Annotated in this window: 331 protein-coding genes, 6 tRNA genes, 3 pseudogenes and 1 riboswitch (1 of these 341 cut by a window edge); of the genes and pseudogenes, 167 read left to right on the forward strand and 173 right to left on the reverse strand. The window is 69.3% G+C overall.

The annotated features are described in order from the left end of the window. From sucB to AB0333_RS02985, 3 genes are all read right to left on the reverse strand, one after another. Positions 1-753 carry the 5' end (the start) of a 2-oxoglutarate dehydrogenase, E2 component, dihydrolipoamide succinyltransferase gene (sucB, locus tag AB0333_RS02975; protein ID WP_366217280.1) on the reverse strand. Its footprint begins 1,119 nt before the window's first position, so the window shows 753 of its 1,872 coding nt (coding positions 1-753); the start codon lies at positions 751-753; its stop codon lies off the left edge, out of view. A gap of 104 nt (positions 754-857) precedes the next feature. Beyond that, the gene (gene lpdA, locus AB0333_RS02980; protein ID WP_366217281.1) at positions 858-2,237 is read right to left on the reverse strand and encodes a dihydrolipoyl dehydrogenase; all 1,380 of its coding nucleotides are present in this window, start codon (positions 2,235-2,237) and stop codon (positions 858-860) included. 123 nt (positions 2,238-2,360) lie between these two features. After that, positions 2,361-3,902, reverse strand: coding sequence for a leucyl aminopeptidase (locus tag AB0333_RS02985; protein ID WP_366217554.1), 1,542 nt, complete (start codon positions 3,900-3,902; stop codon positions 2,361-2,363). 208 nt (positions 3,903-4,110) lie between these two features. On the opposite strand from AB0333_RS02985, the gene AB0333_RS02990 reads away from it, so the two are divergent. The 3 genes from AB0333_RS02990 to AB0333_RS03000 all read left to right on the forward strand — a co-directional run bounded on the left by AB0333_RS02990 (position 4,111) and on the right by AB0333_RS03000 (position 8,204). Continuing rightward, positions 4,111-5,178, forward strand: a complete 1,068-nt coding sequence (locus AB0333_RS02990) for a PAC2 family protein (protein ID WP_366217282.1) — start codon at positions 4,111-4,113, stop codon at positions 5,176-5,178. 95 nt (positions 5,179-5,273) lie between these two features. Further along, complete coding sequence (locus tag AB0333_RS02995) at positions 5,274-6,599, forward strand: DUF4192 family protein (protein ID WP_366217283.1); 1,326 nt, start codon at positions 5,274-5,276, stop codon at positions 6,597-6,599. A gap of 348 nt (positions 6,600-6,947) precedes the next feature. Then, positions 6,948-8,204 carry an RNA polymerase sigma factor gene (locus AB0333_RS03000; RefSeq protein WP_366217284.1) on the forward strand — a complete coding sequence of 419 codons (1,257 nt, stop codon included), beginning with the start codon at positions 6,948-6,950 and terminating at the stop codon, positions 8,202-8,204. 208 nt (positions 8,205-8,412) lie between these two features. On the opposite strand, the gene AB0333_RS03005 is transcribed toward AB0333_RS03000, so the two are convergent. Beyond that, on the reverse strand, positions 8,413-8,640 hold the full coding sequence (locus AB0333_RS03005; RefSeq protein WP_159551305.1) for a hypothetical protein: 228 nt from the start codon (positions 8,638-8,640) through the stop codon (positions 8,413-8,415). A gap of 386 nt (positions 8,641-9,026) precedes the next feature. Here AB0333_RS03005 and AB0333_RS03010 point away from each other — a divergent pair, with 386 nt between their 5' ends. Together AB0333_RS03010 and AB0333_RS03015 are read left to right on the forward strand one after the other, a co-directional pair. Further along, complete coding sequence (locus AB0333_RS03010) at positions 9,027-11,147, forward strand: DNA topoisomerase IV subunit B (RefSeq protein ID WP_366217285.1); 2,121 nt, start codon at positions 9,027-9,029, stop codon at positions 11,145-11,147. Positions 11,148-11,154: 7 nt separating this feature from the next. Next, positions 11,155-11,790 carry a class I SAM-dependent methyltransferase gene (locus tag AB0333_RS03015; RefSeq protein ID WP_366217555.1) on the forward strand — a complete coding sequence of 212 codons (636 nt, stop codon included), beginning with the start codon at positions 11,155-11,157 and terminating at the stop codon, positions 11,788-11,790. A 3-nt stretch (positions 11,791-11,793) separates the two neighbouring features. Here the strand turns inward: AB0333_RS03015 and AB0333_RS03020 are convergent, their stop codons facing one another. The 5 genes from AB0333_RS03020 to AB0333_RS03040 all read right to left on the reverse strand — a co-directional run bounded on the left by AB0333_RS03020 (position 11,794) and on the right by AB0333_RS03040 (position 18,337). After that, a complete protein-coding gene (locus AB0333_RS03020; RefSeq protein WP_366217286.1) occupies positions 11,794-12,792 on the reverse strand; it encodes an NAD-dependent epimerase/dehydratase family protein in 999 nt (332 codons plus the stop codon). Next, positions 12,789-15,659, reverse strand: a complete 2,871-nt coding sequence (locus tag AB0333_RS03025; RefSeq protein WP_366217287.1) for an alpha/beta fold hydrolase — start codon at positions 15,657-15,659, stop codon at positions 12,789-12,791. The genes AB0333_RS03020 and AB0333_RS03025 overlap by 4 nt, the downstream gene beginning before the upstream one ends. Continuing rightward, complete coding sequence (locus AB0333_RS03030; RefSeq protein ID WP_366217288.1) at positions 15,656-16,678, reverse strand: 3-oxoacyl-ACP synthase III; 1,023 nt, start codon at positions 16,676-16,678, stop codon at positions 15,656-15,658. Before AB0333_RS03030 ends, AB0333_RS03025 begins: the two co-directional genes overlap by 4 nt. 198 nt (positions 16,679-16,876) lie before the next feature. Further along, on the reverse strand, positions 16,877-17,839 hold the full coding sequence (locus AB0333_RS03035; protein ID WP_366217556.1) for a M56 family metallopeptidase: 963 nt from the start codon (positions 17,837-17,839) through the stop codon (positions 16,877-16,879). A gap of 129 nt (positions 17,840-17,968) precedes the next feature. Beyond that, the gene (locus AB0333_RS03040; RefSeq protein WP_366217289.1) at positions 17,969-18,337 is read right to left on the reverse strand and encodes a BlaI/MecI/CopY family transcriptional regulator; all 369 of its coding nucleotides are present in this window, start codon (positions 18,335-18,337) and stop codon (positions 17,969-17,971) included. Between the two features lie 171 nt (positions 18,338-18,508). Here AB0333_RS03040 and AB0333_RS03045 point away from each other — a divergent pair, with 171 nt between their 5' ends. The 3 genes from AB0333_RS03045 (at position 18,509) to cydC (ending at position 25,000) form a co-directional block, all read left to right on the forward strand. Then, positions 18,509-20,104, forward strand: coding sequence for a cytochrome ubiquinol oxidase subunit I (locus AB0333_RS03045; protein WP_366217290.1), 1,596 nt, complete (start codon positions 18,509-18,511; stop codon positions 20,102-20,104). A gap of 97 nt (positions 20,105-20,201) precedes the next feature. Next, a complete protein-coding gene (gene cydB / locus AB0333_RS03050; RefSeq protein WP_366217557.1) occupies positions 20,202-21,221 on the forward strand; it encodes a cytochrome d ubiquinol oxidase subunit II in 1,020 nt (339 codons plus the stop codon). After that, the gene (gene cydC / locus AB0333_RS03055) at positions 21,218-25,000 is read left to right on the forward strand and encodes a thiol reductant ABC exporter subunit CydC (protein WP_366217291.1); all 3,783 of its coding nucleotides are present in this window, start codon (positions 21,218-21,220) and stop codon (positions 24,998-25,000) included. The genes cydB and cydC overlap by 4 nt, the downstream gene beginning before the upstream one ends. Here the strand turns inward: cydC and AB0333_RS03060 are convergent. Beyond that, positions 24,987-27,749, reverse strand: coding sequence for a DNA topoisomerase IV subunit A (locus AB0333_RS03060; RefSeq protein ID WP_366217292.1), 2,763 nt, complete (start codon positions 27,747-27,749; stop codon positions 24,987-24,989). The two genes, cydC and AB0333_RS03060, sit on opposite strands and share 14 nt — an antisense overlap. 95 nt (positions 27,750-27,844) lie before the next feature. Between AB0333_RS03060 and AB0333_RS03065 the strand changes: the two genes are divergently transcribed. From AB0333_RS03065 to AB0333_RS03075, 3 genes are all read left to right on the forward strand, one after another. Beyond that, complete coding sequence (locus tag AB0333_RS03065; RefSeq protein ID WP_366217293.1) at positions 27,845-30,565, forward strand: GNAT family N-acetyltransferase; 2,721 nt, start codon at positions 27,845-27,847, stop codon at positions 30,563-30,565. Between the two features lie 207 nt (positions 30,566-30,772). Beyond that, complete coding sequence (locus AB0333_RS03070) at positions 30,773-31,354, forward strand: DUF5998 family protein (protein WP_366217558.1); 582 nt, start codon at positions 30,773-30,775, stop codon at positions 31,352-31,354. Further along, complete coding sequence (locus AB0333_RS03075) at positions 31,351-32,589, forward strand: nucleotide pyrophosphatase/phosphodiesterase family protein (RefSeq protein WP_366217294.1); 1,239 nt, start codon at positions 31,351-31,353, stop codon at positions 32,587-32,589. Before AB0333_RS03070 ends, AB0333_RS03075 begins: the two co-directional genes overlap by 4 nt. An 85-nt stretch (positions 32,590-32,674) precedes the next feature. On the opposite strand, the gene sepH is transcribed toward AB0333_RS03075, so the two are convergent. Further along, positions 32,675-34,096, reverse strand: a complete 1,422-nt coding sequence (gene sepH, locus AB0333_RS03080; protein ID WP_366217295.1) for a septation protein SepH — start codon at positions 34,094-34,096, stop codon at positions 32,675-32,677. Between the two features lie 324 nt (positions 34,097-34,420). Between sepH and AB0333_RS03085 the strand changes: the two genes are divergently transcribed. Next, the gene (locus tag AB0333_RS03085; RefSeq protein WP_159554876.1) at positions 34,421-34,720 is read left to right on the forward strand and encodes a DUF4193 domain-containing protein; all 300 of its coding nucleotides are present in this window, start codon (positions 34,421-34,423) and stop codon (positions 34,718-34,720) included. Positions 34,721-34,818: 98 nt separating this feature from the next. Here the strand turns inward: AB0333_RS03085 and AB0333_RS03090 are convergent, their stop codons facing one another. After that, complete coding sequence (locus tag AB0333_RS03090) at positions 34,819-35,343, reverse strand: DUF3093 domain-containing protein (protein WP_366217296.1); 525 nt, start codon at positions 35,341-35,343, stop codon at positions 34,819-34,821. 200 nt (positions 35,344-35,543) lie between these two features. Here AB0333_RS03090 and dut point away from each other — a divergent pair, with 200 nt between their 5' ends. The 4 genes from dut (at position 35,544) to AB0333_RS03110 (ending at position 38,081) form a co-directional block, all read left to right on the forward strand. Beyond that, positions 35,544-35,987: a dUTP diphosphatase gene (gene dut, locus AB0333_RS03095; RefSeq protein ID WP_366217559.1), complete on the forward strand. Its 444-nt coding sequence runs from the start codon at positions 35,544-35,546 to the stop codon at positions 35,985-35,987. A 150-nt stretch (positions 35,988-36,137) separates the two neighbouring features. Beyond that, positions 36,138-36,941 carry a DUF3710 domain-containing protein gene (locus tag AB0333_RS03100; protein WP_366217297.1) on the forward strand — a complete coding sequence of 268 codons (804 nt, stop codon included), beginning with the start codon at positions 36,138-36,140 and terminating at the stop codon, positions 36,939-36,941. Positions 36,942-37,036: 95 nt separating this feature from the next. Continuing rightward, the gene (locus AB0333_RS03105; protein ID WP_366217298.1) at positions 37,037-37,318 is read left to right on the forward strand and encodes a hypothetical protein; all 282 of its coding nucleotides are present in this window, start codon (positions 37,037-37,039) and stop codon (positions 37,316-37,318) included. Beyond that, positions 37,302-38,081 carry a DUF3159 domain-containing protein gene (locus AB0333_RS03110; protein ID WP_366217299.1) on the forward strand — a complete coding sequence of 260 codons (780 nt, stop codon included), beginning with the start codon at positions 37,302-37,304 and terminating at the stop codon, positions 38,079-38,081. Before AB0333_RS03105 ends, AB0333_RS03110 begins: the two co-directional genes overlap by 17 nt. 34 nt (positions 38,082-38,115) lie before the next feature. Here AB0333_RS03110 and AB0333_RS03115 read toward each other — a convergent pair whose 3' ends face one another. Both AB0333_RS03115 and AB0333_RS03120 read right to left on the reverse strand, forming a co-directional pair. Beyond that, entirely contained in the window at positions 38,116-38,832 is a 717-nt protein-coding gene (locus AB0333_RS03115) for a TrkA family potassium uptake protein (RefSeq protein WP_115931436.1), read from the reverse strand. Then, complete coding sequence (locus AB0333_RS03120) at positions 38,829-39,563, reverse strand: TrkA family potassium uptake protein (protein ID WP_366217300.1); 735 nt, start codon at positions 39,561-39,563, stop codon at positions 38,829-38,831. Before AB0333_RS03120 ends, AB0333_RS03115 begins: the two co-directional genes overlap by 4 nt. Positions 39,564-39,797: 234 nt before the next feature. Here AB0333_RS03120 and AB0333_RS03125 point away from each other — a divergent pair, with 234 nt between their 5' ends. The 7 genes from AB0333_RS03125 to AB0333_RS03155 all read left to right on the forward strand — a co-directional run bounded on the left by AB0333_RS03125 (position 39,798) and on the right by AB0333_RS03155 (position 50,417). Beyond that, complete coding sequence (locus AB0333_RS03125; protein ID WP_366217301.1) at positions 39,798-41,864, forward strand: APC family permease; 2,067 nt, start codon at positions 39,798-39,800, stop codon at positions 41,862-41,864. 21 nt (positions 41,865-41,885) lie between these two features. Further along, positions 41,886-43,352, forward strand: coding sequence for a class I SAM-dependent RNA methyltransferase (locus AB0333_RS03130; RefSeq protein WP_366217302.1), 1,467 nt, complete (start codon positions 41,886-41,888; stop codon positions 43,350-43,352). Positions 43,353-43,640: 288 nt separating this feature from the next. Next, positions 43,641-46,340: an aconitate hydratase AcnA gene (gene acnA / locus AB0333_RS03135; RefSeq protein ID WP_366217303.1), complete on the forward strand. Its 2,700-nt coding sequence runs from the start codon at positions 43,641-43,643 to the stop codon at positions 46,338-46,340. 163 nt (positions 46,341-46,503) lie between these two features. Next, on the forward strand, positions 46,504-48,540 hold the full coding sequence (gene dxs / locus AB0333_RS03140; protein ID WP_366217304.1) for a 1-deoxy-D-xylulose-5-phosphate synthase: 2,037 nt from the start codon (positions 46,504-46,506) through the stop codon (positions 48,538-48,540). Between the two features lie 5 nt (positions 48,541-48,545). Further along, on the forward strand, positions 48,546-49,034 hold the full coding sequence (locus tag AB0333_RS03145; RefSeq protein ID WP_245952443.1) for a hypothetical protein: 489 nt from the start codon (positions 48,546-48,548) through the stop codon (positions 49,032-49,034). A 76-nt stretch (positions 49,035-49,110) separates the two neighbouring features. After that, positions 49,111-50,085 carry an aldo/keto reductase gene (locus tag AB0333_RS03150; RefSeq protein WP_366217305.1) on the forward strand — a complete coding sequence of 325 codons (975 nt, stop codon included), beginning with the start codon at positions 49,111-49,113 and terminating at the stop codon, positions 50,083-50,085. A gap of 65 nt (positions 50,086-50,150) precedes the next feature. Further along, on the forward strand, positions 50,151-50,417 hold the full coding sequence (locus tag AB0333_RS03155; RefSeq protein ID WP_366217306.1) for a PLDc N-terminal domain-containing protein: 267 nt from the start codon (positions 50,151-50,153) through the stop codon (positions 50,415-50,417). 44 nt (positions 50,418-50,461) lie between these two features. Here the strand turns inward: AB0333_RS03155 and AB0333_RS03160 are convergent, their stop codons facing one another. The 6 genes from AB0333_RS03160 to msrB form a co-directional block, all read right to left on the reverse strand. Further along, positions 50,462-50,995, reverse strand: coding sequence for a Rieske (2Fe-2S) protein (locus tag AB0333_RS03160; RefSeq protein WP_366217307.1), 534 nt, complete (start codon positions 50,993-50,995; stop codon positions 50,462-50,464). A 102-nt stretch (positions 50,996-51,097) separates the two neighbouring features. Then, positions 51,098-53,287: a 3-hydroxyacyl-CoA dehydrogenase NAD-binding domain-containing protein gene (locus tag AB0333_RS03165; RefSeq protein WP_366217308.1), complete on the reverse strand. Its 2,190-nt coding sequence runs from the start codon at positions 53,285-53,287 to the stop codon at positions 51,098-51,100. Between the two features lie 75 nt (positions 53,288-53,362). After that, positions 53,363-54,595 (reverse strand): HRDC domain-containing protein, encoded by a 1,233-nt coding sequence (locus AB0333_RS03170; RefSeq protein ID WP_366217560.1) that lies wholly within the window; start codon positions 54,593-54,595, stop codon positions 53,363-53,365. Between the two features lie 37 nt (positions 54,596-54,632). After that, on the reverse strand, positions 54,633-55,205 hold the full coding sequence (locus tag AB0333_RS03175; RefSeq protein WP_366217561.1) for a DUF3000 domain-containing protein: 573 nt from the start codon (positions 55,203-55,205) through the stop codon (positions 54,633-54,635). 85 nt (positions 55,206-55,290) lie between these two features. Continuing rightward, on the reverse strand, positions 55,291-56,364 hold the full coding sequence (locus tag AB0333_RS03180) for a beta-eliminating lyase-related protein (protein ID WP_366217309.1): 1,074 nt from the start codon (positions 56,362-56,364) through the stop codon (positions 55,291-55,293). Further along, positions 56,361-56,834 carry a peptide-methionine (R)-S-oxide reductase MsrB gene (gene msrB, locus AB0333_RS03185; protein WP_366217310.1) on the reverse strand — a complete coding sequence of 158 codons (474 nt, stop codon included), beginning with the start codon at positions 56,832-56,834 and terminating at the stop codon, positions 56,361-56,363. The genes AB0333_RS03180 and msrB overlap by 4 nt, the downstream gene beginning before the upstream one ends. A gap of 227 nt (positions 56,835-57,061) precedes the next feature. Between msrB and AB0333_RS03190 the strand changes: the two genes are divergently transcribed. Next, complete coding sequence (locus AB0333_RS03190; RefSeq protein WP_366217311.1) at positions 57,062-58,408, forward strand: alpha/beta fold hydrolase; 1,347 nt, start codon at positions 57,062-57,064, stop codon at positions 58,406-58,408. 90 nt (positions 58,409-58,498) lie between these two features. Here AB0333_RS03190 and AB0333_RS03195 read toward each other — a convergent pair whose 3' ends face one another. Continuing rightward, a complete protein-coding gene (locus AB0333_RS03195; RefSeq protein ID WP_366217312.1) occupies positions 58,499-60,547 on the reverse strand; it encodes a M3 family metallopeptidase in 2,049 nt (682 codons plus the stop codon). 237 nt (positions 60,548-60,784) lie between these two features. Here AB0333_RS03195 and AB0333_RS03200 point away from each other — a divergent pair, with 237 nt between their 5' ends. From AB0333_RS03200 to secF, 7 genes are all read left to right on the forward strand, one after another. After that, the gene (locus tag AB0333_RS03200; protein ID WP_366217313.1) at positions 60,785-61,540 is read left to right on the forward strand and encodes a YebC/PmpR family DNA-binding transcriptional regulator; all 756 of its coding nucleotides are present in this window, start codon (positions 60,785-60,787) and stop codon (positions 61,538-61,540) included. Positions 61,541-61,547: 7 nt separating this feature from the next. Then, positions 61,548-62,249, forward strand: a complete 702-nt coding sequence (gene ruvC / locus AB0333_RS03205) for a crossover junction endodeoxyribonuclease RuvC (RefSeq protein WP_366217314.1) — start codon at positions 61,548-61,550, stop codon at positions 62,247-62,249. A 106-nt stretch (positions 62,250-62,355) separates the two neighbouring features. Beyond that, the gene (gene ruvA, locus AB0333_RS03210; protein WP_366217562.1) at positions 62,356-62,994 is read left to right on the forward strand and encodes a Holliday junction branch migration protein RuvA; all 639 of its coding nucleotides are present in this window, start codon (positions 62,356-62,358) and stop codon (positions 62,992-62,994) included. Positions 62,995-63,004: 10 nt separating this feature from the next. Then, a complete protein-coding gene (gene ruvB, locus AB0333_RS03215) occupies positions 63,005-64,138 on the forward strand; it encodes a Holliday junction branch migration DNA helicase RuvB (protein WP_366217315.1) in 1,134 nt (377 codons plus the stop codon). A gap of 207 nt (positions 64,139-64,345) precedes the next feature. Beyond that, on the forward strand, positions 64,346-64,843 hold the full coding sequence (gene yajC / locus AB0333_RS03220) for a preprotein translocase subunit YajC (protein WP_366217316.1): 498 nt from the start codon (positions 64,346-64,348) through the stop codon (positions 64,841-64,843). A gap of 60 nt (positions 64,844-64,903) precedes the next feature. Further along, positions 64,904-66,700, forward strand: coding sequence for a protein translocase subunit SecD (gene secD, locus AB0333_RS03225; protein WP_366217317.1), 1,797 nt, complete (start codon positions 64,904-64,906; stop codon positions 66,698-66,700). Then, on the forward strand, positions 66,697-67,692 hold the full coding sequence (gene secF, locus AB0333_RS03230; RefSeq protein WP_366217318.1) for a protein translocase subunit SecF: 996 nt from the start codon (positions 66,697-66,699) through the stop codon (positions 67,690-67,692). Before secD ends, secF begins: the two co-directional genes overlap by 4 nt. A 220-nt stretch (positions 67,693-67,912) precedes the next feature. Here the strand turns inward: secF and AB0333_RS03235 are convergent, their stop codons facing one another. After that, positions 67,913-68,134, reverse strand: coding sequence for a hypothetical protein (locus AB0333_RS03235; protein WP_366217319.1), 222 nt, complete (start codon positions 68,132-68,134; stop codon positions 67,913-67,915). Here AB0333_RS03235 and AB0333_RS03240 point away from each other — a divergent pair. Further along, complete coding sequence (locus AB0333_RS03240) at positions 68,118-70,388, forward strand: bifunctional (p)ppGpp synthetase/guanosine-3',5'-bis(diphosphate) 3'-pyrophosphohydrolase (RefSeq protein WP_115931417.1); 2,271 nt, start codon at positions 68,118-68,120, stop codon at positions 70,386-70,388. The genes AB0333_RS03235 and AB0333_RS03240 overlap by 17 nt on opposite strands. Before the next feature lie 81 nt (positions 70,389-70,469). On the opposite strand, the gene AB0333_RS03245 is transcribed toward AB0333_RS03240, so the two are convergent. Together AB0333_RS03245 and AB0333_RS03250 are read right to left on the reverse strand one after the other, a co-directional pair. Beyond that, entirely contained in the window at positions 70,470-71,177 is a 708-nt protein-coding gene (locus AB0333_RS03245; RefSeq protein WP_366217320.1) for a hypothetical protein, read from the reverse strand. Between the two features lie 117 nt (positions 71,178-71,294). Continuing rightward, positions 71,295-73,082, reverse strand: a complete 1,788-nt coding sequence (locus AB0333_RS03250; RefSeq protein ID WP_366217321.1) for a DUF349 domain-containing protein — start codon at positions 73,080-73,082, stop codon at positions 71,295-71,297. 135 nt (positions 73,083-73,217) lie between these two features. Here AB0333_RS03250 and hisS point away from each other — a divergent pair, with 135 nt between their 5' ends. Beyond that, complete coding sequence (gene hisS / locus AB0333_RS03255; protein ID WP_366217322.1) at positions 73,218-74,582, forward strand: histidine--tRNA ligase; 1,365 nt, start codon at positions 73,218-73,220, stop codon at positions 74,580-74,582. Between the two features lie 8 nt (positions 74,583-74,590). Here the strand turns inward: hisS and AB0333_RS03260 are convergent, their stop codons facing one another. Together AB0333_RS03260 and AB0333_RS03265 are read right to left on the reverse strand one after the other, a co-directional pair. After that, on the reverse strand, positions 74,591-75,028 hold the full coding sequence (locus AB0333_RS03260; protein WP_366217323.1) for a VOC family protein: 438 nt from the start codon (positions 75,026-75,028) through the stop codon (positions 74,591-74,593). Positions 75,029-75,461: 433 nt separating this feature from the next. After that, a protein-coding gene (locus AB0333_RS03265; protein ID WP_366217324.1) for an IS3 family transposase occupies positions 75,462-76,846 on the reverse strand; the annotation gives its coding sequence in 2 pieces (ribosomal slippage) (positions 75,462-76,528 and positions 76,528-76,846; 1,386 coding nt in all). 899 nt (positions 76,847-77,745) lie between these two features. Here AB0333_RS03265 and AB0333_RS03270 point away from each other — a divergent pair. Next, the gene (locus tag AB0333_RS03270; RefSeq protein ID WP_115931378.1) at positions 77,746-78,012 is read left to right on the forward strand and encodes a helix-turn-helix domain-containing protein; all 267 of its coding nucleotides are present in this window, start codon (positions 77,746-77,748) and stop codon (positions 78,010-78,012) included. A gap of 190 nt (positions 78,013-78,202) precedes the next feature. Here AB0333_RS03270 and AB0333_RS03275 read toward each other — a convergent pair whose 3' ends face one another. After that, positions 78,203-78,817: a TetR family transcriptional regulator gene (locus AB0333_RS03275; protein ID WP_170144530.1), complete on the reverse strand. Its 615-nt coding sequence runs from the start codon at positions 78,815-78,817 to the stop codon at positions 78,203-78,205. A gap of 231 nt (positions 78,818-79,048) precedes the next feature. Between AB0333_RS03275 and bioB the strand changes: the two genes are divergently transcribed. Genes bioB through bioD form a run of 5 tightly spaced genes read left to right on the forward strand, consistent with a single transcriptional unit; the run spans position 79,049 to position 84,974 of the window. Next, entirely contained in the window at positions 79,049-80,320 is a 1,272-nt protein-coding gene (gene bioB, locus AB0333_RS03280) for a biotin synthase BioB (protein ID WP_115931376.1), read from the forward strand. Next, the gene (bioA, locus tag AB0333_RS03285; protein WP_366217325.1) at positions 80,317-81,729 is read left to right on the forward strand and encodes an adenosylmethionine--8-amino-7-oxononanoate transaminase; all 1,413 of its coding nucleotides are present in this window, start codon (positions 80,317-80,319) and stop codon (positions 81,727-81,729) included. Before bioB ends, bioA begins: the two co-directional genes overlap by 4 nt. Then, complete coding sequence (locus tag AB0333_RS03290) at positions 81,716-82,957, forward strand: aminotransferase class I/II-fold pyridoxal phosphate-dependent enzyme (RefSeq protein WP_366217326.1); 1,242 nt, start codon at positions 81,716-81,718, stop codon at positions 82,955-82,957. The genes bioA and AB0333_RS03290 overlap by 14 nt, the downstream gene beginning before the upstream one ends. Further along, positions 82,954-84,177, forward strand: a complete 1,224-nt coding sequence (locus AB0333_RS03295) for a cytochrome P450 (RefSeq protein WP_366217327.1) — start codon at positions 82,954-82,956, stop codon at positions 84,175-84,177. The genes AB0333_RS03290 and AB0333_RS03295 overlap by 4 nt, the downstream gene beginning before the upstream one ends. After that, the gene (bioD, locus tag AB0333_RS03300) at positions 84,174-84,974 is read left to right on the forward strand and encodes a dethiobiotin synthase (protein ID WP_366217328.1); all 801 of its coding nucleotides are present in this window, start codon (positions 84,174-84,176) and stop codon (positions 84,972-84,974) included. The genes AB0333_RS03295 and bioD overlap by 4 nt, the downstream gene beginning before the upstream one ends. Positions 84,975-85,057: 83 nt before the next feature. On the opposite strand, the gene AB0333_RS03305 is transcribed toward bioD, so the two are convergent. Both AB0333_RS03305 and AB0333_RS03310 read right to left on the reverse strand, forming a co-directional pair. Next, positions 85,058-86,122, reverse strand: a complete 1,065-nt coding sequence (locus tag AB0333_RS03305; protein ID WP_366217329.1) for a hypothetical protein — start codon at positions 86,120-86,122, stop codon at positions 85,058-85,060. Positions 86,123-86,171: 49 nt separating this feature from the next. Next, positions 86,172-86,546 (reverse strand): hypothetical protein, encoded by a 375-nt coding sequence (locus AB0333_RS03310; protein WP_301473280.1) that lies wholly within the window; start codon positions 86,544-86,546, stop codon positions 86,172-86,174. A gap of 36 nt (positions 86,547-86,582) precedes the next feature. Here AB0333_RS03310 and AB0333_RS03315 point away from each other — a divergent pair, with 36 nt between their 5' ends. Continuing rightward, entirely contained in the window at positions 86,583-87,734 is a 1,152-nt protein-coding gene (locus AB0333_RS03315; RefSeq protein ID WP_309816606.1) for an ISAs1 family transposase, read from the forward strand. Positions 87,735-87,929: 195 nt separating this feature from the next. Here the strand turns inward: AB0333_RS03315 and AB0333_RS03320 are convergent, their stop codons facing one another. Then, the gene (locus tag AB0333_RS03320) at positions 87,930-89,093 is read right to left on the reverse strand and encodes a hypothetical protein (RefSeq protein WP_366217330.1); all 1,164 of its coding nucleotides are present in this window, start codon (positions 89,091-89,093) and stop codon (positions 87,930-87,932) included. Between the two features lie 147 nt (positions 89,094-89,240). Next, positions 89,241-90,347, reverse strand: a complete 1,107-nt coding sequence (locus AB0333_RS03325) for a glutathione-independent formaldehyde dehydrogenase (RefSeq protein ID WP_366217331.1) — start codon at positions 90,345-90,347, stop codon at positions 89,241-89,243. A 496-nt stretch (positions 90,348-90,843) separates the two neighbouring features. Between AB0333_RS03325 and AB0333_RS03330 the strand changes: the two genes are divergently transcribed. Then, positions 90,844-91,095, forward strand: a complete 252-nt coding sequence (locus tag AB0333_RS03330) for a hypothetical protein (RefSeq protein WP_188806213.1) — start codon at positions 90,844-90,846, stop codon at positions 91,093-91,095. A 374-nt stretch (positions 91,096-91,469) separates the two neighbouring features. Here the strand turns inward: AB0333_RS03330 and AB0333_RS03335 are convergent, their stop codons facing one another. The 9 genes from AB0333_RS03335 to AB0333_RS03375 form a co-directional block, all read right to left on the reverse strand. Continuing rightward, positions 91,470-92,600 carry an FAD-dependent oxidoreductase gene (locus tag AB0333_RS03335; RefSeq protein WP_366217332.1) on the reverse strand — a complete coding sequence of 377 codons (1,131 nt, stop codon included), beginning with the start codon at positions 92,598-92,600 and terminating at the stop codon, positions 91,470-91,472. A 141-nt stretch (positions 92,601-92,741) separates the two neighbouring features. After that, positions 92,742-93,044, reverse strand: a complete 303-nt coding sequence (locus tag AB0333_RS03340; protein ID WP_094450912.1) for a putative quinol monooxygenase — start codon at positions 93,042-93,044, stop codon at positions 92,742-92,744. Continuing rightward, positions 93,041-93,610, reverse strand: coding sequence for a type 1 glutamine amidotransferase domain-containing protein (locus AB0333_RS03345; RefSeq protein WP_366217333.1), 570 nt, complete (start codon positions 93,608-93,610; stop codon positions 93,041-93,043). The genes AB0333_RS03340 and AB0333_RS03345 overlap by 4 nt, the downstream gene beginning before the upstream one ends. 1 nt (position 93,611) lies before the next feature. After that, on the reverse strand, positions 93,612-94,778 hold the full coding sequence (locus AB0333_RS03350; protein ID WP_191830360.1) for a glutathione-independent formaldehyde dehydrogenase: 1,167 nt from the start codon (positions 94,776-94,778) through the stop codon (positions 93,612-93,614). Positions 94,779-95,139: 361 nt separating this feature from the next. Beyond that, positions 95,140-95,478 (reverse strand): ATP-binding protein, encoded by a 339-nt coding sequence (locus tag AB0333_RS03355; protein WP_115930695.1) that lies wholly within the window; start codon positions 95,476-95,478, stop codon positions 95,140-95,142. A gap of 45 nt (positions 95,479-95,523) precedes the next feature. Further along, positions 95,524-96,429: an NADP-dependent oxidoreductase gene (locus AB0333_RS03360; protein WP_115930694.1), complete on the reverse strand. Its 906-nt coding sequence runs from the start codon at positions 96,427-96,429 to the stop codon at positions 95,524-95,526. Positions 96,430-96,587: 158 nt separating this feature from the next. Next, on the reverse strand, positions 96,588-97,013 hold the full coding sequence (locus tag AB0333_RS03365; RefSeq protein ID WP_091697155.1) for a cupin domain-containing protein: 426 nt from the start codon (positions 97,011-97,013) through the stop codon (positions 96,588-96,590). 83 nt (positions 97,014-97,096) lie between these two features. Next, a complete protein-coding gene (locus AB0333_RS03370) occupies positions 97,097-99,097 on the reverse strand; it encodes a cation-translocating P-type ATPase (protein ID WP_366217334.1) in 2,001 nt (666 codons plus the stop codon). 113 nt (positions 99,098-99,210) lie between these two features. After that, on the reverse strand, positions 99,211-99,444 hold the full coding sequence (locus AB0333_RS03375) for a heavy metal-associated domain-containing protein (protein WP_091697476.1): 234 nt from the start codon (positions 99,442-99,444) through the stop codon (positions 99,211-99,213). A 173-nt stretch (positions 99,445-99,617) separates the two neighbouring features. Between AB0333_RS03375 and AB0333_RS03380 the strand changes: the two genes are divergently transcribed. The 4 genes from AB0333_RS03380 (at position 99,618) to AB0333_RS03395 (ending at position 102,919) form a co-directional block, all read left to right on the forward strand. Beyond that, positions 99,618-100,355, forward strand: a complete 738-nt coding sequence (locus AB0333_RS03380) for a Crp/Fnr family transcriptional regulator (protein ID WP_115930692.1) — start codon at positions 99,618-99,620, stop codon at positions 100,353-100,355. A gap of 75 nt (positions 100,356-100,430) precedes the next feature. Further along, positions 100,431-101,513 (forward strand): IS630 family transposase, encoded by a 1,083-nt coding sequence (locus AB0333_RS03385; RefSeq protein ID WP_366217335.1) that lies wholly within the window; start codon positions 100,431-100,433, stop codon positions 101,511-101,513. Between the two features lie 372 nt (positions 101,514-101,885). Continuing rightward, positions 101,886-102,242, forward strand: a complete 357-nt coding sequence (locus tag AB0333_RS03390; protein ID WP_115930691.1) for a metalloregulator ArsR/SmtB family transcription factor — start codon at positions 101,886-101,888, stop codon at positions 102,240-102,242. Further along, positions 102,239-102,919: a cation transporter gene (locus AB0333_RS03395; RefSeq protein WP_366217336.1), complete on the forward strand. Its 681-nt coding sequence runs from the start codon at positions 102,239-102,241 to the stop codon at positions 102,917-102,919. The genes AB0333_RS03390 and AB0333_RS03395 overlap by 4 nt, the downstream gene beginning before the upstream one ends. 169 nt (positions 102,920-103,088) lie before the next feature. Here AB0333_RS03395 and AB0333_RS03400 read toward each other — a convergent pair whose 3' ends face one another. After that, complete coding sequence (locus tag AB0333_RS03400) at positions 103,089-104,393, reverse strand: APC family permease (protein ID WP_366217337.1); 1,305 nt, start codon at positions 104,391-104,393, stop codon at positions 103,089-103,091. Positions 104,394-104,501: 108 nt separating this feature from the next. Between AB0333_RS03400 and aspS the strand changes: the two genes are divergently transcribed. Together aspS and AB0333_RS03410 are read left to right on the forward strand one after the other, a co-directional pair. Then, the gene (aspS, locus tag AB0333_RS03405; protein WP_366217338.1) at positions 104,502-106,352 is read left to right on the forward strand and encodes an aspartate--tRNA ligase; all 1,851 of its coding nucleotides are present in this window, start codon (positions 104,502-104,504) and stop codon (positions 106,350-106,352) included. A gap of 1 nt (position 106,353) precedes the next feature. Continuing rightward, positions 106,354-106,566, forward strand: coding sequence for a hypothetical protein (locus AB0333_RS03410; protein ID WP_115931364.1), 213 nt, complete (start codon positions 106,354-106,356; stop codon positions 106,564-106,566). Between the two features lie 53 nt (positions 106,567-106,619). On the opposite strand, the gene dtd is transcribed toward AB0333_RS03410, so the two are convergent. Beyond that, complete coding sequence (gene dtd, locus AB0333_RS03415) at positions 106,620-107,072, reverse strand: D-aminoacyl-tRNA deacylase (protein WP_366217339.1); 453 nt, start codon at positions 107,070-107,072, stop codon at positions 106,620-106,622. Between the two features lie 71 nt (positions 107,073-107,143). On the opposite strand from dtd, the gene AB0333_RS03420 reads away from it, so the two are divergent. From AB0333_RS03420 to nusB, 13 genes are all read left to right on the forward strand, one after another. After that, complete coding sequence (locus AB0333_RS03420) at positions 107,144-108,691, forward strand: replication-associated recombination protein A (RefSeq protein WP_366217340.1); 1,548 nt, start codon at positions 107,144-107,146, stop codon at positions 108,689-108,691. Between the two features lie 96 nt (positions 108,692-108,787). Further along, positions 108,788-109,303 (forward strand): general stress protein, encoded by a 516-nt coding sequence (locus AB0333_RS03425; protein WP_366217341.1) that lies wholly within the window; start codon positions 108,788-108,790, stop codon positions 109,301-109,303. Positions 109,304-109,612: 309 nt separating this feature from the next. Beyond that, on the forward strand, positions 109,613-110,239 hold the full coding sequence (gene rpsD, locus AB0333_RS03430) for a 30S ribosomal protein S4 (RefSeq protein WP_159551192.1): 627 nt from the start codon (positions 109,613-109,615) through the stop codon (positions 110,237-110,239). 223 nt (positions 110,240-110,462) lie between these two features. Beyond that, complete coding sequence (locus AB0333_RS03435; protein ID WP_366217342.1) at positions 110,463-110,867, forward strand: hypothetical protein; 405 nt, start codon at positions 110,463-110,465, stop codon at positions 110,865-110,867. A gap of 7 nt (positions 110,868-110,874) precedes the next feature. After that, a complete protein-coding gene (alaS, locus tag AB0333_RS03440) occupies positions 110,875-113,634 on the forward strand; it encodes an alanine--tRNA ligase (RefSeq protein WP_366217343.1) in 2,760 nt (919 codons plus the stop codon). Continuing rightward, positions 113,631-114,170, forward strand: coding sequence for a Holliday junction resolvase RuvX (gene ruvX, locus AB0333_RS03445; RefSeq protein ID WP_366217344.1), 540 nt, complete (start codon positions 113,631-113,633; stop codon positions 114,168-114,170). The genes alaS and ruvX overlap by 4 nt, the downstream gene beginning before the upstream one ends. Beyond that, complete coding sequence (gene mltG, locus AB0333_RS03450) at positions 114,151-115,512, forward strand: endolytic transglycosylase MltG (RefSeq protein WP_366217345.1); 1,362 nt, start codon at positions 114,151-114,153, stop codon at positions 115,510-115,512. The genes ruvX and mltG overlap by 20 nt, the downstream gene beginning before the upstream one ends. After that, a complete protein-coding gene (locus AB0333_RS03455; RefSeq protein WP_366217346.1) occupies positions 115,505-116,428 on the forward strand; it encodes a shikimate dehydrogenase in 924 nt (307 codons plus the stop codon). The genes mltG and AB0333_RS03455 overlap by 8 nt, the downstream gene beginning before the upstream one ends. A gap of 51 nt (positions 116,429-116,479) precedes the next feature. Next, positions 116,480-117,724 (forward strand): chorismate synthase, encoded by a 1,245-nt coding sequence (gene aroC / locus AB0333_RS03460; RefSeq protein WP_366217347.1) that lies wholly within the window; start codon positions 116,480-116,482, stop codon positions 117,722-117,724. Further along, on the forward strand, positions 117,721-118,302 hold the full coding sequence (locus tag AB0333_RS03465; RefSeq protein ID WP_366217348.1) for a shikimate kinase: 582 nt from the start codon (positions 117,721-117,723) through the stop codon (positions 118,300-118,302). The genes aroC and AB0333_RS03465 overlap by 4 nt, the downstream gene beginning before the upstream one ends. Then, positions 118,299-119,432 carry a 3-dehydroquinate synthase gene (gene aroB / locus AB0333_RS03470; RefSeq protein WP_366217349.1) on the forward strand — a complete coding sequence of 378 codons (1,134 nt, stop codon included), beginning with the start codon at positions 118,299-118,301 and terminating at the stop codon, positions 119,430-119,432. Before AB0333_RS03465 ends, aroB begins: the two co-directional genes overlap by 4 nt. Positions 119,433-119,565: 133 nt before the next feature. Beyond that, positions 119,566-120,129 (forward strand): elongation factor P, encoded by a 564-nt coding sequence (gene efp, locus AB0333_RS03475; RefSeq protein ID WP_366217350.1) that lies wholly within the window; start codon positions 119,566-119,568, stop codon positions 120,127-120,129. An 18-nt stretch (positions 120,130-120,147) separates the two neighbouring features. Beyond that, a complete protein-coding gene (gene nusB / locus AB0333_RS03480) occupies positions 120,148-120,558 on the forward strand; it encodes a transcription antitermination factor NusB (protein WP_366217351.1) in 411 nt (136 codons plus the stop codon). Here the strand turns inward: nusB and AB0333_RS03485 are convergent. Further along, positions 120,506-121,813 (reverse strand): PrsW family glutamic-type intramembrane protease, encoded by a 1,308-nt coding sequence (locus tag AB0333_RS03485; protein ID WP_366217352.1) that lies wholly within the window; start codon positions 121,811-121,813, stop codon positions 120,506-120,508. The two genes, nusB and AB0333_RS03485, sit on opposite strands and share 53 nt — an antisense overlap. A gap of 122 nt (positions 121,814-121,935) precedes the next feature. Here AB0333_RS03485 and pyrR point away from each other — a divergent pair, with 122 nt between their 5' ends. From pyrR to AB0333_RS03555, 14 genes are all read left to right on the forward strand, one after another. Continuing rightward, on the forward strand, positions 121,936-122,556 hold the full coding sequence (gene pyrR, locus AB0333_RS03490; RefSeq protein ID WP_366217353.1) for a bifunctional pyr operon transcriptional regulator/uracil phosphoribosyltransferase PyrR: 621 nt from the start codon (positions 121,936-121,938) through the stop codon (positions 122,554-122,556). Next, on the forward strand, positions 122,553-123,575 hold the full coding sequence (locus AB0333_RS03495) for an aspartate carbamoyltransferase catalytic subunit (RefSeq protein ID WP_366217354.1): 1,023 nt from the start codon (positions 122,553-122,555) through the stop codon (positions 123,573-123,575). The genes pyrR and AB0333_RS03495 overlap by 4 nt, the downstream gene beginning before the upstream one ends. After that, positions 123,572-125,011 (forward strand): dihydroorotase, encoded by a 1,440-nt coding sequence (locus tag AB0333_RS03500; protein WP_366217355.1) that lies wholly within the window; start codon positions 123,572-123,574, stop codon positions 125,009-125,011. The genes AB0333_RS03495 and AB0333_RS03500 overlap by 4 nt, the downstream gene beginning before the upstream one ends. Continuing rightward, positions 125,008-125,568 carry a hypothetical protein gene (locus AB0333_RS03505; protein ID WP_366217356.1) on the forward strand — a complete coding sequence of 187 codons (561 nt, stop codon included), beginning with the start codon at positions 125,008-125,010 and terminating at the stop codon, positions 125,566-125,568. Before AB0333_RS03500 ends, AB0333_RS03505 begins: the two co-directional genes overlap by 4 nt. 72 nt (positions 125,569-125,640) lie before the next feature. After that, positions 125,641-126,813: a glutamine-hydrolyzing carbamoyl-phosphate synthase small subunit gene (gene carA / locus AB0333_RS03510; RefSeq protein WP_366217357.1), complete on the forward strand. Its 1,173-nt coding sequence runs from the start codon at positions 125,641-125,643 to the stop codon at positions 126,811-126,813. Between the two features lie 6 nt (positions 126,814-126,819). Further along, positions 126,820-130,146 carry a carbamoyl-phosphate synthase large subunit gene (gene carB / locus AB0333_RS03515; RefSeq protein WP_366217358.1) on the forward strand — a complete coding sequence of 1,109 codons (3,327 nt, stop codon included), beginning with the start codon at positions 126,820-126,822 and terminating at the stop codon, positions 130,144-130,146. Continuing rightward, positions 130,143-131,168, forward strand: a complete 1,026-nt coding sequence (gene pyrF / locus AB0333_RS03520) for an orotidine-5'-phosphate decarboxylase (protein WP_366217359.1) — start codon at positions 130,143-130,145, stop codon at positions 131,166-131,168. Before carB ends, pyrF begins: the two co-directional genes overlap by 4 nt. A 209-nt stretch (positions 131,169-131,377) precedes the next feature. Further along, positions 131,378-131,692 carry an integration host factor, actinobacterial type gene (gene mihF / locus AB0333_RS03525; protein WP_115931342.1) on the forward strand — a complete coding sequence of 105 codons (315 nt, stop codon included), beginning with the start codon at positions 131,378-131,380 and terminating at the stop codon, positions 131,690-131,692. A 92-nt stretch (positions 131,693-131,784) separates the two neighbouring features. Continuing rightward, a complete protein-coding gene (gene gmk / locus AB0333_RS03530; protein ID WP_366217563.1) occupies positions 131,785-132,372 on the forward strand; it encodes a guanylate kinase in 588 nt (195 codons plus the stop codon). A gap of 96 nt (positions 132,373-132,468) precedes the next feature. Further along, a complete protein-coding gene (gene rpoZ, locus AB0333_RS03535; RefSeq protein ID WP_366217360.1) occupies positions 132,469-132,906 on the forward strand; it encodes a DNA-directed RNA polymerase subunit omega in 438 nt (145 codons plus the stop codon). Between the two features lie 43 nt (positions 132,907-132,949). Further along, the gene (locus AB0333_RS03540; protein WP_366217361.1) at positions 132,950-134,293 is read left to right on the forward strand and encodes a bifunctional phosphopantothenoylcysteine decarboxylase/phosphopantothenate synthase; all 1,344 of its coding nucleotides are present in this window, start codon (positions 132,950-132,952) and stop codon (positions 134,291-134,293) included. 74 nt (positions 134,294-134,367) lie between these two features. Next, a complete protein-coding gene (metK, locus tag AB0333_RS03545; protein WP_366217564.1) occupies positions 134,368-135,573 on the forward strand; it encodes a methionine adenosyltransferase in 1,206 nt (401 codons plus the stop codon). Beyond that, positions 135,570-137,822, forward strand: coding sequence for a primosomal protein N' (locus tag AB0333_RS03550; RefSeq protein ID WP_366217362.1), 2,253 nt, complete (start codon positions 135,570-135,572; stop codon positions 137,820-137,822). Before metK ends, AB0333_RS03550 begins: the two co-directional genes overlap by 4 nt. Positions 137,823-138,409: 587 nt before the next feature. Continuing rightward, a complete protein-coding gene (locus AB0333_RS03555) occupies positions 138,410-140,221 on the forward strand; it encodes a DUF222 domain-containing protein (RefSeq protein ID WP_366217363.1) in 1,812 nt (603 codons plus the stop codon). Here the strand turns inward: AB0333_RS03555 and AB0333_RS03560 are convergent. Continuing rightward, positions 140,120-140,959: an SDR family NAD(P)-dependent oxidoreductase gene (locus AB0333_RS03560; RefSeq protein ID WP_366217364.1), complete on the reverse strand. Its 840-nt coding sequence runs from the start codon at positions 140,957-140,959 to the stop codon at positions 140,120-140,122. The two genes, AB0333_RS03555 and AB0333_RS03560, sit on opposite strands and share 102 nt — an antisense overlap. Further along, positions 140,956-142,077, reverse strand: a complete 1,122-nt coding sequence (locus tag AB0333_RS03565) for an alpha/beta hydrolase (protein ID WP_366217365.1) — start codon at positions 142,075-142,077, stop codon at positions 140,956-140,958. The genes AB0333_RS03560 and AB0333_RS03565 overlap by 4 nt, the downstream gene beginning before the upstream one ends. Before the next feature lie 92 nt (positions 142,078-142,169). On the opposite strand from AB0333_RS03565, the gene glpK reads away from it, so the two are divergent. The 7 genes from glpK (at position 142,170) to holA (ending at position 153,934) form a co-directional block, all read left to right on the forward strand. Beyond that, positions 142,170-143,729 (forward strand): glycerol kinase GlpK, encoded by a 1,560-nt coding sequence (gene glpK, locus AB0333_RS03570; protein ID WP_366217366.1) that lies wholly within the window; start codon positions 142,170-142,172, stop codon positions 143,727-143,729. Positions 143,730-143,864: 135 nt separating this feature from the next. Continuing rightward, positions 143,865-146,396 (forward strand): leucine--tRNA ligase, encoded by a 2,532-nt coding sequence (leuS, locus tag AB0333_RS03575; protein ID WP_366217367.1) that lies wholly within the window; start codon positions 143,865-143,867, stop codon positions 146,394-146,396. Positions 146,397-146,518: 122 nt separating this feature from the next. After that, complete coding sequence (locus AB0333_RS03580) at positions 146,519-147,520, forward strand: DegV family protein (protein WP_366217368.1); 1,002 nt, start codon at positions 146,519-146,521, stop codon at positions 147,518-147,520. A gap of 45 nt (positions 147,521-147,565) precedes the next feature. Next, positions 147,566-148,390 carry a ComEA family DNA-binding protein gene (locus AB0333_RS03585; protein WP_366217369.1) on the forward strand — a complete coding sequence of 275 codons (825 nt, stop codon included), beginning with the start codon at positions 147,566-147,568 and terminating at the stop codon, positions 148,388-148,390. After that, entirely contained in the window at positions 148,387-150,942 is a 2,556-nt protein-coding gene (locus AB0333_RS03590) for a ComEC/Rec2 family competence protein (protein ID WP_366217370.1), read from the forward strand. Before AB0333_RS03585 ends, AB0333_RS03590 begins: the two co-directional genes overlap by 4 nt. Before the next feature lie 512 nt (positions 150,943-151,454). Beyond that, positions 151,455-152,819, forward strand: coding sequence for a group II intron reverse transcriptase/maturase (ltrA, locus tag AB0333_RS03595; RefSeq protein ID WP_366217371.1), 1,365 nt, complete (start codon positions 151,455-151,457; stop codon positions 152,817-152,819). A 167-nt stretch (positions 152,820-152,986) separates the two neighbouring features. Continuing rightward, a complete protein-coding gene (gene holA, locus AB0333_RS03600; protein WP_366217372.1) occupies positions 152,987-153,934 on the forward strand; it encodes a DNA polymerase III subunit delta in 948 nt (315 codons plus the stop codon). A gap of 103 nt (positions 153,935-154,037) precedes the next feature. On the opposite strand, the gene rpsT is transcribed toward holA, so the two are convergent. From rpsT to AB0333_RS03615, 3 genes are all read right to left on the reverse strand, one after another. Then, entirely contained in the window at positions 154,038-154,304 is a 267-nt protein-coding gene (gene rpsT / locus AB0333_RS03605; protein WP_313816823.1) for a 30S ribosomal protein S20, read from the reverse strand. A 190-nt stretch (positions 154,305-154,494) separates the two neighbouring features. Beyond that, positions 154,495-154,779, reverse strand: coding sequence for a hypothetical protein (locus AB0333_RS03610; protein WP_366217373.1), 285 nt, complete (start codon positions 154,777-154,779; stop codon positions 154,495-154,497). A gap of 77 nt (positions 154,780-154,856) precedes the next feature. Continuing rightward, positions 154,857-155,228, reverse strand: a complete 372-nt coding sequence (locus AB0333_RS03615) for a DUF2599 domain-containing protein (RefSeq protein ID WP_366217374.1) — start codon at positions 155,226-155,228, stop codon at positions 154,857-154,859. 947 nt (positions 155,229-156,175) lie between these two features. On the opposite strand from AB0333_RS03615, the gene lepA reads away from it, so the two are divergent. Continuing rightward, positions 156,176-158,035, forward strand: coding sequence for a translation elongation factor 4 (lepA, locus tag AB0333_RS03620; RefSeq protein ID WP_366217565.1), 1,860 nt, complete (start codon positions 156,176-156,178; stop codon positions 158,033-158,035). A gap of 18 nt (positions 158,036-158,053) precedes the next feature. Continuing rightward, positions 158,054-159,334: a radical SAM family heme chaperone HemW gene (hemW, locus tag AB0333_RS03625; protein ID WP_366217375.1), complete on the forward strand. Its 1,281-nt coding sequence runs from the start codon at positions 158,054-158,056 to the stop codon at positions 159,332-159,334. 19 nt (positions 159,335-159,353) lie between these two features. Here the strand turns inward: hemW and AB0333_RS03630 are convergent, their stop codons facing one another. Then, positions 159,354-159,716: a DUF4870 domain-containing protein gene (locus AB0333_RS03630; RefSeq protein WP_229672603.1), complete on the reverse strand. Its 363-nt coding sequence runs from the start codon at positions 159,714-159,716 to the stop codon at positions 159,354-159,356. A gap of 160 nt (positions 159,717-159,876) precedes the next feature. Beyond that, complete coding sequence (locus tag AB0333_RS03635) at positions 159,877-160,749, reverse strand: DUF3097 family protein (RefSeq protein WP_366217376.1); 873 nt, start codon at positions 160,747-160,749, stop codon at positions 159,877-159,879. A 191-nt stretch (positions 160,750-160,940) separates the two neighbouring features. Here AB0333_RS03635 and hrcA point away from each other — a divergent pair, with 191 nt between their 5' ends. The 10 genes from hrcA to AB0333_RS03685 all read left to right on the forward strand — a co-directional run bounded on the left by hrcA (position 160,941) and on the right by AB0333_RS03685 (position 171,493). Next, entirely contained in the window at positions 160,941-161,954 is a 1,014-nt protein-coding gene (gene hrcA, locus AB0333_RS03640; protein WP_366217377.1) for a heat-inducible transcriptional repressor HrcA, read from the forward strand. 51 nt (positions 161,955-162,005) lie between these two features. Continuing rightward, positions 162,006-163,151, forward strand: coding sequence for a molecular chaperone DnaJ (dnaJ, locus tag AB0333_RS03645; protein WP_366217378.1), 1,146 nt, complete (start codon positions 162,006-162,008; stop codon positions 163,149-163,151). After that, positions 163,148-163,933 carry a 16S rRNA (uracil(1498)-N(3))-methyltransferase gene (locus AB0333_RS03650; protein ID WP_366217379.1) on the forward strand — a complete coding sequence of 262 codons (786 nt, stop codon included), beginning with the start codon at positions 163,148-163,150 and terminating at the stop codon, positions 163,931-163,933. The genes dnaJ and AB0333_RS03650 overlap by 4 nt, the downstream gene beginning before the upstream one ends. Before the next feature lie 132 nt (positions 163,934-164,065). Continuing rightward, a complete protein-coding gene (locus tag AB0333_RS03655) occupies positions 164,066-164,992 on the forward strand; it encodes a PhoH family protein (protein WP_366217566.1) in 927 nt (308 codons plus the stop codon). Beyond that, entirely contained in the window at positions 164,982-165,455 is a 474-nt protein-coding gene (ybeY, locus tag AB0333_RS03660) for an rRNA maturation RNase YbeY (protein ID WP_366217380.1), read from the forward strand. Before AB0333_RS03655 ends, ybeY begins: the two co-directional genes overlap by 11 nt. Then, positions 165,455-166,828 carry a hemolysin family protein gene (locus tag AB0333_RS03665; protein WP_366217381.1) on the forward strand — a complete coding sequence of 458 codons (1,374 nt, stop codon included), beginning with the start codon at positions 165,455-165,457 and terminating at the stop codon, positions 166,826-166,828. Before ybeY ends, AB0333_RS03665 begins: the two co-directional genes overlap by 1 nt. Continuing rightward, complete coding sequence (gene era / locus AB0333_RS03670) at positions 166,825-167,790, forward strand: GTPase Era (RefSeq protein ID WP_366217382.1); 966 nt, start codon at positions 166,825-166,827, stop codon at positions 167,788-167,790. Before AB0333_RS03665 ends, era begins: the two co-directional genes overlap by 4 nt. Before the next feature lie 270 nt (positions 167,791-168,060). Then, positions 168,061-169,857 carry a 2-isopropylmalate synthase gene (leuA, locus tag AB0333_RS03675; protein WP_366217383.1) on the forward strand — a complete coding sequence of 599 codons (1,797 nt, stop codon included), beginning with the start codon at positions 168,061-168,063 and terminating at the stop codon, positions 169,855-169,857. Beyond that, positions 169,857-170,669, forward strand: coding sequence for a DNA repair protein RecO (gene recO / locus AB0333_RS03680; protein ID WP_366217384.1), 813 nt, complete (start codon positions 169,857-169,859; stop codon positions 170,667-170,669). Before leuA ends, recO begins: the two co-directional genes overlap by 1 nt. Before the next feature lie 17 nt (positions 170,670-170,686). Next, entirely contained in the window at positions 170,687-171,493 is an 807-nt protein-coding gene (locus AB0333_RS03685) for an isoprenyl transferase (protein WP_366217385.1), read from the forward strand. Here the strand turns inward: AB0333_RS03685 and AB0333_RS03690 are convergent. Further along, the gene (locus tag AB0333_RS03690) at positions 171,475-172,602 is read right to left on the reverse strand and encodes an alpha/beta hydrolase (protein ID WP_366217386.1); all 1,128 of its coding nucleotides are present in this window, start codon (positions 172,600-172,602) and stop codon (positions 171,475-171,477) included. The genes AB0333_RS03685 and AB0333_RS03690 overlap by 19 nt on opposite strands. A gap of 65 nt (positions 172,603-172,667) precedes the next feature. On the opposite strand from AB0333_RS03690, the gene AB0333_RS03695 reads away from it, so the two are divergent. Next, positions 172,668-173,747, forward strand: a complete 1,080-nt coding sequence (locus tag AB0333_RS03695) for a quinone-dependent dihydroorotate dehydrogenase (protein ID WP_366217387.1) — start codon at positions 172,668-172,670, stop codon at positions 173,745-173,747. Positions 173,748-173,796: 49 nt separating this feature from the next. On the opposite strand, the gene AB0333_RS03700 is transcribed toward AB0333_RS03695, so the two are convergent. Further along, positions 173,797-174,390, reverse strand: a complete 594-nt coding sequence (locus AB0333_RS03700) for a DUF3043 domain-containing protein (RefSeq protein WP_366217388.1) — start codon at positions 174,388-174,390, stop codon at positions 173,797-173,799. A 75-nt stretch (positions 174,391-174,465) separates the two neighbouring features. Here AB0333_RS03700 and AB0333_RS03705 point away from each other — a divergent pair, with 75 nt between their 5' ends. From AB0333_RS03705 to AB0333_RS03725, 5 genes are all read left to right on the forward strand, one after another. Continuing rightward, positions 174,466-175,893 (forward strand): dipeptidase, encoded by a 1,428-nt coding sequence (locus tag AB0333_RS03705; RefSeq protein WP_366217389.1) that lies wholly within the window; start codon positions 174,466-174,468, stop codon positions 175,891-175,893. Positions 175,894-176,047: 154 nt separating this feature from the next. After that, positions 176,048-176,440 carry an iron-sulfur cluster assembly accessory protein gene (locus AB0333_RS03710; protein ID WP_366217390.1) on the forward strand — a complete coding sequence of 131 codons (393 nt, stop codon included), beginning with the start codon at positions 176,048-176,050 and terminating at the stop codon, positions 176,438-176,440. A 297-nt stretch (positions 176,441-176,737) separates the two neighbouring features. Beyond that, positions 176,738-177,613: a cytochrome c oxidase subunit II gene (coxB, locus tag AB0333_RS03715; protein ID WP_366217567.1), complete on the forward strand. Its 876-nt coding sequence runs from the start codon at positions 176,738-176,740 to the stop codon at positions 177,611-177,613. Further along, complete coding sequence (gene ctaD / locus AB0333_RS03720) at positions 177,613-179,322, forward strand: cytochrome c oxidase subunit I (RefSeq protein ID WP_366217391.1); 1,710 nt, start codon at positions 177,613-177,615, stop codon at positions 179,320-179,322. The genes coxB and ctaD overlap by 1 nt, the downstream gene beginning before the upstream one ends. Continuing rightward, entirely contained in the window at positions 179,319-179,720 is a 402-nt protein-coding gene (locus tag AB0333_RS03725; protein WP_366217392.1) for a cytochrome c oxidase subunit 4, read from the forward strand. Before ctaD ends, AB0333_RS03725 begins: the two co-directional genes overlap by 4 nt. An 86-nt stretch (positions 179,721-179,806) precedes the next feature. Here the strand turns inward: AB0333_RS03725 and AB0333_RS03730 are convergent, their stop codons facing one another. From AB0333_RS03730 to AB0333_RS03750, 5 genes and pseudogenes are all read right to left on the reverse strand, one after another. Beyond that, positions 179,807-180,124 carry a hypothetical protein gene (locus AB0333_RS03730; protein ID WP_366217393.1) on the reverse strand — a complete coding sequence of 106 codons (318 nt, stop codon included), beginning with the start codon at positions 180,122-180,124 and terminating at the stop codon, positions 179,807-179,809. A 460-nt stretch (positions 180,125-180,584) separates the two neighbouring features. Then, positions 180,585-182,273 (reverse strand): ubiquinol-cytochrome c reductase cytochrome b subunit, encoded by a 1,689-nt coding sequence (locus AB0333_RS03735; protein ID WP_366217394.1) that lies wholly within the window; start codon positions 182,271-182,273, stop codon positions 180,585-180,587. Between the two features lie 8 nt (positions 182,274-182,281). Continuing rightward, positions 182,282-183,358: pseudogene (locus AB0333_RS03740) on the reverse strand (Rieske 2Fe-2S domain-containing protein); the annotation flags it as partial. 67 nt (positions 183,359-183,425) lie between these two features. Next, positions 183,426-184,229, reverse strand: coding sequence for a cytochrome c (locus AB0333_RS03745; RefSeq protein ID WP_366217395.1), 804 nt, complete (start codon positions 184,227-184,229; stop codon positions 183,426-183,428). A gap of 97 nt (positions 184,230-184,326) precedes the next feature. Next, complete coding sequence (locus AB0333_RS03750; protein ID WP_366217568.1) at positions 184,327-184,905, reverse strand: heme-copper oxidase subunit III; 579 nt, start codon at positions 184,903-184,905, stop codon at positions 184,327-184,329. Between the two features lie 404 nt (positions 184,906-185,309). Between AB0333_RS03750 and trpD the strand changes: the two genes are divergently transcribed. Further along, positions 185,310-186,368 (forward strand): anthranilate phosphoribosyltransferase, encoded by a 1,059-nt coding sequence (gene trpD / locus AB0333_RS03755; protein WP_366217396.1) that lies wholly within the window; start codon positions 185,310-185,312, stop codon positions 186,366-186,368. Between the two features lie 90 nt (positions 186,369-186,458). Here the strand turns inward: trpD and AB0333_RS03760 are convergent, their stop codons facing one another. Continuing rightward, complete coding sequence (locus AB0333_RS03760; RefSeq protein WP_366217397.1) at positions 186,459-186,749, reverse strand: Lrp/AsnC ligand binding domain-containing protein; 291 nt, start codon at positions 186,747-186,749, stop codon at positions 186,459-186,461. 50 nt (positions 186,750-186,799) lie between these two features. Beyond that, positions 186,800-187,240, reverse strand: coding sequence for a DUF3054 domain-containing protein (locus tag AB0333_RS03765; RefSeq protein WP_366217398.1), 441 nt, complete (start codon positions 187,238-187,240; stop codon positions 186,800-186,802). A gap of 85 nt (positions 187,241-187,325) precedes the next feature. Between AB0333_RS03765 and AB0333_RS03770 the strand changes: the two genes are divergently transcribed. Further along, entirely contained in the window at positions 187,326-188,021 is a 696-nt protein-coding gene (locus tag AB0333_RS03770) for a hypothetical protein (protein ID WP_366217399.1), read from the forward strand. Between the two features lie 11 nt (positions 188,022-188,032). Further along, positions 188,033-188,608: a hypothetical protein gene (locus AB0333_RS03775; protein ID WP_366217400.1), complete on the forward strand. Its 576-nt coding sequence runs from the start codon at positions 188,033-188,035 to the stop codon at positions 188,606-188,608. A 10-nt stretch (positions 188,609-188,618) separates the two neighbouring features. On the opposite strand, the gene AB0333_RS03780 is transcribed toward AB0333_RS03775, so the two are convergent. Then, a complete protein-coding gene (locus tag AB0333_RS03780) occupies positions 188,619-189,098 on the reverse strand; it encodes a VOC family protein (protein WP_366217401.1) in 480 nt (159 codons plus the stop codon). Positions 189,099-189,137: 39 nt separating this feature from the next. Then, positions 189,138-190,592 (reverse strand): MBL fold metallo-hydrolase, encoded by a 1,455-nt coding sequence (locus AB0333_RS03785; protein ID WP_366217402.1) that lies wholly within the window; start codon positions 190,590-190,592, stop codon positions 189,138-189,140. A 107-nt stretch (positions 190,593-190,699) separates the two neighbouring features. Between AB0333_RS03785 and AB0333_RS03790 the strand changes: the two genes are divergently transcribed. Beyond that, positions 190,700-191,671 (forward strand): aldo/keto reductase, encoded by a 972-nt coding sequence (locus tag AB0333_RS03790; RefSeq protein WP_366217403.1) that lies wholly within the window; start codon positions 190,700-190,702, stop codon positions 191,669-191,671. 115 nt (positions 191,672-191,786) lie between these two features. Then, entirely contained in the window at positions 191,787-192,350 is a 564-nt protein-coding gene (locus AB0333_RS03795; protein ID WP_366217404.1) for a dihydrofolate reductase family protein, read from the forward strand. 87 nt (positions 192,351-192,437) lie between these two features. Here the strand turns inward: AB0333_RS03795 and AB0333_RS03800 are convergent, their stop codons facing one another. Then, entirely contained in the window at positions 192,438-192,731 is a 294-nt protein-coding gene (locus AB0333_RS03800) for a cytoplasmic protein (RefSeq protein ID WP_366217405.1), read from the reverse strand. Positions 192,732-192,927: 196 nt separating this feature from the next. Between AB0333_RS03800 and AB0333_RS03805 the strand changes: the two genes are divergently transcribed. The 4 genes from AB0333_RS03805 to AB0333_RS03820 all read left to right on the forward strand — a co-directional run bounded on the left by AB0333_RS03805 (position 192,928) and on the right by AB0333_RS03820 (position 196,525). Then, on the forward strand, positions 192,928-193,575 hold the full coding sequence (locus tag AB0333_RS03805; protein WP_366217406.1) for a TetR family transcriptional regulator: 648 nt from the start codon (positions 192,928-192,930) through the stop codon (positions 193,573-193,575). Beyond that, positions 193,572-194,558: an ABC transporter ATP-binding protein gene (locus AB0333_RS03810; protein WP_366217407.1), complete on the forward strand. Its 987-nt coding sequence runs from the start codon at positions 193,572-193,574 to the stop codon at positions 194,556-194,558. Before AB0333_RS03805 ends, AB0333_RS03810 begins: the two co-directional genes overlap by 4 nt. Then, positions 194,555-196,171, forward strand: a complete 1,617-nt coding sequence (locus AB0333_RS03815) for a polyketide antibiotic transporter (RefSeq protein WP_366217408.1) — start codon at positions 194,555-194,557, stop codon at positions 196,169-196,171. The genes AB0333_RS03810 and AB0333_RS03815 overlap by 4 nt, the downstream gene beginning before the upstream one ends. A 93-nt stretch (positions 196,172-196,264) precedes the next feature. Then, a complete protein-coding gene (locus AB0333_RS03820; protein ID WP_366217409.1) occupies positions 196,265-196,525 on the forward strand; it encodes a hypothetical protein in 261 nt (86 codons plus the stop codon). A 13-nt stretch (positions 196,526-196,538) separates the two neighbouring features. Here the strand turns inward: AB0333_RS03820 and AB0333_RS03825 are convergent, their stop codons facing one another. The 6 genes from AB0333_RS03825 to AB0333_RS03850 all read right to left on the reverse strand — a co-directional run bounded on the left by AB0333_RS03825 (position 196,539) and on the right by AB0333_RS03850 (position 205,114). Continuing rightward, positions 196,539-198,941, reverse strand: coding sequence for an excinuclease ABC subunit UvrA (locus AB0333_RS03825; protein ID WP_366217410.1), 2,403 nt, complete (start codon positions 198,939-198,941; stop codon positions 196,539-196,541). A gap of 86 nt (positions 198,942-199,027) precedes the next feature. After that, positions 199,028-199,438 carry a VOC family protein gene (locus AB0333_RS03830; RefSeq protein ID WP_366217411.1) on the reverse strand — a complete coding sequence of 137 codons (411 nt, stop codon included), beginning with the start codon at positions 199,436-199,438 and terminating at the stop codon, positions 199,028-199,030. 4 nt (positions 199,439-199,442) lie between these two features. Next, complete coding sequence (locus tag AB0333_RS03835) at positions 199,443-199,952, reverse strand: AraC family transcriptional regulator (RefSeq protein ID WP_366217569.1); 510 nt, start codon at positions 199,950-199,952, stop codon at positions 199,443-199,445. A 156-nt stretch (positions 199,953-200,108) separates the two neighbouring features. After that, positions 200,109-200,699: a hypothetical protein gene (locus AB0333_RS03840; protein ID WP_366217412.1), complete on the reverse strand. Its 591-nt coding sequence runs from the start codon at positions 200,697-200,699 to the stop codon at positions 200,109-200,111. A 41-nt stretch (positions 200,700-200,740) separates the two neighbouring features. Beyond that, positions 200,741-202,936, reverse strand: coding sequence for an NADPH-dependent 2,4-dienoyl-CoA reductase (locus AB0333_RS03845; RefSeq protein ID WP_366217413.1), 2,196 nt, complete (start codon positions 202,934-202,936; stop codon positions 200,741-200,743). A 9-nt stretch (positions 202,937-202,945) separates the two neighbouring features. Continuing rightward, entirely contained in the window at positions 202,946-205,114 is a 2,169-nt protein-coding gene (locus tag AB0333_RS03850) for a S9 family peptidase (protein WP_366217414.1), read from the reverse strand. Between the two features lie 73 nt (positions 205,115-205,187). On the opposite strand from AB0333_RS03850, the gene AB0333_RS03855 reads away from it, so the two are divergent. From AB0333_RS03855 to AB0333_RS03865, 3 genes are all read left to right on the forward strand, one after another. After that, positions 205,188-205,682 carry an NfeD family protein gene (locus AB0333_RS03855; protein ID WP_366217415.1) on the forward strand — a complete coding sequence of 165 codons (495 nt, stop codon included), beginning with the start codon at positions 205,188-205,190 and terminating at the stop codon, positions 205,680-205,682. Between the two features lie 84 nt (positions 205,683-205,766). Then, positions 205,767-207,041 (forward strand): SPFH domain-containing protein, encoded by a 1,275-nt coding sequence (locus tag AB0333_RS03860; RefSeq protein WP_366217416.1) that lies wholly within the window; start codon positions 205,767-205,769, stop codon positions 207,039-207,041. 141 nt (positions 207,042-207,182) lie between these two features. Further along, complete coding sequence (locus AB0333_RS03865; RefSeq protein WP_159551056.1) at positions 207,183-207,527, forward strand: RNA polymerase-binding protein RbpA; 345 nt, start codon at positions 207,183-207,185, stop codon at positions 207,525-207,527. Between the two features lie 95 nt (positions 207,528-207,622). Here AB0333_RS03865 and AB0333_RS03870 read toward each other — a convergent pair whose 3' ends face one another. The 15 genes and pseudogenes from AB0333_RS03870 to AB0333_RS03940 all read right to left on the reverse strand — a co-directional run bounded on the left by AB0333_RS03870 (position 207,623) and on the right by AB0333_RS03940 (position 226,145). Continuing rightward, positions 207,623-208,354: a polyprenol monophosphomannose synthase gene (locus tag AB0333_RS03870; RefSeq protein ID WP_366217417.1), complete on the reverse strand. Its 732-nt coding sequence runs from the start codon at positions 208,352-208,354 to the stop codon at positions 207,623-207,625. 86 nt (positions 208,355-208,440) lie between these two features. Next, on the reverse strand, positions 208,441-209,586 hold the full coding sequence (locus AB0333_RS03875) for a hypothetical protein (RefSeq protein WP_366217418.1): 1,146 nt from the start codon (positions 209,584-209,586) through the stop codon (positions 208,441-208,443). After that, the gene (locus tag AB0333_RS03880) at positions 209,583-212,705 is read right to left on the reverse strand and encodes a DEAD/DEAH box helicase (RefSeq protein ID WP_366217419.1); all 3,123 of its coding nucleotides are present in this window, start codon (positions 212,703-212,705) and stop codon (positions 209,583-209,585) included. Before AB0333_RS03880 ends, AB0333_RS03875 begins: the two co-directional genes overlap by 4 nt. Before the next feature lie 91 nt (positions 212,706-212,796). Continuing rightward, on the reverse strand, positions 212,797-213,663 hold the full coding sequence (gene tatC / locus AB0333_RS03885) for a twin-arginine translocase subunit TatC (RefSeq protein ID WP_366217420.1): 867 nt from the start codon (positions 213,661-213,663) through the stop codon (positions 212,797-212,799). A gap of 18 nt (positions 213,664-213,681) precedes the next feature. Further along, complete coding sequence (gene tatA, locus AB0333_RS03890; RefSeq protein ID WP_366217421.1) at positions 213,682-213,978, reverse strand: Sec-independent protein translocase subunit TatA; 297 nt, start codon at positions 213,976-213,978, stop codon at positions 213,682-213,684. A gap of 38 nt (positions 213,979-214,016) precedes the next feature. Beyond that, positions 214,017-216,101 carry a WYL domain-containing protein gene (locus AB0333_RS03895; protein ID WP_366217422.1) on the reverse strand — a complete coding sequence of 695 codons (2,085 nt, stop codon included), beginning with the start codon at positions 216,099-216,101 and terminating at the stop codon, positions 214,017-214,019. 7 nt (positions 216,102-216,108) lie between these two features. Beyond that, positions 216,109-216,504: an FKBP-type peptidyl-prolyl cis-trans isomerase gene (locus AB0333_RS03900; protein ID WP_366217423.1), complete on the reverse strand. Its 396-nt coding sequence runs from the start codon at positions 216,502-216,504 to the stop codon at positions 216,109-216,111. 65 nt (positions 216,505-216,569) lie between these two features. Further along, complete coding sequence (locus AB0333_RS03905) at positions 216,570-217,616, reverse strand: FKBP-type peptidyl-prolyl cis-trans isomerase (protein ID WP_366217424.1); 1,047 nt, start codon at positions 217,614-217,616, stop codon at positions 216,570-216,572. Positions 217,617-217,717: 101 nt separating this feature from the next. Further along, positions 217,718-219,190: a Pup--protein ligase gene (gene pafA / locus AB0333_RS03910; protein WP_366217425.1), complete on the reverse strand. Its 1,473-nt coding sequence runs from the start codon at positions 219,188-219,190 to the stop codon at positions 217,718-217,720. Between the two features lie 5 nt (positions 219,191-219,195). Continuing rightward, the gene (locus AB0333_RS03915) at positions 219,196-219,399 is read right to left on the reverse strand and encodes a ubiquitin-like protein Pup (RefSeq protein ID WP_366217426.1); all 204 of its coding nucleotides are present in this window, start codon (positions 219,397-219,399) and stop codon (positions 219,196-219,198) included. Positions 219,400-219,452: 53 nt separating this feature from the next. Next, positions 219,453-221,171, reverse strand: a complete 1,719-nt coding sequence (gene dop / locus AB0333_RS03920) for a depupylase/deamidase Dop (protein ID WP_366217427.1) — start codon at positions 221,169-221,171, stop codon at positions 219,453-219,455. Positions 221,172-221,314: 143 nt separating this feature from the next. Further along, positions 221,315-222,955: pseudogene (gene arc / locus AB0333_RS03925) on the reverse strand (proteasome ATPase); the annotation flags it as partial. A 168-nt stretch (positions 222,956-223,123) separates the two neighbouring features. Beyond that, entirely contained in the window at positions 223,124-224,215 is a 1,092-nt protein-coding gene (locus AB0333_RS03930; RefSeq protein ID WP_245952085.1) for a tRNA (adenine-N1)-methyltransferase, read from the reverse strand. Positions 224,216-224,247: 32 nt separating this feature from the next. After that, positions 224,248-225,387 (reverse strand): site-2 protease family protein, encoded by a 1,140-nt coding sequence (locus AB0333_RS03935; RefSeq protein ID WP_115931280.1) that lies wholly within the window; start codon positions 225,385-225,387, stop codon positions 224,248-224,250. Continuing rightward, positions 225,384-226,145, reverse strand: a complete 762-nt coding sequence (locus tag AB0333_RS03940; RefSeq protein ID WP_211308982.1) for an HAD family phosphatase — start codon at positions 226,143-226,145, stop codon at positions 225,384-225,386. The genes AB0333_RS03935 and AB0333_RS03940 overlap by 4 nt, the downstream gene beginning before the upstream one ends. A 131-nt stretch (positions 226,146-226,276) precedes the next feature. On the opposite strand from AB0333_RS03940, the gene AB0333_RS03945 reads away from it, so the two are divergent. Next, a complete protein-coding gene (locus AB0333_RS03945) occupies positions 226,277-227,155 on the forward strand; it encodes a PAC2 family protein (RefSeq protein ID WP_366217570.1) in 879 nt (292 codons plus the stop codon). Between the two features lie 87 nt (positions 227,156-227,242). On the opposite strand, the gene mshC is transcribed toward AB0333_RS03945, so the two are convergent. The 3 genes from mshC to AB0333_RS03960 all read right to left on the reverse strand — a co-directional run bounded on the left by mshC (position 227,243) and on the right by AB0333_RS03960 (position 229,811). Further along, positions 227,243-228,529 (reverse strand): cysteine--1-D-myo-inosityl 2-amino-2-deoxy-alpha-D-glucopyranoside ligase, encoded by a 1,287-nt coding sequence (mshC, locus tag AB0333_RS03950; protein WP_366217428.1) that lies wholly within the window; start codon positions 228,527-228,529, stop codon positions 227,243-227,245. Beyond that, the gene (locus tag AB0333_RS03955) at positions 228,529-229,362 is read right to left on the reverse strand and encodes an undecaprenyl-diphosphate phosphatase (protein ID WP_366217429.1); all 834 of its coding nucleotides are present in this window, start codon (positions 229,360-229,362) and stop codon (positions 228,529-228,531) included. The genes mshC and AB0333_RS03955 overlap by 1 nt, the downstream gene beginning before the upstream one ends. A gap of 158 nt (positions 229,363-229,520) precedes the next feature. Next, complete coding sequence (locus AB0333_RS03960; protein ID WP_366217430.1) at positions 229,521-229,811, reverse strand: hypothetical protein; 291 nt, start codon at positions 229,809-229,811, stop codon at positions 229,521-229,523. Positions 229,812-229,950: 139 nt separating this feature from the next. On the opposite strand from AB0333_RS03960, the gene AB0333_RS03965 reads away from it, so the two are divergent. Beyond that, positions 229,951-230,193, forward strand: coding sequence for a DUF5703 family protein (locus AB0333_RS03965; RefSeq protein ID WP_366217431.1), 243 nt, complete (start codon positions 229,951-229,953; stop codon positions 230,191-230,193). Between the two features lie 2 nt (positions 230,194-230,195). Here AB0333_RS03965 and AB0333_RS03970 read toward each other — a convergent pair whose 3' ends face one another. Together AB0333_RS03970 and AB0333_RS03975 are read right to left on the reverse strand one after the other, a co-directional pair. Continuing rightward, the gene (locus AB0333_RS03970; protein WP_366217432.1) at positions 230,196-231,380 is read right to left on the reverse strand and encodes an acyl-CoA dehydrogenase family protein; all 1,185 of its coding nucleotides are present in this window, start codon (positions 231,378-231,380) and stop codon (positions 230,196-230,198) included. A gap of 90 nt (positions 231,381-231,470) precedes the next feature. Further along, positions 231,471-232,784: a M20/M25/M40 family metallo-hydrolase gene (locus AB0333_RS03975; RefSeq protein ID WP_366217433.1), complete on the reverse strand. Its 1,314-nt coding sequence runs from the start codon at positions 232,782-232,784 to the stop codon at positions 231,471-231,473. 125 nt (positions 232,785-232,909) lie between these two features. Between AB0333_RS03975 and AB0333_RS03980 the strand changes: the two genes are divergently transcribed. The 4 genes from AB0333_RS03980 to AB0333_RS03995 all read left to right on the forward strand — a co-directional run bounded on the left by AB0333_RS03980 (position 232,910) and on the right by AB0333_RS03995 (position 237,775). Continuing rightward, positions 232,910-232,993 (forward strand) — tRNA-Leu (locus tag AB0333_RS03980). Between the two features lie 287 nt (positions 232,994-233,280). After that, positions 233,281-234,186, forward strand: coding sequence for a hypothetical protein (locus tag AB0333_RS03985; RefSeq protein ID WP_115931273.1), 906 nt, complete (start codon positions 233,281-233,283; stop codon positions 234,184-234,186). Positions 234,187-234,275: 89 nt separating this feature from the next. Next, on the forward strand, positions 234,276-236,519 hold the full coding sequence (gene malQ, locus AB0333_RS03990; RefSeq protein WP_366217434.1) for a 4-alpha-glucanotransferase: 2,244 nt from the start codon (positions 234,276-234,278) through the stop codon (positions 236,517-236,519). Beyond that, positions 236,516-237,775, forward strand: a complete 1,260-nt coding sequence (locus AB0333_RS03995; RefSeq protein ID WP_366217435.1) for a glycosyltransferase — start codon at positions 236,516-236,518, stop codon at positions 237,773-237,775. Before malQ ends, AB0333_RS03995 begins: the two co-directional genes overlap by 4 nt. Before the next feature lie 58 nt (positions 237,776-237,833). Here AB0333_RS03995 and AB0333_RS04000 read toward each other — a convergent pair whose 3' ends face one another. Genes AB0333_RS04000 through AB0333_RS04010 form a run of 3 tightly spaced genes read right to left on the reverse strand, consistent with a single transcriptional unit; the run spans position 237,834 to position 241,561 of the window. Then, the gene (locus tag AB0333_RS04000) at positions 237,834-238,784 is read right to left on the reverse strand and encodes a MaoC/PaaZ C-terminal domain-containing protein (protein WP_366217436.1); all 951 of its coding nucleotides are present in this window, start codon (positions 238,782-238,784) and stop codon (positions 237,834-237,836) included. A gap of 16 nt (positions 238,785-238,800) precedes the next feature. Continuing rightward, entirely contained in the window at positions 238,801-240,177 is a 1,377-nt protein-coding gene (locus tag AB0333_RS04005) for a 3-oxoacyl-ACP reductase (protein WP_366217437.1), read from the reverse strand. 4 nt (positions 240,178-240,181) lie between these two features. Further along, positions 240,182-241,561 (reverse strand): acetyl-CoA C-acetyltransferase, encoded by a 1,380-nt coding sequence (locus AB0333_RS04010; RefSeq protein WP_245952083.1) that lies wholly within the window; start codon positions 241,559-241,561, stop codon positions 240,182-240,184. An 86-nt stretch (positions 241,562-241,647) separates the two neighbouring features. Between AB0333_RS04010 and AB0333_RS04015 the strand changes: the two genes are divergently transcribed. Genes AB0333_RS04015 through AB0333_RS04025 form a run of 3 tightly spaced genes read left to right on the forward strand, consistent with a single transcriptional unit; the run spans position 241,648 to position 246,473 of the window. Beyond that, the gene (locus AB0333_RS04015) at positions 241,648-242,439 is read left to right on the forward strand and encodes a TetR/AcrR family transcriptional regulator (RefSeq protein ID WP_245952082.1); all 792 of its coding nucleotides are present in this window, start codon (positions 241,648-241,650) and stop codon (positions 242,437-242,439) included. Continuing rightward, entirely contained in the window at positions 242,436-244,607 is a 2,172-nt protein-coding gene (locus AB0333_RS04020) for an acyl-CoA dehydrogenase (RefSeq protein WP_366217438.1), read from the forward strand. Before AB0333_RS04015 ends, AB0333_RS04020 begins: the two co-directional genes overlap by 4 nt. 51 nt (positions 244,608-244,658) lie before the next feature. After that, positions 244,659-246,473 carry a glycosyltransferase gene (locus AB0333_RS04025; RefSeq protein ID WP_366217439.1) on the forward strand — a complete coding sequence of 605 codons (1,815 nt, stop codon included), beginning with the start codon at positions 244,659-244,661 and terminating at the stop codon, positions 246,471-246,473. 43 nt (positions 246,474-246,516) lie between these two features. Here the strand turns inward: AB0333_RS04025 and AB0333_RS04030 are convergent, their stop codons facing one another. The 10 genes from AB0333_RS04030 to glgA are packed head-to-tail and all read right to left on the reverse strand — an operon-like array spanning position 246,517 to position 259,579. Continuing rightward, positions 246,517-247,536, reverse strand: coding sequence for a UDP-glucuronic acid decarboxylase family protein (locus AB0333_RS04030; RefSeq protein WP_366217440.1), 1,020 nt, complete (start codon positions 247,534-247,536; stop codon positions 246,517-246,519). Next, complete coding sequence (locus AB0333_RS04035) at positions 247,526-248,659, reverse strand: glycosyltransferase family 9 protein (RefSeq protein WP_366217441.1); 1,134 nt, start codon at positions 248,657-248,659, stop codon at positions 247,526-247,528. Before AB0333_RS04035 ends, AB0333_RS04030 begins: the two co-directional genes overlap by 11 nt. Next, positions 248,649-250,112, reverse strand: a complete 1,464-nt coding sequence (locus AB0333_RS04040) for a PfkB family carbohydrate kinase (RefSeq protein ID WP_366217442.1) — start codon at positions 250,110-250,112, stop codon at positions 248,649-248,651. Before AB0333_RS04040 ends, AB0333_RS04035 begins: the two co-directional genes overlap by 11 nt. Beyond that, positions 250,109-252,001, reverse strand: a complete 1,893-nt coding sequence (locus AB0333_RS04045) for a glycosyltransferase (RefSeq protein WP_366217443.1) — start codon at positions 251,999-252,001, stop codon at positions 250,109-250,111. The genes AB0333_RS04040 and AB0333_RS04045 overlap by 4 nt, the downstream gene beginning before the upstream one ends. Beyond that, positions 251,998-252,957, reverse strand: a complete 960-nt coding sequence (locus AB0333_RS04050) for a glycosyltransferase (protein WP_366217444.1) — start codon at positions 252,955-252,957, stop codon at positions 251,998-252,000. Before AB0333_RS04050 ends, AB0333_RS04045 begins: the two co-directional genes overlap by 4 nt. Further along, complete coding sequence (locus AB0333_RS04055) at positions 252,954-254,066, reverse strand: glycosyltransferase family 9 protein (protein WP_366217445.1); 1,113 nt, start codon at positions 254,064-254,066, stop codon at positions 252,954-252,956. Before AB0333_RS04055 ends, AB0333_RS04050 begins: the two co-directional genes overlap by 4 nt. Beyond that, positions 254,063-255,691, reverse strand: a complete 1,629-nt coding sequence (locus AB0333_RS04060; RefSeq protein ID WP_366217446.1) for an HAD-IIIA family hydrolase — start codon at positions 255,689-255,691, stop codon at positions 254,063-254,065. The genes AB0333_RS04055 and AB0333_RS04060 overlap by 4 nt, the downstream gene beginning before the upstream one ends. A gap of 5 nt (positions 255,692-255,696) precedes the next feature. After that, positions 255,697-257,334, reverse strand: coding sequence for a carbamoyltransferase C-terminal domain-containing protein (locus AB0333_RS04065; RefSeq protein WP_366217447.1), 1,638 nt, complete (start codon positions 257,332-257,334; stop codon positions 255,697-255,699). A gap of 56 nt (positions 257,335-257,390) precedes the next feature. Next, positions 257,391-258,386, reverse strand: a complete 996-nt coding sequence (locus AB0333_RS04070) for a polysaccharide pyruvyl transferase family protein (RefSeq protein WP_366217448.1) — start codon at positions 258,384-258,386, stop codon at positions 257,391-257,393. Beyond that, positions 258,383-259,579 carry a glycogen synthase gene (glgA, locus tag AB0333_RS04075; RefSeq protein ID WP_366217449.1) on the reverse strand — a complete coding sequence of 399 codons (1,197 nt, stop codon included), beginning with the start codon at positions 259,577-259,579 and terminating at the stop codon, positions 258,383-258,385. Before glgA ends, AB0333_RS04070 begins: the two co-directional genes overlap by 4 nt. 80 nt (positions 259,580-259,659) lie before the next feature. On the opposite strand from glgA, the gene glgC reads away from it, so the two are divergent. Continuing rightward, positions 259,660-260,904, forward strand: coding sequence for a glucose-1-phosphate adenylyltransferase (gene glgC, locus AB0333_RS04080; RefSeq protein WP_366217450.1), 1,245 nt, complete (start codon positions 259,660-259,662; stop codon positions 260,902-260,904). 190 nt (positions 260,905-261,094) lie between these two features. On the opposite strand, the gene AB0333_RS04085 is transcribed toward glgC, so the two are convergent. Then, positions 261,095-261,796 (reverse strand): SDR family oxidoreductase, encoded by a 702-nt coding sequence (locus tag AB0333_RS04085; protein WP_366217451.1) that lies wholly within the window; start codon positions 261,794-261,796, stop codon positions 261,095-261,097. Between the two features lie 83 nt (positions 261,797-261,879). On the opposite strand from AB0333_RS04085, the gene AB0333_RS04090 reads away from it, so the two are divergent. Continuing rightward, positions 261,880-263,259, forward strand: a complete 1,380-nt coding sequence (locus AB0333_RS04090; RefSeq protein ID WP_366217452.1) for an aldehyde dehydrogenase family protein — start codon at positions 261,880-261,882, stop codon at positions 263,257-263,259. Between the two features lie 96 nt (positions 263,260-263,355). Next, positions 263,356-266,118 carry an aminopeptidase N gene (pepN, locus tag AB0333_RS04095; RefSeq protein WP_366217453.1) on the forward strand — a complete coding sequence of 921 codons (2,763 nt, stop codon included), beginning with the start codon at positions 263,356-263,358 and terminating at the stop codon, positions 266,116-266,118. 32 nt (positions 266,119-266,150) lie between these two features. Here pepN and AB0333_RS04100 read toward each other — a convergent pair whose 3' ends face one another. Then, positions 266,151-267,224 (reverse strand): biotin/lipoate A/B protein ligase family protein, encoded by a 1,074-nt coding sequence (locus AB0333_RS04100; protein ID WP_366217454.1) that lies wholly within the window; start codon positions 267,222-267,224, stop codon positions 266,151-266,153. Between the two features lie 57 nt (positions 267,225-267,281). On the opposite strand from AB0333_RS04100, the gene AB0333_RS04105 reads away from it, so the two are divergent. Genes AB0333_RS04105 through AB0333_RS04120 form a run of 4 tightly spaced genes read left to right on the forward strand, consistent with a single transcriptional unit; the run spans position 267,282 to position 269,700 of the window. Beyond that, a complete protein-coding gene (locus AB0333_RS04105) occupies positions 267,282-267,815 on the forward strand; it encodes an RNA polymerase sigma factor (RefSeq protein ID WP_366217571.1) in 534 nt (177 codons plus the stop codon). An 8-nt stretch (positions 267,816-267,823) separates the two neighbouring features. Next, positions 267,824-268,483 carry a methylated-DNA--[protein]-cysteine S-methyltransferase gene (locus AB0333_RS04110; protein WP_366217455.1) on the forward strand — a complete coding sequence of 220 codons (660 nt, stop codon included), beginning with the start codon at positions 267,824-267,826 and terminating at the stop codon, positions 268,481-268,483. A gap of 14 nt (positions 268,484-268,497) precedes the next feature. Continuing rightward, positions 268,498-269,133, forward strand: a complete 636-nt coding sequence (locus tag AB0333_RS04115; protein ID WP_366217572.1) for a DNA-3-methyladenine glycosylase I — start codon at positions 268,498-268,500, stop codon at positions 269,131-269,133. 9 nt (positions 269,134-269,142) lie between these two features. Next, positions 269,143-269,700 (forward strand): hypothetical protein, encoded by a 558-nt coding sequence (locus AB0333_RS04120; RefSeq protein ID WP_366217456.1) that lies wholly within the window; start codon positions 269,143-269,145, stop codon positions 269,698-269,700. 132 nt (positions 269,701-269,832) lie between these two features. On the opposite strand, the gene AB0333_RS04125 is transcribed toward AB0333_RS04120, so the two are convergent. The 4 genes from AB0333_RS04125 to AB0333_RS04140 form a co-directional block, all read right to left on the reverse strand. Continuing rightward, positions 269,833-270,090 carry a type B 50S ribosomal protein L31 gene (locus tag AB0333_RS04125; protein WP_115931261.1) on the reverse strand — a complete coding sequence of 86 codons (258 nt, stop codon included), beginning with the start codon at positions 270,088-270,090 and terminating at the stop codon, positions 269,833-269,835. Between the two features lie 171 nt (positions 270,091-270,261). Further along, entirely contained in the window at positions 270,262-271,053 is a 792-nt protein-coding gene (locus tag AB0333_RS04130; RefSeq protein WP_366217573.1) for an RNA methyltransferase, read from the reverse strand. 40 nt (positions 271,054-271,093) lie between these two features. Further along, entirely contained in the window at positions 271,094-271,903 is an 810-nt protein-coding gene (locus tag AB0333_RS04135) for a sulfite exporter TauE/SafE family protein (protein ID WP_366217574.1), read from the reverse strand. A 45-nt stretch (positions 271,904-271,948) separates the two neighbouring features. Next, positions 271,949-272,713 carry an ABC transporter ATP-binding protein gene (locus AB0333_RS04140; protein ID WP_366217575.1) on the reverse strand — a complete coding sequence of 255 codons (765 nt, stop codon included), beginning with the start codon at positions 272,711-272,713 and terminating at the stop codon, positions 271,949-271,951. 131 nt (positions 272,714-272,844) lie between these two features. Here AB0333_RS04140 and serB point away from each other — a divergent pair, with 131 nt between their 5' ends. Continuing rightward, on the forward strand, positions 272,845-273,753 hold the full coding sequence (gene serB, locus AB0333_RS04145; RefSeq protein ID WP_366217457.1) for a phosphoserine phosphatase SerB: 909 nt from the start codon (positions 272,845-272,847) through the stop codon (positions 273,751-273,753). An 87-nt stretch (positions 273,754-273,840) separates the two neighbouring features. On the opposite strand, the gene AB0333_RS04150 is transcribed toward serB, so the two are convergent. Beyond that, positions 273,841-274,680: an SDR family oxidoreductase gene (locus AB0333_RS04150; protein ID WP_366217458.1), complete on the reverse strand. Its 840-nt coding sequence runs from the start codon at positions 274,678-274,680 to the stop codon at positions 273,841-273,843. A 5-nt stretch (positions 274,681-274,685) separates the two neighbouring features. Further along, positions 274,686-275,447, reverse strand: a complete 762-nt coding sequence (gene fabG, locus AB0333_RS04155; RefSeq protein ID WP_366217459.1) for a 3-oxoacyl-[acyl-carrier-protein] reductase — start codon at positions 275,445-275,447, stop codon at positions 274,686-274,688. Between the two features lie 156 nt (positions 275,448-275,603). On the opposite strand from fabG, the gene AB0333_RS04160 reads away from it, so the two are divergent. Genes AB0333_RS04160 through AB0333_RS04170 form a run of 3 tightly spaced genes read left to right on the forward strand, consistent with a single transcriptional unit; the run spans position 275,604 to position 277,380 of the window. After that, positions 275,604-276,044, forward strand: a complete 441-nt coding sequence (locus AB0333_RS04160; protein WP_366217460.1) for a DUF3099 domain-containing protein — start codon at positions 275,604-275,606, stop codon at positions 276,042-276,044. Further along, on the forward strand, positions 276,041-276,376 hold the full coding sequence (locus AB0333_RS04165; protein ID WP_366217461.1) for a hypothetical protein: 336 nt from the start codon (positions 276,041-276,043) through the stop codon (positions 276,374-276,376). Before AB0333_RS04160 ends, AB0333_RS04165 begins: the two co-directional genes overlap by 4 nt. Beyond that, the gene (locus tag AB0333_RS04170; protein ID WP_366217462.1) at positions 276,373-277,380 is read left to right on the forward strand and encodes an SURF1 family protein; all 1,008 of its coding nucleotides are present in this window, start codon (positions 276,373-276,375) and stop codon (positions 277,378-277,380) included. Before AB0333_RS04165 ends, AB0333_RS04170 begins: the two co-directional genes overlap by 4 nt. 34 nt (positions 277,381-277,414) lie before the next feature. Here the strand turns inward: AB0333_RS04170 and AB0333_RS04175 are convergent, their stop codons facing one another. Then, positions 277,415-279,013, reverse strand: coding sequence for an ABC-F family ATP-binding cassette domain-containing protein (locus AB0333_RS04175; protein WP_366217463.1), 1,599 nt, complete (start codon positions 279,011-279,013; stop codon positions 277,415-277,417). Between the two features lie 152 nt (positions 279,014-279,165). Between AB0333_RS04175 and AB0333_RS04180 the strand changes: the two genes are divergently transcribed. From AB0333_RS04180 to AB0333_RS04190, 3 genes are read left to right on the forward strand one after another with little or no spacing between them, the layout of a single operon-like run. Beyond that, entirely contained in the window at positions 279,166-279,822 is a 657-nt protein-coding gene (locus AB0333_RS04180) for a biotin transporter BioY (RefSeq protein ID WP_366217464.1), read from the forward strand. A gap of 5 nt (positions 279,823-279,827) precedes the next feature. Beyond that, the gene (locus tag AB0333_RS04185; protein WP_366217465.1) at positions 279,828-280,709 is read left to right on the forward strand and encodes an ABC transporter ATP-binding protein; all 882 of its coding nucleotides are present in this window, start codon (positions 279,828-279,830) and stop codon (positions 280,707-280,709) included. Further along, positions 280,706-281,368 (forward strand): energy-coupling factor transporter transmembrane protein EcfT, encoded by a 663-nt coding sequence (locus AB0333_RS04190; protein WP_366217466.1) that lies wholly within the window; start codon positions 280,706-280,708, stop codon positions 281,366-281,368. Before AB0333_RS04185 ends, AB0333_RS04190 begins: the two co-directional genes overlap by 4 nt. Positions 281,369-281,441: 73 nt before the next feature. Here AB0333_RS04190 and AB0333_RS04195 read toward each other — a convergent pair whose 3' ends face one another. The 6 genes from AB0333_RS04195 to AB0333_RS04220 all read right to left on the reverse strand — a co-directional run bounded on the left by AB0333_RS04195 (position 281,442) and on the right by AB0333_RS04220 (position 286,583). Further along, a complete protein-coding gene (locus AB0333_RS04195) occupies positions 281,442-281,768 on the reverse strand; it encodes a metal-sulfur cluster assembly factor (RefSeq protein ID WP_313815356.1) in 327 nt (108 codons plus the stop codon). Positions 281,769-281,777: 9 nt separating this feature from the next. Beyond that, on the reverse strand, positions 281,778-282,542 hold the full coding sequence (gene sufC / locus AB0333_RS04200; protein ID WP_366217467.1) for a Fe-S cluster assembly ATPase SufC: 765 nt from the start codon (positions 282,540-282,542) through the stop codon (positions 281,778-281,780). A 54-nt stretch (positions 282,543-282,596) separates the two neighbouring features. Continuing rightward, positions 282,597-282,941, reverse strand: coding sequence for a non-heme iron oxygenase ferredoxin subunit (locus tag AB0333_RS04205; protein WP_366217468.1), 345 nt, complete (start codon positions 282,939-282,941; stop codon positions 282,597-282,599). Next, positions 282,941-284,173, reverse strand: coding sequence for a Fe-S cluster assembly protein SufD (sufD, locus tag AB0333_RS04210; RefSeq protein WP_366217576.1), 1,233 nt, complete (start codon positions 284,171-284,173; stop codon positions 282,941-282,943). Before sufD ends, AB0333_RS04205 begins: the two co-directional genes overlap by 1 nt. 86 nt (positions 284,174-284,259) lie before the next feature. Next, positions 284,260-285,720 carry a Fe-S cluster assembly protein SufB gene (gene sufB, locus AB0333_RS04215; protein ID WP_366217469.1) on the reverse strand — a complete coding sequence of 487 codons (1,461 nt, stop codon included), beginning with the start codon at positions 285,718-285,720 and terminating at the stop codon, positions 284,260-284,262. Positions 285,721-285,842: 122 nt separating this feature from the next. Next, positions 285,843-286,583: an ArsR family transcriptional regulator gene (locus tag AB0333_RS04220; RefSeq protein ID WP_366217470.1), complete on the reverse strand. Its 741-nt coding sequence runs from the start codon at positions 286,581-286,583 to the stop codon at positions 285,843-285,845. 122 nt (positions 286,584-286,705) lie between these two features. Between AB0333_RS04220 and AB0333_RS04225 the strand changes: the two genes are divergently transcribed. From AB0333_RS04225 to AB0333_RS04235, 3 genes are read left to right on the forward strand one after another with little or no spacing between them, the layout of a single operon-like run. Further along, on the forward strand, positions 286,706-287,647 hold the full coding sequence (locus tag AB0333_RS04225; RefSeq protein ID WP_366217471.1) for an ABC transporter ATP-binding protein: 942 nt from the start codon (positions 286,706-286,708) through the stop codon (positions 287,645-287,647). Positions 287,648-287,694: 47 nt separating this feature from the next. After that, a complete protein-coding gene (locus tag AB0333_RS04230; RefSeq protein WP_366217577.1) occupies positions 287,695-288,462 on the forward strand; it encodes an ABC transporter permease in 768 nt (255 codons plus the stop codon). Positions 288,463-288,508: 46 nt separating this feature from the next. After that, on the forward strand, positions 288,509-289,543 hold the full coding sequence (locus AB0333_RS04235) for a COX15/CtaA family protein (RefSeq protein WP_366217472.1): 1,035 nt from the start codon (positions 288,509-288,511) through the stop codon (positions 289,541-289,543). An 18-nt stretch (positions 289,544-289,561) separates the two neighbouring features. Here the strand turns inward: AB0333_RS04235 and AB0333_RS04240 are convergent, their stop codons facing one another. Continuing rightward, positions 289,562-289,936 carry a hypothetical protein gene (locus AB0333_RS04240; protein ID WP_366217473.1) on the reverse strand — a complete coding sequence of 125 codons (375 nt, stop codon included), beginning with the start codon at positions 289,934-289,936 and terminating at the stop codon, positions 289,562-289,564. Positions 289,937-290,063: 127 nt separating this feature from the next. Beyond that, on the reverse strand, positions 290,064-291,053 hold the full coding sequence (locus tag AB0333_RS04245) for a heme o synthase (RefSeq protein WP_366217474.1): 990 nt from the start codon (positions 291,051-291,053) through the stop codon (positions 290,064-290,066). A gap of 253 nt (positions 291,054-291,306) precedes the next feature. Between AB0333_RS04245 and tkt the strand changes: the two genes are divergently transcribed. From tkt to pgl, 6 genes are all read left to right on the forward strand, one after another. Next, the gene (gene tkt / locus AB0333_RS04250; RefSeq protein ID WP_366217578.1) at positions 291,307-293,442 is read left to right on the forward strand and encodes a transketolase; all 2,136 of its coding nucleotides are present in this window, start codon (positions 291,307-291,309) and stop codon (positions 293,440-293,442) included. A 62-nt stretch (positions 293,443-293,504) separates the two neighbouring features. Beyond that, positions 293,505-294,626 carry a transaldolase gene (tal, locus tag AB0333_RS04255; RefSeq protein ID WP_366217475.1) on the forward strand — a complete coding sequence of 374 codons (1,122 nt, stop codon included), beginning with the start codon at positions 293,505-293,507 and terminating at the stop codon, positions 294,624-294,626. A gap of 103 nt (positions 294,627-294,729) precedes the next feature. Further along, positions 294,730-296,409 (forward strand): glucose-6-phosphate isomerase, encoded by a 1,680-nt coding sequence (locus AB0333_RS04260; protein WP_366217476.1) that lies wholly within the window; start codon positions 294,730-294,732, stop codon positions 296,407-296,409. A gap of 31 nt (positions 296,410-296,440) precedes the next feature. After that, the gene (zwf, locus tag AB0333_RS04265) at positions 296,441-298,003 is read left to right on the forward strand and encodes a glucose-6-phosphate dehydrogenase (protein WP_366217579.1); all 1,563 of its coding nucleotides are present in this window, start codon (positions 296,441-296,443) and stop codon (positions 298,001-298,003) included. Next, entirely contained in the window at positions 298,003-298,944 is a 942-nt protein-coding gene (locus AB0333_RS04270) for a glucose-6-phosphate dehydrogenase assembly protein OpcA (RefSeq protein WP_366217477.1), read from the forward strand. The genes zwf and AB0333_RS04270 overlap by 1 nt, the downstream gene beginning before the upstream one ends. After that, positions 298,934-299,824, forward strand: coding sequence for a 6-phosphogluconolactonase (pgl, locus tag AB0333_RS04275; RefSeq protein WP_366217478.1), 891 nt, complete (start codon positions 298,934-298,936; stop codon positions 299,822-299,824). The genes AB0333_RS04270 and pgl overlap by 11 nt, the downstream gene beginning before the upstream one ends. Before the next feature lie 62 nt (positions 299,825-299,886). Here pgl and secG read toward each other — a convergent pair whose 3' ends face one another. From secG to AB0333_RS04340, 13 genes are all read right to left on the reverse strand, one after another. Beyond that, positions 299,887-300,138: a preprotein translocase subunit SecG gene (gene secG, locus AB0333_RS04280; protein WP_366217479.1), complete on the reverse strand. Its 252-nt coding sequence runs from the start codon at positions 300,136-300,138 to the stop codon at positions 299,887-299,889. A gap of 82 nt (positions 300,139-300,220) precedes the next feature. Continuing rightward, positions 300,221-301,036 carry a triose-phosphate isomerase gene (gene tpiA, locus AB0333_RS04285; protein ID WP_366217480.1) on the reverse strand — a complete coding sequence of 272 codons (816 nt, stop codon included), beginning with the start codon at positions 301,034-301,036 and terminating at the stop codon, positions 300,221-300,223. 2 nt (positions 301,037-301,038) lie between these two features. Further along, the gene (locus tag AB0333_RS04290; protein WP_366217481.1) at positions 301,039-302,352 is read right to left on the reverse strand and encodes a phosphoglycerate kinase; all 1,314 of its coding nucleotides are present in this window, start codon (positions 302,350-302,352) and stop codon (positions 301,039-301,041) included. Positions 302,353-302,405: 53 nt separating this feature from the next. Then, positions 302,406-303,419: a type I glyceraldehyde-3-phosphate dehydrogenase gene (gap, locus tag AB0333_RS04295; RefSeq protein WP_366217482.1), complete on the reverse strand. Its 1,014-nt coding sequence runs from the start codon at positions 303,417-303,419 to the stop codon at positions 302,406-302,408. Between the two features lie 115 nt (positions 303,420-303,534). Continuing rightward, entirely contained in the window at positions 303,535-304,158 is a 624-nt protein-coding gene (locus AB0333_RS04300; protein WP_366217483.1) for a superoxide dismutase, read from the reverse strand. Between the two features lie 165 nt (positions 304,159-304,323). Next, on the reverse strand, positions 304,324-305,310 hold the full coding sequence (gene whiA, locus AB0333_RS04305) for a DNA-binding protein WhiA (RefSeq protein ID WP_366217484.1): 987 nt from the start codon (positions 305,308-305,310) through the stop codon (positions 304,324-304,326). 86 nt (positions 305,311-305,396) lie between these two features. Beyond that, the gene (yvcK, locus tag AB0333_RS04310; RefSeq protein ID WP_366217485.1) at positions 305,397-306,437 is read right to left on the reverse strand and encodes a uridine diphosphate-N-acetylglucosamine-binding protein YvcK; all 1,041 of its coding nucleotides are present in this window, start codon (positions 306,435-306,437) and stop codon (positions 305,397-305,399) included. Between the two features lie 23 nt (positions 306,438-306,460). After that, positions 306,461-307,354, reverse strand: a complete 894-nt coding sequence (gene rapZ, locus AB0333_RS04315) for an RNase adapter RapZ (RefSeq protein ID WP_366217486.1) — start codon at positions 307,352-307,354, stop codon at positions 306,461-306,463. Between the two features lie 32 nt (positions 307,355-307,386). Further along, on the reverse strand, positions 307,387-309,507 hold the full coding sequence (uvrC, locus tag AB0333_RS04320; RefSeq protein ID WP_366217487.1) for an excinuclease ABC subunit UvrC: 2,121 nt from the start codon (positions 309,505-309,507) through the stop codon (positions 307,387-307,389). 6 nt (positions 309,508-309,513) lie between these two features. Continuing rightward, positions 309,514-310,227, reverse strand: a complete 714-nt coding sequence (locus tag AB0333_RS04325) for a lysophospholipid acyltransferase family protein (RefSeq protein WP_366217488.1) — start codon at positions 310,225-310,227, stop codon at positions 309,514-309,516. Positions 310,228-310,305: 78 nt separating this feature from the next. After that, positions 310,306-310,989: an HAD hydrolase-like protein gene (locus AB0333_RS04330; protein WP_366217489.1), complete on the reverse strand. Its 684-nt coding sequence runs from the start codon at positions 310,987-310,989 to the stop codon at positions 310,306-310,308. After that, positions 310,986-313,865 (reverse strand): excinuclease ABC subunit UvrA, encoded by a 2,880-nt coding sequence (gene uvrA / locus AB0333_RS04335; protein ID WP_366217580.1) that lies wholly within the window; start codon positions 313,863-313,865, stop codon positions 310,986-310,988. The genes AB0333_RS04330 and uvrA overlap by 4 nt, the downstream gene beginning before the upstream one ends. Positions 313,866-314,107: 242 nt before the next feature. Continuing rightward, entirely contained in the window at positions 314,108-314,581 is a 474-nt protein-coding gene (locus tag AB0333_RS04340) for a GntR family transcriptional regulator (RefSeq protein ID WP_366217490.1), read from the reverse strand. A 183-nt stretch (positions 314,582-314,764) separates the two neighbouring features. On the opposite strand from AB0333_RS04340, the gene AB0333_RS04345 reads away from it, so the two are divergent. The 3 genes from AB0333_RS04345 (at position 314,765) to AB0333_RS04355 (ending at position 316,505) form a co-directional block, all read left to right on the forward strand. Next, positions 314,765-315,445, forward strand: a complete 681-nt coding sequence (locus AB0333_RS04345; RefSeq protein ID WP_366217491.1) for an MBL fold metallo-hydrolase — start codon at positions 314,765-314,767, stop codon at positions 315,443-315,445. 94 nt (positions 315,446-315,539) lie between these two features. After that, complete coding sequence (locus AB0333_RS04350; RefSeq protein WP_366217492.1) at positions 315,540-315,830, forward strand: hypothetical protein; 291 nt, start codon at positions 315,540-315,542, stop codon at positions 315,828-315,830. 213 nt (positions 315,831-316,043) lie between these two features. Beyond that, positions 316,044-316,505, forward strand: a complete 462-nt coding sequence (locus AB0333_RS04355; RefSeq protein ID WP_366217493.1) for a hypothetical protein — start codon at positions 316,044-316,046, stop codon at positions 316,503-316,505. A gap of 373 nt (positions 316,506-316,878) precedes the next feature. Here the strand turns inward: AB0333_RS04355 and AB0333_RS04360 are convergent, their stop codons facing one another. Next, a complete protein-coding gene (locus AB0333_RS04360) occupies positions 316,879-317,724 on the reverse strand; it encodes a methyltransferase domain-containing protein (RefSeq protein WP_366217494.1) in 846 nt (281 codons plus the stop codon). A gap of 44 nt (positions 317,725-317,768) precedes the next feature. Here AB0333_RS04360 and AB0333_RS04365 point away from each other — a divergent pair, with 44 nt between their 5' ends. From AB0333_RS04365 to AB0333_RS04375, 3 genes are all read left to right on the forward strand, one after another. Beyond that, a complete protein-coding gene (locus AB0333_RS04365; RefSeq protein ID WP_366217495.1) occupies positions 317,769-320,423 on the forward strand; it encodes a DUF3516 domain-containing protein in 2,655 nt (884 codons plus the stop codon). Positions 320,424-320,493: 70 nt separating this feature from the next. Continuing rightward, the gene (locus AB0333_RS04370; RefSeq protein ID WP_366217496.1) at positions 320,494-321,108 is read left to right on the forward strand and encodes a GNAT family N-acetyltransferase; all 615 of its coding nucleotides are present in this window, start codon (positions 320,494-320,496) and stop codon (positions 321,106-321,108) included. After that, positions 321,105-322,568 carry an alpha/beta fold hydrolase gene (locus AB0333_RS04375; RefSeq protein ID WP_366217497.1) on the forward strand — a complete coding sequence of 488 codons (1,464 nt, stop codon included), beginning with the start codon at positions 321,105-321,107 and terminating at the stop codon, positions 322,566-322,568. Before AB0333_RS04370 ends, AB0333_RS04375 begins: the two co-directional genes overlap by 4 nt. Before the next feature lie 139 nt (positions 322,569-322,707). Here AB0333_RS04375 and AB0333_RS04380 read toward each other — a convergent pair whose 3' ends face one another. Together AB0333_RS04380 and uvrB are read right to left on the reverse strand one after the other, a co-directional pair. Beyond that, the gene (locus tag AB0333_RS04380) at positions 322,708-323,970 is read right to left on the reverse strand and encodes a TerC family protein (RefSeq protein WP_366217498.1); all 1,263 of its coding nucleotides are present in this window, start codon (positions 323,968-323,970) and stop codon (positions 322,708-322,710) included. A 202-nt stretch (positions 323,971-324,172) separates the two neighbouring features. After that, a complete protein-coding gene (gene uvrB, locus AB0333_RS04385; protein WP_366217499.1) occupies positions 324,173-326,344 on the reverse strand; it encodes an excinuclease ABC subunit UvrB in 2,172 nt (723 codons plus the stop codon). Positions 326,345-326,467: 123 nt separating this feature from the next. On the opposite strand from uvrB, the gene AB0333_RS04390 reads away from it, so the two are divergent. From AB0333_RS04390 to AB0333_RS04405, 4 genes are all read left to right on the forward strand, one after another. Continuing rightward, positions 326,468-327,448 carry a sugar ABC transporter permease gene (locus AB0333_RS04390; protein ID WP_366217500.1) on the forward strand — a complete coding sequence of 327 codons (981 nt, stop codon included), beginning with the start codon at positions 326,468-326,470 and terminating at the stop codon, positions 327,446-327,448. A 10-nt stretch (positions 327,449-327,458) separates the two neighbouring features. After that, positions 327,459-328,313, forward strand: a complete 855-nt coding sequence (locus tag AB0333_RS04395) for a carbohydrate ABC transporter permease (protein WP_366217501.1) — start codon at positions 327,459-327,461, stop codon at positions 328,311-328,313. An 89-nt stretch (positions 328,314-328,402) separates the two neighbouring features. Then, a complete protein-coding gene (locus tag AB0333_RS04400; protein WP_366217502.1) occupies positions 328,403-329,725 on the forward strand; it encodes an ABC transporter substrate-binding protein in 1,323 nt (440 codons plus the stop codon). 113 nt (positions 329,726-329,838) lie between these two features. Beyond that, positions 329,839-330,951: an ATP-binding cassette domain-containing protein gene (locus tag AB0333_RS04405; RefSeq protein WP_366217503.1), complete on the forward strand. Its 1,113-nt coding sequence runs from the start codon at positions 329,839-329,841 to the stop codon at positions 330,949-330,951. Here AB0333_RS04405 and coaE (AB0333_RS04410) read toward each other — a convergent pair. Together coaE (AB0333_RS04410) and coaE (AB0333_RS04415) are read right to left on the reverse strand one after the other, a co-directional pair. Then, positions 330,893-331,582 (reverse strand): dephospho-CoA kinase, encoded by a 690-nt coding sequence (gene coaE, locus AB0333_RS04410; protein ID WP_366217504.1) that lies wholly within the window; start codon positions 331,580-331,582, stop codon positions 330,893-330,895. The two genes, AB0333_RS04405 and coaE (AB0333_RS04410), sit on opposite strands and share 59 nt — an antisense overlap. 14 nt (positions 331,583-331,596) lie before the next feature. Continuing rightward, positions 331,597-333,972, reverse strand: a complete 2,376-nt coding sequence (gene coaE / locus AB0333_RS04415) for a dephospho-CoA kinase (RefSeq protein ID WP_366217505.1) — start codon at positions 333,970-333,972, stop codon at positions 331,597-331,599. A gap of 114 nt (positions 333,973-334,086) precedes the next feature. On the opposite strand from coaE (AB0333_RS04415), the gene AB0333_RS04420 reads away from it, so the two are divergent. After that, complete coding sequence (locus AB0333_RS04420; RefSeq protein ID WP_366217506.1) at positions 334,087-334,800, forward strand: YigZ family protein; 714 nt, start codon at positions 334,087-334,089, stop codon at positions 334,798-334,800. After that, positions 334,797-336,113, forward strand: a complete 1,317-nt coding sequence (locus AB0333_RS04425; protein ID WP_366217507.1) for a methyltransferase — start codon at positions 334,797-334,799, stop codon at positions 336,111-336,113. Before AB0333_RS04420 ends, AB0333_RS04425 begins: the two co-directional genes overlap by 4 nt. Positions 336,114-336,282: 169 nt before the next feature. Here AB0333_RS04425 and rpsA read toward each other — a convergent pair whose 3' ends face one another. From rpsA to polA, 3 genes are all read right to left on the reverse strand, one after another. After that, on the reverse strand, positions 336,283-337,740 hold the full coding sequence (gene rpsA / locus AB0333_RS04430; RefSeq protein ID WP_366217508.1) for a 30S ribosomal protein S1: 1,458 nt from the start codon (positions 337,738-337,740) through the stop codon (positions 336,283-336,285). A gap of 161 nt (positions 337,741-337,901) precedes the next feature. After that, entirely contained in the window at positions 337,902-339,218 is a 1,317-nt protein-coding gene (locus tag AB0333_RS04435; RefSeq protein ID WP_366217509.1) for a GNAT family N-acetyltransferase, read from the reverse strand. Continuing rightward, a complete protein-coding gene (gene polA / locus AB0333_RS04440) occupies positions 339,202-342,156 on the reverse strand; it encodes a DNA polymerase I (protein ID WP_366217510.1) in 2,955 nt (984 codons plus the stop codon). The genes AB0333_RS04435 and polA overlap by 17 nt, the downstream gene beginning before the upstream one ends. On the opposite strand from polA, the gene AB0333_RS04445 reads away from it, so the two are divergent. Further along, on the forward strand, positions 342,149-342,757 hold the full coding sequence (locus AB0333_RS04445; RefSeq protein ID WP_366217511.1) for a hotdog fold thioesterase: 609 nt from the start codon (positions 342,149-342,151) through the stop codon (positions 342,755-342,757). The two genes, polA and AB0333_RS04445, sit on opposite strands and share 8 nt — an antisense overlap. Before the next feature lie 29 nt (positions 342,758-342,786). Here AB0333_RS04445 and AB0333_RS04450 read toward each other — a convergent pair. Then, a tRNA-Leu gene (locus AB0333_RS04450) sits at positions 342,787-342,871 on the reverse strand. Between the two features lie 159 nt (positions 342,872-343,030). Here AB0333_RS04450 and AB0333_RS04455 point away from each other — a divergent pair. Then, the gene (locus tag AB0333_RS04455) at positions 343,031-343,690 is read left to right on the forward strand and encodes a response regulator (protein ID WP_366217512.1); all 660 of its coding nucleotides are present in this window, start codon (positions 343,031-343,033) and stop codon (positions 343,688-343,690) included. A gap of 41 nt (positions 343,691-343,731) precedes the next feature. On the opposite strand, the gene pyk is transcribed toward AB0333_RS04455, so the two are convergent. From pyk to hisI, 11 genes are all read right to left on the reverse strand, one after another. Then, the gene (gene pyk / locus AB0333_RS04460) at positions 343,732-345,225 is read right to left on the reverse strand and encodes a pyruvate kinase (RefSeq protein WP_366217513.1); all 1,494 of its coding nucleotides are present in this window, start codon (positions 345,223-345,225) and stop codon (positions 343,732-343,734) included. Positions 345,226-345,280: 55 nt separating this feature from the next. Next, positions 345,281-346,771, reverse strand: coding sequence for a glutamate synthase subunit beta (locus AB0333_RS04465; protein WP_366217514.1), 1,491 nt, complete (start codon positions 346,769-346,771; stop codon positions 345,281-345,283). Beyond that, complete coding sequence (gene gltB, locus AB0333_RS04470; RefSeq protein WP_366217581.1) at positions 346,764-351,404, reverse strand: glutamate synthase large subunit; 4,641 nt, start codon at positions 351,402-351,404, stop codon at positions 346,764-346,766. The genes AB0333_RS04465 and gltB overlap by 8 nt, the downstream gene beginning before the upstream one ends. 252 nt (positions 351,405-351,656) lie before the next feature. Next, on the reverse strand, positions 351,657-352,751 hold the full coding sequence (lgt, locus tag AB0333_RS04475; protein ID WP_366217515.1) for a prolipoprotein diacylglyceryl transferase: 1,095 nt from the start codon (positions 352,749-352,751) through the stop codon (positions 351,657-351,659). Further along, positions 352,751-353,593, reverse strand: a complete 843-nt coding sequence (gene trpA, locus AB0333_RS04480; RefSeq protein ID WP_366217516.1) for a tryptophan synthase subunit alpha — start codon at positions 353,591-353,593, stop codon at positions 352,751-352,753. Before trpA ends, lgt begins: the two co-directional genes overlap by 1 nt. Beyond that, the gene (gene trpB / locus AB0333_RS04485) at positions 353,593-354,903 is read right to left on the reverse strand and encodes a tryptophan synthase subunit beta (RefSeq protein WP_366217517.1); all 1,311 of its coding nucleotides are present in this window, start codon (positions 354,901-354,903) and stop codon (positions 353,593-353,595) included. The genes trpA and trpB overlap by 1 nt, the downstream gene beginning before the upstream one ends. A 100-nt stretch (positions 354,904-355,003) precedes the next feature. Next, positions 355,004-355,825, reverse strand: a complete 822-nt coding sequence (trpC, locus tag AB0333_RS04490) for an indole-3-glycerol phosphate synthase TrpC (RefSeq protein ID WP_366217518.1) — start codon at positions 355,823-355,825, stop codon at positions 355,004-355,006. After that, the gene (locus AB0333_RS04495) at positions 355,825-356,097 is read right to left on the reverse strand and encodes an HGxxPAAW family protein (protein ID WP_366217519.1); all 273 of its coding nucleotides are present in this window, start codon (positions 356,095-356,097) and stop codon (positions 355,825-355,827) included. The genes trpC and AB0333_RS04495 overlap by 1 nt, the downstream gene beginning before the upstream one ends. Positions 356,098-356,240: 143 nt before the next feature. After that, positions 356,241-356,846, reverse strand: a complete 606-nt coding sequence (locus AB0333_RS04500) for a Trp biosynthesis-associated membrane protein (protein WP_366217520.1) — start codon at positions 356,844-356,846, stop codon at positions 356,241-356,243. Beyond that, complete coding sequence (locus AB0333_RS04505; RefSeq protein ID WP_366217521.1) at positions 356,843-358,516, reverse strand: chorismate-binding protein; 1,674 nt, start codon at positions 358,514-358,516, stop codon at positions 356,843-356,845. The genes AB0333_RS04500 and AB0333_RS04505 overlap by 4 nt, the downstream gene beginning before the upstream one ends. Then, positions 358,509-358,943 carry a phosphoribosyl-AMP cyclohydrolase gene (gene hisI, locus AB0333_RS04510; RefSeq protein WP_366217522.1) on the reverse strand — a complete coding sequence of 145 codons (435 nt, stop codon included), beginning with the start codon at positions 358,941-358,943 and terminating at the stop codon, positions 358,509-358,511. The genes AB0333_RS04505 and hisI overlap by 8 nt, the downstream gene beginning before the upstream one ends. Before the next feature lie 39 nt (positions 358,944-358,982). On the opposite strand from hisI, the gene AB0333_RS04515 reads away from it, so the two are divergent. Then, positions 358,983-359,678: a TIGR03085 family metal-binding protein gene (locus tag AB0333_RS04515; protein ID WP_366217523.1), complete on the forward strand. Its 696-nt coding sequence runs from the start codon at positions 358,983-358,985 to the stop codon at positions 359,676-359,678. A gap of 57 nt (positions 359,679-359,735) precedes the next feature. Here AB0333_RS04515 and AB0333_RS04520 read toward each other — a convergent pair whose 3' ends face one another. The 14 genes from AB0333_RS04520 to AB0333_RS04585 form a co-directional block, all read right to left on the reverse strand. Beyond that, on the reverse strand, positions 359,736-360,605 hold the full coding sequence (locus AB0333_RS04520) for a GNAT family N-acetyltransferase (protein ID WP_366217524.1): 870 nt from the start codon (positions 360,603-360,605) through the stop codon (positions 359,736-359,738). Positions 360,606-360,630: 25 nt separating this feature from the next. Then, complete coding sequence (hisF, locus tag AB0333_RS04525; protein WP_366217525.1) at positions 360,631-361,401, reverse strand: imidazole glycerol phosphate synthase subunit HisF; 771 nt, start codon at positions 361,399-361,401, stop codon at positions 360,631-360,633. 25 nt (positions 361,402-361,426) lie between these two features. Further along, complete coding sequence (gene hisG, locus AB0333_RS04530; RefSeq protein ID WP_366217526.1) at positions 361,427-362,278, reverse strand: ATP phosphoribosyltransferase; 852 nt, start codon at positions 362,276-362,278, stop codon at positions 361,427-361,429. 71 nt (positions 362,279-362,349) lie between these two features. After that, on the reverse strand, positions 362,350-362,613 hold the full coding sequence (locus tag AB0333_RS04535) for a phosphoribosyl-ATP diphosphatase (protein WP_366217527.1): 264 nt from the start codon (positions 362,611-362,613) through the stop codon (positions 362,350-362,352). A 70-nt stretch (positions 362,614-362,683) separates the two neighbouring features. Next, entirely contained in the window at positions 362,684-363,226 is a 543-nt protein-coding gene (gene ribH / locus AB0333_RS04540; protein ID WP_366217528.1) for a 6,7-dimethyl-8-ribityllumazine synthase, read from the reverse strand. After that, positions 363,223-364,701, reverse strand: coding sequence for a 3,4-dihydroxy-2-butanone-4-phosphate synthase (gene ribB / locus AB0333_RS04545; protein ID WP_366217529.1), 1,479 nt, complete (start codon positions 364,699-364,701; stop codon positions 363,223-363,225). Before ribB ends, ribH begins: the two co-directional genes overlap by 4 nt. Further along, entirely contained in the window at positions 364,698-365,399 is a 702-nt protein-coding gene (locus AB0333_RS04550; protein WP_366217530.1) for a riboflavin synthase, read from the reverse strand. Before AB0333_RS04550 ends, ribB begins: the two co-directional genes overlap by 4 nt. A gap of 67 nt (positions 365,400-365,466) precedes the next feature. Further along, positions 365,467-366,609 (reverse strand): bifunctional diaminohydroxyphosphoribosylaminopyrimidine deaminase/5-amino-6-(5-phosphoribosylamino)uracil reductase RibD, encoded by a 1,143-nt coding sequence (gene ribD, locus AB0333_RS04555; protein WP_366217531.1) that lies wholly within the window; start codon positions 366,607-366,609, stop codon positions 365,467-365,469. After that, the gene (pnuC, locus tag AB0333_RS04560; protein WP_366217532.1) at positions 366,606-367,313 is read right to left on the reverse strand and encodes a nicotinamide riboside transporter PnuC; all 708 of its coding nucleotides are present in this window, start codon (positions 367,311-367,313) and stop codon (positions 366,606-366,608) included. Before pnuC ends, ribD begins: the two co-directional genes overlap by 4 nt. A gap of 124 nt (positions 367,314-367,437) precedes the next feature. Then, a riboswitch (FMN riboswitch) is annotated at positions 367,438-367,582 on the reverse strand. Between the two features lie 36 nt (positions 367,583-367,618). Further along, positions 367,619-368,296 (reverse strand): ribulose-phosphate 3-epimerase, encoded by a 678-nt coding sequence (rpe, locus tag AB0333_RS04565; RefSeq protein WP_366217582.1) that lies wholly within the window; start codon positions 368,294-368,296, stop codon positions 367,619-367,621. A gap of 8 nt (positions 368,297-368,304) precedes the next feature. Beyond that, positions 368,305-369,984: a transcription antitermination factor NusB gene (locus AB0333_RS04570; RefSeq protein ID WP_366217533.1), complete on the reverse strand. Its 1,680-nt coding sequence runs from the start codon at positions 369,982-369,984 to the stop codon at positions 368,305-368,307. Further along, positions 369,981-371,027, reverse strand: coding sequence for a methionyl-tRNA formyltransferase (locus AB0333_RS04575; RefSeq protein ID WP_366217583.1), 1,047 nt, complete (start codon positions 371,025-371,027; stop codon positions 369,981-369,983). The genes AB0333_RS04570 and AB0333_RS04575 overlap by 4 nt, the downstream gene beginning before the upstream one ends. 32 nt (positions 371,028-371,059) lie before the next feature. Beyond that, positions 371,060-371,617 carry a peptide deformylase gene (gene def / locus AB0333_RS04580; protein ID WP_366217534.1) on the reverse strand — a complete coding sequence of 186 codons (558 nt, stop codon included), beginning with the start codon at positions 371,615-371,617 and terminating at the stop codon, positions 371,060-371,062. Positions 371,618-371,622: 5 nt separating this feature from the next. Beyond that, a complete protein-coding gene (locus tag AB0333_RS04585; RefSeq protein ID WP_366217535.1) occupies positions 371,623-372,543 on the reverse strand; it encodes a cytochrome in 921 nt (306 codons plus the stop codon). Positions 372,544-372,742: 199 nt separating this feature from the next. On the opposite strand from AB0333_RS04585, the gene AB0333_RS04590 reads away from it, so the two are divergent. The 4 genes from AB0333_RS04590 (at position 372,743) to AB0333_RS04605 (ending at position 373,157) form a co-directional block, all read left to right on the forward strand. Further along, positions 372,743-372,816, forward strand: a tRNA-Gly gene (locus AB0333_RS04590). 18 nt (positions 372,817-372,834) lie between these two features. Continuing rightward, a tRNA-Cys gene (locus AB0333_RS04595) sits at positions 372,835-372,905 on the forward strand. Positions 372,906-372,973: 68 nt separating this feature from the next. Continuing rightward, a tRNA-Val gene (locus AB0333_RS04600) sits at positions 372,974-373,045 on the forward strand. Positions 373,046-373,080: 35 nt separating this feature from the next. After that, positions 373,081-373,157 (forward strand) — tRNA-Gly (locus tag AB0333_RS04605). A 140-nt stretch (positions 373,158-373,297) separates the two neighbouring features. On the opposite strand, the gene zapE is transcribed toward AB0333_RS04605, so the two are convergent. Beyond that, on the reverse strand, positions 373,298-374,398 hold the full coding sequence (gene zapE / locus AB0333_RS04610; RefSeq protein WP_366217536.1) for a cell division protein ZapE: 1,101 nt from the start codon (positions 374,396-374,398) through the stop codon (positions 373,298-373,300). Positions 374,399-374,561: 163 nt separating this feature from the next. Here zapE and AB0333_RS04615 point away from each other — a divergent pair, with 163 nt between their 5' ends. The 3 genes from AB0333_RS04615 to ybaK all read left to right on the forward strand — a co-directional run bounded on the left by AB0333_RS04615 (position 374,562) and on the right by ybaK (position 376,691). After that, entirely contained in the window at positions 374,562-375,506 is a 945-nt protein-coding gene (locus AB0333_RS04615; protein ID WP_366217537.1) for a sulfurtransferase, read from the forward strand. A 170-nt stretch (positions 375,507-375,676) separates the two neighbouring features. Further along, positions 375,677-376,144 carry a SufE family protein gene (locus AB0333_RS04620; protein WP_366217538.1) on the forward strand — a complete coding sequence of 156 codons (468 nt, stop codon included), beginning with the start codon at positions 375,677-375,679 and terminating at the stop codon, positions 376,142-376,144. A 43-nt stretch (positions 376,145-376,187) separates the two neighbouring features. Beyond that, on the forward strand, positions 376,188-376,691 hold the full coding sequence (ybaK, locus tag AB0333_RS04625) for a Cys-tRNA(Pro) deacylase (protein ID WP_366217539.1): 504 nt from the start codon (positions 376,188-376,190) through the stop codon (positions 376,689-376,691). Between the two features lie 52 nt (positions 376,692-376,743). Here the strand turns inward: ybaK and AB0333_RS04630 are convergent, their stop codons facing one another. From AB0333_RS04630 to AB0333_RS04655, 6 genes are all read right to left on the reverse strand, one after another. Continuing rightward, entirely contained in the window at positions 376,744-377,499 is a 756-nt protein-coding gene (locus AB0333_RS04630) for a GPP34 family phosphoprotein (protein WP_366217540.1), read from the reverse strand. 44 nt (positions 377,500-377,543) lie between these two features. Next, positions 377,544-378,173 carry a phosphatidylinositol phosphate synthase gene (gene pgsA, locus AB0333_RS04635; protein WP_366217541.1) on the reverse strand — a complete coding sequence of 210 codons (630 nt, stop codon included), beginning with the start codon at positions 378,171-378,173 and terminating at the stop codon, positions 377,544-377,546. Further along, positions 378,173-378,853, reverse strand: a complete 681-nt coding sequence (locus AB0333_RS04640) for an HIT domain-containing protein (protein WP_366217542.1) — start codon at positions 378,851-378,853, stop codon at positions 378,173-378,175. The genes pgsA and AB0333_RS04640 overlap by 1 nt, the downstream gene beginning before the upstream one ends. A 32-nt stretch (positions 378,854-378,885) precedes the next feature. Continuing rightward, on the reverse strand, positions 378,886-380,910 hold the full coding sequence (gene thrS, locus AB0333_RS04645) for a threonine--tRNA ligase (RefSeq protein WP_366217543.1): 2,025 nt from the start codon (positions 380,908-380,910) through the stop codon (positions 378,886-378,888). A 157-nt stretch (positions 380,911-381,067) separates the two neighbouring features. Continuing rightward, positions 381,068-381,202 (reverse strand): hypothetical protein, encoded by a 135-nt coding sequence (locus AB0333_RS04650; protein ID WP_366217544.1) that lies wholly within the window; start codon positions 381,200-381,202, stop codon positions 381,068-381,070. After that, on the reverse strand, positions 381,199-382,989 hold the full coding sequence (locus AB0333_RS04655) for a DUF222 domain-containing protein (RefSeq protein WP_366217545.1): 1,791 nt from the start codon (positions 382,987-382,989) through the stop codon (positions 381,199-381,201). The genes AB0333_RS04650 and AB0333_RS04655 overlap by 4 nt, the downstream gene beginning before the upstream one ends. 417 nt (positions 382,990-383,406) lie before the next feature. On the opposite strand from AB0333_RS04655, the gene AB0333_RS04660 reads away from it, so the two are divergent. Next, positions 383,407-384,791, forward strand: a protein-coding gene (locus AB0333_RS04660; protein WP_366217546.1) for an IS3 family transposase whose coding sequence is annotated in 2 segments (ribosomal slippage) — positions 383,407-383,725 and positions 383,725-384,791 — 1,386 coding nt in all. Because the reading frame shifts where the segments join, the coding sequence is not laid out codon by codon here. A gap of 439 nt (positions 384,792-385,230) precedes the next feature. Beyond that, positions 385,231-385,548 carry a dihydrofolate reductase family protein gene (locus AB0333_RS04665; RefSeq protein WP_366217547.1) on the forward strand — a complete coding sequence of 106 codons (318 nt, stop codon included), beginning with the start codon at positions 385,231-385,233 and terminating at the stop codon, positions 385,546-385,548. Here AB0333_RS04665 and AB0333_RS04670 read toward each other — a convergent pair. After that, positions 385,530-385,851, reverse strand: a pseudogene (locus AB0333_RS04670) (hypothetical protein); the annotation flags it as partial. The gene AB0333_RS04665 and the pseudogene AB0333_RS04670 sit on opposite strands and share 19 nt — an antisense overlap.

The following is a 385,851-nucleotide window of genomic DNA, read 5'->3' on the forward strand; positions in this document are numbered from 1 at the left end:
GGACTGAGCCTCGGTCTTCTCTTCCGACGTGTCGGCCTGCTCCTCTGCGGGTTCCGCCGGCTTGTCCTCGGCGGCTGAGCCGCCGCCGGAACCGGAGCCGACGAGGGCCAGGACGGCGCCGACCTCGACGGTCTCGTCTTCCTGGACCTTGATCTCCTGCAGCTTGCCGGCCACGGGGGAGGGAATCTCGGTGTCCACCTTGTCGGTGGAGACCTCCAGCAGGGGCTCGTCGACCTCGACGTCGTCGCCGATCTCCTTCAGCCAGCGCGTGACGGTGCCCTCGGTGACGGACTCGCCCAGGGCGGGCAGGGTGACCTCGGTCGACTCGCCCGAGCCCTGTTCCTCGGCGTCCTCGGCGGCGACCTGCTCGGAGGACAGTTCCTGTCCCTCAGTGCTGCTGTCCCCGGCCTCATCGTTGGCCGGGGCCTCGGCGGGTTCCTCTGCGGGCGCCTCGGAGGACTCCTCGGCGTCGGCCTCTGCGGCCGCCGGGGCGTCGTCGGATGAACCGGCGCCGGAGCCCGAGCCGATGCGTGCCAGCGGGGCGTCGACCTCCACGGTCTCGTCCTCCTGGACGAGGATCTCCTCGAGAATGCCGGCCACGGGGGACGGGATCTCGGTGTCCACCTTGTCGGTGGAGACTTCCACCAAGGGCTCGTCGACGGCGACCTCGTCGCCGACCTCCTTCAGCCAGCGAGTGACGGTGCCTTCGGTGACGGATTCACCAAGGGCCGGCAGGTTCACGGTTTCAGACATGTCGTCCCGTTTCTCCTCAAGTGCGTGCCGGCTGCCCGCCGGCGTGACGATGGTTGGTGGCCGGCCCCGTGGCGGGACCGGCCGGTTGCTGTTCTTCGGTGCTGTCAGCCGTGCAGCGGGTGGCCGTTCAAGGCCATCGCGGCTTCGCCGAGGGACTCGTTCTGGGTCGGGTGTGCGTGGACGAAGGCGGCCACGTCCTCCGGGTAGGCCTCCCAGTTGACGATCAACTGGGATTCACCGATCTGTTCGCTGATGCGCTTTCCGATGCCGTGGACGCCGACGATCGGCCCGTTCTTCTGGCGGACCATCTTGATGATGCCCCCGGTGCCCAGGATGGAGGACTTGCCGTTGCCGGCCAGGTTGTAGGTGGTGGTCTCCACGTTGGACTCACCGAACTTCTCCTTGGCCTTGGACTCGGAGTAGCCGACGGACATGATCTCCGGCTCGGTGAAGGTCACCTTGGGGATGTTCACGTCCTCGACGATGATCGGGTTGTTGCCGGCGATCTCCTCGGCCACGAAGTGACCCTGCTGGTAGCCGCGGTGTGCCAACTGGACGCCCGGGACGATGTCACCGATGGCGTAGATGTTGCCCACCCCGGTGTGCAGGCGCTCATTGGTGATGACGAAGCCCCGGTCCAGCGGGATGCCCTGTTCCTCATAACCCAGTCCCTGGGTGACTGGGCCGCGGCCCACGGCGACGAGGCAGACCTCGGCGGTGAATTCCTTGCCGTCGGCCAGGGTGACCTTGACGCCGTCGCCGGTCTCCTCGACCTTCTCGAAGAAGGTGCCCAGGTTGGACTTGATGCCCTTCTTCTTGAACTCGCGCTCCAGGATCTTGATGATCTCCGGATCCTCGTTCGGGACGAGGTGGTCCAGGCCCTCGACGATGGTGACGTCCACGCCGAACGAGTTCCAGGCGGAGGCGAATTCGGAACCGATGACGCCGCCCCCGAGGATGATGGCGGACTTCGGGGTGTAGTCGAGCTCCAGGGCCTCGGTGGAGGTCATGATCTTGCCGCCGATGGGCAAGCCGAAGGTCTTGGCCTCGGAGCCGGACGCCAGGATGATGTTCTTGCCGGTGTAGCGGGTCCCTCCGACCTCGATCTGGTTCTGGGAGACGAGCTTGCCCTCGCCCTCGATGACCTGGACCTTGCGCATCTTCAGCAGCCCGGTGAGGCCCTTGTACTTGCCGGCGACGATGCCGTCCTTGTAGGACTTCACCCCGGCCATGTCAACGGAGTCGAGGGTCGTGTGGACGCCGTACTTGGCGGAGTTGCGGGCGTCGTCGGCCAGCTCGGCGGCATGCAGGTACGCCTTCGTCGGGATGCAGCCCCAGTGCAGGCAGGTGCCGCCCAGCTTGGCCTTCTCGATCAGCCCCACGGTCATCCCGTACTGGACGGACCGCAGTGCGGCGGCGTAGCCGGCGGAGCCACCGCCGAGGATGAGTACGTCGAATTCCTGGGCGGTTGCCTCTTCGGCCACGATGGTGCTCCTCACAATCAGGTGCCAGAGTCTCCGGCACCCTTCGGGGTTGGGGTGATGATCCCGTCGGGATCGTAGCTGTGATGCCTCGGTTTTACCTTAGCCGCACGGGACCACTGCCTTCTACTTCCCGCGCGGCAGACCGGCACGTCGTTCGAGGTAGGCCACCAAGGTCCGGACCATGACGCCGGTGGCGTCCTTGGGCGTGTAGCCGTAGGCACCGGAATCGTTGAAGGACGGGCCGGCGATGTCCAGGTGGGCCCAGGGTGTGGGCTCGGCCTGGGCTGCCTCGGGGGTGCGGCCGGCGTCGACGAACTCCCGCAGGAAGGCCGCGGCCGTCATCATTCCGCCGAAGCGGTCGCCCACATTGGACAGGTCCGCCACCCTGGAGTCCAGCGACGCCCGCTGGTCCTCGGGGATCGGCATGGCCCAGGCGGTCTCCCCGCTGGCGTCGGCGGCGGCCACGAGTTCGCTGCGCAGGCCCTCCGAGCCCATCACGCCGGTGGTGCGGTTGCCGAGGGCGATCATCTGCGCGCCGGTGAGGGTCGCGATGTCGATCACCGCGTCCGGCGTCTCATCGGTCGCGGCCACCAGCCCGTCGGCCATCACCAGGCGTCCCTCGGCGTCGGTGTTCATGACCTCGACGGTCTTGCCGCCGTACATCGTGATGACGTCGGAGGGGCGCTGGGCGGTGGCGGAGGGCATGTTCTCGGCCATGCACAGCCAACCGGTGACCTTGACGGGCAGCTCGAGTTCGGCCGCCGCCGCGACCACGGACGCGACGGTCGCTGCGCCGGCCATGTCCGACTTCATCGTGGTCATCGACGTCGGCGGCTTCAGGGACAGGCCGCCGGAATCGAAGGTGATGCCCTTGCCGACGAAAGCGATGTGCGGGGAGTTCCGGCCGGCCGCCGACGGCGTGTACTCGAGCTTGACCAGCCGCGGAGGCCGCGTGGAACCCTTGCCGACGTTGAGGATGCCGCCGAACCCGTCCTTCTCCAGCTTCTTCTCATCCCACACCGTGACCTTGACCGGCAGCCGCCGCACGGCCTCGGTGACCTCCTCGGCGAAGGACGCCGGGAACAGGTGGGACGGGGGCGTGTTGACCAGGTCGCGGGTCGCACGGACCGCGCGGGCCACGACGGCGGCGCGCTGCAGCACCGGTCCGGTCACCTTCGGCTTCAGCGACGTCACGACGGCGGCGCGCTCCACCGGGTTCTTCCCCTTCGCCCGGGCCTCGGCCGAGCGGAAGGCGGTGAACGAGTAAGCGGCCAGGGCGGCTCCCTCGGCGACCGCGCCCAGCAGCTCGGGGGTCTCGGCCGGGAGGCCCAGGGCCACGGAGGGGGTGCCCGAGAGTTGGCGGACGGCGGCCCCGGAGGCTCGGCGCACCGCCTCGGTGGACACCCCCGCACCCGGCTCTCCGGTGATCCGGCCGACGCCGGTCAGCACCAGCAGGGGGAACGGCAGCGGGTCCAGCCCCGGGATCCGCACGACCTCGTCGGCGGCACCCGTGACGCCGAGCGCCTCCAGCGAATCCGCCAGGGCGCGCGCGCCGGCGTCGGGAAGCGGGTTCGGCAACAGCACCGGCCCGTTGTCGGTGGAGCAGACGCCGACGACCAGGGCCGAGGCGGCATGCTTGCTGTTCTGGGACAGCTTGGGTCCGATGGCGGTGAGGACAGGGCTGAAATCGTTGATCACGTGGGTGATTCCCCTCGATGGCAATGAGCATGGGCGGTGGTTCCGGTCTGCCTCGATCCTAGCCACGGAATACGCGCAGGCCACAGTACGTTGGTATCACCACCAGGGGCCGGAGCAGCTGGCCGGTCCGGCCCGATGTACCGCCCCCTGACCCGAGGCACCGGAAGGACGCACCATGCAGGATCCCACCACGCTGTTTTCGCTCGAGCCAGCCGGCCGCGACCTGTTGGCCGGTGGCTTCGACGGTGCCACAGCGCTGCGCGGCCTGGGCATGCTGGCCGTCTTCGGCGGGCACATGGACGCCGGTCACCTCTCCGAGCAGGTACGGGACACCGTCTTCGACTCGTTGGACCACAAGCTGCTGGCCAGCTTCGACGCGGACCAGCTGGTCGACTACCGCTCACGCCGTCCACAGATCACCTTTGACGGCGAGCGCTTCCGCGATTACCAGACCCCTCGGCTGCAACTGCACCTGGTCTCCGACGCCCTGGGGCGGCCGTTCCTGCTGCTCTCCGGGCCTGAACCGGACTACCAGTGGGAGCGTTTCGTCTCCTCGGTGCTGTTCCTGGTGGAGAAGCTGGACGTCAAGCTCGTCGCCCTGATCGATGCCGTGCCCATGCCCGTTCCGCATACCCGGCCCCTCGGCGTGACGGCTCACGGGAATCGTGACGAGTTGGTGGCGGGCCTGTCCACATGGAGCCCCCAGGCACGCATGGTGTCCGGCGTCGGTCAGCTGCTGGAGCTGCGGCTGGACGAGAACAACCGCGGAACCACCGGCTACACCCTCCACGTCCCGCACTACCTCAACGATGCCGCCTACCCGCAGGCCGCCGTCGCCGCGCTGGAGTACGTGGGGGCCGCCCTGGGTCTCATGCTGCCCACCGAGGAGTTGCGCGAACGGGGCCGCGAGGTGGACCGCGAGCTCGACCGCCAGACCGGCTCCTCCCGTGAGGTCACCGCCATGGTGGAGGGCCTGGAGAAGAACTTCGACCAGAACTCGCCGGGGGCCGGCCGCTCCCTGTTGGTGGGTCCGGACGAGCAGGTCCCCGATGCCGAGGAGCTGGGCGCGGCCGTCGAGGAGTACCTGCAGAGCCAGCCACGCCATGCGCTGGACGCCGGCGGGGGCGAGCGTCCCGAGGACGGGGGCGCCGAGGCGGGCCCCGATGGCTCGGAGGATCCTGCCGCCCCGGACGGTTCCGAGGACGGTCCGGCGGAGGCGCCGGACAGTCGCCCCCGGGACTAGACCGCTACTCCACAGCCGGCCGAGACCGCCCACAGCCCCACAGTCGGGGGTGTGGGCGGTTCCGTGTCCGGCAGGCAGACGGAAGCGTGGAGGCCATGCACACAGACCTCCCCGACGATCGCGTCCGTCCCGGCCTGCCCGCCTCGATCCCCGCCCCGGTCAAGGCCGCCGGAGTGGCCGATCTGGTCAGCTACATCCAGCACACCCTGGGTTTTCCGCCCCGCCACAGCCTGGCGGCCATCAGCATGACCGGCCGCAGCCTCGGCGCCGTCCTGCGGTGTGACTGGGACCCCGGCACGGTGAGGACCTGGGCGGACCACACTGCCTACGCCCGCCAGTTCGCCGGCCATCTGGCCCGTGACCTGCGGGCGAACGGCTGCGTGGCCGTGCTCTTCCGGGATGAGGCCGACCGGGAGGTCGACGAGGGTGCGGCGAGCGAGGGCGGGGGAGCGAGCAGCCGTGGGAGCGGGCGTGACGGCGACCGTGGGAACGGATCCGGCCGTGCCGAGGATCCGACCAGCGAGTCGGATCGCCTGCTCGCCGCCGCACTGGAACGCGAACTCAGTGAGGTCGGGCTGCCCCTGATGGAGCTCTGGCTGATGGCCGGGGGCCGCCTCTGGCACGTGGACTGTCCCGACCCCGGATCGTGCTCCGGCCATGGCTCCCTGGCGTCCTGGGCCGAGACCAGCGTCGTCAACACCTCCCTGATCGTGGAGGGATCCGTGGTGGAAGCGGAGCCGGTGGGCAGTGGGCTGCCGCCCGCCGCGGAGGACTTCTCCGAGGAGCTCACCTGGGCACTGCGGAACATCGTGGAGAGCAGCGGCTGGCTCGGCGCCGAGGACGAGGCCGACGGCCCCGACGAGCTGGTGTCCTGGCTCGAGGCCTGGGAACGGGTCCTGGCGGGCGAGGAACTCCCGGACCAGCCGACCGAGCGGGCCGCCCTCATGGCAGGTCTGCTCCTGGTCGAGCGGCGAGACTGTCTCCTCGCCGCCGCATGCTTCACCCTGGAACGCGCCCTGTCCGGTGCCGCCTGGATCGGCACCCTGCCGGCGGAGGCGTCGTTGGCCTTCGGGGCCGAGCCTCGCGAGGTCAACGGGGTGCTCTATTCCTCCGTCATCCTCGCAGCCAGCCGGCGGGCGCCGGACTGGGAGCGCGTCGCCCACCTCCAGAACGCCTGCTCGGGGCTGCTGCCGGAGGCCGCCGGCCCGGTGGCGTCGGCACTGCGGTGTCTGGCGGCCTGGGTGGAATGGGCGCGGGGCCGTGGTTCGGCCGCCGGCAGGATCCTGCTCGAATGCCGGCACGAGGACCCGGACTATCCGCTGGGCCAACTGCTGGGGGAGATCGTGGACCGGGGGATGCTGTCCGGCTGGGCCGCCCGGCGGGAGACCGCCTGGTCGGCCACGGCCCGCAGGACGGGCTGATACCCCGTACGCGGGGCCGCTCGAACGGTCTGGGGCGGCGCGCGGGAGCCGCTGATGCGTCGGCCCGGTGCTGGCCGTGGCATAATCGGCGGGGCCGACCCCGGCTCCTGTTGACATCCCTCCACCCGCCGATTCCCCGACAACACCTCGGGATCCGGGACCATCGGAGAGGGACGGGAACAAAAGTGCCATGGGGGTCGTTGACCACATGAAGACCCTGCGTCCGCGGGTCCGGAAGAACGGGATCGTCATCCCGGGGCCTCCGGGTGCAGTTCCAGCGGATTTGACAGGGTCATAGTGGTGTTGACCGTTAGGGGCCCTCCGGGATGCCCGTACGAAAGGTATTGAGTGACTACTTCTTCCAAGAAGACCGAGACGCAGGGCAGCACGGCCGTCGAGGACGCCGTTGCGGAGGACCAGGGGGCGGCCAAGGCCACCGCCCGGACGTCCGCCCCGAAGTCGAGTGCCACGAAGACCACGGCGGCCAAGGCCGCCGCGAAGTCCGGACGGGCCAAGGCTGCGGCCGCGAAGCCCTCCGAGGAGACCGTGGACGCCACCGACTCCGAGGCTGAGACCGATGAGGCCACGGAGACGCCGGCGGCCTCGGCCGAGGCCGAGGAGACGAGGACCCGCGGTGGATTCGTCGTCTCCGATGCGGAGGACGACGCCCCGGTCCAGCAGGTCGTGTCCGCCGGCGCCACGGCTGATCCGGTCAAGGACTACCTCAAGCAGATCGGCAAGGTCGCTCTGCTCAACGCGGAACAGGAAGTCGATCTGGCCCTGCGTATCGAGGCCGGTCTGTACGCCGAACACAAGATGAAGGACGAGCCCCCCACGGAGGCGCGGTTCCGGCGGGACATGGAACTGGTCATCGCCGACGGTCGTCGCGCGAAGAACCACCTGCTGGAGGCCAACCTGCGCCTGGTCGTCTCCCTGGCGAAGCGCTACACCGGACGCGGCATGCTGTTCCTGGACCTCATCCAGGAGGGCAACCTCGGCCTGATCCGCGCCGTGGAGAAGTTCGACTACACCAAGGGCTTCAAGTTCTCCACCTACGCCACGTGGTGGATCCGTCAGGCCATCACCCGTGCCATGGCGGACCAGGCCCGCACCATCCGCATCCCGGTCCACATGGTCGAGGTCATCAACAAGCTCGCCCGCGTGCAGCGTCAGATGCTCCAGGACCTGGGCCGGGAGCCCACCCCGGAGGAACTGGCCAAGGAACTGGACATGACCCCGGAGAAGGTCGTCGAGGTCCAGAAGTACGGCCGCGAGCCCATCTCCCTGCACACCCCCCTGGGTGAGGACGGCGACTCCGAGTTCGGCGACCTGATCGAGGACTCTGAGGCCGTGGTGCCCGCGGATGCTGTGAGCTTCACGCTCCTGCAGGAGCAGCTGCACTCGGTCCTGGACACCCTCGCCGAGCGCGAAGCGGGTGTGGTGGCCATGCGCTACGGCCTGACGGACGGACAGCCGAAGACGCTGGATGAGATCGGCAAGGTCTACGGGGTCACCCGCGAGCGTATCCGCCAGATAGAGTCCAAGACCATGTCGAAGCTGCGCCACCCCTCGCGCTCCCAGGTGCTGCGCGACTACCTGGACTGAGCCTGACCGTCCCGAACCGGCCGCTCCGGACCAGAAGGTGAGGAGCGGCGGCCACGGGACACTCCACCGCAGCACGAAGGCCCGGCACCATCAGGTGCCGGGCCTTCGTCGATCACGGATGCCGTTGCTCCGGAACCTCGTGGATCGGCTGCGTCAGTGCCGGGTCTGAGGCGGTGCCGGGCGCGTGGCGATCCGAGGGGGAAGAGCCTCAGTCTGCGTCCACGGGCTGCTTCTCGTGCAGCTTGTTCGTCTCGTCCTGCCACAGGGTGGTCTGCGGGCGGAGGGTCTCTTCCACTGCGCGGGCGTGGTGCCCGCAGAACAGCAGTTCGCCGCCGCTGTGCAGGACAGCGCGGACGTAGGCCTGGGCTCCGCAACGGTCGCAACGGTCGGCACCGGTCAGGACCGGCGGTTCAATCGTCGTGGCGGTGGTGGTCATGTTGGCCTCCTCATGTGGTGCCCCTATTCCCCTCGGGCCGGTCCGCAGGGACCGGGGGGATCGGTACTTGAAGGGTACTGCGTACACCTACGGAACCATCATCCTCGCACTTTTGGCCGCAGGCGCGAGCGGGGAGGGCCGGTTTTCGCTGATTGCGTACCCGGTGGTACTCCGCCCGCACCTGCGCTGCGTCTCCCGAGCCCGAGGTGCCGCTGTCGTCGGCGCCCGCCGGGACCCCGTCAGGGCTTGAGTCCAGCCGATGTGGCGCGGTCCCCGCCGGGTTCCCGCCGAACGGCGCCCCGTGCCGATAACCTGAAGGACGATCATCTACCCCTTCGTGAACCGGCGAGGGGCGCCAGCAGTCATCAGGGAAGTAAGGGAAACGCATGTCCCGCAGCAGTGAGTACAACGCCCGGCACCTCTCCGTGCTGGAAGGCCTCGAGGCCGTCCGCAAGAGGCCCGGCATGTACATCGGCTCCACGGACTCCCGCGGTCTGATGCACTGCCTCTGGGAGATCATCGACAACTCGGTCGATGAGGCGCTGGGGGGCTACGGCCAGTCCATCGCGGTGACCCTGCACGCGGGCGGGTCTGTCGAGGTCGAGGACAACGGCCGAGGCATCCCGGTGGACATCGAGCCGCGGACCGGCCTGTCCGGCGTCGAGGTGGTCTTCACCAAGCTGCACGCCGGCGGCAAGTTCGGGGGTGGCTCCTATGGTGCCTCGGGGGGGCTGCACGGGGTGGGCGCCTCCGTGGTCAACGCCCTCTCCTCCCGCCTGGACGTCCAGGTGTTCCGCGGCGGCAAGATCCACCAGCTCTCCTTCCACCGGGGCGAGCCAGGTCAGTTCGTGGACACCGGGGCCACCGCCCGGCCGGATGCGCCGTTCACCCCCTCGGCCGACCACTCGCCCATGGAGATCGTGGGCAAGGCCAAGCGTGGGCAGACCGGCACCAAGGTGCGGTACTGGGCGGATGAACAGATCTTCACCCCGGACGCGAAGTTCTCCTATGAGGACCTGCAGCAGCGGGCCCGGCAGACCGCGTATCTCATCCCCGGGCTGAAGATCACGCTGCGGGACGAGCGACGGATGCCGGGCACCCCGGGGGAGATGGGACCCCATGAGGAGGTCTTCCACTACGACGGCGGCATCTCCGAGTTCGTGGACCACCTCTCCTCCGTCAGTCCCATCACGGATGTGTGGCGGCTGCAGGGTACTGGCACGTTCTCCGAGCGCGTCCCCGTGCTGGGCGAGGACGGCCGGTCGGCCATGCAGGATGTGGAGCGCCAGTGCGAGGTGGACATCGCCCTGCGCTGGGACGTCGGCTACGACACCCACCTGCGCTCGTTCGTCAACATCATCTCCACTCCCAAGGGCGGCACCCACCAGTCGGGCTTCGAGCAGGCGCTGCTGAAGACCGTCCGCAAGGTGGTGGAGGCCAATGCCCGCAAGCTCAAGGCCGGCAACGACAAGATCGAGAAGGACGACGTGCTGGCCGGGATGACGGCGGTGCTGACCGTCCGCCTGGCCGAACCGCAGTTCGAGGGACAGACCAAGGCGGTCCTCGGCACCCCGGCTGTGCGCCAGATCGTGGCCAAGGTGGTCGAACAGCAGCTCGGCGCGATCTTGAAGTCGACGAAGAAGCACGAGAAGAACCAGGTCTCGGTGCTGTTGGAGAAGGTCGTCTCGGAGATGAAGTCCCGCATCTCCGCCCGGACTCACAAGGAGAACCAGCGGCGCAAGAACGCCCTGGAGACCTCCACCATGCCGGCCAAGCTGGCCGATTGCCGGACCACGGACGTGGCGTCCTCGGAGCTGTTCATCGTGGAGGGCGACTCCGCCCTCGGCACGGCCAAGCTGGCCCGCTCCTCGGATTTCCAGGCTCTGTTCCCGATCCGCGGCAAGATCCTCAACGTGCAGAAGGCCTCCGTGGGGGACATGCTCTCGAACGCCGAGTGCGCCGCCCTGATCCAGGTGGTCGGCGGTGGTGCCGGTCGCAGCTTCGACCTGTCCTCCGCGCGGTACGGCAAGGTCATCCTGATGACCGATGCGGACGTGGACGGCGCTCACATCCGCACCCTGCTGCTCACCCTGTTCTTTCGCTATATGCGCCCCATGGTCGAACAGGGCCGCGTGTTCGCCGCAGTGCCGCCCCTGCACCGGGTGGAGGTCATCCACTCCGGCAGCAAGGCCAACGAGGTGGTCTACACCTACTCGGAGAAGGAGCTGCACGGCCTGCTGGCCCGTCTCGAGAAGGACGGCAAGAACTACAAGGAACCGATCCAGCGGTACAAGGGCCTGGGGGAGATGGACGCGGACCAGCTGGCGGACACCACCATGGACCCGCGCGTGCGGATGCTTCGCCGGGTGACCATCCCCGAGGCGGAGGAGGCGTTGCAACGGGCAGAACACGTCTTCGACCTGTTGATGGGCTCCAACGTGGCACCGCGCAAGGACTTCATCATCTCCGGTGCCGGCGCCCTCGACCTCGACCGTATCGACACCTGAGGTGACGATGGAGCCCTGGCCCGGCCAACCCGGCTACGACGCCCTGGCGGAACTGTACGACCGGACCTTCCCGGGCCCGTGGCAGCGGCCGTTGGACCGGCACTCCGTGGATGCCTTCGCCGACGCGCTGCCCCGAGGCGGGACCATCCTGGACCTGGGGTGCGGCACCGGCCACGTCACCGTGGAACTGGCATTCCGCGGCTTCACCACCATCGGCGTGGATCCCTCGGCCCGGATGCTGGAGATCGCGCGCAAGCGCTATCCTCAGCGCACCTGGATCGCCGGCGACGCCCGCTTTCCCGCCGCAGACCCGGTGGTGCGCGCCACCGGTCCTGTCAGCGGGATCCTGGCCCGGTTCAGCCTGATCCACGTCCCGCCCGACCAGGTTCCCGCGGTCCTGCAGTCCTGGGCCGCGCACACGGAGCCCGGCTGCCAGGTGCTCCTGGTGTTCCACGGACTGCTGGAGTCCGGGCAGGACGTGGAGGAGTTCCCGCATGCGGTGGCCCGGGCCTGGCGATGGAACCCCTCGACGTTGGCCCAGGCACTGGACGAGGCCGGGTTCGCCGAGACATGGCGGGTCATCGTCTGCCCTGACCAGAACCACGCCTATCCCGAGTGCCACCTCAGCGCCGTGCGGCGTTAGAACTCACCCTCGACGGTAGTGCGCGGCCAGCAGCTCCAGGCCGCGGTCAATGGACACGGCCGGCACCCAGTCCAGCTGTGTGCGGGTGCGCCGCTGGTCGAACCAGTGCGCCGTGGAGAGCTGTTCGGCCAGGAACCGCGTCAGCGGGGGCTCGTCCCCGTCGCGGCCGAGATCGGCCGCGTCCCAGACCCGTTCGATGACGGCACCGGCGCCGCGAGCGAGGCCTCCGGGAATCCGCAGCCGAGGCTCGGGGGCGCCTCCGGCGGTGGCCAGGCCCCGGACGAGCTCGCCCACCGGCCGGGGCTCGCCATTGGTGACCACGAGGGCCTCCCCATGGACCCGGTCCACGGCGGCGACGGCGGCCACCACGGCGTCCACGGCGTTCTCCGAGTACAGGGTGTCGATCAGGGCGGCGGCCGGCCCGAGCAGCGGCATCCGGCCGGCCCGGGCACGGTCGACGATGCGCTGGGTCAGCTGGGTGTCCCCGGGTCCCCACATCAGGTGCGGGCGCAGGACGAGCACCCGCAGGTCCGCGCCGTCGGCGGCCAGGGCCAGCAGTTCCCCGGCGGCCTTGGTGCGGGCGTAGTGGCCGCGCGCGCGGTCCGGATCCGCCGGACCGGCACCCTCACCCACGATCGACGTCCCGGCATGGGCGACCGACGGCGAGGAGAGGTGGACGAAGCGCTGGGCACCCGCCCGGCGGGCGGCCTCCAGGACGGTCGCCGTGCCGCCGATGTTGACCTGCTCGAACTCGTGGGCGGGTCCCGAGACGGAGACCTTGGCGGCCACATGGACCACCGTGTCCCGGCCGGACATGGCCCGCTCGACGGCCGCGGCATCCGTGACCGTGCCCAGGACGTCGCGGGCCCCCGCCACCCCCGAGGGACGGCGCTGCAGGGTCACGACGTCGGCCCCGGACTCCACGAGGCGGCGCGCCACCCCGGAGCCCAGGAGACCCGAGGCACCGGTGACGAGCACGCGGAGAGGGGGTGCGGCACTCACGGGGTGCCCACCTTCCCGCCGGACAGGACCCGATCAGCCCAGTGGGCGATCCGGGTGCGGTCGATCTTCGAGTTGTGGCGGATGTCCACGGGGACCCGGTCCGTCACGAGCACCGCTGCCACGGGAACCGGGGCGGCGGCTGCCCGCACGGCTGCCGTCAGCTCGCGGGGGGCCAGCCCGGGGCGGGGCCCGCGGGCACGGCCCGCCGCCGCGGCTTCGACGACGGCCACCACGGCCTGGGTGCCCCGCGGCCCGACACCGACGACGGCCGACCGGGACACGCCGTCGAGGGCGTCGATGCGTGCCTCGGGGCCACCGGGCGCCACGGGTCCGTCGGCCGTGAGGGCCACATGCTGCAGGCGGCCCTCGATCCAGAGCCGGCCAGCGGCATCCAGGTGGCCCACGTCCTGGGTGCGGTGCCAGTCCAGCCCGTCCTTGTCGTCCCGCCTGCTCAGGGAGTCCGTCAGCCACAGCCGGTCGTAGCCGGCCTTCTGATGGGGCGCGGAGATGACGACCTCGCCCAGGACGCCGGCGGCGTCGGGACCCTCGAGGGGCGTCCCCGTCGGGCTCCCGTCGGCCGTCAGGGGATCGATGGCGATGCGCACGGGGCCCACGGGGTGGCCCACGCACACGCCGTCGTCCAGCTTGATCGCGTCCCCTGGGGGACCCGCGGCCGGGGCCGCGAGCGCGATGATCGCGTCCCGGTCGATGTCCGCCAGCAGGAGGGCCTCGGTCATGCCGTAGGGCGAGTGGAACTCGGCCCGGGGGAAGAGGGCGGCCACCTGCGCCATCAGCTGGGGGTGGACCGGGGCGCCGGCGGACAGCACCAGGTCGATGCGGCCCAGCACGGCGTGGTCCTCGGGACCGAGCTGCGCCGCGGTCGCCACGACGTTGCGCAGCGCAGCGGGGGAGGCGAAGAGGATGGTGGCCTGGCCGGCACGGGCGGCGTCGGCGACGGCCTGCGCCGTGAGGGTGGCGGGCTCCGTCACGGACATGTCCGGGGTGACCGAGGTGGCACCGATGGCCGGTCCCAGCAGGGCGAAGGGGGCGAACCCGGCCAACAGGGAGGAGCCGGGCCGGACATGGAAGACGTCCCTCAGCAGTCCGGCCAGTGCCGAGAGGCGGCCGTGGGTGTAGAGGACACCCTTGGCCGGACCCGTGGAGCCGGAGGTGTACAGGATGGCGGCCGGATCGGAGGGTGCGGGCACGTGGGCGGTGCCGTCCGTGCCCCGCGGGCCTGCGAACCGGGCCCCCTCATGGTCGCGGGCCATCCGGTAGAGGCTGTCCTCCACGCCGAGGGCCCGGGCGAGGGGTGCGGGCAGCGAGGAGACGGAAAGTCGGCGTCCGGGCCAGCGCTGCGACCGCGCCACGGCCAGACCGGGGACCTTGCCGATGACCCAGTCCGGCCGGGCTGCCCGCACGGCGCGGGTCATACCGGCCACGCCCAGTCCGGCGTCGGCGACCACCACGACGGCGCCGATCTTCAGGGCCGCGTACAGGGCCGCGGTGAGGTCCCGTCCGGGGGTGACCATCAGGGAGATCCGGTCGCCCGGGCGGACCCCGCGGGCCACCAGGCCGGTGGCGATGGCGTCCACGACGCTGGACAGGCGGTTCCAGCTCAGCGGTGTCCGGTCGTCCCCGGCCATGTCCACGAGGGCCGGGGCCGGACTGTCGCGCCAGTCCTCCAGGTAGGACCACAACGGCCGGCCGGTGGTCTCGTTCCAGCGGTCCTCCACCGGACCGGGGCCGGCCTCGGGTGCCGCCTCACTCGTGGTGGCGACAGCCACGCCGTCCGGGACCCGGGTGCGGGCGGTGCCGTCGAGCACCTGGCCGGCCCACCGCAGGATCGGGGTGGCGATGTCCACGTCCTCGGCCAGCAGATGGCCGGCCGTCTCGAACCGGTGCAGGTCGGCCTGGGGGAGCCGCTGCAGCAGGTCCGCCTGGTACCGGTCCAGGAACACCGGGTCCTTCGGGCCCCACAGCAGCAGGGCGGGTGGGGTGAAGGCGGCCACGGAGGCCGCCACCCGGCGCAGTTCCGGGTAGGAGGCGTGCTGCGGTCCGACGGGGATGTCGGCCACGAAGCCGCCGATCCCGCCGCGGCGCTCGGCGGAGGCATAGGGGGCGTGGTAGGCGGCTTTGAGGCCTCGGTCCAGGCCGGGGTGGCCGAGTGCCGTCGTGACTCGCAGGAAGGCGTCGGTCAGGACGGTGGAGCCGGCCAGCAGGGGGCCGGCGAGGGCCGCCTGCAGCGGGGCCGGGATCGGCTCGGACTCGTCATGGTGGACGGCGGTGTTCAGGGTCATCGCGGCGGCCACCAGGTCCTGGTGGCGGCCGGCCCAGCCGAGGGAGACGACGCCGCCCCAGTCGTGGCCCAGGGTCAGCAGCGGGTGGCCGGCGCGGGCCTGGACATCGAGTCCGAGGGCGGTGACGAGGGCGTCGAGGTCGGCTAGACGACCGCCCAGGGTGCGGTAGCCGGCGTCGTTCGCGAAGACCGGGTCCGGGGCGCCGGCTGCGGCGGCGGGACGGGGGAGGGACCCGTGCGGCAGGCGCTCGGAGAAGCCCATGTCCAGCTGGTCCGGGGCGACCACGCGCCACACGGGGCCCTCGCCCTGCAGGGCGGTGCGGACGGTCGCTGCGGCCAGGGAGCGCCACAGGTAGGACCAGGTCGGGTTGCCGTGCACTGCCAGGATGGTGCCGTCCGGCTCCACGCCGGCCTGGGCCAACACATCCCCGGTGTCCAGCACGTGCAGGGTCCGCTGGCCGTCAACAGTGGCGATCGGCACCAGCGCGCTCCAGGCGGGGTCCCAGCCGGGAAGGGGGACGGAGGCGGAGTCGGCCGGCAGGGTGGCTGGGGCGGCGGGGATCCTCACCAGGCGATCTCCAGCATGGCGGTGTTGAGCCCGGAACCGACGCCCATGCAGAGCACCTTGTCGCCGGCCGACAACTGGTCCACCTCCCGGGCCAGGGTGATCGGCAGGGACGCCGGTCCGACGTTGCCGAGCTCGGGGAAGGTGATGGGGAATCGTGCCGGGTCCAGGCCGGTCGCCTCGGTGATCGAATCGGTGTGGAGCCGGGAGACCTGGTGCGTGACGTAGCGGTCCATGTCCGACCAGCCCCAGTCTGCCGGGACGTCGTTCCAGGCGTCCATGACGAGCTCGAGTCCGTCCTTGAGCAGGGCGGTGGAATCCGTGAACATGCCCTTGTGGTCGCCCACGCAGAGGTCATGGTGGTCCGTGCCGGCGCGGGTGATGCCGCGGACGATCCGGTGGCCCTCGGGGTGCTGGTCGGTGCGGCCGATGACGGCTGCGGCGGCCCCGGAGCCCAGGGTCAGGGAGGCGAACTGCTCCATGAAGTTGCTGCGGTCCACGCCGTCCTGCTTCAAGTTCTCCAGGGTGGCCTGCTGGACCTTGACGGAGTCCTCCCCGGCCACGACGACGGCATAGTCGACCTGACCGGAGTCGATCATGGAGGCCGCCAGGGTGATGCCGTTGACGAAGCCCAGGCACGCGTTCGTGATGTCGAAGTTCGTGGCGGAGGTGGGAAGGCCCATCTCGTGGTGGATGCGGACGGCGACGGACGGTTCGAGGGTCTCACGCGTGACGGAGGTGTTGACCATGAGCCCGATCTGGTCCGGCCGGACGCCGGCCTTGGCCATGGCTTGGCGGCCGGCTTCAGCGGCACCCAACTGGAAGTGGCCGGGGTGTTCCCAATTGCGGCGGGCGTTGACGCCCGCGACGCGCGGCAGCAGACCCTTGGGGAGCCGCAGCCCCTTCAGGACATCGGCCAACTCCTCGTCGAGCTGTGCACTGGTCACGGTGACCGGGGCCAGTACTTCCGTCACGGAGAGGAGTGAAGCATTGGAGTGACGGAATGTCGCGTTGCCTTGCACTATGGGGCCTGGTCCGTTCGTGGGGGTCAAAGGGGTCGGGTGGCAGGGCGGCGGTGGACGCCACCAACGCCCCAGCCTAGCGAACCCCGGCCGGTGGAAAGCCGAGAGTCGGCTGGGAGGCACCTGAATGACGACCCGGAAGCCCGGTGGTGGCCGGCGGACGGTGGCCGCGTCGGCGGCAGTGGGTGCAGCCCCTGTCTACAGCAACAGCACCAGCGGGAAGATGGCCAGGCCCAACGCTGCCACGACGACCAGGAGGCGAACGGCCACCGGCAGGGGGTCGGCGGGGGACAGGAGGCGGTACAGGCGAAGGGTCAGGGGGACGGATCCGTCCCCCTGGACATTCTCCGTGCGCGGCGGTACCGGTGCCGGTGCTGTCGGTGCCCCGGCCTCTCCGGTGAGCACGATGGCCCGCACCAGGTCCCGGCGGTCGTGGACGGTCAGTGCGGCGTCGTCCGCCATCATCTCGGTGAGGCCGGCCACGGCCCGTTGAGCCATCGCCGTGGTGGGCAGCCAGGCCACGGCCCGGTGCCAGGCCTCGAAGGCCAGCCGGAGCAGATCGTGCCGTTGGCGCAGATGGGCCCGTTCATGGGCCACGACGGCGGCCACCTCCGGTTCCGACAATTGGTCCAGCAGTCCGCGGGACAAGACGGTCAGGGAGCCGGTCAGCCCGGGCAGGCAGTACGCCAGCGGCACATCGTGGGGCAGCACCCGGGTGGGGGTCCCGGAGATGCCCTCCGCCAGTCGGCTGCGTTCGGACGGCGGCGCTGCCAGGAGTTCGACCATCTGGCGGTGGCGGCGTCGGTTGGCCACGGTCTTCACGGCGGTGACGGCCAACGTCAGCACGAGGTGGGCGAAGAGCATCAGGGCGAGGGTGGCGGCCGCGATGCGGGTGGGCAGCCACGGGTCGTGCTCCAGCAGGGGGATCCAGGAGCCCTCCACGAGGGACCGGACGAAGGCGGGGGCCGCCTCGACCACGGTGTCCCCGAAGGGGGTGAGCCCCCACAGGAGGGGAAAGCCGATCAGGGAGAGGCCGCCGGCGAGGGCGACGGACTGCCAGAGTGCCATGGCGGCGGCGGGAGCCCGGCGGACCCAGCGCGCGCGTCCGAGCAGGACCGGGACCGGCCAGGCCAGGATCACGGCCAGCGCGGCGAGCAGCATGACGGACACGAGGGAAAGTCTAGAGGGCGGAATCTCCCGCTTTCAGTCGACGTGGGGTGCGTGTCGGGGCGTCAGACCCACCCCACGTCGACTCAAAGTCGGGATCCTGAGCCGGGATCGCGCGGTGGATCAGGATCCCAGGAGGCGCCGCACGGCCGCTGCCTCATCCGGGCCGATGCCGCCGATGAAGCGGGCGAGGACGGCCTCGCGGTCCGGCACGGAGCCGAGTACCTCGTTGAGCAGGCCGACGGTGTGGTCCTCCCGGGACGAGGCGGCGGCATAACGATGGGGCCGGCGCCCGCCGTCGCGGTGGACCAGGCCCTTCTTCTCCAGGCGCGACAGCACGGTGAGTACGGTCGTGACGGCGAGGTCAGCGGCCAGGGCGTCCCGCACGTCATTGGCCGTATGGGCTCCCGGTTGGTCCCACAGCAGGTCCATCACGGACCGTTCCAAATCTCCCAGTGCCACCGGCGCCTCCCTCAAAGCAATGATCTCCACCACAGGTGTCCTTCCGGACTCGACTTTATTCTACAGGACGTAGAACTTGGGGTTACTCTGGTTTCTACAAGCTGTAGAAGTCGAGTGCCGGACGCTCCCTTCGCCCTGGTGAGGCGGCGTTCGGTCCGGACCGGTGCGGACCCCACTCCGCCCCGAGGGAAGGGTGTACCCATGGATCCCCTGGACATTGCCCGGTGGCAGTTCGGCATCACCACCGTGTATCACTTCATGATGGTTCCGCTGACCATCGGGCTGGGCCTGGTGGTGGCCACCCTGCAGACCATGTGGCACCGCACCGGCCGGGAGCACTACCTGCGGATGACGAAGTTCTGGGGGAAGCTCTTCCTCATCAACTTCATCATGGGCGTGGCCACCGGACTGGTGCAGGAGTTCCAGTTCGGGATGGCCTGGTCCGAGTACTCCCGCTTCGTCGGGGATGTGTTCGGGGCTCCGTTGGCGCTGGAGGCGCTCATGGCGTTCTTCCTGGAGTCCGTGTTCCTGGGGCTGTGGATCTTCGGCTGGCAGCGGTTGCCGAAGGGGGTGCACCTGGCCTCGATCTGGTGCGCCGTCATCGGGACCGTGTTCTCGGCCTACTTCATCGTGGCCGCCAACGCGTGGATGCAGCACCCCGTCGGCGTCGAGATGGTGGACGGCCGCCCGGTGATGAACGACATCTGGGCGGTGCTGACCAACAACACCCTGCTCCTGATGTTCCCGCACACCATCGCCGGCGCCCTGGCCGTGGCCGGGTCCTTCCTGCTGGGCATCGCCTGGTATCACCTGTGGAAGCGCCGGCGGGACGGCATCGACACCGTAGCGGCGGACGGCACCGTGATCGTCGGCAGCACCGGCTCGAAGGCGCGCGACGAGACCGACTACCGGGTCTGGTACTCCTCCCTGCGCTGGGGAGCCTGGATCGCCCTCGCGGCCTTCCTGGGCAGTGCCTTCACGGGGCACGCCCTGGCCCAGATGGTGATCCAGCAGCAGCCGCTGAAGATGGCCGCGGCGGAGGCCGCCTGCCAGGACGGCACGGGGTTTTCCCTCCTGGCCGTGGGGGACCTCCGCTCGGACGGGGCCACCGACTGCGATGATGTGGTCGGCGTCTTCGAGGTCCCCGGCCTGCTGTCCTTCCTGGCCTACAACGACTTCACCACCGACGTGGCCGGCGTGAACACCCTCATCCCGCAGTACCAGGAGGACTACGGCACCCATCTGCCGGACGACCCGATGTACGGCGAGCGTGCCGGCCAGGAGATCGACTATCTGCCGGTCATGGAGGTCACCTACTGGGGCTTCCGCATCATGATCACCTTCGGTGGTCTCGCGGCGCTGGCGGCGGCCCTGGCGCTGTGGCTGACGCGCAAGGGCACCGTCCCGGCCTCCAAGCCGCTGATGCGATTGGCCGTGTTCGGCATCCTGGCCCCGTTCGGCGCCAATGCGGCCGGGTGGATCTTCACCGAGATGGGACGCCAGCCATTCGTGGTGGCCCCCAACCCCGACCTCACCGGAGTCGACCAGGTCTGGATGTACACGGCCGCGGCCGTGTCTCCGGGGGTGGGCGCGGGCGAGTTGTTGTTCTCGCTCATCCTCCTCACCACCATCTACGCGGTGCTCCTGGTCGTGGAGGTCGTCCTGCTCACCCGCTACGTCAAGGGCGGGGTGGCGGCCGGCATGCCTGAGCTCACGCAGGATGAACACGATGACGACGCCGGCGGCGCGGGAAAGGACGGCCCCGTTGACTCCGATGTCCTCGCCTTCGCGTACTGACGGTGCCTCTGTGAGCGCACTGAACGCACTGCCCGCCCCGACTGCCCGGCCCGTTCCGGCCGCCCCGACCCCCGAGAGGTAGACCGCCATGGAATCGATCGAGTTCCTTCCCACCTTCTGGTTCGTCCTGGTGACCGTGCTCTGGGTGGGCTACCTCTTCCTCGACGGCTTCGACCTCGGCGTCGGCATGCTAATGCGGGGCTGGGCCCGCAATGAGAGCCAGCGACGGGTCATCCTCAACACCATCGGCCCGGTCTGGGATGGCAACGAGGTCTGGTTGGTCACCGCGGCGGGGGCCATGTTCGCCGCCTTTCCGCTCTGGTACGCGGCCCTGTTCGCCGGCCTCTACATCCCGCTGACGATGACCCTGCTGGCCCTGATCCTCCGGGCCGTCTCCATCGAGTACCGTGGCAAGGCCCTGACCGCCCGGACGCGGGACCGCTGGGACTGGTGCATGGCCGGCGGCTCGGCCGTGGCCGCCTTCAGCATCGGCCTGATGCTCGCTGTGTCGACCACGGGCCTGCCACTGAACGCCAACGGGGACCGCGTGGGCGGGGCGTTCGCCTGGCTGTCCTGGGAGGGTGTGCTCGGAGGCCTGGCCGTCGTCGGGTTCTCGCTGGCCATGGGCTGGGCCTTCCTGGGTCTGAAGACCGACGGCGCCCCGCGGGAGGCTGCACATCGCCACCTCACCCGCTGGCTGCCCCTCTACCTGCTGCCGATGGGCGCATGGGGCGTGGTGGTGGTCTCACGCCAGGACAGCCTCGTCCCGTGGATGCTGCTGGGCCTGGCCCTGTCCGCCGCCCTGGGAGCCCTGATGGCGGCCCAGCTCCGCCGCGAGGGCTGGACCTTCATCGCACTGGGCGCCTCCCTCGTGGCCGGCGCCGCCGGCCTCTTCCTGGCGGTGTTCCCCGTGGTGCTGCCCTCCACCGTGGACCCGGCTTTCAACCTCACGGCCATGAACGCCTCCTCCTCGGAGTACACGCTGAACTTCATGGCCTGGGTCGCCGTGATCATGGTGCCGATCATCCTGGCCTATTCGGCCTTCGTGTACTGGGTCTTCCGGAAGCGGTTGCACGAGACGCACATCCCGGAGTCACACGTGGTGACACCGGTGTGAGACCCGAACTGCCCACCTCCCGTTCCGGTCGGGCGGCCCTGGCCGTGCTGGCCCTGCTGGCCGGGGTCAAGGCCGCCGGCTGGATCCTGCTCGCCACGGCCCTGGCCCGCGGCATCACCTGGCTGGCCGAGCGCCTGCCCGCTCCGGAGAGCAGCAACCTCCTCGGCTTGCTCTTCGCACCGGACCCGGCGTCCTACGACCCACTCACCCACGGGCTGCTCTCGGATGCAGCCGGCACCACCCTCGCCCAGGTCCTGGCCCTGGGGCTGGCCGGCGTCCTCGCCCGGGCCGCCGCCACCTGGGGACAGCAGGTGTTCTCCCGCCGTGCCGCCCTGGGCGCCAAGGAGGAACTGCGCCACCGGATGGTCGCCCACCGCCTGGTTTCTGCCGGTGACGGGGCGGAGCGGGCAGGGGAGGACTCCGTGCTCGCCTCCTCCGGCCTGGACGGGCTCGACAAGTACTTCACCCAGTACCTGCCCGCCCTGCTGACCGCCGCGGTCATGCCGCTCGTGCTCGGGGTGTGGGTCCTCACCCACGACTGGGTCTCGGCCCTGGTGCTGGTGTTGACGATCCCCCTCATCCCCGTGTTCATGGTCCTCATCGGCCAGTACACCGAGGATCGTGTCCAGCAGGCCGCCGAGGGACTGGACCGGCTGTCCCACCACGTGCTGGAGCTGGCGCGGGGCCTGCCCGTCCTGGTCGGCCTGCGCAGGGCCGGCACACAGCGCCAGGCGTTGGCGGGAGTCTCGGACCGCTACCGCATCACCACCATGACCACGCTCAAGACGGCCTTCATGTCCGGCTTCGCCCTCGAGCTGATCAGCACCCTGTCCGTGGCCGTGGTCGCCGTCTTCATCGGCGTGCGGTTGGTCTACGGGGACCTCGACCTCTACAGCGGGCTGCTGGTACTCACCCTCGCCCCCGAGGTCTACCTGCCCTTCCGGGACATCGGCTCCGCCCACCACGCCTCCGAGGACGGGGTGGAGGCCCTGCGACGCGCCCGCGCCGACCTCGACCGTCCCGTCCCGGCCTCGCTCTCGGACATCCTCGGCAGGGCCGTCGTGCCGACCGGAGTGCCGGCCAGAGAGCCGGCTGCAGCACCGGTCGCCACAGCAGCCACCGGCCAGGGTGCGGGCCCGGTCGCAGACCGATCTGCCCACGCGAGGGAGGACCGGCTGGTCCTCCGAGGTCTGGGCATCGCCTACCGGGACCCCGACGGCGGGACGTTCCCGGCCGTCGTCGGGCACCTGGGCCTCGACCTGGCCCCGGGTGAACTGACCGTCCTCGGCGGGCCCAGCGGGACGGGCAAGACGACGGTCCTGTCCGCCCTCGCCGGGGTGCTGCGGGACAGCGAGGCCGAATTCACCGGCACGGCCGCGGGGCTGGCCGGCCGGCGCGTGGCCTGGCTCAGCCAGCACCCCGCGTTCAGCGAGCCGACGGTGGGCGCCGAGCTGGCGCTGTACGCCGCGGCGTCCGCGGGGCCGGATGGCGCGGTGGGCCGGGACCGCGACCATGGCCTCCTGGTGGCCGAGGCACTCGCCGCCTGCGGCCTCGACGGCTTCGCACCCCGCCATCCGGACGAGCTCAGCCCCGGGGAACGACGCCGGCTCGGCCTGGCCCGCGTGCTGGTCCGCCTGATGGCGGCTCCCGCCGGGGACTCCGACGCCTGGCTGATCGTCCTGGACGAGCCGACGGCCCACCTCGATGCCGAGAACGCCCAGCGGATCCGCGCCGTCCTGGCCGCGCTGCGCTCCGGGCGCCTCCCGGGAGGCCGTGCCGTGGAGGCCATCCTGCTCGTGGCCGCGCATGATCCCGACCTGCAGGCGCTCGCGGACACCGTCATCGGTGCCGCTGCGGGCGAACCGCAGGCGCCGGCGGTTTCGCGCGGACCGCAAGGGGCATCGCTCGCGCAGGAGCCGCTGGCCGCTGCCGCGCCCGTGACGCTGGCGGTGGACCGCGGCGCTAGCGTTGTTGCCCCTGTTGCCCCTGTTGCCCCTGTTGCCCCTGCTGTCGCCACCGACGCCGGCTCTCAGGCCGGGGGCGGAGCCTGGCGCCGTTGGCGTGCCTGGATCCGGCTTTTGCCGCTGACGGAGCGGACGTTCATCGCCGGGGTGTCCTGGGCCACGGCGGCCACGCTGGCCGCGGCGCTGCTGTCCGCCCTTTCCGGGTGGCTGATTGTCCAGGCGGCCTACCAGCCGCCCGTGCTCTACCTGCTCTCGGTGATCGTCCTGGTGCGGTTCTTCGGCATCGGACGCGCCCTGTTCCGCTATCTCGAACGGTTGGACACCCATGACGCGGTGCTGGCCTGGGCGAACCGGATCCGGCTGCGGCTGTGGGACGCCCTCGGCTCGCAGGCGGCCCAGTGGGGCCGGTTGACCCGTTCCGGCGGGGCGCTGTCCGTGCTGGTGGCGGACGTGGACGAGCTGCGCGATGCGCTGCCGCGCGTGATCGTCCCGGTCCCGGCCGCCATCATCAGTTGGCTGATCACCGTCCTCATCGTGGTCCTGATGGCCCCGGCGGCCTGGTGGCCTGCGGTGGTTGCCGGACTGGCCGGCCTGGTGCTGGTGCCGCTCGTGGTGGGGCTGGCCGACCGGCAGACCACCCGCGCCCTGACGGACCACCGGACCGGGCTGCTGCAGCGCACCACCGCCCTGTTCGCGGCGGCCCCGGACCTGGCCGGCAATGGCGCGGCATCACTCGCCGCGGACCGGTTCGGGGCCGCCGACCGCGCTGCGGACCGCCCCCTGAAGCGCAATGCGGCGGCCGCCGGGCTCGGGCAGGCCCTCGCGTCCCTGCTCTCCGGCTGGGCTGCCGTGCAGACGCTGGTGCTCTGCGTCCAGAACGGCGTGACCGCACCGGTCACCGCCATGGTCGTGTTCCTGCTGCTGGCCCTCGCCGAGCCGCTGGGCCTCTACAGCACGGCGTGTCAGGAGACGGCGATCCTGGCCCGGCAGCTGGCCAAGACCGCACCCCTGCTCACGGCAGGGACAGACGCGGCGACTGCCTCGGACACTGGCCCGAGCGCCAGCCCGGCGATCGTCACCGAAGCCGCCACCGGACCCGGCGCCGCACAGGTCTCCGACACCGGCGCCGCTCCGGTTTCCGTCACCGGACTCGAGCTCTCGGGGGCGGCCGTGCGCTACCCCGGGGCGGCGACGGACGTCTTCCGGGACCTGGACCTGACGGTCCACCGTGGCCAGCTCGCGGTCGTGACTGGCCCCTCGGGCTCCGGGAAGTCGACCCTGTTGGCCGTCCTGCTCGGCTTCCTGCGGCCACGGCAGGGCCGGTACACCCTGGGGACCGCCGGTGGCCCGGTGGTCTCGGGGGATGCCGCCCTGGGTGCCGTGGCCTGGTGCCCGCAGGACGCCTACCTGTTCGACTCCACGCTGCGGTCCAACCTGAACCTGGCCCGGGATCCGCAGGATCGTCCCGCGGACGGTGAGCTCATCACGGTCCTGGAGCTGGTGGGTCTGGGGGACTGGCTGGCCGCCGCCCCGCACGGACTGGACACGCGGGTCGGCCCTTCCGGGCACTTCCTCTCCGGCGGCCAGCGCCAGCGGGTGGCCGTCGCCCGGGCGCTCCTGGCCCGCGCCGACGTCGTGCTCCTGGACGAACCGACGGCGCACCTGGGAGCCGACGAGGCGGCCGACCTGGTCGCGGACCTGCGCGCCGCCCTGGCGGACCGCACGGCCGTGATGGTGACCCACGACCGCCGGTTCGCCGACTCCGGCCAGGTGCACCTGGAGCTGGCCGGAGGCGGAGGGATTAGTCCCCGGTGATCACCGCGTCGGAGCCGGCCGCGAAGGGGTCGGTGTCCGTCGGCGCCTCGGCCAGGCCGCGGCGCCCCTCGGTCTCGCCGAACAGCGTCTCGCCGAAGAGTGCCTGCTCCGTGCTGTCCGCAACGCCGCTGCCCTCCGGCTGAGCGCCGGCGGACGCGCCGTCGGCAGCAGCGCCAGCGGCGGAATCCGGGGCGGTCCCGACCGGAGAGGACCCGGCTCCGACGGCCTCGACGAGCTGGTCCATGGCCAGGCCGGAGCCGTCCCGGGGGCCGTACTCTGCCGGCAGGGCCCGGGCCACACCCTGGGCCGAGGCACCGAGAGCGGGCTCGGCCCCGGCCCACGCCAGGGACAGCAGGGTCTCGCCCTTGAGCAACCGGTGGGCGCGGACACCGCCGGTGGCGCGGCCCTTCGCCGGGTACTCGTCCAGCGGGGTCCTCTTCACTGACCCCGGGACGGTCCCGGGGAGGGTGTCCTCACCGGTCGCCACGGTCACGACGACGGCCCGGTGGCCTTCCGGAGTCTCCGCACCGACGGTGTCGGCCGGAACGGCGGAGAAGGCGATGACGGCATCGTCCGCCGCCACCTTGAGGCCGGCCATGCCCCCGGCGGTACGGCCCTGCGGCCGCACCAGCGATGCGGCATAGCGCAGCAGTTGGCCCTTGCGGGTGATGAAGACCAGCTGGTCCTCATCCCGGGCGGTGCCGGCACCGACGACCACATCGTTGCCCTTAAGTGCGATGGCGTCGAAGTCGTCCCGGTTCAGCGGCCACTCGGGGTTGACGCGCTTGACGATGCCGTTCCGGGTGCCCAGGGCGAGCACGGTGTTCAGCGGAACCAGGGCCACGAGCGATTCGCCGCGCTGCAGGGTGAGGAAGTCCTTGACCTTCACGCCCGCGGTGAGATTTGGGGTGGGGGAGGTCTCCGTCAGGGCCGGGATGTCCACGACCTGCACGCGCTGGATGCGCCCTGACGAGGTGAGGGCGCCGATCTCGCCCCGCGCCGTCGCCGGGACCACCGAGCGGTAGGCGTCATGGCGCTGGCGGCGCCCGGCCGTGGACAACGGGGTGTCATCGGCGGTTCGCGCCAGCTGGCCCGCCGTGCTGAGCACCACCCAGCACGGGGTGTCCGGGACCATGAGCCCGTCCGCGCCGCCACCGGGCAGGGCGGCCCGGGACGAGGCACCCGCACCCACCGCCGGGGTGGTCCCGGCGGTGGCGCTGACGGGCGCCAGGTTCTCGGACTCCAGCAGCACCGTGCGGCGGTCGTCGCCGTGCTCCTCGGCGACGTCCGCCAGCTCACCGGAGACGAGGTCGCGCAGCCGCTGCTCCGAGGCGAGGATGGCCTCGAGCTCGGCGATCGCCTGCTGCAGTTCGTCCTGCTCGGCCTCGAGGTCGAGCCGGGAGTACTTCGTCAGCTGACGCAGGCGCAGCTCGAGGATGTGGTTGGCCTGGATCTCTGTCAGGTCGAAGACGCTCATCAGCCGGGTCCGGGCCGCCGCCGTGTCATCCGAGGTGCGGATGATTTGGATGACCTCGTCGATGTCCACTAGGGCCAGCAGCAGACCCTCGACCAGGTGCAGGCGGTCCTGCTTCTTGCCCAACCGGTAGGCGCTGCGCCGGCGGACCACGTCGATCCGGTGGTCCACGTACACCTGCAGCAGCTCCTGCAGGCCGAGCGTGCGGGGCTGGCCGTCCACGAGGGCCACGTTGTTGATGCCGAAGGACTCCTCCAGCGGCGTGGTCTTGTACAGCTGGGCCAGGACGCCCTGGGGATGGAAGCCGCTCTTGAGCTCGATGACGAGCTGGAGGCCGTTCTTGCGGTCCGTCAGGTCCAGGACGTCCGCGATGCCCGTGAGCTTCTTCGCGTTGACGGCGTCCTTGATCTTCTCGATCACCTTCTCCGGTCCGACGCCGTAGGGCAGCTCGGTGACCACCAGACCCGTCTTGCGGGCAGTCACCTGCTCCACGGCGACCTTGGCGCGCATCTTGAAGGAGCCGCGCCCGGCCGCGTAGGCGTCCCGCACCCCGTCCAGGCCCACGATGCGGCCGCCGGAGGGCAGGTCAGGCCCGGGGACGTGTTCCATGAGGTCCGCCAGGGTCGCCTCGGGATGGGCGAGCAGGTGGCGGGCCGCGGCGATCACCTCCCGCAGGTTGTGCGGTGCCATGTTGGTGGCCATGCCGACCGCGATGCCGGAAGCGCCGTTGACGAGCAGGTTCGGGAACGCTGCGGGCAGCACAGCGGGCTGCAGGAACTGATTGTCGTAGTTCGGCACGAAGTCCACCACGTCCTCGTCCAGCGAGGTGGTCATGGCCAGGGCGGCCGGAGCGAGCCGGGCCTCCGTGTAGCGCGGGGCGGCAGGGCCGTCATCGAGGGAGCCGAAGTTGCCGTGCCCGTCCACCAGCGGCAGGCGCTGGGAGAACGGCTGGGCCAGGCGCACCATGGCGTCATAGATCGCCGTGTCCCCGTGCGGGTGCAGTTTGCCCATGACCTCGCCCACCACGCGGGCGGACTTCACATGGCCCTTGTCCGGGCGCAGCCCCATCTGGCTCATCATGTACAGGATCCGCCGCTGCACCGGCTTCATCCCGTCCCGGGCGTCCGGCAGGGCGCGGGAGTAGATCACCGAATACGCGTACTCGAGGAACGAGGTCTCCATCTCCGAGGAGACATCGATGTCCACGATGTTCTCCTGCTCCAGCGGGATCGCCTGGGCGGCCGGGGCGGAGTTTTTCTTGGGGGTACGGGCCATGGGGTGCTCTGAAGTCCTTGTCGGTCGCCGGTCGGTCGCGAGGCTGCCGCGAGAACGTGCCAGCGCGAGGGGCGGGAATTGTCTACTGTGATCCTATGGGTGAGAAGCCGAAAACCCCCGAATATCCGGCCTACTGGGAAGCCGATGTCGTCTTGAGGGACGGCACCACGGCACATCTGCGCCCGGTGCGGCCGGAGGATGCCTCGGGGCTGGCACGGATGCACGAGGGACAGTCACAGAGCTCCATCTACCTGCGTTTCTTCACCTTCAAGTCCTCCTTGTCCCGCAAGGAACTGGAGCGCTTCACCCACGTGGACTACCGGGACCGGGTCGCGTTCGTGGTGCTGCGCGGCGAGGAGATCCTGGGCATCGGCCGCTATGACCGGCTGGATGACCCCCTCGAGGCGGAGGTGGCTTTCAACATCTCCGACGCCTCCCAGGGCAAGGGCATCGGCTCGATCCTGATGGAGCACCTGGCCGTGGCCGCCCGCGAGAACGGCATCCGCCGGTTCACCGCCGAGGTGTTGCCGGAGAACCGCAAGATGCTCTCCGTCTTCCAGGACACCGGGTTCGAGGTCTCCCGGCACTTCGACGACGGCGTGGTCGCCGTCGCCTTCTCGATCGACCCGACCGCCCAGTCCCGTGCCGTCATGGAGTCCCGGGAGCACCGCGCCGAGGCCCGGTCCGTGGCGGAGCTACTCGCGCCCGAGGCCGTGGCCGTGATCGGCGCCAGCCGACAGTGGGGCTCCGTGGGCTTCGCCCTGCTGCAGAACATCATCGAGGGCGGGTACCCGGGGCCGGTCTACGGCATCAACCCCGAGGCGCTGGAAGTGGCCGGGATGATCTCCCGCGCCACCCTGGCCGAGGTCCCCGCGCCCATCGACCTCGCCGTCATCGCCGTCCCGGAGGCCGAGGTCCCCGCCGTGGTGCAGGACTGTGCCCGCCACGGTGTCAAGGGCCTGCTCGTGGTCACCACCGGATACGCCGACGCCGGGCGGGAGGGCCTGGTCCGCCAGCGCGCCCTGGTCCGCCAGGCCAGGGCCAACGGCATGCGCGTGATCGGCCCGGCCTCCGCCGGCCTGATCAACACCGCACCGGAGGTCTCCCTGAACGCCTCCGTGTCCCCCTTCCTGCCCGTGCGCGGGCCCGTGGGGCTGTTCTCCCAGTCCGCGGTCATCGGAGTCACCCTCTTCGCCGCGGCCCACCGCCGGGGCATCGGGCTGTCCTCCATGCTCTCGGCGGGCAACCGCGCGGATGTCTCCGGCAACGACGCCATGCAGTACTTCGAGGACGATCCGGCCACCGGCGCCGTGGGCGTCTACCTCGAGTCCTTCGGCAACCCCCGCAAGTTCTCCCGGATCGCCCGGCGCCTGTCCCGGTCCAAGCCCGTGGTGGTGGCACGCTCGGACGTGATGGGCCGGCGCCTGCCCCCCGGTCACGAGACCCGCACCACGCAGGCGCCCACCGGAGCGGTGGATTCCATGATGGAGCAGACCGGCGTCATCCAGGTCGAGAACCACGATGACCTGATGGACCTGATGCAGACCGTGGCCAGTCAGCCCCTGCCCGCGGGTCCCCGCGTGGGCGTGGTCGGCAACTCACTGGCCCTGAACCGGGTGGTCATGGACGCCGTGGAACACCACGGGCTGACCGTGGCGAGCACCGTCCTCGTCCCCGACCTGGACGCCGCGCACGTGGTGGACGAGGCGGTGCGGGCGGTGGGCCGCGCCGTGTCCGAGACCATCGCCTCCGGCGAGGTGGACGCCCTCCTGGTGGTCACCCAGGCCGGCATGCACCAGGAGGTGGGCGACGCCGACCGGCTGGCCGCCGCGCTCGAGGAGGCCTCCCGGGGCACGTCCGTCACGGTCCTGGCCTCGCTCACCGGCGTCCTGGACCTCACCTACCGTTCGGCCAGTCTGCGGGGTTCGGGGCCGTCCACCGAGGAGGGACTGCAGCGCGGGGTCCCCGTGTTCTCCTCGCCCGAACAGGCCGCCCGCGTCCTGTCCCGCCTCGTCTGGTACAGCGCCTGGCGGGAGGCCGAGGCCGGGGTGCCAGTGGAACCCGAGGGAGTCGACCGTGACCGCGCCGAAGACCTCATCGAGGGCTGGGCCACGCGCGCCCACGGCACCGACCTGGTCCGCCTCACGGCGGCCGAGGCCGGGGAGCTGCTCGCCTGCTACGGCATCCGGGTGCTGCCTTCGGCCCGCTTCACCACCGAGGACGAGGCCGTCCTCGCAGCCGACGGCCTGGGCTGGCCCGTGGCGGTCAAGGCCGTGGACTCCTACCTGCGCCACCGTCTGGACCTCGGCGGGGTGCGCCTGAACATCGTGGATGCCGAATCGCTGCGCCGCAACGTGGCCCAGATGCGTCAGGTCCTCGAGCCCTTCGGCAGCCCCGGCCTCGAGGTGCAGTCGATGGCGCCCTCCGGGCAGGCCTGCACCATCACCGCCCTCGAGGACCCGCTCCTGGGACCGGTGGTCTCCTTCGGCATCGCGGGGGACGCCGTGGACCTGCTGGACGACTGGGTCCACCGGGTGCCACCGCTGACCAACCAGGACCTGGACCGGATGATCCGCGCTCCGCGGGCCGCCGCCAAGCTCTTCGGCTACGGGGGGCTGCCCGCCGTGGACACGGACGCCCTGCAGGACCTCCTGGCCCGGGTGGCCGCCCTGAAGGACGACCACCCGCAGGTGGCCCGGATCCGGTTCAACCCGGTGCTGGCCTCGGACCGGGGCGTCACGGTCCTCTCCGCGGACATCGAGGTGGCCAATGCCGCCCGGCGCACCGACTCCGCGCGCCGGGCGATGCGGGACTGACCGGCTGGCCGGGGATGGCGCTCACGGCCCACCGGCGGGGCCCCTGCCGATAGCATGGACCCCATGACTCCACTGCGCAGGAATCCGGGATCGGGCCAGCAACCCTCCGGACACCACTCCTCGGGCAACGCCAACTCCGGGTCCGGGGCGGACGCCAACGCTCGGCAGCACCGCCCGGCACCACCGGCCGACGGCACCGGGGCCTCGATGCCCAGCCTCGGGGCGGACATCGAGCGCGCCGGATTCTACCCGGAGCTCGTGGCGGACGTCCTGGACTCCGTCCTGGACGGACGGGAGGTCTCGAGCCACCTGGTGCACGTGGACACGCACTTCGACTATGACGAGATCCACCGCCATATCACCGTGCTGGCGCTCGCCGGTGACATCGTGGCGGCCCTGCACCTGGACGACCAGGCGATGGACGACGCGGGCCGGCAGATCATGGCCCAGGTCTCCACCGAGGTGGTCCCCGTGCGCCGGATCGACTCCGTGGTGGCCACCACCATGCACCCGCAGCCGCAGAACTTCCGCCGTGGCGACCCGATCGCCGAGGTCACCCTGTCCGTGACCTGGGCCGGCGGTCAACGGCTCGACCTGGCACCGGCCGCCTGCGGTGATCCTGAGTGCGAGGCCGACCACGGGTACACCGGCACCTCCACGCGCGAGGACCTCGTCCTGCGGGTTGCCGCGGAGGCCGAGGGGCAGCAGGCCGTCGACCAGGCGCTGGCGTTCTATCGCGAACTGCGCCGGGCGACCACGGACGACACCGGGGTCCGGTCCGGCCGGTGACCTCCGCACCACCGCTGCCCGCAGGTCCTCCTTTTGCCGGCAGATCCCTCTCCGGCGTCCTCACCTCCGCCGCGGCGGCCCTCGGCGCCGACGGCTTCACCAACTCTCTGCAGCTGCCGCGCACCCGGCGCGCCGTCGTCGTCATGGTGGACGGGCTCGGCAAGGCGCTGCTGAAACGCTACGCCGGTCACGCCCCCTTCCTCCGGTCTGTCCTGGAGCGGGATGGGGCCACCCTGCAGGTCGCCTTCCCCACGACGACGGCCGCCTCCCTCTCGAGCCTCGGTACCGGGCTGGAGCCGGGCCGTCACGGTCTGGTCGGCTACGACGTCCTCGACCCGGAGCGGGACACGGTCATCAACCAGCTCGGCGGTTGGGACCCCCTGACGGCTCCGCGGCGATGGCAGCCGCATCCCACGGTGTTCGAACGTCTCGCCGCCACACGTCCTGCGCCCGCCGACGGTGCCGGTGATGCCGGTGACACCGGTCGGAGGGTCTCGGCCTTCGACGATCCCGGCGTGGACGCCGTGACTGTCTCCCTGCCGGCGTTCGATGGCTCGGCCCTGACGGAGGCGTCCCTGCGGGGCTCGCGGTTCGTCGGGGCCAAGACCCTGCAGGCCCGCTTCCAGAAGGCCAAGGAGGAACTGCACGCGGCCACCGGCCCGGTGCTGCTGTACCTCTACCTCAACGAACTGGACAAGGCCGGACACCAGCACGGGACCGGATCGGAGCAGTGGCTCTACGCGCTCGAGGAGATCGACGGTGCCGCCCGCCGCCTCAGTGCCGCCGTGCCACGGGACACGCTGCTCATGCTCACGGGAGACCACGGCATGGTGGATGTGCCCGAGTCCGGCAGGATCGACTACGCCGAGCTGCCGGCCCTGGTGGACGGCGTCCGGCACACGGCGGGGGAGCCCCGCTTCGTCCAGCTGCATTTCGAGGCGGACGCCTCGGCGACCGTGCGGGAGGCGACGGTGGCGGCGTGGCAGGAGGCCTTCGCCGACCAGGCGTGGATCCTGACCCGAGAAGAAGCCGTCCAGGCCGGGTGGTTCGGCGCGGTGGACGCACGGGTGGAACCGCGCATCGGCGATCTCCTGGTGGCGGCCCACGGACCGGTTGCCCTGTATGACGGCCGGAGGGTGGCACCGGCCGCCTTCGAGATGGTGGGCCACCACGGCGCCCCCACGCGGGCGGAGCGGGAGGTGCCCCTCCTGATGATGCACCGCCCCCGGCGCTGACGGCGGGGCCACAGCGGGTCCACTGCGAGATCACCAGCGGCACGGACCGCGGGGCCACCCGGTCCAGCAGCGGACCGGCGGGAGGTCAGTCGCCCTTGCGGCCGAAGACGATCTCGTCCCAGCTGGGCACCGAGGGCCGTTTCGACTTGGCCCCCGCGGTTCGGGCTCCGGGCTTGCGTCCCATCGTGCGGCCCTTGTCCCCGGCGGTCCTGGCGGGCTCGTCCTCACCGTTGCGGGTCCGCGGCGAGCCGTCGGCGCCGAAGTCCAGGGCGGTCTGGTCCGGATGCACCTCGGGGGCGGTCTGGTCGTCAGCGGCCCCGTGCTCGTCGGCTGCTGCCTCGGCGGGCCCCTCGTCCCCGCTGATCCCGCCGTCGGTGTCATCGCCGTGGGCGTGTCCGGAGTCGTCCTCCGCGACCGCCCAGGCGTCGTGGTCGGCGCTGCCAGCTGGTGTCGTGCGGCCGAATCGACGACCCCAGCGGCTCTTGCCGGTCTCGTCCGCGGCGTCTCCGTCGCCGTCGCCAGCGCCCCCCTCGGCGTTGCCCGTGTCGCCAGCCTCGTCAGCGACATCAGCCCCGTCATCCGGGTCGGACGGGCCGGAGGCGACGGTCAGTCGGGGCCGTGACGCCCCGGGGGAGGACTGCTCGTCACGGGTGAGCATCAGGGCCAGCTCGTCGTCGCCGTCCTCGTCCACGCCCAGGCGCTGACCGCGGCGGGCCCGCAAGACGTCCAGCAACTCGTCCTGCGAGTCCTGGTCCACGGCCGGGCGTGGACCGGCGGACGTGCTGGAGACGGCTGGCACCGGGGTCTCGTCCTCTTCCACGTTGAACGGCCGGTCGCCCACGGCGGAGAGCCGGCGTCCCCCGAACGGCCCGTCCAGCGGGTCGAGTTCGGAGAGGACCTGGGCCCAGCGGTTCTGGTTGTCGAGGTGCTGGCTGGACTGGCGGTACGTCCACAGGGCGGGGGACTGGTCACCGATCGCGGCGGCGGACCCGTCGTGTCCGTCCGTCGAGAAGTGGAGGCTGATGGTCCAGAAGCCCTCCGGGTTGCGCCAGGCATCCCACTGGGCCGTGGCCGGGTCCATGCCGAGGGACGTCAGCCGGTGGCGGACCATGTCACCCAAGAGGGCTGGTTCCTCGCCGAACGTGCTGCGGTACAGGTCGTGCCCGGTCTGAGGGGCCGCGACCTCGACCTGGCGGGCCAGGTGGGCGATCCAGTCGCGTTCGGCTAGGACCGGACCCTCGTACTTCCGGACCCGCTCGAGGTCCACTCCGGACTCGGCGGAGACCTCTTCAGCGGTGGCACCGGCACGGATGCGGGCCTGGATGTCACGCGGCGTCACCACTCCGGCGGCGGCATCGGCGGCGCGGGCGGAGGGCCGCCCGATGGGGCGGGTCGCTGCGGATCGCAGGGCCTCGGTCACCGGCAGGGAGAACTCCTCGCCGGCCTCGTTGCTCAACAGCAGGTGTCCGCCATCCTCCTGGACACCAACGAGACGGAGTTCCTGCATGTTTGTCCTCCACGGTCGGTCTACCCACATTCTCCCACCGACTTTGCCACGATTCGGCGGGGCATGCACCACGCCGGTCCGGTGTGGCGCGGATCCGTGGAGAGCCGCTGACGCGTGTCCGCTCTCAGCGATTTGGTTTTTCCCTGGACGTGGGGAACAATCTCCACGACGCGCAGACTGAAGCCAAGGCCCCGTGGGCCTTTTGCCCCGGTTTCTCGCGGCCGGTTTCCCCGCTATCCCCGGGGGTTCCGGAGACCTTGTCGCAACATCCCACCCACGGTCGGTCATCGCCGGCCACACCAGCGGAGCGTGAATACACCCCTTATGGCCACCGATTACGACGCGCCACGCAAGAACGAAGATGAGCTGAACGAGAGCTCCATCGAGGAACTGAAGAACCGCCGCACGGACACGCAGTCCGCCGTGGTGGACGAGGACGAGGCTGAGGCCGCGGAAGGCTTCGAGCTGCCCGGCGCCGATCTCTCCGGCGAGGAACTGATGGTCCGGGTGCTTCCCGCCCAGGCCGACGAGTTCACCTGCGCCTCCTGCTTCCTCGTGCGCCACCGTTCGCAGGTCGCCAAGGAGAAGGACGGCCTGCTGTTCTGCAAGGACTGCGAGGGCTGAGTCAGCGACTCTCCCTCGGGCTGCATTCCAGCCTTACACCACACAGGCCGGCCAGGTACTCCTGGCCGGCCTGTGGTGTTTCTGGGGTGTCTCTGGTCTCAGTCGGACTCGGCGTCGCGGGCCATGGTGCCACCGAGGATCTCGACGAGCTGCTCCGGGTTCCTCGTGCTGGTCAGCCAGTACGGGGTCCGGTCCCGCTGGTCCTCGATCTGGATGCGGACCACCGGGTCGATCCAGCCGCGGATGCACATGAAGGCCAGGCCGTGCAGGGCCGGTCCGCGCTGGTGGGTCGCATCGTCTCCGCGGTACCCGGTCACCGCGCCGACGTGGCGGCGCTCGATGCCGGCCCGGCCGACCTGCAGGGACCGCTCGGTGACCTGGATCCGGGGGGTGGAGAGCGTCAGCAGGATCGCGATGATCGCGAACACCACCACGGCGGCCACCAGGCCGATCTCCAGGCCGATCGGCACGAAGACCAGGATAGACATGCCGGAGATCATCAGGGCCATCAACCAGATCCACAGGGACGGACGCAGTTTCTCTTCATAGAGGACCCGATCGGGCGACTCCGGGCTGGGTGGCTGACCGGGCTGTCCCGCAGGGGCCGAGGAGGATTCACGCATGTCTTCTAGAATCCCACGTTTCGCGGGGCAGGGTGAATCGGCGCCGTCCCGGCGCCCTCCCGGCGCCGTGCCTCCATCGCCGGGCCGGGCCGGGACGGATCGGGGTTCTCCGGTACAGTGGCCGCGTGAATCAGCCAGCAGAGTCCCCTGACACGCCTTCCGTCGACGGTGCCGTGGAGCGTCCCACGATCGCCCTGACCATGCTCGACGACGGCATCGAACCTCCCGCGTACGCCCTTCCCGGGGACGCCGGTGCGGACCTGCGGACCACCGAGGACGTGGTGCTGGAACCGGGCACCCGCGCCCTGGTGCCGACCGGCGTCGCCCTGGCCCTGCCGGTGGGCTTCGTGGGACTGGTGCACCCGCGGTCCGGACTGGCCGTGCGCCAGGGGCTCAGCCTCGTCAACGCCCCCGGGACCATCGATGCCGGGTATCGGGGAGAGATCAAGGTGCCGCTGCTGAACACGGACCGGACGGAGACGATCCGGCTCCGTCGGGGGGACCGGATCGCCCAGTTGGTCATCCAGAGGGTGGCCCAGGCGCAGTTCGTGGTGGTGGACGAACTGCCCTCCTCGGACCGCGGCGCCGCGGGCTTCGGCTCCACCGGCGGATTCGGTGCGGACGGCCCGGGCCCCGGGGCATGACAGTTCTGCGGCGCCGCCGCACTGACCTAAGCTGGACTGGCCCTCCCCGCGCGGACGGCCAGCCCGGTCCAGCCCGGTCGGTCGGACGGCGGCACGGGCCAGGTACGAACCAGCATCTTCTACACGTGACACGGATTGGCAGGCAGGCACATGATCTTCGGCCGTAACCGGAACGTCAAGACCGAGACGGTCGTCCTTCCAGAGGAACTCCAGGATCCCCGGGACGAGCCGGCGACCGAGCCCGAAGCCGAGGCCACCGGCCCCTTCGACATCGCCGGCCGCCCCGAGGCGGACGGCTACCTGGACCTGGGATCCCTGCGCATCCCGGTGGTGAAGGACATGAAGGTGCGCCTCGACCTCGAGGACACCACCAAGCGCCTGATCGGCGTGACCCTCCAGCTGGGCCAGTCCTCACTGCAGGTGCAGGCCTTCGCGGCCCCCCGGGCGGGGGGGATCTGGGATGAGATCCGCGCCGAGATCCTCGAGTCCGTCACTGTCACCGAAGGTGCCCAGGTCGGGGAGCAGGAGGGGCAGTTCGGCACCGAGGTCGTCGCCCGGATCCCGGCCAAGATGCCCGATGGATCGCCCGGCTGGCGCGTGGCCCGCTTCGTCGGGGTGGATGGTCCCCGGTGGTTCCTCCGTGGCGTGATCGGTGGCGAGGCAGCCTTCAAGGCCGATGCCGTGGGACCCGTCAACGAGCTGTTCTCCCGCATCGTGGTCCGGCGCGGGGACGATCCCCACCCGCCGCGGGAACTGTTGCCACTCACCCCGCCGGAGAACATGCGTCCCGTGCGCCAGCCGGGCCAGGCGGGCCAGGCCGGCGAGTCGGTCGAGACCGGTTCTGCCGCACCGGCGGGAGCGCCGCAGCCCACGGGCAGGTCAGAGGCACCGGCTATCGTGGACCCACGGCAGCGGCCGCCCGAGCGCGGACCGGAAGTGACGGAAGTCCGCTGACACCGTCCGGTTCCTCCTCCGCCGCTCCCGCACCGCCGCCCCTCCCGCAGGCCGGAACGGGGGGTGCCGCGCGCCGAGAAGCCCATGGGGCCCTCGTGCAGCGCGTGGGACTGGTGGCCGCCGTCCGCTTGGCGGCGGCGGCCGGACCGGTGCGTTTCGCCGTGGATCTGGTGACCGAGGCCCCCCGTCCAGGCCGGGTGTCTACCGGCGGCGAACGGCTGCGGCTGGTCTGGATCGGGCAGCGCCGGATCCCGGGCATCGAGGCCGGGCGCTGGCTGCGCGTCGAGGGATTCCTCTCGGAACACGATGACCTCCCGACGGTCTTCAACCCCCGTTACGAACTGCTGGCAGGAGCGCCGCATGACCCACGATCCTGAGACCTCGGGCGCATCCACGCCGCCGGACACTCCGCAGGGCACACCCGCCGCCGACCGCGTCCCGGACCGGGACGAACCACGCAGCCCGCTCGACGAGGCCCTGCGCAAGGTCGGGTCCGGCACCGCCGTCACGGAGAACGGGGAGATCGACGTCCTGGTCACGGTCGGTGGGTGGCGTGGCCTGTTGGAATCGGTCCTGCCCTCCGCCGTGTTCCTGGTCGCCTTCATCACCACCCAGAACCTGTGGGGTGCTGGCATCGCCGCCGTGGTGGTGGCCGCCGCCTTCAGCGTGGCTCGACTGGTCCAACGCCAGAGCCCGATCCAGGCCCTCGCGGGACTGGCCGCTGTCGTGCTGTGTGTGGTGGTGGCGCTGAACACGGGCGAGGCGAAGGACTACTACCTCTGGGGATTCGTCACCAACGCGGCCTATATCGCCGCCATGGCCGTCTCCGTCCTCGTCGGCTGGCCGTTGCTCGGCCTGGTGTTCGGGCTGGTCCGCAACGAGGGGATCGCCTGGCGCCAGGACCCGCAGCGACGCCGGCGCTATGCCCTGGCCACCTGGATCCTGGTGGCCGCCCTCGCCCTGCGGCTGGCCGTCCAGGTCCCCCTCTACCTGGCCGACCTGCTGACGGCCCTGGGCACCGCGCGGCTGGTGATGGGCCTGCCCCTCTATGCGCTGGCCCTGTGGTTCGGTTGGCTGGTCTCCGCCCGGCAGAACACGAAACCGGTGTCCGAGGGCGGTTCCGACCACACCGGCGCCTGAACCTCTCGCCGCGCTCGACCCTGAGTCCGGATCCCTATCCGCGTGTCTCGCGCTGGGACAGCGACTCGCGCTGGCCGCGGGCCTGCCGCTCGTCCTCGGGCACCAGGACATCCCGCAGCCGGGATTCCGCCTCCTCGGTGGCCAGGAAGAACAGTTCGTCCCCCGCTTCCATGACGTCGTCGTCACTGGGGGTGATGGGGCGGGTGTCCCGGATGATGGACACCACGGAGATGTCCTCCGGCCAGGACACCGAGCCGAGCCGGCGGCCATCGGCCCAGTGCCCGGCGGGAACGGTGAACTCCACGAGCGTGGTCTGTCCCGACTTCAGCGTCAGCAGCCGCACGAGGTCACCGGTCTCCACGGCCTCCTCCACCAGGGCGGTCATGATGCGCGGCGTGGAGACAGCCACGTCCACCCCCCACGCCTCATCGAAGAGCCAGTCGTTCTTCGGGTTGTTCACCCGGGCCACGGTCCGGCCCACCCCGAACTCGGACTTGGCGAGCAGGGAGACCACGAGGTTCGCCTTGTCGTCGCCCGTGGCGGCCACCAGGACCTCGGCCGTCTCCAGGTGGGCCTCCTGCAGGACCGTGAGTTCGCAGGCGTCCCCCATGAGCCACTTGACGCCTCGCAGCCCGGAGCGGGCGACGACTTCGGGCTTGGTGTCCACCAGCAGCACCTCGTGGCCGTTGGCCAGCAGTTCACGGGCGATCGAGGACCCGACCGCACCGGCTCCGGCGATGACGACCTTCATGCTCGGTCCACCTTTCCTCGGTCCACCTTTCCGCCGTCCTCGGGACGGTCCTCCAGCAGGCCGGCACCGGTCTGTGGTCCGGCCATCAGGGCGCGTTCGGCCTCGGACTGACCGGACACGGCCATCACGGCGTGCACGATGTCACCCTGCTGGTAGAGGGTGCCCCTGGTGGGGACGATTCCCTCGCCCATCCGTGTGACGAAGGCGACGCGGAGGCCGGCCTCGGCCTCCAGCTCGGTCAGGGGGTGCCCGATCCAGGCGGCGGAGACTCGCACCTCGGTCATGAGGATCCGCCCCGAGGCGTCCCGGAAGTCGCCGGCCAGGTCTGCGTCCGGCAGGATCCGGCGCAGGACCTGGTCCGTGGACCAGCGCACGGCAGCCACCGTGGGGATGCCGAGCCGCTGGTAGACCTCTGCGCGGCCCGGGTCGTAGATCCGGGCGACGACGTGTTCCACGCCGAAGGTCTCGCGGGCCACGCGGGCGGCGATGATATTCGAGTTGTCCCCCGAGGAGACGGCGGCGAAGGCGTAGGCATCGTGGATCCGGGCCTTGGTCAGGGCGTCCCGGTCGAACCCGACGCCGGTGACCCGCTGTCCGCCGAAGTGCCGTCCCAGGCGCCGGAAGGCCCGTTCGTCCTGGTCCACCACGGCGACCGTGTGGCCGCCCCGCTCCAACGTCAGGGCCAGGGACGAACCGACGCGGCCGCAACCCATGATCACGAAGTGGGCCATCGGATTCCCTCCTGATTCACCGGCCTGAGGCCTTGCCCTGATGTGGCGGAACGGACCCGGTGGTCCGGCATTCCGAACGGCTGGCAGCGCCAGCGAGTCCAGTGTGCCACGCTCGGCCAGCCCTCGGGCCGCGGCGGGCCGTGCCGGCCCGCGTGTGGCGGTGTGAGCCGTGCCCGGACGAGGCGCGGACGGGGCGAGGACGGAGTGGATCGGCGAGCGCGGTACCGTAGTGCCGTGGCAAGGGTCCTGGACAGCATGCGCCGTCTCCTCGTGGGCCGGCCCTACGACACGGAGCGGTTGAACCGCCGGCCTCTGGGCCGGTTCACCGCCCTGCCCGTGTTCTCTGCGAACGCGTGGTCCTCCATCGCCTACGCCCCGGACGAGATCCTGCTGACCCTGGCGCTAGGGGGCACGGCCGCGCTGGCCCTGGGCCCGGAGATCGGCGTGGCCGTGGTGGCGGTGATGCTGCTGATCGTCGTGTCCTACCGGGTGTCCATCCGGGCCTACCCCGAGGGTGGGGACTATGCGATCTCCCGGGCCAACCTCGGCCCCTGGGCGGGGCTGACGGTGGGGGCCGCCATGATGCTCGACTTCGTCTTCACGGTGGCCGTGTCCATGGCCGCCATGGCGCACTACCTCGTGGCGGTGATCCCCGTGCTGGAAGGTGCCGAGACCCTGATAGCCGTGGCCGGCGTCGTGGTCCTGGCCATGGCGAGCATCCGCGGTGCCGGACGCGGACGGGTGACGCCCGCCGCACTGGCCTACGTCTTCCTCGCCCTGCTGTTCGGCATGATCGTGGCCGGCGTCGTCCAGGATATGACGGGCACCCTCGGACCGGCGACGTCGGCCGGGGTCGAGCCCGTGCCCGATTCCGCCTTCTCCGAGGGCCTCGGCGGCCTGGCGCTGGCGGTCCTGGTTCTGCGGGCGTTCTCCTCCGGCTCGGCGCTCGCCACCGGCGTGGAGGTTCCGGCCTCGAACGTGGGCGCGATGGCCAAGCCGAGGGTCCGCCTGGCGCGGTCCGTGATGCTGGCGATGGGCCTGACGGCCGGCGCGTCGACGATCGGGGTGATGTACCTGGCGGACCGCACCGGGGTGGTGTTCGTCCTGGACCCGGCCGGACTGCAGGCCGTCGGCGGCGGCCCGGTGTCCGAGGACTATGTGCAGAATCCGGTGCTGGCCCAGCTGGCCAACGCGATCCTCGGCCACGGCGGGATCCTGGCCGGCGCCTTGATCCTGATGGTCGCGGTGCTGTTGGTGCTGGCCGGCCACTCGGCGTTCAAGTCCTTCCCGGAGCTGGCCTCCCGATTGGCGGCGGACGGCTACCTGCCGCGGCAGCTGCTCACCCGCGGTGACCGCCTGGGATACACCAACGGCGTCGTGCTGCTGGCCCTGGCCGCACTGGCCCTCGTGGTCGTCTTCCAGGCCCAGACCGCCCTGCTCGTCCAGCTCTACGTCATCGGCGTCTTCCTGTCCTTCACCGTCAGTCAACTGGGCATGGTGCGGCATTGGAGCCGTCACCTCGCGCACACGCCCGGCGTCCGGGCCCGTCAGGCCGTCCGGACCCGGCGGCTGGTGAACCTGGTGGGGCTCGTGGTCACCGCCCTGGTCGCCCTGGTCGTCCTCGTGACGCGGTTCGGCCAGGGGGCCTGGGTGGCCCTGCTGGCGATCGCGGCGATGGTGTTCGTGATGTCCCGGATCCGGGGTCACTACGAGTCCGTGGCCTCCGAGCTCGACCTGACCTCGACCGAGGATGCCCGGGCGCTGCCCTCCCGGGTCCATGCCGTCATCCTGGTGATGTCCGTCCAGCGGCCCACGCTGCGGGCCCTGGCCTATGCCCGCGCCTCACGACCCTCCAGCATGGAGGCCGTGGTGGTGGATCTGGACAAGCGGTCCACCAGCACGCTGGTGGCGGCCTGGGACCGGCTCGGCGTGCCGGTGCCGATCACGGTGCTGGCCTCGCCCTACCGGGAGATGTCCGAGCCCCTGATCCGTCACTTGCGGGCCCTGCGGCGCACCTCGCCACGGGATCTGGTGGTCGTCTACATCCCCGAATACGTCGTCGGCGGTGGCTGGCAGGCCCTCCTGCACAACCGGACCACCAAGCGGATCAAGGCGCGGCTGCACCACGAGCCGGGCGTCATGGTCGCCTCGGTGCCGTGGCAGCTGACGACGACCCGGAGCCGGGCGTCCAGCACCTCGCGGACCGGCACACCCGCCCCGCCCACCGGTTCCTGGACCGGCCCAGTAGAGTCAGGGGTACAGGGCAACGGATCCCCGGCCGATCAGGCCGACCGCCCATGACTGCTCAGGAGGACGGCGAGGATGACCACCATCCGCGACACCAGCAATGTTGACGTAGCCCGCCAGCCGGTGCACGGTGCATCCGGGACGGCCGGGTTGCCGGAGATTCCCCAGATCCTCGAACTCGAGGCCGGGCCGATGGCCCACGGAGGCTACTGCGTCGCCCGGCACGAGGGGCGAGTGGTGTTCGTCCGCCACGCCATCCCCGGCGAGGTGGTCCGCGCCGTCGTGACCGAGGCGGGGGAGGGGGCCCGGTTCTGGCGGGCCGACGCCGTCGAGGTGCTCCACGGCTCCGAGTTCCGCCGGACCCACCAGTGGAAGCTGGCCGACTCCCTGCGCGCGCACGCCGCCGGCCGGCTGCCCGTGGGCGGTGCCGAGTACGGGCACATCGTGTTGCCACACCAACGTCGCCTCAAGGCACAGGTGTTCCGGGACACCGTGGCCCGGATCGCCGGGCTGCAACTCGAGGTGCACGTCACCGGGGCGCCGGGGGACGATCCCTCCGGGCTGCACTGGCGCACCCGCAACGCCTTCGCCGTGACACCCACCGGGCGGCTGGCCATGCACGCGCACCGCTCCACCGTGCTGGTGCCGGTCCGGAACATGCCCCTCGGCGTGCCGGGCCTGGATGCCCTCAAGCTCTGGGAACTGGACTTCACCGGTCTCTCCCGAGTGGACGTGGCCACGCCCGCCTCCGGCGAGCCGGCCCTGGTGCTGCTGACCCCCGCTGACGGTGCCGACCTGTCCCAGCTGGGCGGTCGGATGCACCGGCAGACCAGCCGGTTGCCGGACGGCACCTCCGTGTCGCTGATCGTGCCGGGCGAGAACCCGAACGACCGGCCTGAGGTGCACCGCCTGCGTGGCCGGACCTGGACCCAGGAGACGGTGGCCGGCGCCCGCGGGAACGAACACGCCTTCCGGATCACCGGGGACGGCTTCTGGCAGGTCCATCGTTCCGCTCCCTCCATGCTGGTCGACGCCGTGCTCGCGGCGGCGGATCCGCAGCCCGGACAGGTCATCGCCGACCTGTACGCCGGTGCCGGACTGTTCTCCGCGTTCCTGGCTGACGGGGTCGGGACCGAGGGGCTGGTGCTGTCCGTGGAGGCCGCACCGGGAGCCAGCCGGGACGCCCGGCGCAACCTGCACGGGGTCACCCAGGCGGCCGTGCTCAACGGCATGGCGGACCGGGTGCTGAGCGGCTGGCTGTCCAAGCCGGACGAACCGGTCGCCGACTGCGGTCTGGGTGGGCGCTCGATCGACACGGTGGTGCTCGACCCGCCACGGGCGGGCGCCGGCAAGGCGGCCGTGGAGCGGATTCACCGACTGGACCCCGAGAGGATCGTCTACGTCTCCTGCGATCCCGCGTCCTTCGCCCGGGACCTGGGACTGTTGTCCCAGGCGGGGTGGGCCGCGGCGAAGGTGGACGTCTACGACCTGTACCCGGACACCCATCACATGGAATCCGTGGCCCTCCTCACGAAGTCCTGACCGCGGTGCCGGAGTCAAGAAAATCTGCGGCTCCGTCAAGAACGCCACAAATCTCCCCGTCACGCATGACATCTGCGCGGGTGAAGCGCGGGATCGGGCCTTCCCTCGGGATAGGATGGTGAACGAGCCCCCTGTGACGGAGTCGTCAGACTTCGGCCCAGGATCGGCATGTGGCCGCCACCATCGGTCCGGGACCGCCCGCACGCGGTGCCGGGAGGCCCGGTGGCACGGCAATGGCACTCAAGACCGGCCAATCGCCCTGATCCAGGGCGGGAAGAGGAGTCCTCCGTGACTACTGTTGACAGCTTCGGCTCCAAGGGCGTCCTGGACGTCAATGGCGCCGAATACGAGATTTTCCGGCTCAACAAGGTGGAGGGTGCACAGAAGCTCCCCTATTCCTTGAAGGTCCTGCTGGAGAACCTGCTCCGCACCGAGGACGGGGCCAATGTGACCGCCGAACAGGTGCAGGCGCTGGCGTCCTGGGATCCCCAGGCGCAGCCTGACACCGAGATCCAGTTCACCCCCGCACGCGTTCTCATGCAGGACTTCACCGGTGTGCCCTGCGTCGTGGACCTGGCGACCATGCGTGAGGCCATCAAGGACCTCGGCGGCGACGCCAACCGCGTGAACCCGCTGGCCCCGGCCGAACTCGTCATCGATCACTCCGTGCAGATCGACTCCTTCGGCAACGACCAGGCCATCGAGCGCAACATGGACATCGAGTACCAGCGCAACGGTGAGCGGTACCAGTTCCTGCGGTGGGGCCAGACCGCCTTCAACGACTTCAAGGTCGTCCCCCCTGGCATGGGCATCGTCCACCAGGTCAACATCGAGAACCTGGCCCGCACCGTCATGACCCGCGAGGTGGACGGTGTCCTCCGTGCCTACCCGGACTCCTGTGTCGGCACCGACTCCCACACCACCATGGTCAACGGCCTGGGTGTGCTGGGCTGGGGTGTGGGTGGCATCGAGGCCGAGGCAGCGATGCTCGGCCAGCCGGTCTCCATGCTCATCCCGCGCGTCGTCGGCTTCAAGCTGACCGGCTCCATCCCGGCCGGAGCCACCGCCACCGATGTGGTGCTGACCATCACCGAGATGCTGCGCCAGCATGGCGTGGTCGGCAAGTTCGTCGAGTTCTACGGTGAAGGCGTCGGCTCCGTGCCGCTGGCCAACCGCGCCACCATCGGCAACATGTCCCCGGAGTTCGGCTCCACCGCCGCCATGTTCCCGATCGACCAGATCACCCTGGACTACCTGCGTCTGACCGGCCGCTCCGAGGAGAACATCGCCCTCGTCGAGGCCTACACCAAGGAACAGGGCCTCTGGCACAATGCGGACGATGAGGTGCAGTACTCCGAGTACCTCGAGCTGGACCTGGGCACCGTGGTGCCCTCGATCTCCGGCCCGAAGCGCCCGCAGGACCGCATCCAGCTGACCGACGCCAAGGACCAGTTCCGCAAGGACATCCACAACTACGCCACGGAGGACGAGGTCGGTTCCGGCCGTCCGTCCAAGTCGGTGGACGTGGCCATGGAGGACGGCCGTGAGTTCCAGCTGGACCACGGCGCCGTCTCGATTGCCTCCATCACCTCCTGCACCAACACCTCCAACCCCTCGGTGATGATGGCCGCCGCCGTGCTGGCCCGCAACGCCGTGGAGAAGGGCCTCGCGTCGAAGCCCTGGGTGAAGACCTCCGTGGCCCCCGGCTCCCGGGTCGTCACCGAGTACTATGAGAAGTCCGGCCTGATCCCCTCGCTGAACGCCCTGGGCTTCCACATCGTGGGCTACGGCTGCACCACCTGCATCGGCAACTCCGGTCCGCTGGAGTCCGAGGTCTCGCAGGCCATCCAGGACAACGACCTGTCCGTGACCTCGGTGCTCTCGGGCAACCGCAACTTCGAGGGCCGCATCAACCCGGACGTCAAGATGAACTACCTGGCCTCGCCGCCGCTGGTGGTCGCCTACGCCCTGGCCGGCACCATGGACTTCGACTTCGACAACCAGCCCCTGGGCCAGGATGCCGAAGGCCAGGACGTGTTCCTGAAGGACATCTGGCCGGACCCGACCGAGGTCCAGCAGATCATCGACCGCTCGATCGACACCGAGATGTTCACCCGCGAGTACGGCACCATCTTCGACGGCGACCACCGTTGGAAGGCGCTGGATACGCCGGAGGGCGACACCTTCGCGTGGGACTCCGAGTCGACCTACGTCCGCAAGCCCCCGTACTTCGAGGGCATGCAGGCCCAGCCGGAGCCGGTCCAGGACATCGAGGGCGCCCGGGTGCTGCTCAAGCTCGGCGACTCCGTGACCACCGACCACATCTCCCCGGCCGGCTCCTTCAAGTCGGACACCCCGGCCGGAAAGTACCTGCTGGAGAACGGTGTGGAGCGCAAGGACTTCAACTCCTACGGCTCCCGCCGTGGCAACCACGAGGTGATGATCCGCGGCACGTTCGCGAACATCCGCATCAAGAACCAGCTCCTGGACGGCGTGGAGGGCGGCTTCACCCGCGACTTCACCCAGGACGGCGCCCCGCAGGCGTACGTCTACGACGCCGCCGAGAACTACCAGGCCGCCGGCACCCCGCTGGTCGTCCTGGCCGGCAAGGAGTACGGTTCCGGCTCGTCCCGCGACTGGGCCGCCAAGGGCACCGCACTGCTGGGCGTCAAGGCCGTCATCACCCAGTCCTTCGAGCGCATCCACCGCTCGAACCTGATCGGCATGGGCGTGCTGCCGCTGCAGTTCCCCGAGGGCGAGTCCGCGGACACCCTGGGCCTGGACGGCACCGAGACCTTCGCCATCTCCGGCGTGACCGCCCTGAACGAGGGCACCACCCCGAAGACCGTCAAGGTCACCGCCACGCATGAGAACGGCAAGGTCACCGAGTTCGACGCGGTCGTCCGCATCGACACCCCCGGTGAGGCCGACTACTACCGCAACGGTGGCATCCTGCAGTACGTGCTGCGCCAGATCGCGACCAAGTGATCGTCCGCCGGATCCCCGCACCGGGGGACCGGCGGTAAGCGGACCGAAGGGCCGGACCCCCGTGTGGGGGTCCGGCCCTTCGTCCTCTGGTGGTCCCCGCCGCGCGGTATTCTGGTGGGAGTTGTTGTGATATTCCCTCCCCGGACGAAAGGACCGCTTGCCCGTGGGCCTTCTCGAAACAATCCATACCCCGCAGGACCTCACCCGTCTGACCGGTGGTCAGCTGCGGCAGTTGGCCGAGGAGATCCGCAGCTTCCTCATCGCCACCGTCTCCCGCACCGGCGGTCACCTCGGCCCCAACCTCGGTGTGGTCGAGCTGACCCTGGCAATCCATCGGGTCTTCGACTCTCCCCGGGACGCCGTGATCTTTGACACCGGGCACCAGTCCTACGTGCACAAGCTCGTCACCGGTCGCCAGGACTTCTCCACGCTGCGCCAGGAGGGCGGACTCTCCGGCTACGGGGACCGCGGCGAGTCCGTGCATGACGTGGTGGAGTCCTCCCACGCCTCCTCGTCCCTGTCCTGGGCGGACGGGATCTCCCGGGCCTGGGCGCTGCGCGGGGACGGGGACCGTTCCGTGGTTGCCGTGATCGGTGATGGCGCCCTGACGGGCGGGATGGCCTGGGAGGCCATCAACAACATCGCCGCGGATCGGGACCGGCGCGTCGTGATCGTGGTCAATGACAACGGGCGCTCCTACGCGCCCACCGTCGGGGGGCTCGCCAACCAGCTCTCGGGGCTGCGCCGGGCCTTCCTGGACAAGCTCCGCACCCACCGCACCTACGAGGACACCCTCGACTTCTGGAAGTCCCGGCTGCAGACTTCCGGGACGGCCGGGCGGTTCATGTACAAGTCCCTGCATGCCACGAAGAAGGGCATCAAGGACTGGTGGGCTCCCCAAGGCCTGTTCGAGGACCTGGGGATGAAATACATCGGTCCCATCAACGGACACGACCAGGCCGAGCTCGAGGAGGCGCTGGCGGACGCCAAGAACTATGCCGGCCCCGTGATCGTGCATGCCATGACCGAGAAGGGGCATGGCTATGCCCCGGCGGTGGCCCACGAGGACGACCAGTTCCACGCCATCGGCAAGATCGACCCGGAGACGGGCGAACCCGTGGCCTCCAGCTCCGGTCCCTCCTGGACGTCCGTGTTCGGCCAGGAGATCTGCGCGATCGCGGACGAGCGCGAGGACATCGTGGCCATCACCGCGGCCATGAAGATCCCCGTCGGCCTGGGGCTCATGGCCGAGAGGCATCCGCAGCGCGTCTACGACGTCGGGATCGCCGAGCAGCACGCCGTCACCTCGGCCGCCGGCATGGCCTTCGGCGGGCTGCATCCCGTGGTCGCCGTGTACGCCACCTTCCTCAACCGCGCCTTCGACCAGGTCCTGATGGACGTCGGACTGCACCGGGCCGGGGTCACGTTCGTCCTGGACCGGGCCGGCGTCACCGGGCCGGACGGGCCCAGCCACCACGGCATGTGGGACCTGGCCCTGCTGCAGTCCGTTCCCACCCTGCGCATCGCCGCGCCCCGGGACGCCCAGCGGCTCCGGGAGGAACTGCGTGAGGCCGTGTCCGTGGAGGACGCACCCACGGTCGTGCGGTTCTCGAAGGGGTCCGTGGGGCCGGAGATCGCCGCGCTGGAGCGGCTCGCGGACGGCGTGGACGTGCTGGTCCGCCTCGGAGGAGCCTCCGAGGAGCCGGGGGCCGAACGCGACGTGTTGATCGTCGCCGTCGGGACCATGGCCGAGCTCGGCTTGGATGTGGCCGCCCGGCTGGCCGACCAGGGGATCTCCGCCACCGTCATCGACCCGCGGTGGGTGCTGCCGGTGCAGGAATCCGTGATCGAGATGGCCTCCCGCCATCGGATCGTCGTCTGCATCGAGGACGGGGTGAAGGCCGGCGGCGTCGGCTCGCGGATCCGTCAGGAAATGCGCGCCCGCGGCGTGGACACGGCGCTCAACGAGGTCGGCCTGCCGGTGGAGTTCCTGGCCCACGCCTCCCGGGACCAGGTGCTCGAGCGCACCGGCCTGACGGCGCGGCGGATCGCCCAGGACACGGTGGCCCAGGTCCTCGGCACGAAGGTGCCGTTCGCGCGGCCACTGACGGGCCAGATGAGCCAGGTCCGGGCGGCCGGGGACACCGGCGGCACGAATGACAACACGGGTCAGATCCCGTCAACGGAGGGCAAGTCTTGAGCATTGTGCGTACCTACCGGCGGTCCGAGCAGGACGGCCAGCAGCGCCTGGACTACCGCGAGGCGTGGTTCGAGCCCGGCAGCGGGGAGGTCGTGGTCCACCACGGCCGGATCGGCAGCACGGGCACGACGTCGGCCGAGCAGGTCGCGGACGACGCCACCGGTGAGCAGCTGCTCGCCGGCTTCGCCGCGCAGTGCGCGGAGGACGGCTTCGCCGTGCTCCCGGCGGAGGAGCTGAAGCACGTCGAGGTGTCCTACCGGCTGAAGGGCGCGGAGCCGACGGCCGTGGAGACCGCCCTGGTGGCCAAGCTGCGCGGTGAGATCACGAATCAACTGGCCTGGCGCGGCCTGGGTGAGGTCGTAGAAGAACGCTCGGAGTCCGGCCGCGTCGTCTTGGACGTGGCCACACCGCACCCGCGCAAGGCGACTGCCGAGATCCCGGCCGCCGCCAAGTTCGCGGGCGTCCAGCCCTCTCGCGTCACCACCTCCCGCTGACGGTCCCGCTGAATCGGAGCTGCTGCGGCCCTCTCGCCGTGGCCGGCCGACCCCACCACTCGAAGGATTGAATCCCATGGAACACCGCCGTCTCGGGCGCTCCGGCCTGTCCGTCTCCGTCGTCGGGCTGGGGTGCAACAACCTCGGCCGCCCCGGCACCGTGACGGAGAGCCAGGAGGGGACGGACGCGGTCGTGCACGCGGCCCTGGACGCCGGGGTGACGTTGTTCGACGTGGCGGACACCTACGGGGCGAGCCCCGGCCTGAGTGAGGAGCGGCTGGGCCGGGCCCTGGGCGCCCGGCGCGAGGAGATCGTCCTGGCCACCAAGTTCGGCATGGACATGGGCGGCGTCAACGGCAACGACTTCGAGGCCCGCGGCTCACGCCGGTACATCGTCAAGGCCGTGGAGGCCTCACTGCGGCGGCTGGGCACGGACTGGATCGACCTCTACCAGTTCCACACCCCGGATGACGCCACGCCGATCGAGGAGACCCTCTCCGCCCTGGACGACCTGCTGCGCTCGGGCAAGGTGCGCTACATCGGTCATTCCAACCGGGCCGGGTGGCAGATTGCCGAGGCCGAGTTTGTGGCCCGCGAGCTCGGGACCGAGACGTTCATCTCCGCCCAGAACCACTACAACCTGCTGGACCGCCGCGCCGAGCTCGAGGTCCTGCCCGCGGCGAGGGCCTTCGGGCTCGGCGTGCTGCCGTACTTCCCGCTGGCCAATGGCCTGCTCACGGGCAAGTACTCCTCCGGCCGGGCGCCCGAGGGCTCGAGGCTGACGCACAGCCGCCAGCACCTGGTCTCGGACGCGGACCTGGACCAGCTCGCGCGGTACGGTGACTTCGCCCGGGACCGGGGGCTGTCCGAGGTGGACCTGGCCTTCTCCTGGCTGGCCGCCCAGGAGCCGGTCACCTCCGTGATCGCCGGGGCCACCCGGCCGGAGCAGGTCCGCCAGAACGCCGAAGCCATCCGCTGGGTGCCCACGGCCGCCGAGCGGGCCGAGCTGGACGAGATCTTCCCGGCCGCCCCGAAGATCGCCCTGTTCTAGTGGGATCCGCTCTCCTGGGAGTTGGTCTCGCGGGCGCCGCCGGGCAGACTTTCAGTCTCAACGCCGTGGAGATCCTGCTCTGGATCGTGGTCATCGCCGTAGTCGGGATGCTGGTGTGGTCCCTCGTCTCCCTGTCCCACTCACCCCTGGACCCGGGGCGGCGCATCCCGTGGGCCTTCCTGATGTTTCTGCTGCCCGTGCTGGGGCCGGCGGTGTGGCTGTGGTGGCGGTTCTACTACTACCCGCGGCGCACGGCCGAGCAGCCGTCCTGGGACCCCAACAGCCGCGAGATCATCGTCAACCCGCCTCGGCGCCCGAACGCGGGGAAATAACCCTCCGGCGTCAGGTACACCAGCGTCACCTGCACCGGCGCGGTCTACAGGGTCACGAGGACCTGGTCACCGTCCACGGTGGCGGTGTATTCGGTCAGCGGCTTCTGGGCGGGTCCGCCGTAGGGGACTCCGGTGGTCACGTCGAAGTGCGAACCGTGGCAGGGGCAGGCGAAGACCTCCTCGCCGTTCTCGGTGGCGGGAGCCACGGTGCAGCCCTGGTGCGTGCAGACGGCCGAGAAGGCATGCACCTCGTCCTCCGCCGGACGGCTGATCAACAGGGTCCGGCCCTCAACCCTGACGCTGGTCATCCCGCCGACCGGCAGGTCTGCCAGGTCGACAGCCGGGGTCGGGGAGCCGCCCACGTGGTGCGAGGGGGCATTGTCCTCGGCGCGGATCTCGTCCGTGCACGCCGTCAGTCCGACGGTGCCGGCCACCCCCACCGCGCCGAGCAGCGCGCCGCGTTCCAGGAACGCCCGTCGGGACGAACCGGAGGGGTCGCAACCGCCGCAGGGGGCGCCGGCGTCGTGCTGGTCCTGCAGTCCGGCGGATCCGGTGGAGGAGTGGGGAGCGGAAGTCATCCTGCCATTATCCGCCGTTCCCGGCCGGACCGCGAGCAGCGTCGAGGCGGTGTCGGATGACGGCTGTCGTCCGGCTGCCCCGGTGATCCCCCGGGCAGCCCGTCAGGCGTGGAACCGGCGGCCGTTGACCCGCTCGGAGGCCCCCACCTGATCGAGGTACGGCGTGATGCCGCCCAGGTGCATGGGCCAGCCGGCGCCGAGGATCATGCAGAGGTCGATGTCCTCGGCATCCGCCACGACCCCCTCGTCCAGCATGAGGCCGATCTCCTGGGCCAGGGCGTCCTGGACCCGGACCAGCAGCTGCTCGGCGGTCTCGGGGGAGTCGCCGAACTGCAGGACCGCCCGGGTCTCGGCGGGGATGACCTTCCGGCCGCCGTCCTCCGTCGCCCACAGGGACGTGATGCCGGCGTCGATGAGTGACTGCAGGTTGGTCGAGACCGGGAACCGCTCGTCCCCGAAGGCGGCGTTGAGGGACTCGGTGACGTGCTGGGCCACCGGGATGCCCACCATGGACAGCAGGGTGAACGGGGTCATCGGCAGGGCCATTGGGTCCAGGGCGTGGTCCGCCACCGTGGCCTCCGTGCCCTGGTCGAAGGAGTGCTGGACCTCGCCCATCATCCGCAGCAGGATGCGGTTGACCACGAAGGCCGCGGCGTCCCGGACGAGCACGGCGGTCTTGCCCAGGCCGCGGGCGGTGGCGAAGGCCGTGGCCAGCACCGGGTCCGTGGTGGCCGGCCCACGCACGATCTCCACTAGGGGCATCACGGCCACCGGGTTGAAGAAGTGGAAGCCGACCAGCCGCTCGGGATGCTCCAGCCCGGAGGCCATCTCGGTCACGGACAGGGAGGAGGTGTTGGTGGCCAGGATGCACTCGGGGGTGACGACGGCCTCGACCTCGGCCAGCACCGCCTTCTTGACCCCCATCTCCTCGAAGACGGCCTCGATCACCAGGTCGGCATCGGCATAGACGTCCTTGGAGACGGATCCGGTCACCAGGGACTTCAGCGTCTCCCCTTGGCTGGCGGGCAGCTTGCCCCGGGCCACCAGCGTGTCCACCTGCCCGTGCACGTGGTCCACACCGCGGTCCACGCGGGCCTGGTCCATGTCCGTCATGACCACGGGGACGTTCAGCCTCTGCGCGAAGACCAGCGCCAGCTGGCCGGCCATGAGGCCGGCACCCACCACGCCGACCTTCCGGACCGGACGGGCCAGCTCGGGGGAGGGCGCGCCGGCCGGCTGCTTGGAGCGTTTCTGGACCACGTCCAGGAAGGCATAGACGGTGTGGGCGAACTCCGGGGTCAGCATCAGCTCGCCCAGGGCGTCGGCCTCCGCGGAGGCCGATTCCTCCCGGGACCAGTGCCGACCGGCGGCGAAGAGCTCCATGACCTTCGCCGGTGCGGGCACGTAGCCGCCGGTCTTGGCGGCCACGATCGCCAGGCCTTCGGCGATGGCCTCGTCCCAGGCCCGGTCTGAGTGGTCGCGGTCCCGCTGCTGCTCCAGTGCGGCCACGGTCTCGGCGTCCCCGGTCAGGATCCGGGCCGCCCAGGCCGCGGAGGCCTCGATGAAGACGGCGGTGTCGGCGGGATCGGCGGCCGGATTGAAGATCGCGTCCGCCAGGCCGATGCGGTGGGCGGTGCGGCCGTCGATGTTGCGATTGTTCGCCAGCGGGTTCTTGATCATCACCGTCAGGGCGTCCTTCGGGCCGGTGAGCCGCGGGGTCTTCCACACGCCACCCCAGCCGGGGATCAGGCCGATGAAGGCCTCCGGCAGGCCCAAGCCCTTCGCGGCGGAGGAGACGGTGCGGTAGTTGGCCGCCAGAGCGATCTCCAGACCACCGCCGAGCGCCACACCGTTGATGAACGCGAAGGAGGGCACCGGGAAGTCGGACAGGCCGTTGTAGACCTCGTGCCCGAGCCGGCCCAGCAGCACGCCGTCCTGCGGGTCGGTGAGCCGGTTGACGGCCCCCAAGTCCGCACCGGCGACCAGGAAACCGGCCTTGCCCGTGACGGCGACGGCGGTGATCTCGCCGCGGTGTGCACGTTCGGCTTGGGCCTCGAGCACCTGGCCGATCCCGATCAGGGAATTTGGGCCCAGGGTCGTGGGGCGCCGGGGGCCGGCGTCATTGTCCAGGACCAGGAGCGCCAGGGTGCCGGCGCCGTCGGGGAGGTCGACGTCCGTCACCGTGGCCCGCGTGAGGATCTCGTCCGGGAATCGCGCGGCGAGGCCGCGGTACGGGGCGAACCGGTCTCCGCTCGCGTCAGTGGTGGACGTCGGGGCGACTGGCTGGGACATGCTGCTCCTGAGTGGGAGGGACGGGCGTTTTGCCATCGTATCGGAACTCGTGACCAGCGAATAGGGGACTGAGTTTCAGGCGGGGTCGGGATCCAGTAGCGCCACCGTCACGATCGGTGCCACGGCCGTGACCTGCCACGGACGGGCGCCGAGCCCGGCCAGGGCGGCCGAAACCGAGTCCAGGTCGATCGTCTCCGGAGGAGTCCAGCACAGCCGCCGCAGGGTATCCGGCGTCAGCAGATTCTCCGTGGGCAGCTGCAGCTCGTCGGCCCGATTGCCGACCCAGGCCTTCGCGGTCTTCAGCCGGCGGTCGGCCAGCGGATTGCGATCCCGCCAGGCGCGCGGCGGGGGCGGGCCGTCATTCGGCAGGTGCAGCGGGGGCAGGCCAGCCTTGGTCTGCGCGGCCGCCTGCCCGGCCTGGATGGCCCGAACCCAGCGGGGGCCCTCCTTGGCGGCGGCACGTCCGTGGAAGCCCTGGGTCTTCAACAGGGCGGGCACGGTGGTCGGCTGACTGGCGGCGGCGGCCACGATCGCGGCGTCCGGGATCAGGCGGCCGGGGGCCACATCCCGGTTCTGGCCCAGGGCCTCCCGGGTCTCCCAGAGTTCCCGCACCACGGCGAGCTGCTCCGGTTTGCGCAGCCGGTGCATGCCCGAGGTGCGGCGCCAGGGATCCTTGCGCGGGCCGGCCAGCGGAGCCTTGCGGATCGCCTCGAATTCCTGGTTCGCCCAGTCCAGCTTGCCGGCCTCGGTCAGCATCGCGACCATCGCGGCCCGCAGCTCGACCAGGAGTTCCACGTCCAGGGCGGCATACCGCATCCAGTCCTCCGGCAGCGGCCGCTTGGACCAGTCCGCCGCGGAGTGTTCCTTGGCCAGGGTGACGCCGAGGAGCTGCTCCAGGACGGAGGCGAGCCCCACGCGGGGAAGCCCGAGCAGGCGTCCGGCCAGCTCGGTGTCGAACAACCGGTCCGGCCACATCCCCAGCTCGGAGAGGCAGGGCAAGTCCTGACTGGCCGCGTGCAGGATCCACTCGACCCCGCTGAGGGACTCCTGGATGATCTGCAGGTCGTCGAACGCCTCTGGATCGATGAGCCAGATCCCGGCGCCCTCGCGCTTGATCTGGACCAGGAACGCGCGCTGGCCGTAGCGGAAGCCGGAGGCCCGCTCGGCGTCCACGGCCACGGGCCCGGTGCCGGCCTTCAGGAGCCGAGCACACCGCTCCAGCTCCTGCCGGGAGTTCGTGACGAAGGGGATGCCGCCGGCCGGCTCGGTGAGGAGCCGGGGCGGTTCGGGGTCGGTGGCCTCGGCCAGGTCCTCGTCCGGGGTGGCGCTGGTGTCCGCAGTGATGTCAGTTCCTCCTGATGCGCGGCAAGGGTGTGACACCGTCCGGCACCGGCGGCAGCCCGGCGAAGGCACAGACCATGTCCGCCCACGCCTCCAGATGATCGGTGCTGTCCGGGCCCTCGGGGGTCCAGGAGGCGCGCAATTCGATGTCGATGGTGTCCGGACGGGTCGCCAGGCCGCCGAAGCTCTCGGACAGCACCCGGGTGGCGGTCCCGCCGGCCTCCGTGTACCGGGCCCGATGGGTCTCGAGGGCCTCCACCAGCCAGGTCCAGGCCACGGCTCCGACCATGGGGTCGTTGCCGAGGTCGGACTCCAGGGAGGCCCGGATGTAGGTCACCACCCGGAACGTGCCCTTCCACACCGGGGAACCGGCGGGATCGTGCAACAGGACGAAGCGGCCCGTGGCCAGCTCGGGCCGGCCCTCCTCCGCCGGGTCGTGGACCTCGGCGGCCAAGGCCACGGCGAAGGGGGCGAGGCGTCCCGGGGCGGGAATCTCATCCAGGGTGATCTCTTGCCGGTGCCGAGCGCGGCGCAACCCTGACAACGCCTCACGGAACTCTCCGGGGAGGCGTCGCATCTCTGCGGGGCGGTGGCCAAGGGCAGTCACGCAACCCAGGTTAAAGCCGCTCCCGCTGGATCCTGGGGCGGCGCGCCGTGGACGGCTACACGCGCCCCGCGGAGAGGGCCGCGGACAGTGCGGACACGAACCCGTCGACGTCCTGTTCGGTCGTGTCCCAGGAGGTCATCCAGCGCACCTCGTTGCGCGGGACGTCCCAGTCGTAGAAGGGATAGTCGGCCTGCACGGCGGCCGCGACCGTGGGATCCAGGACGGCCAGGACCTGGTTCGCCTGGGGTGTCTGGGTGAGGGTCACCCCGTCCAGCGCGCCGGCGCTGGCGGCGAGCCGGGCGGCCATGGCGTTCGCATGCCGGGCCGAGCGCAGCCACAGCTCGTCGGTGAGCAGGGCGACCAGCTGGGCGGAGACGAAGCGCATCTTGGAGGCCAGCTGCATGGATGACTTGCGCAGGTAGCCCACCGCCTGCCCCGCACCCTCGTCGCGCCGTCCCCCGGGACCGGACCGGACGGCGTCGGGATTCAGCACCACCACCATCTCGGCACCCAGGGCACCGTTCTTGGTGCCGCCGAAGGACACCACGTCCACCCCGGCGTCCGCCGTGAAGGAGCGCAGGGAGGACCCGAGGGCTGCCGCGGCGTTCGCCAGCCGTGCCCCGTCCATGTAGACGGACATCCCCAGGGCGTGGGCGTGATCCGTGACGGCACGGACCTCGTCCGCCGTGTAGACCGTGCCGAGCTCCGTGAGCTGGGCGATCTCAACGACGGCCGGCTGGGCCCGGTGCACGAAACCGATCCCGTGGGCCTGGCGGTCGATCAGCTCGGGCGTGAGCTTCCCGTCCGCCGTGGGCACCGTGTAGAGCTTCGTGTGGGCGATGCGCTCCGGGGCGCCACCCTCGTCCTGGTGGATGTGGGCCGACTCGGCGCAGATCACCGCACCCCACGGCGGGAGCAGGGCCTGCAGGGCCAGCACGTTGGCGCCCGTGCCGTTGAACACCGGGAAGGCCTCCGCCCGCTCGCCGAACTCGGCGCGGACCAGGCTCTGGAGCCGCGCGGTCCAGGAATCATCCCCGTACGCCGGCTCATGGTCCACGTTGGCCACCCCGAGGGCCGTCAAGACCTCGGGGTGGGCCCCCGCGTAGTTGTCCGAGGCGAAGCCCCTCACGCGTCGGCCTTCGGCTGGAGCGTCAGGGAGACGGAGTTCATGCAGTAGCGAAGGTCCGTGGGGGTGTCGAAGCCCTCGCCCTGGAAGACATGGCCCATGTGGGAACCGCAGTTGGCACAGCGGACCTCGATGCGCTCCATGCCCAGGGCGGTGTCCCGGATGTACTCGACGCGGTCTTCGGCCAAGGGTGCGAAGAAGGAGGGCCAGCCGCAGTTGGCGTCGAACTTCGTCTCCGAGCGGAACAACTCGGTCCCGCAGGCGCGGCACGCGTAGACGCCCTCGGTCTGGGCGTCCCAGTACTCGCCCGTGAAGGGCCGTTCGGTGCCGGCCTGGCGGAGGACCTGGAACTCCTCGGGGCTGAGCCGCTCACGCCATTCGGCGTCCGTTCGGTCCCGGGCGGTGGGATCCGGGGACGTCGGCGCATGCTCCGGCTGGTCGGCGGGGGAGGAAGTAAGGGGGGTATCGCTCATGACAGCAATAACACCACGAACCGCCTCGTTGTTTCCGCCCCGTAGTTTCCGTCCCGTTGTTTCCGTCAGCGCATCTGCCGGCACGCATGCCTTCCCGCACCGGCAGGGCACCGCCACTCCATTCCCACACGGACAGGCACCGCCAGGGTGGTCCTCCGGGCATCCCTCGCGGCAACCAGCCGGGTACCCGGTTGGCGAAGGCGGGCCGGACATGGACAGAATGGGGCATGACCTCCCGCTCCTCCCGCCCCGCTCGCTCAGCGAGCCGCCGCACCAAGATCAAGAAGTCCATCGGCCAGGCCGAGCCGGTCATGCGGTGGTCCTCCCTGGCCGCTGTGGGCGGAGTGGTGGCCGGCTCGGTGGCCGCCGGGACCGTGTCCGGACTGGCCGGGCTCTTCGCCCGCACCGTGGTCACACCCGTCAAGACCCCCGCCGAGGACCTCGAGATCCTGGCGGTGGTGCAGGGCGCCTCCGGTCTGGAGATCATCCTGCCCGTGACCGAGGAGACCACCGTCCCCGGAACCTACTCCCTGGTGTTCGACGCCGGCGCCGGGATCGCCCGCATCGGTGCGGTGACCTCGTTCGATCCGCGTGACGGCACCGTCCAGCGGGAGGTCGAGGAGGTCTACACCGGTGACCTGCACCGGGCGGTCCGCGGCCGATGGACCGGATTCGTCTACCCCGAGCCGCGCACCCTGGGCTACGAGACCGAGGACGTCCGGATCCCGGTCGAGAACGGCACGGCCCCGGCCTGGCTCGTCCGCCCGGAGCCGTCCTCGGCCCCCGGTGGCTCGGTCCCCGGTGGCTCGGTCCCCGGTGGCTCGGCCCCCCGGCCCGCCGGGGAGGGCGTGTGGGCCATCATGGTCCACGGCCGCGGCTCCAAGCGGGCGGAGGGCATCAGGGCCATCGGCACCGCCCGGGCCCTGGGAATGACCTCACTGCTGATCTCCTACCGCAACGACGGTGAGGCTCCGGCGGCCGGCGACGGGCGTTACGGCCTGGGCAGCACCGAGTGGAAGGACGTCGAGGCGGCGGTGGCCTATGCGCTCGAGCAGGGCGCCCGCGAAGTCGTCCTGTTCGGCTGGTCCATGGGTGGAGCCGTGTGCCTGCAGATGGCGGACCGTTCCGAGCTGTCCTCGATGGTCGCCGCCATGGTCCTGGACGGGCCGGTCATCAACTGGATCGACGTGTTGGCGCACCAGGCTCGGCTGAACCGGCTGCCGGACGCCATCGGACGGCTGGGGCAGTGGCTCATGAGCAACAAGGCCGGACGCTGGGCCACCGGGCTCGCGGCGCCCGTGGACCTCAAGGCAATGGACTGGCTCTCCCGGGCGGACCACCTGCGGGTGCCGACCCTCATCCTCCACTCGGAGGACGATGACTTCGTACCGGTGGGTCCGTCCATGGAACTCGCCGCCAAGGTCCCGCAGCTGGTCACCTTCGTCCGGTTCCACCTGGCGCGCCACACCCGTGAGTGGAACGTGGACCCGGAGAAGTGGGACCACGCCACCCGCCTGTGGCTGCACGCCGTGCTGACGTCACCGCGGCCGGGGCTGGCTCAACTGACCACCTAACCCGGCTCCATCCAATCCATCCACGTCGCACGAATTGCCCCCACAGGCTGGAGAACAGGGGCAATTCGTGCGACTCAGATGAGGAGGGGGTCAGCTGAGCAGCCCGCGCCGCCGCAAGAGGTGTTCCGGGTCCGCCTCGCCGCCGCGGAACCGGCGGTAGGACTCCATCGGGTCACGCGTGTTGCCGCGGGCGAGCAACTCGGAGCGGAAGCGCTCGCCGTTCTCCCGGCTGAGCCCGCCGTGGTCACGGAACCACTCCACGGTGTCCGCGTCCAGGACCTCGGACCAGAGGTAGGAGTAGTACCCGGCCGCATACCCGCCGCCGAAGATGTGCTTGAAATAGCTGGAGCGGTACCGCGGAGCCACCAGGTCCGGATCCAGGCCGGCTGCCCTCAACTGCTCGGCCTCGAAGGCCAGTGGGTCCTCCACCGTGGTGCCCGGCGCCAGGGAGTGCCAGGCGAGGTCCAGCATGGTCGCTCCCAGGTACTCCGTGGTGCGGAAGCCCTCGCCCCACAGGGCGGAGGCCTCGATGGCGGCCAGCACGTCGGAGTCGATCGTCTCACCGGTGCCCACGTGCCGCGCGTAGGCGGAGACGATCTCCGGCCAGTACATCCACATCTCGTTGACCTGCGAGGGGAACTCCACGAAGTCGCGGGGAACGGCGGTGCCGGACAGGGTGGCGTACCGCCCGGAGGACAGCAGGCCGTGCAGGGCATGGCCGAACTCGTGGAACAGGGTGTTCACCTGGTCCACCGTCAGCAACGCCGGTTCACCGGCCGCCGGCCTCGGGATGTTCAGGTTGTTGCTCACCACCGGGCGCTCGCCGAAGAACGTGGACGCCTCCCGGAACGAATTCATCCAGGCTCCGCCGGACTTCGTGGGGCGGGTGAAGAAATCGCCGACGAACAACCCGAGCTCGGTGTCATCTGCCTCCAGCACCTCCCAGACGCGGACGTCCGGCTGGTATCCGTGCAGGTCGGGGCGTTCTTGGAACGTGATGCCGTACAGGGCCGTCGCGGCGGCGAAGACCCCCTCGGTGAGCACCCGGTCCAGCTCGAAGTAGGAGCGCAGGGCAGAGGCGTCCACGCGGTACCGATCCCGCTCGATGCCGGCCGCATAGAAGGGCCAGTCCCAGGCCTCCACCGGCCGGCCGGCCTCGGCCTCGATCTCGGCCTTCTCCCGGCGGGCGTTCGCGGTGGCTGCCGGGATGATCCGGGCCAGCAGGTCGCGGACGGCGTCCAGGCTCGGGGCGGTCCGGTCCTGCAGCGCGTAGTCGGCCCAGCTGGAGAAGCCCAGCAGGCCGGCCTTCTCGGCGCGCAGGCCGGCCTGCTCCACGGCCAGGTCGAGGGCGAAGTTCTCCCCGGGGGTGGTGCCGCGCCGCCAGGCGGCCTCGTGGACGCGCCGGCGTGACTCCGGGTTCTCGAGGCTCTCCAGCCAGGGCTGGGAGGTGAACATGGACAGCGTCAGGAGGTAGCCGGCGTCGTGCCCGGCACTCCGGGCCGCGGCGGCGGCCGAGGCGAGGTCCTGCTCCGAGAGCCCGGCCAGTTCCGCTGCGGAGCCGAACCAGACGGCCGAGGCGGTGTTCTCCGCGACCATGCGGCGTCCGTACTGGGAGGACAGCACCGCGAGTCGCTCGTTGATGGCGGCCAGCCGCACCTTCGCCTCCCGGTCCAGGTCCGCGCCGAGCAGCCGGAAGGTCTTGAGGGTCTCCTCGGCCAGCCGGCGGTCCTCGGCCTCCAGCCCGCTGTCGCCGTCCAGGTCCACCGCCGCCAGCCGGCGGTAGAGGGCCGTGTCGAGGTGGATGGCGTCCCAGTGGGCGGACAGCTCGGGGCTGATCTCCTCGTCGATCTCCTGCCGGGCCTCGGTGCCGTCGGCGGCCACGAGGTTGGAGAAGACCTGGTGCACCCGGCGCAGCAGTTGCCCGGACCGCTCGAAGGCGAGGAACGTGTTCTCGAACGTCGCGTCGGCGGGATCCGCGGTGATCGACTCGAGTTCGGCGCGGTGCTCGGCCATGCCGGCACGGAAGGCGGGCAGGAAGTGCCCGTCGTCGAGGGCGGCGAAGTCGGGGAGCCCATAGGGCAGCGGGGACGGCCCCAGCAGGGGGTTGGTTCCGGTGGCGGAGGAGGTGTCGGTCGTCATAGTCAGCAACTGTTTCACATCTCGGCACCGCTGGACAGGGCTCGGACGAACGGACCATCCGCGCGGTCTCCCGTCCGGACGGGGGCATCGGCGGCACCTCCCGTAGAATCGAAGCCAGACTTCTGCCGCAAGCGGCAGGGGCCCGGCGCTACGGCGTTCGGGCCAGGACGAACCCGATCAGCACCAACAGCCGATGCGGGCCGTGCTCCGGCATGGCCGGCGCGGAGAGGAGAACACGTGTCAGGGCATTCCAAGTGGGCGACCACCAAGCACAAGAAGGCCATCATCGACGCCCGCCGCGCCAAGGCCTTCGCCAAGTACGTCAAGGGCATCGAGGTGGCCGCCCGTGCCGGCGGACCGGACCTGGATGGCAACCCCGCCCTGGAGCTGGCGGTCACCAAGGCCAAGAAGCAGTCGGTCCCCAACGACAACATCGAGCGTGCCATCAAGCGCGGCGCCGGCCTGACCGGAGAGGTCATCGAGTACACGGAGATCATCTACGAGGTCCGCGGGCCGCAGGGTTCCGCCCTCATGGTCGAGTGCCTGACGGACAACAAGAACCGCGCTGCCGCCGAGGTCCGCACCGCCGTGACGCGCAGTGGGGGCACGATGGCCGATTCGGGTTCCGTGGCGTTCCTATTCAACCGCACCGGCCTGGTCCGGTTGCCGGCCGAGGGGCACACCGAGGACGACATCCTGATGGCCGTGCTGGACGCTGGTGCCGAAGAGGTCGTGCAGTCCGGCGACTCCTTCGAGATCCTGTGCGACCCCTCCGACCTGCGCGCCGTGGCCGCCGCGCTGGATGAGGCCGGGATCGAGTACGACACGGACGAGATGGAGTTCGTGGCCACCATGAAGGTGGACCTGGATGCCAAGGGCGCCAAGACGTACTTCAACCTGGAGGACGCGCTCGAGGACCTGGACGACGTGCAGAGTGTCTACTCCAACGTGGACATCTCCCCGGAGGTCCTCGCCCAGCTGGACGAGGACTGATCCGCCCTTGACCGTCAACGCCGGGGCGGCGGCACGGCAAGCGCCGGGACCGCTGCGGGTGCTCGGGGTCGATCCGGGACTGACCCGCTGCGGCATCGCCGTGGTGGATGTCGCGCCCAACCGCACGGCCACCCTGGTGGCGGTGACGGTCGTCGGCTCCCCGGCGGAGCAGTCCCTCGACTGGCGCCTGCTCGCGATCGACGAGGCCATCAACGAGTGGCTCGACCGTTATCGCCCGGATCACGTGGCCGTGGAGCGCATGTTCGCGCAGAACAACACGCCGACCGTGATGGGGACCGCCCAGGCCTCCGGAGTGGTCATCGCGGCCGCCGCCCGGCGCGGCATCCCCGTCGCACTCCACACCCCCTCCGAGGTGAAGGCAGCGGTCACCGGCAGCGGGACCGCGGGCAAGGACCAAGTCACCGCCATGGTGACCCGGATCCTGCGCCTCGAGTCCCCGCCACGGCCCGCCGATGCCGCCGACGCCCTCGCCCTGGCCATCACCCATGCCTGGCGCGGCGGGCTGATGGGCCGCGGCCTGGAGACCGGCAATCTCACCAGCCCCCAGCGCGCGTCGCGGTTCCCGACGCCGGCAGGCGGCTCGGGCGGCCGGCGCACCGGGGGATCGACGCCGGCCCAGCAGGCCTGGCTCGCCGCCGAACAGCGGAGCCGGGGCGCGAAGGGCTGGAACGGCGGTTCCCGGATCTGAATCCCGCCATGGGCTAGGGTCTTCGTAGATACGTTCGAACCGGGCTGCTGTCCGGCACCTGACCGGCCGTCGTCCGATGGCCCTCCCCGAGAAGAGCGAGTTGAGCATGATTTCGTCCCTGACCGGCACCGTGGAATCCGTGGGACTGAACCACGCCGTCCTCACCGTGTCCGGCTTCGGCATGCGGTTCTCCGCCACCCCGCAGACGCTCGCGGGGCTCCATCGGGGGGAGGCCGGGCGGGTCCTGACCTCCATGGTGGTGCGTGAGGACTCCATGACCCTGTTCGGCTTCGCCACCGAGGACGAGCGGGAGGTCTTCGAGGTGTTGCTGGGGGTCTCCGGCGTCGGCCCCCGGCTGGCCCTGGCCGTGCTGGCCGTCCATGACCCGGAGACAGTCCGGGTGGCGGCGTCCACGGGCGATGACAAGGCCTTCACCAAGGTTCCGGGCATCGGACCCAAGGGTGCGCGGCGCATCGTCCTGGAGCTGACGGACAAGCTCGTACCCACGGGCGCGACCGCCTCCGGGACCGAGGACCAGCCGGCGCTGGCCGGCTCCATGCCGTGGATGGACCGCGTCCTCGAGGCGCTGACCGGTCTGGGCTGGACGGAGAAGGACGCCGAGAAGGCGGTCCGGGACACCATCCGGCATGAGCCCGAACTCGAGGAGTCCGGCACGGTGGCCAGCGTGCTCAAGTCCACGCTGCGCCACCTCGGCCAGGGACAGTCCGCCCGGTCGGGCCGGTAGGGGATAGCGCATGACGGAACAGCCAGACGGCCGGATCGTGACCGGGGGGGCCGAGGTCGAGGAGCGGGAGCTCGAGACCGCCCTGCGGCCCAAGAACCTCGACGACTTCGTGGGGCAGCAGCGGGTCCGCCGGCAGCTCTCCCTGGTCTTGGAGGCCGCCCGGCTGCGTGGCCGCACCGCCGACCACGTGTTGATGTCCGGGCCGCCCGGCCTGGGCAAGACCACGCTGGCCATGATCATCGCCGCGGAGATGAACGCACCCCTGCGGATCTCGTCCGGCCCGGCCATCCAGCACGCCGGTGACCTGGCCGCCATCCTGTCCTCTCTGACGGAGGGAGAGGTGCTCTTCCTGGACGAGATCCACCGGATGTCCCGCCCGGCCGAGGAGATGCTCTACATGGCCATGGAGGACTTCCGGGTGGACATCGTGGTCGGCAAGGGGGCCGGCGCCACCTCCATCCCCCTGGAGATCCCGCCGTTCACGCTGGTGGGGGCCACCACCCGTGCCGGGCTGCTGCCCGGGCCGCTGCGCGACCGCTTCGGCTTCACCGGCCACCTCGAGTTCTACAGCACCGAGGAACTGGAACTGGTGCTGCGCCGCTCCGCCCTGCTGCTGGACATGAAGGTCAACTCCGCGGGGTTCACCCAGATCGCCAGCCGGTCCCGGGGGACGCCGCGCATCGCCAACCGCCTGCTGCGCCGCGTGCGTGACTGGGCCCTGGTCGGCGGGCTGGACCAGGTGGACTCGCGCGCCGCCTCCGCGGCACTGGAGATGTACGAGGTGGATGAGAAAGGACTGGACCGGCTCGACCGTTCCGTGCTCGAGGCCCTGTGCCGCAAATTCGCCGGGGGACCGGTGGGCCTGTCCACGCTGGCCATCGCCGTGGGGGAGGAGACCGAGACGGTGGAGACCGTGGCGGAGCCCTTCCTCGTGCGTGAGGGCCTGCTGGGACGGACTCCGCGCGGCCGGATCGCCATGCCCGCCGCCTGGGAACACCTGGGCCTGGTCCCGCCCCCCGATTCACCGGGGGCGGCGTTCTGGACGGTGCCGGCGGCGAGTGAGGGTGGGGCGGACTCCGGCCGGCCCGACCGGGCTGCGGAGGCCGGCGTGGACGGAGAGGCCGACACGCTCTTCGATTCCTGAGCTCCTGAGGCTGAGCTCCAGGGGCTCCGCTTATGCCCCCTGTTCCGGAGGTTCAGCGTCTGAAGCCCAGACCCCGGAGCTCGTGCATTTCTGGGAGATCAGTGAACATTGTGCCCCGGAAGGGCGCGTCTGAACGGACGGTGTGAACCTACCCGTAGACTAATCGGGTTGTCCTGTGCCCCGACTCTGGAATGTGGTGTCCCCGAAGTGACCCAGCTGATCGCCCCCCCGACTGCCTCGCTCGTCGCCGAAGGCGCCAATTCGGAAGGCGGTGGCGGCCTGCCGTTCGACCCCTTCCTGCTCATCATGCTCGCGATCTTCGCGTTGCTGATCTTCAGCATGTTCCGCCGCAGCAAGAAGGCCCAGCAGCAGCAGCAGCAGCTCCACCAGTCGCTCGGCCCGGGCGTGGAGGTCATGACCACCATGGGCCTGTTCGGCACCATCCTGTCCGTGGACAAGGAAGAGAACAAGGCCGTCATCGAGATCTCCCCGGGGAACACGGCCACCGTGCACCTGCAGGCCATCGGCAAGGCCGTGGATCCCGCCGCCGGCACCGCCGGTGCACACGTGGTCGGCGAGCCGGAGACCACCGTCCCGGATTCCCCGGCCGGTCTGGAAGAGGCCAATGGCGGCACCGACCGCAACGAGACCGATGGCAACGGCCCGGACGATCAGCGTCCCGGCACGGATCGCCCGTCTGCCTGACACCGTCTGATCGAGCAGACGACCTCCCTCGTCCCCGTGAACCGAAAGCCGTAGCCCTCCATGTCTGATAAGACCCCCCGGGGACGCGCCAAGCGCACCCTCTGGTGGCTCGCCGGCCTGATGGTCGCCCTGGCGGCGATCCTCGGTGTCGGCGTGGCCACCGGCCAAGCCCAGCTGGCCCCCAAGCTCGCCCTGGACCTGGAAGGCGGCACCCAGATGGTGCTCGCCCCGGAGGTCACCGGCGGCCAAGAGGTGTCCGGGGAGCAGCTCGACCAGGCGGTCGAGATCATCCGTCAACGTGTGGACGGCTCGGGTGTCTCCGAGGCGGAGATCGCCACCCAGAGCGGCCGCAATGTGGTGGTGTCCCTGCCCGGCGTCCCGGACCAGGAGACCCGCGAGCTGATCCAGGCCTCCGCCAACATGGAGTTCCGTCCGGTGATCACCATGGGTTCCTTCACCGCGACGCCGGAGGACCAGCGGACGCCGGTGGAGGAGTTCCCGGAGCCCACGGCCGAGCCCGAGAACGGCTCGGACCCGAACTGGATCACCCCGGAGCTGGCCGCCGACTTCGAGGCCTACGACTGCCCCGCCGTGCTCGGGGACGCGAACCGGGAGCCGCTGCCCACGGACGAGGCGGCGATTGTCTGCGATCCGAATCAGGGCGTGAAGTACATCGTGGGCCCGGTCGAGGTCCCGGGCACCGACATCGCCGACGCCGACTACGGCCTGGTCAACACGGCCACCGGCGTCTCCACCAACCAGTGGGCCGTGAACCTGACCTTCAACAACGCCGGCACGGACGCCTTCCGCGAGGTCACCCAGCGCCTGACCCCCTTCCAGGAGGGCGACCCGCGCAAGCAGTTCGCCATCGTCCTGGACGGCATGGTCGTCTCCGCGCCACAGTCCCAGGCCGTCATCACCGACGGCCGGGCCCAGATCTCCGGCAACTTCACCGAGGAGTCCGCCGCGGCCCTGGCGGAGCAGCTGAAGTATGGCGCCCTGCCGATCAGCTTCACCATCGAGTCCGAACAGCAGATCTCCGCCACCCTCGGTGCCGACCAGTTGCGCCTCGGGCTCATCGCCGGGCTGATCGGTCTGGCCCTGGTCGCCGTGTACTCGATCTTCCAGTACCGCCTGCTGGGGCTGGTCACCATGGCCTCCCTCGTGGTGGCGGGGGTACTGACCTATCTGGCGATCGTCCTGCTGGGCTGGTCGGACAACTATCGGTTGTCCCTGGCCGGCATAGCGGGTCTGATCGTGGCCATCGGCCTGACGGCGGACTCGTTCATCGTGTACTTCGAACGCATCAAGGACGAGTTGCGCAACGGACGCAGCCTGCCGGAGGCCGTGGAATACGGCTGGCTCCGGGCCAAGCGCACCGTCGTCGCGTCCAAGGCCGTCAACCTGCTGGCCGCCGTGGTGCTGTACTTCGTGGCGGTGGGCAACGTGCGCGGGTTCGCGTTCACGCTCGGCCTGACCGCCGTGGCGGACCTCGTGGTGGTCTTCATGTTCACCCACCCGGTGCTGCAGATGCTGGCGAACACCCGGTTCTTCGGGGGCGGGCACAAGTTCTCCGGCCTCGATCCCTCGCTGCTCGGCCGCGAACCCCTGTACCAGGGCGCCGGGAAGATCCGGGAGTTCAGGCCGGTCCCCGCCGCGTCGTCCGGCAAGGCGCCGAAGCGGAGTCAGAAGTCCTCCAAGGAGGCGGCTAAGCGGCAGACGATCGCCGAACGTCGACGGGCCGAGCAGTTCGCGGCAATCGGCGGCAGCAGTGCCGCCGACCCCGCAGCGGACGCTGCCGCCGACGCCGCTGACGGCAGTACCACCTCGACTGATCGGACGGAGGAGCCAAAGTGAGTGCACTGGCCACCTGGGGCAACGAGCTCTACACCGGCAAGCGTTCCTACCCCTTCACCACGAAGTGGAAGACCTGGTTCTCCGTCGCCCTGATCATCCTCGTGGCGGTGGTCGGTCTGACCCTCGCCCGCGGCGGCTTCAACCTCGGCATCGACTTCCGCGGCGGTTCTGAGTTCACCGTCTCCGCGGTGTCCAACACGGACGTCGTTCCCGGTGAGGACGCCGTCCAGGATGCCGTGCCGGAGGCCGAGGCCACCGTCACGAACATCGCGCCGGGCACCATGCGGATCCAGACGGACCTGCTGGACGACGATCAGACCCTGGAGGTCGCGGCGAACTTGCAGACGGCCTACGGGGTCGATCAGGACCAGGTGACCTCCAACTTCGTGGGTCCCACCTGGGGCCAGGGGGTGACGCAGCAGGCGCTGCTCGGCCTGGTCGTCTTCATCGTCCTCGTGGCGTTGCTGATGGCCGTCTACTTCCGCACCTGGAAGATGTCGCTCGCCGCGGTGATCGGGCTGCTGTACGTGGTGGCGGTGACCGCGGGCATCTATGGTGCCACCGGCTTCGAGGTCACCCCGAGTGCCATCATCGGCTTCCTGACGATCCTCAGTTATGCGCTCTATGACACGGTGGTGGTCTTCGACAAGATCCGGGAGAACACGGAGCACAACCTCGAGGAGACCACGCGGACCTTCCGGGAGAACGTCAACCTGGCGATCAACCAGACGCTGGTCCGGTCGATCAACACCTCCGTGGTGGCCATCCTTCCGGTGGCCTCGATCCTGTTCATCGGCGCGTTCCTGCTCGGTGCCGGCACGCTGCGTGACATCTCCCTGGCCATCTTCGTCGGCATCATCGTGGGCACCCTGGCCACGATCTTCATCCAAGCGCCGCTGTACGCGTTGCTGCGCAAGGGCGAGCCGAAGATCCAGGCCAATGACGCCAAGGTCCTCGAACGGCGCGAAGCGGAGACGTCAGCTGCGGCCTGACCTGCGCTGATCACCTCTGGTGGCCGGTACTCTGACTGCAGGGTACCGGCCACTTCTGGTGGTGGCCCTAGAATGGATCACTACCCGTTGAGGGTTGAGCACAGCGGTAGCGCACGAGATCTGCGCTGACCGCGGGAAGGACGGCAGCCATGGGTTCTGAGTCAGAACGGCCGCGCCCGGCCGGCCCGGGGGCCGTCCCCCACCCCACACCCAACCAGACCTATTCCTCGGCCGTGCCCAGCGGGCCGAGCGAGGACGCGGAAACCGAGGGGTCGACGTCGTCCACCAGGACTGAGGCGTCCGCGGCGCCAGAGCGCACCCCCACCGCACCGGTCACGAGCCCGGTTCCCAGCACCTCGTCCGCCACCCCGCCCGGTGCCCGGCCCAGCGGTCCGTCCGGTGCGGCGACCGCGGGCAGCCCGGCGGTGGGCGGTGCGATCATCTCACGGCGGCCCCGTAGCCGGCTGGCGCGGCTGACCGGCCGCGTCGCCAACGACTATTCGCCGATCCTGGAGCCACTGGTCCGGACCCTCAAGGTCCGCCAGCCGAAGGAAGATCTCGACCTGATCATCCGGGCCTTCGAGGTGGCCGAGAAGGCCCACGCGGGCCAGAAGCGCAAGAGCGGCGACCCGTACATCACCCACCCCGTGGCCGTGGCCACGATCCTCGCCGAGCTGGGCATGACCGGCACCACCCTGGCCGGGGCCCTGTTGCATGACACGGTGGAGGACACCAGCTACTCCCTGGAGCAGTTGCGCCGGGACTTCGGGGACGAGGTGGCCGTCCTGGTGGACGGGGTCACCAAGCTGGACAAGGTCAAGTTCGGGGACGCCGCGCAAGCCGAGACCGTCCGCAAGATGGTGCTGGCCATGGCGGACGACGTCCGGGTCCTGGTCATCAAGCTCGCCGACCGGCTGCACAACGCCCGCACGTGGCGCTATGTGGCCCCGGCTTCGAGCGCGCGCAAGGCCAAGGAGACCCTGGAGATCTACGCGCCGCTGGCCCACCGGCTCGGCATGAACACGATCAAGTGGGAGCTGGAGGACCTGTCCTTCGCAGCCCTGTACCCCAAGGTGTACGCGGAGATCGTGCGGCTGGTGGGGGAGCGGACCCCCGAGCGGGAGAAGAACCTGGCCGTGCTGCGCGGACAGATCGAGAAGGACCTCAAGGAGGCCCGGGTGCGGGCCACCGTCACGGGACGCCCGAAGCACTTCTACTCCATTTACCAGAAGATGATCGTCCGAGGGAAGGACTTCGACGAGATCCATGACCTCACGGGCGTCCGCGTGCTGGTCGACTCGGTCCGGGACTGCTATGGCGCGCTCGGTGTGCTGCACGCGAAGTGGAGTCCGTTGCCGGGCCGCTTCAAGGACTACATCGCCATGCCCAAGCTGAACATGTACCAGTCTCTGCACACCACGGTGATCGGTCCGGGCGGCAAGCCCGTGGAGATCCAGCTGCGCACGCATGAGATGCACCGCCGCGCGGAGTACGGAGTGGCGGCGCACTGGAAGTACAAGGACCAGGCGGCCCAGGGTGCCCCGTCCAGTGGGGATCAGACCCCGGGATGGCTGCGTTCCGTCATGGACTGGCAGAAGGACACCACGGACCCGAACGAGTTCCTGGAGTCGCTGCGCGCGGAGATCGACGCGGCCGAGGTCTTCGTGTTCACGCCCAAGGGCGAAGTGATGGCCCTGCCGGCCGGCTCGACCCCCGTGGACTTCGCGTACGCCGTGCACACCGAGGTGGGTCACCGCACCATCGGCGCCCGCGTCAACGGCAAGCTTGTCCCGCTGAACAGCGAACTGCACCACGGTGACTGGGTAGAGATCTTCACCTCGAAGACCGAGGGCGCCGGGCCCAGCCAGGACTGGCTCGGGTTCGTCCGCAGCCCGCGGGCCCGGAACAAGATCCGCCACTGGTTCTCGAAGGAACGCCGCGAGGAGTCCATCGAGAAGGGTAAGGAGCAGCTCACCCGCCAGTTGCGCAAGATGAATCTGCCCCTGCACCAGATGATGGCTTCGGATTCGCTCACCGAGGTGGCGGGGCAGCTGAACCTGCCGGACATCTCCACGCTCTACGCCTCCATCGGGGACGCCAACGTCTCCGTGCAGAACGTGATCGAGCACCTGCAGAAGCTGCATGCGGTGGAGGAGGAGACCGAGGAGTCCCTGGACACCTCCGCGATCCCGATCACCCGCATCGCTGCTCCGAGCAGGCAGTCGGACTCCGGGGTCATGGTGCAGGGGTCCGGCGACGTGATGGCCAAGCTGGCCCGCTGCTGCACCCCGGTGCCGCCGGACGAGATCATCGGCTTCGTCACCCGTGGCTCCGGCGTGTCCGTGCACCGCACCGACTGCAAGAACATCGACCACCTCAGGGAGGAACCGGACCGGATCGTGGAGGTCTCCTGGGCCCCCACGCAGTCCTCGGTGTTCCTGGTGGAGATCCAGGTCGAGGCGCTGGACCGCAAGTCCCTGCTCTCGGATGTGACACGGATGCTCGCGGAACACCACGTCAACATCCTCTCGGCATCGGTGAACACCTCCCGGAGTCGGGTGGCCATCAGCAAGTTCGTCTTCGAGATGGGGGACCCGAAGTACCTGAGCCACGTGCTTTCCTCGGTGCGGCGCATCGACGGGGTCTATGACGTCTACCGCACCGCCGGTCAGAGCCGCCCCATAGCGGAAGACTGAGGCCGGCCGAGGACTGAGTCCGGCGGAGAGCTCAGGCTGACGGAGAGCTCAGACAGATGGAGACCACAGGCCGACTGGACCTCAAGCCGTCAGCAGGCGCTCCAACGCCCGCCGGGCTGAAGCCATGCCGGGACGCTTCCGGCGGGATTCGAACCGGTCCCGGAGCACCGACGCATCGGTCAGCGGCAACAGGCGCGTCGCCGCGGTCATCGCCGCCGCGGCCCGGCGAGAGTCCCCGGCCCGGCGCAGCAAATCCTCGATGGTCCGCTCCACACTCGTGCACGGCAACCCGAAGATATCCACGACGTCGGCCGGCTGGCCGGCGGCGTCCGACTGCTCCAGCCGCAGTCCGACGGACAGCGGCTGCAGTGGGATCCGGTGGAAACGCTCCACGGAGGCTTCCAGCACCGCCGGTGGCGGCCCGCCCGAGAGCGCCCAGGCCGCCGTCAGGCCCATGGCCGCCCATCGGCCCGAGATGACGGGCGCCGCGAGCCGGAGCACCGCCGCCGCCCGCATCCCCGCCGCCCCCATCCTCGGTGCCGCTGCCCCCGAACTGACCTGGTCGGCCTCCACGTACAGGTCCCCGATGACATGGACGACCAGTCCGGAGAGCTCCATGCCCCGGAGCTCCGGACCGGCATAGGGCAGTCCGGGCACCAGGAACTCCACCGGCGCGGGGCCAGGGTTCGCCCCGGTCGGTCCACCGGTGAGCTGGGCGTTGGAATCAGCAGGGGATCCAGCAGCGGAACCACCAGGGGATTCAGCACCGGGTGCAGCGGTCAGGGTCACCGTCCCAGCGTGGCAGAAACAGTGGTGGCCCGGCACGGGGCCGGGCCACAACTGTGGACAATGCAAGGACTCAACGCGGGAATCCACACGGGTATCCACGCCACGTCGGCGCAGGGGTCAGCGCAGTCCCTGGGCCGACTTCTGCAGGGTCTCGAGCCACATCTTGCGGGCATCGAGTGCTTCCTGCGCCTTGGCGATGGCCTTGGCGTCACCTGTGGACTGGGCCTTCGTCAAGTCATCCTCGAGTTCAGCGACCTTGTCCTCGAGCTGGGTCAGGGCGGAGTTCGTCCGGGCCTTGGTCTCGGGATTGGTCTTGCGCCAGTGATCGTCCTCGGCGGACTTCAGGCCTTCCTCCAGCTTGCGGAACGCGGACTCCATGCGGGTGACGTCCTTGCGGGGCACCCGCCCGGCGTCCTCCCAGCGACCGCGGAGATCGTTCAGGACTTTGCGAGCGGCCTTGACGTCCTTCACGGGCAACAGCTTCTGGCCCTCGGCCAGGATCTGCTCCTTGACCTTGAGGTTCTCGCCGTATTCCTTGTCGATCTCGTCGTTGGTCGCCTTGCGGGCGTTGAAGAAGACGTCCTGCGCAGCACGGAAGCGGGCCCAGAGGGCGTCGTCCTCCTTGCGGGAGGCGCGCGGGGCGGCCTTCCACTCGTCCATGAGATCCCGGTAGGCACCGGCCGTGGGTCCCCAGTCGGTGGAGGTGGAGAGGGCCTCGGCGCGGGCGATCAACTTCTCCTTGGCGGACTTGGCCTTGGAGTTGGTGGCGTCCAGCTGGGAGAAGAATGCACGGCGGTGCTTGTCGTGCGTGGTGCGGGCGGTGCGGAATCGCTTCCACAGGCCGTCCTCGACCGATTTGCCGAGGCGGGGACCGGTCTTCTGTGCGGCCTTCCAGCTCTCAAACAGCTCGGCCATGCGGGCGCTGGCCTGCTTCCACTGCACCTGCTGAGGGTCCTTCGCGGCCAGCTCCTCGGCTTCGGCCACGATCGCCTCGCGGGTGGCCAACTGCTCGGCTTGGGCCTTCTCCAGGGCCAGCTTCTCGGCCAGCTTGAGATCGTCCAACCGGGTCTGCAGGGCCTCGACGCGGGCGCGCAGAGCGGGCATGTCGCCCACCATGCCGCGTTCGCCGATGGTCTGGCGCAGGTGGCCCAGGGTCTTCTGGATCTCGCCGGCCGGTGCACCCGTGGCCACGCGCTGCTCGAGGAGCATGACCTGGGAGACGACCTCGTCGTACTTGCGGCTGAAGTAGGCGAGGGCCTCGTCCTTGGTCCCGTCCGGGAACTGGCCGACCGGGTGCTCCTCGGCGCCGTCGATCAGGATGACGTGGCCGTCGTCGCTGACCTTGGCGAACTTCGCGGCGTCCTCGAGGGGGGTCGTGAAGCTCGGGGCCGGCATCGGCGAGGCGGGGGCGGTGGCCGAGGTGGCCTTCCCCTGGCGAACCGGGGCGGCGGGCCGCGGCAGGTTGGAGGGCTTCGGGGCCTTGCCGGGCTTCGGCGCGGCGGGGGAGGGGGCCTGCTCGCTGGGCGTGGGCTCGGCGGCGGACTGCGCCGTGGGGGCCTTGTCGGCCGGGGCCTCTTCGGTGGACGACGCCGGCTCCGGCGTGGGCGCCTCCGAGGTCACCTCGTCGCTGGGCGCGGGATCAACCGAAGGCGCCTCGGTCGCCTCAACGGAGGCCAGCACGGCCTCGGTCTCCTCCTCGGCGGCGGACACCTCTTCCTCGACCGGGGTCTCGGTTGGCACGGCGGACTCAGCGGGCTCGGCGGCGGGTTCGGTCGCCTGCTCTGCTACCTGCTCCGATACCTGTTCCGGAACCTCTGGGGCGGACTGCTCGGACGCTGCCACGGGGGCCTCGTCTGAGGTCTGCTGGGTGGACTGCTGATCGTCGGATTCTTGACTGGTGGTCACCGCTAGAACTCTCTGCTGGTGCCCTGCACCGGCGCGCGGCCGCAGGGAATAGTGGATACGGTCACGTCCAGCGTACCGGCTGGACCTAGAATGGGGAGCCGAATGTCCCCCAGCAGTTCCAACAGAAGGTGGCCCATGTCCCGCAAGGCATCCCTGTCCGGTTTCCACGAGTGGCTCCCCGCCGAACGGATCGTGGAACAGCATGTGCTGGACACCCTGCGGAACACCTTTGAGTTGCATGGATTCTCCTCCATCGAGACCCGCGCCGTGGAGACCCTCGGGCAGCTGCTGCGCAAGGGCGAGATCGACAAGGAGGTCTACGCCGTCTCGCGTCTGCAGGCCGACACGGATCAGGGAGCAGCGCGGGCTCAGGATTCTCAAGACCCGAATCGCTTGGCACTGCACTTCGACCTGACGGTGCCCTTCGCCCGCTACGTGGTGGAGAACGCCGGGCACCTGTCCTTCCCGTTCCGCCGGTACCAGATCCAGAAGGTCTGGCGTGGTGAGCGTCCGCAGGAGGGCCGCGCCCGCGAGTTCACCCAGGCGGACATCGACGTGGTCGGGGATGGCACGCTGCCGTTCCGCTCGGATGTGGACGTGGCCCTGGTGATGGCCGAGGCCCTCGGAGCCCTGCCGATCGGCGACTTCACCATTCGCATCAACAACCGCAAGCTCGCCGAGGGCTTCTACCGTGGGCTCGGTCTCGAGGACACCGCCGGGGTGCTGCGCAACATCGACAAGCTGGAGAAGATCGGCGCGGACGAGGTGTCCCGCCTGCTCCAGCACGAACTCGGTGCCACCGAGGACCAAGCCGCGCAAGCCCTCGCCCTGGCTGCCATCCGCACCGAGGACACGTCTTTCGTGGAGCAGGTCCGCGCCTTGGGGGTGACCCACGAGCTGCTGGAGGAAGGGCTCGAGGAGCTGGCCGGCGTCGTCGGGGAATTGCACCGCCGCGCTCCCGGACGCGCCGTGGCGGACCTGTCCATTGCCCGCGGCCTCGACTACTACACGGGGACGGTCTACGAGACCGTGCTGGTGGGCCACGAGCAGCTGGGGTCCATTTGCTCGGGCGGCCGCTATGACGCTCTGGCGTCCAAGGGAAATCGCACGTTCCCGGGCGTCGGGCTCTCGATCGGCGTGACCCGACTGATGATGCGGATGTTCTCCCAGGACATGGCGCGCGCCTCCCGTTCGGTGCCCACAGCCGTCTACATCGCCCTGACGCACGACGACGACTGGTCGGCCGCCCAGGACACCGCGCAGTTCCTGCGCGCCCGGGGGATCCCCGCCGAGGTGGCGGTGTCCGCCGAGAAGTTCGGCAAGCAGATCAAGTACGCGGACAAGCGCGGCATCCCATACGTCTGGTTCACCTCCGTGGGGGAGGACGGGGCGGCGACACACCAGGTCAAGGACATCCGTTCCGGAGAACAGGTGGACGCTGACCCGGCCACCTGGACGCCCCCGGCCGAGGACCTACGGCCTCAGGTCCTGGAGAACTGAGCTCCGGGTCAGGACTTCGTCAGCTCCTGGGCGAGCATCACGAGGATGCCGCTGGGGCCTCGGACGTAGGTGAGCTTGTACACGTCCTCGTAGGTCGCCACGCCCCGGAGCGGGTGGCAACCGTGCCGCGCGGCGATCTCGAGGGCCTCGTCGAGATCATCCACGGAGAAGGCGACGCGGTGCATCCCGATCTCGTGCGGCTGGGTGGGTTCCGTCTCGATGGCCTCGGGGTGGAGGTACTCGAAGAGCTCGAGGCGGCCGCTGCCGTCCGGCGTCTGGAGCATGGCGATGTTGGCGTGATTTCCGTCCAGGCCGACGGCGGTGTCCGCCCACTGACCACTGACCGTGTCCCGTCCCAGGACGATCAGTCCCAGGTCGGTGAAGAAGGCGATCGTCGCCTCCAGGTCCCGCACGGAGATGCCGACGTTCTCGAACTTGATGGACATGAGTTGGATCCTGGAGTAGAGGGGGAGGAAGGAGATCCGGTGATCCGGCCTGGAATCGCCATGATCTCACCCCATGGCTGCGGCGGGATAGATCTGCCGACATCCATAACAGGTCTGGTGTCAGCGAGTCATAGTGGACCTGTTCCCCATCCTCCCGTGTGTGAACCAGTGCGTGCGTCTCGCCGAGCTCTGCGCAGGACCGACCGAGGTGCCCGTGCCCGGTAGGGACAGGCACCTCGGTCATGATCTCGGCGATCAGAGCCGGGAGGGGACCGTCAGGCACGCCTCAATCACCAGAGGCGGTGTCCCAGCCGTAGTCGGGGTAGTCGAAGAAGTCATCTCCATCGAGGGTGTTGATCCAGGGATGACGCCCTTCCCGTAGCGGGATCGGAATTTTTCAAGTCAAGCGGTACCAAGGTGTGTTAGGCGGCCGTTAGGCTGCGGCTTTTTCGGTGGTGGTCTGGGGTTGGTTGATCCATGCAGGGCCGGGGAGGTCCAGGATCTTGGGATCGTCGGTGTTGCTGAATCGGTTCGGGTGCTTGGCTCTGGCCGCGGCCAGGGTCTGTGATCGCTTCTGCGCGACACCGTCGGCGAAGCCGTAGTGCACGTTGGCGGGAGTGTGGAACCCGATGCCGGAGTGCTGGTGGTGATGGTTGTACCAGTCCACGAATTCACTGATGAAGGCCCGCGCATCGCCCAGTGAGGCGAAGCGCTCGGGGAAGGTCGGCCCGTACTTCATGGTCTTGAACAGGCTCTCGCTGTAAGGGTTGTCGTTGCTTACCCGGGGCCTGGAGTGGGATCGGGTGACCTCCAGATCAGACAGCAGCGCGGCCACGGTCTTGGAGGTCATCGAGGTGCCGCGGTCGGCGTGGACGACTTGAGGGATGCCATGGATACCGAAGATCTCCCGCATCATCTCCACCGCCAAGGCCCCGGACTCGGAGGCGTGCACGTGCGCGCCGACGATGAACCGTGAGTGGATGTCCACCATCAGGTAGCAGTCGAAGTACTTGCCCTTGACCGGGCCGGCCAGCTTCGTGATATCCCACGAGAGCACCTGCCCCGGGGCGGTGGCCACCAGCTCCGGGATGGCCCTCGGCGGGTGCGTGGCCAGCCGGCGTCGTTCAGCGACCTGCTCGTTCTCGGCCAGCACCCGGTAGAACGTAGAGACCGAACCCAGATAGATCCCCTCGTCCAGCAGCTTCGTATAGACCTGCAACGGTGCCAGGTCCACGAACTCCGGGCAGTTCAAGACGGCGAGGATCTCGGCCCGCTCCGCGGCACTGAGCTTGTTCGGCGGCACCACCGACGGGTGATCTCGAGCCGCTGCTGGCTTGCGGTAGATCGTGGTCCGCGAGACCCCGACCAGGGCCGCCGCCTGCCGGGTAGAAACCTTCAGCTCCACCAGCTGGTGGTAGGCGTTGGTCATTTCTTCTTGGGCCTGGGCTCGTGAGGTGAGTTCTCGATGGCGTTCTCGAAGAACGCCGAGAGTTTTCCCATCACCTCCAAGGCTGCCTCGGTCTGCTCCAACCGGCTCTCGCTCACCCCTAGCTGGCGGCGCAGACGCGCGATCTCGGCCTGCTCCGGCGACAGCTTCCCGATCTTCTGGCCGGCCGTTTTGCCGTCCAGTACCCCGGCATCGCGTAGTTTGCGCCACTCGGTGATCTGGGAGGAGTACAGTCCCTGTCCCCGCAGGAAGGCGCTGCCCTCCTGACGGGTGCAGGCCTGCTCGTACTGGGCCAGATACTCGAGTTTCTGCGCCGGGGTAAAAGACCTTCGAGGCCTCGGTCCACCGGCGCGGGGTCCGGGACTACTCATGGATCCATCTTGGCCCACTTCGGCCAAAGCTAGATTCGACATCATGATCGGATTCCTGATTCTCGCCCTACGCGATCGAACTGATCTGCTCTGTCACCGTGGTACCGCTCCAGCCTGACACGTAGGGGATCGGCATCAGGGACGGTAGGCCACGCGGCTGATCCACACGAGGTCGTCCTCGGCGAACTCCTCGGCGACGACGATGCCGAGGACCTCCTCACTGGCGAGCTCCTCAAGGTCGGCGGCCATGTGGAGGATTTGGGCGCGAAAGTTGGGCGGCCAGGTCGCCATGCATGATCGAGGCGGGCCAGTGATGCCGTAAGAAAGGATGTCGTGTTCGATCGGCTCAGTCATCCGTGGGCTCCGGGGCAAGGTCGAGATGGATGCGGAAACCGCCAGGGCGCCCTGTCATGAGCAGTTGCTCGGGCTCCCAGCCCGAGGGGGCCGTGTGCCCGGCGGCAATCCTGAGGGCGTCGGCTACCGCTTGGGGAGTGGCGTGGATGCTGTAGTCCCATGTGAATCGCTTTCGGGAGTAACCATGCGCATCAGGCATCGGGGCCCTTTCTGCATTCTGGTGGCCGGTGTAGAGGCTCCCATTCTGGCCTGACGGGAACTCCGGAAATGATCGCGGCGGGGGTCGGGAGATTGGGTTGCCAGGAGCCGCCGGCACAAGGTCGCAGCGCGCCATGTCGAGGTTGTGCCCGCAAGTGGATCCCCTTACGGCGCAGTGTCGACGTCACCTAGTCGATCAGTGAAGACCGCTTCTGACATCAGTGCCGTCGACTTCTGAATCTGACAACACTGGAGGGTGGTCATGGGCAAGTTCATTGGATACGCGCGGGTCTCCACGCGCCGACAGGACGCCGACCGCCAGGGGAGACGTCGACACCCACACGCCCATGGGTTCCATGGTGTTCACGGTAATGGCCGCCCTGGCCCAGATGGAGCTGGAGATCAAACGCGAACGCATCACCGACTCCGTCACCAAGCGCCGGGCCGTCGGCCAAGACCTCGGCGGACGACGTCAGACCTTCACCCACTCCCAGATCCGCAGCGCCGCCCACCTGATCGAGTCCTGCCAGCCCGCCGCGCAGGTCGCCCGCGATCTGGGCATGTCCCGGGCCACCCTCTACCGACGGATCCGCGAACTACCCGTTGCGACATAGCCCTTAATCGTGCCGTTTCTCAAGAACTCGACCCGTTCATGTAGTTGAGATTGCGGCGACTGAGGCAGGCCGTCGGAGACGGAACCAAGGGGAGGGCACGTCTGGAAGATCGCTGGAACCGCAGCCTAGCTGTTGTGGGGCACGACGCAGCTCGAAGAGCCCGGCCGGTACCCCGGTTGAGCTGCCGAAGTCAGCTCTCCTCGGCCCGCGGGGCGGGCATCCCGGCGAGGATGACGGCCAGGCCCCAGGCAAAGGCATCGTCACCCAGCTCGACGTGGCCGCCGACCGTGCTGGGTCCGACCTTGGTGGGGGCGTCAGCCTCGGTTCCGGGCGCGAAGACGGCCAGGCGCCGGGCCTCCTGGGCGGTGGACACGGATCCGAGCACATGGTTCAGCAGCAGGTGCCGTGCCCATTCGGCGTGCATCGGCGTGAGGCCAGCAGCCTCCAGCAGTGTCCGGAGGCGGTTCAGCGGGGCCAGCGCCGTGGGCTGCAGCGTTCTGGCTACCTGGACCACCTCTGCGCTGTCCGGCACGGGCAGGAGGGCGTGGCGGAGGCCGAAAACCAATGCCTCGATGGCCTCACGGGCGGCCGCCCGGTCGTGGGGTTCGGGGCCGTCGCCCAAGTCGTGGATTAGTCGGGCGGCCACGCTGACCAGCAGTTCCTGCTTGCTCTTCACGTGCCAGTAGAGGGCGCCGGCCTGCACGTCGAGTTCCCGGGCCAGGCGCCGCATGGACAGGTCACCGAGGCCATAGCGGGTGAGGATGCCCAGCGCTGTCTCCTCCACCTGCTCCCGGGTCAGTGCCATGCACACCATCGTAGGCTTCCGGCCACACAGTTGAACAGCGTTCAAGGATGTGCTGTACTCGGCAGCACCACAACCTGAACACTGTTCAAGGCCGAATTTCCGGCCTGCCGCCCCCGGAAGGCTCCCATGGCACAGACCGCTCCCGAGACCACACAGCCCGTGATGGCCGGCCCCGCTCCGACGGACCAGCCCACCACCGCCCAGGCTGCTCCCGTCCGCACTCCCAGCTCGATGGACCCGGCCGCGCTGGCCGCAACCGTTGCGGCGGGCCATCGGCTCACCGCGGAGGAGGGTCTGGCGGTCCTGTCCACCCCGGATGCGGACACCCTCCGGCTCGTCACCGCGGCCGGGCGTCTGCGCCGGGAGCACTTCGGCAACACCGTCAAGGTGAACTACCTCGTCAATCTGAAGTCCGGCCTGTGCCCGGAGGACTGCACCTATTGCTCCCAGCGCCTGGGCTCCACCGCGGAGATCCTCAAGTACTCCTGGCTCAAGCCTGAGGAGGCCGTCGAGCAGGCCAAGCTGGGCATCGGCGGCGGCGCTTCCCGTGTCTGCCTCGTCGCCAGTGGCCGCGGCCCGTCCAACCGGGACGTGGACCGCGTGGCCACCATGACGGACCAGCTCAAGGCCGAGCACCCCGAGGTCGAGGTCTGCGCCTGCCTGGGCCTGCTCAAGGACGGCCAGGCCGACCGGCTGCGCGAGGCCGGCGTGGACGCCTACAACCACAACCTCAACACGGCCGAGTCGAAATACGAGGAGATCTCCACCACCCACACCTACGCCGACCGCGTGGAGACCGTGGAGCGGGCCAAGGGCGCCGGGCTCTCCCCGTGCTCCGGGTTGATCGTGGGCATGGGTGAGTCGGACGAGCAGGTCGTCGAGGCCGTGCTGGCCCTGCGGGAGGTGGGCAGCGACTCCATCCCGGTGAACTTCCTGATGCCCTTCGACGGCACCCCGCTGGCGGGGACCTGGGAGCTGACCCCACTGCGTTGCCTGCGGATCCTCGCCCTCGTGCGCCTGGCCTGCCCGGACACCGAGCTGCGCCTGGCCGGTGGCCGGGAGATGCACCTGCGCGGGATGCAGGCCACCTCCCTGGAGGTCGCCAACTCCCTGTTCCTCGGCGACTACCTCACCAGCGAGGGCCAGACGGCCGATCAGGACCTCGCCATGATCGCCGACGCCGGATTCCGCGTCCTCGGCGCCGGGGAGAGGCCGGGCACCGAGACCGCCACCGCGCAGGCGGCCCCCTGGGCGGCAGTCTCTCCCCAGGCCTCCTCCCCACAGGCTAGGACGGCGGCCCCCGCACCCTGCGGTGCAGCGGCGTCCGGCGATGCGGCGGCCACGCCGTGCGGCTCGCCCGCCAGTGCGGGATCCGGCTGCGGATGCTGTTCGGCCGAGAGCGTCTCCGAGGCCGTCATCGAGGCCTCGGCCGGGGTTCCCGCCGGCGTCGAGCCCCGGATCCGCCGTCGCGGGGCCGGCACCGCCCAGGCCCCGAACGTATGAGCAGCCCCACCCTCGACCGCCCCCGGACCGACCCTGCCCCACCGGCCCCACGCTCGCTGCTGCAGCGCGACGCCGGCCTGGTCTGGCACCCCTACGCCCCCGTCGACGCCGGCGCGCTCTACGCGGTCCGCGGCGCCGAGGGGGTGCGCCTGACACTGGAGGGGCCCGACGGCGGCACCCACGAGGTCATCGACGGCATGTCCTCCTGGTGGTCCGCCATCCACGGGTACCGCCACCGGGTCCTCGACCAAGCGGCCCGCGACCAGCTCGACTCCTTCAGCCACGTCATGTTCGGCGGGCTCACCCACGAGCCCGCCGTGACACTGGCCGAGCGGCTCGTGGAGATGGCCCCGGAGGGACTGCGGCACGTCTTCCTGGCCGACTCCGGCTCGATCAGCGTCGAGGTGGCCCTCAAGCTGGCCCTGCAGGTCCAAGCCTCCCGCGGCGAGCACCGGCGCCAGCGCTTCCTGGCCCTGCGCGGCGGCTACCACGGGGACACCTTCGCCACCATGGGCGTCTGCGATCCCGAGGACGGAATGCACGCCGAGTTCTCCGGACTGGTCCCGCAGCAGGCCTTCCTGCCCCGCCCGCCGGCCGGCCGCCTCGGTGCGGACGGGACCTGGGAGTACGACGGCGGCGCCCTCGCCTCCTGGGAGGGCCAGACCCGCGAGATCGCGGCGAGGCTCGCTCCCGAACTGGCAGGCATCGTCTGCGAGCCGGTGCTGCAGGGTGCCGGCGGGATGCACGCCTACCCGCCGGCCGTCGTCGGGATCCTCCGGCAGGTCGCAGACGAGCACGGCCTGCTGCTCATCCTGGACGAGATCGCCACCGGCTTCGGCCGGACCGGCCGGCTCTTCGCCTCCGAGTGGGCGGGCGAATGGTCCCTGCAGCGCGGCGGCGGAGAGCTCATCCCGGACATCCTCTGCGTGGGCAAGGCCCTGACCGGGGGCTACCTGACGCTGGCCGCGATGCTGTGCACCTCCGAGGTGGCCGCGGACCTGAACGCAGGACCCAACGGCGGTGCGCTGCTGCACGGCCCGACGTTCATGGGCAACCCGCTGGCCTGTGCGGTCGCCAACGCGTCCCTGGACCTGCTGACCGGTCCGGGCGACTCGCCAGCGTGGCTGGCCCAGGTGCAGGCGCTGGACGCGGGGCTCCGGCAGGTGCTCGCACCGGCCTCGGAACTGGCTTGCGTCCGGGACGTGCGGATCCTGGGCGGGGTCGGCGTCGTCCAGCTGCACGGACCCGTGGACGTGGCCGCCGTGACCCGGGAGGTCGTCGATCGGGGCGCCTGGGTCCGGCCCTTCCGGGACCTCGTCTACGTGATGCCCCCCTACGTCTCCACCGCGGCGGACGTCCGCACCCTGGGCGCCGCGATCGTCGAGGGGGTGGCCCGTGTCCACGGCTGAGGCTCCTCCCACCACCTGCCAGGACATGCCGGAAGGCGCCGGCGCTGGACCCCGCGATGCTGCCGACGCCTGGCAGGGCTGGGTCGGCTCCAGGGCCCGGGTGCGCCGGGCGCGCGACGGGGAACGGACCGACCGGCCCCTGCCACCGGGCAGCGTGGACCTGGCCTCCAACGACTACCTCGGCCTCTCCCGGGACCCGTCGGTGGCCCGCGCCGCCGCGCGGGCGGCCCGGACCCACGGGACCGGGGCCGGCGCCAGCCGCGTGGTCACCGGCACCCACCCCGTGCTGCCCGCCCTGGAGCAGGACCTCGCCCGCTACGCCGGCCGCCGGGAGGCCCTGGTCTTCTCCAGCGGCTACGCCGCGAACCAGGGACTGCTCGGCGCCCTCGGCGGCAGCGGTACCCTGCTCGTGCTCGACGCCCACGCCCACGCCAGCCTGATCGACGGCGCCCGACTGTCCCGTGCGGAGGTGCGCACCACCGCACACGGTGACCTCGCCGAGGTCGAGGTGGCCCTGCGTGAGCACCGGCGCCGGAACGGCGTGCGGGCCCGCGCCGCCGTCGTCGTGGAGTCCGTGTACTCCGTTCTGGGCGACACGGCCCCGCTGACCGAGACCGCGCGGCTGTGCGCCGAGCACGGCGCACTTCTCGTCGTGGACGAGGCCCACACCCTGGCCGCCGTCCCGGGGGGCTCCGCCGTCCGGGCCGAGGGCCTCTCCGACGCCGGCCACGTCCTGGTCACCGCGACGCTCTCCAAGGCGCTCGGTGCTCAGGGCGGGGCGGTGCTGCTCGGCGGGGAGGGTGCCGGTGCCTGGCGCGACCACCTGCTCAACACCGCGCGCACCTTCCTCTTCGACACGGCCCTCGCCCTGCCGGCGGCCGGCGCCGCACGCCGTGCCCTGGCCCTGGCCGACGAGCGGCGGATCGGCCGGCTGATCGCCAACGCCGAGGTGGCGCACCGGGTCCTGGCCGGCCATCCCGTCACCGCGGACCGGGTCGAGCGCGGGGCGGGCGCGGTGCACTCCGTGCGCATGCGCAGCCCGGGCGGTGCGGTGCGCTCGGCCGAGGTTCTGCGCGCCCGCGGCATCGCCGTGGGGTGCTTCCGCCCACCGAGCGTCCCGGACGGCATCGCCCGGCTGCGCATCACCATCCACGCGGACCACGACCGGCGCCGGCTCACCCGGGCGCTGGAGACTGTGGCCGAGACCATCAACCGGGAGGACACATGAGCTGCCCCTTCGCCCCGACACAGGCCACCGTTCCCTCGACGGCGCCGCTGGCGACCCGACTGGCCGACGCCTTCCCGGAGCAGGTCACCACCCGGCATCGCTTCGTGGAGGATCCGTACACCGTCCGGGAAGTCCTGCGCCGGGCAGTGGACTTCGTCCCGGACAACGCCCTGAAGACCGTCATCCCGCTGGCATCGCCGACGTTGCGCCGGCTGGCCGCCGCCAGGTTCAGCCTGCCGCCCGTGCTGGCCAGCGCCTCCGGGCCGGAACACAGGACGGTGCGCCGGGTCGCCGCCCGGTTCTTCAGCCCGGCCCGCGTCGCCGCCCAGGCCGAACCGGTCGCCGCACTCGTCCGCTCCGCCTGCGCCGGCATCCTGCCCCGGCTCACGGCAGGCGAGGAGATCGACCTCGTGCAGGAGGTGGCCGGGATCGTCCCGCCGGTGGTCGTCTCCACCCTGACCGGCGTGCCAAACCCCCCGCACGCCCAACTCAAACGCTGGAGCCGGGACTCGCTCGAACTCTTCTGGGGCTGGCCCGACTCCGCCCGTCAGCTCGAGCTGGCCAGCAGCGCCGTCGACTTCCACGCCTGGCTCGACGAGGCGGTGGAGCACTGCCTCGAAGAACCCAGCCCGCATCCCGGCTCCGGTCCGGTCCCCGGCGCGGTCGTCGGGCTGCCCGGTGGGCAGAACCTCTTCCAGGCCCTGGACACAGCCGACGTCGACCGTGACCGGATCCGCTCGCTCGGCTACTTCCTGGTCATCGCCGGCCAGGAGACCACCGCCATGCTCGCCCAGACCGTGCTGGGCACCGCCCTGGTCGACGGGGTGTGGGCCGACTGCGCCGACCCGTCCACGGGGCTGGAGAGCTCCCGCGCCGTGGTCACGTCCGTGCTAGCCCAAGCCTCCTCAGTCCCGACCTGGCGCCGCGTCGTGGTTGCCGATACCCGCGTCGGTGACGAGGACTTCACCGCGGGAGAACACCTCGTGCTGCGGCTCTCCGGCGGGGAGCTCGGCGAGGCGGGGGACGCGTCGCTGGCGTTCGGCTTCGGGCTCCATCGATGCCTCGGGGCGGGCCTGGCCGAGCTCGAAGCGACCGTCATCCTGCATGAGTGCGCCAAAGCACTGCCGCTCATCGAGCTGTTGAGCGTGCCGGACTGGGGCCACCTGCTGTCCTTCCAGGCCCCACACGCCTTGCCGGTGCGAACTCGGTCGGCGGCATGAACGGCTCACTGCTGTGCGTGACCGGGACGGACACCGACGTCGGCAAGACCGTCGTGACGGCCTGCCTCGCTGCCACCGCGCTGACCGCGGGAGATCGCGTGGCCGTCTACAAGCCCACCCAGACCGGGGTCGGCCCGGACGAACCAGGCGACGTAGACACAATCGCGGTACTGCTGGGCTACCCGGACCGTCTCACCGTGGCCGAGGGCGTCCGCATGGGACCGGCCATGGCCCCCGTAGACGCCGCACTGGAGTCCGGTGGAACAGCCGCAGCAGCTGCGCTACCCGGACGCAACTGGCACCTGGACCGGATCGCCGCCCTGCAGGCAGACCACGAGACCGTCCTCGTCGAGGGCGCCGGCGGCCTACTCGTACAGCTCACCCCGGACGGCGCCACGATCGCCGACCTCGCCCTTGAGGCCGACGCCGCCCTGGCCGTGGTAACCCGCCCCGACCTCGGCACCCTCAACCACACCGGATTGACCCTGGAGGCCATCCGGCAACGGAGGGTGCACCCGGGACCGCTGATCATCGGCAGCTGGCCGGCGCAACCCACGGCAGTCCACCGGACCAACCTGCACCGCCTGCGCGAGGCCGCCACGGAATACCGGCACCCGTGGGGCGGAGCGCTGCCGGCAGCGCTCGACACCACCACGGTGGAGAGCATGTACCGTGCCGCTGCGGGGCTAACCGGGACACTGAGCGCCGCAGAGGGGTTCCTTCAGGCTCCATCGATTGACCCAGGTTCACACCCAGCGCCGGCCACCCGATCGAGCCGACTGCCGTTGTTCGGATAGGCCTCGCACGGTCCGCTGGCGGTGGACACTCACCGGCCGCTGAGGGATCCCCAGCCGGACAGTTCTCAAGGGGACTAGTTGGGTCAGTGTGTGGTGCTCGCCCAATTCTCCTGATCGGGAGAGCGTTGCCATTCCTGGCGTGGGTTGTCCCACTCGCGTGCGGCATCTGTCAGCCAGATCGTGGTGTCGGGGTTCCACCCCGCAATGATCGTCGAAAGGTCAGTGTCGACGTGCAGTGCACGATTGGCATTACTGAGGTAGGCCAGGGCTGTCAGGTGCACCGCGTCCCACCGCTCGGCGACCTTCTCCCAGTCCGGGATCACCCACCTGCCGTCGTACCCGGTACAACGGAACCAGTCATGACGCCGTGATGCAGTGACCTCCAAGGGGTGCTCAAGGCATAGTGCCACCCAATCGGCCTCGGCGCGAACCTCATAGGTTCGGCCAATACCACGCACGGGGATGACTGTGGCGTGTTCCCAGCCGAAGGAGTCCTCGATGAGGTTCAATCCCAGCGGTATCTGCCCGACCGACTGAATGGTCCCTTGCGGGAAGGACCACCACGTTCCCGACCAGTTGGCGTGAGGGTTTCGGAGTCTTTTCCACTCGGAGCGGACCTCTTCAGCTCGTGTACCGAGGGCCCATTCAGCCAGCGCTTGGCGTGGTTCTCTGGGCAATGGTGCCGGATCGTCTGCTGATCGCCAGTCGATGGTCCATTGTTCGACCTGCCGGCTCTGTGACCACCACTTCGTAGAGGGCGACGTGATCACGTGCTGGGCGATGGGGGCAAGGGCTTTTCTCACCTCGGGGAGCGCTGCGAGGGCGTCCTCGCCGTCCGGTTCCTGCCAGGGACGAGACGTATCCACCGCTCGAGCCAAAGCACGGTCGATCACCTCAGCGCCCGCCATGGTCACGTCGAGCGCAGCCAGGGCAGTGATGAGGTCTGTCATGGAAGGCCTCGGTGGCGGCTCGCTAGCCTCACCAAAAGTGGCCTTCAGCATCACTCGGGACATTCCCTTGCCCGGATCCAGGTCATGGGCGAGCCAGAACGCGGCAACCCTGACCTCAGGGCTCAAATCCATTGCCATCTCAAGGCACAGTCGTCGTCCACGAGGTCCGACCAACAGCGCATCAGCGTCCGCAACCATCTGCTTACCCTACGTGCGACACCCCACCACTGGCCCGTAAGCCGATCCTCTACCGGGGCGCTTCGGCATTGCTTTCCAGGAGCACTTTTCCGCGGTTCGCTGAGTTCCAAGCGAGAGCATCCCGGATCTGCGAGAGCGGAAATTTTGCGGCGGGTGTCGTGGCCAGTAAACCTGACGCAACGAGCCGGAAGACTTCTTCAAAACGCTGAGCGAACTGCACGGGGTCGCTGTTATGAGCATCCTGGCGCAGGTGAAAATACTTCAGTTCCACATGCGATGGAAATTCCCAACTGCCGTGAATTGGCGTGCCGGAGAGGAGCCCGTAGTTCAGGGCCCCGGCAAAGTCGTGACTGGTGGTGTCGGCGTGTCGGTGCGCTGAGATAGAACGAGATTCCTGTAGGACGAGTGATCGACCAAGATCCACGTCTTTCCAGGAGCCTCGTTGTCGTCCCACTCTGCCATGCCCGTTGCGCGTTGTGTCCAGTCGCTGGCTGACCTGCGTTCTCGGTTCGCCGAGCTGCCTGACCCCCGCCGTCGCCGCGGTGTCCGGCACCGGGTCTCGGCGATTCTGGCGATCGCCGCGGCGGCGGTGACCTGCGGTGCTCGCTCGTTGACCACGATCGGGGAATGGGCAGCCGATGCGCCCCAAAGGATCCTGGCAACCCTCGGCGCGCGCTGGCACCTCGGTCGCGGCCGCCATGTCGCCCCGCACGAGACGACACTGCGGCGCACGCTGCAAGCCTTCGATGCCGCCGTGCTCGATGAGGTGATCAGCGACTGGCTCGCCGAGCACCTCACCGTGCGCGAGGATCTGGAGGCGATCGCGGTCGACGGCAAGACGCTCCGCGGCGCCCGCGACGCCGACGGCGAGCAGGCCCATCTGCTCTCCGCGGTCGTCCACGACGCCGGTGTCGTGATCGCCCAGCGCGACGTGGCGGCCAAGACCAACGAGATCACCGAGCTCGCCCCGCTGCTCGCGGGCGTGGACCTGACCGGAAAGGTGATCACCGCGGACGCCCTGCACACGCAGCGCGCCACGGCCGAGGACCTGGTCACGGCACAGCGCGCCGACTACGTGCTGACCGTCAAGGCCAACCAGCCGACCCTGTTCGCCGCCTGCCAGCAGGCGCTATCCGGACCGGCCCGCGCCTTCGCCGCCGAGGACGTCAGTTCCGAGCGTGGTCACGGACGCACCGAGCAGCGCACCACCCGGACCATGCCGGTCACCGACGGCGACGGGATCGACTTCCCCCATGCCGCGCAGGTCTTCCGGATCCGCCGTGACACCGGCGGCCTGGACGGCCAGCGCATCCGGAAGGAGACCGCCTACTGCATCACCAGCCTGGCGCCCGCCCAGGCCGGCCCGGCTCGGCTCGGCGCGCTGGTGCGGGGGCACTGGGAGATCGAGAACCGAGTCCACTGGGTCCGCGATGTCACCTACGACGAGGACCGCTCCCAGGTCCGCACCGGTGCTGCGCCCCAGGTCATGGCCAGCCTGCGCAACCTGGCCATCAGCGCCTTCCGCCTGGCCGGTCACACCAACATCGCCGCCGCCCTCCGCTGGGCAGCCCGCGACTATCACCGACCACTGACCATTCTCGGCCTCACATGACTTTGCCGGAGCCCTGCCGATTGGGGAGAGCAGATCGCGCACTCTAGGCATGTTGGTCATATCCACGCCCCTGGCCCCCTCCCAGCTTTCTGTTCTGCTGCGATCCGAAAGTCCATGCATTCTCGGGGGACGAGGCGCGTGCTGCACAGCTTCCTTCCTCGTCTTAGGGCCTGGTCGATCTCTTCGCTGAGTCGATTATCCTTCGCGCGTGGTCTCGTCCAACGTCTCATCATCTTCCTTGGCTTCTCGTGAGCGTCGCAGCGCTTCGCGGCGTGCTCGTTCGCGGTAGCTGTAAGCGGCCTCGTGGACCGACTCTTCGCTTTCGAAGCCTGAGCCGATGGCGCCTGCGACGGTTGCGGCGGCGGTCGTTAACAGGGCGACGAGGAGGTGTTCTCCGAGTCCGTATTCAGGTCCGGCGTACTGGCTGAAGACTTCAGGGGTGAAGACGATGAGCGCGGCGATCAGGTTGAGGACGAAGAGCCCCAGGTAGCCACACGTCAGCCCGATGGCGAGGGTTATCACGGTTGAAGCATTGAAAAGGACCGCTTGCTCACGTTGATATGCCGGTAGATTCCTCACCCGTTCCCACAGGTGATGATAGACGATGAGCCATGTGAGCATCACGGTGATCGAGGCGAGCGCCACGGCGACCAGTTGCCACACCGCCATGGTGATCGCGAGTTCCCACAGGGTGGCGTTGATCAAATAGAAAGCGCTGAACGCGAACGCTCCCACCAGCGCCCCCCGCAGACCCGACACCAGCCGCCACGGTTGGTTATCCCGGACCATTCCGATGAGCAGCCGCAGCCGACCCCGATTCGCGAGGATACGCAGGTCGATGCCGTCTTGATCGGGTGTGACCCGCCGGAAGGCCCCACCCAGTGCGCCCAGACGGGATCGGCGATGTTCCTCAGAGCCCTCCTCTGGGGTTGTCTCGCCGCGCAGGTCCACGATGAGCTGTGCCACCACTCCCAGGACTCGACGTCGCAATGCCATCGCGCCGAAGGCCGGCAGTGAGACCACCGCGACGTTTCGACTGCTACTGGCATCAGCGACGACAGGCTGCCGGTCGATGGCCAGCGGGAGATCGGTGACGCACACCGCGAAGTCCCAGCCGCGTTGCCGCTTGTGCTCCGTTGCGAGGTTCATCATCTCGAAGTGCTGCATGTCGCTGGGAGGCAACCGCTCACGGTGCACCTCGACTCTCCACTGGCGATCCGGCAACTGCTCGGCCAGTAGTCCTGGTAGTTCCTGTTCGAGTTGCTGCGCGACCTTTAGCGGGGTAGCCACCGGATCGGCGACCACGCCGATCACCACCTCCCGCCCGGGGGTCTGCGTGTGGCTCTGCTGTGTCGTCACCGGTCCGCTCCTTCCGCTGCTGAATGTGGGCCGTCGGGGTTATGTCGAGGTGGTGTGTGTTCATAACACTCCCCACACTTCTGGTCTACCTCTACACCCCGTGGGGGTCCCGGCATCGGCCCACCGACACCCGATTATGGGTCCGGTTTAGGCGGGGTTGAGCACGACTTTGGTCCAGCCGTCTTCGCGGGCGTCGAAGTGCTCGTAGGCCTTCGGTGCTTCCGCCAGGGGCAGGTTGTGGGACACGATCCAGGAGGGAGTGACCTTCTCGGCGGCGATCAGGTCGCGCAGGTGGCGGTTGTAGCGCTTGACCGGGGCCTGCCCGTTGCCCATCTGCTGGCCCTTGAACCAGAAGTTACCGAAATCGAAGCGGGCCTTGCCCTGCTGGGCCAGCTCATCTGGGGCGCCTGGGTCCTCGGGGATGAACACCCCGACGGTGCCGATCCCGCCAGTGAATCGCACTGAGGAGACCAGCTTATTCAGGGTCGCCGCGTTGTCCTCGTTGCCCTGGGGATCGTGGGCCTGGTAACCGACGCACTCGGCCCCACGGTCAGCACCGACGCACTTGGTGTGCTCCATGACCTGTTCGACCGGGTCACCCTTGGAATCATCGATCGCGATCGCCCCGACCTGCTCGGCCAAGCGCAGCCGGTCGGGATGGCGGTCCACGACCATCACCTTCAGCGCCCCCTTCACGCTCGCGGAGAGGGCGGCCATCAGCCCGACCGGGCCAGCGCCGTAGATGACTATGGATTCGCCCGCCTTCAGGCCCGACATCTCCACGGCGTGCCAGCCTGTGGGGAAGATGTCGGAGAGCATCACATAGTCGTTCTGCTTCTCGCGGGCGTCCTCGGGCAGGCGCAAGCACTGGAAGTCGCCCCACGGCACGCGCAGGTACTCGGCCTGGCCGCCGATCCAGCCGCCCATGTCGGCGAACCCGTATGCGCCGCCGGCCATGCCCTCCACGTTGGCGGCTAGACAGTAGCTAGTCAGCCCGTGCTCACAGTTCCGGCAGTGTCCGCAGGAGACGTTGAACGGCACCGAGACCATGTCCCCGACCGCGACCTTATCGATCCCGGCTCCAACCTCGATGACCTCGCCGACGTTCTCGTGGCCGAAGACGCGGCCTTCCTCGAAGTCGGTGCGGCCCTCGTACATGTGCAGATCCGAGCCGCAGATGTTGGTCGCAGTAACCTTGACCAGGACATCGTTGGGTTGCTCAATACGCGCATCGGCAACGTCAGCGACCGCCACGTCGTGGGGCCCGTTGTAAAGCAAGTGCCTTCATGATGATCTCCTTATGGGAACTTGTGGCCAGGTCAGTTCTAAGCGCCGTACCGCCCGGCCCCGACAGAAGTCGCGACCGAGCTGATCGCGGACATCAACCACATGACGTGGAGTTTTCTCCAAGACCTTCCGAGGTCGTTCGATGAGCAATCGCGATCGGGGCCCAACCCCATCCTCCACCACCGCAATCCGGCTAACAAGGGTGGGTGCCCCGGCCAATGAGGACTCTCGTGGACTGCCCCCGAATAACTACCACCTCGGCATACGGTGACGACAGTCCGCGCCCGTATGGGGAACGGCCTACGGCGGCAGTTCCGAGGTGCTGCCGAGGTTCATGTGGGCGACGGTGCGATGCCGTATAGGGATCCGTTTACGGACAGGCACTGTCACACATGGAGCCTCGGGAGGCCCCGCGAACGGGCACCGTAAGTCGTTCGCCCACTGGTTGTTCCATACTGAGGCCATGCAGACCATGGGCGTTGATCCCCGGGACCAGACCTGGGAACTCGCGGACCCGCGATACCGGATATATTTCTGGGCCGGGACCGCCTCCGATGAATGGGAGATCTCGGGCGCAGACGTTCAGGACGTCCTCGCCTGGGCGGAGGCGAACCGCGGCGATCGCACCTACACGCTGTACGCGTGCGTCCCCCAAGACGGGTTGGGCCTTGTCCGACTGGCCGGCGAAGATCCCAACGAACTCCGAAGTGGCTGACGGAATTACTGCCGTCCTCGGAGACCAGAGCGGACGATAGGCACCTCTCGGGTCGTTGCCGCCTATCCTTTTGCCCCAGAGGCGGACCTGTCGGTAAAGCGGGACTCCGGTCGGGAAGCCGAGAAGGGCAGGAAGTAGACGCGGGTCCCTTGCCTCGCACCCAGCCTCCGCGCCGTAAAGCGATCCCGCAGTGACGGATCCCGCTGCGGCACCTCCGCGTACCGATCCTCACGATGAAGACACCCCATGACAAGGTGGTTGAGCCTGTGACTGCTGTCCAGCCGCAACTTTTGGGTTGACCCAGGGCGGGCTGCCGTTGTCCTCGACGAGGAGACGTTTACCCATTGAGTGCGTCCGTTCTGGGGTCAGGCGAACTATCGCAGGGCTTCGCCGAGGCGAGCGGCGGGCGTGAGGTCGGCGGCGAGACCGCCGCCGGTCGCAGCCCGGGCAAGAGCGCGACCCAGCGCAGGTGCCTGCTTGAACAGATTGTGACCGGCCACAAAAATGACAGAGCCTGCCTCCCACACGGCCACGCCGTCCTCGCTCCATGGGAGGTCGGTCACCCAGCAGTGAAGAAAGTCGCGCGGCTCTGGGTGGAGACCGGGCAGCGCCCGTGTCACGTATTCGCGCGCGCGTTCGTCCAGCGATCGAATCGCCGCAGGGTCGATGAACGTTCCGTCGTCGCGGACGCCGACGGTTTCGCTGAGTCCGACCGAATAACTGCTGTTGCCCGGTAGCGGCGTCGCGTACACGCCGACTTCGCCGAAGATGCCGCTGCTGTCCTGCAGGCACGCGACTCGTGCCGGGGCGGCGGCTTTCACGTCGAAGGTCAGCCGGACGTGTGCGGCAAGGCGAACCGGCAGCGACAGGCCGACGCTGCGGGCCAGGCGGGCAGTTTCGCGGCCGGCGCACACGACCACCTTGGAGTAGACAGCCCGGTCGGTGACGCTGCGCACCTCGACCGTCCCATCGGCGCGGGGATCGATGGAGATGACCTCTGCGGTGGTGACGGCATCTGCGAGGGCACCCGCGAGTGCCGTGATCGCGGTGCGGGTGCGGATCGCGCCGCCCGACTCGTCGAGCACCGCTGGCCCCGAGTACCCAGCGAGCAGCGGCATTCGCTGGGCGAGCTCGGCTGCATCGATCTCGTGCGCTTCCACGCCGCCGACCTGGTCGAGCACCCGCAGCCGCGCCAGGGCGCTGTCGCCGATCGCCACGATACCGTCTGATGAGACCAGCTCGACGTCGAAGTGTTCGGCCCACTCATCCCATACGCCGCGGCTTTCGCGCGCGAAAGCGACGAGTCGCGGGTCGTCGTGGGCATGCCGGAAGATCCGCGACTCGCCTGCGGACTGACCCGTTCCGGGCAGACCGGCCTCGTACAAGCGCACCGGCACGCCCTGCTCCCGCAGCGCGTACGCCGTCGACAGACCGACGATCCCGCCCCCGATCACTGCTACCTCGGGTGAACGCGTCGGGGCAACGTCGTCGTCAGTTCCTGTCATCGCGGTTCCTCGATCTGTTAGGGATGTGCGATAGGCCGCAAGAGAAGGGGCCGCTGCCACGACGTCAACGGGCTGTGTCAGCCCGAAGTCACCGCGCGCAGCGACCCCTCATGTCGGGGTCAGTACTCCCGGTCTGTGGTGTCAGGCGGGAAGTTTGGAGCCCAACACGTCGAGCTTCTCGATCGTCGGTTCGGAGAACAACGCACCGGTCTGCTCGCCGAGAGCTACCGCAACAGGGCCGGACAGGTGAGCGTCACGTCCGGCGTCATCGGGGAACACGTCGAAGATCCCGAAGGAGGAGGGCCCGAGGCGGATCGCGAACCACGCGGTGGTCGCCGGCTCTTCCTCAACAAGCGCACGGCCGCTGTCAAGGAACTCCTTCACGTCGTCCTCCTTGCCGGGCAACGCGTCAAACCTGACCAGCAATCCCTTGGTCACACTCATGACTTCTCCTCTTCCTTTGCCGTGGTGCCCGCGAGTTGGGACACGATCGCCTCGGAGAACGCCGGCAGGTCCTCCGGCGAGCGGCTGGTGATGAGATTCTTGTCGACCACGACCTCCTGGTCAACGACGTTCGCGCCGGCATTGCGCAGATCCGTGCGGATGCTCGGGAAGGACGTCAGGGTGCGACCGGTGGCCACGCCGGCCTCGATCAACGTCCACGGTCCGTGACAGATCGCCGCCACCGGCTTGCCGCTCTCGACGAAGTCCCGGACGAAGGCGACAGCGTCCTCGTCGACCCGGAGCTTGTCGGGGTTCACCGTGCCGCCCGGAAGCACCAAGGCGTCGTAGTCGGCCACCGAGGCCTCAGCCACCAGCCCGTCGACGCCGAACGTCCCCGCCGGATCCAGGTCGTTCTCGCGGGCCTTGATCTCGCCGTCGTGGATCGAGAGGACCTCGGTCTGAGCGCCGGCCCTGTCCAGAGCCTCGCGGGGTTGCTCGAGTTCGACGCGCTCGACCCCGTCCGCGGCGAGGACCGCGACTCTCTTGCCCTGCAGATCCGCGGCCATATCAGCTCGCCTTCTTCTCGGTCGACATGCCGGGCTTGATGAGGACCTTGGTCCAACCCTTGGACCTGGAGTCGAAGTTCTTGTAGGCGTCGGCGGCTTGGTCCAGCGAGATTTCATGGGAGACGATCCAGGAAGGGGTCGCCTTGCCGGCCGCGATCAAGTCTCGCAGCTGGCGGTTGTACTTCTTGACCGGGGCTTGACCGTTGCCCATGGTCTGTCCCTTGAACCAGTGGGTGCCGAAGTCGATGGCTGCCTTGCCCTGCTTGGCCAATTCGCCCTTGGCCCCCGGGTCCTGGGGGACGAACACGCCAACGGTGCCGATTCCTCCGGTGAAGCGGACCGAGTTGATGAGCATGTTCAGCGTGGCGGCGGTGTCTTCGTTGCCCTGGGGATCGTGGGCCTGGTAGCCCACGCATTCGCAGCCACGGTCGGCTCCGAGCCCCATGGTCTCGTCCAGCACGGCCTGCACGGGGTCGGTCTTGGAGTCGTCGATGGCGATAGCTCCGATCTGCTCGGCCAGCGCGAGCCGGTCGGGGTGGCGATCGACCACCATGACCTTCGCGGCGCCCTTGATCGTCGCGGACAGGGCGGCCATCAGCCCGACCGGTCCGGCCCCGGCGATCACGACGCTGTCGCCCGGGATCACGCCGGCCATCTCGGTGGCGTGGTAGCCGGTGGGGAAGATGTCGGAGAGCATGACGTAGTCGTTCTCCTTCTCCTCGGCGTCCTCGCCCAGGCGCAGTGCGTTGTGGTCGCCGAAGGGCACCCGGAGCAGCTCGGCCTGGCCGCCGCCGTAGGGGCCCATGTCTGCAAATCCGTAGGCCGCTCCGGCGGCAGACGGGTCAGGCTGGGTGGTGAGGCAGTAGTTGGTCAGGCCGCGTTCGCAGTTCTTACAGAATCCGCACGAGATGTTGAACGGGAGCACAACCCGGTCTCCGACCCTGACCTTCTCCACGCCACTACCGACTTCGATGACCTCCCCCATGTTCTCGTGACCGAACGTCCGGCCTACTTCGAAGGAGGTCCGCCCCTCGTACATGTGGAGGTCCGAGCCGCAGATGTTCGTCGTCGTTACCCTGACCAGGACATCGGTGGGTCGCTCGATCTTCGCGTCCGGGACGTCCTTCGTGCTGACCTGACGGGGTCCCTCGTACACCACTGCTTTCATGTCTACTCCGATCCGATTGTGTTGCTCGATGTCTTTCTGGCAAGGCCTCTCCGACGCCGGCCCCATCGCTAGACAGCAAACGCCCCCAGGAACCACGTGTCAAGGGGCTCGCCTTGAGTTGATGTGTAGCGATCGAGCCGGGATAGTGCCCGGGTCCGCTGCTCGATCCCAAGGCATACGCTCTGTACACGCTTGTGGTGGTCGCGCCATTCGTCCTTGTGCTCGTTATCATCGTGACGTTGACAGCGGTTCTGATGATGAGCCGGTACCGCAACGGCTCACGGCACCAGTTCGAAGTGCCCGCCGAAGGCCATATGTGCGACGACCCCCGCCCGCAAGGGGATCCGCTTGCGGGAAGGTGTCAGTGAGCCCTTCCTAAGACCGGGGCGTCGCCCCGACGAACGTTAAGGCGTGGGGCAGGGACAAGGTGAACGTCGTGGGCGTGGGCCAAGGCTTGGGAGACCGCCAGACCCAGTCCGGAGCCGGGGCCGGCCTCGCGGCCGGTGTGGGTCCGGTAGAAGCGGTTGAACACGTGCGGCAGGTGCTCGGTGGCGATCCCGTCCCCGGTGTCGGTGACGGTGATCGTCACCGCGTCGGGGGTGTTGTTGGTGTGCACGGTGATGGTGCCCCCGGCCGGGGTGTGGCGCAGGGCGTTGGCCAGCAGATTGGTCAACACCTGACCGATCCGTGCGCGGTCCATCGGCACCGGCCCCGGCTCCGGACCGGAGGTGGTGGTGGTCGTGGCTCATGGTTCGATGACCACCTTGCCGGCGGTGTGGCCGCCCTCGACGGCGGCCATCGCCTCCTGGGCGTCGGCCAGGCTGAAGCGCTGGCCCACGTTCGGATCGACGAGTCCGTATTGGATGACCCCGGTGATCTTCTCCAGGGCTTCCTGGGTGCGTTTCACGCCGGCTCCGCCGAGCTCTTCCGCGGTGGCCGGGTCGGCGGTGGTGATGACGTTCTTGGGATCCTTCGCCACGGGCGCGATGTCCCGCAGCGCCTGTCCGCCGACCAGGTCGACCACCAGGTCCACGCCCTCCGGGGCGACCTCGCGCACCCGGTCGGCCGCGCCGTCGCCCGACTCGACGAAGGTGGCCCCGGTGGACTCCACGAGCTCTCTCTTCGAGGCACTGGCCACCCCGATCACCCTGTACTGGTGCACTGTGCCGATCTGGGCTGCCATCAGCCCGACGCCGCCGCCGGCCCCGAGGATGAGCAGGGACTGGCCGGGCTCGAGCTCGACCTGGTGGGTGACGTCATAGGCGGCCGTCCCGGCCACGGGGATGGCCGCGGCGTCCACGAAGGAGATCTCCTCCGGCTTCGCCACGGTCTTGGCCGCGTTCAGCACCGCGTGCTCGGCGAAGGTGCCCTGGCCCTTGGCCGGACTGCCGAGGACCTCGTTGCCCACGGCGAAGGCCTCCACGCCCTCGCCCACCGCGGTGACGATCCCGGAGGCCTCCAGGCCCATCGGCGAAGGCAGCGTGCGCTTCGTGCCGAACAGTCCCTGGCGCATCTTCGCGTCGGCCGGGTTCACGCCGGCCGCCATCACCTGGATCACGATCTCGCCGGGGCCCGGCTCGGGCACCTCGCGCTCGATGAGCTCCTGGTGCTCCGGACCGCCATAGTCCGTGAAGACCAACACCTTCGACATCTGCTTCTCCTCTTGCGTACTGCTGGTGGGGACCCGGCTGAGCCGGTTCGTCCTACCCTGGGGGGGGGTGGTTCCCCTGTTCTGACGTGGTTGTCTGCCTGGACCACACAGGGCGCCCGCCGGTTCGACGGGCGCCCCGTGCCGCCGGGTGCTGAGGATCAGCCCTGCGGCGGGGTGTCCTCACCGGAGGCCTCAGCGGCGTCGGCCTCCTCCTTGGTGGCGTACTGGGCATCCGCGGCGTGCTCTGGCGGCGAGTAGATCGTGTAGAGAACCAGGGGCTCATCTCCGGTGTTGCGGAAGTTGTGCCGGGCGCCGGCGGGCACCGCGCATTGGTCACCGGCCTCGATCGGGTGGGTCTCGCCGTTCAGATCGGCCTCGCCGGTGCCGGAGATGAAGGTCAGGATCTGGTCGGTGGTCTCGTGGACCTCGTCGCCGATCTCTCCGCCGACGGGAACGGTCATGAGGACGATCTGGGAGTGCTTGCCGGTCCAGATGGTCTTGCGGAAGTCCTGGTTCTCCTGCGCGATGTCCGCGATGGTGAAGTGCTCGACGTTGCCCTCGATGGTGAAGTGCTTCTCAGTCATGGTCCTTACCTTTCCCGTTTCCTATCTTGTTCTCCAGTGGTGTTGGCCCGAGGGCTCCGGTGACGTGCCCCGAGATGAATCCGTCAGGCGTCCACCGCCTCGCGGTCCTTGGCCGGGGTCCGCAGTTCCCTGGCCATGGCGGTGGAGTTGTGGTCGTTGCGCATCAGGCGCATGGCGTTGAGGATGACCACCAGCACGGAGGCCTCGTGGACGAGCATGCCCACGGACATGGTCACCCCGCCGGTGAAGACTCCGGCCAGCAGGACCACGACGGTGGCCAGCGCGATCGCGATGTTCTGCTTCATCACGTTCACGGTCCGCTTGGCCAGGCTGATGGACTCGGGCAGCTTCAGGAGGTGGTCGCCCATCAGGGCGATGTCCGCGGTCTCCACGGCCACGGCCGAGCCGGCCGCGCCCATGGCCACGCCGATGTCGGCCGTGGCCAGGGCCGGGGCGTCGTTGACGCCGTCGCCGACCATGGCCACGGTGTGGCCCTGACGCTGCAACTGCGCCACCGCCTCCAGCTTGTCCTCCGGCAACAGGGCGGCGTGGATCTCATCGATCCCGGTCTTCTGACCGATGGACTCGGCCACCAGGCGGGTGTCACCGGTGAGCATGACGACCTTCTGCACGCCGGCTTCGTGCAGCCGGTCGACCATCGCCGGGGCGTCCTCGCGGATCTGGTCGGCCACGGCGATCACGCCGATCACCGTCTCATCGACGGCGACGATCATGGGGGTCTTTCCCGCGGCGGCGAGCTCCCGAGCGGCCGGCCCGGCGCCGGCGTCGTCGGTGATGCCGTACTGGGCCAGCAGCGGCGGGTTGCCGACCAGCACGCGCCGACCGCCGACGTCGGCCACGATGCCCTTGCCGGGCACCGGGGTGACCTGCCCGGGGATGCCCTCTGGGCCCACGCCGGCCTCGCGGGCGGTGTCCAGGATGGGCCGGGCCAGGGGGTGCTCGGAGCCGGCCTCGGCGGCCGCGGTCCAGCGCAGCACCTCGGTGCGGTCCATGTCCTCGGCCAGGACGACGATGTCCGTGAGCTTCGGCGTGCCCTCGGTGAGGGTGCCGGTCTTGTCCACGGCCACGGCCGAGATCTTCGCGGAGGTCTCCAGGTACTCGCCGCCCTTGATGAGGATGCCGTTGTGGGCGGCGCGGCCGATGCCGGCGACGATGGCGACCGGGATGGAGATCACCAGGGCGCCGGGGCAGCCGATGACCAGCAGGGTCAGGGCCAGCACCACGTCGCCGGTGAGCAGCCAGGTGGCCACCGCCAGCACGATCACGGCCGGGGTGTACCAGGTGGCGAAGCGGTCGATGAAGGCCTGGGTCTTGGCCTTGGCGTCCTGGGCCTGTTCCACGCGGTGGATGATCCGGGCCAGGGTGGTGTCCGCGCCGATGCCGGTGGCCAGCACCTGCAGGAAACCGCCGCGGGAGACGGTGCCGGCGAACACCTGGTCCGACTTCGCCTTCTCCGCCGGGATGGACTCACCGGTGATGGAGGCCTCGTCGATGGCGCCGGTGCCGGAGACGACCTGGCCGTCCACGGGGACCTTCGCCCCGTTCTTCACCAGCACGATCTCACCCATCCGCACCTGGTGGGCCGGGATCTCGGCCTGCTCGCCGTCCCGCATCACGATCGCGGTGTCCGGGGCGACGGCGACCAGCTCGGTGAGAGCCGAGCGCGTCTTGGTCAGGGTGGCCGCCTCGAGGGCGTGGCCGATGGCGAACAGGAAGGTGACGGCGGCGGCCTCCCAGAAGTTGCCGATGAGGGTGGCGCCGATGGCCGCGATGGACACCAGCAGGTCGATGCCGATCACCTTGACCATCAGCGCGCGGACCGCCTTGACCACGATCCCGTAGCCGGCCACGACCGCCGCGGCCAGCATGAAGGCGTTGGCGAGGGTGAAGACGTGGCCGGAACCGTGCGCGTGCGCGCCGGCGTCGATCCACCACTGCGGGCCGATCACCGCGTTCCAGGCACCGCCGCCGAGGCGCTCGATGCCGAAGGACAGGAGGATGAGCAGGCCCGAGACCACGGGGACGGACCAACTGCTGCGGACCCACTTCTGGAGCCTGTTCACTGCGAGTGCGACCTTTCTGGAGAATGCGTGTGTGGATGAGGGCTGATCCGCGCGGTGGCGGTCCGGGCCCCCGCACGCCCGTGACCGATGGTGATCACGGGCGGACAGGAGGGTCAGAAGGCCGAGGGTGTGGCCTTGTAGCCGGCCTTGGCGATGGCGGCGACGATCTCGTCCACGGAGGTCTTGGACTCGTCGTGGTCGACCTCGATGCGGGCGGTCGCGAAGTGGACCTTCACGGTCGAGACGCCCTGGAGCCGGCCGACCTGCTTTTCGATCTTGGCCACGCAGGACGGGCAGGAGAAGCCCTCGGCGCGGAAGACGGTGTGGGTGGTGGTGGCGGTGGTCATGATGTCCGCTCCCTTCCGGTGTCGGTGTTTCTGATGGACGCTTTCACCGTAGTCAGCAGGCAGATCCGGGGCCTTGACGGACGTCAAGTCCCCGCACGGCGGTGCACCCTGCACCTGTTGCCGAGTCCTGTCCCTGCTTGACGAGCACCGGCCACCGGGCAGAATCAAGGAGTATGCGTACCTTGCCGCTGCGGGAGATCCACCGGGACGAGATCAGCTGCGTGCGCCGGGTGCCGCTGTTCTCCGGACTCACTGAGGACCAGCAGGACCTGGTCGGGGCACTGGCCCGGCCTCTGGTGCTCTCGGCCGGGGAACTGGTGCACGGAGCCGGGGAACGATCACGCCGGCTGTCCGTGGTACACACCGGTCAGGTCAAGCTCAGCCGCACCCTGCCCAGCGGACACCGGCGCCTGATGCGAGTGGCCGGGCCCGGGCAGACCCTGGGCGAGCACGGCTTCCTCACCGGTGGCCCCACGCTCGAGGAGGCCGAAGCGCTGACCGAGACACGCCTCTGCGTGTTCTCCCACGACGACCTCGCCGCTCTCGTGGCCGAGCACCCCAGCATCGCGCTGCAGATGCTGCGCAACCTCGGCCAGCGGCTGGCCGAGACCGAACGCCGTCTGGCACAGAGCACCCTCGAGGTCGACGTCCGGGTCGCCGACTACCTACTGGACCAACCCCTGCTGCGCGAGACCTCAGACTCCGCGCCTGCTACAGCCTCTTCAGCCGTTAGCCCACGGCTGCGGTTACGGCTGAGCAAGAAAGACATCGCCTCGATACTCGGCACCACCCCCGAATCGATGAGCCGGGCCCTGGCACGGCTCACCGCCAGCGGGCTGATCACCGTCGACGCCGACGTCATTACCCTGCTGGATGCGACAGGCCTGGAAGCCCTCCTGGCCCAAGACTGAACATCTCACAGTGAACTCGGCTAGTGTAGCGTGTCGTTAATTGCATTGGGTTTGGCTGGTTGGGAGAATTGCTCCATGGCCAACTACGTGAAACCGCTGCAATTGCGGGATGGAGACCGGCAGAGGCTTGAGGCGATGGTCCGGGGCAAGGACACGAGCGCCTCGATGGGGTTGCGGGCCCGGGCGGTGCTGCTGGCCGCCGATGGCGAGCTGAACATCCGGATCGTGGAGCTGACCGGCTATTCGGAGCCGACGGTCCGGCGTTGGCGCAACCGGTACGCGGAGCTCGGGATCGAGGGCCTGGCCGATGCCCCGCGCCCTGGCAAACCGGTGGTGATCGACGAGCTGGCACTGATCGCCGACACCCTGGCCAACGATGGCGTCCCGCCGGTGGAGCTGGGGATCTCGCAGTGGTCGGCCAGGATCATGGCCGAACGTCACGGGATCTCGTTCGCCTCGGTGGCCAGGATCTGGCGGCGCTGGAAGATCCAGCCGCACCGGATCCAGACGTTCAAGTTCTCCACCGACCCGGAACTGGAGACCAAGCTACGCGACGTGGTGGGCCTGTACCTGTCCCCGCCGGAGAACGCGGTGGTGGTCAGTATCGACGAGAAGACGCAGATTCAGGCCCTCTCCCGCACCCAGCCGGTCCAACCAATGGCCCCGGGCCAACCGCTGGAACACACCCACGACTACAAGCGAAACGGCACGACCACGCTGTTCGCCGCCCTGGACGTGCTCACCGGGAAACTCTGTGCCAGCGATTTCTACCCCAAGCACACCAACATCGAGTTCGTGGACTTCTTAGACCAGGTCGCCGAGGCGAACCCCGGCGTCGAGCTGCACGTCATCGCCGACAACTACGCCACGCACAAGCACCAGAACGTCAGGGACTGGCTGGCCGCCAACCCGCGGGTGACGATGCACTTCACCCCGACCAGCTGCTCGTGGCTGAACATGGTGGAGATCTTCTTCGGCATCATCACCCGCCAATGCCTCAAGCGCAGCAACTTCTCATCGATCCCCGAGCTAGAGGCATCCCTGCGGCGCTACATCGCCAACTACAACAAGAACGCCAAACCCTTCATCTGGACCAAGGGAGCCGACTACCTACTGGGCAAAATGAAACGCAAAGAAACCATTAACACGGAACACTAGTGGGCGTCGGACCGGACGGGGCACGAGACGGGTCCGGGCTGGCGACCCGGTTGGTTCCCGGACCGCAAAGGACACAAGCCCCGTGCCCGCCGAACGACGATCGGCAGCAAGAATAACCATCCGTGCACCCACTCCTGACGTCCGCGTCCTCGGCGTACCGCCGTTCACCCACGTCGGCTGCGGGTGTGTACGGTGGTGGATCGTTAAATGGGAGTCCCGGCACCGCTGCAATTCACGCTCCAACCCTTGCCGTGTGAATCGCAGAGAAAATTGGCGGCTTTCTATTGAAGGTGAATGGGTACAAGGTGCGATGTGAGTTGACCGTGCTGCAGGTGCAGACCATTGTTCAGCCGCGGCTGTATAGTTCAGTCCATGCTGACTATTGCTTCTCGTCTTGACGTGATGAACCGATTGGGCCGGGCGATGGCCGACCCGAACCGGTCGAGGATCCTGCTGATGTTGTTGGACGGACCCGCCTACCCCGCGGAGATGGGCCGGGAGCTGGAACTCTCGCCGTCCAATGTCTCGAACCACCTGGCTTGCCTGCGCGATTGCGGGATCGTGGTGGCCGAGCCGCAGGGCCGCCGGACCCGGTATGAGATCGCCGACCCGCACCTGGGCCGGGCGCTGGCGGCGTTGGTGGAGACGACCCTGGCGGTGGACGCCGGAGCCCCGTGCATTGATTCGGGCTGCACGGTGACTGGTTGCTGCGGCGGGGGTGCTCGATGAGCGCCCCGGTCGTGACCGCCGAGCGGCGGGCCACACTGCACCGCCGGGTGAAGTTCATTGTCGGGTTCACCATCACCTACAACGTCATCGAGGCCATCGTGGCCATCACCGCCGGGACCATGGCTTCGTCCGGCGCACTGATCGGCTTTGGGCTCGACTCGGTGGTGGAGGTCCTCTCGGCCACGGCGGTGGCTTGGCAGTTCACCCGCAAGGACCCCGAACGCTGGGAGCGGGTGACCGTCAAGGTGATCGCGATCGCGTTCTTCGCCCTGGCCGCCTATGTCACAGTCGACTCAATCTCCGCGTTGGCTGGGGCCCAGCAGGTGGACGAGAGCCCGCTGGGCATCGGGATTGCCGCGCTGAGCTTGATCGTGATGCCGGCGCTGGCCTGGTTTGAGTTCCGCACCGGCCGGGAGCTGGACTCCAAGAGCGTGATGGCCGATGCTAAGCAGCTGCTGCTGTGTATCTACCTCTCCGGCACGGTCCTGCTGGGTCTGTTGCTGAACTGGTTGTTCGGCTGGGACTGGGCTGACCCGGTCGCCGCCCTGGTCGTCGCCTTCCTCGCGGTCCGCGAGGGCATGGAGGCCTGGGGCGGGGAGGTCGAATCCCCTTTCGAGACCCTCGGCCACCTGGACCAAGACGACGAGGACGAGGAACGACCACAGGAAGTCTCCTAGGCACCGTTAGAGGAACCCCCACCGGGCAGCCCACCGCTGACCTGCCCGAACGAGAGCTCGCTTCGAACCGTGTCCCGCAAGACCCGTCCGGGGAGATATCCGGTACAGGGGCGCTTACTGACACGCTCGAGAGCGCAACGGCAGTACCAAGTCACCCACCTCACCCACCTCACCCGGCTCGCCGGGACCGAACACGGAGCACCACCAGGCGGCCGAGCAGTCCCACGGCGAACACCGCGAGCATGATGAGCACGGACAGCGCCGGAAGGGTGAAGGCCAACACCAGACAGAGCACGGCACCGGTGAGGTTCAGCCAGCGGGGTGAACGCACCACGCGCTCGGTCAGGGTGAAGGCCGCCAGATTGGAGACGGCGTAGTACACCAGCACGCCGAAGGAGGAGAAGCCCACCACGGTCAGCACATCCGCCGTTAGCAGCAGGACGATCACCACCGCGGCGGCCGCGAGCTGGGCAGCCCACGGGACCGAGGTGCGGGTGGAGACCCGGGCCAGGGGCCGCGGCAGGTCACCCTCGCGGGCCATGGCCAGCCCCGTGCGGGAGATCCCTGCCACGAGGTTGAGCAGAGAACCCAGGCTGGCCAGCGCCGCCCCGCCCACGGCGAGCCAGAGCCAGTCCGGGCCGAAGAGTAGGCCCACGGCGTCCCGGACGGGTGCTTCCGAGCCCGCCAGTCCGTCCTCGCCGAGGACGCGGGTCAGGCTCCAAGCCAGCATTCCGTAGAGCACCAGCGTGAACCCCAGGGCACCCATCACCGCGCGGGGGATCGTCCGGCGGGGATCGCGGACCTCCTCACCCATCGTCGCGATCCGGGCGTATCCTGCGAAGGCGAAGAACAGCAGCCCCGCCCCCTGCAGCACACCCAGGAACGAAGGATTCACCGGTGCAGCCGAACCGGCCGGGGGAGCGGGTGAGCCGGCGTCGGGCCCGTAGGCCAGGCCCGCCACGATGACCAGGGCGAGGATCAGCAGCACCGGAACCAGGATGGCCACCGTGGCCTGCACTGTCCGGGTGATCCCGAGCAGGTTCACACCGGTCAAGAGCACGACGGCGGCGATCGCCACCCAGCGTGCGGTCCAGTCCGTCTCCGGCGCCACATAGAGACCGACGGTGTAGGCCATGGCGGCGATGGACGCGGACTTTCCGGTGACGAAACCCCAGCCGGCCAGGAAGCCGGCCCACTCACCGAGCTGCCGGCGGCCGAAGGTATAGGCGCCGCCGGAGGTCGGGTGCACGGCTGCTAATTGTGCCGTGGAGATGGCATTGAGCCAGGCCGTCACCCCGGCCACCAGCAGGGCGGCCATCAACAGCCCGCCGGCCTGCGCAGCGGCCAGCCCGAGCGCGGTGAACACTCCGGCTCCGACCATGGAACCGACACCGATGATCACGGATCCGGGCAGCCCCAGGCGTCGTTCGAGGGAGCCACCTGTGGACACTGGTCGTGACGGTCGAAGAGGCATGCGCTCCACCCACTAGAATCATCCGGGAACCGGTCTGCCCTGATGGGCTGAACCAGTGATACCACCCCCACAGAACATCCCGGTGAACCGGGACCGGAAGGACCTGAAGTGCTGCGCACCCACCAGCTGGGCGAACTCAACGCCTCGCTCATCGGACAGACCGTCACCGTGACCGGATGGGTGGCACGCCGCCGTGACCACGGTGGGGTGGCCTTCGTGGACCTGCGCGATGCCTCCGGCTTCGCCCAGGTGGTGGTGCGGGACGAGAAGGACTTCGATCCGCTGCGCAACGAGTTCGTCCTGCAGGTCACCGGCACGGTGGAACGCCGCCCCGAGGGTAACGAGAACCCGGCTCTGCCCTCCGGCGAGATCGAGCTCATCGCGGACACCGTGACCGTGCTTAACGCCGCCGCTCCGCTGCCGTTCCAGATCGACGAGCACGTGGAGGTCGGTGAGGAGGCCCGGCTGCGCCACCGCTACCTGGACCTGCGCCGCCCGGAGCCGGCCCGCATCATGCGCCTGCGCTCCGAGGTCAACCGCACCGCCCGCAACCTGCTGCACGAGGAGGGGTTCATCGAGGTCGAGACCCCGACCCTGACCCGCTCCACCCCCGAGGGCGCCCGCGACTTCGTGGTCCCGGCCCGACTCTCGCCCGGCTCCTGGTACGCCCTGCCCCAGTCCCCGCAGCTGTTCAAGCAGCTGTTGCAGGTCGGCGGCATCGAGAAGTACTTCCAGATCGCACGCTGCTACCGGGACGAGGACTTCCGCGCCGACCGCCAGCCGGAGTTCACGCAGCTGGACATCGAGGCCTCCTTCGTGGAGCAGGACGACGTGATCGCCCTCGGCGAGAAAATTGTGAAATCGGTCTGGTCGCTGGTCGGAGTGGATGTGCCGACCCCGATCCGCCGCATGACCTACCGCGAGGCGATGGAGAAGTACGGCTCGGACAAGCCGGACCTGCGCTTCGGCCTCGAGCTGACGGACCTCACCGAGTACTTCGCGGACACCCCGTTCCGCGTGTTCAAAGCACCCTACGTGGGTGCCGTGGTCATGCCCGGCGGCGCCTCCCAGCCGCGCCGCACCCTGGACGCCTGGCAGGAATGGGCCAAGCAGCGCGGGGCTCGCGGCCTGGCCTACGTGCTCATCCAGGAGGACGGATCGCTGACCGGCCCGGTCTCCAAGAACATCTCCGAGGAGGAGAAGGCCGGCCTGGCCGCCGCCACCGGCGCCAACCCGGGTGACTGCATCTTCTTCGCCGCCGGCGAGACTAGCCCCTCCCGCGCCATCCTCGGCGCCGCGCGCGTGGAGATCGGCCACCGCGTCGGCCTGATCAAGGACGCCGGCCCGGACGTGACCGCTGCCGAGGCCGACTGGGCGTTCGTGTGGGTTGTGGACGCCCCCATGTTCGAGCCCGCCTCGGAGGCCGTGGCCTCCGGTGACGTCGCAGTGGGCTCCGGTGCCTGGACCGCGGTGCACCACGCCTTCACCTCGCCGAAGCCCGAGTTCATGGACACCTTTGACACGGATCCGGCCAGCGCTCTCTCCTACGCCTATGACATCGTGGTCAACGGCAACGAGGTGGGCGGCGGCTCCATCCGTATCCACCAGGGCGAGGTCCAGGAGCGGGTGTTCAAGCTCATGGGCCTGGACGAGGAGTCCGCGCAGTCCAAGTTCGGCTTCCTCCTGGAGGGCTTCAAGTACGGCGCCCCGCCGCATGGCGGCATCGCGTTCGGCTGGGACCGCATCGTCGCCCTGCTGGCCGGCACCGAGTCCATCCGGGATGTCATCGCGTTCCCGAAGACCGGCAACGGCTATGACCCCCTGACCGCCGCCCCGGCGCCCATCACGGACCAGCAGCGCAAGGAGGCCGGTGTGGATGCCACGCCGGAACCGAAGGAGGCCGCCCCGGAGCAGGGGACGAAGGCCGCCCAGGACTCGCCCGATACCACGGGGGCCTGACATGGCGCCCGAGGGTGAGCAGGATCAGCGCCGGGACAGTGTTCCGCCGACGGCGGTGCGGCTGCTGCCGGTCCTGATCGTCACCTTCGCGCTGAACGTGCTGATCGACCAGTCCACGGAATGGCCGATGCTGCTGCGCTGGGGCATCGCCCTGGCCGGCGGCATCGCGGCGCAGTTCGTCGTGGTGCGCCTCTGGTCTTCGCGCCAGCGGTGATGTCTACCCGGTGACGGTCACCCAGTGACGTCCACGCGGTGACCGCCGGCGGGTCAACCCCGCCGCCGTCCCGCCAGGTCCTCGCTGTCCACCCACACGGTGAAGGGGCCCGAGTTGACCAGGGCCACGTCCATGACGGCCCCGAAGACCCCGCGCTCCACCGGCACGCCCAGCGCCTCCAAAGCGGTGATGAACCGCTCGTACAGCGGCTCGGCCTGATCGCCCTTCGCGGACCGCGTCCACGAGGGCCGGCGTCCTTTCCGTACATCCCCGTACAGGGTGAACTGGCTGACCACGAGGGCGGCGGCACCGGCCCCGACGAGGGAGTCCTCGCCGTCGAGGATGCGCAGGTGCGCCACCTTCTCGGCCAATTGCACGGCCTCCGCCTCGGTGTCCTGGACCGAGACCCCCAGCAGCACCACGAGCCCGGGGGAGTCCAGGCGCCCCGTCACCCGGCCCTCGACGGTCACGGTCGCGGACGTTGCCCTCTGCAGCACAGCTCTCATGGCTCCATTCTCCCCGCGTTCTCCCCGCCCCGGGCGCCCAGCCCGTCCGGGGCGGCGGCTAGGCTGGGCCGGTGAGTGATTTGTTCAGTGTGCTCGGTGGCGGGGACCATGACGGTGACGGCGAATCGGACACCCCGGACGACGACGGCGCCTCCTCGGGCGGCCGGGACCGCCCCAGTGCCCCTTTGGCCGTGCGCATGCGTCCGCGCACCGTCGACGAGGTCGTCGGCCAGCAGCACCTGCTCCACGTCGGCTCGCCGCTGCGCAAGCTGGCGGAAGGGGCGGCCGGCGGCCGAGCCGGCCGTGGTGCCGGGCCGTCTTCGCTCATCCTCTACGGACCACCCGGCACGGGCAAGACCACCCTGGCGACCGTGATCGCCCGCGGGCCGGGCCGCAAGTTCGTGGAGCTGTCCGCCATCAACGCCGGCGTCAAGGACGTGCGGGCGGTCATGGACCAGGCGCTGAATGATCGGGACCTCTACGGCCGGACCACGGTGCTGTTCCTAGACGAGATCCACCGGTTCAACAAGGCCCAGCAGGATGCACTGCTGCCCGGGGTGGAGAACCGGTGGGTGGTCCTGGTGGCCGCGACCACCGAGAACCCGTCCTTCTCCGTGGTGGCGCCGCTGCTGTCCCGGTCCATCATGCTCACGCTCAAGCCGCTCACGGACGCGGACATCGGCGGCGTCCTGGACCGTGCGGTCGCTGACGAGCGGGGACTCAACGGCACGGTTGTGCTGGAGGACGAGGCCCGCGAGTACTTGGTGCGCATGGCCCAGGGCGATGCCCGCCGGGGGCTGACCACCCTGGAGGCCAGCGCCGGCGTGGCCCTGGACCGGTGGGAGGCGGCCGGCCTCGACGAAGCAGGCGAGTCCGGCGAGTCCGGCGAGTTGGGGGACCGCGCCGAACTGCCCTCGATCAGGCTCCAGGACGCGGCGCAGGCCATGGACCGTGCGGTGCTGCGCTATGACAAGGCCGGTGACCAGCACTACGACGTCATCAGCGCGTTCATCAAGTCGATCCGCGGTTCGGACGTCGATGCCTCCCTGCACTACCTGGCACGGATGCTGGAGGCGGGGGAGGACCCGAGGTTCATTTCCCGGCGTCTGATCATCTCGGCCTCCGAGGACATCGGGATGGCCGATCCGACCGCACTGCAGACCGCCGTCGCGGCGGCCCAGGCAGTCCAGCTCATCGGCATGCCGGAGGGGCGGCTGGTCCTGGCTGAGGCCACGGTGCACCTCGCCACCGCACCCAAGTCCAACGCCTCCTACGCCGCCATCAACGAGGCCGTGGCGGACGTCCGCGCTGGGCTGTCCGGGGAGGTGCCGCCCCACCTGCGGGACGCCCACTACCCGGGGGCGGCCGGTCTGGGCCACGGCAAGGGGTACATCTACTCCCATGACGCCCAGCATTCGGTGGCCCGGCAGCAGTACCTGCCAGATTCGTTGCGCGGCAAGGACTACTACCGCCCCAAACAGAACGGCGTGGAACGGAACCTGGGGGAGAGGGTGCAGCACCTGCGGTCGATCATCCGGGGCACTCCACCACCGGCATCACCGACATCACCGGCCCCACCGGCGACACCGGCCTCCGACCAGAGCGATTCCAGCACGTAGGCCTCTAAGCTGGGGGTGTCCGTACCCGCCAGGACCGCGGTTCGGAGTCGGGCCACGTGAAGTGGCCCACCGGCCGCGGAGATTGGAGTATCCACCATGTCCACTCCCGCGAACAACCCGGCCAGCCGGCTCGTGCCGAACACCGCCGAGGTCGACTATCGGATCCTCAAGTCGGTGGCCGCCTACGAACAGGCTCAGGAACTGGTGGACCGCCTCTCCGACGGGGGCTTCCCCGTGGAGAAGACCAGGATCGTCGGGACCGGCCTGCGGAGCGTCGAGCAGATCACCGGCCGGCTGACCACGGGCCGGGCCGCCCTCCAGGGTGCGTTGACCGGCCTGTGGTTCGGTTTGATGATCGGCCTGCTCTTCCTCATCCTGGCCCCGGCCGCCGGCTGGCTCATGATCCTGTTGATGACCCTGGGCTTCGGCGCGGTATGGGGTGCGATCTTCGGAGCGCTCGGCCACGCGGCCACCCGAGGCCGCCGGGACTTCTCCTCCGTCCAGGTCATGGAGGCGGAGTCCTACGATGTGCTCGTGGAGGCCACCCACATCAACCAGGCCGCACAGGTCGCCAACGGGCAGCCCATGCCGGAACAGGGGCCGGAGGCCTAGTCTCCGATCCGGGCCCGTCGTGGGCCCGGCGGTCCGGGGCACGGGGCGGAACTGGTAGACTCGTCTGCTGTCTGGCAAGCGCCGCCAGTTCTCCCTGTGCTCCTCCGGCTTGTTCCGGCCGTGCGGGGAGGCCCCGTCCGGGTCCTGCGGCGCTGTAGCAATGACGGGCAGCGGCATGCCCCTCAGCTCTCCCGAAGGACGCACGGGAGGCCAGGTTCCGGTCCACCCTTGTCACACCGCGGGAGCCCCCGCCTCGTGTCAGGACCGGAGACAAACCAGAACTGTGCCGCCTGACAAGAAAGGTCCCTCGTGGCTTCCAACCTCCGTACCCGCCGCACCGTGCGCCACTCGCGCGCACTCGGCATTGCCCTGACCCCCAAGGCCGAGAAGTACATGGAGCGCCGTCCGTACGGTCCCGGCCAGCATGGCCGTGCCCGTCGCAAGGCGGACTCCGACTACTCGGTGCGCCTGAAGGAAAAGCAGCGTCTGCGCGCCCAGTACAACATCCGCGAGGCACAGATGCGCCGCTACTTCGAAGAGGCCAAGCGCACCTCGGGCCTGACCGGTGAGAACCTGGTCGAGCTGCTCGAGATGCGTCTGGACGCCCTCGTGCTGCGCTCCGGCTTCGCCCGCACCATCCAGCAGGCCCGCCAGATGGTCGTGCACCGCCACATCATGGTGGACGGCGCCCGCGTGGACCGCCCGTCCTTCCGCGTGAAGGAGGGCCAGCTGATCCACGTGCACGAGCGTTCGGAGAAGATGGTCCCCTTCCAGATCTCCGCCACCGGTGCCCACCAGGACGTCCTGCCGGCCGTCCCGGGTTACCTGGACGTCGAGATCGACAAGCTGCAGTCCAAGCTGTCCCGCCGCCCGAAGCGCTCCGAGGTCCCCGTGACCTGCGAAGAGCAGCTCGTGGTCGAGTACTACGCACGCTGATCCCGTCCGGATCTGCTGCGGCGGAAACTGCCTGAGAACCCGGCGTCCCCTCCAGGGGACGCCGGGTTTCGGCTTTAAGGAAGTTCATGGACGGGCCGCGGGCCCGGCCGCCCACCCCGGCCTCCGAACGCCGGCCGCCGGGGCCGGCGTCGGGCGCTGATGTTCCACGCTGGGGCCGCGGCCCCGGTAGGGTGGACCAGGCACTGAACCGAAAGGAAATCCCGTGATCAAGCGCGTAATGCTGGTGGGAGTGGGGGCAGCCGTCGGCTGGCTCGGACACACCGTCTTCAGCAAGGGACGTGACGCCGCAGCCGTGCGGGCCGAGGAGACGATCCGTCACACGCTGAACCCGGAGAACATCGGGCGCAACGCCGGACAGGCCGCGGCCACCGCCCTGGCCGCCAGTGCCCGCTCCTTCGCGTATCAGCTGCGCGAGGAGGTGCCGGCCTGGAAGACGATGTCATCGTCCTTGACCGACCCGGCCCCGCCGCAGGGGCAGTCCCGGGGTCCGGGCACTGCCGCCACGGACGTCCCGGATGCCGCGCACACCACCATCACGGGTACCGCCACCGAAGCCCCCGCGGAGAGGCCCACCGCCCGACCCGCCGATCCCCGAAAGCAGTCGTAGAGCAGTCATGAAGTCCCAGGACATCGCCAGCCGCTGGCTGGATTTCTTCGCCCAGAAGGACCACTCCGTCGTTCCCTCGGCATCGTTGGTCTCCCCGGATCCGTCGTTGCTGTTCACCATCGCCGGCATGGTCCCCTTCATCCCGTACTTCCTGGGCCAGGAGACCCCGCCCTACCAGCGGGCCACCACCGTGCAGAAGTGCATCCGCACCGCGGACATCGAAGAGGTCGGCAAGACGGTCCGCCATGGCACCTTCTTCCAGATGTGCGGCAACTTCTCCTTCGGGGACTACTTCAAGGAGAAGGCGATCCCCTATGCCTGGGAGCTGCTGACCACCGCCCAGGACCAGGGCGGTTTCGGCCTGGACCCCGAGCGGCTGTGGGTCACGGTGTACGAGGAGGACGACGAGGCCGAGCGCATCTGGCGCGAGGAGGTCGGCTTCCCGGCCGAACGCATCCAGCGCCTGGGCAAGGAGGACAACTACTGGCACACCGGCCAGCCCGGCCCCGGTGGCCCGGACTCGGAGATCTTCTACGACCGGGGGCCGGAGTACGGCCGCGAGGGTGGCCCGTCCGCGGACGAGAACCGCTACATGGAGATCTGGAACCTGGTCTTCATGCAGTACCAGCTCTCCGAGGTCAACTCGCAGACCGACTTCACGGTGGCCGGCGAGCTGGACCACAAGAACATCGACACCGGGCTCGGCCTCGAACGTCTCGCCATGATCCTGCAGGGCGTGGAGAACATGTACGAGACGGACCAGGTCCGCCCCGTCCTGGACCGCGCCGCCGCGCTGGCCGGCAAGGAGTATTCCTCCACCGAGGATGCCACGGACCCGCGCTACACGGACGACGTGCGCCTGCGGATGATCGCCGACCACGTCCGTTCCGCGTTGATGCTCATCACGGACGGTGTGGTGCCCGGCAATGAGGCCGGCGGCTACGTGCTGCGCCGCCTGATCCGCCGTGCCGTGCGGGCCATGCGCCTGATGGGCGTCACCGATCCGGTGCTGCCCGAGCTGCTGCCGGTCTCCCGTGACGCCATGAAGGGCACCTACCCGGAGGTCGAGCGGGACTTCGACCGCATCTCCCGGATCGCGTACAACGAGGAGAAGGCGTTCCTGCGGACCATCACCGCCGGCACGGCCCGGATGGACTCGGCCGTCACGGCCGCGAAGTCCGCCGCCCGCGCCGCCGGAGGGGAAAGCGGCACGACGGCCGGCATCTCCGGTGCTGACGCGTTCGAACTGCATGACACCTACGGGTTCCCCATCGACCTCACCCTCGAGATGGCCGAGGAGGCCGGGGTGGTCGTGGACGAGGCCGGCTTCCGCGAGCTCATGACCGAGCAGCGCAACCGTGCCCGCCAGGACGCCAAGTCCAAGAAGTCCGGACACGTGGACTCCTCGGCCTATCGCCAGCTGCAGGCGGAGGGGGACACCGTCTTCACCGGCTACACCGAGCACACCACCGAGGCCCGCATCCGGGGGCTGCTGAGCGGCGGCCAGCGGGTCAGCTCCGCCACCGCCGGGCAGGAACTCGAATTGGTGCTGGACGCCACGCCCTTCTACGCCGAGTCCGGGGGCCAGGCCGCTGACACCGGTCTCATCACCGGTGACGGTTTCGTCCTGGAGGTCCTCGACGTCCAGTCCCCGGTCCGCGGCCTGAGTGTGCACCAGGTCAAGGTCGTCGAGGGCGAGGTGCCGGCTGGCGCCACCGCCGTCGGCGCCATCGACCTGCAGCGGCGCCTGGACGCCCAGAAGGCCCACACCGGCACGCACCTGGTCCATGCCGCACTCCACCAGATCCTCGGCCCGGAGGCCACGCAGTCCGGTTCCTTCAACAAGGAGGGGTACCTGCGGTTCGACTTCCGCTGGGGCGAGGCCATGAGTGAGATGGCCCGGTCCGAGGTCGAGGAGGTCTCCAACCTGGCCATCCGGGACAACCACCCCGTGCTCACGCGGGAGATGGGCCTGGACGAGGCGCGCGAACTCGGGGCGATGAGCCTGTTCGGCGAGAAGTACGGAGACCGCGTGCGCGTGGTCGAGGTCAACGGCGCCTGGTCGCGCGAGCTGTGCGGCGGCACCCACGTGGGCGCCACGGCGGAGATCGGCTCCCTGGCCCTGCTCGGGGAGCAGTCCGTGGGTTCGGGCAACCGCCGCGTCGAGGCCCTCGTCGGCCTGGACGCCTTCCGCCACCTGGCCACCGAGCGCACGCTCGTCAATGAGCTGACCGGTCTGCTCAAGGTCCCGGCCGACCAGGTCAAGGACCGCGTCGCCGGCACCCTGGCCCGGCTCAAGGAGGTCGAGAAGGAATTGGCCGTCCTGCGCTCGGCCCAGCTGCAGGCCGAGGCCGGCCGCCTCGTCGAGAACGCCGTGGCGGTGTCCGGGCCCGGCGCCAGCGTCACGGTCCTGGCGCACGACGCCGGCCCGGTCGGCTCGGGCGATGAGCTGCGGACCCTCGTGCTGGACCTGCGCTCCCGGTTGGAGAACCAGTCCGGCAACGCCGCGGGCACCCCGGTGGTGGTGGCCATGGCCGGGACCGCCAAGGGCCGTCCGCTCGTGGTGATTGGCACCAACCAGGCCGCCCGCGAGTCCGGCCTGAAGGCCGGCGCCCTCGTCAAGACCGCCTGCGGAGTGCTCGGCGGAGGCGGCGGCGGCAAGGACGACGTGGCCCAGGGCGGCGGCCAGGACGCCGCCCGGATCGATGACGCCCTGGTGGCCGTGCGGACGGCGATCGAGTCGACGGTCGGGGCCGCAGGCGCGTGAGCGGTGCACTGCAGCGTGGGGTCCGGCTCGGGGTCGACGTCGGCAAGGCCCGCGTCGGCCTCGCCGCCTCGGACCCGGACGGCATCCTGGCCACTCCGGTGAAGACGCTGCGGCGGGACCTCAAGAAGGGGTTCGACCGGCGGCTGATCGTCCGGGAGGCCCTGGAGCGGGCGGCCGTGGTGGTCTACGTCGGGTCGCCGGTGAACATGCAGGGCCGCTCCACGGAATCCACCGAGGATGCCCACCGCTATGCCGAGGACCTGGCGGCGGAGTTGCTCGCGGCCGGAAGCCCGGCCCGGGTGCACCTCGTGGACGAACGCCTCAGCACCGTCACGGCACACCGGCAGCTGCATGAGGCCGGCCGGGGGAGCCGGACCCACCGCGAGGTCGTGGACCAGGTGGCGGCGGTGCAGATACTCGAGCAGGCGCTGAATATGCAACAATCACTCCAGCGGGACGCCGGGCGCCCCGTGCTAGTTCCTGCGCCAGAAGGACCAGAGGGAGAGGACGGAACACGTGGCCGATCTGACTCCTGACGATCCGACTCCTGACGATCCCCGGAACCCGCAGTCCCCGCTGACCCGGCGCGAACTGCGCCGCCGCGAGGAGGCCCGTCGGTCAGAGCACGAGGCCGGCCTGGACGAGGACCGTCGCGAGTATCCGCAGGCCGAGTCCCCCGAGGGTCCTGCTGAGCGCCTCACCACGGACGGGACCCCCGTGATCGTCCGTCCCTCCGGCCGCAAGGGTTACCAGACCGTCACCGTCAACCGGGACCGCTCCCTGAATGCCGAGAAGCAGGCGAAGAAGGAAGCGCGCCGGAAGCGGCGCCGCCGCCGCAACATCGCCCTGACCGCGGCCTTCGCCGCATTCGTGGTGCTGGTGGCGGGACTGTCCTTCGCATTGAAGGCCATCCTGCCGGATCCAGTGGCCGAGGACTACTCGGGCCCCGGCGGTGCGGAGGTGGTGTTCTCCGTCAATGAGGGTGAGGGGGCCATCGCCATCGGGAACCGCCTCGCGGACGAGGACATCGTGGCCAGCAGCGCCGCCTTCATCGAGGCCGTCAACCAGTCGCGGTCGGAGAACACCATCCAGCCGGGAGAGTATCCGCTGCGGAAGCAGATGAAGGCCGCGGACGCTGCGGCCATCCTCCAGCGCGACGGTGAGGGCCAGGTCCACTACGTGGCGGTGAACCGCGGCATGCGCCTGGGTGAGGCCATGAGCGCCGTCAGCGAGTCCACGGGCATCTCCGTCCAGGACCTGGAGGCGGCCGCGGCGGACCCCACTGACTTCGGGCTTCCCGCCGAGGCCCCCAGCCTGGAGGGTTATCTGGCGCCGGGGGAGTACCGCTTCCCCGTGGACGCCGAGCCGGCCGAGATCTTCGCCATGATGATCGAGCCGACCATGGCCGAGCTCGAGGAGCAGGGGATCACGGACGAGTCCGAGCAGTTCCGCACGGTCACGATCGCCTCCATCCTCGAGGCCGAGGCGCTGACGGACGACTACCCGATCGTCGCCGGCATCATTGAGAACCGCCTGGATCCGTCCAACGAGGAGACCGGGGGTTACCTGCAGATCGATGCCACGGTGATCTACGGGCTCGGACAGCGCCAGCTGCAGTTCTCGGAGGAGGACAAGCAGGACGCCTCGAATGAGTACAACACCTATGCCCACCGCGGCCTGCCGCCCGGACCCATCGGCGCCCCGTCCACCCAGGCACTGGATGCGGCCGCGCACCCGGAGGACAACGACTACTACTACTGGGTGACCACCAACATCGAGACCGGCGAGACGAAGTTCGCAGAGGACTATGCCCAGCACCGCATCTACCAGCAGGAATACCGCGACTACTGCGCCGACAACGCGGAGATCTGTGGTTAGGCCGTCCGCCGGAGTCCTCGGCCACCCCATCTCGCACTCGAAGTCACCGGCCCTTCACCGGGCGGCCTACCGTGCCTTGGGCCTGGACGTCGCCTACGACGCCCATGACGTGACACCGGAGGCGTTGCCCGCCTTCATGGCCGGCCTGGACCGGAGTCCGGGGACGGGCTTCGACTGGCTTGGGTTCTCGGTCACCATGCCGCTGAAGTCCGCGATGATGCCGCTGGTGGACCGCTACTCGCCGCGGGCCGAGCGGCTCGGTTTCCTCAACACCGTCGTCTGGGACGGGGAGGGGATCTCCACGGCCTACAACACGGACGTGGAGGGCATCGTCGAGTCGCTCGTCTTCGCCGGCTACCAGCGTGAGGTGACCGGCGGGCGGATGGGCATCCTCGGCGGTGGCGGGACCGCCGCGGCGGCCATCGCCGCCGCACAGAAGCTGGGGCTGGCCGGCGTCGACCTGTTCGTCCGCACCCCGGCCAAGGCCGCCGAGCACGCCGAACTCGCGAGCGGCTTCGGCCTGACCCCGCACATCCGGCTGCTGGAGGACTTCCCGACGGCGGCCCGCGGCTTCCGCGCCGTGGTCGCCACGCTGCCCCCCCGCGCCGCGGACCCCACCGCCGGGGCCCTGGCCACGGCTCTGTCCGGAGCATCGACCGCGGAGTCAGCGGCGACTACTGGAACGTCGCCGTTGCCTCCCCTGCTGGACGCCGCCTACGACCCGTGGCCGTCCGCGCTGGCGCGGTCCTGGCAAGAACAGGGGGGCCAGGTGGTCAGTGGCCTGGAGATGCTGCTGTACCAGGCCGTCGAACAGGTCCGCCTGTTCACGGAGCGGATCCGCCCGGAGGGGACGGAGCCCGACTGGCCCGCCGTCATCGCCGCGATGGCCGCCGCCATTGACCTGCCGGAGCGCTGAACCCGGTCACACGGTCCGGAACCCCGTGCGGACCATGAGAGAATCGAATCCATGGTGCGCTGGTTGACAGCGGGCGAATCACATGGGCCCGCACTCGTTGGAATCATTGAAGGGATGCCCGCAGGCATCCCCCTGACCACCTCTATGGTGCAGGACGCCCTGGCGCGCCGGCGCCTGGGCTACGGCCGTGGTGCCCGCATGAAGTTCGAGCAGGACCAGGTGACCCTCGTCGGCGGCGTCCGCCACGGTTCCACCCTGGGCTCGCCGGTGGCCATCGAGATCGCCAACACCGAATGGCCCAAGTGGGAGAAGGTCATGTCGGCCGATCCCGTGGACGCGGACGAACTCGACGGCTTGGCCCGCAACGCCGCCCTCACCCGGCCACGCCCCGGCCACGCCGACCTGGCCGGCATGCAGAAGTACGGCTTCGATGAGGCCCGTCCCCTGCTGGAGCGCGCCTCCGCCCGGGAGACCGCGGCGCGCGTGGCCCTCGGCACCGTGGCCTCGTCCTTCCTGGCGGAGCTGGGCATCCGCACCGTCTCCCACACCACGGCGGTCGGCACGGTGTCCGTGCCGGAAGGCGCCGAACTGCCCGGGCCGGACGACGTGACCGCGTTGGACGCCGATCCGCTGCGGTGCTTCGAGAAGTCCACCTCGGACGCCATGGTCGCCGAGGTCGACGCCGCCCACAAGGAGGGCGAGACCCTCGGCGGTGTCGTGGAGGTCCTGGCCTACGGCGTGCCCGTGGGCCTGGGCAGCCATGTGCACTGGGACCGCCGTCTGGACTCACTGCTCTCCGGCGCCCTCATGGGCATCCAGGCCATCAAGGGGGTCGAGGTCGGCGACGGTTTTACCACGGCCGCCCGCCGCGGCACCGCCGCGCACGACGAGATCGTCCGCGGCCCCGACGGGTATCCGATCCGCACCTCCAACCGGGCCGGCGGCATCGAGGGCGGCATGAGCACCGGGGGAGTGGTCCGCGTGCGCGCGGGCATGAAGCCGATCGCCACCGTTCCCAAGGCCCTGCGCACCGTGGATACAGCCACCGGCCAGGACACGAAGGCCCACCACCAGCGCTCGGACGTGTGCGCTGTGCCGGCAGCCGGCGTCGTGGCCGAAGCCATGGTCTGCCTCGTCCTCGCCCAGGCCGTCCTGCAGAAGTTCGGAGGAGACTCCGTGGCGGAGACCAAGCGGAACCTCGACTCCTTCGTGGCGTCGCTCGAACCGTTGCCGGTCTCGGACGCGGACGCAGTGGACGAGCTGGCCGCCTCGCCCATGGGTGACCCGCTGCAGTGAGTTCCGCAACCGGCGGCGGCCCTGGCTGGTCACCTGGCCGGCGGATCGTGCTCGTGGGGCCCATGGGGTCCGGCAAGTCGACCGTCGGACTGGTCCTGGGCCGCAGGCTCGGCCTGCAGCGGCTGGATGCCGATGACCTCTTCGTGGCCCAGCACGGCGCCATCTCGGAGTATTTCTCCCACCATGGTGAACCGGCCTTCCGCCAGGCCGAGGAGAACGTCATCGGAGAGGTCCTCTCCCGTGCCGAACCCTGCATCCTCTCCCTGGGCGGGGGAGCGGTGCTCAGCGCCCAGACCCGCGACCGGCTGCGGCACGGGTCCCATGTCGTCTACCTGACGGTCGCGGAGGGCGCGGCCCTGGCCCGGCTCAACGGCGGCCTCGGCCGACCGGTCCTCGCGGGGGACCCCGGCCGCACCTGGCGCCGCATCCTCGCCGAACGCCACGCCTTGTACCGTGAGGTGTCGCAGTGGACGGTGGACACCACCGGCCGCTCCACCGAAGACCTCGCCACCCACATCATCCACCTCGTCCGTGAGGCCGAGACCACCACCCCGATCACAGGAGCTGTCCATCCATGACTGAGCCGAACACCCCGTCCACCGAACCCGTCCCGGACGATGCCACCGTCATCCCCGTGGCCGGCGGATCGGGGTCAGCGGGCACCGGTGGCTACGACGTCGTGGTGGGCAAGGGCCTGCTGGGACGCCTGCCGGACATGCTCGGTCCCTCGGTCCGCCGCGTCCTGGTCATCCACCCCCGGGCACTGCGGGCCACCGGTGACGTGGTCAAGGCGGATCTGGAGACGGCCGGCTTCCAGGCTCTCACCGCGGAGATCCCGGACGCCGAGGAGGGCAAGCACATCCAGGTCGCGGCGTTCTGCTGGCAGGTCCTCGGCCAGAACGACTTCACCCGCTCGGACGCCGTGGTGTCCGTGGGCGGCGGCTCCGTCTCCGACGTCGCCGGCTTCGTGGCGGCCACCTGGCTCCGCGGGGTCCGCGTGGTGCACTTCCCCACCACCCTCCTGGGCATGGTCGATGCCGCCGTGGGTGGCAAGACCGGCATCAACACCGCCGAGGGCAAAAACCTGGTGGGAGCGTTCCACCCGCCCGCCGGCGTGCTCGCGGACCTGGACACGCTGCTGACCCTGCCCCCGAACGAGCTGGTGTCCGGACTCGCGGAGGTCGTCAAGTGCGGCTTCATCGCGGACCCGGAGATCCTCACCATCATCGAGTCCTCTCCGGAACAGGCCCAGAACCCGCACTCGGCCCAGCTGCGGGAACTCATCGAACGCTCGATCGCCGTCAAGGCCCACGTGGTGTCCAGTGACCTGCGGGAGGCTGGCGCGCGAGAGATGCTGAACTACGGCCACACCCTGGCCCACGCCATCGAGCTGGCCGAGCGCTACCAGTGGCGGCACGGGGCCGCCGTGTCCGTCGGCCTGGTGTTCGCGGCCGAGCTGGCGCGTTCCGTCGGACGCCTCGACGATGCCACCGCCGATCGTCACCGCACGATCCTCGAGTCGCTCGGCCTGCCGACGTCGTACTCCTCCGGCCGCTGGGAGACGCTGCTGGACGGCATCCGCCGGGACAAGAAGAACCGCGGCGACCAGTTGCGGTTCGTCCTCCTGGACGGCCTGGGCAAGCCGACCACCTATGACGTCCCGGACGCCTCGCTGCTGTTCGCGACGTACCAGGAGATTGCGGAGTAACCGCCGGGTGATCGCCGAGCGAACCCGGCCATGATCCGGGGACCGGCCCCATCACCTAGAATGGTCGACTGGACTTCCAGCGAGACCCGCCGACGCCATCGACTGGCCCCTTACCGACAGACGGAGATTGACAGTGGCAACCAGCAACGACATCAAGAACGGCACCGTGCTGAAAATGGACGGCCATCTGTGGAACGTCATCGAGTTCCAGCACGTGAAGCCGGGCAAGGGCGGGGCGTTCGTCCGCACCAAGATCCGGAACATCACCACCGGCAAGCTGGTGGACAAGACCTTCAACGCCGGCGCCAAGATTGAGACCGCCACCGTGGACCGCTCGGACTACGAGTACCTGTACCAGGACGGCGAGGATTACATCTTCATGGACACGGACACCTACGACCAGATCCCGGTGAACCCGGCGGTCGTGGGCACCGCCGCCAACTTCATGCTGGAGAACCAGAAGGTCACCATCGCCATGAACGAGGGCACCCCGCTGTACCTGGACATGCCGCCGTCGGTGGTCCTGGAGATCACCTACACCGAGCCGGGCCTGCAGGGTGACCGGTCCTCCGCCGGCACCAAGCCCGCGACCCTCGAGACCGGCTACGAGATCCAGGTCCCGCTGTTCGTGGACCAGGGCACCAAGGTCAAGGTGGACACCCGCTCGGGTGACTACCTCGGCCGCGTGAACGACTGACGGGACGACTGACCAACTGTGAGCGCACGAGGCAAAGCCCGGAGGCGCGCGCTGGAGGTCCTCTTCGAGGCCGAACAGCGCGGGACCACTCCGGATGAGGGCGTCACCTCCCGACGGACATCCACGGCACAGGTGATCAACCCGTACACCGTGGAGATCATCCAGGGTGTGGTGGCCGAACAGGAGCGGATCGACGAGATCCTGTCCTCCTACGCCCAGGGCTGGACCCTGGACCGCATGCCGGCAGTGGACCGCGCCATCCTGCGGATCGGTGCCTGGGAACTGCTGTTCAACGATGAGGTCCCGGATCGCGTGGCCGTGGCCGAGGCGGTCACGATCGCCAAGGAACTGTCCACCGACGATTCCCCGGACTACGTCAACGGCCTGCTCGGCCGGATCCAGCAGCTGAAGCCGACCCTGCTGGACTGACCGGGCCACCGGGCCTGATCGCGCCGAAGAGCTCCCGCCGCTGCCGGACCGTGTCCTGCAGCAGCCGGAGCTCTTCGGCGCTGTTGGCCTGGACATCGTGGCCCCGTTCGATCCGGTGCCGCAGGGCGGCCAGGCGCAGGGCGGTCCGCTCGAAGGCGCGGTGCTGATTCCGAACCCCGTGCCCGCTGGCCCACCGGCGGCCCTGCCGCCGTCCCGGGGCCGTGCCGAAGAGGGCGATCTCCTCCGGCCACAGCCACCCCGCCACCCCGTAGCGGTCCAGCATGCCCTGGGTCAGGCGGCGCTCGGCCCGCAATAACAGCACGACGGCGGCGACCGCCGCGATGAACAGCGGGACCTGCAGCACGAGGTAGAACGTGAAGAAGTCGTCGAAGATCAAGGCCAGGCCGCCGTTCCACAGGAAGTGCCCGACCATGGCCGGGACCAGCCCCACCAGGAACCAGCCGATCCAGCTGACCCGGCTGAGCCGGCCCCGGGTGGCCCGCCGATGCGCCGCCACCCCCAGGAAGAACCCGATCCACACGGTGAACAGCACGTGGGCGAAGGGCGAGAACAACCCCCGCAACACGAAGGTGAACGCCAACTCGGTGCCCCATCCGGCCTCGGTGTAGGCCGTGCCGAAGTACAGGATGTTCTCCGTGAAGGCGAAGCCGGCCGCCACCATGCCGGCGTAGACGACCCCGTCCACGGGTCCGTCGAAGTGCCGGCGGGCAGCCAGGAAGATCACCACGAGTCCGGCGCCCTTCATGGTCTCCTCGATCACCGGGGCCTGCACCACCGCCCCGAAGGTCTCCGAGTCCAGCGAGGACAGCCCGCCGAAGGTCTCCATGAACACCTCGCCCAACGAGAGGGTGCCGAACACGGACACCCCGGCTCCCCACAGGAAGGCGAAGACCAGCCAGCCCCGGGGCTCGGGATCCCACCGGTCGATCCACAGCAGGGCGGCCACCACGATGGCCAGGGGTACCAGTGCCAGCAGCCCGACCACGAAGAGCGTCTCGGTGCCCAGGGCGTCGACCAGGAACAGGGTCACCAGGGCACCGACGGCCGAGGTCGCCACGAGCAGGGCGACGCCCCAGGCGTGGGAGCGTCGGCTGCGCCGCGCGATCAGCTGCGCCGGGGGATAGGCTGCCGGCGATGGGCCACCGGCTCCCGGGAGGCCGGCCGGGGGCACCGGTCCGGGCCCGTGCGACCCGGACGATGGGTCGGGTGCGGGGAGGTTCACCGGCTGCGTCATGGAACCATCCTGACACCTGGTCACCCCGCCGCGGTGATAGTGTTGACGCCGGACCAAACACACCCCACCCAGGGTTGCGTTTCCTTTAAGTTCCGTCCTGTGAGGCGGGGAAGGAGGCATGTGTGCAGGCTGAGAGCCGCGCTGTGCGCACCGTCCGGAATGTCCTTTCCGCGGCGGACATCGACCGGGCGCTGACCCGGATCGCCCACGAGATCCTCGAATCCAACCGCGGCCCCGCCGGCCTGGTCATCCTGGGCATCCCGCGCCGCGGCGTCCCCCTCGCCGAGCGATTGGCCCGCAAGCTCGCCCGGATCGAACCGGGCTTCGACGCCGGCACCTCGACCGGTGAGCTGGACGTCACCCTCTACCGGGACGACCTGCGCCGCTCCACCTCCCGCACCCCCGCGCCCACCCGACTGCCGGGCACCGGAATCGACGGGGCCACCGTGGTGCTCGTGGACGATGTGCTGTACTCCGGGCGGACCATCCGTGCCGCCCTGGACGCCTTGAACGACTTCGGCCGCCCGGCCGCCGTCCGCCTCGCCGTCCTCGTGGACCGGGGCCACCGTGAACTGCCGATCCGCGCGGACTTCGTGGGCAAGAACCTGCCCACCTCTACCGCCGAGCGGGTTCAGGTCCGCCTCGTGGAGATCGACGGGCCGGACGGCACCGCCGAGGTGACCGAGGACGCCGTCTCGATCACCGACCGCGCGGAGGCCGGCGTCCGGGGTGAGGCCCGGTGAAGCACCTGCTGTCCACCCAGGACCTCTCCCACGCTGACGCACTGCGCATCCTCGACACCGCCGAGGAGATGGCCACGGTCTCCGGCCGCGAGGTCAAGAAGCTTCCCGCCCTGCGCGGCCGCACCGTCGTCAACCTCTTCCTGGAGGACTCGACCCGGACCCGGATCTCCTTCGAGGCCGCGGCCAAGCGTCTGAGCGCGGACGTCATCAACTTCTCCGGGAAGGGCACCTCCGTCTCGAAGGGCGAGTCCCTGAAGGACACCGTCCAGACCCTCGAGGCCATCGGCGCCGACGCGATCGTGATGCGCCACTGGGGCTCCGGAGCGGCTGCCCAGCTCGCCGACTCCGGCTGGATCCGGTCCGCCGTGGTCAATGCCGGGGACGGCACCCACGAGCATCCCACGCAGGCCTTGCTGGACGCCTTCACACTGCGCCGCCGCCTGGCGGTGCGGAACGGGACCGCGCCGCATGGCACGGACCTGGCCGGCCTGAAGGTCGTCATCGTCGGGGACATCCTGCACTCCCGGGTGGCCCGCTCCAACCTGTGGTTGCTGACCACCCTCGGGGCCGAGGTCACCCTGGCCGCCCCGCCGACCCTGGTCCCGGTGGGGGTGGGGGACTGGCCCTGCACCGTGACGTACTCGCTCGACGAGGCCCTGGCGGGTGCGCCGGATGCCGTGATGATGCTCCGCGTCCAGTCCGAGCGGATGCATGACGCATTCTTCCCCTCCGCCGCCGAGTACACCCGGTCCTGGGGACTGACGGATGAGCGGCTCGGGATGCTGGACGCCAACGGCGTGGAGGACGCGGTCATCATGCACCCCGGCCCCATGAACCGCGGCCTGGAGATCTCCGCGGCGGCCGCGGACTCCGCGCGCAACACGGCCCTGGAGCAGGTCGCCAATGGCGTCTCCGTCCGGATGGCCGTGCTGTATCTGCTGCTGTCGGCCTCCGACAGTTCCGATCAGTCCACCCCGTCCACCCCGACCGCACCGTTCGACCGGAAGGCCACCGCATGAGCGCCACGTTTGACCACCGCAACCGGTACCTCATCTCCGGCGGCACCCTGCCGGACGGCACCATGGCGGACGTCCTCATCGAGGACGGCCTGCTGGCCGCCGTCGGGCCGGACGCCCGGACGCGCGCCGGGGCCACGCCGGAGTCAGGGGCAGGAGCAGGGGCCGGAACGGCCGAGGTGATCGACGCCACCGGCCGCATTCTCCTGCCGGGGCTCGTGGACCTGCACACCCATTTGCGTCAGCCCGGCCGCGAGGACGCGGAGACCGTGGAGACGGGCACCCGCGCCGCCGCCCTCGGCGGTTTCACCTCGGTCCACGCCATGGCGAACTCCACGCCGGTCGCGGACTCGGCCGGCGTCGTCGAGCAGGTCTGGCAGCTGGGCCGTGAGGCCGGCTGGTGCGACGTCCACCCCGTGGGTGCCGTCACCGTGGGCCTGGGGGGCGAACGCCTGGCAGAACTCGGCGCCATGGCGCAGTCGCGGGCGGAGGTCCGGGTGTTCTCCGACGACGGCATGTGTGTCTGGGACCCGGTGCTGATGCGCCGGGCGCTGGAGTACGTCAAGGCCTTCGACGGGGTGATCGCCCAGCACGCCCAGGAGCCGAGGCTCACCGATGGTGCCCAGATGAATGAGGGCGCCCTGTCCTCGGTCCTGGGCCTGGCCGGCTGGCCCGCCGTGGCGGAGGAGGCCATCATCGCCCGGGACGTGCTGCTGGCCCAGCATGTGGGTTCCCGGCTGCACGTCTGTCACGTCTCCACCGCCGGCTCCGTGGAGATCATCCGCTGGGCCAAGGAACGTGGGATCGAGGTCACTGCCGAGGCGACCCCGCACCACCTGTTGCTGACCGAGGAACTCGTCCGCACCTACAACCCGGTCTACAAGGTCAACCCGCCGCTGCGCCGCGAGCAGGACGTGATGGCGTTGCGTGAGGGCCTGGCGGACGGCACGATCGACACCATCGGCACCGACCATGCGCCGCACACCGCGGAGACCAAGGAATGCGAGTGGACGGTCGCGGCCATGGGCATGACCGGCCTGGAGACCGCTTTGCCGGTGGTCCAGCAGGCGCTCGTGGACACCGGCCTGATGGACTGGGCGGGGATCTCCCGGATCCTCAGCTCGACGCCGGCCCGCATCGCCCGACTGGCGGACCAGGGCCGGATCTCCCCGGAGGGCGTCTTCGAGGTCGGCGCCCCCGCCAACCTCACCGTCTACGACCCCACGGTCACCCGGACCGTGGATCCGGAGTCGCATGCCACCAAGGCCCGCAACAGCCCCTTCCGGGGGATGGAGTTGCCCGGCCAGGTCACCGATGTCTTCAACCACGGGCACCCGGTGGTCCGGGACCGCGCCCTGGCCACGCCCCGATCGCAGCACCAGCAGAACCAGCACCAGCAGAACCAGCACCAGCAGCAGACAGGAAGCGCCCAGCAGTGAACGATGATTTCAGCGCCGAGTACACCCTCATCGGGTTCCTGACCGGCCTCGGACTGGTGGTGGTCGTGGTCCTCATGTGGTGGGGATGGCGCAACCGCAAGCGACGCCAGCAGGACATCCCGGCCCCGGCGCCCGTGCCGGCCGAGGTACTGGAGTCCGAGCCCCTCGCCGGCGCCGAGGGCATGTATGTCACCACGGTGCGCGGGCAGGACTACCTGGACCGGGTCGCCGTCCATGACCTCGGCCTGCGCACCAACGCCCGCCTGGAGGTGCACCCCTCCGGCGTGGCCGTGCTGCGGGAAGGCGGGGCCAACCTGTTCATCCCGCAGGCCGATCTCCGCCACGTCCGCCTCGACTCCGGCATGAGCGGGAAGTTCGTGGAGAAGGGCGGGCTGCTGGTGGTCTCGTGGACGCTGGGGACCCACGAGGTCTCCACCGGATTCCGGACCCGCGCGGCCGATGACCGAGATCCGCTCCTGACCGCCATCCAGTCCTTGGTCGAGGGAGAGCCTCCGGCCACCCCGACGACCAGCTCCGTGGCCGCGCCGGACGCCTAGACGACCGATGCAGCCCACGCCGCACGACTACCCCACACACCCGCAGACACCCCCGCAGATGGAGAACAACTCGTGAGCCTCTTGAACCGCGAGCCGGCCGTACTGGTCCTGGCCGATGGAACGGTCCATCACGGCCAGGCCTATGGCCAGACCGGCACCACCCTGGGCGAGGCCGTCTTCACCACCGGCATGACCGGATACCAGGAGACGCTGACCGATCCCTCCTACGCCCGCCAGATCATCGTGCAGACGTTCCCGCACATCGGCAACACCGGCGTCAACACCGAGGACGCCGAGTCTCGAGCCATTTTCGCCGCCGGCTACGTGGTCCGCGAGGCCGCCCGCATCGCGTCGAACTGGCGCTCCCAGCGGAGCCTGGACGATGAGCTGGAAGCCCAGGGCGTCGTCGGGATCCAGGGCGTGGACACCCGTGCGGTGACCCGGCACCTGCGCTCCGCCGGTTCCATGAAGGCCGGGATCTTCTCCGGCGCGGCCGCCCGGCGTCCGGTCTCCGATCTCATCGCCGAGGTGGAGGCCCAGCCGTCCATGGCCGGTGCCCGCCTGGCGGACGAGGTGACCACGGAGTCTGCCTACGTCGTGGAGCCGGCCGAGCATGGCTGGCAGGGCGAGCCGCTGCACACCGTGGTGGCCCTCGACCTCGGCTTGAAGGCCGCCACGCCCCGGCACCTGGCCTCCCGTGGGATCCGGCTACATGTGCTGCCCGCCACCTCCTCCTTCGAGGACATCACCGCACTGAACCCGGACGGCGTGTTCCTCTCCAACGGCCCCGGGGACCCCGCCACCGCCGATGACCAGGTGGCCCTGCTCCGGCAGGTCCTCGACGCCGGGCTGCCGTTCTTCGGCATCTGCTTCGGCAACCAGGTCTTCGGGCGGGCCCTGGGCTTCGGCACCTACAAGCTGCCCTTCGGCCACCGTGGCCCGAACCAGCCCGTGATGGACAAGACCACCGGGCGCGTGGAGATCACCTCCCAGAACCACGGCTTCGCCGTGGACGCCCCGCTGGGTGAGCCCGTGATGGCACCCGAGGCCGCCTATGGCCGCGTCGAGGTCTCGCACTGGTCCCTGAACGACCAGGTGGTCGAGGGCCTGCGCCTGCTGGACCGCCCCGCCTTCTCCGTCCAGTTCCACCCCGAATCGGCCGCCGGCCCACACGATTCGGTTCCCTTGTTCGACCGGTTCATCGCGATGATGACCGAGCAGTCCGCTACCTCCGAAGGAGCCTGAGCCCCGATGCCCAAGCGCACCGATCTGAAGTCCGTCCTGGTCATCGGCTCCGGCCCGATCGTCATCGGCCAAGCCGCCGAGTTCGACTACTCCGGCACCCAGGCGATCCGGGTCCTCAAGGACGAGGGCCTGCGCGTGGTGCTGGTCAACTCGAACCCGGCCACCATCATGACCGACCCCGAGCTGGCCGACGCCACCTACGTGGAGCCGATCACCCCCGAGGTGGTCGAGAAGATCATCGCCGTCGAGCGCCCGGACGCCGTGCTGCCGACCCTCGGCGGCCAGACCGCGCTGAACACCGCGATCGCCCTGGACAAGAACGGGGTGCTCGAGAAGTACGGCGTCGAGCTGATCGGCGCCAACATCGAGGCGATCGAGCTCGGTGAGAACCGTGAGCTGTTCAAGGGCGTCGTGGAACGGTGCGGTGCCGAGTCGGCGAAGTCCGAGATCGTCCACACCATGGACGAGGCCTTCGCGGCCGCCGAGAAGCTGGGCTACCCCATGGTGGTGCGCCCCTCCTTCACGATGGGCGGTCTGGGCTCCGGACTGGCCTACAACGAGGAGGACCTGCGGCGCATCGCCGGCGCGGGCATCCAGTACAGCCCCACCTCCGAGGTCCTGCTCGAGGAGTCCATCCTCGGCTGGAAGGAGTATGAGCTGGAGATGATGCGGGACCGCAACGACAACGTCGTGGTGGTCTGCTCCATCGAGAACTTCGATCCGGTCGGCGTCCACACCGGCGACTCCATCACCGTGGCGCCCGCCATGACCCTGACCGACCGCGAGTACCAGGCGATGCGGGACATCTCGATCGCCGTGATCCGCGAGGTGGGCGTGGACACCGGCGGCTGCAACATCCAGTTCGCCGTGGACCCGGCCACCGGGCGCATCATCGTGATCGAGATGAACCCCCGGGTCTCCCGGTCCTCCGCCCTGGCCTCCAAGGCGACCGGGTTCGCAATCGCCAAGATCGCCACCAAGCTCTCCCTCGGGTACACGCTGGACGAGATCCCGAACGACATCACGCAGAAGACCCCTGCCTCCTTCGAGCCGGTGCTGGACTATGTGGTCGTCAAGGTGCCGCGCTTCGCCTTCGAGAAGTTCCCGGCAGCGGACCCCACCCTGACCACCACCATGAAGTCGGTGGGCGAGGCCATGGCCATCGGCCGCAACTTCTCGGAGGCGCTGCAGAAGGCGCTGCGATCCCTGGAGCAGAAGGGCGCGGAGCTCTCCTTCGACATCCCGGATGCGGACGAGGTCGCCGCCCTGATCGAGCAGTCCAAGATCCCGACGACGGATCGCCTCGCCCAGGTCCAGCGCGCCCTGCTGGGCGGCGCGAGCCTGGAACAGCTCTTCGAGGCCACCCAGATCGACCCCTGGTTCCTGGACCAGCTGGTCCTGATCAACGAGGTCGCCACGGATGTGGCCGCGGCTCCCGAGCTGGACGCCACCGTCCTGCGGCACGCCAAGCGCCACGGTTTCTCGGACACCCAGATCGGTCAGCTGCGTCACCTAGACCCGGCCGTGGTGCGCGGGGTCCGGCACGCCCTGGGCATCCGCCCCGTGTACAAGACCGTGGACACCTGTGCCGCCGAGTTCGAGGCTTACACCCCGTACCGGTACTCCAGCTATGACCTCGAGGACGAGGTCACGGACCACGCCAAGCCCTCCGTGATCATCCTCGGCTCCGGCCCGAACCGGATCGGCCAGGGCATCGAGTTCGACTACTCCTGCGTGCACGCCACCATGGCTCTGCGCGAGGCCGGTCATGAGACCGTGATGGTCAACTGCAACCCCGAGACCGTCTCCACGGACTACGACATCTCCGACCGCCTGTACTTCGAGCCGCTCACCCTGGAGGACGTGCTCGAGATCATCGCGGCCGAGGAGCGCAGCGGCGGCGTGCTGGGCGTCTTCGTCCAGCTCGGCGGCCAGACCCCGCTGAAGCTGGCCCAGGAGCTGGCGGACGCCGGCGTGCCGATCCTCGGCACGTCACCGGCGGCCATCGATCTGGCCGAGCATCGTGGCGAGTTCGCCCGCGTCCTCGACGAGGCGGGCCTGGTGTCCCCGAAGAACGGCACCGCCGTCTCCTTCGCCGATGCCAAGCGCGTGGCCGACGAGATCGGCTACCCCGTCCTGGTCCGTCCGTCCTACGTGCTCGGCGGCCGCGGCATGGAGATCGTGTACGACGAGGCCTCCCTGCTGCGATACATCACCAACGCCACGGAGATCACCGCGGACCACCCCGTGCTGGTGGACCGCTTCCTCGAGGACGCGATCGAGATCGACGTGGACGCCCTCTTTGACGGCACCGACCTGTACATCGGCGGCATCATGGAGCACATCGAGGAGGCCGGCATCCACTCGGGTGACTCCGCCTGCGTGCTCCCGCCGATCAACCTCGGCCCGGACACCCTGGCCCGGGTGCGCGAGGCCACCCGCGGCATCGCCGCCGGCGTGGGCGTGCGCGGACTGATCAACATCCAGTTCGCCCTGGCCTCGGACATCCTCTACGTCATCGAGGCCAACCCGCGCGCCTCGCGGACCGTGCCGTTCGTCTCCAAGGCCACCGGTGTCCAGCTGGCCAAGGCCGCCGCGCTGATCGGCACGGGCCGGTCCATCGCCGACCTCAAGGCCGACGGCAAGCTGCCCTCCGGTCATGACGGCTCGTCCTTGCCCCTCGACGCCCCCGTGGCCGTCAAGGAGGCGGTGCTCCCGTTCGCCCGCTTCCGCACCAGTGAGGGACGCGTCGTCGACTCCCTGCTGGGACCGGAGATGCGCTCCACCGGCGAGGTCATGGGGATCGACAAGTACTTCGACACCGCCTTCGCCAAGAGCCAGGCGGCCGCGAACAACCCGTTGCCGACGTCCGGACGCGTCTTCGTGTCCGTGGCGAACCGGGACAAGCGAGGTCTCGTGATGCCCGTCAAGCGGCTGGTGGACCTCGGCTTCACCATCGTCTCGACCGGCGGCACCGCGGAGGTCCTGCGCCGCAACGGCATCCATGCGGACGTGGTGGACAAGATCGCCGACGCCGACGTGGGCACGGATCCGGCGAACACCGGCGCCGGCACCATCCTGGAGCAGATCGAAGCCGGAGAGATCGCCCTGGTGGTCAACACGCCCTCCGGCGGTGACGCCCGCGGTGACGGCTACGAGATCCGCGCGGCGGCCACCTCGATGGGGATCCCCACCATCACCACGCTCGCCCTGTTCGGTGCCGCGATCCAAGCCATGGAGGCCCTGCGCGAGTACGCCTGGGACGTCACGTCCCTGCAGGAGCACGACGCGCGGTTGGCCGCGGCCGTGGCCCGCGCCGGTTCCGGAGCATGACGGCACCGGCGGCCGGCGCCGGCGACGCCGGCCGGGCACCGTGGGGTGTCCGGCTGGCCGCCGCGATGGACGCGGCCGGTCCGCTGTGCCTGGGCATCGACCCGCATCCGCAGCTGCTGCACGACTGGGACCTTCCGGACACGCCCGTGGGCCTGGAGAGGTTCTCGATGACAGCGCTGGAAGCCGCCGTGGGGGAGGGCGGGTCCGCCGCGGTCGCCGCCATCAAGCCGCAGGTCGCTTTGTACGAACGGCATGGTTCGGCTGGCTTCGCCGTCCTGGAACGGCTGTTGCGGGAGGCCCGCGACGAAGAGGTGCTGACCATCGCCGACGCCAAGCGCGGTGACATCGGGTCGACGATGGCCGGCTACGCCGAGGCGTGGCTCTCGGACGAGTCGCCGCTGGCCGCCGACGCCGTCACCCTCAGCCCCTATCTCGGCTATGGCTCGTTGGCCCCCGCCCTCGAGCTGGCGGAGGCCACCGGCCGGGGCGTCTTCGTCCTGGCCCTGACCTCGAATCCCGAGGGCGCCTCGGTTCAGCACGTCGGCGGCGAAGAGGGGTCGGTGGCCCGGTCCATCACCGCCTCGGCCGCCCGGGACAACGCGCGCGTGCTGGCCACCGGCCAGGCTGACGGCGCGAACAGCATGACCGGCATGGCCGGCATGGCCGGCACGGCCAGCACGGCTGGCACGGACGGTACGGGCGGTACGCGCGAGCGGTCCAGCGCCGGAACCGACGGCGGGACCGCTGTTCGCCCCGCCCTGGGCCCGGTCGGCCTCGTGGTCGGCGCCACCGTGGCCGGTCAGGCCGAGCGGTTGGGCCTGGACCTGGCCGACGTCCGCGGCGCGTTGTTGGCGCCGGGCTTTGGCGCCCAGGGAGCCTCGGGAGCCGGCATGCGGGCCGGCTTCGGACCGGCTTGGCCCGCAGTGCTGGCCACCTCCAGCCGGGCCATCCTGCGCCGGGGACCGTCCGTCAGTGGACTGCGCGAGGGCATCCGGGAGGCACTGGCGGATCTGGGCGGATAGCGGCCCGGACGCGCCGTGCTGTGCCGTGATCTTCCCGTGACCTGGGGGCGCAGACCGCCACCGCGGAGAGTGACGTGCATCACTGTTCGATAAACTTCGGCACCCCGAGGGTGGGCTGCAGACCTGACCGGTGAACATCGGGTACTTTACGTCCAAGTCACGGCGATATTGCCGTGACGGTTGAAACCTAGTCCCCGAGGTGGAACGTCATGGCCCTGAAGGAATTGTCTGCCGCAGAACGGGAAGCGGCTCGGAGTAAGGCCCTGCAGGCACGTACGGCACGTGCGGACCTGAAAGAGTCCTTCCGGTCGGGCAAGTCCAGTCTCGAATCGGTCTTCGCAGCGGCGGACGAGGACGCCGCCATCGGGCGGATGCGCACGGTGGACCTGTTGCAGACCCTGCAGGGAGTGGGCGAGGTGCGGGCCGCGAAGATCATGGAATCGTGTGGGATTTCCCCCAATCGGCGCCTCCGCGGCCTCGGCCGTCGGCAGCGGGAGGCCTTGATCGCCTATATTGGCCGGTAGCCCTTGTCCGGGCTGCGCCAGCCCCACCAGGAGGTTCCTTGACCACCCCCGACGTCCCCGCCGCCCGGCCGGTCAGCCTCCGACCCGAGCACCTGTCTGTCGCGGGTGCGGAACGTCCGCGCGTCACGGTGCTGGCAGGACCGACCGCCGTCGGCAAGGGTACGGTCTCCCAGTTCATCCGGGAGCACTATCCCCACGTGTGGCTCTCCGTCTCAGCCACCACGCGGAAGCCCCGGCCCGCCGAGCGGGAGGGGCAGCACTACTTCTTCGTGGAGCCCGAACACTTCGATGAGCTGGTGTCCCAGGACCAGATGCTGGAATGGGCCGTGGTCCATGGCGTGAACCGCTATGGCACCCGCCGGGACACGGTGCAGCGGGCCCTCGACGACGGCCAGCACGTCCTGCTGGAGATCGACCTGCAGGGGGCGCGGCAGGTCAGGCAGGCCATGCCGGAGGCGATATTCGTCTTCCTGTCGCCGCCGAATTGGGACGAATTGGTGCATCGGCTGGTCGGCCGCGGCACGGAATCTCCGGAGGAACAGCGCCGACGGCTGGAAACGGCTAGAATGGAACTCGCTGCCGAGCCGGAGTTCGATGCCGTGGTGGTCAACGACACCGTGGAACGCGCCGCACAGGAGCTGGTCCGCATCATGGGATTGGACCCTGACGACCATCTCTAGGCCGCCCGGCTGGACCGCAGCGCGAGGATCGTGAGCGGTCGTCGGCAGCGGCGCAGACCAAGCATCAGCAACAGAATCACCAACCGTGGAGAACTAGTGACCGAACAGTACGAAGGCATCGTCAACCCGCCCATCGACACCCTGCTGGAGAAGGTTGACTCGAAGTACGCCCTGGTGCTTTTCGCCGCCAAGCGCGCCCGCCAGATCAACGCGTACTACTCGCAGCTCCATGAGGGCCTGTTCGAGTACGTCGGCCCGCTGGTCGACACCAAGCTCAACGAGAAGCCCCTGTCCATCTCCATGCGGGAGATCGAGGAGGACCTCCTGGAGGCCACCCCGATGACCGAGGAGCAGATCGCCGCCGAAGCCGAGGGTGACTTCGGCACCTTCGAGCTGCAGAGCTCGGCCGAGGCCGCCTTCTCCGACGACGCGTTCTCCGCCGAGGGCGTAGGCGAAGGGGCCGGAGCAGAGGTGACCGAGATCACCGAGATCGCCGACACCGACACCCCCGCCGAGGACGAGCAGCAGGTCTGACCTCGTTTTCGACTCCGGGAACGAGCCGACTAGGTTTGACCCTATGAGGATCGTTCTCGGAGTCACCGGCGGTATCGCCGCCTACAAGTCCGCACTGCTGTTGCGGCTCATGACCGAAGCCGGTCACCAGGTGGACGTGGTCCCCACGCCTGCCGCCCTGAATTTCGTGGGGCAGGCCACCTGGGAGGCCCTCTCCGGACGCCCCGTGCGGACGGATACCTTCGAGGCCGTCGACACGGTCAACCACGTCCGGCTGGGCCGTGAGGCCGAGCTCGTCGTGGTGGCCCCCGCCACCGCGGATTCCCTCGCCCGCGCCGCCGTCGGGCTCGCCCCGGACCTGCTCGGCAACGTCCTGCTGACCGCCACCTGTCCGGTGCTGATGGTCCCGGCCATGCACACCGAGATGTGGACCCACCCGGCCACGGTCGCCAACGTCGAGCTGCTTCGCTCCCGCGGGATCACCGTGCTCGATCCCGATTCTGGCCGGCTCACCGGCCAGGACACCGGCCCCGGGCGGTTCCCCGAACCGGACCGCATCTGGGCCCAGGCTCAGGAGCTCGTGGCCGGGAGCCCTCGCCCCCGCCTCGCCGCCAGCCAGCGCCAGACCTCACCGCCCGCCGGCGACCACGCCGGGCCCGACGCTGCGTCACACTCCGAGCCGCACCGCGGCCCCGAGGGCGGGGCACTGGCCGGACGCACCGTCGTCGTGACTGCCGGGGGAACCCGGGAGGCCCTGGATCCGGTGCGCTATCTCGGCAACCGGTCCTCCGGCAAGCAGGGCGTGGCCGTGGCCGAGGCCGCCCTGGCCGCCGGTGCCCACGTGCTCTTCATCGGCGGGGCCATGAGTGTGGAGCCGCCCGCCGGGGCGGAGATGGTCCGGGTGGAATCCACCCAGGAGCTGCATGATGCGGTCATGACCCACGCGCCGGGAGCCGATGCCCTGGTGATGGCAGCCGCCGTCGCCGATTTCCGTCCCGCGGAGTACATGGACGCCAAGATCAAGAAGGCGGAGGACGGCTCCAACCCGGTCATCCGCCTGGAACGCACCCCGGACATCCTGGCGGAGACGGTCCAGGCCCGGGGTGCGGGGCGGCCGATGCCCGGCACCATCATCGGATTCGGCGCCGAGACCGGTGACGCCACCGCCTCCGTGCTGGAGTTCGGCCGTGCCAAGCTCGCCCGCAAGGGCTGTGAGATGCTCGTGGTCAATCAGGTCGGCCGGGACAAGGTCTTCGGTCAGGACACCACGGAGGTCACCATGCTCTTCGCCGACGGTCGGGAGCCGGTGGCGGCGGCGGGCGACAAAACGGAGGTGGGCGTGGCGATTGTCACCGAACTGGCGGGCTTGCTGGGCTCGCCCGGCCGACTGGATAGGATGGATCAGTGACTGACGCAGAGAAGGCAGCCAAGGCAGCGACGGCAGGGAATCCGGGTACCACCGGCTACGAGTCCTACCAGGGCATCGGGGGAGGCGAACTCCGGCTGTTCACCTCCGAGTCCGTGACCAGCGGTCATCCGGACAAGATCTGCGACCAGATCTCGGACTCCATCCTGGACGCGATCCTGGCCCAGGACCCGAACGCCAAGGTGGCCGTCGAGACCCTGACCACCACGGGCCTCGTACAGGTCGCCGGCGAGGTCAACACCTCCGCCTACGTGGAGATCCCCCGGATCGTCCGGGACACGATCCTGGCGATCGGCTACGACTCCTCGTCCAACGGCTTCGACGGCGCAAACTGCGGCGTGAACATCTCGATCGGCCAGCAGTCCTCCGACATCTCGGAGGGCGTGCTGACGTCCCTGGAGAACCGGGAGGGCTCCGCGGACAGCATCGACCTCCAGGGCGCCGGAGACCAGGGCATCATGTTCGGCTACGCCTCGAACGAGACCCCGGTGTACATGCCGGCCCCGATCTACCTGGCCCACCGGCTCTCCGAGCGCCTCACTGCCGTGCGGCAACTGGGGCAGTCGCCCATGCCGTACCTGCTGCCGGACGGCAAGACCCAGGTCACGGTGGGCTATGGGGAGGACGGGGCGCCGAAGACCGTGGAGACCGTGGTGGTCTCCACCCAGCACCTGGACGAGGTCACCCTGGACCAGTTGCGCCAGGACGTGGTGGAGCACGTCATCCGGCCGGTGCTCGCCCAGTCCGGCCTCGAGACCTCCGCGGCCACCTTCATCGTGAACCCCGGCGGCAAGTTCGTCATCGGCGGACCCGTGGGCGACGCCGGCCTCACCGGGCGCAAGATCATCGTCGACACCTACGGGGGGATGGCCCGCCACGGCGGCGGCGCCTTCTCCGGCAAGGACCCGTCCAAGGTGGACCGCTCCGCGGCCTACGCGATGCGCTGGGTCGCCAAGAACGTGGTCGCCGCCGGCCTCGCCGACCGGGCCGAGTTCCAGGTCGCCTACGCGATCGGCAAGGCTCGGCCCGTCGGCCTCTACGTGGACACCTTCGGGACCGAGAAGGTGGACCAGGCCACGATCATCGAGGCCGTCAACGAGGTGTTCGACCTGCGCCCGCTGGCCATCATCCGGGACCTCAACCTACTCCGCCCCATCTACCGCAAGACGGCCGCCAACGGTCACTTCGGCCGCGAGGACCCCGACTTCACGTGGGAGCGGCTGGACCGCGTCGACGCCGTGCGCGCTGCCGTCGGTTGGTGACCGGCGAACCCCTCTTCGACCTGCCCGTACCCCCGCCGGTCACGGGACTGCCGGAGGTGGCCGGTGGCTGGCCCGACGATCCCGTGGCGCGGGTCCTGCTGGACTCGGGCGTGCCGCACCTGGACCGAGAATTCGACTACCTCGTGCCCCGCTCTCTCGATGCTGAGGCCCGTCCCGGCGTGCGCGTCCGCGTGCGCTTCGGCCACCAGGACGTCCTCGGCTGGCTGACCTCCCGCGGCTCCGAACCCTCCACCGGGGCGAAGCTGCTGCCTGTGCGCTCGGTGGTCTCCCCGGAACCGGTGCTGACCCCGGAGATCCTGGACCTGGCCCGGTCCGTGGCGGCGCGCTATGCGGGAAACGTGGCCGACGTGCTGCGGGTGGCCGTGCCGCCGCGCGTCGCGAAGGTCGAGAAGGCCCTGAACGCCGAGGCGGAGGCACCGGAGGCCACGGGTACCCCGGCCTCAGCACCCGCTTCGGTCAGCGCAGCTGACAGTGCACCCGATGGTGCGTCCGATGGTGCGTCCGACCCTGTGCCCGATCCGGACACGAAGGTGAGCCCGGTTGTCGGTGGGCTCACCGGCGCTGCTGCGACCGAGGGCTTCGACTGGTCCTCGCTGAAAGGTGCCGAGGCCTTCTTCCAGCAGGTCCGGGCCGGAGACGGTCCCCGTGCGGCCCTCACCGTGCCGAGCGCCCACGGCGCGTGGGACACCGCCTCCCTCCTGGCGGACGCGGCTGCCCGGACCGCCGAGGCCGGCCGGGCCGCCGTCGTGGTGGTGCCGGATCAGCGCGATCTCGAACGGCTGTGCCGTGCACTGGACCGGCGGGTGGGCCCGGAGGGGTACGCCCGTCTGACCGCCGACGACGGCCCCACGCCCCGGTACCGTGCGTTTCTGCAGCTGCGGCGCGGCCTGCGCCGGATCGCGGTCGGCACCCGTTCGGCGATCTGGGCGCCCGTGGAGCACCCCGGCCTGGTCGCGGTCTGGAACGACGACGATTCCCTGCATGCCGAGCAGCGGTCCCCGTACCAGCACGTGCGGGACGTCGCCCTGGTGCGGTCCGAGTTGGCTGGCGCCGGGCTCCTTCTGGCCTCGACGTCACGCACCCCCGAGGTGCAGCGGCTGGTGGAGTCCGGGTGGCTCGGGGAGCTGGGGGTGGGCCGCGAGACGATTCACGCGGTGACCCCTCGCGTGGTGTCCACGGCGGATTCCTGGGAGACCGAGCGGGATCCGCTGTTGGCCCGCGCCCGGCTGCCCCAGGCGGCGTGGAAGGCCGCGCGAGAAGGCCTGGAGGGCAAACTCGGCGCGCCCGGGCCGGTCCTGGTGCAGGTGGGCCGGAGCGGTTTCATTCCCGCGCTGATCTGCCGAGACTGCGGGACCCCGGCCCGCTGCCGACATTGCACCGGCCCGCTGGGATTCCCGGATCGAACCGCCTCTGCCCGGAACGAGGCGGCGTGCCGGTGGTGCGGACGGCGCGAGCGGCATTTCGAATGCCCCGAATGCGATTCCTCGCGGCTGCGGGCCGGCTCCCGCGGCGTGGACCGGACCGCTGAGGAACTGGGACGCGCGTTCCCGAACACCCCGGTGCTCTCCTCCTCCGGGGACCACATCCTCGCCACCGTGGACGACACCCCGGCCCTCGTGGTCGCCACGGTCGGGGCCGAACCCGTGGTGCCGTCGGGCTACGCCACGGCACTGCTGCTGGACGGCGACTCGCAATTGCAGCGCGAGGGACTGCGCACCCCGGGGCAGGTCCTGTCCCGGTGGTTCGCCGCGGCGGCCCTGGTGCGCTCACGCCAGGACGGGGGAGTGGTGGTGGTGACCGCCGCCCAGGAGGACGTGGTGGGGGCCCTCGTCCGGATGGATCCCGCCGGGTACGCCTCACGCCAGCTGGCCGAACGGCGTGAACTGCACCTGCCGCCCGCCGTCCGCATGGCCGAGGTCTCGGGGCCGGCGAACGCGGTGACGGCGTTCATGGAGCTGGTGGAGTTGCCCGGCGCTTCGAAGGACCTGCCCTGGATCGGACCGGTGCCGGTGGAGGACTGGACCGGCGGTGAGGGGCGGGGCGGTGCCGGTGGCGGCTCCGGGCCGGCCGGCAGTGTAGAGCCACTGCGTCACCGGGCACTGTTGTTCTTCCCCTACGGCGCGGCGCGGAGTGTCGTCGAGGCACTCCGGGCAGCCCGCTCCGCCTCCAGCGCGCGGCGCCTGACCGAACCCGTCCGTCTGCGGATCGATCCCGTCGACCTGCCGTAGGAGATTTCGCCAGGACGCCGTGGTAGTCGTTGTCGTACGGTCAGCGCTTGGACTTGCGGTAACCGGCGGCCTTTGCCGCGGTTTCGGTTTACTCGCCGCCTTGCTCGGGCGGACCTGAGCCGAGGTCTTGGAGACGGTCCTGCCCACGACGGCGGCCCTCGAGACGGTCGGCACGGTCACCTCGGTGGCGGGGAAACTGATGGGTCCGAGAGCGGCCGATTCCCTGGCCGGGGCGCCGGATGCCGCCGGCGGGTGACCCGGACGGAGACGAGGGCGCATGCGTCCTGCATTGTCAGGCGATAGGAGGCGGTATTGCCAACACCAGGAATGGGGTGTCATAACGGAGCCAGGTCAAGTCGGTGCCGGCCGGTGCATCAGACTCGACGTTGAGTTGCTGACCCGCGGTTGGTGCACCCTAGAGCGACACGCTGAAGGGCGAGGCGGCTTCGGTATGCCGGAGGGCGGGGGAGACCGATTGTCAAGCAGTTGAGTCAGTGGGACTACGGGTTCCCCTGACCGCCCGAGAGCTTCCACAGAGTGGTGACGGGGCCTTTACGGGGTCCGTTCCGTCGCCTAGACTAGTACACATGTTCGAAGAATCGATGCGGGGCACGGTGCAGAAAGACGTCGGTGCAGGTCTGGCTGACTCCTTCCCTTCCGACTCTTCCGCGTCCGCCGGCTCGGGCCCTTTCGCCTCATCAGGTCTTGCCTCACCAGGCTTCGCCGCCACCTCATCGCACCACGCCCCCGCCCCCGCCGGAGCCGACGATCTGCACGCCTGGGTGTCCGCTTTGGCGGGCATGCCGCTGCCGGTTTCGGAGCCCGAGGCAGTGGATCAGATCGGGGTGCTGGAGGGGCTCAAGGCGGCATGCGCTGCGGCGCAGGCGCGGACTACCGCGGTTCTGCACGGATTGCGAACCGAGGCGGAGACCGAGCAGGGGATACTCGCCCGGGAACGCGGTCGCGGACTGGCTGCGGAGGTGGCCCTGGCCCGTCGCGAGTCGCCGGCCACCGGATCCAGGGATCTGGGCCTGGCCCGAGCCCTGTGTGAGGAGATGCCGCACACCCTTGCCGCCCTGACGCGGGGGACCATCTCCGAATGGAAGGCCACCATCATGTGCCGGGAGACCGCGTGGCTCCCGGTCGAGGCCCGGCGGCAGGTGGACGAACTCATGGCAGACCGGCTCGAGGAACTGGGCGTCAAGAAGCTGGCCGGGGTGGCCCGTGCCCATGCCCAACGGCTTGACCAAGCCTCAGCGGTGGAGCAGATGAACCGGTCCGAACGTGAGCGCCGGGTCTCCGTTCGGCCGGCCCCCGGTGGAATGGCCTACCTCACGGCATTGCTCCCGATGGCCCAGGCCGTGGGTTGCCTCGGACGCCTGAAGAAGTCCGCATCGACCACGGTCGGGACGGGGGACTCGGCCGATCGGACGCAGGACCAGGTCATGGCCGACCTCCTCGTGGAGCGCATCACCGGACAGGCCCGTGCTGAAGACGTTCCGGTTGAGATTCATCTGGTCATGACGGATCAGTCGCTCTGGGGCGTTACCGATGATGGTGCGGCAGATGCGGCGCGGACGGGTGCAGATGAGGACCTGTCGGGGGCAGGGGAGACACCGGCGTGGTTGGTCGGGCATGGCCCCCTGCCGGCCGAGGTGGCCAGGAGGGTCATCGCGGATTCGGAGGCAGAGGCCTTCATCCGGCGGCTGTACACGGACCCGACGTCCGGACAGCTCGTGGCCATGGACTCATCCCGACGCACCTTCGGCGGATCCCTGCGCCGACTGATCCTGGTACGGGATGACACCTGCCGCACCCCCTACTGCGACGCCCCGGTCAAGCACGTGGACCACGCCACCCCCTACCGCGAGGGCGGCACCACTAGCGCCTTGAACGCCTCCGGGCTGTGCGCGGGGTGCAACTACACCAAGGAGAATCCGGCCTGGACCCACGAGGCGGACAGCGACCGACTGGCAGTGACTACTCCCACGGGCCACCGCTACGCGGTCCGGAGCTTGCCCCTCGTGGCGGGGGCGCCAACCGTGAGGCGTGTGCCGCCTCTGACGGGTTCACCGCCGAGGCCGGCACCGAGCCCACCGTCCGGTCCCTTGCTCGGCAACGTGACCTATCTGCCGCTGGTTAGCGCCCTTGAACGTGGCCTGGTCCAATTCCTGGTGACCGCGGCGGCAGCACACCGTGCGTTCGCCAACGGGCCTGTGTCTCAGGGAGTCGAGGCAGATGGAAACGATGAGCGGTCAACAGAGACGCGAGCGGTTGTAGGTGGCGTTGCTTGTGCGTCACCATCGGACGCCGAGCATCTCCGCACTGCGCTCCCAGTGCTCCCGGACCATGGCTGGGTCGTAGGCCTGTCGGTTCGTTCGTCTGATCCGCTTCGATGAACCGTAGTATTCTCCCGGAATCCAGTCGGTGCCCGCGCGCCCGTCGACGAAGTGACGCAGGCGCCCGCCTCCCTGTTCCGGGGAAGTCAACAAGACCTTGAGTGCGCCGTGGTAGACGCGCTCGAAGGAGCTGTTGGTCTCGGAGGCGAAGTTCGTGGCGACAAGGCCGGGGTGGAATGCGACGGCCGACAGGCCACTCTCGCGGAAGTGTTCGTGCAGCCCTTTGGTGAACAGGACGTTCGCGAGCTTGGCGTCACCGTAAGCCTTGTTCGGTGTGAACCCCTGCCAGTTGTTCAGGTCGTCGAGGTCGATCCTGCCGAACAACCGCGCCCCGGCGCTGGACGTGTTGACGACTGCCGCGTTGCTGTCGATGAGGGTGTCGACCAGCAGATGTGTGAGGAGGTAAGGGGCGAGGTGGTTGACCTGGAACGTCTGCTCGAAACCGTCCGGCGTGGTCGTGGGGCCGAAGAAGATGCCGCCCGCATTGTTCGCCAGCACGTCGATACGGCCGCAGCTCCCGAGAAGCGTCGCTGCGAGTTCGCGCACGTCATCGAGCCGGGTGAAGTCGGCCAGGTGATACTCGGCCCCCGTCTCTGCCGCGACAGCCCGTGTCTTCTCGGGTGAGCGGCCCACCAGAATCAATCGCGTCTGGGCGTTGGCGAGTCTCCTGCTCGCCGCCGCACCGATTCCGTCACTCGCTCCGGTGATGATGACAGTGCGGCGTGAATCGTTCGTCATAGGGCCCCCGTCTCGGCGCTGAACGAGCGGATCAGATCGGCCGCCTGCGGTGCACGCTCGTAGTGGATGAGGTGGCCCACGCCGTCGAGGATCTCCAGCCGGGCGAGAGGTGAGGCCCGGCCGATGCGGCGGGCCAGCTTCTTCTGTCCGCGGACGGAGCCCAGCTCGTCGTCAGCGCCGGCCACGAGCAGCACCGGGAGCCGCAACCGCTCGGCCACGTCCAGGACCGAACCCGTGGTGGAGGCGCGGTAGGCCTCCACGAGCACCTGGCGGTGGTCATAGGCGGAGAAGTAGTTCTGGTGCTGGTCGTGGAGGTAGGCCAAGGTATGGCGGTCCGTGGTCTTGGCCATGACGGTCCCGGTGATCCAGACGACGAGCGGGGAGGACAGCAGGGCGCTCCCGAGCCGTTCGGGCAGGGCCGCCGAGACCTCGTAATAGCCCGCCGCGATGCGGGACATCAGGACCTTGGCGGTGGAGTCGTCCGCCGTCAGGGCGGGTTCACAGATCGGGTTGAGCAGCACCAGGCCGGCCCAGCGGTCCGGGTCGGCAGCCGCCAGCTGGGCGGCGATCACGGAACCGAAGGAGTGTCCCAGCAGGGTCGGACGGGTCCGCCCGCCGGGTGGGGACGCCGCGCGCCGCCCGGCGGAGGTTCCCGTCATCAGGCCGAGGGCCTCCACGGCGCTGCCGAGGGCCGTCACATAGTGGGCGACGGTGTGCGGGGCGTCGGGGAAAGCCGGCGAATGACCGAAGCCGGGCAGTTCGGGCAGGAACATCTCCAGGCCCGGCAGGCAGTCCGCCAGGAGGGCCAGGCCGTGGTGGTCCCCCCGGAACCCGTGGACGGCCACGACCGGCGTCCGGTGCTCGCCGTCCCGGCCGCCACCTGGGGGTCCGTCGGCGGGAGCAGCTCGGGCCGAAGCGTCGACCGCGTGGTGCCACACCGCCAGCGGCGTGGGCCGACCGGACACGGGGTCGGGGACCTCGACGATGATCCGCTCCGGTGTCCGCGCGGAGAATCCGGTGATCACGGAGGTGTCCCTGGGCGCGGGTGGGACCACCACCCGATCCCGCAGGCGGATGGGCAGGGGACGCGCGGTGACGGCAGGCGGGGGAGTGCTCACCCCCTCAGGCTAACCAGCTTTTCGCTCGCGTCGACCGGATCGTTCCGCCGTTGCGCCCAGGCCGAGGGCGCGCGGGTGGATAGGCTTCCGACATGCAGCCAGCCAGCAGCGACGTCTCCACGGCCATGGCCTCGCGGCGTGCCGTCATCAGCATCGACCAGGGCACCACCTCGACCCGGGTGGTGGTCATGGCCGAGGACGGGTCCGTCCTGGCCAGCGCCCAGCGAGAACATCGCCAGTACTTTCCGCACCCCGGATGGGTGGAGCATGACCCGGTCGAGATCTGGGAGAACACTCGCGAACTCACCGGCCTTGCCCTCACCCGGGCCCGCCTGCGCACCGCGGACGTGGCCGCCGTCGGGATCACGAACCAGCGTGAGACCACGGTCCTGTGGGACGCGGTGACGGGGCGACCGGTCCACCGGGCGCTCGTCTGGCAGGACACCCGGGCGGATGCGCTGATGGACCGGCTCAGGGCGGACGGGCACGAGGACGCCGTGCGCGCCCGGACCGGTCTGCCCCTGGCCTCGTATTTCTCGGCCGGCAAGATCAGCTGGATCCTGGAGAACGTGCCCGAGGCCGGAGAGCTCGCGCGGAGCGGCCGCCTGCGGGCCGGCACCATGGACAGCTGGCTGCTGTGGAACCTCACCGGTGGTCCGGACGGCGGCGTCCATGCCACGGACGTCACCAACGCCTCACGGACCCTGCTGATGGATCTGGAAACCCTGGACTGGGATGACGACCTCACCGGGCTGTTCGGGATCGATCCCGAGCTGGCGGCCGGCATGCTGCCGCGGATCCACCCCTCCGTGGGGGAGTTCGGGACCATCACCGGCGCCGAACCCCTCAGCGGCCTCTCGGTGTGTGGGATCCTCGGCGACCAGCAGGCCGCGACCTTCGGCCAGGGGGCCTTCAACCGGGGGGACGTGAAGAGCACCTACGGCACCGGCTGCTTCCTCCTCCAGAACATCGGCACGACGCCGGAGATCTCGGACCACGGCCTCGTCACCACGGTCGCGTACCAGCTGGAGGACGGGCCCGCCTACTACGCCCTGGAGGGTTCGGTGGCGGTCGCCGGCTCGCTGGTCCAGTGGCTGCGGGACAACCTGGGGATCATCCGGAGCTCGGCCGAGGTGGAGTCCCTCGCTGCCTCGGTCGAGGACAACGGCGGGGTGTTCTTCGTGCCGGCGTTCTCCGGGCTGTACGCGCCGTACTGGCGTCCGGACGCCCGCGGGCTCATCGCCGGGCTCACCGGCTTCGCGACCGCCGGCCACCTGGCCCGGGCGGCCCTGGAGGCCACCGCCTATCAGTCACGGGACGTCCTGGAGGCCGTGGTGGCGGACGCCGGCCACCGGCCCGAGGAGCTGCGGGTGGACGGCGGCATGACCGTCAACGACCACCTGATGCAGTTCCAGGCGGACATCCTCGGCCTGCCCGTGGTGCGTCCGGAACTCGTGGAGACCACCGCGGTCGGCGCTGCACATGCGGCCGGCCTGGCGTCCGGGCTCTGGCGGGACCTCGACGAGGTGGCCGGGCTGTGGCGGGAGGACCGGCGGTGGGAGCCGGCCCTGTCCTCCGCCGAACGGGATCGGCTCCTGGGCCAGTGGGACAAGGCCGTCCAACGGTCCCTCGGATGGGCGGAGCAAGGCTGATCGACGCCGGTCCGGCAACAGTCTTGGATTCAGAGCCGGACGGCCCTCCGGAGTAGGATGGCTGGGCGCGTCGACCGCCCGGGGAACCGGGCCGGCGTCGTTCTCCAGCCACCACACTTTAAGGACAGGACCTCCGTGAGCCAGCCAGCGCAAGGTACTCCCCAGCAGGACGAGACCGAGGGGTACTCGTTCGCGGCGCTCGAGGAGCGCTGGGGCGGTTACTGGGAGCAGCACCGTACCTTCGCGCCGCTGGATGACGGCTCCCGTGAGCGCCGCTACGTGCTGGACATGTTCCCGTACCCCTCGGGAGACCTGCACATGGGCCATGCCGAGGCCTTCGCCATGGGCGACGTGGTGGCCCGGTACTGGATGCAGCAGGGCTATGACGTCCTGCACCCCATCGGCTGGGACTCCTTCGGGCTGCCGGCCGAGAACGCCGCGATCAAGCGCAACGCGCACCCGGCGGAGTGGACCTACAAGAACATCGACACGCAGAAGGCCTCCTTCCAGCGGTATGGGATCTCCGCGGACTGGTCCCGCGAACTGCACACCTCGGACCCGGAGTACTACCGGTGGACCCAGTGGCTGTTCCAGCAGTTCCATGCCAAGGGCCTGGCCTACCGCAAGGATTCGCCGGTCAACTGGTGCCCCAAGGATCAGACCGTGCTGGCCAACGAGCAGGTCGTCAACGGCGCCTGCGAACGCTGCGGCACCCCGGTCACGAAAAAGTCCCTGAACCAGTGGTACTTCCGCATCACCGAGTACGCGGACCGCCTGCTGGAGGACATGCAGCAGCTCGAGGGACACTGGCCCGAACGCGTGCTCGCCATGCAGCGGAATTGGATCGGCCGCTCCGAGGGCGCCCATGTGGACTTCCGCGTGGAGCCCACCGCCGCCACCGCGGGCCAGAACGGCCAGCCGGGCCGGGACATCACCGTCTTCACCACCCGCCCGGACACCCTGTTCGGCGCCACCTTCATGGTCGTCGCCGCGGACGCGGACCTGGCCCTGGAACTCGTGGACGCCGAGCACCGCGCCGCGCTCGAGACCTACCGTGAGGGGCTGAAGAACGTCTCGGAGATCGAGCGCCAGGCCACCGACCGCTCCAAGACCGGGGTCTTCCTGGGCCGCCACGCCATCAACCCCCTCACCGGCGAGAGACTGCCGATGTGGGCCTCGGACTATGTCCTGGCCGACTACGGCACCGGCGCGATCATGGCCGTTCCGGCGCACGATCAGCGTGACCTCGACTTCGCCCGCACCATGGGCCTGGACGTCCGCCGCGTCCTGGACACCGGTGAGGAGGATCCGGCGGTGACCGGGACGGCCACCACCGGGGACGGTACGCTGGTCAACTCCGGCGAGCTGGACGGCTTGGCCAAGGCCGAGGCCATCTCGCGGGCGATCGAGATCCTGGACGAGCGCGGCACCGGCCGGGGCACCGTCAACTACCGGCTGCGTGACTGGCTGCTGTCCCGTCAGCGCTTCTGGGGTGCGCCCATCCCGATCGTGCACTGCCCCGACTGCGGCGAGGTGCCGGTCCCCGAGGACCAGCTGCCGATCCTGCTGCCGCAGGACGTGGCCGGCGAGCAGCTCGCGCCGAAGGGCAAGTCGCCGCTGGCCGGCATCGAGTCCTGGGTCAACACCACCTGCCCCGGTTGCGGCGGGGCCGCCCGGCGGGACACCGACACCATGGACACCTTCGTGGACTCGTCCTGGTACTACATGCGCTTCGCCTCCCCGAACGACGACGACCAGGTGTTCGACCGTGCTGCCGTGGACCGGTGGCTGCCCGTCGAGCAGTACGTGGGTGGAGTGGAGCACGCCATCCTCCACCTGTTGTACTCGCGCTTCTTCACCAAGGCGCTGTATGACATGGATCTGATCTCCTTCACGGAGCCCTTCAAGGCGCTGCTCAATCAGGGCCAGGTGCTCAACGGCGGCAAGGCGATGTCCAAGTCCCTCGGCAACGGTGTGGACCTCGGCGAGCAGCTGGACACCTTCGGGGTGGATGCCGTGCGCCTGACCATGATCTTCGCCTCCCCGCCGGAGGACGACGTGGACTGGGCGGACGTCTCGCCCGGTGGCTCGGCCAAGTTCCTGGCCCGCGCCTGGCGTCTGGCGCAGGACGTGGAGACCTCCGGCACGGCGCCGGGAACTGATCCCGACGCCGGCGACACGTCCCTGCGCCGGCTCACCCACCGCACGGTGGCGGACACGGCCCGCCTGCTGGACGACCACAAGTTCAACGTGGTCGTGGCGCGCACCATGGAACTCGTCAACGGCATCCGCAAAACCATCGACGGTGGGGCCGGTGGAGCCGGCGATCCCGCCGTCCGCGAAGCCGTGGAGGCCGTGGCCATCCTGTTGAGCCTGTTCGCGCCGTATACGGCCGAGGACATGTGGGCCAAACTCGGCCACGAGCCCTCGGTGGCGCGGGCGGGCTGGCCCGCCGTGGACGAGGCGCTGCTGGTGCAGGACACCGCCACCGCCGTCGTCCAGGTCAAGGGCAAGGTCCGGGACCGACTCGAGGTCCCGATGGACATCTCGGCCGCCGACCTCGAGCAGCTGGCTTTGGCCTCCGAGGCCGTGCAACGATCCCTGGACGGTGCCGAGATCCGCAAGGTGATCGTGCGCGAACCGAAGCTCGTCAACATCGTCGTCTGAGGGCTGCCGACGGCCTGCCGACGGCCTGTCGACGGCATGCCGGCGGCACACGGGCGGCACACGGGCGGAGCACCGGCGGAGCACGGACGAAGCACGGCGGGACCGAGTGGGAAGGAACGGGCATGGCCGAGCTGGCTGAGTGGCAGAGCGCCATGCTCGCGCACATCCGGCAGGTGCGCAGCGCGCAGTCGGGCTGGGTCCGCTTCGGTCTGCCGCCCTCCCGTAAGGGCCGCACCGCGATCGTCACCGACTCCTCGGCCTCCATCCCCGCTGAACTGTTGGCGCACCCGTTGGCCAAGGGGCTGCGCCAGGTGCCCATGCCCGTCATGCTGGGCGAGCAGATCCATGCCGAGGGCACGGCGGAGCTGATGCGCGAGCTGCCGTTGGCGCTGGCAGCGGGCACCGCCGTCAAGACCTCCCGGCCCTCGCCGGGCTCCTTCAGCGCGGTGTACCAGGAACTGGCGGAGTCCGGCTTCGAGCGGATCATCTCGATCCACATCTCGGGGCAACTGTCCGGCACCGTGGAGGCCGCCCGGCTCGCCGGGCGTGACGCGCTGATCCCCGTGACGGTGGTGGACTCCCATCTCAGCGGGTTCGCGCTCGGGACCCTGGTGCTGGACGCGGTGATCTCCGCCGGCTTCGGGATGGCGCCGGAGCAACTGCTGGCGGACGTGGACGAGGCGACCCAGGAGGCGGGGGTCTTCTTCACCGTGCCCAACCTGGACCAGCTGCGACGCGGCGGACGCATCGGTACTCTGGCCGGGTTGCTGGGGACGCTGCTCCACGTCAAGCCGGTGCTGACGCTGGACAACGGAATCGTCTCCCTCGTGGATCGCCCGAGGACCTCTGCACGGGCCACCGAGCGGCTGGTGGAGCTGACGCAGGAGTTCGTGTCCGGGTCAGACGGCCGGGGCGAACGGATCGCCGTCCACGGGTTTGGCAACGAGCCGGCCGCCCACGAGCTTGCCGGACGGTTGCAGAGCCTCTCCGCCATGCCGGTGCCGGTCATCCGCCTGCCGGCCGTGCTGGCCGCCCACCTGGGCCTGGGTGCCCTGGGCGTCACCCTGAACCCGATGGCTCCTGCACAGCGACCCCACGCCCCGCGAGCCGTCCCCAGCGGCTGACGCCGCCCCTGCCGGTCCAGCCCGGCGGCGGCCAGGGTGGAACCCATGGGACGCCACAACCACGGGCTCAGTGATCCGGACGACGACGACTGGGAGCAACCACCGCCGCCGGCGCCCCTGTGGCGAACCCGCGTCGTCCGATCGGCGGTGCTGCTCCTGGCCGTCGTCGCAGGCACGTGGTGGGCGGTCGGCTGGCTGACCTCACCGGCCGGTCCTGGTGGTTCGGGTGCTCCCGTGGCCGCCTCCGTGGAGGACGCCCCGGCCAGCTCGGCGGAACCCGCCCGTCCCGGTCCGGCAGCGGACGGCGCCGGTCCGGGCGCGACGGCGCCTCCGGACTCAGGCACCGAAGATCGCGCCTCAGCCTCCGCGGCCGACGCCGGCTCGGCCGGAACCGAGGGAACCGTCACCGTCCATGTGGCCGGGGAGGTCCAAGACCCTGGACTCGTGGCCCTGCCGACCGGCGCCCGCGTCGACGATGCCCTGCAGGCCGCCGGCGGTCCCACCGGGGAGGCGGCGTTGGACCTGCTCAACCTGGCCGCCCCGGCCGTGGACGGCAGTCAGATCCTGGTGCCCGGGCCGGACGGTCTGGCCGGGGGAGCGACGGGGACGGACGGAACCGGCGCTCCTCTCGCCGGAGAGGGAGCGGACGGCGGTTCAGGCGTCGGGCCGGACGCGGCGGGAGCCGTCAACCTGAACACGGCGGATGTCACGGCCCTGGAACAGCTGCCCGGCATCGGCCCGGCCTTGGCCGGACGCATCGTCGAGCACCGCGAGCAAGTCGGTCCGTTCGGCTCCCTGGAGGATGTGGACGCCGTGTCAGGAATCGGGCCGGCCATGATGGAGCGCCTCGACGGACTGGTCACCTGGTGACAGTCCAGGCCCGGGGCAGGATTCCGGCGGCCGTCGACCTCCGGTTGGTCCCCGCCGTGGTGCTGACCCTCGCCGTCTGTCTGGCGATACCGCTGATTCCCTACGACGCCGCCCTCCTGGTGCCGTGGCTGCTGGCGCTCCTGGCCCTCGGGGCCACCGGCCTGATGACGTGGGCTTCTGCTGCTCACGGTCAAGACCAGGGTCAGGGTCGGGGCCGAGGCCAGGGGCGTCGACGCGGCCGCACCATGGTCATCACGTCCCTGGCAGCCATCGCGCTGTGGATCGCGGCCGTCGCCGCCGTCCAGGCCATGGGCGACCGCGCGCCGGTCCGGGACTCGGGCTGGGAGGACGCGGTGGCCGCCGAACGGCCGTTGCGGATGTCGGGTGAGGCCACCGGACCGGCCGTCCTGCGTGCGGGGGCGTTCGGCGAGAGCTGGCACCTCACCGTGACCGTGCAGGCGTTCGGGCACCCGTCCCGTGAGATTCCGGGCGGGACCGAGGTGGTGGTGTCCGGCGGTCGGGACTGGGAGGGATTGCCGTCCGGCACGGCGGTCTGCTTCACCGCGTCACCGGAGGCCGAGGGCGCCACGGTGTTCGCCCGTGCCTCCACCGCACCGCAGACCGGGTCCTGCCCCCGTGATGCCGGGGCACCCGGCCCGAACGGAGCGCCCACGGGACGGGACATCGTCCGCGCGTCGGTGCACCAGGCGGCCGCCGGGACCGTCGGCGCCGCGCCCCAGTTGCTGCCGGGGCTGATCCTGGGCGACCGGTCCGCGCAGGACCCCGCGCTGGACGAGTCCATGAAGACCTCCGGCCTCAGCCATCTTTCAGCCGTCAGCGGGGCGAACTGCACGCTGATCGCCGGCGCCGTCACCATGGCCTTGCGGTCGGCGCGGGTCCGCCGCCCGGTGGTGCTCGGCGCGGTCCTCGGCGTGCTCGTCGTCTTCGTGATCGTCGTGGGTCCCGAGCCCTCCGTGATCCGGGCCGCCGTGATGGGCGCCCTCGGCGCGTGGGCCGTGTTCTTCGGCCGGGGCCGCCAGGCTCTGCCCCTGTTGTGCCTGGCCGCCTGCGTGCTGCTGTGGTGGCAACCGGGCCTCGCCGGGGAACCGGCCTTCCAGCTCTCCCTGGCGGCCACGGCCGGAATCGTGGTGGCGGCCCGGCCCGTCGAGCAGTGGCTCACCGCCGTCCTGCGGCGCGCGCTGCCGGGCCCCGTGGCCGGGATCCTGGGCGCCGCCCTCGCCGTGACCGTCACCGCGCAGGTCGCCTGCCAACCCATCCTCGTCGGCATGACCGGCGAGTTCAGTGCCTACTCGGTGCCGGCCAACCTGCTGGCGGCGCCCCTCGTCCCCTTCGTCACCGTGCCCGGCACCGTCGCCGCCGTCCTGGCGGTGCCCTGGCCCGGAGCCGCGGCCGCTGTCTTCTGGGTGGTCGGCTGGCCGGCTGCGGGGATCGGCTGGATCGCCTCCGAGGTCTCCGGCTGGCCGGGCGCCCTCCATGGGTGGCCGGAGGGGCCCCTGGGTGCAGGCCTGGTGGTGTTGCACGTGGCCGCCGCGCTGGCCCTTTTGTGGCTGCTGATGCGGTGGGAGCGCAGTCGTCCGGCCCGGGTCCGGCGCCTCGGCCTGCACGGCAGGCCACGCCCGACGCCGGTCGGCCGCCTCCGCTGGTCCCTCGCCGCGGCGTGGACCACGGTCTGCGCGGCCGCCGGCAGTCAGCTGGGCCTGGTCATCGCGCCACCGTCCGGGCCACTGCCGGCCGACTGGTCCCTGGCCGCCTGTGATGTCGGTCAGGGGGACATGCTCGTCCTGCGGACGGGGGAGAGGGCCGCCATGGTGGTGGACACGGGGGCGGAGGCGGCAGCGGCGACCAGCTGCCTGGACCGGATCGGGGTGGACCGGGTGGACCTGTTGGTGCTGTCCCACCTGCACCAGGACCACGCCGGGGCCGCGGCGGACCTCATCGGATGCTGCAGCCCCGCCGAGATCCTGTACTCGACGATGGCGTCGACGCCCGGTCGCGGCGTGCCCGCCGGTGCCCGGCAGCCGGTTCCCGGGGAGACGGGCCGGGCCGGTGATCGGTCGGCGTCAGGATACTGGGTGGACTGGGCCGTGCTGGAGGCGGATCCCGGCGCGGCCCATGAGAACGACGCCTCGCTGCAGATGACCGCCACCGTGAACACCCCCGAGGGGGACTACACCGTGCTGTTGACGGGGGACATGGAGGAGGAGGCCAGCCGGGCGCTGCTGGGCCAGGAGATGCTGCCGGACTCCGTGGACGTACTCAAGGTGGCCCACCACGGTGCCCGCAATGGGGGAGTGGACGTGGTGCGGGCCGTGGATCCGGCGCTGTCCGTGGTCCAGGTCGGCCGGGACAACGGCTACGGCCACCCGCACCCCTCCGTGATCGGGGAGCTGGAGCGGCACGGGCCGGTGATCCGCACCGACCTCCACGGGACCACGGTGGTGTCCCTGCGGGACGGGGAGCTGGTGCCCACCCTCACTGGCGCCCGGGCACCCGAGGCCGCCGGCACCGGGCCGGCGGGCGGGGACGGATAGGATGGCAACCATGGTGCGTTCTGAAAGCTGGATCAGGCCGGCGGGTGTGAGTCCCGTCTCGGTAGGTACCGGAGCGCCGAGTAGCAGGTCCCGGTTCGTTGGAGAGATCCGGCGGGCTGAGCGGGATGTCAAGAGCCCTTTTGGGGGAGCAAGCGTGCGGGCCGCAGCATTAAGCGAACACTGCAGCCTCGTCAAATTCACAACGAGGGAGCCGAGCCGATCATGTCGCGGCGAAGGCCATGTCCGGTGGGCCCTGTTCCGGGGTCAGCCTGCTGGGTCCTTCCGGGGTAGGGGTGGTGGCACGTACGCAAGGTCTGGTCTGGAACAGAAGAGACCCGTCTGCCCGGCCCGCGTCGGGCGAAGGCCACTGGTATAAGCCGATGGTGAAAACCGGTGGTGGGCAGCGGGAGTCCGAGGGGGTCATAGTACCGATGATGGGCGTGCAACATAACGCGCACCGAGGGAAGGGCCCCCGCTTTGAACATGCTGGCCGAGAGGGTAAGCGTCAGGGCATGGCCGGGACAGCCCGGTCCAACCACCCCGGCAGGCAACCGTCTGTCGACCTGAATCGGCTTCCGCCGGTGAGGGGCGCGCGAAAACTTCAACGCAAGCTATGGGCTGCGGCCAAGCAGTCCGAGGATCGCCGTTTCCATGCCCTGTTCGATCGTGCGTGCAGGGTTGACGTCCTGTACGAGGCCTGGGAGCGGGTGCGCCGTAATCGGGGAGCGGCCGGGGTGGACCGAACCACGCTGGCCGATGTTGAGGGCTACGGGGTCGGGCGGATGCTGTCCGAACTTCGTGGTGATTTGTTGGAGGGCCGGTACCGGCCCTCTGCCGCCCGCAGGGTGTTTATCCCGAAGGCGGATGGGGGCAGGCGCCCGTTGGGGATCCCGACGGTGCGGGACCGGGTGGCCCAGCAGGCCGTGAAGATGGTGCTGGAGCCTGTTTTCGAGGCGGACTTCGGTCCGGTCTCGTATGGGTTCCGGCCCGGGCGGTCGGCCACTGACGCGATGGAGACGATCCGCAAGGGCTTTGCCCAGGGGAATGTGTTCGTCGTGGAGGCCGATATCCGGGACTTCTTCGGGACCATCGACCATGAGGAACTCATGGTGCAGGTGGGCCGGAGGATCTCGGACCGGCGGGTGCTGAAGTTGGTCCGGTTGTGGTTGCAGGCTGGTGTGATGGACGGCGGGCGTCTCGAGCAGTCAGTTGCGGGGACCCCCCAAGGTGGGGTGATCTCGCCGTTGCTGTCGAACATCTACCTGCATGCCTTCGACCGGGCCATGGCTACTTCCGGGGTTGGCGAACTGGTCCGGTACGCGGATGATTTCGTCGTTCTGTGCCGCACCCGGGTCCAGGCCGAACGGGCTCTGGAAACGGCCGGGGGCATTCTGGCCTCGATGGGGTTGGAGTTGCATCCGGACAAGACGCAGATCATCGATCTGCGTGGCGGTCGGGAGGGTTTCGACTTTCTTGGCTGTCATTTCCGGGCCCGGATGTCTGGGCGGATGTGGGAGAAGTACGGGAAGGTCCGTTACTACCTGCACCGGTGGCCCGCGAAGCGGGCTATGAAGAAGGTGCGTCAGCGCGTGAAGGACCTGACCGGGTCTAGCCGGTCGGGGATGGATATCAGGGACGTGATCGCGTTGCTGAATCCGATCCTGCGTGGCTGGGGCAACTACTTCCGTACCGGTAATGCCGCGGACAAGTTCCGGCAGATCGACGACTACGTGGTGATGCGGTTGCGTAAGCTGCTGATTCGAAGACGTGGCCGCAACCTCAAACCGGGCCAATGGCTGGAGTGGACCGAAGAGTGGTTCAACGGCCATGGCCTGCACCGATTACGTGGCACCGTGCGCTATCCGCGGAGTGCGTAACCATGACCAGAAGTTCATCGTTAAGCCGTGTGCGGGAAAACCGCACGCACGGATTGAAAGGGGGATGGGGAACCAGGACCGCACGACGGCACCTGCGCCCCTGACTACCAATGCCCGCACCGAGTCGAAGCCGACGATCCACGAGTTCCGGAGCAGACTGGCGCACCGTGAGTCCGGCCCCGATGATGCTGCTGAAGGGGCCCGAGGACTTCATCGCCGGCCGGGTGATCGACCGGGTCCGCACCGTCCTCCGGGACCAGGACCCGGGCCTTGAGGTCCACCGCGTGGACGCGGCCGACTACGAGGGCGGCCAGCTCTCCGTCCTGACCAGTCCCTCTCTGTTCGGAGAAGCCAAGATCCTGCAGGTGGAGGGGCTCCAGGACATGAACGAGGCGTTCTTGACGGACTGCCTCGACTACGTCAAGAGCCCGGCCGAGGATGTCACGCTGATCCTGCGGCACACCGGAGGCAACCGGGGAAAGAAGCTGCTGGATGCTGCCACCGCCGCCGGGGTCCTCGTGGACTGCCAACCGATCAAATCCGACGCCGAGAAGTCCGATTTCGTCCAGGGTGAGTTCCGGTCCCGGCGCCGCTCCATCGATCCGGAAGCGGTCCGTTCCCTGCTCGATGCCGCCGGTGGTTCGCTCACGGACCTGGCGGCCGCCTGCCAGCAACTGGCCGCGGACACCGAGGGCACCGTCACGAGCCAGGTTGTGGACCGCTACTACGGCGGCCGGGTGGAGGCCACGGCCTTCAGGGTGGCCGATGCCGCCATCGAGGGACGAGCCGGGCAGGCCACCGCCCTGTTGCGCCATGCCCTGGCCACGGGGGTGTCCGCGCCGGCCATCACCGGCGCCCTCGCCATGAAGACGCGCCAGATCGCCCGGATCGTGGATGCCCGCGTGGGCCAGGGCCAGATCGCGGGCGTGCTGGGCATGGCCCCGTGGCAGGCCAAGCGCGTGGCCGAGACCGTCCGATTCTGGAATCCCGCCACCATCGCGGCCGCGATCGAGTGGGTGGCCCAGGCGGACGCCGAGGCCAAGGGACTGTCCAAGGATGCCGACTATGCGGTCGAGCGGGCCGTCACCCGGATTGCCCTGACCGCTCGACGGTAGTCCTTCACCACGAAACGGTAGTCCTTAACCACGAAGCCCCCGTCCATCAGGACGGGGGCTTCGGTGCCGTGGCCCCTCAGGGGCCGGGCCAGATCTGAGAGGCTCAGGCCTCGATCTTGTTCACGCGCTTGGCGATACCGGACTTGCGGTTGGCAGCCTGGTTCTGGTGGATGACACCCTTGCTGGCAGCCTTGTCCAGCTTCTTGCTGGCCAGGGCCACGGCGGACGTGGTGGCGGCCTGGTCGCCCGCGGCGACGGCCTTGTCCACGGCGCGGATGGCGGTGCGCAGCTCCGACTTCACCGCGTTGTTACGCAGGCGGGCCTTCTCGTTGGTGAGAATGCGCTTCTTCTGGGACTTGATGTTTGCCAAGGAAAGGTCTTTCTGTTGTCTTTTGACGTGGTCGGTGAGGGGTAATCCCGAATCCGGCGACTGAGCGGCGTGGGGATACCTGTTGAGCCGTTCCGGGAGTGCCCGTCGACCTGCGCGGACACACAGCTGGTGAGTCTATCACGACGAGGTGCCTGTTGGTCCCGAGAACTTAACTGTGCGGCACCAGCGTCTAATCTTCTCCTTGTTTCCGCGTGAACCGCATGTGGAGAATCAACCCCGTGACGAGCATGGCCAAGCCAATGGCACCAGCCGCACCAAAAGCCGCGAGCGTAGCTTTCGCCGACCCCGGGACCTCAGTCATCTCGATGAGCTGTTCTTGGGTGATCTGGCCGGAGTTATAAAGAGGCTCCACGTCATCAAATATATTGAATATGTAACTGAATGTTATGAACCCGCCTATTACCGCCAGAACGACAGTGATCGAGCCCGCCCACATCAATACGGTCCTTGACACTTAATCCTCCTCCTAGCCCGAACTGCTGAGATCCCACTTCTGGCTACAAGGCTGAGCCGAACTCGCATGATGAGTGGTCAAGACCATTGACCGTCATATGGGTTGCATTGGTATCTGGTCAAGGACTCTTCCCAGCGCACATAGGGTCGCCACGATTCCATATTGAATTCGGGCAGTGAAGCGGGGTAGCCCATGACATGGCAATAGGTCTGCTCGGACATCGAATCATTCCAGCTAGAAGCTAGGCCAGTGCGGGTTCGAATCTCGTCCCGATGTGCCCAGGCAACCGCAGTGGAATTCATGTGCTGGTGACCCCAAAAGGAAGGTGTCGCGTTAGCTATCCACCCACTCGAATGATAGGAGACCGACACGCTATCATACAAGTTGACCCCAAGCCACGGGTCCGCATACACCGGGTAGCTGATGTCCGACTGTGCCTTGTGGTCCACTACCTGACGGAGTTCAAGTCCATTGGCAACGAAGTGAGTACTAATCTTCTGTCCATTTGAATCAACTGCCCATGGTTTGGCAGCGCCGCCAAGAAATTCTCCTTCGCGCGAGACAAATGCCGCTGAGCCATTGTCCAGTACCTCGATTGTTGCAATGTTATTGCCGGATAAATCAAAGTCATACTCTGATGGAGAATTTCGGCCTTCAAGGCTGAGAACAAGCTGAACAGAGCCGTCGATTTTAGGTACTATATCAGTCGAATACTGGTTCCTGGTTTCGTAGGAAAGAGTGTCGGATTCGGTAATTTCTGCAACAGCAGATTTGTTGGCAATCGGGAGACCAATTTGTAAATCTGGCTTGTCGACGCCATTAATAACAACATCATCTGCTCAATCTGATGGCATCTTTAGGATCGATGCCGTACCCTCAAAAAGATATCCGCCTTCTGTGCGTTCCAGCTTCTCACTGTCGACGAATTGTTGTGATATTGACTCGTGTGCAGAAAGCAACGATGCTGATGTTTCTTCATTTATTGATGGATCGTCTGGCTGAAAGGCCAGTCCAGGGCTAGCGCCTAAAAATAGTGAAGTAACCATGGATGAAGCGGCGAGTAATTTGACTTGATGACGCACGAATCTATCCCCTAAAAGTTAGCGTCCGCAGGTGGTATTAGTATGCACTGCTTGAAGGACGGAGTCAATGAATTTGGTTAGTTCAATTCAAGTTCACGTTGTTTTATGAGAGTTCACATTGTTTGACGGTTGCAGTCCTCCGGCCGTGCTTGTGTGTGTAGACGGTTGGCGGAGTGCGATCCCACCGGCTGGGATTGTTGATTGAGGACAAGGACCATACATGTCCGCGGAAACGTGGAAGAATGGAGGATCAGCCACCCGCTGGTTCCAGGGGGCTGGCCTGTCCCTGTTGTCAGAGTCGAAGGAAGATGCCCGTGTCGCCCATGGCGAGCAACGCCCCCGCGCCCGCCGCCACCGATCCCGCGGTCATCAGGAATTTCTGCATCATCGCGCACATCGACCATGGCAAGTCGACCCTGGCGGACCGCATGCTGCAGTCCACCGGCGTGGTCCAGCCGCGGGACATGAAGGCCCAGTACCTGGACCGCATGGACATCGAACGCGAACGTGGCATCACCATCAAGTCCCAGGCCGTGCGCATGCCCTGGAGCCTCAACGGCACCGACTTCGCGCTCAACATGATCGACACCCCGGGGCACGTGGACTTCACCTACGAGGTGTCCCGGTCCCTCGCGGCCTGTGAGGGCGCCATCCTCTTGGTGGACGCGGCCCAGGGCATCGAGGCGCAGACGCTGGCCAACCTCTACCTGGCCATGGAGAACGACCTCGCCATCATCCCCGTGCTGAACAAGATCGACCTCCCCTCCGCGGACCCGGACCGGTATGCCGCGGAGATCGCTGGGCTCATCGGCTGTGAACCGGAGGACATCCTCCGCGTCTCCGGCAAGACCGGAGTCGGCGTCGAGGAACTGCTCGATCGCGTGGTGGAGGTGATCCCCGCTCCCGCGGGCCAGCCGGACGCCCCGGCCCGGGCGATGATCTTCGACTCCGTGTATGACACCTACCGCGGCGTGGTCACGTATGTCCGCGTGGTGGACGGGAAGCTGTCGCCGCGCGAGAAGATCCGGATGATGTCCACGGGGGCCACCCATGAACTCCTCGAGATCGGCGTGTCCTCCCCGGAGCCGAAGCCCTCGAAGGGACTCTCCGTCGGCGAGGTGGGCTACCTCATCACCGGCGTGAAGGACGTCCGCCAGTCCAAGGTCGGTGACACGGTGACAGGTGCCGGCAATCCGGCGCAGGAGCAGATCGGCGGCTATGAGGATCCCAAGCCGATGGTGTTCTCCGGGCTGTACCCGATCGACGGTTCCGACTATCCCGTGCTGCGTGACGCCCTGGACAAGCTCAAGCTCAACGACGCCGCCCTGGTGTACGAGCCCGAGACGTCCGTGGCCCTCGGCTTCGGTTTCCGCGTGGGCTTCCTCGGCCTGCTGCACCTGGAGATCATCCGTGAGCGCTTGGAGCGCGAGTTCAACCTGGACCTGATCTCCACGGCGCCGAACGTGGTCTACGAGGTCACCAAGGAGGACAAGACGGTCGTCACGGTGACGAACCCGTCCGAGTTCCCCGAGGGCAAGATCAACGAGGTCGCCGAGCCCATGGCCTCGGCGACGATCATCGTTCCCAGCGAGTTCATCGGCTCGGTCATGGAACTCTGCCAGGGCAAGCGCGGCCAGATGAAGGGCATGGACTACCTCTCCGAGGAGCGCGTGGAGATCCGCTACTGGATCCCGCTCGCGGAGATCGTCTTCGACTTCTTCGACCTGCTCAAGTCCCGCACCAAGGGCTATGCCTCGCTGGATTGGAAGGCCGACGGCGAGCAGACCGCCGACCTGGTCAAGGTGGACATCCTGCTCCAGGGCGAGACCGTGGACGCGTTCAGCTCGATCACCCACAAGGACAACGCCTACGCCTATGGCGTGATGATGACCGGCAAGCTCAAGGAGCTGATTCCGCGCCAGCAGTATGAGGTGCCGATCCAGGCCGCCATCGGCTCGCGCATCATCGCCCGGGAGAACATCCGCGCCATCCGCAAGGACGTCCTCTCCAAGTGCTACGGCGGCGACATCTCCCGTAAGCGCAAGCTGCTGGAGAAGCAGAAGGAGGGCAAGAAGCGCATGAAGATGGTCGGCCGCGTGGAGGTCCCCCAGGAAGCCTTCATCGCCGCGCTGTCCTCGGACGGCGCTGGCTCCGAGTCCGGCGCCAAGAAGTAGGGCGGGGACGAACACACCGTGCCTTCGATCCTTCCCCTCGGCGACCCCGCGCCCGACGACGGCCGGTTCCCCGCAGCGGTGGGGAACCGGGTGAGTGCGGCGGCCGAGGCCGGCCAGCCGCGCACCTTCAGTCTCTACGTGCACGTCCCGTTCTGCTCGGTGCGGTGCGGCTACTGCGACTTCAACACCTATACCGCCGAGGACCTGGGTCCCGGCGCATCCCGGACGTCCTACGCGGACACCGTGGCCGGTGAGCTGGACTTCGCAGCGCAGGCCCTGGCCGGTTCGGGCATCCCGTCGCGCACGCTGGAGACCGTCTTCTTCGGCGGCGGCACACCCACCCTGTTGCCCGCCGCCGACCTGGTCCGCATCCTCGGCCGGGCCCGGGACGTCTTCGGGATCACGCCCGGTGCCGAGATCACCTCGGAGGCCAACCCCGACTCGGTGTCCCTCGAATCGCTGCGGGAGATGGCCGCCGGTGGATTCACCCGGGTCTCCTTCGGCATGCAGTCCGCCGTCCCGCACGTGCTGGCCACGCTGGACCGCACCCACCGGCAGGAGAACGTCCCGGCCGCCGTCGGCTGGGCCAGAGAAGCCGGCCTAGAGGTGTCCCTGGACCTGATCTACGGCACGCCGGGGGAGTCACTGGAGGACTGGCGCACCACCGTGGAGGCCGCGCTGGCCCTGACACCGGACCACATCTCAGCCTATTCGCTCATCGTGGAGGACGGGACCAAGTTCGGGGCTTCCGTGAAGCGCGGGACCGTCCCGGACGTGGACCCGGACGACCAGGCGGACAAATACCTGCTGGCCGAGCGGCTCTTCGCGGATGCGGGCTACCGCTGGTACGAGATCTCCAACTGGGCCCACGATCCCGAGGACCGCGGCATCCACCGAGCCCGGCACAATGTGGCCTACTGGCGGGACCAGGACTGGTGGGGTGCCGGCCCCGGCGCCCACTCACACCTGGCCGGCGTCCGGTTCTGGAACGCCAAGCATCCGGCGGCCTACGCGCAGCGACTGGCCACCGGGATCTCCCCCTCCGTCGGCCGGGAGCAACCCGATGCCGAGGCGCGGTTCCTGGAGCGCGTCATGCTGGGTGTCCGGCTCTCGGACGGGCTGCCAACGGCCGCCCTGCAGGAAGCACCCGACGGCGGTGCCCGGGCCCGTCAGGAGATCGCCGCCATGATCGGTGAGGGGCTGCTGGACGGGCGGGCGGCGCTGGCCGGCCGTGTGGTGCCCACCCTGCAGGGGCGGCTGCTGGACGACGCGATCGTCCGGCGACTCGCCGGGTTCTAGAGCCGGCTCCGGACCGGGGTTACTGGATCAGACGCAGGTTCAGCGGGTAGCGGTAGGGGCGGCCCTTGTTGCACTGGATGCCTGCCGCCACGCCGGAGACCGTCATGAACAGCCACAGGAGCATGGCGACGATGCCGAAGATGCCCCCGACGATCGGGATGAGGGCCAGCAGGTTCGCCACGATGGCCAGGACCGTGGGCGGCAGCGTGAAGTTCAGCGCCTCCTTGGCCTCCTGGGCCGTGAACGGTCCGCGGTGGCGGAAGACCAGGTAGATCACCAGGGAGGGGATGCACCCGAGGAAGCCGCCGAAGTGCGCGAGGGTGGCCCACTGGCGGTCCTCGGCCGGCGTCAGCGGCTCGGCCTGATCGGGTGAACCCTGCAGCTGCTGGTCGCGCCGGGGGGCGGCGCCGGGGCGCGGGCGGTGCGGACTGCCGGGCTGCTGCTGGGACACGTCCTGGGCCTTTCCGTTCGGGTGAGCTGGGTGGCGTTCGGTCGCCAGTGTACCGCCGTGATCCGGGAGTTCCCTGCAGGTCGGTGTGCGGTCAGTGCTCGACGGCGGTCAGGAAATCGATGACCTCTTCCACTCGCCCCAGCAGGGTCGGTTCCAGGTCGGCATAGGTCCGCACCTGGGACAGCAGCCTCTTCCAGCCCAGGCCGATGTCTTCCTTGGTCCGGTGCGGCCAGCCGAGGCCGGCGAGGATGCCCGTCTTCCAGTCCTGGCCCCGGGGCACCACGGGCCAGGCCCCGATGCCCAGGACGGCGGGCTTGATGACCTGCCAGACGTCCACGTAGGGATGGCCGACGATCAGCACGTTGCCGCGGGCGCCCGGCACCTTCATGGCCTCGGTGGCGATCCTCTCCTCCTTGGACCCGGTCACGAGGTGGTCCACCAGGATGCCGAGCCGGCGCTGCGGGCCGGGCGAGAACTCCGTGATCGCCCCGGCCAGGTCGTCCACGCCGTGCAGCGGCTCCACGACGATGCCCTCCAGCCGGAGGTCCTCGCCCCAGACCTTCTCCACAAGTTCGGCGTCATGCAGGCCTTCGACCCAGATGCGGGACGCCCGCGCCGTGCGGGCCCGGGCGTGGTCCACGCGCAGGGAGCCCGACGCCGTCCGGGCCGGTTTCGCGGGGACGGCGCCGGAGGCGCCACCCGGCGCGGGGGCCACCACCTCGACGGGCTCACCGTCCACGAGGAAGCCATATCCCAGGGGGAAGGACTTCGCGCGTCCCCGCCGGTCCTCGAGGACGACCAGGTGCACGCCACCGGACTTCTCGACCCGCAGGACGGCACCGGTGAATCCGGTCTCCGTGTCCTCCAGGACCGCGCCCTGGTTCGCGGGGACCTGTTCTACGGTGCGGGCGGTCGGGCGGAAGCCGCCGTCGAGGGTGCCCGGGCCCCAGTTGTTCCATTCCACGGGCACCGACGCTAGCAAGAGGACGGCGCGTTCCCATGGATCGGCTCGCGCGGCTCGCGGTCGGCACGGGGAGGCAGCCGCCAGGGACACAGTCCCCGGCAAGGGGAAGTGGTACCTCGATTGGACACACGGTCTAGACTTGGCACTTCAAAGCGTCGAGTGCTAAGCCGGAAGACAGGCAGGAGGAACCGATGAGCGAACAGCCGCGCCGCATGCAGGTGCTGCAGGCCATCGTGGAGGACTATGTGTCCTCCCGCGAGCCCGTCGGCTCCAAGGCCCTGGTGGACCGCCACCAGTTGGGCGTGTCCTCGGCCACCGTCCGCAATGACATGGCCGCCCTCGAGGAGGAGGGGCTCATCGTGGCCCCCCACACCTCCTCCGGGCGCATCCCCACGGACAAGGGTTACCGGATCTTCGTGGACCAGATCTCCGAGGTGAAGCCGCTGTCCGCCGCGGAGAAGCGCGCGGTGCAGACCCTGCTGGACGCCAACGGTGACTTCAACGAGATGATGGCCCGCACCGTGCGGCTGCTCGCGCAGCTCACGAATCAGGTGGCCGTGCTGCAGTACCCCCATGTGGACTCCTCCACCATCCGGCACATCGAGTTCGTCTTCCTGGCGCCCCGACGGGCCCTCGTCGTCGTGATCCTGTCCACCGGACAGGTGGACCAGCGGGCCTTCGGCCTCGACGTCGAGGCCAACGAGACGTCCCTGAGGGTCCTGAAGCAGCAGTTCTTGCGGTACCTGGACGGGCTGACGCCGATCCAGGCCGCCGAGGGACTCCGGCTCGCGCTGGCCGAGGTGCCGGCGGAGGACCGGGACCTCGCCCTGGCCATCGCCGCTCAGCTGGACCAGATGTTCGCGGCACGCCGGGAGGACCGGATCATCATGGCCGGCACCGCCAACCTGGCACGCTCGACCGGGGACTTCCCGTTCTCGATCGGTCCCATCCTGGAAGCCCTCGAGGAGCAGGTCGTGTTGTTGCGCCTGCTGACCGAGATGGAGCAGGATGTGCGTGGCCTCAGTGTGCGCATCGGGTCCGAGAACACCGGCTCCCTGTCCGAGGCGTCCGTCGTCGCCGCAGGCTACGGCCCCGGCTCCGGCGCCAAACTCGGCGTCGTGGGTCCCACCCGCATGGACTACCCGGGCACCATGACCGCCGTGCGGGCGATCGCCCGGTACCTGTCCCGGATCCTGTCGCAGTAGCGGCCAGGACCAACCTCCACCACCCCACCACCGGAAGGAACACCGCAGACCGTGGCTGACCATTACGAGGTGCTCGGCGTAGGCCGGGACGCCTCCGCCGAGGAGATCAAGCGCGCCTACCGCAAGTTGGCCCGCAAGCTCCATCCCGACGTGAACCCGGCGCCCGACGCCTCCGAGGAGTTCAAGAACGTCACGCGCGCCTACGAGGTCCTCTCGGACCAGGAGAAGCGCCGCAACTATGACGCCACGGGCCATGAGAACGGCACCGGCGGCATGGGCGGCGGCTTCGGCGGCGCCGATTTCGGTGGCTTCCAGGACATCTTCGAGACGTTCTTCGGCGGTGGCGGCTCCGGCGGCATGGGCGGTGGCCGGGGCGGTGGTCCCGCCAGCCGTGCGCGGCGGGGACAGGACGCCCTCATCACGGCCAAGCTCGACCTCAGTGACGCGGTCTTCGGCACCGAGAAGACCCTCGAGGTGGACACCGCCGTGGTGTGCCCCACGTGTGACGGCAGCTGCAGCCAGCCGGGCACGCACCCGGAGACCTGCACCATCTGCAACGGCCAGGGCGCCATCCGCCGGCCGGTCCGCTCCATCCTCGGCACCGTCATGGCTGCCGAGACCTGCTCGGCGTGCCAGGGCTTCGGGACCGTCATCCCGGATCCGTGCCGCGAGTGCTCCGGGCAGGGACGCATCCGTGAGCGCACCTCACTGACCATCAAGATCCCCGCCGGTGTGGCCACGGGCACCCGGATCCAGCTCGCCGGCCGGGGCGAGGCCGGCCCCGGTGGCGGGCCGAACGCCGATCTCTACGTGGAGATCGAGGTGCGTCAGCACGAGGTGTTCGTCCGGGACGGTGACCACCTGCTGGCGACGATGAGCGTGCCGATGGCCGCCGCCGCCCTGGGCACCACGCTCACCCTGGACACCTTCGACGGTGAGAAGGAGGTGCCGGTGAAGGCCGGTACCCAGTCCGGAGAGGTGCAGACCCTCAAGGGGCTGGGCGTCGGGCGGTTGCGTAGCTCCGGCCGAGGCGATCTCAAGGTCACCCTGCGGGTGGAGACCCCCACCAAGCTCGACGACGAGCAGCGTGCCCTGCTGGAGCAGCTGGCCAGCCTGCGCGGCGAAGACCTGGTGCACGGCACCACGGAGCACCGCGGGCTGTTCTCCAAGTTCCGGGACAACCTCAAGAATCTGTGAGCAATCCCCTTTTCTACGTCGGTGACGGCGAGCTGGCCCCCGCCACGGCGGGGGCCACGGTCGTGGTCTCGGGTGCCGAGGCCCGGCATGCGGTCCAGGTCATGCGGCTGTCCCCGGGGGAGCGCGTGGACGTGGCGGATGGTTCCGGCCGGCGCGTGAGCGGCACCGTGCACTCCGCGGCACCCGACCGGTTGGAGGTCACCGCCGAGTCGGTCCACGACGAGCCGGCGCCGCACCCCGAACTCGTGCTCGTCCAGGCCCTCGCCAAGGGTGACCGCGACCTGCTGGCCATCCAGACGGCCACGGAGTTGGGCCTCGATGCCGTGTACCCCTGGCAGGCCGAGCGTTCCATCGTGCGGTGGAAGTCCGGGAAGACCGACAAGACCGCCAAAGCGCTGAGCAAGTGGGAGGCGGCCCTGCTCTCGGCTGCGAAACAGGCACGCCGCAGCCGGGTGCCCCGCACGGAGCAGATGCTCGACGGCGTCGGGGTCGCCTCGGTCTGTGGCCCCGGTTCCCTGGTGCTCGTCCTGCACGAGGACGCACGGCAGTCGTTGGGAGAAGCCGTCAGCGAGGCCGGCGTGCTGGCCGCCGACGCCGTGGAACGGATCGTGCTGGTGGTCGGCCCCGAAGGTGGCATCAGTCCGGCCGAGACCGCGGCCCTGACCGAGGCCGGGGGGCGGCCCGTGCTGTTGGGGCACCATGTGCTCCGGTCCTCCACCGCCGGTCCGGCCGCCGTCGCCGTCCTCCAGCAGCTGCTGGGACGGTTCGGGCCGCGCACGTAGACTGGCCTCGTAGTCCACCCGTCTCACTGTTTGTCCCACCAGATGTCCCACCAGCCAGGAGCTGAAGCACCTCCCTTGAGTCTTTCCACGGAACGTGACCACATCACCATCACCTTCGCCTCGTCGGAGACCATGGTGCGGACCTTCGGGCCGCAGGACCTGTTGCTGCGGATCCTTGACGGCCTCTATCCGGATCTGACCGTCTCCGTGCGCGGTGAGGACCTGGACGTGGAAGGCCCCGCACCGGAGGTGCAGCAGGCGCGCCAGGTGATCGAGGACCTGCACGGCCTGGCCCGGCGCGGTACCTCGATCACCCCGGAGGTCATCGAACAGGTGACCAGCCTGGTGCGGGGTGGCTCCGGAGCACAGGCATCCGGACTGCTCTCCGCCTCGATCCTCTCCAGCCGGGGCCGCCAGATCAGGCCCAAGACGGCGAACCAGCAGCACTACGTGGAGAGCATCGACCAGAACACCATCACCTTCGGACTTGGTCCCGCCGGCACCGGAAAGACTTACCTGGCCATGGCCAAGGCCGTGCAGGCGTTGCAGGCCAAGGAGGTCAACCGGATCATCCTCACCCGGCCGGCGGTCGAGGCGGGGGAGCGGCTGGGCTACCTGCCGGGCTCACTCAGCGAGAAGATCGACCCCTACCTGCGGCCGCTCTATGACGCCTTGCATGACATGGTCGAACCCGAGTCCATCCCGCGGCTCATGGCGGACGGGACGATCGAGGTGGCGCCCCTGGCCTACATGCGCGGACGCACGCTCAATGATGCGTTCATCATCCTCGACGAGGCCCAGAACACCACGGTCGAGCAGATGAAGATGTTCCTGACGCGCCTCGGCTTCGGCTCGCACATGGTCATCACCGGGGACACCAGCCAGGTCGACCTCCCGCGGGGGACCCATTCGGGCCTGGCCCAGTCCGTCTCCATCCTGGAGGGCGTGCAGGACATCGCCGTCATCCGGCTGCAGTCCGCGGATGTGGTCCGCCACCGCCTCGTGAGCCGGATCGTGGACGCCTACGAGAACGCCGGGGGGAACACCGATGGCCATTGAGATCGTCAACGAGTCCGGTACTGAGGTCGACGAGGAGTCGCTGCTCGCCCTGTCCCGTTCCGTCCTGGAGTCGCTGCACGTCCATCCGGGAGCGGAACTCTCCGTGGTGTGCGTGGACGAGGCCGCCATGGAACAGCTCCACCTGGAGTGGATGGACCTTCCGGACGCCACGGATGTCATGAGCTTCCCCATGGACGAGCTCCGACCGGGCACCGCCGAGGACCCGGGCCCGGAGGGGCTGCTGGGCGACGTCGTGATCTGCCCGCAGGTCGCCGCCGTCCAGGCCGCCCGCGGCGGGCACTCCGCCGCGGACGAGGTCCTGCTGCTGCTGGTCCACGGCGTGCTCCACCTGCTCGGATTCGACCATGAGGAGCCCGAGGAGAAGGCCGAGATGTTCGCCCTCCAGCGTCAGCTGCTCAGCGACTTCCTCGGCCGCCCGGCCCCCGACCCCACCGAAGCCTGATGCTCACCTCGCTCATCCTGGCGGTCCTGCTGGCCGCATTGCTGTTCCTGTCCTGGATCCTCGGTGTCGCCGAGGGGTCCTTGGGCTACCTGTCCCGCAAGGAGGCCGAGGGGATCGCGATGCGCCGCCCGCGCAGCCCGATCCTCACGGTCATGGCCCGCTTGCCGGAACACCTGCACGCCCTGCGGTTCTGGCGGCTGTTCGCGGAGACCACTGCCGCCGTGGCCGGCACCCTGTTCATCCACTCCCTCACGGGGACCATCTGGATCACCGCCCTGCTATCCCTCCTGCTGATGGGGCTGGTCGCCCTGCTGCTGACCGTGCTCTCGCCGCGCCAGGTGGGGACCAAGCATGACGTCGCGGCCGCCCAGCGCACCGCGGGCCTGGTCCGTTTCCTCACCTCCCTGCTCGGCTCGCTGCCGGCCCGCGTGGCGGCACCCGGCCCCAGATCGGAGGACGAGGAGGAGGAGGCCGCCGAGATCGAGGAGCGCCACTTCCGCGAATTCGTCGCGCGGGCCAACGACGCCGACGTCCTGGAGGATGCCGAGGCCGAGCTCATCCGCTCCGTCTTCGACATGGGGGACACCCTGGTGCGCGCCGTGATGGTGCCGCGCACCGACGTCGTCACCGTCGAGACCGGGACCACCTTGGAAGACGCGATGAACCTGTTCCTGCGCTCCGGCTGCTCCCGCATCCCGCTCATCGGGGACAACGCGGACGAGGTCTTCGGCATGGTCTACCTCAAGGACGTGGCCCGGGCGCTGCACCGTGGCCTGGGGGACGGCGCGGCGGATCCGGCCAGCCCCGTGGACGCCGTGGCCCGGGACGTGCGCTTCGTCCCCGAGTCCAAGCCGGTGTCCGTGCTGTTGCAGGAGCTCCAGCGCGAGTCCACCCACATCGCCGTCGTGGTGGACGAGTACGGCGGCACCGCCGGTCTCGTGACGCTGGAGGACCTCATCGAGGAGATCGTCGGCGAGATCTCGGACGAGTACGACCGCCAGGACCGTCCCGAGGTCGAACCCCTCGAGGATGGCTCGTTCAGCGTGGACGCCCGCATGGGCATCGACGACTTCGCCGAGCTGTTCGGCATGGACCTGGACGACGAGGAGGACGTGGACACCGTCGGCGGCCTGCTCGCCAAGACGCTGGGCCGCGTCCCCATCCAGGGCTCCCACGTGGCCGTCCAGGGCATCGAGCTGACGGCCGAGTCCCTGCAGGGCCGGCGCAACCGCGTGGCGCGCCTGGTGGTGCGGGAGTCCCCGCGGGACGGCGGCCATGCCCGACGCCGGCCCGGCACCGACCTGCTGCCAGCCCACCTGACCGATCGCGACGCCGCCTCGGCATCCACCCCAGCCTCCCGGGAGACCCCATGACGACCCTGTTCGACCCCAGCAACGCCCCGGAGGACTTCCGCGCCGGCTTCGTCTCCCTGGTGGGCCGGCCCAACGCCGGCAAGTCCACCCTGACCAACGCCCTGGTGGGGGAGAAGGTCGCCATCACCTCCTCCAAACCGCAGACCACCCGGCACACCATCCGCGGGATCGTGCACCGTGAGGGCTTCCAGCTGGTCCTCGTGGACACCCCCGGGCTGCACCGTCCCCGGACCCTGCTGGGTCAGCGGCTCAATGACCTCGTCACCCAAACCCTCGGAGAGGTGGACGCGGTCGGCTTCTGCATCCCGGCGGACGAGAAGATCGGCCCGGGTGACCGCTACATCGCCAGTCAGCTGGCGCTGCTCAACCGCAAGCCCGTGGTCGCCCTGGTGACCAAGACGGACAAGGTGAAGCCGGACGCGATCGCCGCCCAGCTGCTCGCCGTCACCGCCCTCGGTGACGAGGTGCTCGGGCCGGAGAACCACGGGGCCGGTTTCGCCGCCGTCGTGCCCGTCTCCGCCGTCCGCGGCCACCAGGTGGAGGACGTGGCCCAGGTCCTGGCCGAAAGGCTGCCGTTGTCCCCACCGCTGTATCCGGACGGCGAGCTCACCGACGAGCCCGAGCTGACCATGGTGGCCGAGCTGATCCGCGAGGCGGCCCTGGAGGGCGTGCGGGACGAGCTGCCGCACTCGGTGGCCGTGGTGGTCGATGAGATGAACCCCCGCGAGGGACGGCCCGCGGACCGCCCGCTGCTGGACATCCACGCCAACGTGTTCGTGGAGCGGGACAGCCAGAAGGCCATCATCATCGGCAAGGGCGGCTCCCGTCTCAAGGCCATCGGCTCCCAGGCGAGGGGCTCCATCGAGAAACTGCTCGGGACCGCCGTGTACCTGGACCTGCGGGTGAAGGTGGCCAAGGAATGGCAGCGCGACCCCAAGCAGCTGGGCCGGCTCGGGTTTTGATCCCGTCGGTCCGCGCGGTGCTAGGCTGAAATCATGTTCGACCGACTGGACCTCGCCGGGATCACCCCGGACACCGTTGAGGGGCTGCTACTACGCCGCCGCAACGGGGCTGAGCCGTCGGTCGTGGCGCCCGCCACGCTCTGACGCACCGGGGACATCGCACCCTGGCCGGGCCGGAACCCCGTTGCGGAGGTAGCTCCACGGTCCTTCCAGCAGCCAGACCCCTCCGGTGCACGCACCGGGTTTCACGAAAGGCAGGCGTCCAGCCCCATGCGCAACTTCCAGAAGCCCTCCGGGATGAAGTTCCAGAAGTACACCCCCTTCCAGGACCAGATCGAGGTCCACCTGCCGGACCGCACCTGGCCGGACCAGGTCATCACCCAGGCACCCCGGTGGTGCGCGGTGGACCTGCGGGACGGCAACCAGGCCCTCATCGACCCCATGGGCCCGGACCGCAAGATGCGGATGTTCGAACTGCTCGTCTCCATGGGCTACAAGGAGATCGAGGTCGGCTTCCCCTCCGCCTCCCAGACCGATTTCGACTTCGTGCGGCAGCTGATCACCGAGGACCGCATCCCCGAGGACGTCACCATCCAGGTGCTCACCCAGTCCCGTGAGCACCTCATCGAGCGCACCTACCAGGCCCTTGAAGGCTGCCACCGGGCCATCGTGCACCTGTACAACTCCACCTCGGTGCTCCAGCGGCGCGTCGTGTTCCGCGAGGACATGGACGGCATCGTGGACATCGCCACCACCGGTGCCCGCCTGTGCCGGAAGTACGAGGAGCAGATGACGGGCACGGAGATCGTGTACGAGTACTCGCCGGAGTCCTTCACCGGCACCGAGCTGGAGTTCGCCGCCCGCATCTCCAACGCGGTCGGTGAGATCCTCGAGGCCTCCACGGACCGCCAGATGATCCTGAACCTGCCCGCGACCGTGGAGATGGCCACCCCGAACGTCTATGCGGACTCCATCGAGTGGATGCACCGCAACCTGGAGAACCGCAGCGGCATCATCCTCTCGCTGCACCCCCACAACGACCGTGGCACGGGCGTGGCCGCTGCCGAGCTGGGCTACATGGCCGGAGCGGACCGGATCGAGGGCTGCCTGTTCGGAAACGGGGAGCGCACGGGCAACGTGGACCTGGTGACCCTGGGCATGAACCTGTACAGCCAGGGGATCGACCCGATGATCGACTTCTCCAACATGGATGAGATCCGCCGCACCGTGGAGTACTGCAACCAGCTGCAGGTCGCGGAGCGCGTGCCCTACGGGGGAGATCTCGTCTTCACCGCCTTCTCCGGCTCCCATCAGGACGCCATCAAGAAGGGCTTCGAGTTCATGGACGCGGATGCCGCGGAGGCCGGCACCGACCGGGACGGCATCCCGTGGGGCGTCCCCTACCTGCCGATCGATCCGCAGGACATCGGCCGCTCCTATGAGGCCGTCATCCGGGTGAACTCGCAGTCCGGCAAGGGCGGCGTGGCCTACCTGCTCAAGAGCGAGCACAACCTCGACCTGCCGCGCCGCGCCCAGATCGAGTTCTCCCACGTCATCCAGAACATGGCCGACTCCCAGGGCGGGGAGGTCACCGGTGACCAGCTGTGGCAGGTCTTCCAGGACGAGTACCTGCCGGCCGAGTCCGACGCTGACCACACCTCCCGCTGGGGCCGGTACCGCCTCGGCTTCGTCAGTTCGAAGACGGAGGAGGACGGCAGCTTCACCATGACCGCCGAGGCGGAGGTGGATGGTGAGAAGCGTGAGCGCACCGTCACCGCCAACGGTCCGATCGCCGCCCTCGTGAAGATCTTCGCCGACGATGGCCTGGACATCCGGGTGCTGGACTACTCCGAGCACGCGCTGTCCGAGGGCGGATCGGCGATGGCCGCCGCCTACGTGGAGTGCGCAGTGGGGGACCGGGTCCTCTGGGGCGCCGGTCTGGACTACAACACCACCATGGCCTCGTTGAAGGCGGTCGTCTCCGCCGTCAACCGTGCCCTCCGGGACGATGAGGAATTGGCTCAGTCCGTGGCTGGTGTGGGGGTCGGGACGGACACCCGGGCCTAGTGTCCGGTTCGGGTGGACGCGCATCGGGGCGGGGAGGTGCGGGCTACGCGGCGAACAGCTACCGCACGCACGCCCTGGTCCTGCGCACCTACAAACTCGGTGAGGCCGACCGCATCATCGTGTTGCTGACCCCCGGCCACGGCCAGATCCGGGCCGTGGCCAAGGGGGTCCGCCGGACCACCTCCAAGTTCGGCGCCACCCTGGAACCCTTCATGCTCTCCCGGCTGCAGCTCGTGCGCGGACGGAACCTGGACATCATCACCCAGGCCGAGTCCGTCACTCCCTACGGTCAGTGGATCGCCCAGGACTACGACGCCTACTCGGCCGCCTCCGCCATGGTCGAGACCGCCGAGCGGCTGACCGAGAGTGACATCGGTGAGGTGGGCGGGCACGGTCATGGGGCGGAGGCGCCCAGCCAATACCGGCTGCTCCACGGGGCGCTGGCGGCCCTCGCCCGCGGTACCCACGCCCCCCGGTTGTTGCTGCACTCCTACCTGCTGCGGTCCCTGGCCACCGCCGGCTGGGCCGCCAGCTTCACCGCCTGCTCCAAGTGCGGAACGCCCGGGCCCCACCGTTCCGTGAACGTCACCCTCGGCGGCAGCGTCTGCGATGACTGCCGCCCGCCCGGCTCGGCCACGCCGGCTCCGGCCACCGTGGAACTGCTCGCCGCCCTGCAGTCGGGCCGCTGGGAGGTCGCCGACGCCGCGCCGGACCAGGCGCGCCGGGAGGCGGCCGGTATCGTGGCCGGGTACCTCCAGTTCCACCTGGAGCGCCACCTGAAGTCCCTGTCCGTCATGGACCAGAGCCCCTGAACCCGAGGACCGAGTACATGCCCTCCCGCCCCTCTGCCCGCCGGCCTGCCCTCGCCGAACCGTATCCACACCCGTCGGGGGCTCGGCCGCCGCAGATGGACCCACGGTTCATCCCACGCCACGTGGCCATCGTCATGGACGGCAACGGGCGGTGGGCCAACCAACGCGGACTGCCGCGCACCGAGGGCCACCGGGCCGGAGAAGCCGCCCTGCTGGACGTGATGGCCGGAGCCGTGCAGCTGGGGATCGAACACGTCTCCGTCTACGCGTTCTCCACCGAGAATTGGAAGCGGTCCCCGGAAGAGGTCCGCTTCCTCATGGGCTTCTCCCGGGACGTGTTGCGCCGCCAGCGGGACACCCTCGATGCGTGGGGCGTCCGGATCCGCTGGAACGGCCGCCGCCCCCGGCTGTGGACCTCCGTGGTCAAGGAGCTGGAGATCGCCGAGGAGCAGACCCGCGGCAACACCCGGTGCAACCTGACCATGTGCGTGAACTACGGGTCCCGCGCCGAGATCACCGATGCCGTCCAGGCCATCGCCCGCGAGGTCGAGGCGGGCCGGCTGACGTCCTCCGGGATCCGCGAGGAGACGATCGCCCGACACCTGGACGAGCCCGACGTTCCGGACGTGGACCTGTTCGTGCGCACCTCCGGCGAGCAGCGGCTGTCCAACTTCCTGCTCTGGCAGTCGGCCTACGCCGAACTCGTCTTCCTGGACACACTGTGGCCGGACGTCGACCGCACCACCCTGTGGGACGCGGTCGAGGTCTATGCCCGCCGCGACCGCCGGTACGGGGGCGCCGTGGATCAGGCGGGGCCCGCGTAGGTCCCCAGCCAGCGGAACATCTCGCGGGCGGCGTCACGCCGGATGGCCTGCGGTGACGCCATCACGTCATGCAGGGCACCGGTGTGCCGGACGACCGTGACGTGCCGGCCGAGCCGGGTGGCGCGCTGGGCCAGGATCTCCACGTCCAGCACGATGTCCGCGGCCGTCATGTCCTGGCGCCACCCCGCCGCGAAGACCGTGCGGTCCGAGAGCATCACGTAGACCGGCTCCGTCAGGCCCAGCCCGTCGGCCACGGCGGCGTGGCCCGTCATGACCGCCTTCAGCCAGCCACCGGGTACCTCGAAGGCGTACTGCGGACGCCACAGCGGGTGCAGGTCCCAATCGCCGTCGGCGGCGGAGGACACCGTGCGCCAGTAGTGGTCCACCCGGGGCAGCTTGAGGAAGTTCTTCGGCTGCAGCCGCACCACCGGGTCCAGGACGGCGGTGGCCATGTGGCGGACCAGCGCGGAGCCCTGCATCTCCAGCCACGGACTGTTCAGCACGAGCGCCCGCGCCCGGCCGGGGTGCCGGGACGCCCACAGTGAGAGGATGAGCCCGCCGGTGGAATGGCCCATCAGCACGGGGGGCCGCGGATGTTCGCGGCCGATGACCCGCAGGGCCTGGCCGATCTCGTCGTCATACACCTCGAGGCTGTCCGCCCACCCCGGCGTCTGCCCCGGCCGCAAGGAGCGGCCGTACTTGCGCAGGTCCAACGCGTGGAAGGCGTAGCCACGCTCCTCGAAGTGGCCGGCGAGCGGCGCGTTGTAGAAGTAGTCCGACCAGCCGTGGACGTACAACACCGGAATGCGCGACGTCGGCTGGGCGCCGTCAGCGCCCGGCTCGCCCGGTGCGCTGCCTGGCTCGACTGGGCCGGCACCCGTCGGCACGCGAGCCGGAGTGCGGACCGGAAGGGAGGCAGGGCTGCGAGCCGTCCGGACCAGGGTCGCCGCATTGGGGCCCTCCTCGTCCACCTCGAGGGGGATCGTCAGTCGCTCGAAGCCCTCCAGCAGGTCCGGAACCCACACCCCCGGCGGGGAATCGGTCAGGAGCGTGGCCTCCGTGGAGGGGGAGAAGGGGGTGTCCCCGGACGGCTGGTCGGTGGCGCTCATATCAACGCCATGCTAGGGCCGAAACGTGGGCCGGACCAGCACCGGAATCGTGGTTCCATAAGTGCATGACTGCTCTGCCGCGCGAGGCCCGCCTCTATCCCGCCTTCTTCAACACGTTCTTCAAGGGCATGGATGCCGAGAAGGCGCACCACGTGGGCTTCTCGATGATCCGCGCGGCGGAGTCCACCGGTGCCTCGGCGGCCCTGCGCCGGGCCACGCGGCCGGCGAAGGCGCTGACGACCCGGGTGATGGGCCTGGACTTCCCCTCGCCGTTCGGGCTCGCGGCGGGCTTCGACAAGCAGGGCGTGGGCACGGCGGCCCTGGCCGACCTCGGCTTCGGGCATATCGAGGTCGGCACCATCACCGGTGAGGCACAACCGGGCAATCCCGCGCCGCGGCTGTTCCGCCTGGTCGAGGACCAGGCGCTCATCAACCGGATGGGATTCAACAACGACGGTGCACGCGCCGTGGCCCCTCGGCTGAAGGCCACCCGGCAGACGCTGACCCGGCGTTTCGGCCGGCGTCGTCCGGTGCTCGGGGTGAACATCGGCAAGACCAAGGCGGTGGCCCTCGAGGACGCGACGCAGGACTACCTGGCCTCCACCGCGGCACTGGCCGTCCATGCCGACTATCTCGTGGTCAACGTGTCCTCACCCAACACGCCGGGACTGCGCCAGCTGCAGGACATCGAGGCCTTGGCTCCGCTCTTGGCGGCGGTGCGCCGGGAGGCGGACCGGACCACGGGCCGTCACGTGCCGCTGGCCGTGAAGATCGCCCCCGATCTGGCAGACGACGACGTGGACTCCGTCGCCGCGATGACCGTGGAGCTCGGCCTGGACGGGATCATCGCCACGAACACGACGATCTCCCGAGACGGGCTGGTCACGTCCGCTGCGGACGTGGAGGCCATGGGCGCTGGGGGCCTGTCAGGGGCTCCGCTGAGGGCACGGTCGTTGGAGGTGCTGACCCGGCTGCGCGGCGCGCTGCCGGACTCGGTGGCCCTGATCTCCGTGGGTGGTGTCACCAGCGGGGCGGACGTCCGTGAGCGGCTCGAGCTCGGGGCGGACCTGGTGCAGGGCTACACCGCGTTCCTCTACGAGGGACCGTTCTGGGCCGCCCGGATCAACCGGGAGCTGGCCCGGTAGCCGCGCTCCGGAGGCCATCGGCCGGGCCCCGGCAACCGTCCGGAGTGGATCAGTCGGGGAAGTGACCGCGCTTGGTCTGCGGCTTGGGCAGGCGCAGCTTGCGCAGCTGCATGGCCCGCATGACGCCGTACCAGCGCACACCACGCTCGACCTCGCCGAACTTCTCGGCCAGGCGCTTCTTCAGCTGGAAGGAGATGAGGACGCCCTCCAGCACCACCAGCAGCACGATGGCCCAGAGGGAGAAGGTCAGCCAGATCTGCAGATCGGACTGGGGCAGGAACGCCAGGAAGACGTAGACCAGCACGATCACCATGAGCCATTCGCCCACGCCGGTGCGGGCGTCCACCCAGTCACGCGCGTAGCGCTTCTGCGGGCCACGGTCGCGCAACGGCATGTTCCGCTCATCGCCGGTCTCCATGGCCACGCGCATCTTCTGGCGCTCGAGCGTCTCCGCGTCGCGGGCCGCCTTGCGGGCCGCCTTGCGATCGTCCGGCACCAGCGGGCGGCGGCGGGCGGCCTCCCGCTCCGCGCGCGTCGGCGTCGGCCCCTTCTTGGCCTGATGGCGCGCAGCCGTCTGCTCGGGGGTCTCGATCACGGGCGCCGACTCAGGGGCGGGGGTCTCGGTCTTCTTGCGTCCAAACACCCAGCCATTCTAGGCGGAGCCGAAACCTCCCGGAGTCACTGCTGTGACCGCTGTCATCTCGCTAGGCTGAGTCCCATGCCTGAGACGTCCCAGACCCCGCCCGCCCTGCCCCTCGATCCGGAGGCGGTGGCCCGCATCACCGCCGCCGTGGAGGAGCGACTGCCCCAGACCGTCGCCACGCTCAAGGAGCTCGTGGCCATTCCCGGGATCGCCTGGGACTCCTTCGACCGCACGCCGCTCGAGCGTTCCGCGCAGGCCGTCGCCGAACTCATCCGGTCGCTGGGACTGGAGGACGTGCAGATCCTGACGGAGACGTTGGTGGAGGCGAACGGCACGGAACGCCCGGGGGGACCGGCCGTCGTCGCGCGCCGTCCGGCACAACCGGGGAAGCCGACCGTGCTGCTCTACGCGCACCACGATGTCCAGCCGGTGGGGGAGCTGGCGCTCTGGCAGACGGAGCCGTTCACCGCCGTGGAGAAGGACGGCCGGCTCTATGGCCGCGGAGCGGCGGATGACAAGGCCGGGATCATGGTGCACCTCGCCGCCCTGCGGGCCGTGCTCGACGCCGGCGCCGACTCGGGCGTGGGCGTCACCTTCTTCATCGAGGGCGAGGAGGAAGCCGGATCGCCGACCTTCCGGACCTTCCTCGAACGACACCGTGACAAGCTGGCGGCCGACGTCATCGTGGTGGCCGACTCCGCCAACTGGAAGGTCGGTGTCCCGGCCCTGACCACCTCGTTGCGGGGACTCGTGGACGGCACCATCGGCGTCCGGGTTCTGGACCACGCCGTCCACTCCGGCATGTTCGGGGGCCCGGTGCTCGACGCCCCGACCTTGCTGGCGCGCCTGATCGCGACCCTGCATGACGAGGAGGGGAACGTGGCCATCGCCGGTCTCGAGCAGCAGCACCACTCGTCGATCGAGTACCCGGAGGCGGACTACCGCGCCGACTCCTCCGTGCTGGACTCCGTGCGGCTGGCCGGCACGGGGCCCCTCGCCGACCGCCTGTGGAACAAGCCCGCCCTGAGCATCATCGGTACGGACGTGACCCGGCTCGACGTCGCGTCCAACACCCTGCAGCCCGAGGCGCGTGCGAAGTTCAGTCTGCGCCTGGGCCCGGGCATGGATCCAGCCACGGCGATGGCTGCCGTGCGCGCCCATGTGGAGTCGGTCCGATCCACCGCGCTGCTGGGAGCGGAGGTCATCTTCGAGCCGGGGGAGTCCGGGCAGCCCTTCGCCACGGACACCTCCGCCCCCGCCGCCCGGACCATGATGGCGGCCCTCCGCGAGGCCTTCGGGACGGAGCCGGTCGAGGCGGGCATGGGTGGGTCCATCCCGTTCACCGCCGACCTCGTGGAGATGTTCCCGGAGGCGACCCTGCTGATCACCGGCGTTGAGGACCCGGATTCCCGGGCGCATTCGGCCAACGAGTCCCTGCACCTGGGCGACTTCCGACACGCCGTGCTGGCCGAGGCCCTGCTGTTGGCCGCCGTCGGTCACTGACCTAGACTCGACACACACCGAAGGTCTCGATCCGGTCGGCGGGAATGAACCGTCCGGACCGGGTGTTGGGACCGGGGAGAGTGGCCTCCGGGCCGCCCCACCGGTCGGCCCGTCGCCGAGCCGGGGGAGCACGCACGCAGACGAAGGAGCGAGCATGAGCGTTTCCGCAGAATCCACCGAGATCGAGATCCCGACTGCCCAGTCGGCAGAAGGCCTGGACGCCCACGAGGTCCAGTTGAGTGAGGTGGCCGCCACCAAGGTGCGCACCCTGCTCGAGCAGGAGGGCCGCACCGATCTCCGTCTGCGCGTCGCCGTGCAGCCGGGCGGTTGCTCCGGACTGATCTACCAGCTCTACTTCGATGAGCGGGTGCTGGACGGCGACACGTTGCGAAACTTCGACGGCGTCGAGGTCATCGTGGACAAGATGAGCGTGCCGTACCTCAGCGGCGCCTCGATCGATTTCGAGGACACCATCTCTAAACAGGGCTTCACCATCGACAACCCGAACGCCGGCGGCTCCTGTGCCTGCGGTGATTCCTTCCACTAGGTCTTCAGTACCACGCGACGTCGGGCGTCCGAGCCAGGAATTGGTTCGGATGCCCGACTTTTTTTGCGTGTCATAGGGCAGACGACCAGGGCGGTAAGCTCTACAGTAGGTAGTAAACCTAGGGGTCCCCCTGTGGCTTTGCCGCTCCAATGCAGACATCGTCTGGACGGTGCGCGGCCACGGGAGGCATTCGCACTCGAGATTGAAGAGGAAGGGCCGTCTGTGAGATCGCAGAATCAAGCCGGCAGCCGTGGCAGGCGTCTCCTGAAGGGGGGAGCGCTTGCCGTCATGGCAGCCATGGTCCTGTCCGGTTGTTCGGAGCAGGTTCAACGAGGATTCCTGCCCGGATCGCGGGACACCACCAACCAGACCGCGCAGGTGACCGACCTGTGGGTCAACTCCTGGATCGCAGCCCTGATCGTGGGCATGGCGGCCTGGGGCATGATGCTCTGGTGCATGGTCGCCTACCGTCGGCGGAAGCATGACAGGGGCTACCCGCGTCAGATGGCGTACAACGTCCCGATGGAGACGCTGTTCACCGTCGTGCCGATCATCATGGTGCTGACCCTGTGGGGCTTCACCGACCGCGTCCAGCGTGAGATCGACACCCCGGTGGAAGATTCGCCGCTGACCGTCGAAATCTACGGCAAGCAGTGGGCCTGGGACTTCAACTACAGCTACGAGGGCGAAGAGAAGAACTACCAGGGCGTCCAAGCGCAGTTCGACGGCACCGAAGGTGTCGAAGAGACCCTGCCGACCCTGTACCTGCCGGTCGACGTTCCGGTCGAGTTCGAGCTGAAGTCGCGTGACGTCATCCACTCGTTCTGGGTCCCCGCGTTCCTGCGCAAGCTGGACCTAATTCCGGGCAAGACGAACTACATGTACCTCACGCCTCAAGAGGAGGGTAGATTCCAGGGCAAATGCGCGGAGCTCTGCGGCGAGTACCACTCGGAGATGCTCTTCAACGTCGAGGTGGTCTCCGAGCAGGAATTCATCTCGCAGCTGTCCCAGATGGAGGACGGCCACGTGGGGGACGAGTACAACCGCAACCCGAACCAGCATGAGGGTGGCGCCCGGAATCAGGAGAACCCGGTTCAGGGTGACGGAACCACCCGCGAGGACGCGGGTGGCCCGACCGGTGGCGAAGACCTGAATGGCGAGGGAGACAATTGATGACCACCTACGAATACGCCACGGATGAAGCCGCCGAGGCTCAGCCTCGGGTCGTGCCGGAGTCCAAGGGCAAGATCGTCGTCAACTGGATCACCAGTACAGACCATAAGACCATCGGGTACATGTACCTGATCGTCTCCTTCCTGTTCTTCTGCATCGGCGGCGTCATGGCGCTGTTGATCCGCGCCGAGCTCTTCGAGCCGGGCATGCAGCTGTTGCAGACCAAGGAGCAGTACAACCAGCTGTTCACCATGCACGGCACGATCATGCTGCTGATGTTCGCCACCCCGCTGTTCATCGGCTTTGCCAACGTCATCATGCCGTTGCAGATCGGTGCACCGGATGTGTCCTTCCCGCGGCTGAACGCCCTGGCCTTCTGGTTCTTCCTGTTTGGTTCCATGATCGCCGTGGCCGGCTTCCTCACCCCGCAGGGTGCCGCGTCCTTCGGCTGGTTCGCCTATGCGCCGCTGTCCAATACCACGTATTCGCCGGGAGTGGGCGGTGACCTCTGGGTCTTCGGCCTCTTCCTGCAGGGCTTCGGCACGATCATGGGTGGCGTCAACTTCATTACCACCATCCTGACGATGCGCGCTCCGGGTATGACGATGTGGCGCATGCCGATCTTCACCTGGAACACCCTGATCACCGCCATTCTCGTGATCATGGCCTTCCCCCCGCTGGCGTCGGCACTGGCCGGACTGGGCCTGGACCGTCGTTTCGGAGGGCACATCTTCGATCCGGAGAACGGTGGCGCCATCCTGTGGCAGCACCTGTTCTGGTTCTTCGGCCACCCCGAGGTCTACATCATCGCGTTGCCGTTCTTCGGCATCGTCTCCGAGATCATCCCGGTCTTCAGCCGCAAGCCGATCTTCGGCTACAAGACGCTGGTCTTCGCCACCACGTCCATCGCCGCACTGTCCGTGACCGTGTGGGCACACCACATGTACGTCACCGGCTCCGTGCTGCTGCCGTTCTTCTCGCTGATGACCATGCTGATCGCCGTTCCGACGGGCGTGAAATTCGTCAACTGGATCGGAACCATGTGGCGGGGCTCGATCACGTTCGAGACCCCTATGCTCTGGAGCCTCGGCTTCATGGTCACGTTCCTGTTCGGTGGCCTGACCGGTGTCATTCTGGCCTCGCCGCCGCTGGACTTCCAGGTCTCCGACACCTACTTCGTGGTGGCACACTTCCACTACGTCGTCTTCGGCACCGTGGTGTTCGCCATGTTCGCGGGCTTCTTCTTCTGGTGGCCCAAGTTCACGGGCAAGATGCTTAACGAGCGCCTGGGCAAGATCCAGTTCTGGATGCTGTTCATCGGCTTCCACGGCACGTTCCTCATCCAACACTGGCTGGGTGTCATGGGCATGCCCCGCCGTTACGCCGACTACATGGTCGAGGACGGCTTCACCATGATGAACCAGTTCTCCACGATCTTCTCGTTCGTCCTGGGTGCCTCCCTGATCCCGTTCTTCTGGAACGTCTACATCACGGCGCGCAAGGGCAAGAAGATCACCGTGGACGATCCCTGGGGCTTCGGTGGCTCCCTGGAGTGGGCCACGTCCTGCCCGCCCCCGCGCCACAACTTCCACTCCTTGCCGCGCATCCGCTCGGAGCGTCCGGCACTGGATTTGCACCACCCGGAACTGTTGCCGACGTCCCCGCAGCATGAGCCCGAGGTCTTCGGAGAAAAGGCGGCTGCCAAGTGAGAACCAACGTCAAGCTGTTCACGATCCTCGGCGTCTTCCTGATCGTCGTGGCCACGGTCTACGGCTTCTGGGTGCGGTGGACCGAGTGGGCTGGCATCCCGGCCCTCTACGCCGTGGCTGGCCTGTCTCTGATGGTCGCCGTCTTCCTGTGGCTCACCGAACGCAAGTTCGGTCAGGGCCCGGATGACGATGAGCATGGTGAGATCTCGCAGTACGCCGGCACCTACGGCAGCTTCGCTCCGTGGAGCTGGTGGCCGCTGGGCCTCGGCCTGGCGTGTGCCGCACTGGTGCTGGGGCTTGCGATCGATGCCTGGATCTCCTTCATCGGCGTCGGCGTGGGGATCTATTTCCTGGTCGGCTGGGTCTTCGAATACTCCAAGGGCGATCACGCGCACTGATCCCTTTGAGCCGCGGTAGCGGCCCTAGAAACGGCTGAGGCCGGGAAACCCTGAGGGGTCTCCCGGCCTCAGCCGTTTCGTCGTCTTCAGGGTCGGCGGCCGAGGACGAGGCGGGGGAGCCAGAGACACCGATCCCCGTCTCGGCCTGCGAGGGTGGCCACCATCTTGGGGCCAGCAGCGTCCATGAGGCCATAGAAGCCCCTCAGCAGCGTGATCAGCCACCCCGGCGGGTCCAGTGCGCGGACGACGGCGGCGGCGTTGCTGGCGTGGATCTGGACGGGGTTCATCCTGGGCCATCCGGTGGGATGGACCCGGTGGCCGTCGATCAGTGCAGCGGACCGGGACGCGGTCACGTGATCCACGGTGACGGTCTTGCGGCAATCGTCCAGGACGTCGCTCGGCACTCTGCCGATCCGGTGCAGCACCGCTGACGTGCCCGCTGATGCTGACCAGGGGTCTTCAGGGGTCTCCAGGGGCCTCTAGGGGTCTCCACGGACCTCAGGGAAGCCCTCGCGGACTGCTGGCGTGGGGACCGACGAGGGGCCTGATGTCCGCAGCCAGCCCGATGACCGCAGCCAGGAAGCTCAGCTGTCCGCCAGCAGGACAGGACGTGCCCGCCGTAGGGCAGCTGTCGCCCGGTCCTTCAGCACGGCGGTGACGTCAGGTCGTCCACCCATACCAGCGCCTCCGAGTGTCTTCCGTCGTCCGCTCTCGGCGCCCCATGCCGGTCGGTGGGTCCGGTGGTCACGTAGGAGGCACTCTGGGCGGCCGTGACAGCACGGCGTCATCACTTGGAGCGGATGCACACGCGGACAGCAGAAGGGCCCCACGGTGGTGGGGCCCTTCTGCTGTGGAGATCCGCGGTCAGTGACCGATGGAGGACTGGCTGTCCTGGCCTTCCACGGCGCTCGGAACGTCCGAATGATCGTGGGTCTTGGCCTCGGCCAATTCCTCACGGGTCACCGGCGCAACTCGCTCCTCGTAGAACCAGCGGTTGAACTTGGCCCGCTGCTTCTCTGCGGCCTTGATCTTGCCGTCACGACCTGGCTGGGCCGGAACCGGTTTCTTGTTCTCGAAGCTCACGAGCTTGTAGAGGCGGTAGTCGTCCAGGCGCTCATGGCGCTCACGGAACTCGCCCTCCGGCGTCATCTCGATGACACCGGCCTCGCGACCATGCAACACGATCTCGCGGTCCTTGCGCTGCAGGGCCAGGCACACGCGCTTCGTGATGATGAAGCCGATGAACGGACCGAAGACGAAGAGTGCGCGCAACCAGTACGTCACGTCGTTCAGCGAGACCGAGAAGTGCGTGGCGATCAGGTCGGAGGAGGCCGCAGCCCACATGACGCAGTACCAGATGATGCCGGCCACACCGACGCCGGTGCGGGTCGGGGCGTTGCGCGGACGGTCCAGGATGTGGTGCTCGCGGTTGTCCTTGGTGACCCACCGTTCGATCCACGGCCAGCCGAACATGACGGTGAAGAGGATGCCGGCAGGAACCAGGGCGGGCAGCAGGACGCCGAGTGCGAGGGTATTGGTGCCCCAGGGGAAGGGAATATCCCACTTGAAGGAGAAATCACCTAGCCAGCCCGGCATCAGGCGCAGGGCGCCGTCGACGAAGCCGATGTACCAGTCCGGCTGGGTGCCTGCCTGGACGGGGGAGGGATCATAGGGGCCGTAGTTCCAGATCGCGTTGATGGTGAAGAAGCCACCGAGCAGGGCCACCACGCCGAACACGATGAAGAAGAAGCCACCGGCCTTGGCTGCGTACACCGGGCCGACCGGGTAGCCGACGACGTTGTTCTCGGTGCGGCCCGGGCCGGGGTACTGGGTGTGCTTGTGCACCACGACCATGAACAGGTGAATCACGATCATCAGCAGGATCAGGGCCGGAACCACGAGCACGTGCAGGATGTAGAGGCGCCCGATGATGTCATCGCCGGGGAACTCGCCGCCGAAGAGGAAGAAGGAGATGTAGGTGCCGATGACGGGGATGGCTTTCACCACGCCGTCGATGATGCGCAGGCCGTTGCCGGAGAGCATCTCATCGGGGAGTGAATAGCCGGTGAAGCCGGCGGCCAAGCCCAGGATGAGCAGCGTGCAGCCGACGACCCAGTTCAGCTCGCGGGGGCGACGGAAGGCGCCGGTGAAGAACACGCGGAGCATGTGCACCGACATCGCCGCCACGAACAGCAGGGCCGCCCAGTGGTGGACCTGGCGCATGAAAAGGCCGCCGCGGATGTCGAACGAGATGTCGAGGGCCGAGGCATAGGCCACGGACATCTCCACGCCGTAGAGCGGCTTGTAGGAGCCCTCGTACGTGGTGTGGGCCATGGACGGGTCGAAGAACAGCGTCAGGAAGGTGCCCGACATCAACAGGATGATGAAGGTGTAGAGGGCGACTTCGCCGAACATGAAGGACCAGTGGTCCGGGAAGATCTTGCGGCCGAACTCCTTGACCATGGGGGACAGCCCGGCACGGGTGTCCATGAAGTTCGCGATCTTCCCCGTCGGGGTCGAGGCCTGGTATTCGTTGGTGGTTGAGGTGCTCATGAGTATCAGCCACGCTCCCAATATGCCGGTCCAACGGGCTCATGGAAATCGCTTCGAGCGACCAGGAAGCCCTCTTCGTTTACTCTGATCGGCAACTGCGGCAGCGCGTGGCCTGCCGGGCCGAAGATCACCTTGCACTCCCGCGCCAGGTCGAAGGTCGACTGGTGGCAGGGGCACAGCAGGTGGTGGGTGTGCTGCTCGTACAACGCGACCGGGCAACCGACGTGCGTGCAGACCTTGGAGTACGCGACGATGCCGTCGACATTCCAGTTCTCCCGTTCGGGGGAGACCTGCATGTCTTCGGGGTTCATGCGCATGAGCAGCACGACGGCCTTGGCCTTCTGGTTGAGCATCTCGTGCGGCTCGAGCTCGTTGAGTCCCTCGGGGATCACGTGGAACGCGGAGCCGATGGTGACATCGGAGGCCTTGATCGGGGTGCCGGTGGGGTCGCGCACGAGGCGGACATCGGTTGCCCACATGGTGTGCCGCAGTCGCTCCGGACCGAAGTTCTCGGTCGCCAGGTCGCTGCGGTTGTCCGTGTCGTCCAAGTCCCTGAAGATGGCGATGGCGGGCAGGATGGCGAGGACGCCGGCGCCAATGAGGGTGTTGCGCAGCAAGGGGCGGCGCTTCACCTGAGTCTCGTCGACGATGTCCTCGATCATGCCGACGGCGATCTGGCGATCGGCTTCGGTGCGGACCTCGTGGCGCAGCTCGGTGGTCTCGTGGTCAGGCATCAGGGTCTTGGCCCAGTGCACGATGCCGACGCCGATGCCCAGCATGGCGAAGGCGGTACCGAGTCCGAGGAGCATGTTCTGCAGGCGGACTGTGGCGACGGGAGTGTCAGGGCCGATCTGTCCGACCACGAAGTAGCCCACGAAGAACACGAGCGTTCCCACGATGGAGATGCCGAACAGGAAGGCGACCTGGCGCTCCGCGCGCTTGGCGGCCTTCGGGTCCTCGTCTGCCAGTCGCGGGCGATGCGGCGGGAGACCCGGGTTGTCGATAGCGTACTTACCCGACTCCTCCACACCGGCGTGCTCAACGGCGCCCGTGTGCTCCGGGCCTCCGTGGCTTTGCTCAGACATAGATCTGAATCCTTTACTTGAGTGATGTGACGTTGTGTGTGACCGGCGCCCCCACGGCGCCGTCAGGTCAGGAGGACCGCGTGGTCAGCCAGACCATGAAGCCGATGAGCACGGCGAGCCCTCCGGTCCAGACCAGGAGGCCTTCGGACACGGGGCCCAGCGAGCCGAGGGAGGCGCCGCCCGGGGAGCCCTGGCTCTCGATCTGCTTGAGGAAGGCGATGATGTCCCGCTTGTCCTCCGGCTTGATGTTGGCGTCACTGAAGACGGGCATGTTCTGTGGGCCGGTGATCATGGCCTCGTAGATGTGCTGTTCGGAGACGCCGGCCAGGGACGGAGCATACTTGCCTCGAGTGAGCGCACCGCCGGCAGCAGCCGCGTTGTGGCACATCGCGCAGTTCACACGGAACAGCGTGCCGCCATTGCCCAGGTCCACGTCTTCGCTGTCGGTGTCCAGGTACTGCTCGTCCGGGATGGCCGGCCCGGCACCGAGGGAGGCGACATAGGCGGCCAGCTGAGCGGTCTGTTCGTCACTGAACTGATTCGGCTTGGCCTGGGCCTGTGGTCCCTGCATCTGCATCGGCATGCGTCCGGTGCCGACCTGGAAGTTGACGGAGGCGGCGCCGACCCCGACGAGGGTCGGTCCGTCCTCGGTGCCGACGGCTCCGATGCCGTGGCAGGTAGCGCAGTTGGCGTTGAACAGCTTCTCGCCCTCGGTGATGTCCTCTGCGCTGTAGCTAGAACCCGTGTTGGAGGCCTGGGCCTGGTTCATGGTGCTGGCGACGGAGTAGAGGCCGCCAGTGATGAGAAGTCCCAGAAGCAGCAGCGCGAGCCCGGCGACGGGGTGGCGCCGTTTCTGTGAAAGTGCCTTCACGGTTGGTTCCTAACGTTTCTTTTGTGACCGGAGGAGGGTGACGTTCCGAATCCGGTCTACCTCGATGTGGTGCGGGTGTGCCGGGAGGACGGCTGGCCTATTTCAGGAAGTAGACGATGGCGAAGAGGGCGATCCAGACAACATCGACGAAGTGCCAGTAGTAGGAGACGACGATGGCCGAGGTCGCCTCGTGGTGACCGAAGCGCTTGGACAGGTAGGCGCGTCCGATGATGAAGAGGAAGGCGATGAGTCCGCCGGTCACGTGGATGGCGTGGAAGCCGGTCGTGATGTAGAAGGCCGAGCCGTAGGCGCTGGCGTCAATCGTGATGCCGTGGGAGACGAGCACCGCGTACTCGTAGCACTGCACGGAGACGAAGATCGCACCCATGATGAAAGTCAGGATGAACCACTCGACCATGCCCCAGCTCTTGAGGGCGAGCAGACCTCCGGTGCGGCGCGGCTGGAGGCGCTCGGCAGCGAACACGCCGGCCTGGGCCGTGAAGGAGCTGGCCACGAGAATCAGGGTGTTCACGAACGCCAGGGGAACGTTCAGGTCCGCGGTGCTCTCGGCCCACAACTCGGGGGAGGTGGACCTCAAGGTGAAGTACATGGCGAAGAGGCCACCGAAGAACATGAGCTCGCTGGAAAGCCAGACCATGGTGCCCACTTGCACCATATTGGGTCGGCTGGGGAGCCCTGTTGCGGGCCGGGGGAGGGCATGGGTTGCAGTCGTCACCCAGCCATTATGGCCCTAAAACACCCCACGGCTCCAATGCGACGAACGTTTCGGCGTTTCACGTTCTTCCCGGGTTGATCGATTTCCCACACAGTTCGCCATGAATGTCCAGCAATCTCGCAGGATTGCAGGTCAGTGGTTGTTTCGCTCCGGACGGGCCACCGGGTTACGAGTCATGACTATGTCCTAATGCAGGCCGCCAGGGAAGAGGGACGGGAATACTGGCTGGGAGGTGCTCGACGCCGGTCTCAGCACTATCCGCCCGCAGCAGAGAATATGACCCGCGCCACGTCGACTGCAACAGGCGGTCGCACACCTCAGGGATCTCGCGGCGCAGGGATAGCATGATTCGCGTGAGTACTTCGTCGACTGCATCCCTGTCCTGGCCCTCCGTCTTCGGGCGCCTGGTGTCCCGTCAGGACCTCACCACCGACGAGGCCATGTGGGCAATGCGGGAGATCATGTCCGGCAATGCCACGGATGCGCAGATCGCCGGATTCCTGGTGGCCCTCGCCGCCAAGGGGGAGACGGTCGGGGAACTGCTCGGCCTGACCCAGGTCATGTTGGACAACGCGGTACACCTTGAGGTTCCGGGGGAGACCTTGGACATCGTCGGTACCGGCGGAGACAAGCTCGGGACGGCCAATATCTCCACGATGTCGTCGCTGGTGGCTGTGGGCGCGGGAGCAACGGTCGTCAAGCATGGCAACCGTGGTGCCTCCTCCACGGCGGGGGCCGCCGATGTGATCGAGGCTCTCGGTGTCGACTTGTCCATGTCAGTGGACAAGGTGCTCGAATGTGCCACGACGGCGGGGATCACCTTCCTGTTCGCGCAGGGGTATCACCCCTCCATGAAGTACGTGGCCCCGGCGCGCAAGCAGCTGGGAGTGCCGACCGTCTTCAACTACCTCGGACCGCTGACCAACCCCTCCGGTGTGCGTGCCCAGGCGCTGGGATGCGCCAGTGCCCGCATGGCGCCGTTGCTGGCCGGTGTGCTCGCCGACCGTGGACTGCGCGGACTCGTCTTCCGCGGCAGCGACGGCCGGGACAAGATCACCACGTCCGGCCCGTCGACGATCTTCGAGATCCGCGAGGGTGTCGTGACCGAACATGAACTCCACCCGCAGGACTTCGGGATCGACCTGGCGGGCGTCGAGGCCCTGGCTGGCCGGGATGGCCAGCACAACGCCGGGATCGTCCGCGACCTGCTGGCAGGCCGGGCGGGCCCGATCAGGGACGCGGTGCTGCTCAACTCCGCCGCGGGCCTCACCGCCTTCGACACCGCGGCGGAGGGGCACCTCTTCGACCGGATCAAGGCCAACATGGTGCGGGCGGCAGAATCGATCGACTCCGGCGCGGCCCAGGGGGCCCTGGACTCCTGGGTGCAGGTCTCACACTCCTGAGTCCCCTTGCCCCGGTCGCCTTGCGGCTCCGGAATCGCCCGCATCGCCGGGATGCGTTGGTGGCGGGGTGCCCCGAGGGGCCCGGGATCGCTACTGCTCGATGTTCTCGAAACCGAGGGCGAAGCCCTCTTCCAGGTCATGGCGAGAGTAGGCGCGGAAGGCGAGCATGGTCTCGGTGTCCCGGATGCCCTCCACCTTGGACATCTGATCTGCGATGACGTCAGCCAGGTCGTCGTACTGACGTAGACGCACCATGGCCACGAGGTCCCAGTTCCCCGTCACCGAGTAGACGGACGTGACACCGTTCAAGTCGGCCAACTGCTCCGCGCACTCCGGGATGCGGTTCGGGTCGGTCTTGATCATGACGAAGGCTGTCACCATCGTGTTCCTCCTGGGTGGTTCGGTTGGTCCCGTCTGGTCTCCAGCCCATCCTAGGACCGGGTTCGGCGTCGCCACCGCAGGATCAGTGCGGTGACGGCGCGGCGGCCCAGCAGGAGCACGGCCAGGGCGCCCGCCGTCACCGCCTGGAATGCCAGAGCCGCCGTGCCACCGAAGGCCACTCGCAGGGCGAGGCCGCCCACCACGGTCACCAGCCACACCACGACGCCGGCCGGCCAGATCTGCGCCCAGGTGCGGTGCGGGCGCGTGACGGCGGTGGCGATGGCCCAGGCCAGCAGGAAGGGAAGCGCCGTGAAGAGAAGACCGCCGAGGTCCATGCCGGACTCGTGGGTCTTGCGCCCCTGCGCGGCGAAGAGGACGATGAGCACCGCGTCCAGCGTCAGGGTCATCCACATCCACGGTGAGGTCCGAGGGGGCATGTTCAGCGTCGTCGGCGCGTCGGCCGCGGATGGTGTCGTGGAGGAGGCAGGCATCCCTCCACTCTAACCGCGCCCAGCAAGACAAAGCCTGATCCTTGTGTACGTCTATACCAGGTGCTAGCTTTGTGAAATGTTCGTGATGACGATGGATCAGCGTGCTTCCAGCCGTGGGCCGGATCGGGTGACCGCCCTCATCGAGGGGCTCGTGGAGCAAGAGGCGGACGACTCAGGCCGTGGAATCGTCCGTCCGTTCCAGCGCACGGCCGGGGACGAGGTGCAGGGTGTGGTGGATCGCGCCGAGACCGTGGTGGGCATCGCCCTCTCGGCGGCGCGGTCAGGTCATTGGAGCGTGGGAATCGGGGTGGGTCAGGTGCGCCAGCCCCTGCCGGAGGAGACCCGCGCCGGTGCCGGGCCTGCCTTCGAGTACGCCCGCGTCGCCGTCGAGCGGGCCAAGCACTCGCCCGGTCGGGTGGCCGTGGCCGGGCCCGTCGTCATCGGTGGCTCGACTGACCCCACCGACTCCGCTGATTCATCCACCGCGGCTGCTGTGGGGGATGAGTCGTCCGAGCTGTTGGAGGCGATCGAGGCGAGCCTGCAATTGCTGGCCGAACTCGAGCATCGGCGCAGCGAGGAGGGACAGGACGCCGGGCGGCTGATGGACGCCGGCAAGACCCAACGTGAGGCCGCTCGCGAGTTGGGTGTCACGCAGCAAGCCGTGAGTTCCCGGCTGCGTACGGGCCTGTGGGGTGAGTCCCGTCGTCTGGCGTCCGTGGTCTCTGGCATGCTGGAGCGCGTTGACCGGTTGGTCGATGGCGGAGGTGGATCAGGGGGGTAGAGATGACAGGCATGGCAGTGACGTCAGTGGCCCTGCTGGTGGTGTCCGGCCTCGTCGCGGTGCCCCAGTATCTCGAGCGATGGCGGGGAACGCCGAGCCGCCCACAACTCTGGTTGTACTGTTCCGCGTTAGTCCAAATCCTCCTGTTGGGCGCCGCCGCCGTGGTGGCGCTGCTCTCTGGCGGGGGAGCGGGGTGGGCTGTCTCCGCGCCGTTGGCCGTTCTCGCCGCAACGGTGGGGGGCGGTTCCCCCACGGTGGCGATCTTGCGGCTGTCCTTCAACGCGTCCCACCCGGAGCATCAGCGGGTTCTGACGGGACCGGAGGGCGAGCAGGTCTTCAACGAGGAGATCAACGCGCAGCCCGTCTTGCGCGGTGGGGCGTGGATCGGTGTCCTCGAGCGATTGGCTGTGGCCTCAACGCTGATCATGGGCTGGCCCGAGGGGCTGGCGATCATCCTGGCGGTGAAGGCTCTGGGCCGGTATTCGGAACTGGGCAAGTCTGGTGCGGCCGAACGTTTTATCCTCGGGACCTTCGCGAGCCAGCTGTGGGCGTGCGCCTGTGTGGGCGTGGCCGTTCTACTGGCGTGACGCCCAGCACCTAGAGACAGAATTCGTTGCCCTCCGGATCCTGTAGAACAGTCCAGGTCCACGGACCTTGGCGTCCCGTGCCGACCTGCGTGGCACCCAGATCGATCAGCCGCTGCAGTTCACCCGTGCGGCGTTCATCATCAGCACCGGGTTCTCGCAGGTCCCAGTGGACCCGGTTCTTGACAGACTTGGATTCGGGGACGGCCTGGAAAAAGATGCGTGGCCGATCGCCCCCGCGTTCAGCGTCCCCGGGTGGGTTGATGGCGGCGCCGGTCGCCCATACCAACCGGCCACCGTGAGTCGTGGTCTCGGCGTCGCTGGCGTGGCCTTCGGCCACCATGCGGCGGATGAAGTCCTCGTCCTGGGCCTCGACCTCCCAGCGAAGGGCCTCGGACCACCAGTCGGCGAGTTCATGTGGGCGCGCACTGTCAACGCAGAGCTGGAGGCCGTAGGCGGGCCCTGCGGAACTCGGGGATGGATCAGTGGTCATCGCCACAGCCTAGGAGTGAAGCGGGCCGGGAGAACAGTCTCAGGCGACGGGCTCTGCGGTGGGTGCGTAGCCGGCGTCGCGCACCGGTGTTCCTGTGGATTCCGGAGACCGGGCGGCCCAGGTCTGCCAGCCGACATAGGACCCCTCCAGCTCGGCGATGGTGAAGCCGGCCCGGCGCAGGGCGGAGGCGGCCACGGAGTTGCGGATGCCGGTCTGGCAATAGGTCACGATGACTCGTTGGCGGGGGAGCTCGTCCTGATTCCAGAGGACCTTGCCGGCGTTGAGTTGCCGGGCACCGGGGATGTGGCCGTCGGCATACTCGCCCTTACTGCGCACATCCAGGAGGACGGGCTGGCCGGCGGAGTGGAGTTCCGCGGGGGAGAGAACCAGGGGAGTGGCGCTCGGTAGCCCCTCGATGTCCCTGACGTAGCCCACCACCCGGTCGATGCCGACGCGGACGAGATGGTCCCACAGCCGCTGAGCCTGCTCACCGTCCCCGGCCAGGAGGACGATCGGGGTGGAGTCCCGTTCGGGGTCATAGGCCCACGCTCCGTGACTGGCTACCTTGTCCGGGTTGGGCAGGGACAGCGCATCCCGGACTGTTCCGCCGTGGACCGCCCCGACCGGGCGGGTGTCCACGAGCACGAGAGATCGGTCGTCCAGGCCGGCAGCGACCGTGGCGATGTCCAGTTCGGCCAGCGCAGCCCTGGGTCCCATGACCGCTGGTCCCTGGCGGTTCTGGTGTTTCATCCGTCCGAAATAGGCGTGGGCGTCCGGTTGGCCATCGAGCAGCTCGCGGATGAATCCGTCCTCGTCCCCGGCCGCCAGGTGCCTGGCCCACCACGAGTACAGCCGCTCATAACCCACGGAGGTGGACGGCAATGCTCCGAGCGCCTTGCCACACGGCGACCCTGCACCGTGCCCCGGAAAGACCTGGAGGTGATCGGGAAGCGTGAGGAAGACGTCCCGGAGGGAGGCGAACAGCTGCCGGGCCCCCTCGAATCGGGTGTCCACGCCACCGGCCGCCTCATCGAGGAGATCGGGGCGACCGAGGTCGCCCGCGAACACGAAATCTCCCGAGAGGAGATACCCCGGCTCGGTGGTCACGGCGCCATCGGTGACGAGGAAGGACAGGTGCTCCGGGGTGTGCCCGGGGGTGTGCAGTGCCTGGAGGGTGATGTTGCCCACGGTGATCGTATCACGCTCACGTAGCCGTTCCGCCCCGAAGCCGTACTGCCAGTCCGGGCCGCCTTCCGCCGAGACCCAGAGCGTCGCGCCAGTCGCGTGGGCGAGTTCGCGGGAGCCGGAGAGATAGTCGGCATGGATGTGTGTCTCCGTCACCGCAGTGATCTCCAGACCGTTCCGGGCCGCGAGGTCCAGGTACTCCTGGACGTCCCGCCGAGGGTCCACCACGATGGCTTCCCCGGTCTTCTGACAGCCGAGCAGATAACTGGCCTGGGACAGGTCGTGGTCGTAGATCCGTTCCAGCAACATGGCGGTGCTCCTTGAAGGCGGTGGTGCTCAGATTAGTGGACAGTGGGGCCGCGGTGGAGGCTTGGTTGCCGCCGTCCCGCCGTTCCTCCAGCCGATAGGGTGATCGGATGACTTCCACCAACACGCTGCAGACCACCGCGATCACTCTCCGGGACACTGAGTACACGACCCTGCCGCTCGTTCTGGGCGGTAACACCTTCGGCTGGACCTCGGATCGGGAAACGTCCTTCGCCGTGCTGGACGCCTTCGTTGAGTCGGGTGGAACCTTGGTCGACACCGCAGACCTGTACGCCGTCTGGGCCGGCGACCATACCGGCGGTGACTCCGAGAAGGTCCTGGGGGAGTGGTTCGCCGCCCGGGGCACGCGGGACACCGTGGTCCTGGCGACGAAGATGGGCGGCCTGGCGCCTCATGACAACCAACAGCATGATTCCGTGGTGGCGGCTTTGGAGGCCTCACTCGATCGACTGCAGACCGACTCCATCGACGTGTACTACTCGCACTATGACGATGAGAACGTCTCGATCGAGGACCAGGCCACCACCTATGACGGCCTGGTCGCCTCCGGCAAGGTTCGTCACATCGCGCTGTCCAACTACTCGCCGGAACGCATGCGCCAGTGGTTCGAGTACACGACCGCGAACGGTCTTGCGGTGCCGGTGGCCCTCCAGCCGCAGTACAACCTGGTCCACCGCCACGACTTCGAATCCTCGTACCAGCCGTTGGCGCGCGAATTCGGTGCTGCCACCTTCCCGTACTTCGCACTGGCTTCCGGGTTCCTCACCGGCAAGTACCGCTCGGCCGCCGACCTCGAGGGCAGATCCCGCCAGAGCATGGTCGAGGGATACGCCACCGAGGAAGGCTTCGCCGTGGTGGATGAACTGGTGCGGGTGGCCGAGTCCCGCGGTGTCGAGCCCGCGACAGTGGCTCTGGCCTGGCAGCTCGCCCAGGGGGTCACCGCCCCGATCGCCTCTGCATCGTCTCCCGAGCAGCTGCCCGCTCTGCTGGCGGCCGGCTCCCTCACGCTGACCGACGCCGAGCTTCAGGGACTGGACGCCGCGTCCCGCCCCTTCGCCTGACGGTGGGGGAGGCCTGGACCGTGAGCCTCCGACCCCGTCACGCCTTGGATGCCCGGAGGTCGTCCGCGCCGTGCTGGTCTGTACGCCGGAGGCCGACTCACGGGACACTGACGCCATGCGAAAACTGACGTGGGGGATGAACGTGAGCCTGGACGGCTACATTGCCGCGCCCGGCGACGGCCTCGACTGGAGCGTGCCGAGCGACGAGCTGTTCCAGTGGTGGTCCGACCGGGTGGGGGCGACGGGTTTAGCGCTGTACGGGCGCAAACTGTGGGAGGCGATGAGTTCCCACTGGCCGACCGCCGACCAGCAGCCCGACGTCACGCCGGCGCAGATCGAGTACGCCCGCCGCTGGCGCCACATGCCGAAGGTGGTGTTTTCCTCGACGACCAGCACGGTCGACTGGAACGCCCGGTTGGTCACCGGTGACGCTGTCGAAGAGATCAGTCGACTCAAGAGTGAGGACGGCGGGCCGATGGACGTCGGTGGCGCCACCCTCGCCGCGGCGGCCATGCGTGCCGGGCTGATCGATGAGTACGCGATCGTCACGCACCCGGTCCTGGTGGGTGGCGGCACGCGGTTCTTCCCGACCCTGGACCACTGGATGAACCTGAGCCTGGTGGAGACCCGGACGTTTCCCGGCGGCGTGCTCCTGACCAGGTACGAGACCAGGCATTGAGGACCCGCCAATCCTCTAGTTGACATAATGTAGATTATCGGCGTTCCCGGCCAGGCCGCGAAGAGGGGTCTTCCGCCTGCTTCCTGCCTACTTCAGCTCCACGAATATCACGTGGGTGTCACTCGACCCCACGTTGTGTCCGACGTGGTCCTGCGCCGGAAGCCACTGCGCCCGATGCGCGTCCAGCGACACCGGGTGGACGGTCCCGCCCACGGTGATCTCCCGCTCGAAGTCACTCAACGTGATCATCACACTGTCACCGTGGTGGTGTTCGTGCGTGATGGCTCCAGGCGTGTCTCGATACTCGAGCACCCTGACCCGCTCGTTCTCGAACACGACGGCGTAGAGGTCGCCATCCGTGACGGTTGGATCCTGTTCCATGACATCTCCGATGTGGATCGACATCTCCGATGTGGATCGCCGGGTGGAAAAAAGGTAGGCCCGGCTGGCCGCGGGCGCAAGGCTTCCAGCGCGATCAGTTCACCGCCCCTGGATCACCCCGCTTGATCACCCCGCTTGACCACCCCGCTTCATCACACCTTGACCGCGGCTTGAACACCCGTTTAGTCTTTTGAACATGCGTTCAAGGGCCGATGACCAGACCACCAAGGCCCGCATCCGCGACGCGGCGATCCTGCGGTTCGCGCAGGATGGGCTGGAGGCCACGGTCCGATCCATCGCCGCGGACGCCGGGGTCAGTGCGGGGCTGATCATGCATCATTTCGGCTCCCGTGCCGGGCTGCGTCAGGCCTGCGACGACCACGTCCAGGCCGTCATCCGGGACAGCAAGTCCGAGCTGATGGCGCCGACCGGTGCGCCATCGGCGATGTTGGCCCACCTGGCGCAGCTCGAGGGCTATGCGCCCCTCGTGGGCTATGTGCTGCGCTGCCTGCAGGCGGGCGGGGTCCTCACCGCCCACCTGGTCGAGGGCATGGTCGCGGACGCCGTCGAGTACCTCGACCAGGGGGTGGCGTCGGGCACCCTCTCCCCCAGCCGCGACGAAGCCGCGCGGGCACGGCTGCTCACCGACTTCGCCCTCGGCTCGCTGCTGCTCAACCTGCCCGCCGGCAAGGACCCGCTCGACCTGGACGCACTACCCGGGTGGTTCGCGGCCTACTCAGAACGGATCCTGCTGCCCACCCTCGAACTCTTCACCGAGCCCCTGCTCACGGACTCCTCACTGTTGGACGCCTACCTGGACTCCGCCGAAAGGACCACGCCATGACCACGCAGCACCCGAGCTCCCACCATCCCGCCCCGGGCACCCTCGCCATCGAGGCCCGGGACCTCGTCAAGACCTTCGGCACCACCCAGGCCCTGGACGGCTTCGACCTCTCCGTCCCCGCCGGGCAGGTCACCGGATTCCTCGGCCCGAACGGTTCCGGCAAGTCCACCGCCATCAGGGTGTTCCTCGGCATGCTCCGGGCCGACTCCGGATCCGCCCGGGTGCTGGGCCGCGATGCCTGGTCCGAGCAGGTGGCCATCCACCGGCGGCTGGCCTACGTCCCCGGGGACACCAGCCTGTGGCCGAACCTGACCGGGGGTGAGGCCATCGACATCCTGGCCCGCCTGGGCGGGACGGGCCGTGGCAGGCATCGCGCGGGCCACCGGGACCGGCGGGACGAGCTGCTGGAGCGCTTCGAACTGGATCCGAGCAAGAAGGCGCGCACCTACTCCAAGGGCAACCGCCAGAAGGTCGCGCTGGTCGCGGCCCTCGCCTCGGACGCGGAGCTGTTCGTCTTCGACGAGCCCACTTCGGGACTGGACCCGCTGATGGAGGCCGTCTTCACGGACGAGGTCCGGGCGCTCCGCAACGCCGGGAGGACCGTGCTGCTCTCCAGCCACATCCTGGCCGAGGTGGAGAAGCTCTGTGACACGGTCACCATCATCCGCGCCGGGCGGGCCGTCGAGAGTGGCACGCTCGCGCAGATGCGCCACCTCACCCGGTCCACCGTCAGCGCCACCCTGGAACCGGGGCCCGACGCCGGCCCGTCCGGTTCCGCTGATCAGTCCGGTTGGGCTGGCCTTCCGGGCGTGCACGACCTCGCCGTCGACGGGCAGCGGCTGCGCTTCGACGTGGACCACCACCACCTGACGGACGTCCTCGGGAGGCTGGCGGAGTCCGGGGTGCAGAACCTGACGATCGCACCGCCGTCCCTCGAGGACCTCTTCCTGCGCCACTACGGCGATCGGGTGGACGCGCCATGAGTCCCTTCACCGGCATCGGGGCCCTGCTCCGACTGAACCTGCGCCTGGACCGGACCCGGATCCTGATCTGGACCCTGGCCGTCGGTCTCGGCGTCTACGGCTCGGTGTACTCGCTGGTCGAGGCCTTCCCCACCCCGGAATCGATCCAGGCCCGGGGCGCGCTGCTGAAGAATCCGGCCACCCTGATGATGACCGGCCCCGCCTTCGCCGCGGATGACTACACCTTCGGCGCCATGGTCGCCAACGAGTTGAGCCTGTACGTGTTCCTCACCGCGGGCATCATGGCCATCCTGCTCTCCGTCCGCCACACCCGCGCCGAGGAGGAATCCGGCCGGCTGGAGATGATCCGGGCCCGGCCGGTGGGCCGCTTCGCACCTTCCGCCGCGGCCGCGTCCACCGTGGCCCTCGCCTGCCTGCTGGTGGGTGCCGCCACCACGGCGGGACTGCTCGCCGTCGGCCACGAAGGTCTCGACGCGGCCAGCTGCCTCGCGCTCGGAACGGGGACGGCCATCACCGGCCTGGTCTTCGCGGCACTGGCCACCGTGGCCGCCCAACTGACTGAGCATGCCCGCAGCGCCACGGGGATGGCCATGGGGGCGCTGGCCGTGGCCTACCTGGTCCGGGGCGTCGGGGACGTCATCCACCCCACCGGATCGTGGTTGTCCTGGTTCTCGCCCTTCGCCTGGGCGCAGCAGACGAGGCTGTTCGTCGACCTGCGGTGGTGGCCGTTGGCGGTGCCCCTCGCGGTGACGCTTGTGGCCTTCGCCCTGGCGGCCGTCCTGGCGCACCGTCGAGACCTCGGCGCCGGACTGCGCCCGGCCTCGGGTGGATCGGCGACGGCGGCCGGTTCCCTCCGCTCCCCCGCCGGCCTGGCGGCGCGGCTCCTACGCGGCTCCGTGATCGCCTGGTCCATCGGCATCTTCTTCTTCGCGGTGGTCATGGGCTCACTGGCCAGCTCCCTGGACGGCATGCTCGAGGAAAACCCGGCCCTGGCCCAGTGGATGGCCCTGGAGGGCACCGACCTCACCGCCGAGTTCGCCGGGGTGATCCTGTCCTTCGTGATGATCGCCCCGTTGATCATCGGCGTCTCGGGCGTCCTGGCCCTCAAGGGGGAGGAATCCGCCGGGCGGTCCGAGCTGTTCGTCGTCTCCGGGCGGGCCCGCGCCGGGCATCTGGCCGGATGGTCGGCCACCGTGGCACTGCAGCTGGTCTTCCTGAACCTCCTCGGCGGGGTGGGCGTCGGCCTGGGCGTCTGGGCCGGCACCAGGCAGGGACGCTGGATCGGCGAGATGACCCTGGCTGCCGCCGCCTACCTGCCCGCCCTGCTGCTGGTGGCCGCACTGGCCATGGCCCTGTTCGGGCTGCTCCCCCGGCTGACGGGGCTGGCCTGGGCGGCCGTCGTGTGGATCGCGCTGGCGCTTTTCCTCGGGGGGCTGCTGCAGCTGCCCGCGTGGGCCCTGGACCTCTCGCCCTTCACCCACGTCCCCGCCCTGCCGGCCGCGGGGCTCTCATCCGCGCAGGCGGCACCCCTGCTAGTGATGACCGGGATCGCCGCGGTGCTGGCCACCGCCGGGATCCTCGGCTACCGGCGCCGGGACATCGTCTCGCGGTAGCACCGGGAACCACCGGCGTCAGCCCTGTTCCCGACCAGTCGCCACGACGCATACTGGAGCACCTCCGTTCGTCATCCAGCGCCAAGGATCATCATGACTTCTGCCACCGCCTTCAACAGGTCGGCCTTCGGCACCTGGATCAACAGCCCGCCCGGACGGGTCTTCCGCATCATGGCGGGTTCCGTGTTCCTGCTGATCGGTCTGCGCCGACGCAGCACGGCGGCAGGAAAGGCCAGCATCATCTGGGGACTGCTTCCCCTGTCCGCCGGTGTCGGTGATCTCTGCTACGTCAGCGCTGCACTCGGCGGTCCGATTCGTGGCGACGAATGTCGCCACAGCGCCCGGATCCGCTGAGATCCGCGGCCGGTCAGCCGCTGACGTACTCCTTCAGGTGCCGGCCGGTCAGGGTCTCCCCCGCGCCGCCCACCCCGGCCACCAGCTCGGCCGGCGTGCCCTCGAAGACGATCCGGCCGCCGTCGTGCCCGGCGCCCGGGCCCAGGTCCACGATCCAGTCCGCATGGGCCATCACCGCTTGGTGGTGCTCGATCACGATCACGGTCTTGCCGGAGTCCACGAGCCGGTCCAGCAGACCCAGCAGGTTCTCGACGTCGGCCAGGTGCAGGCCGGTGGTCGGCTCGTCGAGGATGTAGACCTCGCCCTTCTCCCCCATCTCATTCGCCAGCTTGAGGCGCTGCCGCTCACCGCCCGAGAGCGTGGTGAGCGGCTGGCCCAACTTCACATATCCGAGCCCGACGTCGGCCAGGCGCACCAGGATCTTGTGGGCCGCGGGAAGGCGGGCCTCACCTTCGGCGAAGAAGTCCACGGCCTGGGCCACGGAGAACGCCAGCACCTCGGCGATGTTCTTCTCCCCCAGCGTGTACTCGAGGACGGCGGGCTGGTAGCGCTGGCCGTCGCAATCCTGGCAGGTGGAGGCCATCGTGGACATGAATCCCAGCTCGGTGTAGATCACGCCCGCACCCTTGCAGGTGGGACAGGCACCCTCGGAATTGGCGCTGAACAGGGCCGGCTTGACCCCGTTGGCCTTGGCGAAGGCCTTGCGGATCGGCTCCAGCAGGCCGGTGTAGGTGGCCGGGTTGGAACGGCGGGAGCCCTTGATGGCGGACTGGTCCACCACCACCACGCCGTCACGGCCGGCCACCGAACCGTGGATCAGCGAGCTCTTGCCGGAGCCGGCCACCCCGGTGACGGCCACCAGCACGCCCGTGGGCAGGTCGACGTCGACGCCCTGCAGGTTGTTGGCGACCGCCCCGCGGACCTCGAGGTGACCGGCGGCGGTGCGCACCGACTCCTTGAGGCGGGCACGGTCGTCCAGATGCCGCCCGGTCAGGGTGCCCGAGGCGCGCAACCCGTCCAGGTCGCCCTGAAAGGTGATCTGACCGCCCTCGGTGCCGGCCCGCGGACCGAGGTCCACCACGTGATCGGCGATCCGGATGGTCTCCGGCTTGTGCTCGACGACCAGGACGGTGTTGCCCTTGTCCCGCAGCTCGAGCAGCAGCTGGTTCATCTTCTCGATGTCGTGCGGGTGCAGACCGATCGTGGGCTCGTCGAAGACGTAGGTGACATCGGTCAGCGAGGAACCCAGGTGGCGGATCATCTTGGTGCGCTGGGCCTCGCCCCCGGACAGGGTGCCGGCGGGGCGGTCGAGGCTGAGGTAGCCCAGGCCGATCTCCACGAAGGAGTCCAGGGTATCGGTGAGGTTCCTCAGCAACGGGGCGGCGGCGGGCAGGTCCAAACCCTTGAGCCACGCGGCGAGGTCGGAAATCTGCATCTGACACAGCTCGGCGATGTTCTGGCCGTTGATCCGCACCGAACGCGCCTCCTCGGCCAGCCGGGCGCCCCCGCAGTCCGGACAGGTGGTGAAGGTGACGGCCTGGTCCACGAAGCGGCGGATGTGCGGCTGCATGGCATCCCGGTCCTTGACCAGCATGGACTTCTGGATCTGTGGGATCAGGCCGAGATAGGTCAGGTTGATCCCCTCCACCTTGATCTTGGTGGCCTCGCGGTAGAGCAGGTCGTGCAGCTGCTTCTTCGTATACTTCTTGATCGGTTTGTCCATGTCGAAGTACCCGGAGCCCTCGAAGATCCGGCCGTACCAGCCGTCCATGGAGTAGCCGGGGATGGTCAGGGCCCCCTCGCGGAGTGACTTCTCCTCATCGAACAGGGCGGTGAGATCGAAGTCCGTGACGGAGCCGCGGCCCTCGCAGTGCGGGCACATGCCGCCGAGCACGGTGAAGGAGGCTTTCTCCGCGATGGTCTTGCCGCCGCGCTGCACCGTGATGGCCCCCGAGCCCGAGGCGGAGGGCACGTTGAAGGAGAAGGCGTTGGGCGGGCCGATGTGTGGTTCACCGACCCGGCTGAACAGGACGCGCAGCATGGCGTTGACGTCCGTGGCCGTGCCCAGGGTGGAGCGCGGGTTGGCGCCCATCCGCTCCTGGTCCACGATGATCGCGGTGGTCAGGCCCTCGAGGACATCCACCTCGGGGCGGTCCATGGACGGCATGAACCCCTGCACGAACGCCGAGTAGGTCTCGTTGATGAGACGCTGCGACTCGGCCGCGATGGTGCCGAAGACCAGCGAGCTCTTGCCGGATCCGGACACCCCGGTGAAGACGGTCAGCCGGCGCTTGGGGAGATCGAGGCTGATGTCCTTCAGGTTGTTCTGCCGTGCGCCGACCACCCGGATCGTGTCATGCGCATCGGCCGCGTGGCTCGGTGCTGTTCCAGTGGACTGGCCGGTGGACGTGCTCATGCGGGCTCCGATGCGGGATGTGGGGTGAACGAGGACGATGCGCCGGCATGAGGTGTCCGGCACGGTGGGACTGTGGTGCGCTGGGTTCAGCTGGACTGCTGGACGCGAACCATATTCCCGGATGGATCACGGAAGGCGCAATCACGCAGGCCGTACGGCTGTTCGATGGGCTCCTGGACCACGTCCGCCCCGGCGGCCTGAACCCGCTCGAAGAAACCGTCCAGGTCGTCGGTGGCGAGGTTGATGCCGGCGTAGGTGCCCTTGGCCATCATCTCGGTGACGGCCTGGCGCTCGGTCTCGCTGAGTCCCGGGTCCACCGTCGGTGGGGTCAGCACGATGGCCGTGTCCGGTTGGCCGGCCGGGCCGACGGTGATCCACCGCATGGCGCCCTCGCCCACGTCGAGGCGTACCTCGAATCCGAGCAGGTCCCGGTAGAAGGCCAGGGAGGCCTCCGGATCGGTATGGGGCAGGAAGCTGGAGTGAATGGTGATGGTCATGGGTTCAGCGTAGGACGGGGCCGGAGCCGGGCGCTTCTTCATTCCTGATCGGATTCCCCGCCGGATTCCCCGCCGGATTCCCCGCCGGATTCCCCGCCGGATTCTCCGCCGCATCCCCCGGTGGCTTCCGCAGCGGCCGGGTGGCGTGCCGGACCACGCAGGTGGGCAGCCCGTCCGGGTCGTGGTCCGCCCGGTCACGGTATTCGCTCGGGGGCATGCCGACCAGCTCGGAGAAGCGGGTGCTGAAGGTGCCCAGGGAGGAGCTGCCCACCTCGAAGCAGACCTCCGTGACGCTCAGACCGCCCTGGCGCAGCAGGGACATCGCCCGCTCGATCCGCCAGGTCATCAGGTAGGAGTACGGGGATTCGCCGTAGGCGCGCCTGAACAGTCGGCTCAGATGGCCTGAGGACAGGGCCACGCCGCGGGCCAGGGCCTCCACATCGAGCGGCTCCCGGTACTCCCGGTCGATCCGGTCCCGGACCTGGCGGAGGCGCACCAGGTCCTCCACCGGGATCCGGCGGCCGGCAGAACTCGACGTGCGGGGTGCGGTGGTGGACCCGCGCAGCGGCCCGTCGCTCATCATGCGTCTATCCGGGTGTCGCCCGGCATCTCCCCTTCGACACCCGGATGTTCGGATGACGAATCAGACAGCCCCGTGCCCGGCATCGGCTCAGGCGGGTTCGTCCGTGTTGAGGCTGAAGATGATGCCACCGCCCCCGGGCCAGGTGGCCCACAGCCGGCGGGATTCGGCGAGGTGTTCGGAGCCGGCCGTCTCCGGGTCGGAGACCACTCGGTGGACCTGGACCCGTCCCGGCTGTTCGGCCAGGGGGCCCAGCACGGTCACGCTCACCTCGTCGGCCTCATGGCCGATGTACTGGCCGTCCTCCTCATAGAGATGCACCTCGGCCTGTTGCTGCAGTCCGTCGAGGGCCCGCTGGAAGCAGGCGGTGGCCACCGGGTCCGCCATGGCGTCGTAGACCCAGCGCTGGCCGAGCACCGAATGGTCCACGGTGCCGATCAGATAGGGTTCCGCGCCCTCGAGCGGGGCGCCGCGGTAGGACATGGGCACGTGCAGGACCTGGTCGCTGCCCTCCCGGTGGACCAGGTGGCCCTCGACGCCCACCTCGCCGTCCGGATCGTCATAGCGGTAGGCCCCGACCCTGATCAGCTCGCCCTCACCGGACCACGGTTGCTGGGCCAGCCAGGACTCCAGGAGCTCCTGCTTCGAGGGCACCAGGGTTGCTTGGTAGACGGTAGCCATGCGCCCCAGTGTACGGGGAGGCGGACGGACGCCGCAGGCCGTCAGAGCGCCGCGGCCACCCGCGTCGCCTGCTCGATGGCGCGCTTGGCGTCCAGCTCCGCGGCCACATCGGCACCGCCGAGGAGCACGACGTCGGCCCCGGCGGCCTCCAGCGTGCCGTACAGCTCGCGCTGGGAGACCTGGCCGGCGCACACCACCACGTCGTCCACCTCCAGGACGCGGCGGACGCCGTCGATGTCCAGGTGGAGGCCGTCGTCGTCGATCCTGATGTAGCTCGCGCCGGTGATGAAGTCGACACCGCGGGCCTTCAAGGCCGCGCGGTGGACCCAGCCCGTGGTCTTGCCCAGACCCGCCCCCATCTTGGTGGCCTTGCGCTGGATCAGGTGGACGGCCCGGGCCGGGGCCTCCGGCCGGGCCGGTGCCAGTCCGCCGCGGCCGGAGAATTCCGGGTCCACACCCCACTGACGCTGCCAGGCCTCGAGGGGTGGGGCGCTGGCCAGGGTGCCAGGCTCGGGGCGGTGCGGTTCGGTCAGCAGTTCGGACACGTCGAAGCCGATGCCGCCGGCACCGATCACCGCCACGCGCGGGCCGCACTGCACCCGGCCGTCCACCACGTCCGGGTAAGCATGCACGTTGGGCCGGTCCGCCCCGGGGAGGTCCACGGTGCGGGGCACCACGCCGGTGGCCAGCAGGATGCGGTCGTACCCACCGTCGAGCAGCTCGGTGGCACTGGCCCGATGGGCCAGGTGCACGGTCACTCCGGTCTCCATCAGCTGACGCTCGTAGTAGCGCAGGTTCTCGGCGAACTCCTCCTTGCCGGGGATCTGCCGGGCGAGCCGGAACTGTCCGCCGATGGTGTTCGACGCCTCGAACAGGTCCACGTGATGACCTCGGGCGGCCGCCTGGGTGGCGGCCGCCAATCCGGCCGGACCCGCGCCGACGACCGCCACGTGCAACGCCGAAGCCGCGGCACTGCCGGCAGCCGCCGGCACCGAGTCCGCCTGCCGAGCGCCAGGGCCTGGACGAACGGCCGAGGAGGGGCGGCCCGTGCCCACCGGGGTCAGTGGCAGGAGGGACCGGTCCGGCAGTGGCGGGAACGCGGGATCGGTCTCCCGGCCGGCGCGCGGGTTGACCAGGCAGGACGCGGGCTTGTTCTGGAACGTGTGGTCCAGGCAGGCCTGGTTGCAGCCGATGCAGGAGTTGATTCGGTCCGGTGTCCCGGCATCCGCCTTCAGCACCCAGTCCGGGTCGGCGAGGAACGGCCGGGCCATGGTGACCAGGTCGGCCTGGCCCTCGGCCAGGATCTGCTCCGCAGTGTGGGGCATGTTGATGCGGTTCGAGGCGGCGACGGGAACCGAGACCGCCTCCCGAATGCGGCCCGTGAAGTCCGCGAACGCGGCGCGGGGAACCGACGTGACGATGGTGGGCACGCGCGCCTCATGCCAGCCGATCCCGGTGTTCAGCAGGCTCACGCCAGCCCGCTCGAGGTCCCGCGCCAGGTCCAGGGTCTCCTCCCGGGTCTGGCCGTCCGGGACGAGATCCACCATGGACATCCGGAACGTGATGATGAAGTCCTCGCCGGCGGCGTCGCGGATGCGGCGGACGATCTCCGTGGCGAAGCGGCGGCGCCGTGCTGCCGAGCCACCCCACGCATCGGTGCGGGAGTTGGTCCGGGGTGAGAGGAACTGGTTGATCAGGTAGCCCTCGGAGCCCATGATCTCCACGCCGTCGTACCCGGCCTGGCGGGCATAGCCGGCAGACCGGACGAAGGCCTCGACGGTCCGCTCCACGGCGCGGGCCGAGAGGGCCCTCGGCGAGAACGGGGTGATCGGGGACGGAGAGCTCCCGGGGGCGGCCGAGAAGGGGTGGTAGGCATACCGGCCGGCGTGCAGGATCTGGAGGGCGATCCGCCCGCCCTCGGCGTGCACCGCGTCGGTGATGACCCGATGGATGGTGGCATCCCGCCCCGAGCGCATGGTCCCGGCGAAGGGAGTGAGGCGGCCGGTGAGGTTGGGCGCGTAGCCGCCGGTGATGATCAGTCCCACTCCCCCGCGGGCCCGCTCCGCGTAGAACGCCGCCAGCTTGACCGCGTCCGCACGTCGATCCTCCAGGCCCAGGTGCATGGAACCCATGATGATCCGGTTCGGCAGGGTTCCGCCGAGGACCGTCAGGGGGCGGAACAGGTGCGGGTACGGCGAGGTCGGGCTGGCCGGGGAGGTCTCGGCGGAGAGGGTCATGCGCTCATACTACTCGTCGGTAACTTGTTGGGCGAGGTGCCGGTCCCACCACCGGAGGACGTGTTCGAAGCGCACCCGCCGGTGCCAGGGGGTTCCGGACCGGGACAGCTCGTGGTCCTCCCCCGGGAAGATCAGCAGTTCGGCCTCCACACCTCGGGCCCACAGGGCCTGGTAGTAGCGCTGCGCATGCTCGATCGGGCAGCGCAGGTCCTCCTCCGAGTGGATCACCAGGGTGGGGGTGCGGACCCGGTCCACGTGATGCAGCGGACTCTGCTGACGCAGGTGTTCGGGATCCGAGCCCATGTACTGCTCGCTGAAGAACCAGCCGATGTCGCTGGAACCCAGTGCGGAGACAGGATCCAGGTAGCCGCGTTCCACGATGGCAGCGGTGAACCGGTGGTCATGGGCGGTGATCCACGCGGTCATGTAGCCGCCATAGGAGCCGCCCTGGACGCCGATCCGGCGGTCGTCCAGCTGGCCGCCTCCCCCGGGGCCGAATTCCTCGAGGGCACCGTCCAGGAAGGCGATGATGTCCTGGTGATCGACCGTCCCCAGGCGCCCCTGGATGGCGGCCCCGTGGGCGGCCCCGTACCCGTCGGATCCGCGGGGGTTGCACATCACCACGGCGTATCCGGCGGCCACGAGCACCTGGGTCTCGTCAAACCAGGACCAGGTGTACTGGGCGTACGGCCCGCCGTGGATGGTGAGGATCACCGGATGGGGCCCCGGGCCCTCCGGCAGGAACACCCAGCCGTGGACGGCAGGCTGGTTCGGACGGTGACCACGCGGGCCGCCCGCACCGTCCGGACCGCCGTACTCGCGCTCCATCGCGGCGGCCGGTGGAAGGTCGGCGCGCCAGGAGGCGTTCGGGTCGAAGAGCTCCCGCAGGCCGCTGCCCCGGTGCTGGACGCCCACCGCGCCCGGAGAGGCCGCACTCGTGGATGACACGGCGAGCGTGCCGCCCGCCTCGCAAGCCCCGGTCACCTCACCCTGCTGGTCCACCAGCACCTCGGACCGGCCGTGGTGGGACACCTGCACCAGCACGGTCCTGCCGCGGCTCGCCCCCAACGCCAGCACCTGGTCCTGGCCGGAGGGGCGCAGGGAGCCGGCGAAGCCCAGGGCCGCGGGGTCCGTCAACAGCCGCGGTTGCAGGCCGGCCGCCGGACGGTCCCATCCGATGGTGGCCTCCCGCACGGCACGGTCCGCCGGGAGGGCGTACACGGCACCGTTGGATGCCACGAACTCCAGGCCGGACTCCCCCAGGTCCTGGCCCAGCAGATAGAGCCACTCCCCGTTCCGGGAGACGCACGGAGATCCGAACCCGACGGGCACCTCGATGCCGCCGGCCACGAGGCGCACAGTGCCGGCGTCGGAAGCTGCCGTCGGCCCGGGTCGGTCGGAAGCATCTCGACGCGCCTCCACCACGGCGACGGCGGTGCGCAGGCTCTGGCCGAACCCCGCCTCCGGGGTGGTGGCGAAGAAGACATGACGGCTGTCCGCGGCGTAGACGGGGTCGGAGGCGTCCCGCTCTCCCCCGGTCAGCGGACGTGCGGCCGGCAACGCCGGTGGGCCGGCCGGGTCATCCTGCGGGGCCGCCATCCGGCCCCGGGCCGCGAAGGCCGGTTCGCCCGACGGATCGGGTACCTCGATCTCGAAGAGCCGGGAACGCTGATCCGCCGTGTATCCCTTGCCGTTCAGCCGGTGGTCCGGGCCCGTCACCAGACGCGGGTCCTCCTGCCCTGGCCCGACGCCGGCCACGGTCCCATAGCGGCCCGGTTCCGGTTCTGGAGAGGAGAACGTGATCCAGCGGGAGTCCGGAGACCAGGTGAACCCCGTGACGCCCAGCCGGCGATCGGTGACGATCCGGCCCTCCCCGCCGTCCAGCGGGATCAGGGCCAATTGAGGAGCGGACGGCGCCCCGGAGTCGGAACCGGGCGCCGGAGACCGCAGGAACGCCACGGTAGAACCGTCCGGGGACAGTTGCGCCCCGGCGTCCCGGTAGCCCTGGGTGAGGCGCCGCGGCGGGGCGGAACCGTCCGTGGGCATGACCCACAACTGGCCGGTGTAGCCATCCGTCCTGAAGTCCGGGCGGGACGTGCCGACCACCAGCCGGCCGCCGTCCGGGGTCAGCGTCGGCGCATCCACAGTGGTGAGGAGATCCAGTTGATCAGGTCGCATGTCCATAACCTACGTTGTCCCTGGCCCGTTGAGCAGGCAGGATGGGGGGAGAAGGCTAATCGAGGAGGCCGCAGTGATCGAATGGTTGGGTGACAACCTGTGGGTGCTGTGGCTGAGCCTGGCCGTGGTGTTCGCCGTCGTCGAGACCATGGTGCTGGACCTGGTCTTCCTCATGCTGGCCGCGGGTTCCGCCGCTGCGCTGGCCACCGCCCTCGTGGGCGGCGAGGCCTGGTTGCAGATCGTGATGTTCGCCGGAGTCTCCCTGCTGATGCTCGCGGCCGTCCGGCCCACGGCGTTGAGGCAACTGCGGAAGGGCTCATCGGACCAACTGACGAACGTGGATTCGATGCCCGGCCGCACCGTGGTGGTCCTGGAGGACACCGGGTCCACCGCCGGCCTGGCCAAGATCGACGGCGAGACCTGGACGTCACGCTCGGCCACCGGCGTGACCATCCCCGCCGGCAACGAAGCGGAGATCGACGAGGTGGACGGCGCCACGCTGATCATCCACCCGAAGACCGCCATTGACTGGGATTCCGGCACCGCCGGACTCCCCGAAGGAACCTGACGCCGCGACCGCCGCGGCACACCGTCTGCACCACCAGCAGACTCACAACGTGGTCCGACCAGGGCCGCAGGAGGGAGCATCGGCGTGGAAGTCCTCATCGTGCTCATAGTCGTCGCGGTCCTCGTGGCCATCATCCTGATCCGAGCGGTGCGCATCGTGCCCCAGGCGCGGACCGGCATCGTAGAACGGCTGGGAAAGTACCAGGCCACCAAGGGCGCCGGCCTGACCCTGATGATTCCCTTCATCGACCGGATGCGTCCGCTCATCGACATGCGCGAACAGGTGGTGTCCTTCCCGCCGCAACCGGTGATCACGGAGGACAACCTCGTGGTGTCCATCGACACCGTGGTGTATTTCCAGGTCAACGACGCCAAGGCCGCGACGTACGAGATCAACAACTACATCCATGCCGTGGAGCAGCTGACCACCACCACGTTGCGCAACGTGGTGGGCGGCATGAACCTGGAACAGGCCCTCACCAGCCGTGACTCGATCAACAACCAGCTGCGCGGGGTGCTGGACGAGGCCACCGGCAAATGGGGCCTGCGCGTCTCCCGCGTGGAGCTCAAGGCGATCGACCCGCCCCTGTCCATCCAGGATTCCATGGAGAAGCAGATGCGAGCCGAGCGCGATCGCCGCGCCGCCATCCTGACCGCGGAGGGGACCAAGCAGGCCGAGATTCTCACCGCCGAGGGCCAGCGCCAGTCCGCCATCCTCGAGGCGGAGGGCGACGCCCAGTCCCGCATTCTGCGCGCCAACGCGGAGGCCGAGGCGATCCATGTGGTCTTCGAAGCCATCCACGAGGGCCGTCCGGACCCGGACCTGCTGGCCTACAAGTACCTGGAGACCCTGCCGAAGATCGCCGAGGGCGATGCCAACACGATGTGGGTGATCCCGGCTGAGCTCACCGATGCCCTCGGTCGTCTGGGCGACGCCTTCGGCGGGTCCGGCGCCGCCGGCGGCGCGGCGGGCTCCGCTCAGGTGTCCCGGTCGTCCGCGGCCGGCGCCGTCGATGGTTCGGATGAGTCGGACGACGCGGACCGCCCGGGTGAGGTGACCTCCGGTGCCCGGCGCCGCCGTCGGGAACCCCGTCCGACCACGGCCGCCGAGCTGAACGAGTCGAGCCAGAGCGTGGCCAAGATCGTCGACACCCCGCTGGAGGAGGCGCTGGCACCGCCCGCGATCCTCGAGGACGAGCACTCGGAGACGGCGGAACGTGCGCTCCGGGCGACGTCCGACCCGGCAGGCCTGTCCTCCCGGCCGGCACGGGCCCCGGGCCAGGACACGGGTCAGGACACGAGTCAGGATCCGGAGCAGACACCGGAAGCCGAACCAGGCCAGGGCGGCAACCCGGCCTGACCCTCCGTCCAACGTGGTCGGCGCCCCGGCTGCGGGAACAAAACCCGCCGCCGGAGCGTTGGCCCGGAGAGCACCCCCACACCCACTAGACTGGGTGGTCGACGTTGTACCGCCCCGCCGACGGGGCCGGAAGGAGATCGAATGAGCGACCGTAGCCTGCGCGGCATGCGCCTTGGTGCCCAGTCCATGGAGTCCGAGGCCGGAGTCGAGCCCGCACCGCGTCAGCGGGTCGAGTACCGCTGTGAGGACGGGGAGAAGGTCCTCGTGACCTTCGCCACCGACGCGGACATCCCCCCGACGTGGACCTCCAAGACCGGCAAGGTGGCCTTCCTCGTCAACGGCGACAAGCCGGACGAGTCCGATGCGAAGCCCGTGCGCACCCATTGGGACATGCTGCTCGAGCGCCGCAGCATCGACGAGCTGGAGGACACCCTCAAGGGACAACTGGACAAGTTGCGCGAACGCCGCGGCGAGAAGGTCTCCTGACCCTGCCTCAGCCCGTGTGAACGCCAGAACCCCCGACCATCCGGTCGGGGGTTCTGGCGTTGGTGGTGCGCGTGGACCGCACGTGTCCGGTCCGGTCAGAGGCCGAGTTTGCCCTTCAGGACGTCCCAGCGGGCGGCCAGTCCCCATTGGGTGACGGAGGTGACGGCCTCGGTGATGATGTTGCCGCTCATCTTGGACTCGCCGTATTCGCGCTCCACGAAGGTGATCGGCACCTCGACGATCTTCTTGCCCAGCAGGGCCGTCCGGAAGGTCATGTCGACCTGGAAGCCGTAGCCCTTGGACTGGACCTCGTCCAGGTCGATGGACCGCAGGGTGTCCGCACGGTAGGCCCGGTAGCCGGCGGTGACGTCGGTCAGGTTCAGTCCCAGCATGATCCGCGGATACAGGGACCCGCAGATCGAGATCAGCTTGCGGTGGGCGGGCCAGTTGACCATCTTGCCCCCCGGCACGCGGCGCGAGCCGATGACCAGGTCGGCGCGGTCGATGGCCTCGATCAGGCGGGGCAGCTGTTCGGGCTGGTGGGAGCCGTCCGCGTCCATCTCCACCAGGACGTCGTAGCCCTGGTCCAGGCCCCAGTGGAAGCCGGCGATGTAGGCACCGCCGAGACCGTTCTTCCGGGTGCGGTGCAGCACGTGGATCTGTGGATCGGCCACGGCGGCGCGGTCCGCCCAGTCACCGGTCCCGTCCGGTGAGGCGTCGTCCACCACGAGGACGTCGGATTCCGGCACGGCGACGCGCAGTCGGTCGAGCGTGCGGGGCAGCGATTCGATCTCGTTGTAGGTGGGAATGATCGTCAGCAGGCGCATAGGCGAAGAAATCCTTTGGGTGTGTCCGAGGGCATCGGGGGTCAAGTATAGGCCGGTGGGCGGGGCACAGGTCCGGGTGGCGCCGTTCAGGTCCACGCCGGGGAGCGGTAGACCTCGGTGCCGTCCACCAGGGTGGCCAGGCATTCCGGTGCGGCGGTGCCCTCCTCCAGGACGGGCAGCAGGGGTGTGCCCGCTCGGGTGTCGGTGCTCCACGCGGCGACCCGTCCGTCCGGTGCCTGCACGCTGAGGGCCTCGGCCGCCCAGATGCCGAACGTGGCCGGTGAGGAGGGGGCGATCCGGCCCGCCATCGAAAAGCCCGCACCGATCGACATCGGGAGGGCACGGAGTCCGGCCTTGGTGGCGGCCGTGAACCCGGAGCGGGCGGAGATCCGCTGGTCCGGATCGGCGTGTTCGAGGCTCGCGCGGATGGCCGACCACAGATCGGGGGTATGGGAGCCGCTGCCGAAGGACACCGGCACGGCGTTGGACAGGAGGGAAGCGATCGGGGCGGTCAGGGTGCCGTCGGCAGCCGGGATGGCCGTGAAGGACAGGCTGTTCTCCGCCAAGGTCTGGATGGCGTCCTGCTCCACCGGCCCGTTCCAGGATAGGCGGTGGCGGACCATGCCGAGGGCAGCGGTACCCTGGGCCTCCGCCGTGGACTGGAGGGCGGAGACGATAGCGCCCAGGGCGTCCGGATCCTCGGGCAGCAGGTACACCTGGATGCCGGCGGCGGTCGCCGTGGAGACCAGCCGGGTCACGGACGCGGCGTCCAGTCCCCCGGGACCGACGACGGCCGACAGTCCGGCGACCGCGTCGGCGGACACCAATGCCGCGAGCTCCTCGGCCGTGCCGGACGCCTCATCCGCGTCGATGGCGCGGTAGTGGATGACCTGGGTTCCGCGTGCCTCGGCTGCCGCACCGGCGGCCGAGCCGCCGGTGACGGACAGGAAGACGCCGGCGGAGCCGGCGTGGTCAGCGTGAGTGAGCGGGCCGGCGTCGGGCGCGTGATGGTGGGCGGGGGCCGGGGGCAGGACGAGGGAGTCCACGAAGGCCGGCACCACGAGGGCGCCGTCCAGGTCCACGACCTGCCAGTCGGCGCCGGAGCGGGAGCGCATCGAGGCCGCCGTGTCCTCGGCGCCCACCCAGGCCACGGAACCGGAGTCCACCAGCATGGCGGTGGCATACGGATCGGCGGTGGAGTGGAGGGTCCCGTTGATGTAGAGGGTGCTCATCCCTCCAGACTATCCACACCCGAGTAGGCCACCACGCCGCGACGGACGAGATCCGTAGCACGTCGGCACTGGCCGGAGAGACCGGGGCGGCCGGGCACCTTGGCCAGCTGGTCCAACAGGTCGATCACCTGGCGGGCCCACCGGACGAAGTCGCCCGCCGCGAGGTCGGTGCCCTTCAGCGTGTCCCTCAGGTTCCGGCCGCGGGCCCACCGGTGGATGGGCCACACCAGGCCGGGGTCCGGCTCCGCGGTCGGCTCGAGTTGGGCCCCCCGTTCGGCCAGCTGCAGCTCATACCAATGCTCGGCGGTGCCCTCCAACACGTGCTGGAGGGCGGCGGTGGGCATCTGCGGTATCCCGACGTTCTCGGCCCCCTTGGACTGGAAGACCAGCAGGGCGGCGAGGCCGGCCAGCTCCTCCGGGTCCAGCCCGTCCGCCAGCCCATCCTCCAGCACCAGGGAGGTCAGCAGGTCCCGTTCACCGTAGATGCGCCGCAGCGTCTGGCCGGCGGCGGTGACGCCGGGTGAGTCCTCGGTGCCGGCCACGGCTCCGGGCACGGTCCGGGTGCCGTCCCCGACGGCCACGTAGCCGTAGGTGGTCAGCAGCCCCACGAGCCGGTCGAAGGCCTTGGCGATGGTGTTGGTCCGGCCCTGGATCCGGGAGGACAGCTGGTCGATCTCCCGGCGCAGCTTCCACCAGCGTTCGGCCCAGCGGGCGTGGTCCTCGCGGTCCTTGCAGCCGTGGCAGGGATGCCGTTCGAGCTGGCGCCGCAGGTCGTCGACGCGGCCGGTGCTGCCGTCGTCCTGGAACCTGAACCCGGCCCCGGGACGCCGGCCCGGTGCCGGGCGATGCTCGCGCAGGGCCGTACGCAGGGCGGCGGCGATGTCCTTGCGCTGCGTGGGGGTCTTGACCTGGATATTCTGCGGCAACCGGGCCCCTCCGACCGGGTCCACGGGCTCCGTGACATCGTCCGTGCCGATGCGGCGCAGCTGCGCCTCCTGCGTGATGATGCCCACCCGGGGATTGGCCGGGTTCCCGGCGGGGAACACGACGACGGCGGTGCCCAGCCGGCGCGGACCCGGCACCTCGATGATGTCCCCGGGCAGCAGGTTGGCGAGGGAGTCCTTGACGGCCCGCTGGCGAGCCCGGTTGCGGCCCTTCGACGAGTCCTTCTGCGCCTCCGAGAGCTCCTTGCGCAACCGGGCGTACTCCGTGAAGTCCCCGAGGTGGCAGGTCATGGACTGTTCGTAGCCAGCCAGGGACTGTTCCCGGGTCCGGACCTCCCGGGCCAGTCCGACCACCGACCGGTCCGCCTGGAACTGGGCGAAGGAGGACTCCAGGATCGCCCGGGAGCGCTCGAGGCCGAACTGGGCGATGAGGTTGACGGACATGTTGTACGTGGGCCGGAAGGAGGAGTTCAGCGGATAGGTGCGGCGGGAGGCCAGCCCGGCCACGGCCGCCGGGTCCAGCCCGGGACGCCAGAGGACCACCCCGTGGCCTTCCACGTCGATGCCGCGCCGCCCGGCACGCCCCGTCAACTGGGTGTACTCCCCCGCCGTGATGTTCACGTGCGCCTCGCCGTTGTACTTCTCCAGCTTCTCCAGCACCACGGTCCGGGCGGGCATGTTGACCCCCAGCGCGAGGGTCTCCGTGGCGAAGACGACCTTGACGAGCCCGAGGCCGAAGAGCTTCTCCACCACCTCCTTGAAGGGAGGGAGCATCCCGGCGTGGTGGGCCGCGAACCCCCGGGACAATCCGTCACGCCAGCCCCAGAAGCCCAGGACATCCAGGTCCTCGGCCGGCAGGGACTGGCCGGCCTCGTCCACCATCGCCTGGATCTGCTGCTTCTCCCCGGGGGTCGTCAGATCCAGCCCCACGGCAAGGCACTGCTCCACGGCACCGTCACACCCGGCGCGGGAGAAGATGAACGTGATGCAGGGCAGCAGGCCCTCCCGCTCGAGCACGCGGACCATCCCGGGGCGGGAGATGCGCAGCTGCCCGGGGTGTCGCTGGGCCTCCCCCGGCCGTCCCCCACCGGAGGAGGCCTGCGAGGAACCGGCCGCGCCGCCGTCGTACCGGGAGGTGGCGGTGCGCTCGTCCCGGCCATAGGGGGCGGGGCCGGACCGCCGGCGGTCCCGGGGCTGGCGGCCGCCGCTCTTGCCCCCGCCGTCCCTGCCGCCACCGGACTTGCCGCCGCCGCGACCCCGGGGGCCACCGCGGCCGCCGCGGTAGGTGCTGCGGCCGGGACGCCCCCAGTCGCTGCGCTCCTCGCGGCGCCGCTGGTCCTCGGCCAGGCGTGCCAGCTCGGGGTTGAGGACCAGTCGGCCGCCCGAGGTGTCCTGGGGCTCCGGCGCGGGCTGGGCCTCCGAGGCAGGGTCGTCGCTGACGGGGGCGACCTCGTCGAAGGCCACCTCCGTGGCGAACAGGTCGTACAGCTGGTTTCCGGCCATGACGTACTGCCACAGCGGGACGGGGCGATGCTCGGAGACCACCACCGAGGTGGAGCCGCGCACCGTGTCCAGCCAGGCGCCGAACTCCTCCGCATTGGAGACGGTGGCGGACAGGGAGACGAGTTGCACGTGCTCGGGGAGGTGGATGATCACCTCTTCCCACACGGCCCCGCGGAACCGGTCGGCCAGGTAGTGGACCTCGTCCATGACCACATAGGCCAGGTTCGTCAGCGTGTCGGAATCGGCGTAGAGCATGTTCCGCAGCACCTCGGTGGTCATCACCACCACCTCCGCCTCGGAGTTGATGGCGGTGTCCCCCGTCAGCAGACCCACCCGCTCGGCCCCGTAGGTGGCGACGAGCTCCTGGAACTTCTGGTTGCTCAGGGCCTTGATCGGCGTGGTGTAGAAGGCCTTCTGGCCGTGGGCCAGGGCGAGGTGGATGGCGAACTCGCCGACCACCGTCTTGCCGGCTCCGGTCGGGGCGGCTACCAGGACGCCGTTGCCGGCCTCAAGTTCACGGCAGGCCTCGGCCTGGAACGGGTCCAGCTCGAAGCCGAGGGTGGTGGTGAACCGGCCCAGCTCGGTCCGGGCGTCGGCGACCCGGCGTTTGGCGGCCGCGTAGCGCTCCGCGGGGCTCGGCTGGCCGGTGGTGTTGTCCGCGGAAGGTGCCATGGGGCCAGCCTAGGACATGGCCAGCCCCTGCCGCCGATGGGACCGGCAGAGCCGACGCAGGGCCGACGGATGCCTGACGGGTGGCCGGTGCCTACAGTTCGTCGAGGGACGCCGGGCCTGTGGTGAGGTACTCCTCGTTATCCTGCTCGGCCTTCGCCGCGCGCTTGGCCCGTCGCTTGTCATTGAACAGGCAGATGATGATGGCGACGCCGAACAGCAGGATGAGCGGCATCGCGAGGTAGAACATCGTGATGGCGTCCGAGCCCGGGGCGGCCAGGGCGGCGATGAGCGCGATCAGGAAGACGGTGATCCGCCAGTGCTTGATGATCTGGCGGCCGGGAAGGACGCCGATCATGTTCAGGCCGACCAGTACTACGGGCAGCACGAGGGCGAAGCCGAAGGCCAGGAACAGCCGCAACACGAAGGGGATGTAGACGTCCGCCGAGATCACGTTGGCGGTGCCGTCCGGGGACAGCCCCACGAAGAACTGGACCGCCTCCGGGAGGACCAGCCAGCCCAGCGCGACACCGAGGACGAACAGCGGGACGGCGGCGCCGATGAAGCCCAGGGCGTAGCGCTTCTCCTTCTTCTTCAGTCCCGGCACCACGAAGGCCCAGACCTGGTACAGCCAGATGGGGCTCGAGATGACCAACCCCACGAACAGCGCGACCTGCAGCATGATGTCGAAGGGCTGCCCCACGGCGCTGAAGGACACCGTGACGATGCGACCTTCGTCGGAGAGCCGGTGGACCGGATCGATCAGGGCCGAGAAGAAGGGCGGATAGATGATGAACCCGACGATCGCGCCCAGGGTCAGGCCGACGCCGGCGATGATGAGGCGGTTGCGCAGTTCCTTGAGATGGTCCTTGAGGGCCATCTCCCCCGCGGGGTTCTTCTTGCGGGAGGCCCGGGTGACCTTGATGCGCTTCGTGCGGGCCGCCTTGGGAGCAGACGTCATGGAGGCGGAGACCTGCTGCTACTGCTGGTCGTTGGTGCCGGTCTTCCGACCGTTCCGCGTGCCGTCGGCGTCACCGTTGACGATGCGACCCTCGACGGCGTCCGAGCCCTGGGCGTCGTGACCGTCCGCGGAGTCCGAGGTGTCCTGGGTGGACTTCTTGTCGGGGCCGTCGTCCTTCATCTGCTTGACCTCAGACTTGAAGATCCGCATCGACTGGCCGAGGTTGCGGGCCATCGCGGGCAGCTTGGGCGCCGCAAACAGCAACAGCACAATGGCGATGATGATGACGAGCTGCCATCCCTGAAGTCCAGCCATGGGGGGCGTCCTTTCGATTGAACGTTGTCGAGTTTACGTCACGCCGCCGGGCCGGCGCCCGTGGAGAGACCCGCTGACGGTGAATTCCCGGTGACGTATCCGGTTCGGGCACGCTGGAGCCAGTCGACGGTCGAGTCGACGAGCTCCTGGGGGGCCAGCACCCGGAACTCCCCGCCGAAACGAGCCGCCTGGGCGTGGGCATAGTCAGCGTGGGCGAGCCTGACCTCCGCGATCACGGAGCCGTCGTCCAGGACGGCGGTCCTCTCCGGATCGAATCCGGTGGCCAGGTCACGGATGCGGTGGGCGAAGTGGATCGTCACGGCGGCCTCGTCACCGTGCTGGGTGAACAGACGGTCGTCCACGGGCAGCTGACGGGGTTCGAAGGTCTCCCCGGTCTCGCGGACGGCGGCGATCCGGTCGAGGCGGAAGTTCCTCCGACCGTCGCTCGAACGGCACCAGGCCTGCAGGTATCCGTGGCCGCCCTCGCTGGTGATGCGCAGCGGCTCCACTGTGCGGGCCGAGGTCTCATCCCTGGTCGCGGAGTGGTAATCGATGGAGAGCAGCGTCTGCTCGCGGACGGCGGCGTGCAGCCGTCCGGCCAGGTCGGTGAAGGATCCGAAGTCGAACCCGGCCACGATCCCGGCACCGGCCTGCTCCACCTCGGGACCGGACACCGCCAGGATCTTGTCCAGTGCCGTCGTCGTGTCCTGCCGTTCGGTGTCCGTGAGCCCCGGGATGCCCGCTGCCGCGCGGAGGCCGATGGCCAGGGCGGCGGCCTCAGGAACACTGAGGCGAAGGGGGCCGGAGAGTCGTTCGGCCTGGGTGATGCGAATCCGGCCGTCCTGCTCCACGACCTCGAACTGCTGTCCGGCGAACTGCCGTTCGGGCATGCCGCAGAACCAGAGCTCGTCGAGGATGGCGGTGAGCTCGCGGTCGCCGACATGGAGCCGCTCGGCGAGTTCGGCGCGGCTGATCCCGTCCCGCTGGTTCGCCAGCCCGACGGCGTCCACCACCGCAGCGACCTTGTCCCGGTCGGTCCTGCGGTTGCGGCGCCGTTTCGGCGTGCTGAGCGTGTACTGCGGCCGTGCCGCCTCCTGGGCGGCCAGGGCACCCTCGAGCAACGTCACGACGGCGGCCCGCAGCGGGTCCTCGACGTCCGGAATCCGGGCCAGCGGACCGGCCGCGGCAATGCTCCCAGCCAGTTCCGCCGGGCGGGTGTAGGTGAGCCGGACCTCGTCCCAGCCCTCCGGCGCCGTGGTGGTGTTCCCGGTGGGATCGGCACCGATCCTCAGGTGGACGGCCCGGCCGGTGGCCAGGTGCAGCACGGTGGATGCCGGTTGCCGTTGCCCGGATACCACGTCGTGGACCGCCTGGACGTCGAAGTCGGCGGGCCGGCGCGGGGCGCGGTCATGGCCGGGGTCGGTCGCAGCCACCCGGGGTTCGGACTCGATGCGGGTCAGCCGGAAGGTGCGTTGTTGCTGCCGGTCGAGGTCCCAGCCGACGAGGTACCAGACGCCCGTCGGGTTGGTCAGCGCCCAGGCCCGCACCGTCCGCTCCTCGGCGCGCTCGGCATTCACGGTCCGGTAGCTGAAGCGCACCACCGACTGGTCGCGGACCATGTCCCCGAGTTCTGTCAGGTAGCGGTCCGCCCCCGCCAGGCGAACCCCGAAAGCCTCGTGGTCAGAGTCCGATCTGGCCTCGAGCCAGTCCTCCCCCGCGTCCACCCGGCCGAGGGCCCGGACCACGGCATGGCCGATCTCCGAACCGGCCCAGGCAGATTCCGCCCGCATCAGGGCGAGACGCTCCCCGTTGGTGAAGGGAACGGACGGCAGGTACATCCGGTCCTCGTCGATGCGGTAGCGGATCTCCCCGCCCGGCTCCGAGGACTCGAAGCCGGACTCGTCCTGGACCATGAAGGACTCGAGCGGCACGCCGATGCCCTTCAGGACCTCCTTGTCACGGGTGAACATCTTCTCAAACGCCGCCGAGGACGGGGACAGCGCGTAGGCGTCCACGGAGGTGACCAGGTACTCGCGGGTGACCCCGCGGCGGCCGCTGGCCAGGAGCACCCACAGGAGGGAGACGATGCGCTCCGTGGAGCGCGCTGGCGACGCGGCGGACACGGTGGGTTCAGTTGATCCCGACGAGGTCCACCACGAAGATCAGGGTCTCGCCCGGGCCGATCTCGCCGCCGGCACCGGCGTCCCCGTAGGCCAGGTGCGGCGGGATCTCGAGACGGCGGCGGCCGCCGAGCTTCATGCCCAGCAGACCGTCGTCCCAGCCCTTGATGACCTGGCCGACGCCGACCTGGAAGTCCAGCGGCTGGCCGCGGTTCCACGAGGCGTCGAACTCGGCGCCGGTGGACCAGGCCACCCCGAGGTAATGGCAGGAGACCCGGTCGCCGGCCTCGACGACCTGGCCGGAGCCCTCGGCGATGTCCTCGATGACCAGCTCCTCCGGTGGGTTGTCACCGGGGAACTCGATCTCCGGGCGGGTGCGGTCGTAATTGCGCTGTCCAAAGGACATGGGTTTCTTCCTTCCAGAAGGTGCGGCAGAGATCAGTTCTGCTCAGTTCTGCGGTCCGTCCCAGCCTACTCAGACTCGGGGGACGCTGATGCCGCGGGGGCCGACTCCGCCGGTGCCGATGCTGAGGGTGCCGGCTCGGCCGGCTCCGGTGCCTCAGCAGGCTCGGCCGGGGCCATGGCGTGCAGGATGTCCACCACGAAGACCAGGGTCTCATCCTGGAGCTCGTTGCCCTCGGAATCGCCGTAGCCCAGCTCCGGCGGGACGACGAGGAGTACCTGGGACCCGACCTTCTGGCCCTGCAGACCCTCGTTCCAACCGGCGATGAGCTGGTCGAGCTGGAAGCCCGCCGGCGCGCCGGTGGACCACGAGGAATCGAACTCCTCGCCGTCGGACCACTTCACGCCCTTGTAGTGGATCGTGACGTAGTCGCCCTCGCCGACCTCCTCGCCGTCGCCCTCGATGAGGGGCTGCACCACGAGTTCGGTCGGGGCGTCGCCCTCGGGCGCGGCGATGGTGGGCTCGCCCGAGTCCTCGTTGAGGGTGACGGCCGGCAGGGAGTCGTCGGTGACGTCCACGGACTCACCCTCGGCGCGCGCCGGCCGGACGTCAGAGATCTGGAAGACCATCAGCTGGTCCGGGGCCCCCTGGCCCATCTGGGCTCCGGGCATGAAGAAGGAGATCTGCGCGCCGACCTTGTTCTGGTCGAGCATGTTGTAGAGGACATCATTGCCCTCCTTCAGCGCGTCGTTGAGGAACACGGCCTCGGAGCCCTGGGTGAAGTTCTCGGCGGTGACCTCGCCGGAGGCCGGATCCACGATGGCGGTCTGCACCAGGGCGATGTCGCCGTCGTTGACGTCCTCGCCGTCGCCGTCCGTCAGCACGCGGGAGGAGACCTCCTCGGCCTGGATCTCCCCGTCCACGGTGACCTCGGGGACGCCCTCTTCGTTGACCTCCATGGACACGGGCTCCAGGGCCTCGATGTCACCGGCGCCACGCGGCTCCGGGGCGGCACAACCGGCCAGCAGCAGGGCGCCGACGAGGGACAGGGACAGGGGCGCGGCGGCGCGGGACCGGCGCGATCGAGACTGCTGGCGGGGCACAGAGCGGGACATGGGATCCTTCGGTAGTACGGGACGGGGCCAGCTCCCGGCCGAGGAGGGCGGCGGGGCGACAGCCAGGCCGGGCCATCACCCGGCCTTTTCAGTCTGTCACGTCAGACTGGATGGACGCTGGATGAGTCGGACTCCCCGCCAGTCGTGTGGCGTAGATGCTCGATAAGCGCATCCAGCCGATCGGACTCGGTCTGGAAGGGGTCTTTGATGCTGATGGCCTGGAGCGGCCGGTCATTGAGCTTCAGGTGCGTCCAATCGACGGAGTAGGTCTGGCGCGCGTCCCGCGCGGCCCGGATGAACCGGCCCCGCAAGGTGGCCCGAGTGGACGGCGGCGGATGCTCCACCGCATCCTCGATGGCGGCATCGTCCAGGAACCGGGCGGCGGCTCCCCGCGACTGCAGCAGCGAGAAGAGACCGCGCTGGGGTGTGATGTCGTGGTACGAGAGGTCGAGTTGGGCGATCCGCGGCGCATCCCAGTCCAGGGAGTTCTTCGCGGCGTACCGGGACAGGAACCGATGCTTGATGGCCCAGTCGATCTCGGTGTCGATCCGGGAGTAGTCTCCGCTCTCCACCGCCTCCAGGGTGCGCTCCCACAGATCGAGCACGGCCGGCACCCGATCATGGTGGGGTCCATGCTCCCGCACGAAGGCGGTGGCCTGCGCCAGGTAGTGCCGCTGCAGCTGCAGGGCCGAACGGTGACCGCCGTTGCGCAGTTCGAGCTGCGCGGTTCCGGTGAGGTCGTGGGACACCTGCCGGATGGCCCGGATGGGGTTGGCCAGCTGATGGTCGCCCAGGGGCGTTCCGGCCTCGATCATGCGCAGCAGCAGGTCGGTGGCCCCGAACCGGACCAGCTGGGTGGTCTCGGACATGTTCGAGTCTCCGACGATCACGTGGAGGCGGCGGTACTCGGCGGCGTCCGCGTGGGGCTCGTCCCGCGTGTTGATGATGGGTCGGGACCGGGTGGTGGCGGAGGAGATGCCCTCCATCACGTGGTCGGCCCGTTGTGAGAAGGCGAAGTGGGGTTCCGGAGGGCCGGACATGGGCCCCTCCGTCCCACCGGACCCGTGCAGCCCGCCGTCACTGACCCCGGTGCGGACTCCGATGGCCTTGCCCGCTCCGGAGACCAGTTGCCGGGTGATCAGGAAGGGGATCAGTGCCTCGGAGAGCCGGCGGAACTCGGTTCGGCGGTTCAGCAGGTAGTTCTCGTGGGAACCGTAGGAGTTGCCCGCGGAGTCGGCGTTGTTCTTGTACAGGTAGATGGTGCCGGTGAAGCCGTCCGCCCTCATGTGCCCGGTGGCCTCGTCGATCAACTCCTGCATGACCCGTTCGCCGGCCTTGTCCACCGCGACGAGCTCGTCCAGGGTGGAGCACTCCGCCGTGGCGTACTCCGGGTGGGAGCCGACGTCCAGATACAGCCGGGAGCCGTTGCTGACGAACACGTTGGAGGAGCGCCCCCACTCGACCACGGGACGGAACAGGTACCGGGCGACCTCCTCGGGTGTCAGCGGCCGTGACCCCGGATGGGAGTAGTGCACGCCGAATTCCGTCTCGACGCCCATGATCCTGCGGTCCATGCGGGCTACTGGCCGCCCTTCTGGACGAAGCCCTTGACGAACTCCTCGGCGTTCGTCTCGAGCACCGAGTCGATCTCGTCGAGCAGGCTGTCCAGGTCAGCGGTGCTGGTCTGGCCCGCGGCGCCCGTGGGTGCCGGCGTGGGATCCGCGTCCGGACCGTTGGCGGAGTCGTCCTCGCGCTCGAAGGATGAGCCGTACTGCTGTGACATGGTCGCTCCTGATGGTGGTGATGGTTGTCTGTCGATGAGGGGAGTCAGCGGAGTCAGGGGTGTCCGTGATGCCGGTGCGGGCCGGCCTGCACCCGGGCCAAGGCCTCGAGCAGCCGCCCGTAGGACCCCTCCGCCGCGGGCTCGTCGAACACCCCGGGCAGCTGTTCCGCGGAACCGGCCAACGGCTCACGCTGATGGAACCGGTAGAGGGGACCCTCGCCGTCCTCGCGCACCAGGAGAGTGTCCCAACTGGCCCCGACCACGTGACGTCCGTACACGTCCACCGTCCGGCCGCGTGCCCAGGCCCGGGTGTCCCGCGGAGGCGAGCCGACGGCGTCGCGAATTTTCTCGTCCGGCACCAGCCGGCGGAGCGAGCCACGGCGCAGCATCGCCTGGTAGAGCCCCTTGTCCGGGCGCAGGTCAGCATACTGCAGGTCCATCATGCCGAGGCGGGGATGGTCCCAGTCCAGACCGTGGCGCTGCCGGTACCCGGACAGCAGCTGGTACTTGGCCACCCAATCCAGCCGGTCGGCCATCGCGGCCGGCTCGGTCCCGAGGGTCTCGACGGACTCCCGCCAGGCGTTCAGCACGTCCAGCGTGGCCTTGTCCCCCATGCCGAAATGGTGGACATGCCGCTCTGCGGCCTCGAGATAGACCCGCAGGATCTCCAGCCCGGTGGCCTCACGGGAGCCGCCCGGGCCGGGACCCTCCAGGGGACGCACCAGGGGCACGGTGGCCCGCAGGGTGGGGTCGTGGCTGATCCGCTGCAGGGCCGCCACCGGGTCCATGAGTTCCACCTCCGGGGCGGTGCCCAGCTCGATCATGGAGAGCACGAGGGCGGTCATGCCGCAACGCAGCCAGGTCGCGTACTGCGAGAGGTTGGCGTCCCCGATGATCACATGCAGTCGGCGGTACCGGTCGGCGTCGGCATGCGGCTCGTCCCTCGTGTTCACGATGGGACGCCGCACTGTGGTCTCCAGGCCGACCTGCTCCTCGAAGAAGTCCGCCCGCTGACTGATCTGGAACCCTGGACCCGAGCCGGTGACACCGAGCCCGACGCGACCGGCCCCGCAGATCACCTGCCGGACGGTGAAGAACGGCACCAGGTGCCGCGCGAGCTCCTCGAAGTCCAGGCCGCGGGCCACCAGGTAATTCTCGTGGGCACCGTAGGACACCGATTTATTGTCCGTGTTGTTCTTGTACAGCAGCACCTGGGGCTCCCCCGGCGCCGCGGCGATGCGTTCCGAGGCGGTCAACGCCACCAGGTCGCCCGCCTGGTCCCACACCATGGCGTCCAACGGGTTCGTGGTCTCGGGTGAGGAGTATTCGGGATGGGCATGGTCCACGTAGAGGCGGGCCCCGTTGGGCAGGACCAGGTTCGTCAGCAGGTGCACGGGACTGCCGTCCTCGCCCATCAGTGGCTGATCCGTCAACTGCGTGGGATGGGCAGCCGAGCGGGGCAGCTGCCAGCCGCGGGCGTCCACGAGCGGGGATTCCTCCCCGTAGTCCCATTCCGTGCCCGCCACGGTCCCGCCCCGGGAGGTCACGAGGTCCGCATAGGCGTTGACCACCTCCACGGAGAGCACCGAATGCCCCGCACCGGGGTTGGCGGGGGCGTGGACGCCGTACTCGGTCTCCAGCCCCATCACCCGGTGGACTCCCCACCCGGCGGTGTCGCGTCCGGCCGGAAGCACGGCCTCGGACGGGACCAGCCCGTGCCGGTCCGCCACCACGGGCCCGGCGCCGGCCGCTCGGTCAGGAGATGGGGGCACGTGCGTCACCGTGACTCCTGCTGGGAGGCGCTCGCCGTCGTCGTGCCGGGGTTCCCTGAGATGCCAGGGGTGCCGGAGGTGCCGGTGTGTTCGGTGGAGGTCGGGGTGGCGTGGGAGCTGGCGGAGTCCGGGGAACTATGGCGGATCAGCATGCGGATCCCGGCGACTCTTCCGCCGCGGTGACCGGAGACCCGGGCCCACTCCTCGGGGGACGCGTTGTTCGGGAGGTCCTCCTGCTCGGTGAACTCCTCCCGGACCGCCTGCACCAGGTGCTCGGTGCGCAGCCCCTTGGCCTCCTCGGCGGAACCGGCGGACAGGTAGTCCTTGATGGCCTGCTTCTTGGCCCGGTCCACGATGTTCGCGATGACGGCGCCGGAGGTGAAATCGGCGAAGTACAGCGTCCGTGTGGTGCCGTCCACGTAGGTGACCTCGAGGTACTCGGTCTCCGGCCCGCGGGTGAACAGGTGGTCGGTGACGGCGGCGATCATCGCCGCGACGGTGTCCGCCCGGCTGCCATGACGCTCCAGCTCGGCGGCGTGCAGCGGCAGGGCGGTGGTGAGGTACTTGCCGAAGATGTCTGCGGCGCCCTCAGCATCCGGCCGGGAGACGCGGATCTTCACGTCCAGGCGGCCCGGGCGGAGGATCGCCGGATCGATCATGTCCTCGCGGTTCGAGGCACCGATGACGATGACGTTGTCCAGCCGTTCCACGCCATCGATCTCGGCCAGCAGCTGGGGAACGATCGTGGTCTCCACGTCCGAGGAGACGCCGGAGCCGCGAGTGCGGAACAACGACTCCATCTCATCGAAGAACACCACGACCGGGTAGCCATCCGAGGCCTTCTCGCGGGCGCGGGCGAAGATGGTGCGGATGTGCCGCTCCGTCTCCCCCACGTACTTGTTCAGCAGCTCGGGGCCTTTGATGTTGAGGAAGTACGAGCGTCGCTCCTCGGTGGAGCGGGCGGCCAGGGAAGAGGCCACCGCCTTGGCGATCAGGGTCTTGCCGGTGCCGGGGGGCCCGTAGAGCAGGATGCCCTTGGGGGCCTTGAGTCCGTGCTCTCGGTACAGACCCGGGTGCAGGAAGGGCATCTCGATGGAGTCGCGGATCTGTTCGATCTGGTCCCGCAGGCCTCCGATGTCCTTGTAGCTGACATCCGGGAGTTCCTCGAGGACCACGTCCTGGACCTCGTTCAGGGGGACCACATCGAGGGCCTGGCCGGTCCGCGAGTCATAGGTGACGGCGTCCCCGACGCGGATGCGCTGACCCGAGAGGCGGTGCGACCGGCGCACCACGCGTTCCTCGTCCCCGCGCCCGACGACGACCAGCAGGCCGTCGTCCAAGGTCTCCTTCACCCGGACCAGCTCCCCGGCCCGTTCGGCCTCGAGCACGGACACGATGGTCAGGGACTCGTTCAGCAGCACGTCGGAGCCGGGAGTGATCCGGGCGGGCTCCAACAGGGGGGATGCGGTCACCCGCATCCGGCGGCCGTTGTGGATGACGTCCACGCCACCCTGCACCGTCGCCGCGATCTCGACGCCCTCGACGGGCTCGCGGGCCGGATGGACCTCCAGGACCGTGGCGAAAGCGAAGGGCGCCTCCCCGTCCAGCTCCAGGGCCGCCTTGAGCGTGGTGATCTCGTCCCGGGTCTCCTCCAGCAGGTCGACCATGCGGCGGTTGTTCCGGGCGGCGGTCTGCAACTGGTACTCGAGCGTCCGGTTCTTCTCCACGAGGGTGGTGGCGCGACGCTTCGCCGCATCCAGCTGGTGCGTCAGGCCGGACTCCATCGGTGTGGTTCCGGTGGTGGTGGGATCGCTCACGGATACCTTTCCGGCCAACCGGATCGGGGAATGCCTGAGGTCAGCCTTACCTATCCATCCTAAGCCTGTCGGCAAACGCTGTGGTGCGCTTGGCTGGTGGCGTAACGAGGCTCCGGCCGGTGGACGGTCCGTCGGTCAGAGGTCTGCCGGGTCGACCGGATCCGCTGCCACGGCCGGGCCCTCTTCGGGATCCGTGTCCGCGAGGTGGCGTCGCGCGCCCTTCTGCTCCATGGACGCCGCCTCGCGGGCCGCCTTGCGCGCCTTCTTGTCCGTCACGGGGCGTTCGCCCAGGGCCTGCGGGGTCCAACGCGACTCGTCCGCCGGTTGCCAGGCCTCCACGTCCACGGCCTTGAACTCGGAGACCTTGGAGCGTTTCTTCAGCGCCAGGGCCTCCTGGCCGGTGGCAAGGCGGCGGCAGACCAGCAGGAAACCGGTGTGGGCGACCATGCGGTGATCGGGCCGCACGGCCAGGCCGTCGAGGTGCCAGCCGCGGACCATGGTCTCCGAGGCCTCAGTCTGGGTGAACCGTCCGTCCTCACGGATCGCCTCGGCCACGCGGGAGAGCTGGGTGGCGGTGGCGACGTAGTTGATCCACACCCCGCCCGGCGCCAGCACCGTCGCGACCGCGTCCAGGCATTCCCAGGGTGCCAGCATGTCCAGCACCACGCGGTCGACGGAACCGGGTTCATGGACCGCGGTCATTTCCTCCTGCGCGTCGCCGAGGTGGATCTGCCAGGCCGGGTGCTCCCCGCCGAAGAAGGTCTGGACGTTGGCGCGGGCCACGTCCGCGAACTCCTCGCGGCGTTCGTAGGAGTGCAGTTCCCCCGCGTCCCCCACCGCGCGCAGCAGGGAGATGGACAGGCCACCGGAGCCGACGCCGGCCTCCACCACCCGCGCACCGGGGAAGATGTCCGCCATCTGCACGATCTGACCGGAGTCCTTGGGGTAGACGACGGTGGCCCCGCGCGGCATGGACAGGACGAAGTCGCTGATCAGCGGGCGCAGGACCTGATATTCGTGACCAGCCGAGTTCCTCGCCACCACGCCGTCCGGGCCGCCGATCAGGTCGTCATGGTGCAGGACGCCCTGGTAGCTGTGGAACTGCCCGCCCTCCGTGAGGGTGATGGTGTTCAGGCGACCCTTGGCGTCCTTGAGCTGGACCCGCTGGCCGGGGCGCAGGGGGCCACGGCGTTCATTGACGCCGGCGGGGCTGGGGAAGTCGGTCATGCGGCGGTGGTCCTTCTGGTGGGTGGTCAGGGTCAGCGACGGCGGCCCGTGGTGAGCCACTGGACCACATCGGGTTGGCGGAGCACGCCGCAGACGGTGCCGTCGGGCGCCAAGACAGCGTATTCTGCGCCGTCCACTGCGGCGAGCCGGTCCACCAGGGGGCGGCCGGCATCGGTGGCGCGGACCACGGCTCCGCGGGCCAGAGCCCGGGCCGTGGCCGCAGCCAGGACGGACGAGGCGTCCCGGCCCTGGACGCGCGCCAGAGCGGTCTCGTCCACGATGGCCTCCGGCTGACCGGTGGGGGCCACGAGCACCGCGAGCGTGCCCGAGGGTCGGTCCCGGACGTCGGCCACGGTGGCGGTGTTGAGCAGGCCGATGGCCGGATGCATGAGCTGGGCGGCGGTCAGGCCCGGGACCCGCAGCCGGAGCTGGGCGCCGCGGATGGACTCGGTGGCACCGGTCCAGAGGAAATAGCCGACCATCACCAGGATGACGATCAGCGGGATGTCGGCCGGCCGCCCTTGCACCAGGGGCACCACCACCACTCCGACCACCAGGGCCAGCACGATGATCCGTCCGGCCCAGCCTGCGGCGATGGTCCCCTTGTCCTGATCCCCCGTGGCCGCCCACACGGCTGATTCGACGATGCGGCCACCGTCCAGCGGAAGGCCCGGGAGAGCGTTGAAGACCGCCACCAGCCAGTTCGCGTAGGTGAAGATGCCGAGCAGCAGACTCCCGACGCCGTCAGGGGCCCACGTGACCATGAGCAGTTGGCCCCCGAGGGCCAGCAGCACGTTGGCGGCTGGCCCGGCCAGCGCCGTGACGAGGGAGCGGCCCGGCGTGGCCTGGAAACTGCCGAACTGGGTGTGGCCGCCCCACAGGTTGAGGACGATCTCCGTGGTGGGCCAGCCGAATGCCTTCGCGCTGGCGGCATGGGCCAGCTCGTGGACCAGGACCGAGAGCAACAGGAGCACGGCGTAGAGGAAGGCGATCCCATAGGCACCGATCCCCAGTTCGGGGAACAGCCGTTGGACCTGAGGCCCGAACAGCACCACCACGAACAGGGCGATGAGCGTCCAACTCCAGGACAGGTAGACCGGAACCCCGATCAGTGAGCCGAGGCGGAGCTTCCCGCGGCGGTCGGAAACGGGCTCGAGGGCGTCGCCGCTCACGGGGCCGCCGACATCCGCGTCGCCACCGCGGCGAGGTCGCGGGGGGTGCGGCCGGCGAGGGTGGTCCACTTCTCCCACCGTGGGTCATCGGGCAGGGCGAGGACGTGCGGGACCGCCACGACGGCCAGGCCAGCGCCGGCCGCGGACAGCAATCCGGGCATCGAGTCCTCGACCGCGACGCAGCCGCTCCGGTTCAGGCTCTCGTGGCGGCGCGCCATGACGTCCAGTGCCGTGACATAGGGCTCCGGGTCCGGCTTGCCCCGCAGGACCATGTCCCCCGTGACGAGGAACTCGAATGAACCGGTGGGGACGGACTCGGCGATCACGGCGGCCAGCGGGAGGTGGGACATGGTGACGAGGGCACAGGGTACGGCGGCATCCCGCAACGAGGTGAGCAGTTCCCGGGCACCCGGGCGCCACGGCACTGATCGGCGCACGCCGTTGGCCACGTCCGTCATGGTGTGCTCGATGATCTTCCCCACGCTGAGCGTGACCCCGGCCTCCTGGAGCAGGCGGGCGCCGTGGTCCAGTGCCTGGCCCACCAGCCCGTGCGCCAACTCGGTGGTCCACCGCCCACCGGCGGCCTCCACGAGGGCACGCTGGCTCTCGTTCCACAGCGGTTCGGTGTCCACGAGGGTGCCGTCCATGTCCCAGAAGACTGCTGCGGGCACCGCCTCCGCGGCGGGACCGTGCTCGGGCAACGGGGTCGACTGGCGGTCCTGGGGGCGCGGAGCGCCTGCGGAGGATCGGATGGGCATGCCTGCCAGTCTAGTGGCGCACGGACGGGCTCTTGACGAAGGTCGGGCCGGACACTTCACGTCCGGCTCACGTCCGGCACACGTCTGGCACCCCCTGTTCACACGGGTCTAGGGTGGCCATCATGGCAGAGATGGACGGAACACCAGCCCGGCAGTCGGGACTGCGCGACCATCTGGCCGGAATGGTCTCCGGACGCCGGCCAGTGGTCATGGTCGCGGCCTTCGAGGGCTGGAACGACGCCGGCGAGGCGGCTACCAGCGCGATCGATCTGCTGCGCCGCCAATGGGGTGCGGCCGCGGCCGGCTCCCTGACGGACGGCGACTACTACGACTACCAGTTCACCCGTCCCACGGTGGCGCGCGACGCCGATGGGCTCGGCACGTTGTCCTGGCCGCAGACGCGCATGTTCCGGGCGACCGATCTGAAAGGCCTGGACGTCATCCTGGTGTCCGGGGCCGAGCCCAGTTACCGATGGCAGGCCTTCACGGCCGAATTGCTGACCCATGCCGCAGAACAGAACGTGGACGCCGTGATCATGCTGGGGGCGCTGCTGGCCGACGTTCCGCACACCCGGCCACTGCCGGCCAGGCCCTCCAGCGCAGATCCGGAGCTCCGTGAGGCCTTAGGCGCACAACGGCCGACGTATGAGGGGCCGACCGGGATCGTGGGCGTGGTGACGGACACGGCCGCCCGGGCGGGGCTGCCGACGGTGTCCGTGTGGGCCACGGTCCCCCACTATGTCTCCCAGGCTCCCTCCCCCAAGGCGGAACTGGCCCTGTTGCGCCGGATCGAGGACCTCGTCCAGGTCAGCCTGGACCTCACGCCGCTGGTCGAGGACGCCGAGGCCTGGGAACGCGGCGTGAACGAACTCGCCGGAGAGGACCCCGATGTCGCCGCCTACGTGGAACAGCTGGAGCGCGCGCGGGACACCGAGGAATTGCCCGAGGCCTCTGGCGAGGCCATCGCCCAGGAGTTCGAGCGGTACCTGCGCCGGCGCGGCCGGGACTAGCCGGACCTCAACCTGTCCCCTACGGCGGATCCCGTCAGGTCACCACGTTGATTCAGGGCGTCGGCCGGTTCAGAGGGTCGGGCCGGCTCAGAGCATCAAGCCGAGGAGGCCGCTGGCCACTGTCCGGACATCTGGGGCCGAGAGGTCCGAGGAGTGCGCCACGGTGGCCGGATCCACGGTATCTCGGGCCATGGCCCGTTCGGCCCAGCGGTCCAGCTCGGCCAGCGCGGCCGGAGCATCCAGGTCGTGGGACAGCGCGCGGTGGGCGGCGGCCAGCACGGCGGAACCGTCCTCGGCCGTCTCGAGGCCGAGGGCCTGGCGCCACCGGGCAACTCGGTCCATCGACTGCCGCAACAGCTCTGGGGTCCACTCCCAATCGGCACGGTAGTGGTTGGCGAGCAGCGCGGCCCGGATGGCCACCGCCTCCACACCCTGCTGGCGCAATCGGGAGACCAGGACGAGGTTGCCCAGGGACTTGGACATCTTCTCGCCCTCGTAGCCGACCATCCCCGCATGGACGAACGTACCGGCCAGGGGCTGCCCGTCGGCGGCCGTGGCGTGGGCCGCACTGAACTCGTGGTGCGGGAAGCGCAGGTCCGAGCCCCCGCCCTGGACGGTGAAGGGAGCCGGAAGCAGACGCCGGGCAATGGCAGAGCACTCGATGTGCCAACCCGGCCGGCCGACGCCCAGGGAGCGGCCGTCCCACGTCGGTTCGCCGGGGCGGGCCACCCGCCACAGCAATGGATCCAGCGGGTGGCGTTTGCCCGGCCGCTCCGGGTCACCCCCGCGGTCCGGGAAGACCGTGGACATCTCCTCGGATCCGAGTCGGCCGATGCTGCCGAGGGTCCAGTCCGTGGCCTCCTCGGCGGCGTCGATCGAGAAGTAGATGTCGCCGTCGGGTCCGCCGTCCACGCCTGGAACGGAGTAGGCGGTGCCGTTGTCCACGAGGGCCTCGACGGACTGGACCACCCAGTCCACAGTCTCGGTGGCACCGACATAGTGGTCCGGCGCCAGCACGTTGAGGGCCTCCATGTCCGAGCGGAACAACTCGGTCTGGTCTGCGGCCAGGTCCCGCCAGTCCACACCGGTGGCGGTGGCCCGTTCCAGCAGTGGATCGTCCACGTCGGTGACGTTCTGCACGTAGGTGACCGGTAGGCCACAGGCCCGCCAGTAGCGGTTGAGCAGGTCGAACGTCACGTAGGTGTTCGCATGGCCGAGGTGGGTCGCGTCGTAGGGCGTGATCCCACAGACGTACAGGGACGCCTCGGCCAGGTTGCCCGGATGGCGTACTGCCTGGGAGGAGGTGTCGTGGATTTTGAGCCGGTCCGGCTGGACGGGCAGCCGAGCCGGGAGGGGGGTGTTCCAGGATTCCATCAGGCGTTGATCACTCCGAAGCCGAGCAGGATGTAGAGAAGCAGGCCGAGTCCGATGCGGTACCAGACGAAGGGCCTAAACGAGTGGGTTGAGATGAACTTCATGAGCCAGCCGATGACGACATAGCCGACCGCGAAGGCGACGAGCGTGGCGACCAGGGTCTCGCCCATGCCGTAGGCGGCCGAGGCACCGGGCTCCCCCAGGGCCTGGAACAGCTTGTAGAAGCCGGACGCGAAGACGGCCGGAACGGCCAGCAGGAAGGCGTACCGGGCGGCGGCCTCGCGGGTGAATCCCAGGGCGAGGCCCATCGTGATGGTGCCGCCGGAGCGGGAGACACCGGGGATCAGGGCCATCATCTGGGCCAGCCCGAACAGGATGCCGTCCTTGAGCGTGAGCTTCTCCAGGGGCTTGGTCTGCCGCCCGAGTGCGTCGGCGACCGCAAGCAGCAGGCCGAAGACGATCAGCATCGTGGCGACGATCCACAGGGACCGGAACGAGGTGTCGATGTAGTCCTCGAAGAGCAGACCGGCCACGGCGATGGGCAACGAGCCGATGATGATCAACCAGCCCATGCGGGCGTCCGGGTCGTTGCGTTCGACCTTGCCGAAGAGCGAGCCGAACCAGCGCGAGATGATCCGGACGATGTCCTTCCAGAAGAAGATCAGCACCGCGAGTTCCGTGCCGATCTGGGTGATGGCCGTGAAGGCGGCCCCCGGGTCCGAAGCCCCCGGCAGGACCTCACCGACGATGCGCAGGTGTGCCGAGGAGGAGATGGGGAGGAATTCCGTCAAGCCCTGGACCAGGCCCAGGATGATCGCTTCTAACCAGTTCACATCAGAGAACCCTACGTCACAGGCTCGTGGACCCCGTCCCCGCGACGCACCCGCGCTGGAAGATCGGGACGAAGATCATCCCCTGGTCGTAGATCCGCCGTTGAGTCACTCGTTGATGTGCCTCGTTGGCTTGCCTCGTGGTCCGGCTGGCAGACCGGTCAGGCGCCGGAGTCTTGACCGTACTGGTCGTCCTGGTCGTCCTGGTCGTCCTGGTCGTCCTGGTCGTCCTGGTCGTCCTGGTCGTCCTGGTCGTCGTAGACGTCCAGCGGGGTGAACTCACCGGTAGCGGCATACAGGGCGTCCTCGTAGGCCTCGAAGGAGTCGGCCACGTTGAAGAATGCCGATTCGACTGCGGGATCGTCATCGTCACGCTTGCCGGTGGCGGCCGCCAGATGTTCTTCGAATGCGGAAACCAGGGCCTCAAGGGCCACACGCGGGTCGATGCTCATGGCACCACGGTAGCCGTTTTTTCCCGGCCTGGCATAGGGTTTCACGGAAGCGGGCCCGCTCGTGTCGGATACTGGTCAAAGTCCGGCCACGATCCACGGAGACCGGGTCCGTTGTCCCGCCGGTTCCCCAAGGAGATGGATGCGCGAACAGGAGATCACGAGCGGTCTGGAGTCGCTGGAGCAGCGGGACCACTGGGAGTACCTGGTGATGACCGTCGCCCCACGGGACTCGGTGAGCGAGGCCCGGCGTCGGGTGGTGGAGCACGCGGAGTACGGCAAGTGGGAGTTGCAGCGCACGGTCCTCTACCGCGGCGGTGCCCGGCGGTACTGGCTGCGGCGCCGGATCATCCGCGTCCGGTCGACCCTGGACGTGCGCGCCTGAGCCTACGCTTCCGGGCCCTCGACGGGCCCCAGCAGGTGGTTCGCCAGAGTCTGGTGCGCCGACTCGTCATCCGAGGGGTGGAACACCCCGGCCATGACATCGCGGTAGAGGCGGGACAACTCGTTGCCGCGGTGATACGAGGCACCCCCGGAGGCCTCGAGCGCGAAGTCCGCCTGAGCCTTGGCCGTGCGGACGGCCATGGTCTTGTTCGCCACGAGTCGCGGGAACCACTCGGCACCCAGGTCGGTCCCGGCGTCGATGTCCGCAGCCACCGCCCGCAGGTGGGTGTCCGCCGTCAGCTGCCGCAGGGCGGCCTCGGCGGTCTTGTACCGCAGCACCGGGTCCTGGGACAGTGCCTGCCCGGTGACCTTCGACGTCCTGCGGGCCAGGTTCTGCGTGGCCAGTTCCACGGCCCGGTCGCCGATCCCCGTGTAGACGGCCGCGACCAGGGTCAGGAAGGACGCGAAGATCCCGAACGTGAGCGGGTCGGCGTTCGGACCGGTGGGGATGTGCCGCACGATCCGCTCGGCGGGGACGAGGGCGCCCTGCAACCGGGTGGCGTGAGAGTGGGTGGCCCGCATGCCCAACATGTCCCAGGAGGAGGCGTCGGCCTCCCAGCCGTCTGCGGAACGGTCGAGGAATCCGAAGACCAGCTGGCCGCCGTCGGGTGTCTTGCCGAAGATCCCGAGCCGCGTCCACACCGGTGACAGGGTGGTGAAGATCTTGGTCCCGGTGAACCGGTAAGAGCCGTCACCCAGGGGCTGGGCCACGGTGTCCGAGTCGAACAGCACCGCGTCGTTGCCCGCCTCGGAGATGCCGAAGGCGAAGACCTCCCCCGCCACCGACTCGCGGAGGATGAAATCGAGCGAGTCATCTCCCTGGTGCGCCAGGATCGAGGCCACGGCGTTCCAGATCTGGTGCATGTTCACCGCCAGCGCGGTCGCCGGTGCATGCATGGCCAGCACCCTCTGGGCGGCGACGACGGTCGAGAGGTCCCAGCCCAGGCCGCCGTCCGCGGCGGGGGCGAGGGCCCCGAGGTAGCCCGCCTCCCGCAGGACCTCCAGGTCCTGCTGCGGAAAGGCGTTCGCCTCGTCGAATCCGCGGGCGCGGTCGCGGATCCCGGCGAGGAGGTCCGCCGTCAGGATGGTCCCGACGGCGGCCAGCTGGGGATTCTGCGGGGTGGGCATAAGGGGGTGTCCTCCTGGGGTTCGGCGGCCGATCGGCTCGGGGATGACGGTTCCGCCACGGCGTGACGGCGGCGGGATCTCAGCGGAGTCTCAGCGGGGTTCGAGCATCCGGTGCAGCACGCGGCAGCCGAAGGTGAGGGCCTCGACGGGGACGCGCTCGTCGATGCCGTGGAACAGGCCGGTGAAGTCAAGGTCGGCCGGCAACTGCAGCGGGGCGAATCCGTAGCCGGCGATGCCGAGCTGCGACAGGGACTTGTTGTCCGTGCCACCGGACATCATGAACGGCAGCACCGGGGCGCCGGGGTCCTCAGCCTGTAGGGAGTCGACCATGAGGTCCACGAGGTCGCCGGAGAAGGGAACCTCCAGGGAGATGTCGCGGTGCTCGTGACTGAAGTCCACGCCCTCGCCGGCGAGTTCACGCAGGGTGGTCATAACCTCCTCCTCCTGCCCCGGCAGGAAGCGGACGTCCACGGTGGCCTGCGCCTTGCCCGGGATCACGTTGTGCTTGTACCCGGCGGTCAACCCCGTGGGGTTGGTGCTGTTGCGCAGGGTGGACCCGACGAACCGGGACGCTGTGCCGAGCGCCTCGAGCTGCGGGGTGGGATCCGCCTCGTCGAACTCCACGCCGCAGATCTCGGCGACCTGTTCCAGCAGGGCGCGCGTGGTCTTCGTGTAGTCCAGGGGCCAGGTGTGGTTGCCGATCCGGTCGATGGCCCCGGCCAGCCGGGTCACGGCGTTGTCGGGATGCACCGATGATCCGTGGCCCGGCGCTCCCGCGGCGGTCAGGTTGAGCCAGGCCAGACCCTTCTCGGCGGTCTGCAGCAGGTAGGCGCGTTGTCCGCGGAGGTCCGTGGAGAAACCGCCGACCTCACTGATCGCCTCTGTCGCCCCCGCGAAGACCTCGGGATGGTGGTCGACCATCCAGCGGGCCCCGTAGACGCCGCCGGCCTCCTCGTCCGCGAAGAAGGCGACGATGAGGTCCCGGCGCGGCTGCTGCCCGGAGCGGTGGAGACGGCCCAGGACCGCGAGGATCATGGCGTCCATGCCCTTCATGTCCACGGCGCCCCGGCCCCAGATCATTCCGTCCCTCAGCTCGGCCGAGAATGGGTCCACCGTCCACTCGCTGGCGTCCGCGGGAACCACGTCGAGGTGGCCGTGCAGGATCAGGGCGGGAGCCTGGGTGTCCCACCCCGCGACGCGACCCACCACGCTGGCCCGGCCGGGCGACGACTCGTAGACCGTCGGTTCCATGCCCGCGTCCCGCATCAGGGCCGCGCAGTACTCGGCGGCCTCGCGTTCTCCCCGGGAATCGTTGCCCCCGTAGTTGGAGGTGTCGATCCGGATCAGGTCTCGGCAGATGCGGACGACGTCGTCCGTGAAGTCGTGGCTGGAGGTGGCAGTCATGGTGCCACCCTAGCGAGGTGGAACGGTCCGTGTCCGGCGCGTGTGCGGAGGCATGCGAAAAGGGTGTTAGGATTATCAGCGCTGCCTTTCGAGGCAGTGGAAATCCGGTGCCAACCGGATTGTGCGCGCGGGTGGCGGAATTGGCAGACGCGCAGCGTTGAGGTCGCTGTGCCCGCAAGGGCGTGGGGGTTCAAGTCCCCCTCCGCGCACAACAAGCGCCCACCTCAGGGCGACCCAGAACGGGGCTGGTGACAACCAGCCCCGTTTTTGTCATCGTGGGACGAGTTTCTGGGAACCATCGCGACCCGTGCCTCTGAGGGAGGTCGGCCTGGATCCTTCGTGGGGCGACGACTTCCAGTACTTCCAGGTCCACGGGTCTGGGCACCTGCTGTCCCTACGTGATAGGGGACGCCACCGGACGCTCTGGTACCCCACCACTACTCGTCGGCCACCACTGCCGTCGTCACCGCGGATCCGCGCTTGTAACCTCAGTCTCATGATCACATCCGAGACCGTAGCGGGCCCCTTGGGACGGTTCGCGAACCGCCTCAAGCGGGAGATCCTGACCAATGTCACGCCGGTCCGCTGGGCCGCCGACGGCATGCATGAGGAGCGCCGCCGCAAGTGGGCGCCGCATCTGCCACCTCTCGACCTGGCCCAGGCCGGTCTGGTCTCCACCCTGCAGCGGCAGGGTGTCCGCATCGGGCCCCTGGACGATCTCGCGATCCCCACCACGGACGCGCTCAAGCCCGCCCTGGACCGCCTCGTGGCCCCCTTGGCGAACCTGCCGACGGGCGGTGCCAGTACGCTGCGACCCTCCACGGATGACCTGTTGGCCGACCTGTTCATCTGGCAGTGGGGCCTGCAGGACCGCATGCTGGACATCGTCGAGAACTACCTGGGCGTGCCGGCCCGCTACTACGGGGCAGACGTGCGCCGCGAAGTCGGCAATAGCCAGACGGTGGGCGTGCGCCGATGGCACCGTGACGCCGAGGACCGGCGCACCGTGAAGATCCTGGTGTGGCTCAACGACGTCGACGACCAGGGCGGGCCGTACGCCTACATTCCGCTGGCCGAGACGCTGTACGCCGTGGAGAAGCTGCACTACGTGGCCGGATTCGTGGATGATGCCCGGGTGGCTGACATGGTCCCCGCAGGAGCCGTGACCGCGGCGACCGGGGTGAAGTGGACGGCCGTGGTGGCGGACAACTGCCGTCTGCTCCACCGGGCTACTCCGCCGATTGCCCGGGACCGTTTCTCGGTGACCTTCACCTGGTCCTCGCGCACACCGATGAAGACGGAGGCGGCCCCGGACTACACCCCGGACCAGGCCCGGCGCATCCGGTCGGGGCTGTCCGCACGCCAGCTGGCCTGTCTGCCTCCCGCCCTGGCCTGCGGCTGAACCGCGCCTGGCGGTGGCCTGCCATAATCGGACCGGGCCCCGGAACCGGTGGCCCGGCCGCACCCGCACGTGAAAGAGGCCCACCAGCCATGACCGAAGCCCGCGACCTGCTCCAGCGGCTGGCCCACGCCTATGGCATCCAGACGTCCTACCGAGGTCACGACGGTCACGAACACCCGGTCTCCGACCTCACGCTCACCACGGTGCTGGCGGCCCTGGGCTGCACCGTCGAACCGGACGGCACGGCCGGGCTGGAGGTGGCACTGGAGCGTCGGCGGTTGGCTCCGTGGCGCCGCATGCTGCCGCACACCACGGTCTCCCACGCGGGATCGGGATCCTCGGTACAGGTCCACGTCCCCCACGGGAGCGCCGTCACGGTGGAGGCGTTGCTGGAGACCGGAGAGACCCGTCCCCTCGAGCAACTCGAGGACTTCACGGAACCCCAGGACATCGACGGCGAGCTGATCGGGCAAGCCACCTTCCGCCTTCCCCGGGACCTGCCAGTGGGATGGCACCGGTTGGGCGCCAGGGTGGAAGACGGCAACGAGGTCGAAGCCACCCTCGTCGTGACGCCGGAACGTCTCACGACCGCAGACCGCTACCGCCGTCAGCGCGGCTGGGGGCTGTCCGTCCAGCTGTACTCGGCACGGTCCTCTACTTCCTGGGGCCTGGGCGACTTCCGGGACCTGGCAGCACTGGCGGTCCAGACCGCCGCGCACGGTGGCGACTACGTCCTGTCCAACCCCCTGCATGCCACCGCGCCACAACCGCCAGTGGTCTCCTCGCCGTACTCCCCCTCGACCCGCCGGTTCACCAACCCGATGTACCTGCGCATCGAGGACCTCGCCGAGTACGCCGCCCTTGACCCACGTGCTCGCCGAGAGGTGGACGGCCTGGCCGCGGCCCTCCAGGCGGACAACGCAACCGCCGACTCCCTGGACCGCAACGCCGCCACCGCGGCCAAGCTGACGGCCCTGCGCCGGCTCCATCAGGTCACCCCAACGCCGGAACGGGCGCGCGCCTACCGCGCCTACCGGGAGCTGGAGGGCCAGGGTCTGGAGGACTTCGCGCTGTGGTGTGCCCTGCGCAGCGTCTTCGACGCCACCGATCCGATCTGGCGGGATCCCGAGTTCACGCCGGGGGGTCGCCTGGCCGAACGCTATCGCCACGAGCTGGCCGAGGACATCGACTTCCACCGCTGGATGCAGTGGTTGTGTGACACCCAATTGGCCACGGCTCAGCAAGCGGCCCGGGAGGCGGGCATGCGACTGGGACTGATGCAGGACCTGGCCGTCGGGGCGGACCGCAACAACGCGGACGCCTGGATGCTGCAGGACCAGCTCGTCGCTTCCATGTCCGTCGGCGCCCCACCGGACATGTACAACCAACGCGGTCAGGACTGGTCCCAGTCACCGTGGCACCCCGAACGTCTGGCCGAGACCGGTTACCGCGCGTACCGCGACATGCTCCGCTCGATGTTGCGCCATGCCGGCGGCATCCGAGTCGACCACATCCTGGGACTGTTCCGGCTGTGGTGGATCCCGGTGGGCCAGTCCCCCACCGAGGGTGCGTACGTCACCTACGATCACGAGGCGATGATCGGCATCCTGGCCCTTGAGGCGGAACGCGCGGGGGCCGTCGTCGTGGGTGAGGACCTGGGCACCTTCGAACCGTGGGTCCAGGACTATCTGGCGCACCGAGGGCTGTTGGGCACGTCGATCCTGTGGTTCGAGCAGGAGGACGGCCGGCCCCGGCCGCCCCAGGACTACCGGGTCCAGTGCCTGTCCTCCGTCAACACCCATGACCTGCCCCCGACCGCCGGGTACCTGGCCGGCTCGCACCTGGACCTGCGCGAACGCCTTGACCTGGTGGCCGGCGATCCCCACGCAGAGCGGGACCGGGCCGGTGCCGAGCGCCGGGCGTTCCTCCAGGCCGTCGTGGAAGCGGGTTTCCTGTCCGCCGATGCCGCCGCTTCCCTCACCTCGACCACCCCGATCACCTCAATCACTGCGGCTGACTCAGCCGATCCGGCCGTGGTGGCTGACATTGTGGTGGCCCTGCACCGGTACCTGGCCCAGGCACCGTCCCTGCTGCACGGCATCGCGCTGGTGGACGCCGTGGGCGAACGTCGCATCCAGAACCAACCGGGCACCCAGCAGCACGAGTATCCGAACTGGGAGATCCCACTCGCGGACGCAATCGGGCGGCCCGTGCTCATCGACGATCTGGACGCAGTCCCGGGATTCGCCCGACTGCTGGATGCGGTGCACCACGAGCTGAACTCTGGCCCGACCTCAGACCGGCAGCCCGACCACGGGATTCCCACACTGTGACGCGGCCCTTCGGCGTGGTGATGGTGTCCCTGCACACCTCACCGTTGGCACAGCCGGGTCAGGGCGACGCCGGCGGCATGAACGTCTACGTCCGCCAGTTGGCGATCACCCTGGCCGCGGCGGGACATCCGGTCTGGGTCCTCACCCGCCGCGACCGGACCGGTCAGCGCGTCCAGGACCTGCCGGTCCCCGCCGTGCCGGTCCCCGCCGTGCCGGGGGCGGCCCGCGCCCGGGTGGTCCCGGTCCCTGCCGGCCCGGCCACAGACGTCCCCAAGGAGGAGTTGCCGAGGTGGGTGGACGACTTCGCCGCCGCGGCTCCCGGTGCCCTGACGGCCGCGGGCGGATGCCATGGGGACGACTGCCGCTGGGTGGTGCATTCCCACTATTGGCTCTCCGGACTGGCCGGATTGGCAGTGGCCGGAGACCTGAACGCCCCGATCGTGCACACCATGCACACCATGGCGGCCGTCAAGAACGCCCGGGACGCGCGGTCCAGCGAATCGGAGGAACGGGAGGCCGCCGAGCAGCAGATCGCCGCAGCGGCCGACCTGCTGGTGGCCAACACCCCGGCCGAGCGGGACGAGCTGAGTGACCACTACGGAGCCGATCCAGCCCGGATCAGGGTGATCCCCCCGGGCGTGGACACCTCCGTCTTCCATCCCGACGGCGGCGCCCACTGGCCCGGTCGCTCTGCAGGGCTCAAGGTCCTGTTCGCCGGGCGTATCCAGGGGCACAAGGGCCCGCAGGTGGCCATCCGGGCCGCAGGCCTGGTGAACCGGCGTGCCTCCGGTGTCCCAGCGGTGCAGCTGCACCTGACCGGTGCCCACTCGGGTGCGGACAAACTCGACCTCCGCGCCCTGGTCCATGCCGCCGGACTGGAGGGCCAGTGCACGGACTCCGGTCCCGTGTCCGCGCAGGAGTTGGCCGAGGTCTACCGGGCTGCGGACGTGGTGGTCGTGCCGAGTTTCTCGGAGTCCTTCGGTCTGGTCGCCCTTGAGGCACAGGCCTGCGGGACCCCGGTGCTGGCGCACCGGGTGGGAGGGCTCGCCTACGCCGTGGCGGACGGTGAGACCGGCCGACTGGTGGACGGCCTGGACCCGGAGACCTGGGCGCAGGAGCTGGAGCGCATCGTGGCAGACCTGCCCGCATGGCGGCGGATGGGCCAGGCGGCGGCGCGCCGGGCCCGGACGTTCGGCTGGGAGGCCATGGCGGCCCACATGTCAGAGGCGTACGAGGTGCTCTCCGCCGAACGGTAGGGTCGCGCTCCTGCTCCTGCCCCCATGGCTAATCCGACCACTACGCCTGCCCCGATCCCTACTCCGAACCTGCGCCCGGGACCGTGATCGAGCCGGTGAAGTGCGGCTTGCTGGTGCGGCCGTTCCACGCCGTGACCTCGGTTGTGGCCTCAGTGCTACGGCGATCTCTGTGGACGACGCCCAGGGACACCGTTCCGGGGAGCAGCACCGGAGTGGCGAAGGAGATCTCCCACTCGTGGCCGGCACCCGCCGGTTCCCGGCCCGCGAGCATCCGCCCGGCCAGGTACATGCCGTGGGCGATCATGCCCTTCTGCCCCAGGAGCGTGGCGGTCACCGGGTTCAGGTGGATCGGATTGAAGTCCCCGGATACGGCGGCATACTCCCGGCCGGTGGACGCGGGCAGGCGCCACTGCGCGGTCAGCTGCGGTGCCGTGAATGGCGGGTGGCTGGCCTTGGCCGGGCGCTCGTGGGCTGGCAGGTGGACTCCGGCGGCCAGATACGTGGACGTGCCCTCCCACAACAGCTGCATCTCCCCGGTGCCATCGGTGGGGCCGCTGGCCGGGCCGTCGACCGGGCGGCCAACGCGCGCTGGCCCGTGGACGGTGACGACCAGGTCCACGGTGGTCCCGGACGGATGGGGGCTCAGGCGGGTGGCCGAGGCGGCCACCTCCACCGGGGTGCCAGCCGGTACCGGGGCATGGTGGACCACACGGTTGCAGAGGTGGACCATGCCCAGCAGGGGCAGCGGGAAATCCGGATCCGCCATGAGTTCCATGGCCGCCGGGAAGGAGGCGACGTGCACCAGCACCGAGGGCAGGTCGGCCGGGTCCAGCACCGGACCGTTCCGGTGGAACATCCGGGCGTACCGGACGGCGAGCTCGGCACTGATCTCGTGGTCGTGGACCACCACGGTCCGTCCCGGCAGCTGCTGCGGTCGGCGCCGTCTGACCAGCGCGTCCTTGGCTGCCGTGGACAGGGCGGCCCGGTAGCTCGAGCTCAAGGGAGTCATGGTCTCGCGTTCCATCTCAGGCCCCCATCATGCCCTGGCCGCAGACACGCAGCGTGGAACCGGACGTCCCCCCAGCCGCATCGGAGACCAGGTAGGCGATGGCCTCCGCCACGTCGACGGGCCGGCCCCCCTGCTGGAGGGAGTTCAACCGGCGTGCGACCTCACGGGTGGCCATCGGCATCCGGGCAGTCATCTCGGTCTCGATGAAGCCGGGGGCCACCGCGTTGATGGTTCCTCCGCCGGCCGCCTCGGCAGTGCTCATCAGCTCCGCTGTGGCGGAGACCATCCCCATGACGCCCGCCTTGGACGCGGCGTAGTTCGTCTGGCCGGCGTTGCCCGCGATCCCGGACGTCGAGGCGAGCGAGGCGATCCGTAACTCGTCCGCCACCATGCCCTGGCCGACTGCGGCCAGGAAGACCCGGTTCATCGCCAACTGGGACTCGATGTTCACCGCGAGCACGGAGTCCCACCGGGCGGCATCCATGTTGGCAAGCTTCTTGTCCCGGGTGATCCCGGCGTTGTGCACCACGATGTCCAGCCGTCCATGGCGCTCAGCGCAGTGCGCGAGGATCCGCTCGCCCGCATCCGCCGCGGTGATGTCCAGTTGCAGTGCGGTGCCGGCGAGCGAGTTCACGACGCCGGCCAGTGCCTCGCCGGCGGCCGGTACGTCGACCCCCACGATGGTCGCCCCGTCGCGGTGCAGGGTCGCGGCGATCGCGGCACCGATGCCGCGGGCGGCACCAGTCACCACGGCCACCTTGCCCGCCAGGGGCTTCTCCCAGTCCCGGGGCAGGGCGCCGGCATCGGAGGAGACCGGGATGAACTGGCCGGAGACGAAGGCACTCTTGGCCGATAGCAGGAAGCGCAGGGCCCCGGTGGCTCCCGGGGCGGACAGCGCCGTGTGCTCGCCCAGCACGATCCCGTTGGCGGTGGCCCCGCGGCGCATCTCGTGGGCGAGCGAACGGGTCAGGCCTTCGACGCCCTGGCGGGCTGCCCGCACGGCGGGCCGGTCCGAACCGAGGGGATCACGGTAGACGGTGACCACGCGGGCGGACGGGCCCAATTTCCGCTGCACGGCCCCGAGCTGCAGGGTGGTGGCGGACAGGTCGGCCGGCGTGCCGGCGTCGTCATAACAGGCGACGACGGCGCCATAGCGGTCGGCCGGAGCCGACTGGCGGCGGACATCCAGTCCCCAGTCCAGCAGGACGGCTGCGGCCTCGTCGGCCGCATGGCCGCCGCCGAGGACGAGCACAGAGCCCTCCACGAGGGCCTGGCCCGGCTCGTAGCGCCGCAGGACGGCCGGCCGGGGCAGCCCGAGGGCCCCGGCGAGCTTTTGGCCGAGCGGCTGGTTGACGAGGGCGGTGTAGGTATCAGTCTGCGGTGCCTTGACCATGCGCTCAGCGCCCCCGGACGATCGCGACGATGCCCTGGCCGCCGGCCGCGCAGACCGAGATCAGACCGAGTGAGCCCGGCCCCTTCTCGTGGAGCATCGTGGCCAGGGTTGCGGTGATCCGGCCGCCAGTGGCGGCAAAGGGGTGGCCGGCGGCCAGCGAGGAGCCGTTGACGTTGAGTTTGGACCGGTCGATGGCACCCAGGGGCGCGTCCAGACCCAGCTGGTCGCGGCAGAAGTCCTCATCCTCCCAGGCCTTCAGGGTGGACAGGACCGTTCCGGCGAAGGCCTCGTGGATCTCGTAGTAGTCGAAGTCCTGCAAGGACAGTCCCTGGCGCTGCAAGAGCCGGGACAGGGCGTAGGCCGGCGCCATGAGCAGGCCCTCCTTGCCGTCCACGAAATCCACGGCGCCGGTCTCGAAGTCCACGAAGTCGGCGAGCACGGGCAGGCCCCTGTCAGCGGCCCATTCCTCGGAACCGAGCAGGACGGTCGAGGCCCCGTCCGTCAGCGGGGTGGAGTTTCCGGCGGTCATGGTGGCCTCGTCCCCGAGGTCGCGGCCGAAGGCGGGCTTGAGCTTGCCGAGCTTCTCGAGCGTGGTGTCCGCACGCAGGTTGTTGTCCCGGGTCAGCTTGCCGAAGGGCGTCACGAGATCGTCGAAGAAGCCGCGGTCATAGGCGGCCGCGAGGTGGTGGTGGCTGGCCAGGGCCAGCTCGTCCTGAGCCTGCCGGGTGATCCCCCACTGGTGTGTGGTCCGTGCCTGGTGTTCCCCCATGGACAGCCCCGTGCGGGGTTCCTCGGTGCCCGGGGCCTCCGGTGCCAGGTGGCCGGGGCGGAACTTCAGGACGGCCTTGATCCTGTCCTGCGTGGTGCGGGCGCGGTTGAGCTCCATCAGCACGGCGCGGGCGGCGTCGTTGAAGACGAGGGGGGCGTCGGAGATGCTGTCCACCCCGCCGCCGATGGCCGAGTCGAGTTGCCCCAGCCGGATCTTGTTGGCGAGGCCCCCGATGGCCTCCATGCCCGTGGCGCAGGCGATCTGGACCTCGTGGGCCGGGGTGGCAGGGTCCAGTGAGGTGCCGAGGACGGATTCCCGGGTCAGGTTGAAATCCTTGCTGTGCTTGATGACCGCGCCGGCCGCGACCTCCCCGATCCGCTCCCCCTGCAGCCCGAACCGGGCAATGAGACCGTTCAGGGCGGAGGTCAGCAGGTCCTTGTTGGTGGCCTTGGCATAGGCGCCATGGGACCGCGCGAATGGGGTGCGGTTTCCGCCGATGATGACGGCCTGCCGCACCTCGCCACCGGCGATGGCGGGCTGGCCTGCGGCGATCCGCGCTGAGTCCTGCGGAGAAGCTGAGATGTTCGCGGAGTTCGTGGCGGTGTTTTCGGTCATGGTGATCCCTTCGGGTTTCACGGCGGGCCGTGGGTACAACGTGACGGGGCTTACTGATACCCAGAGTACCTGATACGCTCGGTATCGTGAATACTGCAGTCAACGACGCTGAAATGCCGGATGGCCGCGCCACCCGATGGGACGAGCACCGCCTGCAGCGGCGCGTAGACCTGATCCGGGCCGCCCGTCATGCCGTCCACGATCTCGGACCCCAGGCGTCCATGGGCGACATCGCCACGCATGCCGGGACCTCCAAGAGCGTCTTCTACCGGTACTTCGGGGACAAGAACGGATTGCAGGCCGCCGTGGGCGAACGCGCCATCGATTTCATGGAACGTGAGCTGCTGGCCGCCGCGGAGACCTCGGACAATGCCCTGGACGGGTTGTACGCGATGGTCGCCGTCTACCTCAGGCTGGCCGAGTCCTCGCCCCATGTCTATGCCTTCTCGACGCGACTGCCACCGGAGGCTCCCGAGATCACCGAGGGGTCCAGCACCTCCGGCCCGTCCGGCAACCCCGGTACCTCCAGCGGACAGCCGGCCGCCATGGCCGACTTCTTCGAGCGGATCGCCGCCGTGATGGATGTCCACTTCCGCGACTACTTGCGCCAGCAGGGCCGCCGGCCCTCCGCGGCCTCCGCCACCTGGTACTGGCCGCGGGCCGCCATCGGCATGGTCCGTTCGGCAGGCGAATCCTGGTTGGCGACCCCGTCCGGAACCGACCGGCCGGATGCCGGCCGGCTGGCACGCAAGATCACCGCGTGGCTCACGGTGGGCCTGTCCGGCACGTATGCCGCTGTCGATCTACCTGATCTGCCTGATCACCCCGTACACACGACGTCCACCGATCCGTCCACTCCCGAACAGGAGCAGTCATGACCACCACCTCTGATTCCAGCACCACCGCGGTACCGGCCGGTGCGGTGCCGCCCACCCAGGCGGAGCCGGACACCGGGGCGCCGGGCGCCTTCAGTGCCATCTCCGCGGCAGAGCCCGGCGGACTGGACCTGGAAGCCGTCCAGCAACTGTTGCTCGGGCGGTGGGCCGCGGACCGGCTGGAGGGACGGGAGAACGTCAAGGACCCGGACCTGCACAAGTTGGAGAACCTCACCATGGAGGACCACCGTGAGCGAGTGATGGGTCAGCTGCGCATCCTCGTCGACCGTGGTCAGGTGAACAAGGCGTTCCCGCAGCGCCTCGGTGGCAGTGACAACCACGGCGGGAACATCGCCACGTTCACGGAGCTGGTCAGTGCCGATCCGTCGCTGCAGATCAAGGCCGGGGTGCAGTGGGGTCTGTTCGGCTCCGCCATCCTGCACCTGGGCACGGAGGAGCACCACGAGCGTCTCCTGCCCGCCGTCATGAGCCTGGAGGTGCCGGGTGCCTTCGCCATGACGGAGATCGGCCACGGCTCGGACGTCTCCTCGCTGGCGACCACCGCGACGTACGTGCCGGAGACCGATGAGTTCGAGATCCACACGCCCTTCAAAGCGGCCTGGAAGGACTACCTCGGCAATGCCGCCCTCCACGGCAAGGCCGCAGTGGTCTTCGCCCAGCTGATCACCCGCGGCGTCAACCACGGGGTGCACGCGTTCTATGTGCCCCTGCGCGACGAGGCCGGCGACTTCCTGCCGGGCATCGGCGGCGAGGACGACGGATACAAGGGCGGGCTCAACGGCATCGACAACGGCCGGCTGCACTTCGACCACGTGCGCGTCCCCCGCATCAACCTGCTGAACCGCTACGGCTCCGTGGACGAGAAGGGCGGCTACTCCTCGGATATCGCCTCCCCCGGCCGCCGGTTCTTCACCATGATCGGCACCCTGGTCCAGGGCAGGGTCTCCCTCGCCCTGTCCGGTGCCTCCGCGTCCGCTCTGGCACTGACCGGTGCCATCACCTATGGCAATCAGCGCCGGCAGTTCAATGCGACCTCGGACACGCACGAGGAGGTGCTGATGGACTACCAGCTTCACCAGCGCCGCCTGATCGATCGTCTCGCCCGGACCTATGCCGATACCTTCGCCGCCAACGAGTTGCTGGAGAAGTTCGACGCCGTGTTCTCCGGGGAGTCGGACACCGACGAGGACCGGCAGGAACTCGAGACCCTGGCCGCGGCCATCAAGCCCCTGGCGACCTGGAACGCGCTGGACACGCTGCAGGAGGCTCGCGAGGCCTGTGGTGGTGCAGGATTCATGGCGAAGAACCGGTTCGCCTCGTTGCGCCACGACCTGGACATCTTCGTGACCTTCGAGGGCGACAACCACGTGCTGCTCCAGCTGGTCGGCAAGCGACTGCTGTCCGACTACTCCAAGGACCTGACCAATCTCTCCATCGGCGCCCTGTCCCGTTACGTCCGGGGTCAGGCCACCGAGGCCGTCGTGTACCGGTCCGGCCTGCGCCGCGTGGTGCAGTCCGTGCAGGATGCGGGCTCGGAACGCAAGAGTGCCAGTTGGTTCAAGGACGCCGAGGTGCAGAGGGCCCTGCTGGAGGACCGGGTGCGGACCAAGACCGGGGCTGTCGCCCAGGCCCTGATGCCTGTGGCCCGGAAGTCCCAGGCCGAACAGGCCGCCACCTTCAACCTGCATCAGGCCGATCTGATCGATGCCGCCCGCAATCACGGGGAGTTGCTCGAATGGGAGGCGTTCACCCGGGCGGTCGGGCAGATCGAGGACGATCACACCCGTCAGGTCATGACCTGGATGCGCAATCTCTTCGCGCTGCGGGTGATCGAGGACGACTTGGGCTGGTTCCTCGAGACCGGCCGGATCTCCGCGCAACGTGCCCGAACCCTGCGCACCTACATCAACCGTCTGGCGGCCCGCCTGCGCCCGCACGCGCAGACCCTGGTCGACGCCTTCGGCTACGAGCAGGAGCACCTCCGGATGGACATCACCACCGGGGACGAGGCCCGGCGCCAGGACGAGGCCGCTGAGTACTACCGCAAGCTGCGCGCCTCGGCGGACGCTCCCATCCACGAGAAGGTCCTGCACCAGCGGGAGAAGAACGCGGCCAAGGGCAGAAGCGGCAGAAACCAGGACAGGAAATAGGCCAGCCCCTAGGCTCGAAGGGACCTGCAGGACGAGCCGAGGGAGACAGCCGTGACCGAACCAGGGCCCGCACGCCGACGACCTGAACGCACCACCGTGGTGGTGGCCACTCGCAATCGCCGTGAGGAGCTCCTGACCTACCTCGGACACCATGAGGCGCCCGTGATCGTGGTCGACAACGCCTCCACGGACGGCTCACCCGAGGCCATCGAGTCCGCCTTCCCCGGGGTGCGCGTGATTCGGCTGACGCTGAACCGCGGAGCGGAGGCCCGGACCGTGGGCGCCCGGCTGGCGGAGACGGAGTTCATCGCCTTCGCCGATGACGACTCGTGGTGGTCACCTGGTGCCTTACGGCGCGGCGAGGAGCTCTTCACGGACCATCCGCGCCTGGGGCTGCTGGCCGGCTCCATCGCGGTGGGGCCGGACGAGGTGCCCGACCCCATCAATGCCGAGCTCGCCGATTCGCCCCTGGGGCCGGCGTCGACCGGAGGGGGGCCCCGCCTCCTGGGCTTCGTGGCCTGTGCCGCCATGGTGCGCCGCTCAGCGTTCCTGGAGGTGGGAGGATTCGACTCTGTGGTCCGGTTCCCCGGCGAGGAGGAGCGGGTGGCCCTGGACCTGGCTGCCGCCGGCTGGGAGCTCGCCTATGCCCCAGAGCTGTGGGTGCACCACCACCCCTCGGCCCTGAGGGAACCCACCGAGACCCGCCAGCGGGACCTGCTCCGGAGCCGGTTGCTGACCACGGTGATGCGTCGGCCGTGGGCGGCCGTGGGGCTGGAGGTCCGCATGGCGACGGCGGCCGGATCGCGGGGATGGCGCGCGTTGGCAGCAGCCCTCCCGCGCGTCCCGGCAGCGGTGCGCCGCCGCCGCCTGGTTCCCGTTGCCGTCGAGACCGACCTCGCCCGGTTGCTGCCCCAGGTGACGGTGACCGCCACGCCGGCACCGCCGCCCGGCGCACCGGAGTCCCTCCACCCACGGCTGTCCGTGGTGATGATCACCTACAACCGCCGAACGGAGGCTTTGCAGTCGCTGGAACGCCTGACGTCGCTGCCGGAGCGGCCCCGCGTGGTCGTCGTGGATAACGGGTCCTCCGATGGCACGGCGCCCGCCATCCGCGAGCGGTACTCGGGCGACCCGCGGGTCGTGCTGGTCGCCAGCCCGGAGAATTTGGGAGCCGTGGGCCGCAACCTGGCCATGGAGCAGGTCACCACCGAGTTCGTGGCCTTCTGTGACGACGATACGTGGTGGGAGCGCGGCGCCCTGGACCTGGCCGTGGCAGCGTTGTCCGCCCATCCCCTGCTGGGTGTGGTGACCGGCCGGATCCTCGTCGAGCCCGGCGGGCGGGAGGACCCCATCAACGCGGAGCTGTTGCACTCGCCCGTGCAGGGCCCCGAGTGGCTTCCGGGCCCGGCACTGGGCAGCTTCCTGGCCGGGGCCTCGGTGATGCGCGCAGCGGCCTTCCGTGAAGTCGGCGGGTTCAGTCCGCGGCTCTGGCTCGGCGGCGAGGAGGAGTTGATGGCGGCGGACCTCGCCACCGCGGGCTGGGAACTCTGCCACCTGCCCGAGGTGTTGGTGCACCATCAGGCGTCCACGGTCCGCGACCCCCACCTGCGCCGGCGCCACGGCCTGCGCAACACCCTGTGGTTCATCTGGTTGCGCCGCCCGGTGGGTGCCGCAGTGCGTCGAACTCGTGATGTGCTCAGCACGGCACCACGGGACCGCACCACCGCCGCCGGCATCACCGACGCCCTGGCCGGCGCCGGCTGGGTCCTGCGCGAACGCCGGGTGCTGTCCCCGCGCGTCGAGCAGCGCTTCCTCGCGCTGGAGGACTCCCAACGCCGCAGCACGGCACGTCAGTACGTCAGTTGAATCCGCCGCCTAAGCCTCGGGGCGGGTCGACGGCGACCGTCGGTCAGTCCTGACGGGTGGCCGTCTCAAGGTTGTCCTCGTCAACGGCCGTGCGGAACCACTCCACGGTGCGCGCGAGTCCCTCGGTCCACGGCACCTCCGGAATCCAGCCCAGCTCCCGGGTGGCCAAGGCGGTGTCCGGCCGGCGGACCAGGGGATCGTCCACCGGGCGGTCGATGAACTCGATCGGTGAGTCGGACGCCGTGGCAGCCACCACGTCCTGGGCGATCTGGAGGACGGAGAGCTCGTGGGGATTGCCGAGGTTCACCGGACCGGGGTGGGTGTTCCAGGCCATGGCGAGGATCCCGCGCACCAGGTCGGAGACGTAGCACACCGACCGTGTCTGGGTGCCATCGCCGGTGACGGTCAACGGTTCACCGGCCAGTGCCTGCCGGATGAAGGTCGGGATGGCCCGGCCGTCGCGGGGCCGCATCCGCGGGCCGAAGGTGTTGAAGATCCGCACGATGCCCGTATCCACCGCGTGCTGTCCGCGGTAGGCCACGGTCATGGCCTCGGCGAACCGCTTGGCCTCGTCGTAGACGCCCCGCGGGCCCACCGGGTTGACATGACCCCAGTACTCCTCGGGCTGGGGATGCACCTGAGGGTCGCCGTAGACCTCGGAGGTGGAGGCGAGGATGAACCGCGCCCCCTTCTCCTTCGCGAGACCGAGGGCGTGCAGGGTGCCGATGGAGCCGACCTTGAGCGTGTGGATCGGCAGCTTCAGGTAGTCGATGGGCGATGCCGGTGAGGCGAAATGCAGGACGAGATCCACCTCGCCGGGGACATGGATGTAGTCCGTGACATCGCACTGCACCAGCCGGAAGCCCGGGTCGCCGATCAGGTGTTCGATGTTGACGGCATGGCCGGTGAGGAAGTTGTCCAGGCAGACCACCTCGACCTCGCGTCGGCGCAACTCGGTGCACAGGTGGCTGCCGAGGAAGCCCGCGCCACCGGTGACGACGGCGCGTCGGATGGGGCGGCGGGGTTCTGCGCCCGCATCGTTCTGGCGGTTCTCAGGCTTCATGATGAATCCTTCCGGAGACAGGTTCAGGGACGGGGGTCGAGCCGGTGGAGAGATGGGTGCGCGCCGCCTCCACCACCTCGTCGACAGACACGTTCGCCAGCAGCGAGTCGAGGGAATCGCCGTGGGGGTCGCCCCATGAGCCGGCTTCAGGGTCGCCGTGCCAGAGGACGGTGTGCAGGTCGGGGTCGATCGCCGGCCCCCACCGCGCCGGCGGCACCGGGCCGAACAGCACCACGGAGGGAACGCACCAGCCGGTGGCCAGGTGGGCGACTCCAGTGTCCGCGCTCAGGACCAGTGCGGCATCACGCACCATGGCGGAGAGCTCGCTCAGCCCGAGGCCACCCGTATGGTCCTCGACGCCGGCCAGCCCGGTGGACACGGCGTGGCCCAGACTGGACTCGGCGGCCGAACCGGTCACGAGGACGCGATGACCGTCCGCGGCCAAAGCGGCCGTCACTTGGCGCCAGCGCTCCACCGGCCAGCGCCGCGAGGCCGACGCCGCGCCCGGGTGCACCAGAACCGGCCCGGGCGGGGTCCGGAACCGGCGCTGGTCCTCGGCAGCGGCCCGGGTTCGCAGCCGCAGATCCGCGCGGGAGCACTCGCCCCCGGCTTCACGGACCACACGGCACCAACGGTCCACCTCGTGTTCGTCGGCCCGCCATTCCGGTCCGGCATGCCCGGCCTCCGGGGAGGCAAAGGCGATCAGCCGTCCGGGCTGTACCTGCTGCAGGAGGCGGTGGCTGGTGGGTCCCCGGCCGTGCAAGTTCACCGCGACCGATCCGGGTGGGCAGGGAGGCAGCGGCACGAGCCCGGGCACCGGAAGCACCTCGTCCACGATGTCCAGGTCCCGGAGCAGGCGGCCGGTCGCGGCCGGGCCGGCCAACACGAGTCTGCGGTCCGGATACCGTCGCCGCACCCCGCGAAGGGCGGCGACGCCGGTCAGGGCGTCGCCCAGACCCAGGGCGCGGAGCACGAGGACGTCGTCCGGGCGCAGTGCCACCACGGTGGCGTCATCCGGCCCCGCCTGTTCCGCGCCCGAGACGCCTGGCGGGCGGCCCGGCGCCTCGTCGCGTCGGGCCGCGAGCCAGGCCGGCGTATAGGGCTCGGGGGCCTCAGTGGGCATCCACATTCCCCGCGGTGATGCGTTCCACGATCCCGGTGGTGGAGTGGCCGGGAAGGTAGGGCACCACCTCCACGCGTCCGCCCCAGCTGCGCACCAGAGGAGTCTCGGGCAGCAGGTCCGGGGTGTAGTCACCCCCCTTGACCCAGATATCCGGGCGCAACCGGTCCAGGGCGGCGCACGGGTCGTCCTCGTCGAAGACGAGCACACCGTCGACATCGCGTAGCCCCATCAGCAGAGCCGCCCGGTCCTGCTGGCGCACCACCGGCCGGTCTGAGCCCTTGAGACGGCTGACTGAGTCGTCGGAGTTGAGCAGGACCACCAGCACGTCACCCAGGTCGCGGGCCTGGCGCAGCGTCTCAAGGTGGCCGGGGTGCAGTACATCGAAGCACCCGCCGGTGGCGACCACGGTGCCCCCGCGAGCCCGGGTCGCGGCCACCGCGTGAATGGCTGCCTCGTGCGGATTCTGCGCGAGCGGACGTGGTGCGGACCGCCGCGGAGCCGCGGGGCCCTCCGGCCCGATGCGTCCGTCCCGGAATGCGGCGGCGCCTCCGGCCTCCACCCACTGGGCGGCGGCCGCGACCGCGGCCTCCACCGAGCGATGGACCGATCCGCCGGCAGCCCATTGGACGGCGACGGCGGCCGCGAACCGATCACCGGCACCACAAGGGTCGGAGGAGTCCACCGGCACGGTCGGCAGCAGCTCGGCGGTGCCCGAAGTGGCCAGGTATGCCCCGCATCCCCCGGCGGTCACGGCCACAGAACGGGCGTCCCATCCCACGCGCAACGCCTCGGCCAGCCGGTCGTCCGGGACGTCGGCCGCGGTCTCGGCGGGGCCGGCCCGCCCCGTGTCCAGCCGGCCCAACGCCGCGCGGGCCTCTGCCAGGTTGGGGGTGACCACGGCGCAACCCGGCACCGGGTCTCCCCCGCGCGGATGCGGGTCCCAGACCACCGGCACGCGGGCGGCTGTCTCGGTGAGGGCCCGGCGTACGGACTCGTCCCGGGTGATGCCGCCGCCGTAGTCGGAGACCAGGATGACGTCGGCGTCGCCCAGCACGGCGGCGAGCCCGCCGGCGTCGACGTCCAGCGGCGTGCCCGGACCGCCGTCGTCGATGCGCACGAGGGTTTGCCCAGCGCTCCGGACCCGCGTCTTGGTCCGCGTCCGTCCCTCATGTGCGAGGGCGTGGATGTCGATGCCCACCAGCGACGCACGCAGTTCGGCCGCGGCATCGTCCTCGGCCAGGGGGGCCACCAGGACCACGGTGGGCGGCTCCCCGGGCAGGCCACCGGCGCGACCGGCGCACAGCAGCGCCGCCAGCCCCGCCCCGCCCGGGCTGGCGTGGACGTGCTGGACGTCTACGACGGGCACCGGGGCGTCCGGACTCAACCGCTCGGAGCTGCCCGTGACGTCACGGTCCAGCAATACGTCTCCCACCACGACGATCCGCGCACTCATGGCGTGTCCTCCCTGTTGGCCTTGTTGGTTCTGTGCGTGCCCGGAACGGTCGCCGGGTCCGGCTGGCAGCGGTTGAATCCTTCGTCCATCACGGCACACAGTGCGTGGAGCAGGACCAGATGTGCCTCCTGGACCACCGAGGTGGATCTGCCCGGCACGCAGAGGGCCTCATCGGCCAGATCGGCCAGCGGGTTGGGTCCCGGACCGGTCAACGCCCACACCAGCATCCCGGCCTGCCGGGCACGGCGTGCCGCCTCCAGCACGTTGGGACTGGCACCGCTCGTGGAGAGCAGCACCAGCACGTCGCCCGGACGCCCGTGTGCCTGGACCTGACGGGCGAACACCTCGTCGGCTCCGTAGTCGTTGACGATCGCGGTGAGGGAGGACGTCTCCGCCGAGAGGCAGACGGCCGCCAGGGGGCGCCGCTCGCCCTGGAAGCGGCCGACCAGCTCAGCGGTGAAGTGCTGGGCCTCGGCCGCGCTGCCGCCGTTGCCGGCGGCCAGCACGCGTCCGCCGCCGGCCAGTAGCTCGGACAGGCGGCGTCCCCACCGGTCCAGCAGCTCGGCGTCATCCTCGAGGGTGGTCAGCGCCCGGTCCAGCTCTACCCGGTGCTCGGCCAGCAGGCGGCGGGTGGCCTCGGGCCGGCTCGGGTGCGTCTGCCCGTACCCGGCCAGGGCCTCGCGGTAGGCCTTCTCGGTGAGCTCGGCCACCCGCTCCCAGCTGAACAGCCGCTGCACCCGCTCGCGTCCGGCCCGTCCCATGCAGGCGGCCAGGTCCGGGTCCTCGGTGAGGCGGCGGATGGCCGTGGCCGTGGCGTCCACGTCCCGGGGCGGGACGAGCAGCCCGGTGGTGCCGTCGTCGATGCTGTCCAGCAGGCCGCCGACGGCCGAGCCGACCACGGGACGGCCGCAGGCCATGGCCTCCAGCGGCACGATGCCGAAGGGTTCGTACCACGGGGTGCAGGTGACGATGTCGGCGGAGGCCAGCAGTCGGGCGGCCTCGTCGCGGCCGACCCGGCCGGTCAGGGTGAGCCGGTCCGCGACTCCGTACTCCTCGGCCAAAGCCAGCAGGCGGCGGGCCTCGGGGTCCTCATTCAGCACGGCGCGGTCCGGTCCGCCGGCCACGGTCAGGCACGCCCGGGGAACCTGGGCAAGGGCGCGCACGACGACGTCCACGCCCTTGCGCTCGACCATACGGCCCAGCGCCACGAGACGTACCGGGTCGCCGACAGCGCGTCGGGGACCGCCATCCACGGCCGGGGCGAAGGCCCCGGCGTCCACGCCACAGGGCACGATGCGGATCCGGTCCGGGTCGGCGCCGAGGCCCATGAGCTCGTCCACCTCGTCGCGACAGGTGGCCAGGACCAACTCGTTCTGCCCCACGAGGCGGGCCTCGATCCCGAGCCGGCCGGCCGGGCTGGTGTCCGCGAGTCCTTGGTGCCGGCGCTTGACCGAGCCCAGGGCGTGGAAGGTCTGGACGACCGGGATGCGCGCGGCCTCCGCGGCAGCGGTCGCGGCCATCCCGGACATCCAGAAGTGCGCGTGCACGAGGTCCGGGACGCCGTCCCGGCGCCACTGGGCGGACATCCAGCGGGCGAACTCATCCATGTACGGCGCGAGTTCGTCCTTGGGCAGCTGCACGGCCGGACCGGCGGGGACGTGCACCACGGTCACGCCCGGGGCGGCCTCCACCTGCTCGGGCAGGGACACCTCGTCGAGCCGGGTGTAGACCCGGACCCGGTGGCCGCGGCGGCCCAGCCGGGTGGCCAGGGCGGCCACGAAGACGTTCTGACCACCGGCGTCCACGCCGCCGAGGGCGGCCAGCGGGGAGGAGTGCTCGGACACCAGCGCGATGTCCAGGGACTGCGTGTCCATCGGGTGGGCGCTCATGCCGTCACCCGCCCGATCAGCATGTCCCAGTCGGCCAGGAACCTCTCGAGGCCGTACCGGTCCAGCGCGTGCGCCCGTGCCGCGGCACCGGCCCGCGCCGCGAGCTCCGGGTCCTGAAGCCATTGCCGGCCACGATCCGCCAGTTCACCGAGGTCGTTGCTGAGCAATCCGGCGGACGGTGGCACCGCACGCGGTGCCTCGGTGGTGGACAGGGCCAGCACGGGCATGCCGAGCGTCATGGCCTCGAGCAGGGCCAGCCCCAGGCTGGTCCACCGGTACGGGTGGAAGTAGACGCGGTGTGCGGCCAGGGCCCGGTGCAGCTCGGATTGCCGGTAGTTCTCGTGCAGGCGGCCGTCCAGCCAGGGGGCCACCTCAGCCAGGTGGTCCATGCCCATGCCGTAGACCTCTACGGGCAGGTCCCGGGACAGCTGCAGCATCAGGTCCGTACCCGCCACGCGGGTGCGGCGCACCGGTTCGTTCACCACGACCGCCAGGGAGGCTGTCACGCCCGTGTACAGGTGGCCCGGATCGGGGACGCCGTGCTCGATCACCTCGGTGCGGGCCGTGCCGGTGTCCCACATCAGCCGGTTGAAGTGGGTGACATGCACGATGGGGACGGCGTCCTGGTCGGCGTAGGGATGTTCGGAAGCCATCGCAGTCCCCGTCGGGGCGTTGTGCTCCAGATACACCGCCGGGACGTCGATCCCGGCCCGCAGGCCGGTCCAGCTCTCTAGCAGCTCGGCCTCGTGAGGCCGTTGCAGCACCACCAGGTCCGGCCGCTCACCGGCCAGCTGCGCGGCCGTCCTCTCCTGTGCCGAGTCAGGCCAGTCCCACGTCTGGGCCCGTCCGCGGCCGTCCGGTCCACGGTCCTCGTCCACTGGCAGCAGGTAGTCGTGGTGGCCCTGGACGAACGCGGTCATCCAGGAGCCGTGCACATGCCAGATCAGGATTCTCATCGGTCTCCTCGGGAGGTGCTCAGGGGTGCGGTGCCGGCGTCCTGGCCGGTCCGGACCGAATGGTCGATGGGCTGGATGAGCTCGGCCACGGCGGCGACCACGTCGGCGCCGGAGACTCCGCTCAGGCAGGGGTGTCCGGGCACCGGGCAGTCGCGTGCCCGGCTGTCCCGGCACGGGGAGTGTTGGTCACCGAGCAGCGTGACAGCGACTCCGTAGGGCCGCCATCTCTCGGCCGGGACGACGGGCGAGAACAGGGAGACGACCGGTGTGCCGACGGCGGCCGAGAGATGGGCCGGGCCGGTGTTGCCGACCACGGTGCAGTCCGCGGACTCGAGGACGGAGGCCAGACCGGCCAGGTCGGTCGTCCCGGCCAGGTCCAGCACGAGGGCGTCCGGGCAGTGCCGGCGCGCCAAGGCCACCGTCTCGGCGACGAGTTCGCGTTCGGCGGGTCCACCGGTGACGACGACGGCGTGGCCGGCAGCGGCCAGGGCCGCCGCGATGGCCGCTGCGTGAGCCGCCCGCAAGCCACGGGCTGGCACGGACGCTCCCGGGTGAAGAACCACGTACCCGCCCGCGCGCAGTTCGGCCGGCAGCCGGTCCGTCGGCGCTGGCAAGGGGTGGCGCACCCGCAGCGTTGGGTGCTCCGGCCGGGTGGCGCCGGCGGCGACGGCGGCGTCCAGCGCGGCCTCGACCTCATGGCCGCCGCCGGGCGGGTCGGCGCGCTTCAACCGCACGTCCAACAATGACCCGGGGTAGTCCACGCTGGTGCCCACGATGTGTCCGATTCCGGCCATCCGTGCCAGCAAGGCCATCGGCAGGGGGCTCTGATGGAAGGACGTGAAGATCACCGCCTGGTCGTATCCGGTGGCGCGCAGCCGTGCGACCAGCTCCAGCGCGGCCTCCGTGTCCACCCCCGGTGGCCGGAAACCGGACCACGGGGCGTCGTACTCCAGGACCGTGTGGACGCCTGGCAACAGCCGCGCCGCGGCCGCTCCCGAGGGAGAGGCGAGCAGGTCCACCGTGCCGAGCTCGGACAGGGCCGTGATCGCCGGTCCGGTCAGCAGGACGTCACCGTCCGAATCGAGTCGTACCGCGAGGATGCGCGTCATGTGGTGGATTGCTCACCGTCCTGGGTGGGGGTCGCAGTCGGGGTGGGGGGCGGTTGCCGCCCGGAGCACCAGTCGAGCACGAGGTCCACGGCGGTGGCCAGGTCTGGCGCGGTGGTAGGGGCGTCGGCGACCTCTGCGGCTCTGGTGACGCGGGTGGGCACCAGCACCGAGCGGGCCCCGGCGGCCTGCGCGGCCTCGATGTCCGCACCGATGTCCCCGATGACCACGCATTCTTCGGGGCGTACGCCCAGAGCCTGAGCGGCAGCGAGCACCATGCCGGGCCGCGGCTTGCGGCACGGACAGTTCTCCGCCGGACCGTGGGGACAGATCTGCCAGGAGTCGAAGGGGCCGAGCAATCGGACGATCCGTTCATTGACGGCATCCACCTGGTCTCGGGTGATCAGTCCACGGGCGATCCCGGATTGGTTGGTGATCACGGCCGTGGCCAGACCGGCTGCGCGGATGCGGTCAACCAGGCCCCGGGCGCCGTCCACGGGGTCGACCTGGGCCGGGTCGCCGTTGTACGGCACGTCGTGGACCAGGGTGCCGTCACGGTCGAAAAGCACGGCGCGAGGACGGACCGGCCAGGGACCCGTGGCCTGGTGCTGCCTCCAGCCGCGGAAGCGGTGCCAGACCGCGGTCGGCGGGATGGTCGCGCTGGTCAGGGCCATCCGGCGCAGTTCGGCGGTGAATCCGTGGTTGCCCGGGCGCGGGCCGGGAGCCAGTCTCCGGCCGAGGAAGCGGCCGTACAGGGCGGCCCAGGCCAGGGCGCCGGCTCCCGCCAGGCGGGCGGCCCCGCGTGAGCCGGTCATCCGACCGACCGCTCCGATCGCCGCGGCGGCCGCGGCAGCAGTCGAGGCCACGTGCCAGCCGAACGCCCCGGTGGGTGCTTGGGCCAATTCACGCCAGTGCGGGCCGTGCAGCCGGCGCATCAAGGCGTTGTCGGCGTTGCCCGCCTGCACGCGCTGGCTGACCCAGTCGTCCGCCGGACGGACGGGGTGGAGGATGTGGCGGCGTCCGCGCACCAACCGATGGCCGGCGAGACGAACCCGCAGAGCCAAATCGGCGTCCTCTCGGTAGGCCCGTGGGAACCGCTCGTCCAGTCCCCCGACCTGATCGAGCACTGATCGGCGGTAAGCCATGTCGGCGGTCGCCCAGTCGGCCTCCTCCAGTGAGGCGGTGTTGCGCTCCCAGTCGGTGGGCGCTCGGTCCGCCGGCAGCGGCACCGTGATGCGGCCCTGGCTGGCGGCCACGTCGGGCGGGCAGTCGGCCAGGTCGGCGGTCAGGTCGCGAACCCACGTGACGGGCAGCTCGACGTCGTCGTCCAGGAAGGCGATCCACTCCACGGAACGGTCGACGGCACGCCAGCCCCGGTTGCGCGCCGCTGCGGGACCGCGGCCGTAGCCGCGCACGACGCGCACGGGCTCCCCGTCCACCGTGGGCATCAGGGGGGTGAGCCGGGTGCCGGCCGCTGCCGGTTCGCGGCGGTCGTCCACCACGACGATCTCCACCGGACCGGGATGGGTTGCGTCGGTAGCCAGGGCGGCCACGGTCTCCAGGAGCCGGTCCAGAGAGGGGCGTCCCACCGAGGGGATGACGAGGGCGTAGGGACGCTGTGCCGTCATGCCGCTCATGCGAAGAACTCCGCCCGGCGGACCAGATGCGGGCCCAGGACCAGCGCGGCCACGGGCGCCGAACCGAACAGCTCGAGGGCATCCCGGGGATCGTCCACCATGGGGCGTCCAGCCGTGTTGAGGCTGGTGTTGACCACCACCGGGACGCCCGTGCGTTCATCGAAGGCGCGCAACAGGGCGGCGATACCGGGGTTGTCCCGGTCGGAGACCGTCTGGATGCGGGCGGAGCCGTCCACGTGCGTGACGGTGGGGATGCGGTCGCGCCACTCCGGGGCGACGTCGTGGGTGAAGAGCATGTAGGGGCTGGGGAGGGGGCCGCCGCTGAAGATCTCCGCGGCGCGGTCCTCCAACACCATGGGGGCCACCGGGCGGAACTGCTCCCGACCCTTGACGTCATTGAGCCGTTCCAGGTTCTCGGCATGCATCGGATTGGCCAGCAGGGACCGGAAGCCGAGCGCCCGGGGTCCGAACTCGCTGCGGCCGTCGAACCAGGCGACGACGCCGTTCTGCTCGAGGATGCCGGCCACCTCGGCAGCCAACTTCTCCCGGGAGCCGGGGGTGGTGAAGGGCACCTGTGCGGTGGTGAGCCACCGGGCCAGCTCCCCATCGTCCCAGCTGCGCCCCAGGGCCGCCGTGGGTTCTGGAGCGGCGAGATCACCGGCTCCCTGAGACAGGGTCAAGGCGGCTCCCAGCGCCGTTCCGGAATCTCCCGACGCCGGCTGGACCCAGACGTCGTCGAAGCCGGCCTCGCGCCAAATCCGGGAATTGGCCACACAGTTGAGGGCGGTCCCCCCGGCCATGGTCAGCACGCGCTGGCCGGTCTGCTCCCGCAGCCACCGGGCCAGCTCCACCAGGGTCTCCTCGACCACGCCTTGGACGGACGCCGCGAGATCGGCGTGGGCGCCGCCCCAAGTGCCGTCGTCGATGCGCCGGGGGGCGAAGCGCTCCCACTCCGGGGCCCGGGCGGTGAAGCCGCCGTCCCCGGTGGCATGAACATGGTCGCGGAGCTCGTCCAGGAACCGCGGCGTCCCGTAGGAGGCCAGGGCCATGACCTTGAACTCGTCGGACGAGCGCAGAAAGCCGAGGTGGTCGGTCAGGGATTCATAGACCAGGCCCAGGGAGTCGGGCAATTCCTGGCGGGCCAGGATGGTGAGCTCGCCGTCGACGTACTGCCCGGCCAAGTGGGAATGGCCTTCTCCCCGGCCGTCGGAGACCAGGACCGCACCGGTGCGATACGGCCCGGCCAGTCCAGAGGAGGCGGCATGGGCCACATGGTGCTGCACGTACGTGACCTTGGCCGGGTCGAGGCCGGGCAGGGCCTCGGCGATGAAGTTCGGAGCCCGGCGTACGTAGTCCAGACGAAGGTGGTCATAGGGATCGTCGGGGATCTCGACAGCGATCTCCGGGTCGAAGGAGTACGCCACACCGTCCAGCTCCTCCGGGGTGATCCCGGCCTCGGCCAGCACCCAGCGCATGGACTGCTCGGGCAACTCCCACGCCGAGAACGGCACCGGCCGCTTTCCGTGTTTACGGCGGGAGAACCTCTCCTCTTCCGCCGCCGCGACGACTCTGCCGTTGACCACCAAGGCGGCCGCCGGATCATGGAACGTTGCATTGATTCCCAAGTAGCGCACGCGGTCAGTCTGACAGAAAGCACCTGTGACGGAGGACACATTTTGAGTCGTTCCTGTCAGTCGCCCCGCAGGTGGTGGATGAGCGCGCTCAACCCCTCGTTGACTGGGCCGGCACCGGAAAAGAGTCGATCGACGGCAGGGTGATCGGCGCGTGGGGCCCGGGACTCGGGGCCAGCATCTGCCGCTCCGCGTCCGGGCCCCATCCAGGACGACGTCAGCCGCGCGACGGCCCGTCCCTCGGTCAGGCACCATGCCAACTGGTGGTCCAGGGCGGACTCCGAGACCGCGGCGGCGGACAGCACCGCCGGCCAGCCCAGAGCATGCGCCTGCGCCGTCACCTTGCCGCCGCCCTTCACGGGGTCCAGGGCCAGGGCCGGGACCCCCGCGCGCAGTGCCAGGACGAGGCCGTGCATCCGCATGGTCACCACTGCGTCCAGGCGCCGGATCACCGTCTGCAGCTGTTCCGGCGATGCCGGCAGGCGCCAGTCCCGCGGGTCCAGACGGGTGTCCAGGTCCAGCCGGCCGGCGTCGACCCGGGACAGCCACGTCTCCACCGTGCCCTTCACCGCGTCGTGACGGCGCCGGGTCCCATACTCCCGCTGGCCGGCCGTCAGGAACACTCCGAGAACCGGCGGCAGGCTCGCCTTGGGTGTCAACGGTGCCACCGTGGCCAGGTCCGGCTGTGGGGGCGACCCCGGACGGTCCCGGGCGAAGATCCGGTGGAACCCGGTCACGGCGGGATCGTCGGAGTCGATGATGCTGACGCCGATGGCGACCCGGGTGCAGTGGGCGAAGCGTTCATGTAACTCCACCAGCGGCGTCCCCGCGGCGGGGCCGCAGACGAAGACCAGATGCGAGTAGAGGCCGGGTTCCGCGTCCTCCAGGACGAGTCCGCCCGGCGGACACATGACGGGGCTCCAGGCCGTGTCGTGCCCGATGCCGGCCGTCGACAAGGCGCCCTCGACCGTTCTCAGGGCCAGCACGTCGCCCGCGGTGGCCTCCCCGTGCAGGACCGACGGCCAGCCGACCACAAGGACCCGCGCGTCGGTCACCGGAGGACGGACTCGTAGACGTCCAGGGTTCGATCGGCGATGGAATCCCAGGAGAAATGGTCGATCGCGCGCTGGCGGCCCGCTCTGCCCATCCGGTCTGCCTGGGCGGGATCGTCCAGCACGGACGTCAGCGCGGTGGCGAAGTCGGTCACGAAGCGCTCCTCATCGAGGGGCGTCCCGGAGCCGTCGGTCCTCTGGTCGAGATCCACCAGCAGGCCGGTCTCGCCGTGCCGGACGACCTCGGGGATCCCGCCCACGGCCGAGGCGACCACGGCCGTGCCGCACGCCATGGCCTCGAGGTTGACGATGCCGAGCGGCTCGTAGACGGAGGGGCAGGCGAACACGGTGGCGTGGGAGAGGATCTGCATGATGTCCGCCCGGGGAAGCATGCCCTCGATGACGGTCACCCCATCCCGCGTGGCCTTCAACTCGGCCACCAGACCCGCCACTTCGGCGGCCAGCTCCGGGGTGTCGGCCGCTCCGGCGCAGAGCACCAGCTGGACCTCGGGAGCGAGCCGGGCCATCGCCCGCAGGAGGTAGGGCACGCCCTTCTGCCGGGTCACCCGGCCGACGAAGGCGACCGTAGGACGCCCCGGCTCGATGCCATGGCGCTCGAGGGTGCCGGCGTCGTGCTGGGGGGTCCACAGTTCGGTGTCGATGCCGTTGTGGACGACGCGGACCTTGTCCGGATCCACGTCCGGGTAGGCGGCCAGGATGTCCCGTCGCATCCCCTCCGAGACCGCGATCACGGCTGCCGCAGAGGCGTAGGCGGTGGCCTCCGCCCACGAGGACACGCGGTAGCCGCCGCCGAGTTGCTCGGCTTTCCAGGGCCGCAGGGGCTCCAGCGAATGCGCGGAGAGGATATGCGGAACATGGTGGAGGAGGCCGCCGAGATGGCCGGCCAGGTTCGCATACCAGGTGTGGGTGTGGATCAGGTCCGTGCCGGCCAGGTCCTCCAGGATGGCCAGGTCGGTGCCGAGGGTCTGGACGGCGGCATTGGAGGCCTCCAGGCCGCCGGGGACGCCGTGACTGGTCACCCTTGCCCCGTGGAAGTCGGGATCCCGGGCCTCCCCGAAGGCATGGACGCGTAGATCGACCCGGCCGGCCAGGACCCGGGACAGCTCCGCGACATGCACGCCGGCACCCCCATAGATGGCCGGAGGGAATTCCTTGGTCACGATGTCGATGCGCACGTCATCAACGTAGTCGAGGACAGTGGACTCCCGTTAGTGTGAAGGCACGGACACTCCTCCAAGGGAACGGGACGCTTCAGATGCCACAGAAAAAGGTGCTGGCGATCGTGCTAGCCGGCGGTGAAGGCAAGCGGCTGTTGCCGTTGACGGCGGACCGGGCCAAGCCCGCCGTTCCGTTCGCGGGAAGCTATCGGTTGATCGACTTCGCCCTCTCGAACCTGGTGAACTCCAGGTACCTGAGGATTGTGGTGCTGACCCAGTACAAGTCGCACTCCCTGGACCGGCACATCTCCGAGACCTGGCGGATGTCCACCCTGTTGCAGAACTACGTAGCGTCGGTCCCGGCGCAGCAGCGCCGCGGCAAGGACTGGTTCCTCGGCAGCGCCAATGCCATCTACCAGTCGATGAACCTCATTCACGACGCGCGCCCGGACATCGTGGTGGTCATCGGGGCGGACCACGTCTACCGGATGGATTTCCAGCAGATGGTGGAGCAGCACCTCGACTCGGGCGTCTCGGCGACCGTGGCGGCTGTCCGGCAGCCCTTGGAGCTGGCATCATCCTTCGGGGTCATCGAGACCCAGCGGTCCAACCCGAATCTCATCGAGCGGTTCGTGGAGAAACCCGCGACGACCGAGGGGCTCGCCGATGACCCGACGCAGTTCCTGGCGTCCATGGGCAACTACGTCTTCACCGCCGACGCGCTGGTCAACGCCCTCAACGAGGATGCCCAGGCCAAGGACACAGATCATGACATGGGCGGCGACATCGTTCCGTGGTTCGTCGGGCAGAACGACTGCGGCGTCTACGACTTCACCACGAACGTGTTGCCCGAGGAGGTCGATCGCACCCACTACTGGCGCGACGTCGGCACCCTTGACTCCTACTATGACGCGCACATGGACCTGGTCAAGCCCTTGCCGGACTTCAACCTGTACAACCCCGAATGGCCCATCTTCACCCGACAGTCCGTCTCGCCCCCGGCCAAGTTGGTGCGGTCTGCGACGAAGCGCCCGGGCACCGCGGTGGACTCCATCCTGTCCCAGGGGGTGGTGATCTCCGGCGGGACCGTGGCCCAGTCCGTGTTGTCCACAGACGTCCGGGTGCACAACGAGGCCTGGGTGGAGCAGTCGGTGCTGCTCGACGGCGTGGTGGTCGGCAAGGGCGCCAAGGTCCGCAACGCGATCCTGGACAAGAACGTGGTGGTCCCAGAAGGCGTGCAGATCGGCTTCGACCGGGCCGAGGACGAGGCGCGCGGCTTCACCGTCACGGAATCGGGCCTGACCGTGACCTCGAAGGGGCAGTTCGTCCCGCCTCTGGACTGAACGGCGCTGTGCCCCGAACCAGCGGACGGCTCGGGGCGCGGCGCGTCAGGAAACAACTCTGACGGTTTGTGCACATGAAAACAAGTCTGCAAATTTGTGAGGCCTCGACGCCCCGCCCGGTGCTCCCGGCAAAGCCCCCGGACGACTCGCCGGGTCACCGGCTCACCAGGTCAGGGCCAGACGCACCGGCTCAAGGCCAGGAGGGTTCCTCCGCGTGGGCGATGAACAACTCACGCACCTCGCAGCCCGCCGGCTGGGACAGGGCGAACAGCACCGCCTGGGCCACATGGGACGGGTCGTTGAGCTGGGAGTCGTCCTGGGGCTTGTACTGCTCGGTCCGATCGTCGAAGAATCGGGTCTTCATGCCCCCGGGGATGAGCTGGGTGACCCCGACCTGGCCCTTGAGCTCCGCGGCCAAAGCCTGGGTGAAGCCGAGGACCCCGAATTTTGAGGCGCAGTAGGCGGTGGCGTCCGAGGCGCCCTTCAATGCGAGCGTTGAGGCCACCGTGATGACGCGCCCGCGGGAGGCCTTGAGTGCTGGTAGGGCTGCGCGCACGGTGGAGACGGTGCCGAAGAGGTTCACCCGGACCACCAGCTCCCAGTCCTCAATCGAGACGTCCTCGAGCCGGCCGCAGCGGTCGATCCCTGCGGCCGTGACGACGGCATCGAGGCCGCCAGCCTCGGCCGCGGCGCGCTCAACGGTCTCGGTCAGCGCGGCGGTGTCCGTCACATCCACCTCGTAGGCGGTGACGCCGCTCAGTGAGCTGATGTCCCGGTCCAGGACGATCGGCTGTCCGCCGCTGGACCGAACTGCTTCCACGACGGCAGCACCGAGGCCGGAGCCGCCACCGGTGACCAGGACTCGGCCGGGACCGAAGGTTGGAGAAACCATGCACTCTTCCTCTCACGGGGATGACCGCCCGTGCGGCGGCCTGGTTCCCCCCACCGTAACCTCAGACCGTTAGGGTCGGAACCATGACGACATCGATCCCCCCAGCCGAGATGACGGTCCTGAGCCCCCATGACGGCACGCACGTCGGCACGCTGCCCTGTGCGGGAGCGGAGGAGGTCCGCGCGGCCGTCACGACGGCCAGGATGGCTAGCCGGGAGTGGGCCAGCACCACTCCCGAGGAGCGGGGCAGGCTGGTGCGCGCCGCCGCCGACGCGTTGGCCCAGCATGCCGAGGAGGTGGCCGCTCTGAACACCCGGGAGACCGGCAAGCTGGCGCCAGAAGCCCTCGGCGGCGTGCTGGCCGGGGTCGGGACTTTGCACCAGTATGCGGAACTCGGTCCGGTGCACCGCGGCCACGCCCTGCGTGGAGGCGCCCTGGCGGCCGACTACACCGTGTCCGAACCGCGTGGCGTCGTGGCCGCGATCACCCCCTGGAACGACCCGGTGGCCGTCGCTGCGGGCCTGCTGGGCGCCGCCCTCGTCACCGGCAACACGGTGGTGCACAAGCCCAGTGAGCGCTGCCCGCACACCGGTGCCCGCCTCGGCGAGATCCTCGCGGCGGCCCTGCCCGAGGGCGTGCTGGTCACCGTGACCGGAGGCCCGGAGACGGGACGAACTCTGGCAGGGCAGGCCGATCTCGACATGCTGGCCCACGTGGGCTCGACCGAGACCGGCCGGGCCATCGCCCGAGCTGCCCTGGACACCGGAGCCCACGTGATCCGGGAGAACGGCGGCAACGATCCCCTCCTGGTGGATGACGACGTCGACCCGGCGTGGGCCGCCGAGCAGGCGGCGATCGGCGCGTTCACGAACGCGGGCCAGATCTGCACCTCCGTGGAACGCATCTACGTCCACCGGGCCGTGGCGGAACCGTTCCTGCACGCGCTGGCCGCCGAGGCCCGTCAACGCAACCGTGAGGCCGCCCTGGCCCCCCTGGTGGACCGCCGGATGCGGGAGGCGGTGCACGGTCACGTCCGGGCGGCGCTCCAGGACGGAGCCACCGCCCTGGAGGGTGGAGAGGTTCCCGAGGGGGCCGGCTCGTTCTACCCCGCCACCGTCCTGCGGGACTGTACCGACGCCATGCGGGTGATGACCGAGGAGACCTTCGGTCCGGTCGCTCCGGTCAGGGTGGTGGACAGTTTCGCCGAAGGCCTGCACCTCGCGTCCCGGGATCGCTACGGCCTGGCGGCGACGGTCCTGACGGGGCGGATCGCCCACGCCCAGCGGGCCATTGCGGAGCTGCCGGCGGGCACCGTCAAGGTCAACAACGTCTTCGGCGGCGCACCTGGCGGCGCGGCCCAGCCCCGGCGGGACAGCGGCGCGGGGTTCGGCTATGGGCCTGAGCTGCTCGACGAGATGACCCAGGTCAAGGTCGTGCACGTGGAGATGCCGCCCAGCAGCTGAGGACCGCCGCGTCAGCCTCGGAACTCGTCGACCTCCTGGGAGATTCCTCGGGACTCCTCGCTCACGATTTCGTGAAAGAGTGGTTGAATATCTCTCATGGTGACCGACAACACGCTGGACGCGCCCGTGGCCGACGCGCTCCCGACGTTCCTGGACCGTACGAACCTGACCCGGGACGAGGCGTCCGCCCGGTCCCGCCAGGTCACCACCCGCGAGTACGACGTCCACATCGACCTGTCCACGGCCCTGGACCCCCCCGCCACCGGGTATCGGTCGACGACGACCCTCACCTTCTCCTGCGCGACTCCGGGAACGTGGACGTTCCTCGACTTCATCAACGACGGCGTGGAGTCCGTGGTCCTCAACGGCCGGACCCTGGATCCCGCACGCGTCGCGGGGCGTGCGCGCATCCTGCTCGAGGACCTGGCCGCAGAGAATGAGGTCACCGTCACCGGGACCGCGCTCTACTCGACCTCGGGTGAGGGGATGCACCGGTTCGTGGATCCCGCGGACCGGCAGACGTACCTCTACACGCAGTACGAGCCGGCCGACGCCCGCCGGGTGTTCGCGAACTTCGAGCAACCCGACCTCAAGGCGCGGTTCACCTTCCACCTGACCGGTCCCGGACACTGGGTGCTCGCCTCGAACCAACCGGAGACCGCACGCCAGCCGGCCGTCGTGGCCGCCGACCGCGTCATGGACGGGGTGGCAGAGGGTGTGGCCTCCGCCAGGAACCTGGTGACCGTGGACTTCGCGCCCACCCCGCCGCTGTCCACGTACCTCACCACGCTGCTGGCCGGGCCGTACGCCACGTGGGCGGACCGCTGGACCGGCCATCCGGCGTCGGGCGCGCCGGAGGTGCCGCTGGCCCTGTACTGCCGGGCCTCGATGGCCGCCTCCCTGGACGCCGAACGGCTGTTCGCCACCACCCGGGCCGGACTCGACTTCTTCCACGACCTCTTCGGGGTCCCCTACCAATGGGGCAAGTACGGGCAGGCCTTCGTGCCCGAGTACAACCTCGGCGCCATGGAGAACCCGGGGCTGGTGACCTTCACCGAGGACTACGTCTTCACCTCGCAGGCCACCGCGGCGCAGTACGAGGCCCGGGCCACCACGATCATGCACGAGATGGCCCACATGTGGTTCGGCGACCTCGTGACCATGCGCTGGTGGGACGACCTGTGGCTGAAGGAGTCATTCGCGGACTACATGGGCACCCTCGCCGTCGCCGAGGCCACGGAGTTCACCGGGGCCTGGACCACCTTCGCCAACCGGCGCAAGGGGTGGGCCTACGTCCAGGACCAGTATCCGACCACCCACCCGATCGTGGCGGACATCACCGACCTGGAGGCCGCCCGGCAGAACTTCGACGGGATCACGTACGCCAAGGGCGCCTCCGTGCTCAAGCAGCTGGTGGCCTTCGTGGGCCGGGACGCCTTCATGGCGGCCTCCCGCGAGTACTTCGCCCGGCATGCCTGGGGCAACGCGTCCCTCTCCGACTTCGTGGATGCCCTCGAGGAGGCCTCCGGGCGTGACCTGGAGGAATGGGTGGACACCTGGCTTCACACCCGCGGAGTCCCGGAGCTGAACGTGGAGGACGGACACCTCCACCATCGGGGCGCCGATCCCGTGACCGGCGCGGAGGTGCTGCGCCCGCACGTGCTGAAGGTCGGTCGGTACTCCCCCGATGACGTCGGGCGGCTCGTCCGCACCGGCACGGTGGACGTGGAGGTCCGGTCCGGTCGGGCCGGCACCAGCACGCCGGTGCTGCTGCCGGCTTCCGACGACGCCGAGGCGGTGCAGCTCGTCCTCCCCAATGACGAGGACCTCACGTACGCCACCATCCGGCTCGACGAGGCCTCGCTGCACGCGGTGCTCCGCTATCCCGTCGAGAACGACCTGGCCTGCGCCACCGTGTGGGCTGCGCTGTGGAACATGACCCGGGACGGCCTCCTGCCCGCGGCCCAGTTCGTGGATGCGGTGTGCCGGCTTTCTGGCCTGATGTCCGACGCCGGCCTGTACGGCCGGGTGCTCGAACAGGCCCTGAGCGCCGTGTCCCGGTTCGTCCCGCCGTCGGACCGGGCCGCGGTGCGGTCCCGTCTGGGTGCCGCGCTGGCTGACGCGCTGCAGACGACGGGCGCCGGCGGCGATCGCCAGCGGTCCGCGGTCCGGACCCTGACCCGGTTGGCCCGCGGCGCCGGTGACGAGGGGGCCGCAGCCGAGGAGCACCTCGTGGCCGTCCTGCGGGCCCTCGTGGCCTCGGGTCCGGAGGCGGCGCGGGACCATGCCGTGGTGGCCCCGGGGTTGGACGTGGACGCCGAGATCCGCTGGGCGGCCTGGCAGGGATTGGCCGCCCTCGGACGGGCCGCACCGGACGAATTGGATGCGGCCTACCGGGCCGATGTCACCGCGGCCAACGCCGTCCGGCACCGGATGGCGTGCGCGGCGATCCCCGAGGAGCCCGTGCGCCGGGCCGCCTGGGAGGCGGTGATGACGGGCCACACCGCGGACGGTCAGACGCTGTCCAACGATCATCTCTCGGCCACGGCGGCCGGCTTCACCGCGTCCCGCCCGGACCTGGCGGCACCGTTCGCCGCACGGTTCTGGCCGCAACTGGGGACCGTCTGGTCCAGCCGGTCCAACGGTCTGGCCACCCGGACCATCGTCGGGCTGTTCCCCTCGGCGCAGGACGCCCTCCCGGGCACTGCCGACGATCAGGCGAGCCATCCCGTGGTGCTCGCGGCGCACGCCTGGCTGCAGGAACATCCGGACTCGCCGCGGGCCCTGCGCCGCATCGTGATCGAGGAGGCAGACGACGTGCTCCGGGCGCTGCGGGCGCAGGCAGCAGGCCGGCCCTGAGCCGGCCTTGAGCCGACCCGAGCGCTCCGGGACTACGGCACGCGGGCCGTCCAGGCCGGCGTCGTGAACTTCGCGGCGGCCAAGGCCTCGGCGCGAGAGATCTCGTCCTCGGTGAGGTGCGTCCGGGTGGCACCGTAGCGGTCCGTGAACGTGGACATCATGGTCTCCCAGATCTCCGGCCGGGTCAGTCCGGTCTGGCGGCGGAGCGGGTCGACGCGTTTCTTGGCGGAGCGGATGCCCTTGTCCCGGATCTTCTCCCGGCCGATGCGCAGGACCTCGGTCATCTTGTCCGCGTCGATGTCATAGCTCATCGTGACGTGGTGCAGCAGCCCCCCGCTGGCCAGCCGCTTCTGCGCGGCGCCACCGATCTTGCCCTCCGGTGTGGCGATGTCGTTCAGCGGCTGATAGAACGCCTCCACGCCGGTCCTGGCCAGGGCATCCATGGCCCACGCGTCGAGGAACGGGTAGGAGTCCGCGAAGCTCATCCCATCCACGAGGGACTGCGGCAGGTAGAGCGAGTAGGTGACGCAGTTGTCCGCCTCCATGAACATGGCCCCGCCGCCGGAGATGCGGCGCGCGACCGTGATCCCGTGCCGTTCGACCCCCGCCGGATCCACCTCGTTGGCCAGGGACTGGAACGAACCGATGACGACCGCCGGCTCCGTCCACTGCCACAGGCGCAGCGCGGGCCCGCGCCGGCCGGCCGCCACGTCCTCGGTGAGGATCTGGTCCAACGCCACCTGGGTGATGATGGGCAGCGGCTGCGGCGCGAGGATCTCCCACTCGTGGTCTTCCCACGTGGTCGCGTGGCCCAGGGCCCGGCGCACGGCCGTGGCCACGGCGGCCGGGTCGAAGCCGAACATCACCGTCTCGGGCCCGACGGCGGCGCGCACCGTCTCGGCGATGGTCCCGTGGGGTGCGTTGACGTCCAGCCCGAGGAGCGAGCGGTTGATGTCCTGCAGGGCCTCGTCCGGCTCGAGGAAGAAGTCCCCGTTGATGCTGGCCGTGGCGACGGCCCCGTTAGAGACCGTCAGGTCCGCGATGACCAGCTTGCCGCCGGTGACCTTGTACTCGCCGTGGTGGGAGGATCTGAGAGGGGTGTTCATGATTCCATCTTCACACCTCACGTTCCGGGACGCTGGCGCGTCTACTGTGTGATGACGATGACAGAACCGTTCGAACAGGCCGTCCAGCGGCACGGGGCCACCGTGTTGCGGGTGTGCCGAGCCGTGCTGGGACCCGGCCCGGATGCCGACGACGCGTGGCAGGAGACCTTCCTGGCAGCACTGCGGCAGTGGCCGGAGCTGGCGCCGGGGACGAACCTGGAGGCGTGGCTCGTGCGCGTGGCCGGCCGCAAGGCGATCGACGTCCTCCGTGCCCGGGGCCGCGGTGCGGTGCCGATGGAGATCCTTCCCGAACACCCGGCGGCGGACGGATTGACGGGCACCGGGACGGACGGGCTCTGGTCCGTGGTGGCGTCTCTCCCTGAGCGGCAACGTCTGGCCGTGGCCTACCACTACCTCGGCGGGCTTCCCCATGCCGAGACGGCCGCGTTGATCGGCGGCAGCGCGGAAGCCGTCCGGCGCGCCTCCTCGGATGGCGTCCGGGCGCTGCGGCGGATTCTCGAGGAGGACGAGAGGACACCGGTTCACACCGCATCGTCACTGACGACAGGAGCCAGAGGACCACAACGATGACGAAGCCCATGACCACACCACCCGCGACTGCTGCGCGCCCTCCCGAGCGGCCGGATCCGCTGGCAGGGACCGTACTGCAGGGGCGTTTCTCGGTGGCCGAGGCGGATCTGACGGCCCTGCGGGACCGGCTTGCCCAACGCGCCGAGGAGGCGGACCTGCTCGACCTGGCCTACCGGATCGTGGACAGTCCCGTGGGACGGCTCCTGCTCGTGGCCGGCCCCCACGGCCTGGTCCGCGTGGCCTTCGACAGCGAGGGATTCTCCCAGGTGCTCGCCGGGCTGTCCGAGAGGATCAGCCCCCGGTTGCTGCACGCCCCCTGGAAGCTGGACGCGGTGGCCCGCGAGCTCGAGGAGTACTTCAGCGGACGCCGCAGCCGTTTCGAGGTCCCCGTGGACTTCATCCTGTCCTCGGGGTTCCGGCTAGCCGTCCAACGGGAACTGCCCGGGATTGGCTACGGGCAGACTGCCACATATCGGGAACTCGCCGAACGGCTCGAGAACCCCAAGGCGGTCCGTGCGGTGGGTTCCGCCTGTGCCACCAATCCGCTGCCCGTGGTGGTCCCCTGCCACCGGGTGCTGCGCTCGGATGGCAGCCTCGGCGGCTACCTCGGGGGCCTCGAGGCCAAGACCCTGTTGTTGGAGCTTGAGAAGGAGAACGCCGCGGCATGAGTGACAAGGCAGCGATGACGACGGGCGCCACGACTGATATTCGTGAGGCTTCTGATGCCGGTCTGGTGGTCGGCGAGGACGGCTTGGCCCGGCCCGTGTGGGCTTCCAAGGACCTGATGCTGCGTGAGTACTACGACGGGGAATGGGGCCTGCCGGTCCGGGACGAACGGGGCCTGTTCGAACGCCTGAGCCTGGAGGCCTTCCAGTCCGGTCTGTCCTGGGCCATCATCCTGCGCAAGAGACCGGCCTTCCGGGCGGCCTTCGCGGACTTCGACCCGGATGCGGTGGCCGCCTTCGATGACCGTGACGTGGAACGGCTGCTCGGCGATGCGGGCATTGTCCGCAACCGGGCCAAGATCCTGGCCACGATCGGCAACGCCCGGGCCACGATCGCACTGCGGGACCAGGGAGGGCTGGCGGAGTTCATCTGGTCCTTCCAGCCGGAGGTGACGCCACAGCCCCGGACCCTGGACGAGATTCCCAGCCGGTCCCCCGAGTCGGTCGCAGCCGCCCAGGCGCTGCGCTCCCAGGGGTTCTCCTTCGTGGGCCCCACCACCGTGTTCGCCCTGATGGAGGCCGTCGGCATCGTGGACACGCATCTGATCGGCTCGCACCGCCGAGGCACCTCGGGAGTATGGTCCGCTGGCTAGGATCGGGGCATGACCTCCCCGCTCGTCTCCACCTCCCCTTCCCCTGGCACGCACCCTCCGGAGCGAGGTCAGGGATTCCGCCGATTTACGGCCCGCCTCGGCTGGGTCCTCGCCGTGGTGGTTCCGGTCTGGCTGGCCGGTGGGCGCGTGCTCACGAACAGCACCGGGGACCTGACGCCCGTCTACGCGGCCACCCTGGCCCCGGTGCTGCTGGTCCTCTCCGTCGTCGCCCTCGCCGTGCCGGCGCGGCGCCAGGCGCGCTACCCTTCCGTCCGGGCCTGCACCATCCTGCTGATGTCCTGGGGGTGCGGGATCGCACTCGGTTTCACCCTGCCGGACACCGGTGAGGGGGCGTCGTCCGTCCTGGGGGCCTGGGCGGGACCGGGAGCGGAGGGTGCCGCTGCGGCATTGTCCAATCCCCTGGGGATCATCATGGTGTTCCTGGCCGTCATGGGGTGCGTGGTGTCGATCCGCCAGAGTGCCCACGGCGACGGTCAGGGGCGGTCTCGGGACGCCGACGAGGACCACGCGCAGGGCACCGGCTACTTTCCCGTGCTGGACGTGTAGAGGCGCTTTCCTCGAGGTGCACCGGTCGGATCCCGCTCCTTAAACACGAAACCGGGGCCGATCCGGACTCGTCCCCGAGGGGAGGTCCTGGATCGGCCCCGGTGTGCTGGGGCATCCAGTAGGCGGTAGGCCCTACTTCTTGCCGCCGAAGCCCTTGAAGCGGGCGTTGAATCGCTCCACGCGGCCGGCGGTATCCATGATCCGCTGCTTGCCGGTGTAGAAGGGGTGCGAGGCCGCGGAGATTTCCACGTCGATGACCGGGTAGGTGTTGCCGTCTTCCCACTCCATCGTCTTCTGGGACGTGGTGGTGGTGCGGGTCAGGACCTTCTCGCCGGAGGCCAGATCGTTGAAGATCACCAGCTGGTAATCGGGATGGATGTCAGTCTTCATGGGGAATCCTTCGGTGGCGCCACTGGATTTTGCCAGCGGCTGATGAGGAACGTGTCGTGGTTGACCGCAGTACGGCCAGCCACCCACTATAACGCATGGGCCCTCCGGGAGTCATCCGACACCCTGCAGCGAAACCGACCCGGGAGACGGCTGCCGCCTCACCATGAGCCACTACCGTGTCGCGTAGAAGGCGATGGCCGAGGAGGCGGCGACGTTGAGCGAGTCGACCTCGTTCCTCATCGGAATGGTGACTCTCCTGTCGAGCCGCCGCTCCGCCTCGGCTGTCAGCCCAGCACCCTCATAGCCGAAGACCAGGGCGAGTCTCTCGTGATCCTCGGCGACCAGGTCGTCTAGCGTGATGGCACCGTGCCCCAGGGTCATCCCCGCCACCGTGAAGCCGGCGTCCTTCAACACCTCGATACCAGGTGGCCAGGGTTCGATGCGCGTCCACGGCACCTGGAACACGGCGCCCATCGAGACACGGATGGAGCGGCGGTAGAACGGGTCCGCGCAGAGGGGGGACACCAGCACGGCGTCGATGCCGATGGCTGCCGCAGACCGGAAGATGGCCCCCACGTTGGTGTGGTCGGCGATGTTCTCCAGCACGGCGATACGGCGGGCCCTGGTCAGCACCTCGTCGACCGTGTGCGGCACGGGCCGTTCCATGGCGGCCAGGGCGCCCCGGTGCAGGTGGAAGCCGGTGATCGAGGCGAGCAGGGCGTCCGTGCCGGTGTAGACCGGGACGTCCGGATGGGCGGCGAAGACATCGGCCATCGAGTCGACATACCGGTGCGCCAGGAAGAAGGAGCGTGGCCGGTGGCCTGCGTCCAGGGCCCGGCGGACCACCAGTGAGGATTCGGCCAGGTACATGCCGTAGGCGGCATCGGTGCGCCGGCGCAGAGCCGCGTCGGTGAGGTTACTGAAGACCTCCACCCGCGGATCCGTGGGGTCGGTCACCTCGATGGCGCCGGTGGCCCCGATCGCATTGAGGGACCCGTGGGGCTCACCCACCGGTCAACAGGGGCCATGCCAGGTTCACGAGGCCCGCCACGCCCACGACGACGATGACCACGCGGAGCCAGAACGGCTTGATGCGGCGGCCGATCTTGGCCCCGAGGGAGGCACCGATCATGGAGGACACCGCGATCAGCAGCACGGCCCGCCAATCGATGCGGTCGAAGGCGAAGATCAGGTAGGACACGGCGGCGATGAGGTTCACCGCCAGGGACAGCCAGGTCTTGATGGCGTTCGCGTAGACCAGGGCCCCGGACAGGAACACCCCCATGATGCCCAGCAACAGGACACCCTGGGCGGCCACAAAGTACCCGCCGTAGATGCCCGCGGCGAAGATGAGCGCCCAGAGCACGGGAGACACCGGACCCGTGGGGGTCTCCGGTTCCTCGACCTGGTCCTCGCCGGCCTTCCGCCGGCGGACCCACCGGGACAGCGCGGGCTGGAAGACCACGAAGCAGATGGCCACGGCGATGAGGATCGGGGCGGCGATCCCGAAGACCTCCTCCGGCAGGACCATCAGGAGGAACGCTCCCACGAGGCCACCCGCGAGGGAGGCGATCGTCAAGGCCGGCAGCACGGCCTTGGAGGCCGCCAGTTCACGGCGGAAGCCGAAGACCCCGGACACGCCGGCGGCCACGAGGCCCATGGCATTGGACATCTGTGCGGTGACGGGCGGAAATCCCATCGCCACCAGCACGGGGAAGGTCACCAGGGTGCCGGAACCCACCACGGTGTTGATGGTGCCGGCCCAGAAGCCGGCCAGCAGGATGACGACGACCTGCCACAGGTCCAGACCCATGACGTCGAGGCCCAGAACGTCCACGCGGTACTCCCCCGGGGCCGGTCAGCGAGCGACGGCCGTGTAGCGGCCGTCGATCCGCGTGACCTTGAGCGGCAGGCCGAAAGCGGTGGAGAGATGGTCCTCGGTCAGCGTCTGCTCCAGAGGTCCGGCGGCCACCACGCGTCCGTGGCGCATGAGCAGCGCATGGGTGAATCCGGGCGGGACCTCTTCCACGTGGTGGGTCACCAGCACGAGGGCGGGAGCGGCGGGATCGGAAGCCAGTCGGGTCAGCGCCCGGACGAGCGTCTCACGTCCGGCCAGGTCGAGACCGGCGGCCGGCTCGTCCAGGAGCAGCAACTCCGGGTCGGTCATCAGCGACCGGGCCACGAGGACACGCTTGCGTTCGCCCTCGGACAGGGTGCCGAACCGGCGGCCCTCGTAACCGCTCAGGCCCCACTGCCAGATCAGGCGGCGGGCTCGCTCCTCATCCACGGTGTCATAGGCCTCGTTCCAGCGGCCCATGACACCCCAGGACGCGGTCAGCACGGCGTTCAGCACGGTCTCCCCGTCCGGGAGCTGCTGGGCCAGCGCCGCGGAGGACAGCCCGATGCGCGGGCGCAGCTCGAACACGTCGACGGCGCCGAGCACCTCGTCGAGGATGCCCACCATGCCGGTGGTCGGGTGCATACGGGTGGAGGCGACCTGCAGCAGCGTCGACTTGCCGGCCCCGTTGGGTCCCATGATGATCCAGCGCTCACCCTCCCGGACCTGCCAGCTGACCTCGGACAGCAGGTCCTTGGTGCCCCTCCGGACACCGACCCCGGCCATCTCCACGACCGATTCACCCGACGGGGTGAACAGTTCGTGGTCCGTGGCGGCGCGCAGGGGCTGGGAAGAGGGGCTGGTCATGTTTCAAACACTAGGCTAGAAACACCCCCTGAAGCACGAAAGGCCACGGCATGCCGCCCATTGTTTCCCCGTCCACCGGTCCGGACATCATCGACTCCTCCCTCGGGACGGACCTGGTCCTGGTCTATGCCCCGGGCGTTGACGGAACCGATGCCGAACCGACCTCGACCCCGCCGGTGGTGCCGGCCCATGCAGAGCCGGTGGCCGGCGTCGGCTTCCACGGCTGGCGGTGGCACGTGCCGGCCGGTGACGCGGCGGGCCGCCCCGACCATGGTCTGCTCCCGGAGGGGCACGCCGTCGCCGTGGTTCCGGCCGTCGCCCTGGCGGCCCAGCCCAAGATGCTGGTCATGGATGTGGACTCGACCCTGATCCGCCAGGAGGTCATCGAACTATTGGCCGCCCACGCGGGCCGCGAGGCCGAGGTGGCCGCCGTGACCGAGGCCGCGATGCGCGGTGAACTGGACTTCGCGCAATCGCTGCATCACCGGGTCAAGGCCCTGGCGGGACTGGACGCGACCGTCATCGACCAGGTGGTGGCCGCTGTCGAGCCCCAGCCCGGCGCGCGAGAGGTCATCGGTGCCTTCCGGGCGGCCGGGTGGCAGGTGTGTGCCGTGTCCGGTGGCTTCACCCAGGTCCTCGCGCCCCTCGCGGCCGATTTCGGCCTGGACCAGTACCGGGCGAACGACCTGGAGATCGTGGACGGACGGCTGACCGGCCGGGTCCTGGGCACCGTGGTGGACCGGGCCGTGAAGGCTGAGATGCTCCGTGCCTGGTCCGCGGCGGCCGGGGTCCACGCCGACGGCGTTATCGCCGCCGGGGACGGCGCGAACGACATCGACATGCTCCAGGCCGCGGGACTGGCCGTGGCCTTCTGTGCCAAGCCGGCACTTCGCGCCCACGCGCACGTCGAGCTGGACCTGCCCTCGCTGGACGTCCTGCGCGTGCTGGCCGGCCTGTAGCCGGCCGCACCACGCAATTTCAGGCGACTTCGCGTGGGTGTTCTGCCATGCCACCCACGCGAAGTCGACTGAAAGCCCTTTAGTTGTCTAGCGGTGGTCGGGGTCTCCGGCCACGTCGAGGAAATCCTGGGCCCCACCGACGTACTCGGTGTGGCCGACCGGCAGATCCCGGCGGTCAGAACCCACCACAGCGGCGATCTCCGCTGCGAACTCGGCCACCGAGTAGAGCTTGCCGGCGGCCTCGCGGCGGGCCTCGAGGGCACCGGGCTCGGCACGGTTGAGCATGGTGGCCGTGATGGTCCCCTCGATCATGTCCCCGGACACCACCACAAAGCCGATCCCCCGATCCTGCAGCGCCGGAATCCGCTCGCGCAGGGCGATCTCGCCGGCGCGCTTGGACCGGGCGACCGGGACGTAGGCGTCCATGGTGGGGACCGAGTCGATGAAGTGTGCCTGGTGGCTCGTGACGAAGACCACCTGACCGCCGGCCGGCATGACCTCAAGGGCGGCCTCGAGCATGGCCAACTGGGAATCGCGGTTCAGCACGGTGGCGTAGTCCTCGCCCATCGAGGTCTCCATGCCTCCGGAGGCGTTCAGCACCAGGATGTCCAGGGACCCGAAGGCCGCGACAGCGGCGTCCACCATGGCCTTGCGGCCCTCGGCGGTGGTGATGTCCGCGCCCACGGCCACGGCACGGCCGCCTGCCGCCTCGATGGCGCCCACCACCTTGTTGGCGCGGGGCGCCTTCTGGCGGTAGTTGACGACGACGCCGGCCCCCCGGGCGGCGAGCAGCTGCGCGGTGTCCGCGCCCACACCGCGGCTGGAGCCGGTGACGATGGCGCCCTTGCCGGCCAGGTCCTGGGCGGTGGAGGGGGTGGAATCGGGGCCCGCTGCCTGCGCTGCGTTGTCAGAAGTCTCAGAAGTCATGGGAATCAGTGTCCCATCCCGAGTCCGCCGTCCACGGGGATGACGGCCCCCGAGATGTACGAGGCCTCGTCCGAGGCGAGCCAGCGCACCACGTTGGCCACCTCGGCGGGCTCGGCGAAGCGGCCGGCGGGGATCTGGGACCGGTACTGCTTCTGCAGGTCCTCCGCCAGGGACTGGGTCATCTCGGTGTCGATGTAGCCGGGGGCCACCACGTTGGCCGTGATGTTGCGGGAGCCGAGTTCGCGCGTCAGGGAGCGGGCCATGCCGACCAGCCCGGCCTTGGACGAGGCGTAATTGATCTGGCCCGGGGACCCCATGAGGCCGACCACCGAGGAGATCAGCACCACGCGGCCCTTCTTCTTCCGGATCATGCCCTTCGACGCCCGCTTGAGGACGCGGAAGGAGCCGGTGAGGTTGGTGTCGATGACGGCGGAGAAGTCCTCCTCGCTCATGCGCAACAGCAGCTGGTCCTGGGTGATCCCGGCATTGGCGACCAGGACCTCGACGGGGCCGTGCGCCTCCTCGACCTCGGTGAAGGCCCGGTCCACGGACTCGGCATCCGTGACATCGGCCTGTACGGCGAACAGGCCGTCCGGGGCCTCGCCGGAGCGGGAGGTGACGGCGACCTTGTCCCCGTTGGCCCGGAATGCCTGGGCGATCGCGAGACCGATGCCCCGGTTGCCGCCAGTGACGAGCACGCTGCGGCCGGCAGCTGGGGAATCCGGGGAATCAGGCGTGCGGGTGGAAACGGTGCTGGCCTCGGCCATCGGGGTCCTCCTGGGACTGGTCTGTGGTGCGATCCCTGCGGTATGTCAGATCACTTCTCCGGTCCTCCACTCTAGGGCGAGAAGTGGGACAATGGACGGAACCGAAACCGTGCTGGACGGTCGCCGTACCAGCACACAGCCTTGCAGGAGTGCCTCATGTCCACCCGTCACGTCCACACCGGCCCGCAGGCCGGACACCAGGGCCGTGACGACGACGTCCAGCGGATCACGAGCGCCCCGGAGGCCGGACACGTGGACCGGGACGCCCGCTTCGTCCGCTATGCGTGGCAGATGGGCATCCGGACGGCCTGTTTCGTCGGGGCCTTCTTCACCACCGGCTGGGTACAGATCGTGCTCTTCATCGCGGCCATCGTGTTGCCCTACATCGCTGTGATGCTGGCCAACAACGGGGCCGTGTCCAACGGTCAGGTGCTGGACGCGGTTCCTCCGGCCCCTGCGGGTACCCCGCAACTCGGCACCCGGCTCGAGCTGACCTCCGGACCCGAGACCCTGCTGGGTGAGACGGTGGACGGCGGTCCGAGACCGGGAGACCACCCGCATGAGACGAACCATGATCACGACGACAGGGCCGCATGAGCCACGATGACCTCCTCGGTGCCCTGGACGGCACCAATCCTCCAGTGCCTCCGGCGCCCGCACCCGGCGGCCGGCCGTCGTCGGGAAGCGGTGCGCGCAGCGCCACTGCGGCGGACCGGCACGTCTGCTCCCGCAAGGGCTGCGGGCACCCGGCGGCCTGGCGTCTGGAATGGAACAATCCCCGGATCCACACCCCCGAACGGCGCAAGACCTGGCTGGCCTGCGAGGACCATCGGGACTGGCTGGCCGACTACCTGCAGTCCCGCGGACTGCTGAAGGACGTCCTGCCCCTGGCACCGACCGGTACTGATACCCGCGAGAAGGATTCATGACCCAGACGAGCAACGACCGCGTCACCAGCGCCGGCGCAGATCAGCGTGTCCGGAATGCCGGACGATACGAGTCTTCCGAGAGCCACCGCCAGTCCGATCCCGGCCGTCCGGGACAGAAGCGTGCCCGGCTCGACTTCCGCTTCCTGCTCTCCCCCCAGTGGCTCGGCGGGCTGGCGTTCTGCGCCATCTTCTCCGTAGCCTGCGCCCTGCTCGGCCAGTGGCAGATGGACCGCCGCATGGAGGCCGTCACCGAGATCAACAAGGTCCTGGAGAACTACGACGACGCCCCCGTCCCGCTGGCCGGCAACGAGGACCTCTTCTCGGCGTTCGAGGCCCCCCGCGAATGGACCCCGGTGGAGATGACCGGCGAGTACCTGGTTGAGGACACCCAGATCGTCCGCAACCGGCCGAAGGCCGGCAAGCCCGGGTACGAGGTCATCGTCCCGTTCCAGGCGGACACCGGGGACATCGTCGCGGTCAACCGCGGTTGGCTGCCCATCGGCAACACCGCCGGCTGGCCCGACGTCGTCCCCGCTCCCCCCGAGGGCGAGGCCACCGTGGTGGTCCGCACCAAGCCCGGCGAGCCCACCCTCGAGCGGGACGCCCCGGAGGGTCAGCTGGCCTCGATCGACCTGGTCGCCCTGGAGGAGGCCGTCGGCTACCCGATCGCGGACACCGCCTATGGCGAGATGGTCGAGGAGGACCCCGCTCCGGCGAGCCGCCCCCAGACCCTGGTGCCGCCCACCCTGGATGAGGGGCCGCACCTGTCCTACTCGCTCCAGTGGTTCCTCTTCGGCCTGATGAGCTTCATCGTGTGGGGCTACATGGGCCGGCAGCGTGCCCTGAACGACCGCGATGACCGGGAACTCGGGTTGACCGAGGAACAGGGCTACCTGTCCGCCTACCGGGCCCCGAAGCGCAAGCCGGTCCGGCGCCGCAACGGTCGGCCCACCGATGAGGAGGCCGAGGACGCCCTGCTGGATGAGGCGGAGGCCCGCCGGTAGGCCCCACCCGAGGGGCCTACCGGCACCCGTGCGCTCAGGCCAGGGTGATGAGGTCCTGGTAGGTGCTGTTCCAGTGGTCCTCCACGCCGTCCGGCAGGAGCACCACGCGCTCCGGGTCAAGGGCCTCCACAGCACCCTCATCGTGCGTCACCAGCACCACGGCACCCTCGTAGGTGCGCAGGGCGTTGAGGATCTCCTGGCGTGAGGCCGGGTCCAGGTTGTTGGTCGGCTCGTCCAGCAGCAGGACGTTGGCGCTGGAGGCCACGAGGGTGGCCAGGGCCAACCGGGTCTTCTCACCGCCGGAGAGCACGCCGGCCGGCTTGGCCACATCGTCGCCCTGGAACAGGAACGAGCCGAGGACGTTGCGCACCTCGGTGTCCGCCAGGTCCGGCGCGGCGGTCCTCATGTTCTCCAGCACGGACCGGCTGGTGTCCAGCGTCTCGTGCTCCTGGGCGTAGTAGCCGAGCTTGAGCCCATGCCCGGCGATGACCTCGCCGGTGTCCGGCTGGTCCACCCCGGCGAGCATCCGCAGCAGGGTGGTCTTGCCGGCGCCGTTGAAGCCGAGGATGACCACGCGGGAGCCCCGGTCGATCGCCAGGTCCACCCCGGAGAAGATCTCCAGGGAGCCATAGGACTTGGACAGGTCCTGAGCCATGAGCGGCGTCTTGCCGCACTTGGCCGGCTCCGGGAAACGGATCGCGGCCACCTTGTCGGCTGCCCGCTCCCCCTCCAGGCCCTTCATCATGCGCTCGGCCCGCTTGATCATGCTCTGGGCGGCCACCGCCTTGGTCGCCTTGGCGCGCATCTTGTTGGCCTGCTCCATCAGGTGCGTGGCCTTCTTCTCCGCGTTGGAGTACTCGCGCTTGCGCCGGGCCTGGTCCTGCTCGCGCTGCAGCAAGTAGTTCTTCCAGCCCATGTTGTACGTGTCGATCACCTGGCGGTTCGCATCCAGGTACAGCACCTTGTTGACGGTCATCTCCATGAGGTCCACGTCGTGGCTGATCACGATGAATCCGCCCGGGTACGCCTTGAGGAAGTCCCGCAGCCACACGATCGAGTCGTGGTCGAGGTGGTTGGTGGGCTCATCCAGCAGCAGGATGTCCGCATCCGAGAACAGGATCCGCGCCAGCTCCACGCGACGCCGCTGACCACCGGACAGGGTGTGCAGGGGCTGGTCGAGGATCCGGTCCGGCAGGCCGAGGTTCGCACAGATCGTGGCGGCCTCCGACTCCGCGGCGTACCCGCCCGACGTCGTGAATTCCGCCTCCAGCCGGCCGTAGCGGTTCATGGCCTTCTCGCGGATCGCATCATCCGCATTCGCCATGTCGTCCTCCGCCTGGCGCATGCGGCGGATGATCTGGTCCAGTGACCGTGCCGAGAGGATGCGGTCTCGCGCCGTCTGGTCCATATCGTCGACCTTGGGGTCCTGGGGCAGGTAGCCGACCGTGCCGCGGCGGGTCACATCCCCGCCGGAGGGCAGGCCGCCGCCGGCCAGGACCTTCGTCAGGGTGGTCTTGCCAGCGCCGTTGCGCCCGACCAGGCCGACCTTGTCCCCCTTGTCCACCTTGAAGGTGACCCCGTCCATGAGCAGCCGGGCCCCCACGCGAAGTTCGAGGTCTGTGACGGCAAGCACGGGAGGGACTCCTTGAGGTGAATAGACTGTCCGGCAGGGCTGGCGGAACCCGCCAAGTCTACCGTCGCCGTCCAAACCGGGATGCCCGCCAGTCCGTGCCCCTGTCCGCACAGCCTTCCCACTGCCGTCCCGCCGCTTCTGAGGAGTCCACCGTGAGCCAGACCATTCCCGTTGCCGGCCGCAAGCCGCTGGCGGTTCCCGCCCAGGTGGCCCTCGCCGGCGTCTTCGCCGCTCTGATCGCCGTCTGCGCCATGCTGCCCCCGATTCCCGTGGGCGGATTCGGCGTGCCGATCACGCTGCAGACCTTCGCCGTCATGCTGACCGGGCTCATCCTGGGTGCGCGGCTCGGCTTCCTCTCCGTGGCCTTGTACGTGGTGGTGGGTCTGGTGGGCCTGCCGGTGCTCTCCGGCTTCAACGCCGGCTTCGGTGTGCTCGCCGGCCCCTCCGGCGGCTACCTGCTGGCGTTCCCCTTCGCGGCCGCCCTGACCGGTGCCCTCTCGACCCTCGTCCTGAAACGGGGTCAGGCCGCCGCCGCCCACCGTGCCGCGCGAGGCGCTGATGCAGCCGCCGGACGGATCGGCTTCGGCTGGTGGGCCCTCGTCTGGCTCTCGGCCATGGTGGGATCCTTCGTGTTCATCCACCCCCTGGGCATCGGCGGGATGATGCTCGCCCTCGACCTGGACCTGCCGACCGCCCTGGCAGCGGACATGGTGTTCTGGCCCGGTGACGTCATCAAGAACCTGCTCGCCACCGCCGTGGCCGCCACGGTGATCCGGGCCTTCCCGGCCTTGGCCCTCCGGCGGTTCTGAGCGGCGTGGAGTCCACCATCACACCGCACCGCGACAGCCCCATCCATGGCCGACCCGCCAGCGCGCGCAGCGGGGCAACAGCCTCGGGCCTGGAGCTGCGCGCCGCCGTGGTGGACGTCCCCGGGGCCGCGCCGGGACCCGGTCAGTCGGCCGGTTCGGAGGCCGGCACCGTCCGCGTCCTGGGCCCGGTGGACCTGGTGGCCTCTGAACCCACGGTCGCGGTGATCGGGGCGAACGGCTCGGGCAAGTCGACCCTGATCCGCCTGCTCAACGGCCTGGTCCTGCCCGCTGCGGGCAGCGTGCGCGTGCATGGTCTGGACGCGGCCGGGGACACCGCGGCACTCCGCGCGCAGACGGGGTTCGTCTTCACCGATCCCCTCGTCCAGCTGGTGATGCCCACCGCCGGCGAGGACATCGAGCTCTCGCTGCGGCGCACGCACCGCCGCCGCCCGGAACGACGGGCGGCCTCCGAGCGGCTGTTGCGGGACCACGGCCTCGACGGCCTGGGACACCGCAGCATCTACGACCTCTCCGGAGGGCAGCGCCAACGCCTGGCCCTGGCCTCCGTGCTGGCCACGGACCCCGTGCTGCTCGTCGCTGATGAGCCCACCACGCTGCTGGACCTGGACTGGACCCTTGAGGTCCAGGACCTCTTGCTCTCACTGCCGGGGACCGGCCGGTGTGAGCAGGTCGTGTACACCACCCATGACCTCGACTTCGCCGCCCAGGCGAACCGGTGCCTTGTCATTGCCGACGGGCACATCGTCCACGACGCCACCGGCCCGGACGCCGTTCAGTGGTACCGCACGGACGTCCTGGCCCGCCGAGGCCGCAGGGGCGGCCGGGATACGGAGAGTGGACGCGACACGGAGACGGGTCGACTGTGAACCTGCTGGACTACCGGCCCGGGTCCACCGCGGTGCACCGCTGCCCACTGTGGGCCAAGTACGCGGTGCTGCTGGCCCTCTCGGCCGTCCTCGTCTTCTGGCGCCAGCCGCTGGTGGTCGGCATCACCGTGGCGCTGGTCCTCGTCCTCTACCTGACGGCCTCGCTCCCCCGTGAGTTCCTCACGCCGTGGCGCCGCGGCTGGCCCCTGCTGCTGTTCGCCGGGATCGCCCGCTTCGTCTCCGCGATCTGGGGCCCGACGTCGGTCCCGCCCCTGGAGGCGCTCGGTCCGGCGCTCGTGGTGGTCACCGCGGTGTTCGGTGCCCTGGCCGCGGCACGGTTGCTGGTGATCACCACCCCGGGCACGGAACTGCTGGACGGGCTGGAGCGGTTCTTCGGCGTCCTGCGCCCGGTCGGCGTCCACCCCGAGGCAGCGGCCCTGGCGGTCAACGTGATGATCCGGTCCATCCCCTGGGTGGGCGGCGCGGTCCGTCGCAACGCCGAGGCTCTGGCCTCGCGCGGGCTGCGGCGTGGACCGGTCCGGCTCATGGGACCGGTGCTGGTGGCGACCGTGGGGCACGCCCGTGCCACGGGTGAGGCCCTGGCTGCTCGCGGGCTGCCCGGGGACCGCGGCGAGACAAGAGAATCCCAGCCATCCTGACGTTTCCCGGTCATAATTCTCGGGAAAGTTCAGGATGACCGGGATTCTCCGATGCATCGGCTCAGACGTCGGATCAGATGTTGAAGCCCAGGGCCCGCATCTGCTCACGGCCGTCGTCCGTGATCTTCTCCGGGCCCCACGGCGGCATCCAGACCCAGTTCAGGCGCCACTCGTCCACCATGGTGCCGATCTCGTTGCTGATCTGCTCCTCGATCATGTCCGTCAAGGGGCATGCCGCGGTGGTCAGGGTCATGTCCAGGATCAGGGCGCCGTCCTCGGCGTAGTGCATGCCGTACAGCAGGCCGAGGTCCACGATGTTCACGCCCAGCTCGGGGTCCATGACCTCGTGCAGGGCCTCCCTGATGTCATCCAGTTCGGTCTGGGGTGCTTCAGTGGTCATGGGTGCTCCTCAGGCTCCGGTTGCAGCGGTCTCGAAGCGCTCGTAGCCCTCGGCCTCGAGACGGTCGGCCAGTTCCGCGCCGCCGGACTCGGCGACCTTGCCGTCCACGAAGACGTGGACGAACTGCGGCTTGATGTACTGCAGGATCCGGGTGTAGTGGGTGATCAGCAGGGTGCCCATGGCTCCGGTGTCCTGGGCGCGGTTGACGCCCTCGGAGACCACGCGCAGGGCGTCGACGTCGAGGCCGGAGTCGGTCTCGTCCAACACGGCGAACTTGGGCTTGAACAGTTCAAGCTGGAGGATCTCCACGCGCTTCTTCTCGCCGCCGGAGAAGCCCTCGTTGACGTTGCGGGCCGCGAAGGACGGGTCGATCTTCAGGCTTTCCATGGCGGCCTTGACGTCCTTGGTCCAGTGACGCAGGGACGGCGCCTCGCCGTCGATGGCGGTCTTGGCGGTGCGCAGGAAGTTGGTCATGGTGACACCCGGGATCTCGACCGGGTACTGCATGGCCAGAAACAGGCCGGCGCGGGCCCGCTCGTCCACGGACATCTCAAGGACGTTCTCGCCGTCCAGGGTGATGCTGCCGGAGGTGACCTCATACCGGGGGTGGCCGGCGATGGTCGAGGCGAGGGTGGACTTGCCCGAGCCGTTGGGGCCCATGATGGCGTGGGTCTCACCGGTGTTGATGGTCAGGCTGACGCCCTTGAGGATCTCCTTGGGACCGTTCTCGGTCTCGATGGAGACGTGCAGGTCCTTGATTTCCAGGGTAGACATTCGTGTTCTCCTTGCGGGTTCCGCCGGTGGGGCGGGAAGTTCTGGTGTGACTGGTTACGAGTTCAGTGAGGCGCTGTTCAGCACGGTGGCGGTGTCGACCCACACGGAGTCGTCCTCCACGGCCAGCGCGTAGACGGCGACCGGCGCGGTCGCGGGCAGCACGTTCGGCGCGCCGGTGACCAGGTCGAAGGCGGAGCCGTGGCCGATGCACTCCAAGGCGCACCCCTCGACGAATCCGTCCGAGAGGGAGACCTCCTCGTGCGAGCAGATGTCATTGATCGCGTGGAGTGAGCCGTCGGAGGCCCGGACCACGGCGACGTCGATGCCGTCCACCGTGAACCGCTTGGCCTCCTCCGCGCCGATCTCCGCGACGGCGCACACGCGCTGACCGACCGCCATCAGAGGCTGGCCACCTGCAGCTCGGACTCCATCTGGGCGATGAGGGTCTCCTCGACGTCGGCGATTCCGATCTTCTGGATGATCTCGTAGAGGAAGCCGCGGACGATGAGCTCGCGGGCATCCTTCTCCTCGATGCCCCGCGCCATCAGGTAGAACAGCTGCTCGTCGTCGAACTGGGCCGTGGAGGAAGCGTGACCGGCGCCGTCGATCAGGCCCGTTTCGATCTCCAGGTTCGGGACCGAGTCCACGCGGGTGCCCTCCGAGAGGACCAGGTTCTGGTTCTTCTCGTAGCTGTCGGTGCCCTCAGCCTCCTTGCGGATCAGGACATCGCCCACCCAGACGGTGTGCGCGTCCTGGCCCTGCAGGGCGCCCTTGTACAGGACGTTGGACGTGCAGTTCGCCACGGCGTGGTCCACGAACAGGCGCTGCTCCAGGTGCTGGCCGGCGTCCGCGAAGTAGAGGCCGAACATCTCGGTCTCGCCGCCCTGACCGGCCAACCGCGAGGTCGGGGTCAGGCGGACCAGGGAACCGCCGTAGGACACGGCCACGTGCTTGAACGAGGCGTCCTTGCCGATCCTGGCCTGCTGGGCGGAGACGTGCACCGTACCGTCGTCCCAGGACTGCAGGGAGGTGATGTTCAGGCCGGCCCCTTCCTGCACGTCGAACTCGATGTTCTGCGCGACCACGGCCGAGCCGCGGTGCTGGAGCACGACGTCGGCGCGCGAGTTGGGCGCGGCGACCACCAGCAGGTGCTGGGCGGCTGGGACCGTGCCGGTCCCGGTGATGTCGATCCGCACCGGGGCGGTGGCCTCGACATCGGCGCCGATGGTCACGACGGTGGCCTGCTCGAAAGAGGCCCAGGCCGCAGCCGAGACACGGTCGTCCGGCGTGAGGACGGAGCCCAGCCGGGCATCGTCCCGGCCGACGGTCTCCACCGTGACGCCGTCCAGCTCGGTGACCGAGACGGCGGGCGCCGCACCGGTCAGACGGGCGTCGTCGCCGTCGGGCAGGTGCAGGCCGGCCAGGCGGTTCAGGGGCGTGAAGCGCCAATCCTCCTCGCGGCCCGTGAGGGCCGGGAAGTCCGCCAGCTCGAAGCTGGAGAGGCGGTCCGCACGGGAGGACCCGGGCTTGACCGGGCGCTTCTGAGAACCAGACGGCACGCTGTGCGTGGCGTGGCCGGCGTCGGACTCCGCGGCCACGGTGGCGGAGAGCTTCTCGCCCTCCTCCCCCATGCCGGGGATGACGGGCACACCGGCGCCATCGGCGTCGATTTCCTCCGGGGAGGCGTTGTCAGTGGTGTTGACGGTCTGTGACACGCTCAGCCTACCGATCCTTCCATCTGCAATTCGATCAGCTTGTTCAGTTCCAGGGCGTACTCCATGGGCAGCTCACGCGCGATGGGCTCGATGAACCCGCGCACGATCATCGCCATGGCCTCGGTCTCGGACATGCCGCGGCTCATCAGGTAGAAGAGCTGCTCCTCGGAGACGCGCGAGACCGTGGCCTCGTGGCCGAGGGTGGCGTCATCCTCGCGGATGTCGATGTACGGGTAGGTGTCCGAGCGGGAGATCGTGTCCACCAGCAGCGCGTCACAGACCACGGAGTTCGCCGCGTTCTTGGCACCCTCCATGACCTGGACGAGTCCGCGGTAGGCGGCGCGGCCGCCGGAGCGGGCCACGGACTTGGAGACGATCGAGCTGGACGTGTTCGGAGCCAGGTGCACCATCTTGGACCCGGTGTCCTGGTGCTGATCCGCGCCGGCGAAGGCGATGGACAAGGTCTCGCCCTTGGCGTGCTCACCGGTGAGGTACACGGCCGGGTACTTCTGGGTGACCTTCGAACCGATGTTGCCGTCGATCCACTCCATCGTGGCGCCCTCTTCGGCCACCGCGCGCTTGGTGACCAGGTTGTACACGTTGGTGGACCAGTTCTGGATGGTGGTGTAGCGAACGCGGGCGTTCTTCTTCACCACGATCTCGACGACGGCCGAGTGCAGGGAGTCCGAGTTGTAGATCGGCGCGGTGCAGCCCTCGATGTAGTGGACATAGGAGTCCTCGTCCGCGATGATCAGGGTCCGCTCGAACTGGCCCATGTTTTCGGTGTTGATGCGGAAGTAGGCCTGCAGTGGGATCTCCACGTGGACGCCCTTGGGGACGTAGACGAAGGAGCCGCCGGACCAGGCTGCGGTGTTCAGCGCGGCGAACTTATTGTCCCCCACCGGGATGATGGAGCCGAAGTACTCCTTGAAGATCTCCGGGTACTCCTTCAGGCCCGTGTCCGTGTCCAGGAAGATGACGCCCTGCTCCTCCAGGTCCTCGCGGATCTGGTGGTAGACGACCTCGGACTCGTACTGGGCGGCCACACCGGAGACCAGGCGCTCACGCTCGGCCTCGGGGATGCCGAGGCGCTCGTAGGTGTTGCGGATGTCCTCCGGCAGGTCCTCCCAGGACTTCGCCTGGCCTTCCGTGGAGCGGACGAAGTACTTGATGTTGTCGAAGTCGATGCCGGAGAGGTCGGCGCCCCAGGTCGGCATGGGCTTGCGGTCGAAGTACTTAAGGCCCTTCAGGCGCAGGTTGAGCATCCATTCGGGCTCGTCCTTCTTCGCCGAGATATCCCGGACGACGTCCTCGTTGATGCCGCGGCGGGCATTGGCGCCCGCGTCGTTCTGGTCCGACCAGCCGAACTGGTAGGCGCCAATGGCATTGAGTTCGGGGTTCTTCTCCAGTACCTCGGAGATCACGCCCGGATCGGCGTTCTCCTTGATGATCTGATCGGTCATCGCTGCCTCTCTGGTGATCGAGCTGATGGTCTGTTGGGTCTGATGTCACGTGGGGTGAATCTGTGGGGTCCGGCGGGGCTGGGGTCCGTCTGCTGCCGCTTCAGGGCCGGCTCAGGGGGGACTCACGGCTCCGTCGGATCGGTCTGGTCCGCGTCCCGGCCCAGCGGCACGTGGGTGGTGCAGACGTGGCCGCCGGTGGGCAGGGTGGACAGCCGGCGTACGTCTACGCCGAGCAGGCGGGCGAAGAGCTCCGTCTCCTCCTCGCAGAACTGCGGGAAATCCGCTGCCAAGTCCTGGAGTGGGCAGTGGCCCTGACAGATCTGCGCCGCCTTCAAGGTGGTGCGGCCTCCGGCATTGGCGGCCAGGCCCACGGTGCGCACGCTGGCGGCAAAGCCCTCCTCGTCCAGCACCCGGGCCAGGGCGGCGGTCCGGTCCTTGAGGTTCGACGCGGTGCCGATGGCCTCCCGATAGCGGTCCTCGACGGCGGCGAAGCGATCCCGGGCCACGGAGCGGACGGCGTCCGCCCCTCCGACCTGGTTCAATCGATGGAGGGCCTGCGCGGCGACCTCGAGGTAGTCGTTGCCGAGTCGGGACTGTCCAACGCGGCTGACCACATACCGGCGTGACGGACGGCCGGCGCCTCGATTGCCGGAGACGAGCTTGACCTCGACGGCGCCCTCCTCGGACAGCACGTCCAGATGACGACGCACGGCGGCCGCGGTCAAGCCCAGCAACTCGCCCACGCGGGCGGCACTGACCGGGCCCTGGGTCAGGACAACCTGCAGCACCCGGTCCCGGGTGCTCTCGCGCTGTCCGTCGACCGGGCCCGCGGCGGGTACGTCAAGCTGACTGGTGGAATACACAACCCTTAGTTTACCTAATTAACGCCACCATGAAAGTAAGGCGTGCCTTGCCCGAGGGTGGTGTTGGCCACGGTAGTTCTACGGGTCGTAGAACTACCGGCCCACGCGGGTACCATGGATGGGTGCCATCCTCACCCTCAGTCCTGGTGTCCCTTGAGGGACTGCAGAAGACCGTCCGAAGCCGCCGGGGAGATCTCCACATCCTCAAGGGCGTGGACTTCCGAGCCCGCAGTGGAGAGGTGACCGCCCTGCTCGGCCCCAACGGCGCCGGCAAGACCACCACCCTGACCATCGCGCAGGGGCTCGACCGTCCCGACTCCGGCACCGTCCGCCTGCTCGGCGAGGACCCCTGGCACGCCGGGGCCGCCCTGCGCAGCCAGGTCGGCGTCATGCTCCAAGACGGAGGGCTGCCCCCGTCCGCCACCCCGGCACGGCTGCTGCGCCATATCTGCTCGCTGTACCGGGAGCCGGCCGACATGACCGCCCTCACCGAGCGCCTGGGCATCGACGAGTTCTCCGACCGGGACATCCGCCGCCTGTCCGGCGGCCAGAAACAGCGGGTGGCGCTGGCCGCCGCCCTCGCGGGCCGCCCGCGCGTCGTGTTCCTGGACGAGCCCAGCGCCGGCCTGGACCCCGTCTCCCGCCAACTGGTGTTCGATCTCATCCTGGAGCTGAAGCAGGCCGGGCTCGCCGTGGTGCTGACCACCCATCTGCTCGACGACGCCGAGCGGCTGGCCGATCACGTGGTGCTCCTGCGGGAGGGCGCCGTCGAACGGTCCGGGTCAGTCGCCGAACTCACCGACCGCACGGGCCCGACCCCGGTGCACTTCTCCGTCCCCCAGCCACTGGGCGCCGACGCGCTGGCCGCCTTTCCGTCCGGCCTCCACCTGGTGCCGGAGGGTCCCAGCGCGCCGGCCGACTGCACGTTCCGCGTCGAGGGGCTGACCACCCCCGACGCCTGGGCGGACCTGGCCGGCTGGTGGCGCGATTACCGCATCATGCCCACCGACGTTCGCCTGCTGCACCGCTCCCTTGAAGAGGTCTTCCTGGAGGTCGCCCCGTGAGCAGTCCCGTGAACACCCCTCACAGCACCTTCAGCACCGCCGCGGCCGTGTCCCCGCAGGGCGGTCCCTCGCGGTTCGGCAACGCCAGCTCCCTGGCCCGCCGGGTCGTGGCGCAGGGACGCTATGAGTCCGTCACCGCCATCCGCAACGGCGAGCAGCTGTTGATCTCCCTCGTCCTGCCCCTCATGGCCCTGTTCGCGGTGGTCTGGTCCGGACTGATGGACAGCGCCGGCGTCCGCGGGGTGGACGTGGCCGTACCGGGCGTGCTCGCCCTCGCCGTGCTCAGCTCGGCCTTCACCGGCCAGGGCATCGCCACCGGGTTCGACCGCCGCTACGGCGTGCTGGCCTACCTGTCCACGACTCCGCTCGGTCCGGCCGGGCTCATCCTCGGCAAGGCCTGCGCCGTCCTGGCGGTCCTGTTGCTCCAGGTCGTGGTGATCGGCGGGATCGGTCTCGCGCTGGGCTGGCAGCCCGTCTGGGCCGGGGTGCCGTGGGCCGTCCTCTTCCTCATCCTCGGGGCGGCCTCCTTCACCGCCCTCGGGCTCCTCATCGCGGGCACCGCGCGGCCAGAGGCCACGCTGGCCCTCACCAATCTCCTGTGGGTGCTGCTGGGCGCCGTGGGCGGGGCCGTCTTCCCGATCCCCGCCATCAGCTGGTTCTCCGGCATCGCCTCCTTCCTGCCCTCGGCCGCGCTGGGCGACGGGCTCCGGTCCGCCTTCGGCACCGGAACGCCCGACGTCGGCGCCCTCCTCGTCCTGGCGGGCTGGGGCATCCTGGCCACGGTCGGCGCATTGAAGTGGTTCAAATGGCGCTGAGTGTTCTGCCGTCCCTCCCCGTCCCTCTCGTTCAAAGGACCCTGAAGTGAGTACCCCCACCCAGTCCACCGCCCAGAACGGCTCCGCCACCCGCCCCGGGCTGTGGCGCCGCGTCGATGCGGGCATCGGCAGATACACGCCGCGGGACATCACCCGGGGCACCCTGGTGCTCGCCGTCATCTCGCTCGTGACCGAGATCGGCATCATCGTCACCGGTGGTGCCGTGCGTTTGACGGCTTCCGGGCTCGGTTGCCCGACGTGGCCCACGTGCACCGACGACTCCTGGGTCAACACCCCGGAGATGGGGATCAACGGCGTCATCGAATTCGGCAACCGGCTGCTGACCTTCGTGGTCGGGCTGGCGGCACTGGCGGTGCTGCTGTGGGTCTGGAACCTCCGCAAGTCCCACCCGAGCATCTTCTGGATCTCCGTGGGGATGCTGGCCTGCATCCCGGCGCAGGCCGTGGTGGGCGGCATCACCGTCTGGACCGGCCTGAACCCCTGGGTGGTGGCCTTCCACTTCCTCGTCTCCTCGGTCATGGTCTGCTTCGCCACCCTGCTGGTGAACCGGGTGGGCGCCGAATGGCGGCATCGCCAGGCCCACGGGGACCAGCCGGCCGCCCCGGCAGCGGTGGTCGACGGCCAGACATCCGCCCTCTCCCGGAATCTGGCCCGCGGCATCTTCGTGATCGGCTGGGTGGTCCTGTATCTGGGGACCATCGTCACCGGGACCGGCCCCCACGGCGGCGACGCCGATGCGCCCCGCCATGACTTCGACCCCCTGGTGGTCACCCGCCTGCACGCCTTCCCCGTCTACCTCATGACGGTCGCCGCCCTGGTGCTGCTCGTGGTGGTCCTGCGGCAGCAGTCCTCGCGGCGGCAACGAATCTCGGCCTGGGCGCTCATCGCGGTGATCGCCTTCCAGGGGACGGTCGGCTACATCCAGCACTTCACTGGCCTGCCGATCGGTGTGGTCCTGCTGCATATGCTGGGCACCGGCCTCGTCGTCTGGGCGGTCACCACCGTCTGGGACCGGCAGGTCTCCACCTACCGCACCCGGCCGGCCGTCGTCCGCTCCTAGCAGGGACGTCTGGATCGGTCATCCTTCGCTGAAGTCGGCGCTCAGCTCAGTAGCGAGTCGGCCCAGGTCCTTGGTCGCCGCCTGGTGTTCCGGAGCGCCGGTACCACCCTCTCCGGCCTCGGTGATGTCGGCGACGAACCACTCCCCCGTGCCCACCACGGGTACGGGTGCGACGGCCTCGAACAGCTCATCCAGGCTGTCAACGGGAGCGGCCGTCCTGGAGGATCGCGACGATTCGGGAGTGGCCGACGTCGTCTCGCTCGGGATGGTGGCCGAGGGCGAGGTCTCAGGCGCAGCCGGTCCCGCCTCGTTGCCACACCCCGTCAGGGCGAGCCCGGCCGCCAGCAGCACCGCTGCCCCGCCGACCGGAAACGACCGTACCTTCACCCACATGGGGAACCCCTCTGCTCGCCGTCAGATGAACTCACCCTCCTGGCGTGGACCAGGTCACGTGGTGAGATTCATGTACCTCAGACTCGGCCCGAACCCACGATGGGACCCGGCGCGGCGGTGAGAGAGGTCAGAAGGGGATGCCCGGGACCGGCATGAGCGGGCTGCCCACGAAGGGGTCAAAGGCGAGGGCCACGAAGACGAGGGTCAGATAGGTGATGGAGAGGTGAAAGACCTTCATCGCCTTCTTGTCGTTGTACTCCGGCTTCTGCGACTCGGCGTAGAGCACGTGGGACTCGTAGACGAACCAGCCGCCGGCCACGAGGGCGACGGCCGTGTAGACGATCCCGGCCCAGCCCAGGGGCACCAGCAGCAGCGAGCAGGCCACGGTGGCCCAGGCGTAGAGCACTACCTGGCTGGAGACCACCCGCGCCGAGGCCACGGCCCCGAGCATGGGCACGTCAGCCGCCTGGTAGTCACGCTTGTACTTCAGGGACAGCGGCCAGTAGTGGGGCGGCGTCCACAGGAAGATGATGAGGAACAGCACGATGGCCGGCCATTCCACGGTCTCGCGGACCGCAGCCCAGGCGATGAGGACCGGGAAGCAGCCGGCGATCCCGCCCCACACGATGTTCTGCTCGGTGCGGCGCTTCAGGATCAGGCTGTAGATGACCACGTAGAAGAAGATCGCCAGGACGCCGAGGCCGGCGGCCAGGAGGTTGGTGCCCCACAGCAGGATGGCGATGGACACCACGCCGATGGCCCAGGCGAAGATCAGGGCCTCCCGGGGCGTGACCTCGCCGGTCACCAGGGGGCGCTTCTTGGTCCGGTTCATCAGTTTGTCGATGTCCCGGTCGATGTAGCAGTTGAAGGCCGCGGAGGACCCGGCGGCCAGTGCACCACCCACCATGGTGGCGATCATGGTGACCACGTCCGGGAAGCCCCGTTGCGCGAAGATCATGGTCGGCAACGTGGTGACCAGGAGCAGCTCCATCACGCGCGGCTTCGTCAGCGAGACGTAGGCGGCGGCCTTCCGCTTGAACCCGATCTTCCGGCGGACCGGACGGGCGCTGGAGGGCGCCGGGCTCGCGGCGGACTGGGCATCAAGGGTGGTGGGCATCTACTTCTCACGGTGCAGGCGGGCGGGATGAGGTCATCGGTGCTGGAAACACCCCTTCCAGTGTACCGTTCCCCGCACGGAATGTCGGGTCGTGACAGGTCACTGGCGGTTCACCCCCTGCAGGGCGTGGCCCCATTCGGGATAAGCTGGCGTCAGGTCGGCACCGGCCCCCAGTTTCATTCCGTCAGGAGCAGCTTTCGTGACTTCAGCCCCGGCATCATCCACCGGATCCGCCACCGGGGGGACTCCCTCCCTGCAGCGTCTTCAGCCCGCCCGCGAATACACGTATTCCGCCGTGGACCGGAAGGCCGTGGACACCCTGCGCGTGCTGGCCGCAGACGCCGTGGAGAAGGCCGGGCACGGCCACCCGGGCACGGCCATCTCCCTCGCCCCGGTCGCCTGGCAGCTGTTCCAGAACGTCATGCATCATGACCCCGCGGACGCCACCTGGGCCGGACGCGACCGGTTCATCCTCTCGGCCGGCCACTCCTCCCTGACCCTGTACCTGCAGCTGTTCGCCGCCGGCGCCGGCCTGGGACTCGAAGACCTCCAGGCACTGCGCACGTGGGGTTCCAAGACCCCGGGGCACCCCGAGTACGGTCACACGGACGGCGTGGAGATCACCACCGGGCCCCTCGGCCAGGGCCTGGCCTCCGCCGTCGGCTTCGCGTTCGCCCAGCGCCGGCTACGTGGACTGCTGGACCCGGACGCAGCCCTCGGGACGAGCCCCTTCGATCACCACATCTTCGTCATCGCCTCCGACGGCGACCTCCAGGAGGGGGTCACCTCCGAGGCCTCCTCCCTGGCGGGCCACCAGGAACTCGGCAACCTCGTGGTCATCTATGACGACAACGAGATCTCCATCGAGGACGACACGGACGTGGCGTTCAGCGAGGACGTGGCCGCCCGCTACGAGGCCTACGGCTGGCATGTCCAGACCGTCGACTGGCTCGCCACCGGGAACTACGTCGAGGACACGGAGCAGCTCTACACGGCCCTGGCCGAGGCCAAGGCAGAGACCTCCAGGCCCTCGCTCATCAAGCTGCGCACCGTGATCGGCTGGCCCTCCCCCGGCAAACAGGACACCGGCGCCATCCACGGCTCCAAGCTCGGCGGCGAGGAGTTGGCCGGCCTGAAGACGGTCCTGGGCTTCGATCCGGAGCAGCACTTCGCCGTCGACGACGGCGTGCTGGCCCACGCTCGTAGCGTCGGTGAACGCGCGGCGGCCTCCCGCGCCACCTGGGAGGAGTCCTACTCCGCGTGGCGCGGTGCCAATGAAGAGCGTGCCGAGCTGTTCGACCGCCTCACGGCGGGCGAGCTGCCCGAGGGTTTCGCCGAGGCGTTCCCCACTTTCGAGGCGGATTTCGACGCCAGTTTCTCGGGTGGAGCCAAGGGAATGGCCACCCGCGCCGCCTCCGGCAAGGTCCTGTCCGCCCTGGCCCCCGTCATGCCGGAGCTGTGGGGCGGTTCTGCCGACCTGGCCGGCTCCAACAACACCACCATGGACGGCGAGCCCTCGTTCATCCCCGAGAGCCGGCAGACCTCCACCTGGAAGGGCGGGCCCTACGGCCGCACCCTGCACTTCGGCATCCGAGAGCACGCCGCCGGCTCGATCGTGAACGGCATCTCGCTCGGCTCACTGTTGCGGGCCTACATGGGAACCTTCCTGATTTTCTCCGACTACCAGCGTCCCGCGATCCGGATCGGTGCGCTGATGGGCACGCCGGCCATCTACGTCTGGACCCACGACTCGATCGGTCTCGGCGAGGACGGCCCGACCCACCAGCCGGTGGAGCAGCTCGCCTCGCTGCGTGCCATCCCGGGACTGGCCGTGGTCCGCCCGGCCGATGCCAATGAGGTGTCCTGGGCCTGGAAGACGATCCTGGAGAAGACCGACGGCCCGGCTGGCATCGTGCTCTCCCGCCAGAACCTGCCGGTCTTCCCGCGGGACGAGCAGGGCTTCGCCGGTGCCGAGGGAACATCCCGCGGGGCCTACGTCCTGCTGGACGCGACCGATGGCTCGGGATCGGCCGTCGAGCCCCAGGTGATCCTGATCGGGACCGGCTCCGAGGTGCAGCTCGCGGTGGCTGCCCGGGACCAGCTGCAGTCCGAAGGCGTACCGACCCGGGTGGTGTCCGCCCCGAGCCTCGAGTGGTTCGACGCCCAGGACGAGGCCTACCGCACCTCGGTGCTGCCGGACAACGGTGCCGTCCGGGTCTCCGTGGAGGCCGGGATCGCCCAGGGCTGGGCCAAGTACACCGGAGTCCGCGGGGCCCAGGTCTCGCTGGAACACTACGGCGCCTCGGCAGACTTCCAGACGCTGTTCCGGGAGTACGGCATCACGGCCGAGGCCGTGGCCGCCGCCGCCCGGGACCTGCTCGGCCGCTGACCTGGCGCCGGCCGGCCACCACGGCCACGCAAAGCACACCCCCCAGACGTACGGAGCACACGATGACCGAACAGAACCCGAACACCCGTGCACTGGCCGAGGCCGGTGTGTCCATCTGGCTCGACGATCTGTCCCGTGAACGGATCGCCACGGGCAACCTCGCCGAGCTGATCGAGACACGGACCGTCACCGGCGTGACCACCAACCCCTCGATCTTCGCCGCCGCCCTCAAGAACGGGGAGGCCTACGCCGAGCAATTGACGCAGTTGTCCGCCGACGACGCCGACCTGGACCGGGCCGTCTTCGAGCTCACCACCCAGGACGTCCAGGCCGCCTGCGACCTCTTCATGCCCGTCTACCAGGCGTCCGAGGGGGTGGACGGCCGGGTCTCCATCGAGGTGGATCCCCGGTCCGCCCGGGACGCCGAGAAGACCGTCGCCGAGGCCGCGCTGCTCGCCCAGGCCGTGGACCGGCCGAACGTGTTGATCAAGATCCCCGCCACGGAGGAGGGCCTGCCGGCCATCACGGCGACCCTCGCCCGGGGGCTGAGCGTCAATGTGACCCTGATCTTCTCGCTGACCCGCTACCGCGAGGTGCTCAACGCCTGGCTGCTGGGCTTGGAGCAGGCGCACGCCGCCGGGATCGACCTGTCCACCCTGCACTCCGTGGCCAGCTTCTTCGTCTCCCGCGTGGACACCGAGGTAGACCGCCGCCTCGCCGAGTCCACGGCCGAGGGGGCCGGTGAGCTGACCGGGCAGGCGGGCCTCGCCAACGCCCGGCTCGCCTACCGCATCTTCACCGAGACCCTGGACACGGAGCGCTGGCGCGTCCTGGAGGCGGCCGGTGCCCGCGCGCAGCGTCCGCTCTGGGCCTCCACCGGGACCAAGGACCCGGCCCTTCCGGACACGCTCTACGTGACCGGCCTGGTGGCTCCGGGAACCGTCAACACCATGCCGGAGAAGACTCTGGAGGCCCTGGCCGACCACGGAGAGGTCACCGGGGACACCATCACGGCGGGCTACGAGGAGGCGGATCGCGTCCTGGACGCGATCGCCCATGCCGGCGTCGACTACAACGACGTGGTGGCCGTCCTCGAAGCCGAGGGCGTGGAGAAGTTCGTGACCAGCTGGAACGAGCTGCTGCAGACCGTACGCACCGCGCTCCAGGACTCCGCGGCCCGCTGACGGCCCCCGGCCGCCCCTGGCCGTCACCGGCCGTCACTGCTCGCCGCCTGACCGTCCTGAACCACTCCCCCCGCATCCCCCCGCACGACCCCAGGAGACTGACATGAGTTCACTCGGATTGCAGGCCACCGGCGACGCCCTCGTGGCGATCGACCGTCACGTCCCGGCCCTGGTGGACGACCGCGTCGCCAGCCGCCTGGACAGCAAGGACCACACCCTGTGGGGTCCGGCTGCGAAGCAGGAGGCGTCGAAGCGCCTCGGGTGGATGGACCTCTTCGAGGACTCACGGGACCTGGTCCCGCAGATCGAGGACTTGCGCGACCAGCTGGCGGCCGAGGGCATCAACCGTGTGGTGCTGGCCGGCATGGGCGGTTCCTCCCTGGCCCCCGAGGTGATCGCCGCCACCGAGGGTTGTCCGCTCATCGTGCTCGATTCCACTGATCCCGAGATGGTGGGCAACGTCCTGGCGGCCGGGGTGGTGGACACCGTCCTGGTGGTGTCCTCCAAGTCCGGTTCCACGGTGGAGACCGATTCCCAGCGTCGGGTCTTCGAGCAGGCCTTCAACGACGCCGGCCTCGACGCGCCGTCCCGGATCGTCGTGGTCACCGACCCGGGTTCCCCCCTCGAGCAGTCTGCCCGCGAGGCCGGCTACCGGCGGGTCTTCACCGCCGATCCCACCGTCGGTGGGCGGTACTCCGCCCTCACCGCCTTCGGCCTGGTGCCCACCGGCCTGGCCGGGGTGGACATCGCAACGCTGCTCGATGACGCGGAGGAGACCCGCGAGGTCCTCGCCGCTGATGACCCGGGCAACCCGGGCCTCCAGCTCGGCGCCGCCCTGGCGGGCACCGTCCCACTGCGCAACAAGCTGATCTTCTCCGACGAGGACTCCGGGCTGGTCGGCTTCGGCGGGTGGGCCGAGCAACTGATCGCCGAGTCCACGGGCAAGGACGGCACCGGTGTGCTGCCCGTGGTCGTGGACGCCGGCGACCCGGAGACCCTCTCCGCCGCCGCCGACCTGCTGCAGATCCGCCTGGTGGCCGACCCCGAGGACCGGGAGGCGCCCGAGGCGTCCGACGCCGTCGACGGCGTCCAGCCCGGCCGATCCGAGCACGCCGTGGAGGTCTTCGGGTCCCTCGGGGCCCAGCTGCTCCTGTGGGAGTTCGCCACGGCGGTGGCCGGCCGCCTGCTCGGCATCAATCCCTTCGATCAGCCGGACGTCGAGGCGGCGAAGACCGCGGCCCGCGGCCTCTTGGATGCCACACCCGCGGCGGAGCGCCCGGACACCGTGATCGGGACCGTCGAGGTCACCGGGCCGGCCGACGTCGTGAACGGCCCCGGCGGGGTCCCGGAGGACCTCGGGACCGTGCTCGCCGCCCTCGCGCAGCGGGTGCCGGCCCACGGCTACCTGGCCGTCCAGGCCTACCTGGACCGCGTGGGCTACCCGGAGCTGGAGGTCCTGCGCGCCGCCCTGGCCACGCTCGCCGGACGCCCGGTCACCTTCGGCTGGGGCCCGCGGTTCCTGCACTCGACCGGCCAGTACCACAAGGGTGGCACGCCCGAGGGAGTGTTCCTGCAGGTCACTGCCGATTCAGACCTGGACCTGGACATCCCGGGCCGTCCCTTCACCTTCGGTCAGCTGCTGGCCGCCCAGGCCGCCGGGGACGCCTCCGTGCTGCGGGAGCAGGGCCGGCCCGTGGTGCGGCTGCACCTGACCGAGCGCGCGAACGGCATCGGCCAGCTCCTCCGGGCGGCGCACGGCACGCAGGGATCCGATGGTGCCTGAGCCGTTGACCGGAGCGCGCCCGGCCAATCCCCTGCGCGACCCCCGAGACCGGCGGCTGACCCGGATCGCCGGTCCGTCTGCCCTCGTCCTGTTCGGCGTCACCGGAGACCTGGCTCGCAAGAAGCTGCTGCCGGCGATCTACGACCTCGCCAACCGGGGCCTGCTCCCGCCGGGCTTCTCGCTGGTCGGCTTCGGCCGGCGCGACTGGAGCGACGAGGAGTTCACGGCCTACGTGCGCGACTCCGTGGAGTCCTCGGCCCGGACCGGCTGGAACGACACCGTCTGGAACCAGCTGCGCGGGGGCTTCCGGTTCGTCTCCGGGGGCTTCGACGACGCCGCCGCCTACGAGGACCTCCACGAAACGCTGGCCGCCCTGGAGGTCTCCCGCGGCACCGCCGGCAACACCGTGTTCTACCTGTCCATCCCCCCGGACTGGTTCGAGGAGGTCAGCCAGCAGCTCGCCGACCACGGCCTGGCCGGCCGCCACCACGACGCCGGCACCCGCCCCTCCCCCGCCCACGCCGGTTCCTCAGGACGCCCGTGGCGCCGCGTGGTCATCGAGAAGCCCTTCGGGCACGACCTGGCCAGCGCCCGGGAGCTCAACGACGTGATCGAGCAGGTGTTCGTCCCGGATGCCGTCTTCCGGATCGACCACTACCTCGGCAAGGAGACCGTCCAGAACATCCTGGCGCTGCGCTTCGCCAACCGCCTGTTCGAGCCCGTGTGGAACTCCAACCACGTGGACCACGTGCAGATCACCATGGCCGAGGACATCGGCATCGGCGGCCGCGCCGGCTACTACGACGGGGTGGGCGCCGCCCGCGACGTCATCCAGAACCACCTGCTGCAGCTGCTGGCCCTGACCGCCATGGAGGAACCCATCTCCTTCGACGCGGACCACCTGCGCACCGAGAAGGAGAAGGTCCTGGCCGCCGTCGAGGTCCCCACGGACGACGCCGGCCTGGGCGCCGCCTCCGCGCGCGGCCAGTACACCGGTGGCTGGCAGGGCGGAGAGAAGGTCACCGGCTTCCTCGCGGAGGAGGGCTTCAACCCGGAGTCCACCACCGAGACCTACGCCGCCCTGAAGCTGGGCATCCGCACCCGGCGCTGGGACGGGGTGCCGTTCTACCTGCGCGCCGGCAAGCGCCTGGGCCGCCGCGTCACCGAGATCGCCGTGGTGCTCAAGCGGGCCCCGAACCTGTTGTTCCCGGGACACGGTGAGGACGAGTTCGGCCAGAACACCATCGTCATCCGCGTCCAACCGGACGAGGGTGTCACCATCCGTTTCGCCTCCAAGGTCCCCGGGACCCAGCAGGAGGTCCGGGATGTGACCATGGACTTCGGCTACGGCCACGCCTTCACCGAGGACAGCCCGGAGGCCTACGAGCGGCTGATCCTCGATGTCCTGCTCGGTGAACCACCGCTGTTCCCCCGCCAGGCCGAGGTGGAACTGTCCTGGACCATCCTCGACCCCTTCGAGGAGTACTGGGCGAGCCTGGCGGGCCAACCGGAACCCTACGCCCCCGGCAGCTGGGGACCGAAGACCGCAGACGAACTCGTGGCCCGTGACGGCCGTGTCTGGAGGAGGCCCTGATGATCATCGAGGTCCAGGACACCACCACCTCCCAGGTCGCCAAGGAGATGAACCGCCTGCGCGAGGCCGGGGGCGTCGTCGCGCTCGGCCGGGTGCTGACGCTGATCATCTCCACCTCGCCAGACCATGCCGAGGAGGCCATCGTCGCCGCCAACCTCGCCAGTCGGGAGCACCCCTGCCGGATCATCGTGCTGGCCGCCGGAGACGCCGCCGCTCCGAACCGCTTGGATGCGGAGATCAGAGTGGGCGGGGACGCGGGGGCCTCCGACGTCATCATCCTCCACGGCTCCGGCTCCAATGCGGAGGAATCCGAGTCGCTCATCGGTGCCCTGCTGCTGCCGGACGCCCCGATCGTGGTCTGGTGGCCCCATTCGGCTCCGGAGATCCCGGCGGACTCGGCCCTGGGGAGGATCGCCCACCGCCGCATCACGGACACGGCCACGGCCCCCTCGCCCCGGCGGGCGCTGATGCACCTGCGCCAGACCTACCGGGCCGGGGACACCGACCTGTCCTGGACCCGGCTGACCGGATGGCGTATCCAGCTGGCCGCCATCCTGGACGGGCTGGACCCTGCCGAGATCCTCTCCGTCACCGTGGACGGCGCCGAGGACTCGCCCTCCACCATGCTGCTGGCCGCCTGGCTCACCCGATGCCTCGGGGTCCCCGTCACCATGGCCCACTCGAAGGCCGGCCAGGGCATGCGCTCCGTCCGGCTGCGGCGCCAGCAGGGCGACGTGGTGCTGTCCCGGCCCGCCGGCGACGTGGCGTCCCTGTACCAGCAGGGCCGCCCCATCCAGCACATCTCCCTGCCGCGGCGCAGCGACCAGGACTGCCTGGCGGAGGAATTGCGCCGACTGGACCCGGACGAGGTCTTCGGCGATGTGGTGGTCAACGGACTGCCCCTGACCGACCTGAAAGCGGTGTTGCCCAGTGACCGATGAGACCCGGCTGTTCCCGGACCGCGAATCGCTCTGCCGTGACGCCGCCAGTGAGCTGCTCCGAGTCCTCGCCGACGCCGTCCAGGACCGGGGCGCGGCCTCCGCCGTCCTCACCGGCGGCGGGACCGGCACGGGGATCCTGGCGGCACTCTCCGACCTGCTGTCAGCGGCCCCGGACGCCCCGGATACCTCAGAGGCCTCGGACCGCCTGGACTCTCCGAGCGGACTCGGGCGCCGGGCACTCCGCGTGCCGGACTGGTCCCGGGTCCACCTGTGGTGGGGCGATGAGCGCTTCCTGCCCGCCGGGGACGCTGATCGCAACGAGCGGCAGGCCGAGGAGGCCCTCCTGCGGGACCTGGTCGCCGTGCACGGGATGCCCGCCGCGAACATCCACCGGATGCCCGCTGCCCACAGCGCGGCAAGGGCAGGAACCATGCCGACGGACGCCGAGCTGACGGAGTCGATCAGGACGGCGGCGGCGGCCTACGCGTCCGAGCTCGCCGCCCACGCGAGCGTGGACCCGGGGCCGGACGAGCGGCTGCCCGTCTTCGATGTGCTGATGCTGGGCGTGGGGCCGGATGCGCATGTCGCCAGCCTGTTCCCCGGGCTTCCCGGCCCGCTGGCCGCCGGGGCGACGGTCCTGGCCGTGCAGGACTCCCCCAAGCCTCCGCCGTGGCGGCTCTCGTTGACCGTGGAGGCCCTCAACACGGCCGAGCGGCTCTGGTTCGTGGTGGCCGGTGCGGACAAGGCCGAGGCCGTCGCAGCGGTCCGGCAGGCCCGAGACGACGAGACCACCGACGCGGCCCGCTGGCCGGCATCGGTGGTCTCAGGTCGGGACGCCACCCTCTGGTGGCTGGACGGGGCGGCAGCCGGTCACCACTGACCGCATGGACCGGAGGCTGTCCCTGTGCCGCTGGCCCGCCCGGCCCGCCCGTCCGGGACAGGCTAGAAGTCCTGCGAGAACCGCATGATCAGTCCGAGGGCCACCACGATCGCGCCCCAGGTCAGTCCCAGGGTCACGGTGAGGCGGTTCAGGTTCTTCTCGGCTACGCCGGAGGCTCCCAGCGAGGAGGTCACGCCGCCGCCGAACATGTCGGACATTCCGCCGCCGCGGCCCTTGTGGAGCAGGATCAGCAGGACCAGCAGGACGCTGATGGCGGCCAGGGCGATCTGCAAGATGAGGGTCAGGACGTCCACGTCACTCTTTCCATTGGCGGGAGGCCGTCACCGGCCCGTTCGGGTTCTTCTGCGCCGTCCGACCGGGGCCGAACAGCCGGAGTCAGTCGGTCAGCAGGTGATGCTCGAACCTGACTATGCTAGCAAACTCGGCCTCGTCCAGGCTGGCGCCACCCACGAGGAGACCGTCGACGTCCTTCTCCCGCAGGATGGAGGCCGCATTCGAGGACTTGACGGAACCGCCGTACAGCAGCCGGATCCCCGCAGCGGCCTCCTCACCATAGCGGGAGGCGACGTCGGCGCGCAGCGCGGCGCACATCTGCTGGGCGTCCTCCGGTCCGGCCACCTCGCCCGTGCCGATGGCCCACACGGGCTCGTAGGCCACCACCAGGTCGGTGATCTGCTCCGCGGTGAGGCCCTCGAGCGCCCCGCGGAGTTGCTCGAGGGTGTGCTCCACCTGGCGGCCGGCCTGCCGGACCTCCAGTCCCTCGCCCACGCAGAGGACGGGTGCGAGACCGTGCCGCAGCGCTGCGGCGAGCTTGCGGTGAGCCACGGAGTCGTCCTCACCGTGCAGCGTGCGCCGCTCGGAGTGGCCGACCAGGACGTAGCGGCACCCCAGCTTGGACAGGAACTGTGCCGAGATCTCGCCGGTGAACGCACCGGAATCCTCAGCAGAGACATCCTGGGCCCCGTAGACCAGGGGCAGCCCGTCCCCGGCCACCAAGGTCTGGACACTGCGCAGGTCCGTGAAGGGCGGGAACACCGCCACCTCGACCTTCTCGAAATCGTGGTCCGCATCCGTGAGGATCCAGGTCAGTTTCTGCACGAGGGTGACGGCCTGCTGGTGATCCAGGTTCATCTTCCAGTTGCCCGCGATGAGCGGGGTGCGGTCATAGACGCCGTTGGTCTTCGAGGTCATGCTCAGGCACCTGCCTGCGCCGCGTCGGGTCCCGTGCCGTGGCCGGTGGCCGAGCGCTCCAGGGCGTCGATGCCCGGCAGGGACTTGCCCTCGAGGTATTCGAGGGAGGCACCGCCACCGGTCGAGATGTGGCCGAACTGATCGTCGTCGAAGCCCAGGGCCCGGACGGCGGCCGCCGAGTCGCCCCCGCCCACCACGGTGAGCCCAGTGGACTCGGTCAGGGACTGGGCCACCATGCGGGTGCCCTGGGCGAAGGCCTCGAACTCGAAGACCCCCATGGGCCCGTTCCAGAACACGGTCTCGGCCCGGCGGATCTCCTCGCCGAACGCCACGCGCGTCTCGGGGCCGATGTCCAGGCCCAGGGCGGAGGCCCCGTGCGCACCGGAGGTCAGGGCCTCCACGGGCAGGACCTCGTGCTCGGCGTCGGCGGCGAACGCCGAGGCCATGACGATGTCCGTGGGCAGGACAATCCGGCAGCCGCCCTTCTCAGCCCGCTCGAGGTACTCGGTGACGACGGGAATCTGGTCCTCCTCCAACAGGGAGGCACCGACCTCGTGGCCTTGGGCCTTGAGGAAGGTGAACAGCATCCCGCCCCCGATCAGCAGGGTGTCCGCGCGGTCCATCAGGTTGTCGATCACCGCCAGCTTGTCCGAGACCTTGGAACCGCCGAGGACCACCACGTAGGGGCGGTCCGGCTCTCCGGTCAGGCGGGAGAGCACGTCCAGCTCCCGGGAGACGAGGCCGCCCTGGTAGGACGGCAGCAGGCCCGCGATGTCATACACCGAGGCGTGCCGGCGGTGCACGGCGCCGAAGGCGTCATCCACATAGGCGCCCTGAGTCGCCGAAGTCGCCTGAGCCGACTCAGCCGAGCCGCTGCCCCCGGTCAGGGCCGCCATCTCGGCGGCCAATGCGGCACGCTCGGCCTCGTCCTTGGAGGTCTCGCGCGGGTCGAACCGCACGTTCTCGAGAAGGAGGATGCCGCCGTCGGGCAGGTTCGCCGACTCCTCACGGGCCGAGGCGCCCGTGACGTCCGCGGCCAGGCGCACCTCACGACCGGCCAGCTCGGCCATCCGCTCGGCCGCGGGCCGCAGGGAGAAGGCCGGGTCCGCCGTGCCCTTCGGGCGCCCGAGGTGGGCCATGACGACCACGCGCGCACCGGCGTCGGCCAACGCGGTGATGACCGGCAGCGAGGCACGGATGCGGCCGTCGTCGGCCACGGCGCCGTCCTCCAGCGGGACGTTGAGGTCGGAGCGGACGAGGACGTGGCGTCCTGCCACCCCTGCCTCCAGCAGGTCGTCAAGGGTCTTGGCGGTCATGCACAGGGCCTTCCGGGAGAGTGGAACTCAGGTGGGCGGGGTTCGACCCCGGACTACAGCTTAGAGGCGACCATGGAGGTCAGGTCCATCAGCTGGCACGTGTACCCCCACTCATTGTCATACCAGCCGATGATCTTGACGGTCTTGCCGATCGACTTGGTCAAGGGGGCGTCGAAGGTGCAGGCCGCCGGCGAGGTGATGATGTCCGAGGAGGTGATGGGGTCCACGTTGTAGACCAGGCGGCCCTGCAGCTCAGGGGTCTGCGCCGCCGCCTGGAACGCGGCGTTGACCTCCTCGATCGAGGCCTCCCGCTCCAGCTCGACGGTGAGATCCGTGGCGGAGCCGGTGATCGTGGGCACCCGCATGGCGAAGCCGTCCAGCTTGCCCCGCAACGAGGGGATCACCTCGCCGATGGCCTTGGCGGCGCCGGTGGAGGTGGGGACCATGTTCTGGGCCGCGGCCCGGGCGCGTCGGCGGTCCTTGCGGTGCGGCCCGTCATGCAGGTTCTGGTCACCGGTGTACGCGTGGATGGTGGTCATGATCCCGTCCACGATCCCGAAGGAGTCGTGCAGGACCTTGGCCATGGGGGCCAGGCAGTTCGTGGTGCAGGAGGCGGCCGAGATGATGTCCATGGCCGGGTCGTAGGAGGAGTCGTTGACGCCCATCACGAACGTGCCGTCCACGCCTTTGCCGGGGGCCGAGAGCACGACCTTGCGGGCGCCGGCCTCCAGGTGCTTGCGGGCGTCCTCGGCCTGGGTGAAGTGCCCGGTGCACTCGATGACGATGTCCACGCCGAGCTCACCCCAGGGCAGCTTCGACGGGTCCTCCTCGGAGAAGACCCGGATGGTCCTGCCGTTGGCGACGAGGTTGCCGTCCACGAGGTCGATCCCGTGCGGGTAACGCCCCAGGATCGTGTCGTACTTCACGAGGTACAACAGGTCCTCGACGTCCGCGAGGTCGTTCACGGCCACCAGCTCGAGATCGTGGCCCTCCTGCTCGATGACACGCAGTGCGTTGCGGCCGATCCGGCCGAATCCGTTGATGGCGATCCTGGTTGCAGTACTCACGGTGGTGCCTTTCAGTCAGACGGAGAGGAACGAGACGTGCTGTCCGGGGGCGGTGGGACATGAAGCGGGCCGGCCGACCGCAGTGGCCGGCCGGCCCGTCAACGGGTCACCTGATTCAGGGCATGATGAGCTTGGAGGCGCCGGCCCGGGCGGCCTCGAAGCGTGCGGAGACGTCCGCCCAGTTCACGATGTTCCAGATCGCCTTGACGTAGTCAGCCTTGACGTTCTGGTAGTCCAGGTAGAAGGCGTGCTCCCACATGTCCAGCTGGAACAGCGGGATGGTGGCCACGGGAACGCCGTTCTGCTGATCGTAGAACTGCTCGATGACCAGGTTGCCACCGATCGGCTCGTAGGCGAGCACGGCCCAGCCGGAGCCCTGGATGCCCAGCGCGGCGGCGGTGAAGTGAGCCTGGAACTTGTCGAAGGACCCGAAGAACTCGTCGAGCGCCGCGGCCAGCTCGCCGGTGGGCTTGTCCCCGCCGTTCGGGGACAGGTTCTTCCAGAAGATGGAGTGGTTGGTGTGTCCACCCAGGTTGAACGCCAAGTCCTTGGAGAACTGGTTGACGGTGGCGAAGTCGCCGGCCTCGCGGGCGGCGGCCAGCTTCTCGAGGGCGGTGTTGGCGCCCTTCACGTAGGTGGCGTGGTGCTTGGAGTGGTGCAGCTCCATGATCTTCGCCGAGATGTGCGGCTCCAGCGCGCTGTAGTCATAATCAAGTTCCGGCAGGGTGAATTCAGCCATGTTTCCTCCTTGATGGACATGTATCCAGGGCCCGGGGTGCCGGGCCCTGGTGTCTGGCCCCCGTCAGGAGACCTTGCTTCCCATCCTAAGCACCCTCGTGGGGGCGTTGGCCACCGGTTCCGCTCAGAGCCGGAATGTTCCGTCACGGCACCACCGGGACACCGGTCAGGCGTCGTGCTCGGCCGCGTCCGACGGCAGGGCCGCATCGGTCCCGGGCAGGCCCTCCTCGATGGCGCGCTTGTCCGCCATGGCGAGCAGTCGGCGGATCCGGCCGGCGATGGCGTCCTTGGTCATGGGCGGGTCGGCCAGCCGGCCGAGTTCGTCCAGGGATGCCTGCTTGTGCTCCACCCGCAACTGCCCGGCGTACTTGAGGTGGTCCGGGACCTCGTCCCCGAGGATGTCCAGAGCCCGCTCCACCCGCGCCCCGGCGGCGACGGCGGCCTGGGCCGAACGCCGCAGGTTCGCGTCATCGAAGTTGGCCAGCCGGTTGGCGGTGGCCCGGACCTCCTTGCGGGTGCGGCGTTCCTCCCACACCAGCACGGTGTCGTGCGCCCCCATCCGGGTCAGCAGGGCCGAGATGGCATCGCCGTCCCGGATCACCACGCGGTCCACACCGCGGACCTCCCGGGCCTTGGCGGCGATGCCGAGCCGGCGGGCGGCGCCCACCAGCGCCAGGGCGGCCTCGGATCCCGGGCACGTGACCTCCAGCGAGGAGGAGCGGCCCGGCTCGGTCAGGGACCCGTGGGCCAGGAAGGCGCCGCGCCACACGGCTTGGGCGTCGGCGACGGAACCGTTGACGATCATGGGGGGCAGGCCACGCACGGGGCGGCCGCGCACATCCAGCAGGCCGGTCTGACGAGCCAGGGACTCGCCGTCACGGATCACCCGGATGACGTAGCGGCTGCCCTTGCGCAAGTTGCCGCCGGAGACGACGATGATCTCGCTGCCGTGGCCGTAGACCTCGGCGATGGCGGTCCGGAGGCGGCGGGCGGTGGCGGCCTGGTCCAGCTCGGCCTCGATGACGATCCGGCCGGAGATGATGTGCAGTCCCCCGGAGAAGCGCAGCATGGCCGAGACCTCGGCCTTCCGTTCGGAAGAGCTCTTGATCCCGTGATGGGCCAATTCCTCTTTCACCGCCGCAGTCAACGCCATGGCGTCTCGCCTCACATCTCTCGCTTGTACTGCTTGTACTGGTGGAGCCGCCATACCGGTGGGCGTGACGGACGACGATGACCGTATCAGGAGCCCTTGAAGGCCTCCTGGAAGGCCAAGGCCAGACGCAGTGGGTCATGGATCGGGGTCCCCGAACCGGCACCAACCCTACTAAACAGGACCGAGGCTCCCAGACGCTCGGCGGCGGCCACGAATCCCTGGGCGTCCTGGACCGCGTCCTGGTCTGCTATGACGACGTCCAACCGCAGATCGGGCGCGTAGTGGTGGATGACCTCCAGGTGGTCCGCCGCGTTCATGCCGGAGGTCTCCGCGGTATCCGTGGTGAGATTCATCACGAGAGCCTTCCGGGCGGGGGTCCGGACCAGGGCCTCGCGCAGCTCGGGAAGCAGCAGGTGAGGCAGGACGGAGGTGTACCAGGAGCCGGGACCGAGGACGATCCAGTCGGAGAGCTCGATGGCCTCCATGGACTCCTCACACGCCGGGGCGTTCTCCGGTTCGAGCCGGATGTGGGAGACCCTGGTGTTCTTCCCGGCGGCGGCCAGCGAGGACTGGCCCGTCACGGTCCGCCGGACCAGCTCACCCTTCTCGTTCTCGGACAGTACGGCACCAGAGATTGCCAGCGGCACGGTGGACATGGGCAGCACCTGGCCGCGGGCACCCAACAGGGCCCCGGCCCAGCGCAGTCCGCCCACCGGGTCGCCGAGCAGCTCCCACAGGGCCACGATCAACAGGTTGCCCAGGGAGTGGTTGTCCAGCGTGGCCTCGGTGCCCTCCTTGGAAGTGAAGCGGTGCTGCATGACATCGCGCCAGGTCCGCCCCCAGTCCGTGTCATCACACAGGGCGGCCAGGGCCATCCGAAGGTCTCCGGGCGGCAGCACGTCCATCTCCCGGCGGATGCGGCCCGAGGATCCGCCGTCGTCCGCCACCGTGACCACGGCCGTGATCTCCCCGGCGATGAGCCGCAGGGCCCGCAAAGTGGCCGACAGCCCATGGCCGCCGCCGAGCGCGGTGACGCGGAGGGTCGGATCGTACGTTCCAGCCTGTTGGCCCGGCGCCGGAACGGAACTGGGCGCCAGGGGCAACTGGCCCGTGAAATGACTGCTCATGCTCGGCATCCCCGCCATCCCACTCATTCCCGGCCCAGGTCACGGTGGTGCACATTGACCGTGACCCGCGGTTGCTGGCTCAGCCGGTGGCCCAGCTCCTCGGCCACGGCCACCGAGCGGTGCTTGCCGCCCGTGCAGCCGATGGCGAAGGTGGCGTAGTGCTTGTTCTCCCGGCGGTAGCCGTCCAGGACGGGCACCAGCGCCTCGAGATAGTGGTCCACGAACTCACTGGCACCCTGCTGCTGCAGCACGAATTCCGAGACCGCGGTGTCCTGGCCGGTGAAGGGTCGCAGCTCGGGGACCCAGTGCGGGTTCGGCAGGAAGCGGACATCGGCCATGAAGTTCGCATCCTGTGGGAGCCCGTACTTGAAGCCGAAGCTCATGACGTTCAGGCGCAGCACGATGGGACCGGACTCGGTGAACAGCTCCGTGATGGTGGTGGCCAGCGAGTGCACGTTCTTCGTGGTGGTGTCCACCACGATCTCGGCCTCTTCCTTCAGCTCCCGCAGGAGGAGGCGTTCGGCGGCGATCCCATCCGGGATGCGGCCGGAGCCCTGCAGCGGATGCGGGCGGCGGGCCGACTCGAAACGGCGCACCAGCAGCTCGTCACTGGCGTCCAGGAAGAGCACCCGGTAGTCGACACCCTGGGCCCGCAATTGCCCCAGGGCCTCCTGGATGTCCTTGAAGAGCTCCTTGGACCGCACGTCCACCACGAGGGCCAGCCGCGGGATCGCCTCGGGGGAACGACCCACCAGGTCCGTCAGGGTGATGAAGAGTTGTGGCGGGATGTTCTCCACCACATACCAGCCGTGGTCCTCTAGCGCGTGCGCGGCGGTGGTCCGCCCCGCCCCGGACATGCCGGTGACGATGAGGACTTCAGAAGTGGGTGGTTTCACCGGGGTCAGTCCGTCGCTCATACGTCCAGACTACCCAGTCCAGTCCACCCTCTTCAGTCCAGGATTTCGCCCGTGGTCAGGTTGACACCGCGCGTCACCCGATCCACCGAGCCGGTCTCGGTGCCCTCGGCATCCCTGACGGCCTCAGCGGGCCCGGCTGGCCCGGCGGACTCGGTGCCGGTCTCCGTGCTCTCGGGGTGCAGCGCCGCATGGACGGTGGCGGCCAGGGCCGGGCCGATGCCCCGGGCCTCCTGCAGCTGATCCACACTGGCGGCACGGATGCGCTTGACCGAGCCGAAGTGCTTGAGCAGCGTCTTCTGCTTGGCCGGGCCCAGGCCCTCGATGCCGTCCAGGGCGGAGGACACCATGGACTTGCCCCGCTTCTCCCGGTGGAAGGTGATGGCGAAGCGGTGCGACTCGTCGCGGATCCGCTGCAGCATGTAGAGCCCTTGTGAGGCGCGCGGCAGCACGAGGGGGAATTCCTCGCCCGGCAACCACAGCTCCTCGAGCCGCTTGGCGAGCCCGACCACGGGCAGGTCGGTGATCCCCAGGTCCGCGAGGGCCTGGACGGCCGAGGCCACCTGTGGGGGGCCGCCGTCGACCACCACGAGGGAGGGCGGGTAGGCGAAGCGACGCGAGGACGGCCCGTCCGATGGTGTTCTGGCCGGGCCCTCCAGCGCCCCGCCGGGCCCCGTCTGACCGTCCAGGTCCGCCGGACCCGCCGGATCGGGTTCCGGGGCGATCTCCCCGGTGGCGAAGGTCCCACTGCGCTCCTGGTCCTCCAGGTAGTGACGGAACCGGCGGGTGAGGACGTTGCGCATCGCGGCGGTGTCATCGCGGGCGGCGTCCCCCGTCACGCTGAACTTGCGGTAGTCGGCCTTCTTCGGCATCCCGTCCTCGACCACCACCATCGAGCCGACCACGTTGGTACCCGAGACGTGGGAGATGTCGTAGCACTCGATGCGCAGCAGCGGCTCGGGCAGTTCGAGGGCGTCCTGGAGCTCACGGAGGGCGGCCGACCGGGTGGTCAGGTCGCCGGAGCGACGCGTCTTGTGCACCCGCAGTGCGAGCACGGCATTCTCCTTGACGGTCTCCATCAGGGACCTCTTGTCACCGCGCTGTGGCACCCGCAGGCTGACCTGGGCTCCCCGCATGCCCGAGAGCAGGGCGGCCACCTGGTCGGCGTTCTCCGGCAGCTCGGGCACGAGGACCTCGCGCGGGATGCGGCTGGTGTCCTCAAGCGAGCCGTAGACCTGCTCGAGCAGCTGTTCCACCATGGTGGCACCCGAGACATCCTCGACCTTCTCCACCACCCAGCCACGCTGACCGCGGATGCGTCCGTCCCGGACGTGGAACACCTGGACGGCGGCCTCGAGTTCATCGTCGGCGAAGGCGAAGATGTCCGCCTCCGTGGTCTCCGAGAGGACCACGGCATTGCGTTCGAACACCCGCTTCAGGGCCGCGATGTCGTCTCGGCGCCGGGCGGCGTCCTCATAGCGCAGGTCCGCCACGGCCTCCTTCATCTGGGCCTCGAGCCGGCGGATGTACTTCTGGGCGTCCCCGGCCATGAAGTCGCAGAAGTCCTGCGCGAGCTGACGGTGCCCCGCCTGGCTGATCCGGTCCACACACGGGGCGGCACACTTGTCGATGTAGCCCATCAGGCAGGGCCGACCGGAGAGCTCGGCCCGGCGGAACACTCCGGAGGAACAGGTCCGGACCGGGAAGACGCGCAGCATCAGGTCCACGGTCTCGCGGATGGCCTTCGCCGGATGGAAGGGCCCGAAGTACTTCACACCCTTGCGCTTGTCCCCGCGCATGACCTGCACCCGCGGGTACTTCTCGTTCATCGTGACGGCGAGGTACGGGTACGACTTGTCGTCCCGGTACATGATGTTGAAGCGCGGCGTGTACTGCTTGATCCACGTGTACTCGAGCTGCAGGGCCTCGAGCTCGGAGCCGACCACGGTCCACTCCACCGAGGCGGCGGTGAACACCATCGCCCGGGTCTTGGGATGCAGCCCGTTGGGGTCCTGGAAGTAGGAGGCCAGGCGGGACCGCAGATTCTTGGCCTTGCCCACGTAGATGACGCGCCCGTCCGGGTCGCGGAAGCGGTACACCCCCGGTGAGGTGGGCACCTCACCGGTCCTCGGGCGGTAGCTGGCCGGATCAGCCATGGCGGCTCAGTCCTGGGTGGGCGTCGGGTTCTGTCCGGCCTGACCGCCGGAGGAGTGGCCCGAGACCGGTTCGTTGTAGGTGGTCGCGCGTTCCTGCTCCGAGAGGGCCGCGATGGCGTCCATGATCTGCCCCGTCGCCTGCCGTCGCGGCGGCAACGGGTGCTTGGTGCCGAGGTGGTCGAACTGCAGCGGCTCACCTACGGTCAGGGAGAAGCGGTGCGGCGTGAACCGGTTCGAACCGGGCGGCTGGAGGCGTTCGGTTCCCCGCAGACCGACGGGCACCACCGGAACCCCCGTGGCCAGCGCGAGCCAGCCGACGCCGGTGCGGCCCTTGTAGAGGCGGCCGTCCCGGCTGCGGGTGCCCTCGGGGTAGATGCCGACGCCGGAGCCCGCCGCCACGTGGCCCATGAGCTGCTCGAGGGCTGCCACGGAGGCGGCCTTCTCACTGCGTTCCACGGGAATCGATCCCACGGAGTCGAAGAAGCCCTTCATCACGGCGCCCTTGATGCCGGGCTGGGTGAAGTACTCGGCCTTGGCGAAGAAGTGCACCATGCGCGGCATGACCGCCTGCAGGATCACGGAGTCGAAGAAGGACAGGTGGTTGCTGGCCACGATGAACCCGCCGGACTCCGGCACGTTCTCCAGGCCGGTGATGGTCGGCCGGCAGGTGACCTTGACCAGGGCACGGATCCCCGTGCGCACGGCTTCGTTGGTCGCCATGGCCGTCCTCTCCAGTGGAATCGAAAGAGCTGAGTGTCCCGGATGCTCCTGCGGACCGGATCCATCATAGTGCCCGGGTCAGATCCGGGCCGCGGTCACCAGTGCTCGGCAGTGCTCCGGCAGATCGCCCGCGTCCGCACACAGCACTGTGGCCCCGGCTTCCTCCAGCTCGCTCCGGCCGCCGAAGCCCCAGAGGACCCCGATGCCCGGGATCCCGTGGTGCGCGGCCCCGGCCAGGTCGAAGTGCCGGTCCCCCACCATCACGGCCCGCTCCGGATGCCCGACGGCGGCCAGCGCCTCGGCCATCGCCTGCACCTTGGTGCCGTGCGGCGGCAACGGGGCGGTCTCGTCGTCGTTCGACCCGCAGACCGCCGCGAAGAGGTGATCGAGGCCCTGGACGCGCAGCAGCTGACGCGCGAGCGACCGGGGCTTGGAGGTGGCGACCACCAGCCGGTGGTCTGCCCCCAGGTCCTCGAGGGCGTCACGGACCCCGGGGTAGACGGTGCTGGCCGCCATCCCCTGACTCAGGTAGCCGGCCCGGTATTCACGGATCACCGAGGGCATGTTCTCCGCCGTGACACCTTCCAGGGAGGCCAGACTCTCCTGCAACGGCGGCCCCACGAGGGACGCGAGCCGCTCCGGGCCGGGCACGGGCAACCCGTGGCGCTCCAGGGCGGTGGCGATGCCCCCGGTGATGGCGCCCGCAGGGTCCACCAGCGTCCCGTCCAGGTCGAAGAGGATCGCGGTGCCGGGCGCGGTCACAGGATCCCCGCGAGGAACTGGCCGGTGTGGCTGGCCGCCGTGCGGGAGACCTGCTCCGGGGTGCCGACGGCGACGATGCTGCCGCCGCCGGACCCTCCCTCCGGGCCGAGGTCGATCACGTGGTCGGCCGACTTGATGACGTCCAGGTTGTGCTCGATCGTGATCACCGTGTTGCCCTTCTCCACGAGGGACTGCAGCACGCCCAGCAGCTTGCGGATGTCCTCGAAATGCAGGCCGGTGGTGGGTTCATCCAGCACGTAGATCGTCCGGCCGTTCGAGCGCTTCTGCAGCTCCGCCGCCAGCTTCACGCGCTGCGCCTCACCCCCGGAGAGGGTGGTGGCGGGCTGGCCCAGCTTGACGTACCCGAGCCCGACGTCCACCAGGGTGTTGAGGTAGCGCGAGATCTTGGTGTACGCGGAGAAGAAGTCCGCCGCCTCATCGATCGGCATCTGGAGGACCTCGGCGATGTTCTTGCCCTTGTAGTGCACCTCGAGGGTCTCCCGGTTGTACCGGGCGCCGTGGCACACCTCGCACGGGACGTAGACGTCCGGCAGGAAGTTCATCTCGATCTTCAGGGTGCCGTCACCCGAGCACGCCTCGCAGCGGCCGCCCTTGATGTTGAAGGAGAAGCGTCCGGGCTGGTAGCCGCGGACCTTGGCCTCCTGGGTGTCCGCGAAGAGCTTCCGGATGGTGTCGAACACGCCGGTGTACGTGGCCGGGTTGGAGCGCGGGGTGCGCCCGATCGGGCTCTGGTCCACGTGCACGACCTTGTCCAGCTGGTCCAGCCCATTGACCCGCTTGTGCCGTCCCGGGACGTGCTTGGCGTGGTTGAGCTGGTTGGCGAGGACCTTGTAGAGGATCTCGTTCACGAGCGTGGACTTCCCGGACCCGGACACGCCGGTCACGGCGGTCAGCACACCGAGCGGGAAGTCGATGGTGACGTCCTTCAGGTTGTTCTCCCGCGCTCCGACCACGGTGATCTTCCGGCTCTGGTCCAACGGACGGCGCTGCTCCGGCAGCGCAATCTCGCGCCGCCCGGCCAGGTAGTCGCCGGTCAGGGAGCGTTCGTTCGCCTTCAGGCCCTCGAGGGAGCCGGAGTGGACCACCTCGCCGCCGTGCTCACCGGCCCGGGGGCCGATGTCCACGATCCAGTCGGCCTCGGCGATCGTGTCCTCGTCATGCTCCACCACGATCAGGGTGTTGCCGAGGTCCCGGAGCCGCAGCAGCGTCTCGATCAGCCGCCGGTTGTCCCGCTGGTGCAGGCCGATGGACGGCTCGTCCAGGACATACAGGACCCCGACGAGCCCGGAGCCGATCTGCGTGGCCAGACGGATGCGCTGAGCCTCGCCGCCGGACAGCGTCCCGGCCGGCCGCTCCAGATTCAGGTAATTGAGGCCCACGTCCAGCATGAAGTGCAGGCGGGCCAGGATCTCCTTGAGGACCTGGTCGGCGATCTGCACGTCCCGTTCGGACAGCTCGAGCTGCTCGAAGAAGTCGATGGCCTCCTGCATCGGCAGGACCGTGGCCTCGGAGATGGACTTCCCGCCGACGGTCACGGACAGCGAGGTCGGGTTCAGGCGGTTGCCGTTGCAGGCCGCGCAGGGGATCTGCCGCATATAGGACTCGTAGCGGTCCCGGGCGTGATCCGACTCGGTCTCCAGGTGCTTGCGGTGGATGTAGTCGATGACCCCCTCGAAACCGGTGGTGTACCGGCGTTCGCGGCCGAAGCGGTTCCGGTAGGACACCTCGACCTTGAAGTCCTTGCCGTGCAGGACAGCCTTGCGGGCGGCTGCGGGCAGGTCCTTCCAGGGCACGTCCATGCCGAAGCCGACCTCGCTGGCCAGGCCGGAGAGCAGCCGCTGCCAGTACTCGGACGTCGACTTGCCGATCGACCAGGGCGCGATGGCCCCCTCCAGGAGGGTCTTGTCCTGGTCCGGGACCACGAGGTCCTCGTCCACCTCGAGCTTGGTGCCGATGCCGGTGCAGACCGTGCACGCGCCGAAAGGGTTGTTGAAGGAGAAGGAGCGGGGCTCGATCTCATCGATGGTGAGCTGGTGGCCGTTGGGGCAGGACAGCTTCTCCGAGAACGAGCGGAACTTGGGGGTCCCCTCGGCATCGAAGGCGTCCCACTCGCCCGCGTTGGCCTTCGCCGGGTCCACGGCGGCGTCCACGTCCACGAAGTCGATGACCACGAGTCCGTCAGCCAGGTTCAGGGCGGTCTCCACCGAGTCGGTGAGCCGCTGGCGGATGCCGTCCTTCATGGCCAGACGGTCCACCACCACGGCGATGGTGTGCTTGACCTGCTTCTTCAGCTTCGGCGGATCGGACAGCTGGATGAGCTCACCGTCCACGATCGCCCGGGAGAAGCCCTGGGTGGCGAGGTCGGTGAAGACGTCCACGAACTCGCCCTTCCGGCCGCGGGCCACGGGGGCGAGCACCTGGAAGCGCGTCTTGGCGGGCAGCTCGCCGAGCTGGTCCACGATCTGCTGTGGCGACTGCCGGCTGGCCGGCTCGCCACACTCGGGGCAGTGCGGGATGCCGATGCGGGCCCACAGCAGACGCATGTAGTCGTAGACCTCGGTGATGGTCCCGACCGTGGAACGCGGGTTGCGGTTCGTGGATTTCTGGTCGATCGAGACGGCCGGGGACAGGCCCTCGATGAAGTCGACGGACGGCTTGTCCACGCGGCCGAGGAACATCCGCGCATAGGAGGACAGCGATTCCACGTAGCGGCGCTGGCCTTCCGCGAAGATCGTGTCAAAGGCGAGGGAGGACTTGCCCGAACCGGACAGCCCGGTGAAGACGACCAGCGCGTCGCGGGGGATGTCCAGGTCCACGTTCTTCAGGTTGTGCTCGCGGGCACCCTTGACCACGATCCGATCTGGATCGTGGCGGTGCGCCCCGCCTGCGGGGCCGGAGGCGAGACCGCGGGAGTGGCGGGACGTGGAGGACGCGGAGGTGGCGGGAACCGTATCGGAGTCGGGATTCGTGAGGGATTTCGGCACGGAATCCACTGTATGGCAGAGAGGCTTCGAACACCTCTTCGAACCGTCGGCCCTGAGCGAATTCCCCACTCACGCCGTATCGCCGGGCCCCTCTCACGCAGAGCCCCTCTCGCTCAGGTGGTGGGAAAGACCGCCTCGAGTTGCCGCGTGGCCTCACGAGGCCCGTACCCGAGGGTGCGGGCCACCTGCGCGTAGGCGGCCGCCGCGGCGGCGAGTTGGGACTCCGCCGAGTCATGGCCCGGCGCCACCACGGTCCCCAGCCGGGGCCTGGCGGTCACGACGGCGGCCTGCTCCAACTCCTTGTACGCGCGGGCCACCGTGTTGGCGGCTACGCCCAGGGCGGACGCCAGTGCACGCACCGTCGGCAGCTTGCTGCCCACCGGAAGCCTCTTGCGGTGGATGAGGTCGAGCAACCCGGTCCGCACCTGCTCATAGGGCGGGACGGTCGAACCGGTGTTGATGGACAGGGCGGCGACCAGCCACGCGGGGACCGGCGTGGCGGGGGACTTCGCCGGGGGCGTGCCCGCCGATGGTTCCTTCGGCTGCGCCGAATCCTTCGGTCGGCCTGATGCGCCCCGAGCCGCCATCTGTTCCCCGCGTTCCTGTCTGGTCCGTGTCTGTGTGTTCTGACACCCTATCGGAGCGCCGAGGGGCGGGGCGGTCCGCGCCGGCCTCCGAGGCCGTCCAGCGGGATGGACCAGCGCAGATCGAGACTTGACCTCCCCGATGGGCTTGCCCCGGTGGCGGTCAACGTCCTTAGACTATGGCTCATGCCTTCATCCACCTCCCCCATCCGGTTGCTGCACGATCTGCCCCGGGTGACGGTCCGCCAGCGGTCGGTCTCCGACATGGCGAACAACGTGTACGTCCTCACCTCGAAGACGTCCGGGACCCAGGTGCTGATCGATGCCGCGGACGACGCCGTCGCCGTCAGTGAGCTGCTGCAGTCGGCGAAGGACGACACCCCCTGCGAACTCAAGCTGGCCGTGATCATCACGACGCACCAGCACTGGGACCATATTCGGGCCCTGGCCGAGGTCGTGGAGGCCACGGGCGTACCGACGGCGGCCGGCGTGGACGATGCCGACGCCATCGAGCGGGAGACCGGAGTGCCCGCGAAGGTGCTGCTGAACCACGGCGACACGGCGACCTTCGACGGGATCTCGCTGGCCGTCGTCGGGCTCCGCGGGCACACCCCGGGCTCCGTGGCGCTGGTCTACGAGCCGGAGGACGGCCCGCCGCTCTGCTTCTCGGGCGACAGCCTGTTCCCGGGGGGCGTGGGCAACACCCAGCAGGACCCGGACCGCTTCGACTCGCTGTTCACGGACGTGGTGGCGCGGCTGTTCGAGCAGTATCCGGACGACATGATCGTCCACCCCGGCCACGGCGATGGGACCACCCTCGGCGCGGAGCGCCCCCACCTCGGCGACTGGCGCGAACGCGGCTGGTGACCGGACCGGCTCCGTTCTTCGCCGGAACGGAGCCCCAGCGATCAGCGCCCGAACCACCCAGCATCTCCCGACCGGATCCCGCGTCCGCGACACCGTGACCGGCAAGACGTACCCCGTCATCGGCACGTGCGGGCCTGCGCAGGGCGACACCGACCAGACCCCCATGACGACGACTACCTGCGCCGTGTCCTTCGAGGTTGGCCTGTCCACCACTGGCGAGGAAACCACCGTGACCGTATCGGCCGACCTGTTGGAGCTTGACGAAGCCGAAGCCCTGATTGGTGCCCTCCGTGCCGCCGTGATCACTGCCCGGGCCAGTGAATGGCCCTGCCCGGCTGATAGCCTGCCGGAGACCGGCACCACGGGAGAGAGCACCACCGCATGAACCGCCGCACCACCGCCACGCTCACCGCCGCCGCGCTCCTGACCGGCACCGCCGCCGCGGCCCTCGCCATCCCCCTCCTCACCGCCGAGCCCGGCCCCGGCCCCGGCGATCACCGCCATCGCAGATGCAGCGACCACCGCCACCGCCGACGCGGCCCAGGCAACTCGGGACACCATCGACGCCACCACCGCCGCCCTCGACGACCCCGCAGCGGTGAAGGCCGCCGCGCTCGCCGCAGGCCGGCCCGAACCGGCCTGGGACGAAAACTGCGTGGCGTGGGAGCTGCCTGACGCAGAAACCGACGCCCAGCAGTTCGCCAGTACCGTAGCCCGGACATGGCTGGATGCCCATGGGGCCGACTGCCCGGACGCTCTCGTGTGGCCCCACTACTACGCCGAAACTTTCAGCGCCGGCGGACCCGGTGAAGTCGTCGTCGTCCTTGAAGACGAGGCTCTAGCGGACTACTACGTGGACCCGTACACCGACCGAAACCTCCAACTGTTCGGCTTTTCCGTCTTTGACGCCACCCGGGCCGAGAACCCCGACTTGGAAGCCGTCACGGTGACTGTGGAAGGCACCGACCGAACGTGGACCGCCACCACCGCCCAGCACGACACCGGCGACACAACTGCTCCTCCGCCGCCGCACATGCGCAGCCACATGCCCGAACGCTGACCCGGAGTACGACGAAGGAGCCCCGGCCGCGATTCCAACCGAGCCTTACTGACATTCCAAGTCGGCGTAAACCTCTATGATGCGGGTCGGTGCAACGGGATAGCCTGCGCGGTGCAACTCAGAGCGCACATGAACTCGGACCACCTCGATGTCTGCGTGCCCCTCAAGCTCGCTTTGAGAGAGTTGCTTCTCGCCGGACTGGGAATCCAGGATCGCCTGCTTCCATGCTCCCAACTCGGAAGTTGAGACATTCGCCTCCGCCAGCGCTCGATCTGCTACGTCTGTTGCTTCGCTCGGCACCTCGTCAACCAACGGCTCAAGCCGCCATTCGCCAGTGCACGCTCCGTGACCCGGCCGCCGCCCGGAGCTCGGCTCAGATGCTGGGTGAGAGGTCGTTCTTCACACCCACGATGAAGACGCGGCGGAACGGGTAGTCCGTCAGCCGCACCCCCTCGGGCGTCGTGTAGGTCGGGTAGGACTCGCGCATGATGCGCCGGTACTCCTCGATGTACCGCTCCTGGAGGTTGGTGCCATCACGCCGGTCGGCGGCCTCCAGCCGCTGCAGCGACGGACGCAGGGCCGCGCCGCTGACCCAGTCGTACACCGGATCCGGTCCGCTGAGGGGCTGACTGTAGGTGGTCTCCCAGATGTCCGCCTCGAAGCCCGCTGCAATCAGGGTCTCCAGGTACTCATCCGTGGTGTAGACCGACTCCCGTTCCACCACGCCCTCCAGGGCGTCCTCATACTCGGGGCGGCGGGACATCTCCGCGATGGTCGCATGCGAGGGGGCGGCGAAATTGCCGGGGACCTGCACCGCGAACCATGCTCCGGGCTTGAGTGCCTCGAGCCACCCGCGCACCAGCTGCCGATGGTCCGGGGTCCACTGCAGCATGGCATTGGACACGATCACGTCCACATCGGCGTCCGGCGCCCAGCGCTCGGCATCCACCTGGTCGAACTCCAGGTTGCCGGGCGCTCCGGACTCCGCGGCCATCTGCTGGGCCGAGGCCACCATGTCCGCTGAGGAGTCCAGGCCGATCACGCGGGCGCCGGGCCAGCGCTCGGCCAGGGTCCGCGTCATATTGCCGGGGCCACAGCCCAGGTCCACCACGACCTTCGGATCCGTGGCCCGGACCCGCGCCGTCAGGTCGCGGAACGGTCGGGCCCGGCGGTCGGCGAAGACGGTGTACTGCTGGGGATCCCAGGTGAAGTCCTGCATGCCCCCACGCTAGCGCGTCCCCGGCGCGACGTAAGCTGGACGTAATGTTGCTCTCCGACTTGATTCCCTCCCCCTCCGACGGCCCTGCGACCGTACCGGAACGCCTCTCCCCCGATGCCGTGTATGAGGGCTTCCTCGAGTGGACCCGGTCCCAGGACATCGCCCTGTATCCCGCGCAGGACGAGGCCGTCATGGAACTCGTGCAGGGCAACAACGTCATCCTCGCCACCCCCACCGGTTCCGGTAAGTCCTTGGTGGCCATCGCCGCCCACTTCCAGGCCCTCGCCACCGGCCAGCGGACCTACTACACGGCACCGATCAAGGCCCTGGTCTCGGAGAAATTCTTCGCCCTGGTGGAGATCTTCGGCGCCGACCACGTCGGTATGGTGACCGGTGATTCCTCCGTCAACGGAGACGCCCCCATCATCTGTTGCACGGCCGAGATCCTCGCCAACCAGGCCCTGCGGGAGGGATCCGGTCTGGACGTGGGACCGGTGGTCATGGACGAGTTCCATTTCTACGCGGATCCCCAGCGCGGCTGGGCGTGGCAGGTGCCCCTGCTGGAGCTGCCGCAGGCGCAGTTCCTGCTGATGAGCGCCACCCTCGGGGACACCGCCCGGTTCGAAGAGGACCTCACCGCACGGACGGGCCGGACCACCACCACCGTCGCGCATGCGGAGCGGCCCATCCCCCTGTCCTATGAGTGGTCAGAGGAGCAGGTGCAGGACAAGGTTGCCGAGCTGGTCCAGACGCGTCAGGCTCCCGTCTACGTGGTCCACTTCTCCCAGCTGGACGCCGTTGAACGGGCCCAGTCCCTGTCCTCCGTGTCCGTGGCGACCCGAGAGGAGAAGGACGCCATCGCGGAGCGGATCGCCGGCTTCAAGTTCTCCTCGGGCTTCGGCAAGACCCTGAACCGGCTGGTCCGGGCCGGCATCGGCGTCCACCATGCCGGGATGCTGCCCAAGTACCGCCGGCTTGTGGAACGACTGGCCCAGGAGGGGCTGCTGAAGGTCATCTGCGGCACGGACACCCTCGGCGTGGGCATCAACGTTCCCATCCGCACGGTGCTCATCACGGCCCTGAGCAAGTACGACGGCCAGCGCACCCGCATCCTGCACGCCCGCGAGTTCCACCAGATCGCCGGACGCGCCGGCCGCGCCGGCTATGACACCTCGGGGCTCGTGGTGGTCCAGGCCCCCGAGCACGTGATCGAGAACGCGAAGGCCCAGCAGAAGGCGGCCGCCAAGTTCGCGAATATCAAGGACGAGGCCGAGCGCAGCAAGCGCATGAAGCAGTCCACGAAGTCGTCTCCGAAGAAGACACCGCCGAAGGGCTTCGTCTCTTGGGGCAAGGCCACCTTCGAGAAACTCATCACGGCCGAGCCCGAGGCCATGACCAGCCAGATGCGCATCAGTCACTCGATGCTGCTGAACATCCTCGATCGCCCGGGCGATCCGGTCATCGCGGTCCGCCGGATGATGCGCAACAGCCACGAGACCCCGGCCAAGCAGGCCGCCCACCTGCGCCGCTCCCTCGGCATCTTCCGCGAGCTGTTGGCCACCGGAGTGGTGGAGAAGCTGCCCGAGCCGGACGCCGAGGGCCGCACCGTGGACCTCACGGTCGAGCTGCAGCCGAATTTCGCCCTCAACCAGCCCCTCTCGCCCTTCGCCCTGGCGGCCTTCGACCTGCTCGACCCGGCCGACCCCGGCTACTCCCTGGACATGGTCTCCATCGTGGAGGCGACCCTTGAGCCGCCCCGGCAGGTGCTCTCCGCCCAGGTCAAGAAGGCCCGCGGTGAAGCTGTGGCCGCCATGAAGGCCGAGGGCATGGACTACACGGACCGCATGAACGCCCTCGATGAGGTCACCTACCCGATGCCGCTGGCCGAACTGCTCGAGCAGCAATTCGAGCTGTACAGCGCCACCGCGCCCTGGCTCCATGACTTCGAGCTGACTCCGAAGTCCGTGGTCCGGGACATGTACGAACGTGCCATGGGCTTCGGTGACTACGTGAACTTCTACGGGCTGTCCCGCTCCGAGGGGGTGCTGCTGCGCTACCTGACCGATGCCGTCAAGGCCCTCAAGCAGACGATCCCGCAGGACGACCGGGACGAGGAACTCGACATCCTGGTGGCCTGGCTGGATGAGATCGTCAAGCAGACCGATTCCTCGCTCATCGAGGAGTGGGAGGACCTGCTCGCCGGGGACATCGAGGAACTGAAGAAGGACCACGAGCAATTGGCCCCGCCGGAGCCCCCACGGCTCACCGCCAACACGCCGGTCTTCACCGTGATGGTCCGCAATGCCCTGTTCCGCCGGGTGCGGCTGTTCGGCGATGAGCAGGACCGTGCTCTGGCCGAGCTCGGCAAGGACGCCGGTGATGCGTTCTCCGCCGACGACTGGGCGGACGCACTCGACGGCTACTTCGGGGACTACGAGGACATCGACGACGGCCCCACCGCCCGCGGCCCCCAGTACTTCCGCGTGGACACCACCCCCCAGCCAGGGCCCGACGGCGGCGCCCCGGCCGGCATCTCCGGCTCCCGTTGGTGGACGGTCCGGCAGGTCCTCGTCGATCCGGACGGCCACCTGGACTGGGGCATCAACGCCCTCGTCGATCTGGACGCCTCGGATGAGGCCGCCCACCCCGTGGTACGTGTGGTGTCCGTGGGAGCCCCGGAGCCCGGCTGGACTGTGTGAACTGAACCTGTGAACTGAACCTGTGACCTGACCAGCGTGACCCGACCTCTGTGAAAAGGAGACCCGACGCGTGAGCGCCACCATCCCCAGCACCGTTTCCGGCACCGTTCGTCCGGCCGTCCCCGCCGACGTCCCACACCTCCTTCGGCTCATCAGGGATCTCGCGGTCTATGAGAGGGAGCCCGACGCCGTCAAGACCACCGAGGCTGCCCTGGAGGCGAGCCTCTTCGGCGAGCATCCCGCGGTCTTCTGCCACGTCATCGAGGACACGCGTCCGGACGACGCGCTGGCGGCGGGATCAGCGACCGGGCCGGCGGGGGCGGAGCCCATACCCGAACGGGCCTCGTCTGCGCTCCCCCGCCCCTCCGTGGTGGGCCTGGCCCTGTGGTTCCTGAGCTACTCCACGTGGGAGGGCACCCACGGGATCTGGCTCGAAGACCTCTACGTGGACCCGGCCCTGCGGGGACGCGGGCACGGCACGAGGCTGCTGTCGCACCTGGCCGGGATCGCCGTCGAGCGCGGCTACGCCCGGTTGGAATGGACCGTGCTGGACTGGAACGAGCCGTCAATCGGCTTCTACCGGTCCCTCGGCGCCACCTCCCAGGACGAGTGGACGACGTTTCGGCTCACGGGTGCCGCCCTCGAGGATGCCGGCGCCGCTGCCGCCTCGGAGGGTCACCGGTGACGGCCGGCGTCGCGGGTGATCCCCGGAGTTTCGCCCGGCCGGCCGAGGTGATCTCCTCCGGAGCGTGCACACACCGCGCCGGACAGCAGTCGTCATTGCTGGACGGGACCCGCATCACCGACCATTGGTTCGAGCTGCCACTGGACCACGCCCGGCCGGAGGCGGCGCGGATCCGGGTGTACGCCCGTGAATACGCCTCCGGCGCGGACCACGACCTGCCGTGGCTGCTGTTCCTGCAGGGCGGCCCCGGTGGTAAGGGCGTCCGCCAGGCTCAACTGGCCGGCTGGATGAAGGAGGCGTCCCCACGGTTCCGCATCCTGATGCTGGACCAGCGCGGCACCGGGCTGTCCACCGCCGCCAACCGCAACACCCTGCCGTTGATCGGTACGCCTGAGGAGCAGGCGGACTACCTGGTGCACTTCCGGGCCCCCTCCATCGTGCAGGATGCCGAATTGATCCGGCTCATGCTCGGTGCCGAGCCGTGGACGGTCTTCGGGCAGAGCTTCGGCGGGTTCTGCACGCTGAGCTACCTGTCCTGGCACCCGGAGGGGATGTCCCGGGCCCTCATCACCGGCGGCCTCGCCCCGCTGGACGGCACCGCAGACCGCGTCTACCGTGCCACCTATCAGCGCATGCGTGCGCGCAACGAGGAGTACTTCGGACGTTTTCCTGAGGACCGTCAGATCCTGGGACGCGTCTACGATGCCGTTCGTGCCGGGGAGACGGGGGCCGCACCACCGGCGGTACTCCCGGATGGGTCGCCCGTCACGGTGGGGCGTGTCCAGATGCTGGGGATGTTCCTCGGCGGCAACACCCGGATGGACCAGCTCCACTACCTCCTCCAGGAGGCCTTCGAACAGGAACCGCCGGGGGCCAAGGCCGTGACCGGGGCCTGCACCGAGACTCTCACCGACACCTTCCTGCACGGTCTCTACCAGCAGGTCTCCCGAGCCACGAATCCGCTCTACCTGGTGATGCACGAGTCGATCTACTCCCAGCCGGCTCAGCCCTCGGTGCCGCAGCCGGCAGCGATGGCGGAGACCGCCGCCACGGGCACGGCGTGGGCCGCCCAACGGGTCCTGCGGTCCTCTCCCGACCTGGCGGACTTCGATCCGGCCCGGAGCGCCCACCCGCTGCTCACCGGCGAGATGGTCTTCGACTGGTATGCGGATCTGGACCCCGCCCTCAAGCCACTGAAGGCCGTGACCGAGGAGTTGGCACGCCGTACCGACTGGGGAGCCCTGTACGACTCGGAGGCCTTGGCCGCCAACACCGTCCCGACGGCCGCCGCTGTGTACACCCACGACGTCTACGTGGACCGGGACCTCTCCCTGGAGACCGCGGCGCGCGTGTACGGTCTGCAGGTGTGGGAGACCGATGAGTTCCACCATGACGGCATCGGAGAGGACGGTCCCGCGATCCTGCGCCGGCTGCTGTCCCTGACCGGCGATTCTCCGTGACCGAGTCCTGAGAACGCCAGGACGTTCGGACGCCAGGACGACAGAAGGACCGCACCGGAACATCCGGTGCGGTCCTTCTGCTTCAGTAGCCCACCGATCGATCGTCAGGACGACGCTCGGCAGGGCCACCGAGGGGAACTCAGACCTTGGGGCCCTCGTTCGTGACGATGGAGTTGGAGATCGTCGGGACGTCCCGACCCTCTGCCTGGGCCGTGGCCACCCGGGTCTCGTGGGCGGTTCGGATGATCTCCGAGTAGCTGTCCTTGTGCTCGATGAGGTTGTCGCGGAAATGCGGGGACACGTTCTCCGCCGCGCGGGTCCACTTGTCCATCAGCTCCTCGGCCTTGCGGCGCTCCTCGGCGGGGGCGTTCTCGTCCAGCTTGGAGTAGCGGTGGGAGAACTTCTCGGCGTTCTGCAGGGCCACCAGGGCCTTGCCCTTGGGGCTGTACAGGGACGCCAGGACGGTGACGATGAGGATGCCGACGATCACCAGCAGCGACGTGCTGGTCTCGATGGTGACGACCGGGACGTTCTCGCCACCGTTGATGAACGGCAGGTTGTTGTCGTGCAGAGCATGCAGGATGAGCTTGACGCCGATGAACCCGAGGATGGCGGAGAGGCCGTAGGACAGGTAGACGAGGCGGTCCAGCAGGCCGTCGATGAGGAAGAACAGCTGGCGCAGGCCCATCAGGGAGAACGCCGTCGCCGTGAAGACGATGTACGGTTCCTGGGTGAGGCCGTAGATGGCCGGGATCGAGTCGAAGGCGAACAGGACGTCGGTCAGGCCGATGGACACCATCACGAGCAGCATGGGCGTCATCAGCCGCTTGCCGTTCTCGCGGGTGAACAGCTTGTCACCGTCGTAGCGGTCCGAGGCCGGCAGGACGCGCTTGGCGAGCCGGACGAGGAAGTTGTCCGCCTCGTCCTTCTCCTTCTCGTCGGCCGCCAACTCGCCCTTCAGCTGGCCGCCCGCGATGAGCAGCAGGGCCAGGCCGAACAGGTAGAAGACGTCAGACCAGGCCGAGATGATGGCGGCACCGGCCAGGATGAAGGCGGTTCGTGAGATCAGGGCGAAGGTGATGCCGAAGAGCAGCACCTTCTGCTGGTATTCACGGGGGACCTGGAAGGACGCCATGATGACCAGGAACACGAAGAGATTGTCAACACTCAGCGCCTTCTCGGTGATGTAGCCCGAGTAGTACTCGATGGCGTGCTGGGTGTCCCCGAAGACGAAGAACACCAGGCCGAACACCAGGGCGATGCCCACGTAGATCGCGGACCAGATGGCCGCTTCCTTGATGGTCGGCGTGTGGGCCTTCCGCACGTGGAAGATGTAATCGAAGAGGAGGAGCGCGATGATCACCGCGATGGTGATGGTCCACGTCAGCGCATTGATTTCCATGCAGTCACTTTCCGTAGGTCTGGGTGTGTGCCGCAAGTCTCTCCGCCTGCCGAACCCGACAGGCCACTACGTCCGGCAGTCCGTCCGGCATCGGTGATGTCCGGCCCGGGCTGCGTGTTGACGTCCGCAGTGTTAGGGATACTCCCCTACGCCGTGGAACAGTCTACCCCGCCTCCGTCCGAAGTCAGGAGTGGCGGCCGTCTCAGGCGTGGCCTTCGCGCTGCATCTGCCGCAATTCCTTCTTCAGCTCGGACACCTCATCACGGATGCGCGCGGCCAGCTCGAACTGCAGGTCCACCGCTGCCTGGTGCATCTGCGCACTCATCTGCTCGATCAACTCGGACAGGTCCTTCGCCGGCAGCTTCGCGAAGTCCGGGGCCCCGGTGCCGCCGGAGCCGTCGGTCGAGTCACCCTCGGCCGCATGGGCGGCCGCGGCACGCTGCTCATCCGAGATCGTGGCGGTGTAGCCGCGCTTGCCCATCCCGTAGTCGAACCCGGTCTTCACCCCGCCCATGCCGGCAAGGAAGTCCGCGGAGTCAGCGTCCTCCCGGGCCAGCTGGTCGGTGATGTCCGCGATCTTCTTGCGCAACGGCGTCGGGTCGATGCCGTGCTCCTTGTTGTAGGCCTCCTGCACCTCGCGGCGCCGGTTGGTCTCGTCGATGGCCTGACGCATGGAGTCGGTGATCCGGTCGGCATACATGTGGACCTGTCCGTCCACATTGCGGGCCGCGCGGCCGATGGTCTGGATCAGTGACGTGGCGGAGCGCAGGAAACCCTCCTTGTCCGCGTCCAGGATGGACACGAGGGAGACTTCGGGCAGGTCCAGCCCCTCACGCAGCAGGTTGATGCCGACCAGAACGTCGAAGACACCCTTACGCAGGTCTCGCAGCAACTCCACGCGACGCAGCGTGTCCACGTCCGAGTGCAGGTACTCCACCTTGACCCCGTGCTCCAGCAGGTACTCGGTGAGGTCCTCGGCCATACGCTTGGTCAGCGTGGTCACCAGCACCCGCTCGTTGCGTTCGCTGCGGACGCGGATCTCCTCGAGCAGGTCGTCGATCTGGCCCTGGGTCGGTTTGACCACCAGTTCCGGGTCCACCAGCCCCGTGGGTCGGATGATCTGCTCCACCACGCCGTCGGCCTGGCCCAGCTCGTACTTGCCGGGGGTGGCGGACAGGTAGACGGTCTGGCCGATGCGTTCCAGGAACTCGTCCCATTTCAGGGGCCGGTTGTCCATGGCGGACGGTAACCGGAACCCGTGCTCCACCAGGGTGCGCTTGCGGGACATGTCCCCCTCGTACATGGCCCCGATCTGCGGGATGGTCACGTGGGACTCGTCCACCACCAGCAGAAAGTCGTCCGGGAAGTAGTCGATCAGGCAGTGCGGGGCGGTGCCGGCGTCGCGGCCGTCGATGTGCCGCGAGTAGTTCTCGATGCCGTTGCAGTACCCCATCTCCTGCATCATCTCGAGGTCATAGGTGGTGCGCATCCGCAGCCGCTGGGCCTCGAGCAGCTTGTTCTGGGTCTCGAACTCCTGCAGGCGGTCCCGCAGCTCGTCCTCGATGGTGCCGATGGCCCGGTGCATCCGCTCGTCCCCGGCCACGTAGTGCGAGGCCGGGAAGATGTACATCTCCTCCTCCTCGCGGACCACGTGCCCGGTCAGGGGGTGGAGCGTCTGGATGGCCTCGATCTCGTCCCCGAAGAACTCGATCCGGATGGCCAGTTCCTCGTACATCGGGATGATCTCGACCGTGTCCCCGCGGACCCGGAAGGTACCGCGGTGGAAGTCCTGGTCATTGCGCACGTACTGCATGGCCACGAACTGGCGCAGCAGCGTGTCCCGGTCCATCTCCGCGCCCCGGCGCAGGGTGACCATCTGCTCGATGTACTCCTCCGGGGTGCCCAGGCCGTAGATGCAGGACACGGTGGCGACCACCACCACGTCACGGCGGGTCAGCAGGGCATTGGTGGCGGAGTGACGCAGCCGCTCGACCTCCTCGTTGATCGAGGAGTCCTTCTCGATGAAGGTGTCCGACTGCGGAACGTACGCCTCCGGCTGGTAGTAGTCGTAGTAGGAGACGAAGTACTCGACCGCGTTGTTCGGCAGCAGCTCCCGGAACTCGTTGGCCAGCTGCGCCGCGAGCGTCTTGTTCTGCACCATGATGAGCGTGGGACGCTGCACCTTCTCGACCAGCCAGGCCGTGGTGGCCGATTTGCCGGTACCGGTGGCGCCGAGCAGGACGATGTCCTTCTCGCCGGCCTGCACCCGCTCGGCGAGCTCGGCGATCGCCTTCGGCTGGTCGCCCGAGGGCTGGTACTCCGAGATGACCTCGAACGGGGCCACCTGCCGGTTGATCTTCTGCGCCAGACTCATGGACCCAGCCTACGCCGGGGCCTGGATGTGCCCAGGTCCCCAAGTCCTGTTGTTCACCTTTGGCCCCCAACCCCGTCACCCGGGAACGCAAAGTCGTTTACGGCGGCTCCCTACGGTCAGCGCATGCCTTCTGTTGTTCGCCCTGGTGCCCCCGTGCCCGGCGCGGTCCCCCTGACCGTGGCCACACCGGCGATCCCGTCGACCTCCCACACTCCTGCGGCACCTCGACGCCGCCGATGGCAACGCCGAGACCTCTGGTTGGCCGTGTTGCTGCTGGCGCCGAACCTCATCCTGCTGGTGGTGTTCACCTACCGACCGCTGCTGGACAATATCCGGCTGTCCTTCACCAACTGGAACATCTCCTCCCCCACGGCCCAGTACATCGGCTTCGACAACTACGTGGAGTGGGCCGGGCGGCCGGACTCGTGGAAGATCCTGGGCATCACCCTGGTCTTCACGGTCGCCACCGTGGCCGGTTCCATGGTGATCGGCCTCGTCATGGCCCTGGTACTGGACCAGAACCTCCGCGGCCGCGGTTTGGTTCGTTCCCTGGTCTTCGCCCCGTACGTCATCTCCGGTGCCGCCATCGGAGTGGCCTTCCAGTTCGTCTTCGATCCCCGCTTCGGCATGATCCAGGACCTGCTTGCGCGCGTGGGCCTGGACAGCCCGAACTTCTACCAGGATCCGGACTGGGCGCTGTTCATGGTCACCAGCACCTACATCTGGAAGAACGTGGGATATGTCTTCGTCATCTACCTGGCCGCGCTGCAGGGCCGCAGGATCGAGCTGGACGAGGCGGCCCAGATCGACGGGACCGGGCCGTTCCGCCACTTCTTCCGGATCGTTCTGCCCCAGCTGAGGCCCACGACCTTCTTCTTGTCCGTCACGGTGCTGCTCAGTTCGGTCCAGGTCTTCGACATCATCAACGTGATGACGCGCGGCGGACCCATGGGTAACGGAACCACCACCATGGTCTATCAGATCTACCAGGAGACCTTCGTCAACTCCCGCGCCGGCTATGGCGCCACCGTGGCCACCATCATGTTCGTCATCCTGCTGGTCATCACCGTGATCCAGGTGCGCTTCCAGGATCAGAAGGACTGAGGACCCAGATATGGCCCGCTCCACCCTCTTCGCCTCCAAGCCCTCCGTCACGCCCGGCACCCTGTTCGGATACGCATCCATGGTGGTCATTGCGGCCATCGTGTTGGTGCCCATCGCGTTCATCCTGCTGACCTCCCTCAAAGAGCGGCCGGACATCTACACGGAGCCGGTGCAGTGGATCCCGGATCCGTTCACGGCGGAGAACTACGCCACCGTCATCGACGACGTCCCCTTCATCCGGTACTTCCTGAACTCCCTGCTGATCACCACCGTCCTCACCGTGGTCCAGGTGGTGCTGGGCATCATCACCGCCTTCGCCCTGGTGTTCCTCCACTACCCTGGCCGCCGTATCGTCTTCCTCTTCGTGATCGCCTCCCTGATGGTGCCCAACCAGGTGACGGTGATCTCGAACTATGCGCTGGTGGCCGAACTCAGCTGGCGCAACACCTTTGCCGGCATCATCATCCCCCTGGCCGGAGTGGCCTTCGGGACCTTCCTGATGCGCAACCACTTCGCCTCCCTGCCCCGCGAGATCGTGGAGTCGGCACACCTCGACGGCACGGGGCCCTTCCGGTTGCTCTTCCGGATCCTGTTGCCGATGTCCTGGCCCACCGTGGTGGCATTCACCCTCATCACGATCGTCACGGAGTGGAACCAGTACCTGTGGCCCTTCCTGATGGCGGACACGGCATCCGTCGCCCCGCTCCCGGTTGGCCTGACCTTGTTGCAGAACAACGAGGGCAGCACCAACTGGGGCCCGGTCATGGCCGGCACCATTCTCACGATGATCCCCATACTCATCGTCTTCCTGATCCTGCAGAAGCAGATGATCAAGGGCCTCACCGCTGGCGCGGTGAAGGGCTGATCCAGACCATCCATCCCCTTATCTCCCGTCCCTACATCAGTGACATCACTCATCACCAATACCAACACCAACACCAACAAAGGATCCCCATGATGACCCGTCTCTCCGCCCGACGCCTCATGACCGGCGCGGCCACCTTGAGCATCGCCGCCCTCGCCCTGACCGCGTGTGCCGGCACCGGCGGCGCCCCGACCTCCGAGGCCGCGGACACCGGCTCCGCCGAGAAGATCGTCTTCTGGTCCAACCACCCAGGCTCCTCCAAGGACATCGAGGAGGAGATCATCGCGGAATGGAACGAGGAGAACCCGGACACCCCGGTGGAACTCGTGGACGCCGGAGCGAACTACGAGGAGGTGGCCCAGAAATTCAACGCATCCCTGGCCGGCGGCGACCTCCCGGACGTGGTGGTGGCCTCGGACGTGAACTGGTTCAACTTCGCGATGAACGACAACTTCGCCGAGATGGGTCCGCTCTGGGAGTCCCAGGACGTGGAGTCCGACGACTTGGTGGACACCCTGCGCGACGACTACGAGTTCAACGATGAGCACTGGGCCATGCCCTACGCCCGCTCCACCAACCTGATGTACGTCAATGACCAGATCTTCGAGGAGGCCGGGCTGCCGGCGGAGGGCTTCGAGACCTGGCAGGACTTCGCCGAAGCCGCCCCGGCCCTGAAGGAGGTCACCGGCGATGATCCGGTGCTCGTGATCCCGGACGGTTCGAACTACCTCGACTGGTACTTCCAGGGGATGATCTGGACCTTCGGCGGGGCCTACTCCGAGGACTGGACCGCCACCTTCACCCAGCCCGAGTCGATCGAGGCCGGCGAGTTCCTCCAGGAAATGGTCCAGGAGGGCTACATCGAGATCAGCAACGACGCCGTGAACACCTTCGGCGTCGGCTCCGCCGGGGCCCTGCTTGAGTCCACCGGCTCCCTCGGGGGCCTCGAGGAGACAGCGGCCATGGACTTCACCACGGTCTACCTGCCGGGTCCCACGCCGGGTGCCGCCACCGGTGGTGCGGGTCTCGCGATCCCGTCCGGGATCTCCGAGGAGCGCCAGGCCAACGCCGTGCGATTCATCGACTTCCTCACCAACACCGACAACACCGTGAAGTTCAGCCAGGCCACCGGGTACATGCCCGTGCGCAAGTCCGCCCTGGAGCACCCGGATGAGGTGGCCTTCCTGGAGGAGAACCCGAACGCGATGACGGCCATCGAACAGCTCAACGAGAACACCCAGCCGCAGGATGCCGCCCGCGTCCTCGTGCAGGGCGGCGGGGCCCGGATCGGTGGCGCCCTGGACGAGATCACCACCGGCGGCGCTGACGTCACCGAGGTCTTCACACGCCTCGAGGAGGAGACCCAGGAGATCATCGACCGGGACATCAAGCCCAAGCTCGACCAGCAGTAGACAGGCGCACCCGGCAGCCGCCGGCAGCGCCAGCCCGAGCCGCCGGTCCCGTCCCCTGCGCGGGGATGGGACCGGCCGTGCCCCCCCGACCCCCTCTCCAGGAGCCCCTTCAGATGGCCAGCATCACGTTCGAGAACCTCACCCGCCAGTACCCGGGCAACCCCCACCCCTCGGTGGTCGGCCTGGACCTGGAGATCCACGACGGTGAATTCCTGGTGCTCGTGGGACCCTCCGGATGTGGGAAGTCGACCACCCTGCGCATGCTCGCCGGCCTCGAACCCATTGACGACGGCCGGCTGCTGATGGACGGCCGGGACGTCACCGGACAGAAGGCCTCCCAGCGGGATGTGGCCATGGTCTTCCAGTCCTATGCCCTCTACCCGAACATGACCGCACGGCAGAACATGGCCTTCGCGCTGCAGAACCGTAAGGTGCCCCGTGGACGCATCACGGAACTCGTGGAGGAGGCCTCCCGGATCCTCCAGCTCGACGACCTCATGGAACGGAGGCCGGCGGCCATGTCCGGGGGCCAGCGCCAGCGGGTGGCCATGGGCCGGGCCATCGTCCGCCAACCACAGGTGTTCTGCATGGACGAGCCCCTGTCCAACCTGGATGCCCAGTTGCGGGTGTCCACCCGGGCGCAGATCGCAGAGCTACAGCGACGATTGGGCACCACCACCGTGTTCGTCACCCATGACCAGACCGAGGCCATGACCCTCGGTGACCGGGTCTGCGTGCTGAACGCGGGCCTCTTGCAGCAGGTCGGCACCCCGCAGCAGTTGTACTCAAAACCCCGCAACACCTTCGTGGCCGAGTTCATCGGAACCCCTGCCATCACCCTCGTGGAGGGCGTCCCGGTGCGCGACGGCGCGGCCCACCTCGGCGACACCGGGCACCGAATCGCTCTGCCCGCCGGTGCCTCGGACGCAGGCCCTGTCCTCACCGTCGGCCTGCGCCCGGAGGCCTGGCGTACGGTCAGCCTGGAGTCCCACCCTGGCGCCCTCCAGATCACCGTGGCGCTCGTGGAGGACCTCGGTGCTGACCAGTTCGCCTACGGGCTGCCCGCGCGTCCAACCGAGGGAGTCACGGTGCGGGGCGGCCGCGTCTGCGTGCGATTGCCCCGCGGGCACCGGGTGGAACCCGGTGAGACCCTGGCCGTCGAACCGGTCATCGACGATGCGTATCTCTTCCACGCCGAGACGGGCCTGAATCTCCGGTCGGTTTGAACGGAAGCACATACTCGTCCCACACCCGGCGCGTCGTGCGGCGCAGGTCCTCCAGGCCGGCGTCGTTGACGATGAGCACGTCCGCCGCGGCGCGGCGCTGCTCGTCCGTGGCCTGCGCGGCGATCCTGGCCTGAGCATCGTCCTCGGTCATCCCCCGGTCCCGGACCATGCGTGACACCCGCTCCGCCGGGTCCGCCTCCACCACCAGCACGAGGTCGTAGGCGCCCGCCTGCCCGGTCTCCACCAGCAGCGGCACATCCTGGACCACGACGGCGTCCGGGCCGGCCTCGGTGACCAGCCGCCGGCCCTCGGCCCGCACCAGGGGGTGGACGATCCCGTTCAGCAGCGCCCGGGCCTCCGGATCGGCGAACACCAGCTTCCCGACGGCGGCGCGGTCCAGGGTGCCGTCCGGCGCGATCGCCGAGGGGCCCAAGGCCTCACGCACGCGGTCCAGGCCTTCGCTGCCGGGCTCCACGACCACGCGGGAAAGAGCGTCCGCGTCCACCACGATGGCGCCGAGCGAGGCGAGCTCCGCGGCCACGGTGGACTTGCCGGAGGCGATGCCGCCCGTTAGGCCGATGTGCAACCGGGGCTTGACCAGTCGGGCTTCGGTTCCGCCCACATTGCTCACATCGCTCCCATCGTTCACTGCGGACCACCGTCAAGGGTGGCGTCCGCATCGGTGGTGGCCTGGTGCTCGTCGAGGACGGGCTGCACGTGATCGTCCCAGAAACGCCGCGTGGCCTCGGACAGATCATTCAGGCTGGCGTCGTTGACGATGACCTGGTCAGCGACCTCCCGGCGCTCGGCGTCCGTCGCCTGGGAGTCCACTCGGGCCCAGGCCTCCTGCATGGACATCCCGCGCTCGTGCACGAGCCGGTTGACCCGCGCCTCCGCGGGAGTCTCCACGGTGAGTACCACGTCGAACTCACCCGCCGACGCCGTCTCCACCAGCAGCGGAAGATCGACGACCACCACCGCCTCGGGGCCGGCCTCGCGGGCGATCCGCTGGACTTCCTGCCGCACCCTCGGGTGGATGATGTCGTTGAGGCTCTCCCGCGCCACCGTGTTCCCGAAGACGAGCTGCGCCAGGGCTTGCCGGTTGAGTTCGCCGCTCTCGGTGATCACCTCCGGGCCGAAGACCTCACGGATCTCCGACAGGGCGTCGGAGCCCGGGGCCACGGCCGCGCGGGCCAGCTCGTCGGCGTCGATGACGACGGCGCCCGACCGGGCCAGGTCACGGGCCACGATCGACTTCCCGGAGGCGATGCCACCGGTCAAGCCGATCGTCAACAGCCCACGGCTCTCCAGCGCCTGCTGCCGGTGGAAGGTGTTCGGCTGGAGGGCCTCGTACTCGGGTTCGGTGCCCACCTCATACTCGGGCCGGATCACGTACTCGTCCAGGTCGTGCTCGTCCTCATGGGCGCGGCGGTGGTACTCCTCGATCGGCAGCACCTGCTTCCACTGCCGGGTGCGCAGCGGCCGGGCGGTGCCGGCATCCTCGCGCAGAGCCTGCAGCAGCAGCCACGCCTGGAACAGGGACAGCGCCATCACCGGGGCGCCGATGACGATGATGACCTCCTGGAGCGCGTTCAGGCCGTTCTCCCCCGAGGTCACCAGGATCACGGCACAGACCAAGCCCACGGACACGGCCCAGAACACGCGCTGGCGTTTCGGGCCCACGTCCTCGTGCCCGGAGGCCATGGAGTCCAAGACCAGGGCCCCGGAGTCGAGTGACGTCACGAAGAAGATCACGATGACGATCAGGGCCAGGACGGCGGTGACCAGGTACAACGGGTAGGACTGCAGCAGCTGGAAGAGCGCCGCCTCCACGTTTCCGTTCGTGACGATGGTCTCCGTCAGAGACCCCGCTGTCCCCTCAGCCCGGTCGATCTCGAAGGCGCTCAGACCGTAGATGCCGAACCAGATGACCACGAAAGCCGTCGGCAGGCCGAGGCAGGCGGTGACGAAGGCCCGGATCGAGCGGCCGCGGGAGATCCGGGCGATGAACAGCCCGACGAAGGGCGACCACGTCACGGTCCAGGCGTAATAGAAGACGGTCCAGTCGCCCGACCACTCGCCGCCGCCGAAGCTGTCATTGAAGAAGGAGAGCATCGGCAGGTTCGACAGGTACGCGCCCGCCGACTCGACGATGCCCCGCACGGTGTCCATGGTGGCGCCCCACATGAGCACATAGACCAGCAGCCCGATGGCCAGCAGGATGTTCAGATAGGACAGGCGCTTGATGCCCTTGTCCAGGCCGGCCAGGGCCGAGGCCAGGGCGATGGCGGTGATGACGGCGACGATGCCCGCCTGCAGCCAACCGCTGATGGGCACGCCCATGACGTAATTCATGCCACTGTTGATCTGCATGGCGCCCAGGCCCACGGAGACCGCCAGGCCGAACACGGTGGACAGCACGGAGAGGATGTCCACGAGCTTGCCCCACGGTCCGTGGATGCGGTCCCCGAGCAGGGGCTGCAGGGCCGAGGACACACGTGGGGGCAGCTTGCGCTTGTAGGTGAAGTAGCCGAAGCACAGACCAGGCACCACGAGCAGGGCCCACATGTGGATGCCGAAGTGGAAGTTGGAGATCGCCAGGGCCTGCGTCGCCGCCTGGTCCGAGAGCGGCTCAGTACCGTACAGCGGCGGGTTGGCATAGTGGTTCATCGGCTCGGCCACGCCCCAGAACATCAGGGTGGCGCCGATGCCGGCGGCGAAGAGCATGCCGAACCACGCCAGTCCGGAGAACTCCGGCTCCGAGTCGTCGTCGCCGAGCTTGACCCGGCCGAACCGGCTCACAGCCAGCCCGACCGCGAAGACCACCAACAGCGTGGTGCCGAGGGTGTAGAACCAACCGACGTCATAGCGCAGGTAGGCGGAGACCACCCCGAAGGCGCCCTGGACCGGTCCCGGGAAGATCGCCATCGCCAGGGTGAAGACGGTGATGATCGCCGCTGAGATGAAGAAGATGGCCGGGCCGGTGCGCAGACCGAGTCGGTTGTGCCATCGTGTCAGCATGTGGAGTCCCCCTCCGATCGAGCCGTCACCGGCGGTTGTGCCGGGGCGGGTTCACGCTGGCCAACAAACTACCTCATCACGGCCGGATGGGTACTCAGCAGTAGAGTGGACGGCATGTCTGAGGAGCAACCCGGGTCCCGGGCATCACGCTATGCGGTGCTCCCGTCGATCACGAGCAGCACCCCGGTCGTCCACGAACTGGAGATCAAGCGCTCCCGCTTCATCGGCCATGCCCGACGCGTCACCACTGAAGAAGAGGCCCGGACGTTCATCGCGGCCCTCCGGAAGCAGCACCACGAGGCCAGGCACGTGTGCAGCGCATTCATCCTCGGCCCCGACCGGGACGCCATGCGCTCCTCGGACGACGGCGAGCCCGCCGGCACGGCGGGGGTGCCCATGCTGGAGGCCCTGTCCCAGCGCGAGACCCGGTCACGGCCCGAGGACGCCGGGGCGAGGGACCTGTCCGACGTGTGCGTCGCCGTCGTCCGCTATTTCGGCGGGGTGAAGCTCGGTGCCGGAGGCCTGGTCCGCGCCTACTCGGACGCCGTCTCCGCCACCCTGGACCAGACCGTGACGGTGACGCGGCAGCGCACGGTGCTGGCCGGCGTCGACGCCCCGCATTCCGAGGCCGGACGCTGGGAGAACGACCTGCGGGTTGCGGGGTACCACGTTCAGGAGACGCGCTACGGCTCCGGATCAGCCACGCTGGTGGTGGCCCTGCCCGACGACGGCCGGTCCAGCGTGGCGTTCACCGAACGGCTCGCGTCCGTCACCGCCGGGACGGGCGACTGGCGCACCCTCGGCACCGAGTGGGTGGACGTGCCGTGAACTCCCCCGCCGTGAACCCCGTCCCCCGCGGCCAGACCCCGCCGGTCCACCGCACCACGCTGACGACGGGTTTCGACTTCACCACCCTCTCCCGGTGGCCCTATCCGGAGTCCCCCGAGCTCCAGGCCCATGACGCCGCGGATCTGCTGTTGCTGGACACGGCGCAGGCCTGGTGGGACGCCGCGTCGCGGGACGGCGACAGCCTCTCCCCGGACGCACCGGTCGTCGTTCTCGAGGACCGTCACGGAGCCCTCACCCTGCCCTTGCTGAGCGCGGGACATCCCGTCCGGATCGGCCAGGACGCCCTGGCCCAGGAGCGCTCGCTCGAGGCCAATGTGGCCACGCTCCGGGACTCCGGTGCGCTGGAGGACGCCGGCCCGCTGAGCCGTCACGGGATCGGCCCCGACCTGGTGGCCGGTGCGCGCCTGGTCCTGCTGCAACTGCCTCGGTCCCTGGACGCCCTGGAGCAGTGGGCACACCTGATCGCCGCCCACGCAGACGAGGACGTGCTGCTCCTGGCCGGTGGTCGGGACAAGCACATGACCCCCCGCCAGAACACCGTCCTCGAGCGGTATTTCGACTCGGTGGTGCCGGGCCGGGGCCGGTCCAAGTCCCGGGTCCTCACCGCGCGTGGCCCACGGCGCGGACGCCCCGCCCCGTTCCCCCGGACCGCCGAACACCAGGTGCCCGGCCTGGGCCCGGTGACCCTGGCCGCTCACGGCGCCACCTTCGGAGGGACGAACCTCGATCCGGGGACGGCCTTCCTGCTCCGGTCACTGGAGTCTGACCTCCGTCAGGGCGGGCTCTCGCGGGACAGCCAGACTCGGGACAGCCAGACGGGGGCCGGGCGCCATCGCGCGGTGGACGTGGGCTGCGGCAACGGCACGATCGCGGTGTACCTGGCCTCGAAGCTGGCGAGGTTGGCTGCGCAGCGGGATGGGCTGGACGGTGTGAGCGTCATCGCCACCGACCAGTCCGCGGACGCGTGTGCGTCCACGCGGCTCACGGCCTCACTCAACGGGGTGCGGGAACGGATCGAGGTCCGCCGGGACGACGCCCTGTCCACCTTCCCCGACGCCAGCGAGGACCTCCTGGTCCTCAATCCCCCGTTCCACGCCGGCAATACGGTGGACACCCGGGTCGCGGTGCGCCTGATGGCCGCCTCGGCACGCGTCCTGCGCCCCGGCGGCGAGCTGTGGTGCGTGTGGAACTCACACCTGCTGTACCGGCCCGAGCTCGAGCGTCTTGTGGGACCCACCCGGCAGCTCGCCCGCGATCGGACGTTCACGGTGACCGTCAGCACCCGCCGCTGATCCGCTCCAGGCCCCACCGGCTGATCCGCTGATCCGCTGACGGTCAGTCTTCGACGGAGCGGTCCACGCTCGAGGACGGGCCCAGACGCAGACAGGCCCCGCACCGAAAGGTGCGGGGCCTGTCTGGTCGGCGGGTCAGCCTCTGGCCGACCCGTGACTGATCAGCAGATCAGTTGCCGGTGAGCTTCTCGCGCAGGGCGGCGAGGGCCTCGTCGGAGGCCAGGGTGCCCTGATCGGCAACCTGGTTGTTGTCGTCGGAGGAGTAAGAGGCGGCGCCGGACTCGACGTCGGCCGCGACCTCGGCATCCTCGTTGAGGTGGCGGGCCACCTGCTCCTTGTGGGCCTCCCAGCGGGCCTGGGCGTCAGCGTACTGCTGCTCCCACGCGGCGCGCTGGGTCTCGAAGCCCTCGAGCCATTCGTTGGTCTCGGGATCGAAGCCCTCGGGGTACTTGTAGTTGCCCTCATCGTCGTACTCGGCAGCCATGCCGTAGAGCGCCGGGTCGAACTCGGTGCCCTCCGGATCGACGCCCTCGTTGGCCTGCTTGAGGGACAGCGAGATGCGGCGACGCTCGAGATCGATGTCGATGACCTTGACGAACAGCTCGTCGTTGACGGACACGACCTGCTCGGCGGTGTCGATGTGGCGGGAGGCCAGCTCGGAGATGTGCACCAGGCCCTCGATGCCGTCTTCGACGCGCACGAACGCACCGAACGGAACCAGCTTGGTGACCTTGCCCGGCACGACCTGTCCGAGGGCGTGGGTGCGGGCGAAGAGCTGCCAGGGATCTTCCTGGGTGGCCTTCAGGGACAGGGAGACACGCTCGCGGTCCATGTCCACCTCGAGCACCTCGACGGTGACTTCCTGGCCGACCTCGACCACCTCGGACGGGTGGTCGATGTGCTTCCAGGACAGCTCGGAGACGTGCACCAGGCCGTCGACGCCGCCCAGGTCCACGAAGGCACCGAAGTTGACGATCGAGGAGACGGTGCCGGTGCGGACCTGGCCCTTCTCCAGCTTGTGCAGGAAGTTGGAGCGGACCTCGGACTGGGTCTGCTCGAGCCACGCACGGCGGGACAGGACCACGTTGTTGCGGTTCTTGTCCAGCTCGATGATCTTGGCTTCCAGCTCCTGGCCGATGTACGGGGCCAGGTCGCGGACGCGGCGCATCTCGACGAGGGAGGCGGGCAGGAAGCCGCGCAGGCCGATGTCCACGATGAGACCGCCCTTGACGACCTCGATGACGGTGCCGGTGACGACGCCGTCCTCTTCCTTGATCTTCTCGATGGAGCCCCAGGCACGCTCGTACTGAGCACGCTTCTTGGAGAGGATCAGGCGGCCTTCCTTGTCCTCCTTGGTGAGGACAAGGGCCTCCACGCTGTCGCCGACGGCGACAACTTCGTCCGGGTCCACGTCATGCTTGATGGAAAGTTCCCGGGACGGGATGACGCCTTCGGTCTTGTAACCGATGTCGAGCAGCACTTCGTCGCGGTCGACCTTGACGACGGTGCCTTCGACCAGATCGCCGTCGTTGAAGTACTTGATGGTGGCGTCAACGGCGGCGAGGAAGTCCTCAACAGTGCCAATGTCATTGATGGCGACCTGCGGGGCGGTGGAGGTAATGGTCATGTAGTAGGGGCTCCGATGTGGATTGTTCACTCGGCCGGGCGACGCGGACACACGAAGGGAACGCGACAACCCGGATAGTGGGTTGATATGAATATTGGTAGCGCACAGAAAGTGCTCGTTCAGTCTAACGACATTGGCAAGTCTGGGTCAAAGGCAGTCCGTCAGAAGCCCGTCATGCAGAAGACCGGCCGGTCCTGAGCCAGCAGGGCCGTCAGCTCCGCGGCTGCGCCGCGCCGGTGTTCAGTGACCCTCCCGGCCTGCCGCAGCACCTCTGCGGACACCCCGCCCAGGTACACACTGGAGAGTTCGGCGACGTCCAGGGTGAGGTCAGGATCCTCGGACGCCTCGTCCAGCCTCCCGACGACGGCCGTGCCGCCCTCCACGGTCAGTCGCCAGAGCCCGGCGGCGTAGCCAAGGGCGTCCGTGACCTCCAGGACCAGCTCGCCGTCCCGGTGGTACGGCCGTCCCGTCAGGCACGCCGCGACGTCGAGGATGCGCAGCCACAGCTGGTCCGCCTGCCCGGTGGTCTTGACCCGGCGCGGATCCACCAGCAGGTTCTCCAGCAGACGGTCGTCCGAGGCGAAGCCCCACTCGACCTTCCGGATGAGGTCCAGGTGGACGAGGTAGTCCCAGATCGCCCGGAAGCTCGCCGCGGTGCTCGCCACGAGCACGCCGATCTTGACGGTCGGGACCTTCTGGTCCCAGCCGGTGAACGTGTAGGTGACATACCCGCGGGGCGTGCCGCCGTCGTCGTGGTGCACCGCCGCGAGCACCCCGGTGCCCTGGCCGTCGTTCTTGGACCTCCAGGTGTCCGTCTCGGTCACCGAGTAGGCGGCGGTCCGCCCCACGGCGCCGGGACTCTGGCGGTGCGCCCGGTCGTAGAGGGCTGGCCCCAGATCCCGCAGGCCCTGCGGCTCGACCGTCCGCATCGACCCGGACACCGGCCCGGCGAGGGCGGCCTCACCGCCGGTGTCCACCTCCACCGAGCGTCGGGTGGTGGCCACCCCGAACCCGAACCGCCGGTAGATCGTGGCCTCAGAGGCACTCAGCGCCGCCACAGGGATCCCGGACGCCGCGGCCCGGTCCAGCTCGGCCCGCATCATGGCCCGCAGGATGCCCCGGCGGCGGTGGGTGGAGCGCACGGTCACGTCCGAGATGAGGAAGCCCTCGATCTCCCGGCCGCCCCCGGTCTGGAGCTGCTTGCTGAAGGCGGCGAAGGTGCCGACCGGCTCCGTGGTCTCCGGTTCCGCCCCGGCCTCATAGACGCCCACGTAGGTGCGCTGGTCCTGTCCGTACAGGGCCAAGACCTGATCCAGCGCGGCCCCGGTGGGGACCGCCTCGTAGAAGTTCCGCTCCACCGCGGCGATCAGGCGGGCGCCGCGGGGATCCTCCGCGGCGGGCCGGCCGGAGGACCGGAAGCGGTGCAGGTCCAGCCCGGGCAGGATCCCGGCGGTGAACTCCTCAGTGGGCCGCATCATGCCAGCTTCGCCCCACGCCCACGTTTACGTCCAGGGGGACCGTGAGCTGCGCCGCATGGCCCATCTTGTCCTCCAGCAGGGCGGTGGCCGCCTCCAGCTCGTCGTCCGGGACCTCGAGGATGAGCTCGTCATGCACCTGCAGCAGCATCCGGGAACACAGCCCCTGCTCGTTGATGGCCAGCTGCACGTCCAGCATGGCCTGCTTGATGATATCCGCGGCGGAGCCCTGGATCGGGGCGTTGAGGGCGGCCCGCTCGGCCATGTCCCTCAACTGGCGGTTGTCACTGTTGAGGTCCGGAAGGTAGCGGCGCCGGCCCTTGATCGTGGCCGTGTACCCGTCCTGGCGGGCCTGCGCCACCACGTCCTTCAGGTAGTCGCGCACGGCACCGAAGCGGTCGAAGTAGCCCTTCATCAGGCCCCGTGCCTCGTCCACGGGGATCTGCAGCTGCTTGGACAGCCCGAAGGAGCTCAGCCCGTAAGCGAGTCCGTAGCTCATGGCCTTGACCTTGGCCCGCATCTCACCGGAGACGTCTGCCGGATCCACGCCGAACACCTGCGCCCCGACGAACCGGTGCAGGTCCTCACCGTCCCGGAAGGCCTGGATCAGGGCCTCGTCCTCGGAGAGGTGCGCCATGATCCGCATCTCGATCTGCGAGTAGTCGGCGGTCAGTAGGGTGCCGTAGCCCTCCCCCACCACGAAGACGTCGCGGATCTTCCGGCCGGCCTCGGTACGCACCGGGATGTTCTGCAGGTTCGGATGCAGGCTGGACAGACGTCCGGTGGCGGCGGCCGTCTGCGAGTAGGTGGTGTGGATGCGCCCGTCCTCCGCCACGGTGTCCCGTAGCCCCTCCACCGTCTGCCGCAGCTTCGTGGCGTCGCGGTGCAGCATCAGGTTCTCGAGGAAGGGGTGCTGGGTCTGGTTCAGCAGGTCGTTGAGGGAGTCGACGTCCGTGGAGTAGCCCGTCTTGGTCTTGCGGGTCTTCGGCATGTCCAGCTTCTCGAACAGCAGGGCCTGCAGCTGCTTCGGGGAGCCGAGGTTGACCTTCTCCCCGCCGGTCGCCTCGGAGACCGAGGCCCACGCCGACTCCTGGGCCGCCTCCATGCGCTCGGTGAAGTCGGCGAACAGCCCGTCCAGGACCGGCCGGTCCACGGCGATGCCGGCCAGTTCCATGTCCACCATGACCTCGGCCAGCGGGATCTCCAGGTCCAGCAGCAACTGCTGGGCGCCACGCTCGATCAGGGCCGGGGAGAAGACCTCGGAGAGCCGGCGCACCATCCATCCCGCCCGGACGGCGGCGGCCGCCCGGGCCTGGAGGACGGCCTCCTCCGAGGAGGCCCCGGCGTCGACGGCACTGTCCAGGTCCAGTTCGAGCTGGTCCCCGGCCTGGGTCGGATCGTCCTCCATCTCCAAGGTGGACTGCAGATAGGTCTGCACCAGGGCGTCCAGGCCGTAGCCGCGGCGGTCCGGCTGGATCAGGTACGCGGAGAGCAGGACATCGTCCACGACGCCGGCCAGCACCACGTCCGTCCCCAGTGCGGTCCGGTGCCCGGCCGCGGAGAGCGACTTGGCGACGGCTTTGAGGTCGTAGATCGCCTTCGGATGGCCCGCCTCCGCGAGGTAGCCCGCGAGCACCGGACCGGGGCCGGCGTCGGGCGTGGCGTCCTCGGCGGAGGTGCTCCCGGAGGGGGGCCGGAGGTCCACATAGACGGCGGCCTTGCCGGCGTTTGCCCCTGCGGAGGAGGCACCACCGCCGACCTCTGCCACCAGGGCGGCGCCGATCGCGACGCCGTAATCGCCGGGGGCCGGGATCTTGCGCTTGGGCAAGATGGCCGGGCCGTCCAGGACCACGTGCACACCCATCAGGTTGGCGGCATGCTCGGAGAGGAAGGACTCCAGCGCGGCCGCACCGGCGCCATCCGGGGTGAGGACCGTGAACTCCGGGGTGGCCTCGGCCGGGGCGGCCTCCGGCTCGCCCCCGAGACGCTCGGCCAGGGTGTCGAAGAGACGCTGGCGGACGGTGTTGAACTGGAGCGCGTCGAAGAGCTCCTCGACCTGCTCGTGGTCCGGGTGGGTGAGCTCGGTGGCCTCGAGGGCCACGGGCAGTTCCATGTCCCGCAGCAGGTGGTTCAGGCGGCGGTTGCGCCGGACGTCGTCCGCATGGTCCCGGAGCGACTGACCGGCCTTGCCCTTGATCTCGTCGGCGTGCTCGAGTACGTCCTCGACGGTGCCATAGAGGTTGATCCACTTGGCGGCGGTCTTCGGGCCGACGCCGGGGACGCCCGGCAGGTTGTCCGCGGTCTCGCCAACGAGGGCGGCGAGGTCCGGGTAGCGCTCCGGCGGCACGCCGTACTTGTCGAGGATGGCGGCGGCGTCCATCGGCGGGATGTCCGAGACGCCCTTCTTCGGGTAGAGCACCGTCGTCCGGTCCGTGATGAGCTGGAAGGCGTCCCGGTCCCCCGAGACCACGCGGGTGTCCCAGCCGGCGGCCTCCGCCAGCGCGGCAAAGGTCGCCACGATGTCATCCGCCTCGAACCCGTCCACCGAGACGGTGGGGATGTTCATGGCCTCCATGACCTTGACGATCAGGTTGATCTGCCCGTGAAACTCCTCGGGCGTCTTCGAGCGGCCCGCTTTGTACTCCGTGTACTCCTCCGAGCGGAACGTGGGCGTGTCCAGGTCGAACGCCACCGCCACGTGCGTGGGCTTCTGCTGGCGGATCATGGTCAGCAGCATGGTGGTGAAGCCGTAGACGGCATTGGTGTGCTGACCGGTGTCCGTGGCGAAGTTGTCCACCGGCAACGCGTAGAAGGCCCGGAAGGCCATGGAGTGGCCATCGATCACCAGCAGGCGCTGGTCGGCGGCCGGCGGCGCGGCGGGCACGGCGGAATCAGGAACGGGATTGCTCGAATCAGTCACGGGTGCCAGCCTAATGGTCATGAACGATGCCCAGACAGCAGCCCCCGCCGCCTCGCCGGCCACCGTGCCCGCCACACCAGCCGCCACACCCGCCGCCATGTCACCGGCCACGGGGCCGGCTACGGCGCTGGCCACCCATGCCTTCGTGCCGGGCGTCACCCCCGAGCTCAGCCCCGAGGAGCGCCGGCAGATGATGTTCGACTCCGGTATCCCGGAGGAGCTCCACGGTCAGCTGGGCGTACTGGGGATCAGCCCGCTGGCGGCGAAGATGGGCATCATCTTCCAGGAGATGACGGTGGCGCGCATGGTGGCCACCATGCCGGTGGCGGGCAACGAGCAGAACGCGGGACTGTTGCACGGTGGCGCCCACCTGGTCCTGGCCGAGACCCTGGGATCGATCGGCGCCGTGCTGCACACGCGAGGAGAGAAGCCGGTAGTGGGGATCGAGATCAGCGCCACCCACCACCGCGGTGCCACGGGCGGCCTGGTCACCGGCACCTGCACGCCGATCCACTTGGGCGGGACGCTGACCACGCATGAGATCGTCATGACCGATGAGCACGGGAAACGTCTGTCCACGGCCAAGATCACGAACATGATCCTGGATCCGAACCGGCGCTGAGGCGCGGCCGGACGGGGACGGGATGAGACTGGTGCCCGAAGTGGGACTTGAACCCACACATCTTTCGATACCGCATTTTGAGTGCGGCGCGTCTGCCAATTCCGCCATTCGGGCTTGAATGGTCTGCTCGGTCCCCCTGGAGTCTCCTCTGGGGATCTTGAGCATGACAACCCTACAAGAATACACGCTGTGAACGCGTCATCGCGGTCCGACCTCACGTCATCGCCACCTGGCACCGATACGCTGTCGGGGGAACAAGCGCAAGGAGCCTGCATGTCGACCGAGAAGTCCGAGAACCCCGAGATCTACCCGAGCCCCGAGACGGACCCGACGACCGGCCTGGTCTGCACCAGTGCCGGTGCCGACCAGCTCCGCGTCGTCGTCGCCGAGGACGAGACGCTCATCCGGGTGGACATCGTGGAGATCCTCACCGGGCAGGGCTATGAGGTGGTCGGCGAGGCGGACAACGGCCAGAAGGCCCTGGAACTGGCCACCGAGCTGGAGCCGGACGTGGTCCTGATGGATGTCAAGATGCCCGTGATGGACGGCATCACCGCCGCCGAGCACATCGCCCAGGCCAAGATCGCCCCCGTGGTGCTCCTGACGGCCTTCAGCCAGCGGGAGCTGGTGGAGCGGGCCCGTGAGGCCGGGGCCATGGCCTACGTGGTCAAGCCGTTCAACGAGAACGACCTCGTGCCCGCGATCGAGCTGGCGGTGGCCCGCTTCGACGAGCTCCGGGCACTCGAGGAGGAGGTCTCCGACCTCGCCGAGCAGTTCGCCACCCGCAAGCTCGTCGACCGCGCCAAGTCTCTGTTGACGACGACCCTGAACCTGACCGAGCCGGAGGCCTTCCGGTGGATCCAGAAGAGCTCGATGGACCGGCGGCTGAGCATGCGCGAGGTCGCCCAGACGGTCATCGACCAGATGGGCTGACCCCGCCGGCACGCACAGCCACCGGCGGGATCACGCCTCGATCACAGGGGCGAACGCGCCGGCCACATCCCGACCCGCTCGGCGTGAGGCTGCGGGTAGCCCTCCACGAGCCCCCCGGAGTCATCCAAGTCGCCGATGCGGTGCACCTTGACGATGTTGGTGGAGCCGACCAGACCGGGAGGGGACCCGGCGGCGATGACCACCAGGTCGTTGACGCCGGCGATGCCCTCCTTCAACAGGGAACGGTCCACCTGCGCCGTCATCTCATCCGTGGAGTCCGCGAAGGGCACCATCTTCGGCAGCACACCCCAGGACAGGCACAGGATGTTGTGCGTGTGCTCCACGTGCGTGAACGCGTAGATCATCTGCCGGGGGCGCAACCGGGAGAGCCTCCGGGCGGAGTCGCCCGACTGGGTGAAGGCGGCCAGGTAGCGGACGTCCAACTGGTCGGCGATCTCCACGGCGGCCCGGGTGATCGCCCCGCCGCGCGTCTTCGGCCGGGAGCCCAGCGGGCGGATCCGGTCCAGCCCGTGGATCTCCGTGGACTCGATGATCCGTGCCATCGTCTCGACGGTGGCCACGGGGTACTTGCCCACCGAAGTTTCCCCCGAGAGCATGACGGCATCGGCCCCGTCCAGCACGGCGTTGGCGCAGTCGGAAGCCTCGGCCCGCGTGGGCCGGGGGTTGTCGATCATGGACTCCAGCACCTGGGTGGCCACGATGACGGGCTTGGCCCAGCGGCGGGCCAGCTCGATCGCCCTCTTCTGCACCAGCGGCACGTCCTCGAGCGGCAGCTCCACGCCGAGGTCACCGCGGGCCACCATGATGGCGTCGAACGCGTCCACGATCCCGTGCAGCGCCTCCACAGCCTGGGGCTTCTCGATCTTGGCGATCACCGGAACCCGGCGGCCCTTCTCATCCATGATCTCGTGCACCCGCTGGACGTCCTCGGCGGAGCGGACGAAGGACAGGGCGATCATGTCCACGCCCAGGTCCAGGGCCCAGCGCAGGTCGTCCTCGTCCTTCTCGGACAGGGCCGGGACGTTCACGGCCACGCCGGGCAGGTTGATGCCCTTGTTGTTGGACACCGTTCCCGGCACCACCACCTCGGTCACGACGTCGGTCCCGGTCACCTCCACGGCACGCAGGGCGACCTTGCCGTCGTCGATCAGGAGGGCGTCCCCGGCCTTGACGTCGTCGGGCAGCCCCTTGAAGGTGGTGCCGCAGCGTTCGGCGGTGCCCTCGACCTCCTGCGTGGTGATGGTGAACCGGTCACCCACCCTCAGCTCGTGCGGTCCATCCGCGAACCGTCCGAGCCGGATCTTGGGTCCCTGCAGGTCGGCGAAGATCGCCACGGGACGGTCCAGGTCCCGGGCGGCCTTCCGGATGTCCGCGTAGGTCTGCTCGTGGACGTCCCAGCTGCCATGGCTCATGTTCATGCGCGCGACGTCGACCCCCGCGGCGATCAGGTCCTTGGTGTTCTGGTATCCCTCATTGGCCGGGCCGAACGTGGCGACGATCTTCGCGTGTCTCATGGTCCCAGCCTAACGAGCCGAACTGACGTTGAGGTGAACAGCCGTGCAGACGCCCTCACACCGACATGGCACGATCCGTTGGCTCCACCGGGGACGGCAGCCGGGTCCAGGTCTCGAGTGACTCGTCCACGGCCTTCGCGCAGGCCCGCCCCTCGGCGATGGCCCACACCACGAGCGAGGCACCGCGCCCGGCGTCGCCGGCCACGAAGACCCCCGGGGTGTCGGTCTCATAGCGGTGGTCCCGCTTGACCAGTCCGCGTTCGAGTACGACGCCGGCGTGGCCCTCTCCGGAGGTCAGTCCGGCGTCCTCCACCCCGGTGAACCCCAGTGCCAGGAGCACCAGGTCCGCGGGGATCTCCCGTTCGGTGCCGGGCTTGGGCACGCGACGGCCGTCCGGCAGGTACTCGGTCTCGGCCAAGCGCACGGCCCGGACCCGCTCCACGCCGTCGGCGTCCACCTCGCCGAGGAATTCGACCGTGGAGGCCAGGTATTCGCGCGTGCCGCCCTCGGCGTCCGCGGAGGTCACCTCGTAGACCCGCGGCACGGTCGGCCACGGCTGGTCCTCCGGACGTTCCGCGGGCAGTTCCTTGCCGATGGCCAGGGTCGTCACGGACGCGGCCCCATGGCGATGGGCCGTGCCGATGCAGTCGGCGCCGGTGTCGCCGCCGCCGAGGACCACCACGTGCTTGCCGTCGGCCCGGATCTGGGCCGCCGCCTCCGCCTCGTCCAGTTCACCGTTCACGGCGCGATTGGACTGGACCAGGTAGTCCATGGCGAAATGCACTCCGTCCAGCTGCCGGCCCGGCACGGGCAGGTCACGCGGCACGGGCGCTCCGGTGGCCATGATGACGGCGTCGTAGCGCGATCGCAGCTCTGCCCACGTGATATCCGTGCCGATGGCCACGTTGGTACGGAAACGCGTCCCCTCGGCCTCCATCTGCTCGATCCGGCGGTCCAGGATGTCCTTCTCCATCTTGAAGTCCGGGATCCCGTACCGCAGCAGGCCGCCAACCCTCCCGTCACGTTCGTAGACGGCCACGGTGAAGCCGGCCCGCGTCAGCTGCTGGGCGGCGGCCAGCCCGGTGGGACCGGAGCCGACGACGGCCACGGTGTGGCCGTTGAGCCGCTGCGGGACGACGGGGTCCAGCCAGTCGTGGTCGAAGGCGGCGTCCGCGATGGCCACCTCGGTCTGCTTGATCGTCACGGCGGGCTGGTTGATGCCCAGCACGCAGGACGACTCGCAGGGTGCCGGACAGATCCGGCCGGTGACCTCGGGGAAGTTGTTGGTGGCGTGCAGCCGCGCGGCGGCCTCCTCCCACCGGCCCCGGCGGACCAGGTCGTTCCACTCGGGGATGAGGTTCCCGAGGGGGCAGCCCTGGTGACAGAACGGCACGCCGCAGTCCATGCAGCGCCCGGCCTGGGTCCGGATGATGGCCTCGTCCTGGCGGACGTAGACGTCCTTGAAGTCCAGGATGCGCACGGGCACCGGCCGGGACGGCCGATCCTGCCGTTCACGGGTGTTCAGGAATCCACGGGGATCAGCCACGGGTAGCCTCCACAATCCGACCCCAGGCGGCATCGCCGTCCGGGTCTAGTCCTTCGTCGATGACGGCCGCACGGGTCTTCAGCACGGCGTCGTAGGTGGCCGGCAGCACGGTGGTGAACCGCGCCATCACCGCCTCCGGATCTGCCTCCAGGTCAGAGAGCAGATGGGCGGCCACCGGCGAGCCAGTCTCCGCTCGGTGGAGTTCCAACAGGCCGATGATGGCCTCCCGGTCCTCGGCGCGCGGCTCGAGGAGCAGCAGGTCGTGCTGCTCCACCGCCAGGGGGTTCAGCGTGGTCTCGTCCAGGTCCAGCACCCAGGCGGTGCCACCGGACATGCCGGCCCCGAAGTTGCGACCGGTCCGGCCGAGGATGAGTGCGCGTCCCCCGGTCATGTACTCGCAGCCGTGGTCACCGATCCCCTCGACGACGGCGGTGGCCCCGGAGTTGCGGACCAGGAACCGCTCCCCCACCCGTCCGCGCAGGAAGACCTCGCCGGAGGTGGCACCGTAGGCGATGACGTTGCCCGCCACCACGTTGTCCTCGGCCGCGAATCCAGCCGAGGCGTCCGGGCGCACGACGATGCGTCCGCCGGAGAGACCCTTGGCCACGTAGTCGTTGGCATCACCCTGGAGCCGGAGCGTGATCCCGGCCGGCAGGAAGGCGCCCAGGGACTGACCGGCCTCACCCGTGAGGTTCACGGTGATGGTGTCGGCCGGCAGCTCGTCCAGCAACCGCGCCTTCGTGACGTGGTAGCCGAGCATGGTGCCGGCGGCCCGGTCCGTGTTGACGATCCGCTTGCTGACCTCGACGGGGGTGCCCTTCGCGATGGCGGGCTCGGCCAGGGTGATGAGGTCGTTGTCGAAGTGCTGGTCCAGCTCGTGGTTCTGTCCGTGGGTGTTGGACAGCTGACGGGCCTTGGCCGGATCGGCCGGATCGTAGCCGGCCAGGATGCCGCTGAGGTCCAGGTCCTCGGTCTTCCAGTGGTTCCGGGTCGTGTCCCGGTCCAGAACGTCGATGTGGCCGATGGCCTCTTCGATGGACCGGAAGCCGAGCTCGGCCAGGTATTCACGGACCTCCTGGGCGATGAACTCGAAGAAGGTGACCACGAACTCGGGCTGGCCGGTGAACCGGGACCGCAGCTCGGGGTTCTGGGTGGCCACGCCCACCGGGCAGGTGTCCAGGTGGCAGACGCGCATCATGATGCAGCCGGAGACCACCAGGGGCGCGGTGGCGAAGCCGAACTCCTCGGCGCCGAGCAGCGCGGCGATGACCACGTCCCGGCCGGTCTTGAGCTGGCCGTCCACCTGGACCACCACCCGGTCCCGCAGGCCGTTGAGCATCAGGGTCTGCTGGGCCTCGGCGAGGCCCAGCTCCCACGGGGCCCCCGCGTGCTTGAGCGAGTTCAGCGGCGAGGCGCCCGTGCCGCCGTCGTGCCCGGAGATCAGCACGACGTCGGCCTTGGCCTTGGTCACGCCGGCCGCCACGGTGCCCACCCCGGACTCCGAGACGAGCTTGACGTGCACGCGCGCCGCCGGGTTGGACCGCTTCAGGTCGTAGATCAGCTCGGCGAGGTCCTCGATCGAGTAGATGTCATGGTGCGGCGGCGGCGAGACCAGGGAGACGCCGGGTGTGGAGTGCCGGGTGGAGGCCACCCAGGGGTACACCTTGGTGCCCATCAGCTGGCCGCCCTCGCCGGGCTTGGCCCCCTGCGCCATCTTGATCTGCAGGTCGTCCGCGGTGGCCAGGTAGAGACTGGTCACGCCGAAGCGGCCGGAGGCGATCTGCTTGATCGCCGAACGGCGTTCCGGATCCAGCAGGCGCTCCGGGTCCTCGCCGCCCTCACCGGTGTTGGACTTGCCGCCCAGCCGGTTCATGGCGATCGCGAGGGTCTCGTGGGCCTCCCGGGAGATCGAGCCGTAGCTCATGGCCCCCGTGGAGAAGCGCTTGACGATCTCGGAGACGGACTCGACCTCGTCCAGCGGGACGGGCTGACGCACCCCGGTCTTGAGGGTCAGCAGCCCGCGCAGGGTCATCAGGTCCCGGGCCTGCTCGTCCACACGCTGCGTGTAGTCCTTGAAGATGCCGTACTGGCGGGTCCGGGTGGCGTGCTGGAGCCGGAACACGGTCTCCGGGTTGAACAGGTGCGGTGGCCCGTCCCGGCGCCATTGGTACTCGCCGCCGGTCTCCAGCTCCCGGTAGGGATCGATGTCGTTGCCGTCCGGCGGGTAGGCCGCCCAGTGGCGCTGCTCGTTCTCGGCGGCGATGACGCCCAGTCCGACCCCGCCCATAGGGGTGTGCGTGCCGGCGAAGTACCGGTCCACGAGGGGCCGTGACAGTCCGATGGCCTCGAACGTCTGGGCCCCGCAGTAGGAGGCCACGGTGGAGATGCCCATCTTGGACATGATCTTCTGCACGCCCTTGCCGAGCGCCTTGATGAGGTTCGCGACGGCCTCTGCGCGGGTCACGCCGGTGATGGCACCGGTGCGGACCAAATCCTCGGCGGACTCCATGGCCAGGTACGGGTTCACCGCGGAGGCGCCGTAGCCGATCAGCACGGCCACGTGGTGGACCTCGCGCACGTCCCCGGCCTCGACGAGCAGCGAGGCGCGGGTGCGGTTGGCCGAGGACAACAGGTGGTGGTGCACGGCGGAGAGCAGCAGCAGGGACGGGATGGGAGCCCACTGCGCGTTCGAGTCGCGGTCGGAGAGCACGATGTACTGCACACCCCGGTTCACCGCGGCCGAGACCTGCTCGCAGATCTCGGTGAGCCGGTCACTCAGGCCGGCCGAGCCGCCGTCGACCCGGTACAGGCCACGGACCTTCAGGGCGACCTTCCCGCCGGGCTGCTGACCGGCCTCGGACCGCAGGTTGGCGATCTTGGCCAGCTGGTCGTTGTCGATCACCGGGAACTCGAGGTTCACGTGGTTGGTGCGCACCCGGTCGGTGGACAGCAGGTTGCCGTCCGGGCCGATCGAGGTCCGCATGGAGGTGACCAGCTCCTCGCGGATGGAGTCCAGCGGCGGGTTGGTGACCTGCGCGAAGGACTGGGTGAAGTAGTCGAACAGCAGCCGGGGCCGCTTCGAGAGCACCGCGATGGGGGTGTCCGTGCCCATGGCGCCCAGGGGCTCCGCACCCTTCTCCGCCATGGGGCCGATCAGCAGCCGCAACTCCTCGGTGGTGTAGCCGAAGGTGCGCTGGCGGTGCGCCACGGAGGTGGACGAGTAGTTGACGTGCTCGCGCTCGGGCAGGTCGGCCAGGTCGATGAGGTTCTCGCGGACCCACTCACGCCACGGGTTGGCCGAGGCCACCTCTGCCTTGACCTCGTTGTCCTCGATGATGCGACCCTCGGCGGTGTCCACGAGGAACATCCGGCCGGGAGCCACGCGGCCCTTGCGGACGATCCGGGAGGGCTCGAGCGGCAGCACGCCGACCTCGGAGGCCAGCACCACGAGTCCGTCGTCGGTGACCCAGTAGCGGGCCGGGCGCAGGCCGTTGCGGTCCAGCACGGCACCGACCTGGCGGCCGTCGGTGAAGGCCACGGCGGCGGGGCCGTCCCACGGCTCCATCAGCATGGAGTGGTACTCGTAGAACGCCCGGCGGTCCGGGTCCATGGACTCGTGGTTCTCCCACGCCTCCGGGATCATCATCATGACCACGTGGCTCAGGGGCCGGCCGGCGAGCATCAGCAACTCGGCGACCTCGTCGAAGTTCGCGGAGTCCGAGGCGCCCGGAGTACAGATCGGGTACAGCTTCTCCGGTTCCTCGCCGAGCACCGAGGACGACAGCTGGGACTGGCGGGCGCGCATCCAGTTCCGGTTGCCCTTGACCGTGTTGATCTCGCCGTTGTGGGCGATGGCCCGGAACGGCTGGGCCAGCGGCCAGGACGGGAAGGTGTTGGTGGAGAAGCGGGAGTGCACCACGGCCAGGGAGGTGGCGAAGCGCTCGTCCGAGAGGTCGGGATAGAACGGCTCGAGCTGGGCCGTGGACAGCATCCCCTTGTAGACGATCGTCTGCGTGGACAGGGAGGGGAAGTAGACCCCGAACTTGTTCTGGGTGCGCTTGCGGACCCGGAAGACGCGGGCATCCAGCGAGTCGCCGGCCGTGACCCCCACCGAGGGGTCCAGGGCGAGGAATAGCTGGGAGAAGTGGGGCATGACCGCTCGAGCCGAGGCACCGAGCACCTCGGTGTCCACCGGGACGTCGCGCCAGCCCAGGACCACGAGGCCCTCCTCGGCGGCGCGCTCCTGGATGCCGGCCACGCACTCGCGGCGCTCGGCCGCGTCCTGCGGCAGGAACGCCGTGCCGGCGGCATAGTTTCCGGCGTCCGGCAGGTCGAAGTCGACGACCTCGCGGAAGAAGGCGTCCGGGATCTGCAGCAGCAGTCCGGCCCCGTCTCCGGTGCCGTCATCCCCGCCGACGCCGCCGCGGTGTTCGAGATTGCGCAGCGCCACGAGGGCGTGCTGCACGATGTCGTGCCCGGGGGTGCCGCGCAGGGTGGAGATGACCGCCAGGCCGCAGTTGTCGGTCTCCGCGTCGGGCCGGTACAGGCCCTGCTCGGCGGGAATCGCGGAGAACCGGTTGAAGGGGTTCTTCGGGTCCCGGGCCAAGGCGTCCTGGGCCGAGTCGTCCGGCATCGGCCGGACGGCTGGCGCCGGCGTGGCGGACTCCACAGGGTCCCCAGCCTCGGCGGGCTGGCCCTGAGGAGGGCGGACGTACTGGTCGTCGCGGCGCAATGTCATGAGAGTCCTTCCGTTGCGCAGGGGTTCTGCTGCGGTGGAAGGGGACATCATCGGCCCCTACGACGAGAGATGAACACGCGGTTTCGTCCGCTTCACCTCACGTCAATGCAGTGGAGTCGATACTACCGAGGCGCGATGCCGTCCATCTCATTTTTCGGTCGGATCGGCCACTTTTTTTGTTTCGGCTGCGTTAACTTTCGCCCCGTCGACGGCTGGCCCGGCTGGATCTGAGCCTCCGGCGACCGCCGTGGACCCCGTCGCAGACTCTGATTCAGCCTCGGTCGTCGAATCGGACTCGGTCGTCGACTCGGTCGCGCTGGCGGTCTCGGTCGCTGTCTCGGAGTCTTCGACCGGTTCCCGGCCCGCACGCCACACCGATTCGGCCTCGGCCTTCGCCTCGGCGGTCTTCGGCCGGGTCAGGCCCAGGTAGATGAGGAAGCCGATGGCGACCAGCAGCATCAGCAGCGAGGTCCACACGTTCAGGCGCTGGGTGGTGCCGAAGAGCGTGATCATCTCTGCGTCGTCGATCCGGAGCATCTCGATCCAGGTGCGGCCGGCCGTGTACCAGGCGACGTAGGACCAGAGCATCATGCCGCGGCGCAGGCGCAGCTTGCGGTCGATCAGCAACAGCAGGGCCACGCCCAGCAGGTTCCACAGCATCTCGTAGGCGAACGTGGGGTGGAAGAGGGTCCCCTCGAGGGCCCCGGCGGGGAAGTTCGGGTGGTCGGCGGACACCTGCAGGCCCCACGGCGCCGTGGTGGGGCCGCCGAAGAGTTCCTGGTTGAAGTAATTGCCGAGCCGGCCGATGGCCTGGGCGAGCAGCACGCCCGGCGCCACCACGTCGGCATAGGCCGAGATCTTGAAACCGTAGCGGCGGCAGGCGATCCAGGCGCCCACGGCGCCCAGGGCGACGGCCCCCCAGATCCCGAGGCCGCCCTCCCAGACCCGCCAGATCTTGGTCAGGTCACCCGTGCCGTCGAAGTTCGGACCGAAATAGGCATCCGGGGACGAGACCACGTGGTAGAGCCGGGCGCCGACCAGGCCGAAGATGATGGCCCAGATGGAGACGTCGATGATGTTGCCCTCGGGTCCGCCACGGGCCTTCCAACGCCGCGAGGCCAGCCAGAGACCCGCGATCATTCCGGCCACGATGCACAGCGCATAGGCGTGGATCGTGAGGGGCCCGAGGTCGAAGCCGTCCCAGATCGGTGCGGGGATGGCAGCTGTGATCAGCGCGTTCATCAGGCGTCTCCTCGGGAGTTCTTCACGGCGCCTGTGGCCAGCTCGGCCGCCAGGGTCCCGACGGCGGCCGGGCCACCATCCCGCAGGGCCGCCACCAGGGCGGTGCCCACGATCGCACCATCGGCATACGCGCCGATCTCACGGATGTGCTCGGGCTTCGAGATGCCCAGGCCGACCGCGACCCGGGGTGCCCCGGCGGTGTGCGCCCGGGCGACGACGTTCTCGGCGGCCGTGGAGACCTCGGACCGGGCTCCGGTGACACCCATGACGGAGACGGCGTAGACGAAGCCCCGCGAGCACTCGGTGATCAGCTTCACGCGCTCGTCCGTGGAACTCGGCGCGGTCAGGAAGATCCGGTCCAGTCCGTAGCGGTCGGAGGCCTCGAACCAGGCGTCCGCCTCCTCCGGCACCAGGTCTGGGGTCACGATGCCCGCTCCCCCGGCCTCTGCCAGTCGGCGGGCGAAGGTCTCCACGCCCATCCGATCCACGATGTTCCAGTAGGTCATGACCACCACCGCGGCGTCCGTCCGCTGCGTGACGGCACGGATGATGTCGAAGACCGCATCGACCCGGAAGCCATCGGCCAGCACCTGGCTCGTGGCGGCCTGGATGACCGGCCCGTCCATCACCGGATCCGAGTACGGGATGCCGATCTCGATGACGTCGGCCCCGTTGTTGCCCAAGGCGACGGCGGCCTCGATCGAGTCCTTGACGGTCGGGAAGCCGGCCGGGAGGTAGCCGATGAAGGCGGTGCGGCCGGCGTCGCGCGCGGCCTCGATGCTCTCGGTGGTCAGCGATCGGATCTGCTGTCCGGTGTTCTGTTCAGCGTGCTGCTCGGTCATCAGTTCTGCGCTCCTTCGGGGCGTGCGGCCACGGCTTCCGCGTCGCCGCCCTCGGGGGTCTCGGTGTCCGGCAGCATGCCGAAGTACTTCGCCGCCGTGGCCACGTCCTTGTCACCGCGTCCGGAGAGGCTGATGACGATGATCTTCTCCTCACCGGCCGCGGCGTCGGCACTGACGATGCCCTCGTCCGCCCAGCGCCGCGCCAGGCGCAGGGCACCTGCCAGGGCATGGGCGGACTCGATGGCCGGTACGATGCCCTCGGTGCGGCACAGCCGCTGGAAGGCATCCATGCACTCGGCGTCGTCCACGGGCTCGTAGGTGGCCCGCCCGGTGTCATTGAGCCAGGCGTGCTCGGGGCCGACGGCCGGGTAATCGAGGCCGGCCGAGATCGAGTGCGAATCGATGGTCTGGCCGTCCTCGTCCTGCATCAGGTAGGTCCGGGCTCCGTGGAGCACACCGGTGCGGCCGAGATTGATCGACGCGGCGTGCTCCCCCGTGCTGATGCCCTTGCCGCCGGCCTCCAGGCCGTAGAGCTCCACACCCGAGTCGTCCAGGAAGGCGTGGAAGATGCCCATGGCGTTCGAGCCGCCGCCGACGCAGGCGCAGATGGCGTCCGGCAGCCGACCGGCCTGTGCGAGGATCTGCTCGCGGGCCTCGTCACCGATGACCGAGTGGAAGTAGCGGACCATGGCCGGGAACGGGGCCGGCCCGGTGACGGTACCCAGCAGGTAGTGGGTGGTGTCCACGGAGGCGACCCAGTCGCGCAGGGCCTCGTTGATGGCGTCCTTGAGCGTGCGGGCGCCGGTGGTCACGGGGATCACCGTGGCACCGAGCATCTCCATCCGGGCGACGTTGAGTGCCTGGCGCTGGGTGTCCACCTCCCCCATGTAGACGGTGCATTCCAGGCCGAACAGGGCCGCGGCCGTGGCGGTGGCCACGCCGTGCTGACCGGCCCCGGTCTCAGCGATGAGTCGGGTCTTGCCCATCCGGCGGGCCAGCAGGGCCTGGCCGATCACGTTGTTGATCTTGTGGGACCCGGTGTGATTGAGGTCCTCCCGCTTGAGGAAGATCCGGACGCCCGGGGAATCCTGGGCGAAGCGCGGCACCTCCGTCAGCAGGGAGGGCCGGTTCACGTAATTCGTGAACAGGTCCTGCAGTTCCGCCGTGAACTCCGGGTCGTTCCGGGCCTCGGTGAAGGTCCGATCCACTTCCTCGAGTGCGGCGATCAGGGATTCGGGCATCCAGCGCCCGCCGTACGGGCCGAAGTAGGGCCCTGGCTGGTGCTGGTAGCTCCCGGTGTGCTCAATCATCGTACGTTCCAGTCTGTGTTCGGGGACTTCAGGAGATTCGGGGTACGTCGGGGTCCGTCACGAGAGCGGCGCTGGCGTGCGCCACCGGGCTGGGACCGGATCAGCCGCGCACCGCCAGCGAGGCGGCGCGGAAGTCGCGGATGGCCCGCGTCGGGTCGCCGTGCTTCACGAGGGCCTCTCCGACCAGGACGGCGTCGGCTCCCTCACGGGCGTAATCGGCCACCTGCTCCGGACCCTGGACCCCGGATTCGGCGATCCTCACCACATCCTCGGGCAGGTGCGGGGCCAGGGTGGCGTAGTTCCTTGGGTCCACGTCCAGCGTCTTGAGGTTGCGGACGTTGACTCCGACGATCCGGGCGCCCACGGCCATGGCACGCTCGATCTCCTCGACCGTGTGCGCCTCGACCAGGGCGTTCATCCCGAGTTCGTGGGTGACGGCGAGGTACTCCGTCAGCTGGGCGTCGTCCAGGGCGGCCACGATGAGCAGGACCAGGTCGGCCCCGTGGGCCCGGGCCTCGTGGATCATGTACTCGTCCACCGTGAAGTCCTTGCGCAGCACCGGGATGTCCACCGCCGCCCGGACGGCATCCAGATCGGCGAGGGAGCCGCCGAAGCGGTGCTGTTCCGTCAACACGGAGATGGCGGCGGCTCCACCGGCCTCATAGCTCCGGGCCAGGTCCGCCGGGGAGGCGATGTCCGCCAGGGCACCCTTGGAGGGGCTGGACCGCTTGACCTCGGAGAGGATGCGGATGCCCTGCGGGTCGGTACGTCCCCCGCCGAGGGCGGCGTAGGCGTCCCGGGCCGGTGACCGGTCCGTGGCCTCGGCCGCCAGGGACCGGATGGCGTCCAGGGAGACCGCACGGCGGCGTTCGGCGAGGTCGGCGCGGACCCCGACGATGATCTCGTCGAGAACGGTGGCCATCAGTGCCGAGCGGGCTCGGCGTGACCCTTGGTGCCCTTGCCGGCCTTGCTCATGATGAACCCGGCGACGAGTCCGGCCACCGCGACGACGGCACCGGCGATGACCAGGACGAACAGGTCGGCCAGCATGCCGACGCCGGCCAGCAGGGTTCCGGCGAGGATCAGCAGCACCAGCGTCCACGCGGCCGGCGAGTTGCCGTGGCCGAGCGGCTCGGCGTGGGTCGGGTCGTTCAGGACGAGATCGTCGTCAGTGGTGCGGTGCGAGGTGGTCATGGACCGTCCCTTTCGTTCCAGGTATATCCAGGTCTATCCAGGCCAGCACTGCCCGCGTTCCAGGAATGCGGCAGCTGATCAGGTCTGTGCTTCATTCTGCCACGGAAGTCAGTGCCGGACCCGCAGGTCTCGCCCCGTCTCGATCAGGTGGGATCCTGGCCGCGGCTGAGCTCGTCCCAGGCGTCGATCTCGTCGAGATCTTCCCCGTCCGCCGGCGTGGACTCCGCGGCGGACGCGGTGCCGGTCGCTCCGGTGGCTGTTCCGGCGGCCGGTGCGGCCTCATAGCGGCGGCTGGTGGTCCACCGTCGGCCGGAGAGGAGCACCGCGAGACCGCAGAGGAACAGCAGGATGCCGCCGACGAGGGTCAGCCACGGCCACACGGTGACGGCGTAGGAACCCGCGTCGGCGGTGGTGCCGCTGGCCTCGGAGACCTGGGGATGGGCTGCGGCCGCAGGATCGAGAGCCGCCTGGACGGAGGACCAGGCGGTTGCCGCCCCCGCGAGGAGCAGGAGCAGCGCCGTGATCCACCGGCCGATCCGGCGGGCCATGGACAGGGCGATGCCGGCGGCCATCCCGACGAGGGCCATGGCGGGCACGACGGCGGCCGCCTGGTTCCCGGTGGTCGTCACCGAGTCTCCCGGCAGCCCGGAGATCTGGGTCGACTCGATCCAGGTCTGGGCCCCGGTGCCGAGGATGATGGCCCCGGCGGCGATGGCCCACAGGACAGCGGTGCGCCTCTTCAGCATCATGGCGTCACCTCCGGGTCCAGCGTGGTCAGTAGTCCCGCTGCGAGGACGGCCCGCATCGGGGCGCTCGATTTGGTCACCGTCTCTGCGGCCTCCGTCTCCGGATCGGAATCGGCCACGATCCCGGCGCCGGCCTGCACGTAGGCCGTCCCGTCCACGAGGGTCGCCGCGCGGATGTTGATGGCCATGTCCATGTTGCCGGCCAGGTCGAAGTAGCCCACCACGCCCCCGTAGGGGCCCCGCTCCTGGGGTTCCCACTCATCCAGCAGCTGGAGGGCCCGCGGCTTCGGCGCTCCGGACAGGGTGCCGGCGGGGAAGGCGGCGGCCAGGACGTCCAGGGCCTTCTGCCCTGGCTCCAGCCGGCCCTCCACGTGGGAGACCAGATGCATGATGTGGCTGAACCGCTCCACCTCCATGAACTGGGTGACGGACACGCTGCCGGGCACGCAGACCTTGGACAGGTCGTTCCGGGAGAGGTCCACGAGCATCAGGTGCTCCGCCCGTTCCTTCTGATCATTGACCAGCAGCTTCTCGTGCAGGTGGTCGTCCTCCACGGTGGCTCCGCGGGGCTGTGATCCGGCGATGGGGTGGGTGATCACCGAGCCGTCGTTGACGGTGACCAGCGCCTCCGGCGAGGAGCCGATGATCTGGTACCGGCCGCCGTCGGGCCCGGGCTTCTCGAACGAGAACAGGTACATGTACGGGCTGGGGTTCATGGCGCGCAGGACGCGGTAGATGTCCAGGCCACTGGCCGTGGTCGGTGCGGAGAAGCGGCGCGAGACGACGATCTGAAAGACCTCACCGTCCACGATGGCCTGCTGGGCGCGGGCGACGGCGTCCAGGAAGCCCTCGTGAGTCCACGAGTCGTGGACGTGGGCCGAGACGCCAAGGTCCAGCCAGTCCCGCGGGGCGACGGACACCGGGTCACCGCTGCCCGGAGCACCTTGGGCGGGGACGCCCTCGGCTGGAACGTCCCCCGCAGAGGCCGGGGTGGCGGGCCGGGCAGGACCGATGAGCCGGGCCGCCATCGAACGCAGTCGTTCCTCGGCGTCCGCCCACGCTTCCGGGGCGCCGGAGGCCAGGCCGTTGTGGTTGATGGCGTTGGCCACGAGGGTCACGGTGCCGTCCACGGTGTCATGCACGGCGAGGTCCGTGATGAGGTTCATGGCCATCTCCGGCAGCCCGAGGTCGTCGGGCGGCGGGCTTGGCAGCTGTTCCCAGCGGCGCACCGTGGGCCAGCCGAGGAAACCAGCCATCCCGGAGAGCAGGTTGGGCAGGTCCTGACCCAGTCCCTGGCGTACGTCAGTGGACAGCAGGTCCAGGGTCGCCCGGAGCACCTCGATCGGGTCGCCCTCGGTGGGCAGTCCTGCCGGGGGCTCCCCCAGCCAGTGGGCCACGGCGCCCTCTTCTTCTCCCTCTCCCTCTCCCTCTCGTCGCGTGGTCAGCGTTGCCGCGCTGCCCGCCCCGATGAAGGAGTAGCGGGACCAGACGCCGCCCTGGGCGGCTGACTCCATCAGGAAGGTGCCGGGCTCGTCCGCGGCCAGGCGGCGGTAGATGCCGACCGGAGTCAGTCCGTCCGCCAGCACCGTCAGGGTCACCGGGATGACCCGGTGGTGACCGGCGAGGTTCTCGAAGTCCTCCGCGGAGGGAGTGATGGTACCGAGCTCACGCATCTTTGGCGGTCTCCTTCGCTGTGGGTGTCGGGGAGTCATCGGTACGCTCAAGCCGGTCAGGACCGGAGAGCGGCAGCTGCCGTCCGTCGAAACACGTACGGGTGCCCGTGTGGCAGGCGGCGCCGGTCTGAGCGACCTGCACGAGCAGCGCGTCGCCGTCGCAGTCCAGGGCCACGGCCCGGACCTCCTGGACGTGGCCGGAGGTGTCCCCCTTGCGCCAGTACTCCTGCCGGGACCGTGAATAGTAGGTGGCCCGGCCGGAGGCCAGGGTGCGCCGCAGGGCCTCCTCATCCATCCAACCCAGCATCAGCACCTCACCGGTGTCGTGCTGCTGGGCGATGGCGGCGACGAGGCCGTCGGGCGTCTTCTTGAGCCGTTGGGCGATCGCCGGGTCGAGTGCCACATCGGCGGAGGCGGTGTTGTCCATGGTGATCCAGTCTAGGCTCCGTGTAGCGTTGTCCCTGTTATGGGTAACCACGCCGACCGGGCCACCGGCCAGACACCTGGACGCGACTTCACCGCGGCCTCTCGAGATGCACTCGTCGAGTCACTCCTGGCCGCCGGCCCCGGCCGGCCCACCCTGTGCGAGGGATGGCAGACGGAGCACCTCGCGGCCCATATCGTCCTGCGGGAGCGTTCACCGCTCGTGGCCGGTCTGGTCCTACGTCCCCTGGCCCGCACCCTGGAGCGGAAGACCATGGAACTCGGTGCCGCCTCGTCCTCGCCGCACGCCTACCAACAGCTCGTGGACCGGGTGGCCTCGGGGCCGCAGCCACCGGCACGACTGCGCCAGAACCCGCGGGCCTCGAGACTCGCCCAGACCATCCAGGCGTCCACGGCAGCCCGACGGGCCGCTCAGGCCACGAACCTGCTCGAGTTCTTCGTCCACACCGAGGATGTGCGGCGTGCCCAGGACCGCTGGGCCCCGCGCCACCTCGCCGATGACTACGCCAATGCCCTGTTCACCGAGTTCGGCCGCCGGGCACGGATGATGTACCGCACCGAGCCGACCGGCGTTGTCCTGGCCCGCAGTACGGGCCAGCGCGTGGTGGCCCGCCCCGCCGGCAAGGACGAGGAGACTCGCACCGTCTCCGGCCCGGCCGGGGAGCTCGTGCTGCATGCGTTCGGCCGCCGTGACCACGCCCTGGTGCTGCTGGACTGAGGCGGGTGAACTGAGGCGGGCGGACGGAGTCGGGTGAACTGAGGCGGAGGGAACGCGTCAGTGGGCGCGGGTGAGGTACCGGTATCGCGCCACCGTCGAGAAGCCGGCCGCCTGGTAGACGGCTCGCGCCCGGGTGGACCGCTCCTCCACCTGCAGCCAGCACCCTGAGACGTCCAGCCGGACGAGGTGGTTGAAGATGGCGTCCAGCAGGAGGGCCGAGAGTCCACGCCCGCGCCGGTCCTCACGGACCCACAGCGCATAGATTCCCGCACAGGTGGTCGAGGAGCCCTCTGGGGTCACCAGCGAGACCTTCGCTCCGCCTGCGATGTTCCCGTCCTCGTCCAGGCAGCTGTAGAACCGGCTGCGACCTCCCCCGAGCAGGCGGCGGTGGACCATCCTGCTGGCGGAGTCGTCCCCGGACGGTCCACTGCCCGCGTCCCGGCTCACATAGGCCTCCAGCCACTCGTCGCTGAGGGTCTCGTTGACGAGGATGCGCCGGTCCCACTCGGCGTCCGCCGGGAGGTCCTCCCGGTCCATCCACAGCACGTCGGTCGGGGCGACGGCCTCGTAGCCGCGGCGCTCCAAGAGGTCGCCCAGGCGCTGCTGGCCCTCGAAGAACGCTTCGGACTCCAGGTGTGCCGTGGCAGTGAGGCCCGCGGCAGAGCCTTGGGCAGAGCCTTCCGAATAGCCTTCCAGCCAGGATCCCGACGCCGGCAGCCACAGCTGGAAGGTCGGAGCCAGCCAGCGCTCGGCGCTTCGCCGCTCGACCACGTCCACGGCGGCCTCGATCTGCGCCACGGACGTCGGCATCGTCGCAGACACCACGGAGTTGGCGCGCCGTGTGATGCCGGACGAGAAACGCACGGACCAGCCGTCGACCTCCTGGGACTCGATGGCCGGCCAGCCCAGGAGGGTCAGGCGCTGCAACTCGACCGGGGAGGGAACGGGGGCGTCAGCGGACGGGATAGCCGGCCTCCCTGATGGCGGCCTTGACCCGGGAGATCATGTCCACGGGTCCGAAGTGGAAGATCGAGGCGGCCAGCACGGCGTCCGCCCCGGCCTCGATGGCCGGCGGGAAGTGCTCCGGTGCGCCGGCGCCCCCCGAGGCGATGAGGGGCACGGTGGTGACGGCGCGCACGGCGCGGATCATGTCCAGATCGAAGCCCTCCTTGGTGCCGTCGGCGTCGATGGAGTTCAGCAGGATCTCCCCCACTCCGCGCTCTGAAGCCTCCCGGCACCATTCGACGGCGTCGATCCCGGTACCCTGGCGACCGCCGTGGGTGGTGACCTCGTAGCCGGATCCCACCGACGGGTCGTCCGTACGGCGGGCGTCGAGGGACAGCGTGAGGACCTGTGATCCGAAGCGCTGGGTGATCTCGTTGATGACCTCCGGCCGGGCCACGGCCGCGGTGTTGATCGACGCCTTGTCCGCGCCGGACCTCAGCAGCCGGGCCACGTCGTCGACGCTGCGCACGCCCCCGCCGACGGTCAACGGGATGAAGACCTCCTCGGCGGTCTGGGAAACCACCTCGTAGGTCGTCGCCCGGTCGGCGGTGGAGGCGGTGACATCCAGGAAGGTCAGCTCGTCGGCGCCGGCCTCGTTGTAGCGTCGGGCCAGTTCGACCGGGTCGCCGGCGTCCCGGAGGGCCGCGAAATTGACACCCTTGACGACCCGACCGGCATCGACATCCAGGCAGGGGATCACGCGTACGGCGACGGACATGGGCACTTCCTCGGGTGATTCTGGATCAGATACGGATGGCGTGGATGGCGGAGACCAGGATGGCGCGGGCGCCCAGGTCATAGAGTTCATCCATCACCTTGTTGGTATCCCCCTTCTTGACCATGGAACGCACCGCGACCCAGTTCTCGTCCTGCAACGGGGAGATGGTCGGCGATTCCAGGCCGGGGGTCACGGCGGAGGCGCGGTCCAGGTTCGCCCGGCTCACGTCATAGTCGATCATGACGTAGCGGCGGGCCACCAGGACACCCTGCAGGCGCCGCAACAGGACGTCGAGGCCTTCGGGGCGGCGCCCGGTCTGACCGATGATGATGGCCTCGGAGTGCATGATCGGTTCCCCGAAGGTCTCCATGCCGGCGGCCTTGAGCGTGCTGCCGGTCTCCACCACGTCCGCGATGGCGTCCGCGACGCCCAGGTTGACCGAGGACTCCACGGCCCCGTCGAGGTGCACGATCATCTCCGGCTTCACGGACTGGGTGGCGAGGTAGTCCTCGAGCAGCCCGTCATAGCTGGTGGCGATGCGCTTTCCCGCGAGGTCCGCCTGTGAGGAGAACCGGCCGATCGGGGCGGCGAAGCGGAAGGTCGATTTGCCGAAGCCCAGGGCCATGATCTCTTCCGCGGACCCGCCGACCTGGGCATCCTGGAAGAGGTCCCGTCCGGTCAGACCGATGTCCAGGGTGCCCTGTCCCACGTAAACCGCGATGTCCCGGGGCCGCAGGTAGAAGAACTCCACCTGGTTCTCCGGGTCCATCATGACCAGTTCCTTGGTGTCCCTCCGCTGGAGGTATCCGGCTTCCTGGAGCATGTCTCGGGCGGCCTCGGACAGGGCGCCCTTGTTGGGAACGGCGATGCGCAGCATGGGTGCTGGTTCTCCTGGTGTGGTGGGTGGTGCGGCGGATGGTGAGGTGGTCGGCGCGCGGCCGGGACTCCTCAGAGGTGGCGGTAGACGTCCTCAAGGGTCAGGCCCTTGGCGATCATCATGACCTGCAGGTGGTAGAGCAGTTGGGAGATCTCCTCGGCCGCCTCGTCCTTCGACTCGTATTCGGCGGCCATCCACACCTCGGCGGCCTCCTCCACGACCTTCTTGCCGATCCCATGGACCCCGGAGTCGAGTTCGGTCACGGTCCCGGAGCCTTCCGGCCGGGTCTCGGCCTTCCGGCTCAGCTCGGCAAAGAGATCATCGAAGGTTTTCACCCTCCCAGCGTAGCCACCGCCGGGCAGTGCCTCTGACCGTGCCCGTCCAATGTGACGCAGAAGCCACCGCTCAGCGCAGCGCCAGTTCCGTCAGAATGGCCGCCTGGAACGCCTCATACCCCTTGTCCTCACTGGACCCCTCGAGCCCGGCCCGGTCCAGGGCCTGCTCCTCGGTATCACAGGTCAGCACCCCGAAGCCGATGGGGGTCCCGGTGCGCACGGAAACGTCCACCAGACCCTGGGTCGCCCCGGAGCAGACGTAGTCGAAGTGTGGTGTTCCACCCCGGATCACGACGCCGAGGGCCACCAGCGCGTCGAAACGGGGGGCCAGCCGGGCCGCCGCCACGGGCAGTTCGAAGGTCCCGGGGACGCGGAACTCCACGACCTCGATCCCGGCCCCAGCCACCGGCTGCGCTGCCGCCACCACGTCTGCGGCCGCTCGACGGGCGCCGGCCAGCAGTCCCTCCATGACCTGCTCATGCCACTGGGCCGCCACCACGGCGACGCGCAGGGGGCCCTTCGCGTCCGCGGCGCCGGCCGCCGTCGTGAAATTCCCCGCGAGTTTCTCGCCGAGTGTTGCGTTCAGCCCCTGGGGTGCTCCGTGACCGCTCATGCTGTGCCTCCTGTAGAAGTAGAAGTAGAAGTAGGTGTGGTTGCGGGTGATGTTGCTGCCGGTGATGTGGCCGGTGCCCCACCCCTGGTGCTCGCCTGCTGCGGCACGAGGTCGCCGGAGAGCCGGTGCGCCATGCGGTCCCGCTTGGTGGTCAGGTAGCCGCGGTTGTGCTCGGTGACGGGCGCTGGGCTGGGGATGATCTCCGCCACCTCGATCCCCTCCCGTTCCAGTTGCTCCGACTTGTCCGGGTTGTTGGTCACCAGCCGGATGCGGTCCAGTCCGAGCCGGCGCAGGATCGCGGCGGCGGACCGGTAGCTGCGGGCGTCCGCGGGCAGGCCGAGATGCTCGTTCGCGGCGACGGTGTCGAGTCCGGAGTCCTGCAGTGCATAGGCCAGGATCTTGTTGGCCAGGCCAATGCCCCGCCCTTCATGGCCGCGGAGGTAGATCACGGTGCCACCCTCCGCCATGGCCTGCCGCAGGGCATGGTCGAGCTGGGCGCCGCAGTCGCAGCGTTCCGAACCGAAGACGTCCCCCGTCAGGCACTCGGAATGCAACCGGACGAGCGGACCCTCGACGCCCGGCGCGGTGGTGCCGGCGCCCGGTGCCTGGAGCACCACATGCTCAGCGCCGGTCTCCTGATCGGGGTGGACCGACACCTGGAACGTGCCGTAGCGGGTGGGCAGGTTCACCGTCGGAGTGCTGGTGTCAGGTTCGTCCACTGGTTCGCCATCGTCCTGCAGGCTGGACCGGTGACTGGATTCACCGCTGTGCTGGACACCCTGCCCTCCACGGGGCTCGTCACCGTCGGCGGTCAGATACGCCACGAGGTCCTCGATCGAGACCAGCGGCAACCGGTGCCGATCGGCGAAGCGGCGCAGGGCGGGCAGGCGCATCATGGAGCCGTCGTCGTTGACGAGTTCTGCGATGGCCCCCACCGGGGCCCGCCCGGCGAGCCGGCTCAGTTCCACGGCTGCCTCGGTGTGTCCACGCCGCTCGGCCACCCCACCGGCGGCCGCCACCAGCGGGAAGACATGCCCGGGTCGGCTGACCAGATCGGCGGTGGCCGACGGGTCGGCCAGCACCTTGAGCGTGGTCGCGCGGTCTGCGGCGGAGATGCCCGTGGTGGTGCCGGCGATCGCATCACAGGACACGGTGTATGCGGTGCCCTTCGGGTCCTCGTTGCGCGCGGTCATGGGCGGCAGGTCCAGGCGCCCGGCGACGTCGGCCGGCATCGGCGCGCACAGCACGCCCGAGGTGTAGCGCACGGTCAGGGCCACGATCTCCGGGGTGGCGGCGTCCGCGGCGAAGACGATGTCACCCTCATTCTCGCGGTCTGCGTCATCCACCACGACGACGGCCCGGCCGGCGGCGATGGCCGCGACCGCCGTCTCGATCGGGTCCAGGCGGATCGGCTGTTCGTGATTCGCCGCTGCCTGGTTCACCGGTGCCTGGTTCGCCGGTGTTGAGGGCTTCATCTCGTCACCTCCTGCGCTGCGGTGGCACCGGCACTGGCACTGGCACGGTCATGATCCGTCAGCCGGGCGGCGTACTTGGCCACGACATCGACCTCGAGATTGACCCGATCCCCCAGGCTGCGGGTGCCGAGGGTGGTCTCCGCCAGGGTGGCGGGGATGAGACCGATCTCGAACCAGTCGTGGGCGGCTCCGGCCGGGGCCCCGGCCGGGGCCTCCGACTCCGGAAGCCGGCTCACGTCGTTGACGGCCGTGACGGTCAGGGAGACACCGTCAACGGCAATGGACCCCTTCTCGGCGACCAGGCGGCCCAGCCCGGGCGGCAAGGAGATGCGGACCTGGCGCCACGAGCCGTGGACCTCGATCTTGGCGATGGTCCCGGTGCCATCGACATGGCCCTGGACGATATGGCCGTCGAAGCGGCCCGAGGCGGGCATGCAGCGTTCCAGGTTGACTCGGTCCCCCGCTTGCAGATCGCCGATGGCGGTCCGGCGCAACGTCTCACCGATGACATCGACGACGACCGAGCCGGTGGAGTTCTCCGTGGCGGTGAGGCAGGTGCCGTTGACGGCGAGGGATCCCCCCAGGGGAAGATCGACGCTCGAGGCCGGGGCGTGGATGGTGAGCCGCGCCGAGTCCTGGTCGGGGCGGTGTTCGAGCTCGGTGATGGTGCCGAGCTCGGTGATGATTCCGGTAAACATGGGGTTCCCTCCGGGAAGTCCGTGATGGGTCAAGGGGTCGGTGCAGCGCGCGGCTCTGGCTCTGGCTCTAGGTCGCCGCATAGTGGAGCAGGAGGTCGTCTCCGAGACGGCTGAGGGCGCCGTTCTCAGCAGGGTCCAGCGTCAGGCGCAGGGCGTGGGACAGGGTGGTGTGCTGGGGCAGATCCAGTCCGGCCGGGCCGGAGCCGAGGACCAGGGGTGCCTGGTAGAGGAACAGTTCATCGACGAGGCCGGCCCCCATCCAGGCCGACAGTACGGTGGGGCCGCCCTCGATCAGGACATGGCCCGGGCCGGAGCTGCCGTGGGGCCACGATCGGGGCCGGGAGGTGGCGTCGGCGTGGTCTCCGGCACTCAGCCGATCCAGGACCGTCTGAGGGTCATGGCTCGCGACGTGGATCCAGGGGCCGCCACCCCGCAGGGCCGCCCCGGCGGGAACGGCCCGGCGGCCCTGCACCACCGGGACCGGTTGGAGGGGCAAGTCACGGCCGTCTTCATCCCGGGCCGTCAGCCGCGGGTCGTCCGCCAGCACGGTCCCGGTCCCGGCGATAATCGCGTCCACCCGGGAACGCACCCGGTGGGCATGCCGCCGGGATTCGGGTCCGGTGATCCACTGGCTGGTGCCGTCGGCGGCGGCCACGCGACCGTCCAGGGACTGGGCGAGGTGTGCCGTGACGAAGGGACGTCCGGCGTCACGTGCCAGCATCCAGCGGCGATTGAGGTCGTCGGCACCGGCACGGCGCACCTGCTCCGGGTGGACCTGGTCCACCTCGAGACCGGCGCTGCGTAGCCGGGCTGCGCCGCCGCCGTCGGGCCCGGTGGGGTCCGCCACCGCGTACCGCACCCGGCGGATCCCGGAGGCGAGGATGGCTTCGGTGCAGGGGCCGGTGCTGCCGGTGTGGTCGCAGGGCTCCAGGGTGATCCAGAGGGTGGCGTCCGCGGGGTCGATCCTCGGGTTCGAGGTGGACTCGGGGAAACGGTCGAATCCGGCCAGGGCGTCGACCTCGGCATGGGCGGTGCCCCGGCCCCGGTGATACCCGGAGGCGAGCACCCTGCCGTCGGGGGCGGTGATGATCGCCCCCACGAGTGGATTGGCGCCCCGGACCCCCCGGAGGGCCTCCGCCACAGCCAGGGCCAACGCCTCCTCGGCACCAGCGGCCTGGCTGCCGGTGACCATGTGGCCGGATGCCGTCATGGGACACGCACCGTCGGGTCCGGCATGACCGTCTCGACTTCGGGCTTCTCATTCGCCTTCGCCCGGACCCAGACGAAGAAGCCGACGAGGGTGAAGGCCCCGTAGAACATGTACATGAACGCGCTCGCGTAGTAACCGGCGCTGAAGAGCAGCGGCACCCCGACAACGTCGACCGCCACCCACACCAGCCAGAACTCGACCCAGCCGCGGGCCATGCCGTAGGTGGCGATGAGCGAGCCGACGAACGTCCACGCATCCGCCCAGACCGGTTCGTAGGACCCCAGCGCCGTGAACAGCGGCGTGAGGGCGAGAGTGCCGATCACCATGGTCACCACGATCCCGATGCGGGCCTTCAGCCCGGCCCACTGCGGGGCGATCGCCGTATCGTCCCCGGCGCGTTCGGCCTTGGCGCGGCGCCACTGCACCCAGCCGTAGACCGAGACGGTGATGAACATGATCTGGCGACCGGCCTGTCCCAGCAGGTTCGCGGCGTCAGCCCCGCCGAACAGGCTGGACAGGAACACCGTGAGCAGGATGACGTTGCCGATGATGCCGATGGGCCAGGCCCAGACCTTGCGGCGCATGCCGCCCAGGGCCGAGGCCAGACCGAAGATGTTGCCGACCACTTCTCGCATCAACAGGCCGCCGCCGGCGACCGGGATGTACCAATTGAAGAGTTCGACGAGCCACCGCATGAAATCCATGAATCCTCCTTCGGAACGCGGCGGCTCCGGGGGATCATGCTGCGGATTCGCCCCTCCCACGGGGTGGTCCCGGGTAGCCCTCATCGGCTACCGCGACACCACACCCACCGGAACGGCGGTGCTGCACGTGCTTCTCCCATCCAGACTTTAACTGTCGGTACCGGAATTCCACCGGTTCAACCGCTGGTCGAGGGCCACGGGTGTGGGTCGACGCGCGGGTCGCGGACTTTGACCGCCGGTTCGGATTTACACCGACCCCGGAGCACGTTGACACGATTGTGCCACAACGCACTCCTTGTCCGCCCTCAGCGGAGCGGAGCGCTTCTCAATTCGTCAATTGCGGCTTCCGGGTCCTCGGCCCCGTAGACGGCCGAGCCCGCCACGAACACGTCCGCCCCGGCCTCGGCGGCGCGCATAATGGTGTCCCGGGTGACGCCGCCGTCCACCTGCAGGGCCACCGGGACGCCGGAGCCGTCCAGCGCCTCTCGGGCCCGCCGGATCTTCGGAAGGACCACGTCGAGGAACGGCTGTCCGCCGAAGCCCGGTTCCACTGTCATGAGCAACAGCAGGTCCAGCTCCTCGAGCATGTCCAGATAGGGCTCGACGGCGGTCGCCGGCTTCAGCGCCATGCCCGCCTGGGACCCGTGGGAGCGCAGTTCCCGGGCCAGCCGGATGGGTGCCGCGGCGGCCTCCGCATGGAAGGTCACCGACTCGGCACCGGCCTCCGCATAGGCGGGTGCCCAGCGGTCTGCGTCCTGGATCATCAAGTGCACGTCCAGGGGCAGGTCGGTGGCCCGGCGGATGGCCTGGACCACGGGCAGCCCGAGCGTCAGGTTCGGCACGAAGTGGTTGTCCATGACGTCCACGTGCACGGCGTCGGCATTCCGGATCCGCGCGAGTTCCTCGGCCAGCCGGGCGAAGTCGGCCGACAGGATGGACGGGTGGATGTGGATGCCACGGGAATGCTCCGCGTGGTGGGGCATGGCGTGGCTCACGACGCCACCTTCCGGAACAGGGCCATGAACATGGCGTCGGTGGCGTGCAGGTGGGGCCACAGCTGGCTGGTATTGCCGGTGGCGTGGGCTCCGGAATCGGCAGGACGCTCGGCCGGCGCACTGCCGGCGTCCGTCAGAGCCGGTGCCACCTCCGTCAGGTAACCGGTCGTGTCCAGCAGCTCCAGTCCGGGATGGCGCTTGAGCACATCCTGGACCTGGAACACCGTCTCGGCCGGATGCGGCGAACAGGTCACATACCCCAGGACGCCGCCGGCCTTCAGCGCACCCACCGCTGAGTCCAGCAATTGGCGCTGCAGCTCGGTCAGGGGCCCCAGGTCCGAGGGCTGACGCCGCCACCGGGACTCCGGCCGGCGGCGCAGAGCGCCCAGCCCGGTGCACGGTGCATCCACCAAGATCCGGTCGAAGGCCTCAGGCTGCTCCGTCCCCAGGTCCCGGCCGTCTCCACAGCGGATGGACCAGGTGTCGCCTGACCCTCCCGGCACGGCGGCCAGGGCGTTCTCCACGAGCCGGGCCCGGTGCTCGGCCGGCTCGTTGGCCAGCAGCGTCGCCCCCTGTTCGCGGGCCAACGCGGCCAGCAGGGCCGCCTTGCCGCCGGGGCCGGCGCAGAGGTCGAGCCAGCGTTCCGGCGCGCCATTCCCCACGGGGACCACCGCCAGGGCACGGGCCGTGAGCTGGGAGCCCACGTCCTGCACGCGGATGGTGCCCTCCTTCACGCCGGGCAACCGGCCGGCATCGCCGTCGCGGTAGAGGGCCGAGCCCGGTGCCAACGGTCCCGGTTCCGCGCCGGCCTCGATCACGGGCCGCAGGTCCCCCACTCCGGGCAGGGCCACCAGGTTGACCACCGGGGCGGCATTGTCCGCCTCCAGCAGGGCTTCCAGCTCAGCTGTCCGCCCCTCGGCGGGGCGCCCGTGGGTGGCCAACGACTGACGCAGGGCCCGGATGATCCACTGCGGGTGCGAGTGACGGATGGCCAGGGCGTCGTCCGAGGCGGCACCGGTCTGTTCGTCCACGGGAGCCAGTTGGTCGAGCCACGCCTCGCGGTCCCGGGCGGTGACCTTGCGGAGGACGGCGTTGACGAGTCCGGAGGGGCCGGCACCGATCTGGTCGCGCACCAGGGAGACCGTCGAGTCCAGGGCCGCATGGGACGGCACCCGCATGCCGAGCAGCTGGTGGGCGCCGAGCCGCAGGGCATCCAGGACGGGACGGTCGAGCTGGTCCAGCGGGCGGTCCACGCAGGTGGCCAACACGGCGTCGTAGAAGCCCTGTCCGCGCAGGGCGCCGTAGGTCAGTTCGGTCGCGAAACCGGCATCCCGCTTGTCCAGCCGGTGGGCGGCGATCCGTCCCGGCAGCACGAGGTTCGCGTAGGCGTCGTCCCTGCTGACCGCGGTGAGCGTCTCGAAGGCCGCCAGCCGGGACGGGTCCGCGGACCGGCGACGCTGCGACGGCGCCGATGCCGAGTACTGCCGGGGGCCGCCCGACGTCCCGCGGTTGCGGGTGCGGCCCTGGTCATTGCGGCGCTCGTTGCGTCCTTGGCCTTGATCCTGGCCCTGGCCCTGGCCCTGGCCACGCTGCTCCTGGCGGCGTTCCGGCCGACCAGACCCGCCTGATTTTCCTGGCTGTCCTGGCCGGCGGCCCTTGCCCTGCTCGCTCATCATGGTCCTTCAGTCGCTGTCTCTGCCGTGGCTTCGGCCTGGAACCGGGTGCCCTCCGGCAGGCCCCGCGCCCAATCGGCCGCGGACATCGGTTTCTTGCCGGCCGGCTGGACCTGCACCAGCCGCACCGTCCCGTCGGCGCACTGCAGATGCACCGCCGTGCGGCCGCGGTGCAGATGACCGGGCAATGGGTCTCCGAGCGGGAGGTCAGCAGTGCCTTCGGGAAGCTCCTCCGGAACGGCCCCGAGGAGCTTGACCCGCTGCTGCGCGGGCCGCTCTCCGGCCTCTTCAGCTGGTGCCGATGCCATCTCCAGCAAGGCCCAGGCACCGGGCTCCGGCGTGGTGCCGTTGATCCGCGCGGCGACGGCGGCCGCAGGCCGTGCGGCATCGACGAATCCGTCCGCCTGGTTCAGTTTGGGGGCGAGGCTGGGCTCCCCACGCTGCGGTTCAGCCGTGGCCGTACCGGTCAGGATGGCGCCCATCGTGTTCGCGAGCAGCTCCGCACCCGAGACCGCCAGGTCGGCGAGCACCGCGCCGGATGTCTCTCCAGGCTGCAGGTCACGCTCCAGGCGCGAGAACACGGGCCCGGTGTCGAGCCCTTCCTCCAATTGGAAGACGCATGCACCGGTCTGAGCGGCTTGGTCGATCACGGCATGCTGCACCGGTGCGGCACCCCGATAGGCGGGCAGCAAGGAGAAGTGCAGGTTCACCCAGCCGTGGCGCGGCATCTCCAGGCCGGCCGCGGGCACCAGGGCGCCGTAGGCCACGACGGCGGCCGCGTCCAGGTCCAGCGCGGCGATCCGGCCGAGGGTCTCCCGTCCGGCGTCGCCGGTCAGGCGGGAGGCACGGAGGATCGGCAGACCCAGCTCCGCCGCACGGGCGGCCACCGGCGACGGGGTGAGGACGCGCTTGCGGCCCACCAGCGCATCCGGCCGGGTCAGCACGGCGGCGATCGTGAAGCCGGCGCCCACCAGGGCGTCCAGCGACGGGACGGCGGTGTCCGGAGTTCCGGCGAACAGGATCCGGTAGCGGGAGTTCCCGCTCAGTGCAGTGGTCGGTTCAGTGGTCGGTGCAGCGTTCACAGTGAACCTCCGAAGCTGGAGCCGATGGTGGACGCGCGGTCGGCCCGGGTGGAGCCGGTGATGCGGCCGTAGCCGGGATCGCGGAGCTTGCGGCGGGAATCCTTGCGGTCCTCACCGGTGAGTCGGTCGATGTAGAGCATGCCGTCGAGGTGGTCGACCTCGTGCTGAAAGCAACGGGCGGTCAGGCCCTCGCCCCGATAGCTCACCGGGTTCCCATCCTGGTCGACGCCCGTGACGGCTGCCTCCGCGAAGCGCTCGGGGTGGTAGCGCAGTCCCGGCACGGACAGGCAGCCCTCCCCCGGTTCGGTCAGTTGGTCCCCCGAAGTCTCCAGGACCGGGTTGACCACGTGGCCGCGCTGGCCCTCCACATCGAAGGTGAAGATCCTCAACCCCACGCCGACCTGCGGGGCGGCGAGACCCACGCCTCCGACGTCGTCCATAGTCTCGAACATGTCCCGCACCAATGCGTGGAGGTTTCGACGGCCGACCGGCACGGGGTCGGCGAGAGTGCGCAGTACGGGATCGGGAACGATGCGGATGGGCAGGACAGTCACGGCGACTACTGTATCTGCGCCCCGGGCACCGGGGACGCTGCTGGCACGGTGGCGGTTGGCACGCTGGTGGCGGTTGGCACGCTGGTGGCGGGCGGGGGGCCGATGGGTCGCAGCGCCGGGCCGGCGCCGTCCGCGGCCTGGGAGTATCCCCAGACCTGGCGGAGCGACCAGAACTTGCGCCAGTGGTCCGGCAACACCTGGGGGTTGGCCTGGTGGGCGACGACCTCGGTCTGCCCGACGGCCACCCCCAGCAGCAACGGCGCATCGCCGTACTTCCACGGTTCCCAGGTCCCGGCCGCGGGGTCCACAAGGGACTCCTCCGCCTTCAACCCGGCCACGAGCTGCATGACGACCTTGGCGTCGAGGGGTTTGACGCGCCCGTCCCGCGTGGTGCCCTTGGTCTTGTAGTCGATGATGCAGGTGCGGCCACCGATGGAGGCGACCAGGTCCAGGGTCCCGGCGTACCCGACGGTGCCGTTCCAGACGGTGATCTCGGTGGCGAGGGGCCGGACATCGTAGAGATCCCACCATTCATCGAACCGGTCGGCGTAGGCGCCCTCCCCGTGCTCGGCGAGCAGCGCGCGCATCTGGGCCATCTGGTGCGGCTGGCCGAGGGCGTGCAGCCCGACCTGCTCGGCGTAGTTGTGGACGCGGTCCCCGCGGGCGGCCGCCTCGTCCCGGTAGCGCTCCGCCGCATTCGAGGCCTGCCTGGCCACGGTCTTCAGCTGCGGCTTGGAGCCGACGGCCTGGGACAGCCGGGGGTCCTCGATCACGGCGGTCGCCGCCATATGGCCTACCCAGCCGCTGAGGTCGGTGTTCTGCTGCGAGATCACCGTGGTGATGGACGGAACCTCGGGCACGCCGGACAGACTCCGCGCATACATGCGTCCGTATTCGGTCTGGTGGGCGAGTTGAGGTTGGGTCATGATGATCCATTCTCCCACTGCGACGGACACGTTAGCGGCCGGTAGGTCGAGAGAACAGACCGGAACGGGCTGGAAATGTCCGGAACTGGCCGGAACACGCCGGGGAAGATCCCGATTGGACGTTCCCACCTGACGTGCACTAGAGTCATCTCTCGTTGGAAATCACGGTGACTGGTTTTTCCGGTCACCAGTTTTCTGTGCGGATGTAGCTCAGTTGGCTAGAGCGCCACCTTGCCAAGGTGGAGGTCGCGAGTTCGAATCTCGTCATCCGCTCGCAAGTCTCCAATCCCTGGTGGGGTGGCCGAGAGGCGAGGCAACGGCCTGCAAAGCCGTGTACGCGGGTTCGAATCCCGTCCCCACCTCGCATCGGTTTCCATCCGTTAGGATGGGGACCTGCAACTCAGAAGTTCCGGTTCGCCGGGGCCCATGGGCGCGATTAGCGCAGCGGTAGCGCGCTTCCCTGACACGGAAGAGGTCACTGGTTCGATCCCAGTATCGCGCACGGACTGATCCTCCTGGTGAGGATTTCCTGGTCCTGCGGATGTAGCTCAGTTGGCTAGAGCGCCACCTTGCCAAGGTGGAGGTCGCGAGTTCGAATCTCGTCATCCGCTCCACTGAAAATGAAGAGAAGATCCCCCGACCACGGTCACCGTTGTCGGGGGATTTTGTGTTCGCGGTGAGTTCGCGGGGAAGCGGCCCCCAGCCAGCAGCTCCCGCCCAACAGCTTCAGCCAGCCGGGAGCCGTTCAGCCGGCCTACAGCCCCGTCTCCCCCATCTGGCCTTCCCGGACGAGGGCGGTCATGCGGGACACGGTGCGGAAGTACTTCTTCATATACCCGCCGCTCATCATCTCCTCGGTGAACAGCCGGTCGAACGGCACGCCCGAGGCGATGACCGGCACGTCCTTGTCGTAGAGGCGGTCGGCCAGGACCACGAAGCGCAGGGCCATGGCCTGCTCGGAGATGGTCTCCACGTGGTGCAGCACCATCACGTCGACATCCTCCACGAGCTTGCGGTAGCGACTCGGGTGCACGCGCGTCAGGTTGGCCGTCAGGTCCTCGAAGGAGTCCTCGGACACGACGGCGGCATCCGGGAACCGATCGGCCAGCAGGGTCAACAGCTGGTCGTCCTGCAACGGATCCGGCGCCGCGGTCAAACCACGGTGGCGGTAGTCCTCGCCGTCCACCCGGATCACGTCGAACTGATCGGCCAAGACCTGGATCTCCCGTTTGAAGTCCTGGGCCGCGAAGCGCCCGTCGCCGAGCGATCCGGGCAGGGTGTTGGACGTGGCTACCAGCTTCACCCCGGCGTCTGAGAGCTCTCGCATCAGCCGTGACATCAACACGGTGTCACCCGGATCGTCCAGTTCGAACTCATCGATGCAGACGAGAGTGTATTCCTTGAGCACGTCCACGGCCCTACGAAAGGACAGTGCGCCGACGAGGTTGGTGTACTCGACGAAGGTGCCGAACGCCTTGGGGCCCGGGGCGGCATGCCACGTGGAGGCCAGCAGGTGGGTCTTGCCCACGCCGAAGCCGCCGTCGAGGTAAATGCCGGCGGCCGGCGTCGTGCCCTTGGATTTTCCGGCCGAGCCGGACCTGCCGCCCTTGAGGAAACCGAACAGTCCCCCACCGTTGCCCTTGTCATTGCCCTTGCCGCCACGAGTCCCGCCCTTGATGGAGGCGGCGAACTCGCGCAGACGGCTCACGGCCTCGGCCTGTGAGGGGTGGGCCGGGTCCGGGATGTAGGTGTCGAAGGAGACCTCACCGAACCGGTACGAGGGGTGGAAGCCGGCGAGCAGATCCTCGGCGGACACCTGGGGGGTGCGGTCTGCGAGGTGAACGGTCTCAGCCACGGGCGGCTCCATCCTGATGGGGTGCGGCGGATTGGGTCAGGCGGTGCGACCCGGCCATGACGACGGTAACTCTACCGGCGGCGGCCGTGGGCCGATGTCACCCGATTTCAATGAAGGCGACCCTCACTAATTAGCACCGGGGCCCGTGGCGTAATGTATGAGAATGACCACTGAATCTTCCAGTTCACCTGACCTCGCCGCTGACCGCTCCCCCGATTTCTCCGCCTATGCGCATCCGGAGAAGCTCGTGTCCACCCAGTGGGTCGCCGACCATGTTCAGGGTGGGAACCACGAGGACCACGAGAAGATCGTCGTTCTCGAGTCCAACGAGGACACCCTCCTCTACTCCACCGGCCACGTACCCGGCGCCCTCAAGATCGACTGGCACACCGAACTGAACGATCCGGTCTCCCGGGACTTCGTCGGCCCGGAGGAGTTCGCCCGTGTCCTCGGCTCCAAGGGCATCGACCGGGACACGACCGTGGTGTTCTACGGGGACAAGTCCAACTGGTGGGCCGCCTACGCCCTGTGGGTCTTCACGCTCTACGGCCACCCGGACACGCGCCTCATGGACGGCGGCCGGGACAAGTGGATCGCCGAGGGCCGGGAGACGACCCGGGAGGTCCCCTCGGTGACCCCGGTCGATTACCCCGTCACCGCACGCGACGACTCCACCGAGCGTGCTTCCCGCGAGGACGTGCTCCACCACTTCGGCAAGCCCCTCGTGGACGTCCGCTCGCCGCTCGAGTACACCGGCGAGACCACCCACATGGCCGGCTACCCACAGGAGGGCACCCTGCGCGGCGGCCACATCCCCACCGCAGCCTCCGTGCCATGGGCCAAGGCCGCCAACGAGGACGGCACCTTCAAGTCCCGCGAGGAACTGGAGGAGATCTACCAGGACGACGCCGGCCTCGGCACCTCCGACGACGTGGTCGCCTACTGCCGGATCGGCGAGCGGTCCTCCCACACCTGGTTCGTGCTGCGCCACCTCCTCGGCTATGAGAAGGTCCGCAACTACGACGGCTCCTGGACCGAGTGGGGCAACTCCGTGCGCCTGCCCATCGCCGTGGGTGAAGAGCGCGGCGAGGCTCCGGCCGGACGCTGACCGGTCGCCGGCAGAGTCCCGGCAGAGTCCCCGGCAGAGTCCCCGGCAGAGCAGGGTCCCGGCTGGCCTCGAGGCCGGCCGGGACTAGGCTGGGGTGCGGCATAGATCGCACCCCAGCGGTGTTGAAGCGATAGATCCGCAGACCACTCTGGAAGGAAACCCACTCCACGATGACCACCACCGAACTCCCCGAGAAGCTCCACGAGATCGTCGAGGACTTCCGGGCCGTCCCAGACCCGGAACGGCTGGAACTGCTGCTGGAGTTCTCCGAGGAGCTGCCGGCGCTGCCCGAGCGCTACGCCGGTCACCAGGACCAGATGGAGCAGGTCACCGAGTGCCAGACACCGCTGTTCCTCGCCGTGGAGCTGGAGCACACCGCGTCCGACGCCGGCCCCACCGCCGAGTCGATCGTCCGCCTGTTCGTCTCCGCCCCGCCGGAGGCTCCGACCTCCCGCGGCTTCGCCTCGGTGCTGTCCCAGAGCCTGAACGGCCTGCCGGCCCACGAGGTGCTCGCCGTCCCCGAGGACCTCTCGACCCGCTTGGGCCTCCAGAAGGCCCTGACTCCCCTGCGGCTGCGGGGCATGTCCGCCATGCTGGGGCGCATCAAGCGCAACATCTCGGACCAGCTGACGGCGTGAAGCGGTAGCAGGACACGCCTCCGCTCGTCGCGCCGGACACCACATGGCCCGCCAGAAGCCCGCCCCCACCGCGTCGACGCCCGCCCTGCGCGTGCTGGACCGGGCCGACGTCGCGCATGAGGTGCTGGAGTATGAGCACGACGAGCGATCCGGCCAGGGCTTCGGCGAGGAGGCCGCCGAGAAGCTCGGGCTGGACGCCACCGTGGTGTTCAAGACCCTGATGGTGACCTTGCCGGACGAGTCGCTGGCCGCCGGCGTGGTGCCCGTCGCCGGGACCCTCGACCTGCGGGCCCTGGCCTCCGCGCTCGGCGTCAAGAAGGTCACCCTGGCCGACCCGGTCGTGGCGCAGAGACGCACGGGCTACGTGCTGGGTGGGATCTCGCCGATGGGCCAGCGGCACCAAGCCGCTGTGGTCCTCGATGCCTCGGCCCTGGAGCTAGACCATGTCCTGGTGTCCGGGGGCCGCCGGGGGCTCGACGTGAAGCTGACACCGCAGGATCTCGTGACGGTGACGCAGGCACGCGTCGCGCCGATCGCGGCTCCGTAGACCTGGTCGTCGATCAGGACACGGCACCAGCCGCGGCGCTCCGCCCGGAGGATCAGTCGAGCGCGGAGGCCCCGCCCGTCGTCGCCGTCAGTGCCTCGGCCACGGCATTCTCCGTCGCCAGGAGCGCCTCGGACATGGACCGTTCCGTGGCGGGGCTGCCCACCGGGGTGACGGCCGCCGCACGGATGTGGGCCTTGTCCACGTCCGGGAACAACCGGTGCAGCAGTCGGGTGGTGCGCATCAAGGAGATGAGCGGCCAGGTGACGTCGTCGGCCGGTTGACCGTCCATGAGGACACCGCGGATCCGGTCCCGCAGCTCGTGCTCGAAGTGCTCGTCACGCTCCCGGTACCGCGTCCGGTGAAAGATCCACAGCACGGTGCTCTCGTCCTCCTCCACGATGCCCCGCTTCACCAGTGAGGCGGCCACGGCATCCCGCAGTGTCTGCCGTGAGAACCGGTTGATCCACTGCTCGGCGTCGCGATGGCGGGTGAAGGCGCGGATGATGTCCCAGACCTGCTCCAGCGGCCACTCGAGCTCGGTGCTGTGCGCCCAGGCGGGGGGATTCGGATCAGCGGCGAAGACCTGCTGCGGATGCTCGATCGAACGCACCGTGCTCCGCGTGACCTCGAGCCGGCCTCGGCGCGCCAATTCCACCAGTGCGGCCCCGGCAATCCCCATCCCGACGGTCGGCCCATCCAGCAGGAGCTTGCCCTTCTCGTCGTCCAGGCACAACAGGAGGAAGTACTCGGGGATGTTCAGCGGTCGGTCGGTGACAGCCTCAGTGCTGTCCGGAAAGGGCTCGCTCATCCATCCATTGTGGCGCAGAAGACACCGATTGCGCAGGGCCGGGGCTACTGACCGTCGTCGGGCTCGCGGATTCTCCGGGATTGCCGGTACACCGTGACCATGCGCTGGCCCACGGTGATGGCGGACGCCGCCGCGAGCAGCAGGAGGACCACGGTCAGGACCCACGGGTTCAGTCCGAGACCGGTCAGGCCGGCGAACACCAAGGTCACCACCAGCCGCTCCGCCCGTTCGGCGATGCCCGTATTGGCATCGAAGCCCAAGGATTCGGCCTTGGCACGGACATAGGACACCAGCATGCCGAGGGCCATGCTCGCGGCGGCAGCCACGCCGGCGATCCAGACGTCTCCGGCGCCGAAGAACCAGATCATCAGTCCCAGGAAGACGGCCGCGTCCTGGACCCGGTCCAGGGTGGAGTCGAGAAAGCTCCCCCACCGGCCAGTTGTTCCGGCGATCCTGGCCATGACCCCGTCCAGCACGTCCGAGAAGACGAAGAGGGTGATGACCATGGTGCCCCAGAACAGTTCTCCCCTCGGGAACAGGATCAGCGCCCCCAGCACCACGCCGAGGGTACCGACGATGGTCACGGCATCCGCCGAGACACCGCGGGCCAGGAGGAACCTGGCTGTCGGCGTGAAGATGCGGGTGAACAGGGCGCGGGCGTAGCGGTTCAGCATCAGCCGCGCTGTTCCGTGGCGGTGGTCGCCTGGTGCGTGTCGAAAGCCGCTTCCGCGTCCGCCCAGGCTCCGGCGACGGCCGCGCGGACCGTATCCAGGGTCACCGTGATGTTCTTGGTCTCGGCGATGATCGGGAGGAAATTCCCGTCCCCGCCCCACCGGGGCACAATGTGCTGGTGCAGGTGGGCGGCGATGCCGGCGCCGCCGGTCTTACCCTGGTTCATGCCGAGGTTGAACCCGGTGGCCTTCGCCGTGGCACGCAGTGCCGTCATGCCGATCTGGGACAACCGGGCGATCTCCAAGGTCTCGTCGACGGTGAGGTCCGTGTAGTCCGGAACGTGGCGGTAGGGACACACCAAGAGGTGCCCTGCGTTATACGGGTAGAGGTTGCACAGCACGAAGGCCGTCCGGCCCCGCGCCACAATCAGAGACTGCTCGTCGGATCGCCCCGGGGCCGCGCAGAACGGACACGTGGACTCCCCGCTGACCTGGTCCTGTCCCCCACGGACGTAGGCCATCCGGTGGGGGTTCCACAGTCGTTGGAAACCGTCCGGCGTGCCGGCGAGTTCGAAGTCGTCGGTGGCCGGGGTGCCGTCCGCGGCCTGACCGAGGTCCTGAGCGTGCGCGCCCGTGGCGCCGGGGCCGGCGTCGGGACGGGTGCCCGACGCCGGCCCGGTCACGGGACCGCTGTTCCTCGGGCTCGGCACCGGGGTCACTGGGTCTCCCGGTTCCTCACGGCGTTCACGATGCGCTCGACGGCTTCGCTCACGGGCACGCCGTTGTCCTGGCTGCCGTCTCGGAACCGGAAGGAGACCGCTCCTGCTTCGGCATCCTCGCCACCGGCGATGAGCACGAACGGCACCTTCTCCTTGGAGGCCGTGCGGATCTTCTTCGGGAAGCGGTCGGAGCCGTCGTCGAGGCGGGCACGGATGCCCTGGGCCTTGAGCTGGGTGACGACGTCGGCCAGGTAGTCGTTGAAAGCCTCTGCGACCGGGATCGCCACGACTTGCTCCGGGGCCAGCCACGCGGGGAAGGAGCCGGCGTAGTGCTCGGTGAGCACGCCGAGGAAGCGTTCGATCGACCCGAAGAGGGCGCGGTGGATCATCACGGGACGTTGGCGGGTGCCGTCCGCGGCCTGGTACTCGAGGTCGAAGCGTTCCGGCAGGTTGAAGTCCAACTGGATGGTCGACATCTGCCAGGTGCGGCCGATGGCGTCCTTCGCCTGGACGGAGATCTTCGGACCGTAGAAGGCGGCCCCGCCCGGATCCGGAACCAGATCGAGACCGGAGGCGGTGGCAACCTCCTCGAGGGTGCGGGTGGCCTCCTCCCAGATGGCGTCCTCGCCGACGTACTTCTCGGGATCCTTGGTGGACAGTTCGAGGTAGAAGTCGTTGAGGCCGTAGTCCTTCAGAAGGTCCAGAACGAAGGTGAGGGTGGTGGTCAACTCCTCCTTCATCTGATCCTTGGTGCAGTAGATGTGGGCATCGTCCTGCGTCATCCCACGCACGCGGGTCAGGCCGTGCACCACACCGGACTTCTCATAGCGGTACACCTGTCCGAACTCGAACAGCCGCAAGGGCAGCTCACGGTAGGAGCGGCCCCTCGACGAGAAGATCAGGTTGTGCATGGGGCAGTTCATCGGCTTGAGGTAGTAGTTCTGCCCCTGCTTGGTGATCTCGCCCGTGAGCGGATCTCGCTGCTCATCGATCTGCATGGGCGGGAACATGCCGTCCGCATACCAGTCGAGGTGACCGGAGATCTCGTAGAGGTGCTGCTTGGTGATGTGCGGGGTGTAGACGAACTCGTAGCCGGCCTCGGTGTGACGCTGACGCGAGTAGTCCTCCATCTCCTTGCGGATGATGCCGCCGCGAGGGTGGAACACGGGCAGGCCGGATCCCAGCTCGTCCGGGAAGGAGAACAGGTCCATCTCGGCACCCAGTTTGCGATGGTCGCGGCGCTCTGCCTCGGCCAATCGCTCCTGGTACGCCTTGAGATCGTCCTTGGTGGGCCAGGCGGTGCCGTAGATGCGCTGCAACTGCTTGTTCTTGTCGTTGCCCAGCCAGTAGGCGGCAGCCGAACGGGTGAGCGCGAAGGCATTGGAGATGAGCTTGGTGTTCGGCAGGTGGGGGCCGCGGCAGAGGTCGCACCAGACGCTGTCACCGGATTTGCGGTCCACGTTGTCGTAGAGGGTGATCTCGCCGGCGCCGACCTCGATGTTCGCGCCCTCGCCGACGGCGTCCGCATCGTCCTGCTTGCCCAGCAGTTCCAGCTTGTACGGCTCATCGACCATCGCCTGGCGTGCCTCGTCCTCGGTGACGACGCGGCGGGCAAAGGTCTGGTTCGAGTTGATGATCTTCTGCATCATCTTCTCGACGGTCTTGAGGTCCTCCGGGGTGAAGGGCTCCTCGACGTCGAAGTCGAAGTAGAAGCCGTCCGTGATGTACGGGCCGATACCCAGCGTGGCGCCCGGGCGCAACTGCTGAACCGCCTGAGCCATGACATGGGCGGTCGAGTGGCGCAGGACGTTGAGTCCATCCTGGTCCGAGATATCCACGCCCACGACGTCCGCGCCGGCCGGAATCTGACGACTCAGATCCTGCAGTTGGCCGTCCACTCGCATCACGACGATGGTCTTCTGATCGGAGAAGAGCTCTGTGCCGGTGGTACCCGAGGTCACCTCCCGCAATTCCGCGTTGACGGTGATGCTGATCTGTTCGTGCTGCGACGCCTCGGACACGGTCCGGTTCCTCCTCGGGTAGGGCTTCAGGGCTGATGGCATACGGTGGCCATCGCCAGCCACCGGCCATTCTAGGGCAGACGTCGTCGGTTCGACGTCTGATGGCGTGCACGCCGTGGTGCCACAGGTGGAGTCCTGCACATCAGCCGGCCGCAGGTCACGAGCGTGCCGGTGGCTGGTTCGGCTGGTTCGGCTGGTTCGGCTGGTTCGCCTGGTTCGGCTGGTTCGGCTGGTTCGGCTGGTTCGGCTGGTTCGGCTGGTTCGGCTGGTTCGGCTGGTTCGGCTGGTTCACGCCGCATCGTCGAGGTTGTCAGGACGGCTTGGATCACCCGGAGTGTCGGGCCCCGGGCTCCCTGGATCTCGGGGGCGCCAGTAGTGGTTGCGGCGGGGCCGTTGTTCGGGGTCGTGATAGCGGGCCGGGATGAACCAGGGCACCCAGCCGCTAACCTCGATCTCCCAGGCTCCGGCATGGACGGCGTGGTGGTGATGTGAGCAGAGCAGGACTCCGTTCTCGACACTGGTGGGCCCGCCGTGCTCCCAGAAGCTGATGTGGTGGACTTCACACCAGGGAGCGGGAATGGAGCAGGCTGGTGCCGCGCATCCGCCGTCCCGGGCGACGATGGCCCGTCTGAGCTTTCGAGTGAACAGCCGCTGGGATCGCCCCACGTCGAGCACTTCTCCTCGCCCGCCGAGCACGACGGGGATCAGGTCCGCGTCACAGGCCTTCTGCCGGATGGTCTGTGGATCAACCGCTCCCGCATAGGCTCCCTGGGAGACCACGTGGCCAGTTCCCGCCCCGCTCTGCAGACTGGCGTACCGTCCCGCCAGGGACTCATAGTCGATCGTCACCAGAACTTGCGGCCGAGTTCTTCCGCTCCCGGTATCCGGCAGGTCAGAACCGCCTTCCTCGACGGTAGAAGACGCCTGCTTCGTCAAGGCCAAGGCACCGATCAGGGCACTGATGAGACCATCCAGTTCCCGTTGGGCCCGGCTCCGGGAATCCAACGAGTCGGCACCATCCAGGTGCTTCGCCCACACCTCGGAACCTGAGCCGTCGCCAGCACAGTCGCCAGCAGACGTGCGAGGATTGGAGGAGGCGGACACGAGGGTCTTCAACGTCTCATGCTGGCCGTCGGTCGCCAGCAGGGACCAGCGGTGCAGGCTCGCAGTTCCCTTGCCGTGATAGAAGAGTCCCTGGGCCGCGTTCATCTGGGCCTCGGTGGGCTCGAGGCCATCGGGATTCACCACGGCGTCAAAGCGCTGGCGCCAGTACGCGCACACCTTCCGCAGGGCGTCCGGGTCCATCTCCCGCGCCTGGGCCGCCAACACCCGCTCCCCCTCAGCGATCAAGGGGTCGATACGGTCCTTCGGCGCTCCGGCCCGGCTCGCATCAGCACGAGCAGTCGTGAGGGCATCCGCCACGGTGTCCACCGCGGCTGGATCGGCCTGGGCCAAGGTCACGGTGTTAGCCAGTGCTGTCATCTCGGGTGGAATTACCTGGGTGCGGTCCTGGGACAATCGCGACATGACACGGACAGCGCGTCGGACACGTTTCTTCGACTCATGACGGGGGATGCGTAAGACCTGCTGCAGGTAGTCCGCCCCATTGCGGTAGGCACACTTCCCCTCCGGAATCCCCAACACGCCACGGCGGGTCGCATGCGCCTCGAAGACCTGGTCCACCTGTCCTGCCAACCCCGTTCGAGCCGCCTCCACCCATCGTCCGAGGTCCTCCACTCCGGACAGCACGACGGGTAAACATCCCCTCGGCACCGGTTCCGCGGTGGCGCTCAACGTCTCGTTGTTCAGCAGCTCGTCGGGCAGCGTCTCGTCGGGCAGTGTCTCATCGTTCGGCAGCTCGTCCGGGTCGGTACCACTCCTCTCCTCGAGCCCCCTGTCCACATGGGCATACAGGCCCCACTCGTCGGAACGGTTCCGGTTTGGCCCGTCTGGGAAGCGGTCGACGGAGTCCAGCAGCCGTGGGTCCGACACCCGTGACGTCAACTCCTCCAGAAGGAGGCGGGAGGCCGCCAGCAGCCCGGGCAGGTCCAGCTGTGTCAACTCGTCCTTCTCGATCACCGGTACTCCCTTCCCACGTCGCCCGTCTCCACTGGGTAACCTGTCGCGCCGAGATGACTCGGTTCCCCTCTCACGCGGTCTCACCAGCTCAACCTCACCGACTCGATCGCTTAGTACATACATTCGATCACGAGGCTGGGACACGATAAGCCCCTCCATCGCAGAATGTGGATGCCGTCCCGTTTTCGGCTGCCTGTGCAGGAAGGGGTACGCCCAGCGGATCTGGCCATCCGGCGTCGTGCATTTCTACACTCAGGGCAACCACCAGCGTCCGAGTGCTGACAGCGCAGCCCTACGTGTCAGGCTGGAGCGGTACCACGGTGACTGAGCAAGTCAGTTCGATCGCGTAGGGCGAGAATCAGGAATCCGATCATGATGTCGAATCTAGCTTTGGCCGAAGTGGGCCAAGATGGATCCATGAGTAGTCCCGGACCCCGCGCCGGTGGACCGAGGCCTCGAAGGTCTTTTACCCCGGCGCAGAAACTCGAGTATCTGGCCCAGTACGAGGAGGCCTGCACCCGTCAGGAGGGCAGTGCCTTCCTGCGGGGACAAGGGTTGTATTCCTCTCAGATCGCCGAGTGGCGCAAATTACGTGATGCCGGGGTACTGGAGGGCAAAACGGCCGGACAGACGATCGGGAAACTGTCGCCGGAGCAGGCCGAGATCGCGCGTCTGCGCCGCCAGCTAGGGGTGAGCGAGAGCCGGTTGGAGCAGACCGAGGCAGCCTTGGAGGTGATGGGAAAACTCTCGGCGTTCTTCGAGAACGCCATCGAGAGCTCATCGGACGTGCCGAAGCCCAAGAAGAAATGACCAACGCCTACCACCAGCTGGTGGACCTCAAGGTACCCACCCGGCTGGCGGCAGCCCTGGTCGGGGTCTCGCGGACCACGATCTACCGCAAGCCAGGAGCGGCTCGAGATCACCCGCCGGTGGCGCCGCCGAACAAGCTCAGTACCGCGGAGCGGGCCGAGATCCTCGCCGTCTTGAACTGCCCGGCATTCGTGGACCTGGCGCCGTTGCAGGTCTATACGAAGCTGCTGGATGAGGGGATCTATCTGGGTTCGGTCTCTACGTTCTACCGGGTGCTGGCCGAGAACGAGCAGGTCGTGGAGCGACGACGGCTGGCCGCACACCCGCCCAGGGCCATCCCGGAGCTGGTGGCCACCGCCCCGGGGCAGGTGCTCTCGTGGGATATCACGAAGCTGGCCGGCCCGGTCAAGGGCAAGTACTTCGACTGCTACCTGATGGTGGATATCCACTCACGATTCATCGTCGGCGCGCACGTGCACGCCTCCGAGTCCGGAGTCCTGGCGGTGGAGATGATGCGGGAGATCTTCGGTATCCATGGCATCCCTCAGGTCGTCCACGCCGACCGCGGCACCTCGATGACCTCCAAGACCGTGGCCGCGCTGCTGTCTGATCTGGAGGTCATCCGATCCCACTCCAGGCCCCGGGTGAGCAACGATAATCCCTACTCAGAGTCACTTTTCAAGACGATGAAGTACGGGCCGACCTTCCCCGAGCGCTTCGCCTCACTGGGCGATGCGCGGGCCTTCATCAGTGAATTCGTGGACTGGTACAACCATCACCACCAGCACTCCGGCCTCGGGTTCCACACTCCCGCCAACGTGCACTACGGCTTCGCCCACGGTCTCGCGCAGAAGCGCTCACAGACCCTGGCCGCGGCCAGAGCCAAGCACCCGAACCGATTCAGCACCACCGACGATCTCAAGATCCTGGACCTCCCCGGTCCAGCATGGATCAACCAACCCCAGACCACCACCGAAAAAGCCGCAGCCTAACGGCCGCCTAACTCACCTTGGTACCGCTTGACTTGAAAAATTCCGCAGCCCAGAACCGGGAAGTAGCCATGCCTTCCACGACAGATTCCGCCACCGGCGAGCCACTTCACCGGGGCAGGTCCCCACGACTCAGGGTCCAGAATTTCTTCGTCTCGCGGGATGGCATCGCCGCAGGCGAAGACCAGAGCCTGGAACGCCCCTTCGGTCAGGTGGATCCCGGCCCGCTGACCCGATGGGCGGTGGCCACGGACAGCTGGCCCAACCGGACGGAGCCTGGCGGCTCCCGGGGTGTGGACGACCACATCGTCCGCGACTTCACTCACAACATCGGGGCCGAGATCATGGGAAGTCACAAGTTCAGCCCGTTCCGGGCCCCTGGACCAGCGAGGACTGGAAGGGCTGGTGGGGTGATGATCCACCGTTCCGCACCCCGGTCTTCGTGCTGACACACCATCTGCGCCCGTCCTTCGCGCTCAGCGACACGACCTTCCATTTCCTCGATGCCAGCCCGTCCGAGGCACTGAGGATCGCCATGGACGCTGCCCAGGGCAAGGACGTCCGTCTCGGTGGTGGTGTCACCACGGTGCTGGAGTTCCTCGAAGCAGGCCTCGTGGATGACCTGCACATCGCCGTGGCCCCCCATGACATCGGTTCAGGACTGCGGTTGTGGTCCAGTCCGACGGACCTCGAGGACCGCTTCCATCATGAGAGTGTCCTGAGCCCCAGTGGGATGGAGCATCACTTCTTCTGGCGTTGAGCCGCGGCTTCGGCGTCGAGAACTGCCAGCAGATGCCGATTGCGCTGCCGGATCAGCCGGCGGAGGTAGGGCACCAGGACCAGTCTTTCGGCCAGGTGTCCGAAGAGGGGCGACATCACGGTGATGGTGTCCGTCATGGTGCTCGTCGTCTGGGCGATTACCCCGGCCGTTGCGAGTCCGGCTCCGGCGGATCCGTGGACCTCGCTCGAGTAGTGCCCCATAGAGTGGTGTAACGCACAGGTGGTCGGCAATGTCGTTTCAGACGTGGACGCGGCCACCGGTGTGATCCTTCGAGTCAACCTT

This window comes from Citricoccus sp. NPDC079358, assembly GCF_040702545.1.
Classification (GTDB): Bacteria; Actinomycetota; Actinomycetes; order Actinomycetales; family Micrococcaceae; genus Citricoccus.

What these genes read in the sequence shown, in the direction of transcription:
- AB0333_RS02990 (WP_366217282.1), top strand. Translation starts at nt 4,111, where the DNA reads ATGCAGGATCCCACCACGCTGTTTTCGCTCGAGCCAGCCGGCCGCGAC.
- AB0333_RS02995 (WP_366217283.1), top strand. Translation starts at nt 5,274, where the DNA reads ATGCACACAGACCTCCCCGACGATCGCGTCCGTCCCGGCCTGCCCGCC.
- AB0333_RS03005 (WP_159551305.1), bottom strand. Translation starts at nt 8,640, where the DNA reads ATGACCACCACCGCCACGACGATTGAACCGCCGGTCCTGACCGGTGCC.
- AB0333_RS03010 (WP_366217285.1), top strand. Translation starts at nt 9,027, where the DNA reads ATGTCCCGCAGCAGTGAGTACAACGCCCGGCACCTCTCCGTGCTGGAA.
- AB0333_RS03015 (WP_366217555.1), top strand. Translation starts at nt 11,155, where the DNA reads ATGGAGCCCTGGCCCGGCCAACCCGGCTACGACGCCCTGGCGGAACTG.
- AB0333_RS03035 (WP_366217556.1), bottom strand. Translation starts at nt 17,839, where the DNA reads ATGCTGCTCGCCGCGCTGGCCGTGATCCTGGCCTGGCCGGTCCCGGTC.
- AB0333_RS03045 (WP_366217290.1), top strand. Translation starts at nt 18,509, where the DNA reads ATGGATCCCCTGGACATTGCCCGGTGGCAGTTCGGCATCACCACCGTG.
- AB0333_RS03060 (WP_366217292.1), bottom strand. Translation starts at nt 27,749, where the DNA reads ATGGCCCGTACCCCCAAGAAAAACTCCGCCCCGGCCGCCCAGGCGATC.
- AB0333_RS03065 (WP_366217293.1), top strand. Translation starts at nt 27,845, where the DNA reads ATGGGTGAGAAGCCGAAAACCCCCGAATATCCGGCCTACTGGGAAGCC.
- AB0333_RS03070 (WP_366217558.1), top strand. Translation starts at nt 30,773, where the DNA reads ATGCCCAGCCTCGGGGCGGACATCGAGCGCGCCGGATTCTACCCGGAG.
- sepH (WP_366217295.1), bottom strand. Translation starts at nt 34,096, where the DNA reads ATGCAGGAACTCCGTCTCGTTGGTGTCCAGGAGGATGGCGGACACCTG.
- AB0333_RS03085 (WP_159554876.1), top strand. Translation starts at nt 34,421, where the DNA reads ATGGCCACCGATTACGACGCGCCACGCAAGAACGAAGATGAGCTGAAC.
- AB0333_RS03090 (WP_366217296.1), bottom strand. Translation starts at nt 35,343, where the DNA reads ATGCGTGAATCCTCCTCGGCCCCTGCGGGACAGCCCGGTCAGCCACCC.
- dut (WP_366217559.1), top strand. Translation starts at nt 35,544, where the DNA reads ATGCTCGACGACGGCATCGAACCTCCCGCGTACGCCCTTCCCGGGGAC.
- AB0333_RS03100 (WP_366217297.1), top strand. Translation starts at nt 36,138, where the DNA reads ATGATCTTCGGCCGTAACCGGAACGTCAAGACCGAGACGGTCGTCCTT.
- AB0333_RS03110 (WP_366217299.1), top strand. Translation starts at nt 37,302, where the DNA reads ATGACCCACGATCCTGAGACCTCGGGCGCATCCACGCCGCCGGACACT.
- AB0333_RS03115 (WP_115931436.1), bottom strand. Translation starts at nt 38,832, where the DNA reads ATGAAGGTCGTCATCGCCGGAGCCGGTGCGGTCGGGTCCTCGATCGCC.
- AB0333_RS03120 (WP_366217300.1), bottom strand. Translation starts at nt 39,563, where the DNA reads ATGGCCCACTTCGTGATCATGGGTTGCGGCCGCGTCGGTTCGTCCCTG.
- AB0333_RS03130 (WP_366217302.1), top strand. Translation starts at nt 41,886, where the DNA reads ATGACCACCATCCGCGACACCAGCAATGTTGACGTAGCCCGCCAGCCG.
- AB0333_RS03150 (WP_366217305.1), top strand. Translation starts at nt 49,111, where the DNA reads ATGGAACACCGCCGTCTCGGGCGCTCCGGCCTGTCCGTCTCCGTCGTC.
- AB0333_RS03160 (WP_366217307.1), bottom strand. Translation starts at nt 50,995, where the DNA reads ATGACTTCCGCTCCCCACTCCTCCACCGGATCCGCCGGACTGCAGGAC.
- AB0333_RS03165 (WP_366217308.1), bottom strand. Translation starts at nt 53,287, where the DNA reads ATGTCCCAGCCAGTCGCCCCGACGTCCACCACTGACGCGAGCGGAGAC.
- AB0333_RS03175 (WP_366217561.1), bottom strand. Translation starts at nt 55,205, where the DNA reads ATGCGACGCCTCCCCGGAGAGTTCCGTGAGGCGTTGTCAGGGTTGCGC.
- msrB (WP_366217310.1), bottom strand. Translation starts at nt 56,834, where the DNA reads ATGAGCGATACCCCCCTTACTTCCTCCCCCGCCGACCAGCCGGAGCAT.
- AB0333_RS03190 (WP_366217311.1), top strand. Translation starts at nt 57,062, where the DNA reads ATGACCTCCCGCTCCTCCCGCCCCGCTCGCTCAGCGAGCCGCCGCACC.
- AB0333_RS03195 (WP_366217312.1), bottom strand. Translation starts at nt 60,547, where the DNA reads ATGACGACCGACACCTCCTCCGCCACCGGAACCAACCCCCTGCTGGGG.
- ruvA (WP_366217562.1), top strand. Translation starts at nt 62,356, where the DNA reads ATGATTTCGTCCCTGACCGGCACCGTGGAATCCGTGGGACTGAACCAC.
- ruvB (WP_366217315.1), top strand. Translation starts at nt 63,005, where the DNA reads ATGACGGAACAGCCAGACGGCCGGATCGTGACCGGGGGGGCCGAGGTC.
- secD (WP_366217317.1), top strand. Translation starts at nt 64,904, where the DNA reads ATGTCTGATAAGACCCCCCGGGGACGCGCCAAGCGCACCCTCTGGTGG.
- AB0333_RS03235 (WP_366217319.1), bottom strand. Translation starts at nt 68,134, where the DNA reads ATGATCGCACCGCCCACCGCCGGGCTGCCCGCGGTCGCCGCACCGGAC.
- hisS (WP_366217322.1), top strand. Translation starts at nt 73,218, where the DNA reads ATGTCCCGCAAGGCATCCCTGTCCGGTTTCCACGAGTGGCTCCCCGCC.
- AB0333_RS03260 (WP_366217323.1), bottom strand. Translation starts at nt 75,028, where the DNA reads ATGTCCATCAAGTTCGAGAACGTCGGCATCTCCGTGCGGGACCTGGAG.
- AB0333_RS03270 (WP_115931378.1), top strand. Translation starts at nt 77,746, where the DNA reads ATGGGTTCCATGGTGTTCACGGTAATGGCCGCCCTGGCCCAGATGGAG.
- AB0333_RS03275 (WP_170144530.1), bottom strand. Translation starts at nt 78,817, where the DNA reads ATGGCACTGACCCGGGAGCAGGTGGAGGAGACAGCGCTGGGCATCCTC.
- bioB (WP_115931376.1), top strand. Translation starts at nt 79,049, where the DNA reads ATGGACCCGGCCGCGCTGGCCGCAACCGTTGCGGCGGGCCATCGGCTC.
- bioA (WP_366217325.1), top strand. Translation starts at nt 80,317, where the DNA reads ATGAGCAGCCCCACCCTCGACCGCCCCCGGACCGACCCTGCCCCACCG.
- AB0333_RS03295 (WP_366217327.1), top strand. Translation starts at nt 82,954, where the DNA reads ATGAGCTGCCCCTTCGCCCCGACACAGGCCACCGTTCCCTCGACGGCG.
- bioD (WP_366217328.1), top strand. Translation starts at nt 84,174, where the DNA reads ATGAACGGCTCACTGCTGTGCGTGACCGGGACGGACACCGACGTCGGC.
- AB0333_RS03305 (WP_366217329.1), bottom strand. Translation starts at nt 86,122, where the DNA reads ATGGTTGCGGACGCTGATGCGCTGTTGGTCGGACCTCGTGGACGACGA.
- AB0333_RS03315 (WP_309816606.1), top strand. Translation starts at nt 86,583, where the DNA reads ATGCCCGTTGCGCGTTGTGTCCAGTCGCTGGCTGACCTGCGTTCTCGG.
- AB0333_RS03330 (WP_188806213.1), top strand. Translation starts at nt 90,844, where the DNA reads ATGCAGACCATGGGCGTTGATCCCCGGGACCAGACCTGGGAACTCGCG.
- AB0333_RS03335 (WP_366217332.1), bottom strand. Translation starts at nt 92,600, where the DNA reads ATGACAGGAACTGACGACGACGTTGCCCCGACGCGTTCACCCGAGGTA.
- AB0333_RS03340 (WP_094450912.1), bottom strand. Translation starts at nt 93,044, where the DNA reads ATGAGTGTGACCAAGGGATTGCTGGTCAGGTTTGACGCGTTGCCCGGC.
- AB0333_RS03345 (WP_366217333.1), bottom strand. Translation starts at nt 93,610, where the DNA reads ATGGCCGCGGATCTGCAGGGCAAGAGAGTCGCGGTCCTCGCCGCGGAC.
- AB0333_RS03350 (WP_191830360.1), bottom strand. Translation starts at nt 94,778, where the DNA reads ATGAAAGCAGTGGTGTACGAGGGACCCCGTCAGGTCAGCACGAAGGAC.
- AB0333_RS03355 (WP_115930695.1), bottom strand. Translation starts at nt 95,478, where the DNA reads ATGGACCGCGCACGGATCGGTCAGGTGTTGACCAATCTGCTGGCCAAC.
- AB0333_RS03360 (WP_115930694.1), bottom strand. Translation starts at nt 96,429, where the DNA reads ATGTCGAAGGTGTTGGTCTTCACGGACTATGGCGGTCCGGAGCACCAG.
- AB0333_RS03365 (WP_091697155.1), bottom strand. Translation starts at nt 97,013, where the DNA reads ATGACTGAGAAGCACTTCACCATCGAGGGCAACGTCGAGCACTTCACC.
- AB0333_RS03375 (WP_091697476.1), bottom strand. Translation starts at nt 99,444, where the DNA reads ATGACCACCGCCACCACCACCCACACCGTCTTCCGCGCCGAGGGCTTC.
- AB0333_RS03380 (WP_115930692.1), top strand. Translation starts at nt 99,618, where the DNA reads ATGCGTACCTTGCCGCTGCGGGAGATCCACCGGGACGAGATCAGCTGC.
- AB0333_RS03385 (WP_366217335.1), top strand. Translation starts at nt 100,431, where the DNA reads ATGGCCAACTACGTGAAACCGCTGCAATTGCGGGATGGAGACCGGCAG.
- AB0333_RS03390 (WP_115930691.1), top strand. Translation starts at nt 101,886, where the DNA reads ATGCTGACTATTGCTTCTCGTCTTGACGTGATGAACCGATTGGGCCGG.
- AB0333_RS03395 (WP_366217336.1), top strand. Translation starts at nt 102,239, where the DNA reads ATGAGCGCCCCGGTCGTGACCGCCGAGCGGCGGGCCACACTGCACCGC.
- AB0333_RS03400 (WP_366217337.1), bottom strand. Translation starts at nt 104,393, where the DNA reads ATGCCTCTTCGACCGTCACGACCAGTGTCCACAGGTGGCTCCCTCGAA.
- AB0333_RS03410 (WP_115931364.1), top strand. Translation starts at nt 106,354, where the DNA reads ATGGCGCCCGAGGGTGAGCAGGATCAGCGCCGGGACAGTGTTCCGCCG.
- dtd (WP_366217339.1), bottom strand. Translation starts at nt 107,072, where the DNA reads ATGAGAGCTGTGCTGCAGAGGGCAACGTCCGCGACCGTGACCGTCGAG.
- AB0333_RS03425 (WP_366217341.1), top strand. Translation starts at nt 108,788, where the DNA reads ATGTCCACTCCCGCGAACAACCCGGCCAGCCGGCTCGTGCCGAACACC.
- alaS (WP_366217343.1), top strand. Translation starts at nt 110,875, where the DNA reads ATGAAGTCCCAGGACATCGCCAGCCGCTGGCTGGATTTCTTCGCCCAG.
- aroC (WP_366217347.1), top strand. Translation starts at nt 116,480, where the DNA reads ATGGTGCGCTGGTTGACAGCGGGCGAATCACATGGGCCCGCACTCGTT.
- aroB (WP_366217349.1), top strand. Translation starts at nt 118,299, where the DNA reads ATGACTGAGCCGAACACCCCGTCCACCGAACCCGTCCCGGACGATGCC.
- AB0333_RS03485 (WP_366217352.1), bottom strand. Translation starts at nt 121,813, where the DNA reads ATGACGCAGCCGGTGAACCTCCCCGCACCCGACCCATCGTCCGGGTCG.
- AB0333_RS03500 (WP_366217355.1), top strand. Translation starts at nt 123,572, where the DNA reads ATGAGCGCCACGTTTGACCACCGCAACCGGTACCTCATCTCCGGCGGC.
- carB (WP_366217358.1), top strand. Translation starts at nt 126,820, where the DNA reads ATGCCCAAGCGCACCGATCTGAAGTCCGTCCTGGTCATCGGCTCCGGC.
- pyrF (WP_366217359.1), top strand. Translation starts at nt 130,143, where the DNA reads ATGACGGCACCGGCGGCCGGCGCCGGCGACGCCGGCCGGGCACCGTGG.
- mihF (WP_115931342.1), top strand. Translation starts at nt 131,378, where the DNA reads ATGGCCCTGAAGGAATTGTCTGCCGCAGAACGGGAAGCGGCTCGGAGT.
- AB0333_RS03540 (WP_366217361.1), top strand. Translation starts at nt 132,950, where the DNA reads ATGAGGATCGTTCTCGGAGTCACCGGCGGTATCGCCGCCTACAAGTCC.
- AB0333_RS03555 (WP_366217363.1), top strand. Translation starts at nt 138,410, where the DNA reads ATGTTCGAAGAATCGATGCGGGGCACGGTGCAGAAAGACGTCGGTGCA.
- AB0333_RS03560 (WP_366217364.1), bottom strand. Translation starts at nt 140,959, where the DNA reads ATGACGAACGATTCACGCCGCACTGTCATCATCACCGGAGCGAGTGAC.
- glpK (WP_366217366.1), top strand. Translation starts at nt 142,170, where the DNA reads ATGCAGCCAGCCAGCAGCGACGTCTCCACGGCCATGGCCTCGCGGCGT.
- AB0333_RS03580 (WP_366217368.1), top strand. Translation starts at nt 146,519, where the DNA reads ATGGCCGAGCTGGCTGAGTGGCAGAGCGCCATGCTCGCGCACATCCGG.
- AB0333_RS03585 (WP_366217369.1), top strand. Translation starts at nt 147,566, where the DNA reads ATGGGACGCCACAACCACGGGCTCAGTGATCCGGACGACGACGACTGG.
- ltrA (WP_366217371.1), top strand. Translation starts at nt 151,455, where the DNA reads ATGGCCGGGACAGCCCGGTCCAACCACCCCGGCAGGCAACCGTCTGTC.
- hrcA (WP_366217377.1), top strand. Translation starts at nt 160,941, where the DNA reads ATGAGCGAACAGCCGCGCCGCATGCAGGTGCTGCAGGCCATCGTGGAG.
- AB0333_RS03655 (WP_366217566.1), top strand. Translation starts at nt 164,066, where the DNA reads ATGGTGCGGACCTTCGGGCCGCAGGACCTGTTGCTGCGGATCCTTGAC.
- ybeY (WP_366217380.1), top strand. Translation starts at nt 164,982, where the DNA reads ATGGCCATTGAGATCGTCAACGAGTCCGGTACTGAGGTCGACGAGGAG.
- AB0333_RS03665 (WP_366217381.1), top strand. Translation starts at nt 165,455, where the DNA reads ATGCTCACCTCGCTCATCCTGGCGGTCCTGCTGGCCGCATTGCTGTTC.
- era (WP_366217382.1), top strand. Translation starts at nt 166,825, where the DNA reads ATGACGACCCTGTTCGACCCCAGCAACGCCCCGGAGGACTTCCGCGCC.
- leuA (WP_366217383.1), top strand. Translation starts at nt 168,061, where the DNA reads ATGCGCAACTTCCAGAAGCCCTCCGGGATGAAGTTCCAGAAGTACACC.
- AB0333_RS03685 (WP_366217385.1), top strand. Translation starts at nt 170,687, where the DNA reads ATGCCCTCCCGCCCCTCTGCCCGCCGGCCTGCCCTCGCCGAACCGTAT.
- AB0333_RS03690 (WP_366217386.1), bottom strand. Translation starts at nt 172,602, where the DNA reads ATGAGCGCCACCGACCAGCCGTCCGGGGACACCCCCTTCTCCCCCTCC.
- AB0333_RS03695 (WP_366217387.1), top strand. Translation starts at nt 172,668, where the DNA reads ATGACTGCTCTGCCGCGCGAGGCCCGCCTCTATCCCGCCTTCTTCAAC.
- AB0333_RS03705 (WP_366217389.1), top strand. Translation starts at nt 174,466, where the DNA reads ATGCCTGAGACGTCCCAGACCCCGCCCGCCCTGCCCCTCGATCCGGAG.
- AB0333_RS03710 (WP_366217390.1), top strand. Translation starts at nt 176,048, where the DNA reads ATGAGCGTTTCCGCAGAATCCACCGAGATCGAGATCCCGACTGCCCAG.
- coxB (WP_366217567.1), top strand. Translation starts at nt 176,738, where the DNA reads ATGGTCCTGTCCGGTTGTTCGGAGCAGGTTCAACGAGGATTCCTGCCC.
- ctaD (WP_366217391.1), top strand. Translation starts at nt 177,613, where the DNA reads ATGACCACCTACGAATACGCCACGGATGAAGCCGCCGAGGCTCAGCCT.
- AB0333_RS03735 (WP_366217394.1), bottom strand. Translation starts at nt 182,273, where the DNA reads ATGAGCACCTCAACCACCAACGAATACCAGGCCTCGACCCCGACGGGG.
- AB0333_RS03750 (WP_366217568.1), bottom strand. Translation starts at nt 184,905, where the DNA reads ATGGTGCAAGTGGGCACCATGGTCTGGCTTTCCAGCGAGCTCATGTTC.
- trpD (WP_366217396.1), top strand. Translation starts at nt 185,310, where the DNA reads ATGATTCGCGTGAGTACTTCGTCGACTGCATCCCTGTCCTGGCCCTCC.
- AB0333_RS03760 (WP_366217397.1), bottom strand. Translation starts at nt 186,749, where the DNA reads ATGGTGACAGCCTTCGTCATGATCAAGACCGACCCGAACCGCATCCCG.
- AB0333_RS03765 (WP_366217398.1), bottom strand. Translation starts at nt 187,240, where the DNA reads ATGCCTGCCTCCTCCACGACACCATCCGCGGCCGACGCGCCGACGACG.
- AB0333_RS03770 (WP_366217399.1), top strand. Translation starts at nt 187,326, where the DNA reads ATGACGATGGATCAGCGTGCTTCCAGCCGTGGGCCGGATCGGGTGACC.
- AB0333_RS03775 (WP_366217400.1), top strand. Translation starts at nt 188,033, where the DNA reads ATGGCAGTGACGTCAGTGGCCCTGCTGGTGGTGTCCGGCCTCGTCGCG.
- AB0333_RS03780 (WP_366217401.1), bottom strand. Translation starts at nt 189,098, where the DNA reads ATGACCACTGATCCATCCCCGAGTTCCGCAGGGCCCGCCTACGGCCTC.
- AB0333_RS03785 (WP_366217402.1), bottom strand. Translation starts at nt 190,592, where the DNA reads ATGTTGCTGGAACGGATCTACGACCACGACCTGTCCCAGGCCAGTTAT.
- AB0333_RS03790 (WP_366217403.1), top strand. Translation starts at nt 190,700, where the DNA reads ATGACTTCCACCAACACGCTGCAGACCACCGCGATCACTCTCCGGGAC.
- AB0333_RS03795 (WP_366217404.1), top strand. Translation starts at nt 191,787, where the DNA reads ATGCGAAAACTGACGTGGGGGATGAACGTGAGCCTGGACGGCTACATT.
- AB0333_RS03800 (WP_366217405.1), bottom strand. Translation starts at nt 192,731, where the DNA reads ATGGAACAGGATCCAACCGTCACGGATGGCGACCTCTACGCCGTCGTG.
- AB0333_RS03805 (WP_366217406.1), top strand. Translation starts at nt 192,928, where the DNA reads ATGCGTTCAAGGGCCGATGACCAGACCACCAAGGCCCGCATCCGCGAC.
- AB0333_RS03810 (WP_366217407.1), top strand. Translation starts at nt 193,572, where the DNA reads ATGACCACGCAGCACCCGAGCTCCCACCATCCCGCCCCGGGCACCCTC.
- AB0333_RS03815 (WP_366217408.1), top strand. Translation starts at nt 194,555, where the DNA reads ATGAGTCCCTTCACCGGCATCGGGGCCCTGCTCCGACTGAACCTGCGC.
- AB0333_RS03820 (WP_366217409.1), top strand. Translation starts at nt 196,265, where the DNA reads ATGACTTCTGCCACCGCCTTCAACAGGTCGGCCTTCGGCACCTGGATC.
- AB0333_RS03825 (WP_366217410.1), bottom strand. Translation starts at nt 198,941, where the DNA reads ATGAGCACGTCCACCGGCCAGTCCACTGGAACAGCACCGAGCCACGCG.
- AB0333_RS03830 (WP_366217411.1), bottom strand. Translation starts at nt 199,438, where the DNA reads ATGACCATCACCATTCACTCCAGCTTCCTGCCCCATACCGATCCGGAG.
- AB0333_RS03840 (WP_366217412.1), bottom strand. Translation starts at nt 200,699, where the DNA reads ATGGCTACCGTCTACCAAGCAACCCTGGTGCCCTCGAAGCAGGAGCTC.
- AB0333_RS03845 (WP_366217413.1), bottom strand. Translation starts at nt 202,936, where the DNA reads ATGACCCTCTCCGCCGAGACCTCCCCGGCCAGCCCGACCTCGCCGTAC.
- AB0333_RS03850 (WP_366217414.1), bottom strand. Translation starts at nt 205,114, where the DNA reads ATGCGACCTGATCAACTGGATCTCCTCACCACTGTGGATGCGCCGACG.
- AB0333_RS03865 (WP_159551056.1), top strand. Translation starts at nt 207,183, where the DNA reads ATGAGCGACCGTAGCCTGCGCGGCATGCGCCTTGGTGCCCAGTCCATG.
- AB0333_RS03870 (WP_366217417.1), bottom strand. Translation starts at nt 208,354, where the DNA reads ATGCGCCTGCTGACGATCATTCCCACCTACAACGAGATCGAATCGCTG.
- AB0333_RS03875 (WP_366217418.1), bottom strand. Translation starts at nt 209,586, where the DNA reads ATGAGCACCCTCTACATCAACGGGACCCTCCACTCCACCGCCGATCCG.
- AB0333_RS03880 (WP_366217419.1), bottom strand. Translation starts at nt 212,705, where the DNA reads ATGGCACCTTCCGCGGACAACACCACCGGCCAGCCGAGCCCCGCGGAG.
- tatC (WP_366217420.1), bottom strand. Translation starts at nt 213,663, where the DNA reads ATGACGTCTGCTCCCAAGGCGGCCCGCACGAAGCGCATCAAGGTCACC.
- tatA (WP_366217421.1), bottom strand. Translation starts at nt 213,978, where the DNA reads ATGGCTGGACTTCAGGGATGGCAGCTCGTCATCATCATCGCCATTGTG.
- AB0333_RS03900 (WP_366217423.1), bottom strand. Translation starts at nt 216,504, where the DNA reads ATGTCCTTTGGACAGCGCAATTACGACCGCACCCGCCCGGAGATCGAG.
- AB0333_RS03905 (WP_366217424.1), bottom strand. Translation starts at nt 217,616, where the DNA reads ATGTCCCGCTCTGTGCCCCGCCAGCAGTCTCGATCGCGCCGGTCCCGC.
- pafA (WP_366217425.1), bottom strand. Translation starts at nt 219,190, where the DNA reads ATGGACCGCAGGATCATGGGCGTCGAGACGGAATTCGGCGTGCACTAC.
- AB0333_RS03915 (WP_366217426.1), bottom strand. Translation starts at nt 219,399, where the DNA reads ATGTCACAGCAGTACGGCTCATCCTTCGAGCGCGAGGACGACTCCGCC.
- AB0333_RS03930 (WP_245952085.1), bottom strand. Translation starts at nt 224,215, where the DNA reads ATGACCGACTTCCCCAGCCCCGCCGGCGTCAATGAACGCCGTGGCCCC.
- AB0333_RS03940 (WP_211308982.1), bottom strand. Translation starts at nt 226,145, where the DNA reads ATGCCCATCCGATCCTCCGCAGGCGCTCCGCGCCCCCAGGACCGCCAG.
- AB0333_RS03945 (WP_366217570.1), top strand. Translation starts at nt 226,277, where the DNA reads ATGGACGGAACACCAGCCCGGCAGTCGGGACTGCGCGACCATCTGGCC.
- mshC (WP_366217428.1), bottom strand. Translation starts at nt 228,529, where the DNA reads ATGGAATCCTGGAACACCCCCCTCCCGGCTCGGCTGCCCGTCCAGCCG.
- AB0333_RS03960 (WP_366217430.1), bottom strand. Translation starts at nt 229,811, where the DNA reads ATGAGCATCGACCCGCGTGTGGCCCTTGAGGCCCTGGTTTCCGCATTC.
- AB0333_RS03965 (WP_366217431.1), top strand. Translation starts at nt 229,951, where the DNA reads ATGCGCGAACAGGAGATCACGAGCGGTCTGGAGTCGCTGGAGCAGCGG.
- AB0333_RS03970 (WP_366217432.1), bottom strand. Translation starts at nt 231,380, where the DNA reads ATGCCCACCCCGCAGAATCCCCAGCTGGCCGCCGTCGGGACCATCCTG.
- AB0333_RS03975 (WP_366217433.1), bottom strand. Translation starts at nt 232,784, where the DNA reads ATGACTGCCACCTCCAGCCACGACTTCACGGACGACGTCGTCCGCATC.
- AB0333_RS03985 (WP_115931273.1), top strand. Translation starts at nt 233,281, where the DNA reads ATGATCACATCCGAGACCGTAGCGGGCCCCTTGGGACGGTTCGCGAAC.
- malQ (WP_366217434.1), top strand. Translation starts at nt 234,276, where the DNA reads ATGACCGAAGCCCGCGACCTGCTCCAGCGGCTGGCCCACGCCTATGGC.
- AB0333_RS04000 (WP_366217436.1), bottom strand. Translation starts at nt 238,784, where the DNA reads ATGACTCCCTTGAGCTCGAGCTACCGGGCCGCCCTGTCCACGGCAGCC.
- AB0333_RS04005 (WP_366217437.1), bottom strand. Translation starts at nt 240,177, where the DNA reads ATGGTCAAGGCACCGCAGACTGATACCTACACCGCCCTCGTCAACCAG.
- AB0333_RS04010 (WP_245952083.1), bottom strand. Translation starts at nt 241,561, where the DNA reads ATGACCGAAAACACCGCCACGAACTCCGCGAACATCTCAGCTTCTCCG.
- AB0333_RS04020 (WP_366217438.1), top strand. Translation starts at nt 242,436, where the DNA reads ATGACCACCACCTCTGATTCCAGCACCACCGCGGTACCGGCCGGTGCG.
- AB0333_RS04030 (WP_366217440.1), bottom strand. Translation starts at nt 247,536, where the DNA reads ATGAAGCCTGAGAACCGCCAGAACGATGCGGGCGCAGAACCCCGCCGC.
- AB0333_RS04035 (WP_366217441.1), bottom strand. Translation starts at nt 248,659, where the DNA reads ATGCCCACTGAGGCCCCCGAGCCCTATACGCCGGCCTGGCTCGCGGCC.
- AB0333_RS04040 (WP_366217442.1), bottom strand. Translation starts at nt 250,112, where the DNA reads ATGAGTGCGCGGATCGTCGTGGTGGGAGACGTATTGCTGGACCGTGAC.
- AB0333_RS04045 (WP_366217443.1), bottom strand. Translation starts at nt 252,001, where the DNA reads ATGAGCGCCCACCCGATGGACACGCAGTCCCTGGACATCGCGCTGGTG.
- AB0333_RS04050 (WP_366217444.1), bottom strand. Translation starts at nt 252,957, where the DNA reads ATGAGAATCCTGATCTGGCATGTGCACGGCTCCTGGATGACCGCGTTC.
- AB0333_RS04055 (WP_366217445.1), bottom strand. Translation starts at nt 254,066, where the DNA reads ATGACGCGCATCCTCGCGGTACGACTCGATTCGGACGGTGACGTCCTG.
- AB0333_RS04060 (WP_366217446.1), bottom strand. Translation starts at nt 255,691, where the DNA reads ATGACGGCACAGCGTCCCTACGCCCTCGTCATCCCCTCGGTGGGACGC.
- glgC (WP_366217450.1), top strand. Translation starts at nt 259,660, where the DNA reads ATGCCACAGAAAAAGGTGCTGGCGATCGTGCTAGCCGGCGGTGAAGGC.
- AB0333_RS04085 (WP_366217451.1), bottom strand. Translation starts at nt 261,796, where the DNA reads ATGGTTTCTCCAACCTTCGGTCCCGGCCGAGTCCTGGTCACCGGTGGC.
- AB0333_RS04090 (WP_366217452.1), top strand. Translation starts at nt 261,880, where the DNA reads ATGACGACATCGATCCCCCCAGCCGAGATGACGGTCCTGAGCCCCCAT.
- pepN (WP_366217453.1), top strand. Translation starts at nt 263,356, where the DNA reads ATGGTGACCGACAACACGCTGGACGCGCCCGTGGCCGACGCGCTCCCG.
- AB0333_RS04100 (WP_366217454.1), bottom strand. Translation starts at nt 267,224, where the DNA reads ATGAACACCCCTCTCAGATCCTCCCACCACGGCGAGTACAAGGTCACC.
- AB0333_RS04105 (WP_366217571.1), top strand. Translation starts at nt 267,282, where the DNA reads ATGACAGAACCGTTCGAACAGGCCGTCCAGCGGCACGGGGCCACCGTG.
- AB0333_RS04110 (WP_366217455.1), top strand. Translation starts at nt 267,824, where the DNA reads ATGACCACACCACCCGCGACTGCTGCGCGCCCTCCCGAGCGGCCGGAT.
- AB0333_RS04115 (WP_366217572.1), top strand. Translation starts at nt 268,498, where the DNA reads ATGACGACGGGCGCCACGACTGATATTCGTGAGGCTTCTGATGCCGGT.
- AB0333_RS04120 (WP_366217456.1), top strand. Translation starts at nt 269,143, where the DNA reads ATGACCTCCCCGCTCGTCTCCACCTCCCCTTCCCCTGGCACGCACCCT.
- AB0333_RS04125 (WP_115931261.1), bottom strand. Translation starts at nt 270,090, where the DNA reads ATGAAGACTGACATCCATCCCGATTACCAGCTGGTGATCTTCAACGAT.
- AB0333_RS04135 (WP_366217574.1), bottom strand. Translation starts at nt 271,903, where the DNA reads ATGGGTCTGGACCTGTGGCAGGTCGTCGTCATCCTGCTGGCCGGCTTC.
- AB0333_RS04140 (WP_366217575.1), bottom strand. Translation starts at nt 272,713, where the DNA reads ATGGCCGGGGTCGGTGTCCGGAGGGGCACCAAGGACCTGCTGTCCGAG.
- serB (WP_366217457.1), top strand. Translation starts at nt 272,845, where the DNA reads ATGCCGCCCATTGTTTCCCCGTCCACCGGTCCGGACATCATCGACTCC.
- AB0333_RS04150 (WP_366217458.1), bottom strand. Translation starts at nt 274,680, where the DNA reads ATGACTTCTGAGACTTCTGACAACGCAGCGCAGGCAGCGGGCCCCGAT.
- fabG (WP_366217459.1), bottom strand. Translation starts at nt 275,447, where the DNA reads ATGGCCGAGGCCAGCACCGTTTCCACCCGCACGCCTGATTCCCCGGAT.
- AB0333_RS04160 (WP_366217460.1), top strand. Translation starts at nt 275,604, where the DNA reads ATGTCCACCCGTCACGTCCACACCGGCCCGCAGGCCGGACACCAGGGC.
- AB0333_RS04165 (WP_366217461.1), top strand. Translation starts at nt 276,041, where the DNA reads ATGAGCCACGATGACCTCCTCGGTGCCCTGGACGGCACCAATCCTCCA.
- AB0333_RS04170 (WP_366217462.1), top strand. Translation starts at nt 276,373, where the DNA reads ATGACCCAGACGAGCAACGACCGCGTCACCAGCGCCGGCGCAGATCAG.
- AB0333_RS04195 (WP_313815356.1), bottom strand. Translation starts at nt 281,768, where the DNA reads ATGACCACTGAAGCACCCCAGACCGAACTGGATGACATCAGGGAGGCC.
- sufC (WP_366217467.1), bottom strand. Translation starts at nt 282,542, where the DNA reads ATGTCTACCCTGGAAATCAAGGACCTGCACGTCTCCATCGAGACCGAG.
- AB0333_RS04205 (WP_366217468.1), bottom strand. Translation starts at nt 282,941, where the DNA reads ATGGCGGTCGGTCAGCGCGTGTGCGCCGTCGCGGAGATCGGCGCGGAG.
- sufD (WP_366217576.1), bottom strand. Translation starts at nt 284,173, where the DNA reads ATGGGGGAGGAGGGCGAGAAGCTCTCCGCCACCGTGGCCGCGGAGTCC.
- sufB (WP_366217469.1), bottom strand. Translation starts at nt 285,720, where the DNA reads ATGACCGATCAGATCATCAAGGAGAACGCCGATCCGGGCGTGATCTCC.
- AB0333_RS04240 (WP_366217473.1), bottom strand. Translation starts at nt 289,936, where the DNA reads ATGTGGGTGAAGGTACGGTCGTTTCCGGTCGGCGGGGCAGCGGTGCTG.
- AB0333_RS04245 (WP_366217474.1), bottom strand. Translation starts at nt 291,053, where the DNA reads ATGCCCACCACCCTTGATGCCCAGTCCGCCGCGAGCCCGGCGCCCTCC.
- tal (WP_366217475.1), top strand. Translation starts at nt 293,505, where the DNA reads ATGACCGAACAGAACCCGAACACCCGTGCACTGGCCGAGGCCGGTGTG.
- AB0333_RS04260 (WP_366217476.1), top strand. Translation starts at nt 294,730, where the DNA reads ATGAGTTCACTCGGATTGCAGGCCACCGGCGACGCCCTCGTGGCGATC.
- AB0333_RS04270 (WP_366217477.1), top strand. Translation starts at nt 298,003, where the DNA reads ATGATCATCGAGGTCCAGGACACCACCACCTCCCAGGTCGCCAAGGAG.
- tpiA (WP_366217480.1), bottom strand. Translation starts at nt 301,036, where the DNA reads ATGACCTCGAAGACCAACGGCGTCTATGACCGCACCCCGCTCATCGCG.
- AB0333_RS04290 (WP_366217481.1), bottom strand. Translation starts at nt 302,352, where the DNA reads ATGACCGCCAAGACCCTTGACGACCTGCTGGAGGCAGGGGTGGCAGGA.
- AB0333_RS04300 (WP_366217483.1), bottom strand. Translation starts at nt 304,158, where the DNA reads ATGGCTGAATTCACCCTGCCGGAACTTGATTATGACTACAGCGCGCTG.
- whiA (WP_366217484.1), bottom strand. Translation starts at nt 305,310, where the DNA reads ATGGCGTTGACTGCGGCGGTGAAAGAGGAATTGGCCCATCACGGGATC.
- yvcK (WP_366217485.1), bottom strand. Translation starts at nt 306,437, where the DNA reads ATGAGCAGTCATTTCACGGGCCAGTTGCCCCTGGCGCCCAGTTCCGTT.
- rapZ (WP_366217486.1), bottom strand. Translation starts at nt 307,354, where the DNA reads ATGAGCGACGGACTGACCCCGGTGAAACCACCCACTTCTGAAGTCCTC.
- uvrC (WP_366217487.1), bottom strand. Translation starts at nt 309,507, where the DNA reads ATGGCTGATCCGGCCAGCTACCGCCCGAGGACCGGTGAGGTGCCCACC.
- AB0333_RS04325 (WP_366217488.1), bottom strand. Translation starts at nt 310,227, where the DNA reads ATGGCGACCAACGAAGCCGTGCGCACGGGGATCCGTGCCCTGGTCAAG.
- AB0333_RS04340 (WP_366217490.1), bottom strand. Translation starts at nt 314,581, where the DNA reads ATGGCGGCTCGGGGCGCATCAGGCCGACCGAAGGATTCGGCGCAGCCG.
- AB0333_RS04345 (WP_366217491.1), top strand. Translation starts at nt 314,765, where the DNA reads ATGCCTTCATCCACCTCCCCCATCCGGTTGCTGCACGATCTGCCCCGG.
- AB0333_RS04360 (WP_366217494.1), bottom strand. Translation starts at nt 317,724, where the DNA reads ATGCAGGACTTCACCTGGGATCCCCAGCAGTACACCGTCTTCGCCGAC.
- AB0333_RS04365 (WP_366217495.1), top strand. Translation starts at nt 317,769, where the DNA reads ATGTTGCTCTCCGACTTGATTCCCTCCCCCTCCGACGGCCCTGCGACC.
- AB0333_RS04380 (WP_366217498.1), bottom strand. Translation starts at nt 323,970, where the DNA reads ATGGAAATCAATGCGCTGACGTGGACCATCACCATCGCGGTGATCATC.
- uvrB (WP_366217499.1), bottom strand. Translation starts at nt 326,344, where the DNA reads ATGAGTCTGGCGCAGAAGATCAACCGGCAGGTGGCCCCGTTCGAGGTC.
- AB0333_RS04390 (WP_366217500.1), top strand. Translation starts at nt 326,468, where the DNA reads ATGCCTTCTGTTGTTCGCCCTGGTGCCCCCGTGCCCGGCGCGGTCCCC.
- AB0333_RS04395 (WP_366217501.1), top strand. Translation starts at nt 327,459, where the DNA reads ATGGCCCGCTCCACCCTCTTCGCCTCCAAGCCCTCCGTCACGCCCGGC.
- AB0333_RS04400 (WP_366217502.1), top strand. Translation starts at nt 328,403, where the DNA reads ATGATGACCCGTCTCTCCGCCCGACGCCTCATGACCGGCGCGGCCACC.
- AB0333_RS04405 (WP_366217503.1), top strand. Translation starts at nt 329,839, where the DNA reads ATGGCCAGCATCACGTTCGAGAACCTCACCCGCCAGTACCCGGGCAAC.
- coaE (WP_366217505.1), bottom strand. Translation starts at nt 333,972, where the DNA reads ATGCTGACACGATGGCACAACCGACTCGGTCTGCGCACCGGCCCGGCC.
- AB0333_RS04420 (WP_366217506.1), top strand. Translation starts at nt 334,087, where the DNA reads ATGTCTGAGGAGCAACCCGGGTCCCGGGCATCACGCTATGCGGTGCTC.
- rpsA (WP_366217508.1), bottom strand. Translation starts at nt 337,740, where the DNA reads ATGACCATTACCTCCACCGCCCCGCAGGTCGCCATCAATGACATTGGC.
- AB0333_RS04435 (WP_366217509.1), bottom strand. Translation starts at nt 339,218, where the DNA reads ATGATGCGGCCCACTGAGGAGTTCACCGCCGGGATCCTGCCCGGGCTG.
- AB0333_RS04445 (WP_366217511.1), top strand. Translation starts at nt 342,149, where the DNA reads ATGGTCATGAACGATGCCCAGACAGCAGCCCCCGCCGCCTCGCCGGCC.
- polA (WP_366217510.1), bottom strand. Translation starts at nt 342,156, where the DNA reads ATGACCATTAGGCTGGCACCCGTGACTGATTCGAGCAATCCCGTTCCT.
- AB0333_RS04455 (WP_366217512.1), top strand. Translation starts at nt 343,031, where the DNA reads ATGTCGACCGAGAAGTCCGAGAACCCCGAGATCTACCCGAGCCCCGAG.
- pyk (WP_366217513.1), bottom strand. Translation starts at nt 345,225, where the DNA reads ATGAGACACGCGAAGATCGTCGCCACGTTCGGCCCGGCCAATGAGGGA.
- gltB (WP_366217581.1), bottom strand. Translation starts at nt 351,404, where the DNA reads ATGCCGGACGACTCGGCCCAGGACGCCTTGGCCCGGGACCCGAAGAAC.
- lgt (WP_366217515.1), bottom strand. Translation starts at nt 352,751, where the DNA reads ATGAACGCGCTGATCACAGCTGCCATCCCCGCACCGATCTGGGACGGC.
- trpA (WP_366217516.1), bottom strand. Translation starts at nt 353,593, where the DNA reads ATGACCGAGCAGCACGCTGAACAGAACACCGGACAGCAGATCCGATCG.
- trpB (WP_366217517.1), bottom strand. Translation starts at nt 354,903, where the DNA reads ATGATTGAGCACACCGGGAGCTACCAGCACCAGCCAGGGCCCTACTTC.
- trpC (WP_366217518.1), bottom strand. Translation starts at nt 355,825, where the DNA reads ATGGCCACCGTTCTCGACGAGATCATCGTCGGGGTCCGCGCCGACCTC.
- AB0333_RS04495 (WP_366217519.1), bottom strand. Translation starts at nt 356,097, where the DNA reads ATGACCACCTCGCACCGCACCACTGACGACGATCTCGTCCTGAACGAC.
- AB0333_RS04500 (WP_366217520.1), bottom strand. Translation starts at nt 356,846, where the DNA reads ATGATGCTGAAGAGGCGCACCGCTGTCCTGTGGGCCATCGCCGCCGGG.
- AB0333_RS04505 (WP_366217521.1), bottom strand. Translation starts at nt 358,516, where the DNA reads ATGCGTGAGCTCGGTACCATCACTCCCTCCGCGGAGGACTTCGAGAAC.
- hisI (WP_366217522.1), bottom strand. Translation starts at nt 358,943, where the DNA reads ATGGACAACACCGCCTCCGCCGATGTGGCACTCGACCCGGCGATCGCC.
- AB0333_RS04515 (WP_366217523.1), top strand. Translation starts at nt 358,983, where the DNA reads ATGGGTAACCACGCCGACCGGGCCACCGGCCAGACACCTGGACGCGAC.
- hisF (WP_366217525.1), bottom strand. Translation starts at nt 361,401, where the DNA reads ATGTCCGTCGCCGTACGCGTGATCCCCTGCCTGGATGTCGATGCCGGT.
- hisG (WP_366217526.1), bottom strand. Translation starts at nt 362,278, where the DNA reads ATGCTGCGCATCGCCGTTCCCAACAAGGGCGCCCTGTCCGAGGCCGCC.
- ribH (WP_366217528.1), bottom strand. Translation starts at nt 363,226, where the DNA reads ATGAGCGGTCACGGAGCACCCCAGGGGCTGAACGCAACACTCGGCGAG.
- ribB (WP_366217529.1), bottom strand. Translation starts at nt 364,701, where the DNA reads ATGAAGCCCTCAACACCGGCGAACCAGGCACCGGTGAACCAGGCAGCG.
- AB0333_RS04550 (WP_366217530.1), bottom strand. Translation starts at nt 365,399, where the DNA reads ATGTTTACCGGAATCATCACCGAGCTCGGCACCATCACCGAGCTCGAA.
- ribD (WP_366217531.1), bottom strand. Translation starts at nt 366,609, where the DNA reads ATGACGGCATCCGGCCACATGGTCACCGGCAGCCAGGCCGCTGGTGCC.
- pnuC (WP_366217532.1), bottom strand. Translation starts at nt 367,313, where the DNA reads ATGGATTTCATGCGGTGGCTCGTCGAACTCTTCAATTGGTACATCCCG.
- rpe (WP_366217582.1), bottom strand. Translation starts at nt 368,296, where the DNA reads ATGCCCCACCACGCGGAGCATTCCCGTGGCATCCACATCCACCCGTCC.
- AB0333_RS04570 (WP_366217533.1), bottom strand. Translation starts at nt 369,984, where the DNA reads ATGATGAGCGAGCAGGGCAAGGGCCGCCGGCCAGGACAGCCAGGAAAA.
- AB0333_RS04585 (WP_366217535.1), bottom strand. Translation starts at nt 372,543, where the DNA reads ATGACCCAACCTCAACTCGCCCACCAGACCGAATACGGACGCATGTAT.
- AB0333_RS04615 (WP_366217537.1), top strand. Translation starts at nt 374,562, where the DNA reads ATGACCACTGAATCTTCCAGTTCACCTGACCTCGCCGCTGACCGCTCC.
- AB0333_RS04620 (WP_366217538.1), top strand. Translation starts at nt 375,677, where the DNA reads ATGACCACCACCGAACTCCCCGAGAAGCTCCACGAGATCGTCGAGGAC.
- ybaK (WP_366217539.1), top strand. Translation starts at nt 376,188, where the DNA reads ATGGCCCGCCAGAAGCCCGCCCCCACCGCGTCGACGCCCGCCCTGCGC.
- AB0333_RS04630 (WP_366217540.1), bottom strand. Translation starts at nt 377,499, where the DNA reads ATGAGCGAGCCCTTTCCGGACAGCACTGAGGCTGTCACCGACCGACCG.
- pgsA (WP_366217541.1), bottom strand. Translation starts at nt 378,173, where the DNA reads ATGCTGAACCGCTACGCCCGCGCCCTGTTCACCCGCATCTTCACGCCG.